Source organism: Oceaniradius stylonematis, assembly GCF_965223445.1.
Taxonomy (GTDB): domain Bacteria; phylum Pseudomonadota; class Alphaproteobacteria; order Rhizobiales; family Rhizobiaceae; genus Roseitalea; species Roseitalea stylonematis.
The window spans coordinates 1,015,743-1,464,468 of record NZ_OZ244994.1 but is presented as its reverse complement, the minus strand read 5'-3'; the positions used below and the strand labels follow the sequence as shown (position 1 = coordinate 1,464,468).

Annotated in this window: 439 protein-coding genes, 2 tRNA genes, 1 other RNA gene, 1 pseudogene and 2 riboswitches (1 of these 445 running past the window's edge); of the genes and pseudogenes, 258 read left to right on the top strand and 185 right to left on the bottom strand. The window is 64.9% G+C overall.

Annotation, left to right across the window (positions count from 1 at the left end; translation table 11 throughout):
• From ACOQOU_RS07265 to ACOQOU_RS07255, 3 genes are all read left to right on the top strand, one after another.
• Window positions 1-121, top strand: partial view of a TRAP transporter small permease gene (locus ACOQOU_RS07265; protein WP_109765362.1) — the 3' end only. The gene continues 389 nt to the left of window position 1, outside the view; 121 of the gene's 510 nt are visible here — the last part of the coding sequence; its start codon lies beyond the left edge, outside the window; the stop codon is at window positions 119-121.
• Window positions 118-1,392, top strand: a complete 1,275-nt coding sequence (locus ACOQOU_RS07260) for a TRAP transporter large permease (protein ID WP_109765360.1) — start codon at window positions 118-120, stop codon at window positions 1,390-1,392. Before ACOQOU_RS07265 ends, ACOQOU_RS07260 begins: the two co-directional genes overlap by 4 nt.
• A gap of 67 nt (window positions 1,393-1,459) precedes the next feature.
• Entirely contained in the window at window positions 1,460-2,485 is a 1,026-nt protein-coding gene (locus tag ACOQOU_RS07255) for a TRAP transporter substrate-binding protein (RefSeq protein WP_245412812.1), read from the top strand.
• Window positions 2,486-2,490: 5 nt separating this feature from the next.
• On the opposite strand, the gene ACOQOU_RS07250 is transcribed toward ACOQOU_RS07255, so the two are convergent.
• Window positions 2,491-2,988, bottom strand: a complete 498-nt coding sequence (locus ACOQOU_RS07250) for a hypothetical protein (RefSeq protein ID WP_120222679.1) — start codon at window positions 2,986-2,988, stop codon at window positions 2,491-2,493.
• On the opposite strand from ACOQOU_RS07250, the gene ACOQOU_RS07245 reads away from it, so the two are divergent.
• From ACOQOU_RS07245 to ACOQOU_RS07175, 15 genes are all read left to right on the top strand, one after another.
• Entirely contained in the window at window positions 2,987-4,003 is a 1,017-nt protein-coding gene (locus ACOQOU_RS07245) for a putative B6 ABC transporter substrate-binding protein (RefSeq protein ID WP_109765354.1), read from the top strand. The two genes, ACOQOU_RS07250 and ACOQOU_RS07245, sit on opposite strands and share 2 nt — an antisense overlap.
• Complete coding sequence (locus tag ACOQOU_RS07240) at window positions 4,000-5,613, top strand: putative B6 ABC transporter ATP-binding protein (protein WP_245412813.1); 1,614 nt, start codon at window positions 4,000-4,002, stop codon at window positions 5,611-5,613. The genes ACOQOU_RS07245 and ACOQOU_RS07240 overlap by 4 nt, the downstream gene beginning before the upstream one ends.
• Before the next feature lie 2 nt (window positions 5,614-5,615).
• Entirely contained in the window at window positions 5,616-6,716 is a 1,101-nt protein-coding gene (locus tag ACOQOU_RS07235) for a putative B6 ABC transporter permease subunit 2 (protein ID WP_109765353.1), read from the top strand.
• A 1-nt stretch (window position 6,717) separates the two neighbouring features.
• Window positions 6,718-7,653: a putative B6 ABC transporter permease subunit 1 gene (locus ACOQOU_RS07230; protein WP_306024958.1), complete on the top strand. Its 936-nt coding sequence runs from the start codon at window positions 6,718-6,720 to the stop codon at window positions 7,651-7,653.
• Between the two features lie 60 nt (window positions 7,654-7,713).
• Entirely contained in the window at window positions 7,714-8,520 is an 807-nt protein-coding gene (gene pldA / locus ACOQOU_RS07225) for a 4-pyridoxolactonase (RefSeq protein WP_109765349.1), read from the top strand.
• A 13-nt stretch (window positions 8,521-8,533) separates the two neighbouring features.
• Complete coding sequence (ppaT, locus tag ACOQOU_RS07220; protein ID WP_306024959.1) at window positions 8,534-9,718, top strand: pyridoxamine--pyruvate transaminase; 1,185 nt, start codon at window positions 8,534-8,536, stop codon at window positions 9,716-9,718.
• A gap of 34 nt (window positions 9,719-9,752) precedes the next feature.
• Window positions 9,753-10,496, top strand: a complete 744-nt coding sequence (gene pldH, locus ACOQOU_RS07215; RefSeq protein WP_109765345.1) for a pyridoxal 4-dehydrogenase, SDR-type — start codon at window positions 9,753-9,755, stop codon at window positions 10,494-10,496.
• A gap of 402 nt (window positions 10,497-10,898) precedes the next feature.
• On the top strand, window positions 10,899-11,846 hold the full coding sequence (locus ACOQOU_RS07210) for a LysR family transcriptional regulator (protein ID WP_306024960.1): 948 nt from the start codon (window positions 10,899-10,901) through the stop codon (window positions 11,844-11,846).
• Window positions 11,847-11,927: 81 nt separating this feature from the next.
• Window positions 11,928-13,508: an ABC transporter substrate-binding protein gene (locus tag ACOQOU_RS07205; protein WP_306024961.1), complete on the top strand. Its 1,581-nt coding sequence runs from the start codon at window positions 11,928-11,930 to the stop codon at window positions 13,506-13,508.
• Between the two features lie 58 nt (window positions 13,509-13,566).
• On the top strand, window positions 13,567-14,535 hold the full coding sequence (locus ACOQOU_RS07200; protein ID WP_109765337.1) for an ABC transporter permease: 969 nt from the start codon (window positions 13,567-13,569) through the stop codon (window positions 14,533-14,535).
• A 3-nt stretch (window positions 14,536-14,538) separates the two neighbouring features.
• Window positions 14,539-15,441 (top strand): ABC transporter permease, encoded by a 903-nt coding sequence (locus tag ACOQOU_RS07195; RefSeq protein WP_109765335.1) that lies wholly within the window; start codon window positions 14,539-14,541, stop codon window positions 15,439-15,441.
• Window positions 15,438-17,135, top strand: coding sequence for a dipeptide ABC transporter ATP-binding protein (locus ACOQOU_RS07190; RefSeq protein WP_109765333.1), 1,698 nt, complete (start codon window positions 15,438-15,440; stop codon window positions 17,133-17,135). The genes ACOQOU_RS07195 and ACOQOU_RS07190 overlap by 4 nt, the downstream gene beginning before the upstream one ends.
• Window positions 17,135-18,001, top strand: a complete 867-nt coding sequence (locus ACOQOU_RS07185; protein ID WP_306024962.1) for an NAD(P)-dependent oxidoreductase — start codon at window positions 17,135-17,137, stop codon at window positions 17,999-18,001. Before ACOQOU_RS07190 ends, ACOQOU_RS07185 begins: the two co-directional genes overlap by 1 nt.
• Window positions 17,994-19,502 (top strand): aldehyde dehydrogenase family protein, encoded by a 1,509-nt coding sequence (locus ACOQOU_RS07180; RefSeq protein WP_420578859.1) that lies wholly within the window; start codon window positions 17,994-17,996, stop codon window positions 19,500-19,502. Before ACOQOU_RS07185 ends, ACOQOU_RS07180 begins: the two co-directional genes overlap by 8 nt.
• A 41-nt stretch (window positions 19,503-19,543) precedes the next feature.
• Window positions 19,544-20,716, top strand: coding sequence for a M20 aminoacylase family protein (locus tag ACOQOU_RS07175; protein WP_306025168.1), 1,173 nt, complete (start codon window positions 19,544-19,546; stop codon window positions 20,714-20,716).
• 241 nt (window positions 20,717-20,957) lie between these two features.
• On the opposite strand, the gene ACOQOU_RS07170 is transcribed toward ACOQOU_RS07175, so the two are convergent.
• Window positions 20,958-22,007: a zinc ABC transporter substrate-binding protein gene (locus ACOQOU_RS07170; RefSeq protein WP_306024963.1), complete on the bottom strand. Its 1,050-nt coding sequence runs from the start codon at window positions 22,005-22,007 to the stop codon at window positions 20,958-20,960.
• Window positions 22,008-22,145: 138 nt separating this feature from the next.
• Here ACOQOU_RS07170 and ACOQOU_RS07165 point away from each other — a divergent pair, with 138 nt between their 5' ends.
• The 3 genes from ACOQOU_RS07165 to ACOQOU_RS07155 are packed head-to-tail and all read left to right on the top strand — an operon-like array spanning window position 22,146 to window position 24,230.
• Window positions 22,146-22,985 carry a metal ABC transporter ATP-binding protein gene (locus tag ACOQOU_RS07165; RefSeq protein ID WP_109765326.1) on the top strand — a complete coding sequence of 280 codons (840 nt, stop codon included), beginning with the start codon at window positions 22,146-22,148 and terminating at the stop codon, window positions 22,983-22,985.
• On the top strand, window positions 22,975-23,817 hold the full coding sequence (locus ACOQOU_RS07160) for a metal ABC transporter permease (RefSeq protein ID WP_109765761.1): 843 nt from the start codon (window positions 22,975-22,977) through the stop codon (window positions 23,815-23,817). Before ACOQOU_RS07165 ends, ACOQOU_RS07160 begins: the two co-directional genes overlap by 11 nt.
• A 5-nt stretch (window positions 23,818-23,822) precedes the next feature.
• Window positions 23,823-24,230 (top strand): Fur family transcriptional regulator, encoded by a 408-nt coding sequence (locus tag ACOQOU_RS07155; protein ID WP_306024964.1) that lies wholly within the window; start codon window positions 23,823-23,825, stop codon window positions 24,228-24,230.
• Window positions 24,231-24,273: 43 nt separating this feature from the next.
• Here ACOQOU_RS07155 and ACOQOU_RS07150 read toward each other — a convergent pair whose 3' ends face one another.
• Genes ACOQOU_RS07150 through ACOQOU_RS07135 form a run of 4 tightly spaced genes read right to left on the bottom strand, consistent with a single transcriptional unit; the run spans window position 24,274 to window position 27,481 of the window.
• Complete coding sequence (locus ACOQOU_RS07150; protein WP_109765322.1) at window positions 24,274-25,278, bottom strand: FecCD family ABC transporter permease; 1,005 nt, start codon at window positions 25,276-25,278, stop codon at window positions 24,274-24,276.
• Window positions 25,279-25,281: 3 nt separating this feature from the next.
• On the bottom strand, window positions 25,282-26,229 hold the full coding sequence (locus ACOQOU_RS07145) for an ABC transporter substrate-binding protein (protein WP_306024965.1): 948 nt from the start codon (window positions 26,227-26,229) through the stop codon (window positions 25,282-25,284).
• Window positions 26,230-26,246: 17 nt separating this feature from the next.
• Window positions 26,247-27,068: an ABC transporter ATP-binding protein gene (locus ACOQOU_RS07140; protein WP_109765318.1), complete on the bottom strand. Its 822-nt coding sequence runs from the start codon at window positions 27,066-27,068 to the stop codon at window positions 26,247-26,249.
• A complete protein-coding gene (locus tag ACOQOU_RS07135) occupies window positions 27,065-27,481 on the bottom strand; it encodes a DUF1636 family protein (RefSeq protein WP_109765760.1) in 417 nt (138 codons plus the stop codon). The genes ACOQOU_RS07140 and ACOQOU_RS07135 overlap by 4 nt, the downstream gene beginning before the upstream one ends.
• A gap of 97 nt (window positions 27,482-27,578) precedes the next feature.
• A riboswitch (cobalamin riboswitch) is annotated at window positions 27,579-27,802 on the bottom strand.
• 199 nt (window positions 27,803-28,001) lie between these two features.
• Here ACOQOU_RS07135 and ACOQOU_RS07130 point away from each other — a divergent pair.
• A complete protein-coding gene (locus ACOQOU_RS07130; RefSeq protein ID WP_306024966.1) occupies window positions 28,002-28,697 on the top strand; it encodes a fumarylacetoacetate hydrolase family protein in 696 nt (231 codons plus the stop codon).
• A 4-nt stretch (window positions 28,698-28,701) separates the two neighbouring features.
• Complete coding sequence (gene maiA / locus ACOQOU_RS07125; RefSeq protein ID WP_109765316.1) at window positions 28,702-29,349, top strand: maleylacetoacetate isomerase; 648 nt, start codon at window positions 28,702-28,704, stop codon at window positions 29,347-29,349.
• A gap of 66 nt (window positions 29,350-29,415) precedes the next feature.
• Here the strand turns inward: maiA and ACOQOU_RS07120 are convergent, their stop codons facing one another.
• Genes ACOQOU_RS07120 through ACOQOU_RS07095 form a run of 6 tightly spaced genes read right to left on the bottom strand, consistent with a single transcriptional unit; the run spans window position 29,416 to window position 36,196 of the window.
• Window positions 29,416-31,257, bottom strand: coding sequence for an AMP-dependent synthetase/ligase (locus ACOQOU_RS07120; protein WP_306024967.1), 1,842 nt, complete (start codon window positions 31,255-31,257; stop codon window positions 29,416-29,418).
• A gap of 10 nt (window positions 31,258-31,267) precedes the next feature.
• Entirely contained in the window at window positions 31,268-32,062 is a 795-nt protein-coding gene (locus tag ACOQOU_RS07115; RefSeq protein ID WP_306024968.1) for an ABC transporter ATP-binding protein, read from the bottom strand.
• Window positions 32,063-32,108: 46 nt separating this feature from the next.
• Complete coding sequence (locus ACOQOU_RS07110; RefSeq protein ID WP_306024969.1) at window positions 32,109-33,317, bottom strand: ABC transporter substrate-binding protein; 1,209 nt, start codon at window positions 33,315-33,317, stop codon at window positions 32,109-32,111.
• Window positions 33,318-33,348: 31 nt separating this feature from the next.
• Complete coding sequence (locus ACOQOU_RS07105; RefSeq protein WP_306024970.1) at window positions 33,349-34,422, bottom strand: branched-chain amino acid ABC transporter permease; 1,074 nt, start codon at window positions 34,420-34,422, stop codon at window positions 33,349-33,351.
• Window positions 34,419-35,423 (bottom strand): branched-chain amino acid ABC transporter permease, encoded by a 1,005-nt coding sequence (locus ACOQOU_RS07100; RefSeq protein WP_109765307.1) that lies wholly within the window; start codon window positions 35,421-35,423, stop codon window positions 34,419-34,421. Before ACOQOU_RS07100 ends, ACOQOU_RS07105 begins: the two co-directional genes overlap by 4 nt.
• A gap of 11 nt (window positions 35,424-35,434) precedes the next feature.
• Window positions 35,435-36,196 carry an ABC transporter ATP-binding protein gene (locus ACOQOU_RS07095; protein WP_306024972.1) on the bottom strand — a complete coding sequence of 254 codons (762 nt, stop codon included), beginning with the start codon at window positions 36,194-36,196 and terminating at the stop codon, window positions 35,435-35,437.
• A gap of 230 nt (window positions 36,197-36,426) precedes the next feature.
• On the opposite strand from ACOQOU_RS07095, the gene uxaC reads away from it, so the two are divergent.
• Together uxaC and ACOQOU_RS07085 are read left to right on the top strand one after the other, a co-directional pair.
• A complete protein-coding gene (gene uxaC / locus ACOQOU_RS07090; protein WP_306024973.1) occupies window positions 36,427-37,848 on the top strand; it encodes a glucuronate isomerase in 1,422 nt (473 codons plus the stop codon).
• A complete protein-coding gene (locus ACOQOU_RS07085; protein WP_306024974.1) occupies window positions 37,820-39,292 on the top strand; it encodes a mannitol dehydrogenase family protein in 1,473 nt (490 codons plus the stop codon). The genes uxaC and ACOQOU_RS07085 overlap by 29 nt, the downstream gene beginning before the upstream one ends.
• A 42-nt stretch (window positions 39,293-39,334) precedes the next feature.
• Here ACOQOU_RS07085 and ACOQOU_RS07080 read toward each other — a convergent pair whose 3' ends face one another.
• From ACOQOU_RS07080 to ACOQOU_RS07035, 10 genes are all read right to left on the bottom strand, one after another.
• A complete protein-coding gene (locus tag ACOQOU_RS07080; RefSeq protein WP_306024975.1) occupies window positions 39,335-40,738 on the bottom strand; it encodes a sulfatase in 1,404 nt (467 codons plus the stop codon).
• Window positions 40,735-41,670, bottom strand: a complete 936-nt coding sequence (locus tag ACOQOU_RS07075) for a carbohydrate kinase family protein (RefSeq protein WP_306024976.1) — start codon at window positions 41,668-41,670, stop codon at window positions 40,735-40,737. The genes ACOQOU_RS07080 and ACOQOU_RS07075 overlap by 4 nt, the downstream gene beginning before the upstream one ends.
• 1 nt (window position 41,671) lies before the next feature.
• Entirely contained in the window at window positions 41,672-42,691 is a 1,020-nt protein-coding gene (locus tag ACOQOU_RS07070; protein ID WP_109765294.1) for an ABC transporter ATP-binding protein, read from the bottom strand.
• A gap of 4 nt (window positions 42,692-42,695) precedes the next feature.
• Complete coding sequence (locus tag ACOQOU_RS07065; RefSeq protein WP_306024977.1) at window positions 42,696-43,529, bottom strand: carbohydrate ABC transporter permease; 834 nt, start codon at window positions 43,527-43,529, stop codon at window positions 42,696-42,698.
• On the bottom strand, window positions 43,526-44,506 hold the full coding sequence (locus tag ACOQOU_RS07060) for a carbohydrate ABC transporter permease (protein ID WP_109765290.1): 981 nt from the start codon (window positions 44,504-44,506) through the stop codon (window positions 43,526-43,528). The genes ACOQOU_RS07065 and ACOQOU_RS07060 overlap by 4 nt, the downstream gene beginning before the upstream one ends.
• A gap of 60 nt (window positions 44,507-44,566) precedes the next feature.
• Entirely contained in the window at window positions 44,567-45,832 is a 1,266-nt protein-coding gene (locus ACOQOU_RS07055; RefSeq protein WP_306024978.1) for an ABC transporter substrate-binding protein, read from the bottom strand.
• 49 nt (window positions 45,833-45,881) lie between these two features.
• Complete coding sequence (locus ACOQOU_RS07050) at window positions 45,882-47,450, bottom strand: hypothetical protein (protein ID WP_306024979.1); 1,569 nt, start codon at window positions 47,448-47,450, stop codon at window positions 45,882-45,884.
• On the bottom strand, window positions 47,447-48,673 hold the full coding sequence (locus ACOQOU_RS07045) for a Gfo/Idh/MocA family protein (protein WP_158585214.1): 1,227 nt from the start codon (window positions 48,671-48,673) through the stop codon (window positions 47,447-47,449). Before ACOQOU_RS07045 ends, ACOQOU_RS07050 begins: the two co-directional genes overlap by 4 nt.
• Before the next feature lie 109 nt (window positions 48,674-48,782).
• Window positions 48,783-49,871, bottom strand: a complete 1,089-nt coding sequence (locus ACOQOU_RS07040) for a GntR family transcriptional regulator (protein ID WP_109765284.1) — start codon at window positions 49,869-49,871, stop codon at window positions 48,783-48,785.
• A gap of 89 nt (window positions 49,872-49,960) precedes the next feature.
• A complete protein-coding gene (locus tag ACOQOU_RS07035; protein ID WP_109765282.1) occupies window positions 49,961-50,401 on the bottom strand; it encodes an Lrp/AsnC family transcriptional regulator in 441 nt (146 codons plus the stop codon).
• A gap of 176 nt (window positions 50,402-50,577) precedes the next feature.
• On the opposite strand from ACOQOU_RS07035, the gene rocF reads away from it, so the two are divergent.
• Genes rocF through purU form a run of 3 tightly spaced genes read left to right on the top strand, consistent with a single transcriptional unit; the run spans window position 50,578 to window position 53,590 of the window.
• On the top strand, window positions 50,578-51,522 hold the full coding sequence (gene rocF, locus ACOQOU_RS07030) for an arginase (RefSeq protein WP_306024980.1): 945 nt from the start codon (window positions 50,578-50,580) through the stop codon (window positions 51,520-51,522).
• Window positions 51,523-51,556: 34 nt separating this feature from the next.
• The gene (locus ACOQOU_RS07025) at window positions 51,557-52,657 is read left to right on the top strand and encodes an ornithine cyclodeaminase (protein ID WP_306025169.1); all 1,101 of its coding nucleotides are present in this window, start codon (window positions 51,557-51,559) and stop codon (window positions 52,655-52,657) included.
• Between the two features lie 45 nt (window positions 52,658-52,702).
• Window positions 52,703-53,590: a formyltetrahydrofolate deformylase gene (gene purU / locus ACOQOU_RS07020; protein WP_306024981.1), complete on the top strand. Its 888-nt coding sequence runs from the start codon at window positions 52,703-52,705 to the stop codon at window positions 53,588-53,590.
• A gap of 13 nt (window positions 53,591-53,603) precedes the next feature.
• On the opposite strand, the gene ACOQOU_RS07015 is transcribed toward purU, so the two are convergent.
• Window positions 53,604-55,019, bottom strand: coding sequence for a formimidoylglutamate deiminase (locus tag ACOQOU_RS07015; protein ID WP_346433265.1), 1,416 nt, complete (start codon window positions 55,017-55,019; stop codon window positions 53,604-53,606).
• 53 nt (window positions 55,020-55,072) lie between these two features.
• Between ACOQOU_RS07015 and hutI the strand changes: the two genes are divergently transcribed.
• The 3 genes from hutI (at window position 55,073) to hutU (ending at window position 59,734) form a co-directional block, all read left to right on the top strand.
• Window positions 55,073-56,278, top strand: a complete 1,206-nt coding sequence (gene hutI, locus ACOQOU_RS07010) for an imidazolonepropionase (protein ID WP_306024982.1) — start codon at window positions 55,073-55,075, stop codon at window positions 56,276-56,278.
• Window positions 56,275-57,813 carry a histidine ammonia-lyase gene (gene hutH / locus ACOQOU_RS07005; RefSeq protein WP_306024983.1) on the top strand — a complete coding sequence of 513 codons (1,539 nt, stop codon included), beginning with the start codon at window positions 56,275-56,277 and terminating at the stop codon, window positions 57,811-57,813. The genes hutI and hutH overlap by 4 nt, the downstream gene beginning before the upstream one ends.
• Window positions 57,814-58,066: 253 nt before the next feature.
• Window positions 58,067-59,734, top strand: coding sequence for a urocanate hydratase (gene hutU / locus ACOQOU_RS07000; protein ID WP_306024984.1), 1,668 nt, complete (start codon window positions 58,067-58,069; stop codon window positions 59,732-59,734).
• 3 nt (window positions 59,735-59,737) lie between these two features.
• Here hutU and ACOQOU_RS06995 read toward each other — a convergent pair whose 3' ends face one another.
• From ACOQOU_RS06995 to ACOQOU_RS06980, 4 genes are read right to left on the bottom strand one after another with little or no spacing between them, the layout of a single operon-like run.
• Window positions 59,738-60,718, bottom strand: coding sequence for a universal stress protein (locus tag ACOQOU_RS06995; protein WP_306024985.1), 981 nt, complete (start codon window positions 60,716-60,718; stop codon window positions 59,738-59,740).
• Window positions 60,718-62,436 carry a cation:proton antiporter gene (locus tag ACOQOU_RS06990; protein ID WP_306024986.1) on the bottom strand — a complete coding sequence of 573 codons (1,719 nt, stop codon included), beginning with the start codon at window positions 62,434-62,436 and terminating at the stop codon, window positions 60,718-60,720. Before ACOQOU_RS06990 ends, ACOQOU_RS06995 begins: the two co-directional genes overlap by 1 nt.
• A 6-nt stretch (window positions 62,437-62,442) precedes the next feature.
• Window positions 62,443-65,169 (bottom strand): cation-transporting P-type ATPase, encoded by a 2,727-nt coding sequence (locus ACOQOU_RS06985; RefSeq protein WP_420578858.1) that lies wholly within the window; start codon window positions 65,167-65,169, stop codon window positions 62,443-62,445.
• Window positions 65,170-65,199: 30 nt separating this feature from the next.
• Window positions 65,200-65,412, bottom strand: a complete 213-nt coding sequence (locus ACOQOU_RS06980; RefSeq protein WP_109765265.1) for a helix-turn-helix domain-containing protein — start codon at window positions 65,410-65,412, stop codon at window positions 65,200-65,202.
• A 206-nt stretch (window positions 65,413-65,618) separates the two neighbouring features.
• On the opposite strand from ACOQOU_RS06980, the gene ACOQOU_RS06975 reads away from it, so the two are divergent.
• Window positions 65,619-66,497 (top strand): UTP--glucose-1-phosphate uridylyltransferase, encoded by an 879-nt coding sequence (locus ACOQOU_RS06975; RefSeq protein ID WP_109765263.1) that lies wholly within the window; start codon window positions 65,619-65,621, stop codon window positions 66,495-66,497.
• A 3-nt stretch (window positions 66,498-66,500) separates the two neighbouring features.
• Here ACOQOU_RS06975 and galE read toward each other — a convergent pair whose 3' ends face one another.
• From galE to ACOQOU_RS06960, 3 genes are all read right to left on the bottom strand, one after another.
• The gene (gene galE / locus ACOQOU_RS06970; protein ID WP_306024988.1) at window positions 66,501-67,523 is read right to left on the bottom strand and encodes a UDP-glucose 4-epimerase GalE; all 1,023 of its coding nucleotides are present in this window, start codon (window positions 67,521-67,523) and stop codon (window positions 66,501-66,503) included.
• 93 nt (window positions 67,524-67,616) lie between these two features.
• Entirely contained in the window at window positions 67,617-68,441 is an 825-nt protein-coding gene (locus ACOQOU_RS06965) for an urease accessory protein UreD (protein WP_109765754.1), read from the bottom strand.
• 25 nt (window positions 68,442-68,466) lie between these two features.
• On the bottom strand, window positions 68,467-69,402 hold the full coding sequence (locus tag ACOQOU_RS06960; RefSeq protein WP_306024989.1) for a rhodanese-related sulfurtransferase: 936 nt from the start codon (window positions 69,400-69,402) through the stop codon (window positions 68,467-68,469).
• Between the two features lie 889 nt (window positions 69,403-70,291).
• On the opposite strand from ACOQOU_RS06960, the gene ACOQOU_RS06955 reads away from it, so the two are divergent.
• The gene (locus ACOQOU_RS06955; protein ID WP_306024990.1) at window positions 70,292-71,209 is read left to right on the top strand and encodes an N-acetylmuramidase domain-containing protein; all 918 of its coding nucleotides are present in this window, start codon (window positions 70,292-70,294) and stop codon (window positions 71,207-71,209) included.
• Between the two features lie 77 nt (window positions 71,210-71,286).
• Entirely contained in the window at window positions 71,287-71,922 is a 636-nt protein-coding gene (locus ACOQOU_RS06950) for a 2-dehydro-3-deoxy-phosphogluconate aldolase (protein WP_109768567.1), read from the top strand.
• Window positions 71,923-72,170: 248 nt separating this feature from the next.
• Here the strand turns inward: ACOQOU_RS06950 and ACOQOU_RS06945 are convergent, their stop codons facing one another.
• Complete coding sequence (locus ACOQOU_RS06945) at window positions 72,171-73,277, bottom strand: TRAP transporter substrate-binding protein (RefSeq protein ID WP_109768568.1); 1,107 nt, start codon at window positions 73,275-73,277, stop codon at window positions 72,171-72,173.
• A 261-nt stretch (window positions 73,278-73,538) separates the two neighbouring features.
• On the opposite strand from ACOQOU_RS06945, the gene ACOQOU_RS06940 reads away from it, so the two are divergent.
• A complete protein-coding gene (locus ACOQOU_RS06940) occupies window positions 73,539-74,300 on the top strand; it encodes a gamma-glutamyl-gamma-aminobutyrate hydrolase family protein (protein WP_306024991.1) in 762 nt (253 codons plus the stop codon).
• Here the strand turns inward: ACOQOU_RS06940 and ACOQOU_RS06935 are convergent.
• The 4 genes from ACOQOU_RS06935 to ACOQOU_RS06920 all read right to left on the bottom strand — a co-directional run bounded on the left by ACOQOU_RS06935 (window position 74,294) and on the right by ACOQOU_RS06920 (window position 77,389).
• Window positions 74,294-74,728, bottom strand: a complete 435-nt coding sequence (locus ACOQOU_RS06935) for an AprI/Inh family metalloprotease inhibitor (protein ID WP_109768570.1) — start codon at window positions 74,726-74,728, stop codon at window positions 74,294-74,296. The genes ACOQOU_RS06940 and ACOQOU_RS06935 overlap by 7 nt on opposite strands.
• Before the next feature lie 89 nt (window positions 74,729-74,817).
• Window positions 74,818-75,795 carry a 2-hydroxyacid dehydrogenase gene (locus ACOQOU_RS06930; protein WP_306024992.1) on the bottom strand — a complete coding sequence of 326 codons (978 nt, stop codon included), beginning with the start codon at window positions 75,793-75,795 and terminating at the stop codon, window positions 74,818-74,820.
• Between the two features lie 3 nt (window positions 75,796-75,798).
• Window positions 75,799-76,818 (bottom strand): LacI family DNA-binding transcriptional regulator, encoded by a 1,020-nt coding sequence (locus ACOQOU_RS06925; RefSeq protein WP_109768572.1) that lies wholly within the window; start codon window positions 76,816-76,818, stop codon window positions 75,799-75,801.
• An 82-nt stretch (window positions 76,819-76,900) separates the two neighbouring features.
• On the bottom strand, window positions 76,901-77,389 hold the full coding sequence (locus ACOQOU_RS06920) for a MarR family winged helix-turn-helix transcriptional regulator (RefSeq protein WP_109768618.1): 489 nt from the start codon (window positions 77,387-77,389) through the stop codon (window positions 76,901-76,903).
• 129 nt (window positions 77,390-77,518) lie between these two features.
• Between ACOQOU_RS06920 and ACOQOU_RS06915 the strand changes: the two genes are divergently transcribed.
• The 5 genes from ACOQOU_RS06915 to ACOQOU_RS06895 all read left to right on the top strand — a co-directional run bounded on the left by ACOQOU_RS06915 (window position 77,519) and on the right by ACOQOU_RS06895 (window position 82,569).
• Window positions 77,519-78,877, top strand: a complete 1,359-nt coding sequence (locus tag ACOQOU_RS06915; RefSeq protein WP_306024993.1) for an 8-oxoguanine deaminase — start codon at window positions 77,519-77,521, stop codon at window positions 78,875-78,877.
• Window positions 78,878-78,920: 43 nt separating this feature from the next.
• Window positions 78,921-79,865 carry an NAD(P)/FAD-dependent oxidoreductase gene (locus ACOQOU_RS06910; protein ID WP_306024994.1) on the top strand — a complete coding sequence of 315 codons (945 nt, stop codon included), beginning with the start codon at window positions 78,921-78,923 and terminating at the stop codon, window positions 79,863-79,865.
• Between the two features lie 52 nt (window positions 79,866-79,917).
• Entirely contained in the window at window positions 79,918-80,838 is a 921-nt protein-coding gene (locus ACOQOU_RS06905) for a LysR family transcriptional regulator (protein ID WP_306024995.1), read from the top strand.
• Between the two features lie 70 nt (window positions 80,839-80,908).
• A complete protein-coding gene (locus tag ACOQOU_RS06900; RefSeq protein ID WP_109768619.1) occupies window positions 80,909-81,544 on the top strand; it encodes a DUF1007 family protein in 636 nt (211 codons plus the stop codon).
• Window positions 81,535-82,569 (top strand): nickel/cobalt transporter, encoded by a 1,035-nt coding sequence (locus ACOQOU_RS06895; protein WP_420578857.1) that lies wholly within the window; start codon window positions 81,535-81,537, stop codon window positions 82,567-82,569. The genes ACOQOU_RS06900 and ACOQOU_RS06895 overlap by 10 nt, the downstream gene beginning before the upstream one ends.
• Window positions 82,570-82,579: 10 nt before the next feature.
• Here ACOQOU_RS06895 and ACOQOU_RS06890 read toward each other — a convergent pair whose 3' ends face one another.
• The 3 genes from ACOQOU_RS06890 to ACOQOU_RS06880 are packed head-to-tail and all read right to left on the bottom strand — an operon-like array spanning window position 82,580 to window position 84,253.
• Window positions 82,580-82,822 (bottom strand): hypothetical protein, encoded by a 243-nt coding sequence (locus ACOQOU_RS06890; RefSeq protein WP_109768576.1) that lies wholly within the window; start codon window positions 82,820-82,822, stop codon window positions 82,580-82,582.
• On the bottom strand, window positions 82,819-83,577 hold the full coding sequence (locus ACOQOU_RS06885; protein WP_306024997.1) for an SDR family oxidoreductase: 759 nt from the start codon (window positions 83,575-83,577) through the stop codon (window positions 82,819-82,821). The genes ACOQOU_RS06890 and ACOQOU_RS06885 overlap by 4 nt, the downstream gene beginning before the upstream one ends.
• Window positions 83,561-84,253 carry a GNAT family N-acetyltransferase gene (locus ACOQOU_RS06880; RefSeq protein WP_420578880.1) on the bottom strand — a complete coding sequence of 231 codons (693 nt, stop codon included), beginning with the start codon at window positions 84,251-84,253 and terminating at the stop codon, window positions 83,561-83,563. Before ACOQOU_RS06880 ends, ACOQOU_RS06885 begins: the two co-directional genes overlap by 17 nt.
• Window positions 84,254-84,323: 70 nt before the next feature.
• Between ACOQOU_RS06880 and ACOQOU_RS06875 the strand changes: the two genes are divergently transcribed.
• Window positions 84,324-85,493: a pyridoxal phosphate-dependent aminotransferase gene (locus ACOQOU_RS06875; RefSeq protein WP_306024999.1), complete on the top strand. Its 1,170-nt coding sequence runs from the start codon at window positions 84,324-84,326 to the stop codon at window positions 85,491-85,493.
• On the opposite strand, the gene ACOQOU_RS06870 is transcribed toward ACOQOU_RS06875, so the two are convergent.
• Entirely contained in the window at window positions 85,483-85,689 is a 207-nt protein-coding gene (locus ACOQOU_RS06870) for a hypothetical protein (protein ID WP_306025000.1), read from the bottom strand. The two genes, ACOQOU_RS06875 and ACOQOU_RS06870, sit on opposite strands and share 11 nt — an antisense overlap.
• Window positions 85,690-86,013: 324 nt before the next feature.
• Here ACOQOU_RS06870 and ACOQOU_RS06865 point away from each other — a divergent pair, with 324 nt between their 5' ends.
• Window positions 86,014-86,634, top strand: coding sequence for a TetR/AcrR family transcriptional regulator (locus ACOQOU_RS06865; RefSeq protein WP_306025001.1), 621 nt, complete (start codon window positions 86,014-86,016; stop codon window positions 86,632-86,634).
• 229 nt (window positions 86,635-86,863) lie between these two features.
• Here the strand turns inward: ACOQOU_RS06865 and ACOQOU_RS06860 are convergent, their stop codons facing one another.
• Window positions 86,864-87,559, bottom strand: coding sequence for a tellurite resistance TerB family protein (locus ACOQOU_RS06860; protein ID WP_306025002.1), 696 nt, complete (start codon window positions 87,557-87,559; stop codon window positions 86,864-86,866).
• Window positions 87,560-87,759: 200 nt separating this feature from the next.
• On the opposite strand from ACOQOU_RS06860, the gene ACOQOU_RS06855 reads away from it, so the two are divergent.
• Window positions 87,760-89,394, top strand: coding sequence for an AMP-binding protein (locus ACOQOU_RS06855; RefSeq protein WP_346433266.1), 1,635 nt, complete (start codon window positions 87,760-87,762; stop codon window positions 89,392-89,394).
• A gap of 87 nt (window positions 89,395-89,481) precedes the next feature.
• On the opposite strand, the gene ACOQOU_RS06850 is transcribed toward ACOQOU_RS06855, so the two are convergent.
• Together ACOQOU_RS06850 and ACOQOU_RS06845 are read right to left on the bottom strand one after the other, a co-directional pair.
• Window positions 89,482-91,350, bottom strand: coding sequence for a TRAP transporter large permease (locus ACOQOU_RS06850; RefSeq protein WP_109768581.1), 1,869 nt, complete (start codon window positions 91,348-91,350; stop codon window positions 89,482-89,484).
• Window positions 91,347-91,940 carry a TRAP transporter small permease subunit gene (locus ACOQOU_RS06845; protein ID WP_109768624.1) on the bottom strand — a complete coding sequence of 198 codons (594 nt, stop codon included), beginning with the start codon at window positions 91,938-91,940 and terminating at the stop codon, window positions 91,347-91,349. Before ACOQOU_RS06845 ends, ACOQOU_RS06850 begins: the two co-directional genes overlap by 4 nt.
• Window positions 91,941-92,287: 347 nt before the next feature.
• On the opposite strand from ACOQOU_RS06845, the gene ACOQOU_RS06840 reads away from it, so the two are divergent.
• From ACOQOU_RS06840 to ACOQOU_RS06795, 10 genes are all read left to right on the top strand, one after another.
• Window positions 92,288-92,995, top strand: coding sequence for an SDR family NAD(P)-dependent oxidoreductase (locus ACOQOU_RS06840; protein ID WP_306025003.1), 708 nt, complete (start codon window positions 92,288-92,290; stop codon window positions 92,993-92,995).
• A gap of 292 nt (window positions 92,996-93,287) precedes the next feature.
• Window positions 93,288-95,648 (top strand): putative bifunctional diguanylate cyclase/phosphodiesterase, encoded by a 2,361-nt coding sequence (locus ACOQOU_RS06835; protein WP_306025004.1) that lies wholly within the window; start codon window positions 93,288-93,290, stop codon window positions 95,646-95,648.
• 258 nt (window positions 95,649-95,906) lie between these two features.
• A complete protein-coding gene (locus ACOQOU_RS06830) occupies window positions 95,907-96,581 on the top strand; it encodes an N-acyl amino acid synthase FeeM domain-containing protein (protein WP_306025005.1) in 675 nt (224 codons plus the stop codon).
• A 94-nt stretch (window positions 96,582-96,675) separates the two neighbouring features.
• Window positions 96,676-96,897 (top strand): aa3-type cytochrome c oxidase subunit IV, encoded by a 222-nt coding sequence (locus ACOQOU_RS06825; RefSeq protein WP_306025006.1) that lies wholly within the window; start codon window positions 96,676-96,678, stop codon window positions 96,895-96,897.
• A 71-nt stretch (window positions 96,898-96,968) separates the two neighbouring features.
• Window positions 96,969-98,147, top strand: coding sequence for a Re/Si-specific NAD(P)(+) transhydrogenase subunit alpha (locus tag ACOQOU_RS06820; RefSeq protein ID WP_306025007.1), 1,179 nt, complete (start codon window positions 96,969-96,971; stop codon window positions 98,145-98,147).
• Window positions 98,140-98,550 (top strand): proton-translocating transhydrogenase family protein, encoded by a 411-nt coding sequence (locus tag ACOQOU_RS06815; protein ID WP_109768587.1) that lies wholly within the window; start codon window positions 98,140-98,142, stop codon window positions 98,548-98,550. The genes ACOQOU_RS06820 and ACOQOU_RS06815 overlap by 8 nt, the downstream gene beginning before the upstream one ends.
• An 8-nt stretch (window positions 98,551-98,558) precedes the next feature.
• Complete coding sequence (locus ACOQOU_RS06810; RefSeq protein WP_306025008.1) at window positions 98,559-99,959, top strand: NAD(P)(+) transhydrogenase (Re/Si-specific) subunit beta; 1,401 nt, start codon at window positions 98,559-98,561, stop codon at window positions 99,957-99,959.
• Window positions 99,960-100,096: 137 nt separating this feature from the next.
• Window positions 100,097-100,606, top strand: a complete 510-nt coding sequence (locus tag ACOQOU_RS06805) for an SRPBCC family protein (protein WP_306025009.1) — start codon at window positions 100,097-100,099, stop codon at window positions 100,604-100,606.
• Between the two features lie 24 nt (window positions 100,607-100,630).
• On the top strand, window positions 100,631-100,984 hold the full coding sequence (locus ACOQOU_RS06800) for a YciI family protein (protein ID WP_109768590.1): 354 nt from the start codon (window positions 100,631-100,633) through the stop codon (window positions 100,982-100,984).
• Entirely contained in the window at window positions 100,981-102,219 is a 1,239-nt protein-coding gene (locus tag ACOQOU_RS06795) for an RNA polymerase sigma factor (protein ID WP_306025010.1), read from the top strand. Before ACOQOU_RS06800 ends, ACOQOU_RS06795 begins: the two co-directional genes overlap by 4 nt.
• A gap of 38 nt (window positions 102,220-102,257) precedes the next feature.
• Here the strand turns inward: ACOQOU_RS06795 and ACOQOU_RS06790 are convergent, their stop codons facing one another.
• Complete coding sequence (locus tag ACOQOU_RS06790; protein WP_306025011.1) at window positions 102,258-103,034, bottom strand: aldo/keto reductase; 777 nt, start codon at window positions 103,032-103,034, stop codon at window positions 102,258-102,260.
• Window positions 103,035-103,140: 106 nt separating this feature from the next.
• Between ACOQOU_RS06790 and ACOQOU_RS06785 the strand changes: the two genes are divergently transcribed.
• Window positions 103,141-104,037, top strand: coding sequence for a LysR family transcriptional regulator (locus ACOQOU_RS06785; RefSeq protein WP_306025012.1), 897 nt, complete (start codon window positions 103,141-103,143; stop codon window positions 104,035-104,037).
• 28 nt (window positions 104,038-104,065) lie between these two features.
• On the opposite strand, the gene ACOQOU_RS06780 is transcribed toward ACOQOU_RS06785, so the two are convergent.
• On the bottom strand, window positions 104,066-104,917 hold the full coding sequence (locus tag ACOQOU_RS06780; protein ID WP_109768593.1) for a tetratricopeptide repeat protein: 852 nt from the start codon (window positions 104,915-104,917) through the stop codon (window positions 104,066-104,068).
• Window positions 104,918-105,046: 129 nt separating this feature from the next.
• A complete protein-coding gene (gene rpsU / locus ACOQOU_RS06775; protein ID WP_109768626.1) occupies window positions 105,047-105,271 on the bottom strand; it encodes a 30S ribosomal protein S21 in 225 nt (74 codons plus the stop codon).
• A gap of 299 nt (window positions 105,272-105,570) precedes the next feature.
• On the opposite strand from rpsU, the gene ACOQOU_RS06770 reads away from it, so the two are divergent.
• From ACOQOU_RS06770 to ACOQOU_RS06750, 5 genes are read left to right on the top strand one after another with little or no spacing between them, the layout of a single operon-like run.
• Window positions 105,571-106,824 carry a sarcosine oxidase subunit beta family protein gene (locus tag ACOQOU_RS06770; RefSeq protein ID WP_306025013.1) on the top strand — a complete coding sequence of 418 codons (1,254 nt, stop codon included), beginning with the start codon at window positions 105,571-105,573 and terminating at the stop codon, window positions 106,822-106,824.
• Between the two features lies 1 nt (window position 106,825).
• The gene (locus ACOQOU_RS06765) at window positions 106,826-107,266 is read left to right on the top strand and encodes a hypothetical protein (RefSeq protein WP_109768595.1); all 441 of its coding nucleotides are present in this window, start codon (window positions 106,826-106,828) and stop codon (window positions 107,264-107,266) included.
• 8 nt (window positions 107,267-107,274) lie between these two features.
• Window positions 107,275-107,589, top strand: coding sequence for a sarcosine oxidase subunit delta (locus ACOQOU_RS06760; RefSeq protein WP_306025014.1), 315 nt, complete (start codon window positions 107,275-107,277; stop codon window positions 107,587-107,589).
• Window positions 107,586-110,597: a sarcosine oxidase subunit alpha family protein gene (locus tag ACOQOU_RS06755; protein WP_306025015.1), complete on the top strand. Its 3,012-nt coding sequence runs from the start codon at window positions 107,586-107,588 to the stop codon at window positions 110,595-110,597. The genes ACOQOU_RS06760 and ACOQOU_RS06755 overlap by 4 nt, the downstream gene beginning before the upstream one ends.
• On the top strand, window positions 110,590-111,138 hold the full coding sequence (locus ACOQOU_RS06750) for a sarcosine oxidase subunit gamma (protein WP_375566007.1): 549 nt from the start codon (window positions 110,590-110,592) through the stop codon (window positions 111,136-111,138). The genes ACOQOU_RS06755 and ACOQOU_RS06750 overlap by 8 nt, the downstream gene beginning before the upstream one ends.
• Here ACOQOU_RS06750 and ACOQOU_RS06745 read toward each other — a convergent pair whose 3' ends face one another.
• The 4 genes from ACOQOU_RS06745 to cpdR all read right to left on the bottom strand — a co-directional run bounded on the left by ACOQOU_RS06745 (window position 111,139) and on the right by cpdR (window position 112,954).
• The gene (locus tag ACOQOU_RS06745; RefSeq protein ID WP_109768599.1) at window positions 111,139-111,627 is read right to left on the bottom strand and encodes a MaoC family dehydratase; all 489 of its coding nucleotides are present in this window, start codon (window positions 111,625-111,627) and stop codon (window positions 111,139-111,141) included. It abuts the gene before it with no gap.
• A 92-nt stretch (window positions 111,628-111,719) separates the two neighbouring features.
• The gene (locus ACOQOU_RS06740; RefSeq protein ID WP_306025016.1) at window positions 111,720-112,409 is read right to left on the bottom strand and encodes a M23 family metallopeptidase; all 690 of its coding nucleotides are present in this window, start codon (window positions 112,407-112,409) and stop codon (window positions 111,720-111,722) included.
• 22 nt (window positions 112,410-112,431) lie between these two features.
• Window positions 112,432-112,506: transfer RNA gene (locus ACOQOU_RS06735), tRNA-Val, on the bottom strand.
• Between the two features lie 85 nt (window positions 112,507-112,591).
• Window positions 112,592-112,954 carry a cell cycle two-component system response regulator CpdR gene (gene cpdR, locus ACOQOU_RS06730; protein WP_109768601.1) on the bottom strand — a complete coding sequence of 121 codons (363 nt, stop codon included), beginning with the start codon at window positions 112,952-112,954 and terminating at the stop codon, window positions 112,592-112,594.
• Between the two features lie 202 nt (window positions 112,955-113,156).
• Between cpdR and ACOQOU_RS06725 the strand changes: the two genes are divergently transcribed.
• Window positions 113,157-114,047 carry an N-formylglutamate amidohydrolase gene (locus tag ACOQOU_RS06725; protein ID WP_109768627.1) on the top strand — a complete coding sequence of 297 codons (891 nt, stop codon included), beginning with the start codon at window positions 113,157-113,159 and terminating at the stop codon, window positions 114,045-114,047.
• Window positions 114,048-114,240: 193 nt separating this feature from the next.
• Window positions 114,241-115,020 carry a histidinol-phosphatase gene (hisN, locus tag ACOQOU_RS06720; RefSeq protein ID WP_375567792.1) on the top strand — a complete coding sequence of 260 codons (780 nt, stop codon included), beginning with the start codon at window positions 114,241-114,243 and terminating at the stop codon, window positions 115,018-115,020.
• A gap of 3 nt (window positions 115,021-115,023) precedes the next feature.
• On the opposite strand, the gene ACOQOU_RS06715 is transcribed toward hisN, so the two are convergent.
• Together ACOQOU_RS06715 and ACOQOU_RS06710 are read right to left on the bottom strand one after the other, a co-directional pair.
• The gene (locus tag ACOQOU_RS06715; protein ID WP_306025017.1) at window positions 115,024-115,971 is read right to left on the bottom strand and encodes an alpha/beta fold hydrolase; all 948 of its coding nucleotides are present in this window, start codon (window positions 115,969-115,971) and stop codon (window positions 115,024-115,026) included.
• 156 nt (window positions 115,972-116,127) lie between these two features.
• Window positions 116,128-116,541, bottom strand: coding sequence for a hypothetical protein (locus ACOQOU_RS06710; protein ID WP_147393293.1), 414 nt, complete (start codon window positions 116,539-116,541; stop codon window positions 116,128-116,130).
• Window positions 116,542-116,867: 326 nt separating this feature from the next.
• Here ACOQOU_RS06710 and ACOQOU_RS06705 point away from each other — a divergent pair, with 326 nt between their 5' ends.
• Complete coding sequence (locus ACOQOU_RS06705; protein ID WP_306025018.1) at window positions 116,868-117,338, top strand: Hsp20 family protein; 471 nt, start codon at window positions 116,868-116,870, stop codon at window positions 117,336-117,338.
• Between the two features lie 111 nt (window positions 117,339-117,449).
• Here the strand turns inward: ACOQOU_RS06705 and ACOQOU_RS06700 are convergent, their stop codons facing one another.
• The 5 genes from ACOQOU_RS06700 to ACOQOU_RS06680 form a co-directional block, all read right to left on the bottom strand.
• Window positions 117,450-118,067 (bottom strand): DoxX family protein, encoded by a 618-nt coding sequence (locus tag ACOQOU_RS06700; protein WP_420578856.1) that lies wholly within the window; start codon window positions 118,065-118,067, stop codon window positions 117,450-117,452.
• Complete coding sequence (locus tag ACOQOU_RS06695) at window positions 118,045-118,854, bottom strand: DNA-binding domain-containing protein (protein WP_306025020.1); 810 nt, start codon at window positions 118,852-118,854, stop codon at window positions 118,045-118,047. Before ACOQOU_RS06695 ends, ACOQOU_RS06700 begins: the two co-directional genes overlap by 23 nt.
• On the bottom strand, window positions 118,838-119,806 hold the full coding sequence (locus ACOQOU_RS06690; RefSeq protein WP_306025021.1) for a DUF692 domain-containing protein: 969 nt from the start codon (window positions 119,804-119,806) through the stop codon (window positions 118,838-118,840). The genes ACOQOU_RS06695 and ACOQOU_RS06690 overlap by 17 nt, the downstream gene beginning before the upstream one ends.
• A gap of 41 nt (window positions 119,807-119,847) precedes the next feature.
• The gene (locus tag ACOQOU_RS06685; RefSeq protein WP_109768607.1) at window positions 119,848-120,156 is read right to left on the bottom strand and encodes a DUF2282 domain-containing protein; all 309 of its coding nucleotides are present in this window, start codon (window positions 120,154-120,156) and stop codon (window positions 119,848-119,850) included.
• 137 nt (window positions 120,157-120,293) lie between these two features.
• Window positions 120,294-121,346: a threonine aldolase family protein gene (locus tag ACOQOU_RS06680; RefSeq protein ID WP_306025022.1), complete on the bottom strand. Its 1,053-nt coding sequence runs from the start codon at window positions 121,344-121,346 to the stop codon at window positions 120,294-120,296.
• A 353-nt stretch (window positions 121,347-121,699) separates the two neighbouring features.
• Here ACOQOU_RS06680 and gltB point away from each other — a divergent pair, with 353 nt between their 5' ends.
• The 7 genes from gltB (at window position 121,700) to ACOQOU_RS06645 (ending at window position 129,697) form a co-directional block, all read left to right on the top strand.
• A complete protein-coding gene (gene gltB, locus ACOQOU_RS06675; protein WP_306025023.1) occupies window positions 121,700-126,442 on the top strand; it encodes a glutamate synthase large subunit in 4,743 nt (1,580 codons plus the stop codon).
• 4 nt (window positions 126,443-126,446) lie between these two features.
• Complete coding sequence (locus ACOQOU_RS06670; RefSeq protein ID WP_109768608.1) at window positions 126,447-126,770, top strand: heavy metal-binding domain-containing protein; 324 nt, start codon at window positions 126,447-126,449, stop codon at window positions 126,768-126,770.
• Window positions 126,771-126,829: 59 nt separating this feature from the next.
• On the top strand, window positions 126,830-127,093 hold the full coding sequence (locus tag ACOQOU_RS06665; protein ID WP_109768609.1) for an antitoxin: 264 nt from the start codon (window positions 126,830-126,832) through the stop codon (window positions 127,091-127,093).
• A gap of 20 nt (window positions 127,094-127,113) precedes the next feature.
• Window positions 127,114-127,509 carry a type II toxin-antitoxin system VapC family toxin gene (locus ACOQOU_RS06660; RefSeq protein WP_306025024.1) on the top strand — a complete coding sequence of 132 codons (396 nt, stop codon included), beginning with the start codon at window positions 127,114-127,116 and terminating at the stop codon, window positions 127,507-127,509.
• A 24-nt stretch (window positions 127,510-127,533) separates the two neighbouring features.
• Complete coding sequence (locus ACOQOU_RS06655; protein WP_109768611.1) at window positions 127,534-128,994, top strand: glutamate synthase subunit beta; 1,461 nt, start codon at window positions 127,534-127,536, stop codon at window positions 128,992-128,994.
• Between the two features lie 130 nt (window positions 128,995-129,124).
• Complete coding sequence (locus tag ACOQOU_RS06650) at window positions 129,125-129,322, top strand: CTP synthetase (RefSeq protein WP_109768612.1); 198 nt, start codon at window positions 129,125-129,127, stop codon at window positions 129,320-129,322.
• 114 nt (window positions 129,323-129,436) lie between these two features.
• Window positions 129,437-129,697: a DUF2312 domain-containing protein gene (locus ACOQOU_RS06645; RefSeq protein WP_109768613.1), complete on the top strand. Its 261-nt coding sequence runs from the start codon at window positions 129,437-129,439 to the stop codon at window positions 129,695-129,697.
• A gap of 13 nt (window positions 129,698-129,710) precedes the next feature.
• Here ACOQOU_RS06645 and ACOQOU_RS06640 read toward each other — a convergent pair whose 3' ends face one another.
• Window positions 129,711-131,612, bottom strand: a complete 1,902-nt coding sequence (locus tag ACOQOU_RS06640) for a DUF882 domain-containing protein (protein WP_306025025.1) — start codon at window positions 131,610-131,612, stop codon at window positions 129,711-129,713.
• A 353-nt stretch (window positions 131,613-131,965) separates the two neighbouring features.
• Window positions 131,966-133,483 (bottom strand): sigma-54-dependent transcriptional regulator, encoded by a 1,518-nt coding sequence (locus ACOQOU_RS06635; RefSeq protein WP_306025026.1) that lies wholly within the window; start codon window positions 133,481-133,483, stop codon window positions 131,966-131,968.
• Between the two features lie 136 nt (window positions 133,484-133,619).
• Here ACOQOU_RS06635 and ACOQOU_RS06630 point away from each other — a divergent pair, with 136 nt between their 5' ends.
• The 5 genes from ACOQOU_RS06630 (at window position 133,620) to hemH (ending at window position 140,406) form a co-directional block, all read left to right on the top strand.
• On the top strand, window positions 133,620-135,470 hold the full coding sequence (locus ACOQOU_RS06630) for a M3 family oligoendopeptidase (protein WP_109768615.1): 1,851 nt from the start codon (window positions 133,620-133,622) through the stop codon (window positions 135,468-135,470).
• Entirely contained in the window at window positions 135,467-136,372 is a 906-nt protein-coding gene (locus tag ACOQOU_RS06625) for a heme-dependent oxidative N-demethylase family protein (protein ID WP_306025027.1), read from the top strand. Before ACOQOU_RS06630 ends, ACOQOU_RS06625 begins: the two co-directional genes overlap by 4 nt.
• 67 nt (window positions 136,373-136,439) lie before the next feature.
• A complete protein-coding gene (locus ACOQOU_RS06620; protein WP_147393294.1) occupies window positions 136,440-136,862 on the top strand; it encodes a hypothetical protein in 423 nt (140 codons plus the stop codon).
• Window positions 136,863-137,022: 160 nt separating this feature from the next.
• Complete coding sequence (locus tag ACOQOU_RS06615; protein ID WP_306025028.1) at window positions 137,023-139,182, top strand: 5'-nucleotidase C-terminal domain-containing protein; 2,160 nt, start codon at window positions 137,023-137,025, stop codon at window positions 139,180-139,182.
• 159 nt (window positions 139,183-139,341) lie between these two features.
• Window positions 139,342-140,406 carry a ferrochelatase gene (gene hemH / locus ACOQOU_RS06610; RefSeq protein ID WP_306025029.1) on the top strand — a complete coding sequence of 355 codons (1,065 nt, stop codon included), beginning with the start codon at window positions 139,342-139,344 and terminating at the stop codon, window positions 140,404-140,406.
• Window positions 140,407-140,421: 15 nt separating this feature from the next.
• On the opposite strand, the gene ACOQOU_RS06605 is transcribed toward hemH, so the two are convergent.
• Window positions 140,422-141,396: a KpsF/GutQ family sugar-phosphate isomerase gene (locus tag ACOQOU_RS06605; protein WP_109769513.1), complete on the bottom strand. Its 975-nt coding sequence runs from the start codon at window positions 141,394-141,396 to the stop codon at window positions 140,422-140,424.
• A gap of 163 nt (window positions 141,397-141,559) precedes the next feature.
• Between ACOQOU_RS06605 and ACOQOU_RS06600 the strand changes: the two genes are divergently transcribed.
• The 3 genes from ACOQOU_RS06600 to ACOQOU_RS06590 all read left to right on the top strand — a co-directional run bounded on the left by ACOQOU_RS06600 (window position 141,560) and on the right by ACOQOU_RS06590 (window position 145,863).
• Window positions 141,560-143,191: an outer membrane beta-barrel protein gene (locus ACOQOU_RS06600; protein WP_306025030.1), complete on the top strand. Its 1,632-nt coding sequence runs from the start codon at window positions 141,560-141,562 to the stop codon at window positions 143,189-143,191.
• A gap of 91 nt (window positions 143,192-143,282) precedes the next feature.
• On the top strand, window positions 143,283-144,503 hold the full coding sequence (locus ACOQOU_RS06595) for a lytic murein transglycosylase (protein WP_109768840.1): 1,221 nt from the start codon (window positions 143,283-143,285) through the stop codon (window positions 144,501-144,503).
• 115 nt (window positions 144,504-144,618) lie between these two features.
• A complete protein-coding gene (locus ACOQOU_RS06590; RefSeq protein WP_306025031.1) occupies window positions 144,619-145,863 on the top strand; it encodes a DUF459 domain-containing protein in 1,245 nt (414 codons plus the stop codon).
• Window positions 145,864-145,866: 3 nt separating this feature from the next.
• Here ACOQOU_RS06590 and ACOQOU_RS06585 read toward each other — a convergent pair whose 3' ends face one another.
• On the bottom strand, window positions 145,867-146,175 hold the full coding sequence (locus tag ACOQOU_RS06585; protein ID WP_306025032.1) for a DUF1244 domain-containing protein: 309 nt from the start codon (window positions 146,173-146,175) through the stop codon (window positions 145,867-145,869).
• 169 nt (window positions 146,176-146,344) lie between these two features.
• Between ACOQOU_RS06585 and ACOQOU_RS06580 the strand changes: the two genes are divergently transcribed.
• Window positions 146,345-146,845, top strand: a complete 501-nt coding sequence (locus ACOQOU_RS06580) for a DUF1036 domain-containing protein (protein ID WP_109768838.1) — start codon at window positions 146,345-146,347, stop codon at window positions 146,843-146,845.
• Window positions 146,842-148,281, top strand: coding sequence for a pyruvate kinase (pyk, locus tag ACOQOU_RS06575; RefSeq protein WP_109768837.1), 1,440 nt, complete (start codon window positions 146,842-146,844; stop codon window positions 148,279-148,281). The genes ACOQOU_RS06580 and pyk overlap by 4 nt, the downstream gene beginning before the upstream one ends.
• 219 nt (window positions 148,282-148,500) lie before the next feature.
• Here pyk and ACOQOU_RS06570 read toward each other — a convergent pair whose 3' ends face one another.
• From ACOQOU_RS06570 to ACOQOU_RS06535, 8 genes are all read right to left on the bottom strand, one after another.
• Window positions 148,501-149,583, bottom strand: a complete 1,083-nt coding sequence (locus ACOQOU_RS06570) for an alpha/beta fold hydrolase (RefSeq protein ID WP_420578855.1) — start codon at window positions 149,581-149,583, stop codon at window positions 148,501-148,503.
• Between the two features lie 50 nt (window positions 149,584-149,633).
• A complete protein-coding gene (locus tag ACOQOU_RS06565; RefSeq protein WP_306025033.1) occupies window positions 149,634-150,287 on the bottom strand; it encodes a hypothetical protein in 654 nt (217 codons plus the stop codon).
• A 141-nt stretch (window positions 150,288-150,428) separates the two neighbouring features.
• Window positions 150,429-150,554 (bottom strand): type B 50S ribosomal protein L36, encoded by a 126-nt coding sequence (gene ykgO / locus ACOQOU_RS06560; RefSeq protein WP_109768852.1) that lies wholly within the window; start codon window positions 150,552-150,554, stop codon window positions 150,429-150,431.
• Between the two features lie 305 nt (window positions 150,555-150,859).
• Complete coding sequence (locus ACOQOU_RS06555; protein WP_306025034.1) at window positions 150,860-151,576, bottom strand: SDR family oxidoreductase; 717 nt, start codon at window positions 151,574-151,576, stop codon at window positions 150,860-150,862.
• Window positions 151,573-152,085, bottom strand: coding sequence for a hypothetical protein (locus tag ACOQOU_RS06550; RefSeq protein ID WP_306025035.1), 513 nt, complete (start codon window positions 152,083-152,085; stop codon window positions 151,573-151,575). The genes ACOQOU_RS06555 and ACOQOU_RS06550 overlap by 4 nt, the downstream gene beginning before the upstream one ends.
• Window positions 152,086-152,447: 362 nt before the next feature.
• Window positions 152,448-153,518: a 5-(carboxyamino)imidazole ribonucleotide synthase gene (locus ACOQOU_RS06545; protein ID WP_306025036.1), complete on the bottom strand. Its 1,071-nt coding sequence runs from the start codon at window positions 153,516-153,518 to the stop codon at window positions 152,448-152,450.
• Window positions 153,518-154,009, bottom strand: a complete 492-nt coding sequence (purE, locus tag ACOQOU_RS06540) for a 5-(carboxyamino)imidazole ribonucleotide mutase (protein ID WP_109768830.1) — start codon at window positions 154,007-154,009, stop codon at window positions 153,518-153,520. Before purE ends, ACOQOU_RS06545 begins: the two co-directional genes overlap by 1 nt.
• A 31-nt stretch (window positions 154,010-154,040) precedes the next feature.
• A complete protein-coding gene (locus ACOQOU_RS06535; RefSeq protein ID WP_109768851.1) occupies window positions 154,041-154,250 on the bottom strand; it encodes a YdcH family protein in 210 nt (69 codons plus the stop codon).
• A gap of 144 nt (window positions 154,251-154,394) precedes the next feature.
• Here ACOQOU_RS06535 and ACOQOU_RS06530 point away from each other — a divergent pair, with 144 nt between their 5' ends.
• Window positions 154,395-154,571 (top strand): YdcH family protein, encoded by a 177-nt coding sequence (locus ACOQOU_RS06530; protein ID WP_306025037.1) that lies wholly within the window; start codon window positions 154,395-154,397, stop codon window positions 154,569-154,571.
• Window positions 154,572-154,650: 79 nt separating this feature from the next.
• Here ACOQOU_RS06530 and ACOQOU_RS06525 read toward each other — a convergent pair whose 3' ends face one another.
• Window positions 154,651-154,911: an ArsR/SmtB family transcription factor gene (locus tag ACOQOU_RS06525; RefSeq protein ID WP_109768828.1), complete on the bottom strand. Its 261-nt coding sequence runs from the start codon at window positions 154,909-154,911 to the stop codon at window positions 154,651-154,653.
• Between the two features lie 161 nt (window positions 154,912-155,072).
• On the opposite strand from ACOQOU_RS06525, the gene ACOQOU_RS06520 reads away from it, so the two are divergent.
• From ACOQOU_RS06520 to ACOQOU_RS06495, 6 genes are all read left to right on the top strand, one after another.
• Window positions 155,073-155,735, top strand: a complete 663-nt coding sequence (locus ACOQOU_RS06520; protein WP_306025038.1) for a thiamine phosphate synthase — start codon at window positions 155,073-155,075, stop codon at window positions 155,733-155,735.
• Window positions 155,732-156,742 carry a tetratricopeptide repeat protein gene (locus ACOQOU_RS06515; protein ID WP_306025039.1) on the top strand — a complete coding sequence of 337 codons (1,011 nt, stop codon included), beginning with the start codon at window positions 155,732-155,734 and terminating at the stop codon, window positions 156,740-156,742. Before ACOQOU_RS06520 ends, ACOQOU_RS06515 begins: the two co-directional genes overlap by 4 nt.
• Before the next feature lie 101 nt (window positions 156,743-156,843).
• Complete coding sequence (gene efp, locus ACOQOU_RS06510) at window positions 156,844-157,407, top strand: elongation factor P (RefSeq protein ID WP_109768827.1); 564 nt, start codon at window positions 156,844-156,846, stop codon at window positions 157,405-157,407.
• 38 nt (window positions 157,408-157,445) lie between these two features.
• Window positions 157,446-158,264: an inositol monophosphatase family protein gene (locus ACOQOU_RS06505; protein WP_109768826.1), complete on the top strand. Its 819-nt coding sequence runs from the start codon at window positions 157,446-157,448 to the stop codon at window positions 158,262-158,264.
• A gap of 110 nt (window positions 158,265-158,374) precedes the next feature.
• Window positions 158,375-159,400, top strand: coding sequence for a MotA/TolQ/ExbB proton channel family protein (locus tag ACOQOU_RS06500; protein WP_109768825.1), 1,026 nt, complete (start codon window positions 158,375-158,377; stop codon window positions 159,398-159,400).
• Between the two features lie 3 nt (window positions 159,401-159,403).
• The gene (locus ACOQOU_RS06495; RefSeq protein ID WP_306025040.1) at window positions 159,404-160,435 is read left to right on the top strand and encodes a peptidoglycan -binding protein; all 1,032 of its coding nucleotides are present in this window, start codon (window positions 159,404-159,406) and stop codon (window positions 160,433-160,435) included.
• Between the two features lie 16 nt (window positions 160,436-160,451).
• Here the strand turns inward: ACOQOU_RS06495 and ACOQOU_RS06490 are convergent, their stop codons facing one another.
• From ACOQOU_RS06490 to ACOQOU_RS06475, 4 genes are read right to left on the bottom strand one after another with little or no spacing between them, the layout of a single operon-like run.
• Window positions 160,452-160,589: a hypothetical protein gene (locus tag ACOQOU_RS06490; RefSeq protein WP_158585292.1), complete on the bottom strand. Its 138-nt coding sequence runs from the start codon at window positions 160,587-160,589 to the stop codon at window positions 160,452-160,454.
• 34 nt (window positions 160,590-160,623) lie between these two features.
• Entirely contained in the window at window positions 160,624-161,277 is a 654-nt protein-coding gene (locus ACOQOU_RS06485) for a VOC family protein (protein ID WP_346433267.1), read from the bottom strand.
• A 19-nt stretch (window positions 161,278-161,296) separates the two neighbouring features.
• Window positions 161,297-161,686: a putative quinol monooxygenase gene (locus ACOQOU_RS06480; RefSeq protein WP_306025041.1), complete on the bottom strand. Its 390-nt coding sequence runs from the start codon at window positions 161,684-161,686 to the stop codon at window positions 161,297-161,299.
• Window positions 161,683-163,503 carry an ABC transporter transmembrane domain-containing protein gene (locus ACOQOU_RS06475; RefSeq protein ID WP_306025042.1) on the bottom strand — a complete coding sequence of 607 codons (1,821 nt, stop codon included), beginning with the start codon at window positions 163,501-163,503 and terminating at the stop codon, window positions 161,683-161,685. The genes ACOQOU_RS06480 and ACOQOU_RS06475 overlap by 4 nt, the downstream gene beginning before the upstream one ends.
• Before the next feature lie 194 nt (window positions 163,504-163,697).
• On the opposite strand from ACOQOU_RS06475, the gene rpmE reads away from it, so the two are divergent.
• Window positions 163,698-163,919: a 50S ribosomal protein L31 gene (gene rpmE / locus ACOQOU_RS06470; protein WP_109768822.1), complete on the top strand. Its 222-nt coding sequence runs from the start codon at window positions 163,698-163,700 to the stop codon at window positions 163,917-163,919.
• A 125-nt stretch (window positions 163,920-164,044) separates the two neighbouring features.
• Here rpmE and ftsH read toward each other — a convergent pair whose 3' ends face one another.
• The 9 genes from ftsH to ACOQOU_RS06425 form a co-directional block, all read right to left on the bottom strand.
• Window positions 164,045-165,982: an ATP-dependent zinc metalloprotease FtsH gene (gene ftsH, locus ACOQOU_RS06465; RefSeq protein ID WP_109768846.1), complete on the bottom strand. Its 1,938-nt coding sequence runs from the start codon at window positions 165,980-165,982 to the stop codon at window positions 164,045-164,047.
• A 120-nt stretch (window positions 165,983-166,102) separates the two neighbouring features.
• Entirely contained in the window at window positions 166,103-167,239 is a 1,137-nt protein-coding gene (tilS, locus tag ACOQOU_RS06460; RefSeq protein ID WP_306025043.1) for a tRNA lysidine(34) synthetase TilS, read from the bottom strand.
• Window positions 167,233-168,084: a tol-pal system protein YbgF gene (gene ybgF / locus ACOQOU_RS06455; protein WP_306025044.1), complete on the bottom strand. Its 852-nt coding sequence runs from the start codon at window positions 168,082-168,084 to the stop codon at window positions 167,233-167,235. Before ybgF ends, tilS begins: the two co-directional genes overlap by 7 nt.
• Before the next feature lie 172 nt (window positions 168,085-168,256).
• Entirely contained in the window at window positions 168,257-168,745 is a 489-nt protein-coding gene (pal, locus tag ACOQOU_RS06450; RefSeq protein WP_375567791.1) for a peptidoglycan-associated lipoprotein Pal, read from the bottom strand.
• Between the two features lie 215 nt (window positions 168,746-168,960).
• Window positions 168,961-170,283 carry a Tol-Pal system beta propeller repeat protein TolB gene (gene tolB, locus ACOQOU_RS06445; protein ID WP_375565957.1) on the bottom strand — a complete coding sequence of 441 codons (1,323 nt, stop codon included), beginning with the start codon at window positions 170,281-170,283 and terminating at the stop codon, window positions 168,961-168,963.
• A gap of 111 nt (window positions 170,284-170,394) precedes the next feature.
• Window positions 170,395-171,459 (bottom strand): cell envelope integrity protein TolA, encoded by a 1,065-nt coding sequence (locus ACOQOU_RS06440; RefSeq protein ID WP_306025045.1) that lies wholly within the window; start codon window positions 171,457-171,459, stop codon window positions 170,395-170,397.
• Window positions 171,460-171,463: 4 nt separating this feature from the next.
• Window positions 171,464-171,913: a protein TolR gene (gene tolR, locus ACOQOU_RS06435; RefSeq protein WP_109768817.1), complete on the bottom strand. Its 450-nt coding sequence runs from the start codon at window positions 171,911-171,913 to the stop codon at window positions 171,464-171,466.
• 9 nt (window positions 171,914-171,922) lie between these two features.
• Window positions 171,923-172,648, bottom strand: coding sequence for a protein TolQ (tolQ, locus tag ACOQOU_RS06430; protein WP_109768844.1), 726 nt, complete (start codon window positions 172,646-172,648; stop codon window positions 171,923-171,925).
• 183 nt (window positions 172,649-172,831) lie between these two features.
• Window positions 172,832-173,308: a YbgC/FadM family acyl-CoA thioesterase gene (locus tag ACOQOU_RS06425; RefSeq protein WP_306025046.1), complete on the bottom strand. Its 477-nt coding sequence runs from the start codon at window positions 173,306-173,308 to the stop codon at window positions 172,832-172,834.
• A gap of 55 nt (window positions 173,309-173,363) precedes the next feature.
• On the opposite strand from ACOQOU_RS06425, the gene ACOQOU_RS06420 reads away from it, so the two are divergent.
• A complete protein-coding gene (locus ACOQOU_RS06420) occupies window positions 173,364-174,611 on the top strand; it encodes a glycoside hydrolase family 5 protein (RefSeq protein ID WP_306025047.1) in 1,248 nt (415 codons plus the stop codon).
• A gap of 231 nt (window positions 174,612-174,842) precedes the next feature.
• Complete coding sequence (locus ACOQOU_RS06415) at window positions 174,843-175,454, top strand: NAD(P)H-dependent oxidoreductase (protein WP_109768814.1); 612 nt, start codon at window positions 174,843-174,845, stop codon at window positions 175,452-175,454.
• Between the two features lie 88 nt (window positions 175,455-175,542).
• Here ACOQOU_RS06415 and ruvB read toward each other — a convergent pair whose 3' ends face one another.
• From ruvB to ruvC, 7 genes are all read right to left on the bottom strand, one after another.
• Window positions 175,543-176,583: a Holliday junction branch migration DNA helicase RuvB gene (gene ruvB / locus ACOQOU_RS06410; RefSeq protein WP_306025048.1), complete on the bottom strand. Its 1,041-nt coding sequence runs from the start codon at window positions 176,581-176,583 to the stop codon at window positions 175,543-175,545.
• Window positions 176,580-176,990 carry a PIN domain-containing protein gene (locus ACOQOU_RS06405; protein WP_420578854.1) on the bottom strand — a complete coding sequence of 137 codons (411 nt, stop codon included), beginning with the start codon at window positions 176,988-176,990 and terminating at the stop codon, window positions 176,580-176,582. The genes ruvB and ACOQOU_RS06405 overlap by 4 nt, the downstream gene beginning before the upstream one ends.
• Complete coding sequence (locus ACOQOU_RS06400; protein ID WP_306025050.1) at window positions 176,965-177,231, bottom strand: AbrB/MazE/SpoVT family DNA-binding domain-containing protein; 267 nt, start codon at window positions 177,229-177,231, stop codon at window positions 176,965-176,967. The genes ACOQOU_RS06405 and ACOQOU_RS06400 overlap by 26 nt, the downstream gene beginning before the upstream one ends.
• Before the next feature lie 74 nt (window positions 177,232-177,305).
• Entirely contained in the window at window positions 177,306-177,920 is a 615-nt protein-coding gene (gene ruvA, locus ACOQOU_RS06395) for a Holliday junction branch migration protein RuvA (RefSeq protein WP_306025051.1), read from the bottom strand.
• Window positions 177,917-178,330: a type II toxin-antitoxin system VapC family toxin gene (locus ACOQOU_RS06390; protein WP_306025052.1), complete on the bottom strand. Its 414-nt coding sequence runs from the start codon at window positions 178,328-178,330 to the stop codon at window positions 177,917-177,919. The genes ruvA and ACOQOU_RS06390 overlap by 4 nt, the downstream gene beginning before the upstream one ends.
• A complete protein-coding gene (locus ACOQOU_RS06385; RefSeq protein ID WP_109768808.1) occupies window positions 178,311-178,577 on the bottom strand; it encodes an AbrB/MazE/SpoVT family DNA-binding domain-containing protein in 267 nt (88 codons plus the stop codon). The genes ACOQOU_RS06390 and ACOQOU_RS06385 overlap by 20 nt, the downstream gene beginning before the upstream one ends.
• A gap of 63 nt (window positions 178,578-178,640) precedes the next feature.
• Entirely contained in the window at window positions 178,641-179,156 is a 516-nt protein-coding gene (ruvC, locus tag ACOQOU_RS06380) for a crossover junction endodeoxyribonuclease RuvC (protein WP_109768807.1), read from the bottom strand.
• 119 nt (window positions 179,157-179,275) lie between these two features.
• Here ruvC and ACOQOU_RS06375 point away from each other — a divergent pair, with 119 nt between their 5' ends.
• From ACOQOU_RS06375 to ACOQOU_RS06365, 3 genes are all read left to right on the top strand, one after another.
• Window positions 179,276-180,034, top strand: a complete 759-nt coding sequence (locus ACOQOU_RS06375; RefSeq protein WP_109768806.1) for a sulfite exporter TauE/SafE family protein — start codon at window positions 179,276-179,278, stop codon at window positions 180,032-180,034.
• A gap of 61 nt (window positions 180,035-180,095) precedes the next feature.
• On the top strand, window positions 180,096-181,748 hold the full coding sequence (locus ACOQOU_RS06370) for an FAD-binding dehydrogenase (RefSeq protein ID WP_306025053.1): 1,653 nt from the start codon (window positions 180,096-180,098) through the stop codon (window positions 181,746-181,748).
• 90 nt (window positions 181,749-181,838) lie between these two features.
• Window positions 181,839-183,341, top strand: coding sequence for a 1-acyl-sn-glycerol-3-phosphate acyltransferase (locus ACOQOU_RS06365; protein WP_306025054.1), 1,503 nt, complete (start codon window positions 181,839-181,841; stop codon window positions 183,339-183,341).
• A 74-nt stretch (window positions 183,342-183,415) separates the two neighbouring features.
• On the opposite strand, the gene ACOQOU_RS06360 is transcribed toward ACOQOU_RS06365, so the two are convergent.
• Window positions 183,416-184,168: a YebC/PmpR family DNA-binding transcriptional regulator gene (locus ACOQOU_RS06360; RefSeq protein ID WP_306025055.1), complete on the bottom strand. Its 753-nt coding sequence runs from the start codon at window positions 184,166-184,168 to the stop codon at window positions 183,416-183,418.
• Window positions 184,169-184,254: 86 nt separating this feature from the next.
• Between ACOQOU_RS06360 and ACOQOU_RS06355 the strand changes: the two genes are divergently transcribed.
• The 4 genes from ACOQOU_RS06355 to ACOQOU_RS06340 all read left to right on the top strand — a co-directional run bounded on the left by ACOQOU_RS06355 (window position 184,255) and on the right by ACOQOU_RS06340 (window position 186,372).
• Window positions 184,255-184,536, top strand: coding sequence for a hypothetical protein (locus tag ACOQOU_RS06355; protein ID WP_109768802.1), 282 nt, complete (start codon window positions 184,255-184,257; stop codon window positions 184,534-184,536).
• Between the two features lie 7 nt (window positions 184,537-184,543).
• A complete protein-coding gene (locus ACOQOU_RS06350; protein WP_306025056.1) occupies window positions 184,544-185,014 on the top strand; it encodes a GFA family protein in 471 nt (156 codons plus the stop codon).
• Window positions 185,015-185,084: 70 nt separating this feature from the next.
• Window positions 185,085-185,936, top strand: a complete 852-nt coding sequence (locus ACOQOU_RS06345; protein ID WP_420578853.1) for an MBL fold metallo-hydrolase — start codon at window positions 185,085-185,087, stop codon at window positions 185,934-185,936.
• A 70-nt stretch (window positions 185,937-186,006) separates the two neighbouring features.
• Window positions 186,007-186,372: a hypothetical protein gene (locus ACOQOU_RS06340; RefSeq protein ID WP_306025057.1), complete on the top strand. Its 366-nt coding sequence runs from the start codon at window positions 186,007-186,009 to the stop codon at window positions 186,370-186,372.
• Window positions 186,373-186,393: 21 nt separating this feature from the next.
• Here ACOQOU_RS06340 and ACOQOU_RS06335 read toward each other — a convergent pair whose 3' ends face one another.
• From ACOQOU_RS06335 to ssrS, 4 genes are all read right to left on the bottom strand, one after another.
• Complete coding sequence (locus ACOQOU_RS06335) at window positions 186,394-187,170, bottom strand: DUF4344 domain-containing metallopeptidase (RefSeq protein WP_306025058.1); 777 nt, start codon at window positions 187,168-187,170, stop codon at window positions 186,394-186,396.
• 40 nt (window positions 187,171-187,210) lie between these two features.
• Entirely contained in the window at window positions 187,211-188,032 is an 822-nt protein-coding gene (locus ACOQOU_RS06330; protein ID WP_109768798.1) for a TIGR00282 family metallophosphoesterase, read from the bottom strand.
• A 9-nt stretch (window positions 188,033-188,041) separates the two neighbouring features.
• Window positions 188,042-188,626 carry a 5-formyltetrahydrofolate cyclo-ligase gene (locus ACOQOU_RS06325; protein ID WP_109768842.1) on the bottom strand — a complete coding sequence of 195 codons (585 nt, stop codon included), beginning with the start codon at window positions 188,624-188,626 and terminating at the stop codon, window positions 188,042-188,044.
• Window positions 188,627-188,670: 44 nt separating this feature from the next.
• A non-coding RNA gene (gene ssrS / locus ACOQOU_RS06320) (6S RNA) lies at window positions 188,671-188,826 on the bottom strand.
• A gap of 179 nt (window positions 188,827-189,005) precedes the next feature.
• Here ssrS and ACOQOU_RS06315 point away from each other — a divergent pair.
• Window positions 189,006-190,004, top strand: coding sequence for an NAD(P)-dependent alcohol dehydrogenase (locus tag ACOQOU_RS06315; protein WP_306025059.1), 999 nt, complete (start codon window positions 189,006-189,008; stop codon window positions 190,002-190,004).
• Window positions 190,005-190,021: 17 nt separating this feature from the next.
• Here the strand turns inward: ACOQOU_RS06315 and ACOQOU_RS06310 are convergent, their stop codons facing one another.
• Together ACOQOU_RS06310 and ACOQOU_RS06305 are read right to left on the bottom strand one after the other, a co-directional pair.
• Entirely contained in the window at window positions 190,022-190,375 is a 354-nt protein-coding gene (locus tag ACOQOU_RS06310) for a cell division protein ZapA (RefSeq protein WP_109768796.1), read from the bottom strand.
• A 25-nt stretch (window positions 190,376-190,400) separates the two neighbouring features.
• Window positions 190,401-190,673, bottom strand: a complete 273-nt coding sequence (locus ACOQOU_RS06305) for a DUF4164 domain-containing protein (RefSeq protein ID WP_109768795.1) — start codon at window positions 190,671-190,673, stop codon at window positions 190,401-190,403.
• A gap of 282 nt (window positions 190,674-190,955) precedes the next feature.
• Here ACOQOU_RS06305 and tkt point away from each other — a divergent pair, with 282 nt between their 5' ends.
• The 3 genes from tkt to ACOQOU_RS06290 all read left to right on the top strand — a co-directional run bounded on the left by tkt (window position 190,956) and on the right by ACOQOU_RS06290 (window position 195,378).
• Window positions 190,956-192,959, top strand: coding sequence for a transketolase (gene tkt, locus ACOQOU_RS06300; protein ID WP_306025060.1), 2,004 nt, complete (start codon window positions 190,956-190,958; stop codon window positions 192,957-192,959).
• Window positions 192,960-193,001: 42 nt separating this feature from the next.
• Complete coding sequence (gap, locus tag ACOQOU_RS06295) at window positions 193,002-194,009, top strand: type I glyceraldehyde-3-phosphate dehydrogenase (RefSeq protein WP_109768793.1); 1,008 nt, start codon at window positions 193,002-193,004, stop codon at window positions 194,007-194,009.
• 175 nt (window positions 194,010-194,184) lie between these two features.
• Window positions 194,185-195,378 (top strand): phosphoglycerate kinase, encoded by a 1,194-nt coding sequence (locus tag ACOQOU_RS06290; protein ID WP_109768792.1) that lies wholly within the window; start codon window positions 194,185-194,187, stop codon window positions 195,376-195,378.
• A gap of 67 nt (window positions 195,379-195,445) precedes the next feature.
• On the opposite strand, the gene ACOQOU_RS06285 is transcribed toward ACOQOU_RS06290, so the two are convergent.
• Window positions 195,446-195,913 (bottom strand): hypothetical protein, encoded by a 468-nt coding sequence (locus ACOQOU_RS06285; RefSeq protein ID WP_306025061.1) that lies wholly within the window; start codon window positions 195,911-195,913, stop codon window positions 195,446-195,448.
• A 277-nt stretch (window positions 195,914-196,190) separates the two neighbouring features.
• Here ACOQOU_RS06285 and ACOQOU_RS06280 point away from each other — a divergent pair, with 277 nt between their 5' ends.
• The 8 genes from ACOQOU_RS06280 to ACOQOU_RS06245 all read left to right on the top strand — a co-directional run bounded on the left by ACOQOU_RS06280 (window position 196,191) and on the right by ACOQOU_RS06245 (window position 204,140).
• Complete coding sequence (locus ACOQOU_RS06280; protein ID WP_306025062.1) at window positions 196,191-197,213, top strand: class I fructose-bisphosphate aldolase; 1,023 nt, start codon at window positions 196,191-196,193, stop codon at window positions 197,211-197,213.
• Window positions 197,214-197,303: 90 nt separating this feature from the next.
• Entirely contained in the window at window positions 197,304-198,089 is a 786-nt protein-coding gene (locus ACOQOU_RS06275; RefSeq protein ID WP_306025063.1) for an SGNH/GDSL hydrolase family protein, read from the top strand.
• A 142-nt stretch (window positions 198,090-198,231) separates the two neighbouring features.
• A complete protein-coding gene (locus ACOQOU_RS06270) occupies window positions 198,232-200,163 on the top strand; it encodes a propionyl-CoA synthetase (protein WP_306025064.1) in 1,932 nt (643 codons plus the stop codon).
• 135 nt (window positions 200,164-200,298) lie between these two features.
• Window positions 200,299-201,447, top strand: a complete 1,149-nt coding sequence (locus tag ACOQOU_RS06265; RefSeq protein WP_306025065.1) for a hypothetical protein — start codon at window positions 200,299-200,301, stop codon at window positions 201,445-201,447.
• Between the two features lie 67 nt (window positions 201,448-201,514).
• Window positions 201,515-202,306, top strand: coding sequence for an SDR family NAD(P)-dependent oxidoreductase (locus ACOQOU_RS06260; protein ID WP_306025066.1), 792 nt, complete (start codon window positions 201,515-201,517; stop codon window positions 202,304-202,306).
• A gap of 96 nt (window positions 202,307-202,402) precedes the next feature.
• Window positions 202,403-202,786 carry a VOC family protein gene (locus ACOQOU_RS06255; RefSeq protein ID WP_306025067.1) on the top strand — a complete coding sequence of 128 codons (384 nt, stop codon included), beginning with the start codon at window positions 202,403-202,405 and terminating at the stop codon, window positions 202,784-202,786.
• 36 nt (window positions 202,787-202,822) lie between these two features.
• A complete protein-coding gene (locus tag ACOQOU_RS06250) occupies window positions 202,823-203,413 on the top strand; it encodes a DJ-1/PfpI family protein (protein WP_306025068.1) in 591 nt (196 codons plus the stop codon).
• 4 nt (window positions 203,414-203,417) lie between these two features.
• Window positions 203,418-204,140 carry a helix-turn-helix transcriptional regulator gene (locus tag ACOQOU_RS06245; protein WP_306025069.1) on the top strand — a complete coding sequence of 241 codons (723 nt, stop codon included), beginning with the start codon at window positions 203,418-203,420 and terminating at the stop codon, window positions 204,138-204,140.
• Window positions 204,141-204,169: 29 nt separating this feature from the next.
• On the opposite strand, the gene mnmA is transcribed toward ACOQOU_RS06245, so the two are convergent.
• Window positions 204,170-205,363, bottom strand: a complete 1,194-nt coding sequence (gene mnmA, locus ACOQOU_RS06240) for a tRNA 2-thiouridine(34) synthase MnmA (RefSeq protein ID WP_306025177.1) — start codon at window positions 205,361-205,363, stop codon at window positions 204,170-204,172.
• Window positions 205,364-205,561: 198 nt separating this feature from the next.
• Here mnmA and ACOQOU_RS06235 point away from each other — a divergent pair, with 198 nt between their 5' ends.
• Window positions 205,562-205,837 carry a DUF1153 domain-containing protein gene (locus tag ACOQOU_RS06235; RefSeq protein WP_109767564.1) on the top strand — a complete coding sequence of 92 codons (276 nt, stop codon included), beginning with the start codon at window positions 205,562-205,564 and terminating at the stop codon, window positions 205,835-205,837.
• A gap of 165 nt (window positions 205,838-206,002) precedes the next feature.
• Here the strand turns inward: ACOQOU_RS06235 and ACOQOU_RS06230 are convergent, their stop codons facing one another.
• Both ACOQOU_RS06230 and ACOQOU_RS06225 read right to left on the bottom strand, forming a co-directional pair.
• Window positions 206,003-206,482, bottom strand: coding sequence for a paraquat-inducible protein A (locus tag ACOQOU_RS06230; protein ID WP_306025070.1), 480 nt, complete (start codon window positions 206,480-206,482; stop codon window positions 206,003-206,005).
• Window positions 206,483-206,533: 51 nt separating this feature from the next.
• Entirely contained in the window at window positions 206,534-206,929 is a 396-nt protein-coding gene (locus ACOQOU_RS06225; RefSeq protein ID WP_109767563.1) for a flagellar export protein FliJ, read from the bottom strand.
• Between the two features lie 411 nt (window positions 206,930-207,340).
• Between ACOQOU_RS06225 and ctrA the strand changes: the two genes are divergently transcribed.
• Window positions 207,341-208,042 carry a response regulator transcription factor CtrA gene (gene ctrA / locus ACOQOU_RS06220; protein WP_109767562.1) on the top strand — a complete coding sequence of 234 codons (702 nt, stop codon included), beginning with the start codon at window positions 207,341-207,343 and terminating at the stop codon, window positions 208,040-208,042.
• A gap of 75 nt (window positions 208,043-208,117) precedes the next feature.
• Here ctrA and ACOQOU_RS06215 read toward each other — a convergent pair whose 3' ends face one another.
• Together ACOQOU_RS06215 and chpT are read right to left on the bottom strand one after the other, a co-directional pair.
• Window positions 208,118-208,477 carry a response regulator gene (locus ACOQOU_RS06215; protein ID WP_306025071.1) on the bottom strand — a complete coding sequence of 120 codons (360 nt, stop codon included), beginning with the start codon at window positions 208,475-208,477 and terminating at the stop codon, window positions 208,118-208,120.
• A gap of 137 nt (window positions 208,478-208,614) precedes the next feature.
• On the bottom strand, window positions 208,615-209,244 hold the full coding sequence (chpT, locus tag ACOQOU_RS06210; RefSeq protein ID WP_306025072.1) for a histidine phosphotransferase ChpT: 630 nt from the start codon (window positions 209,242-209,244) through the stop codon (window positions 208,615-208,617).
• A gap of 282 nt (window positions 209,245-209,526) precedes the next feature.
• Here chpT and ACOQOU_RS06205 point away from each other — a divergent pair, with 282 nt between their 5' ends.
• Together ACOQOU_RS06205 and ACOQOU_RS06200 are read left to right on the top strand one after the other, a co-directional pair.
• Window positions 209,527-210,108, top strand: coding sequence for a DUF1134 domain-containing protein (locus tag ACOQOU_RS06205; RefSeq protein WP_109767591.1), 582 nt, complete (start codon window positions 209,527-209,529; stop codon window positions 210,106-210,108).
• Window positions 210,109-210,218: 110 nt separating this feature from the next.
• Window positions 210,219-211,496 carry a hypothetical protein gene (locus ACOQOU_RS06200; protein WP_306025073.1) on the top strand — a complete coding sequence of 426 codons (1,278 nt, stop codon included), beginning with the start codon at window positions 210,219-210,221 and terminating at the stop codon, window positions 211,494-211,496.
• Here ACOQOU_RS06200 and ACOQOU_RS06195 read toward each other — a convergent pair.
• The 3 genes from ACOQOU_RS06195 to ACOQOU_RS06185 are packed head-to-tail and all read right to left on the bottom strand — an operon-like array spanning window position 211,488 to window position 213,923.
• Window positions 211,488-212,318, bottom strand: coding sequence for a TrmH family RNA methyltransferase (locus ACOQOU_RS06195; protein WP_306025074.1), 831 nt, complete (start codon window positions 212,316-212,318; stop codon window positions 211,488-211,490). The genes ACOQOU_RS06200 and ACOQOU_RS06195 overlap by 9 nt on opposite strands.
• Window positions 212,315-213,154 (bottom strand): isocitrate lyase/PEP mutase family protein, encoded by an 840-nt coding sequence (locus ACOQOU_RS06190; protein WP_306025075.1) that lies wholly within the window; start codon window positions 213,152-213,154, stop codon window positions 212,315-212,317. Before ACOQOU_RS06190 ends, ACOQOU_RS06195 begins: the two co-directional genes overlap by 4 nt.
• Window positions 213,155-213,158: 4 nt before the next feature.
• Complete coding sequence (locus ACOQOU_RS06185) at window positions 213,159-213,923, bottom strand: HugZ family protein (protein WP_306025076.1); 765 nt, start codon at window positions 213,921-213,923, stop codon at window positions 213,159-213,161.
• 110 nt (window positions 213,924-214,033) lie between these two features.
• Between ACOQOU_RS06185 and ACOQOU_RS06180 the strand changes: the two genes are divergently transcribed.
• The 7 genes from ACOQOU_RS06180 to ACOQOU_RS06150 all read left to right on the top strand — a co-directional run bounded on the left by ACOQOU_RS06180 (window position 214,034) and on the right by ACOQOU_RS06150 (window position 220,279).
• Window positions 214,034-214,648 carry a thymidine kinase gene (locus ACOQOU_RS06180; RefSeq protein WP_306025077.1) on the top strand — a complete coding sequence of 205 codons (615 nt, stop codon included), beginning with the start codon at window positions 214,034-214,036 and terminating at the stop codon, window positions 214,646-214,648.
• An 88-nt stretch (window positions 214,649-214,736) separates the two neighbouring features.
• Window positions 214,737-215,825 carry a hypothetical protein gene (locus ACOQOU_RS06175; protein WP_306025078.1) on the top strand — a complete coding sequence of 363 codons (1,089 nt, stop codon included), beginning with the start codon at window positions 214,737-214,739 and terminating at the stop codon, window positions 215,823-215,825.
• A gap of 18 nt (window positions 215,826-215,843) precedes the next feature.
• Window positions 215,844-217,001, top strand: a complete 1,158-nt coding sequence (locus ACOQOU_RS06170) for a hypothetical protein (protein WP_306025079.1) — start codon at window positions 215,844-215,846, stop codon at window positions 216,999-217,001.
• A 39-nt stretch (window positions 217,002-217,040) separates the two neighbouring features.
• Window positions 217,041-217,427, top strand: a complete 387-nt coding sequence (locus ACOQOU_RS06165; protein WP_306025080.1) for an endonuclease domain-containing protein — start codon at window positions 217,041-217,043, stop codon at window positions 217,425-217,427.
• A gap of 192 nt (window positions 217,428-217,619) precedes the next feature.
• Complete coding sequence (locus ACOQOU_RS06160; RefSeq protein ID WP_306025081.1) at window positions 217,620-219,530, top strand: AAA family ATPase; 1,911 nt, start codon at window positions 217,620-217,622, stop codon at window positions 219,528-219,530.
• Window positions 219,531-219,602: 72 nt separating this feature from the next.
• Window positions 219,603-219,860 carry a type II toxin-antitoxin system Phd/YefM family antitoxin gene (locus ACOQOU_RS06155; protein WP_109767550.1) on the top strand — a complete coding sequence of 86 codons (258 nt, stop codon included), beginning with the start codon at window positions 219,603-219,605 and terminating at the stop codon, window positions 219,858-219,860.
• Window positions 219,857-220,279: a type II toxin-antitoxin system VapC family toxin gene (locus ACOQOU_RS06150; protein ID WP_109767549.1), complete on the top strand. Its 423-nt coding sequence runs from the start codon at window positions 219,857-219,859 to the stop codon at window positions 220,277-220,279. Before ACOQOU_RS06155 ends, ACOQOU_RS06150 begins: the two co-directional genes overlap by 4 nt.
• A 51-nt stretch (window positions 220,280-220,330) precedes the next feature.
• On the opposite strand, the gene ACOQOU_RS06145 is transcribed toward ACOQOU_RS06150, so the two are convergent.
• Together ACOQOU_RS06145 and ACOQOU_RS06140 are read right to left on the bottom strand one after the other, a co-directional pair.
• The gene (locus ACOQOU_RS06145; protein WP_109767548.1) at window positions 220,331-220,726 is read right to left on the bottom strand and encodes a type II toxin-antitoxin system HicB family antitoxin; all 396 of its coding nucleotides are present in this window, start codon (window positions 220,724-220,726) and stop codon (window positions 220,331-220,333) included.
• Complete coding sequence (locus tag ACOQOU_RS06140; protein WP_306025178.1) at window positions 220,723-220,920, bottom strand: type II toxin-antitoxin system HicA family toxin; 198 nt, start codon at window positions 220,918-220,920, stop codon at window positions 220,723-220,725. The genes ACOQOU_RS06145 and ACOQOU_RS06140 overlap by 4 nt, the downstream gene beginning before the upstream one ends.
• 66 nt (window positions 220,921-220,986) lie before the next feature.
• Here ACOQOU_RS06140 and ACOQOU_RS06135 point away from each other — a divergent pair, with 66 nt between their 5' ends.
• The 9 genes from ACOQOU_RS06135 (at window position 220,987) to ACOQOU_RS06095 (ending at window position 231,806) form a co-directional block, all read left to right on the top strand.
• The gene (locus tag ACOQOU_RS06135) at window positions 220,987-222,270 is read left to right on the top strand and encodes a DUF6638 family protein (RefSeq protein WP_306025082.1); all 1,284 of its coding nucleotides are present in this window, start codon (window positions 220,987-220,989) and stop codon (window positions 222,268-222,270) included.
• A gap of 21 nt (window positions 222,271-222,291) precedes the next feature.
• Window positions 222,292-223,395, top strand: a complete 1,104-nt coding sequence (locus ACOQOU_RS06130; RefSeq protein ID WP_306025083.1) for a DUF2333 family protein — start codon at window positions 222,292-222,294, stop codon at window positions 223,393-223,395.
• Window positions 223,396-223,722: 327 nt separating this feature from the next.
• Window positions 223,723-225,402 carry a formate--tetrahydrofolate ligase gene (locus ACOQOU_RS06125; protein WP_109767588.1) on the top strand — a complete coding sequence of 560 codons (1,680 nt, stop codon included), beginning with the start codon at window positions 223,723-223,725 and terminating at the stop codon, window positions 225,400-225,402.
• A gap of 285 nt (window positions 225,403-225,687) precedes the next feature.
• Window positions 225,688-227,886, top strand: coding sequence for an anthranilate synthase (locus tag ACOQOU_RS06120; RefSeq protein WP_306025084.1), 2,199 nt, complete (start codon window positions 225,688-225,690; stop codon window positions 227,884-227,886).
• Window positions 227,883-228,191 carry a c-type cytochrome gene (locus ACOQOU_RS06115; protein ID WP_109767545.1) on the top strand — a complete coding sequence of 103 codons (309 nt, stop codon included), beginning with the start codon at window positions 227,883-227,885 and terminating at the stop codon, window positions 228,189-228,191. The genes ACOQOU_RS06120 and ACOQOU_RS06115 overlap by 4 nt, the downstream gene beginning before the upstream one ends.
• A 44-nt stretch (window positions 228,192-228,235) precedes the next feature.
• Window positions 228,236-228,361: a hypothetical protein gene (locus tag ACOQOU_RS06110; RefSeq protein ID WP_281004550.1), complete on the top strand. Its 126-nt coding sequence runs from the start codon at window positions 228,236-228,238 to the stop codon at window positions 228,359-228,361.
• Window positions 228,362-228,554: 193 nt separating this feature from the next.
• Complete coding sequence (gene leuA, locus ACOQOU_RS06105) at window positions 228,555-230,231, top strand: 2-isopropylmalate synthase (protein ID WP_196780423.1); 1,677 nt, start codon at window positions 228,555-228,557, stop codon at window positions 230,229-230,231.
• 139 nt (window positions 230,232-230,370) lie between these two features.
• A complete protein-coding gene (locus ACOQOU_RS06100; protein WP_109767543.1) occupies window positions 230,371-231,036 on the top strand; it encodes a hypothetical protein in 666 nt (221 codons plus the stop codon).
• A 107-nt stretch (window positions 231,037-231,143) separates the two neighbouring features.
• Complete coding sequence (locus ACOQOU_RS06095; RefSeq protein WP_196780408.1) at window positions 231,144-231,806, top strand: hypothetical protein; 663 nt, start codon at window positions 231,144-231,146, stop codon at window positions 231,804-231,806.
• Between the two features lie 13 nt (window positions 231,807-231,819).
• On the opposite strand, the gene ACOQOU_RS06090 is transcribed toward ACOQOU_RS06095, so the two are convergent.
• Window positions 231,820-232,734, bottom strand: a complete 915-nt coding sequence (locus ACOQOU_RS06090) for a metallophosphoesterase family protein (protein ID WP_306025085.1) — start codon at window positions 232,732-232,734, stop codon at window positions 231,820-231,822.
• 99 nt (window positions 232,735-232,833) lie between these two features.
• Between ACOQOU_RS06090 and ACOQOU_RS06085 the strand changes: the two genes are divergently transcribed.
• Window positions 232,834-233,286 carry an NUDIX domain-containing protein gene (locus ACOQOU_RS06085; protein WP_109767541.1) on the top strand — a complete coding sequence of 151 codons (453 nt, stop codon included), beginning with the start codon at window positions 232,834-232,836 and terminating at the stop codon, window positions 233,284-233,286.
• A gap of 6 nt (window positions 233,287-233,292) precedes the next feature.
• On the opposite strand, the gene ACOQOU_RS06080 is transcribed toward ACOQOU_RS06085, so the two are convergent.
• Window positions 233,293-234,285 (bottom strand): glutathione S-transferase family protein, encoded by a 993-nt coding sequence (locus ACOQOU_RS06080; RefSeq protein ID WP_306025086.1) that lies wholly within the window; start codon window positions 234,283-234,285, stop codon window positions 233,293-233,295.
• A 259-nt stretch (window positions 234,286-234,544) separates the two neighbouring features.
• Here ACOQOU_RS06080 and ACOQOU_RS06075 point away from each other — a divergent pair, with 259 nt between their 5' ends.
• Window positions 234,545-235,090 carry a GNAT family N-acetyltransferase gene (locus ACOQOU_RS06075; protein WP_306025087.1) on the top strand — a complete coding sequence of 182 codons (546 nt, stop codon included), beginning with the start codon at window positions 234,545-234,547 and terminating at the stop codon, window positions 235,088-235,090.
• A 30-nt stretch (window positions 235,091-235,120) separates the two neighbouring features.
• On the opposite strand, the gene ACOQOU_RS06070 is transcribed toward ACOQOU_RS06075, so the two are convergent.
• On the bottom strand, window positions 235,121-235,834 hold the full coding sequence (locus ACOQOU_RS06070; RefSeq protein WP_306025088.1) for a DUF1013 domain-containing protein: 714 nt from the start codon (window positions 235,832-235,834) through the stop codon (window positions 235,121-235,123).
• A gap of 230 nt (window positions 235,835-236,064) precedes the next feature.
• Here ACOQOU_RS06070 and ACOQOU_RS06065 point away from each other — a divergent pair, with 230 nt between their 5' ends.
• Window positions 236,065-238,251, top strand: coding sequence for an esterase-like activity of phytase family protein (locus ACOQOU_RS06065; RefSeq protein ID WP_306025089.1), 2,187 nt, complete (start codon window positions 236,065-236,067; stop codon window positions 238,249-238,251).
• 70 nt (window positions 238,252-238,321) lie between these two features.
• Here ACOQOU_RS06065 and ACOQOU_RS06060 read toward each other — a convergent pair whose 3' ends face one another.
• The gene (locus ACOQOU_RS06060; RefSeq protein ID WP_306025179.1) at window positions 238,322-239,302 is read right to left on the bottom strand and encodes an NAD(P)H-quinone oxidoreductase; all 981 of its coding nucleotides are present in this window, start codon (window positions 239,300-239,302) and stop codon (window positions 238,322-238,324) included.
• Between the two features lie 94 nt (window positions 239,303-239,396).
• Here ACOQOU_RS06060 and ACOQOU_RS06055 point away from each other — a divergent pair, with 94 nt between their 5' ends.
• The 8 genes from ACOQOU_RS06055 to serA all read left to right on the top strand — a co-directional run bounded on the left by ACOQOU_RS06055 (window position 239,397) and on the right by serA (window position 247,726).
• Entirely contained in the window at window positions 239,397-239,585 is a 189-nt protein-coding gene (locus ACOQOU_RS06055) for a DUF1192 domain-containing protein (RefSeq protein WP_109767535.1), read from the top strand.
• A 317-nt stretch (window positions 239,586-239,902) separates the two neighbouring features.
• On the top strand, window positions 239,903-240,418 hold the full coding sequence (locus ACOQOU_RS06050) for a DUF1465 family protein (protein ID WP_109767534.1): 516 nt from the start codon (window positions 239,903-239,905) through the stop codon (window positions 240,416-240,418).
• Between the two features lie 123 nt (window positions 240,419-240,541).
• Entirely contained in the window at window positions 240,542-241,894 is a 1,353-nt protein-coding gene (gene glmM / locus ACOQOU_RS06045; RefSeq protein WP_109767533.1) for a phosphoglucosamine mutase, read from the top strand.
• Window positions 241,895-242,095: 201 nt separating this feature from the next.
• Window positions 242,096-242,944, top strand: a complete 849-nt coding sequence (locus ACOQOU_RS06040) for an outer membrane protein (RefSeq protein ID WP_245412939.1) — start codon at window positions 242,096-242,098, stop codon at window positions 242,942-242,944.
• Window positions 242,945-243,217: 273 nt separating this feature from the next.
• A complete protein-coding gene (locus tag ACOQOU_RS06035; RefSeq protein ID WP_306025090.1) occupies window positions 243,218-244,195 on the top strand; it encodes a hypothetical protein in 978 nt (325 codons plus the stop codon).
• 99 nt (window positions 244,196-244,294) lie between these two features.
• Window positions 244,295-244,552 (top strand): hypothetical protein, encoded by a 258-nt coding sequence (locus ACOQOU_RS06030; RefSeq protein ID WP_147393343.1) that lies wholly within the window; start codon window positions 244,295-244,297, stop codon window positions 244,550-244,552.
• Window positions 244,553-244,778: 226 nt separating this feature from the next.
• Window positions 244,779-245,957 (top strand): phosphoserine transaminase, encoded by a 1,179-nt coding sequence (locus ACOQOU_RS06025; RefSeq protein ID WP_306025091.1) that lies wholly within the window; start codon window positions 244,779-244,781, stop codon window positions 245,955-245,957.
• Window positions 245,958-246,130: 173 nt separating this feature from the next.
• Window positions 246,131-247,726, top strand: coding sequence for a phosphoglycerate dehydrogenase (gene serA, locus ACOQOU_RS06020; protein ID WP_306025092.1), 1,596 nt, complete (start codon window positions 246,131-246,133; stop codon window positions 247,724-247,726).
• A gap of 24 nt (window positions 247,727-247,750) precedes the next feature.
• Here serA and ACOQOU_RS06015 read toward each other — a convergent pair whose 3' ends face one another.
• Complete coding sequence (locus ACOQOU_RS06015) at window positions 247,751-248,668, bottom strand: DMT family transporter (protein ID WP_109767527.1); 918 nt, start codon at window positions 248,666-248,668, stop codon at window positions 247,751-247,753.
• Between the two features lie 169 nt (window positions 248,669-248,837).
• Here ACOQOU_RS06015 and ACOQOU_RS06010 point away from each other — a divergent pair, with 169 nt between their 5' ends.
• Window positions 248,838-250,136, top strand: a complete 1,299-nt coding sequence (locus ACOQOU_RS06010; protein ID WP_109767587.1) for an adenylosuccinate synthase — start codon at window positions 248,838-248,840, stop codon at window positions 250,134-250,136.
• A 39-nt stretch (window positions 250,137-250,175) separates the two neighbouring features.
• Window positions 250,176-252,137 (top strand): hypothetical protein, encoded by a 1,962-nt coding sequence (locus ACOQOU_RS06005; RefSeq protein ID WP_306025093.1) that lies wholly within the window; start codon window positions 250,176-250,178, stop codon window positions 252,135-252,137.
• 102 nt (window positions 252,138-252,239) lie between these two features.
• Here the strand turns inward: ACOQOU_RS06005 and rpoH are convergent, their stop codons facing one another.
• Both rpoH and ACOQOU_RS05995 read right to left on the bottom strand, forming a co-directional pair.
• Complete coding sequence (gene rpoH / locus ACOQOU_RS06000) at window positions 252,240-253,148, bottom strand: RNA polymerase sigma factor RpoH (RefSeq protein ID WP_109767525.1); 909 nt, start codon at window positions 253,146-253,148, stop codon at window positions 252,240-252,242.
• A gap of 143 nt (window positions 253,149-253,291) precedes the next feature.
• Window positions 253,292-254,284 carry an RluA family pseudouridine synthase gene (locus tag ACOQOU_RS05995; RefSeq protein WP_306025094.1) on the bottom strand — a complete coding sequence of 331 codons (993 nt, stop codon included), beginning with the start codon at window positions 254,282-254,284 and terminating at the stop codon, window positions 253,292-253,294.
• 79 nt (window positions 254,285-254,363) lie between these two features.
• Between ACOQOU_RS05995 and ACOQOU_RS05990 the strand changes: the two genes are divergently transcribed.
• The 8 genes from ACOQOU_RS05990 (at window position 254,364) to ACOQOU_RS05955 (ending at window position 263,313) form a co-directional block, all read left to right on the top strand.
• Window positions 254,364-254,729, top strand: coding sequence for a DUF6476 family protein (locus tag ACOQOU_RS05990; RefSeq protein WP_306025095.1), 366 nt, complete (start codon window positions 254,364-254,366; stop codon window positions 254,727-254,729).
• Window positions 254,730-254,839: 110 nt separating this feature from the next.
• A complete protein-coding gene (locus tag ACOQOU_RS05985) occupies window positions 254,840-255,976 on the top strand; it encodes an ABC transporter ATP-binding protein (protein WP_109767522.1) in 1,137 nt (378 codons plus the stop codon).
• A 101-nt stretch (window positions 255,977-256,077) separates the two neighbouring features.
• A complete protein-coding gene (locus tag ACOQOU_RS05980) occupies window positions 256,078-257,220 on the top strand; it encodes an extracellular solute-binding protein (RefSeq protein WP_109767521.1) in 1,143 nt (380 codons plus the stop codon).
• A 93-nt stretch (window positions 257,221-257,313) separates the two neighbouring features.
• Entirely contained in the window at window positions 257,314-258,603 is a 1,290-nt protein-coding gene (locus ACOQOU_RS05975; protein ID WP_109767520.1) for an ABC transporter permease, read from the top strand.
• Window positions 258,604-258,615: 12 nt separating this feature from the next.
• Window positions 258,616-259,473 (top strand): ABC transporter permease, encoded by an 858-nt coding sequence (locus ACOQOU_RS05970; protein ID WP_306025096.1) that lies wholly within the window; start codon window positions 258,616-258,618, stop codon window positions 259,471-259,473.
• Window positions 259,474-259,544: 71 nt separating this feature from the next.
• Window positions 259,545-261,227, top strand: coding sequence for an L-lactate permease (locus ACOQOU_RS05965; protein ID WP_306025097.1), 1,683 nt, complete (start codon window positions 259,545-259,547; stop codon window positions 261,225-261,227).
• Window positions 261,228-261,294: 67 nt separating this feature from the next.
• Window positions 261,295-261,957: a potassium channel family protein gene (locus ACOQOU_RS05960; RefSeq protein ID WP_306025098.1), complete on the top strand. Its 663-nt coding sequence runs from the start codon at window positions 261,295-261,297 to the stop codon at window positions 261,955-261,957.
• Between the two features lie 9 nt (window positions 261,958-261,966).
• Window positions 261,967-263,313, top strand: coding sequence for a TrkH family potassium uptake protein (locus ACOQOU_RS05955; protein WP_306025099.1), 1,347 nt, complete (start codon window positions 261,967-261,969; stop codon window positions 263,311-263,313).
• A gap of 46 nt (window positions 263,314-263,359) precedes the next feature.
• Here ACOQOU_RS05955 and ACOQOU_RS05950 read toward each other — a convergent pair whose 3' ends face one another.
• Window positions 263,360-264,136, bottom strand: a complete 777-nt coding sequence (locus tag ACOQOU_RS05950) for a helix-turn-helix transcriptional regulator (RefSeq protein WP_306025100.1) — start codon at window positions 264,134-264,136, stop codon at window positions 263,360-263,362.
• Between the two features lie 152 nt (window positions 264,137-264,288).
• On the opposite strand from ACOQOU_RS05950, the gene ACOQOU_RS05945 reads away from it, so the two are divergent.
• Genes ACOQOU_RS05945 through ACOQOU_RS05915 form a run of 7 tightly spaced genes read left to right on the top strand, consistent with a single transcriptional unit; the run spans window position 264,289 to window position 271,193 of the window.
• Window positions 264,289-265,404, top strand: a complete 1,116-nt coding sequence (locus ACOQOU_RS05945) for a class II histone deacetylase (protein WP_306025101.1) — start codon at window positions 264,289-264,291, stop codon at window positions 265,402-265,404.
• 28 nt (window positions 265,405-265,432) lie between these two features.
• Window positions 265,433-266,755 (top strand): ABC transporter substrate-binding protein, encoded by a 1,323-nt coding sequence (locus ACOQOU_RS05940; protein ID WP_306025102.1) that lies wholly within the window; start codon window positions 265,433-265,435, stop codon window positions 266,753-266,755.
• A gap of 53 nt (window positions 266,756-266,808) precedes the next feature.
• Window positions 266,809-267,546 (top strand): ABC transporter ATP-binding protein, encoded by a 738-nt coding sequence (locus tag ACOQOU_RS05935; protein ID WP_306025103.1) that lies wholly within the window; start codon window positions 266,809-266,811, stop codon window positions 267,544-267,546.
• Window positions 267,546-268,256, top strand: a complete 711-nt coding sequence (locus ACOQOU_RS05930; RefSeq protein ID WP_196780405.1) for an ABC transporter ATP-binding protein — start codon at window positions 267,546-267,548, stop codon at window positions 268,254-268,256. The genes ACOQOU_RS05935 and ACOQOU_RS05930 overlap by 1 nt, the downstream gene beginning before the upstream one ends.
• A 2-nt stretch (window positions 268,257-268,258) precedes the next feature.
• A complete protein-coding gene (locus ACOQOU_RS05925) occupies window positions 268,259-269,137 on the top strand; it encodes a branched-chain amino acid ABC transporter permease (RefSeq protein WP_306025104.1) in 879 nt (292 codons plus the stop codon).
• The gene (locus ACOQOU_RS05920) at window positions 269,137-270,168 is read left to right on the top strand and encodes a branched-chain amino acid ABC transporter permease (RefSeq protein WP_109767512.1); all 1,032 of its coding nucleotides are present in this window, start codon (window positions 269,137-269,139) and stop codon (window positions 270,166-270,168) included. Before ACOQOU_RS05925 ends, ACOQOU_RS05920 begins: the two co-directional genes overlap by 1 nt.
• On the top strand, window positions 270,165-271,193 hold the full coding sequence (locus tag ACOQOU_RS05915) for a histone deacetylase family protein (protein ID WP_109767511.1): 1,029 nt from the start codon (window positions 270,165-270,167) through the stop codon (window positions 271,191-271,193). Before ACOQOU_RS05920 ends, ACOQOU_RS05915 begins: the two co-directional genes overlap by 4 nt.
• 9 nt (window positions 271,194-271,202) lie before the next feature.
• Here ACOQOU_RS05915 and ACOQOU_RS05910 read toward each other — a convergent pair whose 3' ends face one another.
• Window positions 271,203-272,210 carry a DNA topoisomerase IB gene (locus ACOQOU_RS05910; protein ID WP_306025105.1) on the bottom strand — a complete coding sequence of 336 codons (1,008 nt, stop codon included), beginning with the start codon at window positions 272,208-272,210 and terminating at the stop codon, window positions 271,203-271,205.
• Complete coding sequence (locus tag ACOQOU_RS05905; RefSeq protein ID WP_109767583.1) at window positions 272,197-272,418, bottom strand: DUF2945 domain-containing protein; 222 nt, start codon at window positions 272,416-272,418, stop codon at window positions 272,197-272,199. Before ACOQOU_RS05905 ends, ACOQOU_RS05910 begins: the two co-directional genes overlap by 14 nt.
• Before the next feature lie 263 nt (window positions 272,419-272,681).
• Here ACOQOU_RS05905 and ACOQOU_RS05900 point away from each other — a divergent pair, with 263 nt between their 5' ends.
• Genes ACOQOU_RS05900 through ACOQOU_RS05890 form a run of 3 tightly spaced genes read left to right on the top strand, consistent with a single transcriptional unit; the run spans window position 272,682 to window position 278,222 of the window.
• On the top strand, window positions 272,682-273,470 hold the full coding sequence (locus ACOQOU_RS05900) for an ImuA family protein (protein ID WP_120222786.1): 789 nt from the start codon (window positions 272,682-272,684) through the stop codon (window positions 273,468-273,470).
• A complete protein-coding gene (locus ACOQOU_RS05895; protein WP_306025106.1) occupies window positions 273,361-274,926 on the top strand; it encodes a Y-family DNA polymerase in 1,566 nt (521 codons plus the stop codon). Before ACOQOU_RS05900 ends, ACOQOU_RS05895 begins: the two co-directional genes overlap by 110 nt.
• Window positions 274,923-278,222 (top strand): error-prone DNA polymerase, encoded by a 3,300-nt coding sequence (locus ACOQOU_RS05890; protein WP_306025107.1) that lies wholly within the window; start codon window positions 274,923-274,925, stop codon window positions 278,220-278,222. Before ACOQOU_RS05895 ends, ACOQOU_RS05890 begins: the two co-directional genes overlap by 4 nt.
• 97 nt (window positions 278,223-278,319) lie before the next feature.
• On the opposite strand, the gene ACOQOU_RS05885 is transcribed toward ACOQOU_RS05890, so the two are convergent.
• A complete protein-coding gene (locus ACOQOU_RS05885; protein WP_306025108.1) occupies window positions 278,320-279,540 on the bottom strand; it encodes an aminotransferase class V-fold PLP-dependent enzyme in 1,221 nt (406 codons plus the stop codon).
• Between the two features lie 71 nt (window positions 279,541-279,611).
• On the opposite strand from ACOQOU_RS05885, the gene ACOQOU_RS05880 reads away from it, so the two are divergent.
• Complete coding sequence (locus tag ACOQOU_RS05880; RefSeq protein ID WP_109767506.1) at window positions 279,612-280,382, top strand: IclR family transcriptional regulator; 771 nt, start codon at window positions 279,612-279,614, stop codon at window positions 280,380-280,382.
• A gap of 35 nt (window positions 280,383-280,417) precedes the next feature.
• Here ACOQOU_RS05880 and ACOQOU_RS05875 read toward each other — a convergent pair whose 3' ends face one another.
• From ACOQOU_RS05875 to ACOQOU_RS05845, 7 genes are all read right to left on the bottom strand, one after another.
• A complete protein-coding gene (locus ACOQOU_RS05875; protein ID WP_109767505.1) occupies window positions 280,418-280,912 on the bottom strand; it encodes a RidA family protein in 495 nt (164 codons plus the stop codon).
• The gene (locus ACOQOU_RS05870; protein WP_306025109.1) at window positions 280,909-281,880 is read right to left on the bottom strand and encodes an ABC transporter ATP-binding protein; all 972 of its coding nucleotides are present in this window, start codon (window positions 281,878-281,880) and stop codon (window positions 280,909-280,911) included. Before ACOQOU_RS05870 ends, ACOQOU_RS05875 begins: the two co-directional genes overlap by 4 nt.
• A complete protein-coding gene (locus ACOQOU_RS05865; protein ID WP_306025110.1) occupies window positions 281,873-282,874 on the bottom strand; it encodes an ABC transporter ATP-binding protein in 1,002 nt (333 codons plus the stop codon). Before ACOQOU_RS05865 ends, ACOQOU_RS05870 begins: the two co-directional genes overlap by 8 nt.
• Window positions 282,871-284,007 carry an amidohydrolase/deacetylase family metallohydrolase gene (locus ACOQOU_RS05860; RefSeq protein WP_306025111.1) on the bottom strand — a complete coding sequence of 379 codons (1,137 nt, stop codon included), beginning with the start codon at window positions 284,005-284,007 and terminating at the stop codon, window positions 282,871-282,873. The genes ACOQOU_RS05865 and ACOQOU_RS05860 overlap by 4 nt, the downstream gene beginning before the upstream one ends.
• 1 nt (window position 284,008) lies before the next feature.
• Window positions 284,009-284,866, bottom strand: a complete 858-nt coding sequence (locus ACOQOU_RS05855; protein WP_109767501.1) for an ABC transporter permease — start codon at window positions 284,864-284,866, stop codon at window positions 284,009-284,011.
• 3 nt (window positions 284,867-284,869) lie between these two features.
• Window positions 284,870-285,811 carry an ABC transporter permease gene (locus tag ACOQOU_RS05850; protein ID WP_306025112.1) on the bottom strand — a complete coding sequence of 314 codons (942 nt, stop codon included), beginning with the start codon at window positions 285,809-285,811 and terminating at the stop codon, window positions 284,870-284,872.
• Between the two features lie 66 nt (window positions 285,812-285,877).
• Window positions 285,878-287,383: an ABC transporter substrate-binding protein gene (locus ACOQOU_RS05845; protein ID WP_420578879.1), complete on the bottom strand. Its 1,506-nt coding sequence runs from the start codon at window positions 287,381-287,383 to the stop codon at window positions 285,878-285,880.
• A 546-nt stretch (window positions 287,384-287,929) separates the two neighbouring features.
• Between ACOQOU_RS05845 and ACOQOU_RS05840 the strand changes: the two genes are divergently transcribed.
• The 11 genes from ACOQOU_RS05840 (at window position 287,930) to ACOQOU_RS05790 (ending at window position 296,752) form a co-directional block, all read left to right on the top strand.
• On the top strand, window positions 287,930-288,385 hold the full coding sequence (locus ACOQOU_RS05840) for a hypothetical protein (protein WP_306025114.1): 456 nt from the start codon (window positions 287,930-287,932) through the stop codon (window positions 288,383-288,385).
• The gene (locus ACOQOU_RS05835; RefSeq protein WP_109767497.1) at window positions 288,382-289,095 is read left to right on the top strand and encodes a MotA/TolQ/ExbB proton channel family protein; all 714 of its coding nucleotides are present in this window, start codon (window positions 288,382-288,384) and stop codon (window positions 289,093-289,095) included. The genes ACOQOU_RS05840 and ACOQOU_RS05835 overlap by 4 nt, the downstream gene beginning before the upstream one ends.
• Window positions 289,085-289,471 carry an ExbD/TolR family protein gene (locus ACOQOU_RS05830; RefSeq protein WP_109767496.1) on the top strand — a complete coding sequence of 129 codons (387 nt, stop codon included), beginning with the start codon at window positions 289,085-289,087 and terminating at the stop codon, window positions 289,469-289,471. Before ACOQOU_RS05835 ends, ACOQOU_RS05830 begins: the two co-directional genes overlap by 11 nt.
• A gap of 12 nt (window positions 289,472-289,483) precedes the next feature.
• Entirely contained in the window at window positions 289,484-289,897 is a 414-nt protein-coding gene (locus tag ACOQOU_RS05825) for an ExbD/TolR family protein (RefSeq protein WP_109767495.1), read from the top strand.
• Window positions 289,894-290,829: a TonB family protein gene (locus ACOQOU_RS05820; RefSeq protein WP_306025115.1), complete on the top strand. Its 936-nt coding sequence runs from the start codon at window positions 289,894-289,896 to the stop codon at window positions 290,827-290,829. The genes ACOQOU_RS05825 and ACOQOU_RS05820 overlap by 4 nt, the downstream gene beginning before the upstream one ends.
• Window positions 290,830-290,930: 101 nt before the next feature.
• Window positions 290,931-291,245, top strand: a complete 315-nt coding sequence (locus ACOQOU_RS05815) for an antibiotic biosynthesis monooxygenase family protein (RefSeq protein ID WP_306025116.1) — start codon at window positions 290,931-290,933, stop codon at window positions 291,243-291,245.
• 72 nt (window positions 291,246-291,317) lie between these two features.
• A riboswitch (cobalamin riboswitch) is annotated at window positions 291,318-291,522 on the top strand.
• Between the two features lie 174 nt (window positions 291,523-291,696).
• Window positions 291,697-293,607 carry a TonB-dependent receptor plug domain-containing protein gene (locus tag ACOQOU_RS05810; protein WP_306025117.1) on the top strand — a complete coding sequence of 637 codons (1,911 nt, stop codon included), beginning with the start codon at window positions 291,697-291,699 and terminating at the stop codon, window positions 293,605-293,607.
• Window positions 293,608-293,609: 2 nt separating this feature from the next.
• Window positions 293,610-294,458 carry an ABC transporter substrate-binding protein gene (locus tag ACOQOU_RS05805; RefSeq protein WP_306025118.1) on the top strand — a complete coding sequence of 283 codons (849 nt, stop codon included), beginning with the start codon at window positions 293,610-293,612 and terminating at the stop codon, window positions 294,456-294,458.
• Window positions 294,451-295,452 (top strand): FecCD family ABC transporter permease, encoded by a 1,002-nt coding sequence (locus ACOQOU_RS05800; RefSeq protein ID WP_306025119.1) that lies wholly within the window; start codon window positions 294,451-294,453, stop codon window positions 295,450-295,452. The genes ACOQOU_RS05805 and ACOQOU_RS05800 overlap by 8 nt, the downstream gene beginning before the upstream one ends.
• Window positions 295,449-296,252 (top strand): ABC transporter ATP-binding protein, encoded by an 804-nt coding sequence (locus tag ACOQOU_RS05795; protein ID WP_306025120.1) that lies wholly within the window; start codon window positions 295,449-295,451, stop codon window positions 296,250-296,252. The genes ACOQOU_RS05800 and ACOQOU_RS05795 overlap by 4 nt, the downstream gene beginning before the upstream one ends.
• Before the next feature lie 218 nt (window positions 296,253-296,470).
• Window positions 296,471-296,752, top strand: a complete 282-nt coding sequence (locus tag ACOQOU_RS05790; protein WP_109767489.1) for a hypothetical protein — start codon at window positions 296,471-296,473, stop codon at window positions 296,750-296,752.
• A 44-nt stretch (window positions 296,753-296,796) separates the two neighbouring features.
• On the opposite strand, the gene ACOQOU_RS05785 is transcribed toward ACOQOU_RS05790, so the two are convergent.
• The 8 genes from ACOQOU_RS05785 to ACOQOU_RS05750 all read right to left on the bottom strand — a co-directional run bounded on the left by ACOQOU_RS05785 (window position 296,797) and on the right by ACOQOU_RS05750 (window position 305,923).
• On the bottom strand, window positions 296,797-298,485 hold the full coding sequence (locus tag ACOQOU_RS05785; protein WP_306025121.1) for a PHA/PHB synthase family protein: 1,689 nt from the start codon (window positions 298,483-298,485) through the stop codon (window positions 296,797-296,799).
• A 291-nt stretch (window positions 298,486-298,776) separates the two neighbouring features.
• The gene (locus ACOQOU_RS05780) at window positions 298,777-299,547 is read right to left on the bottom strand and encodes an SDR family oxidoreductase (protein WP_109767488.1); all 771 of its coding nucleotides are present in this window, start codon (window positions 299,545-299,547) and stop codon (window positions 298,777-298,779) included.
• Window positions 299,548-299,712: 165 nt separating this feature from the next.
• Window positions 299,713-300,438, bottom strand: coding sequence for a DUF4386 domain-containing protein (locus ACOQOU_RS05775; RefSeq protein WP_306025122.1), 726 nt, complete (start codon window positions 300,436-300,438; stop codon window positions 299,713-299,715).
• 25 nt (window positions 300,439-300,463) lie between these two features.
• Window positions 300,464-300,889 carry a DUF2267 domain-containing protein gene (locus tag ACOQOU_RS05770; RefSeq protein WP_306025123.1) on the bottom strand — a complete coding sequence of 142 codons (426 nt, stop codon included), beginning with the start codon at window positions 300,887-300,889 and terminating at the stop codon, window positions 300,464-300,466.
• A gap of 4 nt (window positions 300,890-300,893) precedes the next feature.
• Window positions 300,894-302,159, bottom strand: a complete 1,266-nt coding sequence (locus ACOQOU_RS05765; protein WP_306025124.1) for an ABC transporter permease — start codon at window positions 302,157-302,159, stop codon at window positions 300,894-300,896.
• Between the two features lie 6 nt (window positions 302,160-302,165).
• Window positions 302,166-303,305 carry an ABC transporter permease gene (locus tag ACOQOU_RS05760; RefSeq protein WP_109767484.1) on the bottom strand — a complete coding sequence of 380 codons (1,140 nt, stop codon included), beginning with the start codon at window positions 303,303-303,305 and terminating at the stop codon, window positions 302,166-302,168.
• Window positions 303,302-304,825, bottom strand: coding sequence for an ABC transporter ATP-binding protein (locus tag ACOQOU_RS05755; protein WP_306025125.1), 1,524 nt, complete (start codon window positions 304,823-304,825; stop codon window positions 303,302-303,304). The genes ACOQOU_RS05760 and ACOQOU_RS05755 overlap by 4 nt, the downstream gene beginning before the upstream one ends.
• A 66-nt stretch (window positions 304,826-304,891) precedes the next feature.
• A complete protein-coding gene (locus ACOQOU_RS05750; RefSeq protein WP_420578852.1) occupies window positions 304,892-305,923 on the bottom strand; it encodes a BMP family lipoprotein in 1,032 nt (343 codons plus the stop codon).
• Window positions 305,924-306,240: 317 nt separating this feature from the next.
• Between ACOQOU_RS05750 and ACOQOU_RS05745 the strand changes: the two genes are divergently transcribed.
• Complete coding sequence (locus ACOQOU_RS05745) at window positions 306,241-307,011, top strand: Crp/Fnr family transcriptional regulator (protein WP_306025126.1); 771 nt, start codon at window positions 306,241-306,243, stop codon at window positions 307,009-307,011.
• Between the two features lie 17 nt (window positions 307,012-307,028).
• On the opposite strand, the gene ACOQOU_RS05740 is transcribed toward ACOQOU_RS05745, so the two are convergent.
• The 3 genes from ACOQOU_RS05740 to ACOQOU_RS05730 form a co-directional block, all read right to left on the bottom strand.
• Window positions 307,029-307,448: a CBS domain-containing protein gene (locus ACOQOU_RS05740; RefSeq protein WP_306025127.1), complete on the bottom strand. Its 420-nt coding sequence runs from the start codon at window positions 307,446-307,448 to the stop codon at window positions 307,029-307,031.
• Between the two features lie 220 nt (window positions 307,449-307,668).
• Window positions 307,669-308,505, bottom strand: a complete 837-nt coding sequence (locus ACOQOU_RS05735) for a universal stress protein (protein ID WP_109767480.1) — start codon at window positions 308,503-308,505, stop codon at window positions 307,669-307,671.
• Window positions 308,506-308,644: 139 nt separating this feature from the next.
• Window positions 308,645-309,193, bottom strand: a complete 549-nt coding sequence (locus ACOQOU_RS05730; RefSeq protein ID WP_306025128.1) for an Hsp20/alpha crystallin family protein — start codon at window positions 309,191-309,193, stop codon at window positions 308,645-308,647.
• Between the two features lie 360 nt (window positions 309,194-309,553).
• Between ACOQOU_RS05730 and ACOQOU_RS05725 the strand changes: the two genes are divergently transcribed.
• The gene (locus ACOQOU_RS05725; RefSeq protein ID WP_306025129.1) at window positions 309,554-312,265 is read left to right on the top strand and encodes a cation-translocating P-type ATPase; all 2,712 of its coding nucleotides are present in this window, start codon (window positions 309,554-309,556) and stop codon (window positions 312,263-312,265) included.
• A 45-nt stretch (window positions 312,266-312,310) separates the two neighbouring features.
• Here ACOQOU_RS05725 and ACOQOU_RS05720 read toward each other — a convergent pair whose 3' ends face one another.
• The 4 genes from ACOQOU_RS05720 to acsA are packed head-to-tail and all read right to left on the bottom strand — an operon-like array spanning window position 312,311 to window position 317,523.
• On the bottom strand, window positions 312,311-312,553 hold the full coding sequence (locus ACOQOU_RS05720) for an acyl carrier protein (protein WP_306025130.1): 243 nt from the start codon (window positions 312,551-312,553) through the stop codon (window positions 312,311-312,313).
• Window positions 312,550-313,788 (bottom strand): dihydrolipoamide acetyltransferase family protein, encoded by a 1,239-nt coding sequence (locus tag ACOQOU_RS05715; protein WP_306025131.1) that lies wholly within the window; start codon window positions 313,786-313,788, stop codon window positions 312,550-312,552. Before ACOQOU_RS05715 ends, ACOQOU_RS05720 begins: the two co-directional genes overlap by 4 nt.
• 1 nt (window position 313,789) lies before the next feature.
• Window positions 313,790-315,784: a pyruvate dehydrogenase (acetyl-transferring) E1 component subunit alpha gene (gene pdhA, locus ACOQOU_RS05710; RefSeq protein ID WP_306025132.1), complete on the bottom strand. Its 1,995-nt coding sequence runs from the start codon at window positions 315,782-315,784 to the stop codon at window positions 313,790-313,792.
• The gene (gene acsA / locus ACOQOU_RS05705) at window positions 315,781-317,523 is read right to left on the bottom strand and encodes an acetate--CoA ligase (RefSeq protein WP_306025133.1); all 1,743 of its coding nucleotides are present in this window, start codon (window positions 317,521-317,523) and stop codon (window positions 315,781-315,783) included. The genes pdhA and acsA overlap by 4 nt, the downstream gene beginning before the upstream one ends.
• 47 nt (window positions 317,524-317,570) lie before the next feature.
• On the opposite strand from acsA, the gene ACOQOU_RS05700 reads away from it, so the two are divergent.
• Entirely contained in the window at window positions 317,571-318,365 is a 795-nt protein-coding gene (locus tag ACOQOU_RS05700) for a phosphoribosyltransferase (RefSeq protein WP_306025134.1), read from the top strand.
• A 141-nt stretch (window positions 318,366-318,506) separates the two neighbouring features.
• Here ACOQOU_RS05700 and ACOQOU_RS05695 read toward each other — a convergent pair whose 3' ends face one another.
• From ACOQOU_RS05695 to ACOQOU_RS05675, 5 genes are all read right to left on the bottom strand, one after another.
• On the bottom strand, window positions 318,507-319,712 hold the full coding sequence (locus ACOQOU_RS05695; RefSeq protein WP_306025135.1) for a mandelate racemase/muconate lactonizing enzyme family protein: 1,206 nt from the start codon (window positions 319,710-319,712) through the stop codon (window positions 318,507-318,509).
• Window position 319,713: 1 nt separating this feature from the next.
• Complete coding sequence (locus ACOQOU_RS05690) at window positions 319,714-321,030, bottom strand: TRAP transporter large permease (RefSeq protein WP_109767472.1); 1,317 nt, start codon at window positions 321,028-321,030, stop codon at window positions 319,714-319,716.
• On the bottom strand, window positions 321,030-321,578 hold the full coding sequence (locus tag ACOQOU_RS05685) for a TRAP transporter small permease subunit (protein ID WP_109767574.1): 549 nt from the start codon (window positions 321,576-321,578) through the stop codon (window positions 321,030-321,032). Before ACOQOU_RS05685 ends, ACOQOU_RS05690 begins: the two co-directional genes overlap by 1 nt.
• Window positions 321,579-321,643: 65 nt before the next feature.
• Entirely contained in the window at window positions 321,644-322,666 is a 1,023-nt protein-coding gene (locus ACOQOU_RS05680; RefSeq protein ID WP_306025136.1) for a TRAP transporter substrate-binding protein, read from the bottom strand.
• 5 nt (window positions 322,667-322,671) lie between these two features.
• Window positions 322,672-323,247, bottom strand: a complete 576-nt coding sequence (locus ACOQOU_RS05675) for a gluconokinase (protein WP_245412934.1) — start codon at window positions 323,245-323,247, stop codon at window positions 322,672-322,674.
• A gap of 108 nt (window positions 323,248-323,355) precedes the next feature.
• On the opposite strand from ACOQOU_RS05675, the gene ACOQOU_RS05670 reads away from it, so the two are divergent.
• Window positions 323,356-324,423 (top strand): LacI family DNA-binding transcriptional regulator, encoded by a 1,068-nt coding sequence (locus ACOQOU_RS05670; protein ID WP_306025137.1) that lies wholly within the window; start codon window positions 323,356-323,358, stop codon window positions 324,421-324,423.
• A 229-nt stretch (window positions 324,424-324,652) separates the two neighbouring features.
• Here the strand turns inward: ACOQOU_RS05670 and ACOQOU_RS05665 are convergent, their stop codons facing one another.
• A complete protein-coding gene (locus ACOQOU_RS05665; protein WP_196780402.1) occupies window positions 324,653-325,600 on the bottom strand; it encodes an AraC family transcriptional regulator in 948 nt (315 codons plus the stop codon).
• A gap of 170 nt (window positions 325,601-325,770) precedes the next feature.
• On the opposite strand from ACOQOU_RS05665, the gene ACOQOU_RS05660 reads away from it, so the two are divergent.
• The 5 genes from ACOQOU_RS05660 (at window position 325,771) to kynU (ending at window position 330,685) form a co-directional block, all read left to right on the top strand.
• The gene (locus ACOQOU_RS05660) at window positions 325,771-326,211 is read left to right on the top strand and encodes a cupin domain-containing protein (RefSeq protein WP_109767573.1); all 441 of its coding nucleotides are present in this window, start codon (window positions 325,771-325,773) and stop codon (window positions 326,209-326,211) included.
• 16 nt (window positions 326,212-326,227) lie between these two features.
• Window positions 326,228-327,715, top strand: a complete 1,488-nt coding sequence (locus ACOQOU_RS05655) for a flavin-containing monooxygenase (RefSeq protein ID WP_306025138.1) — start codon at window positions 326,228-326,230, stop codon at window positions 327,713-327,715.
• 7 nt (window positions 327,716-327,722) lie between these two features.
• Window positions 327,723-328,526 carry an alpha/beta hydrolase gene (locus ACOQOU_RS05650; protein WP_306025139.1) on the top strand — a complete coding sequence of 268 codons (804 nt, stop codon included), beginning with the start codon at window positions 327,723-327,725 and terminating at the stop codon, window positions 328,524-328,526.
• Window positions 328,527-328,691: 165 nt separating this feature from the next.
• The gene (locus ACOQOU_RS05645; protein WP_420578878.1) at window positions 328,692-329,468 is read left to right on the top strand and encodes a tryptophan 2,3-dioxygenase; all 777 of its coding nucleotides are present in this window, start codon (window positions 328,692-328,694) and stop codon (window positions 329,466-329,468) included.
• 26 nt (window positions 329,469-329,494) lie between these two features.
• On the top strand, window positions 329,495-330,685 hold the full coding sequence (gene kynU / locus ACOQOU_RS05640) for a kynureninase (RefSeq protein ID WP_306025140.1): 1,191 nt from the start codon (window positions 329,495-329,497) through the stop codon (window positions 330,683-330,685).
• Between the two features lie 6 nt (window positions 330,686-330,691).
• On the opposite strand, the gene ACOQOU_RS05635 is transcribed toward kynU, so the two are convergent.
• Entirely contained in the window at window positions 330,692-332,653 is a 1,962-nt protein-coding gene (locus ACOQOU_RS05635) for a 3-hydroxyacyl-CoA dehydrogenase NAD-binding domain-containing protein (RefSeq protein WP_306025141.1), read from the bottom strand.
• A gap of 3 nt (window positions 332,654-332,656) precedes the next feature.
• Window positions 332,657-333,889 carry an acyl-CoA dehydrogenase gene (locus ACOQOU_RS05630; protein ID WP_306025142.1) on the bottom strand — a complete coding sequence of 411 codons (1,233 nt, stop codon included), beginning with the start codon at window positions 333,887-333,889 and terminating at the stop codon, window positions 332,657-332,659.
• A 129-nt stretch (window positions 333,890-334,018) separates the two neighbouring features.
• Here ACOQOU_RS05630 and ACOQOU_RS05625 point away from each other — a divergent pair, with 129 nt between their 5' ends.
• The 14 genes from ACOQOU_RS05625 (at window position 334,019) to ACOQOU_RS05560 (ending at window position 346,842) form a co-directional block, all read left to right on the top strand.
• On the top strand, window positions 334,019-336,313 hold the full coding sequence (locus tag ACOQOU_RS05625; protein WP_306025143.1) for a bifunctional salicylyl-CoA 5-hydroxylase/oxidoreductase: 2,295 nt from the start codon (window positions 334,019-334,021) through the stop codon (window positions 336,311-336,313).
• A complete protein-coding gene (locus tag ACOQOU_RS05620) occupies window positions 336,310-337,065 on the top strand; it encodes an SDR family NAD(P)-dependent oxidoreductase (RefSeq protein ID WP_109767460.1) in 756 nt (251 codons plus the stop codon). Before ACOQOU_RS05625 ends, ACOQOU_RS05620 begins: the two co-directional genes overlap by 4 nt.
• Entirely contained in the window at window positions 337,065-337,535 is a 471-nt protein-coding gene (locus tag ACOQOU_RS05615) for a MarR family winged helix-turn-helix transcriptional regulator (protein WP_245412933.1), read from the top strand. The genes ACOQOU_RS05620 and ACOQOU_RS05615 overlap by 1 nt, the downstream gene beginning before the upstream one ends.
• Before the next feature lie 4 nt (window positions 337,536-337,539).
• Complete coding sequence (locus tag ACOQOU_RS05610; RefSeq protein ID WP_306025144.1) at window positions 337,540-338,340, top strand: enoyl-CoA hydratase family protein; 801 nt, start codon at window positions 337,540-337,542, stop codon at window positions 338,338-338,340.
• A complete protein-coding gene (locus ACOQOU_RS05605) occupies window positions 338,340-339,482 on the top strand; it encodes an acyl-CoA dehydrogenase family protein (RefSeq protein WP_306025145.1) in 1,143 nt (380 codons plus the stop codon). Before ACOQOU_RS05610 ends, ACOQOU_RS05605 begins: the two co-directional genes overlap by 1 nt.
• 18 nt (window positions 339,483-339,500) lie before the next feature.
• A complete protein-coding gene (locus ACOQOU_RS05600) occupies window positions 339,501-339,950 on the top strand; it encodes a cupin domain-containing protein (RefSeq protein ID WP_109767456.1) in 450 nt (149 codons plus the stop codon).
• Between the two features lie 3 nt (window positions 339,951-339,953).
• A complete protein-coding gene (locus tag ACOQOU_RS05595; RefSeq protein ID WP_306025146.1) occupies window positions 339,954-341,579 on the top strand; it encodes an AMP-binding protein in 1,626 nt (541 codons plus the stop codon).
• 10 nt (window positions 341,580-341,589) lie between these two features.
• Window positions 341,590-341,826, top strand: a complete 237-nt coding sequence (locus tag ACOQOU_RS05590) for an Lrp/AsnC ligand binding domain-containing protein (protein WP_109767454.1) — start codon at window positions 341,590-341,592, stop codon at window positions 341,824-341,826.
• A gap of 33 nt (window positions 341,827-341,859) precedes the next feature.
• Complete coding sequence (locus ACOQOU_RS05585; protein WP_306025147.1) at window positions 341,860-342,999, top strand: ABC transporter substrate-binding protein; 1,140 nt, start codon at window positions 341,860-341,862, stop codon at window positions 342,997-342,999.
• A gap of 50 nt (window positions 343,000-343,049) precedes the next feature.
• The gene (locus tag ACOQOU_RS05580; RefSeq protein ID WP_109767452.1) at window positions 343,050-343,970 is read left to right on the top strand and encodes a branched-chain amino acid ABC transporter permease; all 921 of its coding nucleotides are present in this window, start codon (window positions 343,050-343,052) and stop codon (window positions 343,968-343,970) included.
• Window positions 343,967-344,950, top strand: coding sequence for a branched-chain amino acid ABC transporter permease (locus tag ACOQOU_RS05575; RefSeq protein ID WP_306025148.1), 984 nt, complete (start codon window positions 343,967-343,969; stop codon window positions 344,948-344,950). The genes ACOQOU_RS05580 and ACOQOU_RS05575 overlap by 4 nt, the downstream gene beginning before the upstream one ends.
• Window positions 344,943-345,692: an ABC transporter ATP-binding protein gene (locus ACOQOU_RS05570; RefSeq protein WP_306025149.1), complete on the top strand. Its 750-nt coding sequence runs from the start codon at window positions 344,943-344,945 to the stop codon at window positions 345,690-345,692. The genes ACOQOU_RS05575 and ACOQOU_RS05570 overlap by 8 nt, the downstream gene beginning before the upstream one ends.
• The gene (locus ACOQOU_RS05565; protein ID WP_306025150.1) at window positions 345,689-346,375 is read left to right on the top strand and encodes an ABC transporter ATP-binding protein; all 687 of its coding nucleotides are present in this window, start codon (window positions 345,689-345,691) and stop codon (window positions 346,373-346,375) included. Before ACOQOU_RS05570 ends, ACOQOU_RS05565 begins: the two co-directional genes overlap by 4 nt.
• Before the next feature lie 71 nt (window positions 346,376-346,446).
• A complete protein-coding gene (locus tag ACOQOU_RS05560; RefSeq protein WP_306025151.1) occupies window positions 346,447-346,842 on the top strand; it encodes a RidA family protein in 396 nt (131 codons plus the stop codon).
• Window positions 346,843-346,937: 95 nt separating this feature from the next.
• On the opposite strand, the gene ACOQOU_RS05555 is transcribed toward ACOQOU_RS05560, so the two are convergent.
• Entirely contained in the window at window positions 346,938-347,267 is a 330-nt protein-coding gene (locus ACOQOU_RS05555) for an L-rhamnose mutarotase (RefSeq protein ID WP_109767447.1), read from the bottom strand.
• A gap of 119 nt (window positions 347,268-347,386) precedes the next feature.
• Between ACOQOU_RS05555 and ACOQOU_RS05550 the strand changes: the two genes are divergently transcribed.
• Window positions 347,387-348,913 (top strand): UxaA family hydrolase, encoded by a 1,527-nt coding sequence (locus ACOQOU_RS05550; RefSeq protein ID WP_306025152.1) that lies wholly within the window; start codon window positions 347,387-347,389, stop codon window positions 348,911-348,913.
• Window positions 348,914-348,928: 15 nt separating this feature from the next.
• On the opposite strand, the gene ACOQOU_RS05545 is transcribed toward ACOQOU_RS05550, so the two are convergent.
• Both ACOQOU_RS05545 and ACOQOU_RS05540 read right to left on the bottom strand, forming a co-directional pair.
• Window positions 348,929-349,963: an aldo/keto reductase gene (locus ACOQOU_RS05545; RefSeq protein ID WP_306025153.1), complete on the bottom strand. Its 1,035-nt coding sequence runs from the start codon at window positions 349,961-349,963 to the stop codon at window positions 348,929-348,931.
• 47 nt (window positions 349,964-350,010) lie between these two features.
• A complete protein-coding gene (locus ACOQOU_RS05540) occupies window positions 350,011-350,742 on the bottom strand; it encodes a GntR family transcriptional regulator (protein ID WP_120222789.1) in 732 nt (243 codons plus the stop codon).
• 197 nt (window positions 350,743-350,939) lie between these two features.
• Here ACOQOU_RS05540 and ACOQOU_RS05535 point away from each other — a divergent pair, with 197 nt between their 5' ends.
• The 15 genes from ACOQOU_RS05535 (at window position 350,940) to ACOQOU_RS05465 (ending at window position 366,654) form a co-directional block, all read left to right on the top strand.
• Window positions 350,940-351,686 carry an SDR family NAD(P)-dependent oxidoreductase gene (locus ACOQOU_RS05535; protein WP_109768301.1) on the top strand — a complete coding sequence of 249 codons (747 nt, stop codon included), beginning with the start codon at window positions 350,940-350,942 and terminating at the stop codon, window positions 351,684-351,686.
• A gap of 22 nt (window positions 351,687-351,708) precedes the next feature.
• A complete protein-coding gene (locus ACOQOU_RS05530; protein WP_306025154.1) occupies window positions 351,709-352,554 on the top strand; it encodes a fumarylacetoacetate hydrolase family protein in 846 nt (281 codons plus the stop codon).
• Window positions 352,555-352,563: 9 nt separating this feature from the next.
• Complete coding sequence (locus ACOQOU_RS05525; RefSeq protein ID WP_306025155.1) at window positions 352,564-353,415, top strand: amidohydrolase family protein; 852 nt, start codon at window positions 352,564-352,566, stop codon at window positions 353,413-353,415.
• Between the two features lie 114 nt (window positions 353,416-353,529).
• Entirely contained in the window at window positions 353,530-355,029 is a 1,500-nt protein-coding gene (locus ACOQOU_RS05520; protein WP_306025156.1) for a sugar ABC transporter ATP-binding protein, read from the top strand.
• A gap of 110 nt (window positions 355,030-355,139) precedes the next feature.
• Complete coding sequence (locus ACOQOU_RS05515; protein ID WP_306025157.1) at window positions 355,140-356,030, top strand: ABC transporter permease; 891 nt, start codon at window positions 355,140-355,142, stop codon at window positions 356,028-356,030.
• Window positions 356,027-356,989 carry an ABC transporter permease gene (locus ACOQOU_RS05510; protein ID WP_306025158.1) on the top strand — a complete coding sequence of 321 codons (963 nt, stop codon included), beginning with the start codon at window positions 356,027-356,029 and terminating at the stop codon, window positions 356,987-356,989. The genes ACOQOU_RS05515 and ACOQOU_RS05510 overlap by 4 nt, the downstream gene beginning before the upstream one ends.
• A gap of 26 nt (window positions 356,990-357,015) precedes the next feature.
• Window positions 357,016-357,951 carry a sugar ABC transporter substrate-binding protein gene (locus ACOQOU_RS05505; protein WP_109768281.1) on the top strand — a complete coding sequence of 312 codons (936 nt, stop codon included), beginning with the start codon at window positions 357,016-357,018 and terminating at the stop codon, window positions 357,949-357,951.
• Between the two features lie 465 nt (window positions 357,952-358,416).
• A complete protein-coding gene (locus tag ACOQOU_RS05500; protein ID WP_306025159.1) occupies window positions 358,417-359,448 on the top strand; it encodes a LacI family DNA-binding transcriptional regulator in 1,032 nt (343 codons plus the stop codon).
• A gap of 98 nt (window positions 359,449-359,546) precedes the next feature.
• The gene (locus tag ACOQOU_RS05495; RefSeq protein WP_375565840.1) at window positions 359,547-360,857 is read left to right on the top strand and encodes an ABC transporter substrate-binding protein; all 1,311 of its coding nucleotides are present in this window, start codon (window positions 359,547-359,549) and stop codon (window positions 360,855-360,857) included.
• 115 nt (window positions 360,858-360,972) lie between these two features.
• Window positions 360,973-361,851, top strand: coding sequence for a carbohydrate ABC transporter permease (locus tag ACOQOU_RS05490; protein WP_306025160.1), 879 nt, complete (start codon window positions 360,973-360,975; stop codon window positions 361,849-361,851).
• A gap of 9 nt (window positions 361,852-361,860) precedes the next feature.
• Window positions 361,861-362,691: a carbohydrate ABC transporter permease gene (locus ACOQOU_RS05485; protein WP_306025161.1), complete on the top strand. Its 831-nt coding sequence runs from the start codon at window positions 361,861-361,863 to the stop codon at window positions 362,689-362,691.
• Window positions 362,692-362,702: 11 nt separating this feature from the next.
• Window positions 362,703-363,707, top strand: a complete 1,005-nt coding sequence (locus ACOQOU_RS05480; RefSeq protein WP_306025162.1) for an ABC transporter ATP-binding protein — start codon at window positions 362,703-362,705, stop codon at window positions 363,705-363,707.
• Window positions 363,704-364,477 carry an L-iditol 2-dehydrogenase gene (locus ACOQOU_RS05475; protein ID WP_306025180.1) on the top strand — a complete coding sequence of 258 codons (774 nt, stop codon included), beginning with the start codon at window positions 363,704-363,706 and terminating at the stop codon, window positions 364,475-364,477. Before ACOQOU_RS05480 ends, ACOQOU_RS05475 begins: the two co-directional genes overlap by 4 nt.
• Window positions 364,477-365,985: a mannitol dehydrogenase family protein gene (locus tag ACOQOU_RS05470; RefSeq protein ID WP_306025163.1), complete on the top strand. Its 1,509-nt coding sequence runs from the start codon at window positions 364,477-364,479 to the stop codon at window positions 365,983-365,985. Before ACOQOU_RS05475 ends, ACOQOU_RS05470 begins: the two co-directional genes overlap by 1 nt.
• A gap of 51 nt (window positions 365,986-366,036) precedes the next feature.
• Window positions 366,037-366,654 (top strand): nucleoside/nucleotide kinase family protein, encoded by a 618-nt coding sequence (locus tag ACOQOU_RS05465; RefSeq protein ID WP_420578851.1) that lies wholly within the window; start codon window positions 366,037-366,039, stop codon window positions 366,652-366,654.
• Window positions 366,655-367,083: 429 nt separating this feature from the next.
• Here ACOQOU_RS05465 and ACOQOU_RS05460 read toward each other — a convergent pair whose 3' ends face one another.
• The 3 genes from ACOQOU_RS05460 to ACOQOU_RS05450 are packed head-to-tail and all read right to left on the bottom strand — an operon-like array spanning window position 367,084 to window position 371,393.
• Entirely contained in the window at window positions 367,084-368,295 is a 1,212-nt protein-coding gene (locus ACOQOU_RS05460; protein ID WP_306026525.1) for an efflux RND transporter periplasmic adaptor subunit, read from the bottom strand.
• 4 nt (window positions 368,296-368,299) lie between these two features.
• Window positions 368,300-370,666, bottom strand: coding sequence for an FtsX-like permease family protein (locus ACOQOU_RS05455; RefSeq protein WP_109768271.1), 2,367 nt, complete (start codon window positions 370,664-370,666; stop codon window positions 368,300-368,302).
• 1 nt (window position 370,667) lies between these two features.
• Complete coding sequence (locus ACOQOU_RS05450; RefSeq protein WP_109768299.1) at window positions 370,668-371,393, bottom strand: ABC transporter ATP-binding protein; 726 nt, start codon at window positions 371,391-371,393, stop codon at window positions 370,668-370,670.
• Between the two features lie 319 nt (window positions 371,394-371,712).
• On the opposite strand from ACOQOU_RS05450, the gene ACOQOU_RS05445 reads away from it, so the two are divergent.
• From ACOQOU_RS05445 to ACOQOU_RS05370, 16 genes are all read left to right on the top strand, one after another.
• Window positions 371,713-371,910 carry a hypothetical protein gene (locus ACOQOU_RS05445; RefSeq protein WP_306026526.1) on the top strand — a complete coding sequence of 66 codons (198 nt, stop codon included), beginning with the start codon at window positions 371,713-371,715 and terminating at the stop codon, window positions 371,908-371,910.
• Between the two features lie 6 nt (window positions 371,911-371,916).
• Window positions 371,917-372,201, top strand: a complete 285-nt coding sequence (locus tag ACOQOU_RS05440; protein WP_109768269.1) for a hypothetical protein — start codon at window positions 371,917-371,919, stop codon at window positions 372,199-372,201.
• Between the two features lie 33 nt (window positions 372,202-372,234).
• Entirely contained in the window at window positions 372,235-373,236 is a 1,002-nt protein-coding gene (locus ACOQOU_RS05435; protein WP_420578850.1) for a hypothetical protein, read from the top strand.
• A 310-nt stretch (window positions 373,237-373,546) separates the two neighbouring features.
• Window positions 373,547-374,842: a tyrosine-type recombinase/integrase gene (locus tag ACOQOU_RS05430; RefSeq protein ID WP_306026528.1), complete on the top strand. Its 1,296-nt coding sequence runs from the start codon at window positions 373,547-373,549 to the stop codon at window positions 374,840-374,842.
• Window positions 374,842-375,117, top strand: coding sequence for a hypothetical protein (locus tag ACOQOU_RS05425; protein WP_306026530.1), 276 nt, complete (start codon window positions 374,842-374,844; stop codon window positions 375,115-375,117). The genes ACOQOU_RS05430 and ACOQOU_RS05425 overlap by 1 nt, the downstream gene beginning before the upstream one ends.
• 86 nt (window positions 375,118-375,203) lie before the next feature.
• Window positions 375,204-375,479, top strand: a complete 276-nt coding sequence (locus tag ACOQOU_RS05420; RefSeq protein ID WP_306026531.1) for a helix-turn-helix transcriptional regulator — start codon at window positions 375,204-375,206, stop codon at window positions 375,477-375,479.
• Between the two features lie 232 nt (window positions 375,480-375,711).
• Window positions 375,712-377,091, top strand: a complete 1,380-nt coding sequence (locus ACOQOU_RS05415; RefSeq protein ID WP_306026532.1) for a hypothetical protein — start codon at window positions 375,712-375,714, stop codon at window positions 377,089-377,091.
• A gap of 301 nt (window positions 377,092-377,392) precedes the next feature.
• A complete protein-coding gene (locus ACOQOU_RS05410) occupies window positions 377,393-377,752 on the top strand; it encodes a DUF5681 domain-containing protein (RefSeq protein ID WP_306026533.1) in 360 nt (119 codons plus the stop codon).
• Between the two features lie 378 nt (window positions 377,753-378,130).
• Window positions 378,131-378,460, top strand: a complete 330-nt coding sequence (locus ACOQOU_RS05405) for a helix-turn-helix domain-containing protein (protein ID WP_420578849.1) — start codon at window positions 378,131-378,133, stop codon at window positions 378,458-378,460.
• Between the two features lie 39 nt (window positions 378,461-378,499).
• Window positions 378,500-380,878, top strand: coding sequence for an EcoAI/FtnUII family type I restriction enzme subunit R (gene hsdR / locus ACOQOU_RS05400; RefSeq protein ID WP_306026535.1), 2,379 nt, complete (start codon window positions 378,500-378,502; stop codon window positions 380,876-380,878).
• A 15-nt stretch (window positions 380,879-380,893) separates the two neighbouring features.
• Window positions 380,894-382,450 carry an HsdM family class I SAM-dependent methyltransferase gene (locus ACOQOU_RS05395; RefSeq protein WP_306026536.1) on the top strand — a complete coding sequence of 519 codons (1,557 nt, stop codon included), beginning with the start codon at window positions 380,894-380,896 and terminating at the stop codon, window positions 382,448-382,450.
• A complete protein-coding gene (locus ACOQOU_RS05390; RefSeq protein ID WP_306026537.1) occupies window positions 382,450-384,264 on the top strand; it encodes a restriction endonuclease subunit S in 1,815 nt (604 codons plus the stop codon). Before ACOQOU_RS05395 ends, ACOQOU_RS05390 begins: the two co-directional genes overlap by 1 nt.
• On the top strand, window positions 384,264-385,418 hold the full coding sequence (locus ACOQOU_RS05385; RefSeq protein ID WP_306026538.1) for an HNH endonuclease signature motif containing protein: 1,155 nt from the start codon (window positions 384,264-384,266) through the stop codon (window positions 385,416-385,418). Before ACOQOU_RS05390 ends, ACOQOU_RS05385 begins: the two co-directional genes overlap by 1 nt.
• Window positions 385,415-386,467: a DUF5655 domain-containing protein gene (locus tag ACOQOU_RS05380; protein ID WP_306026539.1), complete on the top strand. Its 1,053-nt coding sequence runs from the start codon at window positions 385,415-385,417 to the stop codon at window positions 386,465-386,467. The genes ACOQOU_RS05385 and ACOQOU_RS05380 overlap by 4 nt, the downstream gene beginning before the upstream one ends.
• A 51-nt stretch (window positions 386,468-386,518) precedes the next feature.
• Window positions 386,519-387,856, top strand: a complete 1,338-nt coding sequence (locus ACOQOU_RS05375) for a hypothetical protein (RefSeq protein WP_306026540.1) — start codon at window positions 386,519-386,521, stop codon at window positions 387,854-387,856.
• Window positions 387,857-387,859: 3 nt separating this feature from the next.
• A complete protein-coding gene (locus tag ACOQOU_RS05370; protein ID WP_306026541.1) occupies window positions 387,860-388,663 on the top strand; it encodes a competence protein CoiA in 804 nt (267 codons plus the stop codon).
• 74 nt (window positions 388,664-388,737) lie between these two features.
• Here the strand turns inward: ACOQOU_RS05370 and ACOQOU_RS05365 are convergent.
• Window positions 388,738-388,814: transfer RNA gene (locus ACOQOU_RS05365), tRNA-Met, on the bottom strand.
• 276 nt (window positions 388,815-389,090) lie between these two features.
• On the opposite strand from ACOQOU_RS05365, the gene ACOQOU_RS05360 reads away from it, so the two are divergent.
• A complete protein-coding gene (locus ACOQOU_RS05360) occupies window positions 389,091-390,041 on the top strand; it encodes a Gfo/Idh/MocA family protein (protein ID WP_306026542.1) in 951 nt (316 codons plus the stop codon).
• A 152-nt stretch (window positions 390,042-390,193) separates the two neighbouring features.
• A complete protein-coding gene (locus tag ACOQOU_RS05355) occupies window positions 390,194-391,336 on the top strand; it encodes a DegT/DnrJ/EryC1/StrS family aminotransferase (RefSeq protein WP_109768265.1) in 1,143 nt (380 codons plus the stop codon).
• A gap of 13 nt (window positions 391,337-391,349) precedes the next feature.
• On the opposite strand, the pseudogene ACOQOU_RS05350 reads toward ACOQOU_RS05355, so the two are convergent.
• The 4 genes and pseudogenes from ACOQOU_RS05350 to ACOQOU_RS05335 all read right to left on the bottom strand — a co-directional run bounded on the left by ACOQOU_RS05350 (window position 391,350) and on the right by ACOQOU_RS05335 (window position 398,206).
• Window positions 391,350-393,430: pseudogene (locus tag ACOQOU_RS05350) on the bottom strand (hypothetical protein).
• A complete protein-coding gene (locus ACOQOU_RS05345) occupies window positions 393,431-396,253 on the bottom strand; it encodes a DUF4159 domain-containing protein (protein WP_420578848.1) in 2,823 nt (940 codons plus the stop codon).
• Window positions 396,250-397,188, bottom strand: a complete 939-nt coding sequence (locus ACOQOU_RS05340) for a DUF58 domain-containing protein (protein WP_109768262.1) — start codon at window positions 397,186-397,188, stop codon at window positions 396,250-396,252. The genes ACOQOU_RS05345 and ACOQOU_RS05340 overlap by 4 nt, the downstream gene beginning before the upstream one ends.
• A gap of 10 nt (window positions 397,189-397,198) precedes the next feature.
• The gene (locus ACOQOU_RS05335) at window positions 397,199-398,206 is read right to left on the bottom strand and encodes an AAA family ATPase (RefSeq protein ID WP_306026563.1); all 1,008 of its coding nucleotides are present in this window, start codon (window positions 398,204-398,206) and stop codon (window positions 397,199-397,201) included.
• A gap of 146 nt (window positions 398,207-398,352) precedes the next feature.
• Here ACOQOU_RS05335 and ACOQOU_RS05330 point away from each other — a divergent pair, with 146 nt between their 5' ends.
• The 3 genes from ACOQOU_RS05330 to ACOQOU_RS05320 are packed head-to-tail and all read left to right on the top strand — an operon-like array spanning window position 398,353 to window position 400,840.
• The gene (locus ACOQOU_RS05330) at window positions 398,353-398,982 is read left to right on the top strand and encodes a DUF1285 domain-containing protein (protein ID WP_306026564.1); all 630 of its coding nucleotides are present in this window, start codon (window positions 398,353-398,355) and stop codon (window positions 398,980-398,982) included.
• Between the two features lie 8 nt (window positions 398,983-398,990).
• Entirely contained in the window at window positions 398,991-399,611 is a 621-nt protein-coding gene (locus ACOQOU_RS05325; protein WP_306026565.1) for a CoA pyrophosphatase, read from the top strand.
• Complete coding sequence (locus ACOQOU_RS05320) at window positions 399,608-400,840, top strand: CCA tRNA nucleotidyltransferase (protein ID WP_306026566.1); 1,233 nt, start codon at window positions 399,608-399,610, stop codon at window positions 400,838-400,840. Before ACOQOU_RS05325 ends, ACOQOU_RS05320 begins: the two co-directional genes overlap by 4 nt.
• Before the next feature lie 18 nt (window positions 400,841-400,858).
• Here the strand turns inward: ACOQOU_RS05320 and ACOQOU_RS05315 are convergent, their stop codons facing one another.
• Together ACOQOU_RS05315 and hemF are read right to left on the bottom strand one after the other, a co-directional pair.
• Window positions 400,859-401,038, bottom strand: coding sequence for a DUF1059 domain-containing protein (locus ACOQOU_RS05315; protein ID WP_109768258.1), 180 nt, complete (start codon window positions 401,036-401,038; stop codon window positions 400,859-400,861).
• Between the two features lie 101 nt (window positions 401,039-401,139).
• Window positions 401,140-402,054: an oxygen-dependent coproporphyrinogen oxidase gene (hemF, locus tag ACOQOU_RS05310; protein ID WP_375565794.1), complete on the bottom strand. Its 915-nt coding sequence runs from the start codon at window positions 402,052-402,054 to the stop codon at window positions 401,140-401,142.
• Window positions 402,055-402,189: 135 nt separating this feature from the next.
• Between hemF and ACOQOU_RS05305 the strand changes: the two genes are divergently transcribed.
• Window positions 402,190-402,432, top strand: coding sequence for a hypothetical protein (locus tag ACOQOU_RS05305; protein ID WP_245412953.1), 243 nt, complete (start codon window positions 402,190-402,192; stop codon window positions 402,430-402,432).
• A gap of 3 nt (window positions 402,433-402,435) precedes the next feature.
• The gene (locus ACOQOU_RS05300; protein WP_109768256.1) at window positions 402,436-402,903 is read left to right on the top strand and encodes a GNAT family N-acetyltransferase; all 468 of its coding nucleotides are present in this window, start codon (window positions 402,436-402,438) and stop codon (window positions 402,901-402,903) included.
• On the opposite strand, the gene soxR is transcribed toward ACOQOU_RS05300, so the two are convergent.
• On the bottom strand, window positions 402,881-403,369 hold the full coding sequence (gene soxR / locus ACOQOU_RS05295) for a redox-sensitive transcriptional activator SoxR (RefSeq protein ID WP_109768255.1): 489 nt from the start codon (window positions 403,367-403,369) through the stop codon (window positions 402,881-402,883). The two genes, ACOQOU_RS05300 and soxR, sit on opposite strands and share 23 nt — an antisense overlap.
• A 77-nt stretch (window positions 403,370-403,446) precedes the next feature.
• Between soxR and ACOQOU_RS05290 the strand changes: the two genes are divergently transcribed.
• Window positions 403,447-403,842, top strand: a complete 396-nt coding sequence (locus ACOQOU_RS05290; RefSeq protein ID WP_109768296.1) for a VOC family protein — start codon at window positions 403,447-403,449, stop codon at window positions 403,840-403,842.
• On the opposite strand, the gene ACOQOU_RS05285 is transcribed toward ACOQOU_RS05290, so the two are convergent.
• Window positions 403,826-404,314 carry a tRNA (cytidine(34)-2'-O)-methyltransferase gene (locus ACOQOU_RS05285; protein WP_109768254.1) on the bottom strand — a complete coding sequence of 163 codons (489 nt, stop codon included), beginning with the start codon at window positions 404,312-404,314 and terminating at the stop codon, window positions 403,826-403,828. The genes ACOQOU_RS05290 and ACOQOU_RS05285 overlap by 17 nt on opposite strands.
• Before the next feature lie 383 nt (window positions 404,315-404,697).
• Between ACOQOU_RS05285 and ACOQOU_RS05280 the strand changes: the two genes are divergently transcribed.
• From ACOQOU_RS05280 to ACOQOU_RS05240, 9 genes are all read left to right on the top strand, one after another.
• On the top strand, window positions 404,698-406,548 hold the full coding sequence (locus ACOQOU_RS05280) for an ABC transporter ATP-binding protein (RefSeq protein WP_306026568.1): 1,851 nt from the start codon (window positions 404,698-404,700) through the stop codon (window positions 406,546-406,548).
• Window positions 406,549-408,459 (top strand): ABC transporter ATP-binding protein, encoded by a 1,911-nt coding sequence (locus ACOQOU_RS05275; protein ID WP_306026569.1) that lies wholly within the window; start codon window positions 406,549-406,551, stop codon window positions 408,457-408,459.
• Between the two features lie 142 nt (window positions 408,460-408,601).
• The gene (gene petA / locus ACOQOU_RS05270; protein ID WP_109768252.1) at window positions 408,602-409,165 is read left to right on the top strand and encodes a ubiquinol-cytochrome c reductase iron-sulfur subunit; all 564 of its coding nucleotides are present in this window, start codon (window positions 408,602-408,604) and stop codon (window positions 409,163-409,165) included.
• Window positions 409,166-409,176: 11 nt separating this feature from the next.
• On the top strand, window positions 409,177-410,490 hold the full coding sequence (locus tag ACOQOU_RS05265) for a cytochrome b (protein WP_109768251.1): 1,314 nt from the start codon (window positions 409,177-409,179) through the stop codon (window positions 410,488-410,490).
• Between the two features lie 33 nt (window positions 410,491-410,523).
• Complete coding sequence (locus ACOQOU_RS05260; protein ID WP_306026570.1) at window positions 410,524-411,360, top strand: cytochrome c1; 837 nt, start codon at window positions 410,524-410,526, stop codon at window positions 411,358-411,360.
• A gap of 116 nt (window positions 411,361-411,476) precedes the next feature.
• Window positions 411,477-412,016 carry an adenine phosphoribosyltransferase gene (locus tag ACOQOU_RS05255; RefSeq protein ID WP_109768294.1) on the top strand — a complete coding sequence of 180 codons (540 nt, stop codon included), beginning with the start codon at window positions 411,477-411,479 and terminating at the stop codon, window positions 412,014-412,016.
• Window positions 412,017-412,020: 4 nt separating this feature from the next.
• Window positions 412,021-412,902: a DMT family transporter gene (locus ACOQOU_RS05250; protein WP_306026571.1), complete on the top strand. Its 882-nt coding sequence runs from the start codon at window positions 412,021-412,023 to the stop codon at window positions 412,900-412,902.
• Window positions 412,892-413,548 (top strand): Crp/Fnr family transcriptional regulator, encoded by a 657-nt coding sequence (locus tag ACOQOU_RS05245; RefSeq protein WP_109768249.1) that lies wholly within the window; start codon window positions 412,892-412,894, stop codon window positions 413,546-413,548. The genes ACOQOU_RS05250 and ACOQOU_RS05245 overlap by 11 nt, the downstream gene beginning before the upstream one ends.
• 108 nt (window positions 413,549-413,656) lie before the next feature.
• Complete coding sequence (locus ACOQOU_RS05240) at window positions 413,657-413,866, top strand: YgaP family membrane protein (RefSeq protein WP_109768248.1); 210 nt, start codon at window positions 413,657-413,659, stop codon at window positions 413,864-413,866.
• Window positions 413,867-413,915: 49 nt separating this feature from the next.
• On the opposite strand, the gene ychF is transcribed toward ACOQOU_RS05240, so the two are convergent.
• Both ychF and ACOQOU_RS05230 read right to left on the bottom strand, forming a co-directional pair.
• Window positions 413,916-415,019 (bottom strand): redox-regulated ATPase YchF, encoded by a 1,104-nt coding sequence (gene ychF, locus ACOQOU_RS05235; RefSeq protein ID WP_306026572.1) that lies wholly within the window; start codon window positions 415,017-415,019, stop codon window positions 413,916-413,918.
• Window positions 415,020-415,886: 867 nt separating this feature from the next.
• Complete coding sequence (locus tag ACOQOU_RS05230; protein ID WP_375565784.1) at window positions 415,887-416,780, bottom strand: EamA family transporter; 894 nt, start codon at window positions 416,778-416,780, stop codon at window positions 415,887-415,889.
• A gap of 107 nt (window positions 416,781-416,887) precedes the next feature.
• Between ACOQOU_RS05230 and ACOQOU_RS05225 the strand changes: the two genes are divergently transcribed.
• Window positions 416,888-417,391 (top strand): Lrp/AsnC family transcriptional regulator, encoded by a 504-nt coding sequence (locus ACOQOU_RS05225; protein ID WP_306026580.1) that lies wholly within the window; start codon window positions 416,888-416,890, stop codon window positions 417,389-417,391.
• Window positions 417,392-417,457: 66 nt separating this feature from the next.
• Here the strand turns inward: ACOQOU_RS05225 and pth are convergent, their stop codons facing one another.
• Entirely contained in the window at window positions 417,458-418,213 is a 756-nt protein-coding gene (gene pth / locus ACOQOU_RS05220) for an aminoacyl-tRNA hydrolase (RefSeq protein WP_306026581.1), read from the bottom strand.
• A 30-nt stretch (window positions 418,214-418,243) separates the two neighbouring features.
• Window positions 418,244-418,912 carry a 50S ribosomal protein L25/general stress protein Ctc gene (locus tag ACOQOU_RS05215; RefSeq protein ID WP_109768242.1) on the bottom strand — a complete coding sequence of 223 codons (669 nt, stop codon included), beginning with the start codon at window positions 418,910-418,912 and terminating at the stop codon, window positions 418,244-418,246.
• Between the two features lie 230 nt (window positions 418,913-419,142).
• Here ACOQOU_RS05215 and ACOQOU_RS05210 point away from each other — a divergent pair, with 230 nt between their 5' ends.
• From ACOQOU_RS05210 to ACOQOU_RS05200, 3 genes are all read left to right on the top strand, one after another.
• Entirely contained in the window at window positions 419,143-420,570 is a 1,428-nt protein-coding gene (locus ACOQOU_RS05210) for a DUF3179 domain-containing protein (RefSeq protein WP_306026582.1), read from the top strand.
• A gap of 93 nt (window positions 420,571-420,663) precedes the next feature.
• Window positions 420,664-420,921 (top strand): hypothetical protein, encoded by a 258-nt coding sequence (locus tag ACOQOU_RS05205; RefSeq protein WP_196780398.1) that lies wholly within the window; start codon window positions 420,664-420,666, stop codon window positions 420,919-420,921.
• A gap of 1 nt (window position 420,922) precedes the next feature.
• Complete coding sequence (locus ACOQOU_RS05200) at window positions 420,923-421,141, top strand: type II toxin-antitoxin system RelE/ParE family toxin (RefSeq protein ID WP_306026583.1); 219 nt, start codon at window positions 420,923-420,925, stop codon at window positions 421,139-421,141.
• A 115-nt stretch (window positions 421,142-421,256) separates the two neighbouring features.
• Here the strand turns inward: ACOQOU_RS05200 and ACOQOU_RS05195 are convergent, their stop codons facing one another.
• The gene (locus ACOQOU_RS05195) at window positions 421,257-422,015 is read right to left on the bottom strand and encodes a YHYH protein (protein WP_306026584.1); all 759 of its coding nucleotides are present in this window, start codon (window positions 422,013-422,015) and stop codon (window positions 421,257-421,259) included.
• Window positions 422,016-422,122: 107 nt separating this feature from the next.
• On the opposite strand from ACOQOU_RS05195, the gene ACOQOU_RS05190 reads away from it, so the two are divergent.
• Together ACOQOU_RS05190 and chrA are read left to right on the top strand one after the other, a co-directional pair.
• A complete protein-coding gene (locus tag ACOQOU_RS05190; RefSeq protein ID WP_306026585.1) occupies window positions 422,123-422,812 on the top strand; it encodes an SDR family NAD(P)-dependent oxidoreductase in 690 nt (229 codons plus the stop codon).
• Between the two features lie 59 nt (window positions 422,813-422,871).
• Window positions 422,872-424,212 (top strand): chromate efflux transporter, encoded by a 1,341-nt coding sequence (gene chrA / locus ACOQOU_RS05185; protein ID WP_306026586.1) that lies wholly within the window; start codon window positions 422,872-422,874, stop codon window positions 424,210-424,212.
• On the opposite strand, the gene ACOQOU_RS05180 is transcribed toward chrA, so the two are convergent.
• From ACOQOU_RS05180 to lgt, 6 genes are all read right to left on the bottom strand, one after another.
• A complete protein-coding gene (locus ACOQOU_RS05180; protein ID WP_109768235.1) occupies window positions 424,213-425,151 on the bottom strand; it encodes a ribose-phosphate pyrophosphokinase in 939 nt (312 codons plus the stop codon).
• A gap of 128 nt (window positions 425,152-425,279) precedes the next feature.
• Complete coding sequence (locus tag ACOQOU_RS05175; RefSeq protein ID WP_109768234.1) at window positions 425,280-425,903, bottom strand: hypothetical protein; 624 nt, start codon at window positions 425,901-425,903, stop codon at window positions 425,280-425,282.
• A gap of 33 nt (window positions 425,904-425,936) precedes the next feature.
• The gene (locus ACOQOU_RS05170) at window positions 425,937-427,088 is read right to left on the bottom strand and encodes a M24 family metallopeptidase (RefSeq protein ID WP_306026587.1); all 1,152 of its coding nucleotides are present in this window, start codon (window positions 427,086-427,088) and stop codon (window positions 425,937-425,939) included.
• Window positions 427,089-427,112: 24 nt separating this feature from the next.
• Complete coding sequence (pgeF, locus tag ACOQOU_RS05165; RefSeq protein ID WP_306026588.1) at window positions 427,113-427,904, bottom strand: peptidoglycan editing factor PgeF; 792 nt, start codon at window positions 427,902-427,904, stop codon at window positions 427,113-427,115.
• A gap of 53 nt (window positions 427,905-427,957) precedes the next feature.
• A complete protein-coding gene (locus ACOQOU_RS05160) occupies window positions 427,958-429,058 on the bottom strand; it encodes a class I SAM-dependent methyltransferase (protein WP_306026589.1) in 1,101 nt (366 codons plus the stop codon).
• Entirely contained in the window at window positions 429,055-429,930 is an 876-nt protein-coding gene (lgt, locus tag ACOQOU_RS05155; protein ID WP_306026590.1) for a prolipoprotein diacylglyceryl transferase, read from the bottom strand. The genes ACOQOU_RS05160 and lgt overlap by 4 nt, the downstream gene beginning before the upstream one ends.
• A 90-nt stretch (window positions 429,931-430,020) precedes the next feature.
• On the opposite strand from lgt, the gene ACOQOU_RS05150 reads away from it, so the two are divergent.
• The 3 genes from ACOQOU_RS05150 (at window position 430,021) to ACOQOU_RS05140 (ending at window position 431,410) form a co-directional block, all read left to right on the top strand.
• Window positions 430,021-430,284: an accessory factor UbiK family protein gene (locus ACOQOU_RS05150; RefSeq protein WP_109768229.1), complete on the top strand. Its 264-nt coding sequence runs from the start codon at window positions 430,021-430,023 to the stop codon at window positions 430,282-430,284.
• Between the two features lie 277 nt (window positions 430,285-430,561).
• A complete protein-coding gene (locus ACOQOU_RS05145) occupies window positions 430,562-431,062 on the top strand; it encodes a YbjN domain-containing protein (RefSeq protein WP_109768228.1) in 501 nt (166 codons plus the stop codon).
• 3 nt (window positions 431,063-431,065) lie between these two features.
• Window positions 431,066-431,410 carry a tRNA-binding protein gene (locus tag ACOQOU_RS05140; RefSeq protein WP_109768227.1) on the top strand — a complete coding sequence of 115 codons (345 nt, stop codon included), beginning with the start codon at window positions 431,066-431,068 and terminating at the stop codon, window positions 431,408-431,410.
• Window positions 431,411-431,585: 175 nt separating this feature from the next.
• On the opposite strand, the gene ACOQOU_RS05135 is transcribed toward ACOQOU_RS05140, so the two are convergent.
• Genes ACOQOU_RS05135 through ACOQOU_RS05125 form a run of 3 tightly spaced genes read right to left on the bottom strand, consistent with a single transcriptional unit; the run spans window position 431,586 to window position 434,281 of the window.
• Window positions 431,586-433,013: an ATP-binding protein gene (locus ACOQOU_RS05135; RefSeq protein WP_109768226.1), complete on the bottom strand. Its 1,428-nt coding sequence runs from the start codon at window positions 433,011-433,013 to the stop codon at window positions 431,586-431,588.
• Between the two features lie 48 nt (window positions 433,014-433,061).
• Complete coding sequence (locus ACOQOU_RS05130; protein WP_306026591.1) at window positions 433,062-433,790, bottom strand: response regulator; 729 nt, start codon at window positions 433,788-433,790, stop codon at window positions 433,062-433,064.
• A gap of 38 nt (window positions 433,791-433,828) precedes the next feature.
• Entirely contained in the window at window positions 433,829-434,281 is a 453-nt protein-coding gene (locus ACOQOU_RS05125; protein WP_245412949.1) for a MarR family winged helix-turn-helix transcriptional regulator, read from the bottom strand.
• Window positions 434,282-434,450: 169 nt separating this feature from the next.
• Between ACOQOU_RS05125 and ACOQOU_RS05120 the strand changes: the two genes are divergently transcribed.
• A complete protein-coding gene (locus ACOQOU_RS05120) occupies window positions 434,451-435,344 on the top strand; it encodes a branched-chain amino acid aminotransferase (RefSeq protein ID WP_306026592.1) in 894 nt (297 codons plus the stop codon).
• Between the two features lie 101 nt (window positions 435,345-435,445).
• Window positions 435,446-436,099, top strand: a complete 654-nt coding sequence (locus tag ACOQOU_RS05115; protein WP_306026593.1) for an MBL fold metallo-hydrolase — start codon at window positions 435,446-435,448, stop codon at window positions 436,097-436,099.
• Window positions 436,100-436,206: 107 nt separating this feature from the next.
• Here the strand turns inward: ACOQOU_RS05115 and ACOQOU_RS05110 are convergent, their stop codons facing one another.
• Both ACOQOU_RS05110 and ACOQOU_RS05105 read right to left on the bottom strand, forming a co-directional pair.
• Window positions 436,207-436,767, bottom strand: coding sequence for a BA14K family protein (locus ACOQOU_RS05110; RefSeq protein WP_306026594.1), 561 nt, complete (start codon window positions 436,765-436,767; stop codon window positions 436,207-436,209).
• A gap of 37 nt (window positions 436,768-436,804) precedes the next feature.
• Entirely contained in the window at window positions 436,805-437,218 is a 414-nt protein-coding gene (locus ACOQOU_RS05105) for a hypothetical protein (RefSeq protein ID WP_306026595.1), read from the bottom strand.
• A gap of 670 nt (window positions 437,219-437,888) precedes the next feature.
• Here ACOQOU_RS05105 and ACOQOU_RS05100 point away from each other — a divergent pair.
• Window positions 437,889-439,000 (top strand): IS3 family transposase gene (locus tag ACOQOU_RS05100; RefSeq protein WP_306026631.1). Its coding sequence is split into 2 segments (ribosomal slippage): window positions 437,889-438,141 and window positions 438,141-439,000, totalling 1,113 coding nucleotides; the frame shifts between segments, so codons are not numbered across the junction.
• A gap of 217 nt (window positions 439,001-439,217) precedes the next feature.
• Here the strand turns inward: ACOQOU_RS05100 and ACOQOU_RS05095 are convergent.
• The 4 genes from ACOQOU_RS05095 to uvrB form a co-directional block, all read right to left on the bottom strand.
• Window positions 439,218-439,502, bottom strand: a complete 285-nt coding sequence (locus ACOQOU_RS05095) for a GIY-YIG nuclease family protein (RefSeq protein ID WP_306026523.1) — start codon at window positions 439,500-439,502, stop codon at window positions 439,218-439,220.
• Window positions 439,503-439,680: 178 nt separating this feature from the next.
• Window positions 439,681-441,147, bottom strand: coding sequence for a P-loop ATPase, Sll1717 family (locus ACOQOU_RS05090; protein ID WP_306026522.1), 1,467 nt, complete (start codon window positions 441,145-441,147; stop codon window positions 439,681-439,683).
• Between the two features lie 301 nt (window positions 441,148-441,448).
• The gene (locus ACOQOU_RS05085) at window positions 441,449-442,063 is read right to left on the bottom strand and encodes a DUF922 domain-containing protein (protein WP_306026521.1); all 615 of its coding nucleotides are present in this window, start codon (window positions 442,061-442,063) and stop codon (window positions 441,449-441,451) included.
• Window positions 442,060-444,978: an excinuclease ABC subunit UvrB gene (gene uvrB, locus ACOQOU_RS05080; RefSeq protein WP_306026520.1), complete on the bottom strand. Its 2,919-nt coding sequence runs from the start codon at window positions 444,976-444,978 to the stop codon at window positions 442,060-442,062. The genes ACOQOU_RS05085 and uvrB overlap by 4 nt, the downstream gene beginning before the upstream one ends.
• Before the next feature lie 230 nt (window positions 444,979-445,208).
• On the opposite strand from uvrB, the gene ACOQOU_RS05075 reads away from it, so the two are divergent.
• The 3 genes from ACOQOU_RS05075 (at window position 445,209) to ACOQOU_RS05065 (ending at window position 447,038) form a co-directional block, all read left to right on the top strand.
• Complete coding sequence (locus tag ACOQOU_RS05075; protein WP_306026519.1) at window positions 445,209-445,967, top strand: phosphatase PAP2 family protein; 759 nt, start codon at window positions 445,209-445,211, stop codon at window positions 445,965-445,967.
• Complete coding sequence (locus ACOQOU_RS05070; protein ID WP_196780396.1) at window positions 445,964-446,773, top strand: DUF1206 domain-containing protein; 810 nt, start codon at window positions 445,964-445,966, stop codon at window positions 446,771-446,773. The genes ACOQOU_RS05075 and ACOQOU_RS05070 overlap by 4 nt, the downstream gene beginning before the upstream one ends.
• A 115-nt stretch (window positions 446,774-446,888) precedes the next feature.
• Window positions 446,889-447,038: an entericidin B signal peptide protein gene (locus ACOQOU_RS05065; RefSeq protein ID WP_306026518.1), complete on the top strand. Its 150-nt coding sequence runs from the start codon at window positions 446,889-446,891 to the stop codon at window positions 447,036-447,038.
• Between the two features lie 36 nt (window positions 447,039-447,074).
• On the opposite strand, the gene ACOQOU_RS05060 is transcribed toward ACOQOU_RS05065, so the two are convergent.
• Both ACOQOU_RS05060 and ACOQOU_RS05055 read right to left on the bottom strand, forming a co-directional pair.
• The gene (locus tag ACOQOU_RS05060) at window positions 447,075-447,854 is read right to left on the bottom strand and encodes a DUF3883 domain-containing protein (RefSeq protein ID WP_245412929.1); all 780 of its coding nucleotides are present in this window, start codon (window positions 447,852-447,854) and stop codon (window positions 447,075-447,077) included.
• A gap of 139 nt (window positions 447,855-447,993) precedes the next feature.
• On the bottom strand, window positions 447,994-448,680 hold the full coding sequence (locus ACOQOU_RS05055) for a zinc metallopeptidase (protein ID WP_306026517.1): 687 nt from the start codon (window positions 448,678-448,680) through the stop codon (window positions 447,994-447,996).
• Window positions 448,681-448,726 lie beyond the last annotated feature (46 nt).

Below are 448,726 nucleotides of genomic sequence, written 5' to 3'. Positions count from 1 at the left end.
CCCGATGGTCGTTCCGCACTCGGCCATTCTCGTGGGTTTCGGCGGCATCGCCGCGGTGACCGCCGTGTTGACGGCTCTCGATATTGCTCGCTTTGCCAGCGCCGAAGAGGTGTCCGATTGACATGGGTTTTGAGCATCGCCATCGCAATCCTGACCGCGCTTGGCGCGCCGATCTTCGTGGCGCTGCTCGCCGGAGCGTCGCTGGCGCTTTTGCTGTTTCCCGGTCCGCCGCTGATTGCGCTGCACCAGACGATCTTCGGCGGGCTCGATGCCTACGCTCTGTTGTCGGTCCCGTTCTTCGTCTTTGCGGGCGAATTGATGGCGATCAGCGGCATCGCCAATCGGTTGATCGGGTTGGTTCGGGCCTTGTTCGGCCGGGTTCCCGGATCGCTGGGCCTTGCGGCACTGGGCGGCTCGACCCTGATCGGCACGATCTGCGGCTCGTCGGCTGCGGCAGTCGCCGCGGTGGGGCGCAACATTCATCCGCAGCTCATCGACAATGGCTACGGCAAACAGCGGGCGGCCGGTATCATAACCTCGAGCGGCGCGATCGACATCGTCATCCCGCCTTCGATCGCCATGATCCTGTACGGTGCGTCCGCCGAGCAGTCGATCCCGAAGCTCTTCATCGCCGGCATCGTGCCGGGCCTGGTCATCGCGCTGCTGATGGCGGGCTACATATCAACCTCCGCCGCGATCGCGCGCATACCCCGGCAGGCGCGCTTTCAGGCCCAAGCGGCATTCGTCGCTTTCCGGCAGGCCTTCTGGGCCCTCACCATGCCGGTCTTCGTACTGGTGGGGATCTATGCCGGCCTGTTTTCGCCCACCGAAGCGGGTGGTTTTGCCTGCGCCTATGCGCTGTTCCTGGGCTTTGTCGTCTACCGGACCATCACCTTCCCAGCGATGCTGGAGGCCGCGGTCCGCTCGGCCATGATGACGTCGCGAATCATGATGGTGGTGGCTGCCGCCGGGGTCATCAGCTGGATTCTCACCGTCGAGGGCATACCGCAGGCGCTCATTCAGGCGACCGCCGATGCCGGGCTGTCGCCGTTGGGCTTCCTGCTGATCGTCAATCTGTTGCTGCTGGCGATCGGCTGCGTGCTCGACCCCACTTCGGCGATTCTCGTCTTGTCGCCGCTGCTGGTGCCGATCGCCATCTCGCTGGGCATCGATCCCATCCATTTCGGCGTGGTGATGACCGTCAACCTGGCCATCGGCATGTTCACGCCGCCCTTCGGGTTGAACATCTTCGTCGCGCAGTCCGTTCTGGGAGCACGCACGGCCGACATTTATCGCGGCGTTTTGCCGTTCGTCGCGGTCCAGATCTGCGCACTCGCCTTCATCACCCTCATCCCCGGCCTGTCGCTCTGGCTGGTCGACAGCATGTCCTGACCGCGTGAACCCGATTGGAAGCAACCCACCATGACCAAGTCGATCGAAACAGAGGAGTAACCGGACAATGACCGTTCAAACAGCACGCCGAAACCTGATGGGATGTCTCGCCGGCGCCGCGCTTGCGCTTTCCCTGCCTCTGGCTGGAACGGCACAGGCACAGGACACGATGAAGCTGGCTTCCGCCACGATCAACGATGTCCAGCATGAGTGGCAGAAGGAGTTCCAGAAAGAGATGGAAGCCCGCGTCGGCGATGCGCTGACGGTGGAGATCTACCCCGCCTCGCAGCTCGGCGCGATCCCGCGCATGGCCGAAGGCGTTCTTCTGGGCACGATCGAGGCCTTCACCACGCCGACGGCCTTTGTCACCAATGTTGATCCGCGCTTCCAGGCATTCGATATGCCCGGACTGTTCAGCGATGCCGATGAAGTGAGCGCGGTGATCCACGATCCCGAGTTCCGCGACTATTTGGAGACGCTCTTTCTGGACAAGGGCCTGCGCATTGTCGGGGCGATCTACAACTCGCCCGTCCTGATGCTGAGCCGGGAGCCGGTCACCACGCTCGACGGGTTCGACGGCCTCAAGGTCCGGACCTTTGCCTCGCCGCTGCAGATGCAACCGATGTCTGCGATCGGCGCCAACCCGACGCCGCTGGCATTGTCCGAAGTGATCCCGCAGCTTCAGTCCGGCGGGATAGACGGCATGCTGGCCGGAATGCCGATCCTTACGGCCTTCAAGTTCTACGACACGGCCGTGAACGTCACGGACATCAACATGAGCCAGATCGTGTCGGTGACCGTCGTCAACGAGACCTGGTTCCAATCGCAATCCGACGATGTGAAGACGGCGATCCTGGAAGCGGGACGCGCCGCCGAGGAAACCGTCTTTCCCTGGGGCGTTGCCAATGTCGAACGCGCAAATGGCGCCTGGCTGGAGAACGGCGGCACGATCCACATGCTGCCGGCTGACGAGAAGGCCGAGCTTCAGGAGACCTTCGCCAGGGTCGGCAATGAAATCATCGACAGTCAGCCGGATGTGGCCGAGGTGCGCGACCGGATTGCGGCAAGGCTCAAGGAGGTCCGGGGCGAGTGACCCGTCTAACCGTCCAGCGCGTCGCAACGCAGTCCCTGGTCATCGCGGGCATGGCAGGCGAAGTGAAACGCTGCCTGCGACCCGCCCGCCGCCATCGGCAGTTTGAGCCGCGTGCGGGCAGTGCCGCTGGCACACCAAACCGCTTCCACCGGCATCCGGTCTCCGATCGTGTTGAGAAGGTTGAGAGCGCCCGTCTGCCTGTCGTGCCACAGCGTCAGCGTCAGTTCACCGCCCGGGGCTATGCGGCCGAGTTCATCGGAATACCAGTGTGCCAGCGACGCCTGGCAATCGATCGGAGCGCCGGTTTCGTTGGCAACAGACACCTCGACCGGGTCGGCCCCTTCGGTGCCCCGAACAATGCCCGAGTAAGGCACGTAAGTGCCGCTGCCGGCCGCTGCCGGGAGCGTTGAGAACCCACCAACCAAAGCAAGGAGGACAAGACCGCTCTTAACGATGCCCGTCGCCAGACGGAACAACGCAATCCACTCAGGGAGTATCATCATGAGGAACCTATTCTTTTCTACCGCGCTCGGCTTGGCGCTCGTCACCTCGGCGGCCAATGCTGCCGACGTCGATACCATAGCGGTCCTGACGCCGGAACAGGGCAGCGACTTCGGCTGGAACCAACAAGGCGTCGACGCCGCGCGGGCCGCCGCGGCGGCCGCCGGTGTCGAGATCATCGTCGCCGAAGGGCTCGGCTATGGCGATGTCCGCGCGCCGATGCGCGAACTGGCGGCCGATGGTGCCGATCTGTTGATCGCCCATGCCAGCGGATACAACACAGCAGGCCCCGAGATCGCAGAAGAGACGGGCGTCCCGGTGGCGATCGTCGACAGCCCCGACGCGCTGAAGGCCGGTCTTGTGGCCGACTACACGCTGTCCGGCCATGAAGGCGCTTACCTGGCTGGACGGCTGGCGGCCAAGATGACGACGACGGGCACCGTCGGCATCGTCGTTTCGGGCGAGCCGCCATCGTGGAACTCGCAGTCCGCAGGCTTCGCGGCAGGCGTGCGCGCGGAGAACCCTGACGTCAACATCCTCTATTCGGTGATCGGACCGGCGGCCTATTCCGATGCTGCCGGCGGCAACCGCGTGACCACTTCGGTCATCGCCGCGGGCGCCGACATCATCTTCGGGCAGGGCAACGGGTCGAGCTTCGGCATGATCCAGGCGGTCGAATCGAACCAGGCCACTGACGGGTCGGACGTGCTGTTCATCGACGTGATCGGCGACAAGTCCGAACTCGACACCGGCCACCTGCTGACGTCGGTCGTCTGGGACATGACCCCGGTCTATTCCGCGATGATCGAGGACCTGAAGAACGACACGTTCGGCACCCGCAGCTACTCGATCAGCCTGGCCGATGATTCCGTCAAGCTGCTCAAGACCCCGCAGGTGGACGATGAGGCGTGGAATGCGGTGATGGAGCTGCGCGATCAGATCCTGTCCGGCGACATCACGGTTGAAGCGATGTTCGATGCGGAGGATGTGCGCGCGATGGTCACGGTGGCCGAATGAGCACATCCGTGGCAATGGCAACGGAAACCGCAAACGACCTGCCCCCGGTACCGGGGGCAGGTGTGATCGGCGTGCATCGGGTAACCAAGCGTTTCCCCGGCGTGACTGCGGTCGATGATGTATCGCTCACGATTCACCCCGGCGAAGTGCATGTCCTGCTGGGCGAGAACGGTGCGGGCAAGTCCACGCTGGTGGGCATTCTTGCGGGTCTGCAGGAGCCGGACGAAGGCTATCTCTCCGTCGATGGCAATCGGACGCGGCTCGCCAGTCCTTCGGCCAGCCTGAACGCCGGGATCAGCACGGTGTTCCAGCATTCGATGCTCGTGCCGACCCTGACGGTGCTGGAAAATCTCACGCTGGGAGCGCCCTGGTATGAGCGGCCGCCGCGTGCGCGCATCGAAGCGCGCATGGCCGAACTGAAGCGCGAGTTTTCGCTGTCCCTGCCGCTCGACGCCGTCACGGGCGACCTGTCGCTGGGTCAGCAGCAGCAGATCGAGATCGCCCGCGCACTCTTGCGTGACAGCAAGGTGCTGATTCTTGACGAAGCGACCTCAATGCTCACCCCGCAGGGCGCGCAAGAGCTTGGCGCCAGGATGCAGAAACTGGTGAAGGGCGGTCTGGCGGTGATCTTCATCACCCACAAGCTCGCCGAGGCCTACCAGTTCGGCGACCGGATTTCCGTCCTCAAGCAGGGCGCGCTGGCCGGAGAAATGGGCCCCGAACAACTCAAATCCATGACAGAGAAGCAGGCGGTGGACGAGATCGTGCGCCTGATGTTCGGCCGCGAGGATGGCGCAACCTCGACCGAGCATCGGCAGAGCACCGCACGGGCGGAGACGCTGCTCCGGATCGAGCAACTGGCGACCGAAGGTGACGCCGACGTGGTGGGCCTTGAGAACGTGTCGCTGGCGCTGAAAGCGGGTGAAATTCTCGGCATCGCGGGGATTGACGGCAACGGACAAAAACAACTGGCGGAGGCGGTGGCAGGCCAACGCCCCGTTTCAGCGGGGCGCGTGGAATTCGACGGCATCGACATTACGCGCGCCACCGTCGCGCAGCGGCGCGAGATCGGGCTGCGATACCTGACGGACGATCGTCTCGAGGAAGGCTCGGTCGGTGCATTCCCGGTCTCCGAGAACACGGTACTCAAGGACGTGGGCCGCCCGCCCTTCTGGGTGAACGGCATCGAGCGACCGGCACGCATTGCACAGCACGCGCGCGACCTGATCGCCAGATTTTCGGTTTACACCCCGAGCGAAACCACGCCGATCGGCCGCCTTTCCGGCGGCAACATCCAGAAGGTCCTGCTTGGCCGCGAGCTTTCGGGCGAAGCGCGCGCGGTGGTCTTCAACAAGCCGACATACGGGCTTGACCTTCAAAACATCGATGCCTCACGCCAGCGCATCTCCGAGATCGCGGCACAGGGCATGGGGGTGGTGCTGATTTCCACCGACCTCGATGAGTTGATGGCTCTGTCGGATCGCATCGCGGTCATCGAGGGCGGCCGCATTCGCGGCGTCGTCGACAATGATGGTGGCGGCGAAGCGCTGCGCCTGCGCATCGGCAGGATGATGGCGGGCGCCGAAGAGCACATGGAGACAATGGAGTAAGCATGGTGGACGATGCGACCCCCGCCGCCGAGAACCCGGACGCCGAAGCGGCCCGAGCCGCGCCATTGGCGTGGCGCGGTTCCATGAAGCGGTTCCTGACGCTGACCGCCGGACCCATCGTTGCGGCTTTCGTCCTGTCGGCGGTCATTCTGCTTCTGGTGGGCGTCAACCCGTTGACCTATTACGGATACATTCTCGAGCGGTCGCTCTTCTCCGGACTGGGGTTGGAGCAGACGGCGACGCGAATGGCGCCACTGTTATTCCTTTGCGCCAGTCTGATCGTCGCGTTCCGCGCGGGGATATGGAACCTGGGCACCGACGGCCAGTTTCTGCTCGGTGCGGTCGTCGCGGCCGCCATCGCGCCGCTCCTGGTGAGCGTACTGCCGGGCTGGGCGGTGCTGCTGACGGGATTCGTGCTGGCGATGATCGCCGGCGGCCTGTGGTCGATCGTTCCGGCGCTCCTGAAGGCCTATCAGGGCGTCAACGAGATCATCACCACGCTCATGATGTCCTTTCTTGGCGTGCTGCTGGCGTCAACGCTCGTCAAGCTGGTCTTTCGCGACCCTGAAACCACCGTGCCGCAAACCCGCACATTGCCGGTCGAAGACAGGCTGCCGCGACTGTTTGACACGTCGATCTCAAGCGGGCTGATCTGGGGGCTGGTCGCTGTACTCGCCGTTCATCTGATGATGACCCGCACGGCCTTCGGCATGAAGCTCCGGATGGTTGGCGCCAATCCTGCCGCCGCCAGCCATGCGGGCCTGTCGGTGCCGCTCCTGACCATGGCCACGTTCGCGCTTTCGGCAGGTTTTGCCGGCCTTTCAGGCGCCTCCGAGATTCTGGGCGTGGCAGGCAATGTGCGCGCCGACTGGAATCCGGCCTACGGTCTGATGGTGATACCGCTCGTCTTTCTCGCGCGCTTCCATGGCGTCGGATCGATCGTGCTGGTGTTCTTTTATTCGGCCCTGCTGATCGGCAGCGAAAGCGCCGCGCGCCGCCTGGGCGTGCCGCAAGACTTCACGCTCGTGCTGGTGGCCAGCCTGCTGATCTGCCTGGGTCTTGGGGAATACATCGACTATCGCAAGCAGAAGCAGGAGCGCTGAGATGGGCGGATTGCTGACCGAGGCGTTCCTTTCGTCGCTTCTGACCGGGGCCATCGTCGCCGCAGTCCCGATCCTGCTGGCCGGGCTCGGCGAGCAGATGTCGGAAAAGGCCGGCGTACTCAATGTCGGGATCGAGGGCATGATGCTAATGGGGGCCTATACGGGTTTCCTCGTGGCCTTCCAGACCAGTTCGCTTTGGCTGGGGTTCCTGGGCGGAATCCTTGGCGGCTTGCTGACGGCTCTGGTCATGGCGATCCTGTGCGTGCGGATGGGTCTGAACCAGATCGTCATCGGCATCGGACTGACTTTGGGTGCCGAGGGCCTGACGGCGCTGCTGCACCATTTCCAGTTCTCGCGCAGCTATCCCCGGCTGCCCGCGCCCGAGCGTCTCGACATCCCGGGCCTGACGGATCTGCCGGTGATCGGGCCGTCGCTCTTCGGGCGTCATCCGATCGTCTATTTCGCCCTGCTTGCCGTCGTGGTTCTGGCCCTTTTGTACCGGCGCACCAATCTCGGCATGACCCTGCGGGCGGCCGGCGAACGGCCCGCTGCCCTGGACGTGGCCGGAGGCAACGTTGTCGGCATCCGGCTGGCTGCCGTGCTCTTCACCGGCGCGATGGCTGGCCTGGGTGGCGCTTACCTCGCCAACATCGCAGCGGGCTTGTTCATCCCCTTTATGACGGGCGGGGCCGGCTTTATCGGCATCGTGCTGGCCATGCTGGCGCGGGGGCGTCCGCTCTGGGTTCTGATCGGCGCGCTGATCTTCGGCGCGGCGCTTTCGCTGACCACCGCTTTGCAGGTTGCCGGATCGACCATGCCCACCGAGGTGATCCAGATGCTGCCCTTTGCGGCCGTGATGCTGGTCCTCGTCCTCTTCGGGCGCCGGGCGAAACTGCCGTCGGCACTCGCCGTATCTTACGAACGCGGCGCTCGCTAGCGGGCACCGAACCATCCCGGTGCGCGCAAAACGTGCCGGACAACAGGAAGGAGAAGTCACATGCCAGATACCAAGGTCTACCTGCTTGATGGCGGCACGCTGGTGCTGGACGGGTTTCACATCTGGTGGAACAAGGGACCGGGAGGAGAGGTTCGCTTCCCCGTCTATTCGGTGCTCGTCGATCATCCGCAAGGCAAGTTCCTGATCGACACCGGCTACGACTACGACCATGTGCAGAAGGTGCTGCCGTTCGAGAAGCCGCAGCAGACAGAGCAGCAGACCATCCCCGGCGCGCTCAAACTGCTCGGATTGGAGCCCAAGGACATCGACGTCCTGTTCAATTCGCATTTCCATTTCGACCATGTGGGCGGCAACAAGTTTTTCCCCGACGTCAAGAAGATCTGCCACAAGGATGAGATGCCGCAGGCGGCCAACTGCCAGTCCTTCGAAGTGCTCGGCTATTCCGATCTGGCTTTCTCCACCGAGGTGGCCGAAGCGCGCGGCATGACCGATCAGCTCGATGCCGGCCAGACAGCCGGCAACACCAGTTTCGAGTTCGTCGAGGGCGATGTGGAACTCGCGCCGGGGGTGACGCTGATTTACACGCCGGGCCACACGGTCGGGCATTATTCCCTGCTGGTCGAGTTCGACACGCGCCGTCCGCTGCTGCTGACGCTCGATGCCGCCTATACCCGCAAGAACTATGAAAACGACATCAATGCCGGGTTCCACATCGACCCTGTGGCGGGCGTGGAATCGATGCGCCGTCTCAAAAAGATCGAAGAGGACAAGAACGCCGAGGTGCTGTTCAGCCACGATCCGGAGAGCTTCAAGGAATATCGGACCGGCGTGAATTTCTACGGCTGAGGAGGGGAATTGCATGATGTATGATGAGTCAAGGGCGCCAGTCTTCACACTGACGTCCGGGCCCGTGGACGCCTACCCGGAAGTATTGCGCGCGCTCGGACGGACGGTGCTGTACGACTACGATCCGGCGTTCCAGGCGTTCTATGAGAACGTTGCGCTGAAGGCGCAAAAGGCGATGAGGACCGGCGCTCCGCCGCTGATACTGCAGGGCGAGCCGGTGATGGCGCTCGAAGGCGCTGCCGCCTCTCTCATCGCCAGGGAGGATGTGGTTCTCAACCTGGCCTCCGGGGTCTACGGCAAGGGTTTTGGCTATTGGGCGGCACGCTATGCCAAGAAGGTCGAAGAGATCGAGGTGCCCTATGACAGTGCCATCGATCCCGAACAGGTGCGTGCCTTCCTCAAGGCGCATCCGGAGATCGCGGTTGTCTGCGTCTGTCACCACGACACGCCATCGGGCACGCTGAACGACATCGAAGCGATTGGCGCGATCGCGGCGGAGGCGGGCGCATTGCTGCTTGTCGATGCGGTTTCCTCCTGGGCCGGTATGCCCACAAGCGCGGCCGCCAGCCAGGCTGCGGTTTATGTCACCGGACCGAACAAGTGCCTCGGCTGCCCGCCCGCGCTGTCGCTGGTCGCGGTCTCGGACGCTGCCTGGGCCAAGATCGAGGCAAATCCCGACGCTCCCTTCGCCTCAATGCTCAGCTTCACCGACTGGAGGCATGCGTGGAAGAAGACCGAACCGTTTCCCTTCACGCCATCGGTGTCGGAGATCAACGGACTGGACGCGGCCCTCGATCGCTACCTTGAGGAAGGACCGGAAGCGGTATGGGCGCGTCATGCGCTTACCGCCCGGATCTGCCGTGAAGGGATCAAGGCCATGGGCATCGAGCTTTGGCCGATACGTGAAGAGATCGCTTCGCCCACAACCACGGCGGTTCGGATGCCCGAAGGCATCGACGCCGGCACGGTGCTGGCGGCAGCGCGTGCGCGCTACGGCGTGTCCATGTCCGCGGGCCGTTCCGAAACGCTCGGGAAACTGGTGCGGATCGGCCATATGGGGCCCACCGCCCAGCCGGTCTACGCCTTGGTCGCGATCGCCGCGATAGGCGGGGCGCTGAAGTCCGCGGGCGCGCAGGTGGACGTGCCGGCGGGACTGGCGGCGGCGCAGGCCGTCTGGGACGCGGCAATCGATCAATGATGCCGGTGACGGCAAACAGGGAAAGGAATGCGAGATGAGTACAAGTCTTAAGGGCAAGACCGCCGTCGTGACCGGTGCCGCACAGGGTATCGGCAAGGCAATCGCCAGGGCGCTTGCGGAGGCCGGGGCGAAGGTGGTGATCTCCGACATCAATGGCGAAGGCGCAAAGTCGGCGGCAGCCGAGATCGGGCATGGCGCCAAGGGTGTGGCCTGCGATGTCACCGACGTAGAACAGGTCAACACGATGCTGGAGGACGCCGCCGAGGATGGTGCGATCGACATCCTCGTCAACAACGCCTCCATCGTTCCCTTCATCGCATGGGACGATGTGGATCTCGCCCATTGGCGGCAGATCGTGGACACCAACCTGACCAGCGTCTTCATCGCCAGCCGCAAGGCCACCGACATGATGCGCGCGGCCGGGCGCAAGGGCACGGTGCTCAATATCGGCTCCAACGCCTTTTATGCGGGCACGCCCAACATGTCCGCCTATGTCGCAGCCAAGGGCGGCGTGGTCGGCTTTACCCGTGCCCTGGCCACTGAACTTGGAAAGGACGGGATCAGGGTCAACGCGGTGATGCCGGGTCTGACCGAGTCCGACGGGGTGAAGGCCAGCCCTCATAATGAAGCCTTCGGCTTTGTCGAGATGCTTCAGGCGATGCCCGGCAAGGGTCAGCCAGAGGATATCGCCAAGGTCGTTGCGTTCCTCGTCTCCGACGATGCCGGCTGGATGACCGGTCAATGCGTCAATGTCGATGCCGGGATGGTCCGTCTTTAGCGGCGCAACCCGGTTCGAGCGGCCGGGTCCGATAGCGCATCGCATCCCGGAAGCCTCGGTACATCGCGTGGCCCGGCGGATAACAGTCGCGTCCGCCGGGCTTGCCAAGTCGGGCTTGCCAAGCCGGGTTTCGGGCGTGATGGAGGGTCGCCGGGAAAAGGCTCGGCAGGCCGTGCCGTTCGCCGCTTCGCCAACACATCGGCCGGACGCCATGGCTTCATCTCAAGCCTTGGTCCCAAAGAAAAAACCATTGATATCGCCGGTTGCATCTCCCGCGCCAACTGGCCGTGACCATTTGCTGGTGCCGGCAGCGTGCCGTAGCACGTCGGTTTGACCGACCGCTTTACATCGATTTGCACTGCCGGCATCTTTTCCGTCATTTGGGTGCAGTTGGTGCAACATATGATCGAATTCGACAGCAAGCTCGCACGGACATTTTTATACGTATGCCAGGAGCGAACGCTGAGGGCCGCGGCCTACAGCCTCGACCTCGAGCCCTCATCCGTGAGCCGCCAAATCAACACACTGGAAACACAGCTCGGCCTGCCCCTTCTCGAACGGAGCCGCAAGGGGGTCGTTCCGACAGAGGCCGGACGGCTTTTGCTGGACCATCTGCGGCGGCAGCGCGCCGACAATGAAGCGTTGCTGTCGGACTTTGACGCGCTGCGTGGCATGCAGCGCGGCGAGATCGTGATCGCCATTGGCGACGGCTTTATCAGCGATTTCATGGCCAATGCGCTTCCCAGTTTTCGGGCCGCACTCCCCGGCATTTCGTTTCAACTGCTCAGCGGCTCGACCGAGAAAGTTGCGAAGCTCGTGCGCGAGGACGTCGCGCATTTCGGGTTCGCGTTCAATCCAGACCGCGAACAGGCCTTGCGTGTGATCGAGCGCGTGCGCCAACCATTGGAAGTGCTGCTCAGCCCCCAGTCGAAACATGCCGGATCCGGCGTCGCCATGTCGATGTCTCAACTGACCGAGATTCCCCTCGCGCTTCCCAGGCCCGATTTTGGCATCGGAACACTGCTGCGAGAGACTGAGGCCACCTATGGCGTGCGGCTGTCGGGGCTGGTCGAGACAGACTCACTGGCCGTGCTGCGGAACTTCGTGCGCGAAGACATCGGCGCGACGATCCTGCCAGCCTTTGTCGTCGCGCGCGAGTTGGCGGACGGCCATGTCGTGACCGTGCCTCTCGATATTCCCGAGTTGCAAAAGGGCGAGGCGACAATCCTTGTCAGGACAGGACGGCGGTTGCCCGAGGCTGCGTCACGCCTTGCGACCCATGCAGCGCGCGCAATGCTGGCGTTCAGGCGCAAAATCCAAGTGCCGAACGTTGCGCCCAATGCAACATAAAACTCTATCCCATGCAATTTACGGCTCGCACATCATGCCTATTGTCTCGCCGGCAACGATGCGCCAAGGGAGGTGAGTTCCATGATCTTGAAGAAACTTTTTTCCGCGACGGCTGGTTTGGCCATTGCGGTGGCTTTGGGCCAGGCTGCCTCGGCAGAAACCCTGCGTCTTGCCTCGCAAGGCGACGCAACGAGCCTTGATCCGCACAGCCACAATGAGAGTTTCACGAACTACTTTCTCGCGAACGTCTACGAGGGGCTCGTCGGCCGCGACAAGAATTTCAACATTGCCGGCCAGCTTGCCGAAAGCTGGGAACAGGTTGATGCGACCACATGGAGGTTCAACCTTCGATCCGGCGTCACGTTTCACGACGGGTCGGCCTTTGCGGCCGACGATGTGATCTTCTCGATGAACCGGGCCCTTGCGGACACCTCCAACTTCAAGCACGTGCTGGCTTCCGTCGACAGCTTCACCGCCATCGACGACCGGACCGTCGAGATCGTGACCAAGGCTCCCAACCCGATCCTGCTGAACGATTTCCTGGACCTGATGATCGTGGACAAGCAGTGGGCAGAAGCCAACGGGTCGGAAGAGCCGATCAATCTCCAGGCCGAGGAGAAGGCCTTCTCCGCAACCAATGCCAACGGTACGGGTCCGTTCCGCGTGGTCAGCCGGACTCAAGGCGAGAAGACGGAGTTGGCGGCCAACCCGAATTATTGGGGTGAGAGGGGAAATGTGACCGAAGTCGTCTTCACTCCGATCAACAACGCCTCGACGCTGGTGTCGGCCCTGTTGTCCGGTGAAGTCGATGTTGTCATGCCGCTTCCGCTTCAGGACATTCCGCGCGTCGAATCGGCCGATGGCGTCAAGGTGGTCTCCAGTCCCGAGGCACGCACCATGTATATCGGCATGGACCAGTGGCGTGACCAGATCATTGAGAGCCCTGTCGAAGGCAACCCGTTCCTGGACCTTCGTGTGCGTCAGGCATTCGCACACGCCATCAATGCGGAGGCAATCATTGATCGCGTGATGCAGGGTCAGGCGACACTGGCCACGCAATATGTGATGGACAAGGTGAATGGCTACAATCCGGACCTGACCCGTCTGCCCTACGATCCCGAGAAGGCCAAATCGCTGTTGGCGGAAGCCGGCTATCCAGACGGTTTCGAGCTGACGATGGACTGTTCGACCGACCGCTATGTGAATGACGGTCAGATTTGTCAGGCAACAGTCAGCCTGCTGGCGCAGGTCGGCATCAAGGTGAACCTGCTGGCGCAGCCGAAGGCACAGTTCTTTCCCAAGGTCGTCTCGCCGGACTTCGGCACCTCGTTCTTCCTGCTGAGCTGGACGCCGTCGACGATGGACAGCCTCAACGTCTTCCAGAACGTGCTGGGCACGCGCGACCTGGACAATGGGCGGGGCGCCTGGAACATCTCCGGTTGTTCGGTCCCGGAAGCTGATGCGCTGGCAGCGGAGGCTGCCACCATGATGGACGCGGATGCGCGTGAGAAGCTGCTGCAGGACGCGATGGCGCTGATGGTGGACAATGTCTGTCTGGTGCCGCTGCATGTGCAGCAACTGGTCTGGGGCGTTGCCCAAAACATCGACGTCGTACAACACCCCACGTTCGAGTTCCCCCTGGAACACTTCAACGTGAACTGATGCACGCTGTGTGGCCTGGTTGTGACCAGGCCACCCGCCAAGCCGAGACGCTCTTCAAATGGTCCATGTGATAGCTCGCCTCTTGCAGGCCTGTCTGGTCATGCTTTGCGTCGCTCTGGTCGGATTCCTGGTGTTCCAGTTCGTCGGCGATCCGGTGCTGGCGCTTGTCGGACAGGAAACCTCGATCGCGGATCGTGAGGCGCTCCGCGAGAGCCTTGGCCTCAACGATCCGATTCTGGTCCAGTACGCCCGCTTTGTCGGCGACGCGTTGCAGGGTGATTTGGGGATCTCGTACAGCTTCAACCGAGACGTCTCCGAGATGATCGCCGAACGTCTGCCCGCGACGATCGAGCTTGTATTGCTGTCCGGTCTTCTCGCGCTGGTGATCGCGATTCCCGCGGGCATCTACACGGGCATCAACCGCAAGGGCGGCTGGGCGCAGGCCCTGATGGCCCTGTCCGTCATCGGTGTCTCGATTCCCTCCTTCCTGCTCGGCATCCTGATGATCCTCGTCTTTTCGGTGTGGCTCAACTGGCTCCCGTCTTTCGGCCGCGGCGATGTGGCAGGGGCGTTCGGCTTCCGGTCAAGCCTCTTCACGCTCGATGGCTTGAGTCACGCCTTGATGCCCGCCGCCGTGCTGTGCCTGTTCCAGATGGGCGTCATCCTGCGGCTGGTCCGCGCGGAGATGCTGGAGGTTCTGCGCACCGACTATATCCGCTTTGCATGGGCTCGCGGTTTGCCGGCGCGTTCCGTGTATCTGCATCACGCACTCAAGAACACGCTGGTCCCGGTGATAACGGCGATCGGTCTGCAACTGAGTGCTCTGTTCGCCTTCTCGATCATCACCGAGCGCGTCTTCCAGTGGCCCGGAATGGGATCGCTGCTGCTGCATGCGATCGAACAAAGCGACATCCCGCTTTTGGCCGCCTACCTCATCTTCGTCGGGCTGGTCTTCACCGTTTCCAACCTTGTCGTCGATGCCCTTTATGCGCTGATCGATCCGCGCATTCGGCATGGAGGCGGTTGAGCCATGCTGAACAGGATAAAGTCGGACTTCTGGTACGAACTGCTGTCGTCTCCGGTTACCGTCATCTCGGCCTTGACCATCATCGTTCTGGTTCTGGCCTGCGCATTTGCCCCCTGGATCGCGCCGCACACGCCGTTTGATCCGAGCACGATCTCGATCCTCGACAACAATCTGCCACCGGCCTGGGAAGATGGCTCCGACCCTCGATTTGTTCTGGGGACCGACATGCAGGGACGCGACGTGCTCTCGGCGATGCTCTATGGCGGCCGGATTTCGTTGCTGGTGGGGCTGGGGGCGGTCGCCCTGTCCACCCTGATCGGCCTGGTCGTCGGGCTGCTTGCCGGCTTTTTCGGTGGCATCACGGACACGGTGCTCATGCGGGTCGCCGAGGTCCAGTTCGCGTTTCCGCCAATCCTGATCGCACTGCTGTTGAACGGTATCCTGAAGACCGCGCTTCCTGCGGATGTGTTCGCCACGGCCGCCGTGCCCATCATGATTCTGGCGATCGGCCTGGCGGGATGGGTGCAGTTCGCGCGGATCGTGCGTGCCTCGACGATGGTTCAGCGCGACCAGGATTACGTCACGGCTTGTCACGCGATCGGACTGCCGAACCATACGGTCATCTTGCGCCACATCCTGCCGAACGTGCTGGGGCCCGTTCTCGTGCTGGCCATGTTGCAGATCGCTGTGGCTATCGTAACCGAGGCAACCCTGTCCTTTCTCGGCCTGGGCACACCCCTGACCGAACCGTCCCTTGGGGCGCTCATCCAGGCCGGCAGCCAGTTCCTGTTCTCCGGCATCTGGTGGGTGGTCATCTTTCCCGGCCTCATGCTGCTGGCGATGGTGATCGCCTTCAATCTCGTGGCCGATTGGTTTCGCGACTATCTCAATCCGAGGCTGCGATGACCGCTCCCCTGCTCAGCATAGAAGCGCTCTGCGTCGGATTTCCGCACCGCCTCGGCGATTTCGTCGCCGTGGACGGCTTCACCATGGACCTGAACAAGGGAGAAATCGTTGGCCTGATCGGAGAGAGCGGCGCCGGCAAGTCGACGGTCGGAAACGCCGTGATCGGCCTTCTCAGCCATCCGGGCCGGATCACCGCGGGGCGCATCGTTCTGCAAGACCAGGACCTCGCCGCACTTTCTGCCAAACAGATGGAGGTTCTGCGGGGCCGCCGCATCGGCATGATATTTCAGGATCCGATGACATCGCTCAATCCGCTGATGACCGTTGGGGCGCAGTTGGCGGAATCGATTTCGATCCTGCAGAACAAGTCCCTGTCAGAAGCGCGCATCGAGGCCGCCAAGCGCCTCGGGGATGTCGGCATCCCGGACGCCGATACCCGGATGCACCAGTATCCGCACGAGTTTTCGGGCGGGATGCGCCAGCGAGTCGTGATCGCGCTGGCGCTTGCAGGCGACCCGGATCTGTTGATTGCCGACGAGCCGACGACAGCGCTCGATGTATCTGTGCAAAAGCAGGTGCTCGACCTGATCCGGAGCATCTGCAGGCAACGCCAGCTTGGCGTGATCCTTGTAACGCACGACATGGGCGTCATCGCTGAAACCGCAGACCGGGTCTGCGTGATGCGCCACGGAAAATTGGTGGAAACGGGCGTGACGGCCGATGTCCTGGGCAGCCCCAAGGCGGAGTACACCAAGCAGCTGATAGCGGCGATTCCCAGTATCACCGAACGCGAGGAGCGGTTCCGCAACCCCGCCAGGCGCACCGGAGAGATCGACGCCTGGCTGCTGCAGGCGCATGACCGCGAGGAAAATGGCGCCTTCCTCAGGAGTTCGGCGCTGGTGAAGGAGTTTCCCGCCAAGGGGGCTTCATTCAGGATCCGGCCTCCGGCATTCCGGGCCGTTGACGTCCCCCCGCTCGAGATCGCACGGGGCGAGGTTCTGGGGCTGGTTGGTGAGAGCGGTTCGGGCAAGTCCACGCTCGGACGGCTCTTGACGGGGCTGCTGCCCATCACCGAAGGGGCGGTGACCTACACCGACCATGGCGACATTTCAGCCCTGCGCCAAGCCGCGCAGCGCAAGAGGTTCCGGCGCGATGTCCAGGTTGTCTTCCAGGACCCCTATTCTTCTCTGAACAGCCGACTCCGCGTGGATCATATCCTGTCCGAGCCGATCAGGTTCCACGGGCTCGCAAGCCGGGCGCAGACACCAAGGCTCGTCGGCGCCCTTCTTGAACGGGTGGGATTGAAGGCGGCAGACGGCCGGAAGTACCCGCATCAATTCTCGGGCGGTCAGCGCCAGAGGATCTGCATCGCGCGTGCACTCGCCGTGCGTCCACGGTTCCTTCTATGTGACGAGCCGACATCGGCGCTCGATGTCTCGATCCAGGCGGAAATGCTGGCTCTGCTCATGGAGCTCAGACGCAGTCTGGGGCTGACGATGCTCTTCGTCAGCCACGACCTTGCCGTCGTGCGCCAGGTCTCGGATCGCGTCGCGGTCATGCAGCGCGGCAAGATCGTTGAACTGCGCGAGTCCGAAGCGCTTTTTGATGCGCCTGAGCACGAATACACCAGGCATTTGTTGAACACCGCCCCGCGCGTTCAGATCGAAACGAGGAATTTGGAGGAAGCGCTCTGATGTCGCAACCAGTCGGTTTGATCGGTCTCGGTGCCATGGGCGGCAGCATGGCGGCACGGCTGCTGGAAACGGGGCACGAAGTCGTCGGGTACGACGCTCTGCCAGAAGCGCGGGAACGGGCGGCGCGCGTCGGAGCGGTCATTGCCGATCATCCAGCGGCGGTGGCCAAGGCAGTCGATGTGCTGATCCTGTCGCTGCCCAAGGCGCAGTTCGTCGATGACGTGATGTCGGATGTGGGGCCGCATCTGTGCAAGGGGGCGGTCGTGCTGGACACGACAACCTCCGAGCCGGAAACCAGCCGAGCTCACGCGATGAAAGGGGCCGGGCACGGTTATGCGTTTCTCGACGCGCCGGTCAGCGGCGGGCCTGCGGCCGCCCGGTCCGGCGCCATGACCATGATCGTTGGCGGCGATGGCGCAGCGCTGGAAAAGGCGAAGCCGGTGCTGAAGGATTTGACGTCAAAGCTCTTGCACATTGGTCCGTCGGGTGCGGGCAACGTCGCCAAAATTGCCAACAACCTGCTGTGCGCCGCCAATCTGGCTCTGGTCAGCGAAATGGTGCATCTGGCCGCGCGCGCCGAGGTTTCGGCCGCAGACCTGCTGGCGGGCGTCAATGCCGGTTCCGGGCGAAGCGGCGTCAGTGAGGTGAATTTTCCACGCTGGATTTTGAACGGCAGCTACGATTCGGGCTTCACCATGGGGCTGATGCGTAAGGATATCGGCCTGGCGCGCGATCTGGCGGACAAATTCGGCCTCGATCTGCCTGCGATGAAAGCCATCGCCGACATTTGGGAAGAAAGCCGCGACAGGCTCAGCGACAGCGCCGATTTCAACGAGATTTTCAAGTACGAGAAAAGCCATGACTGATCGTGCCGCCATGTTTCAGACGCTGTGCGAGGAACTCGGGCTTGGCCAACGACCCCAAAGCATTGTCGGCGGAGAGCTTGTGGATGGGGCAGGGGCGATGATCACCTTGCAAGATCCGTTCAGCCTGTCGACTCTCGCCGTCTATGCGGATTGCGCCGGCGCAATCGCAAACCGCGCTTGCGATTGCGCGGAAACCGCGCAACGCACTTGGATTGGCGATTTCACGCCGGCTGCACGCGGCAACGTCATGCAGAGCGTTGCCTCTGCAATCGAGGCGCGGACCGAGACCCTGGCAAAGCTCGAGGCTCTTGTGGCGGGCAAGCCAATTCGCGACTGCCGGATCGAGGTGGCCAAAGTCGTTGAGATGTTCCGCTATTATGCCGGCTGGGCAGACAAGCTGCACGGCGAGGTCATTCCGGTTCCGTCGGGTCACCTCAACTACACCCTGCGAGAGGCGATTGGCGTCGTCTTTCAGATCACCCCCTGGAACGCGCCGATCTTTACGGCCGGCTGGCAGATCGCCCCGGCGATTGCCTGCGGCAATGGCGTGGTGATCAAACCGAGCGAGTTGACGCCCGTCACAACCATCGCTCTGGTCAGGCTTGCCGAAGAGGCGGGGTTGCCGAAGGGCCTGGTCAATGTCCTTGCCGGTCTCGGTCCGACGGCAGGTGCAGCTGCGATTGCCCACAAGGCGGTCGGCAAAGTTGTCTTCGTCGGTTCGCCCGCCACGGGTCGGCGGGTGGCCGAAGCAGCGGGCGCAGCGCTGAAGCCTGTCGTTCTTGAGCTTGGCGGAAAGTCCGCCAACATCGTGTTTGACGATGCCAATCTCCAACATGCGGCGTTGGGCGCGCAGGCAGCCATCTTTTCCAGCGCCGGACAAAGCTGCGTGGCCGGCTCACGATTGCTGGTCCACAAGGATATCCACAGCCGGCTGATCGACATGATCGCGTCCGGCATGAACGACATCACGTTGGGCGATCCGCTGGATGATGCGACCGAGATCGGTCCGATCAGCAACGCCCGCCAGTACGAGTTCGTCGGTGCCATGATTGCAGACGCAAAACAGGGTGGCGCAACCGTACGCACCCGGTCGACGCGACCGCAGAGCGGCTTTTTCGTCCCGCCCACCGTGCTTGATGGATTGAGCCATCAGGCAAAAGCCGCGCAGACCGAGATCTTCGGACCTGTCGTGACGGCAATTCCGTTTGCGAACGAGGCCGAGGCCATCGAGATTGCCAATTCCACGGAGTTCGGCCTGGCAGGCGCCGTCTGGACGTCCGACGTGGGACGGGCGCATCGCGTATCGCAAGCGGTGCGCGCGGGTACGTTCTGGATCAACAGCTACAAGGCCATTCATGTTTCATCGCCGTTCGGCGGATCGCGCGAGTCCGGGTTTGGCCGTTCCAGCGGGACCGACGCGCTGATGGAATACACCAGTCCGAAGAGCATCTGGCTCGACAGCGGCGAAATACCGAAAATCGCCTTTGGTTATGTTTCGTGACGCAAGCGAACGCGCGGACAACGGCGAACCCGATCGGCCCCGTGGGCTCTGTTCCGGCGGACGCCGGCTTTTTCACCTCGCGACATCCGGTCTGGACAGGCTGGCGCAGAAACCTGCACCGATATCCGGAGCTGGCCTACCAGGAGCACAGGACGTCGGAATTCGTCGCCCAACGGCTGACAGACATGGGGATCGCGGTGCAGCGCGGATATGCAGGCACGGGTCTGGTCGGGGTTTTGAAGACGGGCGACGGTCCCAACATCGGATTGCGGGCCGACATGGACGCCTTGCCGATTGTCGAGGAGGGTCGGCAGGATTACAGATCCGTCAATGATGGCGTGATGCATGCATGCGGGCACGATGGGCATACAACCATGCTGCTGGCGGCCGCAGAGTATCTTGCGCGCACCAGACGATTCCAGGGCACCGCCACGTTCATTTTCCAGCCGGCCGAGGAATGCGAGGCCGGCGCTCGACGGATGATCGAGGACGGCCTCTTTGCCGATCATCCGGTGGACGAAGTCTTTGCCCTGCACAATTGGCCCGGTCTCGCCGCCGGGGAGGTTTCGGTCCGCGCCGGTCCCCAGATGGCGGGTTTTGACACGTTTGACATCACGATCACAGGGCGCGGCAGTCACGCGGCAATGCCCCAGGAAGGCACCGATGCCGTCGTCGCGTCCGGACAGCTGATCGGTGCGCTTCAATCGATTGTCTCACGTTCGCTTGATCCGCAATCGGCCGCCGTTCTGAGCATCACGCAAGTCCACGCGGGAGATGCATACAACGTCATTCCCCAAGCCGTTCGACTGGCCGGCTGTACGCGTTTCTTCGACACCGCGGTGAAGAACCGGTTGAAAACGCGCATGAGGCAGATCTGCACCGGAATCGAAGTGCAGCATGGTGTCTCGGTCTCGCTCGACTACAAACCGGTCTATCCGCCGACCATCAATCATCTGCGAAGCCAGCAGATGGCGGCGGACGTGGCAAGAACGATTGTCGGCGACACGCTCGTTCACGACGATCAGAACCCGTCGATGGCGTCGGAGGACTTCGCCTTCATGCTGGAGCAAGTGGCGGGCGCCTATCTCTGGTTGGGCAACGGCCCGGTCGCAAGTTTCGGTGCGCTGCACACGCCGACCTATGACTTCAATGACGCCATCCTGCCCACCGGCGCGCGGATTCTGGCGGCCTTGGTCGAAACGGACAGGCGATGATGCGTCCGGACAATCGCCGAGGGTGGAGCGTTCTGTTGTGAGATCGAACCGTTCCGCCGGGCAGGTTTGGTTCGATCTCTCGACAGAACGCTCCAAGCGGCTTCGATGCTTCAGGGCAGACCGCCTGAGTGTCCAATTCGACCGTCAGCGGCAGTCGATGACCGGTGATGCGTGATCGCATCGCATCCGTGGGCGGAAAGCAGCGGGCGGCACCTGCCGCCCGCCGGTCGTGGGCTGGCGATCAGCTTTCCGGCGTCAGGCAGTCCTTGAACGACGTCGTCATGTTGCGGATCAGCTCGAAATAGAGGTCCGGGCCCTTTTCCAGTTCCGCACCGAGCGGGTCGAGCACACCGGACTTCGCCGCTGTTCCCTCGATCACCGTCGAGACCAGTTGCGGCTCGAACTGCGGCTCCGAGAACACGCAGGCGGCCCCGGCATCCCGGACGGTCTCGCGCAGCTCTGCGATGCGTTCCGCGCCCGGCATCACCTCGGGCGACACCGTGATCGAGCCGGCGGCTTCCAGGCCGAAACGGTTTTCGAAATAGTGGTACCCGTCGTGGAAGACGATGAAGCCCCGGCCCGAAAGCCCGGCAAGTTCGGTCTCCACGTCGGCGATCAGCGCATCGAGCCTGGCTTCAAGCGCCCCGGCATTGGCCTCATAGGTTGCGGCATTGGCCGGATCGGCTTCGACAAGCGCTTGCCGGATCTCGTGGACAAGCGCCTTGGCGTTCATCGGATCGAGCCAGATATGGGGGTCGGCGCCATCATGGCCGTGCCCATGGTCGTGATCATGCCCGGCTTCCGCCATATCCTCTTTCTCGTGATCGTGATCATGCCCGGCTTCTGCGGTCTCCTTGTCGTGATCATGATCGTGGTCGTGTCCATGGTCGTGGGCCTGCTCGTCATCGTCCCCATGATCGTGCGCGTCAAAGGCGCCGCCCTCACGGAACTCCAGCTTGACCAGATCGTGGGCATCCATCAGCTCCACGATCGTCGCATCCGCCGCGACGCTTTCAAGCGCGCCTTCCAGGAAGGCTTCCAGCTCTTGGCCGACCCAGAAGACGACGCCGGCGGACTGCAGCATCGTCGCTTCGGAAGGGCGCATCGCGTAGGTGTGCGGGGAGCCGGCACCCTGAACGATCAGGCCCGGCTCACCGACGCCTTCCATGACCCCGGCCACAAGCGAATGGATCGGCTTGATCGAGGCGACCACATTGATCTCGGCCTGAGCGGCGACGGCCGACGCGGTCAGCAATGTCGAGGCCAGAAGGGTTGATTTCGCAAGGCGCATATTGTTCTCCCTGTTTGCACCGGTGTGGCGAGGGCGATCCCTCACAACGTGATTGCGTAATGATATAACGTGTGCGATACCGTCGCAACCGGTTTTGCACCGATTGCCGCGACCATGCGAGCTTGATATCTCGAACCGATGTTGAAACGACCCGACCCACTTGTGACGCTCGATGGCGCGGGCATCTGCCGCGACGGCCGGTGGCTGGTGCGCGGGGTCAGCTGCACGGTCGACCCCGGAGAAATCGTCACGCTGATCGGCCCCAACGGATCGGGCAAGTCGACGACGGCGAAGATGGCGCTCGGCATATTGAAGCCCGACGAGGGCTCGGCGAAACGCCGCGACGGTCTGCGGATCGCCTATGTGCCGCAATCGCTGGCCATCGACTGGACGCTGCCCCTGGCTGTCGACCGCTTCCTTCGGCTGACCGGCCCGATCGGCAAGGCCGAGGCTGCCGATGCGCTGGCGGCCACCGGGGTCCGCCATCTGGCCCGTGCCGAGGTGCGCACCCTGTCCGGCGGCGAATTCCAGCGCGTGCTTCTGGCTCGCGCCATTGCGCGCAAGCCCGATCTTCTGGTGCTGGACGAACCGGTTCAGGGCGTCGATTTCACCGGTGAGATCGCGCTCTACGAACTGATCAAGTCCATCCGGGACCGGCTCAATTGCGGCGTCCTGCTGATCTCCCATGACCTGCACGTCGTCATGGCGGCGACGGACCGCGTGATCTGTCTTAACGGCCATGTGTGCTGTTCGGGCACGCCGACGGCCGTCGCATCGAGCGCGGAATACAAGGCGTTGTTCGGCGCCCGCGCGGCTTCGACGCTGGCCGTCTATGAGCACAGTCACGACCACACGCACCTGCCGGACGGGCGCGTGCAGCATGCCGACGGCACGATCACGAACCATTGTCACCCCGGCGACGGACACCATCCCGGCCCAGACGCGCTCCACAACAAGGGTGATGGCGATGTTCGATGATTTCTTCATGCGCGCGCTCATCGCCGGCATCGGCGTCGCTCTGGTCGCCGGTCCGCTGGGCTGTTTCATTGTCTGGCGCCGGCTGGCCTATTTCGGCGACACGCTGTCCCACGCGGCCCTTCTGGGCGTCGCGCTGGCATTCCTGTTCGAGGTGAACATCACCGCCGCGGTCTTTGCGGTGTCGGCCTGCGTGTCGATCGCCCTTTTGCTGCTCCAGCGCGGCGCGACACTGTCCGCCGATGCCCTTCTCGGTCTTTTGGCGCACGCGTCGCTGGCGCTCGGGATGGTCGTTCTGGCCTTCCTGACCTGGGTGCGTTTCGATCTGATGGGGCTTTTGTTCGGCGATATACTGGCCGTCTCCAAATCGGATCTGGCCACCATCTGGCTCGGCGGCGCGGTGGTTCTCGGCATTCTGGCCGCCATCTGGCGTCCGCTGTTCGCGGCGACCGTCAACAGCGAACTGGCCGAGGCCGAGGGCATGAACCCAGCCCGCGCCAATATCATCTTCATGCTGTTGATGGCCGCTGTGATCGCGATCGCCATGAAGATCGTTGGCGTGCTTTTGATCACGGCCATGCTGATCATTCCGGCCGCAACCGCCCGCCGCTTCGCCGCCGGGCCCGAGCAGATGGCTGTTCTCGCCGCGCTCATCGGCGCAGCGTCGGTCGTCGCCGGCCTTTTCGGATCGCTCGAATGGGACACGCCGTCCGGCCCGAGCATCGTCGTGGCGTCACTGGGCTTCTTCCTGCTGTCGCTTGTGCCGACCGGGCGGCGTTTGACCCGTGGACGTGATCGTCCGGCGACCGAGCCGCGCCACGGTGCGAAAGGATAATCGGGATGCAGCACGGCCATGCTTCCGACGCCCTGACGAAGAATCAGGCCCTTGTGATGGGCGCCCTGTCCAACGCGGGCGGCCCGCTGAGCGCCTACACGATCCTGGACCGGTTGCGCGATGACGGTCTTCGTGCGCCGCTGCAGGTCTATCGCGCGCTGGACAAGCTGGTCGAGTTCGGGCTCGTCCACCGGCTGGAAAGCCTCAATGCGTTCGTGGCGTGCCGCCACCCGGGATGCGACGGCCACCAATTCACGGCCTTCATGATATGCGATGATTGCGGAAGCGTGATCGAGATCGCCGACAATGCGCTGGCCGGGCGCCTGAAAGGGTTGGCCCAGGACGCCGACTTCGTTCTGGAGAAGTCGACGGTCGAACTGCGCGGCTTGTGCGCGGGATGCCGTCCGGCATAGGGTTTACCGTTCCTGTCCGTCGCCACACCGCGAAGGAGGAAGACTACAGCCGCCGCAGCAGCCCCAGAACGAAGACCGCGCCCAGGGCGGTCGTGACAATGCCGATCGGCAGTTCCTGCGGCATCAACAGGGTGCGCGCGGCTATGTCGCTGGCGAGCAGCAGACAGGCGCCGATAATCGCCGACATGATGATCAGCCCTTTGTGCATCGGGCCCACGAACCCGCGTGCGAGGTGTGGAACCATCAGGCCCACAAATCCGATCACGCCGGTGATCGAGACGAAGGCGGCGGTCGCAAAGGCGCAGACGAGAAAGGTGATCCGGCGCATCGCGTCGACGTTCACGCCCAACGTCCTGGCCGTGTCGTCACCGGCGAGCAGCGCGTCGAGCCGGCGATAGCTGACCTGCGCGAAGACGAAGATCACGACCGCGCCGGCAAGCGCGATGGGGAGCAGATCCCAGCGGGCGAGACCCAGCCCGCCGAGCGTCCAGAACAGGACCGAATGCGCTGCCCGCTGATCGCCGGCAAAGACGAGATAGTTGGTCACCGCCATGAACAGGAACGATACCGCCAGACCGGCGAGGATCAGCCGTGCCGGTCCCTGATCGCGCAGACGCGCGACCAGAACCAGTACGATGGCCGAGGCGAGCATGCCGCCGACAAAGGCGGCGATGGGCAGAGTCCATATGCCAAGCACATCGCCCGTCACGGTGATGACGAGCACGGCGCCGGCCGCGGCGCCCGAGGAAAGGCCGAACAGGAACGGATCGGCGAGATCGTTTCGCGTCACGGTTTGCAGGAGGCAGCCAACCACGCCAAGCCCTGCCCCGACCATGACCGCAAGCAGCGCGCGCGGCAGCCTGAGATCGACGACGATCCGGTCGATCGGCGTCGGGCCGGCCTCGCCATAGGCCCCGGTGAGCGAGCGTGACAGCGCCTCAACAACGACACTGGCCGGAATCGGCGTGGAGCCGACCGCAATGGCGACCACGACCAGAGCTGCAAGCAGCCCCAGTGCCGGCAGGAGCCACGCCGTTGATTGCTGCATCGCCTAGGACGCGCCGCCCTGGATCGCCTTGGCGATCTTCCCGATCGCGTCGATGTTCGCCGGTCCCGGGGTGAGTTCCTCATAGCGCAGGGTCACGTAGCGCTCGTTCTTCACCGCATCGGTCTGCGACATGACGGGGTGCGCTTTCAGGAATGCCAGGAGGCCCTCGGCGCCATCGCCGCCCTGATAGTCGAGAAGGATGAGAAATTCGGGATTGGCGGCCGCAACGGCCTCCCAGGATGTGCGTCCCCAGCTTGTCTCCATGTCGCCGGTCACGTTGGTCCCTCCAGCCGCCTCGATCATGGCGGTGGTGATGGCGTATTTGCCTGCCGTGAAGGGCTGATCTTCGCCGGAATCATAAAGAAACACGCGCGTGGCTTCGCCTTCCGGCACCGATTGCCGGATGGCTTCGAGCTTGGATGTCCAGTCATCGACAAGGGCCCTTGCCTCGGCTTCCTTGCCGAACACTTTGCCAAGGCGCAGCGTGTCGTCAAACAGAAGGTCCATCGATGCCGCGGGCCGATCCTGGTCCAGGTGAATGCAGCTTTCCGTCAGAACCAGCGTCTTGATGCCCTGCGCTTCCAGTGTTTCCGGCGTCACTTCGCCGCCCGGGCGCATGCCATAATACCAGCCGGCGAAGAAGAGGTCGGGCTCGGCGGCGACAAGGTTCTCCATGGTCGGATATTTGGGTGCGAGTTCGGGAATGTCGCCCCGACGCTCGTCGAACTCGGCGCTTGTCTTGTACCAGCCCGAGATGCCGGTCACGCCGACCATGCGGTCCTGCAGGCCCAGTGCGAACGCCATGTCGGCCATGTTGATGTCGTGAACGACCATGCGCCCGGGCGCCGCCTCGAAGGTGACGAGCGTGCCGCAACTGTCAACGGTGACCGGGCACGCCATGGCGGGCGAGGCCAGCGCGGCCAACAGAAGGGTGGTGAGCAATCGTTTCATCGGAACGTCTCCATCTTTCAGCATGGCGTCGTGGAGTGTGTCGTCGGCATTGGAAGCCGGATATCCAGCGTCGGCAGATGGTAATCGTGTTCGGGGTGTTTGAGCCGGTGCATGTCGACCCCGAACACGTCGCGGACATTGGCGGTCGACAGCGTCTCGCCCGGAGGCCCGAAGGCGCGCAGGCGCCCATCGGCGAGGATTGCGACCTTGTCGGCAAAGGCATCGATCAGGGTGAGATCGTGAAGCGCGGCGACGATCGGAACGCCCATCGATGCGACGATGGCAAGCTGTTCGCCGCGAGCCAGGGGGTCGAGATGATTGGTCGGTTCGTCCAGGACCAGAAGCGACGGCTTTTGACACATGGCGCGCGCAATCCTGGCCCGCTGCCGCTCGCCGCCCGAAAGCTGGTCGAGCCGCCTTTCGGCAAGGTCGCCAAGCCCGACCGTTTCGCAGGCCCGGCGGGCCTCGTCCCGCCCTGTGCCGCCGGCGAACAGCCGCGCATGGGGCAACAGGCCGAGCGCGACATAGTCGGCAACGCTCAGCCGCCCGTCGGCTTCGTCGGACTGGCCGACATAGGCGATGCGCCGTGCCCGCTCGGCAAAGCTCATCGCCGATATGGACTTGCCATCGATCATGATCGTGCCCGTGCCGGGCGATGCAAGGCCGGCGATCATCCGGACGAGCGTGGTCTTGCCGGCGCCGTTCGGGCCAACCAGAGCGACGCACTCGCCGGCGCCGACGGAAAAGCTGATGGCTGAGACCAGCGCGTCGGCGGGGCTTCGTCCGCTCGGCCAGTAGCCGACATCGCGTAGGTCGAGAGCGGCGGTCTGGCGGGTCATTGGACCGATACGCCCGCTTCGGCCACCAGGAGCGCGGCGGGAATCCGTGCCAGCGTCTTGCCGGACAGGCCCGGCGGCCGCGATGTGGACGAGCACCAGCCATCGTCGAGCGATGCATACTGGCGGGCAAACGCGACCAGATCGTCAATGTTCGCGTCGGCGTCGATGTCGCCGAACAGATAGGTGGCCTTGTGCGAACCGAAATAGGCAACCGTGCAGGGCCGGTCGCAGCCGGCCATGCAGACCGTCCCCGAGATTGCGAAGTCCGCGCCGATGGCATCGCCGGCAAGGGTCATGGCCTTCCGAAGGCGCGCGATCAGCTCAATGCCGGGCCGGCACTGGTCGTCGGGCTCACCTCTCTTGTGACGGCACGAAACGCATACGGTTATCTTGTGGTTGGATCGATCGACCATCCGCTGCTCCGCGGGGCGGAGGGCAAAGACCGTGATGTGCGGCGCAAGGCGCCAGATCGTCTCATCATGTGTCTCTCCTCCGGACATCCCCGTCCGGTTCGAGTGAAATGATGATGGCAGGTCTCCTGACTTGCGGTTCCTCGCTTCCCCGCGCCTTCCCGGACGGACGATGCCGGCCAGTGGCATTGGTGGGGGTCGCTCTCCGCTCACAGTTGCGGGGGCAGTCACGGTTTTGGCGCCCTTGAGGCTCCTCCTCACCGTGTTCCCTTTTCATCCCGCGGACGCGCTCGGCCCGCAAGAACCATCGCGTCCACGCTAGTCCGGTTGCCGGCCGGCTTCAACTCCGAAATTGTCCGAACGCTCGATGTGCACATGCAGCGATACCGGCTGCCATGACCGTTATCGATGTTTGGGGCGACTTGCGCCTCGATGCTGCCCGCCATGGCGGGCGGGACCGGGCAATGATAAGCGTCTGCCAGGGCCACCCGGCCAAGACCATGTTCAATTGAAGGAAGCCTGCATGTCGTATGTCTTCGAACCGGCGCCGGTCCCGACAATCGCGGTGGCTGACAGCGACGACCTGGTCCCCGTGCGCCGCATCTTCTGCGTCGGCCGCAACTATGCCGCCCACGCGCGCGAAATGGGCCGTGATCCCGATCGCGAGCCGCCCTTCTTCTTCACCAAGCCGGCCGATGCGGTCGTCATGGACGGCGAGACGGTGGCCTATCCGCCGGAAACCGAAAACTTGCATCATGAAGCCGAACTGGTGATCGTCGTCGGCACCGGCGGGCGCGACATCGCCGAAGCCGACGCCCTGTCCCATGTCTGGGGCTATGCGGCGGGCAACGATCTGACCCGGCGCGATCTGCAGTCGGCGGCACGTGAACTGGGCCGCCCCTGGGACATGGCCAAAGGGTTCGACCGATCGGCGGTGATCGGGCCGGCGCATCCGGCATCCAGGGTCGGCCATCCGGACAAGGGCTTCATCCGGTTGACGGTCAATGGCGAGACCCGGCAGGATGCCGACCTGTCCGAAATGATCTGGTCGGTGCCGGAAGTCGTCTCGATCCTGTCGCACTCGATTGCCCTGCGGCCCGGAGACCTGATCATGACCGGCACGCCCGCCGGTGTCGGCCCTCTGGCCGCAGGCGATGTCTGCGTGGTCTCCATCGAGGGGCTCGGCGAAATCACGACCACGATCGGACCGCGCGGATAAGCCAATGACCCTCAAACTGCACAATTATTTTCGCTCATCCACATCGACCCGGCTGCGCGCGGCGCTCAATCTCAAGGGCGTGGACTATGACTATGTCTCCTACGCCCTGCGCGCCAAGGAGAACTATTCGCCGCGCTTTCTGGCCCTCAACCCGCAGGGCCTCGTGCCGGCGCTCGAACGCGACGACGGTACGGTGCTGACCCAGTCGCTGGCGATCATCGAATGGCTCGATGAAACGCATCCCGGGCCGGCGCTGCTGCCTCCCGATGCGGACGGGCGTGCGCGCGTGCGCGCGCTCTCCTACATGATCGCCTGCGAGGTGCATCCGCTCAACAATCTGCGTGTCCTCAACCATCTCGCCGACCGTTTCGGCGCCGATGAGGCCGGTCAGAAAGCCTGGTTCACCCATTGGGTGACGACCACGTTCGAACCGCTGGAGGCGATGCTCGCGGGCGATCCGGCGACCGGTCCGCTCTGCCATGGCGACACGCCGGGCATGGCGGACATCTGCCTTTACGCGCAGGTCTGGAACAACAGGCGTTTTGCGATCGACACCGCCCGGTGGCCGACGATCTCCGCGATCTTCGAGCGGCTTGACGCAATCGATGCTTTCCGCAAAGCCGCGCCGCCCAACCAGCCCGACGCCGCGTGACCGCGACCGACCCGGACCCGCCCGGGGGAATGCCATGAGCCGGCGCGCAATGCACGACGCTGGCGCTCAGTTCGCCGGCGCCTTGTCGTAGAGCGCCTCGATCTCGGTGCCGTAGAAATCGTAGATCTTGGCGCGGCGGACCTTCATGGTGGCCGTCACCTCGCCATCGTCATGGTCCAGTTCCTTGGGCAAAAGCCAGACCTTCTTGACCTGCTCGACGCGCGCCAGAAGCTGGTTCTGCTTGTCGACTTCGCGGTCGATCAGCGCCTTGACGTCGGCGTTTTCAGCCAGCGAACGGAACGTTGTGTAAGCGATGCCTTTCGATTCAGCCCACAGGCGCACCGTGTCCATGTCGAGCTGGATCAGCGCGACGGCATAGGGCCGCCGGTCTGCGATGACGATGCATTCCTTGATGAAGGGTGAGGCCTTCATCGTGTTCTCGATCAGCGACGGCGCCAAGTTCTTGCCCGCCGCGTTGATCATGATGTCCTTCTTGCGGTCGACGATGGAGATCGAGCCGTCGGGCGCGGCTTCCGCGACATCGCCCGTGTGCAGCCAGCCATCGGTGATGGTCTCCGACGTTGCCTCGGGATTGTTGTAATAGCCCTTGAAGACGAGGCCCGACTTGACCAGCAGTTCGCCATCGTCGGCGATCTGCCATTGCACCTCCGGCAGGAAGAAGCCGACGCGGCCTTCGCTGCCGCCCCAGTCGGGCTGGACGCTGGCCGCGCCGGTGGTTTCCGTCATGCCCCAGATCTCGCGCACATTGACGCCGATGCCGCGCAGGAAATGCACGAGATCGACCGAGATGGGCGCTGCCGCGGTGATCGCGAAACGGCAGCGGCTGAGGCCGAGATAGCTGCGGATGTGGCGGTAGACGAGCACGTCCCAGAAGGCGTTCTCCAGGCGCTGGCCCAACGACCAGTCGCGGCGCGGCGTGTCGCCGCGCTTTTTCGCCGAGGCCAGCGCCGCCATCGTGAGCGCCCGGCGGACCCGGCCGGACGTGTTGGCCTGGACCATCACGCCCGCCTGCATCTTCTCCCAGATGCGCGGCACGCCGAAAAAGATCTGCGGGGCGACATCGCGCAGATCGAGCGTGATCGTGCGCAGGGATTCGCCGAAATTCATGACGAACTGGCCGGTAAGCGCGTTGATCACCGTCATGTTTTGCTCGGCGATGTGGCACAGCGGCAGATAGCTCAAAATGTTGGTGCCCGGCGAGAAGCCGGCAAAGATCTTGGCCGCCTGCGTGCTGGCCACATAAAGGTTGCTGTGGCTGATCTCGGCCGCCTTGGGCAGGCCCGTCGAGCCGGACGTGAAGACCATCATGGCGGTCTGGTCGGGCCGGATCGACGCCTTGCGGGCATCGATCTCGGCGCCATGGTCGGCGATCGAGGCATGGCCGGCTTCCAGAAGCGCGTCGAAGCTGATCAGGCCCAGTTCGGTCTCGTGCTGCGTGCCCTTGGGTTCGAAGATGACGAGCTTGCGCAGTCTTGGCAGCTTGCCGCGCAGTTCGATGATCTTGTCGAGCTGTTCCTGATCCTCGATGAACAGGATCTCGGTGTCCGACGCGTTTACCAGATGCTCGATCTCGGCGGCGGGGCTCGTCGGATACATGCCGACGACGGTGCCGCCTGCGGCGTTGATGCCCAATTGCGCCAGCACCCATTCGCGGCGGTTCTCCGACAGGATGCCGACATGGGTGCCGTTGCCGACACCCAGATCGATCAGCGCCGCAGCCATGGCGTGCATCGTCGTTTCAAGGCCGGCCCATGTCATCTCGTTCCAGATGCCGTGGCGCTTCTGGCGCATGGCGACGGCGTCCGCGTGGGACCGGGCATGTTCGGACACGATGGCAACCAGCGGCCGGAAGCCCTTGTCGGCGAATGTGGAGACGTCGTAGCGCATCGCTTCGTCCTCAGCTCAGCCAGCGTTTGCGGCGCTTGTAGTGTTTGACTTCGCGAAAGCTCTGGCGCCCGGTGCCCCGCTCGGCAACGCCCAGATAGAAGCTGCGAATGTCGGGGTCTTCCTTCAGCTTGGCGACCGGGCCCTCGAGCACGATCTGCCCGCTTTCCATGATGTAGCCATAGTCGGCGACCTGGAAGGCGACGCCGGCATTTTGTTCGACCAGCAGGATCGATGCGCCGTCCTCTTCATTGAGGCGCCTGATGGTCGAAAAGATCTCCTCGACGATCTTCGGCGCAAGCCCGAGCGAGGGTTCGTCCATCAGGATCAGGCGCGGCTGGGCGATCATCGCGCGCCCGAATGCCAGCATCTGCTGTTCGCCGCCGGACAGATAGCCGGCGATCTGGCCGCGCCGCTCACGCAGCCGCGGGAAGAAGTCGTAAACCTTGTCATAGTCGGGCTTCCGGCTCGACCCGTCCAGCGCATAGGAGGCGGCGATCAGATTGTCGTCGACGGTCATCTCGGTGAAGATGTGCCGCCCCTCGCGGACGTGGAACATGCCGCGCTGGACGAGCTTGTCCGGCGGCACGCCCTTTGTGGACTGGCCGCGAAAGATGATGCGTCCGTCGCCGATCTGGCCGTTTTCGAGTTGCAACAGGTTCGAGGCCGCCTTGAGCGTCGTCGTCTTGCCGGCGCCATTGGTGCCCAGAAGCGTCACGATCTTGCCCTCCGGCACCTCGAGCGACAGGCCCCGCAGGGCCTGCAGCGTGTGGTGATAGGTGACCTCGATGTTCTCGATGGTGAGCATGAACGCGCAGCCGGCTTGCGCCCGGACCGAAGCCCGGGCGTCAGGGTCAGACCGTGAACCAGTCGGATGTCGGCGTGAACAGGCCCGACTCCGTCGAATACTGGTACACCCGGCCGGTGCCGATCTTGTTGTCGACCATCGATACGCGGCCGCCGAAGAAACCGCCCGTATCCCAATCGGTGATCCCCGACAGGGCCTCGGCGAGGTTGTCCGGCGTCGGTTCCTTGCCGCCTTCGACCGTGTCGCGCAGCGCCTTTATGGCGATTTCGAGCGCGCACATGGTCTGCAGCGTCCAGGTCGACATGTAGTTTTCGAGCGGCGTGCCGGCGAACATCTCCTTGGCGGCTTCGGCGAACAGCTGGTAACGCGGCGCGTCCTCGCGGTCGTAGAAATAGCGATAGGGCATGACGCCCTGATAGCCATCGAGGAACGGGCCGGCCTCGGCGGTCACGCGGTCGGCGATCAGCTTTTCCATGCCCCAGAAGGTTCCCATGAACTGGGTGGGCAGGCCGAACTGGCGGGCGCCGCCGATCAGTTGCGGCCAGACGCCGGTCACATAGCCCTGAAGGATCGCATATTCGGCGCCCGACTGGGCCAGCTTGGTCACATGGGTCGGAATGTCCGCGCCCTGCGGCTTGGTCGATTCTTCCAGAACCACTTCGATGCCCAGTTCCTCGGCGCGCATCTTGCCATGCTCGATCGGATCGCGGCCGAACTCGGTGTTCGAGAAGATGAAGGCGACGTTCGAGCCACCGGCATCCTTGATGTTCTGCAACAGGATGTCGAACTGGTCCTGATAGGACGGCCCGGCGAGGTACTGGTAGGGGTTGGTGGCCGGGTTGGCGAGTTCGGAGGCAAACGAGGTCGAGCCCATCAGCCGGGCCTGGTCGCCGGTCAGTTCGGGCGCGACCAGTTTCATGAAGCCGGTCGAGTCGCCGAAATAGGCGACCAGCGCATCGCCTTCTGTTGCGAGCGCGCGCTGATAGTTGGCCAGCGCGTTTTGCGGGATATAGCCCGAATCCTCGGTGACGAAGCGGATCGGCGTGCCGCCGATGCCGCCCTCATCATTGATCAGCTTCTGGGCGAGGGTGAAGGCCGGCGCGACCAGTTGGCCCGCGGTGGCGAACGGGCCGGTCAGCGGCAGCGAGGCGCCGATGACATATTCGGACGGCTGCGCGCGCAGGATGGTCGGCATGCCCAGCGCGGCGGTCGCGGCGGCACCGGTGGCGATAAAGGTACGGCGGGTCTGTTTCATGTCGGTCTCCTCCCTGAGACGGTTTGATCGGTCAGCCGCGGGCGAACGGCCAGCGGTTGAGGGCCCGAATGCCCCTGTCGACCAGTTGGTTGATGCCCAAAGGTTCGAACATCAAGAAAAAGATGATCAGAAGACCGAAGACGATCTCCTGAACCGGCGCGCGCAACTGCGCCACTTCGGCCGCTCCTCCCGCGACCATACCGAAGGTGAACTTCAATACTTCCGGCACCATGACAATGATCATCACGCCGAACACCGGCCCCATGGTGCGGCCCATGCCGCCGACAATCAAGGCGGCGACCAGTTGAAGCGACAGGGCCAGTTCGAACTGTTCGGGCAGGATGCGGGCGTAGAAATAGGCGAACAGCGCTCCCGCCAGACCGCAGCAGGCAGCCGAGATCGCAAAGCTCATCAGCTTGTAGCGGAACAGGGATATGCCCAGAATCTCGGCGGAATAGTCGCGTTCGCGAATGGCGATGAAGGCGCGGCCGACCCGTGTGCGGAAGAGGTTCTGGATGGCCAGAATGGTGACGAAGGCGAGGGCTGCGATCAGCGCGAACATTTCGCGCTGCGTGTCGAACACCCATCCCAGAATGTTGGGATCGGGCGTGTTGAGGCCGACAAGGCCGCCGGTCCATGGCGCCAGCGCCTCGAGCTCGATCAGGAAGATGATGATGAAGTTGGCGCTGAGCGTTGCGACCGCCAGATAGAGGCCTTTGACCCGCAGCGACGGCAGGCCGACAATGATGCCGACGATCGCGGAGATGGCGATCGCGCCGGGGATTGCGATGAACGGCATGATGCCGTCCGGCAATCCGATATTGTCCATCAGGCGGTGGAGGATCGGTACCGAATAGGCGCCGATCGCCATGAAGGCGGCATGGCCGAGCGACAGGAGGCCGGTATAGCCGATGACGACGTTCACGCCGACGACGGCGATCAGCATGATGCCCATCTGCGAGGCGACGAGGATGATGTAGTCGTTGGCGATGAAGGGCATCAGCGCACACAGCGCCGCCATCGCCAGAACGAAGGCCTGCTTGTAGCCATTGTTGAGAACGCGCTCGTCGGCCGCGTAAGTCGCCTTGAGGTCGCCGGTGATCATATGCGCTCGACCTCCTTTTGGCCGAACAGGCCGTGTGGCCGGATCAGGATGACGACCAGGACAGCGATGTAGGGCACGACCTCGGCGAACTCGCCGCCGAATTGCCACTGGGCCATGGCTTCCAGGAAGCCGACCGTCAACGCCGCGATGAAAACGCCGACATAGCTGTCGAGCCCGCCCATCAGGACGATGGCCAGCACCGAAAAGCCGAACAGGCCCAGCGAGGGCGATACGCCGTTTCGGGTCGCAAGGATCGCGCCGGCGATCGCGCCGGTCGTCGCCGCCAGCACCCATGCCCGCGAAAAGACGCGCGGCACGGAGATGCCCATCGAATAGGCCGTCGACTGATCCTCGGCGGTGGCGCGGATCGCAACGCCGCTCTTTGTGTAACGCACCATGGCGACAATGGCGCCGAACAGCAGCAGCGCGACGGCGACGTTGACCAGATCGGCGCCGAACAGGAAGATCGGCGTGTCGAAAAGGTTCAGCCGGATCGGCGTGTTGGGCGCGATGTGCGGCACGAATTCGGCATCGGCCGTCCAGATCAGCCCCTTGGTGCCCGACAGGACCGAGATCAGCCCGACTGTGATCATGATCATCGCAAAGGTCGACTGGCCGATCAGCGGCCGCATCAGGGTGCGCTCGATCAGAAGGCCCAGAAGCGCGTTGCAGATGACGGCGCCGGCGAGACCCAAAATGATGCGCGGCAGGTTGGACAGCCAGTCGAGCACCGCGCCCATGGGCGAGAACATGGGCAGATCGGCCTTCATGGCCACCATCCATGCGGGCTCCCAGCTCTGCAGCCAGTCGGGCGCCCAAGCCGCGCCCGGCACGATCACCGAGAAGGTGAAATAGAAATAGGCGCCGAACATGATGATGTAGCCATGGGCGAAATTGACCACCTTGGTCGCCTTGAAGACCGAGACGATGCCGACGGCGATCAGCGCATAGATGGCGCCGGACATCAGCCCGTTCAGCGTAAACTGTATGAACTCTCCCATCGCCAGGCCCCCTACGCTGCCGCGCCGAGATAGGCTTCGATGACGCCGGGGTCGCCGGAGACTTCCGCCGGCGTGCCGGACGCGATCTGCTGGCCGAAGTTCAGCACCACGATATGCGAACAGATGTCCATGACCATGTGCATGTCATGTTCGACCAGAAGGACGGTGATGCCGAACTGCTCCTGCACGTCGAGGATGAAGCGCGCCATGTCGGCCGTCTCCTCGCGGTTCATGCCGGCAACCGGCTCGTCGAGCAGCAGCACCCTGGGCTGCATGGCCAGCGCACGGCCGAGCTCGACGCGCTTTTGCAGGCCGTAGGGCAGGATGGTGATCGGGTATTTGCGGATGTGGTCGATCTCGAGGAAGTCGATGACCTTCTCCTCGATCTCGCGGCGCAGTTCGAGCTCCTCGCGCCGGGCCGGCCCGAAATAGCTCAGTGCCGACCAAAGCCCGGTCCGCAGCCGCGTGTGGCCGCCCAGCTTGATGTTGTCGAGCACCGTCATGCCGCGGAACAGCGCGATGTTCTGGAAGGTTCGCGCGATGCCCATCTCGGCGCGCCGGTCTGGCGACAGATGGGAGATATCGTTGCCGCCAAAGAAGACCTGGCCGCGATCGGGCTGGTAAAAGCCGGAAATGGCGTTGAACAGGCTTGTCTTGCCGGCGCCGTTCGGGCCGATGACGCCGGTGATCTCGCCGGGTTTTGCGGCGAAGCTGACGCCTTGCAGCGCCTTGATTCCGCCGAACGACAAATGAACGTCGCGCACTTCGAGCATGCGCCGTTTTCCTCCCCAAGCGGCGAAGACGCATCGCGCTCGCTGCCGCTTTCAATCCTCCGGCATCGGCGTCGATCCATCGGGCCTTGGACTTTCTTCGCACGGCCCGCACCGGGCTGCAACATGCCACTCAAGCACGGCGACGGTTGCCGACGTGTGGTTTCGGTTGACCGCACCGGCCGAAGGCTTTTGACATGGGGCGGTGAGGGAACCGGCAAAGGGTGGTGTCATTGGGCGCTTTGAGTTCGGACAATCTGCTGTTGGGCGACGAGGGCAGGCAGGCCGGTCTGGCGCGCGCGCTCTACCGCACCGTCTGCGATCTGCCGATCATCAGCCCGCACGGCCATACGGACCCGGCCTGGTTTGCGCTGAACGAGCCGTTTCCCGATCCGGCGCACCTGTTGGTCGTGCCCGACCATTACGTATTCCGGATGTTGGTCAGCCAGGGCGTGCGGCTTGACGATCTCGGTATTGCCCGTATGGACGGTGCACCGGTCGAGACCGATCCGCGCGCGATCTGGCAGCGTTTCGCCGAGAACTGGCATCTGTTCCGCGGCACGCCGACGCGGCTGTGGCTGGACTATACGTTCGAGAAGCTGTTCGGGCTGACCGAGCCGCTGAGCGCCGCGACCGCAACTGAGGCCTACGAGCAGATTGACGCCTGCCTCAAGCGCGACGAATTCCGGCCGCGCGCGCTTTTCGAGCGGTTCAACATCGAGGTGATCAGCACCACCGAGGGCGCGCTCGATCCGCTCGATCATCACCGGGCGATCGCAGAAAGCGACTGGCAGGGCCGTGTGGTGACGACCTACCGGCCCGATGCGGTGATCGATCCCGACCATGAAGGCTTTTCCGGCGCGCTCGATGCGTTCGGCGAGATGACGGGCTGCGATACAGGACGCTGGCAGGGTTATCTGGATGCCCATCGTGTCCGCCGCGCCTTTTTCCGCGACCATGGCGCGACGGCCACCGACCACGGGCTCCAATCGGCTCGGACCGCCAACCTGTCGGGTGCCGACGCACAAGCATTGTTCGACCGTATCCGGTCGGGACGGGCGGGCGAGGGCGATGCCGACCTGTTTCGTGCGCAGATGCTGACCGAGATGGCGAAGATGAGCGTCGAGGACGGGATGGTGATGCAGATCCACCCCGGCTCGGTGCGCAACCATCATGGCGGCGTGTTCGAGACCTACGGCCGCGACAAGGGTTTCGACATTCCGGCCGCCATCGACTACGTCCACGCGCTGCGGCCGATGCTCGACGCGGTGGGCATGGAGCCCGGCCTGTCGGTGATCGTCTTCACGCTGGACGAGACCAGCTATGCGCGCGAACTGGCGCCGCTCGCCGGCGTCTACCCATCGCTGAAGCTGGGACCGGCCTGGTGGTTCCATGACAGCCCGGAGGGCATGCGGCGCTTTCGCGAGATGACGACGGAGACGGCGGGCTTCTACAACACGGTCGGCTTCAATGACGACACACGCGCCTTCCCTTCGATCCCGGCGCGCCACGACATCGCCCGGCGGGTCGATTGTGCGTTCCTTGCGCGGCTCGTGTGCGATCACCGCCTGCGCGAGGACGAGGCGTTCGAGCTGGCACGCGAACTGACGGTGGACCTGCCGCGCAATGCCTACAAGTTCGACCGCCCGGACTGAACGACCGTCGAGGAATGAACCGATCCGCCTGACCAACGAAACCCTCGATCGAGCCGCCGCGCGCCGGCCCGGCTATGACCGCGCAAGGGTTACGCCCGGCATCGTGCATCTGGGCGTCGGCAATTTCCATCGCGCTCATCAGGCCGTTTTTATCGACGATTGCCTGGCGTCGGACGGAACGTGGGGCATTCGCGGCGTATCGATGCGCCGGCCCGACATGCGCGATGCACTAGCGCCGCAGGATGGTCTCTACACGCTGGCAGTCAAGGACGGCGCGTCCACCGAAGCCCGCATCGTCGGGTCGATCCTCGATGTGCTGGTCGCGACCGAGGGTGTCGAGCCGGTGCTGGCCGCGTTGACCGATCCGGCGACGCGGATCGTCAGCCTGACGGTGACGGAGAAGGGCTATTGCCGCGATCCGGCGACCGGCGATCTTGATCCGGAAAATGCCGGCATCAAGGCCGATCTGGCCCGCCCCGGTCGACCGGCAACGGTGCCGGGGCTTCTGGTCGAAGCGCTGCGCCGGCGGCGACGGGCCGGTGTCGCCCCTTTCACCGTTCTGTCCTGCGACAACCTTCCGTCCAACGGCAAAACGCTGGGCCGGATCGTCGGCCAGTACGCCGCGCTTGCCGACAACGCTCTTTGTGAATGGATCGCCGGCCATGTCGCCTTTCCGTCCAGCATGGTCGACCGGATCGTGCCGGCGACGAGCGATGCGGACCGGGCTGAGGTCGAGGCCTTGATCGGTCTCGAAGATGCCTGGCCGGTCGTCACCGAGCCCTTCACGCAATGGGTCATCGAGGACATTTTTCCAGCAGGCCGGCCCGATCTCGCCGCGGCCGGCGCCGAACTGGTGACCGATGTGGAACCCTTCGAGCGCATGAAGCTGCGCATGCTCAATGGCGCCCATTCGACGCTGGCCTATTTCAGCCAGCTTCTCGGGCACGAGACGGTGGCCGATGCCATGGCGGATGACGCGCTTGCGCGGCTCATCGCGCAGGTGATGGGCGAGGCTGCCGCGACGCTCGATCTTCCGGCCTCCGACCTTGCGCGCTACGGGACCGCGCTGCGGACCCGGTTCCGCAACCCGGCGCTGAAGCACAGGACCGCGCAGATCGCCATGGACGGCAGCCAGAAGATCCCGCAGCGGCTGCTCGGCACGATCGCCGACGCACATGCCGCGGGCAAGCCGTGGGATGGCCTGGCAAGCGGCGTGGCGGCCTGGATCGCCTTTCTTCGGCAAGGTCCGGTCGACGATCCGATGGCCGGCCGGTTTTCGGCGCTCGCCGCCCGTCATGCCGATCCGGTACGCCATGCCAATGCGGTGCTCGATCTGCGTGAGGTCTTCGGCACGCTGTCGGATGCCGACTGGTTCACAAGCCGGATGCGGTCGCTTGTCCAGACCATGGCCGACGAAGGTCCGCGCGCGGTCCTGCCGCAATGACCGTGCGAGCGTCAAACGCTGATCGAAAATTTGGCTTGCCGGTCAGCGGCTGCCCGGATCGTCGCAATCGAAATCGAAACGGTCGGGCAGTTGGAGCCCGGCGTCGAGATGATGGCGCACGGCCCGCACCGACACCCCGTCGCGATAAAGCCAGGGATCGTCGGTGGCGCGTTGCCAGTCCTCGGTCGCCGCGCGCAGCCGTTCGAGCGTTTCCCGATGGTCGGGATGGCCGGCCAGATTGTCCACCTCGAACGGATCGGCATCGAGGTCGTACAACTCTTCGGGCGGGCGGCGAACATAGTCCCTGACGGTGCGCTTGCCGATCATGGCCGGGTCGGCATTGCGCATGCCCTCCCAGGAGAGCGAGCCGTAGAGATCGCCGGAGAACGGAAAGTCGAGCTGCCATGCGACATTGCGATGGTATTTGTAGCGCGGCGTGCGGGCGAAGCGGGTCGGCCAGTAATTGGTGATCTCGTGGAAGGTGTGCGAGCCGAAGACGATCTGCCAGTCATCGTGCAGCGTCTCGTCTTCGAGGATCGGCAGCAGCGAGCGCCCCGATCTCGTGTCGCTGGCCTGCGCGGCGCCGGCCCAGTCGAGCAGGGTCGGCAGGATGTCGACAAAGGAGACGAGGTTCGGATTGCTCAGGCCGGCGCGCGCGCCGGGCTTTCGCATGATCAGCGGCAGATGGACGCCGGCATCGTAGAGCGTCGTCTTGGAATTGAGGAACGGCGCGCCATTGTCGCTGAGAAAGACCACCAGCGTGTCGTCCGCATGGCCGGCCTCTTCGAGCGCATCGAGAAGAAGCCCGACGCCCCGGTCGAGCCGGTGGACCGAACGGTAGTATTCGGCCAGTTCGAGCCGCACTTCCGGCAGGTCGCTGAGGAAGGGCGGCACCGAGACCTCGGCGGGTGAAAAGACGCGCTCATTGGGGTCGTCTTCGAAATTGCTGTTGCCGAAACCCGAGCGCGTCATGTCGCGATGCGGATCGACGAAGCCGACCGTCAGGAAGAAGGGCTTTTCGGCGTTGCGGGCGGCATCGAGAAAGGCGCGCGCCTGTCCGACGACCCAGGCGATGTCGCGCGTGCCGCTCTCCTCGCGCACCGCCCATGGATAGGTCTCGGGCGGGCCGACATGAACCTTGCCGACGATGCCGGTCAGATAGCCGCGCGCATTCAGAAGGGCCGGCGCGGTCTCGACATGATGGAAGGTCATGAAATGGTGATGGTCGTGATGCAGGCCGTATTGGCCGTTCTGGTGCGTGTGCAGGCCTGTGTAGATCACCGAACGGCTGGCAGAGCAGGATGCCGTCGACGTGAAGGCCATGTCAAAGCGTGTGCCCTGGCCGGCGAGCCGATCGATGTTGGGCGTCGCGATCGTCGGTTCGCCGTAGCAGCCCGCCATGCGGCCCAGATCGTCGGCGATCATCATCAGGATGTTGCGGCTCATGCGGGGACGCTTTCGGGAGTGGTGCCGAGCGGCGACGATGTGCGCGGGAACTCGGCGATCACTTCGCCGGCGACGGCAACGGCGTGCTTGAGGCGCTCATGCAAGGGCATGCCACGTGCCAGCGCGTCGAGATAGCCGGCATTGAAGCTGTCGCCGGCGCCGACCGTATCGACCGGTTGCGCGGGGACCGCGCTCGCGTGAAGCGTCCGGCCATTGCTGTGGCCGGTGGCGCCCTTGGCGCCTCGCTTGATGACAAGCGTCGCCTCGGCGTCCAACCAAGGCGCAAGCGTCGCGGTGGCGCTCTCGGCATCGTCGGTGCCGGCCAGCGCGGCGGCCTCCTTGTCATTGACCAGAAGGTGGTCGCAGCCGGCGATCCAGTCGCGCGCCAGGGTTCGTTCATCCGGCGTCCAGTCGCCGTCCGGCCAACCCGGATCGATGGCAATCTCCGCGCCGCGTGCGCGCAGCCAGTCCTGCAGCGCACGGTGACCTTTCATGAGCGCGGGCATCGCAAATCCGCCGCTGAGCATGACGAGCGTACCGTCCAGCGGCAGGCCGTCCAGTTCGGTGCAGAAGAAATCGGCGTCGAGATCACCCAGATGTCCGAGCGAGGACAGGAACGTGCGCTCGCTGTCGGGGTGCAGAAGGCCGATTGTGAAGCCGGTGGCGCCGGCGCGCATGGCCACGCGGTCGAGCGGTCCGTCGAAGGCGCGTCCGATGGCTTCGCCGGCAAAATCGTCGCCGCGCGCCGAAACAAGGCCGGATCTGGCGCCCAGCCGCTGCAGCACGAGCGCGGTGTTGGCCGCAGAACCGCCGACGCGCAGGTCGCCATGCGCGAAGAAGGATTCGGTTCCCCGCTCGGGCCACTGGTCAAGATGGCCAATGATCACGTCCAGATTGGCGTTGCCGACGACAAGGATCGGTCGGGCCGCCATGTCAGGCTGCCCTGGCACCATGCACCGGACGGCCCGATGCATCGAACAGGTGAATGGCGTCCGGTTGCGGGGTCAGGAACACCATCTCGCCTTCGCCAATCGGTTCGGCGCCGGCGAGGCGCACATTGACCATGCCGGCCGTCTCGGTGTCGACATGGGCGAATGTGTCCGAGCCGAGCGCTTCGGTCAGCCGGACGGTGCCCTTCCACAGGCCCTTGTCGCGCGACAGGTCGACATGTTCGGGCCGGATGCCGAAGGTGGCGGCGCCATGGCCGGCAGCGACCTCGCCAACGATGAAGTTCATGCGCGGCGAGCCGATGAAGCCGGCGACGAACTGCGAGGCGGGCCTGGCATAAAGTTCGAGCGGGGTACCGACCTGCTCGACATTGCCCGCGTTGAGGACGACGATCCGGTCGGCCAGTGTCATCGCCTCGACCTGGTCGTGGGTGACATAGATCATGGTCGTGTCCGCAAGCCGCTTGTGCAGGGCGGCAATCTCAAGGCGCGTATCGACGCGAAGCGCCGCGTCGAGATTGGAAAGCGGCTCGTCGAACAGGAAGACGCGCGGCTGCCGGGTGATGGCCCGGCCGATGGCGACGCGCTGGCGCTGGCCGCCGGACAGTTGCCGCGGCTTGCGCTCCATGTAGTCGCTGATCTGCAGCATGTCGGCGGCCTGGGCGATCCGGGCCTTGATCTCGTCGGACGACAGCTTGGCCTGTTCAAGCCCGAAGGCCATGTTCTCGAACACGGTCATGTGCGGATAGAGCGCGTAGGACTGGAACACCATCGAGATGCCGCGCTTGGCCGGCAGCACATCGTTCATGCGCTGGCCATCGATCATCAGGTCGCCGTCGGAGATGTCCTCGAGCCCGGCGATCAGGCGCAGAAGGGTGGACTTTCCGCAGCCCGACGGGCCGACGAAAACGACGAACTCGCCGCCCTCGAGCGCCAGATTGACGTCGCGCAGCACCTCGACGGTGCCGAACGACTTGCAGACGTTTTTCAGTTCGACCGAGGCCATGTGGTTACCCCTTGACCGCGCCGGCGGTCAGGCCGGAGACGATCCTGCGTTGGAAAATGAGAACGAGCACCACCAGCGGCAGCGTGACCACGACCGAGGCGGCCATGATGTTGCCCCAGGGCACTTCGAATTCGCTGCGCCCGGAAATCAGCGCGATGGCGACGGGCACCGTGCGCTGGGCATCGGTGGACAGGAAGGTGAGCGCGAACAGGAACTCGTTCCAGGCCTGGATGAAGGCGAGAAGGCCGGTCGTCACCATGGCGGGCCACAGAAGCGGCACGAAGATGCGCCTGATGATGGTGAAGGAGGAGGCGCCGTCCATGATCGCTGCCTCCTCGATCTCGACCGGCAATGCGCGCATGAAGGTGGTCAGCACCCAGACCGTGAAGGGCAGGGTGAAGATCATGTACGAAAAGACCAGCGACCAGAGCGAGTTGAACAGGCCAAAGGCGCGGACAAGTTCGAACAGCCCGGACAGGACCGCGATCTGCGGGAACATGGACACCGACAGGATGGTGAGCAGCAGAAGGCCGCGCCCGCGAAAGCGGATGCGGGCGAGGGCGAACGAGGCGGTGATCGCGAGAAACAGCGAAATGATGACCGTTACCGTCGCCACGAAAACCGAGTTGAGGATCTGCTTTCCGAAAACCCCGTCCGACAGCATGGAGCGGTAGTTGGACAGGTCGAACACGGCCGGCAGATAGTTGACATCGAACAGCGCCTGGCCGTCTTCCAGCGACGTCAGGACCGCATAGTAGAACGGGAACAGCGCCTGAATGACGATGATCGCGACCAGGGTGTAGAAGCCTGTCGTCTTGAGCCAGGCCGGCGCGGTCATCGCTCGTCTCCCTCAAGGTTCATGCGGGTCGCGTAGATGAAGCCGATGGTGATCAGCGCGATGATGAAGAACAGAAGGGTCGATGCGGCCGAGCCGTAGGCGAAGCGGTCGAAGTCGAACAGGTTCTCGCGGGCGTAGACGCTCATGGTGCGCGTGGCGTCCGTGTTGGGCGTCATCACATAGACGATGTCGAAGACCCGCAGCGCATCGAGCGCGCGGAAGACGATGGCGACCAGAAGCGCCGGCATGATCAGCGGCAGCGTCACCCTGCGGAACAGGCGGAACGGCGGCACGCCGTCGAGCCTGGCCGCCTCATACATGTCCCTGGGCACCATTTGCAGGCCGGCGAGGATCAGAAGCGCCATGAAGGGCGTCGTCTTCCACACATCGACCATGATGACGGCGATCATCGCGGTCTCGGGCGACGCGGTCCAGGCGACGGGCGCATCGATCAGGCCGATGCGCTGCAGCATGTCGTTCACGATGCCGAACTGGTCATGCAGCATCCAGGCCCACATGCGGGCCGAGACGATCGTCGGGATCGCCCAGGGGATCAGGACGGCGGCCTGCACCCAGACGCGGCCGGGAAACTTCTTGTGCAGGACGAGCGCGATGACGAGGCCGAACAGGGTCTCCAGCGACACCGAGACGATCGCGAACCAGACCGTGTTCCAGACCGAGCGCCACCAGCGCGAATCGGCGAGCAGGCCGAACCATTCGCCGTCGCCGTTTCCGTAATCGACATATTCAAGATAGTTGCGCCAGCCGATGAAGCGCGCTTCGCCCAGAAGGTCGAGCGAGGCGTCGGTGAAGGAAAACCAGATCGTCCGGTAAAGCGGATAGAGCGCGACGCCGGCGAGGACGATCAGCATCGGCGCCAGGAAAAGCCATGCCGACCGGATGCGCTCGCGCGACAAGCGCGAGGTCCTGGCGCTGGCCCTTGCGGTGGCCGGGGAGATGTCCGGTGCAGCACTCATGGTCGGTTCCGAGAGGGTTTGCGCACGGGCCGCGAACGGCCCGCGCGCGGGGAGGAAAGCCTACCAGCCGGCGCCCTTCAAGCGCTTGAGGCGCGCTTCGAGCTTGGCCAGGTTCTCTTCGGCGGTGCCGTTGCCGCTCATCGTGTCGTGCACGGCGGTCCAGAACTCAGAGGAGACCTCATTGTACTGGCGCTTGGTGGCGGCCGACGGGCGCGGCAGTGCACCGTCCACGACCGGCTTCCAAAGCGGGATGAATTCCTGCTCGGCGGCGACCTCGGCGTCTTCATAGACGGCGGTCAGGGTCGGCGGGCGCGAGGTGACGATGGCGCGCTCTTTCTGGTTCTCATAATTGTTCAGGAACCGGACGAGTTCGATCGCTTCCTCCTGGTTTTCGGAGTATTTCGACACACCCAGATGCCAGCCGCCAAGCGTGTGCGCCGACGGCTTGCCTTCGCCGCCCGTCGGCAGGGTGCGGACGCCGAAATTGCCCTTGATCGGGCTGTCGTCGCCATTGCCCAGCGCATAGGCATAGTTCCAGTTGCGCATGAAGACCGCATTGCCCGACTGGAACACGCCGCGCGCATCCTCTTCCTTGTAGTTGAGCACGCCATCGGGCGCGATGTCGCCGACCCAGGATGCGGCCATGGTCAGCGCCTCGGCGGCCTGCGGATTGTTGATGCCGATGGTGCCGTCGTTTTCGACGATGCGTCCGCCGCCGAAGCTGACGATCCATTCCTGCGCATTGCAGGTCAGACCCTCATAGGCGGCACCCTGGAAGACAAAGCCCCACATGTCGGCATTGCCCTCGGCCCGCTCGGCTTCCATGATCGCGCGGGCGGTCTCGGTCATCTCCTGCCAAGTCTCCGGCACCGCCTTGCCGTGCTTTTCCAGAAGGTCCGAGCGGTAGTAGAGCGCCGGCGCGCCCAGGAACATGGGAAGCGCCACCAGCTTGTCGCCGACCATCTGGCTTTCGACGGCACCGGGCACGAAGTCGCCGATAATGTCTTCGACATGCGGCATCAGGTCGATGAAGTGGGTCTCGATCTGCGGTGCCCAGATCACGTCGAGCCGGTAGACGTCGATGTCGGACGACTGGGCCGCCAGCCACAATTTGTACTGGGCGAACTGGTCGGTGGTCGATTCGGGCATGGAGACGATGGTCACGGTGTGACCGGTCTCGGCCTCGAACTTGTCGAGCTGGGCGCGCAGGATCTCCTGGTCGCGGCCCACCGAGCCATGCACGATGTTGAGTTCGGCCGCGATGGCGGTGCCCGCAAGAAGCGTGGCGCCGGCCAGCGCGGTCATGAATTGAAGATGTCGTTTCATCGGAATTCCTCCCTGGTTGGTGAAACGGTCGGCGGTTTGCGGAGACGGTTCATTGAGCTGCGTCTCCAAAAAAGATCGGTGAAGTCCAGGCCATCTGGCCATCGCGCTGACAAAGGCGCGCATAGACGGTTTCGCCGGGCTCGGCCGCGCCCAGATCGAGGGTGCCGGCCCATTGCCACTGGTGCGGCTGCGGCAGCATGTGAAAGCGGAAGGCGGGCGAATCGATCGGCCCCAGATTGCCGCTCAAGGCGCCTTCCATCAGGCGCGTCAGCGGAACGGAGATCGACGTTTCGTCCAGTTCGGCATGGATGACGGCATCGGCGCGGGCGGTCAGGCGCAGCGCGAAGCCCTGCGTCGCCGAGGTGACATTGTTGGGGTTGGCTTCGGCGGTCACGGCAAAGCGCACCGTTTCGCCGTCCCGGCCCAGATACGGCAGCGGATGGGCATTGTCGCCGCCCTCCAGCGGCGAGACCACTTCGGGGCCGCGAAAGCGCGGTTCGACGGCATCGATGGCGCCGTTTTCGAGCCGGACGGTGCCGGTCCAGTGGTGGCTGGTGCGCCGTGCGCCCCAGCCCAGTTCGACATAAAGAACGGTCTCGACGGTGCCGGCGGCCGAACGGCTGATCGGCGCCGGTGCCAGATCGGGCGAGATGCGCGTGAAGAGCTCGCCATTGCGGACGATGTCGATCGTGTCGATGAACCCGCCGGCAACGGCCTCTATCTGCAGTGTGGCGCGCGGCGCCGGCGCGGCAACGTCACCCTGGATCGCGTCGCCCGCTGCGATGAGGAGATGGGTCGTGTCGCCGGTCAGCGCGTTGGTGTGCCGGCCGCGCATGGCCGCCCAGATCGCCTCGCGCCCGCCGCCGTCGATCGCGCCATAGGCCGCCATCCGGCCATGGCCCCACGAGCCGGGAAAGCCGCTGTGATGGTCGGTGTTGCCGACAATGCCGAACCGGGCGCCGCGCCGCAGCCCCTCGGCCATGGTCGAGCGACCGTCGACGGGACCCATGGAATGCAGATAGCCGCGCGAGGTTTCCGATGCCTCGGCGCAGCCATGCATCGAAAACATCTCGACAAAGGGCGACAGGGCAGGATCGAACGTGTCCCAATTGATGCCGCGTGCGCCCTGCCGGTAACCGATATGGTGCGGGAAAGCCAGCGCCCGGCCACCCTTGTCGGCGGCAAGCCTTGTCCTCAGCTCTGCCGGCGTGTCGGCCAGCACGATCGGGTCCGGCTCGAGATCGGCATAGACGATCGTGTAGTCGCCATCGGCACATGAGTGGATTTCATATCCGGGAAAGACCCAGAAGCCGTTCTCGTCATTGTGGCGGGAGAGCGTCTCGAAATGGTCCTTCCAGCCGGCACGCAGCTTGGCGAAACCCTTTTCGTGGAAGTCGACAATGTGGGCGACGGCAGGGTCGTCGACCGGCATGTCGGGCCAATGGGCATGGCCGGTGATCGAGACAAAATCGAGCTGGAGGGCCGCGCGGTCGAGCGCGCCGTCGAGGCTGCCATGGCCGTAGGACAAGGCGCAGTGATTGTGGATGTCGCCGAAATAGGCGCGCACACCGCGCGCGGCGGCAAGGGGCGCGAGCCGGTCGGGCAAGGGCGCTGTCATGGCGCGTCCTCCACCCTGGCGGGATCGATCGGCTGGCCGCCATTGCGCAAGGACCACAGGGCCGCATGGACCATGCGCAGCGAGGAAAGCCCGTCGCCGGGACCGACCGGCGGCGTGGCGCCGGCGCAGAAGGCGCGCATGGTGCGCACCAGTTCGAGGTCGGCGCCGAAATGGGTGGACTGGCGTTCCGGATCGGTGAAGGTCACCGTCTCGGCCTTGTGGCCGTGGGCGGAGACGATGTCGATGCTGCCCGAATGGCGTTCCATGCGCAGCCGGCCCGACGCGCCGACGATCTCCAGCGTTTCCTGATCGGCCGCCCACGGGCCGAAAATGGTGAAGAACAGGCAGGCCGTCATGCCGTTCTCATAGGCGACCGAGATGATCGCGTGGTCGTCAATGTCGGCGCCGGGCAGGAAGACGCAATTGTCGTTGCGGTCCTCGATGCGGTGCGCATGGGTCCAGCTGTCATTGGCGACGCGGCCGACACCCTCGAACTTGTCGACCAGCGTCTGGTGCCGGCGATAGGGGCAGACACGCTCGCACTGGCTGCACCGCGGCGGCGCGTCGGGGTCGGGCGCGAAGATGCCGCTGCGCCCGCCGATGGCCGACACCGAGACCGGGCGGGCGCCGGCGATCCAGTTGAGCACGTCGAAATGGTGCGAGCACTTGTCGTTGATCGCCCCGCCGGACTTGGACTGGTTGCGGTGCCAGAGCTGAAGATAGCGCGTGTAGGGGATGACCGAGCGCAGCAGGATCATCTGCGGATCGCCGATGCGGCCCTTGTGGGCCAGATCGACGGCCTCGATCCAGGGCTTCTCGTAGCGGCGGGTGAACCCCATCATGACCGGGCTCGAAGCCGCCTCGGCACGCAGGATCGCCTCGGCGTCGGCGAGCGTGACCGAAATCGGCTTGTCCAGATAGATCCGTTTGCCGGCTCTGGCGGCGATCTCGACCGGCTCGCGATGAGCGTCGGTGTGGGTGGTGACGAGGACGAGACCGACCGATGGATCGGTGATGGCCGCTTCCATCCCGTCTTCGGGCATGACGGTGTGGGCGATGCCCTTGTCGGCATAGATCGCGGTCAGGTGGTCGGCGGCGTGGCGCGCACGGTCGGGCAGCGCATCATGCACCGAGACGATCCTGAAACCGGTCTCGGCGGCGATTTCGGCCATGCGCGCGCCGATGTAATAGGCGCCGCGTTCGCCCGCCCCGATGATCGTCACGCCGATCTGATGTTGCTGTTGTGGGGTGTGAAGCACGCCGCGCGTCCGCAATTGGTCTGAATGGCGGCACGTTATTTGAGTACAGGAATGGCTACAATGTGCCCTATACTCAATCGGCGTCCGGCGGCACGACACTGCCATGGACGATGTGGCCGATCGGCAGATAGTGCACGGTCGGCGCCGAGCCGGACATGGCGATCCGTTCGGTGATGATCCTTTCGAACAGGTCGAGCTTTTCACGGTGCGAATTGCCGATCACGTCGAAGCGGCGCACATGCTCGGACGGAAAATCGGTGCTGCCGAGCAAGAGTACGCTGAGTTCGTCGCCGATCGTCTGGCCCAGATCGGTCAGCGCGCGCTCCAGCATGAAGCCCTCGACGATCCCCCAGGCGATCAGCGCGGTGAAGGGCAGCTTGCCGTTCTCGTCGCGCAGCGGGCCGAGGGCCGCGGTGATGTCACCGATCTGGGTGGCGCCGGGAAGTTTGTCCATGGCGATCAACCGGCCGGCATCGGGGTCCGGCAGCCAGCGGCACAGAAGCTCGAATTCGCGCCGCGCCATCGCGATCTGGCGGGCCTCATGACCGGAGGTGAGAAAGCCGATCCGCTCATGACCCTTGTCCTGAAGCGTGCGGAAGGCGATCGACAGCGCCTCGCGCCAGTTGGTGCCGATGGCGTCGGCATCGATGCCGGTCGCCGACACGCCGTCGACGATGATGGCGCGCGCATGGCGCTGCAATTCGGCCAGAAGCTCGATCGACATGACCTCGAAATGGATCTGGATGAGGCAAGCCTTGAAGCGCCCCAGACGCCCGAGCAATGCGACCGCCTGCTCCTCGCTCGAATAGCCGATCTGCAGCACCGAGTGCCCGCGCGCCTTGAGCCGCTGTTCCATCTCCTGCAGCACCGACCGGGCAAGCCGGCTGTCGGAAATCCGGTAGAGAACGAGAAGGTCGCCCTCCCACTGTTCGGCCTCGCCCGTGTCGGGATCGGCGACAATCAGGCCCAGGCCGGGCTGGGCGCGCAGGCGGCCTTCGTCGAGAAGCGGCCTGAGCGCCTGTTCGACGGTGCGTTGCGCCGTACGGTGGGTGCGCATCAGCGTCTTGACCGTCGGCAGTTTTTCGCCTGGTTCGGCCGCTTCGATCCGCCGGGTCAGCGTCTGTCTTATGCGGTCTATCTTGTCGATGGTGCTCTGGCGCATCGGTGTGCTTGTGCGGGTTGCCGGCTTTCTGGGGCGAAGGCGTTATCATCGCATCGCGGCCAAGCGGCGTCCATGGCCGTTGCGCCGCCTCAGCGGGGCGCGGCGCGCCTGGCGCGGCGGGTCGACAGGTAGAGGCTGGTCTGCGAATTGGCGATGCCGTCGACCAGCCGGATGCGGTTGAGCACCGCATCGACATCCGACAGCGTGTCGGCGGCCAATTCGACGACGAGATCCCAGCGGCCATTGGTCGTGTGGACGGCATGAATCTCGGGAAATCCGCCGAGCGTTTCGACGATGCGGTCCTTCCCCTTGCCCTCGATCTCGATCATCGTCACGCCGCGCACGCCGCGTTCCTCGACATCGCCGCGCAGCACGACCGAGTATCCCAATATCTCGCCGCTCGCCTCAAGGCGGGACAGGCGCGCGCGCACCGTCGCGCGGGTGATCCCAAGCTGCGCGGCGAGCTGCGAAATGGACGCGCGTCCCTCGCCGCGCAGAACCGACAACAGCCGATAATCGGTTTCATCCATGGTTTGTCGCCCAAACTGGTCGTTTCCATTGATCACAACAGATAATCGGAATGCAAGTTTGGTCACTATTTTGGCTTGTGACTGCGCATTTCACCGTGGTCGGTTGGGCCGAGGGCGATACAGGGAGCCGACGCGTGCAGCACACTGGCAACAGACCGGACATTGGGGGAACGAGGGTGCCCGGTGGGGCGGCGGCCGCGCCTCTCGACATAACGCTTGTGGGCGTGCCGGTCGATTGCGGCAGCGCCTATCGGGGTTGCCTGATGGGTCCCGACGCATTGCGTGTCGCCGGGCTCGCCGAAAGCCTGTCCGAACTCGGCCATCGCGTGTCGGACGCCGGCAATCTGGCGCCCGACTTGCCCGGACCGCGCGAGCATACCAATCCGGCAATCCACGATCTGGGACCTTCGGCGGGCTGGGTATCCGCCCTGTCGGATGCCGCCTTTGCCGCCAGTGCCGACGGGCCGCCGATCTTTCTGGGCGGCGATCACCTGATGTCGGCGGGCACGGTTTCAGGCGTTGCGCGACGGGCGGGAAAACGCGGCAGGCCGCTTTTTGTGCTGTGGCTCGACGCGCACACCGATTTCCACGATCTGAACAGCACGCGCAGCGGCAATCTGCACGGCACGCCGGTTGCCTATTTTACCGGCCGCGCCGGGTTCGAGGCTTTCCCGCCAATGCCGGCGCCGGTCGCCGAAGAAAGGGTCGCCATGCTGGGCATTCGCTCGGTCGATGCCGAAGAGGCCACGCGGATCGGTGGGACGGCGATCGCCGTCACCGACATGCGGGCGATCGACGAGGTGGGCATTGCGCGGCCGCTGCGCGCTTTTCTGGACCGCGTCGCCGCCGAGGATGGCGACCTGCATGTGAGTTTCGATGTCGATTTTCTCGATCCGGACATCGCGCCCGCTGTCGGCACCACCGTGCCCGGCGGCGCGACCTTCCGCGAGGCGCATCTGGTGATGGAGATGCTGCATGACAACGGCCGGGTGACCTCGCTCGACATCGCCGAACTGAACCCGTTCCTCGACGATCGCGGCCGCACTGCCCGGCTGGTGGTCGATCTGGTCGCCAGCCTGTTCGGCAAACGCGTGATGGACCGGCCGACGCGCGCCGCCTGACACCGCTTTTTCAAGGGAATCCGCCATGACCGCCATGACATCGACACCGTCAAAGCCCGCATCGCAGACGCCGCCCGGACCGCCCGAAGGCTCCAATCTGGTGCCGTTCGTTTCGGTCGACAACATGATGAAGCTGGTCAATGCGATCGGCGTCGAGCGGGTGCTGACGGAGCTTGCCGATTACATCGAGGACGACTTCCGGCGCTGGCCGCATTTCGACAAGACGCCGCGCGTCGCCTCCCATTCCAAGGTCGGCGTGATCGAATTGATGCCGACGTCGGACGGCGAGTATTACGGCTTCAAATATGTCAACGGCCATCCAAAGAACACGCGCGAGGGACTGCAGACCGTCACCGCTTTCGGCGTTCTGTCGTCGGTCGAAAACGGCTATCCGCTGCTTTTGAGCGAGATGACGATACTGACGGCGCTGCGCACGGCGGCGACATCGGCGGTCGCGGCGCGCCATCTGGCGCCCAAGGGCGCGCGCACCATGGCGATGATCGGCAATGGCGCGCAATGCGAGTTCCAGGCTCTGGCCTTCAAGGCGATGCTCGGCATCGACGCGGTGCGCCTCTATGACACCGACCCCGGCGCGACCGCCAAGGCGGCGCGGAACCTTCAAGGCACCGGCCTTGCGGTCACCTCCTGCACGAGCGGCGAGGAAGCGGTCGAGGGTGCGCAGATCATCACAACCTGCACCGCCGACAAGCAATATGCGACGATCCTGACCGACAACATGGTCGGCTCGGGCCTGCACATCAACGCGATCGGCGGCGACTGCCCCGGCAAGACCGAACTGCATCGCGACATCCTGCTGCGGTCGGACATTTTCGTCGAATACCCGCCGCAGACGCGCATCGAGGGCGAAATCCAGCAACTCGACGACGACCATCCGGTCACCGAATTGTGGCAGGTCATCACTGGCGACACCGCCGGGCGCACGGCGCCCGAACAGATCACGCTGTTCGATTCGGTCGGGTTCGCGACCGAGGATTTTTCGGCGCTGCGTTACATCCATGACCGGCTGCGCGGGACCGGCTTCTTCGAAGAGTTGGACATGCTGGCCGACCCGGACGAACCGCGCGATCTCTACGGCATGCTGATGCGCGCTTCCGCAGCTTCCCGATCGGATTGAACCGCTCTACAAGCCGGGTGCAACATCCCACCTTCGGCAAGAGCCATGAACATCATCATCAAGATCACATGCCCGGACCGGATGGGCATCGTCTCCGCCCTGTCCACGGCGCTCGCCGCGCATGGCTACAACATCATCGAGAGTTCGCAGTTCCACGAGCCGGCGCCGGGCACGGCGCGCCGCGCGGGCGAGGGACGCTTCTTCATGCGCGTCGATTGCGTCCAGACCGCCGACGGTGCCGGGGCCGAAACCAATGCCGCCGGCCTTGCCGCCTTCCTCGACGGGTTCCGCAGCGAGTTCGATGCCCAAGTGTCCGTCGACGACAAGGACCGGGTGATCCCGGCGATCGTCATGGTCTCGAAATTCGACCATTGCCTTCAGGACATCTGGTACCGGGTACGCACCAACACCCTGCCGATCCGCATGGCCGCGATCGTTTCCAACCACACCGATTCGCAGGCCGATGCCGCGCGCTGGGGCGTCGATTTTCATCATCTGCCGGTAACGCCCGGGACCAAGGCGGAACAGGAGGCGCGGCTTGAGGCGATCATGGCCGAAACGGGCGCCGAACTGGTGGTGCTCGCCCGCTACATGCAGATCCTGTCCGACGGGTTCAGTTCGCGCCATTTCGGCAAGCTGATCAACATCCACCATTCCTTCCTGCCGGCCTTCAAGGGCGCCAAGCCCTATCACCGGGCATGGGACCGCGGCGTCAAGCATATCGGCGCGACCGCCCATTATGTGACGCCCGATCTGGACGAAGGGCCGATCATCGAGCAGGGGACCGAGCGGGTGAGCCACACCTCAGACCCCGACGATCTGGTCATGCGCGGGCGCGATGTGGAGGCGCGCGTCCTGTCGCGGGCGATCCGGCTCCACGCGGAGGGGCGCGTCTTCATCAATGGCAGCCGCACGGTCGTGTTCGAGCCGTAAGGACCGCCCCGGTTCAAAGCCGGTCGACGATCCGCTGCATCGCCGCCTTGTAGCGCCGGCTGACATCGTCGCGCGCGATGTGCCGTCCATCGCGGACCACATGCCGGCCGGCCGACCAGACATCGCGGACCGCTTTCGATGCACCGGCGAATATGAACCCGTCGAGCAGCTGACCGGTTGTCAGCGGCAGCAGCGTCTCATCGTTTCGATCAAGCGTCAGAAGATCGGCGCGCATGCCCGGCGCGATGGCGCCGCACTTGCGGCCAAGCGCTCGGGCGCCGCCGGCGAGCGCCGCGCGGTAAAGCGTGTCGCCCGTCGATGTGCTGCGTCCGGCGATCACGTTTCGGGCGCGGTGGTGAAGGCGCTGGCCATATTCGAGAAGGCGCAGTTCGCCCGCCAGCGTGATCTGCACATTGGAATCGGTGCCGATGCCGAATGCGCCGTCGGCAGCCAGATAGTCCGCCGCGTTGAAAAGCCCGTCGCCGAGATTGGCCTCGGTGACCGGGCACAGGCCCGCCACCGCGCCGCTCTGCGCCAGCCGGCGTGTTTCCGCAGCGCTCATGTGCGTGGCGTGCACGACGCACCAGTTTTCACCGATGCCGACCCGGTCGAGCAGCAGTTCGATCGGCCGTGCGCCATGGGCCGCGACGATCGCCTCCACTTCGGCGGTCTGTTCGGCGGCATGGATGTGCAAGGGGCCGTCCGCGAATGCTGCCTGCAATTCGGCGATCTGGTCGAGCGTGACGGCGCGCAGGGAATGGGGCGCGATGCCGAGCGCGCCGTCTTCGGCAAGCACTGGCCGCGCCGCCTCGGCGATCCGCAAAAGGCTGTCCGTGTCGTTGCCGAAGCGGCGCTGGCCGCCCGACAGCGGCTGTCCGCCCGTGCCCGCAAATGTGTAGAGAACGGGCAACAGCGTCAGGCCGATGCCGGTCTCCGCGGCGGCACCGATGATGCGATGGCTCAGTTCGGCAGGGTTTTCGTAGGGTGCGCCGCCCGGCTGGTGGTGCAGATAGTGGAACTCGGCCACGCTGCCATGGCCTGCTTCCAGCATCTCGATGAAGGCGAGCGCCGCGACGGCGCCGATCTCGTCGGGTTCAAGCGTGCCGACAAAGCGGTACATCAGGTCCCGCCAGGTCCAGAAACTGTCGTCGGTCTCGCCGCGCCGCTCGGTCATGCCGGCCATCGCCCGCTGGAAGGCGTGGCTGTGCAGATTGGCCATGGCCGGCAGCAAGGCGCATCCGGTCAGGCGCCGGTCGCCGTGCTCAGCCGGCGTGTCCGCGACCACCGAGGCGATTTTTCCGTCTTCGACGGTGACGCGGACGTTTCTTGCCCACCGGTCCGGCAACATCGCTTCGGGCGCCCACAATGCGGTCATGATGCCGTCTCCGATTGGTGCCATCGCCGCGTCGAATGCGATTGACAGCGTCATCAATGGCTTATTGAGTTGGCCGCGTTCAAGCCAAATCTGCGAGGGGAGGGCGGATGGCCGGGCCGGTCGACATGGTGATCCGCAACGCGACCCTCGCCACCATGGTGCCGGGCGGCGCGCCCTATGGGCTGTTGCGCGACGGCGCCATCATCGTCCGGGATGGTCGGATCGCCTGGGCCGGGCCGGCGGCGGACATGCCAGATGCAGGCGACGCGACGATTCGTGATCTGGGCGGGCGTCTGGTCACGCCGGCGCTGATCGATTGCCACACCCATCTCGTGCATGGCGGCAACCGGGCGCGCGAGTTCGAAATGCGGCTCGAAGGGGCGAGCTATGAAGAGATCGCGCGGGCCGGCGGCGGGATCGTCTCGACGGTCGCCGCGACCCGCGCCGCCGACGAAGACTCACTGCTCGCCAGTGCGCTGCGCCGTGTCGATGCGCTGATCGCCGAAGGCGTCGGCGTCGTCGAGATCAAGTCGGGCTACGGGCTCGACGCGGACACCGAACTGCGCATGCTGCGCGTGGCGCGGCGCATCGCGCGGGACCGGCCCGTGCGGGTGCGCACGAGCTTTCTTGGCGCTCATGCGGTGCCGGCCGGAATGGAAGCGGACGCTTACATAGATGATATCTGCATTCCCGCGCTGCGCCGCGCGCATGCAGACGGGCTGGCCGATGCGGTGGACGGGTTCTGCGAAGGGATTGCGTTCTTGCCGGAACAGATCGCCCGTGTGTTCGATGTGGCGGTGGAACTGGGCCTGCCGGTCAAGCTGCATGCGGAACAATTGTCCGATCTGGGCGGTGCGAAGCTCGCTGCATCCCACGGCGCGCTGTCGGCCGACCATCTCGAATATCTGGGCGCCGACGGCATCGCCGCCATGGCCAAGGCCGGCACGGTCGCCGTCATCCTGCCCGGCGCCTTCTACACGCTGCGCGAGACGCAAGCTCCGCCGATTGCCGCATTGCGCGCGGCGGGTGTGCCGATGGCGGTGGCGACCGATGCCAATCCCGGCTCGTCGCCGATGGCCTCGCTGCTGCTCGCCATGAACATGGCCTGCACGCTGTTCCGCATGACGCCCGAGGAAGCGCTGGCAGGCACCACGCGCAATGCCGCGCGCGCGCTGGGGCTTGACGATTGCGGCACGATCGCGTCCGGCCTGCGTGCCGATTTTGCGGTATGGGATGTCGAAGAACCGGCTGAACTCAGCTACCGGATCGGCTTCAATCCGCTGTACAGACGGATCTTGGGAGGCCAGTTTTGACACAAACGTTCGAGCCCGGCCGTCTGGACATGGCGCAGATGCGCGCTTTTTTCGCCGGCGGGCGGGCGCCGGGCGTCGATGCGCGCGCGCGTGCCGGCATCGACCGCGCCGCGGCGGTGATCGCCGATATCGCGCGGGGCGATGTGCCGGTCTATGGCGTCAATACCGGGTTCGGCAAGCTGGCCTCGATGCGGATCGCGCCGGACGACACGGCCCGTCTGCAGCGCAATCTGATCCTGTCGCATTGCGCCGGCGTCGGCGATCCGCTGCCGCGCGCCGAAACGGCGCTGATGATGCTGCTCAAGGTCAACTCGCTGGCGCGCGGCGCATCGGGCGTGCGGTGGGAATTGATCGCACTGCTCGAAGCGATGCTCGCCCATGACATCTGGCCGAACGTGCCCGAACAGGGGTCCGTCGGCGCCTCGGGCGATCTGGCACCGCTTGCGCACATGGCCGCCGTGATGATTGGCGAGGGGCAGGCTTGGGGTGCCAAGGTGGACGGTCATCCCGTGTCCGGCGGCGAAGCGCTGGGGAACGCCGGCCTTGATCCGATCGTGCTCGGCCCGAAGGAAGGGCTCGCGCTGATCAACGGCACGCAATTTTCGACGGCGGTCGCGCTCGGCGCCCTGTTCGACCTGTGGCATCTGGTCGAAAGCCAGATCGCGGTGGCGGCCCTTTCGACCGATGCGATCATGGGTTCGACCGCGCCCTTGCGCCCGGAGATCCATGCGCTGCGCGGCCATCGCGGACAGATCGAGGTGGCAGCCGCGATGCGCGGCCTGCTGGACGGCTCGGAAATTCGCGAAAGCCACCGGGAGGGCGACACGCGCGTCCAGGACCCCTATTGCATCCGCTGCCAGGCGCAGGTGGCGGGCGCCGCGCTCGACCAGCTGCGCATGGCGGCGCACACGCTCGCCATCGAAGCCAATGCAGTCACCGACAATCCGCTGGTGTTCGAGGACGCTTCGGTCATCTCGGGCGGCAACTTCCATGCCGAGCCGGTCGCCATGGCAGCCGACCAGATCGCCATCGCGATCGCCGAGCTGGGCGCCATCGCGCAGCGCCGCATCGCGCTGATGGTCGACCCGACATTGAGTTTCGACCTGCCGCCGTTCCTGACGCCCGAGCCGGGGCTCAATTCCGGCCTGATGATCGCCGAGGTCACGTCAGCCGCGCTGATGAGCGAGAACAAGCATCTGGCCAATCCCTGTTCGACCGATTCGACGCCGACATCGGCCAATCAGGAAGATCATGTGTCGATGGCCGCCCATGGCGCGCTGCGGCTGCGGCGGATGGTCGACAATCTGGCGCATATTGTCGGCATCGAACTTTTGTGCGCGGCGCAGGGCGTCGAGTTCCGCGCGCCGCTTCAGACCAGTGCGCCGCTGCGCGAACTGGTCAAACGACTGCGAACGACGGTGCCGCCGCTGGGCGAAGACCGGATGGTGTCGGCCGATATTGGCAGCGCGGCAGCGCTCTGCGCATCCGGGCTCGACCTTTGCACCCTGGAGATGGGCGAGAGCGCTTCGTTATGAGATCGGAACAATTCTGTTTGCCGACCGGTGTGGCGATCCGCCAGGAGAAGCGTGCGGCGCGTAGCGGGGCTACGGGCAAGCGGTTTGACGTCGCGGGTGTCCACCGGTCGCAAACCCGAAGGGCCGGGCCGGTTTGGTCCAACTCCGGCGGCCTTCGGCTCGGCCGTATCCCGATACGACCATCGCCAAAGCCCTTGGCCTTGAACCAAACCCACACCGGCAGAATGGTTCGATCTCATAACGGAGCGCTCTAATGACCGACCCGCGCCACAATGTCCGAGACGTGTTCCCGCCGACCGGGCCGCAAATCACGGCGAAAAGCTGGATGACCGAGGCGCCGATGCGGATGCTGATGAACAATCTGCATCCCGATGTCGCCGAAAACCCGCACGAACTCGTCGTCTATGGCGGCATCGGCCGGGCGGCGCGGACCTGGGGCGATTTCGACCGGATCGTCGACGCGCTCAAGGCGTTGGACGATGACCAGACGCTGCTGGTCCAGTCGGGAAAGCCGGTCGGCATTTTCCGCACCCATGCGGATGCGCCGCGCGTTCTGATCGCCAATTCCAATCTGGTGCCGCACTGGGCCAATTGGGATCATTTCAGCGAACTCGATCGCAAGGGCCTGATGATGTACGGCCAGATGACGGCGGGCTCGTGGATCTATATCGGCACGCAGGGCATCGTGCAGGGCACCTATGAGACCTTCGCCGAGGCCGGCCGGCAGCATTATGATGGCGATCTGACAGGCAAATGGATCCTGACGGCGGGCCTTGGCGGCATGGGCGGCGCGCAGCCGCTGGCCGCCGTCTTCGCCGGCGCGTCGTGCCTTGCCGTCGAGTGCGATCCGACGCGCATCGATTTCCGCCTCAGGACGAAATATCTCGATGAGAAGGCCGAGACGCTCGACGAGGCGCTGGCGATGATCGATGCATGGACGAAGGCGGGCGAGGCCAAGTCGGTCGGCCTTCTGGGCAATGCGGCCGATGTTTTCCCTGAACTGGTTCGGCGCGGCATCCGGCCCGACATCGTCACCGACCAGACCTCGGCGCACGATCCCGTCCACGGCTATCTGCCTCAGGGCTGGTCGGTCGCCCAGTGGCGCGAAAAGCAGGAGAGCGACCCCAAGGCCGTCGAGGCGGCCGCGCGCGCCTCCATGAAGGTGCATGTGGCGGCGATGGTCGACTTCTGGAACGCCGGCGTGCCGACGCTCGACTATGGCAACAACATTCGGCAGGTCGCGCTCGAGGAGGGGCTCGAAAACGCATTCGCCTTTCCAGGGTTCGTGCCCGCTTACATAAGGCCGCTCTTCTGCCGCGGGATCGGCCCGTTCCGCTGGTGCGCATTGTCGGGCGATCCCGAGGACATCTACAAGACTGACGCGGCGATGAAGGAACTGTTTCCGGACAATGCCCATCTGCATCAATGGCTGGAGATGGCGCGCGCGCGGATCGCCTTTCAGGGGCTGCCGGCGCGCATCTGCTGGATCGGGCTGGGCGACCGGCACCGGGCCGGTTTGAAGTTCAACGAAATGGTGGCGAGCGGCGAACTCAAGGCCCCGGTTGTGATCGGCCGCGACCATCTCGATTCGGGCTCGGTCGCCTCGCCCAACCGCGAGACCGAGGCGATGAAGGACGGCTCGGACGCGGTGTCGGACTGGCCGCTCCTAAACGCTCTTCTGAACACCGCCTCCGGCGCGACATGGGTGTCGCTTCATCATGGCGGCGGGGTCGGCATGGGCTTTTCGCAGCATTCGGGCATGGTGATCTGCGCCGATGGCACCGAGGACGCCGCGCGGCGGATCGAGCGCGTCCTGTGGAACGATCCGGCCACCGGTGTGATGCGCCATGCGGATGCCGGCTATGAGATCGCGCGCGACTGCGCGACCGAACACGGCCTCGATCTGCCGGGCATCCTGTAGCGGTCATCCCGATGCCAGCGGGCTGACATAGCCGGGGGGCTTGACGGTGAGCACCGAGCAATCGACCGCATTGAGCACGTCTTCGGCGGTGTTGCCGATGATCAGGCCCGGAATTCCGGTGCGCACCAGCGTGCCGATCACCAGAAGGTCGACGCCCATCGCATCGACATGGGCCGGGATGACATCGCGCGGCCGGCCCCGTGCCAGATGAGGCACGATCGCGGCCGGCAGCGCGTCTTCAGCCATGTCCTCCCTGGCTTGCCGCGTAAGCGCATCGAGCGCCTTGCGGCGGGCCGCTTCGGTTGCGTCCAGATAGCGGCGCACATCGCCCGAATCATTGGTCCAGCGGCGCACCAGATCCTCGGCCGGCGCGTCCCATACATGGGTGATGTGCAACGTCGCGCCGCTTGACGCTGCAATGCGGCAGGCGGTCTCGACGATGATGCGGTTGAGGGCGTCGTCCCTGTCGCCCTCTTCGTCGTCGAGATCGACGGCGGCCATGATCGTCCTGGGCGGCTGGGCGGCGCCGGGCATGGCGAGCCAGACCGGGCATGGGCATTTGCGCAGGAGGTGCTGGTCGGTCGAGGTGAACAGGTAGCGGTGCTTCTGGTCGAACGGCTCGGCCATCTTGATGACGAGATCGCGTCCGTTCTCGATCACATCGCCGATGATCTCGCGGAACGGCCGCCCCAGCCGGGTCTCGATGGCGATGGTCAGGTCGCCGGCATAGGACGCGACCCTTTCGGCCAGTGCGGACTTGAGCGCATCCATCATTCCCGCTTCGATCTCGGCGGCCTCGACGCCGGCAAAGCGTGCGAGATGTTTGATCTCCGCATGATCGTCACCGACGGCCAGCGCCGTCAGCCGGGCATTGTTCGCGCGGGCCAGATCGGCGGCGCGCGCCAGGCTTTCGGCGCCGCCGTCGCCGGTTTCGCAGACCGCAACGATGTTGGAGAACGGCGCTGCCGCCGGGCGGTCGGCCATCACTGGACCTCCTCTTTCTTGGAAGCGGGTCTGGCGGGTTCGCGCGCCTGCGCGCGTTCGGTGCCGAGCACCAGGCTTGCGGCCTGCGAGGCGGCATCGCGATAGGGATTGAGCACCAGATCGGCGCCGCCCTGCTTCAGCCGTTCGGCATTGTCTTCGCTGTGTACCGCAACAGCGGTGCGGCCGGCAAAACCGGTATCGTGCAGCGACCGGATCAGCGACCGGCGCGGATCGTCATGGGTGATGCCGGTATCGTGCTCGGGCACCGCCGAGATCGCCCAGCGAACCGGGGCCAGCGGCAGATGGGCGATGAACTCCGGATCGGTGGCGTCGCCGAACATCACGTCGAACCCCAACTGACGCGCCTCGCGCACGGCAACCGGATTGAAGTCGACGCCAAGCACCTTCAGCCCGGCGCTGTCGAGTTCTTCGGCAATCGCCAGGCCGTAGCGCCCCAGCCCGAAGATGACGACATCGTGCCCGTCGGCGCTCGGCTGCCAATTGTCCTCCTCGGTGCCCGCGCCGCGCCGCTCGAACGGACCAAGGACCGGCTCGACGAACCGGTAAAGCTGGTGCGACCAGGTGATCATGTAGGTGGAGGCGGCGATGGTGATCAGGCCGACCAGCGTCACCAGCCCCATGGCGTCGGCTGCGACATGGCCGATGGCGACGCCCATGGCCATGAAGATCAGCGAGAACTCGGAGATTTGCGCCACGGTGAGGCCGGCGAGGAAACCGGTGCGCTTGCGGTATCCCATCGCGCCCATGATCGCGAGCACGATCAGCGGATTGCCGATCAGCACGAACAGCGAGAAGACGATGGCCGCGCCGATATTGTCGCCGAGCACGCCCAGATCGAGCGACGCGCCCAGCGCGATGAAGAAGAACAGCAGAAGAAAGTCGCGCAGGCTGGCAAGCCGCGCGGCGATCGCTTCGCGGAACGGTGTCGAGGCGAGCGAAACGCCGGCGAGGAGGCCGCCGAGCTCCTTGCCGAAGCCGAAATAATGGCCGAGCGCGGCCAGAAGCGCGGCCCAGCCGATGGCGAAGGAGATCATCAGTTCGGGCGCCCGCGACAGCCTTTCCATCAGCGGGTTCGCGGCATAGCGGATGAACAGGCCGACGGCGACGAGCATCAGCGCGCCATAGCCGAACACCGACAGGATGTCGGTGAGCGCCGAGTCGCTCTGCGCACCGACGCCGAGCGCCGACAGCATGATCATCGCCAGCACGACGACAATGTCCTGCACGATCAGGAAGCCGAGCGCGATGCGGCCGTGCAGCGAATCGATCTCGCGCTTGTCCGACAGCAGCTTGACGATGATGATGGTCGACGAAAACGTCAGCGCGATCGCCACATAGATGGCCGTCACCGGATCGAGCCCGAGACCCAGCCCGATCAGAAAGCCGAAAATCGTTGTGAACGCGACCTGGCCAAGCCCGGTCAGCAGCGCGACCGGCCCGAGCGTTCGCACCAGATTAAGGTCGAGCTTCAGCCCGACGAGGAACAGCAGCACTGCGATGCCCAGCTCCGCCAGAAGATCGATATATTCGTCCGACCGGGCGATGTTGAGCACGGACGGGCCGGCGACGATCCCCACCGCGATGAACGAGACGATCAGCGGCTGGCGCAGCAAGAGGCCGACGAAGCCGACGCCGGCGGCCAGCACCAGAAGTGCTGCGACCTCGTAGAAGATGTAGTCGGTGATCGTCTCGGTCATGGGCTATCATCCACGCGCCTGGGCGCTTTTTCCATGGGGCGCACTGCCGCGCCGGTCGCGCCAGGCCCACATGGCGCGCTTTTCCAGTTCGAGAATGACCAGTACGGCGACGCCGACAAGGACAATCTGCAAGCCTTGCAGAAGCGACAGGGGCCGGGTGTCGAAGAAGGCTTCCATGAATGGTGCATAGGTGAACAGAAACTGCAGCGCGGTCACGGCTGTGATCGCGATCAGCACCGGCCGCGTGCCGAACAGGCCGCGCAGCGTCAGTGAGGGTTCGCCCAGATAGCGCACCGAGAACAGGTAGAAGATCTCCATCACCACCAGCGTGTTGACCGCGATGGTGCGGGCTTCCTCGACCGATGAGCCCTGCGCCTGTGCGAGCGCGAACTTGCCGAAGATGCCGGCCATGAACAGGACCGAGACGAAGCCGACACGCCACAGCACGAAGGGCGACAGGATCGGTTCGGAGGCAGGACGCGGCGCGCGCGCCATCACGCCCCTCTCGGCGGGCTCGAAGGCCAGCGTCATGGCGAGCAGCACCGAGGAGACCATGTTGACCCACAGGATCTGCAGCGGCGTGATCGGCAATGTCAGGCCGAGCAGGATGGCGGCGACCAGCGACAGCGATTCCCCGCCATTGACCGGCAACAGGAAGATGATCGCCTTTTTCAGATTGTCGTAGACCGTGCGGCCGGCTTTGACGGCGGCGGCGATGGTCGCGAAATTGTCGTCGGCGAGCACGATTTCGGAGGCTTCCTTGGCCGCCTCGGTGCCCTTCTGGCCCATGGCGATGCCGATATCGGCGCGCTTGAGCGCGGGCGCGTCATTGACGCCATCGCCGGTCATGGCGACCACGGCGCCGCCGTCCTGCAGCGCTTCGACCAGGCGCAATTTGTGCTGGGGGCTGGTGCGGGCGAAGACATCCACTTCCGCCACCCGTTGGCGCAACTGCTCGGCGTCCAGCGTGTCGATCTCCGCGCCTTCCATGACCGTGGCGGTGTTGGCGAGCCCCAGTTGCCGGCCGATGGCGGCGGCGGTGCCGGCATGGTCGCCGGTGATCATCTTGACGCCGATTCCGGCGGCCCGGCATTCGCGCACCGCTTCGATCGCCTCCTCGCGGGGCGGATCGATCAGGCCGACAAGGCCGAGCAGCGTCAGGTCGGTGTCGACATCGCCGAAATGCAGTTCGCCATGGTCCCCGTGGGTCGGCTTGACCGCGATGGCCAGAACGCGCTGGCCCTGGTCCGCAACGGTAGCGGCCTGTTCGCGCCAATAATCGGCATCGATCGGCGCGTCGGTGCCGTCCTTGATGCGCTGGGTCCGGCACATGGCAAGGATGCGCTCCGGCGCGCCCTTGACGAAGATGGTCGCATGGCCATCGTGATCGTGGCGCAGGCTCGCCATGAAGCGGTGCTGCGCGTCGAACGGTATCGCATCGGTCTGCGGCTGGCGGGCCCGTTCGGCGTCCGGCTCGAAGCCGGCCTTGCAGGCAAAGGCGACGAGCGCGCCCTCCATCGGATCGCCGATCACCTGCCACTGGTCGCCGGCGCCGACGAGGTCGGCCTCGTTGCACAGGAGCGCGGCGCGGCCCAGTTCGGTCAGAACAGGATGGTCTGCGACGCGCGCTTCGGCGCCGTCCAGCACGAAGCCGCCATGGGGCGCATATCCGGTTCCGGTGACGCGGTAGGCATGGTTGGCGGTGATCACGCCGGCAACGGTCATCTCGTTCCTGGTCAGCGTTCCGGTCTTGTCCGAGCAGATCACCGAGACCGAGCCGAGCGCCTCGATGGCAGGCAGGCGGCGCACGATCGCGTTCCTCCGCGCCATGCCCTGCACGCCGATGGCGAGCGTCACCGTCAGGATCGCCGGCAGGCCTTCGGGTATGGCGGCGACCGACAGGCCGACCAGCGCCATGAACAGTTCGGTGAAGCCGTAGCCGCCGAGCGTCAGCCCGAAGAATAGGATCAGCGCGCTGAAGCCGACGATGAAGACCGTCAGCCATTTGGCGAACACCGCCATCTGGCGGATCAGCGGCGTCTCGGTCGAGGGGACGTCGGCGATCATGCCGGAAATGCGGCCGATCTCGGTGTCCGCACCGGTGGCGATGGCGATGCCGCGTCCCTGTCCGGCCGCCACCATCGTCCCGGAAAAGGCCATCGAGCGGCGGTCGCCGAGCGGCGCGTCCGCCGCCACCGGACCGGTCGCCTTGTCGACGGGCACCGATTCGCCGGTGAGCACCGCTTCCTCGATCTTCACGCCGCGCGTTTCGCAAAGGCGCAGATCGGCCGGGATGCGGTCTCCCGCCTCGACGATGACGATGTCGCCGGGCACGATGTCCTCGCCCGGAACGGTTCGGCGGCGGCCATCGCGCAGAACCGTGGCCCTGGGCGCCAGCATGTCGCGGATCGCGGCCAGCGCGCTTTCGGCCTTGCCTTCCTGGACGAAGCCGATGATGGCGTTGACCATCACGACCGCAAGGATGACGGCCGTGTCGATCCAGTGGCCGAGCATGGCCGTCGTCGTGCCGGCGGCCATCAGAACGTAAATCAGCACATTGTGGAACTGGCGGGCAAAACGGGCGAGGGGGCCCGCCCGCTTTGGTTCGGGCAGCCTGTTGGGCCCGTAACGTGCAAGGCGTTGCCGCGCACCGTTCTCGTCGAGCCCCTGCTCGACGCGCGTGCCGAACCTTGTCAGCGCTTCGCTGAACGGTTGGTCATGCCAACTCATCATCGTGTCCTTTGGTTTACCGTTGCGACCCGCTCAGCCCTTGGCGCCGTCCGCCTGTTCCCAGGCCGGCGGCCGCGTTGCGTGGGCGTTGACGAACGCTTCGAGATCCCTGACCGCGACGCGGAACTCCCGCCCGAGCTTCACCGCCCGCAGATCCTCGCCGTGAATCCATGCCCGCACCGTGGCCTCGTTCACCTTGAGCAGTTCGGCTATCTCGTGCGTTGTCATGAAGGGTTTGCTCAGCATCGATCGGCTCCACTGAAGTGATTTGAGCATCGGTCAAATCGTCTCAAGCCGCTTTGACACCGATCAAGACGGTTGACGATCGATGGGCCGGGACATGCAGGGGGGCGCGCAGGGTTCCGATGCATCGGGTCGTGCCGGTTGGCTGTTTTCTGTTTGCGTGCACTGCAGTATGAGGGGCTGAGGTCCCAACCCCGGAGAGACGCCCCGTGTCCCATAAAGTCCGCAAAGCCGTCATCCCCGTCGCCGGTCTCGGCACGCGCTTCCTGCCCGCGACCAAGGCGGTGCCCAAGGAAATGCTGACGGTCGTCGACAAACCGGTGGTGCAATATGCCGTCGAGGAGGCGCAAGCCGCCGGCATCGAGCACATCATCTTCGTCACCGGCCGCAACAAGAACGTCATCGAGGATCATTTCGACCACCAGTTCGAACTGGAGCACACGCTCGAACAGCGGGGCAAGGACGAGCCGCTGGCGATGCTGCGGGCCGACCTGCCGCAGGCGGGCCAGATCAGCTATACGCGCCAGCAGCAGGCGCTCGGTCTTGGCCATGCCGTGTGGTGCGCGCGCGAGATGGTCAGCGCCGGCGAACCCTTCGCCGTGCTGCTGCCCGACATGGTGATGACCGGCGATCCGGGCTGCCTGTCACAGATGGTCGAGGTGCATGGCGATCGCGGCGGCAATGTCGTCTCGGTGGAATCGTGCGATCCCGACCAGGCTCACAAATACGGCATCGTCTCGATGGGCGAGACGTTCGACGATGGCTCGTTCTCGATCACGGGCATGGTGGAAAAGCCGGAACCGGGCACCGCGCCGTCGACCTATTTCCTCAACGGACGCTACATTCTCGATGCGTCGATCATGGGGCTTCTGGGCCGGCACGAAAAAGGCGCGGGCGGCGAAATCCAGTTGACCGATTCGATGCTGGCGCTGATGGACGCGCAGCCATTCTACGGCGTGCCGTTTAACGGCCGGACCTACGATTGCGGCTCGAAACTGGGCTTTTTGAGCGCAAACATCGCGCTCGGCCTTGCCCATGACGAACTGGGCGCGGATCTGCGCACCTTCATCAAGAGCCTCGATCCGTAAGGCCTATTCGGCGGCGATATCCAGATAGCCCATCGGATTGCGCGACTGCCAGTGCCAGGCGTCGGCGCACATGTCGGTCAGATCGCGCTGGGCGGTCCAGCCCATCAGCGCCCTGGCGCGTGACGGGTCGGCATAGCATGCGGCGATGTCGCCGGCGCGCCGTTCGGCGATCTTGTATGGTATCGTCCGTCCGCTGGCGGCCTCGAAGGCGCGCACCATGTCGAGCACCGAATAGCCCTGCCCGGTGCCCAGATTGACCGCCGTGCATTGCGGTTCTTCGAGCATCTGCAGCGCGGCGACATGCCCTTCGGCCAGATCGCAGACATGGATGTAGTCGCGCACGCCGGTGCCGTCGGGCGTCGGGTAATCGTCGCCGAAGACGCTGACGTACGGGCGCCGGCCGACCGCGACCTGGCTTATAAAGGGCATCAGATTGTTGGGCACGTCGGCCGGGTCCTCGCCGATCAGGCCGGACGGGTGGGCGCCAACCGGGTTGAAGTAACGCAGGATGGTGATCGCCCATTGCCGGTCGGCGTCGTAGAGCGCGCGCAGCATGTTCTCGACCACCAGCTTGGTGTGACCGTAGACACTGGCCGTCGACAGCGGGTGATCTTCGGGGATCGGCAATTGCTGCGGGTCGCCATAGACCGTCGCCGACGATGAGAAGATCAGTTTCTTGACGCCGGTGTTCCTCATCGCGGTCAGGAGCCGCTCGGTGCCGCCGACATTGACCTCGTAATATTTGAGCGGCTCGGCCATGCTTTCGCCGACCGCCTTGTAGCCGGCGAAGTGGATGACCGCCTCGCAGCCATGCTCCGTGATCGTCTTTTCAAGCGCGCCGACATCGCGAATGTCGCCTTCGACGCAGGTCGCGGTCTCCTGAAAGAGCTGGCCGAGCCGGTCGAGCACGCGCGGCGAGGAATTGCAAAAATTGTCGAAAATGACGGGACGGTGACCCGCCTCGCGCAGCGCCAGAAAGGTGTGCGAACCGATATAGCCGGCGCCGCCGGCGACCAGGATCTTCATGACGGCTGCTCCTTGCGGTTGGGCCGGGGTTGCGGCCAGCCTGTCACGCAAGGGTTGAGAAAGGGTTCGCGGCGTGTGCCGGCAGGTGTGCCGCTATGAGCGCCAGACGGCGGGGAGCGGCGCGCCGTCGCGCAGGATCGACAGCGCGGCGATCGCCAGTGGCCGCAAGCGGTAGGCGTCGGGCGCCATCAGCCGGACAACGCATTTGCCGGCAAAGGCGCTGACGCCAACCTGTAGTGCGCCGGCGGTCATCGGCGCGAGCGCGGCCCGCAGCCGTTCGGACAGGGCCGCCCGCTGTTCGTCGTCGCCGGGCGCGACATGGACCAGCGTGGCAATTGCCGTGCAGCCCGCAAGCGTTGCCGGGCCGTCTGCGAGCGCCGTGGCATCGCCATCAAGGCGCACATTGTCGGCATGGATCAATTGTCCGGCGCGGCGGATCCGCCAGCGGTCGCGCAGATGCGTGCGGCGCACCGTCTCTCCCATCGCCGCGCGGCCCAGCACCAGCGTTTCAAGCCCCACGAAAGCGGCGTCCGGGGCCATGTCGATCTCGATCGACCGGTCGAGCCCGCTGTCGTCGAAAAGGATCGTTTCCTGCGGCAGCCAGTCCAGTCGGGCGCCGGCGCCGACATCGAGCCGGGTCGTCTGCTGCGCTGTGCCGCCGGCGCTCTTGTAGATGCGCTCGCAGGCCTGGGTGGCGATCGCCAGATGCGTGCCCGCGCCCGCCGCCGCCGACCAGTCGAGCCGGTCGCCGCCCGTCAGCCCGCCGGCGGTGTTGATCAGGACCGCTTCGAGAGCGGTTCCATAGGCTTTCGGGATGCGGATCTTGGCGTTGGCCTTCTGGTGCAGCGCGTCCAGCCGGGTCCGGCCGTCCGGGCCGGCCTTGACCGCGATCCGCCCGGCGCCGACCGAGCGCTGCATCGCCGCCGGTTCGATCCGGCCCTGTTCAACGGCCACCGGGCTGGCTTCCGTCGCCGATATGCCGTGTGCCGCGTTCGCGGGCCAGTTCCACCTGCCGCTGGCGTTCTTCGAAGCGGGCGCGGTCCGCTTCGCTCATCGTGCCGGCGCAATGGCCGCACTGGACGCCGGCCCGGTAATCGGGCGAACGCAGATCCTCGGGCGACAGCGGAGCGCCGCAGGCGCGGCACAATCTGTGGGTGCCCTGCGCGAGGCCCTGGCCGACCGAGACGCGCTCGTCGAAGACGAAACATTCGCCGCGCCACGCACTTTGCGCTTCGGGCACCGTTTCGAGATATTTCAGGATGCCGCCCTTGAGGTGGAAGACGTCGTCGTGGCCGAGCGATTTGACGAAGGCGGTCGCCTTTTCGCAGCGTATGCCGCCAGTGCAGAACATGGCGATCTTCTTGCCGCGCAGCGCATTTTCGTTGCGGCGCACCCAGTCGGGGAATTCGCGGAAGGTGGCGGTTTCCGGATTCACCGCGTTTTCGAACGTGCCGATCTTCACCTCGTAATCGTTGCGCGTGTCGACGACGATCGTGTCCGGGTCGGCGATCAGATCGTTCCAGTCCTCGGGCGCGACATAGGTGCCGACGATCCTGGTCGGGTCGGTGCCCGGCACGCCCATGGTGACGATTTCCTTCTTCAGCCGCACCTTGAGACGGTAGAAGGGCATGGTGTCGGCGAAGCTCTCCTTGTGTTCGAGGCCTGCCAGTTCGGGCCGGGCGCGCAGGAAGGCGAGCATCGCGTCGATGCCCGCGCGCGGGCCGGCGACGGTGCCGTTGATGCCCTCGGAGGCGAGCAGCAGCGTGCCCTTCAGTCCGGCCTTGCAGCACAGCTCCGCCAGCGGCTTTTGCAGTTCCCGGTACGTGTCGAGCCGGGCGAAATGGTAGAGGGCGGCGACGATGACGGGTTTGTCGGTCATGGCGGGGTTCTAGCGATTGATGGCGATGGCGGGAAGGGGTTCGGGGTTCCGGGTTTGTGTTGGCGTAGGGGTGCTCCTCACCTCCCCCTTGAGGGGAGGTCGGCGAGTGGCGAGTGTGAACGAGACAGAGCCGGGTGGGGGTATATGTCAGCTGCGGCCTTTGACTGTCACCCCCACCCGCTCGACCATCGCAGGCTCGGTCTCGCGTGCCTCCCCTCAAGGGGGAGGCGGGCGTGTTCAATCCCTCCGCACCTCCTTTGGAAGCCGAGAGCATGAAACATCTTCAATCGCCCAAGGACTTGCGCTTCCCCTCGGGTCGAGCCCGAGGGTCGACGTGCGCCCTGGGCAAACGCAAAACGCACGTGGGCGCCAGCCCGCGCAAGATTTTGCGCCAGCTTCAAAAAGTCCAGAACAACGGGCGGTTTGGTGAGCCGCGATCCGTAGTTATGTAAGTTGCGGTCGCCAAACCGCCCGTCCGGCGGGCTTGCGGTGATCGTCATGTGAAGCGCCGGCGCGAGGCTCACGCCCTGCCGTGACCGGCTGAACCTTTCGGATTGCCACAGGACCCGTGGCGTCCGGTTGGTTCGGTCGGCCCCGTCCGATCCTGATCGCCGGCCGGGTCTGGCCGAGGACAGGCGCGGACGGACATCGCACACCTTCATTCCGCCCTGCCGTGGGGGTTCATCACCCAGCAACGCGACCGCTCGCATCGCCCGGCAGGCCACCGCCGCGCCCGCCGAAGGTGGTGGCCATCCGACGTTCCGATGGGCGCGGTGGCAGGAGTATGGGGGAGGTGTGAAACGGTTGGACAAGTTTCCCGGCCGGTCCGACTTATCGAACCGCCCGCGCAGCGGCCAATACTGGACGCCCCCAGCCAGAGGAGCGAAAGGTGGCGGCATTTTCCGACGAGACCCTTCAGATCATCGAGCGCGTGGCGCGCGACAACGGCATCGAGCCGGCGGCACTCAAGGCGGTCGCCGAAGTCGAATCGGGCGGCCGGGCGTTTGCCTATGTCGGCGGGCGCAAGGAACCGCTGATCCGCTTCGAGGGCCATTATTTCGACCGGCTGGTCGGCGAACACCGACGTGCGGAAGCGCGGTCCGCCGGCCTTGCTTCGCCCCGCGCCGGCGCCGTCAAGAACCCGCGCGGACAGGCCGGGCGCTGGCAGATGCTGGAGCGCGCGGCGCGGATCGACCGGGCTGCTGCGCTGCAATCGGTGTCGTGGGGTATCGGCCAGGTGATGGGCGCCCACTGGAAGCATCTGGGCTTCGGTTCGCCCGAGGCGCTGGCACGCGAGGCGCGGTCCGGCATCGAAGGTCAGGTGCGGCTGATGCTGCGCTTCATCCATGCCAACCGGCTGACGTCGCTGCTGCATGCGCGCGACTGGGCCGGGTTCGCGCGGCGCTACAACGGCCCGGCCTATGCGAAGAACCGCTACGATGTGCGGCTGGCGGCGGCCCATGCGCGCCATCGCGACGGGCGTCCGTCATCGGTGCCGGCAACGTCAAAACGTGGTCGAAGGGGCACGCTGCTGCGGCGCGGCGACCGGGGTGACGCGGTGCGCGACATGCAGCGCATGCTGACCGCGGCGGGCCATCCGTTGCGCGCCGACGGTGTGTTCGGCCTGCGCACCGAAGCGGCGCTGCGCGCGTTCCAGAGCCGTCACGGGCTCGCCATTGACGGCATCTACGGTCCGGCGAGCCGGGCCGCGCTGTCCGATGCACTGCCGAAATTCGGCTCGTGGCGGGGTCTTTTGACATTTGTGGCGCGGCTGGTGGCCGCGTGGTCCGGCCTGCGGCGCTCCTGACGGACGCATGGACAGGGATGTTCAACCGATTTAAAGACAGCGGGATATAGCGGGTTTCGGGGAAGGGAAGACAGACAATGGGTCAGAACGTAGCGGCGCTTGCGCCGATCATGACCGGCCAGCCGGTGATCCCGGTGATCGTGATCGAGGATGCGGGCAAGGCGGTTCCGCTGGCGCGGGCGCTGGCCGCCGGCGGGCTTCCGGCGGTCGAGATCACGCTGCGCACCGAGGCTGCGCTCGATGCGATCGAGGCGATCGCGTCCGAGGTTCCCGAGGCGGTTGTCGGCGCCGGTACGGCGCTGAACGCCAAGCAGTATGAGGCGTGTCGGGCGGCCGGCGCGCGCTTTGTCGTCTCGCCGGGTTTCACGCCGGAGCTTGCCGAAGCGGCGGACGGCGCCAACGTGCCGCTCCTGCCGGGATGCGTGACGTCCAGCGAGATCATGGCGGCGCTCGAAGAGGGCTACACCCATCTGAAGTTCTTTCCGGCCGGACAGGCGGGCGGCGTTGCCTATCTGAAGGCGCTCGCCTCGCCCTTTTCCGCCGTCCGGTTCTGCCCGACGGGCGGCGTGTCGCCCGACAATGCCGGCGATTATCTGGATCTGCCGAACGTTGTGTGCGTCGGCGGCTCGTGGGTGGCGCCCAAGGAGGCCGTCGCGAGCGGCGACTGGGACCGCATCACGGCCCTCGCCAAAGAGGCGGCCGGGCTGGGGTAACGCCGTCTTACCTCCCCCTTGAGGGGAGGTCGGCGATCGACGAGCGAAGCGAGACAGAGCCAGGTGGGGGTAACACCCACCGATCGTGCCCAATTGTGACCCCCACCCGATCAGCTGCCCTTCGGGCCGAGCCCGAAGGTTGCTTCTCTTGCCTCCCCTCAAGGGGGAGGCGGACAAATCATTCTTCAGACAACGAAAAAACCCGGGATGAAACATCCCGGGTTTCGCGTGTCGGACAGTCGCTGGCCTCAGAGGCGGCCGGCGCGCTGCTGCAGCATGAGGAAGGTGTCGAAATTGTATTCCGACAGCTGCATCCACAGATAGGCGTCCTTGCGGTAGCCCATGTAGCTGTCGTGCACCTTCTTGAACATTTCGTTCTCGGCGGCGATTTCCGCATAGGTCTCGTTGGCCGCCTCGAAGCACGCTTCGAGGATCTCCTGGCTGTAGGGGCGAAGCTGCGTGCCCGACGCCGCCAGTTCCTTGAGGACCTGCGGGTTGAGCGTGTCGTAGCGCGCCATCATCACCGAGTTGGCCATGGCGGACGCGTTCTTGACGATGCCCTTGTAGGTGTCCGGCAGCGCGTTCCAGGCGTCCAAATTGATCATGTTGAGAAGCGCGACGCCGCCTTCCCACCAGCCGGGATAGTAATAGTACTGGGCGACCTTGTTGAAGCCCAGCTTGGCATCGTCGTACGGGCCGACGAATTCGGCCGCGTCGATCGTGCCGCGCTCGAGCGCCGGATAGATGTCGCCGCCGGGCAGGCCCTGCGGAACGACGCCGATGCGCTCGATGATGCGGCCGCCGAAGCCGCCGATGCGGAACTTCAGGCCCTGCATGTCTTCAAGCGTGTTGATCTCGTTGCGGAACCAGCCGCCCATCTGCGCGCCGGTGTTGCCGGCGGGGAAGGCGATCATGTTCTGCGTGGCGTAGAATTCGTTGAGCAGTTCGAGACCGCCGCCCTCATAGAGCCAGGCATTGGTCATGCGCTGGTTCAGGCCGAACGGCACGCCGGTGCCGAAGGCGAAGGTCGGGTCCTGGCCCCAGAAATAGTAGGAGGCGGTGTGCGCGCACTCGATCGTGCCGGCGGTGACGGCGGCAGCGCCTTCCAGCGCGCCGACGATTTCGCCGGCGGCGAAGACCTGGATGTTGAACTTGCCGTCGGTCATCTCGCTGACCGCATCGGAGAACACTTCCGCCGCACCGTAGATCGTATCCAGCGCCTTGGGGAAACCGGACGAACAACGCCAGGTGATGCTCGGCATTTCCTGCGCGATGGCGGGCGCTGCCAGGGTGGTGGCGGCTGCCGCACCCGCGCCGGCGACGCCGGCCTTTTTGATAAATGAACGACGATCCATATGATCCTCCCGTGAACACAATGGGTCGAAGGCGGCAAAATCTCCTCTCGCCATCTTCAACAAGCCGCAAACTTGCAGCTTTCGCGTGCGCTGTCCACTATCGGGACCCCAACTGGTCAATATTTTTTTCCACTTAATCGATTTGGGTGCAGGAGCCCGGACTTCGAGGGTTATTCCGTCCGGCCGGCAAACCGATTATGGGGGAAGCGAGCCGGCACGGGATGCCGGCCCCGATGCTCGTGACCATGAAGCGGAGCCCCCATGCAGCCTATCGTTGCCGTCGTCTGCGATGTCCGGCAGTTCGACACCTATACCTGGCACGCAACGCCGGAGACCTATCTGACGGCGGCGATCCAAGTGGCCGGCGTGCTGCCGCTGATGGTGCCGGCCTTCGGCGAGCGGATCGACATTGACGGGCTGCTGAGCCGCGTCGACGGCGTGATGCTGTCGGGCTCGAAGTCGAACGTTCATCCGGGCCTTTACGGCGCCGAACCGGGACCGGCCTACGAGCCATACGATCCGGCGCGCGATGCGACCAGCCTGCCGCTGGCGCGGGCGGCGGTGGAGACGGGCGTGCCGTTGCTTGCCATCTGCCGGGGGCTGCAGGAGCTGAACGTGGCGCTCGGCGGGACGCTCGCGACCGAGATCCAGGAGCTGGACGGCCGCAGGGACCATCGCGCACCGCAGCACGAGGATCACGACGAGCGCTTTGCCATCGTCCACGATGTGGCGCCCAGGACGGGCGGATGTCTGGCGTCCATCGTCGGCGGCGGTCCGGTGCCGGTCAATTCGCTGCACCGGCAGGCGATCAGCGCGCTGGCGCCGCGGCTTCAGGCGGAGGCGGTCGCAGAGGATGGCACGATAGAGGCGGTTTCGGTGATCGACGCACCCGGCTTTGCGCTCGGGGTGCAGTGGCACCCGGAATATTGGGCGAAGTCCGACACGCCCTCGCGGCGGCTGTTCGAGGCGTTCGGCGAAGCGGCCCGCATCCATGCGGGCGGGCGGCTGGCGGCGGCTCAGTAGGCGGCCAGCGACACTTTCACATTGTCCGGCTCGACCACTTCCCAGGCAAAGCCGTCGCCGGGGGCAAGGCGCATCAGGGGCGTTCCGCGATGGTCGGTGACCGTCACCGTGCCGCGGCGCGATTCCTGCCAGGCGCGGGCGCGGGCGAACAGTTCGCCCAGGCGCGCGCAGGAGGAGCCCGGTTCGACCCGGTGCACGTCATAGCCGTCGGCGCGATGCAGGGTGAAACTGCAACTGATGTTGGTGCGGTGATCGAGCGCCATGAAACGGTCGCCGCCGGCGGCCGCGGCCGATGCCACCGATGCGGTCGTCACCGGATCGATGCCGGACGGCGCCGAGCCGGGCGCGCCGGCACCCGCCGCGATAATCATCGCAGCGGCACCTGCCACGGCAAACCCGTTCAGCCATTGGGTCGTGTTGAACCGCATCGCATTGCCCCCTTGATCGGTGCGGCGAGCATGATCGGTCAGGGTTAACGATTTGCTAACCAATGCGACCGAAGCGCCGAGGCAGGGGGTCAGCGGGTCAGGGCGGCGGTCTCGGGTACCGGCGTCAGCGGCGCGTCGCCCGCGAACCAGGCGGCGAGATTGTCGATGACGAGCTGGCCCATGGCCTGCCGGGTGGCCACCGACGCCGAGGCGACATGGGGCAGAAGGCAGGTGTTGGGCGCATCGAGCAGCGCCTGCGGCACGTTCGGCTCGTCCTCGAACACATCGAGCCCGGCGGCGGCGATCGCGCCGGCCCGCAAGGCGTCGGCAAGCGCGGTCTCGTCGACGACCGATCCGCGGCCGACATTGATCAGGACGCCGTCGGGACCGAGCCGTTCGAGGATGGCCGCATCGATCGCATGGCGGGTCTCCGGTGTGCCGGGCGCGACCGAGATGAGCGTGTCGCAGGCTTCGGCCAGATCGGCGAGGCTGGCATGATAGGGGTAGGCGACATCGACGCGCTGCGAGCGGTTGTGATAGTGAATCGCGACGCCGAACCCCTCCAGACGCCGCGCCACGGCCAGGCCGATCCGTCCCAGCCCGAAAATGCCGACGGTGCGGCCGCGCAAGGTCAGCGGCGTCAGCGGAAAGTTGCCCTCGGTCTGCCATTTGCCGGCCCGCAGCCAGGTTTCGGCACGCGGAAGTTCGCGCAGCGTGTTCAACAGCAGGCCGATGGCGGTGTCGGCCACCTCGTCGTCGAGAACGTGCGGCGTGTGGGTCACGATGACGCCCCGGCGGGCCGCGTGCGCCGCATCGACATGGTCGTAGCCGACGCCGAACGAGGAGACGATCCGCAGGTTGGGCAGCGCGTCGATCAGTGCGGGCGTCACCGGCGACATGAGCGTCGCGAAAGCCGCGATGCCGGCGCGCGCATCTTCGTCCATCGCCATCACCTCGTCAGGTTCGGCGACGGTGCAATCGAACCGCCCGACAAGCCGTTCGCGCGTCCAGGAATGGCCGCGACTTGAGACGAGCACGCGCCCGTTCCGCCGGTCCGGCTGCGTCATCGTTCAGGTCTCCACGGGATGGGTCGTCGATTGGCGCACATGCAGTTCGGGCCGGACCAGATGCAGCGTGCCCTCCAGCGACTTCTTGCCCTCGATCCTGTCGAGCAGCGCACGGGCGGCGTCGCGGCCGACATCGCGCTGGCCGTTCCACACCGTCGTCAGGGCCGGCGTCGCGATCGAGGCTTCCTCGAGATCGTCATAGCCGGTCACCGAAATGTCGACGCCGGGCGTCAGGCCGGCGCGGGCGATGCCGTTCATCAGGCCGATGGCGACCAGATCGTTCCAGCAGACGGCGGCGGTCGGCCGGTCGCGCAGGGCGAGGAACTGGCTGGCCGCCTCGAAACCGGCCGCTTTGGTGCGCGGACCGGGAATGCGCCATTCGGCTTCCACCGGAAGGCCGGCCTTTTCCATCGCTTCGCGATAGCCGCGGAAGCGGTCACGGCCCGTCGAGGTCTTGTCCGATCCGCCGATCATGGCGATGCGCGTGTGGCCGAGCGAGATCAGATGGTTGGTGGCAAGGCCGATGCCGAATGCGTCGTCGCCCCTGAACACCGGCACATCCGCGCCTTCGACCGAGCGCGCGATGAAGACGAAAGGCAGGCCGTTCCTGATGCCCAGTTCGATGTCCGAAGGCGGGGTGTCGATGGCCGGCGACATGATCACGCCGTCGGCGCCGAGCTGCATCAGCGTTTCGAGAAAGGCGCGCTGCTTGTCGACCGAGTCATAATGGTTGGACAGAAGGAAGGTCTGGCCGGAGCGGTCGAGCTCGGTCTCGATGGCGCGCAGGATTTCCGCATAGAACGGGTTCATGATGTCGTGCACGACGACGCCGACAATGCCGGATTTGGAGGTGCGCAGGCTGGCGGCGCGGCGGTTGTAGATATAGCCGATCTCCAGCGCATGGGCCTTGACCCGCTCCTTGGTCGCCTCGGCGACCAGCGGGCTGTCGCGCAGGGCCAGCGATACGGTGGCGGTCGAAACGCCGAGCGCTTCGGCAATGGTCGACAGTTTGATCTTCTGCAAGGCGCGCCCTTCAAGGAGCCGTTTAAACCGGTGAAAGACGTTTAAATGGCTTTAATCGGGCGGTAAAGGGCGCTGCGGCGCGTCAGTCCCGTTCGCTCTGTTCGTCCTCGCCGGTGTCCTCGCGGACGATCAGATTGCCCTCGATCTTGCCGAGGATCTTTTCGAGCTGCTTGCGCTCTTTCTTCTTCAGGCCCTTGAGCGCCTGTTTCTCGGCCTTTGCGATGGCCTTTCCCATCACGCCCAGAACGTTGCGCCCCGCCTCGGTCAGTTGCACGAGAACCTGACGGCCGTCCTCCTTGGACGCGGCACGCGCGACAAAGCCTTGCTCCTCCAGACGTGTGATCGTCTTGGTGATGGTCGGCGGGCGGACGTCGAGGGCCCGGGCGAGGGCGCCGGGGGTCATCGGGCCGCCGGTCGCAAGCGCCTCGATGATCTTTTCCTGGCCGGCGTAGAGCCCGGTCTTGAGCAGATGGCGGGCATAATGGGTCCGGCCATGGCGCGCCACGTCCTGAAGGCGCGCCAGCAAGCTGCCGCCTTCGGTCTCTTCGGCGGGGATGTAGAACCGATTCATGGCCGCACGATAAGCCGCCGGGCAACCGCCGACAAGCAAAGCCGGCAAGGTTGGCGCTTGGCCGGGAGCTGGCGATGCCGTAACGCTGGACGAACCGGTCGGGTGAACCGTTTGGAGGACTTCGGATCGATGAACGACGGCAATGGGCGGGCGCTCTGGATCCGACATCCGCTGGCCGCGCTGGTGCCCGACGGCGTCGATGCGCGCGGCGGGCTGCTGGTCCGGGACGGGGTTATCGAGGCGGTGATTGCGGCCGGCGAAACACCGGCCGAACCGCATGACGTGTTCGACGCTTCGCGCCATGTCGTGCTGCCCGGGCTGATCAACACCCATCATCATTTCTACCAGACGCTGACGCGCGCCCATCCGGCGGCGATCAACCGGGAGCTGTTCGACTGGCTCAAGGCGCTCTATCCGCTCTGGGCGCGGCTGACGCCGGACCATCTGCGCATCGCCACCCGGCTGGCGCTGACCGAACTGATGCTGTCGGGCGTCACCTGCGCGTCGGACCATCATTATGTCTTTCCGAAGGGGCTGGACGAGGCGATGGACATCCAGGCCGGGGAGGCGGCGGCGCTCGGCATGCGAATCGTGCTCAATCGCGGCTCGATGAACCTTTCGGTGCGCGATGGCGGCCTGCCGCCGGACAGCGTCGTTCAGGATGCCGACACGATCCTCGCCGACTGCGAGCGGGTGATCGGCCGCCATCACGATCCGGCGCCGGGCGCGATGACGCAGGTGGCGCTGGCGCCATGCTCGCCCTTTTCGGTGACTCGGGAGCTGATGGCCGAGACCGCCGCGCTTGCCGGCCGCTGCGGCTGCGCGCTGCATACCCATCTGGCCGAGACGTTCGACGAAAACGCGTTCTGCGAGGCGACCTATGGCTGCCGGCCGGTCGACTATCTGGAAGAGACCGGATGGCTGACCGACCGGACATGGCTGGCCCACGGCATCCATTTCAACGACGAGGAGATGGCGCGGCTCGGCCGCGCCGGCGTCGGCGTCTGCCATTGCCCCACCTCGAACATGGTGCTCGCCTCGGGCCAGTGCCGGACGCGCGAACTGGAGGCCGCGGGCGTTGCGGTGGGCCTTGGCGTCGACGGCTCGGCCTCCAACGATTCCTCCAATCTGATGGAGGGCGTGCGGCACGCGCTGATGATCGGCCGGCTGACCTACGACGCCTCTCTGACCCATCTGGACGCGCTGCGCTGGGCGACCGAAGGGTCGGCGCGGTGTCTGGGACGAAGTGACATCGGCACGATCGCGCCGGGAAGGCAGGCCGACCTGGCGCTGTTCACGCTCGACGAATTGCGCTTTTCGGGCGCGCACGACCCGCTGGCCGCGCTCGTTCTGTGTGGCGCGCACCGGGCCGACCGGGTGATGATCGCCGGGCGCTGGACGGTCGAGGACGGCGCGCCGGTCGGCGTCGATATCGCGGCGCTGCGGCATGCCCACGGTCAGGCGGCGCGGGCGTTCATGCACGGCTGACCCCGCCGCGCGGCGCCCTATATGCCTTGGCAAGCGAGGGACCATGACACAATCGGTAGCGATCATCGGCGCCGGGCTGGCCGGCGCGGTCTGCGCGCGGGCGCTGGCCGATGCCGGGCTTGCGGTGACGGTTTTCGAGAAATCGGGCGGCACCGGCGGGCGCCTGTCGACCCGGCGCAGCGCGGCCGGCAGCTTCGATCACGGCGCGCAATATCTGACCGGCCGGAGCGCGCCGATGCGGGCGTTGCTGAACCAACTCGGCGAAGAAGGCGCGGTGGCGCCGTGGACGCCGAAAGGCAAGGACCGGACGGGCGACTGGCATGTCGGGCTGCCCGGCATGAGCGGGTTCGTCAAGCCGCTGCTCGGCGGCATCGATGTGCGGCTGCGCACACGCATCGATGCAATCGCATTTGATGCGAAGGGCCGTGTCAGTCTGGCCGATGCCGACGGACGCGATGACCGCTTCGGGCGGGTGGTCGTCACCGCGCCGGCGCCGCAGGCGATGGCCCTGACCGCGCCGCTCGACCGCGGTTTCGAAGCCTTGCGCGATATCGTCTACGCGCCGTGCTGGGCCGGCATGTTCGCCTTTGCCGAACCGGTCGCCGATCTGCCCGACCTGACGCGCGGTGACGATCACGGTCCGGGCGCGCTGATCGTGCGCAATTCATCCAAACCGGGCCGGGACGGCGCGACCTTCGTCGTCCATGGCGGCGGGGCGTGGAGCGCGCAGCATCTTGAAAGCGAACCGGAGGCGATCGTGCCGTATCTGCAGGGCGCGCTGGAGCGCTGCGCCGGGCAACCCTTGGCACCGGTCCACGCGACGGCGCATCGCTGGCGTCATGCGCGGGTTGACCGGGCGCTCGGCGAATCCCATCTGGTGTCGGGCTGCGGCCGCGTCGTCGTCTGCGGCGACGGGCTGGTCGGCGGCCGGGCGGAAGCGGCGGCGCAAAGCGGATGGGCGGCGGCGGCCGCGATATTGGACCGATAGATGCCGCCTGGCGGCGGACGAACGAGACTGAAGGGTTGGGGACCGGACAATCATGGACACGCTGACCCGGATGCGCGCCTTCGTGGCGGTGGTCGACAATGAGGGCTTTTCGGCGGCGGCGCGGGCACAGGGGCGCTCGAAGGCGCTTTTGTCGAAATATGTGCGCGAACTGGAGGACGATCTGGGCGCGCTTCTGCTCAACCGGACGACCCGTCAGTTCTCTCTGACCGAAGCGGGCCACACCTATTATCGCCGCGCGCTCGATCTTCTGCGCGAGTTCGACGATCTGCGGGACGAGATACGCGACACCCGATCCGATCTTGCCGGACCGATCAAGATTTCCGCGCCGCGTTCGCTCGCCGATGCGGCGATCGGTCAATCGCTGGTCGATTTCGCCGTGGCCCATCCGGAGATCAGGCTCGATATCGATCTCGACGACCGGTTCGTCGATCTGGTCGAGGAGGGGTTCGATCTCGCCATCCGCATAACCCAGCTGGAGGATTCGACGCTGATCGCGCGCCGGCTGAACCCGTTCCGGCTGGTCCTTTGCGCCACGCCGGCGGTGATCGAACGCCATGGCACGCCCGAAGCGATGGCGGAGCTGGCCCGGCTTCCGTTCATCGTCGACACCAATGCCCGGCGCCGCAACATCGTCGCCTATCGCGACGATGACGGGCAGGCGGCCTCGGTGACCGTGGACGGGCGGATCAGCGTCAACAGCCCGCTGGCGGTCAGAATGGCGGGTCTCGCCGATCTGGGCTTTTTCGTCTCGCCCGACTTCATCGTCCTGGAGGATTTGCAGGCAGGACGGCTGGTCGAGCTGATGGCCGGCCAGCTCGAAAACGATGCCGGCATCTATGCGGTTTATCCGCACCGGCGCTATCTGCCGGCCCGGGTGCGGGCGCTGGTCGACTATCTCGCCGACTGGTTCAAGTCCAACTGCCGGACGCCGCGCCGCAACGGGGCGTCATAATTCGGCCCGCTTCGCGTGGCGCAAACGATCCGTGCCGGATCAGGGGTGACGTGATTTGACCCGCCAGACGATGTTCGCAGCCTTTTTGGCGCCGGTGGCGTTTGCCGTGCCGGCGACGGCGCATGCCCATCCGCATGTCTTCGCAGAAGCGCGGCTCGAAGTGACGGTCACGCCGCAGGGCATGGTCGACCGGCTGCGCCATGTCTGGCGTTTCGACGATCTGTTTTCATCGACGGTGCTGTTCGAATTCGACACCGATTCCAGCGGCGCGCTCGAGATTGGAGAGCTGGAACAGGTGGCCGAGGTGATCGTCACATCGATCGCCGAGTTCGGCTACTTTCAGTCGGTGACGGTCGGCACCAAGGAGATCGCGATCGCCGAGGTGACCGACCTGCGCGTCGACATGGTCGACAACCAGCTGCTCGTCCTGTTCACCTCGCAGCCGTCCGAGCCGGTGGCGCTGGCGGACAATCCGTCCTTTGCGGTCTATGATCCGACTTTCTATACCGCGATCGATTTCTACGAGGACGAGAACATGGTGCTGATCGGCGCGCCGGCGGGCTGCGGGCACCAGATGGTGATCCCCGATCCGGACGAGGCGATCGCCCAGAACCAGGACACGCTGACCGAGGCGTTCTTCAACGAGCCGGACGGCAATGACTGGTCGAAGATCTTCGCAACGCGCATGGAAGTGCGTTGCTCGTGAGACGCGCGGCAACCATCGCACCGGCGGCCCTGATCGTGCTTGTCGCGGCGGTCGGCATGGCGGCGGCGCAATCCTCGCTCGGCATTGGCGTCGCCGAGCAGGCGCCGGCGTCCGACAGCGGCCTGTTGGGCGGCTTTTTTGCCTGGATCGCCACCCGGCAACGCGAATTCTATGACGCGATGCGCGCCGCGCTGACCGCCATGCGCGACGGCGGCCCGGGCGCCTGGCTGCTGGTCGGCCTGTCGTTCCTTTATGGCATTTTGCACGCGGCGGGGCCGGGCCATGGCAAGGTGGTGATCTCGTCCTACATGCTTGCCAACGAGACGGCGCTCAGGCGCGGCATCGCCCTGTCGTTCGCCGCCTCGCTCGTGCAGGCGCTGTCGGCCATCGTGATCGTCGGCCTCGGCTTTCTGGTGCTGCGGCAACTGGCCGTCAGCCAGACCGACACGACCCGCTTTTTCGAGATCGCATCTTACGGGCTGGTGGTCGCGCTGGGGCTGTGGCTTCTGGTGCGCAAGCTGCGCGCGCTGCGCCCGGCGGCGCCGAAACCTGCTGCCCTGTCTTCGGCGGCCGTGCACGATCATGGTCATCATCACAACGACGACCGTCACGCACATGATCACCATCATCACGATCATGCGCCGGGCGAAGTGTGCTCGACCTGCGGTCATGCCCACATGCCGATGCCCGACCAGCTTTCCGGCCCGATGAAGCTGCGCGATGCGGCGGCGGTGGTCCTGTCGGTGGGGCTCAGGCCCTGTACCGGGGCGCTGATCGTGTTGACGTTCGCCTTCCTGAACGGGCTGTGGGCCGCCGGGCTCGTCTCGGTTCTGGCGATGGCGCTCGGCACCGCGATTACCGTCTCGGCGCTGGCGACGCTGGCGGTGACGGCGAAGAATGTGGCGCTGCGGATGTCCGGCTCGTCTGCCCTGTCCGGCCCGGTGAGCCACGCCATCGAGATCGGCGGCGCGCTTCTGATCATCGCCATGGGCGTGATCCTGCTGGGCGGCGCGCTCGGCGCCTAGGGAAGTCTCCTCAGCGCAGCTTGCGGCGCGCGCGGCCCCGAAGCCACAGACCCAGAAACGGCAGGACAAGAACGGCGGCGACCGCCGCGCCGGCGGCCCAGGGATTGTCGCCGCCGATGGCGGTCATGATCGCCGGCAGGAAATAGAGCAAAAGCGCGAAGCCGACGAAGATGCCGCCGGCAATGAGCAGCGTGCCGCGATCATATTCGGGCGGTTTGGGCGCGCCGTTTTCGTCGTTTTCCGGTGCGCTCACAGCGTCCAGCCTCCGTCGATCACCATGGTGGCGCCGGTCACGAAACCCGCTTCGTCCGACGCCAGATAGACGGCCATATCGGCGATTTCGCGCGGCTGCGCAATGCGGCCCATGGGCTGGCGCTGAAGGAACAGGTCGAACGCGGCATCATAGCCGCCCATCTGTTCGCCGAGCGCTTTCATGCGCTCCTGAAGCGAAGGCGAATCCACCGTGCCCGGACAGATGGCGTTGCAGCGCAATTGCCGGGCGGCGAAATCCGCGGCGATCGCCTTGGTCATGCCGATGATCGCCGCCTTGGTCGCGCCATAGACATAGCGGTTCGGCGCGCCCTTGATGGAGGAGGCGCCCGAGGACATGTTGACGATCGATGCGGTGGCGCCGGTCTGTTCGGCACGCTCCAGCATGGCCGGCAGGAAGGCGCGGATCGTCCGGTGCATCGATTTCACGTTCAGATCGAACGAAAAATCCCAGTCATCCTCGGTGCAGTCGAGCACCGTGCCGTGATGGACGAAGCCGGCGACATTGGCGAGCACGTCGATGGCGCCGATCTCGGCCGCATAGGCGTCGACCGCCACCGTGTCGGTGACGTCGAGCACGCGCGCATCGGCAAAGGCCGGGTTGGCCAGCTTGGCCGCGTCGAGATCGCTGGCGAAGACCCTGGCGCCCTCTTCGGCGAAACGGTCGGCGATCGCCTTGCCGATGCCCTGTCCTGCCGCCGTGACGACGGCGATCTTTCCCTCAAGCCTGCCGGGCATGAATGTCGCTCCTGATCTCCTCGAGCCGGCGCTTCTGACCGCCGTCGGCGTCGAAGTTTGCCGGATCGAGCCAGCGTTCCATCGCTTGTTTGGCCGCCGGCCATTCCCTGTCCAGCATGGAATACCATGCCGTGTCGCGATTGCCGTAGGGCTTGACCTCGTGCTGGCGGAACACGCCCTCGAAGGTGAAGCCGAACCGCCGCGCGGCGCGGTGCGAGGCCGCGTTGGCATTGTTGAGTTTCCACTCATAACGCCGGTAGCCCAGATCGTCGAAGACGCGGCGCGCCATCAGGTAATGCGCTTCGGTCGCTGCCGGCGAGCGCGCCATCGGCGTGCCGTGGGCGACGGCGCCCACCTCGCAGACGCCGTTCTTCTCGTCGATGCGCATATAGCTCGCCATGCCCATCACATCGCCCGTGTCGGGCTGCGTGAAAACGCAGGTGACGAAGCCGCCATGGTCGTTCAGCGCTTGGATGGTTGCGCCCAGATCGGCGGCGCTCTCCATGCGCGGCCAGCCGAAATGATAGAGCAGATCGTTGGTCGTCATGCCACCGAAGGCGGTCCAGAGCCTGTCCTGATGGGCGGCGCGGTCGAACGCAACGATCGCGACATGGCGGCCGGCCATCGGCCTGTTCGTCGGCCGTTCGCGCGGGGTCCAGTCCGTCAGGTCGGTGATCATGGGCGGCGTGTCCGGGCTTGCTTGACTTGCAATGCGCGGCACCTCATGCCGGGCGCTGGAGGAAGCCATGCACGACATCAATCCCTTCTTCAACCGGATGGGCGAGGAAAACGCCTTTGCCGTTCTGGCGCGGGCGACACAGCTTGCCGCCGAGGGCCGCGACATCATCAATCTGGGCATCGGCCAGCCCGATTTCGCGACGCCGGCGCACATTGTCGAGGCGGCGGTCAAGGCGCTGCGCGACGGAGCGCACGGCTATACGCCGGCCAACGGCCTGCTTGCGACGCGCGAGGCGGTGAGCCGGCGCATCCACGCGCTGACCGGCGCCGACGTGTCGCCGGAAAGCATCATGATCACGCCGGGCGGCAAGCCGGCCATGTTCGCCGCCATCCTGATGTTCGGCGCGCCGGGCGCCGAGATCCTCTATCCCGATCCGGGCTTTCCGATCTATCGCTCGATGATCGAGGCGACCGGCGCGACGCCGGTGCCGGTGCCGATGCGCGCCGAGAACGGGTTCGCTGTCAGTGCCGACGAAGTGGCATCGCTGATCACGGATCGAACGCGGCTTTTGATCGTCAATTCGCCGGGCAACCCGACCGGCGGGGTGACGCCGCCCGCCGAGATCGAAAAGCTTGCCGCGCTGCTCGACCGGCATCCGGACATCGCGATCCTGTCGGACGAAATCTACGATGTGATGACCTATGATGGCGAAGCGCACACATCGCTGCTGGAATTTGACGGCCTGCGCGACCGGCTCATCGTGCTCAATGGCTGGTCGAAGACCTGGGCGATGACCGGCTGGCGGCTGGGCTGGTCGGTCTGGCCCGAACCGCTCTACAACGCGGTGCGCAAGCTGGCGGTCAATTGCTGGTCCTGCGTCAACGCGGCGGCCCAGCATGCCGGCATCGCGGCGATCTACGGGCCGCAGGACGATGTGGCGGCGATGATGGCGGCCTTCGACGCGCGGCGGCGCTTTGTGGTCGAGCGGCTGAACGCGATGGCGGGCGTCACCTGTGCGACGCCCAAGGGCGCGTTCTACGCCTTCCCGGACATTTCGGCGACCGGCTGGCAGGCCAAAAAGCTTGCCAGCGGGCTTCTGGAGGAGGCCGGCGTCGCGCTGATCGGCGGGCCGGATTTCGGCATCCTCGGCGAGGGGTTCGTGCGCGTCTCCTACGCCAATTCGCTGGCCAACATCGAAGCCGCGCTCGACCGGATGGAGGCGTTTCTCAGCCGATGAAGGCAGGGCCGAGCGCGAAGGCGGGCACGGAGTGCACGGCGCGGCCGGCGGCGATGTGGGCGACGCGCGGCGCGAACGGGCTTGCCAGAAGGGTCAGCCAGCCGGGAATCGCCGGGGTTGATGCGGTGGAAAAGAGCGTGTCGAGCGGGATGGATGGCCCTTTCTTGCCAATGTCAAGATGGAGGGCGGCACGCATATTGCCGGCTTCAAGACAACGTTTTGACACTGTCCAGATCGTCGCCTAGACTAGGGTCAGGACCCATTAATGTGATTGAAATGGCGGTCGAGATGGCAAGCAATACAAGAAAAAGCACGAAGAGCGGGGTCCGTCCCCCGGTCGAGAGCTTTGACGCGGTAGGGCGCGGCCATATCGACCGTCCTTCGGATCGGGCGGATTTGCACGGCCTGCCGTGTCGCAAGCCCTTGAAAGTTGGAAGACTTCCTGCGGCCTTGCTCCGTGCATCCGCACAAATTCGCCACGACCAATTCAACCAGATTAATGGGTCCTGACCCTAGCGCCATGACCGTTCGGGAAAAGGCCGCCGGAACAAGGCGCTATCACCATGGCGAACTGCGCGAGGCGCTGCTGGCCGCGGCCGAAATGGAGTTGACCGAGAAGGGTGAGGACGGGTTCTCGCTGCGCTCGACGGCCAAGCGCGCGGGCGTCAGCCATGCCGCGCCGGCGCACCATTTCAAGGATGTCACGGCGTTGCTGCAGGGCCTGGCGCAGCGCGGCTTCGAACGGCTGACGGCGACGATGAAGGAAGAGCAGGCCGAGGCGGGCGACGATCCCGAAGCGCTCTATGTGGCGGCGGGTGTCGGCTATATCCGCTTTGCGGCCGAAAACCCGGCCCTGTTCCAGCTCATGTTCGGCGGGCGGTCACACCATGGCGTGCCGACGGAATTCGCCAAGGCGGCCGATGCGAGCTTCTCGGTGCTGGTCAACGCGGTCGCACGTCTGCGCGGCGCGGACGCTCTGAAGGCCGAGGAAGGCTGGCGCGATGTCGCGGCGGCCTGGATGATGCTGCACGGCTATGCGCATCTGGCGATCGGCGGCAAGCTGGGCTGGCTGACCGGCCAGCCCTTCGACCGGCAACGGCCGGTGATCGCGGACCTTGCGCGGCGGGCGCTGCGGCTTTGACCGGAGGGATTGGGATCAAAAAAGCGGGCGACGGATCCTCTTGGATCGATCGCCCGTTTTCCGCAGGGCCGGGGTGGGAGGAGGAACCCGACCTGCTTTATGCTCATGTATCATGATGGACCCGATGCGTTAACGAATGGTTAACGCGTGCAGCGGCCCGGTTTGCACGCAATGCGACAGAAGGCTGGCATGGCCCGTCCGGCCATGCAGCACGATGGGATTGTGCCCGCTACGCGGTCGCGCCGGCGATCGTCGCCTCGATGTGATCGACCAGCGGATCCGGCAGCTGCAGGCGGCCGGCCAGCATGTCCAGATAGCCGCGCTCGGCGCGGGTCCTGGGTTCGATGGCGAGCCTTGAAGCGGTGTAGAGTTCGACGCGCTGCGCCTCGGTCCGGGCGGCTCCGACGATCGAATCGAGATCGACGGGCCTTGCGAGTTCGGCGCGCACGAAACTCTGCTCGTCATCGTCGATGCCGCTGACCGCCAGCTTGTCGATGATGCGGGCGCGTTCTTCATCGTCGATATGGCCGTCGGCGCGGGCGGCGGCGATCATGGCGCGCACCAGCGCGAGCGGGAACTCGCCGTCCTGGCTGTCGGCCTCGATGTCGAATTCCGAGCCCTGGGGCGGCGGCAGCACCTCGGGCTCGGCGGAGCCGGCCTGTTCGACGGCGCGGCCTTCCTTGTAGTTCTTCCAGGCGGTGTAGGCGAGACCGCCGACGGCGGCCGCCGCGCCCAGCTTGACCGCCGAGCCGGTCAGCTCCCGCCCGACGCCGGTGCCCAGAAGGACCGCCGCGATGGCGCCGGTCGCCAGCGGATTGTCTTTCGCCATCTGCCCGGCCTGCCCCGCCCGCTCACGCACGGTTCCGCCGGCGCCGGGTATCCGGCTTCCCAGAAAATCGTTGAGCAGCTTTTTGGGGTCGAGCATGGGTTCCTCCTTTGGCCGGACCGGGTCGTCGTGCAGGTGGGTATTGGCGAGCGATATGGCAAGGCGATGACGGCGGCGGAAGCGCCGCTGGCAGGACGGACAGGCGGGTGACGGGCCGGAAAAACTCTGAAATCATGCGTTGGGCCTTCGGGAGGCTGGCGGCGCGGTGGCCGCCGGAAAGGCAGGGCAGGGAGGAATCCATGGGTTGGATGAAGGACGAGACCGGGCTGGAAAAGCGGCCGGCCAATTTCGTGCCGCTGACGCCATTGTCGCATCTGAGGCGCGCGGCCACGGTGCATGCGAAACGCGAGGCGATCGTCTATGGCGATTTCCGGATGAGCTATGCGGAGTATCATGTGCGCGTGTCGAAGCTCGCCTCGGCGCTGGCGCGGCTCGGCATCGCGCCGGGCGATGTGGTGGCGACGGTCCTGCCCAACATTCCGGCCCATGTGGAGGCGCATTTCGGGGTGCCGGCCTGCGGCGGCGTTCTCAACGCCATCAACATCCGGCTCGACCAGCACACGATCAGCTACATTTTCGACCATGGCGAAGCGCGGGTGGTGCTCGTCGACACGCAGTTTCTCGGCGTCGTCGAGGCGGCGATCGCCGAGATGGAAAACGAGGCGCAGCCAACGATCATCGAGGTGCCGGACGAGCAGGCCGGGTTCCACGCATCGGGCCGGCACCTGACCTATGAGGCGCTGATCGCCGAGGGCGACCCGGACTTCGACTGGGTGATGCCCGCCGATGAATGGGAGAGCATCGCGCTCAACTATACGTCGGGCACGACGGGCCGGCCCAAGGGCGTCGTCTATCATCATCGCGGCGCCTATCTGATCACGCTGGGAACGCCCATCGCCTGGCGAATGACGCTCTATCCGCGCTATCTGACGATCGTTCCGCTGTTTCACTGCAACAATTGGTGCCATGTCTGGACGATGCCGGCGGTCGGCGGCACCACCGTGTGCTGCCGCGATATCACCGCCAGGGCGATCTACGACGCCATCGCCGACGAGGGGGTGACGCATTTCGGCGGCGCGCCGATCGTGCTCAACATGATCGTCAACGCCAGGGACGAGGAGCGGCGCAGCTTCGACCAGACGGTGAATGTGTTCACCGCCGGCGCCCCGCCGGCGGCGGCGACGCTGGCGGCGATCGAGCCGATGGGCTTCAACATCACCCAGGTCTACGGGCTGACCGAGGTCTATGGTCCTGCCACCGAATGCGTCTGGAAGGACGATGAATGGGCAGAACTCGCCCCCGACGAACGGGCGACGATCAAGGCGCGGCAGGGTGTCGCGTTCCCCAACATGGATCATGTGACGGTGGTCGATCCCGAGACCATGCGCCAGACGCCGATGGACGGCGCGGCGACGGGCGAGATCGTGATGCGCGGCAACGCGACGATGAAGGGCTACTACAAGAACCCGCGCGCAACCAACGAGGCGTTTCGCGGCGGCTATTTCCACAGCGGCGACATCGCCGTGCAGCATCCGGACGGCTACATCCAGATCACCGATCGGGCCAAGGACATCATCATATCGGGCGGCGAGAACATCTCTTCGGTCGAGGTGGAAAGCGCGCTGATGCACCATGCGTCGGTGCTTCTGTGCGCGGTGGTCGCCAAGCCCGACGAAAAATGGGGCGAGGTGCCGTGCGCCTTTGTCGAACTGAAGGACGACGGGTCGGCGACCGAGGAGGAGCTGATCGCCTTTGCGCGCCAGAGGCTGGCCGGCTTCAAGGCGCCCAAACGGATCGTGTTCGGCGAACTGCCCAAGACCTCGACCGGCAAGGTGCAGAAATACGAGCTACGCGAGCGGGCGGCGGCGCTGTGATGGCGTTGCCCGTGCTGCGCTGAGGGGCGTCCGGTCGAAAAAAAGCGCCGGGGCGTGCCCCGGCGTTCCGGTTGGTGTCCAGCGCGCCTACTGGTCGGTCGGCGGCGGCGTGGCGTTCAGGTCGAGCGGCGGCAGGCCGAAGGCGGGCGCCGGCGCCTCGCTGTCGCCGCCGGAGGCCGCGCCGTCATCGCCGCCCAACGATGGCGGGCCGCCCAGCGGGGTGAGCTGAAGGCCGGGCAGGCCGGAACCGCCCTCATTGCCGAAGTTCGGTGCCGACGGCATGCCGCTGCCGCCAATGCCGGGCAGGCCGACCGCATTGCCCTCGGCGTCCTGGCCGCCAAGCGAGGGCAGTTCGATCGTCACGTTGTCGATATCGATCACCGGTGCGTCGTCATTGTAGTGGGTGACGATGCGTGGGAAGAAGATGACCACCATGATGGCGACGAACTGGATGGCGATATAGGGGATGACGCCCCGGTAGATCTGCATCGTTTCGATGCCCTTGATCCGCTCGCCGGTGACCTCGTCGTCCCAGTCCTGCCTTGGCGCGATCGATCGCAGGTAGAAGAGCGCGAAGCCGAACGGCGGCGTCAGGAACGAGGTCTGCAGGTTGATGCCCAGAATGATGCCGAGCCAGATCAGGTCGATGCCGAGCGTTTCGGCGGGGCCGACCAGCAGGGGCACGACCACGAAGGCGATCTCGAAGAAGTCGAGGAAACAGCCCAGGATGAAGACGATCACCGTGACGACGACCAGGAAGCCGGTCTCGCCGCCGGGCAGCGACAGCAGCAGTTCCTCGACCCAGATCTTGCCGTTGATGCCGTAAAAGGTCAGCGCGAACACGCGCGCGCCGATCAGGATGAACATGACGAAGGCGGTCAGTTTGGTCGTCGAGTCGAGCGCTTCCTTGAGTGTCTTGAGGTTGAGCCGGCCCTTGAGCAGCGCAAGCACCAGCGCACCGGTGGCGCCCATCGCGCCGCCCTCGGTGGGTGTGGCGATGCCAAGGAAGATGGTGCCGAGCACCAGGAAGATCAGCGCCAGCGGCGGGATCAGCACGATGATGACCTGTTCGGTCAGCCGCGAGACGAGGCCGAGCTTGAAACGCCGGTTGATCAGCGAGACGCCGAGCGCGAAGAGGGTGGCCGTCGTTGCCGAAGACACGAAGCGGTTCTCGTAGCTCATCCCGGCGTAGAGGAAATTCATGCCGGCATAATGGATGACAACCGAGATGGCGATGATCGCAAACAGCGACAGGATGCCGCCGCCGAGCGTCCGCGTCTCGGGCGGCAGTGCCGGGACCCATTTGGGTTGAACGAGTGTCAGCACGAAGATGTAGGCGCAGTACATGCCCATGATCATCAGCGCCGGATAGAGCGCGCCGACATACATGTCGCCCACCGAGCGGCCGAGCTGGTCGGACATGACGATCAGCACGAGCGACGGCGGGACGATCTGCGCCAGCGTTCCGGCGGCGGCGATCGTGCCGGTGGCGACCGGGCGGTTGTAGCCGTAGCGCATCATGATCGGCAGCGAGATCAGGCCCATGGCGATCACCGAGGCCGCGACGACGCCGGTTGTCGCGCCCAGAAGACCGCCGACGATGATCACCGCAAAGGCGAGGCCGCCGCGCAGGGGGCCGAAAAGCTGGCCGATCGTGTCGAGAAGGTCTTCCGCCATGCGCGAGCGCTCGAGGATGAGCCCCATGAAGGTGAAGAAGGGGATCGCCAGCAACACCTCGTTGCGCATGATGTCGAAGGTGCGATTTGCATGCAGGCCTAGAAAAGTCGGTGACAGGGTGATTTCGCCGGGCGCGAAAATCGACAGTTCGACGGCAAGGAAAAAGAAGATCAGACCGCCGGCGGCAAGCGTGAAGCCGACCGGATAACCGATGAGCAGCATCGCCATGACGGTGATGAACATGACCGGCGCGAGGTTGTGGGCGATGATCTCGATCATTTGTTCTTCATCCGCTCTTCGAGGTCCGCACCGGATTCCATCTCCTCGATCATCGGCGGCAGTTCATGCTCGGCGGTGGGATCTTCGATGAGCCCCCGGATCACCGCGATGCGCTTGATGATTTCGGAGATGCCCTGGAAGCTGAGGAGCACGAAACCGGCCAGAACGAGGAACTTGGCCGGCCACAGGATGAGGCCCGACGCGTTGACCGAGATCTCCTTCGAGGCGAACGAGACCCAGAAGAAGGGCCAGGAGATCCAGACCATGATCAGGCAGAACGGCATCAGGAAGAAGATGTGTCCGAGCAGGTCGATCCAGTCGCGGGTGCGTTTGGAAAAGCCGGAGGTGGCCACGTCGATACGCACATGTTCGTTGCGCAGCAGTGTGTAGGAGGCGGCCAGCATGAAGACGGCGCCGTACAGATACCACTGCAGCTCGAGCCAGGCGTTGGACGAATTGTCGAAGATCTTGCGGATGGTCGCATTGCCGGCGCTGACCAGCACGGCGACCAGGATCAGCCACGAGACCGACCGGCCGATGAACGTGTTGACGGCGTCGATGCCGGCCGAGACTCTCAATAAAGCAGCCATACTCCTCCCCTGAGCTTGCCGCGGGCCCGCGTTCATGGTTGCAAGGCCATGGCCGCCGGTCGCCGCACCTTGTTGGTCCGCGACGGGAAAATCAAGGCGCGCCTCCACCGCGACGCGAACCGGGCAGGGTCGGCAGCTAGCACCTCTTGGGGCGAATGGCAATGAATGGTAAAGATTATTAACCAGTGAAACGTCCGATGGGTGACGCCCGGGCGCCGATTGACGTCGCTGTCCGTTTGGCGTTGATGAACCGTTGGGGCGCAGTCGAGGGCGGATCGTATATGGACATGCATGTGGCGCGCGGGGCCGGCGACCCGCTTTTTTCCGTTGAGGGAAAGGTTTGCCTGGTGACCGGGGCCTCGACCGGGCTGGGTGCGGGATTTGCGCAGCATCTGCTGGCGCGCGGGGCGCTGGTGGTCAATCTGAGCGACACCGCGCCGGACTGGGATCCGGGCGAACTGGCCAACCGTTTCGCGGACATGCGCGGCGATGTGCGCGATGATGAAGATGTGCGCGGTGCGATCGGCACGGCAACCGATGCGTTCGGCGGCTTCGATGTTCTGGTCAACAATGCCGCCGGGTTCTGCGTCGAAAAGGCGGCGCGGCAGGACGCGGGCGGGTTCGGCGCGCTCATGGATCTGAACGTGACGGCGGTGGCCAATCTGTGCCGCAGGGCGCATGAGGTCATGCGCGGCAATGGCGGCGGCGCCATCGTCAACGTCACCAGCATTCTGGGCAGGCGGCCGATGCGCGGGCTTTCGGCCTATGCAACCAGCAAGGCAGCGCTGGAACAGTTGACACGGGCGCTGGCGCTGGAATGGGCGGCCGACGGGGTGCGGGTCAACGCGCTGGCACCGGGCTGGTATCCCACCGCCATGACGCGCGGCCATCTCGATGCCGGGCTGGCACCCATCCTGAAGAACTCCATCCCCATGGGCCGTCTGGGCGTGCCGGACGATCTGGCGGGCGCCCTGCTGCTGCTGGCGTCCGATGCCTCGCGCTACATGACGGGCACGACGATCACAGTCGATGGCGGCTACGACGTGCGAAGCTGAGCGAGCGTAAGCGCGGACTGACCCCCAAAATATTGGGGGGCTCCGCCGCTCCCCGTGTCAGCGCCTGAATTATTTCGGTATATAGTATAAACTCGCCGATTTCCACCGTGGTTTGACAGAATTAACGAATTCTTCATGGACTATATTCTAGTTTCGCTGCGTCACCTCGGCCCGATGTCATGGGCCGCTCCGGTGAAAAGGCCCGGACGGACGGGCCATACTGTCCCGATTCAAGAGCCTTACACCGTTCATTAACGGCGTCGGTCGTATCGTCCTGCCGAAAGGGCAGGCAATGACACGACTGGATCGATCGCCGCACGGCGATGAAGCCGAGATCGACATCTATCTGAACTTTGTCGACAGCCTGTTCGCTGACCGGCGCAGCATGCTCGTCGGTCTGACGTTGCAGGTCGCCATCTCGATCTGTGTCTATTTCGAAAGCGGCGTAGCGGCGACAGGCATCTGGCCTGCCATCTTCATCGCCGCGACATCGGTGCGGTTCTACCATACCGCCCGCTATTCGCGGCAAAGCGCCGCCGCCGCCCAGCTTCCCATTCCCGAGAGGCTGAAATGGGCGCAGGACTGGGAGTTGCGCTACACACTGTCCTCGACGCTTTCCGCATTGGCGGTGGGCATGTTTGCCTGGTTCTGCATCGGTATCGTGGCAACCGAGTTTTCGATCATTGCCGGCCTTTCGGCTGTTTTCGCTGCAATGCCGACCATTGTCGGCCGGTTGTTCGGATCGGTCAGGTTGGCGGCGATTGCCACGATCAGCATGCTGATCTGGCCGGCCATCATCCTGTTGTCGCACGACGGCTGGGCCAGCAAAATGGCCGTGCTGCTGTTCCTACCTTACATCAGCCTTGTTCTGTCCATGGTGCGCCGCGTGCGAGAGCGGGTCGTCGAAGCGGTAAGGGGGCGGCTCGAGAAGGCAGAAATCGCCGAGCGGTTCAACCTGGCGCTGACCAACATGTCGCACGGCGTGATCATGTTCGATCGCCACCAGCGGGTCGTCGTCATCAACCGCCGCGCCCGGCTGATCCTGCAGATTCCCCATCATGTGAACGCCGAAGGGCGCAGCTTTTCCGTCCTGATGCGCTATGCGCGCCGGTTCAACCTGGTGCCGTCCGACCACGCCGGCTCTTTCCAGGACGTGGTGTCGAGCCTTCTGGTCACCGACGGAAGGAAGGCCGAAATACGGCTGACGAACGGGGTGCATGTCGAGTTTTCCGGCACGCAAAGGCCGGAAGGCGGGTCGGTGCTGATCCTTGAGGACGTGACCGAGCGGGCGCGGGCGCAGGAGCGCATCAAGGCGATGGCACGGTTCGACAGCTTGACCGAATTGCCCAACCGGACGCATTTCGGCGAAGAGGCCGTTCGCCGCGCAGACGAAGCCGATCCGGAATCGCGGTGTCTGCTGATCGCTTTCGATGTCGATGACTTCAAGCGCGTCAACGATTCGATCGGACACGCCCAGGGCGACGCGCTGCTGCGGGCCATCGCCCGCCGGCTGCGCCGCGACTATGGCGATTGCGCGGCCATTTCCCGGCTCGGCGGCGACGAGTTCATGATGTTCGTCGACCGGCTGCCGGTCGACTTCGAGATCGGCGCCTTCGCCGACGGGCTGCGTGACTGTCTGCGGCGTTCGTTCCGCATCGGACCGGAGAAGGTGTTCGTCACCCAATCGTTCGGCATCACATACGGCAAGGCCGGCGATTTCGATCTCAAGCGGGCGATGGTCGAAGCCGATCTGGCGCTGTACCATTCCAAGGCGATGGGCAAGGGCGTATGGTCGCTGTTCGAGCGCGACATGAACGACCGCTATCTGCGGCGGCAACTGCTCAAGGGCGAACTGGCCAAGGCGATCGAGCTGGGCACGCTGTCGGTGCGCTACCAGCCGATCGTCGAAGCGGCGACCGGACGCATCGCCGGCTGCGAGGCGCTGTCGCGCTGGCATCATCCCGAGCACGGCAACGTCTCGCCGGCCGAATACATTCCGCTGGCCGAAGAGATGGGCATCATCACGAAGCTGACCGAAAGCGTCATCCGCACAGCGACACGGGAGTGCGCGCGCTGGCCGGATCATGTGACCGTGTCGGTCAATTTGTCATCGATCGATTTCCAGCGTGACGGCATCGGCCAAACCATACAGAACGCGCTTGAGACGGCAGGACTGCCGGCCAATCGGCTGATCGTCGAAATCACGGAGACGGCGGTGATCAGCAACGAGGCCGACATGATCGATCGCCTGACCCGCATTCGAAGAACGGGCGTCGGGATCGCGCTGGACGATTTCGGCACCGGCTATTCCTCGCTGAGCTATCTGCACCGGTTGCCGCTCGATCGCGTCAAGATCGACCGGTCGTTCGTCGCCGGCATCGAAACCGGCGACACGCCGCTGGCTCTGCTGCACGGCATCACCGATCTGTGTCATGGGCTGGGCCTGAAGATCACGGTCGAGGGTGTCGAGACCGCCAGCCAGCTTGCCATCGTGCGCGGGTCGGGCAAGATCGACAAGGTGCAGGGTTATCTGTTCGGCCCGGCGCTTCCGGCGACCGCGATCGCCGAGATGGCGACGCGCATGCCGGCCGAAAATGCCGCTGCGGACGCGCCCGCCGCCGTTGCGCAACCGGGAACGGCCGCTACCGGCTGACAGGCGCTCCGCCCGCTCCTCAATTCTCCGCATGTTCTGCCTGTACCAGGATAACACAAGTCTGACCGCCAGCCGGCCGTTCATTAACAGTTAACCTTAACAAGAGATTACTATTTCTTGGGAATTTACGCGCATTTTCGTAAAAGATAACCTTGCGGCAGGTCAACCTACCAAGGGGACGACGCCGTGGATCGCAGCGCGACAAAAGTACCAAGCCGACAACGCACCGACGCCGTCGCAGATCGTTTGCTTTCGGTCATGGATTCGGTCGAGTATCGCCGTATCTCCACACCGGAAGACTTCGAAGATGTCGGCGCGCTGCGCCTGCGGGCGTTCAACCCGCGAGACATCTACGAGAGCAAGTTTGAGTCGCCCGTGATCGAACCGCTGGACTTCGAGCCGGACACCTATGTGTTCGGCCTTTATCATGCCGACCAGCTCGTTGCGTCGATGCGGTTGAACATGCTGTCGGCGAGCACGCCGCCGACGCCGGCGATGGAGTATTTTTCCGAGACGCTTTCTCCACTGCTGGCGCAGGGCATGGTGTTCGTAGACCCCAGCCGCTTTGCCATCGATCCGGATTTGGCACCGTTCGTGCCAGCCTTGCCGCTCCTGACACATCGGCTGTCCACTATGATGACGCTGCACAAGGGCGCCGATTACTGTCTATGTCTGATCAAACTGCAGCATGAGGCCTATTATCGCAGGGTGTTCGGCGCGACGCGTCTGGCCGGCCCGATCCATCCCGAAGGCCTGTTCATCGACGTGGTCCTGCTCGGCATTCCCCGTAGCAATGTCGACTACATCATGAGCCGAAATCCGCTGTTTCACTACACCGAGACCGAAGCGCGGCTCCTGTTCGACCGGCTCGAGGATGCGCTGCCGCCGCTGTGCGTGCGGCCGACCGCCCGCTACGCGCTCAACGCCGCCTGAGCGTCGGCGGCTGCCGTCTCGCATGCGCCATTGATGTGCGGCGCAGTTTTCGCTATGCGCACGGCAGCATCCAACACGACGAGCGGAGACCGCCATGGGCGAGCAGACCGAGACCAACCACGACGCCGGCGCGGCAATGGACTATCCGGAACATGAAAAAACGTTCAACCTGTTCCTCGCGCTGACCAAGTGGGGCACGGTCGCGACCGCCGCGCTGCTGATCGCCATGGCGTTCGGCTTCTTCGCCGGCGGCGGCCTGTTCGGCGGCATCATCGTTTTCGTCCTGCTGATGATCGTTTCGCGGTTCGTGCTTTGACACGAAACGTCGCCGGGCGCATTGACATTGCGCGCGTCCGGTCCAGTTAGCTGCGGCGGGGGAGACCGGTTTTGCCACTGACATTATTCGTTGCCAAGGAATCGCAGGCCGGCGAGCCGCGCGTCGCCGCCTCGCCCGACACGGTCAAGCGGCTGGTCAAGGCCGGCCACACCGTGACGGTGGAAAAGGGCGCGGGCATTTTGTCGCGCATTCCCGATGCGGATTTCGAGGGTGCCGGCGCGTCGATCGTCACGGCCGCCGCCGGTGCCGGCAAGGCCGATGTGGTGCTCAAGGTGCGCCGTCCAACATCGCCCGAACTGAAAAAGTACAAGAAGGGCGCGGCGGTCATCGCCGTCATGGACCCCTATGATGCCGAAAAGGCGCTCGGCGAGATGGCCAAGGCCGGTCTTTCGGCGTTCGCGATGGAGCTCATGCCGCGCATCACCCGCGCGCAATCGATGGATGTTCTGTCGTCGCAGGCGAACCTGGCCGGCTATCAGGCGGTGATCGAGGCGGCGGCGGCCTATGACAGGGCCATGCCGATGATGATGACCGCGGCCGGCACGGTGCCGGCAGCCAAGGTGTTCGTGATGGGGGCGGGCGTTGCCGGCCTTCAGGCGATCGCCACTGCGCGGCGCCTCGGCGCCGTCGTCACCGCTACCGACGTGCGGCCGGCGGCCAAGGAACAGGTGGCCTCGCTCGGCGGTAAGTTCATCGCGGTCGAGGACGAGGAATTCAAGGCGGCCGAGACGGCGGGCGGCTACGCCAAGGAAATGTCCAAGGAATACCAGGCCAAGCAGGCCGAGCTGGTCGCCGAGCACATCGCCAAGCAGGACATCGTCATCACGACGGCGCTGATCCCCGGCCGGCCGGCGCCGAAGCTGGTTTCCAAAAAGATGCTCGATGCGATGAAGCCCGGCTCGGTGCTGGTCGATCTGGCCGTCGAGCGCGGCGGCAATGTCGAGGGCGCCAAAGCCAACGAGACGGTGACCACCAGGAACGACGTCAAGGTGATCGGCATTGCCAACATGCCCGGACAGGTGGCGGCGTCCGCATCGCTGCTCTACGCCAAGAACGTGCTGGCGTTTCTCGAGACGCTGGTCGACGGCGAGAGCGGGGCGCTCAACATCAATCGCGACGACGAACTGGTGGCCGCGACGCTTCTGACACATGACGGCGCGCTGGTGCATCCGCGCTTTGGCGGCGAGGCGCCGGCTGCCGCTGACAAGGGGGAAAAGGCCGATGGCTGACGACAGCGTATCCCGGGCGCTCGACGCGCTGGACAGCGCCGTTCAGGGCGTGCGCGAGGCGGTTGCCGATGCGCCACCCGCGGTGGCCGCCGCCGCCGACGCGGTGCAGACCGGCGGCGTCAGCGAGTTCGTCTTCCTGTTCTCGATCTTCGTTCTGGCGATCTTCGTCGGCTACTACGTCGTCTGGTCGGTGACGCCGGCGCTGCACACGCCTTTGATGAGCGTGACCAACGCGATCTCCTCGGTGATCGTGGTCGGCGCGCTGCTGGCTGTCGGCATTTCCGAAAGCGGGCTTGCGACGGGCTTCGGCTTCGTCGCCCTGGTGCTGGCCTCGGTCAACATCTTCGGCGGCTTCCTCGTCACCCAACGCATGCTCGCCATGTACAAGAAAAAAGACAAGTGAGGCGCTAGATGTCCGTCAATATCGCCTCCTTCCTCTATCTCGTTTCCGGGATCCTGTTCATCCTCGCGCTGCGCGGGCTGAGCCATCCGACCACCTCCCGTCAGGGCAACATGTACGGCATGATCGGCATGGCCATCGCGGTCGTGACGACGCTGCTGGTGGCCGCCCCGAGCTTCGGCGGCGGGTTCATGATCCTCGCCGGCATCGCCATTGGCGGGTCGGTCGGCGCCTATGTGGCGCGCAACATCGCCATGACCGCGATGCCCCAGCTCGTCGCCGGCTTTCACTCGCTCGTCGGCCTCGCCGCCGTTCTGGTCGCCTCCGCCGCGCTCTACTCGCCGGCCTCGTTCGGCATTGGCGATGTCGGCTCGATCAAGGCCGTGGCGCTGGTGGAAATGTCGATCGGCGTCGCCATCGGCGCGATCACGTTTACCGGCTCGATCATCGCGTTCCTGAAACTGGACGGGCGCATGTCGGGCAAGCCGATCCTCCTGCCGGCCCGGCACATCATCAATGCCGGCATCGGCATCGCGATCATCGTCCTGATCGCGGTTCTGGTCGGCACGGAAAGCCACACCGTCTTCTGGCTGATCGTCATCCTGTCGCTTCTGATCGGCGTCCTGATCATCATCCCGATCGGCGGCGCGGACATGCCGGTTGTGGTCTCGATGCTCAACTCCTATTCGGGCTGGGCGGCGGCGGGCATCGGCTTCACCGTCGAGAATCTGGCGCTGATCATCACCGGTGCGCTGGTCGGCTCGTCGGGCGCGATCCTCAGCTACATCATGTGCAAGGGCATGAACCGCTCCTTCATCTCGGTGATTCTGGGCGGCTTTGGCGGCGAGGCGGTTGCCGCCGGCGGCGATGACGGCATCGACCGCACCGTCAAGCAGGGCTCGGCGGACGACGCCGCCTTCCTGATGAAGAACGCGTCGAAGGTGATCATCGTACCGGGCTACGGCATGGCCGTCGCCCAGGCCCAGCACGCGCTGCGCGAACTTGCCGACACGCTGAAGGCCGAGGGCGTCGATGTGTCCTATGCGATCCACCCGGTGGCGGGCCGTATGCCCGGCCACATGAACGTGTTGCTCGCCGAGGCCAACGTGCCCTATGACGAGGTGTTCGAGCTCGAAGACATCAATGCCGAGTTCGCCCAGGCCGATGTCGCCTACGTCATCGGCGCCAACGACGTCACCAACCCGGCGGCGCGCGACGATCCGTCCTCGCCGATCTACGGCATGCCGATCCTCGATGTCGACAAGGCCAAGACCTGCCTGTTCGTCAAACGCTCGCTCGGCTCGGGCTATGCGGGCATCGACAACACCTTGTTCTACAAGGACGGCACGATGATGCTCCTGGGCGATGCCAAGAAGATGACCGAGGACATCGTCAAGGCGATGGACGACTGACGTCAGCCAAATCCGGCGCTTTTCGAAAAACCGCGGCACTTGCCGCGGTTTTTTTGTCGGCAATGTCGATCGGACCCGTGTCCGTTCGTCACCCCATTGAGAGCGATGGTGCTCTCGGTGACGAAAGGACAATCATCATGACGCTTCTTCAAATCCTCGCAGCATCGGGCGCTGCGGTCGCCGTTCTGGCGGCATCGACCCTTTTGCTTCCGAGGCAGGTCCATGTCGAGCGGCAGGCGCTGATCGACGCCGACGCCCGGGCCGTCTTGGCGCTTGCGGCCTCCGGGGAAGGCTATCAGCGCTTCAATCCCTACAGGTCCACCGATCCGGACCTGTCGATCACGCTGTTCGGGCCGGCATCGGGTGTCGGGTCGGGCTTCCATTTTGCTGGCAAGGACGGCAAGGGCAGCCAGACCGTCGCGGCGGTCACGGGCGATGCCGTGCACTACCAGATCGATCTGGGCCCGATGGGCAAGCCGTTGCAGACCATCCGCGCCGAGCCGAAAGACGGCGGCGCTCATGTCACATGGTCGATGCAGGCCGATATGGGGTTCAATCCGATCGGCCGGGTCATGGGCCTGTTCATGGACCGCATGGTCGGCCCGACCTTCGAGCGCGGCCTTGCCAATCTTCAAACCGCAGCCTAACCGCATCCAACAGGAGACACACCGATGCGCTACACCTTTCTTCTCTACTCCGACCCCGCCGACTTCGCCGACATGACCCAGGAGGACTGGGCCGCCATGCAGGAGGTCTATGGCGCCTATATCGGCGCGCTCAAGGAGGCTGGCGTCTTCGTCGACACGGACTGGCTGCAGCCGGTCGAGACCGCAACGACGCTGAGCCTTAAGACCGGCAGCAGGACGGTGCAGGACGGCCCGTTCGCCGACACCAAGGAGACGCTGGGCGGCTATTTCGTCATCGACGTGCCCGATCTGGACGTCGCCATGGCCTGGGCAGAAAAATGCCCCGCCGCCAAGGCCGGCAAGGTCGAGATCCGCGCCTCCGCCATGGGCGGCGCATGACCGAGGCGGCCCGCGCCGCCGAAAGCGCGGCGCGGGCATCCTACGGAAAGCTGATCGCCATCCTCGCCAAGCGCAGCGGCGACATTGCCGGCGCCGAGGACGCGCTGGCCGATGCCTTCGCCAAGGCCCTGAAACGCTGGCCGGAAACCGGCGTGCCGGACAACCCCGAAGCCTGGCTTCTGACCGCGGCGCGCAACCGGATGACGGACACGCAAAGACGGCGCGCGCGCTTTCCCGAAACGGACGCGATCCCCGACATGGCAGACAGCGCGACGACAGCCGAAACGATGCCCGACGAGCGGCTTTCGCTGATGATGGTCTGCGCCCATCCGGCGCTGCCGGAGGACCTGCACACGCCGCTGATGCTGCAGACCGTGCTCGGCGTCGAGGCGGCCGACATCGCCCGCGCCTTCGTCGTCACGCCGTCGGCCATGGCGCAGCGCCTGGTTCGCGCCAAGCGCAAGATCAGGGATGCGCGCATCCCCTTTCAGATGCCGGACGAAACCGACCTGCCCGAAAGGCTGGGCGCGGTGCGCGAGGCCATCTATGCCGCCCATGCGCTGGACTGGCTGGCACCGAGCGATGCGCTGGGCCAGGAGGCGCTTTATCTCGCCGACCTGTTGCGTCATCTGGCGCCGGACGACGCGGAGGCGCACGGGCTTGCCGCGCTGATCGCCTTCGGCCACGCGCGGCGCCACGCGCGCATCAGGGACGGTATGCTGGTGCCGCTCGACGAGCAGGACGCAACGCTGTGGGACGGGCGTCTGATCGTCTACGGCCAGACGGCGCTCGCAGCGGCCCATGCACGCGCCGCGCCCGGCCGGTTCCAGATCGAGGCGGCGATTCAGGGCCTGCATCTGGACCGCGCCAAGACCGGCAGGATCGACTGGCTGGCGCTGGACAAGCTCTATTTCGGCCTTGGCCGGATCGCGCCCTCGCTCGGCGCGGCGGTCGCCCACGCCATCGTCATCGCTGAACGGCACGGGCCGCCGGCCGGGCTCGACGCATTGTCGCGGCTCGACGAAAAGGCGACGCGCGCCTTCCAGCCCTTCTGGGCCGCGCGCGGCGCGCTTCTGGCCGACCTGGGCGATATTGCCGGCGCCATCGAAGCCTATGAGAAAGCCGTTTCGCTGTCCGTCGAACCGCCGCTCAGGCGCTATCTGGACCGGAGGATCGAGAGCATGCGCGCCGGCGGCCGGCCCGCGGCGAAAGCGGGGGATGCACGACCGGAGTAGACGCGCAAGGCATGGCCGGGCGGCTCCGGCGGGGGGCGTCAGAGCAGATCCCATGCGGTGATGTTCTGGCGCATATGGCCGACCGATGTCGTGCCCGGAATGGCGATGATATTGGGCGACCTTTCGAGCAGCCATGCCAGCGCCTCGCGCGGCGCCAGTTTCGCGCCGTGCTGCATCGGGTTGGCGCCCAGCGGTCCGTAGGGGATGAAGGCGATGCCTCTTGCCGCCGTGTAGTCGACCAGGCCGTCGTCGCCCGTTTCATCCATGTTGAAGCGGTTCTGGACGCTGGCGATCGGCGCGACCGCGAGCGCCCGGTCCAGTTCTTCGCGCGTAACGTTCGACAGGCCGATATGGGCGATGCGGCCGTCTGCCCGCGCTTCCGCGAGCGCCGCGACGGAGACCTCGACGGGCGTTTCGGGATCGACCCGGTGAAGCTGGAACAGGTCGATCCGGTCGCGCCGCAGATTGACCAGCGACTCGTCGACCTGCCGCAGCAGCGTGTCGCGCGATCCGTCGGCGGTGATCCGGCCGGGTTCGGGCTTGTCGACGCCGCCCTTGGTGGCGAGCGCCACGTCGCGGTCCGCCAGCGCCTCGCCGACGATCCGGTCGGCGGTCAGCGGGCCGTAGGACCGGGCGCTGTCGAAGAAGGTCACGCCGTCATCGGCCGCCGCCCGCAGCAACGAGATGCCGCCTTCCCAGTCCTCATAAGGGCCAAAATTGCCGGGCTGGCCCGTCAGGCGCATGGCGCCAAATCCGATCCGGTTGACCTCGATGTCGCCGCCGATGCGATAGGTCCGGTTGGGTGTGTCTGTCATCTCGCTCTCCATTGTGGCGGCCAAATCCGCCAGTGCCCGCAAACCTATCGATACGCCGGCATCGTCGGTAGACGAGTGCAAAGAGCTATTGTTATACACTTAACGTATGACTCGATCACTCGACCGCCTGACGCTTCTGGAAACCTTCGTGCGGATTGCCGAGCGCGGCTCGATCAGCGCGGCGGCCCGCGATCTGGGCCTGTCGCAAGCCTCGGCGAGCCGGCAACTGGCCGATCTCGAAGAACGCCTGGGCGCACAACTGATCGTTCGCTCGACGCATCACCTGAGCCTGACCAAGGCCGGCGAGCGGTGCCTCGCCGATGCACGGCTGCTGCTGGCCGAATGGGAAGGGTTCGCCGAGGACTTTGCCGGCGACGCCGACCGCATCGCGGGGCCGCTGAAGATCGTCGTGCCCGTTGCGCTCGGCCAGACGGTCGCGCTCGACTGCGCCGTGGCGTTTCAGGCGGCCCATCCCGAAATCGTCCTGGACTGGATCCTCGATGACGCGCCGATCCGCTTTTCGGAGGTCGGCTGCGATCTGTGGCTGCGCGTCGGCGCCGTTCCCGATGAAACGCTGATCGTGCAGCCGCTGGCCGAGGTGGAACGCATCGTCGTGGCCGCACCGGGTTTGGTGGGGCCGGCTGACGGCGATCCACAAGCGCTGGCGAACGTGCCGTGCGCGGCGCTGCACCCGTTCGAGGGCGGGCGATGGCCGCTGACCGGACCCTTGGGAAAGACGGCCGATCTCGATGCGCGCGTGACGTTCGCCAGCAACAACATCGCGACCACGAAACGCGTCGCCGTGGCCGGCGGCGGCTATGCCATAATGCCGCGCTGGCTGGTGGCCGCGGAACTCGAAGCCGGCACGCTGGTCGAGCCGTTGCCGGGGTGGCGTGCCGCGTCGCTGACGATCAACGCCGCTTTCGCGCCGGCGCGGCGTCAGACCCGGCGGCTGCGCCTGTTCATCGATGCCATGAAGGACGGGCTGGCCGGCTTGGCATAGCCATTGCCGAGGCGCGCGCCAATCGCGATCAGCTCACCCGGCTCATCGCCGAGCGGGCGATCGAGAAATCGGGGTCGAGCTGAAGCGCCCGGCGGAAGGAGCGCTTGGCGCGCTCGCGCTCGCCGCGCTGTTCGTAGACGAGGCCCTGACTGGTCCAGCTCTCGGCGCTGCGATCGTCCAGTTCGATGGCGAAGTTGGCATCGGCGAACGCATTGTCGAGCTGGTTCAGCGCAAGGTAGGAGATGGCGCGGGCATTGTAGGGCTCGGGCGCATCGGGCTGCAGCGAGATCGCCGTCGAGAAATCGTCGATGGCGAACTGGTGCTGGCTGCGGCCCTGATAGATCAGGCCGCGCCGGTGATAGGCGCGCGGATCGGTGGTGTCGAGCTGGATGGCGCGCTCGAAATCGCGGAACGCCTCGTCCGTGCGGCCGGCGCGGCGGTAGAGTTCGCCGCGGCCGACAAAGGCCTTGTCATAGCGCGGATTGATCTGCAGCGCGGCATTGTAGTCGTTGGCCGCGCTCGTCTGGTCGCCGAGCAGCCGGTGGATCAGCGCCCGGTTGGCATAGGCCTCGAAGAAGCGCGGATTGAGGGCGATGGCCTGGTTGAAGTCCTCGAGCGCCTCGCGATAGCGGCCGCCGCGGCCGAAGGCCGAGCCGCGCACATTGTAGGCTTCGGCGTCGCGCGGATTGGCGCGGATGACTTCGGTGAGCGAGGCGATGTTCTGGGCGCTGCCCTGTTCGGCCTCGATGCGCACGGCTTCGCCCTGCAGCGCCGATGTCTGGCAGGCGCCGAGCGCCAGCCCGGTCGCGCAGACCAGCGCAAAGCGCGTCAGACGCGCCGCGCCGGCCGTGCCGCGTCTGGCTGAACCCTGATCGCCCATCGTCACTTCCCCTCTCGACCCCATGCACCTTCGCACAAAAATGGCGTGGCCATTGTCAGGTCACGCCATGCTTGCATGTCAATCTGGACAATATCGCGGCGATGCCGTCGGCACCGGTGCCGCGGGGCCTCAGCGGCCCTTGCGGCCGCCCAGAAGGCCTTCGCGCTGGGCGCGCTTGCGGGCCAGCTTGCGCGTGCGGCGCACGGCTTCGGCCTTTTCGCGGGCGCGCTTTTCGGACGGCTTTTCGTAATGGCCGCGGAGTTTCATCTCGCGGAACACGCCTTCGCGCTGCATCTTCTTCTTCAGGACGCGCAGCGCCTGGTCGACATTGTTGTCACGGACAAGTACTTGCAATTTGATCCCGTTCCTTCGGTGTTCGAGGCTGGTTTGGCCGGTTTTCGCGTCTGCGAGGCTGCCGAAACACGGAACGCAAAAATCGGTTCGCAGAGCCGCCGGCCAGACGATTGCCTGCGGCATATCAGCTTCGGCACCACAAGTCCAGTCTGCCCGATGCAGATGACAGGCCTTTGTCGGCGTTGGGAAAAGCGGTCTGTGGCAAGGCTGTGCGCGTCCTTTGCCGTCGCAATCCGGCTGGAAGTCGCCTGCGCGCTATGCTTTTGTGCCGGCCAGTTTGGCATCAACGGTGAGGGCCGATGCGCCGATTTTCCGGATTTGCCGTGGCGCGCGAGGCGATGCGCGCACACAAGGGCTGGGGCCGCCAGTGGGACAGCCCCGAACCGCGTTCGTCCTATGACGTGATCATCGTCGGGGCAGGCGGGCACGGGCTGGCGACCGCCTATTACCTGGCCAAGGAACACGGCATCACCAATGTCGCGGTTCTCGAAAAGGGCTGGCTGGGCGGCGGCAACACCGGGCGCAACACGACGATCATCCGCTCGAACTATCTCTATGACGAATCGGCCGGGCTCTACGACCATGCGGTGAAGCTGTGGGAGGGCCTGAGCCAGGATCTCAACTACAATGTCATGTACTCGCCGCGCGGCGTGATGATGCTGGCGCACAATGTGCATGACGAGCAGGTGCTCAAGCGGCACATCCATGCCAACCGGCTCAACGGCGTCGATAATGAGTGGCTGACGCCCGAACAGGCGGGCGACTACTGCCCGCCGCTGAACATTTCGCGCGGCGCGCGCTATCCGGTGACGGGCGCGGCGCTGCAGCGGCGCGGCGGCACGGCACGGCACGACGCGGTCGCCTGGGGTTATGCGCGCGGCGCCTCGGCGCGCGGCGTGCATGTGATCGAGAACTGCGCGGTCACGGGCGTCCGCCGGTCGGGCAACGGGCAGGTGACCGGCGTCGAGACGACGCGCGGCTTCATCGGCGCCAAGAAGGTGGGCGTTGTCGCCGCCGGGCACACATCGGTCTTGATGGAGATGGCCGATGTGCGCATGCCGCTGGAGAGCTTTCCCCTGCAGGCGCTGGTCTCCGAGCCGGTCAAGCCGTGTTTTCCGTGCGTGGTGATGTCGAACTCGGTGCATGCCTACATTTCCCAGTCCGACAAGGGCGAACTGGTGATCGGCGCGGGCACCGACCAGTACACCTCCTATTCGCAGACCGGCGGCCTTCACATCCTCAAGGACACGCTCGAAGCGATCTGCGAGATGTTCCCCGTCTTCACGCGCATGAAGATGCTGCGCTCGTGGGGCGGCATCGTCGATGTGACGCCCGACCGGTCGCCGATCATCGCCAGGACGCCGGTGCCTGGCCTCTATGTCAATTGCGGCTGGGGCACTGGCGGGTTCAAGGCGACACCCGGTTCGGGCCATGTGTTCGCGCACACGATCGCCAACGACAATCCGCATCCGATCAATGAAGGCTTCACGCTCGAGCGGTTCACCACCGGCCGGCTGATCGACGAAGCGGCCGCCGCGGCGGTGGCGCACTGAGATGGTTGGCCTGGCGGCGATGACCCTTGCGGCCGGCATGGCCGCCACGCCGGTCGCCGAGCCGGGCGAGCGGAACATTTTCCGCATCCCGCGCGCCGGCGATGTGCGCATGCAGACGCTGACGCGGGCGGGCGGCGAGACGGGCTGGCCCTTCACCGTCGATGAAGGGCTCTTGATGTGCGTGTTCGTGGCCGGCCGGCCGACCGTCTACTTCGCCGTCGTCGAAGAGCATGACGAATGGCACGAGGACCCGCCGGTGCGGATGGTGATCGTGTCGACCGATCCGTTCGACGCGACGCTCGCCAACATGGCCGTCAACGACCTGATCGTCGAGACCGGCGGGCCTGCGGAGCGCATGGCGCTGTTCGCGCCGTTCGAGCGAATGGGACGGCGGCTGTGCGACCAGCCGCGCGGCACCGAGATGGGCCCCGGAGAATTGTAGGAAAGCCGATGCTGTTGATCCATTGCCCCTATTGCGAGGAAGCGCGCCCGGAGATCGAGTTCCGCCATGCCGGCGAGGCCCATATCGCCCGGCCCGCCGACATCGCCTCGCTGACCGATGAAGAATTTTCGCGCTTCTTCTTCTACCGCGACAACCCCAAGGGCATCACGTTCGAGCGCTGGCGCCATGTGCATGGCTGCGCGCGTTTCTTCAACGCCGCGCGCGACACGGTGACCGACAAGTTCCTCGTCACCTACCCGGCGGGCGAAGCGAAGCCGGACCTGGTCGAAGCGGCCAACGAGAATGCGAAGGGGGCGACATGACCGCGTCCACCGCCATACAGCCCAACCGCGTCGACGGTGCCGGGCGTCTGACGCCGGCCAATCCGGTCCGGTTCAGCTTCGACGGCGAGACCTATCACGGGCTCGCCGGCGACACGCTGGCCTCGGCGCTGCTGGCCAACGACATTCACCTTGTCGGCCGGTCGTTCAAATATCACCGGCCGCGCGGCATCCTGACCGCCGGGCCCGAGGAGCCGAACGCGCTGGTCGGCATTGCGCGCGGCGCGGCCCGCCGCCAGCCGAACGTGCGCGCCACGGTGCAGGAAATCCATGACGGTCTCGACGCGACCAGCCAGAACCGCTGGCCGTCGCTGACCGCCGATGTCGGCGAAGTGAACGACTGGATGTCGCCGGTGTTCGCGGCGGGCTTTTACTACAAGACCTTCATGTGGCCGAAAAAGGCCTGGGACACGGTCTATGAGCCGATCATCCGGCGCGCGGCGGGCCTTGGCGTCGCGCCCGATCAGCTGGACCCGGACCGCTATGCGGCGCGTTACGCCCATTGCGACGTTCTGGTCTGCGGCGGCGGGGCTGCGGGGCTGAGCGCGGCGCTGGCGGCGGCCGAAAGCGGCGCTTCGGTAATCGTCTGCGACGAACGGGCGGCGCCCGGTGGCGCGCTGGCGTTCGAGACCGATGCGCGGATCGACGGCCAGGACGGCCATCGGTGGGCGACCGAAACGGCGGCGAAGCTGGCGGCGATGGACAATGTCCGCGTGCTGCCGAGGACGACCGCGTTCGGCTATTATGCGCAGAACTTCGTCGCGCTCGCCGAACGGCTGACCGACCATCTGGACGAGCCCGCCCCCTCCATGGCGCGTGAGCGGCTTTGGCAGGTTCGGGCCAAGCGCGTGGTCATCGCTACCGGCGCCATCGAGCGGCACATGGTGTTCGCCAACAATGACCGGCCGGGCATCATGCTGGCTTCGGCGGCGCGGCATTATCTGAACCATTATGGCGTTTTGATCGGCCGCACGGTCGGCGTCTACACGGCCAACGATTCAGCCTATGCGGCGGCGTTCGATCTCAAGCGCGCCGGCGCGGAGATCGCGGTCATCGCCGATATCCGCCAAACGGTCGATCCGGCGCTGCTGGAAGAGGCGGGCCGGCTCGGCATCCGCGTTCTCACCCATCACGCGGTGGTCGCCGCCGGCGGCAAGCTGCGGGTCTCGTCCATCGTCGTCCGGCCGTGCCGGGGCGGCAGCCGTCAGGTGATCCCGGTCGATGCGCTGATCATGTCGGCGGGCTGGACGCCGTCGGTGCACCTGTTCTCGCAATCGCGGGGCAAGCTGCGGTTCGACGAGGACGGCCAGCGCTTTCTGCCCGGTGAATATGCGCAGGACTGCGCGTCGGCGGGGGCCTGCAACGGCGCCGCAAACCTGGCCGCAACGGTGGAAGAGGGCCTTGCGGCGGGCGAAGCGGCGGCCAAAGCCGCCCGACCCAAGGCCACGGCAAAACCACTCTCGATCAAGGCCGAGTCCGGCGGCTCGTGGGACGGGCTGATGCTCGGCGCCGGGCCGAACCCGGAGGCGGGCAAGGTGGTCAAGGCGTTCGTCGATTTCCAGAACGATGTCACCGAAAAGGACATTCGGCTGGCGGTGCGCGAGGGCTTCCATTCCATCGAGCATGTCAAGCGCTTCACCACCAACGGCATGGCGACCGACCAGGGCAAACTGTCCAACATGCACGGGCTGGCGATTGCCGCCGAGGCGCTCGACCGGCCAATACCCGAAGTGGGGCTGACGACCTTTCGCGCGCCCTATACGCCGGTGACCTTCGGCACGATCGTCGGCCACGGGCGCGGCGCGCTGTTCGATCCGACGCGCTGCACGCCGATGCATGAGAGCCACGAACGGGCGGGCGCGGTGTTCGAGGATGTCGGCCAGTGGAAGCGGCCCTGGTACTATCCGCGCGCCGGCGAGGACATGGCGGCGGCGGTCAACCGCGAATGCGTCACGGTTCGCAAAAGCGTCGGCATGTTCGATGCCTCCACGCTCGGCAAGATCGAAGTGGTCGGCCCGGACGCGGCGGCGTTCCTGCACCTGATCTACACCAACCCGTTCATGAAGCTCGGCGTCGGCCGGCTGCGCTATGGCATCATGTGCCGCGAGGACGGCTTCATCTATGACGATGGCGTGGTCGGGCGGATCGCCGAGGACCGTTTCCATGTGACGACGACCACCGGCGGCGCGCCGCGCGTCCTCAATCACATGGAGGACTATCTGCAGACCGAATTCCCGGAGATGAAGGTCTGGCTGACCTCGACATCGGAACAATGGGCGGTGATCGCGCTGCAGGGTCCGAAAGCGGCGGAAGTGCTCGCGCCGTTCGTCGGCGGCTTGGATCTGTCGAAGGAGGCGCTGCCCTTCATGAGCGTTGCCGAAGGCACGTTCGCCGGCGTGCCGATGCGTCTTTTCCGTATGTCGTTTGCCGGCGAGGACGGATTCGAGATCAATGTGCCGGGCGATTATGGCCGGGCGGCATGGGACGCGCTGCACGACAAGGTCGCCGAGGCCGGCGGCTGCGCCTACGGCACCGAGACGATGCATGTGCTGCGCGCCGAAAAGGGCTACATCATCGTCGGGCAGGACACGGACGGCACGGTGACGCCGCACGATGCGGGCCTTTCCTGGGCCGTCGGCAAGGCAAAGGACGATTTCGTCGGCATTCGCGGTCTCAAGCGGGCCGATCTGGCCGGCGGGGGGCGGCGGCAGCTTGTCGGCCTGAGATCGAAGGACGGCAGCACCGTGCTCGACGAAGGCGCGCAGATCGTCGCCGATCCGAACCAGCCGCCGCCGATGGACATGATCGGCTGGGTGTCGTCCTCCTACTTGTCGGACAATTGCGGCGGGCCGATCGCCATGGCGCTGGTCGAGGGCGGGTTCGACCGGATGGGCGAGACGCTTTACGTGCCGATGCCGGACGGCGTCGTCGAGGTCGAAGTGCGCGACACCAATTTCTGGAACCCGGACGCGGAGTCAGACAATGGCTGAGGCGATGACGATCGAACGGCGCCACCCGCTGGCGGGCCATGTGTTCGCCGGAACGGGCGTGGCGCTGACGCCGGCGCATGCGGCGTTCCGCACCAGCCTGCGCTGCCCGTCCGCATCGGTTCCGGGCTTGTCGGATGCGCTCGGCGTCGCGCTGCCGCGCACGCCCAAGACATCAGTCACCGAAAAAGGCCGGTCGGCGCTGTGGCTCGGCCCGGACGAATGGCTGCTGATCGACGAAAAGACCGATCCGATGGCCGACCTTGGCGGGATCGATGCGCTGCATGCGGCGGTCGATATCTCTCACCGCAACACGGCGGTTTTGGTGTCCGGACCAGGCGCGGCGGATGTCATCAATGCAGGCTGTCCGCAGGATCTGTCGATGGAGGCGTTCGGCACCGGCGCCTGTTCGCGCACCATCTTCGGCAAGGCCGAGATCGTCCTGTGGCGGGTCAAGCCGTCGGTGTTCCGGATCGAGGTGTGGCGGTCGTTTTCGGACTATGTGTTCGGCTATCTGGCCGAGGCCGCGCGCGACGGCGGCTGATCAGCTTTTCGGCCGGACGATCATCAGCGTCAGCCATTTGGCGGTCATCGCCGGCTTGGTGCTGTTTTCGATTTCCAGCGTCACGTCATAGGTGAACAGGATGCGGCCGGACGGCCTTATGTCCGCATCGGCGAGACCGAAGATCGCCCGCAATCGCGCGCCCGCCCTGACGGCAGCATGGAAGCGCACTTCGTCGAACCCGTAATTGACGCCCATGCGCACATCGCCGTCCAGATCGGGCAGCGCCTCATAAGCAAGGGTCGACAGGAGCGACAGGGTCAGAAAGCCGTGCGCGATCGTGCCGCCATAGGGCGTTTCGCGGGCGGCGCGCTCGGGATCGACATGGATCCACTGGTGATCGTCGGTTGCGTCGGCGAACCCGTCGATCATCGCCTGCGTGACGGTGCGCCAGCTCGAGGTGCCGACGGTGGTGCCGACAAGGCCGGGAATTTCGTCGATGGCGATAAGGGTCTTGGGAGACGCGGTCATGGGCTCGCCTTGCGGTGTCGGTACGGAGTTGAAAAGGGGCGCGGCGGTCTTGGACCAGCGGGGTGGCGCGAGTCAACGCGCAGTTGCGCCGATCAGCGCGATGCACTCTCCCTGCAGGGCACCGGGTAGGTGGTGCGGAACACGCCGTCATCGACGGGGCGCTCTGGATCGAAGCAGGTGACGCGTCCGACGCCATCGGCCCAGAACAAATGCGGGTCCTGGGGTGCCACGATTCTGCGGCCGCGCGTGCGGTGCACTTCGAAATGCAGGTGCGAGATCGCCGCGGCGAGGATGCCCGTGCGGCCCATCGTGCCGATCTGCTGGCCGCGCGCGACCTGCATGCCAGGCTGCACGCGGCGGCTGTCGAGATGCATGTAGACGGTGCGCGTCCGGCGTCCGGTGGCGTCGACGCCGTGATCGATCACCACCCGGTTGCCGTACATGGGCTCCATGAAAGAATCCGTGACGCGGCCCGGCGCGGCGGCGATCACGGGCGTGCCGACGCGGGCGATGATGTCGATCCCCTCATGGAAGGAGGACGGGTTGCTGCGGCCGCCGCGATTGCCTGCGACGCGGAACTGCTGGGAGATCGACGGCGCGTTGGCCGGCATGATCACGCGGATCTCGTCTTCGACCAGCGGGCTGTAGATGGCCGCCGTGCCGTAACCGTCGCCGGTGCAGGCTGACAGGGCCAAAAGTGCCACAAGGGAAGCAACGGCGCACGCGAAGCGGTGAATGCGGTTCATCGGCGTCCCCCCGGGCGTTCCGCCGGCGCCGCTCACGTTCCTTGCCGAGGGAAACAGATGGTGGGCGATACTGGGATTGAACCAGTGACCCCTTCGATGTCAACGAAGTGCTCTCCCGCTGAGCTAATCGCCCATCCGTGTGGGGCGGCATACACCATGAACCGCCTTGACGGTCAAGTGGGGTCGTTTCGCATTGTGGGCAAGCGGCAAGGGCGCGTTCAGGCGGCCTGGATCAGCTTTTCGACCTCGTTGACCAGATCGCGCAGATGGAAGGGTTTGGACAGGACCTTGGCATCCTTGGGCGCCTGGCTGTCGGGGTTCAGGGCGACGGCGGCAAAGCCGGTGATGAACATTACCTTGAGGTCCGGATCGAGCTCGGTGGCGCGGCGCGCCAGTTCGATGCCGTCCATCTCCGGCATCACGATGTCGGTCAGAAGCAGGGTGAAGGGCTCCTCGCGCAGCCGCTCATAGGCGCTCGCGCCATTGTCGAAATCGGTGACCTCGTAGCCCGCCTTTTCCAGCGCCTTGACCAGAAAGCGGCGCATGTCGTTATCGTCTTCTGCCAGCAATATCCGTTGCATGTGATGTGCTTCTCTCACTCGATGCGGGGCGCCGCGCGCGCGGCTGTCGCACAGACATTACAGATCATGGTAAAAATGCGGTATATGCGCCGGCGGGTCAATCGGGCGCGGCTTGTTCGGCGCCACGCTCTGGACAATGGGTGCCGCCCCTGTCAACACTGGTCGCCACCGAAACCGCGCCGCAGGGGAGGCGCCTCCGACGATGCTGATCGCGCCGGACTTCTGCCATCATCCCGCCTTCGAGGTGCGGGTTCCCAAGCGCCAGACCACGCCGTTCGTGTTCAACTCTCCGCACAGCGGGCGCCATTATCCGCGCCGCTTTCTGGACATGACGCGGCTCGATGCGCTGGCCGTCAGACGGTCGGAGGATTTCTTCGTCGACGAGCTGTTCCACGGGGCCACCGAGCTTGGCGCGCCGATGCTGCTGGCACATTTCCCGCGCGCCTATCTGGACGTCAACCGCGAACCCTATGAGCTCGATCCGCGCATGTTCTCGGACCGGCTGCCCTCCTTCACCAACCGCCAGTCGATCCGTGTCGCCGGCGGCCTCGGTACGGTGCCGCGCGTCGTCTCGGAAGGCCAGCACATCTATGCCCGGCGGATCGGCTTTGAGGAGGCGCGCCAGCGCATCGAGGGCATCTACAAGCCCTATCATTCCACGCTGCGCGGCCTTCTGGCGCAGACGCACCGGCAGTTCGGGCAAGCCGTTCTGGTCGACTGCCATTCCATGCCTGCCTCGATCCGCATCGGCGCGGAGGGCGTGCGGCCGGACTTCGTCGTCGGTGACCGGTTCGGCACCAGCGCCAGCGCCGGGATCACCGAGGCGGCGATCAACATTTTGCGGGCGATGGGCTATATGGTCGCCGCCAACAAGCCCTATGCGGGCGGATTCATCACCGAGCATTACGGACGGCCGGCCAAGGGGCTGCATGCGGTGCAGATCGAGATCAATCGCGGTCTTTATGTCGACGAGCAGACCTTGCAGCGCAAGCCGGGCTTCGACGCGCTGCGCGAGGATCTGTTCCAGTTCATGGCAACGCTGGTCGACTTGCCCCAGAGCGCCTTTGCGGACTATTCCATCGCCGCCGAATAGGCGTTTCCCGACAGGTTTCGCGCAAAAAAAAGACCGCACTCGAACGAATGCGGTCAAAGTCTAGGGAGGAAACGCCCAGGAGGGCGTGACAGGCAAGCCTGTCGATGATCAAGGTATGCTGCAACGCACAAAAGTCAAGAGTTGCGGGCGCAAATCTTTCGCAATTGCGAAATAGCAGGTGATCCACATGACAATGACGCTGCCCGACCGGGCATTTCTCGAACAACTTGCGCGGGCGGCGGCGGCCGAGACCCTGCCGCGTTTTCGCATGGCCGGCGCGGTCGCCAACAAGCTGGGCGAGGGGTTCGACCCGGTGACCGAGGCGGACCGGGCCGCGGAAGCGGCGATCCGGGCGCTGATCGGCGCACATCATCCCGATCACGGCATCATCGGCGAGGAATATGGCAGCGAGGGCGAGGACCGAAGCCATGTCTGGGTGATCGACCCGATCGATGGCACGCGGGCCTACATTTCCGGCCTGCCGGTCTGGGGCACGCTTGTCGGACTGACGGTCGATGGCGTTGCACGGAGCGGCTTCATGCATCAGCCCTTCACGGATGAATTGTTCGTTGCCGACGGAAGCGGGACCTTTCTGCTGCGCGGCGGCGCCGATCCGCAGGCGCTGGAGACGCGCAAAGGAAAATCGCCTGGCGATGCGACGCTCTTCACCACCACGCCGGCCCTCTATGAGGGCGCCGGGCGCGAGGCCTATGACCGTCTCGAAGCGGCAGTCCGCCTGCCGCGCTATGGCTGCGACTGCTACGGCTTTGCCATGGTGGCCGCGGGCCATGCGGACATCGCCATCGAACCCGGCCTTGCGCCCTACGACATCTGCGCGCTGATCCCGCTGATCGAGCAGGCCGGCGGCGTCGTCACGCGCTGGGACGGCGGCCGCGCCGAACAGGGGGGCGACGTGATCGCCGCCGGCTCGGCCGAACTGCATGAAGCCGCGCTGGAGCTGCTCGACGCCTGACGATCAGGCGCCGCCGCCGGGGACGAACGCGTCGAAGGCGGCGAAGAACTGGTCGCGGTAGCGGTCCGCCTCCTGCATGAGTTCGTGGCGGGCGCCGGCGATGGTGATCAGCGATCCGGCGCGGATGCGGCGCGCATAGGCTTCGGCGGCGGTTGACGAAACGACGCGTTCGGCGCCGGCGGCCACCAGCAGCACCGGTATGCGGATGGACGCCATGTGGGCCGGGTCGTGTACGGCGGCAATCGCCCTTGCCGCCGCGCGCAGCCACCCGGCGGTGATCGCGCCGAGACCCAGCCCCCTGTCGGGGTCGAGAATGGCCTTGTTGCGCGCAAAGCGCGCCGCGTCGCTGGTCAGCTTGTTGGTCTCCAGCCGCAGCGCCGTGATGCCGCGCGGGCCGGCGCCGATATAGGTTCGGCCGAGGCCGCAATAGCACATCGCACCGGCCGCGACCGACAGAAAGCCGGGCGGCGGGCCTTCCTCGGACAGGCCCAGAAAGGGCGCGGACATGACCATGCGCTCGATGCGGTTGGCCATCATCGGCGCCGTCAGCAGCGCGATCAGCGCGCCCATCGAATGGGCGAGCGTGAAGAAGGGCGGGCGCGTCTCGGGCAGGATCGCGGTCGAGAACACCTGGTCGAGATCGGTCGCGTATTGCGAGAAATCGTCGACATAGCCGCGCCTGGCATCGCGGAAGAAGCGCGTCGAACGGCCTTGGCCGCGCCAGTCGAAAGTGCCCACGTCGAAGCCCCGGCCGACAAGGCCGGCGATCGTCTCGGCATATTTCTCGATGCATTCATTGCGCCCGTGCAGCAGCACGATCGTGCCCTTGCATGGCGCGATGTCCGTGCGAAAGACGGCAAAGCGCAGGTCGAAGCCGTCATCGGTGCGCGTAAAACCCTGCCGGTAGGGTTCGGGGCAGGGATTGCCATCGAAGGGGACCAGTACGTTCACATCCGACCGCGGGTTTGGCTGCAGATTGGCGATGCGCCCCTGATATGGTCCGGTCCGGACAAGGTCAAAGAAAATCCGGAGGCGCCGGGCTGGCGCCTCCGGTGTCGAACCGGGCAGGAAGGGACGTTGCAGCCCGGCCGATCGGTGTCTTCGGGATCAGTTGAAGCCGAAGGAAAAAGTCACGCCGCCGCGTTGCTGATGCTGAAAGGGCTGGCGATGGCGAGGCGCGTGATAGACGGGCTGAAGCAGCCGGCGGCGGACGATGTGGCCGTTGCGCGGGTCGATCTTCAGGGCGACAACGCCGCGGCGGCCGAGCGCACGGGCGCGCCAATAGCCGTTGCGGAAGTGGACCCGGTGCACGTCGCGATAGCCGCGCCGGTAAAGGCTGCGGACGACCGCGCGGCGCGGCATGGCATGGCGCTCGCCATAGTGCCGGCGGTGGCCGACCGTCTGGATGTCGATCTGCGCGGACGCGGCCGGCGGCGCGTGGATCGGCCGCGCCTCTGCGGGTGCGGTGGCGCCAAGCGCGGTGGCGGCGATGATGCCGGCGGCAAGAAGGGGGGCTTTCATGATGCCGGTCTCCTTTCTGGTTTGGACCATGATGGGCACTGTTGTGCTTTTCTTCGTTGTGTCTCCCGGTACAACTTGCTCCCACCATGCATCGGCACGGCTGAACGCACGCGGAAGCGCCCGTTCATCTGCCGTTCATGTCCGGTTAACCTTGGGAAGAGGGGAGGCGGGCGGCGCCACTGGGCGCAGCCCTTGAAGCGGAAATTCCCGCTCACCATATTCGGGGAGCAGGCGCCAGAAGGGCCTGCCGGCCATCAGCCAGACACGCCGATCCGGGTGTTTGCGGCCGCATATCGTTCAATGTTGCTCACTGGAGGACAGAACCCATGCGACACGTCGATTTTTCCCCCCTTTACCGCTCCACCGTCGGTTTCGACCGGCTGTTCACGATGCTCGATTCGCTCGGTCAGCCCGAAAACGGCCAGACCTATCCCCCCTACAATATTGAGCGGACCGGCGAGAACGCCTACCGCATCACCATGGCGGTGGCCGGCTTTGCCGAAGACGATCTGACGATCGAAGCCAAGGCCAATGTCCTGAAAGTGGCCGGCGCCAAGGCCGAGGACGCGCAGGACGACAGCCGTGAAGTGCTGCATCGCGGCATTGCTTCGCGCGCCTTCGAGCGCCGCTTCCAGCTTGCCGACTATGTGGAAGTGAAGGGCGCCGAACTGGAAAACGGCCTTCTGCACATCGATCTGGAGCGCGAAATCCCCGACTCGATGAAACCGCGCAAGATCGAGATCGCCAAGGGCAATGGCGCTTCGACTCCCCAGATCGAAGCGAAAGCCCAGAACTAAGGCCTTTCAATCAGTCCGCATCGGACCTTACGCGCGGGCCTCGCACCCCGCGCGCACGGTTCGCCAGACCGCCGGCGGCCTCCCTCGCCGGCGGTTTTTTCATGTCTGAAATCAGCGGAAACGCCTGGCCAACAAATGGTCGAGCGACAATTTGCCCGGTCCCCTGACGACGATCAGAGCCAGGATGAACACCCACATCAGGCGCTGGTCGAAGACGATCGCGTCCGGCAGCCTGTCGAACATGGACCCGACGAACCGGCCCTCAAGGCCGTGGAAGGCGATGTCCACATAGCTCTGGACGATCACGAAAAAGATCATGCCGAGCGCGGCGATGCGGCTGAACAGGCCGATGACGATCATGATCGGCAAGAGTATCTCGGTCCACGTGCCCAAGAGCACGATCAGATGCCATGGAAAGAAGGGGATGGCGGAGATATCGCCGCCATACTGGTCCATGATCGGCGGCAGGATCGATGCGTAGGCGCCGAGCGACGGGCTGAGAAAACCGAAGATGCCGTCGCCGAGCTTCTGCCAGCCCGAATTGAGGTAGTAGAGCAGCAGCACGCTGGCGAAGGCGAAGCGCGCGGCAAAGCCGGTGAACCAGCCCGCCGTGGCGCGTTCGACGGCGGAAAAGACGCCATGATGCAGCCGCACGATCAGGCCGATCACGCCGCCTCCGGTTGAAGGCGTGGGCGCGCGGGCGTCCTCATTGGCAAAATCGGTCATCATCCCCTCCATTGTCCGGTGCCGCGACGGCGGCGAACGCGCCGGCCGACAAGAGCGCCGTCAGGGCGCCGTTCAGGTCGAAAGCCGGGTCGGTTTCAAGCGCAAGGCCGGCGGCCTCGCCTAGCGTCGATCCGCCGGCGAGCGCGTCCGCGAACCGCGCCGCGGCCGGCGTCAGATGCGTCACGGTCACCTTGTCGGCGGGCCGGGTGACGAGGATCGCCTCGGCTTCGGACATGTCGACGGGCGCAAGATCCATAAGGTCGCGGTTCATCGAAACGATTCGGAACACGGGGAATGGCGAGGCGATGACGGCGAACGCCGGATGGGCGGCAAAGCGCGCGTCGGCGATCCTTTCCGGCGGGATCGCGGCGAGCCTTGCCGGTTCGAGCGGATCGGCATCGGCGGCGTGATAGGCGGTCAGCCAGGCGCGTTCGGCGCGGGCGACGTCAGCCAGATAGGGCAGCGGCCGCGCGGGATCGAAGGCGGCGATGAAACCTGGAAAATCCTCGCCGTACCGGAACAGGAGCGGCGATGTGGGCGGGCTGGCGCGGACATGCTCGCGGGCCATGGCGCGGAAGAAGTTTTCCCCGGTCAGCTTGAGAACGGCGGGAAAGATGTCGGCGAGCGCGTCGATCAGGCTGACGGTGACATTGTTGCGGTAGACATTGTAGCGCTTGACCGCGCCCTTGCCGTTCGGGCCAGTGACATGGGGCGGGGCGGCCCGCTCGGGGTCGAGCAGGCCGGCCGAAAAGGCCGCGGTGTCGATGGCGGGTTCAGGCAGGGGCGGCATGGCGCACCTTCGGTGCCGACCGGGCATGGCGGCGCAGGATGGCGTTGGCGCTTTCGGCCTCGGCGCGCAGCACCGGCCATTCGGGCAGATCGCTGTCCCATTCGACCAGCGTCGGGATCGGCCCGGTCCGGGCGATCACCTCTTCATAGAGCGTCCAGACGGGATCGGCGACGGGGCGGTCGTGGCTGTCGATCAGAAGCAGCGCGCCCTCATCGTCCTCCTGCTCGGTGTGGCCGGCGAGATGGATTTCGCCGACATGGGTCAGCGGGAAGGCGGCCAGATAGTCGCGCGCCGAATAGCCGTGATTGGTGGCCGAGACGAAAACGTTGTTGACGTCGAGCAGAAGGCCGCATCCGGTGCGCGCGACAATGGCGGCAAGGAAATCGGTCTCGCTCATCGTCGAATTGTCGAACAGCACGTAGGTCGCCGGGTTTTCCAGCAGCATGCGCCGGCCGGTGACCTCCTGCATGCGGTCGACATGGTCGCACACATGGTCGAGCGTTGCGGCGGTGTAGGGCAGCGGCAGAAGATCGTTGAGGAACATGTCCTCGTGCGTCGACCAGGCCAGATGTTCGGAGATCAGGCCGGGCTCGTAGCGGTCGCACAGCGCCGCAAAGCGGGCGAGATGGTCTTCGCCGAGCGGCCTGGGGCCGCCGATCGACATGCACACGCCGTGCAGCGACAGGGGGAAGTCGCGGCGGACGCGCTCGAGGGTCCGGTGCGGCGGGCCGCCATCGCCCATGTAGTTTTCCGCATGGACTTCCAGAAAGCCGACCGAGCCGGGATCGTCGAGGATCGCGATAAGATGGCCGGGCTTGAAGCCGACGCCGGCCGAGGCCGGAACAGCGCCTTTAATGGCGGCGGGTGAGTCTGCCGCGAACCGGTCCGAAGGCGCATGGCGGTGCGTCTTCGAGGCGGCGCCCTGAGGCGCGAGGGGGCTGGCGTTCGTCATGACGGCGCTCTCCGGTTCGCGGCAGATCGGTTGCGTTCGGCTTATGCCGGCAGGTCGCGGTCGAGCGCTTCCAGCGAGCCCATGCGGTCGCCCGGCAGTTCCATCGAGGCGCAGGTGCCCTCGGGGACATAGGTCCAGGCATTGCCCTGATAGTCGACGGTGGAGGTGCCCTGGCAGGTGGTGCCGGGGCCGGCGGCGCAGTCGTTCTCGCCGGCCAGCGAAACGCCGTAGCACTTCTCGTTGGCGGCATGGGCGTCGGAAACGCCGGCCAGGTTGACGCCGGCAACGGCGGCGGCGACGGCACCGGCCAGAACGGCGCCCGAAAGAACGGTCTTTGTTGCTTTGGACATGGATATCTCCCTTGAGGAACCAGATGACCGGCACAGCGCCGGACGGCCCGACGCTCACAGAAGCGCCGATCAATGGGAAATCAACGGGCCGTTATCCAGGCTCACTTCGCTGTGAGGCGACCGTGAGCGCGGTGGCCCTAACCGGCAAGCGCGACGTCCAGCGCGGCCACGTCCGCGTCGGTGGTGGCAAACGACGCGACAAGGCGGATCATCGCCTCGTCTTCGCCGACCAGATGGTGCTCTGCGCGCGGCGGTTGCCAGTGGCTGAATTGCGCGCCTTTTTCCGCCAGCGCATCGACGGCCTCTTTGGGGCCGACCGCGAACACTTCGTTGCCCTGCGGCTGCCAGGCGAGCCGGAACCGGTTGCGCGCGGCGATGATGCCGGCGACCCGCGCGCCCATCCGGTTGGCGTGGGCGGCCATCTCCAGCCACAGACCGTCGGCGAAATAGGCCTCGAACTGCGCCGACACGAAGCGCGCCTTGGAGGCAATATGGCCGGCGCGTTTGCGCAGATAGTCCATCTGGCGGCCATGGTCGGGATTGAAGACCAGCACCGCTTCGGCGCACCAGCAGCCATTCTTGGTTCCGCCGAAGGAGACGATGTCCACGCCGCGTTTCCAGGTCATCTCGGCCGGCGTGCAGCCGAGCGCGACGACCGCATTGGCAAAGCGCGCGCCGTCCATGTGCAGCGGCACGCCGTGGCCGTGGGCGACATCGGCGATGGCGCCGATCGTATCGAGATCGTAGGCGGTGCCGGCCTCGGTCAGCTGGCTGACGGATACCGCCTGCACCTGCCCGGCATTGAGCCCGCCATCCTCGATCAGGCCGATTGCCGTTTCCAGCGAGGCGGCGTCGAAGCGCCCCAGTTCACCGTCAACGCTCTCAAGACGGGTGCCGGCGGCGAAGAACTCCGGCGCGCCGCATTCGTCGACGCGGATGTGCGCCTCCGAATGGCACAGGACGACGCCGCCCGGCCGGGCGACGGCGGACAGGGCGAGCGCATTGGCCGCCGTGCCGGTGCCGACATAATGGACCGCGACATCGGTCTCGAAAATGTCGCGGAATGTCTGTTCCACCTGGAGATCGAAGTCGCTGCCGCCATTGGCCTTGACGAAACCGCCATTGCGGCGGGCCAGATTGTCGGCGATGGCGGGATGGGCGCCGGCCCAGTTGTCGGAGGCAAAGTGCATGGTGGCGGCGGGTCCTGAGGCGGGTTGCGTGTGGCGTTTCATCGCGCAGAACCGCTCTGGCTGCAATTGTTGCCGCGCGACCTTGTGAAATGTGGCGAAATCTGCCATAAATTAGGGCAGCAATGCTGTCCTATTATGGCCTGCATCCCGGCAAGCCGCCGGTCGCGGGCCGAAAACGTGCCCGGACGAATGCCGGGCCCTGTCCGAAATGGCGATGGAGCTGATCGCGCTACCGGCCTGATCCGGTGACGGAAACGCCCGACGCCGCTCTCGGCGGACCGAACCGGACAACATCTGCCGCAGATTGATGCGCGTAATGCGGACCATCGCAGACGCGAACCGGAGGGATGAAGATGACGAAGATGACGCCATCGCGCGATTTCGACCGGTCGGTGCCGGCTCGCAAGATCGATGCCCGCCGGACAGCGAACACCGACACCAAGACGTCAAAACCCCGTTCGGGCCTGCCCGCCGCGCAGGGCCTTTACGATCCGCGCAACGAGCATGATGCGTGCGGCGTCGGCTTCGTCGCCCACATGAAGGGCGAAAAGTCGCATGCCATCGTCGCCGACGGTCTGGCGATGCTGGAAAACCTCACCCACCGGGGCGCCGTCGGCGCCGATCCGCTGATGGGCGACGGCGCCGGCATGCTGGTGCAGATCCCCGACGCATTCTTCCGCGCCGTTCTGGCCGAACAGGGCACCGACCTGCCGAAGACGGGCGATTACGCGGTGGCGCATGTGTTCATGCCGCAGGACGATGCGCTGCGCGCCCATTGTGTGAACATCATCCGCGAGGCTGCCGCCGCCGAAGGCGTCGAGGTCATCGCGCTGCGCGACGTTCCGGTCGACAATGCATCGCTGTCGAAAGACCCCGACATCGCCGCCAGCGAACCGGTCCATGTGCAGGTCTTTTTCGCCCGGCCCGAGGGCCTTGACGAGGACACGTTCGAGCGGCGGCTTTTCATCCTGCGCAAGGTGATGTCGAACCGCGTCTATGGCGAGACCGACGGCCGCGACAACGGGTTCTACATCGTGTCGCTGTCGTCGCGGACGATCGTCTACAAGGGCATGTTCCTGGCCTATCAGCTCGGCGCCTATTACGACGATCTGCGCGATCCTCGCTTCGAGAGCGCGGTGGCGCTCGTCCATCAGCGCTTTTCCACCAACACCTTCCCGTCCTGGAAGCTGTCGCACCCCTACCGGATGGTCGCGCACAATGGCGAGATCAACACGCTGCGCGGCAACGTCAACTGGATGGCCGCGCGCCAGGCGTCGGTCGCCTCGCCGCTGTTCGGCGATGAGATCGAAAAGATCTGGCCGATCTCCTATGAGGGCCAGTCCGACACGGCGTGCTTCGACAACGCGCTCGAATTCCTGGTGCAGGGCGGATATTCGATGGCCCATGCGGTGATGATGCTGATCCCGGAAGCCTGGGCCGGCAACACGCTGATGAGCGACGAGCGCAAGGCGTTCTACGAATACCATGCCTGCCTGATGGAGCCCTGGGACGGGCCGGCGGCGGTCGCCTTCACCGACGGACGGCAGATCGGCGCGACGCTCGACCGCAACGGGCTCAGGCCCGCGCGCTACATCGTCACCGACGACGACCGGGTGATCATGGCGTCGGAAGCGGGCGTCATCACCGTTCCGGAAGAAAACGTCGTCACCAAATGGCGGCTGCAGCCGGGCAAGATGCTGCTGATCGACATGGACAAGGGCCGGATCGTCTCCGATGAGGAGATCAAGCACGAGATGGCGTCCATGCACCCCTATCGCGGCTGGGTGGAAAGCACGCAGATCATCCTCGAAGACCTCGATCCGGTGCCGGTGCGGCCGATGCGCGACGATGTCACGCTGCTCGATAAGCAGCAGGCGTTCGGCTACACCCAGGAAGACACCAAGATCCTGATGGCGCCGATGGCAACCACCGGCCAGGAAGCGATCGGTTCGATGGGCACCGACACGCCGATCTCGGCGATGAGCGACAAGTCGAAGCTGCTCTACACCTACTTCAAGCAGAACTTCGCCCAGGTCACCAACCCGCCGATCGACCCGATCCGCGAGGAACTGGTGATGAGCCTGGTCTCGTTCATCGGTCCGCGCCCGAACATCTTCGATCTGGAAGGCAATGCGGCGCGCAAGCGGCTTGAGGTGCGCCAGCCGATCCTGACCAATGTCGATCTCGAAAAGGTGCGCTCGATCGGCCATTCCGAGGATTTGTTCGACACCAAGACGCTGGATACGACCTATCCGGTCGAACAGGGCGCGGCAGGCATGAAGGCGGCGCTCGAACGGCTGTGCGAGCGCGCCGAAAAAGTCGTCCATATGGGCTACAACATCATCATCCTGTCGGACCGCCGGGTCGGGCCGGACCGGATCGCGATTCCGGCGCTCCTGGCAACGGCGGCCGTGCATCATTCGCTGATCCGCAAGGGCCTGCGGACATCGGTGGGCCTCGTCGTCGAATCGGGCGAGCCGCGCGAGGTGCACCATTTCTGCTGCCTGGCCGGCTATGGCGCCGAGGCGATCAACCCCTATCTGGCCTTCGACACGCTGGCCGAGATGCATGCTCGCGGCGAGTTTCCGCCCGAGGTCGACCAGTATGAGGTGGTCGGGCGCTACATCAAGTCGATCGGCAAGGGCATCTTGAAGGTCATGTCCAAGATGGGCATCTCGACCTATCAGTCCTATTGCGGCGCGCAGATCTTCGACGCGGTCGGCCTGTCGACGGCGTTCGTGAACGAATACTTCTTCGGCACGGCAACGACGATCGAGGGCGTCGGCCTTGACGAGATCGCCGCCGAGACGGTCAAGCGCCATGCGCGCGCCTTTTCCGACGACCCGGTGCTGCGCACCGCGCTCGATGTGGGCGGCGAATACATGTACCGCGTCCGCGGCGAGGAGCATGTCTGGACGCCGGACGCGGTTGCATCGCTGCAGCACGCCGTGCGCAAGGATTCGCGCGAGGAATACCGCGAATTCGCCGCCTCGGTGAACGATGAGAGCGCGCGGGCCAAGACCATTCGCGGCCTGTTCAAAATCCGCACGGCCGACGATCTGGGGATCGACGCGGTGCCGCTGGACGAGGTCGAGCCGGCCAGCGAGATCGTCAAGCGCTTTTCGACGGGCGCGATGAGCTTCGGTTCGATCAGCCGGGAAGCGCACACCACTCTCGCCAGGGCGATGAACGCGATCGGCGGAAAGTCGAACACGGGCGAGGGCGGCGAAGAGCCGGACCGGTTCCTGCCGCTGCCCGACGGCACCAGGAACCCCGAGCGCTCGGCGATCAAGCAGGTCGCTTCGGGCCGGTTCGGCGTGACGACGGAATATCTGGTCAATTCCGACATGATCCAGATCAAGGTCGCCCAGGGCGCCAAGCCCGGCGAGGGCGGCCAGTTGCCCGGCCACAAGGTGGACGCGACGATCGCCAAGACGCGGCATTCGACGCCCGGGGTCGGCCTGATCTCGCCGCCGCCGCACCATGACATCTATTCGATCGAGGATCTGGCGCAGCTCATCTACGATCTGAAGAACGTCAACGAGCGGGCGGACATCTCCGTCAAGCTGGTCTCGGAAGTCGGCGTCGGCACGGTCGCTGCGGGCGTCGCCAAGGCGCGCGCCGACCACATCACCATCTCCGGCTATGATGGCGGCACCGGCGCGTCGCCGCTGACCTCGCTCAAGCATGCGGGATCGCCGTGGGAGATGGGCCTTGCCGAAACGCACCAGACGCTGGTGCTTAACGGGCTGCGCTCGCGCATCGCCCTGCAGGTCGATGGCGGGTTGAAGACCGGCCGTGACGTGGTGATCGGCGCGCTTCTTGGCGCCGACGAGTTCGGCTTTTCGACCGCGCCCCTGATCGCGGCGGGCTGCATCATGATGCGCAAGTGCCACCTCAACACCTGCCCGGTGGGCGTTGCGACGCAGGACCCGGTTCTGCGCAAGCGCTTCAAGGGCACGCCCGAGCATGTGATCAACTATTTCTTCTACGTCGCCGAGGAAGTGCGCGAACTGATGGCGGCGATGGGCGTGCGCACGCTGAACGAACTGATCGGCCAGACAGACCGGCTCGAACAGAAGCCATTGGTCGATCACTGGAAGGCGCACGGGCTCGATTTCTCCGGCATCTTCCACAAGCCCGAGGCGCCGAAAGAAGCCATCCATTGGACGCAGCGGCAGAACCATCCGATCCAGGACATTCTGGACCGCAAGCTTATCGAAGACGCGGAAATGGCGCTGCAGAGCCGTCAGCCGGTCCAAATTGCCGAGCAGATTCGCAACACCGACCGGTCGACCGGCGCGATGCTGTCGGGCGAGGTCGCCAAGCGCTTCGGCCACAAGGGGCTGCGCGAGGACACGATCGCTGTGACCTTCACCGGCACGGCCGGCCAGTCCTTCGGCGCGTTCCTGGCGGCCGGCATCAGCTTCGACCTGATCGGCGACGGCAACGACTATGTCGGCAAGGGCCTTTGCGGCGGCCGCATCGTTGTGCGTCCGCCCGACAACACGCGCATCACGCCGGAAGACTCGATCATCGTCGGCAACACGGTTCTCTATGGCGCGATCCAGGGCGAAGCCTATTTCCGCGGCGTTGCCGGCGAGCGCTTCGCGGTGCGCAATTCGGGCGCGGTCGCGGTGGTCGAGGGCGTCGGCGACCATGGCTGCGAATACATGACCGGCGGCGTCGTCGTCGTCATCGGCCAGACGGGCCGCAATTTCGCGGCCGGCATGAGCGGCGGGGTCGCCTATGTGCTCGACGAGGACGGCACGTTCGAGACGCGCTGCAACATGGCGATGGTCGAGCTGGAGCCGGTGCCGGAGGAGGACGACATCCTCGAAAAGCTGCACCATCATGGCGGCGATCTGGCCCACAAGGGCCGCGTCGATGTGACGGGCGACATGACCCGGCACGACGAGGAGCGCCTGTTCCAGCTGATCAGCAACCACAAGCGCCACACCGGATCGACGCGGGCGGCGGAGATCATCGACAACTGGGAGGCCTTCCGGCCGAAGTTCCGCAAGGTGATGCCGGTCGAATACCGCCGCGCGCTCGAAGAGATGGAACGCATGCGCATGAACGTTGCGGCGGAGTGAGACGATGATCATCAGCACCACCAACACGATAGAGGGCCGGCAGGTGGCCGCCTACAAGGGTGTCGTCACGGGCGAAGCCATTTTGGGCGCCAATGTGTTCCGCGATTTTCTCGCCGGCATTCGCGACATTGTCGGCGGCCGGTCCGGCGCCTACGAGAAATCGCTGCGCGAGGCGCGCGAGATCGCCTTCGGCGAACTGACCCAGGAGGCCGAGCGGCTGGGCGCGAACGCCGTGATCGGCGTCGATATCGACTATGAGAACATCACCGCCGGCTCGGGCACCATGCTGATGGTGTCGGTGTCCGGCACGGCGGTGGTTCTGGGGTGATGCTGTTGGATGGTCGTTCTGACATATGCTATGATATATGCCAGAATGAGGTGCGGGCGATGAACGAACATGTCAAAAGCGCTGATGAACGCTTGGCAAGGCTGTTCCGCAACGGCCGGAGCCAGGCTGTTCGGATTCCGAAGGAGTTTGAGTTTGCGGGCGATGAGCTCATCTTGACGCGTCAGCCGGACGGATCACTCTTGCTTCGGCAAGCGCAAACCGCAGGTCTGTTGGATTATCTGCGTACCGCCGAGCCTTGGCACGGGGACGACTTTCTTGCAGGCATCGACGATATGCCGCCGCTCGATGACGTCGAGCTCTAGAGCGTTTTTAGGCACCGGTTTTGGCATATCTACTCGATACCAACGTGATCTCCGCGCTTGTTCGGAACCCGCAAGGTGCCGTCGCCCAAAAAATTGCAGACGTCGGCGAGGATCGCGTTTTCACGAGCTCGATTGTGTCGAGCGAGGTCTATTTCAGCGTCGACAAGAATGGCAATGACGAGCTTCGAGGCAAGGTCAACCGGATCATGGCGCGTTTGTATATCGCCGCATTTCAGCCGCCTGCCGACAGCTGCTATGCGAAGCTTCGGGCAAGCATGGAGCGTGCGGGACGCAGCGTGACGCCCAATGACTACTTCATTGCGGCGCACGCCGTGTCGCTCGACGCGGTGCTTGTCTCCGGCGATCGCGCATTCGCGCATGTGCCGGATCTGAAACTTGAAAACTGGCTCGACTGACGAGCGCAAACGACTGGAACGACAATGGGCAAGGTAACGGGTTTTCTGGAGATCGACCGGCAGGTGGCCAAATATGAGCCTGCCTCGGACCGGATTCGCCATTTCAAGGAATTCACGATCCCGCTGGAGGATGCCGAGGTCGTCAAGCAGGCCGCGCGCTGCATGGATTGCGGCATTCCCTATTGCCACGGGCCGCAGGGCTGCCCGATCCACAACCAGATCCCGGACTGGAACGATCTGGTCTATAACAACAATTGGGAAGAGGCGATCCGCAACCTACACTCGACCAACAACTTCCCCGAATTCACCGGGCGCATCTGTCCGGCGCCGTGCGAGGAAGCCTGCACGCTGAACCTCGAGGACGTGCCCGTGGCGATCAAGACGATCGAGCAGGCGCTCGCCGACAAGGCCTACGAGATGGGCTATGTGCGGCCCTATCCCCCGTCCGAGAAGACCGGCAAGCGCGTCGCGGTGATCGGATCGGGGCCTGCCGGAATGGCCGCCGCCCAGCAGCTTGGCCGGGCCGGACACGATGTCCATGTCTTCGAGCGCGAGGCGAAGATCGGCGGGCTGATGCGCTACGGCATTCCCGACTTCAAGATGGAAAAGCACTTCATCGACCGGCGCGTCGAACAGATGGAAGGCGAGGGCGTGACGTTCCATACGGGCGTCAATGTCGGAGTCGACAAGACCGTGGCCGATCTCAAGGCCCAGTTCGATGCGGTGATCTATTGCGGCGGTTCGGAACGGCCGCGCGATGCGGGCATTCCCGGCGACGACCTTGAGGGCGTGCATCCGGCGATGAACTATCTGGTCCAGCAGAACAAGCGGGTGGGCAAGGAGCAGAGCATCGATTCGGTTGCCTGGCCGTCGGAACCGGTTGTGGCCGGCGGCAAGCATGTCGTCGTCGTCGGCGGCGGCGACACGGCGTCTGACTGTATCGGCACCGCCTTCCGCCAGGGCGCGGTCAAGGTCACCCAGCTCGATATCCGGCCCGAGCCGCCGGAGAAGGAAGACAAGCTGACCGTCTGGCCGTTCTGGGCGACCAAGATGCGCACCTCCTCGTCGCAGGCCGAAGGCGCCGAGCGCGAGTTCCAGATCGCAACGCTCGAATTCGTCGGCGAGGACGGCAGGCTGACCCACGTCAAATGCTGCGAGGTGGACGAAAAGCGCCAGCCGGTCGCCGGCACGGAATTCTTCATCCGCGCCGATCTCGCCTTCATCGCGATCGGCTTTGCCGGTCCGTTGGAGCATACCGGTGTGGTCGCCGAACTGGGCGATGCGCTGGCGATGGACACCGACCGCCGTGGCGGCCGCTCGGTGCATGCCAACGATCGCGACTACCGCACGAGCGTCGACGATCTTTATGTCGCGGGCGACGCGCGGCGGGGCCAGTCGCTTGTCGTCTGGGCGATCCGTGAGGGCCGGCAGGCGGCCCGCGCCGTCGACGAGGCGCTGATGGGATCGAGCGTGCTGCCGCGCTGATTGGTTGGCGCTAGGGTCCTGACCCTAAGTCCTTTGGCTGAAATCGAAAGAGCCGTTGCTTTAGATCAATGAAGCGGCTCCGGCGGCACACGACATTGCCGCCGACCGATCGCGCCACAGGAGAGGTGTCATGTTCTCGCTCAGGTTCGCAGCCTATCTGCTCATCGCGCCGGTGCTCGCCGGCAGCTTCATCGTCGCCTTGTTGACCGTTGACATGTTCGAAGCCTCCTACATTTCGATTGCCGCCATTGCCGGTGCCGTGCTTGGCATTCCGGCCGCATGGTGGCTGGCCAACAAGCTCGACAAGCTGATCCAGCCCAGAGCCTGACCGCCGCGCGGACGCCGCGCGCCAGCATGTTGTGAACAAGGCCCTGTCCGGTTGACGCTTCCTGCGGGATGCGGCAATCGGACGGGGCTTTTGTCTGTGATGGAGTGCTGAGGCATGTCGGACGTCCATGGTGTCGCGCGCGATCATTTGCGCGCCTTCGTCGAGCGCATCGAACGGCTCGAGGAGGAGAAGAAGACGATCGCCGACGACATCAAGGACGTCTATGCGGAAGCCAAGGCGAACGGCTTCGACACCAAGGCGCTGCGCAAGATCGTCGCCATCCGCAAGCAGGACCAGAACGAGCGGCTCGAGCAGGAAGCGGTTCTGGACACCTACATGGCCGCTCTCGGCATGCTGAACACGCCGGACGAATAGCCGCGCAAATGCGTCAGTTGGTGGCCGGGATCTGCAGTTGCAGGGGCCGACCGTCGCCGCCGCCCTGGCCGCCATCGAAGCGCGCCACGGCGAGGAACGTCACCGCATTGCCCGTCAGCCGGCTCGGATCGGGCGGCGGTGCCTTCGAAAAGCCGGCGGTGTAGACCGCATCGGGCGCGTCCCGCGTGGCGTTTCTGAGAAATTCCGGACGCTCGGTGGGCCGGCCCTCGGCAGTGACCGAGGCGACCGAAACCGTCCAGTCGCCGAACCGGGCCGGATCGATCCGGTCGGCGGGCACCACAGGTACGGTGGGCGGCTGCACCGATACGGCATCGCGTGCCGAGGGGCGCGCCGATTTGGCCGTCGTCGTAACGCCCGTGTCGAGCGCTGCGGCAAGGATGGCATCTTCGTCCGCACGATCGGGGCGCGGCGCGGGGATCGCGATGCGGCCGCCGCGTCCGGTCGTGTCTTCGCTGTCGTCGCTTGCCGACACTGCGGCCGGCGCAGGCGCGGTCGGCGGGACCATCGGCTCGACGGGCGCATAGGCGGCCAGTTGGGTGAGCGGATCGGCCGCTTGCGAGGCGTCTGCCGGGCGCGGTGCGGGGGCCGGCAATGCGGCCAGCAATGTCGGGGCTTCGCCCGCCACCGGTGCGGGTGCGGTACCGGCCTCCGCTGCTGCCAGCAGGGCCACGGCCTGGTCGCCGGCGGGTCTGGCGGCGATGGCAGGCCGGTCGCGCGGGACGGGCGGGGTCAGCGAGGCAAGAAGGGTTGCCGGACCATCGGGTTCGGCGGGCGCGGGCGCTGGCGGCGGTGCCGCGGGCGCAACAACCGGCGCTGGCGCGGATGCCGCTGCGGCAGGTGGCTGTGCCGGCTGCGGATCGCCGACCCGGACACCGGGGATCAGCGCGCGCGGTACAGGAAGGCGCAGGCCGACCGTGCTGGTCGCCGCTGGCGGCGTCTCGGGCGCCTGCGGTGCGGCTGCGATCGTTGCGGGCGCAACGGCGGCGGGTGCAACGGGCTGCGGCACGGCGCGCGGAGCCGCGGCGGGACGCGGCAGATCGCGTCCGGAAAGCGCGGCCAGCGCGGTTCCCGGTGTCTCCGGTGCCGCCTGGCGGCGCGACGGCGCGGAAGGCTGCGACGCGCCGGCCGAGGCGCCGTCGTCATTGTCGCGGCCAAACAGATTGGCCAGCAGGTTGCCGCCGCCACCGCTGCTGCCGCGCTCGCTGTCGCCGCCACCGCTGCGGCGGGTGCGGCCGAAGGTGGGCGGCTGGCCCGAGCGTTCGCGGGCATTGTAGGCGGCGAGCGCCTGCTGATAGCCGGGCAGGCGCCGGCCGTCGGGCGGCAGGTGCAGCGTCTTGCCGTCGGGGAACAGGCGCGTGAGTTCCGATCGGCTCATGCGCGGCCAGGCGCGGACACTGCCCGTGTCCAGATGCACGAACGGTGTTGCCGATTTCGGGTAGTAGCCGACGCCGCCTCCCTGCAGCTTGAAGCCCAGTTCGCGCAGCTTGCGGGTGGGCACGCCGGGAATGAAGAAGTCCATCGCCTTGCCGAGCGTATGCTGGCTCTTGCGGGCCTGGCCGCCGCGCGTGCGGCGCAGCATCGAATTGGTCGCCGGCGACCGGTAGGCGGAGACGACGTGGATGTAATCGCGCGCGCCCGACGCCTGATAGACCTCCCAGACGAGGTCGAACAGTTCGGGATCCATGTTGGTCGGCTCGTTGCGCCGGTGGTCGCGCAGGAAGCGGTTGAGCTTGTTGAGCCCGCTGCGCACATAGCTTCCGTTGCGCTTGAAGGTGATCTCGGCGCGTTCGCCGGTGTGGGTGAAATAGAGTTTGAGCGTGCGCGTTTCGGCGGCGGCCTGGGCCGGCGCGAGCACGGCGCCGGCGGCGACAATGAACATGAGCGCAAGCGCCACGGATCGAAGCTCGCGCAGCCTGTCAGCCCGGTTTGCCCGCCATTGTCGTCCGGTGAGGCTCAAAGCGCACCAATCCGTCTTGTCCCGGCGCCCGGACATCCGCCCGTGACGCGTCCCTGGACGCTACCCGCAACGTGGTTAACCGCTCCTTATCGTCTCCTGCCATCTTGCCGGACGCAAATCAACGCCCTGACCGATGGGAGAGCCGGCCGGAACGGAAGGCGCGGGCTTCCCCGGGCGGTTATGTCCGACCCAAATGCGGTGGAAGCGTGGCAAAACGGCCATAGCGGCCCGGTTCGGGCCGGCTTGGTTACCGATGCGTTAAGGCATGGTTCGGCCCGGCCGCGTCGCGATCAGTGGCGCGGTTCGCCGATCCCGTATTCGCGGAGCTTGCGATAGAGCGTCGACCGGCCGATGCCCAGGCGCCGGGCGATCTCGCTCATCTGGCCGTCATAATGGCCGAGCGCATGGGCGATCACATCGGCCTCGATGTCGCTGAGCGCGCGGGCGTGATTGTCGGCATCGAGGAGCGGCAGCCGATGCGGGTCCGTATCGGGCTGCCATTGCCGGTCAGCGCCGTTGCCGGTGTCCGGCGCGGCGGGCACCGCATCGTTCGGCGCGGGAACCAGCAGCCTGTTCGGTGCGGTCTGGCGCGGCGCCGCCGCCTGGCGCACCGGATCGAACTGGGCCGTGATGTGGGCGAAATCGGCGGTGTCGAGCGTGCCGCTGTCGCTGAGGACGATCGCGCGGAACAGTTCGTTCTCCAGCTGGCGCACATTGCCCGGCCAGTCATAGCTGCGCAGAACGTCCATCGCCGCGTCGGTGATGACGGGCTCCTGGGCGCGCCCGGCGCGGTGCGCCTGGCGGGCGGCAATATGGGCGACGAGCGCCGGCAGATCGTCGGCGCGCGCGCGCAGCGACGGCGTCAGGATCGGAAACACGTTCAGCCGGTAATAGAGATCCTCGCGGAAGCGACCCTCCCGGACGGCGGCGATCAGGTCGCGGTTGGTGGCCGAAATCAGCCGCACATCGACCGTGCGCCCGGCGCGGGCGCCGACCGGCTCGACATGGCCGTCCTGGATGGCGCGCAGCAGCTTGACCTGTGCGGCCAGCGGCAATTCGCCGATCTCGTCGAGGAACAGCGTGCCGCCATCGGCCTCGACGAACTTTCCGGTGTGTTTTTCGGTGGCGCCGGTGAAGGCGCCCTTTTCGTGGCCGAACAGGATGGATTCGACCAGATTGTCGGGGATGGCGCCGCAATTGACGATCACCAGAGGCCGTCCGGCGCGCGGGCCCTTGGCCGCGATCGCGCGGGCGACCAGTTCCTTGCCGGTCCCCGATTCACCCTCGATCAGAACGGGAATGTCGCTCGACGACGCCTTCTTGATCAGCCGGCGGACCCGTTCCATCTCGCGGCCGTCGCCGACCAGTTCCACCGGCACCGGCTTGAGGCGGGCCCTTCCGCGTGCGGCCGTTTCGGCTGGCGCCAGATTGGTGCGGGCGACCTTGACCGCGTCGCGCACGGTCTTGGCGAGCCGTTCCGGGGCGACCGGCTTGACCAGGAAATCGAAGGCGCCCGCGCGCATCGCGCTGATCGCCACGTCGATGCTGCCCTGGGCCGTCTGGACGATGACCGGGACATCCGCGCCGCGCTCGCGCAGCGATTTGAGTACCGCGATGCCGTCCATGTCGGGCATCACCAGATCGAGCACCATCGCATCGACCGGTTCGGCATCGGCGCCGGCCAGCCGGTCGAGCGCCGACGGTCCGTCGCCATAGGTCGTCACCGACAGGCCGTCACGCGTCAGCGCGGCCTCGGCGAGGCGGCGCTGGACCGGATCGTCGTCGACGATGACAATGGTGGATGTCATGGCTTGCACTGTCGGTTTGGCGGCCTAGAGTCCCGCCCGATGATGATGGTTCGCAATGCGCCAAGCTGACACAGCGCCGTTGCGATAGCGCTAAGACAGACCGGCGCATTTGATGCAAATTGGAAGAGGACACGCAATGGCCGTATCAGGCTTGATCGGACGGGAACGCCAAAACGCGGCACCGGAGCAGAGCGTCGAACAAGGCCGCGATGCCGATCTGGGCGATCTGCCCACATGGCGTCTGTCGGACCTTTATGCGGCGATGGACAGCGCCGAGCTCCACGCCGATCTGGACCGGTCGGCAAGCGAGGCGAAGGCGTTTTCGGAGCGCTGGAAGGGCAGGCTGGAAGACGCGGCTCGCGCCGGAACGCTCGGTGAGGCGATCGAGGCATTCGAGGCGCTCGAAGACCTTCTGGGACGCATCGCCTCCTATGCGGGGCTGCTTTACGCCACCGACACGTCCGATGAGGCGCGGGCCAAGTTCTATGGCGACATCCAGCAGCATCTGACCGAGGTATCGACGCATCTATTGTTCTTCTCGCTGGAGATGAACCGGATCGATGAGGCGGTGCTGGACGCGGCCTACGCGAAGAGCGACACGCTCGCCCGCTACAAGCCCTGGATCGACGATCTGCGGCTGGAAAAGCCCTACCAGCTCGAGGACAGGATCGAGCAGCTCTTCCTTGAAAAATCGGTCACGTCGTCGGCCGCCTTCCAGCGCCTTTTCGACGAGACGATGACCGGGTTGCGCTTTGACGTGGGAGGCGAGGAACTGCCGCTCGAACCGGTGCTGACGAAGATGCAGGATGCCGACCGCAGCGTGCGCCGGCAGGCGTTCGAGGCGCTCGCGCAGACCTTTGGCGGCCATGCGCGCACCTTCACTCTGATCACCAACACGCTGGCCAAGGACAAGGACATTTCGGACCGCTGGCGCGGCTTTGAGGATGTCGCCGATGCGCGCCATCTGGCCAACCGGGTCGAACGCGAGGTGGTCGATGCGCTGGTCGCCTCGGTGCGCGACAGTTTCCCGCGCATCTCGCACCGCTACTACGCCATGAAGGCGCGGTGGCTGGGCACCGACATGATGGATGCCTGGGACCGCAACGCGCCCTTGCCCGACACGCCGCAGGCGGTGATCGGCTGGAACCGCGCGCGGCAGATCGTGCTCGATGCCTATGCCGGGTTCTCGCCGGACATGGCCGGCATCGCGCAGCGCTTCTTCGACGAGGGCTGGATCGATGCGCCGACCACGCCCGGCAAGTCGCCCGGCGCCTTTGCCCATCCCACCGTGCCGTCGGCGCACCCTTACGTGCTGCTCAACTATCAGGGCAAGCCGCGCGACGTGATGACGCTGGCGCACGAACTGGGCCATGGCGTGCACCAGGTGCTGGCCGCCGGGCAGGGCGCGCTGATGGCGCAGACGCCGCTGACGCTGGCCGAGACCGCCTCGGTCTTCGGCGAGATGCTGACCTTCCGGTCCATGCTCGACGCGACCGACGATCCCGTCGAGCGCAAGGCGATGCTGGCGCAGAAGGCCGAGGACATGATCAACACGGTGATCCGGCAGATCGCCTTCTACATGTTCGAGCGCAAGGTGCACGAGGCGCGGCGCGCGGGCGAACTGACCACCGCGCAGATCGGCCAGTTCTGGCTCGAGGTGCAGGGCGAGAGCCTGGGCCCGGCGATCCGGCTCAATGAGGGGTACGAGCTGTTCTGGACCTATGTCCCGCACTTCATCCGCTCGCCCTTCTACGTCTATGCCTATGCGTTCGGCGATTGCCTGGTGAACTCGCTCTATGCGGTCTACCAGAACGCGCAAAGCGGCTTTCAGGAGGCCTATTTCGACATGCTGCGGGCCGGCGGCTCCAAGCGGCATGGCGAACTGCTGGCGCCGTTCGGGCTCGATGCGTCCGATCCGGGGTTCTGGGCCAAGGGGCTCGGCGTGATCGAGGGCATCATCGACGAGTTGGAGGCGATGGACCGGTGAACGCGCCGCCCCGCGCCGGCACGTTTGCGCGCAACGGCTATGCCGAGGCGTTCACCATCGGGCTCAGACCGCTGACCGATTCCGCCGCCTGGCTCACGCCGGACACGCGCCTTGCCGCCAATCTGGCCGAAAAGGACGCGCTGATCGCGGCGCGGCGCGGCGATGTGTTCCGGGCGCGCGACGACACGCTGGCCGCCCAGACCGAGGCGCTGCGCCTTCTCGCCGGTCACCTGCCGGCCGCCTTCCCCGACGTCTATCGGCGGGACGGGGCGGATATCGCGATCGGCGGTACGGACAAGGCCGTGCGGATCGACGAACACGATCCGGCACCGCTTTTGACCGCCTCGCGCCTCGTCGCCGACGATCTGGTCTTGATGCGCAAGCATGACGATGGCTGGCGGCTGGTTGCGGCAAGCCTGTGCTTTCCGTCCTACTGGTCCCTCGCCGAGAAATTCGACCGGCCGCTGGCGGCGATTCATGCGCCGGTGCCCGGTTTCGCCGCCGGCACGCGCAATGCGGCGCTGATCGAGCGCATGTTCGACAATCTCAAGCCGGGCACCGTCGTCGGACGGTCCAACTGGTCGGTGCACGACAATGGCGGCCTGTTTCGCCCGCAGCCGCACCCGTCGCACCTGTTCGCCGGCGAGGACGACATGGCGACGTTGGCGAAAATGCATCTGCGCAGCGAGGACCAGACGCTGCGCAAGCTGCCGGAGACGGGCGACATGCTGTTCACGATCCGCGTCGCCACCGATCCGATGGCCGGCATTTTCGAGCATGAGGGACTGGCCGCGTCGCTCGCCGCGCGCTTGCGGGCGCTGGACGCCGCCGAGCGCGACTATAAGGGGCTGCAGTCCGGGCGCGATCTTCTGGCCGATTGGCTGGAGCGCGGCGGTCCATAAAGCGGGTTCCGTCTTCTCCGCCATTGTCATAAGTTGGCACAGACGGGGCAAGAATGGAGAGTTGGCCATGGGTTCAACTGTGATGAGGGCGCGCGGGTCCGGTCCGGCCCGGGCGCTGAGGTTTCTGGCGGTGGCAGCAGGCGCGGTGGCGTTGGCCGGCTGCACGATTGCAGCGCCCGGCGGCGGCGGCAGCGTGCGGGCGCCGTCAAGCGCCGGCATCATCGATGGCGCATGGGGCGATACGGGCGGCGTCGCAACGGCAAGCCTGACAAACGGGCGCTTCGTCAGCGTCGCCAACGACACCGGCAACCGTGTCGCGGAAGGCACCTATGTCTACACCAGCCGCGAATCGGTCGCGCTCGACTATTTCTCGCTTCTGCGGCAGACGCGCATCCGCGCCAACTGCGTGCTTGCGAACCCGACGACGCTGAACTGCACCAACGACAGCGGCCAGCAGTTCCAGCTCGTTCGCAGCGCCGCCGTTTCCTGAGGCGCGCGCCGGCCCGCATTCAGGCTGCGCAATCGGGTTCGTTTTGGTTCGGCATCGGCGCCGAAAGCCGTTGACGCGCCCGTCAAATGGCTGTCACATAGCTTTCGGACAAGCCGTGGCGGTGCGCCTCGGCGCGGTAGTATGCAGACGGGAGGACCCCATGAAAAAGACGGCGATGCTGATGGCGCTGAGCGTATCGGCGGTGGCTTTGAACACCGGCAGCGCGGCGGCGGATTACACGCTCGACATCCTTCACATCAACGATCTGCACTCGCGCATCGAGCCGATCAACCGTTTCGATTCCACCTGCAGCGCCGATGACGAAGCCGAAGGCAAGTGCTTTGGCGGGGTCGCGCGGGTGAAAGCCAAGATCGACGAGCGCCGTGCCGCGCTGACCGACGAGGGCGGCAATGTGCTGGTGCTCGACGCGGGCGACCAGTTCCAGGGCTCGCTGTTCTACACCACCTACAAGGGTGAGGCGGCTGTCGAGTTCATGAACGGCATCGGGTTCGATGCGATGGCCGTCGGCAATCACGAGTTCGACGACGGGCCCGAGGCGCTCAAGACGTTCATCGAAGCGGCCGAGTTCCCGGTGATCTCCGGCAACACGCTCGCCGGCGCGAGTTCGCCGCTCGCCGACATGATCGACGGCTACATCATCAAGGAAGTCGGCGGCGAGAAGATCGGCATCGTCTCGGTGCTGGCCACCGATACCGACGAGACATCGTCACCCGGCCCGACAATCCTTTTGATCGAGGAAACGGGCTATCTTGAGGGCGCGGTCGCCGAACTGGAGGCCGAAGGCGTCAACAAGATCATCCTTCTGTCCCATGTCGGCCTGCCGCGCGACAAGGAGATCGCCGCGGCGGTCGACGGGATCGACGTGATCGTCGGCGGGCATTCGCACACGCTCCTGTCGAACACGGACGAGAATGCGGCCGACACCTATCCGGTGATGGTGCAGAACCCGTCCGGTCAGGATGTGCCGATCGTCCAGGCCTATGCCTATTCGAAGTATCTGGGCGAGTTGCGCCTCGTCTTCGACGACGAGGGCAATGTGGTTTCCGCCGAGGGCGAGCCGCATCTGCTCGATGCCTCGGTGACCCCGGACGAAGCGTTCGTCGCGCGTGTCGCCGAACTGGGCGGCCCGATCGAGGAGCTCAAGGCCCGGCCGGTCGGCGAAACGACCGATGCGATCGAGGGCAGCCGCGAAGTCTGCCGCGCGATGGAATGCGCGATGGGCAACCTGGTGGCCGACGCGATGCTCGACCGGGTGCGCGACCAGGGCATCCAGATCGCCATACAGAATGGCGGCGGCCTGCGCGCGTCGATCGATTCGGGCGAAATCACGATGGGCGAGGTGCTCACCGTGCTGCCGTTCCAGAACACGCTTGCGACGTTCCAGCTTTCCGGCGCCGACATCATCGCCGCGCTCGAGAACGGCGTCGGCCAGATCGAGGAAGGCGCGGGACGGTTCCCGCAGGTTGCGGGTCTGAGCTATGTGTTCGACGTCAGTGCCGAGCCGGGCAGCCGCATCTCCGACGTGATGGTGATCGACGCGGACGGCAACGCGACGCCGCTCGACGAGGGCGCCACCTACGGCGTCGTCTCCAACAACTTCATGCGCAAGGGCGGCGACGGTTATGCCATGTTCGCCTCCAATGCGATGAACGCCTACGATTTCGGCCCCGGCCTCGAACAGGTCGTCGCCGACTATCTGGCCGAGAATGCGCCCTATTCGCCCTATACGGACGGCCGCATCATGGCCGCCGCCGATATGGGTGAGGCGATGGAAGGCGATGCGGAGGAAGCGCCGGCCGAGGAGATGGCCGCCGAGGAAACCGAAGTGGTGCCTCCCGAAACGGCGCTGGCCGCCGAAACGCTGTCGAGCGAAGGCCCGGTGATCGAGACCGAGGAAGCGCCCGCCGAGGAGATGGCTGCCGAGGAAACCGAGGTGGTTCCGCCTGAAACGGCGCTGGCCGCCGAAACGCTGTCTTCGGAAGGGCCGATGATCGAGACCGAGGAGGCGCCCGCCGAGGAGATGGCTGCCGAGGAAATGGCTGCCGAGGAAGACGCCACCGAAGAGGTTGCCGTCGTTCCGCCGCCGACCGCGCTTTCGGCCGAAACGCTTTCAAGCGAAGGGCCGATGGTGGAAGCCGAGCAGGAGACCTACGTCATCCAGAGCGGCGACACGCTGTGGGAACTGGCCCGCGAGTTCTACGGCGATGCCGAGATGTGGCCAAAGCTTGCGGACGCCAATCCGGAACTGGTAGCCGAGGGCCTGGAGATCGGTACCGAGATCGTCGTCCCCGCGCCCTGATCCGTTTGGCGTCAGCGACGTAGACAATATGCCCGCCGCATTTGCGGCGGGCATCGTCTTTCTGGCCGTCCCTCTTGCTGCCGGCGGCCGCTTGGCCCAATTGCCGCATTGAATTCGCGTGCGCAGGGCTTAGTTTGTGATCCGATACGGGAACCTGCCATGAACATGAAGTCGACCGTCGATCGTGCCCTTGCCAAACAGGTCGGACCGCTGCCTGACGGGCATCCGTCGGTGCGGATCGGCAAGGTCGGCGTGCTGCTGATCAATCTGGGGACACCCGACGGCACGGATTTCCGCTCGATGCGCCGCTATCTACAGGAATTCCTGACCGACAGCCGCGTGATCGAATGGCCCAAGGCGCTGTGGTATCCGATCCTTTACGGCATTGTCCTGAACACGCGCCCTGGCCGTGTCGGCAAGGCCTATGAGGAAATCTGGAACAAGGACAGGGACGAGAGCTATCTGCGGACCTACACGCGGTCGCAGGCCGAAAAGCTCGCCGAGGCCTTGAAGGCGAACGACAATGTCGTCGTCGACTGGGGCATGCGCTACGGCAATCCGTCAATCGCATCGCGCATCGAGGCGCTGCGCGCCGAAGGGTGCGACCGGATCGTCGCCTTCCCGCTTTACCCGCAGTTTTCCGCGACGACGACGGCCACCGTGAACGACAAGGTGTTCGAGGCGCTGTCCAAGACGCGTTTCATGCCGGCGCTCAGGACCGTTCCGGCCTATCATGACGAGCCGGTCTATATCGAGGCGCTGGCGCGCTCGATCGAGGCGCATCTTTCGACGCTCGATTTCGAACCGCAGCGCGTGATCGCCTCCTATCACGGCATCCCGCAGAGCTATTTCAAGCGCGGCGACCCCTATCATTGCCACTGCCACAAGACCTCGCGGCTGCTCGAACAGCGGCTCGGATGGGAAAAGGGCCGGTTGATGACCTGCTTCCAGTCCCGGTTCGGGCCTGAGGAATGGCTCCAGCCCTACACCGACAAGACGCTCGAAGCGCTGCCCGCCGAAGGCATCACCAGGGTCGCCACCTTCAATCCGGGTTTCGTATCAGACTGCCTTGAAACGCTCGAGGAAATCGCCGGCGAGGGCGCCGAGATCTTCGAGGAAGCGGGCGGCACCCACTACACCCACATTCCGTGCCTCAACGACAGCCCCGAAGGGATGAGCGTCATCGAGACGCTGGTGCGCCGGGAGCTGCAGGGCTGGGTGTGACGGTTTCGGCGGGCCTCAGGCCACGCCGAGCCGCAACAGATCGTGCAGGTGGACGATGCCGACGGGTTTTTCGTCCTCGACGATCATCAGCGCGGTGATCGAGGCGGCGTTGACGATGGTCAGCGCGGTGGCGGCCAGCGCGTCGGCGCCGATGGTCTTGGGGTTGGTGGTCATCACCTCGTCGGCGCGCATCGCCAGCAGATCGGTGTCGATGTGACGGCGCAAGTCGCCGTCCGTGATGATGCCGGCGAGGCGCCCGTCGGGATGGACGATGCCGACGCAGCCGAACCCTTTCTGCGAGATCTGCATGATCGCTTCGCGCATCGAGGTGCCCGAGGGGACGAGCGGCAGCTTGTCGCCGGTATGCATGATGTCGCCGACGCGCGTCAGGCTGGCGCCCAACTGCCCGCCCGGATGGAAATCGCGGAAATCGGCGGCGGTGAAGCCGCGCTCCTCAAGCAGCGCCACCGCCAGCGCGTCGCCGATGGCCAGTTGCATGATCGACGAGGTGGTCGGTGCGAGCCCGTGCGGGCAGGCTTCCTCGGCCTTGGGCAGAAGCAGCACGATGTCCGCCTCGCGCGCAAGCGCCGAACCGGCCCCGGCGGTGATCGCGATCAGCGGAATGGAAAAGCGCCGGGAATAGCTGATGATGCCGCCCAGTTCGCGCGCCTCGCCCGACCAGGACAGGCAGATGATCGCGTCCTGGCGGGTGATCATGCCCAGATCGCCGTGATTGGCCTCGGACGGGTGGACGAAGCTCGCCGGCGTGCCGGTCGAGGCGAAGGTGGCGGCCATCTTCGAGCCGATATGGCCGCTCTTGCCGACGCCGGAAACGATCACCCGGCCGCTGACGCCGCGCATGGCCGAAACGGCGGCGGCGAACGGCTCGCCAAGACCGTTTTGCAGCGCGTCGGCGAGCGCGCCAAGCCCGTCACGTTCGGTGGAGAGCGTGCGCAGGGCCGACTGCATGGCGTTGGGTTTGGTCAGCATGTGGGTCTTGTCCGCGCGTCGGTCCGGTGTCCGATATCGGTCAGCTATTGCATCGGAGCGTCCTTGTCCATCGGGCCATACTTCCATGGCCGATTCAACGCTTCGTTAACCTCGATTGTTTACCGCTTGGCAAGATATCGGACAATGGCGGGACGAACGCAACGTGGCAGGGCGCCGGCACACAGAAGATCGTCGCAGGTGGCGTGCCGCCGCCGCGCTGGCGCTGGCCGGCAGTCTGGTTCCGGCCACCGCGCATGCCCAGCTTGTTCCGGACCTGCGGGGCGAAGTGGAAGAAAACGTTCTGGGCATTCCGCGCAGCGGCGTCGTCGCGCCCTCGGAAGCGGGTCGAACCGAGCCGGCGCCTGCGGCGGTGCCACGCGCGCGCCCGCCGGCCGATGAACCCGACGACGGACCGGCGGTCATCACGTTCGACGATACCGATCCGCTCGATGCAGCCGAGGATGCCGACACCGATTCCATCGACGCGCTGATCGCCGCTTCCGGGGCACCCGATCCGGACGATCCGGCCCGTTTCGGCCGCGTCGAGGCGACGGGTTCGGTCGGCCCGCTTGCGCGCGGCACCGGCTCGGCCGATGAAAACCCGTTCGCGCCGCTGGGCCTGCGTCTCGGCACCTTCACCGTCTTCACCACGCTCGATCTGGGCGTCAGCCACACGCGCTCGCAAAGCACGTTCGAGAACACGGGCACCACGCCGCTGACCTACGGCACCGCCGACAGCCAGGGCACGTTCGGGGAAGCGGCGCTGACGCTGCGCGGCACCTCGGACTGGAGCCGCCACGCGCTGGACTGGGGTTTTTCGGGCCGGCTGCCGGTGCGGCTTTCGGGCGAGGCGGAGACCGAGCCGACCGCGCAGGCCAATGCGGCGCTCAGGGTCGATATCGACCGGGAGACCCAACTGAACCTTTCGGGCGCCTATGCCTACCGCAAGGACGATCCGGGCTCGGCGGCTGTCGCCATCGCCACCGATCCGCTGCTGTTTCCGGGGCTGGGCACGGTCAACGATCCGGTGACGCAGACATTGTCCGGCGCGGCCGGCCTGCAGCGGCAGGCCGGCCCGTTCAGCGCGCTCGCCGAGATCAACGGTGAGCGGCAGGTGCATGGCGATGCCACGCTGACCGACGGCAGGACCGTTTCGCAGGACGATCTCGACTATACGCGCTACGGCGCGCGGCTGCGCGGCGGCTATTCGATCTCGCCGGTGCTGACGCCGTTCGCCGAGATCGAATACAGCCGGCGCGTCATGGATGTGCGGCCGGATCCGGCGGGCATCGACCGCAATGCGGTCCGCTACGCGCTGCGCCTTGGCACGGCCTTCGACCGGGGCGAGAAGCTGTCCGGCGAAATCGCCCTCGGCTATGTGCATGAGGACATCGCCGATGCAACGCTGGGCGACATTGGCGGGCTTTCGGTGGCCGGTGCGCTGAACTGGTCGCCGCGCCGCGAAACCGATGTCAGCGCCGGCCTCAGCACCTCGACGACCACCAGCGGTTCGGCGGGCGTCTCGGGCGCGCTTGTCTATGCGGCCAATCTTGGCATTACGCACCGCGCGCGCGCCGATCTCGAGCTCAATGGCGGGCTCAATGTCGAATATGACGATGTCGTCGGCGCGGCAGAAGACGAGATAACGGTCGGCGGCACGCTCGGTGCCACCTGGTGGTTCAACCGGTTTGCCGGTCTGACCGGCCGCGTTAGCCATGAACGCACCTTCAGCGACGATCCGGCCGAGGAATCCAGCAGCACCAACGCATTTGTGGGGGTCCGGCTGCAACGCTGACTCATTGTCGCCATGGTTGTTGCCACACTTGCGGAAAAACCTCCGACAGACAGGGCGGCGTCATCCAGGCAAATCGGGAGAAAGGCTTGTCATGACGAAGGGGTGCAAAAGCGGGCTGGCGGCCGGACTGGCAGCTTTGATGGCGGTGGTCATGATGGCCGGCACGGCGCCGGCGCGCGCCGATGCCGGCTTCCAGCAATGGATTCGCGATTTCCGCGCGACGGCGGTGGCCAACGGCGTTGATGGGCGCGTCTATGACCGCGCCTTCGCCAATGTGCGCACGCCGGATGCCGAGGTTCTGCGCAAGGCGCGCTTCCAGCCCGAATTCCGCGACGAGGCGTGGCAATATATCGATGCGCGCGTCAACGAACGCACCATCGGCGACGGGCGGGCGATGTTGCGCAAGCACGGCCGCCTGCTGGACCGGATCGAGCGCTCCACGGGTGTATCCAAGCATATCCTGCTGGCCATCTGGTCGATGGAATCGAGCTATGGCGAGGCGCTGACGCAGCCGGGCCGGCTGCACTATGTTCCGCGCGCGCTGGCCACGCTCGCCTATGCCGACCGCCGCCGCGCCAAGTTCGCGCGCAGCCAGTTGATCGCCGCGCTCAAGATCGCCCAGCGTGGCGATGTGGCGGTTGAGGGGCTGACCGGCTCGTGGGCCGGCGCGATGGGCCACACCCAGTTCATTCCCACAAGCTACAAGGCCTATGCCGTCGATGGCGATGGCGACGGCCGCCGCGACATCTGGAACTCGATCCCCGATGCGCTCTACACCGCCGCCAGCCTGTTGAAGAACAATGGCTGGCGATCGGGCGAGACCTGGGGCTACGAGGTGGTGCTGCCGCCCGGGCGCAAGTTCCCCGGCGGGCAGATGACGCTGCGCGAATGGCAGCGCATCGGCGTCGTGCGCGCCAATGGCGAGCCTTTTCCGCGCCCGGGCCAGCAGGCCGAACTGAAGGTCCTGCAGGGCCGCGACGGGCCGGCCTTCCTGATGATCCGCAATTTCTTCGTCATCAAGCGCTACAACAATGCCGACAAATATGCGCTGGGCGTGGGCCTTCTGGCCGACCAGATCGCCGGTTTCCCGCCGCCCAGCCGCGACTGGACCCGGCCATTCACGCGTCTGACGGTGGCCGAAAGCGAGGAGCTGCAGCAGCGGCTCAAGCGCCAGGGATTTTACGAGGGCGACGTCGACGGCAAGATCGGGCCGATGTCGCGCAGCGCGATCAAGGCCTTCCAGGCAAGCCGCGGCCTCGCCCAGGATGGCTATGCCTCCATGGAGGTGCTAGAAGTGCTGCGCCGGCGCTAGGACGGACCTCGGGTTCGGGACCGCGGCGGCGGGGCGCAACAGGGACAGTGCAATGGACGGTCGGCTCGAAAGGGGCTGCGGTGGTCAAGCAAGTGCGCGTGCATGGCGGGCGCTCATGGCTGGCTGCATTGCCGCGATCGTGCTTTTGACCGGGGCGCCGCTCACCGGATCGGGCGGCACATCGGATGCCCACGCCCAATCCCGTCCCGGCGAACCCGGTCTCTTGCAGATGCTGTTCAACCGCAACAACCGGCAGGAGACGACCCGGCAGCCGCGTCCGCGGCAGGCCGCGCCGGGGCAGCGCACGACGACGCGCGCGGCGCCCGCACGACGTTCATCGTCCGGGGGCGTGGCTTCGGCGCCTGCCACACCGCGCACCGAGGCAGTGGAAAAGGCGGAGAATGCGCGCATCGTGCTGGTCGTCGGCGATTTCGTCGCCGACGGGCTGGCGCGCGGGCTGACCGACGCGTTCGCAGCCTCTCCCAATGTGGTGGTCGAACGGCGCGTCAACGGGTCTTCCGGTTTCGTGCGCGACGATTTCTACGACTGGCCGGGCGAGATCGGCGCGATCCTCGAAGAGGTCAAACCCTCGGTCCTGGTTGTCCATCTGGGCTCGAACGACCGCCAGCCGCTGCGCGTTGACGGCGCAACGCGCGAGGTTCTGTCGGAACAGTGGCGCACCGAATATCAGAGCCGCATCGACGCGTTCATCAACGCGGCCGGGCAGGCCGGCGTCGCGCTGGTCTGGACCGGCAGCCCGCCGTTCCGGTTCCGGTCCATGTCGGCCGACATGCTGGCGTTCAACGAAATCTACCGCGCCCGGACCGAAGCGGCGAACGGCCATTTCGTCGACATATGGGACGGTTTCGTCGACGAGGACGGCAATTTCATCGAGCGCGGTCCGGACATCAAGGGGCAGGTGGTGCGGTTGCGCGGCTCCGACGGCATCAATTTCACGCCCGCCGGCCAGCGCAAGATCGCCTTCTATGTCGAGCGGCAGCTCAAGCAGATCCTCGGCGATTCGGCGCTGCCGCTGGTGACCTCGCTGGGGGCGGACAATCTGCCGATCATGAAACTGCCGCCGCTGCAGACCGAGGCCGATCTGGAGCGCGTCAATCCGATCGCGGTGACCGACCCCGATCTCGATGGCGGCAGCGTGCTGCTGGGCGATGTCAGCCAACCGGAAGCGGCGGCGAACCCGCTGCAGGCCCGCTCGGTTCGCCAGCGGTTGGTGGAAGAAGGTCTGCCGCCGCCGGCGCGCGCCGGCCGTGCCGGAAGCGTCGCACCTCTGACGCCGGACCCGCGGCCGCAGGCGACCGGCTCGCTGCCGCCGCTCGATGCGGGCACCACGCTGCAATAGCGGTCAATCGTGCGCAGGCGCCTTGGCCGCGAAAGCTGCGGCCTGCTCGGGCGTCGCCTCTGTCTGGTGAAGGCGCTTCCATTCGTCATAGGGCATGCCGTAGACGATCTCGCGTGCTTCGGGCCTGGAAAGGTCGATGCCCCGTTCGGCGGCCGCGTCCTGATACCAGTTTGACAGGCAGTTGCGGCAGAAGCCGGCCAGGTTCATCAGATCGATGTTCTGCACATCGGTGCGCTGGCGCAAATGCGCCACCAGCGTGCGGAATGCGGCCGCTTCCAACTGGGTGCGCGTGTCGGGATCGATGTCGGGCATGGTGCGTTTCCCTGTGGATGGCCAGGACCGGCCGCTTTTCATGTGCCCACAATTGCCATCCGATGGATACTTGTCCAGTGCCGCGGCATTGAACGGGTCGGCGCCTTCGGATTGACAAAGACGGCAGCCATGCCAAAAGGAGCCGATGCGCTGGTTCGGGCCTAAGCACATGAAAAGACGATGGAGCGTGGGTCGGCTGGCTGGCCCTTGGCTGCTTTTTGCGGCGGTGGCCGGCGGTGCGAACGTTGCGGGCACCGCACCGGCATGGGCCGACTTCCGCGTATGCAATTCCACCCAGGAGCTGGTCGGTGTGGCGATCGGCTATCGCGCGCGCGCCGGCTGGATCACCGAGGGCTGGTGGCATGTCGAGCCGGCCAGATGCAAGACGCTGATCGAGGGCGCGCTCGCCTCGCGCTACTACTATCTTTACGCCGAGGACGCGCTGCGCGGCGGCCGCTGGGACGGGCCAATCTCTATGTGCGTGGCCGAACGCGAGTTCAAGATCACCGGCGTCAATGACTGTTTCGCCCGCGGTTTCCAGCGCGCGGGCTTCCGCGAATACGACACCGGCAATCAGCAGAGCTGGATGGTGCAATTGGTTGACAATGACGGCGCGGCGCCGGAAGAGACCCCGGAGACATCCAATGTCACCGAGGGGACCGGACAGTGAAACGCAGCCGCAGGGTCAAGATTCTCGCAACGCTGGGTCCGGCTTCCTCCTCCGAGGAGATGATCGGCCAGTTGCACGAAGCGGGCGCCGACGTCTTCCGCATCAATATGAGCCATGCCAGCCACGATCTGATGCGCGACCTGGTCAAGCGGGTGCGCGCGGTCGAGGCGCGCATGGGCCATCCGATCGGCATCCTTGCAGACCTTCAGGGCCCCAAACTGCGCGTCGGCAAGTTCGCCGAGGGCAAGGTGACGCTGGAGGTCGGCCAGACGTTCACGCTCGACGACCGCGACGAGCCGGGCGATGAAACGCGGGTCTTCCTGCCGCATCCGGAAATCCTCGAAGCGGTGCAGCCCGGCCATCGCCTTTTGATCGACGATGGCCGGCTGCAACTGGCGGCAACGGCGTCCGACGGCAATTCGATCACCTGCAAGGTGGTGTCCGGCACGGTGATCTCCGACCGCAAGGGCGTCAGCCTGCCCGACACGACTTTGGGCGTCGGCGCGCTGACCGACAAGGACCGGGCCGATCTGGACGAGGTGCTCAAGGAAGATATCGACTGGGTGGCGCTGTCGTTCATCCAGCGGCCCGAGGATCTGGCCGAGGTGCGCAAGATCGCGCGCGGCAGCGTGGCGCTTTTGTCGAAGATCGAAAAACCGCAGGCGGTCGAGCGGATCGACGAGATCATCGAACTGTCGGACGCGGTGATGGTGGCGCGCGGCGATCTGGGCGTCGAGATGCCGCTCGAAAGCGTTCCGGGCATCCAGAAGCAGATCACCCGCAAGGCGCGCCGCGCCGGCAAGCCGGTGGTGGTCGCAACGCAGATGCTAGAATCGATGATCGCCGCCCCGGTGCCGACCCGCGCCGAGGTCTCCGACGTTGCGACCGCCGTGTTCGAGGGCGCCGACGCGGTGATGCTGTCGGCGGAATCGGCGGCTGGCGACTATCCGGTCGAAGCGGTGCGGACCATGTCGTCGATCGCCAGCCGGATCGAGCGCGATCCGACCTATTCCGGCATCATCCACGCCCAGCGCGCCGAACCGGAAGCGACCGGCGCCGACGCGATTTCCGCCGCAGCGCGGCAGATCGCCGAAACGCTACAGTTGAGCGCGGTCGTCTGCTACACGGCGTCGGGCACCACAGGGCAGCGTGCCTCGCGCGAGCGTCCGAACGTGCCGATCATTGCGCTTTCGCCGGTCGTCGAGACCGCGCGCCGGCTGTCGCTCGCCTGGGGGCTGCATTGCGTCGTCACCGACAGCGAACCGGCGGATCTGGACGACATGGTCGACCGCGCCTGCCGCATCGCGTTCGCCGAAAAGTTCGCCAAACCCGGCGACCGGATCATCATCACCGCGGGCGTGCCGCTGGGCACGCCGGGCGCGACCAACATGCTGCGAATCGCCTATATCGGCTCGGACGGGCTGAGCGGGATTTGATCTGATCCCAGCCCATCTTTGCGGACGGCGCTGCATTGCCCCCACCCTTCATCCCTCCCCCATAAATGTGGGAGGGAGGACCTCGGCATATTTGCCCGGAAGTTTCTGACCGAGCCTGGCGCGCGGGTCGAAGGCGTCACGGTTGGTTGACGTCCTCCCTCCCACGCTTGCGGGGGAGGGATGAAGGGTGGGGGTGGTCTTCGGCCATGCATGTGACCCTCACTCCACCCGGTAGCCCGCCGCCCGCACCTCCTTGCGGATTTCCTCGTTGTCGAGGCAGCGTTCGATCGGGCCGAACGCGTCGGAGGCGAGCTGTGCCTCCTTGGTCCGGGCGAGCGCCTGCAGATCCCGCTCCCGGCCCGCAACGCTCTCCAGCGCGGCAACGACTAGATCGGGCAGGACATGGTCCGGCTTGTGGCCGAGATTGTGGATGCGCACCAGTTCGGCGTTCTGCAGGTCCCGAGCCAGCCCGGTCGAGTGGATCGACGGCAGCACGATCGTGTCCTTGTTGCCGGTGATGATCACCGATGGCGTCTCGATCTCGCGATAGCGCGGCGAGACCTCGGCGACATGATCGTAGAGGTTGGCGACATCGACGGCGTTGGCACGGAAATGGTTCGGCCGGAACAGGAGCGGCAGGCGCGTGCGTTCGGCATAATCGGGTGTCGGCCGGTTCGGCGCGAAGACGCAGGCGGTGCCGTCCTCCATGCGCGACCAGCCGCCGGGCATGGCGAGCGTTTCGGAAAACAGCCAGCCGACAATCGGCGTTGCGGTGAGCGTATAGTACCAGCTTATGCCGCCCGGCCAGGGATGGCTGACCGGCGACAGAAAGACCGTGCCGGCGGTCCTGTCGGGATGGTTCAGCGCAAACGAGACCGCGATGGCGCCGCCGAAGGAGTGGCCGACGACGATCGCCTTTTCGATGCCGAGTTCGTCGAGCATGGCCGCGAGCGTCCGCGCCTGTCCGTCGGGCAGGGCATTTTCGGCCGGTCCGCGCGACGACCAGCCATGGCCGGGCCGGTCGACGAACAGAAGATCGGCGCGGCCGCGCAGCCGGTCGCCGTAGATCGTCATCGCATCGTGCAGATTGCCGCTGGCGCCATGCAGGAAGACGACCGGCGGCAGGTCGGCATCGTCCCCGGCGGGAATGCGAACCAGATGCATGTCGGTGCCGTTGGCGGTCACGAAGATGCCGGCAGGCGGGTGGCGCCGCTCGATCATGATGACGCCGATACGCGTGACCGCCATCAGGACGAGAACGAGCGCGACAAGCGCGGCGATGATGGCGGCAAGCATGTTCACGGGGCAGGGTCCGGTGTTTCGGAATTGGTGGCTGCGGCGCGGGCGCCGCGTCAGGCGGGTTCGCCGGCGAGATCGTCGCTGAGGCGGATGACCGCCTCCTGCGCCGACCGCATGGCGGGATAGACCTCCAGCGCGCGCTGCCAGGCTTCGAGCGCGGCCGCCTTGTTGCCGGTGCGCTCCAGGATCGTCGCCATGCCGGTCAAAGCGCCGAAATGGCGCGGCTCCAGCGCGAGCACCTTGTGGATGTCGTTCATCGACTTGGCGTAATTGTTCATGGTGAAATGCAGCGTCGCGCGGCGGTTCCAGCCCTCGGCGAAATCGGGCGCGCGGATCACCACCTGGTCGAGGAAATCGAGCGCCATGGCGTAGCGCCGCTTGCCGGCGGCCTCGTTCGACCATTTCATCATCAGATCGATGCTGGCGCTGCCCGAGCGGTGCCATTGCGCCCAGATGGCGTCGGCGAGGTTGTCGGCGCGGCGCGCGTCGGGCGTGCGCTTGAGTTCGGCGAACAGTTCGTCGAGCCGTCCGGCGCGGCCGTCATCGACCAGCGGCACATCGTCGATCGGCGGCAGCAGGGCCTCGGCCTCGGGCTGCTCGGGCTCGGACAAAGGCGCCTCGGGATCGATGATCGTCTGCGCCGCCACGGGGGCGGCGGCAAGGGAAAGGGCAAGGCCGGCAGCAAGGGCGGTCTGGATCGCGCGCATACCGTCAAGGTATCGCCGGCGAGCCCCGCGTCAAACGCAAAAATGCGTGATGGCCTGGCGCACGACGATGCGGCCACGGGCATGCCCGCGGCCGCAGCCAAATTCGAAGGTGTGGTGAACCGGCGGTTAACGCGGTGCGCGTCAGCCCTGGCGCGCCTTGTAGCGCGGGTTCTGCTTGTTGATCACATAGACCCGGCCCTTGCGGCGGACGACGCGGTTGTTGCGGTCGCGGGCTTTCAGCGATTTCAGCGAATTCTTGATCTTCATGGTCTCAACTCGGCCGGTCTGTCGCGCCCTTGGCGCCAAGCGCCGGGCAAACAAAAACGCGCCCGTCCGGCGCGCCAATTCAGTGGGCGGGAGATAGGCGCAAAGGGTGCGTGTTGTCAAGGCGGGGGTGGGTGTGTGGGTCCGGTTTCCGGGCGCCAACGGCGCCAACGTGCAGGTCAACATCAAACTCGCCTCCGCGATAACCCCCGAGGAGTACCAGCGCATGGAGGACGTCCGCCAGAAAACGAAACGTCAAAGTAATCCCGCGGTTCCGGTGGGGCGAGATTTGAGAGCGGGATTGTCGTTCACCAGATCGTGTAGCCACCATCAATGAGCAAGTCGTGACCAGTGACAAAAGATGACGAGTCATTTAGCAGGAATTCAACGGCACCTACCACGTCACTCGTTGAGCCCAGGCGGCCCATTGGTATATCCTTCTTCCATATCTCATGTTCCTTGTCCCGACCTTCTGTCATGGGCGTGAGAATATATCCCGGGCTGACGCAATTTACCCGCACACCGAGTTCGGCCCACTCTGCTGCGACTGATCTGCATAGATGAATCAAGCCGGCCTTACTTGCATTGTAATGGCAATGAGGGGCGGTCTTATTTGATATGGAGCCGGATTTTGATGCAATGGCAACGATGGAGCCCGAGCATTTGGATAGTAACGGAAAGAAGGCCTGCATAGAGAGAAACGCGCCTGTGAGGTTCGTATCCATCACACGATTCCATTCGCTGGTCTCGAGAGACGTGGCGGAAACGGTTTTGTTAACACCCGCCGCAATAACCAATCCTGAAAGCGCTTCGTCCTCGTTCGCTATAGTATCACGAGCCTGGGCAAGTTCGTGCTCAGATCGCACATCGCATGCAATGAATTTGCACCTTGAACCCAGTTCCGCTTCCAACTCTCCCCCGCGACGTTTGTCTATGTCCAGAACGAAAACCTTGTGTTCTTGCGCCATGTGCCTGGCAATTTCAGAGCCAATGGCCCCCGCACCACCTGTTATTGCCAAACTCATTGCGCACCCCTGATAACCAAGAACAATTGTATGGCAAATCCAATCAGCCAAACGAAATGGTAAAGTCTAAAAAGATTAGCCGTCGCGAATTGCCAAGGACCTGAAAGCGACCGTTTATGGGCCGAAATCAGTGAATATCCGACCGTAGCTTCGAGCTCGACGGCGCGTCGTTTGAAATTCATCATTTCATTGAAGAGAAACACTTCGTTGAGAAGGCCGACAAGAGCCATTCCCACTCCAATCAGCGGTAATAACCACGACGGCGCGCCTTGGAAGACCGCGCTGGACGTGTTTGCAGCAATCACGGCTGCATGGGCAGCCGACGCGAAAAGAAGGCCCTGCCTACGAAATCTAGCCCACTGTATCCATAGATTTATGGATTCTCTGTATTCAACATGCTCAGGAAGAAAATTGTAATTTGCCGCTGTATTTCCTTCTTTATCTCCGGTTGGAGCCGTTGCACTTGAAGCCTTATCGCCGACTTTGTCTTTTTTGGTGTTTGCGGTCACAGCGCGCCCCCTTTCTTTTTAAAAATAGTGTCGTATCGCCAATCAAACAAGTATCTGAACAAGCGTACCGATTGTCTCCGGGCCGTCTTCGCCCCATACTTAGTGCGGCCTCCACGGTCGACATCTCTCCGAGGCCGTTCGACTCACCCGTTTTGTCCTGCCCATGGAGTGGGTCTTGCTGCTTGATGGCCGGCGCGGCGTCGGCAAGACCTGCGCGGCGATCCGCCGGGCGGAGCGCGGGGGCGCGCCTTCTTTCAAATCGCCGCGAAGGGCCAATTGGGTCCATTGCCCGCCTTGGCCTCCCGTTTCCGGTTGTCCCTGTGACAAGCACAGCGATGACGGCGGTAACGGTCGCCCACCCCCTACCGCGGCACCAGCCGTGTCACATGGCCCATCTTGCGGCCGGGGCGGGTTTCGCGCTTGCCGTAATCGTGGACCCGGACGGCGCCGTCTGCGGCCCAGCCGGGCAGCGCGTCGATCTCGTCGCCGATCAGATTGGTCATCACGCAGTCGGAGTGGCGGTAGCTCTCTGCCAGCGGCCAGCCGGCAATGGCCCTTATGTGCTGTTCGAACTGGCTGACCGAACAGGCCGCTTCCGTCCAGTGGCCCGAATTGTGCACGCGCGGCGCGATCTCGTTGCCGATCAGCCGTCCGTCTTCCATGACGAAGAATTCGAGCGCCAGCGTGCCGACATAGCGCAGCCGGCTGGCGAGCGCACGGGTCTTTTCCATCGCGTCGGCCATGACGATGGAATCGAGGCCGCACGGCACGGTCGAACGGGCGAGGATGCCGCCTTCATGGTCGTTGCGGGCGGGCTCGAACTCGTGGGTTTCCCCGTTCCGTCCGCGCGTGACGATGACGGAGATCTCGCAGTCGAACCCGGCCAGCGCCTCCAGTATGGCCGGCGCGCCGCCGATCGCGTCCCAGGCCTCCTCGGGTGTCGGATCGCTGTCGCCGCCGAAACGGATCTGGCCCTTGCCGTCATAGCCGAAGCGGCGCGTCTTGAGGATGCCGCGCCCGCCCATGTCGGCGAGCGCCATGGCGAGCTGCGGCGCACCGTCGATGGCATGGAAATCGACCGTCTCGATGCCGGTCTCGCGCAGGAAGGTCTTTTCGGTCAGCCGGTCCTGGGTGACGCGCAGCGCCCAGGCGTCCGGATGGACGGGCACCTTGCCGGACAGGTGCTCGAGGGCGCCCAGATCGATGTTCTCGAACTCGAAGGTGACGACGTCGCAGAATGCAGCCAGCCGGTCGAGCGCGTCCAGATCGTCATAGGCGGCGGCGATGTACAGGTCGGAAAAGCGGGCGGCGGGGCAGTCCCCGTTGGGGTCGACGACGATGACGGAAAAGCCGAGCCGGGCTGCCGCTTCGGCGAGCATGCGGCCGAGCTGGCCGCCGCCCAGAAGGCCGATCGTCGCGCCGCGCTGGAGCATCAGTCCCCGTCCGCCGGATACAGCGCCACCTTGTCCGATTGCGCTTCGCGCCACGCGTCGAGCCGCTCACGCAGCGCATCGTCCGAGTTGGCAAGAATCGAAGCGGCCAGAAGGCCGGCATTGGCCGCGCCCGCTTCGCCGATCGCCAGGGTGCCGACGGGAATGCCGGCCGGCATCTGGACGATCGACAGAAGCGAATCCTGACCCGAAAGCGCGCGGCTCTGCACCGGCACGCCGAGCACCGGCAGCGAGGTGAAGGCGGCTGTCATGCCGGGCAGGTGCGCGGCGCCGCCGGCCCCGGCGATGATCACCCTGAAGCCTTCGGCGCGCGCGCCCTTGGCGAATTCGACCAGCCGGTCGGGCGTGCGGTGGGCGGAGACGATGCGCGCCTCGTGGCCGACTTCCAGCGTGTCGAGAATGTCGGCGGCGCGGCGCATGGTCGGCCAGTCGGACTGGCTGCCCATGATGATGGCGACGTCTTTGCGGCTCATGGCGGCGGACGGGTGCTCCCGGTGGGTGTCGTCAGGCGATGATGTCGGGGATGATCTGGTCCTCGACCTTCTGCAGCCGGTCCTTGATGGCCAGCTTCTTCTTTTTCATGCGCTGGATTTGCAGCGGATTGCAACCGGTCTTGATCATCGCCTCGATGGCGGCGTCGAAATCGGTGTGATCCTGCTTGAGCTTGGCGAACTGCATGCGCAGTTCGGCTTGGTCCTGGTCGGAGGGTGTCATCGGCACCTTGTGCTGTGCGGGGAGACGGGAAGGCGGCCCATATCACACTATGACATGTAATAAAATGCTACACCGGGCCATTCGACAGCCCCCCATTTTCGTGGCACGATTTGCCGGTTCGCGGAACGATGAAGGAGGAGCTACATGTCACTTGACGGTCATCTCGACGCCCTTCGGCGCAAGCACGGCGCGTTGGAAAACGAAATCAACGACATGCTGACCCGCCCGGCGCCAGACGAGTCGCAGCTCACGCGCCTGAAGCGGGAAAAACTCCGTCTGAAGGACGAGATCGAGAAGATCACGGCGCAGACGCACCACTGACACCACACAGCATTTTTTGTCCGCGCGGAGCGGCCTGCGGTTCATTCACAAGCATCGCTTGTGGATAAGGCGGATGGGTTCACTCGGCCCAGAACTGGTCGAGCCAGAGGTTCAGCGGCATGAAGCCGTTGTCCTGGACCGAATAGATGCGCCGCGTGCCCTCTGCCCGGGCATGGACAAGGCCGGCATCGAGCAGAACCCGCAAATGCTGCGAGACCGCCGGCCGCGAGATCGGCAGGCCCGTCGCCAGTTCGCCGACCGTCTTGGCGCCGCGCCTTAGCTCTTCGAGCAGGTGGCGGCGGTTCGGATCGGCGATCGCTTCGAACGGGTCGGTTTTCATGCGGCATGTGTAAGGCTGATCTTACCGCAGTGCAAGATAAATGCTGCAATGCAGCATAATACCTTGGCAGTGTACGGTCGGCGATGCGCATTTGCATCGGCCATCGCGCTGCCGTAATCGGGTGATTGCTGATCCGCCGACACGCCACCATCGGACCGACCATGCCGACCCAGGACATTGTGGACAATCGCTGCCGCCTCGTGCTGGTGACGCCGGCCGACCATGCGGCTGAAGATCTGGCGCGCCAGCTCGCCGCAGCGGGCAGGGGCGGCGATGTGGCGAGCGTGATCGTGCCGCAATACGGGCTCGATGAGGACGCCTATCAGGCCTTGCTCGAAACGGTGGTACCGGCAGGACAGGCGATCGGCGCGGCGGTGATCGCCGCCGGCGAAGCGCGGATTGCCGCACGCGCCGGCGCCGACGGAATTCATGTGCGCGGCGACGCGGCCACGGTTGCGCGGGCGATGGACGAGCATGGCGGCCGCTGGATCGTCGGCGCGGAGGCCGGCAAGAGCCGGCACGGGGCACTGGAGGTGGGCGAGGCGCGGCCCGATTACGTCTTCTTTGGCCGGCTTGGCGCCGACACCCATCCGGAACCCCATGCCGGCGCGCTCGAAAACGCGGCATGGTGGGCGGAGTTCGTCGAGGTGCCGGCGGTGCTGATGGGCGGGCACGATCTCAACCATCTGGACCGGGCCGCAGCCTCGGGCGCCGACTTCGTGGCGCTGTCGCATGCCGTTCTCGGCGCCGACGCCGACGCGGAAGCGGCCGTGCGCGCGGCCAACGAGATCCTGTCGCGCCACGTGTTTGCGGAGGCGGTGTGAGACATCGTCCGCGCCAGACCCGTTACGCCATGGCCGCGCTGCTGGTGCTGGCGGCGGGCAATTCCGCATCGGCCCAAGACGATCCCCCGCCGGGGCGCTTTGCCGCGCCGTCCGCCGAGCAGGAGGCCGTAACACCGGGTGTGCGCCTTCCGGCGACGCCGGCACCTTCGCGCTTCGGCGCGCCCGATCCCGATCCCGCCTATGGCGCCTTCCAGCGCGGCCTGTTCCTGACGGCGCGCAACCTGGCCCTGCCGCGCGCCGAGGACGGCGATGCCGCCGCGCAGACACTGCTCGCCGAGATCTATGCGCGGGGGCTGGGCGTCGCGGTCGATTTCGACGAGGCGCGCAAATGGTATGCGCAGGCCGCCCGCCAGGGCGTGCCCGAAGCGCAGCTGCAGATGGCGCTGACGCTGCTTTCGGAGGATGAAGGGTCCGAGGAAGCGCGCTCGCTGATGAAGGCGGCAGCCGATGCCGGCCACGGCAAGGCGATGTTCAACCATGCGCAGCTCCTTTTGAGCGACCGGCCCGGCGCGTCCGGCCAGCGCGCCGCGTTCGACTATTTCCGCCGCGCGGCTGAGGCCGGCATTGCCGATGCGCAATATGCCATGGCGCAGTATTATGTGCAGGGAACGCCGCCGGTCTTTTTCGACGATGCCGAAGCCCGCACATGGCTGGAGAAGGCCGCACGCCAGGGGTTTGACAGCGCCCAGCGCGAACTGGGGCTGATGCTGCTGGAGGGGACGGGCGGACCGCGCGACCGCGAAGCGGGCTATCTGTGGACGGCGCGGGCCGCCCATTCGGGCAATGTCGCCGCCCAGGCGCAGATCGCCAAGCTGTTGTGGACAGGGATCGGCGTTGCGCCCGACGACACCCAGGCGGCGGCCTGGTACGTTCTGGCGCGCCGTGCCGGCCTGCGCGATCCGGTGCTCGAGGATTTCTGGCTGGGGCTTTCGCCACAGACCCAGCAGGAAGCGATCGGCCGGGCCAACCGGCTGCGCGCGCGCTGACCGACCAGGGGCCGGCGGTCTTGCAACCACTGGCCAAGTATGGTCTTGGAAGCCGCAACAGGGCGCCGTCGCCGGCGCTTGCGATTTCAGGTGAAAAACGAATGAAGATGAACGGCAACGAGATCAAGCCGGGCAATGTGATCGAGCACAATGGCGGGCTTTGGGTGGCGGTGAAGACCAATGCGGTCAAGCCGGGCAAGGGCGGTGCGTTCAACCAGGTGGAACTGAAGAACCTGATCGACGGCACCAAGCTGAACGAGCGTTTTCGTGCGTCGGAAACCGTCGAGCGGGTGCGGCTCGAACAGAAGGACTACCAGTTCCTCTATGCCCAGGACGACGCGCTGGTCTTCATGGATTCCGAGACATACGAGCAGCTCGAACTGCAGGCCGATTTCGTCGGCGACCGCGCCGCGTTCCTGCAGGACGGCATGACGGTCACGGTGGAGCTGCACGAGGAACGGCCGATCGGCGTGTCGCTGCCCGATCAGGTGACGCTGGAGATCGCCGAGGCCGATCCGGTGGTCAAGGGACAGACGGCGACCTCGTCCTACAAGCCCGCGGTTCTGGAAAACGGGGTGCGGGTTATGGTGCCGCCCTTCATCACGGCGGGCGAGAAGATCATCGTCGCCACCGACGACATCACCTATGTCCGCCGCGCCGACTAGGCGGCAGGCGTTCCCGAACCCGATCTGAAAGGCCCGCCATGGCGCGCTCGGCACTGATGAACGTGATGGTCCAGGCGGCGATGAAGGCCGGCCGGGGCCTGGCGCGCGATTTCGGCGAGGTGCAGAACCTCCAGGTGTCCGTGAAGGGGCCGGGCGATTTCGTCAGCCAGGCCGACCGCAAGGCCGAAAAGACGATCTATGAGGAATTGCGCCGCGCGCGGCCCGACTATGGCTTCCTGATGGAGGAGAGCGGCGTCGTGGAGGGCGGCGACAGCCAGCACCGCTGGATCATCGATCCGCTGGACGGCACGACCAACTTCCTGCACGGCATCCCGCATTTCGCCGTGTCGATCGCGCTCGAACGGCAGGGCCAGCTTGTCGCCGGTCTCGTCTTCAACCCGGTGACCGACGAACTCTATTCCGCCGAACGGGGCGGCGGCGCCTATCTGAACGACCGGCGCCTGCGGGTCGCGGCCCGGCGCCGCCTGTCGGACTGCGTGGTCGGCTGCGGCGTGCCGCATCTGGGCCGGGGCGATCATGGCGAATTCCTGATCGAGTTGCGTCATGTGATGGGCGACGTGGTCGGCGTGCGCCGGCAGGGGTCCGCCGCGCTCGATCTGGCCTATGTGGCGGCGGGCCGTCTGGACGGCTATTGGGAGCGGCATCTGTCGGCCTGGGACATGGCGGCGGGCATCGTTCTGGTGCGCGAGGCGGGCGGTTTTGTCACCGATCTTGCAGACGGTCATGACATGTTCGGGCGTGGCGATGTGATCGCCGGCAACGAGGTGGTGCGGCGCGACCTTGCCGCAGCGGTTCGCCGGCCCTTCAAGACGTCGAAAAGCGCCGCCGCGCCTTAACCATGGGCGGTTTCCGGCGCGCGCGGAACCTTTCATTTTCGCCATAGTTGCCATTAAGATCGCGCCGGGTGAGGCCGGTTGCGGCCGGAGAGCGACGGGAGACACGTCCAATGAATGCCCCCGCGGCAGATGAGGCGGCGACCACGGCGCGGCGCAGGTTCGATCCGTACCGGCTGTCCAATCCGCAAGTGTTCCTTCTTTCGATGATCATCTTTCTGGTGATCGTCGGCTTTCTGGCGGCGATCCTTTACCGCCAGGTCTCCGGCGCCTTCATGACCAATCCGGGCCTGAACGGGCTGATCCTGGGCGTTCTTGCCGTCGGCATCGTGCTGGTCTTCATGCAGGTCACCCGGCTCTTCCGCGAGGTGGCCTGGGTCAACTCGTTCAAGGCCGGCGACACGGCCAAGGCATCGCGGCGCGAGCCGCTGCTGCTGGCGCCGATGAAGGCGATGCTCAGCGGCCGCCAGTCGGTGGCGCTGACCACGCTTTCCATGCGCTCGATCCTCGATTCGATCGGCACGCGGCTCGATGAATCGCGCGACATTTCGCGCTACCTGATCGGCCTTCTGGTGTTTCTGGGCCTGCTCGGCACGTTCTGGGGCCTTCTGGCGACGATCGGCTCGATCGGCGCGACGATCCAGGCGCTCGATCCGGGCACGGGCGACACCAACGACATCCTCGATTCGCTGAAGGCCGGGCTCAGCGCGCCGCTGGAAGGCATGGGCACGGCGTTTTCCTCGTCCCTGTTCGGCCTTTCGGGGTCGCTCGTGCTGGGCTTTCTGGACCTGCAGGCGGGCCGCGCGCAGAACCGGTTCTACACCGAACTGGAAAACTGGCTGTCGTCGGTCACCTGGGTGGAAGAAGGCGGCGTTGCGCTGCCGTCGGGCGATGCCGAACAGCTTGCCGCCCTGACCCGGCAGATCGCGACGATGCGCGATGCGCCGGCCAGCAGCCCGCGCCAGGCCGAGGCCCTGGCAAGCCTTGCCGAGGGCGTCAACGGCCTCGTCAAGTCGATGCGCGGCGAGCAGCAGATGATGCGCGACTGGGTGGACGCGCAGGCGCGCGACCAGAAGGTGACGCGCGAGACGCTCGACCGGCTGGCCAAGGTGCTCGCCAAGCTCGAGAAAGGCGCATAGGCCGTGGCGCTGGCACGATCGCGGCGCCGGGCGGCCGGCGTCGACTACTGGCCGGGTTTCGTCGATGCGCTGTCGACGCTGCTGCTGGCGATCATGTTCCTTCTGTCGGTGTTCGTCTTGGCGCAGTTCCTCCTGAGCCGCGAGATCACCGGGCGCGACCAGGTGCTCAACCGGCTCAATGCGCAGATCAACGAACTCACCCAGCTTCTGGCGCTCGAACAGTCGGACCGGCAGGACGCCGAGGACCAGCTTCAGGGCCTGCGCGCCTCGCTTGCCGCGGCCGAGGACGACCGGTCGCGGCTGCAGCAATTGCTCGATGCCGGTGCCGGCCAGGACGAGGAGGCGCGGTCGCGCATCGGTGCGCTGAGCGGCGAGTTGGAAGAGGAACGCGTCGTCAGCCAGCGGGCACTCAGCCAGGTCGAACTGCTCAACCAGCAGATCGCCGCGCTGCGCAGCCAGATCGGCGCGCTGGAAGCCGCGCTCGATATCTCCGAGGAGCGCGATGCCGAGGCGAGCGCGAAGATCGCCGATCTCGGGCGGCGGCTGAATGTGGCGCTGGCGCAGCGCGTGCAGGAGCTCAACCGCTACCGCTCGGACTTTTTCGGCCGGCTGCGCGACATTTTGTCGGACCGCGAGAACATTCGCATCGTCGGCGACCGGTTCGTCTTCCAGTCCGAAGTGCTGTTCTCGTCGGGCCAGACGGAGATCAACGCGGCGGGCCGGGAGGAGCTGGCCAAGCTCGCCGGCGCGCTGCTCGACCTTGAAGAGGAAATCCCCGACGAGATCGCCTGGGTGCTGCGGGTCGACGGGCACACGGACGACATCCCCTTGTCCGGTACCGGGCGGCTGCGCGACAACTGGGAACTGTCGACGGCGCGCGCCACCTCGGTGGTCAAACTGCTGATCGAGGAGGGCGTGCCGCCCAACCGGCTTGTCGCCGCCGGCTTCGGCGAGTTCCAGCCGCTGGAGCCGAACGCCTCCGCCGAAGCCCGCGACCGCAACCGCCGGATCGAACTGAAGCTGACGGAGAGGTAGGGGGCGGCACCGCGCATCATGTGTCGGACAGGCGCGCGACGATTGCCTCGACCTTGCCAATCACCATCCGGGCCTTTCGCGATCCTTCCGCATGGCCGCCCTCCCGCAAGACCTGTTCGGCGGTGCGCGGTACATCGAGCGCCGACTTGGCCATTGCCGGCGATTTCGAGAGCGCGAAGCAACCCGCCTCAGGTCAGCTCCTTCATCCCCGTTGGTGTTTCGATCCGCGCCCGGTAGCGGATCTGGGGGGCCTTGATGATCTTCGGTGGACGGTCGATGCAGAGAGCATTCAGAAATGCGGCGAGGGCGACCGGTTCCGGGTGCTCAAGCGACCATGAGTGGAGACGCGCGCCAAGATCGGGAATGACCGCCATCGATGTCGGATCGCCGCGATGGTCGATGATCGACGGGGCCGCGCCGTCAAGCGGCAGCGCGCCATCGGGCGGGATCGTAAAACCGAAGGCCGGCTCCTCGGTCGGCAGGGACACTTCTTCGCCGAAGACCGTCGGATGACTGGAAAGGACCGAAGCGAGGTTTTCAGCGTTCGCCACCCAGCCGCGCAAGCGCCGACCTTCCGACCAATCTGTCCTTACCTTGTCCTGATCGTCGAGTCCGAACCAGCGAGGCCGGCCGGGATCGCTTCCCATCGGGTCGCGTGCGACGATCTCCAGATAGACCGAACCGCCGAGTTGAAGCCGGTGATTGTGGGTCCCCATATAGTCATGACGCGTTCCGAACGGCACCTCGATGCCGAGGCAATCGCGCACATGGGCCACCCCGTCGGCGAGCGTGGGGGCGATCACGGTGATGTGGTCGAGCTTCAGCATGTCACGCAATGGCATGGCACAGGTAACGCCCCGGTCAAAGCGATGTCCTGCCGCCAAAATCCTCGAACCGTGCCGTCGTCTCGGTCAGTTCCGCCTCGTAATGTTCGATCATCGGCATCGCCACGGGCTCGATCCGCCGGTTCCAGACCGGCCCGCCATAAAAGCCGTCCTTGATCCTGTCGCGCTCTTCCAGCGACGAAAATGCCCGCATCCAATGCACCTTGTCAGGGTTTTCCAGATCCCGCAGTGGCCCGAAGACCAGCATGCCGGCGTCGCGCAGCGCGGCCCGGTTCTTGCGCTCGAAAAAGTCGATGAACGCCTCGCGGCGACCGGGATGCAGCGTGTAGTGGCGGATTTCGATGATCATGGCGTCGGCCTGAATGGCGCGTGTGCAGCGTCGGGTTTCGGTCAGGGCCGCGATCACGCCGCCCTTTCGGCGCCGAACTGCAGTTCGGCAAGGCGGGCATAAACGCCGTCCTTCTTCGACGACAGGCTGGCGTGATTGCCTTCCTCGACGATGCGCCCACGGTCCATGACGAGGATGCGGTCGGCCTTGCGGATGGTGGCGAGGCGGTGGGCGATCACCAGCGTCGTGCGGCCTTCCATCAGCGTTTCGAGCGCCTTCTGGACCAGCGTTTCGCTTTCGGCGTCGAGCGCCGAGGTGGCTTCGTCGAGCAGCAGGATCGGCGCGTCGCGCAGGATCGCCCGGGCGATGGCGACGCGCTGGCGCTGGCCGCCCGACAGCGTCACGCCGCGCTCGCCCACTTCGGTGTCGTAACCGTTGGGCAGTTCGGAGATGAAGCCGTCCGCCTGTGCGGCCTTCGCCGCCTCGGTAATCTCCGCGCGCGTGGCGCCGGGCTTGCCGAAGCCGATATTGTCGGCCACCGAGCCCGACAGGATGGTCACGTCCTGCGGCACGATGGCCATGCGGCGGCGCGCCTCGGCCAAATCGGCGCGGCGCAGATCGACGCCGTCGACGCGCACAATGCCGGCCTGCGGATCGTACTGGCGCATCAACAGCGCGAAGATCGTCGATTTGCCCGCGCCGGACGGGCCGACGATGGCGACGGTTTCGCCCGGCGCGATCGCAAAGCCCAATGCGTGCGCCGCGCTGTCGTCCGGCCGCGTCGGATAGGCGAAGGTGACTTCGTCGAAGCCGACCGTGCCGAGCGGCGGCTCGGGCAGGGGCTCGGGGTTTGCCGGCGAGGCGATCAGCGGGTCCTCACCGAGCAGTTCGGTCAGCCGCTCGGCGGCGCCGGCGGCCTGCTGTATTTCGCCCCAGACCTCGGACAGGGCGCCCAAGGCGCCTGCGGCGAACACCGCGTAAAGGAGGAACTGGCCGAGCGTGCCCGGCGACATGGTCCCGGCGAGAACGCCCTGCGCGCCGATCCACAGGACGGCGACGACCGACGAGAAGATCAGGAAGATGGCAAAGGCGGTAAGCCCGGCACGGGCGCGCACGGCCAAACGCGCGGCGCCGAACGCCCGGTCGACTGCGCCGCCGTAAAAGCGCCCGGCAAACAGTTCGTTCGTAAAGCTCTGGAAGGCGCGCACGGCGCCGATCGCCTCGCTGGCATAGGCGGAGGCATCGGCCAGCGTGTCCTGTGCGGCGCGCGAGCGCTTTCGCACGCGGCGGCCGAAGACGATGATCGGCAGGACGATCAGCGGAATGGCGCCGACGACAAGGCCCGACAGTTGCGGGCTGGTGACGATCATCATGATCAGCGCGCCGAACCCGAGGATCGTGTTGCGCAGGGCGAGCGAGGCGGTGGCGCCGACGGCGGACTTGATCTGGGTGGCGTCTGCCGTCAGCCGCGAGACGATCTCGCCCGAGCGGGCGGTGTCGTAGAAGGCTGGCGACAGCGTCATGACGTGCGCGAAGACATCGCGGCGCAGGTCGGTCACCACGCGCTCACCCAGAATGATGACGAAATAGTAGCGCATGGCGCTGGCGATCGCGAGCAGCACCGCGATGATGATCATCATCGAGAAATACTGGTTGATCAGCGCCGCATCGTTGCCGGAAAAGCCGTAATCGATCATCCGGCGCACGGCGAGCGGCAGCGCCAGCGTCGTGCCGGCGGCCAGAAGCAGGAAGAAGGCCGCGCCGGCCAGAAGGCCCTTGTAGCGCAGCATGTAGGGCAGGATGCGCGCCAGCGGGCGCAGCGACCGCGCCGCCGTCTCTTGGTGTGCCGAAGGCCCCTGTTGCACTGCCGTTTGAGCTGTCGTCTGCCCGCTCATTGATACCCCGATCTTCCGGCGGTCCCTGCCGCGCCTAATGCGGCCTGCCGCTCTTGTTTGCCGTGCCGCGCTGGTGTATAGCGCCGGCCATGCTTTTTGAAGCCGTGGGCCGGACGTTCACGGCTTTTCCTTTCCAAAACCGGCGGCGATGATCAACGGTCGATTTCGCCACACCACTTTAGACGGACAAGACGATGAAAGCCGACATCCATCCCGACTACCACATGATCAAGGTCGTCATGACCGACGGCACCGAATATATGACGCGTTCGACCTGGGGTTCGGAGGGCGACACGCTCAACCTCGACATCGACCCGACCTCGCATCCGGCCTGGACCGGCGGCCAGCAGGGACTGCTCGACCGCGGCGGCCGCGTCTCCAAGTTCCAGAAGCGCTACGAGGGCCTGGGCATCTGAGCCCCGCCCTTCCGCTGGCCTTGCAAAAACCCCGGCTCCGGCCGGGGTTTTTTGTTGGGGCAAGGCCCTCACGGATACCGGCACCAATCAAAACCCCGCCGGGAAGGCGGGGTTCTGTGCGATCGTCAGGGCGTTTGCGGTTCCATGCCCGGATCGGGCTCGTCGCCCTTGCCGCGTGAGGGACGCTTGGCAGCGCCCGTCTTGGGCACCGCCGAACCGCGCGAGGGCGGCGTGTCGTCGCCCATGTCGCGCGAGGGCTTCTTGCCGGCCAGCAGTTCCTTGATCTCGTCGCCCGACAGCGTCTCATATTCCAGCAGGCCCTCGGCGAGCGTGATCCAATCCTGTTTCTTGTCGGTGAGGATGTTCATCGCGGTCTTGTAGGCCTCGTCGATCAGCTTGCGCACTTCGGCGTCGATCGTCTCGGCTGTCGCCTCGGACATGTTCTGCGTCTGGGCGACGGAATGGCCCAGGAACACTTCCTGCTGGTTCTCGCCATAGGCGACCTGACCGAGTTCGTCCGAAAAGCCCCACTGTGTGACCATGGCGCGGGCGAGCTTGGTGGCCTGCTCGATGTCCGAGGAAGCGCCCGAGGTGATGTTCTCCTTGCCGAACTTGATTTGCTCGGCGGCGCGGCCGCCCATCATGATCGCAAGGCGCGAGATCATGTATTTGTAGCTCATCGAATAGCGGTCGCCTTCGGGCAGCTGCATGACCATGCCGAGCGCGCGGCCGCGCGGGATGATCGTCGCCTTGTGGACCGGATCGGCAGACGGAACGTTGAGCGCGAGGATCGCATGGCCGGCCTCGTGATAGGCGGTCAGCGTCTTTTCCTCCTCGGTCATGGCGCTCGACCGGCGCTCTGCGCCCATCATCACCTTGTCCTTGGCATCCTCGAATTCGAGCATGGTGACCAGCCGCTTGTTGCGGCGCGCCGCCATCAGAGCGGCCTCGTTGACCAGATTCATCAGGTCGGCGCCGGAAAAGCCGGGCGTGCCGCGCGCGATGACTTTCAGATCGACGTTCGGCGCCAGCGGCACGTTGCGGACGTGCACCTTGAGGATCTTTTCGCGGCCGACAATGTCCGGGTTCGGCACCACGACCTGACGGTCGAAGCGGCCCGGGCGCAAAAGCGCCGGGTCGAGCACGTCGGGCCGGTTGGTCGCGGCGATCAGGATGATCGACTCATTGGCTTCGAACCCGTCCATTTCGACCAGAAGCTGGTTCAGCGTCTGCTCGCGCTCGTCGTTGCCGCCGCCAAGGCCTGCGCCGCGATGCCGGCCGACCGCGTCGATCTCGTCGATGAAGATGATGCAGGGCGAGTTTTTCTTGGCCTGCTCGAACATGTCGCGGACACGGCTCGCGCCGACGCCGACGAACATCTCGACGAAGTCCGAACCGGAAATGGTGAAGAAGGGCACATTGGCTTCGCCGGCGACCGAACGCGCCAGCAGCGTCTTGCCGGTTCCGGGCGGGCCGACGAGCAGCACGCCGCGCGGGATCTTGCCGCCGAGGCGCTGGAACTTCTGCGGATCGCGCAGGAATTCGACGATCTCTTCGAGATCCTGCTTGGCCTCGTCGACGCCGGCCACGTCGTTGAAGGTGACGCGGCCATGCGCCTCGGTCAGCAGCTTGGCCTTGGACTTGCCGAAACCCATGGCGCGCGAACCGCCGCCCTGCATCTGGCGCATGAAGAAGATCCAGACGCCCAGAATGATGATCATGGGCAGCCAGGACAGGAGCACGGCCATGAAGGAGTTGGAGCCGTCGGACTCGGGGCGGGCACGGATTTCAACGCCGCGATCCTCGAGCCGCGCCACAAGTTCGGGATCGCCCGGCGAGAAGGTCTGGAAGGTGGCGCCCGTGTCGCCATAGGTGCCGACGATCTGCTCGCCCTGGATGGTCACCGACTCGACGCGGCCATTGGCGACATCCTGCAGGAACTGCGTGTAGGACACGTCGCGCGCGGCGGCGGTGTCGCTCGGTGCCTGGAACATGTTGAACAGGGCGACAAGCATGAGGGCGATGATCGCCCACAGGGCAAAATTGCGGTAATTGGGGTTCATCAAATGCTTCCCTTGGGCGCCGGTCGGCGGCGCGTGCCGTGACATTGCAGGGAAGATAGGTTTCCGCGCCCGATTTGCCAAGGCAAACCGGGCCCGATGCGACCATTCTGCCCCACGGTTTCAGCTTTTGGTGAACGGCGGCGGCGGGAAGGGCGGCGCTTCGTGCAGCCGCGCCAGCGCATCGGCGAGCGGCCAGTCGGCCGATGGGAGCAGGGTCTCGAAGCAGCGATCGCCCGCCGCCCGGCGGTTTCGCGGTTCGGGTGCGATCGTCACCGCGCCGCCGGTTTTTTGCAGCCGGCATCCGGCCAGCGTCAGCGCCGTGCCGTTCGGTGCGGTGCGGCAGAAGGCGAGCGTTCTTTCGGCCCGCGCGGCATCGGCGATGCGCGGCAGGCGGCCGGTCCAGGCCAGTTCGGCGGCCATGGCGGCCGTCGGCCCGGCGGCGGGCAGGCTGGCCGCGCTGGCGGGCATGAAGCGACTGCCGTCCCCGGTCTTTTGCCAGATCGTCCGGTCGTCGAGGCAGGCGGCTCCATCCATGGCGTCCCTGCGCCGGCGTTCCATCTGTTGCGCGGCACCGGTAAGCAGGACGTTGCGCCGTGCCGGATCGCGCGCGAGGTCGGCCCGCACCCGAACGCGCTCGAAGCGCCGGTCGTCATTGGAGGGATCGTCGATCCAATCGTGGCCGCGCGCCGTCAGCCAGTCCCGCAATTCCTGCCGTCCGAGGTCAAGCAAGGGCCGCACGAACCAGACGCGGCGGGCGCTGAGCGCGGCTTCGTCTATTCCCGCCAGTCCCCGGCCGTCATCGGCCCGCGCGGCGCGCATGGCCACCGTCTCGGCCTGGTCGTCTTCGGTGTGCCCGGTCAGCACGACGGCGCTTTGCTGCCGGACGGCCAACTCGGTGAGAAGCGCGTAGCGGGCGTGCCGCGCCGCGCTCTGGACGCCGGTGCCCGGTTTTGCCCCAGCCCAGCGCAGCGTCACATGGTCGATGCCGAGCGTGTCGCAGGTCCGGGCGACATGGTGCGCTTCGTCGGCACTTGCCGCGCGCAGGCCATGGTCGACCGTGGCCGCGAGAAGGCGGACATCGGGGCGATGGGCCGTGAAATGGCGCCGGGCCAGATGCAGCAGCGCGGCGGAATCGCCGCCGCCCGAGACCGCGAGGATCATCGTGGCATTGGCGGGCAGGGCAAGCCGGCTGAACGCTGCGGGCGCCCGGTCTTCGGCGAACGTGATCGTTCCGGCCGTTTCGGGTCGGGTCAGCACTGCGCCTTGGCGTACTCGGCCTGAATGCGCTGGCGCAGGCTGGCGGTCATTGACGGATGGGTGCGCAAGGCGTCGGAAAACGTCACGCAGGCAATGTCGCGGTCGCCGAGCGCGGCCATGATCGTCCCGATCTTCAGCATGGTTTCGGCCGCCTTGCCGGCTTGAGGATGGCGCGCGCGCGTGTCGATGAAGATCTCCGCGGCATCCTCAAGCCGGCCCTGGGCCAGAACGCTCTCGCCCAGCCAGAAGCGGGCATCTGCGATCAGCGCATCGTCCGGATACAGCTCGACGAAGCGTTCGAACACCTGCTCGGCCAGCGCATAGTCGCCATTGAGCACATGGTCGTAGCCGGTCTTGTACAGCGTTTCGGCACCTGCCGTCTCAGCGATCGCGTTGGTCTGTTCGCTGCCGATGGCGGCACCGATGCCGCTTTCGGAGAAGTCGATCCCGGCGCCGGAGACCGTCCCGCCCTGATCGATGGTCAGCGTGCCCAGATCGCGCGGCGCCGCGCCCTGCTGCGTGTCTTGAGCGATGCGCGGCGCCTTGTCCTGATCGGTCGATGCGACGGCGCTGTCGCCGCTCTGCGGTTCCAGCGCGCCCTGCTGCCGGTCCTCGAGCTGCTGCAGGCGGAACTCGTTGTCCTCCTGCTGGCGGCGCATCTGCTCCTGCATCTGCAGAAGCTGGAAATTCAGCTCCTCGAGCCGGCCGGTGAGCTGGCGCACCTGTTCCTCGAGCTGGAGAACGCGCGGATCGGTGATCTGCGCGGCGGCGGGCGCGGTCCAGGCGGCAAGGCCCAGAAGGCACAGCGCCGGAAGGCCCCAAAGAATGTGTTTCGGTATGGTCAAGCTCGTTTTCCCCGATCGGAATGGCAATTTTTGCGACCTGCCGGCGTCATGCGCCGCCAGTGGGACGAAAATTTGGTGACGGGCGCCGCCGGGTCAACAAAAAAGCGGCCCCGGCACATGCCGGAGCCACCCTGTGGCATTCATGTATCAGTCCGGCGAAGCGCCGGACCGGTCAGCTTCCCTGACCGGTCAGCACCGTGACGGCGCGCCGATTCTGGTTCCAGCACGAGGCGGCGTCGCAGGTGGCGACCGGGCGCTCCTTGCCGAACGAGATGGTGCGCAGGCGCGATCCGCTCACGCCGCGCGATTCCAGAAAGGCCTTGGTGGCGGCGGCGCGGCGGGCGCCGAGCGCGAGGTTGTATTCGCGCGTGCCGCGCTCGTCGGCGTGGCCTTCAATGGTGATCTGGTAGTTCGGATACTGGCCCAGCCACTGCGCCTGGCGGGCAAGCGTGGCCTGCGCATCGGCGCGGATCACCGAGGAATCGGTGTCGAAGAAGATGCGGTCGCCGACATTGACGGTGAAATCCTGGGTCGAGCCGGGCGCGGCGCCCGAAAGACCGAGATCTGCGGCGTTGTTCGGTAGGTTGTTGCGGTTCTGGGCGCAGCCGGTGATCGTCAGCGCCGCGAGGGCGACGATGATGGCGGCGCGCGCGGGACGCATGTGAGTTCGGCCCATGGCCAATACCTCTTGGTTCGAGACGGGATCGGCCGCATCCTAACGATGGCCGAAGTGTTTTGGTAACCCTGTTGGAGTTAACCGCCGTTTGAGGAAGACGGTTAACGAACCGTGTTTGAGGCGCTGAACGCGCCGCCGCCCGCGGTGCCGGTCAAATGCGGCAACAACGGGGCGGATGCGCCTTCCTCAACAGGCCGCGATCACTCCAGAAGGGGCGACCATGCCGGATCGGACGCATAGCCCTCGACGGGTACGGGCTGCTCGTTGCGGCCGGTCAGATCGATCGAAAACAGCTGCGGTCCGCCGGCGCCGGCATTCTGGCGGAAGAACATCAGATAACGGCCATTGGGCGCCCAGGTCGGCCCTTCATTGTGGAAGCCGGTGGTCAGAATGCGTTCGCCGGAGCCGTCGGGCCGCATGACGCCGATCGAAAACTGTCCGCCGGACTGTTTGGTGAAGGCGATCAGATCGCCGCGCGGCGACCAGACCGGCGTCGAGTAGGAGCCGTTGCCGAACGAGATGCGGGTGGCCCCGCCGCCATTGGCGCCCATCACGTAAAGCTGCTGGCGGCCGCCGCGGTCCGATTCAAAGACGATGCGGCTGCCATCGGGCGAATAGGAGGGCGAGGTGTCGATCGAGGGCGAATTGGTCAGCCGCGTCGTGTTCCGCGAGCGCAGGTCCATCGCATAGATGTTGGCGTTGCCGTCGGGCTGCTGCAGGCTCATGACGACCTTCTGCCCGTCGGGCGAAAAGCGCGGGCTGAACGTCATGCCGGGAAAATCGCCGACCAGTTCGCGCTGCCCCGTTTCGAGTTGCAGAAGATAGACCTTCGGCTCGCCGCCGGCGAAATCCATGTAGGTGATTTCCTGGCGCGAGGGCGAAAAGCGCGGCGTCAGCACGATGTCGCCGCCCTGGGTGAGGTAGCGGTTGTTGAAACCGTCCTGATCCATGATGGCGAGGCGCTTGGTGCGGTTGTCGCGGGGCCCGCTCTCGGCGACATAGACGATGCGCGTGTCGAAATAGCCCTTCTCGCCGGTCAGCCGCTCGAAGATGGCGTCCGAGATGATGTGGGCGACGCGGCGCCAGTTGTCGCGGTTGGTGAAGAACTGTTCGCCGGTCATCTGTTCGCCGGCGAACGTGTCCCAGAGGCGGAATTCGGCGCGCAGCCGGCCGCCGCCTTCCTCTGTGACGCGGCCGGTGACCAGCGCCTGGGCGTTGATGACGCGCCAGTCCTCGAATCGCGGCGCGGCGTCGGGATTGGAGACCTGTTCGATGAAGGCGCCCTTGTCGACCGGTAAGAACAGGCCCGAGCGGCGCAGATTGTCGGAGACGACCTGGCTGATCTGCGCGCCGATGCCGTCGCCGGAGATGAAGTCGGTGACGGCGATCGGCAGCGGCTCGATATTGCCCTGGTTGATGTCGATCTCGACGAGCGCGCGGGCGGGCAGGGCGGTGGCCGCAAACAGTGCCATCATCGCCGCGAACAGGGCCGCCAGCCGGCCGGAACGGTGTGTCATCATCATGGTCAATCCTTTGGCTCAGCCATGGTTTGGCGCCCGGTTAGGGGCGCTATGCGGCAGAGATGTGTCAATGGTGTGCGCGTCGCCGCGACAGGAAAATGGCTTGGTCATCGCTCAGAACATGTCGCTGGGATCGAAATTGACCACCACGTCGCGCCAGGCGTCATATTTGTCGGCCGGCAGGCTGTAGCCGTTCATCCCGCAGCGGAGCACCGCGCGGCGCGCGCTCTCGTCGGCCTGGCGGTTGCCCGAACTGTTGGTGATCGAAGGCTGGCCTTCGACGCGGCCGGACGGGTCGAGCCGGAACCGCACCGAGACGCGCAGTTCGCCCGCATCGATGACGCCGGCGGGCGGGTTCCAGCAGGCCTGGATCTGGTTGCGCAGCGCGTCCATCTCGCTCTGGGTCAGCGTGGTGCCGCCGGTCGAGCGGTCGCCGCCGAGCGAGGCGGTCTGGTCGGACGAGGCGGCGCCGCCGCCCGACCCACGCTCGCGGTTGAGGAGATTGGCCACTTCGTCGGTGTCGGATTCGTCATTGGTCTCGGGCGTCGTCGCGGCCTGCTCGCGCGGCGCCTCCTCATCCTGCCGGTTCGGGGTCTGGGCCGTCTGCGCGGGCGGGCGCTCGGGGCGCGCGGTCGGCGTCGGCAGATCCTGCGGCAGTTCGACAAATTCCGGCTCGGGCGCCGGTTCGGGCTCGGCCGCCTCGATCACCTCCTCGACCGGGTCGGGAGCGACCTCCTGTGCCGGCTCGGGCTCGGGCGCCAATTCTGTCGCCGGGGTCGAGGGTTCCTCCGGCTGCGGTTCGGCCACCGGCTCGGGTTCGGGGCGGTCGGCGGGAGCGGGGATCGGCGTCTCGACCGGTTCGGGCAGGCGCGCCTCCTCCACCTCGACGGGCTGCTGCTCCTCGGTTTCGGGCGTCGACTGGTCGCGTTCATTGTCGCCGACATTGACCGCTTCGGGCTCGGGCTCGTCCGGGGCTGCCGGTTCGGGCGCCGACGGGCCTTCGACGGGCGCATCCTGGGCGCCTTCCTGAACTTGCGTGATCTCCGCCAGGCTGACCAGTTCGACGGGCAGGGCCTCGACATCGTCGACATCGAAGGAGGCCGGCGCGGACAGGGAGATCAGTCCCCATCCGAGCAGGAGCGCATGCAGCGTCGCCGATGTGGCAAGGCCTGCGCGCATCGGCCTACTGGTCCTGCTCTTGCAGGGTCACAAGGCCGAGATTGCGGTAGCCGGCCTGGTTGATGCGGCCCATGACGGCCATCACCGTGCCATAGTCGGTCACCCGGTCGGCGCGGATATAGATGCGCTCGTCATAGCCGGTCTGGGCGATGGCCTCGAGCCGGGGCACGACATCGTCGATGGCGATCTCGGTCTCCTGGATGAACACCTGACCTTCATCGTTGATCGAAATCGTGATCGGCTGGGTGTCCGAATTGAGCTGCTGGGCGCGGCTTTCGGGCAGGTCGATCGGCACGCCGACCGTCAGCAAGGGCGCGGCGACCATGAAGATGATCAGCAGCACCAGCATCACGTCGACGAAGGGCGTGACGTTGATTTCCGAGATCGGGCGTGCGGCGCGCGGACGGCGGTTGCGCCGGCGCCGCGAGACCCATCCGCCTGCATAGGTGGTCATGGCGGGCTCCTATTCGGCGGCCTGGCGCTGGCCCTGCGCGGCGCGCTCGTCGATCTGACGCGACAGGATGGCGGAAAATTCGTCGGCGAACGCTTCCATGCGCGCGCCGATCTTGCCGGCATCGTTGATCAGCTTGTTGTAGGCGACGAGCGCGGGAATGGCCGCGACAAGGCCGATGGCGGTTGCCAGCAGCGCTTCGGCGATGCCCGGCGCGACGACGGCGAGGTTGGTCGATTCCGACCCGGCGATGGCCTGGAACGAGGTCATGATGCCGATCACCGTGCCGAACAGGCCCACATAGACGGCGACCGAGCCGACCGAGGCGAGAAACCCCAGGCGGTTCTCCAGCCGCTCCATCTCGCGGCCGAGCGCCACGTCCATCGCGCGGTCGATGCGGCTTTGCAGGCTGATCGGCGAGCGCGCGCCGCGCTCGAAAGATTTCTTCCACTCGCGCATGGCGGCGACGAACAGCGCGCCCATGCCCGAGACCTTGCGGTCGGCCAGCGTGCGGTAGAGTTCTTCCAGCGACTGGCCGGACCAGAAATTTTCCTCGAAGCGGGCCAGCTGGCGGCGCATGCGGGCATAGGCCATCGACTTGTCGATGATGATCGCCCAGGACCAGATCGAGGCGGCGAGCAGGCCGATCATCACCGCCTTGACGATCCAGCCCGCCTGCATGAACAGGCCGTAGATCGACATGTCGTGCGCGGGTGCGGCCAGCGGTAGCGTTTCCATGGTCGTTTCCTTGAATTCGAAGGGCCGGCGGGCGGATGGCCGACAGGGCAGCATCATTTGCCTGAAGGCACCGGACCGGACATTTCCGGCTCGCCCTTTCAAGCAGAAATTCGGTCAAACGATGGCGGCCGCAAGGCTGCCTCCGTCCGCCCGCGTTCATAATCGGTTATCCTTAAGGATGGGTTAGGACAAGGTGCCGCCGAACAGCGCGGCCCATTCGCGGGGCATGCGCTGCGGGCGCCCGCGGTCGTTGATCAGCGCGGCGGTGACCGAGGCGGTCAGGATCGGCGCGCCGTCGCGCAGGATCGTCTGCGCCATGACGATGCGCGCCTTGTGCAGTTCGGCGAGCCGGGTCTCGACGGTGACGATGTCGTCGATGCGCGCGGCGGCGCGGAAATCGATCTCCATGCGGCGGACGACCCAGAAGAGCGGCGTGTCGCGGCCGGCAAGCTCGGTGTGGTAGACGCCAAGGCAGCGCAGATAGTCCGACCGGCCCCGTTCGAGCAGTTCGAGATAGCGGGCATGGTAGACCGCGCCGGAAAAGTCGGTGTCGGCATAGTAGATGCGCGCCGTGAAGCGGTGGACGCCGTCCTCGACCGCGCCGTCGAGCGGCACGATGAGCGTGCCGCCGGATTTACCATTGTCGGCGTTTTCGCTCATGGGGGCGCGGGCTCCGTGATAGAAGGCGGGCTGTCCTCAATGGAAAATCGCCGCGATGATTGCAAGCCTGCGCGCCGCGCTGACCGTCCTGATAATCGTCTGCGCGCCGCCGGCGATGGCGGCGACATTCGAGGTGCGCCGGGCGATCGCCACCAATCTGTGGGTCGAATGGCCGGATGTCTCGCGCTGGAACGATGCCGACGTCATCGCCAACTTCCCCGAATGGCGGCGCCATCTGGGCCCGCAAGACTTCGCCGACCTGAAGGCGGCCGGCTACGACACGATTCGCATGCCGCTGGAGCCGGCCTTCTTTCTGCACGATGACGACCCCGGGCGGCTGAGCGACGTGCTGGCCGGCATGGACCGGGCGATCGCCACCATCCGGGGCGCGGGCCTGAAGGTGATCGTCGATCTGCACACCATTCCGCGCGGCACGGGCGACGACTATGTCGGCACGACGCAATTGCAGACCGACCCGGAGGCGTTCGACCGCTATGTCGATCTGGTGGCGCGGATTTCGGGCGACCTGTCGCGCTGGCCGGCGTCCATGGTGGCGCTCGAAGTGATCAACGAGCCGACGCTGAACTGCCATGATACGGGCGAACAGGCGCGCTGGCAGGCAAAGCTCGAACGGCTGCACGGCGCGGCGCGGGCGACCAATCGTAACATCACACTGGTCCTGACCGGCGCCTGCTGGGGCTCGGCGGAGGGGCTTGCCGCCGTCGATCCCGGACCGATCGACGATGCCAACACGCTGTGGAGCTTTCACGGCTACGAGCCGTTCTATGTCACCCATCAGGGCGCGACATGGGGCGGCGACATCGTCGCCCATCTGCGCGGCATTCCCTGGCCGCCCGACGCGGGCGGGGCGGCGGCTCTGGACGCGGCGGCCGCCGACAGCGCCGCGCGCATTCGCGCCGCGCTGAGTGGACACGCCGAGCGCCGGACGCTCACCTATCTCGACGACAGTGTGCGGGAGATGCGGGCGATGGAGGATTCCGCCGATGCGCTGGCGCCGATGTTTGCGACGGCGGCGGAATGGGCCGACACGCACGGCATTGCGCGCGACCGCATCTTCATGGGCGAGTTCGGCATGATCGGCCGCGAATGGGGCACCGATCTCGACGTGCCGGCGCAATACAGGCTCAATTACATGCGCGCGATGATCGGCCAGGCCGAGGCGCACGGCTTTTCATGGTCGGTCTGGTCCGTCGGCGGCGCGTTCGGGCTGATGCAGGGCTATGCGGGCGAACGGCTCGACCTGCCGCTCTACGACCAGCTGATCTGGACCCTGACGGATTAGGGGTTGGGGCGGCTACTCTGCAACCGGCCGGTCTGAGCCCGTACCTTCCAAACGCTGCAGCCGCGAACGTGCAACGGTTGCACCATCAATATCGGGCTTCTAAGCTTCGAGCGTGCAACCGAAAGCAGTTCCCCTGTTTGTTCGCGGTACAGCGAGGCTGAGCACAGAAAAACCTTCCAGTGAACAGCCAACGTAACGCGGGAGTATCCGCACCGTTTACAGGAGGCTGACTTGAACATTTTTTCCCTTATTGCCCATCCTCGCACGAATAGTTTTTGTCATGCGATCTCGAAGGCTGCGCGCAATTGTTTGCAGGCTAACGGTCACACAATCATTCACCACGACCTCTACGCAGAAGAGTTTGATCCGTGCCTGAAGGCCTCAGAAGCTTACACTGTCGGCGACTCCTTGGAAGAGGCACTTCTGCGTTCCAAAGACCCTTTGATTCAAGAACATAGGAGTCAAATCAGTGAAGCAGAGGGGTTGCTCGTTGTGCATCCAAACTGGTGGGGAAAGCCCCCTGCGATCCTCGCCGGATGGATGGATCGTGTTCTCGTTCCTGGAGTCGCTTATCGCCTTGAAACTGCAGATGGCCGCCCAGAGGCTCTCTTGCATCTAAGGAGCGCCGTCGTCTTCAACACGTCCGACACCGATGCGGAAAGAGAGCGGCTCGAACTCGGAGATCCGCTGCAATCAATTTGGGCTCGTTGTGTTCTCCCTTATTGTGGAGCTAAGGATGTACAAAGGCATGTCTTTAGGCCGGTGGTGGGGAGCTCAGAAAAGCTTAGGAAAGACTGGCTTGAAGAAGCTGAAAGTGCCTGTCGGTCCGCCTTCAGGTCTTGAAGCGAAGATCAGCTTCGTCCGCATAGCCAACGTCGTGGCGGCCTGATTGCCGCGGAGTAGCCTTCTCCCGCAGACCGGGGCGGCGACCCTACTCCCCCTCATCGAACAGCCCGGCCTGCTTGGCCGCGAGGTCGGCGGGGGCGGTCAGGCCCAGATGGCCCCACGCATTGGCCGTCAGCATTCGGCCCCGCGGCGTGCGCTGGATGAAGCCCTGCTGGATCAGGAACGGCTCGATAATGTCCTCGATCGCATCGCGCGGCTCTGAAAGCGCGGCGGCGATGGTTTCGATGCCGACGGGGCCGCCGCCGAAATTGCGGGCGATCTGGTCCAGATAGCGCCGGTCGAGTTCATCAAGCCCGATCGCGTCCACCTCCAGCCGCGACAGCGCTTCGTCGGCGACGCGGCGGTCGACTTCAGTGGCGCCGGCGACATCGGCGAAATCGCGGACGCGGCGCAGCAGCCGGCCGGCGATGCGCGGCGTGCCGCGGGCGCGGGCGGCGATCTCGCGGGCGCCGTCGCCGCTCATCGGCAGGCCCATGATGCGGGCACCGCGCGTGACGATCGTCTCCAGCTCCTCGGCGGTGTAGAAATTGAGCCGCACCGGAATGCCGAACCGGTCGCGCAGCGGTGTCGTCAGAAGGCCGAGGCGCGTGGTGGCGGCGACGAGGGTGAATTTGGCCAGATCGATCTTCACCGAGCGTGCCGCCGGCCCTTCGCCGATGATCAGGTCGAGCTGAAAATCCTCCATCGCCGGATAAAGGATTTCCTCAACCGCCGGGTTGAGCCGGTGGATCTCGTCGATGAACAGGACATCGCGTTCTTCGAGATTGGTCAGGAGCGCCGCCAGATCGCCGGCCTTGGCGATCACCGGGCCGGAGGTGGCGCGGAAATTGACGCCCAGTTCGTTGGCCATGATCTGCGCCAGCGTGGTCTTGCCAAGGCCGGGCGGACCGACGAACAGCACGTGGTCGAGCGCCTCGCCGCGCTTCTTGGCCGCCTCGATGAAGACCTTGAGGTTGGCGCGCGCCGCCGCCTGTCCGGTGAAATCGTCGAGCGCGCGCGGCCGCAGGCTGGCGTCGGCATCCTCGTCGCGCTTGTCGGCGGAGATCAGGCGGGCGGGCTCGGTCATGCGAGAAGTTCCATGCCGGGCACCGTTTTGGCCGCCTTCTTGTCGAATGTGTAAGTGAACGTGCAACCGCTTTCGCGGTTTGTCTCGGCAATCACAATGTCTGCCATGTCCCGGTGCATCGATTGCATCCACCGTGTCCATTCGCCAATGGCAAGGGTCGCCGGCACCGCCATTTCCACGGTGTCCAGAAGGCCGGCCAATTGGGTTCGCGCGACTTGCCGATCTGTTTCGTAGACGCTTTCCAGCACCCAGACTGCCTCCGTTACCACCAGCGGATTGACAAAAAGCGGCCCGTTGTCGCGGGCTGCCTTAATGAGCTTTACGGCCGCCTGGTATTGCGTCTCGTCATCACGCGTCAGCACTCGCACAATGATGTTGGTGTCAATTCCTATCACGCGCGCGCTCATATCGCTCGGTGACAGCGGCGCCAATCGCCTCGTTCATCTCCTCCACCGATACCGGTTTTCGGCCCGGATCATGCAAGATACCGGCGAAATCCAGCGCGCTGCGGTTTTTCGGCACGATCTCGACCCTGCCGTCCCGAATTTCGTAGCCGATACGGTCGCCGGGGTGCAGCGCCAGAAACTCACGGATCTCGGCCGGGATCGTCGTTTGGCCTTTCGACGTGATTTTGGACTCGATGCCCATGGTCCTTGCCCTGCTCTGTTTTCCTTACATTCTCGATATAGTAAGGAAAGAAGTTTGAAACAAGGATTGTTGTTTCACCGCGCCAGCTCCTTCAACCCGTGGCGGATCAGCATGGCGCTGTCGGCATCCTCGCCGGCGCTCCTGAGCGCGGCGGCGACCGCGTTGGCGGCCTGGTCGCGGCTGTAACCGAGATTGGCGAGCGCGGAGACCGCATCGGCGACCGGCGCCGGGGCGGCATTCTCGCCCAGTTCCTGCTTGAGGCCGATGGCGCCGGCCGCATCGCCTGCAAAGGCGGGCGCCTTGCTCTTGAGTTCGGTGACGATGCGCTGGGCGACCTTGGGGCCGATGCCCGGCGCGCGGGCGACCATTGCCTTGTCCTGAAGCGCGATCGCGTTGGCGAGATCGGCCGCCGACAGGGTGGAGAGGACGGCGAGTGCGACCTTGGCGCCGACGCCCTGCACGCCCTGCAGCAGACGGAACCATTCGCGCTCGAGCGCGGTCGCAAAGCCGAACAGCCGGATCTGGTCCTCGCGCACATGGGTCTCGATGTGCAGCACCGCCGCTTCGCCGGCGTTCAGGCCCGACAGCGTCCGCGCCGGGCAGTAGGCGACATAGCCGACGCCATGCACGTCGACGATCACATGATCCTCGGCGATCTCGTCTATCGTGCCCTTGAGTTTACCGATCATGGATGGGTGTCCGGTGCGATGATGTCGAGATCGGGGAAGTAGGTGCGGTAACGCTTCGGATCGCGGGTCAGAAGCACATGCCCCGATGTTTCCGCATGTGCGCCGATCAAAAAATCGGGCAGGGTCCGTTCGCGATTTCCACCTTGCCGGCGATAGGCTGCGTGGGCCGTGCCAGCCCGAAAGGCGGCATCGAAGGAAAGGTGCTCGCGTACCGGGCGAAGCCGGCTCAACGCATTGTCCAGTGTTCGGGCGGCTTTGCTCATCCCGCCCAGTTCTGACCAGACAATCGGCGAAAGCACTATTGTGCCCGACACGAAAGCCATTTCCATCGCTCTGGCCGACCACGCTGCGTGCTCGCCACCGCCGAGCAGGTCGAGCAGAACATCGGTGTCAATGAGCGTCGATGTCATCACGCGGACCCCGCATCTCCAGCATCAGCTCGTCAACGGTCTTTTCGCCCAGATCGATTGTGCCTTTGACCTGATCGAGCCAGCGCCGAAACCGGGCCGCCCGGTCCTCGGCATTGTCCTCGACGGCACGAAGCCTCACACCGTCATCGCCGCGGTCCACAAACTCGACCTCGCTGCCGGCGGTGATGCCGAGCTTGTCGCGGATGTGCTTGGGGATCGTGACCTGGCCCTTTCGCGTCACACGCATGAGTAATACCTCCGAGGTATTACCTAGCGGGGATGCTGGAACAAGTCAAGAACAAATGCCTCGTCAGGCCTGTGCAGCAACCCGCCTTGCCAGCGCGGCTGCGCCGCGATGATGGCTGTGGCAGATGGCGATGGCGAGCGCGTCTGCGGCGTCCTCGGTGTCGAACACCGCCCGGGGCAAAAGCGTGCGCACCATCATGGCGATCTGGCCCTTGCCGCCATGGCCGACGCCGATGACCGCCTTCTTGACCGCATTTGGCGCATATTCGGCGACCGGCAGCCCCGCCAGCGCCGGGACGAGCATGGCGACGCCGCGCGCTTGGCCGAGCTTGAGCGTAGCTGTCGCATCCTTGTTGACGAAAGTGGCTTCGACGGCGGCTTCGTGCGGGGTATGCGTGCCCATCACCGCCGTGAGCTGCTCGTGGATCTGGCACAGCCGGACGGCGAGATCGGCGCCCGCATCGGAGCGCACGGTTCCCGCTGCCACGAAGCGCAGCGCGTTGCCCGCGCTGTCGACGACGCCCCAACCGGTGCGCCGCAGCCCCGGATCGATGCCGATAATGCGAATCGTCTCGTTCATCTCGTCCTCACGCCAACGCTATCCGCTTAGCGGTCCGATGTGAACAAAAAGAAAACACTGGGCCGGCCTGCCGCTTGTGCGAGCGGGCACGACATGCCACAGGCGTGGAAGGGGGTCACATGACTGGGTTTCCGCTCGAACTGGATGCGGCGTTCTGGGCCGTGGTGGCCGCTGCGGCGGTCGCCGGGCTGGTGCGCGGGTTCTCCGGCTTCGGCACGGCGATGATCGTCGCGCCCGTCGCCGCGGCCGCCTACAGCCCGCAGGTGGCGGTCATCGTCATCCTGATCATCGAGACCCTGCCGGCGCTGCCTCTCGTGATCCCGGCGATGAAACGGGTGAGCCTTGCCGAAATCGGCCCGGTCGTTGCCGGCTATGCGCTGTTGCTGCCGGCGGGCATCATCTTTCTGACGGCGGGCGAGCCGACCGCGCTGCGCTGGTTCATGTCGGTGGTGATCCTGATCGTCGTCATGCTGCTGTGGCGCGGCTGGCAGTACAAGGGGCCGCGCACGGTGCCGGTGCGGGTCGCCACTGGCGGCCTGTCGGGCTTTCTGGGCGGCGCCACGTCCCTGTCCGGACCGCCGGTGATCCTCTACTGGATGGCGCTGCGCACGGGCGCGGGCAATGTGCGGTCGAACCTTCTGGTCTATCTGACTGTCGTTGAACTCTTCTCGCTGGTCGGTTTTTTCATCGCGGGCATTCTGACCTGGCCATCGATTGCATTGGGTCTGGCCTGCTCGCCGGCTTTTTTCGTCGGCCTGCTGCTCGGCGCGCGCCTGTTCGGTCTTTCCACCGAGACGACCTATCGCCGCGTGGCGCTGTCGATCGTGCTGGTCGCCGCAATCGCGTCCATGCCGCTTCTGGACGGGCTGTGGGGCTGACCGTTTTTGCGTTGCGCGGGCGTGCCGGTCTTGATTAGCTCGGTCGAACAAGGGGAGGCGCATGGACCAGGCAGATGTGATCATTGTCGGCGCGGGGCTTGCCGGCCTTGTCGCGGCTGCCGAACTGGGCGATCGCGGCAAGCGCGTGATCGTGGTCGATCAGGAACCGCCGCAAAACCTCGGCGGCCAGGCCTTCTGGTCGCTCGGCGGCCTGTTCATGATCGACACGCCCGAGCAGCGCCGCATGCGCATTCGCGACAGCCGGGCGCTGGCGGAAAACGACTGGTTCGGCTCGGCCCGGTTCGACCGCCCCGAAGACCATTGGCCGCGGCGCTGGGCGGAGGCCTATCTCGATTTTGCCTCGGGCGAGATGCGGAGCTGGCTGCACGCGATGGGCATGCGCTGGTTTCCCGTGGTCGGCTGGGCCGAGCGTGGCGGCTCGTTCGCCGACGGGCACGGCAACTCGGTGCCGCGCTTCCACGTGACCTGGGGCACGGGCCCCGGCGTGCTCGAGCCCTTTGTCGCGCGGGTGCGCGCGCACGAAAAGGCCGGGCTGGTCGCGTTGCGCTTCCGGCACAAGGTGGACCGCATCATCATGACGAACGGGGCGGCCAGCGGCGTCTCGGGCACGGTGCTGCGGGCCGACGATGCCGAGCGGGGCGCGTCGACCAACCGCGACGTGGTCGGCGATTTCGAACTGCTTGCACCGTCGGTGATCGTCACCTCGGGCGGCATTGGCGGCAATTTCGAGATGGTGCGCAGGAACTGGCCGCGCGGCCGGCTCGGCGAGCCGCCGGCCTCGATGATCTCGGGTGTGCCCGACCATGTTGACGGGTCGATGATCCCGGTCGCCGAGCAGGCCGGCGGGCATGTGATCAATGGCGACCGGATGTGGCACTATACCGAGGGTGTGAAGAACTGGGCGCCGATCTGGCCGCATCACGGCATCCGCATCCTGCCCGGGCCGTCCTCCATGTGGTTCGATGCGACGGGCAACCGGTTGCCGGCGCCGGCCATGCCCGGTTTCGACACGCTGTCGACCCTGCGCACGATCCTTGAGACCGGGCACGATTATTCCTGGTTCGTGCTGACCCAAAAGATCATCGAAAAAGAGTTCGCCCTGTCCGGCTCCGAGCAGAACCCGGATCTGACATCGAAAAAGTTCACCGAGGTGCTGAAGTCGCGGCTCGGCAAGGGCGCGCCGCCGCCTGTCGAAGCGTTCAAGGAGAAGGGCGAGGATTTCGTCGTGGCCGGCGATCTCGATGCGCTGGTGGCCGGCATGAACCAGGTCGCCGGCGGCAACCTGCTCGATGCGGCGCACCTTCGGGCGCAGATCGAGGCGCGCGACAGCCAGATCGGCAACCGCTTTGCAAAGGACGCGCAGGTGGTGGCGATCAACGGCGCGCGCAACTATCTCGGCGACCGGCTGATCCGCACGGCCAAGCCGCACAGGATCCTCGATCCGGCCCACGGGCCGCTGATCGCCGTCAAGCTGCACATCCTGACGCGCAAGACGCTCGGCGGGCTGCAGACCGATCTCGACAGCCGGATGATCGGCGCCGACGACACGCCCGTGCCGGGCCTTTACGCGGCGGGCGAAGTCGCCGGCTTCGGCGGCGGCGGCTACCACGGCTACAACGCGCTCGAAGGCACGTTCCTTGGCGGCTGCATCTTCTCGGGCACGAAGGCGGGGCGGTCCCGAGAGATTGCCTGACGCCCGCCATCCGCCTGCCATCCGCCCGCCAATATACATGCAGGTCCGTTGCCGCTAGTCTGACAGCGGATCGGGCGGGGAGGGCCGGACATGACGGACACGGTGGCCATGCCGTTCTGGCTTGTCCTGATCCTCGGCATTCTCGCCCTTGTCGCCATCTTCGACCGCATCTTCGCGCCGTCCGTGCGCTGGTATTTCCGCCGGCGCGTCAACGATGCCATCGACGAACTCAACGAACGGCTCGATCTCGAAATCCAGCCCTTTCGCCTGACGCGCCGGCAAGGGCTTATCGATCAGCTTCTCTACGATCCCGACGTGATCGCCGCCGTCGATCTCCAACATCAGCAGAGCGGCACGCCGCGCGCCGTGATCATGAAGGAGGCGGAAAAATACGCCGCGGAGATCGTCCCGTCCTTTTCGCCGCTGACCTATTTCGGCATCGGCACGCGCGCGGCCAAATGGCTGTCGCAGTTCGCCTATCGCGTCCGCCTCGGCTTCACCGACGATCAGGCGCTCAAGCGCATTCCGAAGAACGCCACCGTTGTGTTCGTGATGAACCACCGGTCGAACATGGACTATGTGCTGGTGACCTATCTGGCCTCAAAGCGCGCATCGCTCTCCTATGCGGTGGGCGAATGGGCGCAGGTCATCTTCCTGCATTCGCTGTTGCGCTCGATGGGCGCCTATTTCATCCGCCGCAACTCCAAGAACCAGCTCTACCGGCGCGTCCTGGCCGCCTATGTGCGCAAGGCCACCAAGCAGGGCGTCACCCAGGCGGTGTTCCCAGAGGGCGGCCTTTCCCCGGACGGCACGCTGCGGCCGCCCAAGCTGGGGCTGTTGTCCTACATGGTCTCCGGTTTCAGGACCGATGGCGACAAGGACATCGTCTTCATTCCGGTCGGCATCAACTATGACCGGGTGCTCGAAGACCGGATCCTGACGGCAAAGCAGGAGCGCGAGGCGACCGGCCGGGACTATCGCGTGCGGGTTTTCAGGGTGGCGGGGTTTCTGGCCCATCTGGCCAAGCTGCGTTTGCAGGGCCGGCTCTACCGATACGGCTATGCCTGCGTCTCTTTCGGAGAACCGCTGTCGCTGACCGAATTCGCCAGAGAAAACGATATCGATTTCTCCGGCCATCACGAGACCGGCGACCCGGTGGAGCGCAAGGCGCGCGAGGCGCATTTCGCCGGTGTGCAGAAGCTCGGCGAAGCGCTGCTCGGCGAGATCGGCGCCATCATCCCGGTCTTGCCGGTGGCGCTGGTGGCAACCGTGCTGCTCGAGAACGAGGACCACTGGATGGGCGATCTGGAACTCAAATCCAGGGTATTCGACCTGATCCAGCGGATCGAGGCCGCCGGCTATCACGTGCACATTCCGCGCCACGACCGCGACTACATGCTCGAAACGGGCATCCGCATGCTGAAGATGCGGCACATCATGGAAGCCAATGACGACGGGCTGCACCGCGCCAACCTGAACGAGCAATTGCTGCTGGAATATTACGCCAACTCCATCGCGCATATTGTTGCTGCGGTGCGGGCTGGCGAAGGGGCGGAAGGGGCCGGACACGTTGAGCGCCAGGGCGCCTCATAGGACGTGGCGGAAACGGCGTGGTCGCCCGCGCTTTCTCACCCTCAAGGGGGGAGAGGGGCGCCGCCCTGACGCGTTCAAGCGCTCAGCCGCTCCATCACATCGTCCGCGATGTCCTCGTTCGAATAGACGTTCTGGACGTCATCATCCTCGTCGAGCGCGTCGAGCAGCTTGAGAAGGGTGCCCGCCTTGTCCTCGTCGACAGGCGTCTCGTTCTGCGGCTTCCAGATCGCATTGACGGATTCGGCCTCGCCCAGCGTCGCTTCCAGCGCTTTTGAGACGGCGCCCAGATCCTCGAATGCGCAGGTGATGGTGTGGCCGTCCTCATCGGTTTCGACATCCTCGGCGCCCGCTTCGATCGCCGCCTCCATCACCGTGTCCGCGTCGCCCGCCTCGGGCTTGTAGACGATCTCGCCAACCCGGTCGAACATGAAGGAGACCGAGCCGGTCTCGCCCAGCGAGCCGCCGTTTTTGGAGAAGGCCGCGCGGATGTTGGAGGCCGAGCGGTTCAGATTGTCGGTCAGCGCCTCGACGATGACCGCGACGCCGCCGGGCCCATAGCCCTCATAGCGCATCTCCTGATAGTCCTCGCCGCCGGCGCCGGTGCCCTTGTTGATGGCGCGCTGGATGTTGTCCTTGGGCATGGACTGGCCCTTGGCGTTCTGCACGGCCAGGCGCAGGCGCGGGTTCATGTCCGGATCGGTGACGCCGCCGCCCATTTTCACCGCGACGGTGATCTCCTTGGACAGGCGCGAGAAGAGTTTCGAGCGCGCGGCGTCCTGCCGGCCCTTGCGGTGCATGATGTTCTTGAATTTGGAATGACCTGCCATGGCGGTTCTGTTCTGCTTGACGTTTTCGGAATCCCGCGCGCTTTTATGAGAGAACGATTGCAAGGTCCAGTTCCGGGGAAAGATGCATGACCGAATTCGGTGTGGCGTTGGCGATGATCGGCCTTTTTGTCTGGCTGCTCCTGAAGGAGAACTCGCGGCGCGGGGTGAAGACCGTGCGCGCCTATCTGTTCATGAACGCGCTGGAGGAGGGCAAGAGCGTTGCCGAGGCCAACGAGGCCGCGAGGATCGATCCGAAGAATATTCCCAAGAGCCACATTCGTGCGACCATGCTCTACCTGCAGGAGCATCATCGCGGCCGACAGGGGCCGCTGATGAAAAAGGCCGAAGCGGCCGGGCTCCAATGGTGAGGGCGTGATGAGCCATGCATTCCACCAGCGGGGCGGCTGCCAGTGCGGCGCCATCCGCTACACGCTGACCGAGCGGCCCCGGGCCGTCTATTGCTGCCATTGCATCGAATGCCAGAGGCAATCCTCTTCGGCGTTCGGCATATCGGTGCGCGTGCGGCGTGCGGCCCTGTCCGTCGAGGGCGAGACCGCCAAGTTCAACAAGACGTCCGGCGACAGGCTGACGGTATGCGAATTCTGCCCGCACTGCGGCAGCCGGCTGTTTCACAACCGGCCGGCCCATGAGGATCTGCTGACCATCAAGGGTGGAACCTTCGACGACACAAGCTGGCTGAAACCGGTTGGCCATATCTGGCTGAAGTCAAAACAGGCCTGGGTTTTGATCCCCGAAGACGGGTTGCGCTTTGACGCCCAGCCGGACGACTATGACGTTCTGAGCGTCCGCTATGCCGAGCAGTGGGGACCGCCCGGCCGGGAGTGAGAGCCTCTGGCGGACAGGCGCGGGCGTTCTATCCGGGAGAGGGAACCGACGTTTGTTTTCGGGAGTTCCGATGCGCCGCCTTGTAACCGCCCTTCTCACCGCTTCTGGCCTGGCCGCCGCGCTGCCCCTGGGCTCTGCCAGTTCAGCCATGGCGCAGGCTTCCGGCGACGAGCCGGTCAGCCAGTGCCTTGCGATCGCGCAGGCTCTGCCGCGCGTGATGTTCGCCTCGGCTAGCGCCAGCCCGCTGGCGGTCGATGGCGATGTGACGATCAGCTTTGCCGGCCATTCCACCTACTGGATCGAGACCCCGGCCGGCGTGACGATCGCCACCGACTTTTCCGGCGTTTACGGCCACACGCCGACGCCGCGCGTCGTCACCATGAACCGGGCCCATTCGACGCACTTCACGCTGAACCCCGATCCGGCGATCGAGCATGTCTTTCCGGGCTGGGACAGCGGCAATCCGGAGGGCGCCGACCACGACACGGTGATCGACGATGTCTATGTGCGCAACGTGACCACCGACATCAGGCGCTGGGACACGACCGCGCTGACGGCGAACCAGAATTCTATCTTCATCTTCGAGGTGGCGGGCCTGTGCATCGGCCATCTGGGCCATCTGCACCACAGGCTGACGGACGACCATTTCGCGCAGATCGGCCGGCTCGACATCGTCATGGTGCCGGTCGATGGCGGGCTGACCATGGCGCATACGGGCATGGCGGAGATCACCACGCGGCTTCGCTCGTCGATCGTCCTGCCGATGCACCTGCGCGGCAATTCCATCGACCGCTTCATCGCCCTGATGGGGACGGACTGGGCGGTCGACTTTCTCGATGGCGATGCGATCACGGTCAATGTGCGCGACCTGCCCGAACGGCCGACCATCATCGTGCCGGCGAGCCTTGCGCGGCGCGGATGAACGGCGGCCGCCACAGCGGCGGCACATTTGCCTTTAGACTGGCGCCGGAGTGAACGCGGAGGAAAGAGCAATGAGACTGGGTTCAGCCCGCCGGATGGCCGGCGCCGGCCTTGCCGCCGCACTGGGCGCGGCGATGCTCGCCGCCTCGGTCGTTCCCGCCGATGCGATCAGCCGCGTCCGCAGCGACCTCAATTCCTGCGCCGCGGTGCAGGCGGTGGTGCAGCGAGAGGGCGCGGTGATCCTGCAGCACGCCTCCAAGCGCGTGCCGAACTATCTGCTCTATGACCGCTATGTCGCCAATCGCAGCTTTTGCGCGTTGGGCGAGGTGCTCGAGCGCGAAACCGTGCCCGCCGCCGATACGGCGTCGTGCCGCGTTTATGTCTGCAAGCGCTACGAGCCGCGCTTCAACGACGAACGCTTCATCTTCCGGCATTGATGTTTCGGGCCGACCGCGTGTTCAGCGCTGTTCGGCCAGCGCGAACAGTTCGTCGATGAACTCGTAGCACATGACGATCTCGACCGTGTCGAGGTCGTACCAGGCATTGGCTTCGCCGCAGTCGGCGGCCACCAGCGCCGGCACTTGCGGCCAGCGGAAGGTCTCGCCGACATAGCCGGCAATGTCGGTCAGGATGCCGGTGTCCGCCAGAAAGGTCCGCATCTCAGGCAGGGCGCTGTCTTCGAGCGCGACCTGCGCCGGCGGGGCGGATGCGCCCTCTTCGCGCAGATAGGGTTCGAGCAGCGCGTCCCAACTTTCGATCGCGGTTTCCGCCTCGATCTCGCAGGCAGCCTGCTGGTCTGGGTCCATCTCGGTCCAGCGCACCGCCTCGTCATACCGCTCGGGGTCGAGGCCCACGGCGTGGCAGACGATGCGCAGGCCGCGCTGGATGTCGAGATCGTGCACGCCGAAATAGTCGAGCGGCGTGCCGCCGGCCTCGGTCAGATCGTGCATGATCAGCATCGCTTCGGCGGCGTCGAGCAGGATGTCGACGTGATCGTCATAGATGGTCAGCACTTCGAGCGTGGCGAAGCTGTCGGCCGCATCCTCCTCCTGGCCGATGACCGGCAGGGCGAACTGGTCGATCACCGCATGGCCGATCTCGTGCAGCACGATGTGGATGATGTTGGAGGCGACGAAGGCCTCCGCTTCGCTCATCTCGTCCTGCGCGGCGGCCGGCGGCGACCAGAGCAGCGGCAGCGCAAGCATGAGGGCCGGGACTGTCTTGCGCTCTGGCATCAGGCACTCCTTCGCCGATCGGGCATCCGTTGCCTGGTGGCTACCACCAGGACGGCATCGTTTCTTCGAGCCGCGGGCCGATGCGGATCGGCGCGATCCGTTCGCACAGGCCCGTACGGTCGGAGATCTCGACGGCGACACCGCACAGGGTCGCCGGACCCGTCGCCGCCTCGAACCGGCCCCTGGGCACCTTGGTCAGGAAGCGGTTGAGCGGCTCCTCCTTTTCCATGCCCAGGGAGTGGCCATAGTCGCCGCACATGCCGACATCGGAAATATAGCCCGTGCCGCCGTCGAAGATGGTGTGATCGGCGGTCGGCGTGTGGGTGTGGGTGCCGACGACCAGGCTGGCGCGGCCATCGACGAAATGGGCGAAGCACACCTTTTCCGAGGTTGCCTCGGCGTGAAAATCGAAGACGACGCAATCGAAATCGCGGCCGAGCCGGCCGCCGTCGAGCTGGCGTTCGGCGGCGACGAACGGATCGTCCAGATCGGGCGACATGAAGACACGGCCCATCAGGTTGGAGACCATGACGCGCGCGCCGTTGCGCGCCTCGAAGACGCCCATGCCGCGGCCGGGCGTGCCGTCGGGATAGTTGGCCGGCCGTAAAAAGCGCTCCTGCCGCTCGGCGAAGACCAGCGCCTCGCGCTGGTCCCAGACATGGTTGCCCGTGGTCATCACGTCGGCGCCCGCGTCCAGCGTGTCAGTCAGGATCGTCTCGGTCACGCCGAAGCCGCCCGCCGCGTTCTCGCCGTTGACGATGGCGAAATCGATATGGTGGTCGGCGATCAGGCGCGGCAGCCGTTCGTAAACGGCGGTGCGGCCCGACCGGCCCACCATGTCCCCCAGAAAGAGCAGTCTCATGAAGCCGTCCTATCGCTGCGTCGGCAGAGCCTGCAAGCCGTTTTCGGTCAGCACTGTGTGAAGCGGCACATCGTGGGGTTCGGCAGGGACCCGCTCGACGCGCTGGCATTCGAACGCCAGGCCGACGAGACGGGGTGATCGGCCCTTGGCGTGAAGCCGGGCGATGGCGCGATCGTAGTGGCCGGCGCCATAGCCGATGCGGTTGCCCGCATCGTCGAACGCCGACAGCGGCACGAGCATCAGGTCGGGATCGAGCTCTTCCGCTTCGGGGCCCGGCGCCCTTGTGCCGAACGAGCCTGTGACCAGCGGCATGTCCGGGTCATGGCGGCGGAAGACGATTGTCTGGCGGTCGATGACGGCGGGCAGGACGATCATGGCGCCGCGCGCGGCGAGCGCCTCCATCAGCGGGCGCGGGTCGATTTCCGAGCGGATCGGCCAGAAGCCGGAGACGATGTCGCCGGGCTTGAAGCCGATGGCGTCCGCCTGGCCGGCCAGCGCCTGCGCGGCCTGGGTGTGGCGATCGGCGCCGAGCGCGTCGCGCCGGGACAGCGCCATGGCGCGAATATCGGCTTTGTCGGCGCTGGTCCCGTTCATTGTTCCATCCGGCGGCGTGCCCGGCCGGTACAGGCCGGCGACGGTTGCCAACCGCGGCAGTCGGTGGAGAACGGCATCCCGGGAACCTACAGAAGTAGGTGGGTGCCAGATGATCGGGTCCACGGACCCGGCCAGCGCCAGCTCCCTTAGGATGCGTAAGGCCCCGGGGAATTGTCTCCTGCCACAAAGCGCAGTCGGCGTGAGCAATATAGGACCGGAGCGGGCTCGCCGCCAGTGGTCAGCGCCGCCTTTTGGGCGGGGCCTGCGCCCTGGAGCCGGCCTATGCCGTCATGATCGCGGCAAGGACGGATCTTGCCGGTTTTCCAGGCCTGTCGGGATGCATATGTCTAAGGGCAAGGGACAATGAAGGAGCACACAGATGCGCGCAGCGACCCATGACCGCTATGGCGGCAGCGATGTCGTGACGATCGCCGAGATCGACGAGCCGGTAATCGCCGACAACCAGCTTCTCGTCGCGGTCCACGCGTCGAGCGTGACGACGGCCGACTGGCGGCTGCGCGCTTCTGCGTTTCCCGGCGGCATGTGGCTGGCCGGCCGTTTGATGACCGGCCTTTCCCGGCCGCGGAACCGCGTCCTCGGCATGGAGTTTTCCGGCGTGGTCGCTCGCACCGGTTCGAGAGTGACCCGTTTTGCGACTGGCGATGCGGTCTTCGGCAATGCCGGATCGGGCGCGCATGCCGACTATCTTGCCATCGACGAGGATGGGGCGCTGGCCGCCAAGCCGCCGGCTCTGTCTCACGCCGAGGCCGCCAGTCTGCCGTTCGGCGCGGTGACGGCGCTTGTCTTCCTGCGCGATTTCGCCAGGCTGAAATCCGGCCAGCGAATCCTGATCATCGGCGCCTCCGGAGGCGTGGGTGTCCATGCGGTGCAGATCGCGCGGCACATGGGCGCCCATGTCACCGGCGTGACCAGCACGGACAATGTGAAGCTTGTTGCGGATCTGGGTGCCGATCGCGTCGTCGATTATCGCAAGGAAGACCTGAACGAAATCGGCGGGAACTTCGATCTCGTCTTCGATACGGCCGGCATTGTGCGCTTTGCCCGGGCGCGCCGGCTTTTGAACGCCGACGGGCTGTTCCTGCCGCTGGAGTTCGGCATTGGTGACGTGCTGACGGCCATTCGATGCGCCATCACAAGGAGCCGCCAGCGGATCGGGCTGCACGTTTCGGGCGACGCGCAGGCCGATGTCGAGGCGATTGCCGACATGGCCGCGACGGGCGCGCTGAATCCGGTCATCGACAGCCGCTATCCGTTATCTGAAATCGGCAGAGCCCATGAGCGGGTCGAGACGCGGCACAAGCGCGGCAGCGTCATCATCGATGTGCGGCCGGACGACGAGGCGCCGCCCGCCGCGTGACGGCATTGACGGCGCCGTCAGGCGATCTTCGCGGTCACCGATTCGATCTTGTCGGCGAGCGCGGTCAGCCGTTCGGTCAGCGTCTCGTCGACCCGGTCGGCCTTGGACAGCGCCTCGTCGCGGGTCTTGCGCACGCTGTCCAGTTCGCTCTCCAAACCCTTGACCCGCTTTTGCAGTTCGGAGAGTTCGTCCATGATCATGATGCCGGCCATCACCGTCAGCCGCAGATCGCCGATCTCGCCGAACGAGCCTTTCAGGTGGGTGACGTATTTGTCGAGCCGGCCGGCCAGATCGACCAGATGATCCTCCTGGCCGGGATCGCAGGCCATGCGGTAGCTTTTCTGGTCGATGGTGACGGTGACCTGGCTCATGTCGGCTTCTTTCCCGTTGCGGCGGTCAGCGGTCGAGAACGGCGCGGATCGTCTCCATCGCCGTCACCAGCCGCCGCGACACTTCCTTGTTGACGTCCTCGAGCCGCACGGCGCGGGCCTCGGACGCATCGAGTTCCTCGGCCAGCCGCGCGCGATCCGCGTTCAGCCGCTGCACTTCTTCCTCGGCGTCGGAATATTCGCGACGGATTTCCGCCGACCGGTCGACCGCGTCGTCCAGGGCGGACAGCGCCTTGTCGAGACGGTCAAAGACCTGTGAGAGCGTTTGCGGACCGTTCATGGCGGTGGGTTTATGGACTGATGATCGATGTTTGTCAGCAACAATAAGGCGTTAGCGTGGCTCAATGAGACAGGGCTTAAACCTGCCCGCGCACGCGCCGATCGGCAATGCCCCGGCCGGGCCGATGCACAGTTTTCCTGTGCCTGGCGCCGTGCCGGCGGCTTTGTTGACTCCGCATCCCCACCTGCTATGTGTCGCGCGCAATTTTCTGGTCCGGAAATGCCCCCGCGTCCCGACGTTCCGGGACCCGCGCTCAAACCCGATATCAGCGGAAATCCTCTCATGATCCCACGCGAAAAACACGACCGGATGGCCAATGCGATCCGTGTCCTGTCCATGGATGCGGTGCAGGCCGCCAACTCCGGCCATCCGGGCCTGCCAATGGGCGCCGCCGACATTGCCACGGTCCTATTCACGCGCTTCATGAAGTTCGATCCCAAGCAGCCGAACTGGCCCGATCGCGACCGCTTCGTGCTGTCGGCGGGCCACGGCTCGATGCTGCTTTACAGCCTGCTTTATCTGCTGGGCTATGAAGACATCACGATCGACGAGATCAGGAATTTCCGCCAGTTGGGCTCGAAGACCGCCGGCCATCCCGAATATGGCCATGCCGCCGGGATCGAGACGACGACCGGACCGCTCGGCCAGGGCCTTGCCAACGCGGTCGGCATGGCAATTGCCGAGCGCAAGCTGCGCGACGAGTTCGGCGCCGATCTGGTCGATCACAAGACCTATGCTCTGGCCGGAGACGGCTGCCTGATGGAAGGCATCAGCCAGGAAGCGATCACGCTGGCCGGGCATCTGAAACTGTCCAACCTGATCGTCATCTGGGACGACAACCGCATCACCATCGACGGCGCGGTGTCGCTGGCGGATTCGACCGACCAGCCGGCGCGCTTTGCCGCCAGCGGCTGGGCGACCGAGACCGTCGATGGCCACGATCCCGACGCGATCGCCGCCGCGCTCGAACGCGCACAGAGTGCCGATCGGCCGACGCTGATCGCCGCGCGCACGACCATCGGCTTCGGCGCGCCAACCAAGGCCGGCACGGCCAAGGCGCATGGTTCGCCGCTTGGCCCCGAGGAAATCGCCGGCGCACGGGCGTCGCTTGGCTGGGATGCCGAACCGTTCGACATCCCGTCCGACATTCTCGACGATTGGCGCGTGGCGGGCCTTGCGGCCTGCAAGCAGCGCGTTGCCTGGGAAAAGCGACTTGAAGAGGCGGGCAACGGCAAGCGCAGCGAGTTCGAGCGGCGCATGCGCGGCGATCTGCCGGCCTCGTTCGGCAATGCGGTCGCCGACTACAAGGCGCAGCTCGCCAAGGACAAGCCGAAGGTCGCCACGCGCAAGGCGTCGGAAATGGCGCTCGAGGTGATCAACGGCGCGCTGCCCGAGACGCTGGGCGGTTCGGCCGACCTGACCGGCTCCAACAACACCAGGACCGAACAGACAGCGCCGATCACGCCGGACGATTTCTCGGGCCGCTATCTCCATTACGGCATTCGCGAGCACGGCATGGCCGCCGCGATGAACGGCATCGCGCTGCATGGCGGGCTGATCCCCTATGGCGGCACCTTCCTGGTCTTTTCCGATTATGCGCGGCCGGCGATGCGCCTGTCCTCGCTGATGGGCATTCGCGTCGTCTATGTGATGACCCACGATTCCATCGGCCTTGGCGAGGACGGCCCGACGCACCAGCCGGTCGAGCATCTGGCGGCGCTGCGCGCCATTCCCAACCATCATGTGTTCCGCCCGGCCGATGCGATGGAAACCGCCGAATGCTGGGAGCTGGCGCTGGGCGAAGCCAAGACGCCGGCGACAATCGCGCTGACGCGTCAGGGCCTGCCGGCGTTGCGCACCGAGACATCGAGCGAGAACCGCTGCGCGCTGGGCGCCTATGAGATGGCGACGGCCGGCGAGCAGACCGCCGTGACGCTGTTCGCCTCGGGCTCGGAAGTCCAGATCGCGATGGAAGCGAGGGCACGGCTCGAGGCGGCGGGCTGTCCGACGCGTGTCGTCTCAGTGCCCTGCATGGAGCTTTTCGAGCGTCAGGACCCCGACTATCAGCGCGCCATCATCGGCGACGGCGGCGTGCGCATCGCCATCGAGGCGGGCGTCTCGCAGGGCTGGGCGCGGTTCATCGGCGAGGACGGCGTCTTCATCGGCATGGACAGCTTCGGCGCCTCGGCGCCCCAGGAAGAACTCTACGCCCATTTCGGCATCACCGCCGACGCGGTCGTCGCAGCCGCCGAGGCGCGGCTCGAGCGCCAGACCGACGCAGCCTGACCATCGCGCCACTCCATCTGCTTCTCACGACGGGAGACCAACATGTCCATCAAAGTTGCCATCAACGGATTTGGCCGCATCGGCCGCAACGTGGTGCGTGCGATCTACGAATCGGGCCGCACCGACATCGATATCGTCGCCATCAACGATCTGGGCCCGGTGGAAACCAACGCCCATCTGATGCGCTACGATTCCGTGCATGGCCGCTTTCCGATCGACGTCCAGGTCGAGGGCGACACGATCAAGGTCGGCAAGGAGAGCTTCAAGGTGCTGTCCGAGCGCGATCCCAAGAACCTGCCCTGGGGCGAGATGGGCGTCGACATCGTCATGGAATGCACCGGCATCTTCACGGCGCGCGACAAGGCGGCGCTGCATCTGGAAGCCGGCGCCAAGCGCGTGCTGGTCTCGGCGCCGGGTGCCAATGCCGACAAGACGATCGTCTATGGCGTCAATGACGATGTGCTGACCGCCGACGATCTGGTCGTCTCCAACGCGTCGTGCACGACCAACTGCCTGGCGCCGGCCGCCAAGGTGCTCAACGATGCAATCGGCATCGAAAAGGGCATGATGACGACGATCCACTCCTATACGGGCGACCAGCCGACGCTCGACACGATGCACAAGGATCTCTACCGCGCCCGTGCCGCGGCGATGTCGATGATCCCCACTTCGACGGGAGCGGCCAAGGCGGTCGGGCTGGTGCTGCCCGAACTGAACGGCAAACTGGACGGTTTCGCCATGCGCGTGCCGACGCCGAACGTGTCGGTGGTCGATCTCAAGTTCATCGCCAAGCGCGAGACCTCGGCCGACGAGATCAACGAGGCGATCCGCAGCGCGGCCAACGGTCCGCTCAAGGGCATTCTGGGCTATACCGACGAAAAGCTCGTCTCGATCGACTTCAACCACAATCCGCATTCGTCGATCTTCCACACCGAGAAGACCAAGGTGATGGACGGCACCTTCTGTTCGATCCTGACCTGGTACGACAATGAATGGGGCTTTTCCAACCGCATGGCGGACACCGCCGTCGCGATGGGCAAGCTGATGTAGGGCAGGACCCCAAACGGAACGCGATCAGGGCCGCCCGCCGGGCGGCCCTTTGCGTTCGCGGCCCGCCAGGATGAACCGCACACCCGCCGAGTGACGCGTCCGCCCGATAATCGTTGAAATCGCCGGCCTGACTTCATAGGACACGGGGGTCACCGCTTCAAAAAAGGTCAACGCCATGCCCTTCAAGACCCTCGACGACCTGACCGGCCTTTCCGGCAAGCGCGTGCTCGTGCGGGTCGATCTGAACGTGCCGATGGAGGATGGGCACATCACCGACACGACACGGATCGAGCGGGTCGCGCCGACGATCCTCGAGCTGTCGGCCAAGGGCGCCAAGGTGATCCTTCTGGCGCATTTCGGCCGGCCCAAGGGCAAGGTGGTGCCCGAGATGTCTCTGGAGCCGGTCGCCCGCGCCGTCGAAGAGGTGCTGGACCACCGGGTCTTCTTCACCCCGGCATGCACCGGAGACGCCGTCGCCAGGCGCATCGAGGGCATGGCGCCCGGCGATATCGTCCTTCTGGAAAACACCCGCTTCCACGCCGGAGAGGAGGCCAACGATCCCGCCTTCGCCAAGAGCCTTGCCGACAATGGCGACATTTTCGTCAATGACGCGTTCTCGGCGGCGCACCGGGCGCACGCCACCACGGAGGGTTTGGCGCGGCTGCTTCCTGCCTATGCCGGCCGGACCATGCAGGCCGAACTCGAGGCGCTCGAAAAGGGTCTTGGCAATCCGCAAAAGCCGGTCGTCGCCATCGTCGGCGGCGCGAAAGTGTCGACCAAGATCGACCTTCTGGAAAACCTGGTCGCCAACGTCGACGCGCTGGTGATCGGCGGGGGAATGGCCAACACCTTCCTCGCCGCCAAGGGCATCGATGTGGGCAAGTCGCTGTGCGAGCACGATCTGGCGGACACGGCCAACGCGATTCTTTCCAAGGCCAACGAGACCGGCTGCGCCATCGTTCTGCCGGTCGATGCGGTCGTTGCGCGCGAATTCAAGGCCGGCGCCGACAGCGAGACCGTTCCGGTCGATCAAGTGCCTGCCGATTCGATGATCCTCGACGTCGGGCCGGCAACCGTCGGCAAGATCAATGGCTGGATCTCCCAGGCCAACACCCTGGTCTGGAACGGCCCGCTCGGCGCCTTCGAGATCGAACCCTTCGATGCGGCGACGCTGGCGGCAGCCCGGCACGCTGCGGCCGAAACCGCCAGGGGCGAACTCGTCTCGGTGGCCGGCGGCGGCGATACGGTTGCTGCGCTCAACAAGGCGGGCTGCGCCGCCAGGTTCAGCTATGTGTCGACGGCCGGCGGCGCCTTCCTTGAATGGATGGAAGGCAAGACCCTTCCCGGCGTTGCGGCGCTTGAGGGCTGACCGCACCGGTTTCTGCGCGGTCTTCGAGCGACTGGGGGCCGGCCTGGTGTGATGCCAAGGGGTTGGATCAGAAGGTCCAGCAGCCGCCGCAACACACCTTGCTGCCGCATTGGAAGCAACACGTGCTGCATTCCATGTCGACGCCGATCGATTGTGCGCTGTTCATCAGGCTGGCTTCGGCCTCGGCGAATTCTTCGAGATCGACGATCGGCGTGAGTTCCACCTCTTCGAATAGAGACGGATCGTCGTCGGCGGCCTGGAGGAACGCTGACATGCTTGGCGCAATGCGGCTGATCCGGGCTTCAAGCCCCTGCACGTCGCCCTCGCCAACATGCTTGGCAAAGCGCAATTCCATGGCAATACAGCATACCGGATTGCCGCAAATCGGCGTGCAATTGGAGCGTGCAATCGTCTCTTCGATATAGCCAATCGTGACGTCCGGGTCGAACGTCTCGATCATGTCTTGATCTTGGGCTTGCGCCATAGCGACGCTTCCAAATATCATCAGAAAGATAGTCAGTACGGCTCGATGCATATCTTCCTCCGTTAGCAAAATTATACATTGAAATGTTTGAACGAAACGCAGCGGGCGGCAAGTATCACTTTGGTCGGAAGTCCGCAACGATGATGAGTATGGTGCCCGGCGTTGCGGCGCTTGAGGGCTGAAATCGCACGGCTTTTAACCTTGTGCGGCGAATTCAACAGGTTTGAACCGGTTGAATTCCTTTCAATCGATTGAGTGGACGTTCGTCGCCTTTGACGCGCCAAACCGGTCTGCTATGCGAGCGCAAATTCTTCCATGGAGAGACCGCATGAGCGAACGGCTTGAGGATATTGCGCAACAGATGGTGGCACCGGGCAAGGGTATCCTTGCGGCCGACGAATCCACCGGCACGATCAAGAAGCGCTTCGATTCCATCGGCGTCGACAACACCGAGGACAATCGCCGCGACTATCGCGAGATGCTGTTCCGGACCGACGATGCAATGCGCGAGAGCATTTCCGGCGTCATCCTGTTCGAGGAGACGCTGCACCAGAAGGCGGCCGACGGAACGCCCTTCGTCGATCTGATCCGCGCAGCCGGCGCCGTTCCCGGCATCAAGGTGGACAAGGGCGCAAAGCCGCTGGCCGGTTATGCCGGCGAAACCGTCACCGAGGGGCTGGACGGGCTGCGCGAGCGGCTCGATACCTACTATGATGCGGGCGCGCGCTTTGCCAAGTGGCGCGGCGTGATCGCGATTTCCGGCGCGCTGCCGACGGCCTATGCGATCCATGCCAATGCGCATGCGCTGGCCCGCTACGCCGTCTTGTGCCAGGAGCAGGGCATCGTGCCGATCGTCGAGCCGGAAATCGTCATGGACGGCGCGCCGGGCGACCATTCGATCGACCGCTGCGCGCAGGTGACCGAGGCGGTGCTGACCGAGGTCTTCTCCGAACTGCATCAGGCACGCTGCATGCTCGAAGGCATGGTGCTCAAGCCCAATATGGTGATCGACGGGCAGAAGGCACGCACCGCATCGGTCGAAGAAGTCGCCGAGAAGACCGTCGCCGTGCTCAAGAAGACCGTTCCGGACGCGGTCGCCGGCATTGCGTTCCTGTCGGGCGGGCAGTCCGACGAGGAGGCAACCGCGCATCTTTCGGCGATGAACGCGATGGGCGACCTGCCCTGGCCGCTGACCTTCTCCTATGGCCGGGCGCTTCAGGCGGCGGCGCTGAAGGCGTGGAGCGGCAAGGCGGAAAACGTCGCCGCCGGCCAGCGGGCCTTCGCGCACCGCGCGAAGATGAACGCGCTTGCGGCAACCGGCCAGTGGAGCGCCGACCAGGAAGCGGCCTGATCGCAGTCGGGCCGTTTCGCCAAACGGCCCGCTTCCAACCGGCGCGGTTTTTGCCTAATGTCTCGGCCCTGCGGACCATCAGGCAGGACCATGACCGATCTCGAGAAACCGCCGACCACAACGGCGCTCTATTCCTGGGCCATGTTCCCCGTCTATGCGTGGCAGGGCGTCCGGCTGCGCATGCGGATCGAACGCCTGTTGCCCGCGCCGGTGCCCACCGAGGGCACATTTCCCGGCAATTCGCCGGAAGTGCGCCTTCTGGTGATGGGCGATTCGACCGTCGCCAGCGTCGGCATGGAGACGCTCGAGGACACGCTCGCCTTCAACATCGCCAAGGCGGTCAATGACGAGACCGGCTGGCCTGTTTCCTGGCGCGCCGCGGGCGGCAATTCGGCGACGGCCTCGGACTTGCGCGATTTCATCGTGCCGCATGTCGAGCAGCGGGACTGGACCCATATCGCGCTGTCGGTCGGCATCAACGACATGAAGAACTTTCACATGGTGCGCCGCTTCAAGCGCGATTTCGGCGCGCTGCTCTATTCGATGCGAACGCGCTTTCCCCAGGCCCGTATCGTCTGGTGCCCGATACCCGACATGCGCCAGTGCCCTGCGCTGCCGACCACGCTGGGCCGCATCCTTGCGGCGCGCGCCGAACTGATCAATGCGATGGGCGCGCGCATGTGCCGCGAGCGCGGCGCGATCGTCACCGATCCGGTGCCGCCGCAGGGCATCGATGCCTTCGCCCGCGACGGGTTTCATCCCAACGGCGAAGGCTACCGTGTCTGGGGCCAGCATTTCGCGCGCTGGATCGTGCCGCCGCGCGGCGAGGCCGATTCGCTGCCCGACGAGGTCACGCCATTGCGCCGGACGGCCTGACCGGCCGCGCTGCGCCAAACCATCGTCGGATGGACGGGCCGCGCCGGCAATCCTATGACAGACGATCATGCAGGCGGGTCGGCAGGCGCCAGAACGCCGTCCGGGAGGGCCGGGCCTGCGCCGCCATCGAGGAGGAGCGCAGATGGGCAAGCCGTCGGAGTATGGCCGCGTTTACGCGGAGTGGAAGGACAATCCCGAAGGGTTCTGGGCCGAGCAGGCCGAACAGATCGACTGGTTCGAACCGTGGACACGCGTGTTCGATCCCGATCAGGGTGTCTATGGGCGCTGGTTCCCCGGCGCCAAGTGCAACACCTGCTTCAACGCCGTCGACCGTCATGTGGAACGCGGACGCCCCGGCCAGCCGGCGATCATCCACGACAGCCCGATCACCGGCACCAAGACCGTGATCACCTATCAGGAACTGCGCGAAGAGGTGCAGGCGCTGGCCGCGGTCTTGCGCGATCTGGGCGTCGAAAAGGGCGACCGGGTCATGGTCTACATGCCGATGGTGCCCGAGGCGTTGGTCGCCATGCTGGCCTCGGCGCGTCTCGGCGCGGTCCATTCGGTCGTCTTCGGCGGTTTTGCGGGCAACGAACTGGCGACGCGGATCGATGATTGCCATCCCAAGGTGATCGTCACCGCATCCTGCGGGCTCGAGCCGAACCGGACGGTCGAATACATGCCGCTGATCGAGCACGGGCTGGAGGAAGCGCATTTCGCGCCATCGAACCTGGTCGTGCTGCAACGCCCGCAGCACGCCGCAGAGCTCAAGCAGGGACGCGATATCGATTATCGCGCCGCCGTCGATGCCCACAAGCACAAGGGCACGGTCGTCGATTGCGTTCCGGTCGATGCGACCGACCCGCTCTACATCCTCTACACATCGGGCACGACGGGCCAGCCCAAGGGCGTCGTCCGCGACAATGGCGGCCACATGGTGGCACTCGAATGGAGCATGTCGGCGATCTACGACATCGAGCCGGGCGAGGTGTTCTGGGCGGCATCCGATGTGGGCTGGGTGGTCGGCCATTCCTACATTGTCTATGCGCCGCTCCTGCATGGCGCGACCACGCTGATGTTCGAGGGCAAGCCCGTCGGCACGCCCGATGCCGGCGTCTTCTGGCGCGTCATCGAGGAGCATCGCGTGGCGGCGCTGTTTACCGCGCCGACGGCGATCCGCGCGATCAAGAAGGAAGACCCCAGGGGCGAACTGGTCGGCGATTATGACCTGTCGTGCCTGCGCACGCTGTTCCTCGCCGGCGAGCGTGCCGACCCCGACACGATCAAATGGGCGGGCGCGACGCTCAACGTGCCGGTGATCGACCATTGGTGGCAGACCGAAACCGGCTGGACCATCGCCGGCAACCCGGTCGGCCTCGGCAAGCTTCCCGTCAAGATCGGCTCGCCCACCGTGCCGATGCCGGGCTATGACGTGCAGGTGCTGGACGATGAGGGTCATCCGGTCGCCGACGGCACGCTCGGCAACATCGTCGTCAAGCTGCCGCTGCCGCCATCGTGCCTGCCGACGCTGTGGAACGCCGACGAGCGGTTCCGCTCCGCCTATCTCGAAGAGTTCCCCGGCTACTACAAGACAGCCGATGCCGGCTATATCGACGATGACGGCTATCTGTTCATCATGGCCCGCACCGACGACATCATCAATGTCGCTGGCCACCGCCTGTCGACGGGCGGCATGGAGGAGGTGATCGGCGGTCATCCCGATGTCGCCGAATGCGCTGTGATCGGCATCGCCGACGATCTCAAAGGCCAGTTGCCGGCCGGCTTCCTGATCCTCAATGCGGGCGTCGACAAGGATCCGGCCACGGTCGAAAAGGAAGTGGTCAAACTGGTGCGCGAGGAGATCGGGCCGGTTGCCGCCTTCAAGATCGCGCTGACGGTCAAGCGCTTGCCGAAGACGCGCTCGGGCAAGATCCTGCGCGGCATCATGCAGAAGATCGCCGATGGCCAAGCCTACAAGATGCCCGCCACGATCGACGACCCGGCCATTCTCGACGAGATCGCCGAGGTCGTGAAGACGCGCGGCGTCGGCGCGGTCGGCAAGAAGGTCGCCTGAACGCGGACAGTGGCTCTGCTTCTGTCCGGCGCCGCCGAACGGCCGGGCAATTGAAATCGTCGGCCCCGTCGCCATATGCCGGCCATCGGTGTGAGGGCGGACATGGCGGCAGCGCGGCGTGGTTTGATTTGGTGGATGGTCGGATCGCGCGCGTGCATAACGCTGTGCGATTCCATGTTCGCGCTCGCCATTCCCTGGATTGTTCTGTCGGCGACGGGCAGTGTGCTTTGGACCGGCACGGTCGCTTCGGTCGCGCTCGTCGCGCTTCTGGCCGGCTCCCTTGTCAGCCCTTGGTTGGTGCGCCGCCTCGGACCGGAACCGGTCATACAGATCAGCTTTGCAGCCAACATGGCCGGCATGGCGCTGATCGGCTATTGCGTCGCGGTGCAGGGCTTGCCGGTTGCGCTTCTGATCCTGGCGATCGTCATCGAACGGATCACCGATTTGACCGGAAACGTGGCGATCGAGTCGCGGTTTCCCGAACTGGCGCGACATGGCGGTGTACCGCTGCCGAAACTCAATGCGATCAAGGAAAGCCTGATGACAGGCGCAATGATCGTCGGCCCGGCGCTGGCCGGGGTGATGCTCGCGGTTTTCGATCCCGTCGTCACCGTCGTCGTCGCGACCGCGTTCTACGCGGCGGGGATCGCGTTCTTCCAGCCAGTTCGTGCCGTCTACAGGCGGGGTCCGGGCGCTTCGGCCTCGGCACCGTCGATCTTCGGAACGCTGTCCTGGCTGTGGCAACGGCGGCATCTGCGCAGCTTCATCATCCTTCTGGTCCTCGTGATGGCCAGCATCTCAAGCATCGACGATGTCATCCTGCCAGCTTTGATCGACGCGACCACGCAAAACCCCGCTGACATCGGGTGGGTGCTTGCGACCTACGGCATCGCCGCGGTGATCAGCGCCATGGCCTATGCCCGGTTCCACGACCGTGTGCCCGATGCGCTCGTCACCCGGATCGGCATTGCCGGTGTCGCATTGTTCTTTGCCGGTCTGGCCATGCCGATCTCGGTCGGCCCGTTTCTTGCCGTCACATTTGTTGCCGGGCTTCTGTCCGGTGCGCTCGGCCCGATCATCGACACGCGCTTTCTGACCGACACGCCGGCGTCGCGGCGCCTGCCGATGCTGGCCGCGCTCGGCGTTCTGGCGATTGGCGCGGCACCATTGATGGTCGTGCTGCACGCCGCCATGATCGACCGTTTCGGCGTCGAGCCCTTGGCCGCTGCCATTGCCGGGCTGCTGCTGCTCAGCCTTCTGCTGCCGCTTGACAGGCGCGCCTGATGGCCGGGCGCTTCCATCAAAGTGTGAATCGCTCTAGCGTCCGCCGCGAACCAGACGGAGGACGCACATGGCCCTGGACGGCAAGATCGCAATCGTGACCGGCGGTGCGCAAGGCATCGGCTACGGCATCGCCAAGCGCTTCCTGCAAGACGGGGCGCGGGTCGCAATTGCCGACCTCGACAAGGCCAAGGGCGAGGCGGCGGAAGAGGCGCTGTCGGAGCTGGGCGATGTCCAGTTCGTGGCCACCGATGTCGGCAGCCGGCTGGACGTGCACAACATGGTCGCCGCGGTCACCGAGACCTGGGGCGACATCGATGTGCTGGTCAACAATGCCGGCATCGTCCACGGCGCCGATTTTCTCGAGGTTACCGAGGCCGACTTCGACCGCGTCCTGCGCGTCAACCTGAAAGGCGCGTTTCTGTGCGGCCAGGCGGTCGGCCAGTTCATGGCCGACAAGGTCAGGGAGGGCGGCCCGGCGGGCGCGATCGTCAATATGAGCTCGATCAACGGCTCGGTGGCGATCCCCAACCAGGTGCCCTATTGCGTCTCAAAGGGCGGCATCAACCAGCTTACCAAGGTGATGGCGCTGTCGCTGGCGCCCTACGGCATCCGCGTCAACGCGGTCGGGCCGGGCTCGATCATGACCGAGATGCTCGCTTCTGTGAACGCCGATCCGGCGGCGCGCAACCGCATCCTTTCGCGCACGCCGCTGCTCAGGATCGGCGAAACCAGCGAGGTGGCGGCGACCGTGGCGTTTCTTGCCTCCGGCGAAGCCAGCTACATTACCGGCGAGGTGCTGCACGCCGATGGCGGGCGGCTGGCGCTCAACTATGTGGTGGACGTGCCGGACGAAGAGTAAGGGCTGCCAACGCTCCTGACAGAATGCTGTCAGTTGGACCATGCGATAGCTTCTCCGCCCGATCGGGGGCAACGAGACAAACAGGGAGAAGCGGATATGAGCGGCAAGGGCAACGAACACGCGGTATGCTGGGCGGAGATTCCGGTGACCGACATGGAGCGCGGCAAGGCATTTTATGGCACGGTTCTGGGCATCGAACTGGTGGACAACAATGCCGGACCGAACCCGATGGCTGACTTTCCGACCAGCGACCCGAAGAAAGGCATTGCGGGCCATCTTTATCCCGGCAAGCCGGCGCCCAAGGGCACGGGCAACACGATCCATCTGGTGGCCAGCGACCCGCTCGACCGGGTGATGGAACGGGTCAAGGCGGCGGGTGGCGAGGTGGTTTCACCGGCGATCGACATTCCGGCCGGCAGCTTCTTCTACGCGCACGATCCGGACGGCAATTCGATCGGTCTTTTCAACTTCAAGAGCTGATGGAACGCCTCTAAATTCGTCACCAGGGAGACAGCGGTGAGTGAGAGCAAGCGCATGGGCCTTGTCCTGATCGAGGCGTTCGCGGACTGGGAGTACGGGCTGCTCGCGGCCAGCGCGGTCGCCTGGTTCGGCTGCTCGCTCACCGTTCTGACGCCGGGCGCAGGCATCGTGACCTCGATGGCAGGCGCCAGGATCGCCGGCGAGGCGGCGCTTGAAGGCGCAAAGGCCGAGAGCTACGACGCCTTGGCGCTGATCGGCTCGGATCGTTGGGAACAGGGCGCGGCCACCCCGGCCGATGACCTCGCACGCGATGTCCTTGAGCGCGGCGGCACGGTCGGCGCGATCTGCGGCGGCACTGTGGCGCTTGCAAGGTCCGGCCTGCTCGAGGGCCGCACCCATACCAGCAATGGCCGGAAGTGGCTTCGAGAGGCCGCCGGCTCCTATGCCGGCGCGGAGCACTATCGCGACACGCCGGCAGCGGTGCGCGACGGTCCCGTCGTCACCGCACCGGGCACGGCGCCGGCAACGTTCGCCATCGCCATGCTCGAGGCGATGCTGCCCGGCCGGGCCGAACAGGTCGGCCAGATGCGCGCCATGATGGCAGCCGAGCACGCTGCGGCCGGATGATCCCATGCGACGCGCGGACCGCCTCTTCCAGATCGTTCAGCACCTGCGCGGCGGGCGCCTGACCACGGCGGCGCGGCTCGCCGAGCAGCTCGAAGTGTCCGAACGCACGATCTATCGCGACATTGCCGATCTGCAGTCGACCGGCGTGCCGATCGACGGCGAGGCCGGCGTCGGCTACATCATGCGCGAAGGGTTCGATCTGCCGCCAATGATGTTCACGCGCGACGAAATCGTCGCGCTCGTGGCCGGTGCGCGCATGGTCAGCGCCTGGGGCGGCATCGCCATGGCCCGGGCCGCCCAGGAAGCGCTCGTCAAGATCGAAACGGTGTTGCCCGACACGGCGCGGGCGCGGCTCAAGTCGGTGGAAATCCGCGCGCCGGCCCATCGCATGTCGGCCGAGGAACGCGAAAAGATCGACACGCTCGAACGGGCTTGCGAGGATCGGCTGGTCACCGCGCTCGCCTATACCGATGCGGAGGGGGCTGCGACCGACCGCTCCATCTGGCCGCTGGGTCTCTGGTTCTGGGGCGGAAGCTGGACGGTGATCGGCTGGTGCCTGAAGCGCGAGGATTTCCGCATGTTTCGCATCGACCGGATCGGCACCATGACGCCGACCGGTGCGACCTTCAGACCCGAGAAGGGCAAGACCTTGCGCGACTTCTACGCGCAGATGATCGAATGCGGCGAGGTTCCCAAAGGGTTCGATTTCCTCGGCCCGGGCATATAAGCGGGAACCGTCTGGGCGGCCGACGCGGGCTATTCGGCCGCGACCATTGCCGCCTTTTCGTCAAGCGCGGCAAGCTGGTCCTCGACCCATCCGGCGCGGCGGGTGGCGTCGATGAAGCCGCCGCCCAGAACGCGGGCGCCCGATCCCTCTCCGTCATAAAGCACACAGGCCTGGCCGGGCGAAACGCCGGTTTCGCCGCCGACCAGTTCGACGATCGCCGTGCCGTTTTCGACGAACAGGCGCGCGGGCTTGGGCGGCCGCGTCGACCGTACCCGTGCCAGGAGATCGATGCCGCCTGCGGGCAGTTCGTCGAGCGGTGTCGCGCCGAGCCAGTTGACCTCGCGCAGGACGATGCGCCGCGTGTCGAGCGCGTCCTTTGGGCCGACGATGACGCGCCGCGTGCGGGCGTCGATCCTGACGACATAGAGCGGTTCGCCGGTGGCGACGCCCAGCCCCTTGCGCTGGCCGATCGTGTAATGGAGGACGCCGTCGTGCCGGCCGAGCACGCGCCCGTCCATGTGCACGATCTCGCCGGCCAGCGCCGCGTTCGGGCGCAGCCTGGCGATGACGTCGGCATATTTTCCGTCCGGCACGAAGCAAATGTCCTGGCTGTCGGGCTTGTTGGCGACGACCAGCCCCAATTGTTCGGCCCGGGCGCGGGTCTCGTCCTTGGTCATCGTGCCAAGCGGGAAGCGCAGGAAATCGACCTGCTCCTGCGTGGTGGCGAACAGGAAATAGCTCTGGTCGCGATGGGCGTCGGCGGGCCGGCGCAGCGCGCGGTGCGCGCCGTCGGGCGTCGACAGGATGTAATGGCCCGTCGCCAGACAATCGGCGCCCAGATCGCGCGCGGTCTTCAGGAGATCGGCGAACTTGACGGTCTGGTTGCACGACACACACGGGATCGGCGTTTCGCCGGCGACGTAGCTGTCGGCAAACCGGTCGATCACCGCTTCACGGAAACGGCTTTCATAATCAAGCACATAGTGAGGGATGCCCAGCTCTTCGCAGACCCGGCGCGCATCGTCGATATCCTGGCCGGCGCAGCACGAACCGGTCCGCCGAACCGCCGCGCCGTGATCGTAGAGCTGCAGCGTGATGCCGATAACCTCATAGCCTTCGGCGTGCAGGATCCCGGCGACGACGGAGGAATCGACGCCGCCCGACATGGCAACGACCACGCGGGTGTCTTCGGGCTTCTTGGCGATGTCGAGCGAGTTGCGCATCACGGTCCTTTCGCGCGCAGCATATAGGCGATTGCCGCCGCGAACGCCAATCGCCCGGTGAGCGCTTCGTTTTCACGGATCGTGACACAGTGTAACCGCCGATTGAATCTTACCAATCCCTTAGCGTCACCTTAGGCGTTTTTTAAACGCTGGGGGACTAGTGTGGCCGCTGACGAGGTCGTGTGTGTTGAGAGTAGTATGACCGATCAGATAAGACCCCGAGTGAAATACGTCATCGGTCCAGACGGATCGCCGCTGACGATCAACGATCTGCCGCCGACATCGACCCGCCGCTGGGTCATCCGGCGCAAGGCCGAGGTCGTCGCTGCCGTGCGGGGCGGGCTTTTGAGCCTCGACGAGGCGTGCGAGCGCTACCGGCTGACGGTCGAGGAGTATCTGTCCTGGCAGGCCTCGATCGACGAGCACGGCCTGGCCGGCCTGCGCACCACGCGCATCCAGCAGTATCGCCACTGAACGGGACGCGGCCCGCCGCCTCCCGTCTTTCCAACCAACCCGCGGCGTTCTAAACCCCCCACATGCGTGGATGGCGGCAGTGAACGACCGGGGCTTCAACATCGCATCGCTGATCGTGCTGGGGCTCGTCGTCGCCGTCGTGCTCGGCGTCGTCCTGTTCGGCGGCTAGGACGGCTGTTTCGGCGTCGGCGTTAGAAGCCACGCGGCAACGGCACTGGCCAGCGCCGATCCGGCGAAGAACCACAGACCCGGTTGGCTGATGGCGGTGGCCAGCCCCGACGTGCGGGCCGTGAAGATCGCCAGCGCCACGAGCATCACGTCGAGCATGGACCATTTGGTGAAGATGCCGACCGCGCGGTCGAGCGGGCGCGCCCATGCCGGATGGCGGTCGGGCGGCGTGGCCGCAAGGGCGGCGCTGACATGAAGGGCGGCGATCTTGGCGGCCGGAAAGACGATCGAGGCCAGCGCGATGATCGCGGCGAGCAGCGGATCGCCGCTGTTCCACAGGCCCGCCACCACGTCGATCAGCGAGGGCCGGTCGGTCAGGACAAACAGCCGCTCCATCTCGAGCAGCGGCAAGGTAATCCCGAGCGCGAGGCAAAAGGCGGCGGCCGCCAGCAGCAATCCGGTCAGGGCAAGCTTCATGCCCAAGCGATAGAGGCGGGCAGGGCCGGCTGCAACCGCCGGCCCCAAATGTCAGCCGATCATGGCCTGCCGGTCATAGGCGCTGGTGCGCGCCGACTGTTCCTCGGCGACGCGGCGCGCCTCGCGAACGTCCAGTTTTTCGGCCTTTTGCAGCTCCGCCTCGGCGTCCATCAGGGCCGCCTCTGCGGCATCCTTTTGCGACTGCAGGTCCCTGATCGAGTTGAACAGATTGTCGCGCCGGGTGCGCGCCGCCTTGGCAAAAGTCGGATAGGCGAAGTGATCGACATCGGTGATGCCGCTCTTCTTCTCCTCGTTCTGGATCTGGACGTCCAGTTCGCCGGCCATGCGCTCGAATTCGGCAATCATGGTTTCGAGCTGGTTCACCTGGCGATGCTTCTCGGTCACCTGGAACTGTTTGACCCTGATCAGGCTGTCTTTCGGCTTCATTACTCAATACTCCAACCATAAAGCCGGGCAGGGCCCGGTGACGCGGGACGCAGCCGCCAATCCCGCTCACAGATACGGGATTGGTAACACTTCGTTTACGTCCTGCATTAATGATAGGCGCTAACCTTTAAGGGCGGGTAAACCGACCCGCCGCCCAAGGCGGCAATGGTGCCGACATCGGTTTGTGGAATCCAATGATTGGGTTACCGGGAGTTCCTGACAGATTGATTCAGGTTCCCGACGCAAAAAATGTGTGAAAATCAATCATTTCGAGGCGGTGATTAATCTGCTGAGTGATCTTGCATTTCCGGAACAGGTTTTGTTAACCATTTGGATGCAGGGTGATTTGCGCGATTGTGGGCAAGCCGGGACGGGCCACCGCACGCTTTCGAACTCGTCAAGGGGATAAAAATGCGTGTTTTGCTGATCGAGGACGACAGTGCGATCGCACAAAGCATCGAGCTGATGCTCAAGTCCGAGAGCTTCAATGTCTACACCACCGATCTGGGCGAAGAGGGCGTCGACCTCGGCAAGCTCTACGATTACGACATCATCCTTCTGGACCTGAACCTGCCGGACATGTCGGGCTATGAAGTGCTGCGCACGCTGCGCCTGTCGAAGGTCAAGACGCCGATCCTCATCCTGTCGGGCATGGCAGGCATCGAGGACAAGGTGCGGGGCCTGGGCTTCGGCGCCGACGATTACATGACCAAGCCGTTCCACAAGGACGAACTGGTCGCGCGCATCCACGCCATCGTGCGCCGATCGAAGGGCCATGCCCAGTCGGTGATCACCACGGGCGACCTCGTCGTCAATCTGGACGCCAAGACCGTGGAGGTCGGCGGGCAGCGGGTGCACCTGACCGGCAAGGAATACCAGATGCTGGAGCTGCTCTCGCTGCGCAAGGGCACAACGCTGACCAAGGAAATGTTCCTCAACCACCTCTATGGCGGTATGGACGAGCCGGAACTGAAGATCATCGACGTCTTCATCTGCAAGCTGCGCAAGAAGCTCGATGCGGCGTCCGGCGGCGTCAACTATATCGAGACCGTGTGGGGTCGCGGCTACGTGCTGCGCGATCCCGAGCCCGCCCAGATGGCCGAAACCGGCTGACACGCGGTTTTCTCCCGACCAACAAAAAAGCCCGGCCATGCGCCGGGCTTTTTGATGTGCGCAATCGCATGCCTCTCAGGCGGCGGCGGCCGTCACCTGTTCGAAACGCGACAGAAGCTGTGCCCGGTCGAACGGCTTGAGCAGATAGTCGTCGGCGCCGGCGCGCTTGGCCTTGGTCATGCACACAAGGTCCATCTCGATCATGGCAACGATGACAACCGGTTCGGCGCCGCCTTCCATCTGGCGCAGCGCGCGGATGAACTCGACCAGTTCCATATCGGCCGGGTCGGCCTCAACGATGATCGTGTCGGGCATCTGCGCGTCGCACATGGCCAGTGCCTCCGCGGCCGTTTCGGCTTCGATGATGGAACGGTCGTCAGCGCCAAGAATGCGCTTGGAGACCTTGCGGACGACGGCCGATTTCTCAACGATCATGCAGCGTGACATTGTCACCCCCGACTCGTGTTGTTCGGGGACGGTTCTATCACCGCCGGTTTGCCATCGGCTTAAGCGCCGTGGTTTACGCCGGCATAACGCAACCGGTAAAATCCGGCGCAATCGCCGATCGGAGCCTATCGCGCCGTATAGGTGATGGCGTCGTCGCTCATCTCGGCGGTAACGGTCATGCCCGCCTCGTTGGCCAGCAGCAGCGTGTAGTAGAACTGCACGGAATGGGCATCGATCGGCTCGTCGTCGAACCGGCCGTCGAGGAAATCGGCGAATTTCTGCGGAATGCGCATCAGCTTGCCGGCCGCGCGCAGCGTGATGACGGGCCTGTCGCCGCCGGTCTGCATGGCGCAGTCGAGCGTACCGCCGCGCGGGATCGAGCCATTGGCGACAAGGAGGAGGTTGAGCACCAGCTTGACCTGGTTCTTGGGCAGCAACGCCCGCTCGGCGGTCCAGGTGAAGTCGGCCTTTTCGCCCTTCATGAAGGCCAACGCGACAGCCTGCGCGTCTCCGGTATCGATCTCGACGCCCGCCGAGCCGGCCGCGCCGAAGGCGATGCGGGCGAATTGCAGGCGTGCCGAGGCGTTGACCGCGCTGGTGCGGATCAGGTCCATGGCGTCCTCGTCGGCGCCGCCATCGTCGAGCAGTTCAAGACCGTTGTTGATCGCGCCGACCGGCGAGATGATGTCGTGACAGACACGGCTGCACAGGAGCGAAGCCAGTTCCGATGGCGCAAGGTCTTTGAGTTGGTGCATTTTACGATCCGGAATCTCTTGAAGGAATCATGGCCCCGCCCCCGGGACGGAGGTTAGCGGGCAGGCTGGGTAGGGGCAATGGTGCGGGCGGCAACCGCAGGCATTGCTTAACAAGGCGTTGCTTAACAAAGCGGAAACCAGAATTCCCTAAAGTTTGAGCAATGAGCGGCCGCGCCAAGGGCGCGCCCGAATTGGCGGTCACGCTGGTCGTGACGTCAACCAATTGCCAGGAGGTCATCCATGAACGCGATCGCAACCCGGTGGGCATCCGCCGAAGAGACGATGCGTCGCCTTGCCATGACGGTGCTGGGCGCGCTGGCCGTTGCCGCGGCGCTGATCTTCGCCGCACCGGCGCATGCGCAAAATGCCCAGGCGCAGCCGAGCCCCTACGGTCTCGAAGAGGTGGTGGCGGCGGGCCACGGCTTCTTCGGTTCGACATCGGGCGCCATCGCCACGGCGATCGAGCGCGCCTTTTCCATGTACGGCCTGCCCAACGGCTACATTCTGGGCCAGGAAGCCGGCGGCGCGTTCGTCGGCGGGCTGACCTATGGCGAAGGCACGCTCTACACCAAGAATGCCGGCGACCACAGCGTCTTCTGGCAGGGACCGTCGCTGGGCTGGGATTTCGGCGGCGAGGGCGCGCGCACGATGATGCTCGTCTATCACCTGCCGTCGGTCGACAATCTTCAGGGCCGCTATGGCGGCGTCGCCGGCTCGGCCTATCTGGTCGCCGGCGTTGGCATGCACGTGCTCAAGCGCAACAATGTGCTGCTGGTGCCTGTGCGCACCGGTGTCGGCGCCCGGCTCGGCGTGTCTGTGGGCTATCTGAAGCTGACCAACCGACCGACCTGGAACCCGTTCTGACAGCGAGGCCCTGACGGGGTCCGCCCTGTCGATTGGCGCCACGCTGGATTGTCGCGCCGATCCGTGGCAGACCGGCCCGCAGCAATCGGCACGCGGGTGAGACTGGTCCCTTGATCGAAGCGGCTCTTTACATCGCAACAGGGTTTCTGGCGGCCGTTCTGGCGGCCATGATCGTTGCTCCGGCGATCTGGCGCCGCGCCGTCTATCTGACCCGCAAGCGCATCGAGGCGTCCGTGCCGCTGACGGTCAGCGAGTTGCAGGCGGACAAGGACCGTCTGCGCGCCGAACACGCCGTCGCCGAAAAGAAGCTCGACGTGGCGCTGCGCAAGCAGCGCGACCTCTCGACACGGCAGGCCGCCGAGATCAGCGACATGAAGGCGACCTTGAAGGACAGGGACGCGTCGATTGCCGAGCGCGATGCGACGATCGGCGATCTGACCGGGCAGCTGGACGCGACACGCGAGGAACTGGGCGGCACCCGGGCCGATCTGGAGGCGACGCGGCTCGAACTGAACACCACCAATGCGGCGCTCAGCGCGCGCGCGGCCGAACTGGAAAGCACGGCGCGCCTGCGGGCCGAAGCGGAAAAGCAGGCCGCCGCAGCCGCCCAGGCCCTTGCCGATCAGCAGACACGCTATGGCGCGCTGGAAGACCGTCTGGGGGAGACCCGCGAAAAGCTGCGCACCCAGCAAGGCAAGGCGCGCGACAGCCGCGCCGAAGCGCGCCAGACCGCCGAACTGCTGAAAACCGAGCGCGCCAAGTCGGCCGAGATGGACACCCGGCTCGAACGCGCCATCGCGCGCGCCTCCGATCTGGAAGACAAGCTTGCGCGTCGCGAAAAAGAAATTGCCCGGCTGCGCGAGGCCCACTCGGGCGAGGAAGCCGATCTGCAGGAACTCGAGCAGCGCGCGCTCGATGCCGAGCAGGAGCGTGCCGCGCTCGAAGAGGAACTGGGCGACCTGACGGTGCGCGTCGCACGCATCACCAAGCAGTTGGACGGTCAGGAGCCGGAGGCGGTGATCGGCGCGCGCGATGTGAAGATCGCGCAGCTCGAAGCGGATCTGAAATCCGAACGCAAGCGCGTCAAGGCGCTGACCGAGCAGTTGGAAAAGCACGAAGCGACCTCCGCCGATGAGGGCGAAGCCGCGCTGCGCGACGAAATCGGCGCGCTGGCCGCCGAGATCGTCCATATGGCATCGCTGCTCGAGGGCGAGGGCTCGCCGATCCCCGATCTTGTCGCCGACGCCGACGATGGCGCGCCGCAGGGCACGGTCAGCCTCGCCGCGCGCGTGCGGGCATTGCAGGCCAAGGCACGGCGCGGAACGGGCGCCCCGCCGCCCGTTGGCGAGAACGGCAAGGCGGCGGAAACGGACGCGGTGTCATCCTGACGCCGGTCCGGTGCGCGCATTGCGCACATGATGCAGGACCAGTGCCGCGCTTGTCGCCACATTGAGGCTGTCGAACCCGTTGGCCATGGCGATGCGCAATGTCTGCGTCCGGTCCATGACGCGATCGGGCAGGCCCGGTCCTTCCGTTCCCAGGACAAGCGCCGCCTTTGCGGGCGGTTCCCAATGCTCGAGTGCCGCATCGCCGCGGGGCGACAGGCCGGCCAGGGCGAAGCCGTTTGTCTCAAGCCAGTCGAGCATTGCGTCGGCATGGCCGAAACGATGCCATGGCACGGTCAGCACGGCGCCGACCGAGACGCGCAGCGCCTTGCGGTAGAGCGGGTCGCAGCTTTGCGCGTCCATCAGCACCGCATCGGCGCCAAGCGCCGCCGCGTTGCGGAAGATCGCCCCCATATTGTCGTGGTTGGCGATTTCCGACAGGGCAACCACCGTTCGCCAGCGCCGCGCAGTGTCCGGTTCCGGTGCGGCATCGGCATCGTCGCGCCGAAGACCGACCGCCAGAACGCCGCGATGCATCGGAAAACCGGCAATGGCGTCGATGACGTCGGACGATGCGACATAGACGCGCGTTTTCGCCGGCAGCATGCCGAGAATGTCCGCCACGCCGGCAAACCGGTTTTCGAGGATCAGGGCGCTTTCGATGCCGAAACGCCGTTGCCCCGCCAGGACGCGCAGCACGCTCGTCCCCTCGGCGATGAAGCGCTTCTGATGGCGCACCAGGTCCCGCTCGCGGATGCCGCGATAGGCCGCGATGCGCGGATCGTCCGGATCCACGATCTGTAGCGGTCTTCTTGCGTCCGTCATGGGGTGCGGTCGGCACCATGCATGAGAAGATCGTCCACCACGCTGCCCGACACACCGTTCGAGAGGGGCGTGAAGTCGCCATGGTCGAGCATGGCGCGGGTCGCGTCGATCATCAGCTTGTGCGTGGCGCGCGCCATTGCAGAACCGATCGACACGCGCCTCACGCCGGCTTCGGCGAACTGCTGCAGGCTCACCGATGTGAAGGAGCCGGCGGCCAGCGCGTTGAACGGTTTCGTCACCGAGGCGACGATGCGCCGGAGCGCGGCCATGTCCGGCGGCAGCGGCGCGTAGAGAAGATCCGCACCGGCCCCTTCGAACGCGCGCAGACGGCGGATTGCCTCTTCGGTGTCGTAGTGACCGTTCATGATGCCGTCGGCGCGGGCGCAGAAGACGAACGGCCGGCCGAGTGCCCGCGCGGCGGCGCAAGCAGCGCGCACCCGTTCGACGGCGAGGTCAAACGGATAGGGCGGGTTGCCGCCGACCATCTGCGTGTCCTCGATCGAACAGCCCGAAAGCCCGGCTTCGCCGGCAAGCCGCACCGTTTCGGCAACGCCATCGGAATCGTCGGCAAAGCCGTTCTCGAAATCGCCCGAGACCGGCAGGGGCGTTGCCGCGATCAGGTCCTGGGCATGGGCGAGCGCCTCGTCGCGGGTCACCCGGCCCCCGTCCGGCTTGCCGAGCGTGAAGGCGTGGCCGGCGCTGGTCGTCGCCAGGGCCCTGGCGCCGCAGGCGGCCATGAGCCGCGCGGAGCCCACGTCCCACGGATTGGGAATGATGAAGCAGCCCGATGCGTGCAGGGCTTCGAAACCGGCATGCCGTTCGGCCAGTGCGTTCATGGCATCAATCCTCCATTGCGCGGGCCGCATCGGCCATCTGTTTGAGCACCTTGCGCAGATCGCCCGCGCGCTGCAGCGGCTCAGGGTAGAAGATTCGCGCCCGTTCGTCGCCATCGCCCAGATCCATGCCTTCTGAATCGATGGTCAGCAACTGCCAGCCGCCGGGTCTTTTGCGCGCCAGCTTCTGCGCGTAGAGCGCGATGGCCTCGGCATGGTCGGCATTCATGTGGACGACCGCGCCCTGTTCGAGCGCTGCCGTCCCTTCGATATCGCCGGCGAGCGCCAGATCGGCCGCCGTCAGCTCATAGGCCTTTCCGAACCCGCCATTGAGGCTTGCCGAATGCACATTAAGCCGGAAGAAGGCGAAGTCTCCGAAATCGGCATAGGCCGCGGCCTTGGGATGGCGCGCCAGATGCCGGCGCCGGATGCGCGCATGGTCGCCGGAACCGCGCGCGACCCGCGCACCGACCGTGCGCAGCGTGATGCGCGGATGGGCCAGCGGGTCGCCCTTGCCCGGCTCGCCGATCAGAAGCGCACATTGTGGCGCCCGATCAAGGGCGGCCATGTGCGGCGACAGGGCCGAGATCAGGATCACCGGCGTGCCGTCGAAATCGGTGGAAAGCTGCACCCGGCTGACACCGGGAAAGCCGTCGTCCGAGGGGTGGACGGCCAGCGCGGCGTGGCGGGCGGTCGCAATCAGCGTCTTGGCGAGGCGGATCGCCTCGCCGTCGGTCTCGCGCAGCACGCTTTTCTTTTCCGCCTCGCCCATCGTCACCCGCCGCTTGCCTGTTGAGAACGCCGTCCAATGCGTGGCACGGCGCGGCCCCGTGGTCTATCCCTTCTGGCGACCGGCAGGCAAAGCGACGAAACGGTGCGGCGATGGCCAAGCTCTATTTCCACTATTCGGCAATGAACGCCGGCAAGTCGACCATGCTGCTGCAGGCCTCGCACAATTATCGCGAACGGCACATGACGACGCTCCTGTTCACGGCGCGGCTCGACGACCGGGCGGGTGAGGGGCGCATCGCCTCGCGGATCGGGCTGGGCGACGAGGCACTGACCTTTGCGCCCGATGACGATCTGTTCGCCATCGTGCGCGACCACGCCGAAAACGCGCCGGTGCATTGCGTCTTCATCGACGAGGCGCAGTTTCTCACCGAAGACCAGGTCTGGCAGCTGGCGCGGATCGCCGACCGGCTGGGCGTACCGGTCATGGCGTACGGCCTGCGCACGGACTTTCAGGGCAAGCTGTTTCCCGGCTCGCTGGCGCTTCTGGCGATCGCAGACGATCTGCGAGAGGTGCGCACCATCTGCCGCTGCGGCCGCAAGGCGTCGATGGTGGTGCGGCTCGGGCCGGACGGCAAGGTTGTGCGGGAAGGCGATCAGGTCGCCATCGGCGGCAATGACCGCTACGTGTCGCTGTGCCGGCGCCACTGGGAGGAAGAGATGGGCCGCATCGACGCCGAGGACATGATCGGCTTTACCGCCCGGTGATCGTGCCCCGCGCTTGACGCAAGGCCGACTTTCAATTGTCATCACACCAACTTATATGCGGCGTGAAGTCGCTCAGAGGGGTTGGTCCATGGCAAGCTTGCAGAATTTCGATTCCGAGATCGAACGCACCAAAGAGGCGGTCGAGCAGATGCAGACGCGGATCGAGCAGTCGAGCGACGTGCTCGACCGGTTCGCCAAGGCGGACGCGGCCATCGGCGACGCCGATTTCGACATCGAAAACGCCCGCATCCAGGACGTGCTCAAGCAGCAATCGGTGATGGAAGCCAACATTGCCGACCTGATCATCGGGCTCGAGGACGCGACCAACGTGTTCGGCCAGGAATTTGAGTCGATGAAGTCGTACACGACCTGGGAGAGCATTGTCGGCATGTTCTCCAAGCAGCGCATGCAGCGGATGCGCTCGGAGCGGGTGCGCAACATGTCGCTGGCCGGCAATCTGCAGGAGCTGTTGACCAAGTCGGACACGATCGTCGGCATTCTCGACGGCCAGCGCACCATCCTCGACGAGCGCTATGAGACCTCCGAGGCGAGCCTCCGGCAGGTGATCGACCGGCGCACGGGCACGATGGAACAGCTCGAAAAGACGCAGGAGCGGATCGAGGAACTGAACCCGATGCTGCTCGACATCGAAAACCAGATCGCCGCCTCGACCAACCAGAAGGAACGGTCCGAACTGGAAGGCAAGCGGTCCGAACTTGCGACCGAATACAATGAAATGCAGGCGCGCGAGCAGACGCTGCTCGCCGAGAGCCAGACGCTGGAACGCTACACCTCCATGTTCCAGACGTTCGTCGACTCGCTCAACAATCAGAAGGCGGCGCAGTCGACGCTGATCAACAAGCTGACCATCGACACCGAACAGCGCATCGTCCTCTACAAGGCGCTCGAGGATTCGCTGAAGACCGCCGCCCAGCAGGATGTCGCCCACAAGATCAACACGCTGGGCAGCCAGGTGGACACGGCTGCCGAAACGACGATGGCCGGCATCGGCGCGGCGGCGCAGAGTCACATCGGCGACCTTCTGGAAATGCATGAAGGCAACATGGCCGCGACGCAGGACATCCAGCGCCGCAAGAAGCTGGCGGACGACGCGTTCGCGCGGCGGTTCGAAGAGGTGCTGAAAAAGCACAACGCCGCCAACTATGTTCAGCCGTAAGGCCGCGGGAGGGCGCCGGTGAGCCGGGCCACCCACGCCGCCGCCAGTCCGGTCCTGCGCTATTTCAGTTCGATCGGGGCCGCGCTCGACGGGCTGGACGTGTTCCTGCGCGACGACAATTCGCCGCTTTACCAGCATGAGTTGGTGGCGCGCACCGTCGTGCCTTATCTCGCGCGGCTCGCCGCCTCGTTCGACAGCTGGCGCAACCGGCTCGATTTTTCCGACAAGTTCCGCATTTCGCGCGCCGACAGCGGATTTCCGGTCTATCAGAACGTGCTTGAGCTGGAAAAGGACCGGCGCTCGGCGGAAAGCCGGCTCGACGCCATTCCCGATCCCGAGACGCTGCGTGCCGACATGGCCGACTTCATCCTGCGTCACAAGGCGTTCCCGAAGGAATTGCAGGACCGGCTGGCCGAGCGGCTCTATCTCGAGACGATCAGGGACGGCTCCTTCTTCACGCCGTTCGTTTTGCCCGAGACGATCAAGGTCTCTGTGAACCCGAAGACGGGGCGGCCCTTCTATGTCACCCATTGGGGCGTCTTCGACGGGTCGGCGACGCTGCCGATGATCTATTCGGTGGTGGTCGAGGATTCGACGCCCGACATGGTGCAGACCCTGGTCGGCAAGGACGGCAAGCTGAACCGGGACGTGGACATCCCGCTGCCGGTGGGCGGGCTTCTGAACCCGGCGCTGGCACGCGCCTTCGACCAGTGGGCCGAGGCCAATTCGGCCTTTTCGCTGACGCCGGCGACGGTCGCCGCCAACATGGACGAGCAGTTCGAGACGCTGCATCCCAAGCAGCTCCGGCGCATCGTGCTGGGGCCGTTCTACTCGGCGGGCATCACGCAGAACAATGACACGGTCTCGGCGATCCTGGACGAGGTCGGCGAAGCGGAAAACGCCTGGCTCCTGAGCTGGACGATCCAGGACATCTATTCGAAGCACGAGCGGCCCGGCCGCAAGGGGCTGTGGTCATCGTCGCCGCCGCGCGAGGAATTCCACATCGAGACCGCCGATCTGGAAGCCGCACGCATGGGGGTTTCCTCGTTCGAAAAGCATGCGCTGATCCCGCACGAGGCCTATCAGGCGCTCTATGCGGCGGGCCAGACCGATGCGGTCTTTGCCGGATACAAGACGCACATCGTCTCCGGGGGGCACGTGATTTCCGATGTGTGAGCGGCGCGATAACTGCCCTGCGACGATTGGGGCTTTGCGATGAAGCCGGCACACACACCGATCCCGAACCGTCAGCGCGCCAATGCCAGGCGCATGCGCAGCCAGATGACCGAAGCGGAAAAGACGCTGTGGCATGAACTGCGCGCGCATCGACTGATGGGGCTCGGTTTTCGTCGCCAGTACCCAATCCGGCAGTTCATAGTTGATTTTGCTTGCCCGGAGCACCGTCTGGTCATTGAACTGGATGGGTCCCAGCACGGCTGGGCAGGTGTTGCCGCCGCCGATGCAGCGCGTAGCGCTGACTTGCAGGCGGACGGTTGGACAGTTGTCCGATTTTGGAATGATGATGTGCTGGCGGACGTGGACGGCGTTTGTCGCCATATCGTGGCAACGATCAACGAGAAAAGGGCGGCGTCCGATGGGTGACTTGTCTCCCGACTACCCCCCTCTGTCCCTTCGGGACATCTCCCCCACAAGGGGGGAGAATGGCTTGTGCGCCGGCTCGATGAGCCGAACTCTCCGTCCGAACCGAAGCGATCAAAGCATGCTCCACTCTCCCCCCTTGTGGGGGAGATGTCCCGAAGGGACAGAGGGGGGTGTGGTGCAAGGAGCATGAATATGGACACCGGCCTGACGCAGATCGACGAAAAGGACATCGAGAAGCACCGCGCCACAGCGCAGTCGCTGGTCACGCGGTTCGTCGTCATGGAACGCACCGACGGGCGCTCGTCCACGCAACTGGCCGGGACCGGCCGGCGGTTCGTCTCGACGGTTTCGACCGGCGGTACGCGGCGTACCCGCGAGGTGGAACTGGCCAGGCAGATCGGCGCGATCCGCGCCGACGACCAGATGCTCTCGCCGGCGCAGCATGGTCTTTTGTATCGCGCGCGGCGCGGCGCGGCGATCGCGCTGGCCGTCTCGGACATGTTCGCCCGGCAGACCGATCTCGAGAGCCTGAAGGCACGCAATGCCACCGCGCCTTTGGAAGGCGACGATGCCAACCGGTTTCGGGCGCTGCTGGGCGCCTCGGCCTATGTGTCGGCCTTCGCGTTCGCCGCCTATCTGCTCGCCATGCTCGAAACCGACACCGAGCCGGGCGAAGACCTGTCCGAGCCGGACTATGATTTCGACACGCCGCAGGATGCGGTCAAATCCGTGCTGGCCGGACTGGCCGCCGCGATCGAGGGCGCGCCCGACGATGTCGCGATGGGCCAGCGGGCCAAGGCGTTCGCGCGCGTCACCGTCGAAGGGCTGTTGCAGCGCAAGGGCCGGTTCGAGGCGCTCGGCGCTTTCGAGGACAGCCATGTGCGCATCGAAAAGGACGATTTCACGCTCGACGGGTTCGACGTGGCACCCGGCGCGCGGCGCAAGCCGCTGACGATGACGTTCAAGAAGCCCGAGGAGATCATCGGCAACCACATCGCCAAGTATCAGGCGATGAAGCTGGCCAAGATGCTGGTATGCCACGATTTCCAGCGCGGGCTGAACCCGTTCGTCGAACTGGGCGGGTTCCTGTTCACCTTCATCGGCGACGGTGCGCCGGGGACGGGCAAGACGATCATGATCCAGATGATCGCCGGGCTGGTCAACGATTACTGCCAGGTCGCCGGCTATCCGTTCCATTACGAGAATTTCGGCGTCGACCAGATTTCGTCCTACCAGGGCAAGTCGGGTCAGAACTGCAAGCAGTTCGTCTCCAACGTGCTCGATCCCAAGGCGATCGGCTTCGGCACCATCGACGATATCGACCAGGTGGCGGCGCGCCGCTCCGACGATCGTGCGTCCGCCGGCCAGCAGGAGGTGACGGCGGTCCTGATGGAGAGCTTTGCCGGCGCGATGACGGTGGTGCGCGGCAATTGCTCGTTCGGCATGTTTTCCAACTACCCCGAGAACGTCGATGATGCGCTGCGCCAGCGGGCCGGTGCGCGCTGGCTGGTCGACGGGCCGCAGACGCGCAACGACTATATCGACATCTTCCACCTGCTCGCCGGAAAGAACCATGCCATTCCGCTGGGCGATCACGAGCTGTACGCCGACCAGCAGATCCGCGACGCTGTCCGGGCGGCCTATGAAGGCCACGACCGGCCGGCCGAGGACGGGCTGATGACCATCTACGACCGGTTCATCGAGACCCATGGCGCGCCCAAGACCATCGCCGACATCGGCACCTATCTGCACATGATCAAGGAGGCCGAGCCGCGCTTCACCGGCCGGGCGATCAAGAACGTCACCGATGCGATCAAGATGCGTGCGATGGACATCGAACTGCCCGACGCATGGTTCGAAACGCCCGAGACCTTCCTGCACAAGCCCTATGACGAGAAGCTGGCGATGATTTCCGAACTGCGCGAGCCGTTCACCATCGGCATGGTGATGCAGGAGATCAACCGCTACGCCGATTCCGAGTTCCGCTATTCGGACAAGGCCGACGATGCGGCCGTCGCCGAGATCATCCGCCGCCAGCGCCAGACCGAACGCGCCGCCCGCGAGATCACCGAGCGGAAGGAGAAGGGGATTTGGGAGGGGTGAGGCGGTACCATCTTGTGATTGGTTGCTCGTGCACATAAACTCTAGCCACAATGGCCAGAATGGAGGTCAGTCATGGACGAGATCGGAATTCTCGACGCGCGCAACAATCTCAGCGCGCTTGTCGAGCGCGTCGAGAAGGGTGACGAGGTGATCATTACCCGTCACGGAAAGCCGGTGGTCAAGATGGTTGCGGTCGAGCCCGCAGACGAAGAAGAGCGCCGCAGACGGGCGCGAGAGGCGATCAAGGCGATCCGCGAAATGCGCAAGGAGGTCAAACCGCTTGGCGACATCACGATCAAGGAACTGATCGAAGAGGGCCGCAGGTATTGAGCGTCGTCGTGGATTGTTCGGTCACGCTGTCCTGGTATCTGGACGACGAGACGGAACCGCTTTCGATCCTCATCGAGGACCATGTGGCTGAACATGGCGCGGTCATTCCCTTCCATTGGCACGCCGAAATGGCCAATGGCCTGCTTATGGCGGTGCGGCGTGGACGCATTGCCTACGGGTTCATTCGGCGTGCGTTTGCCCAGTTCGAAGAGTTGACAATCGTCATCGACGATGAAAGTCGGCATGCTGCAAAGGACGCCGCGATATCGCTGGGCCAGGAGCATCGATTGTCGGTCTATGACGCGCTCTATCTGGAAACTGCGATGCGTCGCGGACTGCCCTTGGCGACCTTCGACAAGGCGCTTCAAAGGGCGGCCCAAGTCGCTGGCGTGCCGATTTTCCAATCGGCAAACCCGTGACATTTCCGAGCGCGACGGCCCTGCTCATCAGCGCGTTGTTATCGGGCTGACCTACCCCAGAATCTCCCGCTCGGCCGCCTGCGCGATCAGGCCGGACCGGGTCATCTTGCGCTTGGACGCTTCGGCGTCGATGGCGTCCAGCAGCCCCTTGTTCAGGGTGATGTTCACGCGCGTCGTCTTGTTGGTGTTGGCGATATGCGGGACGGCAATCAGATAGGCGCCAGCGGCGAGTTCACTGGCAATGCCGGGATCGGCGGTCAGCGCCTCGAGGTCGCGCGAGTGCGGCGCTTCCGGCACATCATCGAGATAAAGTTCGATGGCTTCCATCGCATTGGGAATAATGTCGTCCTGCGTGTCGGCGGCGGAAAAGCAGCCGGGCAGGTCCGGGAAGCTGATCCCGTAGGCGCTTTCCGCATCCTTGTGCACCAATGCGAAGTAATGGGTCATCTGTTTTGGTCCTTCAGCCAACCCGTCTGTTTGGCAATCGCGCGCGCCGTACCCTTGGGCAAATCCTTCTTCGGATGTGGCACGACAAGCATCACCGAGCCTTTGCGGAACTTGTGGTGCGACCCGCGAACCGCTACCAGTTCAAAGCCTTCCTTTTCGAGGCGGGCGATGATCTTGCGTGAATTGGTTTCCAGCACGGGGCGCCTCGTTCGTGCACACTTATATACACACTCCAAGGCTCATTGCCAAGCACCGATGCCATGAAACGCCTTTATGAAAACGCGCTGATCTATGGCCGGCTGTTCACGGTCGACCGGCCGCATCTGGTCCAGCGCTACAACAAGGCGCTTGAGGCCTTCCGCCTGCCGCCGACAAAGCTCGACCGCTTCGACATCGACCGCACCGGCTTTTCGCCGCAGGTGGCCGAGGAGCTTGGCGATTTCGACTATCTGGACCCGGCGGGCATCAACCGGCGCTTCATCATCCTGACACCGGGGCAGGCGAGCCTGCCGGTCGTCCACACGCGCTTTTCCAACACCGGCGGGCTGATGCATGAATTCTACACCGCCAATGCCCGCGCCATCCACGCGCTGACGATCAAGGACGTCATCTATGGCGAGATCGAAGACAATGTGTCGGCGATCGAGGACATCGAGGACCTTCTGTCGATCGAGCAGGTGCAGTTCAAGGTCCTGTCGGCGGAGAACGTTCTTGCCAAGGCGGCCGAGCTGCGCACCCTCGTTGACCGGCTGAAGACCGAGCCCGACGCCTGGCGCGACGATGCGATGCTCGAACAGATGGTGACGCTCGCCCAGACAACCGGCGACATCCGCTCGAACCGGCTGGTGCCCGACCAGGTCGTCTTCCGCCATTCGGCCTTCTGGACATCGCATTTCGGCGGCACCTACGTGTTCGTCGACGACAAGATGACGACCGTGATCTGCGATGCCGACGCGCCGGGTTTTCGGCGGTCCCGTCCCTGGCAGGTCAGCTATCTGGACATTGGCGACCATCGGCGGGTGTTCGATTTCCTGTCGCGTTCGGGCCGGATCGACTTGCCGAGCGCCTCATGGCTAGAGGGCGGCGGCTTCATCGATCACCGGGCCGATCTGGCGCTCAGGGGGCTGGTGCATGCGATCGATCCGGATGCCGATCTGACCGCCGCTGACCCCGTCTGGCTGCAGACCTTCGTGTCGCGCAACGCCGGTCCGATCCGCGAGGACGGCACCTATCCGTTCCTCAATTCCGCCCGGCGGGAACTGGCGCGCACCGGCCGCATCGACATTCGCGACGTGCCGCACGCACTTCGCTTCCAGATCGTCCGCGGCAAGCCCGACCATCACGACGCCTGGCTGACCAACCGTTTGATCAGCGAATATGTGCCGCGCGATTTCGTGACGCTGTACGTCTTCAACAAGCAGCGCTTTTATGCCGAGTACGAGACTTGGGATGACCGTTTTCGCGGCTTCGTTGTGGACACGCTGAAAAACACCTATCTGACGGACAAGGCCGGCCTGCGCGCCCGGCTGTTCGGACTTGATTGATTGATCTGAGGAGCCCAGCCGATGCTTGATCCCATCATCGCCTTCTTCCGGCGCATCTTCGAGGCGATCGGCCATGGCATCGGCGTCGCCATCGGCTGGCTCTTGTGGCCGTTCCTTGCCTTCTGGGCGTGGCTCGGCGGGCGCGGCTGGATCATCAAGATCCCGGTTTTCGCCATCCTGCTGGGCCTGATCGCCGGCTATGGCTATCTGTTCTACATCACCCAGTTCTGGCGCGGCGACGATCCCAACTATGTCGCCAGCTACAACTATTCCGAGATCACCACCGCCGCCGGCGAACAGTTGCCCGACGGCACGTGCCAACCTTCGGCCATGGTGCAGATGACGGCGGACCTGATCGACCGCAACGTCAACCAGGATATCTGGGTGCCGTCCAACCCGCTGCACAAGGCGGGTTTTTTCTTCGTTGCCGACTGGAAGGACACCCCGTTCTTCGACAACAAGGCGGCGTTCCAGCTCGGCACCAACCAGGCGATCCGGCGCACGGCGGTGGAACTGGTCGACCGGCTGGGGCGCGTGCGCGGCACATCGTCGGTCAACCAGAACCTTCAGGAAGCGCGCGAAGCGGCCAACTATCGCGAGGATGCGTGGATATTCACCTTCAGCCCGCCCTTCCTGCAGCCCTCGACGCAGGCCAAGCTGCGTGAGGCACGACAGGAACTGCTTGCCTTCAACGCCGAGCTCTCGGCCTGTCAGGCCGATTTCGATGTGCGCGCCGACAACCTCCTGCAATTCATCGATCGTGTGACCGCCGATATCGGCTCGACCTCGGAAATCCTGCAGCGGCGCATGGAGGCGGCGAGCTTTTTCGGCTTCGACCGCCGCGCCGACGACCGCTTCTGGTTCACCTATGGCCAGCTCTACGCCTATTACGGCATCCTGTCGGCGGCGAGTGTCGACTTTCAGGACGTGTTCACCCAGCGCAACCTGACGAGCCTTTGGGCGCGCATCGACGAGCAGATGAGCGATGCGCTGCAGGTGCGGCCGCCCTTTGTCGCCAATGGCAGCGCGTCGAGCCTGGTCAAATCGCATCTGGAATCGATCGGTTTCGATCTGCTGCGCGTCCGCTCGAACCTGGTCGAGATGCGCGACGTTCTGGACCGGTAGGACTTCGCTGCGTTCTGCACCAGCCGGCTTGACCCCCACCCTTCATCCCTCCCCACAAGGGGGAGGGAAGCCCTCTGCATCGGTGCCTCGTTGCTGTCGCCGTGCGAGGCGCCGACGCTGCAGAGCGAACTGGCATGTTTGTTCCCTCCCTGCCCCTGGTGGGGAGGGATGAAGGGTGGGGGTCGTTTGAACCAGACCCGGCACAGCGCTTGCGTGTCGCAATTCGCCTAACGCGTGGCTCTATTGCGATTGCGGTGGCCCCTCACTCGGTGGTCAATGGCCGGGCGCGGGCATGGCTGCCCAGCCGACACCGAGTGGGGGAGCCCGATGGCCGAATTCAAGACCGATATCGAAATCGCGCGCGCGGCGGCGAAGAAACCGATCCAGGAGATCGGCGCGAAACTGGGCATACCGTCCGACGATCTTCTGCCCTACGGCCATGACAAGGCGAAGGTTTCGGCCGAGTTCATCAAGTCCGTTCAGGGCAATGAGACCGGCAAGCTGGTGCTCGTCACCGCGATCAACCCGACGCCGGCCGGCGAGGGCAAGACGACAACCACGGTCGGGCTTGGCGACGGGTTGAACCGCATCGGCAAGAAGACCGCCATCTGTATCCGCGAAGCGTCGCTCGGCCCCTGTTTCGGCGTCAAGGGCGGCGCGGCCGGCGGCGGCTATGCCCAGGTCGTGCCGATGGAGGACATGAACCTTCATTTTACCGGCGATTTTCATGCGATCACCTCGGCGCACAATCTGCTCGCCGCGCTGGTGGACAACCACATCTATTGGGGCAATGCGCTCGACATCGACATGCGCCGCGTCGTCTGGCGGCGGGTCGTCGACATGAACGACCGGGCGCTGCGCGAGATGGTATTGTCACTCGGCGGTGTCGCAAACGGCTTTCCGCGCGAGGGCGGGTTCGACATCACGGTGGCGTCCGAGGTGATGGCGATCCTGTGCCTTGCCACCGACATCGCCGATCTCGAAGAGCGGCTTGGCCGGATCATTGTCGGCTACCGGCGCGACAAGTCGGCGGTCTATTGCCGCGACCTGAAGGCCGAGGGCGCGATGACGGTGCTGCTCAAGGACGCGATCCAGCCCAACCTGGTGCAGACGCTCGAAAACAATCCCGCCTTCGTGCATGGCGGCCCGTTCGCCAACATCGCCCATGGCTGCAACTCGATCATGGCGACCACGACGGCTCTCAAGGTCGCCGACTATGTGGTGACCGAAGCGGGCTTCGGCGCCGATCTGGGCGCCGAGAAGTTCTTCGACATCAAGTGCCGCAAGGCGGGGCTTTCGCCCGACGCGGTGGTGATCGTCGCGACGGTCAGGGCGCTGAAGATGAATGGCGGCATCGCCAAGGAGGATCTGGGCGCGGAGAATGTCGAGGCGGTCGAAAAGGGCTGCGCCAATCTGGGCCGGCATATCGAAAATGTCCGCCAGTTCGGCGTGCCCGCCGTGGTCGCCATCAACCATTTCCATTCGGACACCGATGCCGAGATCGCGGTGATCACCGACTATGCCGAGCGGATGGGATCGGAAGCCATCGTCTGCCGCCACTGGGCGGAGGGCTCGGCGGGCATCGAGGCGCTGGCCACCCGCGTGGCCGAACTGGCCGAAGCGGGCGCCTCGCAGTTCGCCCCGCTCTATCCCGACGAGATGCCGCTGTTCGAGAAGATCGAGACGATCGCCAAGCGCATCTACCGCGCCGAGGAGGTGATCGCCGACAAGGCGGTGCGCGACCAGCTTCGCGACTGGGAAGCCAAGGGCTATGGCGACCTGCCGATCTGCATGGCCAAGACGCAATACTCCTTCTCGACCGACCCGCTTCTGCGCGGCGCGCCGACCGGCCATACCGTGCCGATCCGCGAGGTGCGCCTGTCCGCCGGCGCGGGCTTCATCGTCGTCATCACCGGCGCGATCATGACCATGCCCGGCCTGCCCCGCACGCCGTCGGCCGAAGTGATCCGCTTCAACGAGCAAGGGCTGATCGAAGGGTTGTTCTGAGGCCCGGCCGGCCGGCGGACATGGCTCCTTGGTATCTGCCGCCGCCGGTAGATCGGTCGCGTGATGGAGCCGGTCGCCCTTCCGCCGATCATCGCCATACAACGGCAAAGCCGATTGCGTTCCGAACACGGTGGCGCTAAGCTCGCACGATGATCAACCCGAACGCACATGCTTGGTGGTGGGCTTCGCTCTAGGCGGGGGTTCACGCATATGCATGTCCAACAACCGCCCGATTGCCGTGGCGGTTTTTTTGTGTCCGTCCGGCGGGCATGAAAGGACCTGGAGATGACCGCCCATATCGCAGCCACGGCGCCGGTCGATGCCTATGTCACCGTCGGGGGCGTACGCGTTGCGCGCCGGCAGGAACAGGCCGATTACCACACGGCGATCGACCGGATGACGGACGATCTGGACAGCCGCATGGGCGCCGTCCTGTCGTCCAACTATGAATATCCGGGCCGTTATACGCGCTGGGATACGGGCATCATCGATCCGCCGGTGATGATCTCGGCGCGCAAGCGGCAGATGCGCATCGAGGCGCTGAACGCGCGCGGCATCCCGCTGGTGGCGATGATCGGCACCGCGCTTTCCGGACATCCCCACATCGAAACGCTGGACCGGGCCGATGGCGGACTGGATATCGCGATCACCGAACCGGGCGAGATTCTGACCGAGGAGGACCGGTCGCGGAACCCCTCGGTCTTTTCGGTACTGCGCGCCATCGTTTCTCACTTCTCGTCGGACGAGGACGAGGATCTGATGCTGGTCGGCGCGTTCGGCTACGACATCGCCTTCCAGTTCGATCCTGTCGAAGAGACGCTGCCGCGCGATCCCCAACAGCGCGATCTGGTGCTGTTCTTCCCCGACCGCATCCTGGTCGCCGACAACCACGCTGCGCGCGCATGGATCGATTGCTACGAATTCTCGGCCAGCGGCGTGTCGACCGAGGGCATTGCCCGCGCCGAAACGCCGGCGCCTTTCGTGCCCACCGAGACCGTGCCGCCGCGCAGCGACCATGAGCCGGGCGAATATGCGCGGCTGGTCGACCGGGCCAAGCAGCGCTTCGCCTGCGGCGACCTTTTCGAGGTCGTGCCCGGCCAGATGTTCTACGAGCGGGTGGATTCGAAGCCCTCGGCGATCGCCCGGCGGCTGAAGGCGACCAATCCGGCGCCCTATTCCTTCTTCATGAATCTCGGCGAGAACGAGTTCCTGGTGGGCGCCTCGCCGGAAATGTTCGTCCGGGTGACCGGACGGCGCATCGAGACCTGCCCGATCTCGGGCACGATCGCGCGCGGCACCGATGCGATCTCGGATTCCGAGCAGATCCTCAAGCTGCTCAACTCGAAGAAGGACGAGAGCGAGCTGACCATGTGCTCCGATGTCGACCGCAACGACAAGAGCCGGGTGTGCGAACCGGGCTCGGTGCGGGTCATCGGGCGGCGGCAGATCGAGATGTATTCGCGCCTTATCCACACGGTCGACCATGTCGAGGGGCGATTGCGCGAAGGCATGGACGCGTTCGACGGGTTCTTGAGCCACGCATGGGCGGTGACCGTCACCGGCGCGCCGAAACTGTGGGCGATGCGCTTCATCGAAAAGCACGAAAAGAGCCCGCGCGCCTGGTATGGCGGCGCGATCGGCATGGTCAAGTTCAACGGCGACATGAACACCGGGCTGACGCTGCGGACCATCCAGATCAGGGACGGCATCGCGTCGGTGCGGGCCGGCGCGACGCTGCTGTTCGACTCCGACCCGGACGCCGAGGAGGCCGAAACCGAACTCAAGGCATCGGCCATGCTGGCTGCGATCCGCGAATCGGGCCGGTCGAACGCCGATGCCGGCCCGCGCGAGACGCGGCGCGTCGGCGAGGGCAAGCGCATCCTGCTGGTCGACCACGAGGACAGTTTCGTGCACACGCTGGCCAACTATTTCCGCCAGACCGGCGCCGATGTGCGCACGGTGCGCGCGCCGGTGCCCGATGCCGCCTTCGACGACTTCCGGCCCGATCTGGTGGTGCTGTCGCCCGGACCGGGAAAGCCGAAGGATTTCGACTGCAAGGCGACGATCCGAAAGGCCCGCGCGCGGGACCTGCCGATGTTCGGTGTCTGCCTCGGGCTGCAGGCGTTGACCGAAGCCTATGGCGGATCGCTCCGTCAGCTCGGCTATCCGATGCATGGCAAGCCTTCGCGCATCCGCGTGCACGAGCCCGGCGCGGTGTTCGCCGATCTGCCGCGCGAGATCGTCGTCGGTCGCTATCACTCGATCTTCGCCGATCCGTCGCGCCTGCCCGAGGCGTTCACAGTGACGGCGGAGACCGAGGACGGGATCGTGATGGGCATCGAACACCGGTCCGAGCCGGTGGCGGCCGTCCAGTTCCACCCCGAATCGATCATGACGCTCGGCGGCGATGCGGGCATGAAGATGATCGAAAATGTGGTCGGGCGGCTGGTGGAGCGGGGACAGGCGACGGGGTCGCCGCGATGAGATGGTGGCTGGCTGTGCCTGTCGTTGTGGCCGCGGCCGGACCGGTCTCGGCCGATGAGCTGGCCTTTGGCCGGGCTCTGGTCGCCGACAATTGCGCCCGGTGCCACGCGATCGACGCCGGTGATGCAAGCGCCCACGACGAAGCGCCGGCGTTCCGCACCCTCTTGCGCGATTATCCGGTGGACGCGCTGGAAGAGGCGTTCGCCGAACGGATCGTCACCGGCCATCCGGACATGCCGGAATTCACGGCGACGCCCGAGCAGATCGGCGCGATCATCGGCTATATCGAATCGATCCAGCGGTGACGTGCCGCTTGCAACCGTTGCATCGCTGGCCTACACAGGGCGTCATGATCGACGCCCGCACCATTTCCGCCTCCGATGGCGTGAACACCCGCCCGGCACGCGCCGGCGGCAAGGATGCGTTCGGTCGCGCACTCGGCCTTCTCCTTCTTATCGGCGGCTGCCGGGCCTGATCTTGCGACAGGGCGCCCGGTGGCCGTATCAGACGGCTCCGTTTGACGCCGTTTCGCCCCGTCTTCTTTACATCGTCAATCGAATGGATCAGACACCGCTTGAGAGGCGACCATGCGTCGCCGCCGGGGCGGGCGAAGGATGAAGATCATGAACACGCACGTCACAGCCGCCAAGACGCCGACCAGTGCCGGCATGCCCGACGCGGCCCGAAAATACCGCGCCTATCCGCCGGTCGACCTGCCCGACAGGACATGGCCGTCGAAGACGATCACGACACCGCCGATCTGGTGCTCGGTCGATCTTCGCGACGGCAACCAGGCGTTGATCGAGCCGATGGGACATGAGCGCAAGACGCGCATGTTCGCCCATCTGCTCAAAATGGGCTTCAAGGAAATCGAGATCGGCTTCCCATCGGCCAGCCAGACCGATTTCGATTTCGCACGCTGGTGCGTCGAAGAGGGCAATGTGCCCGATGACGTGTCGCTGCAGGTGCTGGTGCAGTGCCGGCCCGAACTGATCGAGCGGACCTTCGAATCGCTGGAAGGCGCGCGTCATCCGATCGTCCATTTCTACAATTCCACCAGCGAATTGCAGCGCCGGGTCGTCTTCGGCAAGGATGTTGAGGGCATCAAGCGGATTGCCACGGACGCGGCCAAGCTGGTCACCGACATGGCGGCTAAGGCCGGCGGCGGCTACCGGTTCCAATATTCGCCCGAAAGCTTCACAGGCACGGAGTTGGAAGTGGCGCTGGAGATCTGCAACGCGGTCACCGAGATCGTCCAGCCGACGCCCGACCACAAGCTGATCCTCAACCTGCCGGCAACGGTGGAGATGTCGACGCCCAACATCCATGCCGACCAGATCGAATGGATGTGCCGCAACATCGACAAGCGCGACTGCGTCATCGTCTCGCTGCATCCGCACAATGACCGCGGCACCGGCATCGCGGCGACCGAGCTGGGGCTGATGGCCGGCGCCGACCGGGTGGAAGGCACATTGTTCGGCAATGGCGAGCGCACCGGCAATGTCGATCTGGTCACGCTGGCGCTGAACATGTTCACGCAAGGGGTCGATCCGAAGCTGGACATCAGCGACATCAACGCGCTGCGCGATGTCTACGAGCACTGCAACCAGCTCGCCATACCCGAGCGACACCCTTATGTCGGCGAACTGGTCTACACGGCCTTTTCCGGCTCGCACCAGGACGCGATCAACAAGGGCATGAGAGCCCATCGCGAGGCCAGGTCGGACCTTTGGGAGGTGCCCTATCTGCCGATCGATCCGGAGGATGTGGGCCGCAGCTACGAGGCGATCATCCGCATCAACTCTCAGTCGGGCAAGGGCGGCATCGCCTATATATTGCAGGCCGATTACGGGCTGAACCTGCCCCGCAATCTGCAGGTCGAGTTTCGCGAGGTAATCCAGGAGATCACGGACCGCGAAGGGATCGAGCTGTCGTCGGAGCGCATCCACCAGGCGTTCATGGCAACCTATGTCGATCTGCCCAGCCCGCGCATCCGCTTCGTCGGCCACACCACGGCGCCGGATCCGGACGATCCGGAAGGGCGGATCGTCGATGCGGTGCTGATAGACGGCAATGAGGAAATCGGAATTCGCGGTTTCGGCACCGGGCCGATCGACGGGTTCGTCGATGCGATCAATCGCCATTACGAATTGTCGATGACGGTGCGCGACTATTCCGAGCACTCGCTTCAGCACGGTTCGGACGCGGCGGCCATTTGCTACATGGAAATGGACAATGCCGACAAACGCGTCTTCGGCGTCGGCATCAACAAGAACATCGTCGCCGCTTCGCTCGAAGCGATCGTGTCGGCCGTCAATCGGGTTCGGGCGGCTCCGCAAGGCTAGGTTGCGCCCTGCCTGTGAAAAACACCCGCCGATTGCGACCTGCTGCTTTATGCTTTGTTGTGATCGGCGCGGGTTTTGGACTAGGGTCGGGACGGGCCGGGGGGCGGCCCGTCAATGAACAACCATTCAGCCAGGGATCATGAACACGGCAAACGGGACTTCAAGCGGCAGCCAGAACGAACCGGCCGTCAGCCCGGAAGAGGTTCGCGCCGCGCTTGAAGTGGTCGTCAACAGCGAGACCCTGGCCCGCGCCGACCGGGCCCGTTCGCTTCTGGCCTATCTGGTCAAGGCCGAGCAGAACGGCGAGGCCGCGCGCCTGAAGGGTTTCACCATTGCCCAGGACGTGTTCGGCAAGGATGACGATTTCGATCCCGCGATGGATGCGGTCGTGCGCGTCCAGGCTGGCCGGCTGCGCGAACATCTGACGAGCTTTTATGCCGGCGAGGGCAAGGACGAACCGGTCCGCATCACCGTGCCGAAGGGCACCTACGTGCCCTGCTATGTCCGCCGCCCGAGCGCGGCGGGCGCCGCCAGCGCTCCGGCGGCGCGACCCAACGGCAGCGGCGGCCGCCCCGAGGCGCCCCGGATCGTCGATTTCGGAGCTTCGGCGAGCGCGTTCAAGCTGGACCGCACGATCGAGGACGCGCCGCTGGCGGCAACGCGCTCCCTGTCCGACAAGCCGCCGGCCGGCGCTCAGGATGCGCTTCTGAGCCCCTTCATCGTGCGCAACGTCAAGCGATTCTGGCTGGCGCTCGCGATCATCGTGCTGCTGCTGACGGTGATCCTGTTCCTGGTCTGGCGTTGACGCGCCGGTCAGCGCCGGGTTGCGGTGCAAATGCGGCCGGGGCTCTCGCATTGCGCCGGCAAACTTGTTAGGTTCGCGTTAACCATTTGTTGACGGGCAGGGCCGCCATGAGCGCCGACGAGCACAAAGACAATCCCAACACGCGCCTTGTGGACGCGGTGCGGCAGGTCAAGATCGCCGCCGCCGAGCGCAACGATGTCGTCGTGGACATGAAGGAGGCCGACCGCGCGCGGCTGGAAATCCTCGCACAGGAACTCAAGCCGGTGTTCGACGACGTGCCGGCCGACGATGAGCGTTTCGATTTCGCCATCTCGTCGGGCCTGCAGCCGCGCTTGTGGATCGATGCGACCGCGCACGTGATGATGGGCCGCGACCGGCGCACCTACCGTTTCGTGCGCGACACGCGGCTGGGGCGGACGATCCTTGCCGAGGCGACGGCGGTCGATCCGGTGATGTCGGCGGTGACGACCTATATTGCCGAGCGCTTGCACGAACGCGAGATGGCGTTCGCGGCGGACGAGATGGTGACCTATCGGGCCGGCGTCAGCCAGCGCGGGCCTGCGCCGGTCGAGGATGCCGCGGAAACCGCATCAGGCCCCGGCGAGGCAGAGCGGGCGGGGGATGATGCAAGCGTCGCCGAGGCGGCGCCGCTGTCGCGGCGCGAGCGCACCAGCGTCACCCGCATGAGCCGGGTCGGCTGGCTGCTGATCGGCGGTTTCATCGCGCTTGCCGCCGCCGCGCTCTATTTCCAGGATCTTCTGGTCCCGTAGACCGGCCATCGTTTCAGTCGCCGGGATGCAGGTCCCGCTTGTCGGTGAGTTCCAGCGGACCCGTGCCGGTCGTCGCCGACCATTCCTGCAGCGTGCAGGTCCAGCGTTTCGGGTCGCCGTCGATCGAAAACAGATTGTAGGCGCCGGGCGGCCGCCTGGCGCCGGGGGACTGGCCGGCCGCCGGCACGCCGATCACCGGCACGCGCCCACCACCGGGTCCGGCGATCTGGTGACGCTGGGCGAGGTGGGTGTGGCCGTGCAGAACGAGCTCCGCGCCGGCTTGGGCAATCACGTTCTGGAAGAGCGAGATGCCGTAGAGCCGCTTTCGCGGGATCGTCGCGCCGCGCACCGGCGGATGGTGGATGAGGACGATGCGGAACAGACCGGCATTGCCCGCATGTTCGAGCGCTTTGCGCAGATTGCGCGCCTGTGCGCCCTCGAACCGGCCTGCGGCGACGAAGGCGGGTGTCGCCACGGCGCTCGATGCGCCGATGATGGCGACCGGGCCGCGCACCCGGACGAAGGGGAAGTCGTCGTTCGAGGCGGGCGCGCGCCCATCGTCGCCGGTCATCCAGGGCGCCCAGGCGTGAAAGGCACGGTCGAGCGCGCCGCGCACATAGGCGTCATGATTGCCCGGCACGATGCTGACCCTGTCGGGCACGCCCAGTTCTTCCAGCCACAGCGCCGAGGCGCGCAATTCGGCCTCGAGCGCCAGGTTGGTCAGATCGCCGGTGACGGCAATATGGTCGGCGCCGCTCTCGGCGGCGGCGCGCGTCACCCGCTCGAGCGTGGATTCCGCCAGCGCACCGGCGCGGCCGCGATGCCAGTTGATATAGCCGGTGAGCCGCTTGGACATCAGTTCGCGCGCAGAGACCGCTGGCAACGGCCCCAGATGGATGTCCGACAAATGGGCGAGCGAGAAAGTCATCGCGGCTTGGTAAGGGGTTTTTCCGGGAAGTCAAAACCGGCATGATCGGCGTGCGGGCCGGCGGGCGATTCGGCCCCATATCGAGCCGTCGAGCCGCCCATGTCGTTCCGTACGCGCCTTTTTCACCTGTTCTTCATCCTGACCCGGCCGGTCACGCTGGGCGCCCGCGCCATGGTGATCGATGCCGACGAGCGCGTGCTTCTGGTCCGGCACACCTATGTGCCCGGCTGGCACCTGCCGGGCGGCGGCGTGGAGCCGGGCGAGACCGCGCTCGACTGCGTGATCCGCGAGGTGCGCGAGGAGGGCAATGTGGTGGTCGATGGCGAGATGGTGCTGCACGGCCTGTTCCACAACAACGGCGCGTCGCGGCGCGACCATGTGGCGGTCTATGTGTGCCGGACCATCACACGGCGCGCGCCCAAGCGGCCGGACCGGGAGATCGCCGCCGCCGACTTCTTTGCGCTCGACGGTCTGCCCGAAGGCACGACGCCGGCGACCCGGCGGCGCATCGAGGAATGGCGGACGGGGCATCCCCCGGCCGCACGCTGGTGACGCGCGTCAGGCCGCTTTTGCGTCCAGACGGTCGCGGCCGTGCGGTTCCGAAAAATCGATATCAGGCCCGGCGGGGATGATGCGCGTCGGATTGATCGTTTCGTGGCTGCCGTAATAGTGCGCCTTGATGTGGTGCATGTTCACCGTCCCGGCGACACCGGGCATCTGGTAGAGTTCGCGCGTATAGGCCGAAAGGTTCGGATAGTCCGCGATGCGGCGGATGTTGCATTTGAAGTGGCCGACATAGACCGGGTCGAAACGCACGAGCGTCGTGAAAAGCCGCCAGTCCGCCTCGGTGATCCGGTCGCCGACCAGATAGCGCTGCCGCGACAGGCGCTCTTCCAGCCAATCCAGCGTCTCGAACAGCGGCGTCACCGCTTCCTCGTAGGCCTCCTGGGTGGTGGCGAAGCCGGACTTGTAGACGCCGTTGTTGACCGTGTCGTAGACGCGCTCGTTGACGGCATCGATCTCAGCGCGCAGCGCCTCGGGATAGAAATCCTGCGTGTCGCCGGTCAGTCCGTCGAACGCCGAATTGAACATTCGGATGATTTCGGAGGATTCATTGGAGACGATGGTTCCGGTCTTTTTGTCCCACAGCACCGGGACCGTGACCCGGCCGGTATAGTCCGATTTGGCGCGGGTGTAGATCTGGTGCAGACGGTCTGCGCCGAACAGCCTGTCCCCGGTGGCCGCATCATCGGTTTCGAAGGTCCAGCCCTGATCGCCCATGAAGTGGTGGACGACGGACACATCGATCATGTCTTCGAGCTTTTTGAGCTTGCGAAAGATCAGCGTGCGGTGCGCCCAGGGGCAGGCCAGCGACACATAGAGGTGATAGCGGCCGGCCTCCGCCGCAAAGCCGTCGTCGCCGCCCGGCCCCGCCGTACCGTCCGGCGTCACCCAGTTTCGGAAAGACGAATCCTTGCGGACGAAACGGCCCTTCGTCTTTTTGGTGTCGTACCACTGGTCGTGCCATTCGCCGTCGATCAACAGGCCCATCGCCGTTTCCTCCGTTGCTGTCCCGTATGCCGTCTCAGGCCGGAGATAGGACAAAGTGCGCCCAGGGTCACCGCCCCTATGGCGAACGCACCGTCAACCGATCCGGTTCCCGCCGACATTTTCGCTTTACGGACCGCGTGCACGGTGCTAGCCCGATCCGATCATGTTGACGATCCCGATGCGACGACCACGACGATGAATTTTGCCGGTTTTCCGGCCCCTTGCTGACGTCGTTTTTCCGTATCCGGACCCTTTTCCCATGACCGACCATCTTATTGCGCCCGAACGGGCGGAGTGCGCCGACGCGATCGAAGCCCTGCATGCCGAGGCGTTCGGGCCCGGCCGCTTCACCCGCGCGGCATTCCGGCTGCGCGAGCAGGGACCGCACGATCCCGCGCTTTCCTTCGTCGCCCTGTCGCCGGGCGGCGGTCTGCTCGGCTCTGTGCGGCTGACACCGGTCGTCACGGCGGAAAGCGGCCATCGCGGCCATCTGCTGGGGCCGCTGGCGGTGGCGCCCGACTACAAGAACCAGGGTTTCGGGCGCGCGCTGGTGCGGCGCGCGGTGGATGCCGCGTCGGCGACGCCGGGCAGCGCTTACGTGCTGCTGGTGGGCGATGCGCCCTATTACGCGCCGCTCGGTTTCCGGCAGGTGCCTGCCGGGCGCCTGAGGCTGCCCGGCCCGGTCGATCCGCGCCGGCTTCTGGCTCATCCGTCGGGCAACGATGAGATCATCCAAGAGCTGGCCGGTCTGGTCGGCTACGACCACGGGCAAGCCGTTCCGGCTGCGCAAGGCTGCGCCGGCTGACCCGGCGCCGGATACGACCGGGGCAGGGCGTTATTCCGCCTTGGTGTCGTCGTCTTTCTTCAGCGCGTTGAGCTTGGCGAAGACGGCATCGGCGTCAATCTCGTCTTCTTCGCTCGCAGGTGCGGGCGTGTGGGTGTCGCCGCCCTCGAAGACCGGCATGGATTCGGTCTGCGCGGCGGGCAGCAGCGTGTCGCCGGCCTCGGTCTCGGGCTCGGCCGGGCGGTTCTTGGCGGCTTTCTGCACTTCCATGTCCAAATCGATCTGCGAGCACAGGCCGAGCGCCACCGGATCGACCGGCTGCAGATTGGCCGAGTTCCAGTGAGTGCGGTTGCGCACCTGTTCGATCGTGTTCTTGGTGGTGCCGACGAGACGCGAGATCTGCGCGTCCTTCAGCTCGGGATGGTAGCGCACCAGCCACAGGATTGCGTTGGGCCGGTCCTGACGCTTGGAGACCGGCGTATAGCGCGGGCCCTTGCGCTTGGCCTGCGGCACGCGAACCTTGGGATCGGACAGTTTGAGCACATGGTTGGGGTCGGCTTCGCCCTTTTCGATCTCTTCGCGCGAAAGCTGGCCGGTGGTCACCGGGTCGAGCCCCTTGATGCCCTGCGCCGCTTCCTCGTCGGCGATCGCCTTGACCTCGAGCGGATGCAGCGCGCAGAATTTGGCGATCTGGTCGAAGGTGAGGCCGGTATTGTCGACCAGCCAAACGGCGGTCGCCTTGGGCATGAGAAGCTGGTTTGCCATCTGCGTGAACCTTTCGTGCGAATAAAGCTTTCCCGTTCGTCCGCGCCGGTGTCGCGGGCGTGGGCTGAGCCACCAATGTCCGGAAGATTTTGCCGATATACGCCGCGCGGCGCCCGAGTGCAATGCCGCGCATGGCTGTGAACAGTCATCTTTGTTTCATCAAAGCGTCACGCGACTGTCACCGGTCCGGGAAAAGACGGCTCCATCGCTGACCCGAGGGAGCTTCCACCATGCGCACAATCCTGTTGTCGTCCGCCGCCGCTGTCGCCCTGTCCGCCGCCCTTGCGGCACACGCCCATGCCGACGCCTTCAACCGTGTCGCTTCCTTTCCGGTCAACACGAACATTCCCGACGCGATGGGGCAGGAGAGCGAAAGCTCCGCCGAGATCATCGACGCGACCGGGGACGGCATGATGCTGGTCTATTCGGACAGCCCGCTGGGCGGCATCGGCATGATCGACATTTCCGATCCGGCCAATCCGGCCGCCGCCGGCTTTGTCGCGCTCGACGGCGAGCCGACCGCCGTCGCCGTGCGGGCCGGCCACGCCATTGTCGGGCTGAACACGTCGGAAAGCTACACCGAGCCGTCCGGCACGATCGTTTCGGTCGATCTTTCTTCGGGCGAAGTCGCCCATGGCTGCGATCTGGGCGGTCAACCCGATTCGGTTGCCGTGTCGCCCGATGGTTCGCTGGTGGCGATCGCCATCGAGAACGAGCGCGACGAGGATCTCAATGACGGCGTCATTCCGCAGATGCCGGCCGGCTTTGCCGTGACCTTCGCGCTCGATGGCGGTGCGATCGATTGCGACAGCCGGGTCGTTGCCGACCTGACCGGCCTGGCCAAGGTGGCGGGCGATGATCCGGAGCCCGAGTTCGTCGACATCAACACGGCCAATGAAGTCGTCGTCACGCTGCAGGAAAACAACCATATCGCCATCTTCAACGGCGAGACCGGAGAGATCGTCTCGCACTTTTCCGCGGGCGCCGTCGATCTCGACAATGTCGATATCGACGAAGAGCGCGCGCTGACCTTCGACGGCACGCTCCAAGGCGTCGTCCGCGAGCCCGATGCGGTGAAATGGCTGGACGAGAACCGGATCGTCACGGCGAACGAGGGCGATTATGAAGGCGGATCGCGCGGCTTCACCATCTTCTCCAAGGACGGCGACGCGCTCTACGAAAGCGGCCTTTCGTTTGAATATGAAGTGGCGATGATCGGCCACTATCCCGAGCGTCGCTCCGGCAACAAGGGTGTCGAGCCCGAGGGCATGGAGGTCGCCGAGATCGGTGGCGCGACCCACATCTTCCTCCTCAGCGAACGCGGCTCGGTGATCGGCGTCTACCGGGACAATCCCGAGGGCGAGCCGGAACTGGTGCAGATCCTGCCGACGGCGCTGGGCCCGGAAGGCGCGGTGGCCATCCCCGGACGCAATCTCGTGGCGGTGGCCAATGAAGTGGACCTGATCGAGGATGGCGGCGTGCGCAGCCATGTCACGATCTACGAGCTGGGCGAGGGTGAAGCGCAATATCCGACGATCCGCTCGATGATGGACGATGCGGGCCGCCCGGTCGGCTTTGGCGCGCTGTCCGGCCTTGCCGCCGATCCCGAGCAGCCGGGCATTCTGTACGCTGTCAACGACTCGTTCTACGCGATGCAGCCGACGATCTTCACGATCGACGCCAACCAGACGCCGGCCCGGATCATTGCGGCAACGCGCGTCACCCGCGGCGGGGCCAATGCCCAGCTTCTCGATCTGGAAGGCATCACACCGGACGGAGAGGGCGGGTTCTGGCTGGCCTCCGAAGGCCGCACCGACCGGATGGTCCCGCACGGGCTCTACCATGTGAACGCCGATGGCGAGATCGAGGAAAGCGTCGCTTTCCCGCCCGAACTGCTGGCGGTCGAAAAGCGGTTCGGCGCCGAAGGCGTGACCAGGGTCGGCGATACGCTGTGGGTCGCCATCCAGCGCGAATGGGCCGATGACGAGGACGGTTTCGTCAAGCTGGTCGCCTACAACACCGGAACCGAAGAATGGGGCGCGGTGCGCTATCCGCTCGAGCAAAAGGGCGCCGGCTGGGTCGGCCTGTCGGAGATCGTCGCCCATGGCGACCATGTCTACATCATCGAGCGCGACAACCAGATCGGCGCTGCGGCCGCGCTGAAGAAGATTTTCCGCGTGCCGCTGGCCGAGATGCAGCCGGCCGCACTTGGCGGTGAGCTTCCGGTCGTCAGCAAGGAAGAGGTGCGCGACCTTCTGCCCGATATGGCGGCCTTCGGCGGCTATGCGCTCGACAAGGTCGAGGGGCTCGCGGTGGACACCAATGGCGACTTCTTCGCGGTCACCGACAATGACGGCGTGGACGACTCAAACGGCGAGACGCTGTTCATGCGCCTCGGCCAGCTCGAAGGCTCCTGATCAAAGGCTGCCCGTCGTATCAGAAATGAAAACCGGGCCATGCGCCCGGCCTTCCTTGTTTTGCAGAGGCTCAGGCGACGTCGAGCACGATCTTGCCGGTGTGGGCGCCTTCATCCATCCGCTCATGGGCGCGCCATGCGTCGGCGAGCGGGAAGATCATGTCGATGACCGGCGCGACCTTGCGCTGTTCGAGAAGCGGCCAGACGGCCTCGTCCAGTTCGCTGGCCAGCCGTGCCTTGAACTCGACTGAGCGGGCGCGCAGCGTCGAACCGGTATGCGTCAGCCGCTTCATCATCAGCTTGGAGAAGTCGGCCTCCGCTTTGCGGCCTTTCAGAAAGGCGATCTGGACGATGCGCCCGTCAATGGCTGCGGCCGAATAGTTGCGGTCGATATAGTCGCCGCCGACCATGTCGAGGATGACGTCGGCGCCGTGCCCGTCGGTCGCGTTCCTGACCGCATCGACGAAATCCTCGCTGCGATAGTTGATCGCCCGGTAGGCGCCAAGCGCGACGCAGGCCCTGCATTTTTCGTCGGTGCCCGCGGTGACGATCACCCGTGCCCCGAAGGCGACGGCAAGCTGGATCGCGGTCGTGCCGATCCCCGATGCGCCGCCATGCACCAGCATTGTCTCGCCGCGCCCGAGGCCGCCGCGCTCGAACACATTGTGCCAGACGGTGAAAAAGGTTTCCGGAACGGCGGCCGCTTCGGTGAAGGTGAAGCCGGCGGGCAGCGGCAGGCAATTGCTGGCATGGGCGATGCAATATTCCGCATAGCCGCCGCCGGGAACCAGCGCGCAGACCTGGTTGCCGGCGGACCAGCGCGAGACGCCCTCGCCGAGCGCGTCGATCGTGCCGGAGACTTCAAGCCCCGGCAGGTCGCTTGCGCCCTTGGGCGGCGGGTAGGCGCCCTGCCGCTGGAGCATGTCCGGACGGTTCACGCCCGCGGCGCGCACTGCAATGCGCACCTCGCCGGGTCCGGGTTCGGGGATCGGTCGCTGGACGGGTTGAAGGACCTTGGGGCCACCCGGTTCCGTGATGGCGATTGCGTTCATTTGCGGCATGTCTGATTATCCTGAGATCTGGAATTGGGGCGTCTGTTGACGAGATGGTTGCGAGTGGCAACAGGCGAAGATTTGGGAGGCGGACATGATGGACGATGAAAAGCAGACGGCCTCGACGGCCGCTCATGTGATCGGCCGGGACATTGCGTCGATGTCGGTCGACGAGTTGGAACGGACTATCGACCGCCTGCGCGAGGAAATCGCGCGGATCGAGGCCGAAATCGACGCCCGCGCGGTCACGCGCAGTGCCGCCGATGCAATTTTTCGAAAATAATGCGTCAGTGCCGGCCAATTCGCAAACCCGTTAACCGTGTGTTAAGCTTTACGGGTGTTAACTGGAATGGTTCGAATTTTGTTCGAATTCAACCAGAGTGACTTCGTTGCTTTGTTTGACGCCTCCCTGTTTAACTCCTGAGAGCCGTTTTTACGGCTCTTTTTTTTGACCTGATCTGGGATGGGACCGGCGGCGTGGGGCGTTAACCCTCCGTTAAGGATGCGCTTGCCCTCCTGTGCGAAAAGTCGGACAATCGTGGCGTTCAGCAGCGCGGCGCGCCAAAAGGTGCCTGCGAACGTCAGCAGGGATCGATCGGCATGTCAGGCGGCTCAAACACCATCCGTTTCATCGACCACAAGGTGGCATCGTCGTCCTTCACCGAGCTTTACGGCGAGGGGATGCAACTGGTCGAGGAAACGGCGGCCTATCTGGACGGGGAAGGCCGCAAGGAGGCCAAACGGCTGGGCCGGTCGACGGCGACGCTCTATGCGGCCGAGTCGATGCGGCTGACGACCCGGCTCATGCAGATGGCATCCTGGCTGCTGCTGCAGCGGGCGCTCGCCAACGGCGAAATGACATCGGACCAGGTGGACAGCGAAAAAAGCAAGATCCGCCTCGACACGATCTCGCCGGCTGCCGATCTGGAAAACTGGAACAATCTGCCCGAACGGTTCCGGGCGCTGGTTCACCGGTCGCTGCGCCTGCAGGCGCGCATGCAGCGCATGGATCTCGACCTTGGCGCCGACGATGCCGCCCGGTTCGACGACATCTCCGCCGACAATCCGGTCAACACGCAGATCAACCTGCTCAAGACGGCCTTTGGTGACCGGTGACCCTCTGGTCCGCCGTCCGATCACGCGCCGATACCGGCTGAAAACTATTTGTTCCTTTGTTTCAGCGCGGCGCTGTAATATGGCGCGCAGGGCAATGGCAGGGGCATTTTCGGGGATATCGGCATGACACGACGCTACTTCGGCACGGACGGGATTCGCGGCACCGCCAACAAGTCGCCGATGACGCCGGAGATCGCGATGAAGGTGGGCATGGCCGCCGGCGTCGCCTTCCAGCGCGGCCGGCACCGCCACCGCGTGGTGATCGGCAAGGACACCCGCCTGTCCGGCTACATGATCGAGAACGCGCTGGTTGCCGGCTTCACCGCCACGGGCATGGACGTGTTCCTTCTCGGCCCGGTGCCGACGCCGGGCGTTGCCATGCTGACGCGGTCGCTGCGCGCCGATATCGGCGTGATGATCTCGGCGTCGCACAACGCCTTCCAGGACAATGGCATCAAGCTGTTCGGGCCGGACGGGCACAAGCTGTCCGACGAGATCGAGATGAAGATCGAGCGGCACATGAACGAGGATCTGTCGGGCAAGATGGCCAAACCGGCCGACATCGGCCGGGCCAAGCGCGTCGATGGCGATCTGTTCCGCTACATCGAGTTCGCCAAGCGGACCTTCCCGCGCGCCATGTCGCTGTCCAAGCTGCGCGTCGTCGTCGATTGCGCCAATGGCGCGGCGTACAAGGCCGCACCCTCCGCGCTTTGGGAACTGGGCGCCGATGTGGTGCCCATCCACGACAAGCCCGACGGCATGAACATCAACCGCGATTGCGGCTCGACCAACCCCAACTCGCTGCGTGCCAAAGTGCTGGAAGTGCGCGCCGATCTCGGCATCGCGTTCGATGGCGATGCTGACCGCATGCTTATCGTCGACGAAAAGGGCACGGTGGTCGATGGCGACCAGCTGATGGCCACGATCGCCGATGACTGGAAGCGCAACGAGATGCTGCGCGGCGGCGGGATCGTCGCGACGGTGATGTCCAATCTCGGCCTGGAACGCTATCTCGATGCGCAGGGGCTGGCACTGGCGCGCACCAAGGTGGGCGACCGCTATGTGGTCGAGCACATGCGCGCGCATGGCTACAATGTCGGCGGCGAGCAATCGGGACACATCATCCTGTCCGATTATGCGACGACCGGCGACGGGCTGATCAGCGCCTTGCAGATCATGGGCTGCATCGTCGGAAGCGGAAAACCGGCAAGCGAGGTGTGCGCCAAGTTCGAGCCGGTGCCGCAGGTACTCAAGAATGTGCGGTTCGGCGGCGGCAAGCCGCTGGAAGACAAGCGGGTCAAGAGCGCTGTCGACGATGCCCGCGAAAAGCTCGGCAATACGGGCCGTCTCGTCATCCGCCCGTCGGGCACCGAGCCGCTGATCCGCGTGATGGCCGAGGGCGACGATCCGGTGCTGGTCGAGAGCGTTGTCGACGGGATCGTCGGCGTCATCGCCGATCTGAAGACGGCCGCCTGAACAAACCTTCCGCACATCGCTCCGCCGGCGCGCAGGTGCCTGTCAGTGCTCGTTGTCGCCTGTTCATGGTCAACAAACATGGTCAACAGACACGGTTAAGTGCACTTTAACCTTTCATGGTCATTCTTCCCGAGAGCTTTAACCTTGCCCGCAGACGAGCATGCCGGGTTGTTCGAGGGAACGAGTATGAACCATGCAGCCATGAAACTTGCTGCGTCGGCCGCCATGGTGGTCACGCTTGGCATGTCCGCAAACGCGGCCGACATCATAGAGCCGGTCGTCATCGAGACGCCGGTGCATTACCCCGAAGCCGTTCCGGCCAAGGTGTCAGGCTGGTACATCCGTGGCGATGTGGGCTATCTTTGGAGCGACTTTCGCGGCGCGGACTATCTGACCTACGGCGCGGGCGTTGCCGGTCATCCCGGCCTGCTGGAGGGTGAACTCAAGGGCTCGTTGTCCGTCGGCGGCGGCGTCGGCTACCAGATCAGCCATTATCTGCGCACCGATCTGACGCTCGACTACAACTTCAAGTCCGATTTCACCGGTACCTCGTCCGGCACCTGCACGATCGTCGGCGGCGGCGGACCCGCGGCTTGCTCGTCCACCGACACCACCGGCTACCACGCCTGGACGCTGCTGGCGAACGCCTATGTCGATCTGGGCACCTACAAGGGCATCACCCCCTATGTCGGCGCAGGTCTCGGCGGCGTCTACATGAAGTGGGACGATCTGAACAACACGATCGGGCCGGGCTTCGACCAGTCGGGCACGATCACCCACAGCGGTACGTCCGACTGGCGCTTTGCCTACGCGCTGATGGCCGGTGCCTCCTATGCGGTCAACCATCGGCTGTCGGTCGATCTCGGCTATCGTTACAAGCACATTTCCGGCGGACGCATGTTCGAATATGCCAGCGCCACCGGCCCGGGCTTCGACCGCGCGATCAATGTCCACGAAGTGCGGGCAGGCCTGCGCTACAAGTTCGGCGAATCGCACCAGCCCTACACGCCGCCGCCGCCGGTCTACGAGCCGCCGGTCGTCTACAAGTAAGCGGCCTTCCGCCATCATCGCATAAGCCCGGCTTGTCCTGCAGCCGGGCTTTTTGCCGTCTGCCCAGGCGGTGATGCCGATGCGTACGACCGGTAGCGTTTGTTCGGGCCGGTCTGCACCGGGTTCCACGAGCCGTCGGCCGGCTGGCGGTTTTTTCCGTAGGCGGGAGTGTGTGACGGTGACGGCTGATAGAACCTGACCAGCTCATGATGTTTTGTCCATCATGACCAACCATCGACATCAACGCTGAACTTGCCCCGTGGCTATCCCGCCGTGGGCTTTTTTGTCGGTCTCAAACTGGTTTCGTCGATACGCGTGTCAGCCATGCCCATGCAAGGAGCTGTTAGGGGGAGTTGCCTTTCCGGACAGCTTGCTGATTATTTGGAGCTGATCCCAGCCAATCGAGCCGAGCGCATGTCCAACAATTCTGATCAATCTTCGCCCGTTTCACTGCGCGAGATGGAGCAGCGGGTGGCGCGACTCGAGGATGATGAGCTGGCAGCCGCGCGCAAACTCTACAATCACGCCCGTTGGATGGTGTCGCTGTTCATTGTGTTCATCAGCGTGATATTCGCGACGGTCGCGTTCATTCAGTTGTCCCAGTCAAATACGTACTTTGAGCAGATCGAGGCCGTTCTCGATCAAGGTCGAGAGGACATTGAAAAACTGACCGGGGGCGCTGGGTTTACCGGATACAGGCTTGACGGTGAATTCATCGACAACAATTTTCAAATGTATTGGAATGGTAGAAGTATTTATAGCGAAGATCGAAAGGCCGCTGAGCTTGTTTTTATTGGTAACATGTCAATGTATTCTATCGATGATCGGGTTGGTGATCTGGTGCTATCCGGAATTGAGTGGGATCATCAATCAATATTCACTCGTGTGTTCAGTGACTTGAGGGAAGATAGCCCATTGTTCTACAGGGCAATTTTGAGTAATGCGTCCCGGCCAACTGTCGTCAAAGAGGTATCTCCTGTCGGACAAACCGTCGGGGTCGTAATGCCTTTCCGGTATCGAGCAGAGTTCAACAGTTGCGATCAGTATGACAGGTTTGTGGCAATCGTACGTGGTGATCCGCCGCATCTGAGGACGGTGTTCACGCCCTTGTTTGCAAATGCAGTGCGGCCAGTTGGTCCGACTGACATCGCGGTCGAGCTGGTCGAGACGTTTCCGTTCCCCGAATGCGACTCGCTGCCAGCGTCTTTCAGCGTGCGCGAACTCATGCAGGAAGGCGAGACGGAGCAGTAGTTTGGATTGCTTCGATGCCGAAGCCTTTGCGGCCCCTTTTTGATTGCCAAGTACGATTTTGTTTCTTTCATGTTCCGTTGTTGAACGGGGATGGATGCCATGCCGCAGCGCACCCGAAAATTGGAGCGCCGGGGCTGGTATCGGCACCCCCGGCACCGCGATCCCGATGACGGGCTGTTCTGGCAGTGCCGCCTGAAGATGGGGCGCGTGCACCGCGGGCCGACCGGCTGGGTCTGGACCAGTTATTGCGGCGATCGTGCTTGGGGTTTGAAGGCGAGCAAGGAAGAGGCCAAGCGCGAGGTCGAGAAGCGCGCCGATCTGGGCCGAATCACCGCGCAGTGCTGGCCGAAGGGTTGACCGGTGGCCTTGGCAGGTTCACCCGGTCGGATGATGGAACATCCATGCAACCTGCTGTGTCAGTTCTGTGCCACTTTTCCCGACATGTTCATGCACCGTTCGTCCCAAACCTGCAAAACTTGCACGGTAAGAGACCATCAGACTTGAAGGAATGCAAGGGTTCCGGTATGCGCGGCGGCGGGACACCTCCCCCCAACGGGAGGCAGCTATCTGAAAGGGTAGAGACATGACAGCTGACCCCGTCAAGCCGGACATTCGTCCGGCCAATATCCGTTTTTCATCCGGCCCCTGCGCGAAGCGTCCGAACTGGTCTGCCGACCGGCTCGAAACGGCTCCGCTTGGCCGTTCCCACAGATCCAGGATCGGCAAGGCCCGGCTCCAGCTGGCGATCGAGCTGACGCGCGAGTTGCTGCGCGTTCCGGACGATTACCGCATCGGCATCGTGCCGGCGTCCGACACCGGAGCCGTCGAGATGGCCATGTGGTCGCTGCTCGGCGCGCGCGGCGTCGACATGGTTGCCTGGGAGAGTTTCGGCGCCGGCTGGGTGACCGATGTCGTCAAGCAGCTCAGGCTGGACGATGCGCGCACGATCTCGGCCGATTATGGCGAACTGCCGGACTTGTCTCAGATCGATTTCGACCGCGATGTCGTCTTCACCTGGAACGGCACGACATCGGGCGTGCGCGTGCCGGACGGCGACTTCATCCCGGCCGACCGGCAAGGCCTGACGATCTGCGACGCCACGTCGGCCGCTTTCGCCCAGCGGCTTGATTTCGCCAAGCTCGATGTCACCACTTTCTCCTGGCAGAAAGTGCTGGGCGGCGAGGGCGGCCATGGCGTCATCATCCTTTCGCCGCGTGCCGTCGAACGCCTCGAAGCCTACACGCCGGCCTGGCCGCTGCCGAAGATCTTCCGCCTGACCAAGGGCGGCAAGCTGATCGAGGGCATCTTCAGGGGCGAGACGATCAACACGCCCTCCATGCTGTGCGTCGAGGACTATATCGATGCGCTTCAATGGGCCAGATCGATCGGCGGGCTGGACGCGATGATCGCCCGCGCCGACGCCAATCTCGATGCCATCCAGTCCTTTGTCGACAGTGTCGACTGGCTGGAGAATCTCGCCGCCGATCCGCAGACGCGCTCCAACACGTCCGTGTGCCTGAAGATCACCGACCCGGCTGTCACGGCCATGGACGAGGCCGGGCAGGCCGCGTTCGCCAAGGCGATGGTCTCGGCGCTGGACGCCGAAGGCGCGGCACTCGACATCGGCGCCTATCGCGACGCGCCGCCGGGCCTGCGCATCTGGGCCGGCGGCACTGTCGAGACCGCCGATCTCAAGGCGCTGATGCCCTGGCTGCAATGGGCTTTCGACATGCAGAAGGCGTCGCTCAAACAGGCGGCCTGATTCCCCTTGCGCCATCCCCTCGTGCTTCGAGGCTCGCAACCATTCCCTCATCGTGAGGTGCGAGCGTAGCGAACCTTGAAGGGCGCGGGAATGGCTGCTCACACCTCAGCATGAGGGGATGGATCAGTTGCCAAAGGCTCGCCATCCCGTTCCAAACACACAGGAAAAGACCCGTGACAAAACCCCGTGTTCTCGTTTCCGACAAACTGTCGCCCACCGCCGTCCAGATATTCAGGGACCGCGGCGTCGACGTCGATTTCCAGCCCGACCTTGGCAAGGACAAGGACAGGCTGCTGGAGGTGATCGGCCAGTATGACGGCCTCGCCATTCGCTCGGCGACCAAGGTGACCGAAAAGCTGATCGCCGCAGCCGACAATCTCAAGGTGGTCGGCCGCGCCGGAATCGGCGTCGACAATGTCGACATTCCTGCCGCATCGCGCCGCGGCATCATCGTCATGAACACGCCGTTCGGCAATTCCATCACCACCGCCGAACATGCGATTTCGATGATGCTCGCCGTCGCGCGGCAGATTCCGGCCGCGGACATCTCCACCCGCGCCGGCAAGTGGGAAAAATCGAAATTCATGGGCGTCGAGATCACCGGCAAGACACTGGGCGTGATCGGCTGCGGAAATATCGGTTCGGTCGTCGCCCAGCGCGCGATCGGGCTGAAGATGAACGTCATCGCGTTCGACCCTTTCCTGTCGGAAGAGCGCGCCATGGATCTGGGCGTCGAGAAGGTGGAACTGGATGAACTTCTCGATCGTGCCGACTTCATCACGCTGCACACGCCGCTGACCGACAAGACGCGCAACGTGATCGACGCCGCCGCCATCGGGAAGATGAAGGACGGCGTGCGCATCATCAACTGCGCGAGGGGCGGGCTCGTTGACGAGGCGGCTCTTGCGGAGGCGCTCAAGGCCGGCAAGGTGGCCGGCGCCGGCATCGATGTGTTCGAGATCGAGCCTGCGACCGAAAGCCCGCTGTTCGACATCCCCAATGTCGTCTGCACGCCGCATCTGGGCGCCTCGACCACCGAGGCGCAGGAGAATGTGGCGCTGCAGGTGGCCGAGCAGATGAGCGACTATCTGGTCAAGGGCGCGGTGACGAATGCGATCAACATGCCGTCGATCAGCGCCGAGGAAGCGCCGATCCTCAAGCCGTTCGTCAAACTGGCCGAGGTGCTCGGCGCCTTCGTCGGCCAGGTCGCCGAGTCGGCCATTCTCGAAGTGGAGATCCTCTATGACGGCTTGACGGCGGAGCTGAACACAAAGGCGCTGACCAGCGCGACGCTGGCCGGCTTGATCCGGCCGCAGGTGGCCGATGTCAACATGGTCTCCGCGCCTGTCATGGTCAAAGAGCGCGGCGTCATCGTCTCGGAGGTCAAGCGCGACAAGTCGGGCGTGTTCGACGGCTACATCAAGCTGACCGTCAAGAGCGCCAACCAGACCCGCTCGGTGGCCGGCACGGTCTTCGCCGACGGCAAGCCGCGCTTCATCCAGATCAAGGGTATCAATCTGGACGCCGAGATCGGCCGCAACATGGTCTATACAACCAACAATGACGCGCCGGGCATCATCGGCATTCTGGGCACGACCTTCGGCGACAATGGCGTCAACATCGCCAACTTCCAGCTTGGCCGCAACCGGCCCGGCGGCGATGCGATCGCGCTTTTGTATGTCGACGATCCGGTGCCCGAACACGTGCTCGACAAGGTGCGCGGGTTCCCGGAAATCCTGTCGGCCAAGCCGCTGATGTTCGACGTCTAGGATTGGATAGCGTGATCCGGCCGCTCAGCCTTGACCGGCCGGCTTGCGTTCCGCCAGCCAGATGCCGCCGATCACCAGGACCATCGCGATGGCGTGGTGCACGCCGAACACCTCGCCGAGGATCAGGACGGCCATGACGGTGCCGATCACCGGGACCAGATTGACGAACAGGCCCGCCCTGTTTGAGCCGATCATCTCGACGCCGCGCATGAAGAAGACCTGGGCGAAGATGGCGGGGAAGACGGCGGTGTAGATGGCGACGAGCCAGCCCTGCATGTCCGGCACGATGCCCGCCGGCGAGCGCCACTCGAGAAAGGCAAACGGCCAGGACACGACCATGGCGGAAAACGCCATGGCAAGCATCATCGATTTCCAGTGCAGGTCGGGCTTGTAGCGCAGCGCCACCGAATAGCCGGCATAGAGCAGGCAGGCCAGCGCCATGAAGGCATCGCCCCGGTTGATGACCAGTCCGACAAGCTGATCGAGACTGCCGTTGGACGCAACGAAGGCGATGCCGATCAGCGACAGGAGAAAACCGACGATCTGCGCCGGGGTCACGCGGGTCCGAAAGACCGCGAAATTGAGCAGGAAGATGAACATGGGAATGCCGGCCTGCCAGATCGCCACATTGATCGCCGATGTGTGGTTGAGCGCCGAATAGAGCGCGACGTTGAAGCCGGCAAAACCGGTTGCGCCATAAATGAACAGCAGCGGCAGGTGCCGCACGATCTTTTGCCGGTCGGCCCAGAATTGCGGGCCGGCAATGACCAGAAGGATCGTGAAGGCCATCATCCAGCGCACGCTGGTCAGGATCATCGGCGAGATGTGGCCGACGGCGAGCTTGCCGGCCACCGCATTGCCGCCCCAGAAGATGGTGGTCATCACCAAAAGCAGATAGGCGAGGCGGTTGACCTGGGCGGTCGGTGCGTCCTGGGCCGGCATGAAGGCTCCGTGTTCGGCGGTCGGACGGCCTACATGGCGCAGCATCGGCCGATTTGCGAGGAAAAACCCGTCACCGGGTCAATTCGGCCCTATCGCGGCCTCGCGCTTTGGCTCCGGCGCGTTTATAGACGGCCCGTTTGTTTCAAACCGGCAAGGGGAAGACGGCGGCATGGCCAATGTGGTGGTTGTCGGCTCGCAATGGGGCGACGAAGGCAAGGGCAAGATCGTGGACTGGCTGTCCGAGCGCGCCGATGTGGTGGTGCGCTTCCAGGGCGGGCACAATGCCGGCCACACGCTGGTGGTCGACGGCACGGTCTACAAGCTCTCGCTGCTGCCCTCGGGCGTCGTTCGCGAGGGCAAGATGAGCGTCATCGGCAATGGCGTTGTTTTCGACCCGCACGCCTTTGTCGCAGAGCTTGGCCGGCTGGCCGAGCAGGGCGTCGATATCGGTCCCGACCGGTTGCGCATTGCCGAGAACACCGCGCTGATCCTGTCGGTGCATCGCGAACTGGACGCGCTGCGCGAGGACGCGGCGTCCAATTCGGGCACCAAGATCGGCACGACCCGGCGCGGCATCGGCCCGGCCTATGAGGACAAGGTGGGCCGCCGCGCGGTTCGCGTCATGGATCTGGCCAACATGGAGACGCTGCCGGCCAAGGTCGACCGGCTGCTGACACACCACAATGCGCTGCGACGCGGCCTGAACCAGCCCGAGATCGGCCATGATGCGCTGATGGAGGAGTTGTCTTCGGTCGCCGATGCGATCCTGCCGTTTGTGGACAGGGTCTGGAAGGTGCTCGACGACAAGCGCCGTGCCGGCGCGCGCATCCTGTTCGAGGGCGCGCAGGGCACTTATCTGGACATCGATCACGGCACCTATCCGTTCGTGACCTCCTCCAACACCATCGCCGGCCAGGCGGCGACCGGATCGGGCATGGGTCCTGGCGCCATCGATTATGTGCTGGGCATCACCAAGGCCTACACGACGCGTGTCGGCGAGGGGCCATTCCCGACCGAACAGGACAATGAGGTGGGCCAGTATCTTGGCGAACGCGGCCACGAGTTCGGCGTCGTCACCGGACGCAAGCGCCGCTGCGGCTGGTTCGATGCGGTGATGGTGCGCCAGGCGGTTGCGGTCAACGGCATCACCGGCATCGCGCTGACCAAGCTCGACGTGCTCGACGGCATGGAGGAGATCAAGGTGTGTGTCGGCTACGAGCTGGACGGCGCGCGGATCGACTATCTTCCGGCGAGCCAGGGCGCGCAGGCGCGGCTGACGCCGGTCTATGAGACGCTGGAAGGATGGAGCGGGACGACCGCAGGCGCGCGGTCCTGGAACGATCTTCCCGCGCAAGCGGTCAAATATGTGCGTCATGTCGAAGAACTGATCGGCGCGCCGGTGGCCATTTTGTCCACCTCGCCGGAGCGGGACGATACGATACTTGTGACCGACCCGTTTCAAGACTAGTTTGGCACCTCAAGAACGGGCGCATAGCGGATTGAATTCATGGCAGATTTTGCTGCGATTCTGAAAAAGACCCTCGACAAGATGGGGGAAACGACGCCGGAGGTGCGCGCCCAGGTCTATGACAAGGCGCGGCAGACGGTGCAGCGGCAGATCGACGCCATGGCCAGCCAGCCGCCGCAGGCGGCCATCGACCGACAGTTCGAGAAACTCGAATCGGCGATCGCCGAAATCGAGGCCGGTTATGCGGCGCCGATCCCGGACGAGGCACCAGCAGACGCCGAGCCGGACCTGCCGCCCGCCGCAGAGCCGGAACCGGCCGAACCGGACCAGCCTGCCGAACCGGAAGCCACGGTCGAGCCGGAGCCCGCGCCGGAAGCCGGGTTCGTTGGCGAAACGGTGCCCGAGGCCGAGCCCGAACCAGAGCCGGATGAGGCGTCGGAGCTCGAACCAGAGCCGGATGCGGCGCCGGAGCCCGAACCCGAAGGTGCCGCGGACACCGTTGCCGAGCAGCCGGCCGATTCCTGGCAGGCGCCTTCGGCTGACGTGTCGGCGGATGAGACGGTTTTCGACGAACCGGTCGTGCCCGACGCGCCGTCTTTCGATACGCCGGCCGAACCGGACCCCACCGTCGACGATGTGATTTCATCGCTCGACGACGTGGTCGCCGGGCAGGCGGACACGGTTCCAGAAGACCCGTTTGCGCTCGACACGCCGCCCGATGGCGGCGGGCTGGAACGGCCGCCGGATGCCGACGCCGAACCGCCCATGCCGCGCGCCGAGGACCATGACCCGCTGCTCGATTTCCTCAGCGAGGAACGCGAGACCATGGCCGAAGCGGACAGCGACGCCGACCGGGCCGTCGATGTGCTGTTCGGCGAACCGGTCGCCGGCACTGCTCCGGACGTGGCCGCCACGAGCGGAGCCGGCAACGACCTGATCGGCGAGCCGGCCGACGCGGATGTTGCGGAACCGGCGGAAAAGCCCCGCCGCGGCGGCTGGCTGATTGCCGCCGCGGTGCTCGTCGTTCTGCTGGCGGGCGGCGGCTATGCGGCCTATGTCAACCAGGAGCCGCTTCGCGCCTTCCTGTCGGGCCTTGGGGGCGCCGCGTCCCAAACCGATGAGGGCGACGTGCCTGTGCGCACGGTGGAAACGACGCCCGTCAATGCGGACAGCGGCGATGCGGGCGAAGATGCGCCCGCCGAAGCGACGCCTCCCGAGACGGTCGATGCCGGCAGCGGCGATGACGGCATCCAGAAGTTCACGCAGCGCCTGACCGAGGATGGCCGCGAGATCGACGAAGGCCCGGCACCGGGGGCGGTCGCCCCCGGCGAGGGCAGTTCGGTTGCCGGCCAGACGGCGGGCAGCGAGGATGCGACCGCGCCCGATGCCGGAACGCCCGGGGCACCGGCCACCGACGCGCAGGACGGCATTGCCGTCGGCCAGCGCACCATTTTCTACGAGGAACGCACCGGAACCCAGCCGGGCACCGCGATGCAAGGTTCGACCGTCTGGTCGGTGGTGCAGGAATCGCCCGGCGGCGATCTGCCGCTCGAACCGGCGATCCGTGCCCAGTCGTCGATCCCGGATCTGGGACTGGCGCTCGAAGTCACCATCCGCCGCAATGGCGATGTGACCTTCCCGGCCAGCCATATCGTCGAACTGTTCTTCACTGTGCCCGACACGTTCGAGGGGCGCGGCATCGCCGATGTGCAGCGCATCACGTTCAAGAACACCGAGCAGGACCCCGGCAGCGCGCTGATCGCGGTGCCCGCGCCGATCGACACCAACATCTTCCTGGTTGCGCTGACCGACGCGCAAACGGCCGTACAGACCAACACCTCGCTGATGCTCAGTCAGGGCTGGGTCGACATTCCGATGCAGTATGTGTCGGGGCGGCGGGCGCTGATCACGCTGGAAAAGGGCGCGGCGGGCGACGCGGTCTTCCGCGAGGTGTTCGAAGCCTGGGAAGCGGCGCCGCTGGGTGATGCAAGCGGGGGCTGAGCCCCGGCGACAACCTGGTTCCTTGGTACAAGAAAGCCCCCGTCCGGCAAAGGCCAGGCGGGGGCTGTTGGTAGATGCGCTGCCGCTGCCGGACGTTCCCGCTCAGCCCGCGTGTTCGAGCTGGGCCGGCGGCGCGTTCAGCTTGGCGGCGGCGGCGACCATCGCCTTTTGTACCTTTTCGAAGGCGCGGACCTCGATCTGGCGGACGCGCTCGCGCGAGATGTCGAATTCGCCGGAAAGTTCCTCAAGCGTCAGCGGATCCTCGGACAGGCGGCGGGCCTTGAAGATGCGCTGTTCGCGTTCGTTGAGCACCTCCATCGCCTCGCGCAGCATGGCCCGGCGATGGTCCAGTTCGTCCTCCTCGATCAGCATCTTCTCCTGGCTGTCGCTCTCGTCGACGAGCCAGTCCTGCCACTGGCCGCTTTCGCCCTCGGCGGCGCGGATCGGCGCGTTCAGGGAGGCGTCGCCGCTGAGGCGCTGGTTCATCGACAGGACCTCTTCCTCGGAGACCTGAAGGTCGGTCGCGATCTTCTTGACCTGCTCCTCGTTGAGGTCGGCATCGCCCAGTGCCTGGATACGGCTCTTGGCCTTGCGCAGGTTGAAGAACAGCCGCTTCTGGTTGGCGGTCGTGCCCATCTTCACAAGGCTCCACGAGCGCAGGACATATTCCTGGATCGAGGCCTTGATCCACCACATTGCGTAGGTGGCGAGACGGAAACCGCGCTCGGGATCGAATTTCTTGACGGCCTGCATCAGGCCTACATTGCCTTCGGAGACCACCTCGCCCATCGGCAGGCCGTAGCCGCGATAGCCCATGGCGATCTTGGCGACCAGTCGCAGATGCGAGGTCACAAGCTTGTGGGCGGCGTCGGTGTCGTCATGCTCGTGATAGCGCTTGGCGAGCATATATTCCTCGTCGGGCTGAAGCATCGGAAAGCGGCGGATTTCCTCCATATACCGCGAAAGTCCGTTACTGCCGCCGGCAAGGCTCGGTAGTGTGTTCTGGGCCATAGTTAGCACCCTTTCTCCCATGATGGCTCCCGCAGAAATGCGGCAAGCAAGAGGCATATGCGCCAATTCATGCACGCCTATGCCGCCGCTGAACGCGGCTTTGCGCTATAAATGGTGGCGAATGCCAATGATTTCAAGTGTTTCTAGATGCGCCTCAATTCCTCGGCGACACGTGCCATGTCGGCAGGCATGGCGACCTCGAACCGCATCAGATCGCCGGTCGAGGGATGGATGAAGGCGAGCATCCTGGCGTGCAGCGCCTGCCGGCCGAGCGCCTCGACCGCCGCGCGTGCCGTTTCGGGCACCGCGCGCGCCTTGGAGCGGAAGCCGGCGCCGTAGACGTCATCGCCGATCAGCGGATGGCCGATATGGGCCATGTGCACGCGGATCTGATGGGTGCGGCCCGTTTCCAGCGTGCAGGCGACAAGGCTGGCGACGGGTTTCGCCGGCGGGCCGAAGCGCGTCTCCACCGAAAAACGGGTCACGGCGTGGCGCGCGTCCGGCTGGCTTTCGGAGACGACGGCCTGTTTGGTGCGGTCGCTGCCGGACCGGCCGAGATGGGTGGCGATCGTGCCGGCGTTCCGGTCCGGCGCGCCCCAGACCAGCGCCTGATAGGTCCGTTCCATGGCGCCGGTGCGGCCGTGGTCGGCAAACTGCCCGGACAGGTGCTTGTGGGCGGCGTCGGTCTTGGCGACGACCATGACGCCGCTCGTGTCCTTGTCGAGCCGGTGCACGATGCCCGGGCGCTTGACGCCGCCAATGCCCGACAAGGTGTCGCCGCAATGGTGGATCAGCGCGTTGACCAGGGTTCCGGTCGGGTTGCCGGCGCCGGGATGGACGACCATGCCGGCCGGCTTGTCGATGACGATCAGCGTATCGTCCTCGTACACCACCGAAAGCGCGATGGCCTCGGCCTGTGGCTCGGGATCGGCGGGCGGCGGCAGGTCGATGCGCGCGACATCGCCTTTGCGCATCGAGCGTCGCGGCTCGCGCACCACGGTGTCGTTGACCGTCACGCGCCCGTCCTCGATCAGCGCCTTCAGGCGGCTGCGGGAAACCGTGCCGTCCAATGCGGCGGCGAGAAACCGGTCCAGGCGCTGGCCGGCATCGTCGGGCCCGGCGGTCACGTCTTCCATTTTGCCGCGTTCCTCTGTAGGGCAGGGCCATTGTCTGCCGGTGCTATCGGGCGCCGGCGCCGCAATCAATAGGACCGAGATGAACCAGTTGCCGCCGGAGCTTGCCGAAGAGGCGCCGCTCGATCCCGCCGCCGAGCGCGTGCGGCGCAAGATGGTGCGGCTCCTGGCCGTGTCGATCGGCATCATGTTCGTCGGTGTCTTTGCCGTGCTGGCGGCGATCGTCTGGCAATTGGGCGAGGCGACTACATCTTCGCTGACGCGCGGCGATCTGATCGTGCCGGACGGTTTTGCGGTCCTTGAGAGCGATCTGACGGCCGATGCCATCATGCTGCGCGGCACGGACGGCAACGGCGCGCAGCGGGCCCTGATCTTCGACCGCGCCTCGGGGACGCTGACCGGCGATTTCGCGATCACTGCCGGCGATGGTGTGCCGTCCGCCCGTTAGACCCAAATTGTCGCATTCTCGACAGAAATTTCGTCGTCAACGCCAAATTGATTTGATTGTACCCCTTTACAACCGGGTGCGATGTTCGATTTGATGAGGGTGTCGGCGGTATGGAAGTTTTCGCCGGCGACGGGGTTCAAAAAGCGGAGTGGAAAGCCATTTCCAGAGGCGCAGCAGTCAAGTTCGACGGTGTTCAGAAAAGCTACGACGGTGAAACGCTCGTCGTCAAAGACCTCAATCTCGATATCGCCCGGGGCGAATTCCTGACAATGCTTGGGCCTTCGGGCTCCGGCAAGACCACCTGCCTGATGATGCTGGCCGGTTTCGAGCCGGCGACGCATGGCGAGATCTATCTCAACGAGCAGGGCATCAACAATGTGCCGCCGCACAAGCGCGGCATCGGCATGGTGTTCCAGAATTACGCTCTGTTCCCGCACATGTCGGTGGCCGAGAACCTCGCGTTCCCGCTGCAGGTGCGCGGGGTCGGCAAGGCCGAACAGGAAGACCGCATCAGGCGGGCCCTCGACATGGTCGAACTGGGCGCGTTCGGCGGCCGGCGGCCGGCGCAGCTTTCGGGCGGCCAGCAGCAGCGCGTCGCGGTGGCGCGCGCGCTCGTGTTCGATCCCGAACTGGTGCTGATGGACGAGCCGCTGGGCGCGCTCGACAAGCAGCTGCGCGAGCAGATGCAGTACGAGATCAAGCACATTCACGAAAATCTTGGCGTCACCATCGTCTATGTGACGCACGACCAGACCGAAGCGCTGACCATGTCGGATCGTGTGGCGGTCTTCAATGACGGCGTGATCCAGCAATTGTCGTCGCCCGACGTTCTTTATGAGAGCCCGCAAAACTCCTTCGTCGCCCAGTTCATCGGCGAGAACAACAAGCTTTCGGGCGAGGTTGTCGCGATGGACGGCGCCAATTGCGAGGTGCGGCTCGACGATGGAACGCTGCTGGTTGCCGATCCGGTCAATGTCAAGGGCGCCGGCAGCAGGACCACGGTTTCGCTGCGGCCCGAGCGGATCGAACTGGCGCCTTCCGACGAGCCGGAAAACGTGCTCGACGGCAAGATCGAGGAACTGATCTATCTGGGCGATCACATTCGCGTGCGCATGAACGTGGCCGGCAATGACGAGTTCATCGTCAAGGTCCGCAACCGGCGCGACAAGCGACCGATCTCGGAAGGCGACATGGTCAAGGTCGGGTGGTCGGCCTCGGACTGCAAGGCGCTCGACGCCGTGGCGTGAGCGCGCAACGAAATTGACCGCGGGCAGTGGTGCCCGGGGCAATGGGGACAGCGCGTTCGGCCATCCGCCGGGGCTGTCCCGGACAAAAAAGGGAGCAATCAATGAAACTCAAGTCAATTCTCATGGCGACCGCGGCGGCTGGCGTGCTGGCTTTGCCGGCGTTTGCCGAAGGCGACATGTCGCTGGCCGAGGCGCCCTGCGAGAACTGCGCCGATGAACTGACCGTCGTCTCCTGGGGCGGCGCCTATCAGAATTCGCAGATCAAGGCCTATTCGGAGCCCTATGCCGAGGCGACGGGCGTGACCTTCGTTTGGGACGAATCCTCGGCCGAGGCCGTTGCCAAGCTGCGTGCCATGAGCGAAGCCGGCAACGTGACCTGGGACGTCGTCGACGTGGTGGCTTCGGATGCCATCCGCCTGTGTGACGAGGGTCTTGCGATCGAGATCGACGGCGCGACCGAACTGGCCCCCGCTCCGGACGGCACGTCGGCCGACGATGATTTCGGCGTGCTGCGCGTCAACGACTGCTTCGTGCCGCAGATCGTTTATTCGACGACATTCGGCTATCGCACCGATGTGGCCGAGTGGAACGGTGCCGTGCCCGATGACATCTGCGACATCTTCGACCTGGAAACCTTCCCGGGCAAACGGTCACTGCAGAGGCGTCCGATCGACAACATGGAATGGGCGACATACTGCAACGGCACACCGAAAGATGAAATCTACGATGTGCTGAGCACCGACGAGGGTATCGCAGCCGCGCTCGCCAAGCTCGACACGATCAAGGACCAGGTCGTCTGGTGGACGGCCGGTGCCGAGACGCCGCAGCTGCTGGCCGACGGCGAAGTCGTGATGGGTTCGACGTTCAACGGCCGCTTGTTCTCGGCGATCGCCGAGCAGGACCAGCCCATCGCCATGATGTGGGACATGCAGTCGTTCGACCTTGACGGCTGGATCATTCCGGAGGGCCTGGACGAGGCACGCCTCAACCGCGCCAAGCACTTCCTGAAGTTCGCCACCGACACGCAGCGTCTGGCGGACCAGGCCAAGTACATCTCCTACGGCCCGGCTCGTGCATCGTCCGCGCCGCTGGTGGGCACCCATGCCGAGCTTGGCATCGACATGGCGCCGCACATGCCGACCGATCCGGCGAACGCTGCCAACGTCCACAATTACGACTACACCTGGTGGGCCGACAATCGCGACGACATCGACGCGAAATTCCAGGCCTGGCTGGTTCAGTAAGGCCAACGACAACCGGACACGGCGCCCCGCGCCGTGTCCGATCCAGATTTTGAGAGCATTTTCTGACGACCCGGATATTCAGCGGGGATTGCGATGAGCAGCGCCACCGACACACCGACCGATGCAATTGCGGGCGACGGCATCGTGCGCGCCGCCGATGGAACCCCGCTCAAGCGCAGCCTGGCGCGCGCGCTGCGCCGCGAAAAGCTGCGGTCCTTCCTGCTGATCGCGCCGCTTCTGGCCTTCGTCGTCATTTCCTTTCTTTTGCCGATCGCCGACATGCTGTTCCGGTCGGTCGAGAACAACATCGTCCGGGACACGATTCCGGAGACCGTGCAGACGCTGGCCTCCTGGGACGCCGACAGCGGCGAACTTCCGGACGAGCGCGTCTTTGCGGCCCTTTACCGCGATCTGCAGATCGCCGTTGAAAAACGGATTCACACCCGGCTCGGCTCGCGGTTGAACTATGAAAAATCCGGCATGTCGGGCCTGTTCCGCAAGACCGGGCGGGAGGTGCGCCGGTTGGAGGCCGAAGGGCCTTTCAGGGAGCGGTTCATCGAGATCGACGAGGATTGGGCCGATATCGAGGTCTGGGCGGTGATCAAGCGCTACAGCCCGCCCTATACGCCGGGCTACTTCCTCAACGCGGTGGATGCGGAACTGACCGCCGAGGGCGTCGAGATGAAGCCGGAGAACGAGCGCATCTATCTGACGCTGTTCTGGCGCACGCTCGTGATGAGCCTGATGATCACGCTGTCGTGCCTGCTGCTCGGTTATCCGATCGGCTATCTTCTGTCGCACCTTCCGGCACGCTCGGCCAACCTTCTGATGATCCTGGTGCTGCTGCCGTTCTGGACCTCGCTTCTGGTGCGCACCTCGGCCTGGAAGGTGCTCCTGCAGCAGCAGGGGGTGATCAACGATTTCCTCGTCTGGATCAACCTGATCGACGATGCCGGGCGGTTGGTGATGATCAACAACCAGACCGGCACGATCATCGCCATGACGCACATCCTCCTGCCGTTCATGATCCTGCCGCTCTATTCGGTGATGCAGACCATCTCGCCGTCCTATGTGCGCGCCGCCAAGAGCCTTGGCGCGAGCGACTGGACGGCATTCTGGCGGGTCTATTTCCCGCAGACCGTGCCGGGCATCGGCGCCGGCGCGATCCTCGTCTTCATTCTGGCGATCGGCTACTACATCACACCCGAACTGGTCGGCGGCACAAGCGGTATCTTCATATCCAACCGCATCGCCTATCACATATCGACGAGCCTGAACTGGGGACTGGCGGCCGCGCTGGGCACCATCCTTTTGCTGCTCGTCATGGCGCTGTTCTATGTCTATGACCGGATCGTCGGCATCGACAATGTGAAGCTGGGCTAGGGAGCAGCAAACATGTCATCACCCTTGCCGCCCTATGCCTCGACGCTGCAGCTCACCTGGTTCTATGCGTTCCGGGTCATTTGCGGGCTGATCTTCTTCTTCCTGATCTTTCCGATCCTGGTGATCGTGCCGCTGTCGTTCAACGCGGAGAACTTCTTCACCTTCACGCCGGGCATGCTGCGGCTCGATCCGGATGCCTACTCGTTCAAGCACTATGTCGACTTCTTCACCAACCCGGACTGGCAGCAGGCGCTCTACAATTCGGTGACGATCGCGCCGGCTGCGACGATCCTGGCCACGGTGCTCGGTACGCTGGCGGCGATCGGCCTTTCCCAGGCGCATGTGCCCTACAAGTCGGCGATCATGGCGATCCTGATCTCGCCGATGATCGTGCCGTTGATCATCTCGGCGGCGGGTATGTATTTCTTCTATTCGCGGCTCGGGCTCCAGGGCACCTATATCGGCGTCGTGCTCGCCCACGCGGCGCTCGGCACGCCGTTCGTGATCATCACCGTGACGGCGACGCTGGTCGGCTTCGACCGGTCTCTGGTGCGCGCGGCGGCGAGCATGGGCGCCGATCCGGTGACGACCTTCTTCAAGGTGCAGATGCCGCTGATCATGCCCGGCGTCATTTCAGGGGCGCTGTTTGCCTTCATCACCTCGTTCGACGAGGTTGTGGTCGTCCTCTTCCTCGGCTCGGCAAGCCAGAAGACGCTGCCATGGCAGATGTTCATCGGCCTGCGCGAGCAGATATCGCCGACCATTCTCGCCGTCGCCTCGGTGATGGTGGCGCTCTCGATCGCCTTGCTGTTCACGCTGGAGATGCTGCGGCGGCGTTCGGAACGTCTGCGCGGCCTGTCGCCGGGCTGACGCCCCTTTTCGCAGCCGTCCGAACCGGCTAGGTCTGGGCGCATCGAACACGCGTTGCGGGCGTTTCTCCCATGAGCCTCGGGCTTCAGGCGTTTGTCGCCGCCCTGCCGATCCTAGTCGCCGGCCTGCTTCTGGTCGGCCTGCGCATGCCCGCCCGGTCGGCGATGCCGGTGGTCTATGTGGTCGCGGCGCTGCTGGCGCTGTTCGTGTGGCAGGTTCCCGCCCTTCGTGTCGTAGCCGCCTCTCTGCAGGGGCTGGTCATCACCTTCGACATCCTGCTGATCGTCTTCGGCGCGATCCTGCTTTTGAACACGCTCAAACATTCGGGCGCGCTGGCGGTCATCAAGGACAGCTTCTCGGCGATCAGCCCGGACCCGCGCATTCAGATCGTCATCATCGTGTGGATGTTCGGCGCCTTCATCGAGGGGGCGGCAGGGTTCGGCACCGCGGCCGCAATCCTTGCGCCACTGCTCGTCGCGCTCGGCTTTCCCGCCATGTCCGCCGTCATGCTCGGCATGACGCTGCAATCGACGCCGGTGACGTTCGGCGCGGCGGGCACACCGGTGCTCGTCGGCCTGGCCGGCGGGCTGGACGGGCCGCAACTGGAAGCGCTGCTCGCCGAAAACGGCCTGACGCTTGCCGACTATCTGCAACTGGTCACCAATCAGGTCGTCATCTTCCACGGTGTGGCGGGCCTGTTCATCCCGGTGTTGATGGTCTTGATGACGACGCGCTTTTTCGGCGCCAACCGGTCGTGGCGCGAAGCGCTGCCGGCGGTGCCCTTTGCACTGTTCGGCGGCGTGGCGTTCGTCGTACCCTATGCGCTGATCGGCTGGCTCTTGGGGCCGGAGTTCCCGTCCATGATCGGCGGGCTGGCCGGGCTTGCCGTGATGATCATGGCCGCGCGCGCCGGATTTCTGGTGCCGAAGTCGCTCTGGACGTTTCCGCCGCGCGCGGACTGGCCGGTCTACTGGCTGGGATCGGTGCAGGCGGATACGGGGGAGGCGCCGCCCGCCGGCACGCGGCCGTCCCTGTGGCGGGCCTGGGCACCCTATCTGCTGATCGCGATCCTTCTGGTGCTGACGCGTCTGCCGGCGCTTCCCTTCGGCGACTGGCTGAAGTCGCTCCGGATCAGTTTTCCCGACATTTTCGGCACCGGCATTTCGGCGGCCAGCACACCGCTCTATCTGCCGGCCACGGTGTTCATCGCCACCGTTCTCGTCACCTTCTGGCTGCACCGGATGCGGCCGTCGGAGATGGCGCGCGCCTTTGGCGAGAGCACCAGGACGCTGCTCGGTGCCGGTGTCGTCCTGATGTTCACGGTCCCGATGGTGCGCATCTACGTCAATTCGGACATCAACGAGCTGGCGCTCGCCTCGATGCCGCTTGCCATGGCGGATTGGGTGGCGCAGTCCGTCGGCGGTGTCTGGCCGCTTTTTGCGCCCTCGATCGGCGCGCTTGGCGCGTTCATCGCCGGCTCCAACACGATCAGCAATCTGATGTTCGGCGCCTTCCAGTTCGGTGTGGCCGGGCAATTGTCGATGCCGACGGTCACCGTCGTGGCGCTGCAGGCCGTCGGCGCCGCCGCCGGCAACATGATCGCCATCCACAATGTGGTCGCCGCGTCGGCGACGGTCGGCTATCTGGGCCGGGAAGGGCAGGTGCTGCGCCTGACGCTGGTGCCGACGCTCTATTATGTCACGCTTGTCGGCCTGATGGGGCTGGTGGCGGTCGGCGTGGTATCGACGCCGTGATCCGATCCGGAACCGGCCTGCATGCGGCGCATTGTAACCCGATGCCCTGACCGAAAGGACCTTGTCCATGGCCGTAACCTCCCGCAGCTTCGCCGTGATCGGACTTGGCAGCTTCGGCTCGACCGTCGCCACCGAACTGCAACGCTCGGGCAACACGGTCGCCGGCATCGACATCGATGAGAAGCGTGTCTCGCGGGTCGCTGAACATTTGTCTTCGACGGCCATTCTCGACGCCACCGACGAGGATGCGCTGCGCGAAATCGGCATCGACGGATACGGGGCGGCGATCGTGGCGATCGGCGACGACATAGAGGCGTCGATCCTGACGACGATGAACCTCAAGCTGGTGGGTGTCGAGACGATCTGGGTCAAGGCCGCCGGCAAGGCCCATCACCGCATCCTGTCCAAGCTGGGTGTCGACCGCGTCATCCAGCCCGAACAGGAGATGGGGCGCCACATCGCGCAGATGCTCAACAATCCGGCCGTCCAGGATTATGTGAGTCTCGGCAACGGCTTTCACGTGGTCAACATCCTCGTGCCCGAACGGCTGGAGGGCAAGACGCTCGACGCCTTGAAGATCGGCAAGAGCCACGACCTGCAGCTTCTGGGCCTGATGCGCGGAACCGACTATGTCGATTGCGACAATGGCGGTCTGACATTGCAGGAAAAGGACAAGCTGCTGGTGCTCGGCAAGCGGGCCGATCTGCGCCGATTCGGCGATTCGCTTTAGGCCGCGGCGATGCGATCGGCCATCCGTGGCATGCGCCACCGGTTCACGACAATGCCGCCGCCGATGATCCTGGCAAGCCTATACGGCGTTCTGATTGCCATCGGCGCGGGGGCCTTCAAGCTGCCGTTCGCGACGACCGAGCCGATCACCTGGTCCGATGCGCTGTTCACATCGACCTCCGCAGTCACCGTGACGGGGCTAATCGTCGTCGATACGGGCACCGTGCTGAGCCTTTGGGGCCAGATGATCCTGGCTGTGATGATCCAGCTAGGCGGGCTCGGCCTGATGACGTTTGCCGTCCTGGTGTTGCAGGCGCTCGGCCTGCCGGTCGGACTGACGCCGCAGCTCTATCTGCGCGAGGATCTCAACCAGACCTCGATGCGCAACCTGACACGGCTGGTCGGCACGATCCTGCGCGTGGTGCTCGTGTTCGAGGCGGCGGGCGCGGTGCTGCTTGCCTTCTCCTTCGTGCCCGATTTCGGCTGGGGGATGGGCATCTGGCACGCGATCTTCCACTCGATCTCGGCGTTCAACAATGCCGGCTTTTCAACCTTCACGCCCGGCCTTGTGCCCTATTCAGCCGATCCGCTGGTCAACCTCGTCGTGCCGTTGCTGTTCATTGCCGGCGGGCTTGGTTATGTCGTCTTCTCCGATGTTTTCCGGGAACGCGCAAAATGGAGCCGCTACACGCTGCACACCAAGATCATGCTCGCGGGGACGGCCGTCCTGATCCTCTGGTCGGTCGCCATGGTGGCGCTTCTGGAATGGAACAATCCTGCGACGCTGGGCGCCCATGAGTCCGCCGGTGTCAGGGCCATGGTCGCCTGGTTTCAGGCGGTGACGACGCGCACCGCCGGCTTCAACACCACCGACATCGGCGCATTGCACGATTCCACGTCCGTCATGTTCATCTCGCTGATGCTGATCGGCGGCGGATCGACCTCGACCGCTGGCGGTATCAAGGTAACGACCTTCGTCATCATGATTCTCGCCACCATCGCCTTCTTCCGCCGCCGCAGGGAACTGACCGCGTTCGGCCGGTCGATCGGGCTTGAACAGGTGCTCAAGGTGATGGCGCTGACGGCCATCAGCGTCATCCTGGTGTTCGTCGGTGTCTTCGCGATCACCGCCGCCCATGAGGGCGATTTTCTCGACATCGCCTTCGAGGTGGCGAGCGCGTTCGGCACGGTCGGCCTGTCGCGCGGCTTCACCGACGAACTGAACGAGCCGGGGCGGCTGATGATCATGGCGATCATGTTTCTGGGCCGGGTCGGACCGCTGACGCTGGGATTTTTCCTGGCAACGCGCACCATTCCGCGCGTGCGCTATCCCGAAGGGCAGGTGCATCTGGGATGACCCCTGCTGCCCGGTAGGGCATGGCCGCGCTGGCGCGGAAATCGTGCTAAAGCGCGTCGATGATCAGGCCGAACAGTTCGTTCTGCGCCGATATCTCCAGTTTCCGGTAGAGGTTGCGGCGGTGCACCTTGACCGTATGCACCGAGATTTCGAGGTTGTAGGCGATCGACCGGCTCGAATGCCCTTGTGTGATCAGCGCGGCAACCTGCGCTTCGCGGTGACTGAGCGCCTGGCCTTCATCGGTGCGCAGCCGGGAGAAGATCTCGACAAGGTCCGGCGTGCGCTGTGGCTCGTCGCCATCGGCCTGCTCCTCCGCCATCAGTTCGGCGAGTTTCGGCATGAAGGCGACGTGCAACTGCTTGAAACGCCGCACTTCCCTGGCAGTGAACTTGGGACAGCCTGCATTGCGGCCGATCGAGAAATGGACGACGGAGCGCGGCGTCAGCCGGCGCAGCGCGCCCAGCTCATCGACCATGCCCGTCGACTGGAAATAGTTGGCGAAATAGTCGCTTGCCTCGAACCGGTCGGGCGCGATCTCGGCGAGCCGGAACGCCGAAGCGCCCTGTTCGCTCCGGGCACGCTGGGCGAACGGATCGAGCAGATGGCCGACGTCGCAATAGTAGGTGTCGAACGTCTTGCGCAGATGGTCGTCCGGGATCCAGCGAAAGCCGATCTCAGGACGGCGGCCCTCGCGATAGACGATGGCAAGGACGCTTTGCGGCGTGAACTCGTGGACGGACATGGCCACAAGATGCGGCTCCGCATCCTTGAGTTTGCCGGCCACGGCGATCCGGCCGAGAAGATCGTATGTGTCGTGTTTCATCGGCGCCTCCCGACTTGCCCCGCCCGACTTGCACCATGGGACTTGCACCATGGGTGGTACTACTCCACGCAATCGGCCGCCGCTAATACCAATGCCGGGGTATTTCCGGTCAATGCCGGTTCCGGCACAGTCGCACGATCAAGGGAGGTTGCATGGCCAAGTCGGGCAAAAAGCGCACGGGATGGGTCGCCGAGGAACTCTATTTCTGGCACCACACGCAGAATTGGGCGGGCCTGTTCGAGCCGGGTCTTTCCGTGCAGCCAGGCGAACATTTCGAAAATGCCGAGACGAAACGGCGGTTCCGCAATCTGGTCGAGGCATCCGGGTTTGGGCGCCATTTGGTTCCGGTCCGGGCGGCGCCCGCCGACGACGAAGCGCTGATGCGCGTTCATCCCAAGTCCCACATCGAACACATCGAAAAGGTTGCCGCTTCGGGCGGCGGCGATGCCAGCGAACTGACGCCGATGGGCCGGTCGACCGCCGACATTGCACGGCTCGCCGCCGGCGGCGTGATCGCGGCGGTCGATGCGATCGTCGACGGGACGGTCGACAACGCCTATGTGCTTTGCCGCCCGCCGGGCCATCATGCCGAACCGGAAACGGCGATGGGGTTCTGCTTTTACGCCAATGCGGCGATCGGCGTGCGTCACGCCCAGAAGCGCGGCCTCGAGCGGATCGTGACCGTCGACTGGGACGTGCATCACGGCAACGGCACCGAGACGATCTTCTACGACGATGCGGACGTGCTGACGATCTCGCTGCACCAGGACAATCTGTTTCCGCCCGACCGCGGCGGCATCGGCGACACCGGCTCGGGTGCCGGCCTGGGCGCCAATCTGAACATCCCGCTTCCGCCGGGCAGCGGCGGCGGCGCCTACCGGCACGCGATCGAAGAACTGGTCGCTCCGGCCATCGAAGCGTTCAAGCCCGACATGATCGTGCTGCCCTGCGGGTTCGATGCGTCCGCGCTCGATCCGCTCGGCACGATGATGCTGTCCTCGTCCGATTTCGGCTGGATGGCGGGGCGCATGGCGGCGCTTGCCGACGATCTGTGCGGCGGCCGCATTCTTGCGACCCATGAGGGCGGCTATTCGGCCGTGCACGTTCCCTTCTGCGGCCTTGCGGTGCTCGAGGCGCTGAGCGGCGCGTCCAGCGGTGTGACCGATCCCTATGACGCGCATATCACAGGCTATGGCGGGCAGGACCTGCAGCCGCACCAGGCCGAGGCCGTTGCCGCGGCGCGCAAGGCGTATGCCGGCGGACACTGAACAGGAATCCAGAACGGGAGGCACTTCGATGAACGACACAACCAGGACGGCGCCCACGTCGCGGCGCGACTTTCTGCGCCTTGCGGGCGCGACGACGGGCTCGGCGGCGATGCTGGCCGGGTTGAACCGGACCGCTGCGGCACAGGGCGGCGAGCCGGTGATCATCGGTTGCCCGGCGCCGCTGACCGGCATCGTCGCAGCCGACGGCATCGAGTTCCGGCGCGGGCTGGAAATGGCCGTCGAGGAAATCAACGGCATGGGCGGCATTCTGGGCCGTCCGGTCGAGGCGGTGTTCGTCGATACCGAAAGCAAGGGCGACGATGCGGTGATCCAGGCCGCCCAGCGGCTGATCGACCGCGACGGCGCCAGCGCGCTGATCACCGGCTACAATCTGGAGACGGGCACCGCACTGCACGATGTTGCCGCCGATGCGGGCATCATCGCCATGCATGCCAATACCGTCGTCGTCCATGACGAACTGGTCAAATCCGATCCCGACCGGTTCTGGGGCACGTTCCAGTACGATCCGCCCGAGACCTTCTACGGCGTCGGCCTTCTGGATTTCGTCAAGGGGCTTGAGGAGCGCGGCGAGTTCACGCGGCCCAACAACAAGCTGGCGATCGTCACGGGGCCGGGTGTCTATTCGATCAACATCGCCAACGCGCTGAACGAGAAGGCGGCCGAATACGGGTTCGAGGTGTCGCTGTTCGAGACCGTTAACGTGCCGATCTCCGAATGGGGCCCGACGCTGGCCAAGCTGCGCGCCGATCCGCCGGCGCTGATCGCGGTGACCCACTTCTATGCGCAGGACCAGGCGCAGTTCATGAACCAGTTCATGAACGAGCCGACCAACAGCCTGGTCTACATGCAATATGGCGCCTCGCTCGCCGCGTTCCGCGAGATCGCCGGCCAGAATTCGGAGGGCGTGCTCTATGCGACGGTGATCGGCGCCCTTCAGGACGAGATCGGCACGGCGTTCGCCGAGGCCTACAAGGCCAGGTTCGGCGAGAACGCCTCGCCCAATGGCGGCGGCCAGACCTATATGGCGATGCACGCCTATGCGGTTGCCGCAGCCCTCGCCGGCGGTCCCGGCGCGCCCTATGAAGAGGATCAGAACCGGCTGGTTGCCGACCGGCTGCGCCATCTGATCTATCGCGGCCCGGTGGGCACGATGCGCATCGTCCCCGAAACGCAGTCGGCCTATTGCTATCCCAGCCAGACCAACGACCCGTCGCTGGGCATGCCGCACATCTTCAGCCAGATCCAGGATGCGGCCGCCGATGGTGTGTTGGTGGCGCCGCCGCCCTACAATGTCGAAAGCTTCAGGCTGCCTTCCTGGATGCAGGGCTGAAGCCGTTGCCGGAGCTGTCGGCCCACGAACAGCCCCTTTTGTCATGCAGGGGCGTGACCAGGCGCTTCGGCGCCTTGGTCGCCGTCGATGGCGTCGATTTCGATGTCCGCCGCGGCGAGACCGTGGGCATTGGCGGGCCGAACGGTGCCGGCAAGACGACCTTCTTCGACCTGATTTCGGGTCTAAACAGGATGAGCGCGGGCAGCGTGGCGTTGCGTGGACGGCCGCTGGCCGGCACGCCGCCGCACCGCATCTGCCAGATGGGCATGGCGCGCACCTTCCAGCTCAACTCCGGCTTTGACGGGCTGAGCGTCATGGACAATGTGCTCGCCGCGGTCGCCTTCGGGCGGCGTTCGGCGGGCGGCTGGCTCCTGACCGCGCGCGACGACCGGGCCAAGGCCCGGGCGATGCTCGAAAAGTTCGGCCTGACCGACATTGCCGACGATCTGGCGGAGAATGTGCCGGTTCTGGCGCGCAAGAAGCTGATGGTGGCGACCGCATTGGTGAACGAGCCCGACCTTCTGCTTCTGGACGAGCCGGTCGGCGGGCTGACCCCGCCGGAGATCGACGATTTCATCGCGCTGATGCTGGGCCTGAAGGCCGAGGGCGTGACGCTGGTCTTCATCGAGCATGTCATGCGCTTTCTGACCAGCGTCGCCGACCGCGCGCTGATCATGCATCAGGGCCGGATCATCTATGACGGCACGCCCAACGGGCTCTCGGCGGACCAGACCGTCCGCGAGGTCTATCTGGGCACCACCGAACTGCCCGGCATGGCGGAGACGGCGTGATGGCGGCGCTCTCGGTCAGCGATCTTGTGGCGGGCTATCACAACCGGCCGGTGCTGCACGGCGTGTCGCTGGACATCGAACCGGGCACCATGGCGGCGCTGATCGGGCCGAACGGGCACGGAAAGACCACATTGCTTAAAACCGTTTCCGGACTGGTGCCGGCCCGGTCGGGCGCCATCCGTATCTTCGGCCAGGCGATCGAGACGGCGATGGTCCACGAGCGGGTCGCGGCGGGCCTTGTGCACGTGCCGCAGGGCGACCAGCTTTTCGGCGAGATGAGCGTCGAGGAGAATTTGCGCATGGGTGCCTATCTGCGCAGTGCCTCCGAGGTCCCGGGCGCGCTCGAGGAGGTCTACGCCTTCTTTCCGCGCCTTGCCGAGCGGCGCGGCCAGTCGGCCAGCAGCCTTTCGGGCGGCGAACGGCGCATGGTCGGCATAGGGCGCGGTCTGATGGCCGGCGGCAAGGTGATGATGATCGACGAGCCGTCGCTCGGCCTTGCGCCGCTGATCATCGAGCAGATCTACGAAGGGCTGCGCGGCCTTTCGCGCGCCGACCGCGCCTTCCTGGTGGTCGAGGAAAATCCAAGCCGCCTGATCGGCATCGCCGACCGCATCTGCCTCATGGATGCGGGCCGGATCGAATGGTCGGGAACGGCCGCCGAGGTGGCCGGATCGCGCGACATTCTTGAAACCTATCTGGGCGGGCATTGAGCATGGATATCGTCATCCAGATCGTCGTGACCGGCATGACGCTTGGCGCGATGTACGCGCTTGCTGCTGTCGGCCTGTCGCTGATCTTCGGCACGCTGGGCATGTTCAACATGGCGCACGGCCTGTTTATGACGATCGGCGCCTATGCGGCCTACGCCGCCGCCGGGCAGCTCGGCCTGCCGCTGGTCGCCGCGGTTGTTGCGGCAATGGCGGCCGGCGCGGCGATGGGTGTCGCAACGCACCTTGCGATGGTGCGATTCATGCTGCGCTCCAAGGCGTTCGAGACCAATGTCATCGTCGCGACGGCCGGTCTTGCCATCCTGTTGCAGGACTTTGTCCTGAAACTGTTCGGCGGCTATCCCTATCCGCAGCCGGTGCGCGTCGAGGGCGTCGTGCGCCTGTTCGATGTGGCCGTCGCACGGCAGTCGCTGGTGATCGTCGCGGTTGCGCTGGTGCTGATCGGCGCGGTTGCCTGGCTGCTTTTGAAGACGCGCTTCGGCATGGCCATCCGCGCCACCGCGATCAACCGCGAGGCGGCGCAGTTGATGGGCGTGCGCACCAACAGCGTCTATCTGCAGGTGATGGCGCTGGCCGGCGCGCTCGCCGGCGTCGCCGGCGTGATGATCTCGTCCCTGTCGACGCTGTCGCCGTCGATGGGCGGCGATCCGCTGCTCAAGGCGTTCGTGATCTGCGTGGTGGCAGGCCTCGGCAATGCGTGGGGCGCCGGCGTTGCCGCGTTCGCGCTGGGGCTGCTGGAAGCGGCGATCCAGTATTATGTCGGCGTGCGGTTCGGCTTTCCGGTCATGCTTTTGCTGGTGATCGCCATCCTCATCTGGCGTCCGCAAGGCCTGTTCGGCACGGAAAAGGTGGTGCGGCTGTGATGCTTGCGGGCGAATTGAACAAGCATCTGGCGATTGCGCTGGTGATTGCCGTGGGCTTTGCCGCCGTGCCGCTGTTCGTCGGCGAGCGCTATCTTCTGGGCGAGGTCATCGTCTTCTTCATCTGGGCGATGGTGGCGATGAACTGGAATCTTTTGATGGGCCATGCGGGCGTCTTCTCACTGGCGCAACTGCTGTTCTTCGCGTGCGGCGCCTATGGCGTGGCGATGGGCACGCAACTGGCGGGCCTGTCGATCTGGCTGGCGATCCCGCTGGCTGCCTTTGCCGCCATGGTGCTGGCGCTGTTGATCGGGTTGGCCTGCCTGCGGCTGACCGGCGCCTATGTCGCGCTGTTGACCTTCGCCATCGCCGAGATGGTGCGCATCCTGATCGTCACCGACACGCACTGCTTCGCGCTGATCCAGAACAATTGCCAGCAATTGTTCGGCGGATCGACCGGCTTTTCGCGCTTTTCCGATTTCGGGTTCCGGCCGATCCTGCGCGGCGACTGGATCGTCGGCCATTACTATGTCGTCTGGGCCGTCTTCGTGCTGAGCCTTGTCGCGCTCGTCGTCATCATTCACGGACGGCTGGGTCTGGCGTTCCGCGCCATCCGCGACAATGTCGGCTACGCGTCGAGCCGCGGCATCGACCGGCAGCGCTACCAGTTGATCGCCTTTGCCAGTTCGGCGCTTCTGACCGGCCTCGCCGGTGCCGTCTATGCCGGCCATTTCCGCTTCGCCGGTCCCTCCCTGTTCGAGTTCTCGACGCTGATGTTCGTGCTCGCCATGGTGATCGTCGGCGGGCTGGGATCGACATGGGGACCGCTGGTCGGCGCCGGTGTGATGATGATCGTCGTCGAATTCGCCAAGGAACTGGGCGACGCGCGGTCGATCGTCCTGGGTCTTTCGATCGTCCTGTTCGTCGTCTTCCTGCCCAAAGGCATCGCCGGCGGGGTCGGCGGGCTGCGCGCCATCATCTCCCGGCCGGCGGGCCAGAACCGATCAACCACCGCAACGGACACCCATCAATGAAGATCGTCTACACCGAAGAGCACCGCAAACGCAGCGCCAGGACCGAACTCTATGGCGGCCAGCTGGTGCCGCCGTTCGAATGTCCCGAGCGGATCGACTTCATTCTGGCCGAAGCGGAAAAGCGCGGCTTCGGCGCCATCGTACCGCCGCGCGCGCACGGCATGGCGCCGGTGCTCGCGGTGCACGATGCGGGTTATGCGGCGTTTCTGGAAAACGCTTGGGCCAACTGGAGCGCGCTCGGCCATCAGGGAGAGGCGATCGTGACGGTCTGGCCGGCGCGCACCATGCGCCCGGATCGCATCCCGGCCCATTTCGAAGCGCAGCTCGGCTATTATTGCCTTGCGTCGGAGACCTCGATCTCGGACGGCACATGGGAGGCGGCGCTGGCGTCCAAGGACGTGGCGCTGACGTCGGCCGACCTTGTGATCGGCGGCGCACGCACGGCGTTCGGCCTGTGCCGTCCGCCGGGCCACCATGCGGCGACCGACCAGTATGGCGGTTACTGCTTCTTCAACAATGCGGCGATCGCGGCGCAGCATGCGCGCGACAAGGGCATCGAACGGGTTGCGATCCTCGATGTCGACTTTCACCATGGCAACGGCACGCAGGAGATCTTCTACGACCGCGACGATGTGCTGTTCATTTCGCTGCATGGCGACCCCGATCAGGCGTTTCCGCATTTCCTTGGCTTTGCCGACGAGACGGGCAGCGGCGCCGGCGAGGGCTTCAACCTCAACCTGCCCATGCCGCCGGGAACCGGGTTCGATGTCTGGCGCGCCGCGCTCGGCAAGGCGATGGAGCGCATCGCGCGTTTCGATCCCGGCCTCGTCATCGTCTCGCTGGGCGTCGATACGTTCGAAAAGGACCCGATCAGCTTCTTCAAGCTGACATCGAATGACTTTTCGACGATGGGGGCCGACATCGCCGCGCTCGGCCTGCCGACATTGTTCCTGATGGAGGGCGGCTATGCGGTCGAGGAGGTCGGCATCAACACGATCAACGTGCTCGAAGGGTTTTGTGTCTGACGCGGCCTGTCAGGCCGCCTCTCGCAGACAGGCGAGCAGCGCAGCCTCGCCCCGGCGCAGGCCGTCGCGCGTGTCGTCGCCCAGAGCATCCAGCCGCGTCGCGCGTTCGTCGTCTGACAGTTCGGCGAGCGCGATGATCGCCGGATGGATGTAGCTCGTTCGCGCGATGGACGGCGTGTTGTTCAGCCGTTCGGCCGCCGCTTCGCTCATGATCCGGATGGTCAGCGGTTCGGGTTTCGTGGCGGCCATGAAGGCGGCATGGGTGCCGTGCCAGGTGCGCAAGCTCTTGGCGGTGGTGCCATCGCCGCAGATGCGCGCAAGCACGTCGCCCAGATGCTCCGAGCGGACAATGCGCGGCGTGCCGTCGTCGGCGAGCCATGTGACCAGTTCGCTGCCGGGCAGGTCGCGGCTGCGCTGAAGGACGCGCTGCAATTGCGCGCCGACCACCGTCTGGTGCACGCGCTTGCCGCCCTTGGCGACGAAGTCGAGATGCACACGCGTGCCGTCGAACCGGACATGCCGGTTGCGCAGCGTCGTTGCGCCGAAGCTGCCATTGTCGGCGGTGTAGCCGGGATCGCCGACGCGCAGGGCGCCGCGGTCGATCAGCGCCAGGACAGCGGCGACCGCCGTTTCAAGGTCGCCGACCTCGCCGGTCAGGCGGTCGCTGATCCAGCGGCGCAGCGCGGGCAGGGTTGCTCCGAACGTCGCCAGTTGGTCGAACTTGCCGTCGGAGCGGGCTTTGGTCCAGTCGGGATGATAGCGATATTGCTTGCGGCGGCGCGCGTCGCGGCCGGTCGCCTGCAGATGGCCGTTGGCGAGCGGCGACATCCAGACATCCTCATAGGCGGGCGGAACCGCGAGGGCCTTCAGGCGCGCCCGTTCGCGCGCGCAGTCGATCCGCGTGCCGTCGGCCGCCAGATAGGTGAAGCCGCGCCCGTGCCGCTTGCGGCGAATGCCGGGCCTGCTGTCGGGATAATAGACGAGGCCGGGCGGCGGCGCGTCGTCAGCCGTCGGCATGGTCGAGTTCGCTGCCCGATTTGAGCACCTGGTCGCCATCGTCCTGTTCGATCAGGAACGCCGGATCCTCGTCGCCGGCATTTCGTGTGACCTCGGTGCCTTTCAGCGTCCGCGTCACCTTGTCGGTGAACCGTTCGGTCACGGAGCCTTTGGCCGTGCCGTCGCCCCAGGACCATGTGACCGTGTCGCCGACCTTGATGTCCGCCATGAGTGTGCTCCCGAATGCTGCGTCAGGCCGCCAACGAACAAGAAGCCGGTCCGGTTCCGGCGCGATTGTCGCAGGGTGTCCGGCGTCCAATCGGCGTGCTCTGAATTGATGGAGGCATGGTCCGGACCATCTCCGTCCGGCACCGGGCATCCGTGTACGGACGGGCTGGCCGGATGTCCGAGCATCGACGATCCGCCTTGTGAATTGACTCTGGCGAAGGGTTGTCATGTAATAAGAACAAAAAGTGAACATTGTGGATTTTCATGCAACCGACACTGATCGAATTGCAGCGTCAGATCACGGCCCTGGCGCCCATGCAGAAGCCGACGGACCAGCAAGGCTTTGTGACGCTGGGGGCGGAAAGGGCCGACGCGGCGCTGGGCAGCGCGCTGGCGCGCGGCGCCCTGCACGAAATGTTTGCGGCGCAAGCGGCGGATGCGGCGGCGCTGACGGGTTTTTGCGCCGGCCTGGCGCAATGCATTTCAGGCGATGCGGGCAGGATCGTCTGGATCCGCCAGGGTTTTTCGGAAACCGAGGCCGGCCCTTTGTTCATGCCGGGGCTCGCGGCGCTGGGGCTCGATCCGGCCCATATCATCCATGTGCGGGCGCGGCGGCCCGAGGACGGGTTGCGCGCCGCACTGGAGGCGGTGCGCTGCGCGGCGCTGGGCGCGGTCCTGATCGAACTCTGGGGCATGCCCAGGAGCCTCGATCTGACGGCGACGCGCCGGCTTGCGCTTGCCGCCGAAGCATCGGGCACGACGCCGCTCCTCATGCGGCTGGCCGCCGAGCCGGGTCCGAGCGTTGCGCAGACACGCTGGCAGGTTGCGGCGGCGCCGTCCCGTGCGCTGGCCGCCAATGCGCCGGGCAGGCCGGCCTTCGACATCACCTTGTTGCGCAACCGCGCCGGCGCATCCGGCCAGCGCTGGCATCTGGAGTGGGATCATGAACGAAAGCGTTTCCGGCATGCCGCGACGGTATCTGGCAGTGTGGCTGCCGTTCCTGACAAGCGACCGGTTCCGGCGCCAGTCGAACGGCTCGCACGCACAGGCTGACGCGTGCCTGTGCTTCACCGAAAAGCACAACAATGCGCTGCGCGTCGTCCGCGTCGATCCAAAAGCCATGGCGATGGGCCTGACGCCGGGGCTCACCCTGGCCGATGCGCGGGCGCGGGTGCCGCAGCTTGCCGCCGTCGAAATGGACCATGCGGCCGATGCGGCGTGGCTCGAACGGATCGCCGATTTCTGCGACCGCTACACGCCGATGACGGCACTCGATGCGCCCGACGGGCTGGTTCTGGACATCACCGGCTGCGCCCATCTGTTCGGCGGCGAAAAGGGCTTGCTCGACGATCTCGTCGCGCGCCTGTCGCACGGGACAACGCAGGTGCGCACGGCCCTTGCCGGCACGCCGCAGGCGGCGCGTGCGCTGGCGCGCTTCGGCCAGCCACATGTGATCGTCGCACCGGGCGGGGAGGCCGCGGCCGTCGCGTCATTGCCCGTGGCCGCGCTCGAGGCGGGCGCCGAGACCATGACGGCATTGCTGCGCGCCGGGCTGAAGACGGTCGGCGATCTGGCATGCCGGCCGCACAAGCCGCTGGTCGCGCGTTTCGGCGCGGCGCTGGCGGCACGCCTCGTCAGGCTTCAGGGCGGCGAGAACATTGCGATCGCGCCGCGCCGGCCTGTGCCGGTCTGCAGCGCCGAGCGCCGCTTCGCCGAACCGCTGACACAGACAGGCGATGTGCTGGCGACGCTCGAAGCGCTCGCGGGCCACGCCGCCGACAGTCTGGAAAAGCGCGGGCATGGCGGGCGGCGCTTCGATGCGGCGCTGTTCCGTACCGATGGCACGGTCAGCCGGCTGACGATCGAGACGGCGCGACCGGTCCGGGCGCCCGAGGTCGTCACGCGGCTTTTCCGGGAACGGATCGACACGCTCGGCGATCCCCTCGATCCCGGCTACGGCTATGATTTGATCCGGCTGTCGGTACCGGTGTCGGCGGCTCTGGAAACGGCCCAGCACACGCTGGACGGCCGTCAGGTCGAGGATGAGGACGTAACGGCGCTGATCGACCGGCTGAGCACCCGGTTCGGCCGGCATGCGGTGACGCAGTTTGTTCCCGCCGAAACCCATATCCCCGAAGAGGCCGTGCGTGCCATGCCTGCCGGGCATGCGGCCGCCCAAGCCACGCACTGGCAAATGGCTCCGGCCGATGCGCGTCCCATGCGTCCGGTGCATCTGTTCGCCCAGCCCCAGCCGATCGAGGCGCTGGCCGAGATCCCGGACGGGCCGCCGCTCAGGTTCCGTTGGCGGCGCGTGCTGCACGAGATCGCGCGCGCCGAAGGGCCGGAGCGGATCGCGCCAGAATGGTGGCGCGGCGACGAAGGCAGCCGGACGCGCGATTATTATTGCGTCGAGGACAGCCATGGCCGCCGCTTCTGGATTTTCCGTCACGGTCTTTACGAGGAATTGCCGCACCATCCCCGCTGGTTCATGCACGGGCTGTTCGCATGAACCGATATGCGGAACTGGCGGTATCGACCAATTTCTCGTTTTTGCGGGGCGCGTCGCATCCGGGCGATTTCGTGATGCGCGCGCTCGAACTGGGCCTTGCGGGCATCGGCATCGCCGACCGCAACACGGTGGCCGGCGTCGTGCGCGGCCACAGCACCTACAGGGAGGCGTGCAAGGCATGGCGGGACGTGCATGGCGAGGATGCGCAATTGCCGCTGCGCTATGTGGTGGGCGCGCGGCTGGTCTTCGCCGATGATACGCCCGACATCATCGCCTATCCGGAAAACCGTGCCGGATGGGGCCGGCTGTGCCGGCTTCTGACGCTCGGCAAGCGCCGTGCCGAAAAGGGCGGCTGCCTGATCCACGAGGCCGATCTTCTGCGCCATTGCGGCGACCTTCTTTTGATCGTCATGCCGCCCGACCGCACCGATGATCTGGTTCGACGCCTCTCAAGGATTTCCGCGCACGCGCCCGGCGCGGTCTGGCTGGCCGCATCCATGGCCTGTCGCGGCGACGATCGCAGGCGGCTTTTGTGTCTCAAGGCGATCGCCGACCGGAGCGGCATCCCGCTGATCGCGGTGGGCGATGCGCTCTATCACGATCCGGGTCAGCGCCCGCTGCAGGATGTCGTCACCTGCATCCGCGAGGGCTGTACGCTGGACAATGCCGGCTATCGGCTGCAGGCCAATGCCGAACGCCATCTGAAGACACCGGACGAAGTGGCCCGGCTGTTCCGCGATGTGCCCGAGGCGGTTGCAGAGACGGTCGATTTTCTGGCGCGCATCGATTTCTCGCTCGACCAGCTGACCTACCAGTATCCCGAAGAGCCGATCCCGCCCGGCAAATCGCCGCAGCAATGGCTCGAGGAACTGGTCTGGCGGCGCGCGCCCTTTTGCTATCCGGACGGCATACCGGACAAGGTCGCCGGCCTGCTCGAACAGGAGCTGGCGCTGATCGCCGAGCTCGATTACGCGCAATATTTCCTGACCATCCATGACATTGTGCGCTTTGCCGACGATCAGGGCATTTTGTGCCAGGGGCGCGGCTCGGCGGCCAATTCGGCGGTCTGCTACGTGCTCGGCATCACCGCGGTCGATCCGGCCGAGCATGATCTCCTGTTTGCCCGTTTCATCTCGTCCGAGCGCAAGGAACCGCCCGACATCGATGTCGATTTCGAGCATGAGCGGCGCGAGGAGGTGATCCAGCACATCTATCAGCGTTATGGCCGCGAGCGGGCGGGCATTGCCGCCACCGTCATCAGCTACCGGCCGCGCAGCGCCATTCGCGAGGTGGGCAAGGCGCTGGGCCTGACCGAGGATGTGACGGCGCGCCTTGCAAGCACGATCTGGGGCAGCTGGGGCACCGAGATCGCCAAGAAGCATGTGCGCGAAGCCGGCATTGATCCGGACAATCCCGTCATCGGGCGCGCCATCGATCTTGCCACGCAACTGCTCGGCTTTCCGCGGCACCTGTCCCAGCATGTGGGCGGGTTCGTCCTGACGCGCGACCGGCTCGACGACATCGTGCCGATCGGCAATGCGGCCATGGACGAGCGCACCTTTATCGAATGGGACAAGGACGATATCGACGCACTCGGCCTGATGAAGGTCGACGTGCTGGGCCTGGGCATGCTGACCTGCATCCGCAAATGCATGGACCTGATGCGTGATCATTGCGGCCGGGATCTTTCCCTCGCCGATTTTCCGCCCGATGACCAGGATGTCTACGCCATGCTGCAAAGGGGCGAGTCCATCGGCGTCTTCCAGGTGGAAAGCCGGGCGCAGATCAACATGCTGCCGCGGCTGAAGCCGAAAGAGTTCTACGATCTCGTCATTCAGGTGGCGATCGTGCGGCCCGGCCCGATCCAGGGCGACATGGTCCATCCCTATCTGCGCCGCCGCAATGGCGAGGAAGACGTCGTCTATCCCGCGCCGTCTCCGGAGCACGGCCCGCCCGATGAGTTGCGCAAGGTGCTCGACCGGACCAAGGGCGTGCCGCTGTTCCAGGAGCAGGCGATGAAGATCGCCATGGTCGCGGCGCGCTTTTCGCCCGAAGAGGCCAATGGGCTGCGCCGGGCCATGGCCACCTTCCGCCATGTCGGCACGATCCAGAATTTCGAGGATCTGATGGTCGAGCGGATGGTGGAGCGCGGCTATGAGCGCGAGTTCGCCGAACGCTGCTTCAACCAGATCAAGGGGTTCGGCGAATATGGCTTTCCCGAAAGCCATGCCGCTTCGTTCGCCAAGCTCGTCTACATCTCGTCATGGATCAAGCATCACGAGCCGGCGGTGTTCGCCTGCGGCCTGCTCAACGCCCAGCCCATGGGCTTTTACGCGCCGGCCCAGATCGTGCGCGACGCGCAGGAGAACGGCGTCGAGGTGCGCGCCGCCGACATCAATCGCAGCCAATGGGACAACACGCTCGAAAGGGCGCAAGACGGCGTGCTGGCGCTGCGGCTCGGCTTTCGCCAGATCGACGGGTTCCACGAGGACTGGGCCGACCGGATCGCCGCCGTGCGCGGCGCGGGTTTCGACAGCGCCGAAATGGTCTGGCGGCGCGCACGGCTCGAAAAGCGGGCGCTGAAAATCCTCGCCGATGCCGATGCGTTCCGCTCGATCGGGCTCGACCGCCGCGATGCGCTGTGGGCGGTGCGGCGGCTACCGGACGATGTGCCGCTGCCGCTGTTCGAGGCGGCGCGGCGCGACGAACTGTCCGCCGAGCCGGACGCCGCCCTGCCTGCGATGAAGCTGGCCGAACATGTGGTGGCCGATTACCAGACCACCCGGCTTTCCCTGAAAAGCCATCCGATGGCGCTGCTCAGGCCGGTCTTTGCGGCCGACAGGATCCTGTCATCGCAGCAGGTCGCAGACATGCCGGACGGCAAATGGATCAGGACCGCCGGCGTCGTGCTGATCCGGCAGCGGCCGGGCAAGGGCAATGCCATCTTCATGACGCTCGAGGACGAGACCGGCATCGTCAACGTGCTGGTCTGGGCGCGCCGGTTCGAGCGTTTCCGCCGGGCCATCATGGGCGCCAAGCTGGCGGTCGCGTGCGGTCATGTCCAAAAGAGCAAGGAAGGCGTCATCCATCTGATCGCCACATCCATTCTGGACCGCACCCTTGAACTCAACAGGCTGTCGGATGCGCATACGCCGACCATCGCGCTTTCGCCTGCCGACGAGGTGATCCGCCCGCAATTTGCCAGGGGCGACAGCGTCAAGGGCGGCCCGGCGCCCGGCCGCGACCGTCATCCGCGCGATGTGCGCATCATCCCCAAGAGCCGGGACTTCCATTAAGGCGGATGGCTCGCGCCACATGGCCCAAAGGCCCGCCTGCAAGCCGACGCGGCCGCCGGCCGGCCATCTTGCGCCAGTCATTGTCGCGCAATCGCCGCTATTCGGCCGGCCAGTTCAAGTAACCGTCGACGCCGCCATTGCGCGCCGCATCGAAATCGCCGGGCCGGGCTTCCCATTGCGCGGCACGTGCAAAAACATCGGTCAGCGCGGCGGCCACCTGTTCGGCCTGGCCGAGCTTCAGATTGCACGGATCGAGCTGGAAGTAACCCAGTTCGACCTCGTGATTGCGGACGACGATCGCCGGGTTCCGTTCGGCGAGCACGCGTGCCAGCGTCGCCGCGCTCGCGCCGAGCCGCCTCGCGTCGATCTCCACCTGAAGCCGGTCCAGCGGATTGCCGGTCGGATCGGGGACGATCTTCGGATCGACGCCGTCGAAACCGGTGAGCGTCGAATGCCACAGGTCGAGCGCGGCGCGCTCGCCGGCGCGGATGCCGGCATGATCGCGCGTCTGCCATGCCTCCAGGGCTGCGATCGCGCCGGCAATGCTCTCCTTGCCAATCTTCATGCCGCGTCCGATGCCGATGTTCTGAAGATAGGCGGCGCGGACAAGATCGCGGCGGCCGGCGATGATGCCCGAGGTCGGCCCGCCCAGAAACTTGTGGCCCGAATAGACCGCCATGTCGGCGCCGGCCGCCAGAAAGCCGCGCAGGTCGTATTCGGACGCCGCATCGACGATCACCGGCACGCCCCTGGCCGCGCAGATCCGGACAAAAGGCTCGAGCGGCATCTGGCCGTAGTGGACGACGTGATGGGAGACCACATAGACCGCCGCCGCCGTCTTCTCGGTCAAAGCGCCCTCGAGCTGATGATCCATGACCAGCGTCGACTGGCCGACCGGGCAGACGGTGGCGCCGGCCAGTTCGATGGCCTGCGAGACCGGCGCGCCATAGCCGCACATGTGCCCCAGCTGGATGACGACCTCGTTCTTTTCTCCCGGACGCTTCGGCAGCGCCTCGGCGCGCGCCGGATCGACCCCCGTCATGCATGCGGCGACCGACAGGGTGATGCCGGCGCTGGCCGATGCGGTCATGCAGCCGGCCTCCGCGCCGGTCGCCATAGCGATGGTGCGGCTGGCGCGCGCCTGCAACTGGTGCATGTTGACGAAATGGGCCATGATTTCGGCGGTCGCGTCGCGCACGGGCTTGCCGGCGATCGAGGCACCGAGCGCGGTCATCGTCCCGGACACGTTGATCACGGGGGTGAGGCCGCGGCTTGTGTAGAAGGCCCGATCGGGGGCCTGCGCAGTCGGTGTCGTCATGTCGCGTGCCTTGTGCTTTGGGAACGGTTTCCATAATAGTGGAAGAAAAAGCGAAGCCGGAGCAACAGCCCATGTCCGACGAAAAACGCAAGCGCACCAGCGGCATCGACCGTGCGCTTCAGGTGATGGATATTCTGACCGAACGCCAGGAGCCCATGAGCGCCTACGATCTGGCGAAGTCGGCCGGCGCGCCCGCCTCGACCATCTACCGGATCGTCGACGAACTGGTCGAACGGGACGTGCTGTCCCGGTCGGACGAAAGCCGGGTCTGGCTCGGGCCGCGACTGATGCGCTACGGGCTTGTCTATCGCGCCCGCATGGACATGTTTGCCGAGGCCAAGCGCGAAATGCAGCGCCTGTCGCAGGCGACGGGGGAGACGGTCCAGATCTGCGCCCGCGACGAGGGCATGATGGTCGTCATCGGCATGGCCGAAGGCGAGGGCCATTTCCGCGTCGCCTCCAATGTCGGCACCCGCGTGCCGCTGAACTGGACCGCGTCCGGCCGCCTGCTGCTGGGCCACCTGCCCGACGATGAACGGCGCGCGGCCTTTGCCGATTGTGCCAAGCCCTCCCACACGGGCACGGCGGAAACCGATCCGGACAAGCTGGCCGCACAATCGCGCGCCGACTTCGTCAACCGGCTTTCGATCCAGATGAGCAGCTCGGAGTTTTCGGTCGCCTGCATCGCCGCGCCGATCCGCGATGAAACCGGTGCCTGCACGGCGACGATCTCGGTCGTCCTGTCGGAGCGTCAGGCGCGGGCACGGGGCGCCGAACTGGCGCATGCCGTCCAGGACGCGGCCCTTGCCGTGGAGCGCGCGCTGGGCCAGAAGGCGGCCTGAGGGCGCCGCGCCGAAAACGTCAGGCTGGGAAGAGGTCAACCCCATTCCGGTCGCACCGCGAAGATCGCGTCGATCTCCACGGTGATCTTGTTGGGCAATGACGCAACGCCGTAGGATGTGCGCGCATGCACGCCGTCGGCACCGAAGACCGCATGCAGCAGTTCCGAAGCGCCGTCGATGACGAACGGATGCCGTTCGAAATCCGGCGTGGCGTTGACAAGGCCGACCAGCTTGACGACGGCGCCGACACCGTCGAGCCCGCCCAGCTTGTCGTTGACGACGGCCAGAAGGTTCAGCGTCACCAGTTCGGCATGCGCGCGCGCCTCTTCGGCCGATACGTCGAGACCGACCTTGCCGTGTGCGAGCGAACCGTCCTCGCGCACCGGTCCCTGGCCGGAAACAAAAAGCAGATCGCCATGGCGCCGGGCATTGTCGAACGCGCCCACCGGCGCGGGCGCCCGCACCGGCAATGCGTGGCCGAGCATGGCAAGCCGCGTCTGGGGCGTTTCAATGAGCCGGGTCTGGGTCATGCAAGCTCCTCTATTCTCTTGCAGAAGGCGGTATGGTTGGCCGAGACGGCAAGGGCGCCGGGCTCGCCCCGTGCGCAGGTCTCCAGCGCGTGCGCGCATCGTGTGCGGAAGACGCAGCCCGATGGCGGCGACAGCGGACTGGGAATGTCGCCGGCCAGTATCTCGCGGTTCGCCTGTCGTTCGGGGTCCGGAATGGGAATGGCCGACAGCAGCGCGCGTGTGTATGGGTGTGCGGGGGCGCGATAGACCGGTCCGGCATCGCCGATTTCGACGGCGCGGCCCAGATACATGACCACGATCTTGTCGCACAGATATTCCACCACCGACAGATCGTGCGCGATGAACAGCATCGTCAGATTGCGCTTGTCGCGGATTTCGAGAAGCAGGTTGAGCACCTGGGCCTGGATCGACACATCCAGCGCCGACACGCTTTCGTCGGCGACGATGAATTCCGGTTCCAGCGCGAGCGCACGCGCGATGCCGATCCGTTGGCGCTGGCCGCCGGAGAACTCGTGCGGATAGCGCGACATGTGATCGGGCTGCAGGCCCACTTCCGCCAAAAGGCCGGCGACCATGTCGCGCCGCTTGCGGCGATCGCCCAGCCCGTGCGCCCGCAGGCCCTCGCCGATGATCTCGTGCACGCGCATGCGCGGATTGAGCGAGGAGACGGGGTCCTGAAAGATGATCTGCATGCGGCGCCGCATGGCGCGCATGGCGCCGGCACCGAGCGTGTTCAGATCGGTGCCGTCGAAAAAGGTCTGTCCGTCCGACGGCTCGATCAGCCGGAGCAGGGCGCGGCCGAGCGTCGTCTTGCCCGAACCGGACTCGCCGACCAGCCCGGTGATCGAGCCGCGCGGAATGTCGAAGCTGACATCGCGCACCGCATGAACCGTGCCGCGCGGCGTCTCGAACCGCTTGGACAGGTTCCGGATGGAGATCAGCGGCGGTGCGGCGGCGGTCTCATGCATGGGCGGCGATCTCCGCTGTCTTGATGCAGCGCACCATGTGCCCCGCGCGGGCCTCGACCAGCGCGACCGGGACCTCGCAGCGCTGGCTTGCGTAGCGGCAGCGCGGGGAAAAGGCACAACCGGGCGGCATGGAATGCGGCGGCGGCACCGTGCCGGGGATCGGCACCAGCCGTTCGCCTTCTGGCCGGCCGGGCTGCGGGATCGAGCCCAGGAGACCTTGCGTATAGGGATGTGAAGGACGTGCGAAAAGCGGGCGGGTGGCCGATTGTTCAACGATCTCGCCCGAATACATCACGGCCACATCGTCGGCCATCTCGGCAACGACGCCCATGTCGTGGGTGATGAACAGGATGGACATGCCCAGTTCGCGCTGCAGCCGGCGCATCAAGTCCAGAATCTGTGCCTGGATGGTGACATCGAGCGCGGTGGTGGGCTCGTCGGCAATCAGAAGCGCCGGCTTGCAGATTATGGCGAGCGCGATCATCACGCGCTGGCGCATGCCGCCCGACAGTTCGTGCGGATAGTTGTCGATGCGTCGGGCGGCGGCCGGAATCTCCACCAGTTCGAGCATCTCCAGAACGCGCTTTCGCCGCTCGGCCGGGCCCGGATCGCCGTGCAGCTTCAGCATCTCTCCGATCTGGTCGCCGATGGTGAACAGCGGATTGAGCGAGGACATCGGCTCCTGGAAGATCATGGCGATTTCGGCGCCGCGCATGCGGCGCATCGCTTTTTCGGAAAGCCCCGCCAGATCGACCGCTTCGCCATCGCGGCCGCGATAGCGGACGGTGCCCCTGGCGATCCTGCCGGCGCGCGGCAACAGCCCCATGATGGCCAGCGACGTGACCGACTTGCCCGAGCCCGACTCGCCGACAAGGGCAAGCGTCTTGCCGGTGCCGAGCGAAAAGCTGACATCTCGGACCGCAGCGGTGCTGCTGCGCCGGCCGGCAAATTCGACGCGCAGATCGCTGACCTTGAGGATGGTGTCGCCGCTCATGCAGGGCTCTCCGCATCCGGCACACGGCGCGCCGCCGGCTCGACCGACGCGCCAAGGACGGTCCATCGCGGCTCGAAGACCCGATCGATGATCAGGTGATTGCCCTGGCTGTCGACGGCGTCGAGTTCGCCGTCGACGATGTCGAAGATCGTGAAGTCGGCCTTGTTTCCGGGCACCAGCCCGTCGCCGGCGGAAAGGCCCAGAAAGGCGCGCGGACTGGCGGCCACGGCGTCGATGCATGCCTCGAGGGGCAGGCCGATGGCCAGCATCTTCGACAGCGTCGTTGCCATGTCGTGCACCGGTCCGCCGATGTTGCGTAGATGCAGATCGGTCGAAATCGAAAACGGAAGAAAGCCGTCGGCGACGGCCCGCCGCGCGACGCCGAAGTCGAACGAGGCGACGCCATGGCCGATGTCCATCAGAACGCCGCGCCGGGCCAGATCCCTGGCCTTGGCATAGACCTGCGGTGTGTCGAGCACGGAACCGGCCTTCTTGCCGTTGAAGCAGTGGGTGACGATGTCGCCGGGGGTCAAGATGTCGAAAATCTCGTCGATCAGCGGCGGCGGCTCGCCGATATGGACCATGACGGGAAGGCCGGCGATCTCGGCGACGCGCTTTGCTATCCTGGCCGGCGTGATGCCCCATGTGCCGACGATGACGCCGCTGGCGCGCACCTTGATGCCGCAGATCACATCGCGGTTGGCCTCGATGACCTCGAGCGTCCGGTCGATGTCGATCGAGCGCATGTCGATCAGTTCGGAGACGCGGTTGCAGGCGACAAGCCCGATCGAGCCGATGTTCAGGAACGCCTTGATCGTCTCGGTATGCGGTTCGATGACATATTCGCGCAAGCCGTGGAAATTGGCTTCGCCCGCCGAGCCCGCATCGGCCATGGCGGTGACGCCCGTTGCGCGGCCGGCCTGGCTGGCCCGCACGGAGATATCGGTCCCGCCATGCCAGACATGGACGTGAAGATCGGTCCATCCCGGCGACAGGCGGGCACCCTTGCAATCGATCGTTTCGGCGCCGGGCAGCGCATCGCGGACGATCGTGCCATCGTCGGATATCGCGATCGTTCGGGGCGCGGTGCCGTCAAAGCCGACGGCCTCGAAATTGGTCAGGGTAAGCGCCATTTCAGAGTTCCTTTGCGATCCGGGGATCGAGCGCATCGCGCAGGCCATCGCCGATCAGTTGCAGGCACAGGACCGAGACGGAAATCGCAATGCCGGGAAAGAAGATCAGGAAAGCGGCCTGGTCGATATATTGCCGCCCCTCATTGATCATGGTGCCCCATGTCGGGGTCGAGGGATCGACACCGACGCCCAGGAAGGACAGGCCGGCTTCGGCCAGCATCGCATAGGCGAAGATGAAGGTCGCCTGGACGATGATCGGCGAGACGATGTTGCGCAGCACATGGTTGATCATGATGAAGCCGGTGGAACTGCCGAGCGCCTGCGCGGCCTCGACAAAGGGCAACTCCCGGATGACCAGGGTCGATGCGCGGACGATGCGCGCGATCCGCGGCGCATAGACGATCGAAAGGGCGATGATGACGTTGATCATCGATCCGCCCAGAATCGCCACCAGCGCGATCGCCAGCAGAATGTCGGGAAACGCCATCATCGCATCGACGATGCGCGAGACCGGACCGTCCAGCCGCCGGAAGAAGCCGGCGACCAGCCCGAAGACGATGCCGACGACCGAGGCGACAAGCGCCACGCCGCAGCCGATCGTCAGCGAGACCTGGCCGGCATAGAGAAGGCGCGACAGGACATCGCGGCCGAACGCGTCGGCGCCGAGCCAGTAGTCGCCGCCGGGCGCGGCCAGCCGGTTGCGCACACTCATCGCGGACGGGTCGGCCGGCGCGATCAGCGGTGCCAGGATCACGGCGGCGAGGATGACAAGAAACACGATCAGCGAGACGAGCACGGCGCGCCGCGCAAACAGCGCTTCGAGGAAACCGGGTTCGTCGGCAAGCGCGGATGCGGACATCGATCAGTACCTCACCCGCTTGTCGACGAGCAGATAGAGCAGGTCGGTCAGAAGATTGATGAACACATAGAGCGTCGCCACGACGATCAGTGTGCCCTGGATGACCGGATAGTCGCGCCGCAGCACGGCGCTGACCACCAGATTGCCCATTCCGGGAATGTTGAACACACGTTCGGTGACGACCGCGCCGGATACCAGAAGGGCGAATGTCAGACCGATGACGGTGATGATCGGTATGGCCGCGTTCTTGAGCGCGTGCCGCAGAACGACGCGCCATTCCGTCATGCCCTTGGACCGGGCCGTGCGCACATAGTCCTCGCCCAGAACGTCGAGCATGGAGGCACGCGTGAAGCGCAGGATCAGCGCGGAATTGACGATCCCCAGAACGATCGACGGCAGCACGAGATGGCCCATGCGGACCCAGAAGTCGGCATCGGGGCCGCCATAGCCGGCCGCCGGAAACCAGCCCAGTTCGGTCGCCAGATAACGCTGGAACATCAGGCCGGTCCAGAAGCTGGGCACCGAGGCGGCGAGCATGGCCGTCGAAATGGCGGTCTGGTCCAGCCAGGACCCGCGCCGGTAGGCGGCATAAATGCCGATAGGCACGGCGATGATCAGCGCGATGATCAGCGAGAAAAGCGCCAGATAGACAGTGGGCTCCGCACGGGCGAGCAGCACCCGGGTGACCGGCTGGTTGAAGAAGATCGACGTGCCCAGATCGCCGCGCAAGGCGTTGCCGACAAAGCTCAGATACTGGATGGGGATCGGTTCGTTCAGACCCAGCCGCTCGCGCAGTTCGGCCGCTTCGGCCGGTGTCGCTTCGGGACCGAGCATGAGCGCCGCCGGATCGCCGGGCGCCAGCCGGACGATGACGAATGCGATGGTCAGGACCAGAAGGACGACCACCAGCATGCCGACTATGCGTTGAACGATGTACCGGGTCACTGCATCACACTCTGTAAGCTGCGGACCATCGAGGCCCGCAGCAGGCCGCCTCCCACGGATGCGATCCTATTGGGGTCTGGCGTTCCAGAAATAGGGCCAGGGCGAGGGATTGACGCCGGTCATGCCTGCACGCTGGCCCTGCAGCGCGTTGAAGCCGCCGATCTTGATGAAGCCGACATCCTCGAACACCGCCTTCTGGAGATCGGCGAACAGCGCCTCGCGCTCGGCCTGGTCGGTGGCCGTGGTGAAGGCCGCCAGCGTCGCCTCCTTGTCCGGCTCTGCCCAGCCCAGCCGCGAGGTGGCGGAATAGAGGCTGGTCAGAGCCGGCTCGGGGAGGAACGGCGAGTGGGTGATGTAGATGTCCCAGAGCGCCGGATCGTTGCGGCGCTGGCCGAGCGTTGCCCAGTCGACGACATCCATCTGAACGGCAAAGCCGGCCGCTTCGAGCGCCATCTTGGCAACCTCGGCCATCTTGAAGTGGAACTCGTACTGGCGCGAGGTCAGGATGCGCAGCGGGGTGCCTTCATAACCGGCGGCATCGAGCAGTTCGGCCGCCCGGGCCTGGTCGTTCTGGTTGTAGAGCTCGGTGCCGGCATCGTTGCGCCACGTCCATCCCTCCGGATACATGGGCGCGTCGACGATGAAGAAATTGTCGTCGCCGAAGGCGGCGAACATCATGTCGTCGTGGGGCAGGGCGGCCTGCAATGCCTTGCGCACATTGAGATCGGTCAGAAGCCCGTCCTTGTGGTTGATGGCGAAAATCGGCCAGCCGAACGGGCGCAGCAGAACCGGTTCTGCCGCCTCGCTTTCGGCGATGCGGGCATAGGATTCGGCGGGCAGGCCGTCGGCGAAGTCATACTGGCCGGACAGGAGACCCTCCACGCGCGTGTTCGGATCGGGCACGGGGATGAAACGGATCTCGTCGGCGAGCTGCAGACGCCCGCCGGCCGGGCCGTTCGGCTCTTCGTCGCGCGCTTGATATGCCTCGAACCGCCCCAGTTGCAGATACTGATCCGGCACATGTTCGATGATCTTGTAGGGGCCGGTGCCCACGATGGCGCTGAGCGCTTCGCCCAGCACCTCTTCGGGGTAGATCGCGGCGGCCGAGTTGGAGAAGGCGAGCAGCGACAGAAGCGGCGAGTAGGGCTCCGTCATCCGGATTTCGACGGTGTTGGCGTCGACCGCCTCGATGGCCTCGATGCGGTCGGCGACGGCCTTTCCGCGCGAGGCCATTTCGGTCCAGCGCTGCAGCGATGCGACCACGTCGGCCGAATCCATCGACGAGCCGTCATGGAAGGTGATGCCCTGGCGCAATGCGATCCGGTACGTCCGGCCGTCGTCGGAGATTTCGGGAAGATCGACCGCCAGAAGCGGCGCGACGTTCCAGTTGGCGTCGAACGTGTAGAGCGTTTCGACGAAATGCTGGGTGACGATCGAGACCACATCCTTGGTCGACAGCATCGGGTCCAGCGTGTCCGCTTCGCCGATGATTGCCACGTCCAGCGTGTTGTCGGCCCAGGCGGGCACGGAATAAGCGGACAGTCCGATAGCGATTGCCGCCGCCGAAGTCATCCAAGTGCGCGAAATCGACATTCTAGAACTCCCTTATAATGGAATATATTTCGCAATTACGAATGATGTTGTATTCCCTTTTGGATGTCAAGGGCGGCCGCCGCGGGCTTGCGGCACGAGGTCGTGCCACGAATCCCGCCGGGCGCCGGTCTCATGGCCGGGCCTCGACTCCGCGACGATGCGGTTCGGCGCATTGGTGCAGAACGAATTCATCTGTGCGGACCCGCTGACCATCATCGGCGGATTGGGCGCGGACAGGCGCAAGCCGGCACCGGCGGGCACGGCGCTCTTCCGGCCCGGTGTGGTCACGCCGCGCCGCGTACTTCCGCAACCGGCCGCCGACATCGATCGCATCCGACGAGGCGCTTCTGACGATCGGTGGCAAGATACCGGAGCACAGTGTCCGCTTTTCGGCTTCGAAGTCGTCAGCCTCGTTGATAACGGTGCCGGCGAAAGGTACCAAGAAAACCTGCGGACGGCGGGACCCGTCAAGGGCCGGACCTTCAAACGTCGGTCGCAAGAACACTCACTTTCTGGGAGAGACAGATGCTGGCCCCGGCGATGCGCAACGCCCTCTCGATGAAGCTGATCCTCCTGCACGCGTTCGCGCTCGCGGCGACGGGTCCGGTGTCGGCCGAAGGGCAGACGCCGGTCCGGTCCCTTGCGATCGAGATCAACAAGGCCGAGCAGCTCGAAGCGACATGCCGGCTGGTCTTCATGACGCATAACGGGCTGGGGGCCGATCTGGCGGAACTGTCGCTGGAGACCGTCCTGTTCGACACCGAAGGCGGTGTCGACCGGTTCACCCTGTTCGACTTTCGCGAGGTGCCGGCCGGCAAGATGCGGGTGCGGCAGTTCGATCTGCCCGACACGCAATGTTCCGATATCGGCAAGGTGCTGATCAACGGGGCATCGGCATGCAAGGGCGAAGGGCTGACCGGCGGCGAGTGCATCGAACACCTCGACGCAACCAGCCGCATCGGCATGGAGATTGCGGGATGATTTTCGGCCTTGCCAACCCGATCGACCGCGCCGCCGGTCTGATCGCTCTGGGCGGCCCGGTGGTCGCACTTTTGCTGGTCCTGTCGGTGATCGCGCTGGCCATCGTGATCTACAAGATGGCGCAATATGTGCGGCGGGGCACGGGCACCGACCGGCATGTGGACGAGGCGGTACGCCTGTGGCGGGCCGGCGATCGGGCGGCGGCGCGATCACATCTTGCCGATCGGAAGACGGCGCTCGCCGAACTGGTCCGCGAGGCGATGGGCCAGGCCGGGCAGACCGGCGGCCATGTTGCGCGAAGCGATCTCGAGGATCATTTCGCGATCGTCGCGGCGCGGCAGTTGCAGCGGTTGCAGAGCGGCTTCCGTGCGCTGGAATCGATTGCCCAGATCGCGCCACTGATCGGCCTGTTCGGCACCGTCCTGGGGATGATCGAGGCGTTCCGGCAATTGCAGGGCGCGGGCAATGCGGTCGATCCGTCGCTTCTGGCCGGCGGCATCTGGGTGGCCCTGCTGACGACCGCCGTCGGCCTTGCGGTGGCGATGCCGACGGCGATCTGCCTGAGCTTTTTCGAAAGCCGGGTCGCGCGCCACCGACTGGCCATCGAGGAGGCGCTGACGGCCGTCTTCAACCCGGTTCGGACCGGTTCTGCCGCAGCCGAACGGGCCGGCGAGCGGCCGATCGGGGCCAGTGCCGCCAATGCGCATTGAGGCGGGTGCATATGGCCGCGTGCGGCGCATCTCGCTGACGTCGCTGATCGACGTCATCTTCCTGCTGCTGCTCTTTTTCATGCTGACGGCGACCTTTTCGCGGTTCGCCGATGTCGAGCTGTCGACCGGCGGAGGGGCGTCGCAGCTTGCCGACCAGACGCCGGTCTTTCTGCAATTGCATGCAGACGGGCTGTCACTGAATGCCGAGCCGCTGGACGTGTCACAGCTGGGCGAGCGGCTCCTTGTGCTGCGCGAAGCGGGACGCGCCGATGTCGTCATCCTGTCGGTCCGCGACGGGGCGACATCGCAGCAACTGGTCGATGTGATCGCGGCGGTGGGCGCTTCGGGCGGCCCGCCGCTGCAGATCGTGCGTTGAGGGCCGATTGCGATGCGCATTGAGGCGACAGACCATCACGATGCGGCGGGCCGGCGGTCCGAGCCGGCCATCGCGCTGATCAACATCGTCTTCCTGATGCTGATCTTCTTTCTTGTCGCCGCGCAGGTCGCGCCGCCGCTGGATGGCGATGTCGCTCTCGTCTCGACGCGCGATCTCGACAGCCGCGAACCGCCGGACGCGCTGGTGATCGCTGCCGACGGGCAACTGTCCTATCGCGGTGCGACACTGACGCCGGCGCAGTATGTGGCGCTCAAGCGAGTGGGTGCGCCGGCGCTCGCAGAATTACGTCTGGTGCCCGACCGCTATCTGTCCGCAACGCGGCTGATCGAAATCGGCGATGAACTCAGGGCGCTCGGGGTCGAACGCGTCTTCATCGTCACCGAGCGGAGCCTGGCGGGGCCATGAGCGGGCGCGGGCTTGCCTTTGCCGGCGCGGCCATGCTTGCGCTCACCGCCTCGGTCGGGGTTCACCTTGGCGGCGCATCCATCGATACGTCGACGCAACCGGAAATCGAGGCCGGCGGCGAGGTCATCCAAGCCGCCGCGCTGGGCTCGGGCTTCGAATCACTGGTCGCGGCGGGCAACCGGCTGAGCCCGGTGGATGCGGAAACCGAGGCCATTGCGCCCACGGACAATGCCAGCGCCGGACCGGCGCCGGCGAGCACCCGATCGGTCGTCGCGCCGGTTTCGCCGCCCAGCGATTCGGCCGAACCGTTGCCGGTGGCGCAAGCGCCCGAAATCGCCGCCGTGGCACCGGTGGAGACGAGCGATGTGGTCGAGGCGCGGCCGGACGAACCGGTCCTGCCGGTCCCGCTGGCCCGTCCGTTCCGGCAGATCGATGTGGATCGCGCGCGGGCCGAGGAGCAGCGGCGTGCCGCCCGTGCCGCCGAACGCCAGCGCCAGGCGGAGCGGCAACGGCGTGCCGAGCAGCAGCGTGCGACGCGCCAGCAGGCGCGCGGCACAGAGCAGGGGCGGGCCGATCGCAACGCGCGGGCCGGACGCGCCGACGGGCCGACGCAGGGCCGTAGCGCCAATACAAGCCAGGGCAATCAGCCGGCGCGGGAGGCCGGCAATGCGGCGGCTTCGAACTATCCCGGCAAGGTGTACGCCAAGATACGCCGCACCCGGCAGCGTGCCGCCGGCGGGAGCGGAACGGTGCGCGTCAGCTTCTCGATCGGAGGCGGCGGCGGGCTTGCCGGCGTCTCCGTCGCCGCCAGTTCCGGCTCGGCCGCCATCGACCGCGCGGCCGTCGATCACATCCGACGGGCCGCGCCGTTTCCGGCGCCGCCGCCCGGCGCGCAGCGACGCTTCGTCATCCCGATCGAGATACGCCGGTGATCGGGCCGGGCCAGCCGGCGTTCGGTTCTTCACACGCCTGTCGCGCACGCATCTGCACAAACCGGAAGCCGCCATTCCAGAACCCCACAGGAGATCCAGCCATGTTCGTCGCGATGAACCGTTTCAAGATCAATGAAGGCCATGAGGCGGCTTTCGAGGAGGTCTGGCGCAACCGCGATTCGCGCCTCAAGCAGGTGCCCGGATTTCAGACCTTTCATCTGCTCAAGGGCGATTTCGACCAAGACAGCCGCACCACACTCTATGCGTCGCACACGATCTGGGGCAGCCGGGACGATTTCGTCGCCTGGACCAGATCCGACCATTTCCGCCAGGCCCACGCCAATGCCGGCGACACCAAGGGCATGTATGCGGGCCATCCGCAGTTCGAGGGCTTTGAGGCCGTACTCGAGGAATGAAGCCGCGCAGGCGCCAAGGCGGCAAAGCCTGTCTTTCCGGTTTCAGGATTGACTCTTGGCGCCCGCCACGTTTTGTTTCGCCCGCTTCAAGGTGCGACCCGACGGGTCGTTAAAAGGGAACATGGTGCGGCGTACCCGCAAGGGACCAAGACCATGGCTGCCCCCGCAACTGTAACCGTGGAGCCCGCCTGATCACGCCACTGTCCGCACGGATGGGAAGGCAAGGCGCGGCGCTGAAACGGAAGCCAGGAAACCTGCCTTGAACGGTCACCCAGCCGGGCCACGGGGTGTGGCAAGGCACGGTCTGTTCCGCAGAGGTGACATCGAAAGATGCGTCTTTGCGCGGAGCGTCCGTCGGGTGGCTTTCCTCCATCAGAATGGCCGGTCCGGCAAACGCCGGGTTCAAACACGTGGTCCTTGTGCGGGCCACACGGACATTTGGGGGACTACCTTGATCCGAACCATTCTTCTTGCCACAGCCGCCTGGGCGGCGTTGTCGCTGCCGCAGCCCGTTCATGCCCAAGAGGGCACTGACGATGGCGCGACGGTCCTGCCGACCCTTCTGATCACCGCCGGTCGGACGCCGGTCGAGCAGGAAGCGTCCGGGCGTGCCTTCACGGTGATTACCGGGGAAGAGCTCGAGCGCAGCCAGACACGCTATCTCGCAGACGCCCTGCGCCGGGTGCCCGGCTTTCATGTCTCGCGTGCCGGTTCGTTCGGCGCGCCGACCCAGGTGCGCGTGCGCGGCTCCGAGGGCAATCATGTGCTGGTTCTGATCGACGGCGTCGAAGTGTCGTCGGTCAGCCAGGGCGAGTTCGACTTTGGCGGCCTGCAGGTCGGCGATGTCGACCGCATCGAGGTGCTGCGCGGCCCGCAGAGCGCGCTTTACGGATCGGACGCGCTTGCCGGCGTCATCAACGTCATCACCAAAAGGGGGCCGCGCGACGGGTTCGAAGCGCTGCTTCAAAGCGAGACCGGAACCGATGGCACGTTTCTGGGCGGCGTCGCCGTGCGCGGCGGGACGGAGTGGTTCGATGCGGCCGTGTCCGCGCGGTTCCGTCGCACGGACGGGTTCAACCTTTCGGACTTCGGGACCGAGAAGGACGGTGACGAGAACCTGACACTGACCGGGCGCTTCACGCTCGACGTCAACGACAATCTGGTGATCGACGCCAATGGCCGCATGGTCGACCGGTTCGTCGAGACCGACCGACAGGATTTCGCCTTTCCCGCAACGCCGACGCAAGGGCTCGTCATCGACAGCGACGACACGTCGGATGTGCAGGAGCTTTCCGGCGCGATCGGCGCCACATGGACCTCGCTCGATGGTGCGTGGACGCACGGCGCCCGGTTTTCGGGGAGCGGCGACGAGCGCGACAGCGCACGCGGCGGTGTCGTTACCTCGACCAACAAGGGCAATCGCCTGAAGGCGGAGGTTCAGTCGAGCTATATGTTCGAAACGCCTGCGCTGCTCGATGCCGTCCATACGGTCACCGGCGCTTATGAATGGGAGCAGGAGCGGTTCTGGCAGACCGCGACGCAGGAGCGCGTGACGCAATCCTTCGTCGCCGAATATCGCGGCGAGTTCGCCGGCCAATTCTATCTGAACGCCGCCGTGCGCCACGACATGAACGACCCGTTCAAGGATGCGACGACCTACAGCGTGGCCGGCGCCTGGGCCGTGCCTGGCACCGGCACGCGCCTTCACGCCTCGGTCGGAACCGGCGTCAAGAACCCGACCTTCTTCGAGCAGTTCGGCTTCGTGCCGGGCAGCTTCCGGGGAAATCCCGATTTGCGGCCCGAGGAAAGCCTTGGCTGGGATGTCGGCATCGAGCAAAGCCTCTGGGACGGGCTGGTCGTCGTCGACGTCACATGGTTCGACCAAAATCTGGAAAACGAGATCCAGGGCTTCGGGCAGACGGTGCGCAACCTCAACGGGACATCGCACAGGCAGGGCGTCGAATTGTCCGCGACGGCCGAACTGTTCGACGGTTTTTCGACGACGGCGATGTACACCTATACCGACGCCACAGACCCCAACGGCATGCGTGAGGTGCGCCGGCCGATGCACAGCGCATCGCTTTCGGCGGCCTACACGTTTTATCAAGGTCGGGCGCAGCTTTTCGGCGAAGTCATCTACAATGGGGCGATGGACGATCTGGAATTCATCAATGCGACGCCGCAGACCCGCGTGACGCTGACCGACTATGTGCTGGTCAATATCGGCGGGAGCTTCAAGGTCAACGAGACGGTGGAGGTTTACGGCCGCGTCGAGAACCTGTTGGACGAGCGCTATGAGGAGGTGTTCGGCTACAACACGCAGGGACGTGCCGCCTTTGCCGGCGTCAAGGCGCGGTTCTGACCATGTGGCGGGCGTCGCGATCGCTGTTGCTCGGCGCCATGGTGTGGCTCGGTGGGGCATTGGCCGTGCCGGCCGCAGAGCCGCCGGCGCGTGTCGTGTCGATGAACGTGTGCACCGACCAGCTTGCCATGCTGGTCGCCAGGCCGGGCCAGCTTCATTCGGTGTCATGGCTGGCCGCCGATCCCGCCATGTCGGTTCTGGCCAACGAGGCTGAAGGGCTGCGGCTCAATCGCGGCCTGGCCGAGGAGATCTTCCTGATGAAGCCCGATCTCGTCATCGCCGGTACGTTCTCCACACGTGCCACAGTGACGTTGCTTCAGCGTCTCGGCTTCCGGGTCGAGCAGTTCGCGCCGGTTGCCTCCCTTGCGGACATTCGTGCCAACATCGTCCGCATGGGGGACCTGCTCGGCAATCCGTCGCGTGCCGGAGCGCTGGTCGCGCGTTTCGATGCGGATCTCGCTGCGCTAAGGGCCTCTCCGCCAAGCGACCAGATGCTCGCGCTCTATTTTGCCAACAGCTATACGTCCGGCGGCGGAACGCTGGCCGACGCCGTTGTCGAAGCCTCCGGGCTGAAAAATCTGGGCCGGGAGATGGGCTATGAGGGCACGGTGAAGCTGCCGCTGGAAATGCTCGTCAACGCCGAGCCCGAACTGGTCGCCGGCGGCGGGCGCGATTTCGGCCGGCCGGCGCGGGCACAGGAAGCGTTCCGTCACCCGGCCTATCGCGCCGTTGCCGGCGCCGGGCGCGGCATCGTCATGGACAGCACATACTGGCTCTGTGGCACACCCCTGACACTGGAAGCGGCACGGCGCCTGGCTGCCCATGCCGACCTTGCCGCGGCCGATGAGTGAGAGGACGCGCTTTCATCTCCTGATCGGCGTTTTGGCGCTTGTCGTCCTTTTGCTGTTCGGCCTGTCGCTTTTGACCGGTCCCGCGGCGACCGGCTTTTTCGATGCGTTCGCCGGCCTTTTTTCAGACGATCGCGGACCACTCGCCCTGATCATGCAGGAAATCCGGCTGCCGCGGGCGATTCTGGCGGCGGCGATCGGCGCGACGCTGGGCCTTTCGGGCGCGGCGCTGCAGGGCTATCTGCGCAATCCGCTCGCTGAACCCGGTTTGCTCGGCATCAGCGCTTCGGCTTCGCTTGGCGCGGTTCTGGCGCTCTATACGGGCTTTGCCGCCGCGTTTCCGCTCGGTCTGCCGCTTGCCGCGCTTGCCGGCGCGGTGGTCGCTGTGCTCATCGTGCAGGCGCTGGCGGGCCTGTCGGGCAACGTGCTGACGATCATCCTGGCAGGTGTCGCCGTCTCCAGCTTTGCCGGCGCGATGACGTCGCTGGCGCTCAATTTGTCGCCCAATCCCTTCGCTGCGCTCGAGATCGTCTTCTGGATGCTGGGCTCGCTCAACGACCGGTCGATGACCCATGTCTGGCTGTCGCTGCCCGTCATGATGGTGGGCTGGGCGATGCTGGCCGCGCTGGCCCGACCGCTCGACGTTCTGACGCTCGGTGAACAGGCGGCCCAATCCATGGGTGTCGACATGGGCCGCGTGCGTTTTCTGGCGGTGTTCGGAACGGCGGCGTCGGTCGGTGCAGCGACCGCCGTTGCAGGCGCAATCGGCTTTGTCGGCCTGATCGTGCCGCACGTCCTGCGCCCGCTGGTCGGCGCGCGGCCCTCGCGCCTGTTGCCGGCGAGCGCGCTGGGCGGCGCGGCGCTGCTGCTGGCCGCCGACATTGCAGTGCGGATCGTCGCGCCGGCCCGGGACCTGAAGATCGGCGTCCTGACCGCGCTGATCGGCGCGCCGTTCTTTCTCTGGCTCGTCTTCCGCTACCGGAGGACATTGGTATGAGCCTTCTTGCGGTCCGGGACCTTTCGGTGGCTCTCGGCAAGCGAGCCGTGCTGAACGGGATCGATCTGACCGTCGAGCCGGGCGAATGCGTCGGCCTGATCGGGCCCAACGGCGCGGGCAAGTCGACCTTTCTCAAAGCCATCCTCGGGCAGGCCCCGGGTGCGGGAGACATAAGGCTTGGCGATGCTGAAAGCCGGTCCATGAGCGCTCTCGAACGGGCGCGGATCGCCGCCTATCTGCCGCAGGAACGCGAGGTGCACTGGCCGGTGAGCGTCGAAGTGCTTGTCGGGCTGGGCCGGGCCTTTGGCCGAAGCGCCGTGGCGGCGCCGTCGGCGAAGGACCAGGCCCTGATCGAGGCGGCGATGGAACGCATGGCCGTGACCGCGCTGCGCCACCGCCGCGCGACCGAATTGTCCGGCGGCGAACGGGCGCGGGTGCTGATCGCGCGGGCGCTGGCGCAGGACACGCCGCTGCTGCTTGCGGACGAGCCGACCGCCGGGCTCGATCCGTCGCACCAGATCGCGCTGATGGCGACGTTTTCCGATCTGGCGCGCGAAGGGCGCAGCGTCGTCGCCTGTCTTCACGAGATTTCCTTGGCGGCGCGCTGGTGCGATCGTATCGTCGTTCTCAACGAGGGCCGGATCGTCGCCGACGGACCGCCGGCCACGGTGTTGACCGATGAGTTGATGCGGACGGTCTATGGCGTCGAAATCCACCGGGCCGACAGCGCGCAGGGTCTGGTCGTGCTGCCGACGGCACTTTCGGAAACCGAATCCAACGACAGACCGGACGGAGCATGAGCGCGCCGCGCCGCGCGTCGCTTTTCGCCAGAACGTCCGGCTTGTCGGCTCCCGGCGGACGGTTTTCGACATGCCGCGCTACTCGGACGGGGCCGATGACGAGGCGTCCGGGCACTGAATGGCCAAGTCTTTGCCGGAGCGGCCCGCTTCGAGGTCAGCCACAGCACAACTGTCATCAACGAGGCTTAATCCTGATGGCAAGGCCAGGAGGACGAGCTATGGCGACATATCAGGCGGTAATCATGCATGGAACGCGCGGCGGTGAGGGCCGGTACGAGTTCTCGGGCCCGCCCGACCTTTTCGATCGAACACCGCTCGATGTCATGCGTGCGCTGATGGATCATGTCGAGGAGCATGCGCATATCGGCCATATCCGGTATGAAGCCAATGCGGCGCTCAAGAACGAGAGCGCCGAGGTCGTCACGGTTCTCGGCCAGCTGCATTTCGAGAAGGACGGCGCCCAGCCGTTCATGTGCATGATCAATCCGAAGCGGTCCTGATGGCTCGCGGCACGGGCCGGAGACCGGCTGCGAACGCTGCGATATCAGATCTGATGCACGTAGGAGCCGGGCGCCGGGCCCAGTGTCGGCCCATCGCCACCGGACCGGCCCATCGAAGGCGGCGGCCCCGGCTCTCCGGATCGACAAGCCAGCCAGTCCGCCATTTCCGGCCACCAGGAGCCCTCGGTCGGCTCGTGCCGGGCGAGCCACGCATCGGGGCCCGCATACAGCGCGCCCGCAGGCCGGTTCCCGATCCTGTAGTGGCGACCCTTGTGGCCCGGTTCGCTCAGGATCCCGCCATTGTGCCCGCCCCTGGTCAGGACGAATGTCAACTCGCTGTCGGTAAACAGTTGGGTCTTGTAGACCGACCGCCATGGCGCGATGTGGTCGGTTTCGGTGCCGACGACGAAGATCGGCACTTCTATGTCCTTTAACGCGATCACCCGGCCCTCGACCGCGAACCGCCCCGCACTCAACCGGTTTTCCAGAAACAGCCCGCGCAGATACTCCGAGTGCATTCGCGCCGGCATCCGCGTGGTGTCGCCGTTCCACACCAGAAGGTCCGAGGGCAGGTCCTCGCGAGCGAGAAAATAGCGGTTCACGGCGCGGGTATAGATCAGGTCCTCGGCCCGGATCGATGCGAAGGTCCGGGCCATCTGAGGCCGGTCCAGATAGCCCTGGATCCACATCAGGTCCTCGATGAAGGCGACCTGGCTCTCGTCGACGAACATCAGCAATTCCCCGGCCTCGGCAAAGTCGACCTGCGCAGCCATCAAGGTGATGGAGGCGAGGCGATCGTCGCCGTCCCGCGCCATGACGGCAGCGGCAATCGCCAGAAGCGTGCCGCCAAGGCAATAGCCGTTGGCATGGACCTTTGCGCCGGGCACGATGTCGTCGACCACATCGAGGGCTGCCATCACGCCGCGCCGGCGATAGTCCTCCAGCGACAGTTCCGACTGATCGGCCGTCGGATTGCACCAGGAGATCATGAAGACCGTGAAACCCTGGCGCACCAGAAATGCGACCATCGAGTTTTCCGGCGACAGATCGAGCACGTAGTACTTCATGATCCAGGCCGGGACGAAAAGAACCGGTTCGGGATGAACCCGATCGGTCTGCGGCGCATATTGAATGAGCTCGAAAAGGTCGTTGCGAAACACGACCTCACCCGGCGTGCAGGCCAGGTGCTCGCCGACCTCGAATCCGGGCGGGGCGGGCTTGTGCGCCTGCGTGAGCGTTTGGATCACATCCTCGGTGAGGTGGCGCGCGCCGTCGATCAGGTTTTGCCCTTTTTGCGTGACGGTTTCTTCGATGATTTCGGGATTCGACCAGGGAAAATTCGATGGCGATATCATGTCGAGCGCCTGGCGGGCCTGGAACCGTGTGCGGTCGGCGTCGCCTTTGGCGAGGCCGGGCATCTCATCGGTCGCCGCATCCCACCAGTCCTGGATCGCCAGAAAACACTGCGCCCACGCATTGAAGGGAGGCTTGTTCCAAGACGGGTGTGAGAAGCGGTGGTCGTGAACTCTCGGCCTGAACGGTTCCGGCCCTTCCGCAAGGATCTCCGCAACAAGCCTGACGGCATTGGTCTGCGCCCGCTCCATCAGCTCCAGCTGACGGCCGGGCGATCGGCCCAGATGCAGCGCCCAGTCGCTCCAGGCCGCGAAGATCGAATGGGGCGAAACCCCGCCCGTCATCCTTGCCAGCGTCGCCCGCGCGGTGCGGTCGAGCATGCGATGCGGATGCGGGTCGGCAACCGGCGATGAACCGTTCTCCGTCGCAATTCGAGGCGAAACGGACCTGGCATCCGTGCATTGCTGTTGTTTCGTCATCTCTTTGCGGTCCGTTTCAACGGCGACGCCACGCCCGGCGCCCACAGCGGCCTGAAATGGTCGGCGCCCCGCGCAATCGGGTGCGGCAGTGCCTGGAACCGACGTCCGGCGTTCGATGTTCTTCAGCGCGTTGTCCCGACCGTCAGGCCATTGGTCAGGCGCGGTTCTCGACGGCATCGCTCCCACGGCGCATCATTGCGCGACGAAGCCGCCATCGACGGGCATGTTGATTCCGGTGACGAAGGACGCTGCCGGCGAAGAAAGCCAGACGATCGCCCCGGCCACCTCGTCGGGTACGCCGATGCGGCCGATCGGGTGCAACGGATCAAGCATCTCGTGCGAGTCCTGGGCGCCTTGCGTAGCCTGTTCGGCGAGCGAATCGAGCATCCGGGTATCGATGCCGCCCGGGCAGACCGAGTTGATGCGGATGCCTGCCTTTCCATATTCCAGCGCCGCGTTCTTGGTCATGCCGTTGACCGCGTGCTTTGAGGCGACATAGGGCGAAAGCCCCGGAAATCCGATCAGTCCGGCGACGGAGGCGAGATTGACGATGGCGCCGCCGCCGGTCTTCAGCATCTGGGCGATCTCGGCCTTCATGCACAGAAACGTGCCGCGCGCATTGACCGCCATGATCCGATCGTAATTGTCCATGGTCTGGTCGACGAGCGGCATGATCTTGCCCTCGATACCGGCATTGTTGCAGGCGCAGTCGAGTTGACCATAGGTGTCGACGGTCTTGGCGACCAGCGCGTCGATCTGGTCCGCGTCGGACGTGTCGCACGCGACGAACAAGGCCTGACCGCCCGCATCGGCGATCATCCTGGCGGTTTCTTCGCCGCCCTCGATATCGATGTCGGAGACGACCACCCGGGCGCCTTCCCCGGCGAACTTCAGTGCGGTGGCCCGACCGATGCCAGCCGCCGCGCCCGTTACCATGGCCACCTTACCATCAACCAAACCCATGAGTGCCTCCTTGTTTCACGCCGCGTGCCATCCGCGATGCAATCGACCCTAACGCGGCCGCACGAGGCCGCCTTAACACCGGTCAACGCCGGGCCCCGGAAGAGGCACCAGGGCCAAAGGCTGCAGCCTTTCGGCGGGTTTCGAAGCCCGGTCCATCGGCAATTCTCATGGCCGTACAGCGGACCGGGCGGAATGCTGTCGATCGTCTCCTGCAACACCGGGCCTGGCGGCCACGGCAAGAAGCCAGATCATCAGCGCCATCTCACCAACAAAGGTGAAGGGCGCGAACACGAACGGTGCCTTGTTCATGGCCAAACCGATCGTGCTGTCGGCGAGATAGCCCAGACCTGCGATGACCAGCATGACCGAAAGGGTTCGGTGCACAAGGGTGCGGGCGTAGACGAGATAGCCCAGAAGGATGAGATGGGTGCTGAAGAAGAAAAACGCGATGTCCCAGGCGCGTTCGAAGCGCTCAAGTCCGCCCATGGCGACTGCCAGCGTGCCCGCGTCAAATGGCGCGGACCGCGTGATTTCCAGCGCGCCGGCAACATGGGTCAATGCGTGGAGGAAAAGGACGGCGTAAATGATCCGCATCCCCGACATGGCAAGCGCGAGACGCCGCCGGCGGTGTTTGAACAGACGATACAGACCCCATGCAATCGCAACATCGAGCAGGGCGATGACAGCGAACCCGATCACCATGATCAACAGGCGGCTCGTGACATCCGCCGGCCATGCCTCGCCATCGATCCCCGACCGGGCGAGACGCGACAGCGCGTCGGTATCGAAGGCGGCCGCAATCGCGAGCGCGGTCATCAGGAGATAGGCGAGACCGGCGACAAGGGCGCCGAGGCGGACCGACGGCGATGTTGTCTGGTCCGGTACCGGCATGGCGTGATCTGCGGCCCCGATCGGCTCAGGGCCAAAGGTCGCGAATGCTGGCGCGCATGGCGTGCTTGACCTGTTCGATCTCGCCCGATGAGACATGTTGCTCGAGAACGCCGAGCACAGCCGTGATCGCCGCTTCGGTGTCGTCCAGTGGCTCCTTGGTGAACATGTGATCGACGCGGGCGACGAAGTCGGACCTGGCGCGCGGGTGCACCGGCGTGTCGGACGGGTCCCAGCCCTCATAGTAAATGCCCCGCAACAGGATCGGCAGTTGCGCGGCGAGCTGGGCGGCTTCGTCGGCCGTCAGCCAGTCGCGCACCGCGTGCAGGACCGCTCGCAGCAGCAGGTAGGCGCGCCCCTTCTCCTGCCAGCCAAGCGCGTCGCACACATGTTTGAGCCAGGCGTTGACGTCATGGGGAGCGTGATCGAGCGTCGTTATCCCGGTAACCTTCATCGGCCTACTCCTTGATGTATGGCTTGCCGCCGGCAGCCGGCGTGCGCGTTCGGCCGACCACGCCGGCGACCACGATGATCGTCGCGATGTAGGGGGCCATCGAAAGGAACTCGGACGGGATCGGCGTCTGCAGCAAAGCCAGTTTCTGCTGCATGGAATCGGCAAAGCCGAAGACCAGCGCGGCCATCAGCGCGCCGACCGGATGATAGCGGCCGAACAGCATGGCCGCGAGCGCGATGAACCCCCGGCCGCCGGTCATGTTTTCATCGAAACGGCCGACCGAACCAAGCGTGAACCAGGCGCCGCCAAATCCGGCGATCATGCCGGCCACGGTCACGTTGATGTAGCGGGTCCGGTAGACGTTGATGCCCAGCGTGTCGGCGGCGCGCGGATGCTCACCGACCGACCGGGCGCGCAGGCCCATGCGCGTGTAGAACAGGTAGTAGGTGGCCACACCCACCATCACCAGCGCGCCGTAAACGAACAGGTTCTGATTGAAGAACATCGGACCGATGACCGGTATGTCGCCAAGGATGGGCACCTTGTAGGCGCGGAACACGGGCGCATTGTTCAAAAACCGGTGCTCGGCGAAGACCTGGCTGGACACGTAGGATGTCAGGCCGAGCACAAACAGGTTGATCACGACGCCGGCGATGATCTGGTCCATGCGGTAGGTGACGACGAGCGCCGCCAGAATGAAGCCGAAAAGGCCGCCGATCCCGATCGCGGCGATCAATCCGCCGACCCCGCCCAGCAGGGACCCCATCAGGGCGCCGGTGAACGCGCCGGCCAGCAGCATGCCTTCGATCGCGATGTTCACGACGCCGACGCGCTCGCACATCATGCCGGTTATGGCGCCGAGCACCAGCGGCACCGCGCGCACCATCGTCGCCTGCAGCATGCCGGTGAGGGAAAACGCCTTGCCGGCGGTCGCCCAGACGAGAAACGCAGCGACAGCGAGCGCCAGACCGATGCCCAACGACAGCGTCGTCCAGCGGCCGCCGCCGCGCAGGAACTGGCGGGCGCCGAGAAAAGCCAGCACCGCGGCGATGATGTAGTTGAAGGGTGCCGCGGGCAGCACAAGGTTGGGTATGGCCCAGACATCGTTTGGCCGTGACAGCCGGAACGTTGCGTCGCCCGTCACGCCGATGCTGAAGACGCCCGCGACGAACAAGGCAAGCCCGATCAGCACCACTCCGGTGATGCGGGCCCGCCGGTCGGCCGGGGTTCCGAGCCGCTGCGAATGGGAGATGTCCTGCGCCGCTACCATGGCCGCTCACTCATTGCGTCCCGCTTCGGACTTGCGGAAGCCCCATGGAAAAATGGCCCGCACCAGCAATGGCGCGGCGATGAACACGATGATCAACGCCTGGATGATGCCGATCAGATCGACGGACACACCGGCATCGACCTGCATCTGCCGCCCGCCGGCTTCCAGCGCGCCGAACAGGAGGCCGGCGAACAGAACGCCGACCGGGTGCGACCGGCCGAGAAGAGCCACCGAGATTGCGTCGAACCCGATGCCGGCCGAAAAGCCCGGGGACGCGCGGTCGAGCACACCCAGCACCTGGTTTGCGCCGGCAAGGCCGGCGAGCGCACCGGCACAGGCCATGGCCGCGACGATGATGAACGAGGCGCGGATGCCCGCGTAGCGGGCGGCATCGGGGTTCTTGCCGCTCGCCCGGAATTCGAAGCCGACCTTGGTCCGAAACAGCAGCCAGTAGACGACGATGACCGCCAAGACGACGAGGAAGACGCCGGCATGGACACGCAGATTGGGGTCGATCCAGGTGAGCAGTCCCGGCAACTGGGCACTGTCGAGCACCGAGCGCGAAATCGGATCGGCGCGCCCCTCGCGCTGCACGAAGGGCTGACGCAGGACATAATCGAGGATGCGATAGGAGATCAGGTTGAGCATGATGGTCGTGATCACCTCATGCGCGCCGGTTGCGGCGCGCAGCCAGCCGGCGATCGAGGCATAAAGCGCGCCGGCGAGCGCGCCCGCGAACAGGGCCAGCGGCAAATGGATCGCCCAGGGCAGCCCGGCAAAGGAGAAGCCGACAATCACGGCGACAAGACCGCCAATGACGATCTGGCCTTCGGCGCCGATATTGAACAGGCCGGCGCGGAAGCCGAGCGCCAGACCGAGACCGGCCAGCACCAGGGGAGCCGCGGCGGTCAGGGTTTCCGACAGCGCATTGAGTGAACCGACGGAACCCCGGACGAGCGCCACATAGGATTGTCCGATCGTCGGCAGGTCGACCGCGGTCGCAAGCATCACCAGCGCACCGACGGCAAGCGCCACGATCACGGCGAAGATCGGCACGATGACCAAGTCTTCGAACTCCGCCCGGCTTGGGGCGGCGCGTTCCAGCAATTTCTGAGTGAGCGGGTCGGACGCCGTTTGATCGGTCATGCGGCGGCCTCCGATACCGATCCGGCCATTGCCAGTCCGACCGCGTTGCGGTCGACAGGGCCCCTGAAAGCGTCGAATTCGGCGACGATCCGGCCTTTGAACATAACGACAATCCGATCGGAAAGCGCCACGATCTCATCGAGCTCGGACGACATGATCAACACGCCGTCACCCTCGTCGCGGGCCTCGACGATGCGCTTGTGGATGTATTCGACCGAGCCGACATCGAGGCCGCGCGTGGGCTGGGCGGCGATCAGGAGCTTGGTGTCGCGTGTCAGTTCGCGGGCGACGACGAGCTTCTGCTGATTGCCGCCCGACAGCTGAAACGCCTTGGCGTGCACCGACGGTGTCCGAACGTCGAAATCGGCGGCGTAGCGGGCCGCATGCTGCATGACCTCGGGCCACCGGATCGATGGCCCCGATGCATAGCGGTCGTCATAGTAGCTGTTGAGAACCATGTTCTCGGCGATCGTGAAATCGCCGATGATGCCGGTGCGTTGCCGGTCCTCGGGAATGTGGGCGATCCCCATGGCGTGACGGGCGCGGACCGAGCTGTGGGTTATGTCCCGACCATCGTAGATTATCGAGCCGCTGGCGGGGTGGCGCAGACCGGTGATGGCCTCGATGAGCGCCGTCTGGCCGTTGCCCTGGACGCCCGCGATGCCGACGATCTCTCCGCTGCGAACGGCCAGTGACACATCGTCGACGGCGATCTCGTCATTGTTGCGCAAGACCGTCAGTTCCCGCACCTCCAGCAGAACATCGCCAGGCGCGTAGGCGGCCTTTTCGACGTCGAAGCTGACCGGCCGGCCGACCATCATCTCTGCCAGCTGCCGGGTGGTGAGCGTTTCGGGATCGCCCTGTCCGGCAACGCGGCCTCCGCGAAGAACCGTGATGCGATCGGATATCTCCAGAATCTCATCGAGTTTGTGGGTGATGAAGATGATGGCCTTGCCGGCATCGCGCAGTGCCCTGACGATGCCGAAGAATTCCTCGACCTCCTGCGGCGTCAGCACGGCGGTCGGCTCGTCGAGGATGAGGACGTCGGCGGACCGGAAAAGCACCTTGATGATCTCGACCCGCTGCTGCACCCCGACCGGCAGTTCCTCGATCAGCGCGTCGGGGTCGACGCGCAGGCCGTACTGGTCGCCGATCTCGCGCACCTGCCGGCGGGCCGCCGCTCGATCGAGAAAGTCCAGCTGGCCGGTCGGCTCGATGCCGAGGATGACGTTTTCGGCAACCGTGAAGACCGGTACCAGCATGAAATGCTGATGGACCATTCCGATGCCGGCCGCGATCGCATCGCTTGGCCCGTCGAACGTGACGGGCCGGCCGTCGATGACGATCTCGCCTTCGTCGGGCGCATAAAGGCCGCACAACACGTTCATCAGTGTCGACTTGCCCGCACCGTTCTCGCCCAGAAGGCCCAGAACCTCGCCGGCGCGGACATGTAGATCGACCCCGGCATTGGCGACCACCGGTCCGAACCGTTTGGTGATGCCGCGCAGCTCTATGTCCATGGCGATGCGGTCTCCGATCAGGCATTCCTCGCCGACCGGAGCCGGTTCGGGAAGGCCGGTGCGATGCTAGCCGGAAACGTCGATTGAGCCGTCGATGATCCCCTGGCGGATCGCTTCGATCTCCGCCTTGAGTTCGTCGGGGACCAGCGCATCCATGTCATGGAATGGCGCAAGGCCGACGCCGCCATTTTCGAGCGTGCCGACCGTGACACCGCCCTCGAAGGTGTCGTTCATCGCCGCTTCGATGACCTGGAAGACGGTCGAATCCATGCGCTTGAGGATCGAGGTGAGATAGACATGGCGCTTTTCGGGGTCGGTGACGTACAGATCGGCATCCACGCCGATGATCTTCAGCGCATCCGTGCCCAACTCGTCGGCCAGCGCGGCCGAACCGAGGCCGACCGGGCCGGCCACCGGCAGCACGATGTCCGCGCCCTCATCGTAGAGGTTCTGGGCGAAGGCACGGCCGTCGTCCAGGGATTCGAAATTGTTGGTGAACAGGCCCTCGCGGCTGTCCAGGTCCCAACCCAGAACCGTGACCTCGGTGCCCTTCTGCGCGTTGTGGTAGTCGGCCCCGCGCACGAAGCCGTCCATGAAGATCGTCACCGGCGGAATATTGATGCCGCCGAACGTGCCGATGATGCCGGTCTCGGTCATGCCCGCCGCCAGATAGCCGGCGAGAAAGGCGGCCTGGTCGGTCGCAAACACCTGGCCGACCACGTTCGGAATGGCCGGGTCGTAGGCGAAATCGACGATCGAGAACTTCTGGCCGGGATTGGCCTCGGCGGCTTCCTGCGTGGCGTCGCCCAAAAGGAACCCGACGGTTATGATCAGATCGCACTGCCCGCCAAGCAGCGAATTGATGTTCGGCATGTAGTCCGTTTCGGCCTGCGATTCCAGAAAGCGCGGCTCGATGCCGAGTTGTTCCTGCGCGTCCTGGATGCCTTTCCAGGCCGTCTGGTTGAAGCTGTTGTCGTCAATTCCGCCGGTGTCGGTCACCTGGCAGGCGCTGAATGCCAGTGCCGAAGTGGCCGACCCCAGTACCAATGCTGTTGCAATGGCTGCATATTTCAAAGTCCGGATCGTGGGGCTCATCATCTCCTCCATTGATCGTCAACCGGGCAAAAGCAAAGACACGTTCATCCGAGGCGCTTGGCAGCGTGGCGAGAGGGCGTCCGAGAGAGCGGATGCTTGTCTGCACGGTCTCTCCAGGGTCCGACGGCCGCGACAACCGCGCATTAACATTGGTCAAGTCGAGCGGTGCGTGATAACGTCTGAAAGGAAATTCAATCCTGCCGGGGGGCGAGGCCGGCGAAGAGGTGGCCAACGGCGGCGGTGTCCTGACAAGACACGGAACGCCGACCGATTGGCCGAAACGCTCTCGTCGGCTGTGCGGCTCTGCTTCGGAGAACGCCATGCACGCCGATCTGATGACCGCCGGGAACACCAGTGACAGGTTTGTCAGGCACGTCGCGACCCAAGCGTCGCGACACGGCATCGTTCAGAGCCAGCGTCTGGTGGAAGCCCTGCGGCCACGGGTGACGGCGGTCAGCGCCGGTACGCTCGTCGTCCATGAGGGCGATAAGGTTCCGTATCTCATTGCCTTGGTGGATGGCTGGATCGCGCTGTCGAAGTCGCTGCGCAATGGCGACCGACAGATCATCGATTTCGCATTGCCCGGCGAGTTCATATTCGCTGCATCGGCGGATGCGTCGATGGCCGCGCTGGAGGTCCAGGCGCTGACGGACACGCTGCTTGCACGCCATTCCCATACTCAATGGAAACAACTGATCGCCCAGGTGCCCGAGATGGAGTCGGTCCGGACGGTTCTGTCCGGCGCGACCCGGGCCCGGATCGCCGAACGGATGCTCCGATTGGGAAAGGGAACCGCACAAATGCGGATTGCCTATGCGCTGCTGGAGTTGTGCATCCGGCTTCGCGCTCTGGGAGAAGGAACCGACCAAGCATTCCATATTCCGCTGACCCAGCAGCAGCTGGGCGAGTTCATGGGCCTGTCATCCGTTCATGTCTGCCGGACAATGCGGCGGCTGGAGCGAAACGGCATCATCGATGTGGCCGATCACATGGACGTTCGCGTCAGAGACGCCATCCAGCTGGCGGAAATCGCAAAGGTCGATATTGACTGTCTTCGGGCGGAGATTTTGCCCAGACCCCTCGTGTCATGACCGGTCCTGGCTGACGCTCATCGCGTTTCCACGATTTCGCCGAGGATTTCTCCCGCTAGCCGTTCCGAGGCATCTTCGGCTATGTCGCCAACCGAAACGACGCCGACCAGCCGCTCGAAACGATCCATGACCGGCAATCGCCGCACCTGATTGTCGCTCATGATGACGGCGATCGTCTCAATGGACTGATCGGCATAGCAGCGCAGGACGCTGCGAGTCATCATCCGGCCGACCTCCATCGACAGCTGCGCCGAGGCGTTCTTCGCCAGCCCCAGGACGATGTCGCGGTCCGTTATCATGCCGACGACCCTGCCGCCCGATTGCAGGACCGGCAGTGAACCGATGTCGAACTGCTTCATGAGCAAGGTGGCGGCACCGATCGTCTGGTCGGATCCGATGGTCTGTGCGGGGCTGGACATGATCTGGTGGACCTGCATGTCTGATGCTCCGATCTTGCAAAAGCGCCTGCCAGATGCCTTCCGGGCAGCAAGGCCGCCTCATGAAACCGCTCCGATTGTCCGGCCAATGCCGCAACCGGCCAACGCCGGCCAGCCCGTTTCCACAGCCGAACAGGCGCTCTTCTTTGGTTTCAATGCTAGGACGCCGGGCGTGCGCTGCATTAACCGCAGGCAAAGTGCGCCTTCATTGCCATCGACTTCAATGGGCCATCAGGATCGGCAGTTTGCCGGTTTCGATCAGGCTGCGCGTCGTGCCGCCGAGCAGTCTCTGGCGCAGCCGCGAATGGCCATAGGCGCCCATCACCAGGCCGTCGGCACCCAGATCCTCGGCGAAATCGGCGAGAACCGTCGCCACCGGGTGACCGCCGCTTGGCTGGGTGTGGACCGTGGTCTGGACGCCGTGCCGGGCAAGGTAGGTCGCCAGATCCCAGCCCGGAGCTTCGCCATCGCGTTGCGGCACGGCATCGGGATCGACGCAGAGAATGTGCACGTTGTCGGCCGCCGCCAGCAAAGGCAACGCTTCGGCAACAGCCCGGGCGGCCGGCTTTTCATTGTCCCAGCCTATCAGGATCGTTCCCCACGAAAGCGTGCCGAACTGTGCGGGATCGGCAACGATGATCGGTCTGCCGGCTCCGAACACGACGCCCGAAACGACCTGGCGCGCAAAACCGCGCTCCTGCGGAAATGTCCGCGACAGGAACGTCACGTCGGCAAACAAGGCGTGCTCGGCCGTACCCGCCTCGATGGAATGCTCCATCATCAGCCATCGCTTGATTTCCGCCGAGATCCCGGCCTTGGCCAGATGTTGCTCGATCTCGCTGCCGCGCTCGTGCAGTTCCTGCTTGGCGGCTTCGGATTGCGCCGCCCAATTGTCCGATATGACAACCGTGTCGGTTGCGACCGGCGGCGGCGGCGCAAGGCCGATGAGCAACACGCTCAAATGGGCGTCGTTGTTTCGACAGAAATCGACGGCCGCTTCAAGCTCGGCGACCGGCTGCTCGATCCGCAGCGGAAAAAGGATCGTCTTCGGTGTCATCGCGGCCCCCGGTTTTCTGGATTGGTCTTTGCGACAGTGGAACACGGAACAGGGAGTATGGTCAGCGCGGCAAACGCCGCGCCATCGGATCGAAATTCATTCGATCTGCGCGTGCTGCCGAACCAGTCCCGGGAAGCGCTCATGCGTCGGCTCGGACCTTGATCTTCTTGCTCGGTTTTTGAGCCTCAGGCTTTTTCGGAAGATGCACGGTCAGCACACCATTTTTGAATTTGGCTTCGATCTTGTCGTGATCGATGCCTTCGGGAATGGCAATGGTCCGGCTGAAAGAGCCGTAGCGGCGTTCGGCAAGATATCGCTCGCCTTCCTTGTCACCTTCTTCGCGCTCCTCCTTTTTTTCGCCGCTCAGCACCAGCGCGCTGTCGGTGACATGGACATCGATATCATCCTCGGCCATTCCGGGAAGTTCCGCGCAAATCTTGACGGCGTCTTGCTTGTCTATGACATCGACGGTCGGCATGCCCCAGGAAAACCCGCTTCCGGCACGCTGGCGCGGCCAGCCGAACCGCCGGCCGCGAAACGGACCGAAGCGGTTTCCGGCGAAAAAGTCCTCGAACAGGTCATCGATCTCCTCCCGCAGGGTCCACAGCGGCGCAGACGAACGTTCGGTCACAGCACGAGCTTCATCGCCATCGGTTTTTTCGGGAGCGGTATCGGTTTTCTCAATCATCGGCTCTCCTCCTGGCCGGTTGGCAATCAAAACAGGATTTGGGTTCGCTACCGGCTTGCCGTACGGATGCCCGCGCCGCATTAACACCGGTCAAGAAGAGCCGGCCTTTATGGGAATGCGGCAGCCGCCCGACCGGGCCGGTCCGTGCAATTTGGTTTCAATCTCACTGGAGCCGTCGACAATGACCACAGCCCACCGCGACCGGGCGGCATCGCCATCGGGCGCCGTGTTCCGATTGACGGGCGTTAAGGCGGCCGGACGCGTCCTCATGCCAAGGCGCGGGTGCACGATTGCCCGGACCGCGATTTCCTCGCCTGCACCGGCCGCAGGTGCAAGCGGAAGGCGAACGAGGGGATGGCCATGACCGAGCAAAGGATCGAGAGCGCCTTTGCCCGATCGGAACGTTCGGTCGCCGAGCGTCTGGACACCGACATCGATCACGGGCTGGACGACGCAGAAGCTGCGCGGCGGCTGCGGATCTGGGGACCCAATCAGCTGCACCGCCAGGCGACACGAAGCGCGCTGTCCATACTGCTTGGCCAGTTTCGATCGATCATCGTATGGCTGCTGGGCGCGGCTGCGGTATTCTCGATCGTGATCGGCGATGTCGCCGAGGGCGCGGCAATCTTCGCGGTGCTGATCATCAACGGGGCGATCGGCTTCTTCACCGAGCTGCGTGCCGCACGCTCCATGGAAGCGCTGCTGCGCATCGCCGATGTGCGCACGCGCGTGCGGCGCTCGGGCATCGTGCGTTCGGTCGATGCGCACGATCTGGTTCCTGGCGATATCGTTGTCCTGGAAGCCGGTGACATCGTCACCGCCGATCTGCGCCTGTGCAAGGCGTTCAACCTGCAAAGCGACGAGTCCATCCTGACGGGCGAATCCGTGCCCGTCGCCAAACAGACCGAGACGCTGGGTAGCGATCCCATGCCGGTCGGTGATCGCACCAACATGGCCTTCAAGGGCACCGCCATAACAAGGGGTGCCGGCGAGGGAATCGTCGTTGCGACCGGAATGCACACTGAAATCGGACTGATCAGTGCGATGGCCCAGGCGGCGGAAGGCGAAGCCTCGCCGCTCGAGCGTCGCCTCAATCGGCTGGGTCAGCGGATGGTCTGGCTGGCGCTCCTGTTGGCGGCGCTGACGATTGGCGCCGGCGTGCTCAGGGGGCATGACCTGACCGAGATGATCCAGACCGGCGTCGCGCTGGCGGTTGCCGCCGTGCCCGAGGGTTTGCCGGTGGTTGCAACGCTCTGCCTTGCCCGCGGCATGTGGCGCATGGCGGCGCGCAACGCACTGATCACGCAGCTTTCCTCGGTCGAGACGCTCGGCGCGACCACCATCGTTCTGACCGACAAGACCGGCACCTTGACCGAAAACCGCATGACGGCGGTCCGGTATCTTTTGGCGGAAGGCGATATCGAGATCGAGAGGCAGGACGATCAGGCAGTGTTCATGCTGGATCAAAGGCGCCTCGATCCCGGCGAGCACGGTGCTCTTGCGTGCGCGGTCACTATCGGCGCGCTGTGCAACAATGCCGAACTTGGCGACGGGTCGGACGACAGCGTCTCGGGCGATCCCATGGAAACGGCGCTGCTGGCTGTCGCCGAAGCAACCGGCGACCGGGCGTCCCTGCGCGACCGCTACGAGCGCGTCCATCAGCATCCCTTCGACTCCGACCGCAAATCGATGACAACGGTCCATCGTGACGGCACCGGCTATCTTTTCGCGGTCAAGGGCGCACCGGAAGCGGTGATCGCCGCCTGCAACACGGTCCTGACCGCCGATGGGGCCCAGGCGCTCGACGATGAGGGCCGGCGCGTGTGGACCGACCGCAACTCGGCGGCCGCGGCCGACGGTCTCCGCCTTCTGGCGCTTGCCAAGGGCCAGGGCGATACGCCGTTTGCCGACCCGTTCGCAGAGCTGATGCTTGTCGGCATGGTTTGTTTCATCGATCCGCTGCGAGCCGACGTGCCGAGCGCGATCGAAAGCAGTCTGGCGGCCGGCGTGCGCGTTGTGATGCTGACCGGCGATCACGCGGGAACCGCCAGTAAGATCGCGCTCGATGCGCGCATTGCGGACGAACGGATGATCGTCATAGATGGGCGCGAACTGGAGCTTTTCGATCCTGAAACCGCCTCCAGCCGGGAAAAACAGCGGCTGCTCACCGGCGACGTCTTCGCGCGCGTGTCGCCGGAGGCGAAGCTGAAGCTGGCCGCGCTCTATCAGGACGCGGGTCACGTGGTCGCGATGACCGGCGACGGTGTCAACGACGCGCCGGCCCTGAAAAAGGCCGACATCGGCATCGCCATGGGCCGGAGAGGAACCGACGTTGCCCGCGAAGCCGCGGACATGGTGCTGAAGGACGACGCGTTCGAGACGATCATCGCGGCAATGCACCAGGGCAGAGTGATCTTCGACAACATCCGCAAGTTCGTCGTCTATCTGCTGAGCTGCAATGTCAGCGAAGTGCTGGTCGTCGGTCTTGCCGTGGGCGCCGGCTTGCCGGTCCCGCTCCTGCCGCTGCAGATCCTGTTCCTCAATCTGATCACCGACGTCTTCCCGGCCTTTGCCCTCGGGTTCGGCCGTGGCGACGAAGACATCATGCGACAGCCGCCGCGTGATCCCAAGGAGCCGATCGTCGATCGGCCGCGCTGGACCCTGATCGGCCTGCTGGGCGGAGCGATCACATGTGCCACGTTGGCATCGTTCGCGCTCGCCCTGTTCTGGATGCGGCTCGAGCCGGGCCCGGCCGTCACGGTCGCGTTCCTGACGCTTGCGTTGGCCCAGCTCTGGAACGTGTTCAACATGCGGACACGGGGCAGCAGTCTCCTGCTCAACGATGTCACCGGCAACGGCTATGTCTGGGGCGCACTGGCGCTGTGCCTCTGCCTGATCGGCGCAGCGCTCGGGCTGCCCTGGCTGTCGAACCTGCTGGGCCTTCCATGGCCCGGCCTGCAAGGGCTCGCATTGTCGGCGGCGATGAGCTTTGTTCCGCTTGCCTTCGGCCAGCTTCTGCTCGCCATTCCGTCAGGTGCCCGGCTGACGAAAGCAGCCGACGCGAGCGCATGAGAGACGATCGCCTGCCTGCGCCAGGCGGCGCGGGGGAGGGCTGGTTCAGCCTGACTTAGCCAGGTAAACGACCGCCAAGGCCGGGGTGGCGATCTGCGGATAGTCGCTTTCGGGGATGTCGACACCAAAGCGCGCGTGCAGCGCGGTGACCAGATTGAGCACGTCCATCGAATCCAGTTCGAGATCGTCCTGGATGTGATCGTCATCGCCCACCATGTCGGCCTCGATGTCAGGCGCCACCTTGATCAGTTCCTCGATGAATGCAGCCTTGAGTTCCTGCGGTGTCATAGCGCCTCCGGGGATTGCATGAGATCATCGAACGCGGCCAGAAATCTCGCCGCCTGCCGCCCGTCACAGACCCGATGGTCCACCGAAAGCGTCACGGTCACGGTCTTGCGCGGCACCACCCGATCGCCTGTCACCCAAGGCCGTTTTTGCGGGGCGCCGATCCCGACCAGCGCCACCTGCGGCGGAAAGATGACGCCGCTCATCGCCTCGGCACCAGTGTCGCCCAGCGCCGAAATCGTGATGGTGCCCATGGTCAGCTCCGAACCGCGCAGTCGGCCGGCCCGCGCACGGGTGACCAGATCGCGCATTGCCGCCATGGTCTCATCCACTGTTTTGTCCTGGGCATCGAACACGGGCGGGGCCACGAGGCCGCCGCCGCGCAGCGCGACAGCGACACCGGCGTGTACGGTGTCCGATGAAACGTGGGCGTCATTTGTGTAATGTCCGTTGACGGCTTTGATCCTGGCCGCCGCCAGCGCCGAAGCGCGCACGAACAGCGCACCCATCAGCAGCCGCTCGGATGGACGGCGATCCGCATTGGCGGCTTCCAGCCATTGGGCGGCCGGCGTCAGGTCGATCGTCTGGCTTACGTAGAAATGCGGGATTTCGCGTTTGGACCGGCTCATTGCCGCGGCGATCGCCTTTCGCATTTCGGCCATGGGCGACGGTTTGACGGCCTCATGTGCCGGCACGGCGGCGGTGCCGGTCTTGGCCGGTGCGGCACCGACCGCGCCTTCGACATCGGCCAGTTGGATCGCCCCGCCCAGCCCGGTGCCGGCGACGGTTGCCAGATCGACGCCCAGCTCGGCGGCACGCCGCCGCGCCGCCGGTGACGCCGCAACATCTTGAGGCGGTCGGGCGACGGGCGTTGGCGCCGCCGCCGGTCGTGGCGGGGCTTCGGCGACCGTTGGCTCGACCGTCGGGGCCGGCGATGACGGAGCCGAAGGCGGCGCGGGCACTGGCTCCGGTGGCGCCGGCGGCGTGTCCGGTGCGGCCTCTCCTTCGCCCAGGATCAGCGCAAGCGGCGCCCCGACGGGCAGCTTCTGGCCGAGTTCCGCGGTCAATTGATGCACCGTGCCTTCTTCGAACACTTCGATTTCGATGGCGCCCTTTTGTGTTTCGACCACGGCGGCCACATCGCCGCGCTTGACCGTGTCGCCGGGCTTGATCATCCACTCGACAAGCGTGCCGTCTTCCATGTCGGCGCCCAGCGATGGCATGGAGAAAATGCCCATCTCAGCGCCCCATCACGGCCCTGGCGCCGGCGACGATGCTCTCGACATGCGGGATCGCGGCGTCCTCGAGGTGCTTGGGATAGGGGATCGGGACTTCGGCAGAGCAGACGCGGCCGACCGGTGCATCGAGGTTCCAGAATCCCTGTTCCATGATCCGCGCCGACACTTCGGCCGCCAGCGACCCGGTCCGCCAGCCCTCGTCGACGATCAATGCGCGCCGCGTGCGCGCAACGGACGCCATGATCGTCTCGTCGTCCAGTGGCCGCAACGCCCGCAGATCGACGACCTCGGCCTCGATTCCCTCGCCAGCCAGTTGGTCTGCCGCCTCCATCACCTTGTACAGCGAGCCGCCATAGGTGATCAGCGAGATATCGGTGCCGGGACGCCGGACCGCAGCGCCGGTGATCGGCACCGCGCCCGCATTGATGTCGATCGTGCCGGTTTGGTTGTAGAGCATGACGTTTTCGAAGATTAGCACCGGGTCGGGGTCTTCGAGCGCCGTCCAGAGCATGCCGCGCGCGTCCTCAATCGTTGCCGGCGCGAGCACCTTGAGGCCGGGAATGTGGGCATACCAGCCCTCGAGCGAATGAGAGTGCTGGGCGGCAAGCTGCTTGCCGGCACCGGTCGCCATGCGGATTACCAGCGGCACGCCGAACGCATTGCCCGACATGTGGCGCATGGTCGCCGCCGTGTTGAGGATCTGGTCGAGCGCCAACAGGCTGAAATTGACGGTCATCAGTTCTACGATCGGCCGCATGCCGGCGGCTGCCGCGCCGATGCCGGCGCCGGTGAAACCGGATTCGGAAAGCGGCGTGTCGCGGATGCGGTCCTCGCCCAGTTCCGCCATCAGCCCCTTTGTCACGGCGTAGCAGCCGCCATAGGCGCCGACATCCTCACCCATCAGGAACACGCGATCGTCGCGCTCGATCGCTTCCCGGATCGCCCGTTTGACCGCCTCCCTGTAGCTGATCTCCTCGGTCTCGCCTGACGGCTTGGCGGGCACGGGCGGTGGCGGCTGTTCGCCGAGCACATGCTTTTCCAGATCCTCGACCGGCTCCCACGTCCCGGCTTCCGCAAAGGCCACCGCTTCGGCGATCTCCGCGTCGGCCCGGGTCTCGATGGCGGCCACGTCGGCTTCATCGACAAGACCGTTCTCCAACAGCCAGCCTTTGAAGCGGACGATCGGTCCCTTGCCGCGCCATTGCTCCACCTCGTCCTTGTCCCGATAGAGCTGGGCATCGAACATGGAATGGGCGCGGAAGCGGTAGGTCCGGCATTCAAGGAAGACCGGCCCGCCCGTCTCGCGAATCCTCTGAATGCCACGCCGCGCCGCTGCCTCGACGGCGACGACATCCATTCCGTCGACCACCTCGGCATGCATGCCGTAGACGGCGGCCTTCTTGTGGATGTCGGTCTCCGCCTCCGTGCGGGCCAGCGCCGAGCCCATCGCATAACCGTTGTTCTCGCACACGAAAAGGACGGGCAGGCTCCAGAGTTTGCACAGGTTCAGCGTTTCGTGGAATTCGCCCTCGGCCACCGCGCCCTCACCGAAGAAGCAGGCGGTGACGCTGTCGGTGGCCTGCATCCTGTCGGCCAGCGCCAACCCGCCGGCGAGCGGCAGACCGCCGCCGACGATCGCGTTGCCGCCATAGAAGTTGGTCGCCGAATCGAACAGGTGCATCGAGCCGCCGCGGCCCCCCGAACAGCCCTCGGCCTTGCCGTACATCTCGGCCATGACGGCGGTCATCGGGACGCCGCGCACCAGCGCATGTCCATGCTCACGATATGTGGCGACGATCCGGTCGGCGGGCGTGAGCACCGGGATCACGCCCGATGCGATCGCCTCCTCGCCGTCGTAAAGGTGCAGGAAGCCGCGGATCTTCTGCTGCGTGTAGAGCTCGGCGCACTTGTCCTCGAAGCGGCGGATACGGATCATGCTTTCGAGCAGCGAGAGCATGTGCGCATGGTCGAGGCGCGGCTTGTCGATCACACTCATGTCTCGTCGGTCTCCAGTGTGGAAATGTCGCCCTCCGGCAGGCCCAGTTCGCGCGCCTTGAGCAGGCGGCGCATGATCTTGCCGGAGCGCGTCTTGGGAAGGGTCTTGCGGAAGACGATCTGGCGTGGCGCGACGGCCGGGCCCAGCCTCTTGCGGGCATGGCCGCGCACGTCGCGTTCGAGGTCTTCCGACGCCTCGTACCCCGCATTGAGCGTCACGTACGCCTTGACGATCTCGCCGGCGGTCTCGTCGGGAATGCCGATGACGCCCGCTTCGGCGATCGCGTCATGTTCGATCAGGGCGCTTTCGACCTCGAACGGACCGATCAGATGGCCGGACGACTTGATCAGATCGTCGGCGCGGCCGACGAACCAGAAATAGCCATCGGCGTCCTGCATGGCGAGGTCGCCGGACAGATACCAGCCGCCGACGAAACACTTGTCGTAGCGCGCCTGCTCATGAAGATAGGTCCGCATCATCGACGGCCAGCCGGGTCTGAGCGCCAGTTCGCCGATCTCGCCGGCCTTGCACTGGTGCAGCGTGCCGTCCTCGCGTTCGACAATGGCCGCTTCGATCCCCGGCAGCGGCTTGCCCATCGAGCCGGGATGCACGTCCATCGCCCTGGTGTTGGCGATCATGATGCCGCCGGTCTCGGTCTGCCACCAATTGTCGTGGAACGGCCGGCCGAAGACCTGATGGCTCCAGGTGACCGCTTCGGGGTTGAGCGGCTCGCCGACACTGGCGAGAAACTTCAGCGATGAAAAGTCGAACGCCGCCGCCGCCCCGGCACCGGCACGCATCATCATGCGGATCGCGGTCGGCGCCGAGTACCAGACCTCGACCTTTTCCCGTTCGATGATCCCATACCAGCGTTCGACGTCGAATTCGGCCTCGTCGACGATCATCGTGACGCGATTCACCAATGGCGCGATGATGCCGTAGGACGTCCCGGTCACCCAGCCCGGATCGGCCGTGCACCAGTAGATCGTGCCCGGCGTCAATTCGAGCGCGTTGCGCCCCGAATAGGCGTGATAGAGCACCGCCTGGTGCACATGGACGGCGCCCTTGGGCTTGCCCGTGGTGCCGGAGGTGAAGTGGATCAGCGCCCTGTCTTCGGGCTCCGTTTGAGCGACCTCGAACGCCTCCGATGCGGCGGCCAGTGCCGGCGCCAGCGCGACGCACCTCTCGGGCGCCTCGTCGCCTGCGATGAGCACGAGCTTCAGCGAGGGGATTTCGTCGCGCCAGGCAGCGATCTTGCGCCGGTAGATCGATGCCGTCGTCAGCAGGACGTTTGCCTCGCCGATCTCCATTCGGGTCCGGATCGGCTCCGGGCCGAACGCGGAAAACAGCGGTGTGAAGACAAGACCGGCCTTGAGCGTGCCGATGGCGGCGCCATAGAGCTCCGGCGTCCGGCCCATGAGTGCGAACAGCCTGTCGCCCTGCGTCAGCCCATGGGCCGCCAGCACATTGGCGAAGCGCGACGACAGGTCTGCCATGTCCGCATAGGTCAGTTCGCGGCGGGTGTCGTCCTTGCCGATCCAGCGGACGGCGACTTCGCTGCCATGGCCTTGCGCGACATGCCGGTCGACCGCCTCATAGCCGATGTTCAGCGCGCCGCCCGGCAGCCCCGTCAGCAGCGCCCGCGCCTCCTGCCAGTCGAAGCACGCCCGCGCCGTGTCGGGATCTGCCAAGGCGGCAGCCGCCCGATCCGCATCATCCTTGCGGATGATCGACTCCATTGGACTGTCCTCCCGATGTCCTCGATTGCGTGATGAAAGCCTAGCGAATGCCACGCGCGGTGGCGTTGATCGAAGTTAAGGCGCCGATGCCCGCGTCCGGGCATGGTCTTGCCATGTGGTTGTTCGAAGATCGGCAGGATGCGGGTCAGCAGTTGGCGCAGCGTCTGGCTGCGTTCGACCTCGGCGATGCGGTGGTCGTGGCGCTGCCGCGCGGCGGCTTGCCCATCGCCGCTCCGATTGCCGCGCGTTTCCGCCTTCCGATCGATGTGCTGCTGATCCGCAAGGTCGGCGTGCCGGGTCAACGCGAACTCGCCGTGGGCGCTGTCTCGGACGGCCAGGACATGCAGATCACCGTCAACCAAGACATTGCCGACAGTCTGAAACTGTCGCACGAGGATATCGTTGCGCTGGCCAGGCGGGAACTGCCGGAGCTCGAGCGTCGCCGGAACCTATATTTCGGTGATCTTGCGCCCGAACCGCTGGCGGGCCGGACGGCCATCGTGGTCGATGACGGGGTGGCAACCGGGGCGACCGCCCGCGCGGCGCTTCGCCTGGTCCGGCAGCGGCAGCCCAAACAGATCATTGTCGCCTTGCCTGTTGCCCCCGCATCCAGCCTCGCCGAACTGGGCGCAGAGGCCGACGCCATTGTCTGCCTCCATCAGCCCGAGCCGTTCTTGTCCGTGGGCAGCCATTATCGCGACTTCGGCCAGGTCGGCGATCGGGAGGTGACAGATCTCCTGCACCGTCATCGCCTGGCGCTCACGGCCGATCCCGATGATGGTCGGGAAGACCATGGCGATCGTGCCAAAGCGGCTTTCGGTAAGGGAAGGGCACGAACCTGAAGCCAAGTGCACCGACAGCGATGACACCGACAGCGATGGCATTGCCGAGACGCCGGGTCGAAGCGCCAGCGGCGACCCGCATACCGCCGGTGTGCCGTGCCGATCCTGCCCGACGCCGAAACACCGAGGCCATGCGCGGCTTCAAATGTCGGACCGGCTGCTGATGCGCACCGTCGCGTCGGCGCGGCGCCACAGCCCTTCATCGAGTGTGATGCCGTGGCCGGGTGCATCTTTCAGTTCGATCATGCCATCGGTGACGTCTGGCAGACCTTGGGCAAGCTCCCGGTACCAGCCGGTATAGAAGGCGCGCACGCTTTCCTGGATCAGCGCGTTCTTCAGATGCATGGAGAGGTGACAGGATGCGGCATAGACGACCGGGCCGGTGCAATCGTGCGGCGCGACCGGCACCTTGTAGGCCTCGGCCATGCCGGCGATCTTGCGCGCCTCAGTCACCCCGCCGCACCATGACAGGTCGAGCATGACGACGCCTGCGACGCCCGTCTGAAGATAATCGCGGAACGCGGGCGTTCCGTTGAGCGTCTCGGAGGCACAAATCCACGTCTGGCAGGCCTGCGCGTAGTCCTTGAGATCGCCCGGCGTGTCGAGCCGAAACGGGTCTTCATGCCAGTAGGTGTTGAAGGGTGCGAGTTCGCGCGCGAGCCTTTTCGCCATGGGCAGCGACCAGAGCGAATGGAACTCGACCATGACGTTCATCGCATCGCCGACCGCTTCGCGGATCTGCTCGAACGGACGGAGCGCGGTGCGCAATTCGTCGGGCGTGATATCGAGCCCGCCCGAGCGCTCTGCGGCGATGTCGAACGGCCAGATCTTCATCGCCGTGATGCCCTGCGCCAGAAGCGATCGGGCCAGCGCGCCCGCATCGGTGAGAAAGGCGTCCAGATCCTCGTAGGGGCCTTCCGCATCGCCCGTATGCCAGTTGTCGACAGTCTGACCGCGCCGGTCGCGCACATATTTGTAGCCCGCGCAGGTGTTGTAGGTACGGATGCGGTCCCGCGACCGCCCGCCGAGCGCGTCCGCGAGCGGCATGGCATGCGCCTTGGCGAACAGATCCCACAGCGCGATGTCCAGCGCCGAATAGGCCCGCGTTTCAACGCCTGCGCCGCGCCAGCCGATATAGTCGGACAGCTCATTGACGCGGGCCTGCAGGTGCAGCGGGTTCTTGCCGATCAGGCGCGGCGCGCACCAGTCATGGATGTATGCCTCGACCGCCGAGGCGCCGAAGAAGGTCTCTCCCAGCCCGCTGAGACCTTCGTCGGTCCCGATCTGCACCCAGACCAGGTTCGGGAATTCGTCGAGCCGCAGCGTCCTTACTTCGGTGATCTTCATGCTACCGCCCGGTGATGCCGGGGAAGGCGATCAGCACGGCAAGCGCCAGCACTTGCAGGCAGATGAACGGCAGCAGCGAGCGGAAGATCGTCGCCAGCGAGATGTCCGGCGGCGCAACGCTCTTGAGATAGAAGGCGGCCGGTCCGAACGGCGGCGACAGGAAGGAGACCTGCATGTTCATGCAGAACAGGACGCCGAACCAGACCGGATCATAGCCGAGCTGCGTGATGATCGGCACGAAGATGGGCATGGTCAGAAGCGCGATGCCGACCCAGTCGAGGAACATGCCCAGGACGAACAGGATCAGCATCATGAACAGCAGGATGATCAGCGGGTTCTCGGAGATGCCGGTGATCAGCTGGGAGACGAAATTGATGCCGCCCATCAGGTTGAACACACCGACCAGGGCCGAAGCACCGATGCCGATCCAGACGATCATGCCGACGGTGCGCAGGGTCTGGAGGGCGGCGCCCTTGAGCAGTTCTAGCGTGAACTCGCCGCGGATGACGGTGGACAGCAGGACGCCCGCCACGCCAACCGCCGACGCCTCGGTCACGCTGGCGATGCCGCCATAGATCGAGCCCAGGACGCCGGCGACGACCAGCAGCGGCAGGATCAGCCCCTTGAGCAGGCGCAGTTTTTCGCTCATCGGCACGTCCGGGCCTTCGGGGATCGGCGCGATCTCGGGGTTCAGATAGGCGCGGATCAGGATATAGGCGATGTAGAAGCCGGCAAGCATCAGGCCCGGGATGAAGGCGGCCGTGAACAGATCGCCCACCGAGACGTTCGCCGTCAGACCATAGATGATCAGGACAATCGAAGGGGGCACCATGGTGCCGAGGGCGCCGCCGGCGCAGACGACGCCGATCGCCAGATGCTTGTCATAGCCAAGCCGCAGCATCTGCGGCAGCGCGACAAGCCCCAGCAGCACCACCTCGCCGCCGATGATGCCGCTCATCGCCGCAAGGATCACCGCGACGAAGATGGTCTGGATCGCCACGCCGCCGCGCAGCCGGCCGCCGACGAGCTTCATCGCGTCGAACAGATCGCGTGCGATGCCCGAACGGTCGAGGATCGCCGCCATCAGAACGAACATCGGCACCGAGACGAACACGAAGGACGAGACGAACGAATAGACGCGGCTGGTGATCAGCGGGACGGCCATCGGGCCGAACCAGCCCAGCGCGAAGATCAGCGCGACCAGCAATGTCACATAGGCCAGCGGGATGCCGGTGACGAGAAGCCCCAGCAACATGGCGAACATCAGGAGCGTGCCACCCTCGATGCCCAGGGCCTGGAAGGAACCGAACAATTCCATCACTTCCGGCCCCGAGCATAGTTCCATGCGAGGATGATGAACTGCACCGCCATCACCGTGAGGACGATCAGAAGGAAGACCTTCAGCAGACCGGGATAGACCGGGTCCCAGGCGCTGCCGGTGCGTTCGAGCCGGAACGTGCCGTCCGGCCGGAACGCGGCGCGCTGTACCATCAGCCAGGCGGCCCAGGCGAACATGGCGCTGGCGGCGGCGCAGATGATCGAGATGATCGTGTCGAAGATGCGTTTGATGCGGCGCGGAATAGCGTCGTAGATCAGCACGACGCGGATGTGCCGGTCCTGGGCGCAGCAGTATAGCCCCCCATAGACGAAGGCGATGCCGCACAGGAAGATCACCGTCTCATGCGCCCAGATGGTCGGCGCGTTGAAGACATAGCGCAGGATCACCTCATTCATGAGGATGAGCACCGACAGGACGATGCCCGTGGCGAAGACCAGTCCGCCCCGGTCGATCCAGCGCCCGAGCCAGCCAGCCTCGGGGATCGATCCGGCGGGCCGCTCGACCGGCGTGTGCTCAGGTGTTTCCATGGTGATCCCCTCCCAGAGAAAACCGGGCGGCAAGCCGCCCGGTCATGCACATGACGGCTCTCGCCTCAGTTCATCATGCCGTTTTCTTTGAGGTATCCGGTCAGGACTTCGTAGACCCGCTGGGCGTTCTCGGAGCGCGCGGCCACCTTGGCCCACTCGCCGGTCGCGATCGTGCGGAACTTGGCGCGCTCCTCGGCCGGCCAGTCATGAACGGTCACCTCGCCGCCGGCCTTTGCCGCCGCGACAGCTTCCTCATCCTTGGCGGCGAGAGCGGCGACCTGCGACAGGGCGAACTCGGCGACGCTCTCCTCAAGCGCAGCTTGCATGTCTTCGGGCAGAGCATCCCACTTGGCCTTGTTCATCGAGATTTCGACGAGCGGCATGGAGTGGAAGCCGGGATAGACCGGGTTGGGCGCAACGTCGTGCATGCCCTGGGCCTGGTTGGTGGAAAACACCGAATAGTCGGCGGCATCGATCACGCCCTTGTCCAGCGAGGTGAACACTTCCGAACCGGGCAGGTTCACCGGTGCGGCACCGGCTGCGGCGAACACCTGCTGCACGAGCCCTTCGGGCGCACGCATCTTCAGGCCCTGAAGGTCGTCGACGCCGGTGAGCGGCACCTTCGAGACGAACGCCTCAAGACCCGGCGTGGTCGCTCCGATGAAGCGCAGTCCGTAGGGCTCGAGCAACTCGTTCATCAGCTCCTTGCCGCCGCCATCGCTCATGAAGTCGAACATTTCCTGCGGCGCCGACCATGCGCCCACGGGGTTGGCGATCAGACCGAAGGCCGGATCCTTGCCGGCGAAATAGGACGTATCGGTCACGTGGCCGTCGAGAATGCCGGCAGCGATGGCGTCCTGGGTTTCATTGTGCGCGACGATGGATTCCACGGGCAGAAGCTCGATCGCCAGCCGGCCGCCGGTCTTTTCGCTGACGCTCTCGGCCCAGCCCTGCTGCAGGATGAAGTTGGGGTTGCCGGCCGGATCGGACGACTGGAACTTCAGCGTCATCTCCTGCGCATGGGCCGAGATGCCGAGCGCGGCGCCGACCAATGAGGCGAGAGCCAATTTGGTGAGTGTCTTGAACATGCGGATTACCTCCCTTGCATGTGCTGGCGGATGACGTTCGACGTTGCGCCGCCGTCATCCTGTTTGAAGTTTGCCACCGCTTGGGCGGCCATGAAGTCCAGCACCGTCTCGCAAACAGAGGCGAGCGGCGCCCGGACGTCAAGCGTGATCCCGGCCTCGTCGGGGCCGAGCGGTTCGAGCGTCGCAAGCTGGCTGTCCAGAAGTTCGGCACCCGCGAAATGGCCCCGGCGCGCGGCCAGCCGCTCGGCGATCACCTGGCGCGGTGCGGTCAGGTGGACGAACAGGACCGATCCCAACACATGCCGCAGCCGGTCGCGATATTGGCGCTTGAGCGCCGAGCAGGCGACGATGGTTGGCCGTTCGGCCTGCCGCGCCGCCTCGCCGACACGGTCCAGCCACGGCATTCTTGCATCGTCCGTCAAGGCGTCGCCGGCGGCCATGCGTGCCTTGGCATGTGCCGTGTGGTGGTCGTCCGCCTCGACGAAACCGCCTCCCATTCGGCGCGCCGCTTCGGCCGCAACGGCGCTTTTGCCGACACCGCACGGACCCATCACCACCGCTACCAGGTTGGTCGTCGCCACTTGCAATATCGAAATCCTCCATGCCATCAATGTGAATGATAGCGCTAACATTTGTCAACTTGGAAAATTCCGTTATCGTCACGATGGGCGTCCATCAAGGGAAAACCGATGAAAAACAGGGGCAGAAGCGGCGTCACGCTCGCCGACGTTGCACGCGAAGCTGGTGTTAGCGCTATGACCGTCTCCCGGGCCCTACGCAATCCCGACCGCGTGTCGGCCAGGTCCCGCGATGCCATCCAGGCCGTCATCGAACGGCTGGGCTATGTGCCCGATCCGGCGGCGCGCGCGCTTGCCGCCGGGCGCACCAACGTGATCGGCGTGATCGTGCCTTCGGTGACCAACAACGTCTTCGCCGATGTCATGCGCGGCATCTACGATGCGGCGGAAGGCACGCCCTGGCAGGTGCAACTGGGCAATTCGCGCTATTCGCCGATCGCCGAGGAAGACCTCGTGCGGACGTTCCTCAGCCAGAAGCCGGCCGGCCTGATCATATCGGGCATAGACCAGTCCGAGGCGACGGCCGGACTGCTGCGTTCGGCGCCATGCCGCATCGTGCAGATCATGGAAACCGGGCCGGACCCGTTCGACATGATGGTCGGTTTTTCACACCGCGAGGCCGCCGGGGCCGCCACGCGACACCTGTTGGACGCGGGCTATCGCAGGATCGGCTTTCTGGGCGCCCGGCTCGATCCCAGGACGCAGCGCCGCCTGGAAGGCTTCAGGGTGTGTCTGTCGCCCGCCGGACTGCTGGATGACGCCCGCATCGTGACCACCCCGCAGCCTTCATCGGTCACGCTTGGCGGACACCTGATGGCCGATCTGCTGTCCACGGCGCCCGACACCGATGCCGTTTTCTGCAACAATGACGATTTGGCCGTCGGGGCGCTGTTCGAATGCCAGCGACGGCGCATCGCCGTGCCCGGACAGATGGGGATTTGCGGCTTCAACGATCTTGAGATGATGGCAGCCGCACATCCTTCGATTACCAGCGTGCTCACCTTTCGCCACGAGATGGGGCGGCAGGCAATGTCATTGCTGGGTGCGGCCTTGCGCGGTGAAGAGACAAGCCAGCCGGTCGTCGATCTGGGTTTTGAAGTGGTGCCCCGGGCCACCACGGACCGAACGCTTCAACCGGGTCGGGCCGAAGGGGGCGGTGTTCGTGCCCGAGCGCCATGACCGGTTGCCGAGGCAGGCGGCCTGCGTGTTACGCCTGCATGCCGAGCGCTTGGCTGCGCCCGGATTTTCGTCACCGGCACAGTCGAGTGCCACGAATTCGGCCGGACTTTGCCGCTGGCGGCCGGATCGTGACCTTTGCGGGCAGGGCCGGCGCCGGAAACCGGCGCCGACAGCGCAGGCCTAATAGGGCCGGACCATGGCGTGCGGTCAAGAACGCCGATGCGATCAGTCAGCCCTGGCTGGGCAATTGGCCGAAACGGGCGCGGTAGTCGCGCGAAAAGCGCCCCAGATGGGAAAAGCCGCAGGCGAAAGCGGTTTCAGTGACGCTGTCGCGGTTCTGACGGGCCGACAGGTGATACCGTGCCGCATCGAGCCGGACGTCGCGCAGGTAGGAGATCGGCGACCGGCCGAATGCCCTTTTGAAACCGATCTGAAGGTTGCGCGGGTGCACGCCGGCCCTGGCCGCGATATCGTCAAGGCCGATCGGCTCGGCATAGTGGCTGTGGATGAACTCGACCGCCCGGCGCAGATGCACCGGCCGGGCCGCGCCGGTATCGGCCCGCACCATGTGCGACACGTTGCTGGGCTGCAGCGCCAGGAGTTGGCGCGCCAGTTCGCGCTCGGCCGCCATCTCGCGCAGTCCGGGTTTTCCGGTATAGAGCCGGCCCGCATCGACGGCCTGAGCCATGGTCAGCGCCAGCGCCCGGAGCCTGCGTCCCGGTCTGCCGCGCAGATCGACCGCCGGGTCGAACCGGACCGGGCCGGGCAGGGCGGCGCCGGCGGCGTCTTCCGCCACGCTGTGCAGAAACCGCTCTTCGATCTGAACCAGCAGCTTGCGGCAATCGGCACGCCATCGCATCCGCGTCGGGCGGTCCGGGTTGAGAATGGATGCCCTTTCCGGGCTGGCGCAGACCTCTTCGCCCCGATGGGCGATCAGTGCCTCGCCGGTTAGCGGAATCTGCAGCAGGTAGAAGTCACCCAGCATGCCGGGATCGATCGCAACGTCGCCGCCATAGCCGAGCACGTTCAGCGAGATGTGCTGGCCGCCGACATGATTGTGGCGCACCGACACGCTGTGGCCCGCGGTCAATGTCAGCCGGTGATCGCAGAATCGGCCGGCCACGGCATGGCGGGCGGCGTCAAGATCGTTGGTGCGCAAAACCCCGTGCGCAGCCAACAGTCCGTCCGACCCGGTCGTTTGCTCCATGGACCGAGACTAGCGTGGGGCCGATTTATTTCAAGCTCAAAATATCGATACACGAATTGGATTCGCAATCTGGATAAGCCGACGCGCCGAACCGGTGCATGGTGATCGATGCCAATGCGACATGTTCGAGGGAGGAAACCATGGAACAGGGCATCACACCGGCGTCGGACGGTCTTGACGGCACGAGCTGGAACGTCGTCGGCCACACCTATACGCCCAAGCTGCACAGCCCCAATGCGTTTTTGTGGCACGCCGCCATTCCCGAAGGCACGTTCGTTCCGCCGCATGTCCATCCGACGCAGGACGAGTGGATCATCATGCTCGAGGGTGCGCTCGAGGTGGAATTCGGCGGCGATGTCCACAAGGCGGGCCCCGGCGACACGATCCGCATGCCAAAAGGCGTCGCGCACGGCATTTTCAACCGCTCGGGTGCCGCCGCCACCTGCGTTTTCGGCGTGGCGCCGGCGCGCAAGCTGTTCGATCTTTTCGTCGCGCTCGACGGCGTGACCGATCCTGAGGAACTGGTGCGGCTTTCGGCGCTGCACGAGGTCGACTTCCTGCCGCCGCCGGATGCGGCCTGAGCGGCGAGGACACATCATGGTCAAGCGGAAGAAGGTTGCCGTCATTGGCGGCGGGGTCAGTGGTCTTGCAGCCGCCAAGGCATTCGACGAAAAGGGTCACCGGGTCTGCGGGTTCGAACGCAGCCACGATTTCGGCGGTGTGTGGGAACTGTCGCGCTCCTATCCGGACGTGCAGACCCAATCGCCAAAGGACCTCTACTGTTTCACCGATCATCCCATGCCGGATGATTATCCCGAATGGCCAAAGGGCCCGCAGGTGCACGCCTATCTGCATTCCTATGCCGACAAGCACCGGCTCGGCCGGCTGTTCTGTCTAAACACGGCGGTCGCCTCGATGGATCGCCGTGCGGATGGCGAGCCCGGCTGGACGCTGACACTTGAGGCCGGCAATCAGCGCTGGACCGAGGATTTCGACTTCGTCGCCATCTGCACCGGCCAGTTTTCGGAAAAGAACATCATCAGCCATCCGGGGCAGGAGGATTTCATCGCCCAGGGCGGGCAGGTGTTGCATTCGTCCGAATATACCGATCCCGCCGTCTGTGCGGGCAAGAACGTGGTCATTCTGGGCGGCTCGAAATCGGCGACCGATATCGCGGTCAATGCGGTGAAAAGCGGCGCCAAATCCGTCACGCTCGTCTATCTCGAAAATGTCTGGCGGATCCCGTATTTCGTCGGCGGCATCAACTTCAAGCGGCTGCTCTACATGCGGGCGCAGGAAATGCAGTTCAACGCATGGGGCAGGGGTGCTGTCGCGCGCACCCTTGCGGCGATCACAAAGCCGCTTGTCTGGGCCAATTTCCGCGGACTGGAAACGCTGCTCAAGCTGCAGCTGGGCCTGAAGAAGCACAACATGGTCCCCGACGTTCCTATCGAAAAGGACATTTCCTGTTCGATCCCGATCGTCACGCCGGGGCTGTTCGAATATCTGAACGAGGGCAAGATCAAGCCGGTGATCGGCACCTTCGACCGCTATGAGGGCAGCCGGCTGCATCTGACCAATGGCGAAACCGTCGATTGCGACGTTGCGATCCTGGCCGTCGGCTGGAAGCTGGGCGTGCCCTATTTGCCGCAGGAATACCGCGACAAGCTGATCGAGCAGGACGGCCAGTATCGCGTTTATCGCCTGGCGGTGAACCCGGACCTGCCCGACATGGGGTTTGTCGGCTTCAACTCCAGCTTCTGCACCGTGCTTTCGGCCGAGATCATCGCCAACTGGCTGGTGCGCTATGCCGACGGCAAGCTTGCCAACCAGCCCAGCCGCGCCGAGATGGAGGCCAATATCGGCGACATGCTCGACTGGAAGCGCAATGAGCGGCCGGCAGCGAAAATCTATGGCGGGCTCTGCTCGGCGCCGTTCCATTTCAAGCATTTCGACGAGCTGATGCAGGACATGGGCGCGCGGCAGTGGAAGCGGTCCAATCCGCTGGTCGAAAATTTCAGCTATCCCGACGCGCGCGCCTACGGCACATTCCTGTCAACGACACCGGATTATCAGGCGGGGTGATGCCGACATGAAAGACTGGGACGATGCGTTCGCCAACATGGCCCACGTGCCGGGCTCCGGCGAACTTCCGGGCCGGTGGGCGGCCGATGCCGCCGCCTATCGCGCCGGCGGGGTGAAGGTGGAGGCCGACATCGCCTATGGCGATGCCCCACGTGAACGTCTGGACATCGTCTGGCCGGACGAAACGCCGAAAGGGCTCGCCGTCTTCGTCCATGGCGGCTACTGGATGCGGTTGTCGAAATCGGACTGGACGCACTATGCCGAAGGCGCACGCGCCAGGGGATGGGCGGTGGCGCTGCCCAGCTACACGCTGACGCCGGAGGCGCGCATCGCCGCGATCACCGCGCAGATCGGCCGCGCGCTGGCGGTCGCCGCCGACCGTGTCGCCGGTCCCATCCGCCTGTCGGGCCATTCGGCGGGCGGACATCTGGTCACCCGCATGATCTGCGACGACACGCCCTTGCCGCCGGACGTTCTGGCGCGCATCGATCACACGCTGTCGATCAGCGGGCTGCACGATCTGCGGCCGTTGATGCACACGGCCATGAACGACACGCTGCAACTGGACGCGGCGGAAGCGGCGGCGGAAAGCGCCGTTCTGCACCGGCCGGCCGGCGAGCCGCGCGTCACCGCATGGGTCGGCGGTGGCGAGCGCCCGGAATTCATCCGTCAGGCGCGCATTCTGGCCACCGTCTGGGAGGGGCTCGATGCGCAAACCGCGTGCCTGATCGATGGCGATCACAACCATTTCACCGTGATCGAAGGGCTGCGGGCCCCCGACAGCGCGATCACGCGCATGTTTATCGGGTAGTTTGTCGGCTAGGCCGGTTCATATAGGGTTCGACGGCACCGCATTTGTTTGGTTGGTGCCGGGCACCGGCATGTTGCGCTTGGCACCAAGAGATGGGGAGGTCGCATTTTGACCGAGGCCTACGATCCGACCGATGAAGGCGCCAAGACGTCGTTTGCCGCGGATATGAGCTATGGCGATTATCTGTCGCTCGATCCGATCCTGACCGCGCAAAGCCCGCTGTCCGATGCCCATGACGAGATGCTGTTCATCATTCAGCATCAGACCTCGGAACTCTGGATGCGGCTGGCGCTGCACGAATTGAACGCGGCGCGCGATGCGCTGGCCAAGGGCGACTTCCAGCCCGTCTTCAAGATGCTGACGCGCGTTGCCCGCATCTTCGAGCAGTTGAACGGCGCCTGGGACGTTTTGCGCACGATGACGCCGAGCGAGTACACCGCGTTCCGCGAGGACCTCGGCGCATCGTCCGGGTTCCAGTCGCATCAATACCGCCTGATCGAATTCGTGCTCGGCAACCGCAATCCGGCGATGATGAAGGTGCATGAACACCGGCCCGAACTGCATGCCAGGCTGACCGCGGAACTGGCGCAAAAGTCGCTCTATCATGTCGCGCTCGACCAACTCTCCGCCCATCTGGAGCGGGATTTGCCGCCCGGCATCTATCGCATGGACGCGCCGCACCGGGCCGATGATGCCGTGATGGCGGCGTGGGCCGAGATCTACACCGATCCGCGCCGCCACTGGTCGCTTTACGAACTGGCGGAAAAGCTGGTCGATCTGGAAGACTATTTCCGGCGCTGGCGGTTCAACCATGTCACAACGGTCGAGCGGATCATCGGCTTCAAGCGCGGCACCGGCGGCACGTCCGGCGTGAAGTACCTGCGCCGGATGCTGGAGGTCGAACTGTTTCCCGAACTGTGGAACGTGAGGGGGCAATTGTGAGCGGAGCGACGAGCGTGCAAAGCGCGATGACAGCGCTTCCCGTCAAGCAGCGGTTCAACCTGCCCGACGGGATGATCTATCTTGACGGCAATTCGCTCGGCCCGCTGCCGCGCACGGTTCCCGATCGTCTTGCATCGATGGTCGGGCACGAATGGGGCGAACACCTGATCAAGGGCTGGAACGTCGATGACTGGATGGCGCAGCCGGTCGCGGTCGCCGACCGGATCGGCCGTCTGATCGGTGCGCCGGAAGGCACGGTGGTGCTCGGCGACACGCTGTCGATCAAGGTCCATCAGGCCTTGTCGGCGGCCCTTGCGATGCGGCCCGGCCGTCGTGTGATCCTGTCCGACAGCGGCAATTTCCCGACCGATCTCTATATGGCCGAGGGCCTGATCCGGCAGCTGGACAAGGGGCACGAACTGCGCGTTGTCGATCCCGAGGCGGTCGCTGGTGCCATCACCGAAGAGGTGGCGGCGGTGATGCTCACCCATGTCGATTACCGCACCGGGCGCATGCACGACATGGATGCGATCACCCGGCTTGCCCATGAGGCCGGCGCGGTGATGATCTGGGATCTCGCTCACAGTGCCGGCGCCGTGCCGGTCGACGTGACGGCCTGCGGGGCTGAATTTGCCGTCGGTTGCACCTACAAATATCTCAATGGCGGGCCCGGCGCGCCGGCCTTCATTCAGGTGCATCCGGACATTGTCGACGATGTCGAGCCGGCGTTGAGCGGCTGGCTGGGCCATGACGCGCCGTTCGCCTTCGAGCCGCACTATCGGCCGGCATCGGGCATCGAGCGGATGCGGGTGGGCACGCCGCCGATCATACAGATCGCCGCGCTCGACGAAGCGCTCAAGGTCTGGGACGATATCGACATGAACGATGTGCGCGCGGCGAGCATCGCGTTGTGCGAGACGTTCATCGCCGAGGTCGAGGCGCGCTGCCCGGACCTTGAGCTCGCCAGCCCGCGAGACGCTTCCATGCGCGGCAGCCAGGTCTCGTTTGCGTTCGAACACGGCTATGCGGCGATGCAGGCGCTGATCGCGCGCAATGTGATCGGCGACTTCCGGGCGCCGGGCATCATGCGGTTCGGCTTCACGCCGCTCTTTATCGACGAGGACGATGTGCGCGGCGCCGTCGATGTTCTGGCCGACGTTCTGGATCGGCGTCTGTGGGACGATCCGGCCTATCGGGCGCGCGGGCGGGTGACCTGACCTGCGCTAGGCGCGCTCCCCGGCGTCCTGCCGCGCCTTCATGAACATCGGCCCGCCGCGCCAGCGCGGAAACCCGTAGCCGCTGGTCATGACGACATCGATATCGCCCGGCCCGGACGCAATGCCTTCGTCGAGAACCTTTTGCGCCTCGCTCTGCATGGCGGACACGATGCGGTCCATGATCGCGTCGTCCGGCAGACTGGCGGGCTCGATGCCCTTGCGTGCGCGTTCGGCGTCGATCAGCGCGGTCACCTCGGGATCGGCAACCGGCTTTGCGTCTTCGTAGCGATACCAGCCGGCGCCGGTCTTGCGGCCGAAGCGGCCCTGTTCGCAGAGCCTGTCGGCGATCGCCACATAGCGTTCGTTTGGATCGCGGGTGGCGGCGCGCCGCTTGCGCATCGCCCAGGCAATGTCGAGGCCGGCCAGATCCTGCATCTCGAAGACGCCCATGGGAAAGCCGAAGTCGCGCATGGAGCGATCGACATCTGCGGGCAGTGCGCCGTCCTCGATCAGGTAATCGGCCTCCCGCCGATAGGCGGACATGATGCGGTTTGCGATAAAACCGTCGCAGACGCCCGACAGGACGGCGGTCTTCCCGAGGCGCTTTGCGAATGCCGCGGCGGTGGCCACGACATCGTCGGCGACGCGGTCCGGCACGACGATTTCCAGAAGCTTCATGATGTGGGCCGGCGAAAAGAAGTGCAGGCCGATCACGCGCGAGGGATCGGCGACGGTGGACGCGATGGCGTTGACGTCGAGATAGGAAGTGTTGGTCGCCAGGATCGCATCGGCCTTTGTGACTGTGTCGAGGGTGGCGAAGACGGCCTTCTTGACGTCCATCTCCTCGAAGATCGCCTCGATGACCAGATCGGCCCGCGACAGCGTGCCGTAGCCGTCATGGGCGGAGAAACGGTTGCCGATAGCGGCGCGCATCGTCTCATCGACGATGCCGCGCCTGGCGCTTTGATCGAGGATCGACGACACGCGTTCGTGTGCGGCCTGCGCGGCTTCGCCGTCGCGCTCGACCAGGATCACGGTCAGACCGGACAGAAGGCAGGCCGCAGCGATGCCTGCGCCCATGGTGCCGCCGCCGATCACGCCGACAGTGCCGAACGGGCGCGGCCTGCCCTTGCAGCGCGGATCGGACAGCGTCGCCCGTTCCGCCATGAAGATGTGCCGCAGCGCCGCCGACTGATCGGAGGCTTTCAATTCAAGGAAAGCATCGCGCTCGGAGGCCAGAGCCTCGTCGGCCGGCATTTCGAGAGCGCGTGCGACGGCGTGCACGGCCGCTTCAATCGATTGCTGTCCGCGCGCCTTGGCAATCAGCTTGGCCTTCTGGGCGGCGAAGGCGTCCGCATCCGCCGGGTGCCGGACCGGACGTTCAAGCGTTGGCGGCTCGTTGCCGGTCGTCGATCGCGCCATGTCCCGTGCGGCGGCCACAAGGTCGCCTTCGGCGACTTCATCAACCAGCCCGGCGCGATGCGCCTGCGCCGCGCCGACCGGCTTTCCGCCGGCGACCATCGTCAGCGCGGTCTCCGCGTCAACAAGGCGCGGCAACCGCACCGTGCCGCCGGCACCGGGGATCAGGCCGAGATTGACTTCCGGCAATCCCAGTTTTGCATCGGTCGCTATGACGCGTGCGCGGCAGGCCATGGCCAGTTCGAGCCCGCCGCCAAGCGCAGTGCCGTGGATTGCCGCCACCCAAGGCTTGGCTGCCGCCTCGATCGCGGCGACCACATCGGGCAGATGCGGTTCCCTCGGCGGCTGGCCGAACTCGCGGATATCGGCGCCGGCGACGAATGTCCGGCCCGTGCAGCGCAGGATGACGGTGCGGACGGCCGGGTCGGCGTCGCAGGTAGCAACGGCTTCCATCAACCCCTGGCGGACGGCGTGTGACGCCGCATTCACCGGCGGGTTGTCGATCGTGACGACGGCGCAATCGCCGTCCCGTTCAAGCGTGACGGCCATGGCTTACTGGAACGCCTGAAGGCCGGTCTGGCCGCGGCCGAGGATCAGCGCGTGCACGTCGTGCGTGCCCTCATAGGTGTTGACCGCCTCGAGGTTCATCACGTGCCGGATGACGCCATATTCGTCCGAAATGCCGTTGCCGCCATGCATGTCGCGCGCCTCGCGCGCGATCGCCAGCGCCCTGCCGCAATTGTTCCGCTTCATCAGGCTGATCAGTTCGGCTGAAGCCGTATGATCGTCGATCATCCGGCCCAGCCTGAGCGCGCCCAGAAGACCAAGGCTGATATCGGTCTGCATGTCGGCCAGCTTCTTCTGGATCAGCTGGGTGGCCGCAAGCGGCTTGCCGAACTGCTTGCGGTCCATCGTATAGTCGCGCGCCGCAAACCAGCAGGCTTCGGCGGCGCCCATCGCGCCCCAGGCGATGCCGTAGCGGGCGCGGTTGAGGCAGCCGAACGGGCCGGCCAGGCCCTCGGCGTGCGGCAGCAGATTGTCCTGGGGCACGAAGACCTCGTCCATCTGGATCATGCCGGTGGTCGAGGCGCGCAGGCTGAACTTGCCCTCGATCTTCGGTGTTTCCAGCCCGTCCATTCCGCGCTCAAGAATGAACCCCTTGATGGCGTTGTCATGGGCATCGGACTTGGCCCAGACGACAAAGACGTCGGCGATCGGGCTGTTGGTGATCCAGTTCTTGGCGCCCGACAACCGGTAGCCGCCATCGACCGGCCTGGCGCGGGTGATCATGCCGCCGGGGTCGGAACCGTGATCGGGCTCGGTCAGGCCGAAGCAGCCGACCCATTCGCCGCTTGCGAGCCTGGGCAGATATTTCAACCGCTGGGCTTCGGTGCCATAGGCGAAGATCGGGTGCATGACGAGGCTGGACTGGACCGACAGGGCCGAGCGGTAACCCGAATCGATGCGCTCGACCTCGCGGGCGACCAGGCCGTAGCCGACATAGTTGGCGCCGACGCCGCCATACTCCTCGGGGATGGTCGAGCCGAGCAGGCCCAACTCGCCCATTTCATTCATGATTTCGCGATGGAAGATTTCGTGCCGGTTGGCTTCGACGACGCGCGACGACAGCCGATCCTGACAATAGGCCGCGGCGCTGTCGCGGATCATCCGTTCCTCGTCGGTCAACTGGTCGTCGATGAGAAACGGGTCCTCCCAGTTCAGCCGTGCCGGGCGGGCGCGGGCGGTTTCGGGCGTCTGCCCCACATGCGTCGCTGCATCGGCCATCGGCGATCTCCCTTTGCTGCGGTGCGCGGAGGCTATCGTTCCGAGCGATATGTTTCAAGCAAGAAATTTTATGCTTGAAATAGATTGAACCTCGTGCCACGCTTCGATCCCAGAGGCAGGGAGAGGCAGATGCGCATTGCGTGCCTGGGAGGTGGGCCGGCCGGCCTTTATTTCGCGATCTCGATGAAGCTTCGCGATCCGTCGCACGACATCGTCGTCATCGAGCGCAACCGGCCGGACGACACGTTCGGATGGGGCGTGGTTCTGTCCGACGAGACGCTGGAGAATTTGGCCGACAACGACCCGGCCAGCGCCAGGGCAATCGGCGCGAACTTCGCCTATTGGGACGATATCGCGCTTCATTTCCAGGGGCGGCGGCTGGTCTCCACCGGGCACGGCTTTTGCGGCATCGGCCGCATGAAGCTGCTGGAGCTTCTGCAGGATCGCGCCCGCGAACTGGGCATCGAGATGCGCTTTGAGACCGAGATCGAGAGCGCCGAGGATTACCGGCGCGACTTCGATCTTGTCGTCGCCAGCGACGGGCTGAACTCCAAGACGCGGACGCTTTACGCCGACACGTTCGAGCCGGACATCGAGCAGCGGCTGTGCCAGTTCGTCTGGCTCGGCACGCGCCAGACCTTCGCCGACGCCTTCACCTTCATATTCGAGCAGACCGAACATGGCTGGGTCTGGGCCCACGCCTACCAGTTCGACGACGACACCGCGACGTTCATCGTCGAATGCGCGCAGGACACGTTCGACGCGTTCGGCTTCGGGGAGATGAGCCAAGAGGAGAGCATCGCCGTCTGCGAGGCGATCTTCAAGGATCATCTGGGCGGTCACAGTCTGATGACCAACGCCAACCACATTCGCGGTTCGGCCTGGCTGCGTTTTCCCCGGGTGCTGTGCGAAAAGTGGAGCCACGAGAACGTCGTTCTGCTGGGCGATGCGGCGGCGACCGCGCATTTCTCCATCGGGTCGGGCACCAAGCTGGCGTTCGAATCCGCCATCGCGCTCGCCGAATATCTGCACACCGAAGCCGATATGACGGCGGCGTTCGCCAAATATGAGGACGAACGGCGGCTGGAAGTGCTGCGGCTGCAATCGGCGGCGCGCAACTCGCTGGAATGGTTCGAGCATGTCGATCGCTATCTGCATCTCGATCCGGTGCAGTTCTACTATTCGATGCTGACCCGGTCGCAGCGGATCAGCCATGAAAATCTGCGCCTGCGCGATCCCGACTGGCTGCGCTCGGCGGAGAAATGGTTTCAGGAAAAGGCGGGCGTTGGCGCCAACGCGCCGGTGCGCGCGCCGATGTTCGCGCCGTTCAGGCTGCGCCGCATGGACCTCAAGAACCGCGTCGTCGTTTCGCCCATGGCCCAGTACAAGGCCGTCGACGGTTGTCCGACCGACTGGCATTTCGTCCATTACGCGGAGCGCGCCAAGGGCGGGGCGGGGCTCGTCTATACCGAGATGACCTGCGTCTCTCCCGAAGGGCGGATCACGCCCGGCTGCCCGGGACTTTACGCGCCCGACCATGAAGCCGCCTGGCGCCGGCTGACCGAGTTCGTTCACGCCGAGACCGACGCGAAAATCTGCTGCCAGATCGGCCATTCGGGCCGCAAGGGCTCGACCCAGCTTGGGTGGGAGGAAATGGACGCGCCGTTGCCCGACGGCAATTGGGAAACCGTCTCGGCGTCACCGATCCCGTGGTCGGACCGCAACCCGGCGCCGCGCGAGATGAGCCGGGCCGACATGGACATGGTGCGCGACCAGTTCGTCGCCGCGGCCGAAATGGCGGACCGGGCCGGCTTCGACATGATCGAGCTGCACGCGGCGCACGGCTATCTGGTCTCGTCCTTCATCTCGCCATTGTCCAACCGGCGCAGCGACGCGTATGGCGGCAGCCTCGAAAATCGCATGCGCTGGCCGCTGGAACTGTTCGCGGCGATGCGCGCGGCATGGCCCGCCGAAAAGCCGATGTCGGTGCGGATTTCCGCGCACGACTGGGTCGGCGAGGAAGGCGTGACGCCGGATGAAGCGGTCGAGATCGCGCGCATGTTCGAGCAGGCCGGCGCCGATATCATCGATGTTTCGGCCGGCCAGACCTCGACCGATGCCCGGCCGGTCTATGGCCGCATGTTCCAGACGCCGTTCTCCGACCGCATCCGCAACGAGACCGGTGTCGCCACCATGGCGGTCGGCAACATCTACGAAGCCGATCACGTCAATTCGATCCTGATGGCGGGACGCGCCGATCTGGTCTGCCTGGCACGGCCGCATCTGGCCGATCCCTACTGGACCGTTCACGCCGGCGCCGCGATCGGCGACCGCCACGAGAAATGGCCCGATCCCTATCTCGCCGGCCGCGACCAGCTTTGGCGGCTGGCCGACCGCGAGGCGGACATGGCGGTGCGCGTATGACGCTCGATGGCCGGCATGCGGTGATAACGGGCGGTGGCTCTGGCGTCGGGGCGGCGACCGCGCGCGCCTTCGCCGATGCCGGCGCGGTGGTCACCGTGATGGGCCGGCGCGAAGAGCCGCTGCGCGCGCAGGCCGAACATGAAAGGATCGGCTACCAGCTATGCGATGTCACCGACGCCGACGCGGTGACAAAGGCCTTCGAGGCTGCGCGGGACGCCTGCGGGCCGGTGTCGATCGTTGTCGCCAATGCCGGCGACGCCGCGTCCAAACCGTTCGCGGCGATGCAGGCGATCGATCTCGATGTCATGCTTGCGGTCAACGTCACGGGCGTCTTCAACGCCTACAAGGCCGCGCTTGCCGACATGCAGGCGCTTGGCTGGGGACGCATGATCGCCACCGCCTCCACAGCCGGGCTGAAGGGTTATGGCTATGTGTCGGGCTATTGCGCCGCCAAGCACGGCGTCGTCGGGCTGACGCGGGCGCTGGCGATCGAACTGGCGCGCACCGGCATCACCGTGAATGCCATCTGCCCCGGCTTCATCGAGACACCGCTTCTGGATCGGTCCATCGAAACGATCGTGGCGAAAACCGGCAAGAGCGCCGAAGAGGCCGCAAAATCGCTGCGTGCCGGCAACCCGCAGGGACGTTTCATCCAGCCCGACGAGGTGGCGCAGACCGCGCTGTGGCTGGCCAGCGACGCCGCCCGGTCCGTCAACGGCCACGCGCTGAGCATATCCGGGGGCGAGATATGATGCCCAAGACCCACCCGACCAGCGAACCGCTCTCCAAGCAGAGGCTGCGTCTGTGGCTGCGGTTTTTGAAGGCGCAAAGCTCGATCGAAGCCGAGATCCGGCGACGGCTGCGCGACCAATACGGGTCCACCCTGCCGCGTTTCGATGTCATGTCGGCGCTGGCCCGGTTTCCCGACGGTCTGAAGATGAGCGAAATCTCCGGCCTTCTGAAAGTGTCCAACGGCAATGTCACCGGCATCGTCGACCGTCTGACGCAGGACGGGCTGGCGCTTCGGGTTGCGGTGCCCGGCGACCGCCGGGCGCAACTGGTGCGGCTGACGCCGGCGGGCCAGTCGGCCTTCGCCGAACTGGCGCAAGCCCATGAGGCCTGGCTCGACGAGATGCTCGGCGGCCTGGGCCCGGACGAACTGGACGGCTTTGGCGAATTGCTCGACGGTGTGTCCGAACATCTTGGCGAAGGCGGAGACTAGGGTGATGCGCAGCGACACACGGCATTTCAAGTGCACGATCGACGGGCCGGTGGCACGCATCGCGCTGAACCGTCCCGAACGCAAGAACCCGCTGACCTTCGAGAGCTATGCGGAACTGCGCGACTGGTTCCGCGACCTTCACTATGATGACGAGGTGCACGCTGTCGTCTTCCTGCCCAATGGCGGCAATTTCAGCTCCGGAGGCGATGTGCACGACATTATCGGCCCGCTGACGCAGATGAGCATGAAGGAGCTTCTGGCCTTCACCCGGATGACGGGCGATCTGGTCAAGGCGATGATCCATTGCGGCAAGCCGATCATCGCCGCCGTCGAAGGGATTTGCGCGGGCGCCGGCGCGATCATCGCCATGGCGTCGGACCTGCGGGTTGCAACGCCGGACGCCAAGGTCGCCTTCCTGTTCAACCGGGTCGGCCTTGCCGGCTGCGACATGGGCGCCTGCGCCATGCTGCCGCGCATCATCGGGCAGGGCCGGGCCAATGAGCTTCTGTATCTGGGCCGGTCCATGAGTGCCGAAGAGGGCCATGCCTGGGGGTTTTTCAATCGCCTGTCGGACGCGGCCGAACTGGAATCGGTGGCCATGGAACTGGCCGAACGCATCTGTGCGGGGCCGACATTCGCCAATGCCATGACCAAGACGATGCTGGCGCAGGAATGGTCGATGTCCCTCGATCAGGCGATCGAAGCCGAAGCGCAGGCGCAGGCCATCTGCATGCAGGGCAACGACTTCCGCCGCGCCTATGAGGCGTTCGCGGCGAAGAAGAAACCGGTCTTCGAGGGCGATTGATGGCGGACCGGAGCTTCCTCGACTGGCCCTTTTTCGACGATCGGCATCGTGCGCTTGCGGACGAAATCGATGCGTGGGCGGTCGGGCATCTGGGCGGCGTCGATCATGCGGACGTGGATGCGGCCTGCCGCACACTGGTCTCGGATCTCGGCGCGGCCGGGTTCCTGGAGCACACCGGCGCAGAGGACGGCAAGCTCGATGTGAGGACGCTGTGCCTGATCCGTGAAACGCTGGCGCGCCATGAGGGGCTGGCCGATTTCGCGTTTGCCATGCAGGGGCTCGGTACCGGCGCCATCTCGCTGTTCGGGTCGTCCGACCAGAAAGCGCAATGGCTGCCGCTTTCCCGCTCGGGCAAGGCGATTGCCGCCTTCGCGCTCACCGAGCCGCAATCGGGCTCCGATGTCGCCAACAGCACGATGACCGCCACACGCGATGGCGACGCCTTCGTGCTCGATGGCGAAAAGACCTGGATCTCCAATGGCGGCATCGCCGACGTCTACACGGTCTTTGCGCGGACAGGCGAAGCGCCGGGCGCCAAGGGCCTTTCGGCGTTCATCGTTCCCGCCGGCATCGACGGTTTCGAGGTGACCGAACGGCTGGAGACGATCGCGCCCCATCCGCTGGCGACGTTGCGTTTTTCCGCCTGCAAGATCCCGGCTTCGTCGATGATCGGCAATCCCGGCGAGGGGTTCAGGATCGCCATGTCGGTGCTCGACATCTTCCGCCCGACCGTCGGCGCAGCCGCGCTCGGCTTCGCGCGCCGGGCGCTCGATGAGTCGATCGGCCGGGTTGCAAAACGTCATGTGCAGGGCGCGCCGCTGTCCGATCTGCAGATGGTCCAGGGCCATATCGCCGACATGGCGCTCGATGTGGATGCGGCGGCGCTTCTAATCTACCGCGCCGCGTGGACCAAGGACATGGGTGCGCCGCGCATCACCCGCGAGGCGGCGATGGCCAAGCTTTTCGCCACCGACCGGGCGCAAGAGGTGATCGACAAGGCCGTCCAGCTTCATGGCGCCGACGGCGTCCGGTCGGGCCATGCCGTCGAGACGCTCTACCGCGAAATCCGGGCACTGCGCATTTACGAGGGTGCATCGGACGTTCAGAAAGTCGTCATAGCCCGCCAGACGCTCGGCGGCTGAAAAAGGAGGAGAACTGCAATGAAAGAGCTGGAAAAGGGCATCACCGAAAACGGTGTCGGCTACAAGGAAACGACCTGGAACATTCTCGGCCAGACCTATTATCCGAAGGCGGTTTGCGAGAGCACATTCGCCTTTGAAACGAACTCGGCTCCCGGCGATGCCGTGCCCGTGCACATCCACCCGACGCAGGACGAGTTCATTCTCGTGCAGGAAGGCGAACTGGACCTCAAGCTCGACGGCAAATGGACCAAGGCGCGTGAAGGCGATCTGGTGCGCATGCCCCGCGGCATTCCGCATGGCTATTTCAACAAGTCGGACAAGCCGTGCCGGGCGCTGTTCTGGGTCTCGCCGGCGGGCAAGCTGAAAGAGCTCTTCGAAGAACTGCACAACATGACCGATGTCGAGGCCGTCGTGAAAGTCTCGGCCGAGCACGATGTCGATTTCCTGCCACCGGAAGCCAATGAGTGAGCCATGCCCGCTCCCTCCGCCCATACCGATACCTTTACGCGTGACAACCTGCCGCCGCTCGACCAGTGGCCGGATCTGCTGCTGGACGGCTTCGACTATCCCGAACGGTTGAACGCGGCGGTCGAACTGACCGATGCGATGGTCGGCAAGGGTTTTGGCGACCACACGGCGCTTATCGGCAACGGCCGGCGGCGGACCTACAAGGAACTGACCGACTGGACCAACCGGCTGGCGCATGCGCTGGTCGACGATATCGGCGTCAAGCCGGGCAACCGGGTGCTGATCCGCTCGGCCAACAATCCGGCGATGGTCGCCTGCTGGCTGGCGGCGACCAAGGCCGGCGCCGTCGTCGTCAATTCGATGCCGATGCTGCGCGCGGCGGAGCTGTCCAAATATATCGACAAGGCCGAGATCGCCTTTGCGCTGTGCGACACGCGGCTGATGGACGAAATGGAGCCCTGTGCCGCTACAAACGCGTTCCTCAAACGTGTCGTCGGCTTTGACGGCACCTCCAACCATGACGCGGAACTGGACCAGCTGGCGCTTGAAAAGCCGGTCCGGTTCGATGCCGTCCAGACTGCGCAGGACGATGTCGCGCTGCTCGGCTTCACGTCGGGATCGACGGGCGAACCCAAGGCGACGATGCATTTCCACCGCGATCTGATGATCATCGCCGACGGCTATGCAGCCGAGGTGTTGGGCGTGACGCCCGACGATGTCTTCGTCGGCTCGCCGCCGCTTGCCTTCACGTTCGGGCTGGGCGGACTGGCCATCTTTCCGCTGCGTTTCGGCGCGACCGCGACGCTGCTGGAAAATGCCAGCCCGCCCAACATGATCGAGATCATCGAGAAGTACAAAGCGACCGTCTGCTTCACCGCGCCCACCGCCTATCGCGCCATGCTGCGCGGCATGGAGGAGGGTGCCGACCTGTCTTCGCTGCGTGCGGCGGTCTCGGCGGGCGAAACCCTGCCGGCGCCGGTCTATGAGGAGTGGCGGGAAAAAACCGGCAAACCGATGCTCGACGGTATCGGGGCGACGGAATTGCTTCACATTTTCATCTCCAACCGGTTTGATGATCACAAGCCCGCCTGTACGGGCAAGCCGGTGACCGGATACGAGGCGAAAGTGGTGGACGAAAAGGGCGACATCGTCGCGGCCGGAGAGATGGGACGGCTGGCCGTGCGCGGGCCGACCGGCTGCCGCTATCTGCGTGGCGAGAACCAGGCCAAATACGTCATGGACGGATGGAACATCACGGGCGACACGTTCCGGGTCGATGACGACGGTTATTTCCATTTCGCCGCGCGCAATGACGACATCATCGTGTCGGCCGGCTACAACATCGCCGGGCCGGAAGTGGAGGCGGCACTGCTTGCTCACCCCGATGTGGCCGAATGCGCCGTCATCGGCGCACCGGATGAAGAGCGTGGGGCGATCGTCCAGGCCCATGTCATTGTCGGTCCGGACGCATCGCCCGACGAGGCACTGGTCAAGACGCTTCAGGACCACGTCAAGGCGACGATTGCGCCGTACAAATATCCGCGCAGCATCGTCTTCGTGGACGCCCTGCCGAAGACGCAGACCGGCAAGGTGCAGCGATTCCGGCTGAAGCCGTCACCCCGTCACTGAAGAGGTCGTCATGAAGTGTGTTTTCGTTCAGTTCAGATGTCGTCCAGGCACCACCTACGATGTGGCCGATGAGATCGCGCGGCGGGAGATCCATTCCGAGCTCTATTCGACGAGTGGCGAGTACGACCTTCTGGCCAAGCTCTACATCCCCGAGGAGGAGGATATCGGCCGTTTCATCAATGACAGGCTGCTGGACATTGACGGGATTGAACGGTCGCTGACGACGCTGACATTCAGGGCGTTCTGACGTTTGCAAGAACCATCAAACAGGGAGAGAAACATGAAACTGAAAAGCCTTATGATGGCGGCCATGGCCGCCGCGGTGGTCCTGCCGGCCAGCGCAATCGCGGAAACCAAGGTCGGCATGATCACCACGCTGTCCGGCGGCGGCGCGGGTCTTGGCATCGACGTGCGCGACGGATTCCTTTTGGCGATCAAGCAGTCCGGCCGTGACGACATAGAGGTCATTGTCGAGGACGATCAGCGCAAGCCGGACGTCGCGGTTCAACTGGCCGACAAGATGGTCCAGGCCGAACAGGTCGACGTGCTGACCGGTATCATCTGGTCCAACCTGGCGATGGCCGTGGTGCCGTCGGTAACCGCGCAGGGCAAGTTCTACCTGTCGCCCAACGCGGGTCCTTCGGCACTCGCGGGCGCGGGCTGCCATCCCAACTATTTCAACGTCGCCTGGCAGAACGACAATCTGCACGAGGCGGCCGGCGCGTATGCCAACAGCGCAGGCTACAGCAAATCGTTCATCTTGGCGCCCAACTATCCGGCGGGTCAGGATGCGCTGACCGGCTACAAGCGCTTCTTCGAGGGCGAATTGGCGGGCGAGATCTACACGACGCTCGGCCAGACCGACTATGCGGCCGAAATCGCGCAGATCCGCGCTTCGGACGCCGACAGCGTGTTCTTCTTCCTGCCCGGCGGCATGGGCATTGCCTTCCTGAAACAGTATCAGGATTCGGGCATCGACATCCCCGTCGTCGGTCCCGCCTTCTCGTTCGATCAGGGTATCTTGCAGGCGGTCGGCGATGCGGCGCTCGGCGTCGTCAACACCTCGCAATGGAGCAAGGATATCGACAACCCGACCAATGCCGCCTTTGTCGAGAGCTTTCAGGCCGAATATGGCCGTCTGCCCTCGCTCTATGCCAGCCAGGGTTTCGACACCGCCAACCTCTTAATCTCGGCGCTTGAGAAGGCCGACGTCTCCGACGCCGATGCGTTCCGTGACGCGCTGCGGGCCGCCGATTTCGACAGCACGCGTGGCGATTTCGAGTTCGGTCCGAACCATCACCCGATCCAGACCATCTACGCGCGCGAGGTCATCAAGGAAGGCGATGTGTACACCAACAAGCTGATCGGCCCGGCGCTCGAGAACCATGCCGACGCCTATGCGGGCGACTGCCAGATGTAACCCGTTCGGCCGGCTCCTTCCCATGGAGCCGGCCATTGGAACCCTTTCCCATGTCCTTCATCCTCCTTGTCGAGCAGATCCTTAACGGTCTGCAGTTCGGCATCATGCTGTTCCTGATGGCGGCTGGCCTGACGCTGATCTTCGGCGTCATGGGGCTGATCAATCTGGCGCATGGATCGCTCTACATGATCGGCGCCTTCGCCGCCGCAACGGTGGCCGGCTACACCGGATCGTTCGTGCTGGCGCTCGCGGCGGCGCTTGCTGCGGCCGCGATCGTCGGCGCCATCGTCGAGCTGGTCGTGATCCGAAGGCTCTACGACAAGGATCATCTCGATCAGGTGCTGGCGACCTTTGCGCTGATCCTGATCTTTTCGGAAGGCACGCGCTGGCTGTTCGGCTCGTTTCCGCTGTTTCTCGACATTCCGGACTATCTGTCGGGACCGGTGACGCTGCCCGGCGGCATCCAATATCCGCTCTACAGGCTGTTCCTGATCGTGGTTGGCCTTCTGATCGCGCTTGGTCTCGGCGCGCTGATCACGAAAACACGGATCGGCATCCAGATCCGTGCCGGCGAGAACGATCGCGAGATGATCGCCGCGCTCGGCATCGACATTTCGCGCCTTTACACGCTGGTCTTCGCATTGGGCGCGGGGCTCGCCGGCATCGCCGGCGCGCTGGTGGGCGCGATCCAGTCGGTGCAGGTCGGCATGGGCGAACCGGTGCTGATCCTCGCCTTCGTGGTCATCGTCATTGGCGGGATCGGCTCGATGAAGGGTGCGCTGATCGGCGCCATCCTCGTCGGGCTCACCGACACGCTCGGCGGCATCTTCCTGCCCGAACTGCTCAAGCTTTTCACCGATCCGGCGACCGCCACCTCGGTCGGTTCGTCGCTGGCGTCGATGGCGATCTATATCCTGATGGGGGCGATCCTGATCTGGCGGCCGACCGGCCTGTTCGGAGCGAAGTCATGATCGCCGAGCGCTATCTGAACGCCGCGATCCTGGCGATCTTCTTCGTCGTGCCGGCATGGGCCTGGTGGGCCAACGAACCGTTCACGATCACGCTGATGACGCGGGCGGCGATCTTCGCGCTGGCGGCGGTCGGCCTGAACGTCGCGCTCGGACTGGGCGGACTGGTGAGCCTGGGCCATGCCGCATTCTTCGGCATTGGTGGTTACGCCATGGGTATCCTCGCTTTTCATGCCCAGACCGTCACGCCGGTGATGGAATGGCCGTTTGTCATCGAGGGCACCAAATCGATGCCCGTCATCTGGCTGACCGCGATCGTCCTGTCGGCGCTGGCGGCGCTGGTGATCGGGCATTTGTCGCTGCGCACGTCGGGCGTCTATTTCATCATGATCACGCTGGCGTTCGGCCAGATGTTCTTCTTCTTCTCGATCAGCTGGTCGGCTTATGGCGGCGAGGACGGGCTGTCGATCTGGGTGCGCAACGACTTTCCCGGGCTGAACACGCTGCAACCGATCCAGTTCTACGGCTTGTGCCTGGCGATCCTGTGCACGGTGCTTTGGTTCACCAGCCGGCTGGCCAGATCGCCGTTCGGGCTGGCGCTCAACGCGGCGCGCCAGGTGCCGCAGCGGGTCGAAACCGTGGGGCTGAATGCGACGCGGCTCAAGCTGGTCGCCTTCGTGATCTCCGGCGCGATCACGGGACTGGCCGGCGCGCTGTTCGCCGATCTCAACCGGTTCGTCAGCCCGACCATGTTTTCCTGGCAGATGAGTGGCGAGATCATGGTGTTCATCATCATCGGAGGCGTCGCGCGGCTGTTCGGGCCGGTCGCCGGCGCGCTGGTCTTCGTTGCGCTCGAGCATTTCCTCGGCGGCCTGAGCGATTACTGGCTGGTCTATCTTGGCGCGTTGCTGCTGCTGATCGTCCTGTTCGGCCGCGGCGGGTTGATCGGCATCGTGTCCGGCCGGGAGAAAGCGCATGGCTGATCCCGTGCTCGCGACACATGGCATTTCCAAGAGCTTCGGCGCCCTGAAAGCCAGCGACGACGTTTCGATCGACCTTCGGCCGGGCGAGATCCATGCCATTATCGGGCCCAATGGCGCCGGAAAGTCGACGCTGATCGCGCAGATTTGCGGCACGCTGATGCCGGACGCCGGCAGCGTGCATCTGCTCGGTCGCGACGTCACGCAGCAAAGCACGCGCGCGCGCGCCAAGGCGGGGCTTGGCCGCACCTTCCAGATATCGGCGCTGGCGATGCAGGACACCGTGCTTCAGAACGCGGTTCTTGGCGCGCTGGGCGCATCGGGCCGGCCATGGCGCTTCCTGTCTCCGGCGCTCGAGGACGCAGATCTGCGCGCCCGCGCCGAGGCGGCGCTGGAGCGCGTCGGCCTTCAGGACCATGCGGCGACGCGAACCGCCGAACTCAGCCACGGCCAGCGGCGGCAACTGGAAGTGGCCGTCGCGCTGACGCTGGAGCCCAGCGTTTTCGTCATGGACGAGCCCATGGCGGGTCTGGGTTCGGAAGGATCGAAACGGCTGACGGGGTTTCTCGACGAATTGCGCCATGAGGCGCCGATCCTTTTGGTCGAGCATGACATGGACGCGGTGTTTTCGCTCGCCGACCGGATCAGCGTTCTTGTCTACGGCAAGGTGATCGCCAGCGGCAGCGTCGAGGACATCCAGTCGGACAGGCAGGTCCGGGAAGCCTACCTTGGAGAAGACGCGTGAGCCTTCTGTCGGTTTCCAACATCTCGGCCACCTATGGTGCCAGCCAGGCCCTGTTCGGCGTCGATCTTCAGATTGCCGAGGGCGAAGTCGTCGCGCTGATGGGCCGTAACGGCATGGGCAAGACGACCACGGTGAAGTGTATCTGCGGCATGCTGCCCTTCAAAGGCTCGATCACGTTCAGCGGCCATGATCTGGGCCGGCTGCCAAGCCACAAGGCTGCCCGTCTGGGGCTGGGGCTCGTGCCGGAGGGCCGGCGCTGCTTTGCCGGTCTGACCGTATACGAGAACCTGATTGCTGCGGCGCGGCCGGGCTATTGGACCCAAGAGCGTGTCGTCGAACTGTTTCCGCGGCTGGGCGAGCGCCGCAACCAGATATCGGCCTCGCTTTCGGGCGGCGAGCAGCAGATGCTGGCGATCGGCCGGGCGCTGATGACCAACCCGAAGCTGCTGATCCTGGACGAGGCGACCGAGGGCCTGGCGCCGATCATCAAGCAGGAGATCTGGGCGGCGATCGCCCGGCTGAAGACCGAAGCGGGTCTGTCGATCCTGATGATCGACAAGTCGCTGAAGGAATTGCGGGCGATCTGCGACCGGGCGACGATCATCGAGCGCGGCCGAACCGTCTGGCGGGGTGAGATGGCGGCGCTGACCAACGACGTGACCGAGAAATATGTGGGGGTCTGATGCGGTTATCCACCGGGGCACCTGCCCGGCAGATGACCGCTGAAGGCCGAACAGATTATGGACCAACGATCATGACCACCAAGACGATACAGCCGGACGATTGGGCGCCCGCCCGGGGATATGCCAATGGCATGCTGACGCCGGACGGCACGCTGCAGATCGGCGGGCAGATCGGCTGGAACAAGGACCAGGTGTTCGAGACGCACGATTTTGTCGGGCAGTTGGAGCAGACGCTGCGCAACATCGCCGCGATTGTCGAGGCCGCCGGCGGGCAGGTCACGGACATTACCAGGCTGACCTGGTTCATCACCGACAAACGGGCCTATGTCGCCCGGCAGAAGGAGGTGGGCGCTGCCTACCGCGCGGTGTTCGGCAAGCACTTCCCGGCGATGTCGGTGGTCGTCGTCAGCGGGCTGATCGAGGACGATGCGCTGATCGAGATCGAAGCGACGGCGCATCTGGCCTGAATTCGTCTCCAACGTCAGGGACCTTCGCCGACCCTTTGTGCACGTCGCTCGCGGCTGCCATGGGCCGGGACGGTTTGATGCCCTGGCCGTTCATTTCACGGAAGCCAGAACACGCGTTCCATCGACGCCCACCATTCACCGTCGCGACGCGTTTCGAAGGGCTGTTGCAGCGGGTCGCAGATTTTCCACCATTCCTGCATTGCAGGCTTGTCGCGCATGATCGCCATGTCGCGCCCGAAATCGGAACCGACATATTCCCAGTAGGCGAACAACAGGTTCTCGGGCTGCTTGAGGAAGATCGAATAGTTGCGGATGTTTGCTGCCGAAATGGCAGCCAGCACGTCCGGCCATACGTCGGTGTGCAGTTCGCGATACCGTTCGACCTGATCCGCCTTCAGGCCGATACATAAACCCATACGTTGCATTTTCGTGTCCTTCCCGCATCGGCCGGCCGGCGTGCCGCCTTGACCCGTATCGACTGTTATATTAGTATTCTTATATTCCCATCGAGTTGCAACACCGTTTTTCAGGCGATTTTCAGACCATGTTGACGGCACCGACAGCGCGCGCACTCAGACTTACCGATGCCGATAACATCGTCGTGGCGATCGAGCCGTTCAGCGCCGGCGACACGTTCGCCGGCGTCACGGCTTCGCAACGCGTGCCGCGAGGCCACAAGATGGCGGTGGAGGCAATCGCGTGCGATGCGGCCGTGGTCAAGTACGGGCAGGTGATCGGCTTCGCCAGGGAAGACATCGCGCCGGGAAGCTGGGTGCACGAGCACAATGTCTATCTTCACAGCTTCGATCGCGATTACGCTTTCGGCACCGAAACCAAGCCTACCGCGTTCGTCACGCCGGAACGAAGGCGCACATTCCAGGGCTTCCGCAGGGCCAACGGCAAGTACGGCACCCGCAACTATGTCGCCGTGCTGACGTCGGTGAACTGCTCGGCGAGTGCCGCGCGCTTCATCGCCGACCACGTGACGAGGTCCGGTATCCTTGCCGACTATCCCAATGTCGACGGTGTCATTTCGCTGGTGCACGGCACCGGCTGCGGGCTGGACACGCATGGCGAGGCCTACGAGCTTCTCAAGCGCACGCAGTGGGGCTTTGCGACAAATCCCAACGTTGGCGGCGTGCTGATGGTGGGCCTGGGGTGCGAGGCGTTCCAGATCCCGCGCTGGATGCGGTCCTATGGCATCAGCGAGGACGCGACCTTTCGAACGCTGACGATCCAGGAAGTGGGCGGCACGCGCAAGACGGTGGAGGCGGGGGTGCGCGCGGTCGAAGAGATGCTGCCGATCGTCAACCAGGCGACACGCGGCGAGGCGCCGGCTTCGGAACTGATGCTCGCGCTTCAGTGCGGCGGCTCCGATGGCTATTCGGGCATCACGGCCAACCCTGCGCTGGGCGTGGCGGTCGATCTGCTGGTGGCCGAAGGCGGCACCGCAATCCTGTCGGAGACGCCGGAGATCTACGGTGCCGAACACCTTCTGATGCACCGTGCCGGTAGCACGCAGGTGGGCGAGAAGCTGGCGGAGCGCATCCGCTGGTGGGAGGACTATACCGCGCGCCACAACATGGAGATGAACAACAATCCGTCGCCCGGCAACAAGGCGGGCGGGCTGACGACGATCCTCGAAAAGTCTCTGGGAGCGGCGGCGAAGGGTGGCTCGACCAACCTCAACGGTGTCTTCGACTATGCCGATCCGGTCACGGCAAAGGGGTTGGTGTTCATGGACACGCCCGGCTACGACCCGGTCTCGGCGACGGGGCAGGTGGCCGGCGGCGCCAACGTGCTCTGCTTCACCACGGGGCGCGGTTCGGCCTTCGGTTGCAAGCCGACGCCTTCGCTGAAGTTGGCTTCCAACTCGTACATCTACGAGCAGATGAACGAGGACATGGACATCAACTGCGGCGATGTCCTCGATGGGGTCTCGCTGGCGCAGAAGGGTGAGGAAATCCTGCAGCGGGTTCTGGCGGTCGCGTCGGGCGAGCGGACCAAGTCCGAACAGCTCGGCTACGGAGACAGCGAATTCGTTCCCTGGTCGGTCGGGGCGACCATGTAGGGCCGCGCCGCCGCGTCAGGCGGCAGCGTCGAGTTCGCTCCACAACGCATCGGGTATCGCGCACTCGAACCAGTCGACGCTGGACGCCACATCTTCGGCGGTTCTGGCGCCAACAAGCACCGACGTGACGGCTTCGTTGCGCATCGGAAACTGGAGTGCGGCAGCACCCAAAGGCACGTCGAAGCGGGCGCAGGTGGCGGCGAGACGATCGACCTTGCCGACGATCTCCGGCGGGGCGTCGCGATAGTCGAACTTGCGGTCGCCCGCATTGCCTGCCGCGAGGATGCCGGAGTTGTAGACGCCGCCCGCCACGATCGCGACATCGCGCGACTTCGCCGTGGCCAGAAGCGCCTCGCCCGACCGGTCGAGCAGCGTGTAGCGTCCGGCAAGAAGACAGCAATCGATGTCGGTCTCGTTCATCGCCTCGTCGATCGCCCGGGTCTCGTTGACCCCGAGGCCGAAGCCCTTGATCAGGCCCGCCGCCTTCAATTCGCGCAGTGCCCGGAAGCCGCCGCCGGTCAGATCCCTCCATGTCCGATCGTGCCGTTCGCCGTGGGTGACGCGGCCGATGTCGTGCACGAACAGCAAATCGATGTCCGGCAGGCCGAGGCGCTGCTGGCTGTCGTCGAAACTGCGCATCAGGCCGTCATAGCTGTAGTCGAAGACCTCGCGGAACCGAAGGCCGTTGCTCCAGCCGGTATCGAACGGGTTCTTCGGTGGTTCGGGCGGCAGTTCGCGGCCAGGGCGGGGCAGGGCCATCAGCCGGCCGACCTTGGTGCTGATGACAGCCTCCCCGGGGGCAATGTTTCCTTCGCGCAGGAAGTGCCCGAGAAGATGCTCGGCCCGCCCGAGCCCGTACATCGGCGCCGTGTCGAAATGGCGGATGCCCGCCTGCCAGGCCGTCCGCAGTGCAGCCAGTGCGTCGCTCGCGGTGATGGACCGGTAGAGCCCGCCGAACGCGGCGCAGCCCAGTCCCAGCGCTGTCAACTCCAGACCGGCCCGCTTCACGGCCCTGCGTTGCGCTACCTTCACCTGCGTTCCTCCGGTCATTTGCCTTGTTTTGCGTGGGCCCGCAACGCAGCGCCGGGCCGCTCGGGTCAGGGCTCGCGCTCGCCGGCGTTCGCGTCGAGATAGGCAAGCGTGTTGTCGAGCGACGTCTGGAGATGGTTTTCCAGGGCCCGCATCGAGGCCTCCTGATCGCGTTTGGCGAGCGCTTCGAGGATGGCGCGGTGCTGGGCGATCGTCTCCTGGCCGGCGCCGGGGCTCGGCAGGGCCAGCAGCCGGCAGCGATCCATCTGGGCCTTGGATATGTCGACCACCTTCCACAGCATGTGCAGGCCGTTGACCTCGGCGATGTAGCGGTGAAAGTCGTCGTCGCGCGCAATCGCCTCGTCATATCGCGAGCGCTTCACCGCGGTCTCATGCGCATTGACGATGTCTTCGAGGTCCTGGACATGGGAAGGCGTGATGCGCGGGGCAGCACGCTTGATGCTTTCCATTTCGAGCGCGATGCGGATGATGTATGATTCTTCGACCTGCTCGCGCCTGATGTCGGCGACAAAGGTGCCGTGCTGCGCGAAGACCCTGACGAGGCCCTCGTCGCTAACCTTCTTGACCGCTTCGCGCACGGGGGTGCGCGAGATGCCCAGTCGGGTCGCGATGTCGATCTCATTGATGGGCGCGCCGGGCGCAAGCTTGCCGGTGACGATGGCCCTGCGGACGAGCGAGTAGACCTGATCGCGCAGCGGGATCGCCCTGTTGAGAGCAACGCCGCCGAGAAAGGCCGACAGGCGGTCTTCGCTGGTCTGGTCGGGTGATCTTGAAATCATTGTCCCGTCCTCACGGCAGTTTGCGGTCACGTCGGGCACGGGCGATACCCCCGTGCCGGCAGGCTGTGTGAAGGCCGTTTCCGGCTTCACGAGGCTTGCATTATACTAGTGTAATATGCAAGGGCAATGCCGGAAATGCCGTTGCGCGGAATGAGCTGTGCACGGCCCGCAGGACATCGATCGGGGAGGATGGAGCAATCAACAAGTTGGATCTTGAAGGCCAGGTTGCGGTCATCACCGGCGGCGCACAGGGGCTGGGGTTTGCCTTTGCCAGGCGTGTTCTGGCCTCCGGCGCAAGGGTCTGTCTTTGGGACATTGGCGGCGAACGGCTGGCGGCTGCAAAGGCGGAACTCGGTGCGGGCGCCGATATGGCGGTCGTGGATATCGCCGACGCCGAGGCAGTCGCGGCAGCCCGCAAGGAGACCGAAGAGCGCCTCGGCCCGGTTTCCATTCTGATCAACTCGGCAGGCATTGCCGGTCCCAACCATACGCTCGAGGACTATCCGCTTGACGACTGGCGGCGCGTGGTCGACATCAACCTGAACGGCACGTTCTACGTGAACCGGGCCGTTGTGCCTTCGATGAAGGCGCGGAACTATGGGCGTATCGTCAACGTCGCCTCGGTCGCCGGCAAGGAAGGCAACCCCAACGCTTCGGCCTATTCCGCATCCAAGGCGGCGGTGATCGGCCTGACGAAATCGCTGGGCAAGGAATTGGCCGGCTTCGACATCGCGGTCAATTGCGTTACGCCGGCCGCCGCCCGCACGCCGATCTTCGACCAGATGAAGCAGGAGCATATCGACTACATGCTGTCGAAGATTCCGCGCGCGCGTTTCCTTGAGGTGGATGAGGCGGCGAACATGGTGGCCTGGCTGGTTACAAAGGAAAACAGCTTCACCACCGCGTCGGTCTTCGACCTTTCCGGCGGCCGCGCCACATACTGATCGTTTCATTCGGGAGATAGTCATGAAGCTTGTTCGTTTTGGCGATGCCGGTGCCGAGAAGCCGGGCCTGATCGATGCCGACGGGGAGATCCGCGATCTTTCCGGCGTCATCGCCGACATTGCGGGCGAGCATCTGCACCCCGACGCCCTGACGGCGCTGTCGCGAACCGATCCGCAAAGCCTGCCGCTTGTCTCCGGCAAGCCGCGCATCGGCCCGTGCGTTGCAGGGACGGGCAAGTTCATCTGTATCGGCCTCAACTATGCCGACCATGCCGCCGAGTCGGGCATGGAGGTGCCCTCCGAGCCGGTGATCTTCATGAAGGCGTCCTCGGCGATCGCCGGCCCGGACGACGACGTTCTGATCCCGCGCGGGTCGGAAAAGACCGACTGGGAGGTCGAACTCGGCGTGGTGATCGGCAAGCCGGCCAAATACGTCGCCGAAGCCGATGCGATGGATCATGTGGCCGGCTATTGCGTGACGCATGACGTTTCCGAGCGCGCCTTCCAGGCGGAACGGCAAGGCCAGTGGACGAAGGGCAAGAGCTGCGACACGTTCGGTCCCGTCGGTCCCTGGCTGGTCACACGAGACGAGATCGCCGATCCGCAGAACCTCGGCATGTGGCTGAAGGTGAACGGCGAGACCATGCAGGACGGTTCGACGAGGACGATGGTCTACGGCGTGGCGCATCTGGTCGCCTACCTGTCGCAGTTCATGTCGCTGCTGCCCGGCGACATCATCTCGACCGGCACGCCGCCCGGCGTCGGCATGGGCATGAAGCCGCCGCGCTATCTCAGAGACGGCGATGTCGTCGAACTCGGCATAGAAGGGCTGGGAAGCCAAAGGCAGACGTTCCGCGCGGACGGGTAGGACAGGCAGATGGCCGCCGCGCCCGTCATCGACGCCCATCATCACTTCTGGCAGGTCCGGCGCGGCGACTATCACTGGATGGCGCCCGGGATGGGCGAGCCGCTCCATCGCGACTTCATGCCGGAAGACCTTGCCCCGCTGCTGCGCAAGGCCGGCGTGGACGCGACGGTGGTCGTGCAGGCGGCGCAAACCGAGGCGGAGACCGCATTCCTGCTGGAGCTGGCGGCGCAAACGCCGTTCGTCGCCGGCGTCGTCGGCTGGCTCGACATGGACGAGGCCGGCTTCGGCGCCAAGCTCGATCTGCTGGCGCGGCAACCCAAATTCGTCGGCCTGCGGCCGATGCTGCAGGATCTGGCGGACGACGCCTACATTGTGCGACCCGCGGTGCTTGCCAATCTCAAGCTGCTGGCGGAGCGCGGCATCGCTTTCGACATTCTGGCTTGTCCCCGACACCTGCCGCATGTCGTTCGCGCGCTGGAAGCGGTGCCGGGCCTGAAAGCCGTCATCGATCATATCGCCAAGCCGGACATCGCGTCCGGTGCGTTCGACGGATGGGCCGGGAACGTGGCAAGCGTCGCTTCCTTCCCGAATGTGCATTGCAAGCTCTCGGGCATGATCACCGAGGCCGACCATCGGCTGTGGAGGCCGAAGGACCTGGAACCTTATTTGGATCATGTCGTCGGGCTGTTTGGCCCCGACCGGCTGATGTTCGGGAGCGACTGGCCGGTATGCCTTCAGGCGGGCAGCTATGCCGAGGCCCTGCAGGCGCTTCGGGCGATCCTCGACGGGCGCCTCACGGAAGCGGCAAGGGATGCGGTCTACGGCCTGAACGCGTTACGCTTCTACGACCTTGCTCTGTAGGCCGCCGAGAAAGCCGGAGGGCGTCGCTTGCGTCGTCTATTATATTAGTGTAATAGAACAATGCATATCCCATGCCGGAATGAGGGGCAGGGGTGTGCCGTCGGGAGGAAGGGTATGTCGGCTGTGGCAACAGCTCTCCGCATGCGGGGGATCAGCAAGACTTTTCCGGGCGTGAAGGCGCTTTCGGACGTCAATCTGACGGTCGACTTCGGTCGCGTTCATGCGATCGTCGGCGAAAACGGCGCCGGCAAGTCGACGCTGATGAAGGTGCTCAGCGGCACCTATCTGCCGACGACGGGGACGACCGATATCGCCGGTGTCGAAGTGCGCATGCGCAAGCCCGCCGACGCGCAGAGACTTGGCATCCGCATGGTTCATCAGGAACTCAATCTGGTTCCGGACCTCACCGTTGCCGAAAACGTCTATCTCGGCCGCATGCCGCGCAAGTGGGGTCTTGCCGACAAGGCGAAAATGGTCCGCGATGCCGCCGCCATCCTCGACGAGCTTGGCGCCGCGATCGATCCGAAGGCACGGCTCGGCGACCTGTCGATCAGCCAGCAGCAGCTCGTCGAGATTGCAAAGGCCTATGCGGCCGGGCCCCGCATCATCGTTCTGGACGAGCCGACCTCCAGCCTGAGCGAGCACGAGACCGCGGCCCTGTTCCGCATCCTGCGCAAGATGAAGCAGGAAGGCATTGCGATCGTCTACATCAGCCACCGCCTCAAGGAGGTGCTGGAGATCGCCGACGACGTGACCATCCTGCGCGACGGCAGCATGATCGACACGCGCCCGGCAGACGGAATAACGGCTGCCGAGATGATCCGCCTGATGGTGGGGCGCGAGGTCACCAATGTCTTTCCCAAGACGCCGTCGGAAATCGGCGCTCCGGTGCTGAAGGTCGAGGGCCTCGGCGACGGCTACAACTTCCGCGATGTGAGCTTCGAGGTGCGGGCGGGCGAGATTCTCGGCCTCACCGGGCTTGTCGGGGCAGGGCGCACCGAATTGGCCAGGTCGGTCTTCGGCCTGGCGCGCGTCACCGAAGGCCGGGTCGAAATCGGCGGAAAGCCGGTTGCGATCAATTCACCAGCGGCTGCCGTGCGCGCCGGCATCGCCTATGTGCCCGAGGACCGCAAGGACGACGGCATCGTACCGTCTTTGAGCGTGAGGGAGAACATCAGCCTGCCGGTGCTGCGCAAGCTGTCCCGCTTCGGCAGGGTGAGCATGAGCGCGGACCGCAAGCTGGCCGAAAGCTACACCAAGGATTTCTCCATCGTGCCGCCGGACCCGGAGCGGCGCATCAGCCTTCTTTCGGGTGGAAACCAGCAAAAGGCGGTTATCTCCAAATGGCTTTCCACCAACCCGTCGGTGCTCATTCTCGATGAGCCGACGCGAGGCGTCGACGTCGGCGCGAAGGCGGAAATTCACCGCATCATCGGCGAGCTGGTCGCCGGCGGCATGGCGGTGGTGATGATTTCGTCGGAACTGTCCGAGGTGCTGGGCGTGTGCGACCGCGTCGTCGTGATGCGCGACGGTCATGCCTCCGCGCCGGTCGAGCGCGCGGCGCTGAGCGAGGCGAGGATCATGGCGCTTGCCACCGGGGAGGAGGCGGCGTGACGGACGTGCCGATACAGATGCAGCAAGGCACGGCGAACGAACGCTTCCGGAGCGGCAGTCCGCTGTTCGATCTTTTGTCGCGCGGCGGGCTTGCGATCGCAATCCTGGCGGTGCTGATCTACGGCTCTCTGGCCAGCCCCGTGTTCTTTACCGCGGGAAACTTCGTCAACGTGCTGACCTCGATGGCGATCGTCGGCATCGTCGTGGTGGGCATGACCTTCGTGCTCGTGGTGGGCGGGCTTGCCGATCTGTCGGTGCCCGCGACGATTGCGTGCGGAGCGATTCTCTCGCTCGCCCTGCAACCGGTCATCGGCCCGGTGCCGGCCTTCGCGGCGGCGATTGCACTTGCCGGTTTCTGCGGGCTGATGAGCGGCCTTTTGATCGGCTATGTCGGCATCAACCCGATTGTCGCCACGCTTGGCGTCGGCACGATCGTGCTGGGCATCGTGCAGGCGGCGGTGGGCGGCGTGATCGTCTACGGCACGAACCCGGACACGGCCGCGCTGGTCAAGAGCCGCCTTTTCGGCATACCCGCCATCGTGCTGATTTTCATGGCGGTGGCGGTGGTCGGCCACTTCGCGCTGTCGCGTTCCTACTGGGGCCGGTGGACCATCGCGACCGGCGGCAACTACGCCGCCGCGGAAGCGAGTGCGGTGCCGGTGCGCGCGGTCAAGGCCGGCGCCTTCGTGATCACAGGGCTCTGCGCGGGCTTGAGCGGTGCGCTGTTGGGATTGACGCTGCAAAGCGCCCGGCCGCTGGTGGGCACGGGCTACGAGTTCAGCGCCATCACGGCGGTTGTGGTCGGCGGGGTTTCGATCATGGGCGGCTTCGGCTCGGTGCCGCGCGCGATAGCCGGACTGGTGTTCGTTCAGCTGCTGACCAATGTGATGGTGCTGCAGGGCGTGCGCACGCCGGTGCAGGGCTTTGCGCTCGGTCTGCTGATCGCGATCGCGGTCGCCCTCGATGTCGCCCTTCGCCGGCGGGCAGGAGGGGCGTTATGACAGTGCTTGTGCGGCTCGTCCGCTATCGCGTCGCCGTCATTCTCGGCCTGACGCTGCTGATCGCCTCGCTGACGGTTTCGGGATTTCCGAGCGTCACCACGCTCGGCCTGGGGCTCGACCGCAGCGCGACGATCGGCATCATCGCGATCGGCATGACGGTGCTGCTCATCGCGCGCCAGATCGATCTTTCGGTCGGCTCGACCTTTGCGCTGGCCGGCATCACCGCCATCATGCTTCAGCCCGTCATCGGCATCTGGCCAGCCGCCCTTGCCGGCGTGCTGGCAGGGGCGGCGGCGGGCGCCTTCAACGGGCTGCTCTCGGTTGTCTTCAAGGTCAATGCGCTGGTGGCCACGCTTGCCACCATGCTGATCTTCCGTTCGGTCGCGCACTGGCTGACCGACAGCCAGCCCGTTCCCGGCACCGACATCATGCTGTCGCTGGCTCTGTCGACGGTCCATCTTGAGATTTTCACGCTGCGCAGCGCGCTGTTCGTCGGCTCGATCCTGCTGCTTCATTTCTGGCTGACGCGCACGGTGGCGGGACGCAACCTGTTCGCGGTCGGCTCCAATGCCGATGCGGCCGAGGCAAGCGGCATCGCGCCCGGCCGGACCGTGTTCCTGGCCTTCGTCTTCGCCGGAACGCTGGCCGGCGTGGCCGGTGTGCTCCAGAGCCTGACGACCAATACGGGCTCGCCCGTTTTCGGCGCCGAGCTGATCGTCACCGTGATCGCGGCGGTGGTGGTCGGCGGGACGCGCATCGAGGGCGGGCGCGGCTCCGCGCTCGGCACGCTGGGCGGCGTGCTGACGATCGCCGCGCTGACGACCGCGATGGAGTTCCAGTCGGTGCCCGCCTACATCCAGCAGGTCGTCGTCGGCCTCATTCTCATTCTGCTTGTCGTTCTCGACCGTACCGTGCGGCCGGGCCCGCGCACACATGCGGCGGCAGGCGTCCCGGGCTGAAATCCCACAATCACCAGGAGGAAACCATGACCAAAGCGAAAACCGGAACGATCGTCAGCGCGCTGGCGCTGCTCGCCTCTGTTGGCTGGGCGGAGGCAAGGACGGTCTGCTACGTTACCGCTGCCGACGCGCACGCCTATGCCACCCCGGCCAACGAGGCTCTGGAGGCACGCGCCGAGGAACTCGGCATCGAAGTCATCACGCTGAGCCAGAATTTCGACGTGCAGACCGGCACGCAGCAGCTCAACACCTGCATCGCGCGCAACGCCGACGGCATCATCCTGTGGCCGCTTGACCCGCAGGCCTACATCCCCGGCCTGGCAAGGGCCCAGCAGGCCGAGATCCCGGCCATCCTGATCAACTCGCCGATGGACGAGCAGGCCAACCAGTTCATCCTGTCTTTCACCGGCCCCGATGTCTACGAGCAAGGCGGGATGGCCGCCGACTCGCTCACCGACGTTTTGGGCGGCGAGGGCTCGGTCGTCGTGATCGCCGGACAGGCGGGCAATGGCACCACAATCGGCCGCGTCGGCGGCTTCGTCGATCGGCTGGCCGAGATCGACAGCAAGATCGAGGTGCTCGATACGGTTAACGCGGACTTCGATCAGCAGAAGGCGCTCGTCGTCAGCCGCGACCTGATCACCCGCTTCGGCGACGGTATCGACGGCGTCTACGCCAATGACGACACGATGGCGCGCGGTTTCATCGACGCATGGAAGGAAGCCAGGCCCGGCGAGCCGATGCCGCCGATCGTCGGGATCAACGGCCAGAGGGATGCCTTCGAGTCGATCAAGTCCGGCGAGATGTATTCGACGATCGTCCAGTCGCCGGTGGAAGACGGCAAGCTTGCGATCGAGACCATGGCCCGGATCCTCGACGGTCAGGAGGTCGGCGCCCGCCTGCCGATCCCGCTCACCGTCGTGACGAAGGCGAATGTCGACAGTGTCGAGCCGGCATTCTGATCCGTGCCGGCCTGGTCCGGAATTTGGAGGGCCCGCCTTGTGCGGGCCTCTTGCTCTGTCGGCTGCAATTCCGGCGTCGTCCGTCAGGTCCGGCATGTCGGCCTTTGCGGCGGGACCGTCGAGTTCGACCGGATGCCGCGTGCGCGCCGCCCGATTGCATGGCTGCTCGTCCCATAGGTGCGGCGATCTCCCGCGCTGAAGCGGGAGCGGACAGAGCGCTTCCAGTACATCGGCAGGTCCCATCGCGGCGCGCGCTCCGGTCTTCCGCGATCCCGAAGGACTGTCCGGATATACCGCATGGAAATGGAAGGCCTGCGGGCTCCTGGGAACTGCACCGGGGCGTTGCCTACGGACTGCCGCCGGCTGCCGGTGGACGAAATGGTTGAAAATTTGCGCGCGATAAGAAATGGTAAGTTTCTGTAATGGTACCGATCCTGTGCCGAGTTGGGCGCTCGGCGGAGCAGCATGTCAGACACGAAGATCCGGAACATGGAGGAGTTTGCCGCGGTGAGCGGCATTTCGCGTCCGACGATCTCCAAATATTTCCATGATCCCGACAGTGTCCGGCCATCGACGCGCGAGCGAATTGAGCGGGCGCTCGAAAGGTACGATTACCGTCCAAACATTTTCGCGATGAACCAGAACCGGAAGCTGACCAAGAATGTCGGCATCGTGGTTCCTTATCTGGCCGATCCGTTCTTCGCCGAAATCGCGCGTCAGCTGGAGCAGCGCTGCATCGAAGCCGGGTTCCGGCCGACCCTTTTCAGCGCCCATGGCCAGCAGGACCTGGAAAACGACATTCTCGACAGCCTCCGGTCGCTCAAGCCCGCCGGCGTCCTTTTGGCGCCGCTTGGCCGCGCCTCGGACCGCAAGACGGTCGAGCGCTTTTGTGCGGATGTGCCGACAGTCCTGTTCGACAGCAACATCGAAGGTGTCGGCGAAGCCTTTGTCGGTTCGGACAATTTCAGCTTCGTGTCGCAGACGGTGGAGTATCTGACCCGCACGGGCGACCCGCCCTGCTTCTTCGAGATGATGACACCGGCAAATCCGAACGCCAACAAGCGGCGTCTGGCCTATCTTGAAATGATGGAGCGCCTCGGGCTTGAACCGCATGTCATCAAGATCGAGGGTGAAGGATGGGCCTTCGAGGAGATCGGGCGCCAGGGTGCGCTGCGGATCCTCGACGCCGGCGGTTTCCCCACGAACATCGTTCTGTGCAGCAATGACCGTCTGGCGATCGGGCTGCTGTCGGCATGCTACGAACGGGGCTTCCGGGTCGGACGCGGCGAGGGCTGCGCGCTGCGTGTCGCCTCGCATGACGATCATCCGTTCTCGCGCTTCACCTGTCCGTCGCTGACAACCGCCGCACACGATTATGATGCGGTGGCCAATTGCGCGATCGGGACACTGAACGATCTGATCGAGGCGGGCGGACGGTTCCAGAAGCGCACGGAGACGCTTTTTGCTGCGCGCCTCGTGCTGAGAGCCTCCGCATGACGCGATCCAAAAATTTACGCGCGAAAAACTTTTCTTGACGCCAGACAATTTTGATGGCTAACCTCCCGACCACATCCATGTCAGGGAGGAAGAGGATGTTGAGAAAGAACGCACTTTGTGCGGCAACCGCGCTTTCGGTCTTTGCGGCCGGCAGCGCCTTTGCTGATAACCACTCCACCATCACCGTCGCCACCGTCAACAATGGCGACATGATCCGGATGCAGGGCTATACGGATCAATTCACCGAGGCGACCGGCATCGGCGTCGAGTGGGTGACACTGGAAGAGAACGTCCTGCGCCAGCGCGTCACGACCGACATCACCACCAAGGGCGGCCAGTTCGACATCATGACCATCGGCATGTACGAGACGCCGATCTGGGGCGCAAACGGCTGGCTGATCCCGCTGGACGATTTGTCGGCCGAGTACGATGTGGACGATATCCTGCCGGCGATGCGCGGTGGCCTTTCCCACGATGGCACGCTCTATGCCGCGCCGTTCTATGGCGAAAGCTCCATGGTGATGTACCGCACCGACCTGATGGAAGCCGCCGGGCTCGAAATGCCCGAGGCGCCGACCTGGGAGTTCATTCGTGAAGCGGCGATTGCGATGACCGACCGCGAGAACGACATCAACGGCATCTGCCTGCGTGGCAAGGCCGGATGGGGTGAGGGCGGTGCCTTCATCACGGTCACGGCGAACTCGTTCGGCGCGCGCTGGTTCGACGAGGACTGGAACGCCCAGTTCGATCAGCCGGAGTGGGCCAACGCGCTCAACTTCTTCGTTGACCTGATGGCCGAGGCCGGCCCTCCCGGATACTCCACCAACGGCTTCAACGAGAACCTGTCGCTGTTCCAGCAGGGCAAATGCGGCATGTGGATCGATGCCACGGTTGCGGCGTCCTTCGTGACCAATCCCGATGACTCCACCGTGGCCGACTCGGTCGGTTTCGCGCTGGCGCCCGACACGGGCATGGGCAAACGCTCCAACTGGCTGTGGGCCTGGGCGCTGGCAATCCCGGCGGGCACGCAGAAGGAGGCCGAAGCCAAGCAGTTCATCGAGTGGGCGACCTCGAAGGAGTACATCGAGCTCGTGGCCGCGAACGAGGGCTGGGCCAACGTGCCGCCCGGCGCCCGGACCTCGCTCTACGAGAATCCGGAGTATCAGGCCGTGCCGTTCGCCCAGATGACGCTTGACTCCATCAACGCGGCCGATCCGACCAACCCGACCGTCAAGCCCGTGCCCTATGTCGGCATCCAGTTCGTCGCCATTCCGGAGTTTGCCGGTATCGCCACAGAGGTCAGCCAGGAGTTCTCGGCTGTCTATGCCGGCCAGCAATCGGTCGAGGAAGCGCTGGAAAAGGCGCAGGCAATCACCAACGACGCCATGGAAGCCGCCGGCTACCGCTAGGCCCTTCCGCCGCATTTCCGGGGGGGCGGCAGCACGTTGCCCCCCGGCGCTCAAACACCTTTAATCGTCGCATCGTCTGAGACGGGCTTGGACCGTCAACGGGGGAGATGCATCCATGGCAACCCAGCATTCGCGTTCCGCAGCCAGATTGATGATGGCACCGGCCGTGATCCTGCTTCTGGGCTGGATGCTGGTGCCGCTGACGATGACACTGTTCTTCTCGTTCAAGCGATATCTTCCGCTGCGCGGCGACTCCCTCGAGCGGGGTCTCGACTGGGTCGGTTTCGAGAACTATGCACGGTTCCTGAGTTCGAGTTCCTTCTGGCCCAGCGTCCAGGCGACGCTGGTCATCGTCGGCGGCGTGCTCGTGGTTACCGTCGTGCTCGGCGTTCTGCTCGCTTTGCTGCTGGATCAGCCATTCTGGGGTCAGGGGATCGTCCGCATCCTGGTGATCGCGCCTTTCTTCGTGATGCCGACCGTGTCCGCGCTGGTCTGGAAGAACATGTTCATGGATCCGGTCAACGGGATTCTTGCACATCTGTGGCGCTTCTTCGGCGCCGAACCGGTGTCGTGGCTTTCCGATGCCTCGGTCCAGTCGATCATCCTGATCGTGTCCTGGCAGTGGCTGCCGTTCGCGACGCTCATTCTGCTGACCGCGGTTCAGTCGCTCGACAGCGAGCAGCTCGAGGCGGCCGAGATGGATGGCGCGCCGGCGTTCGCGCGATTCGGTTTCATCATCCTGCCGCATCTGGCGCGGGCGATCACCATCGTGATCCTGATCCAGACGACCTTCCTGTTGTCGATCTTCGCGGAAATCTTCGTGACGACCGGCGGGTCCTTCGGCACACGGACGCTCACCTATCTGATCTTCCAGCGCGTCGTCGACAGCCAGAACATCGGCCTTGGTTCGGCCGGCGGCGTCTACGCCATCATCCTCGCCAACATCATCGCCATCTTCCTGATGCGCATCGTCGGCAAGAACCTCGATCGGTAGGGCGAAGACATGGCACGGGCAACCACAACACGCCGCAAGGTCATCACAACCGCCGTCGCATGGGCGATCGGACTGCTGATCTTCTTCCCGATCTACTGGACGATCCTGACCAGCTTCAAGACGGAAGCCCAGGCGATCAACGATCCGCCGCTGTTCTTCTTCTTCGACTGGACGCTGGAAAACTACGCCATCGTGCAGGAGCGGTCGGACTATATGCGCTTCTTGTGGAACTCGGTAATCCTTGCCGGCGGGTCCACGCTTCTGGGCATTCTCGTCGCGGTGCCGGCGGCGTGGTCGATGGCCTTCGTGCCGTCCAAGCGCACCAAGGACATCCTGCTCTGGATGCTGTCGACCAAGATGCTGCCCGCAGTCGGCGTGCTCTATCCGATCTCCCTCATCTTCGTGCAGTTCAACCTGCTCGACACGCGCATCGGCCTTGTCGTGGTGCTGATGCTGATCAACCTGCCGATCATCGTCTGGATGCTCTACACCTACTTCAAGGAAATCCCGGTCGAGATCCTCGAGGCGGCGCGGATGGACGGGGCGTCGCTGCGCGAAGAGATCCTCTACATCCTGACGCCGATGGCCGTTCCGGGCATCGCCTCGACCATCCTTTTGAACTTCATCCTCGCCTGGAACGAGGCCTTTTGGACCCTCAACCTGACCGCGGCCAAAGCCGGGCCGCTGACGGCCTTCATCGCCAGCTATTCCAGCCCCGAGGGTCTGTTCTTCGCCAAGCTCAGCGCCGCCTCGACCATGGCGATCGCGCCGATCCTGGTGCTCGGCTGGTTCAGCCAGAAACAACTCGTCCGCGGCCTGACATTCGGCGCGGTGAAGTAAGGGGACCCACCATGGGACGCATTGTGCTCGACCAGGTGAAGAAGAGGTTCGGTGATGTCACCGTCATCCCGGAGCTGGACCTCGAAATCGAGGACGGGGAGTTTGTCGTTTTTGTCGGCCCTTCAGGCTGCGGCAAGTCGACCCTGTTGCGCCTGATCGCCGGACTCGAAGACGTGACCGACGGCAAGATCGTCATCGACGGCACCGACGCGACCGAGGTGCCGCCCGCCAGGCGGGGCTTGGCCATGGTGTTCCAGTCCTATGCGCTTTATCCGCATATGAGCGTGCGCAAGAACATCGCATTCCCGCTGCGCATGGCCCGGCTCGCCCCCGCCGAACAGAAGCGCCGCGTGGAGCAGGCGGCCGAGGTGCTCAACCTGACGGACTATCTCGACCGCCGGCCGGGCCAGCTCTCCGGCGGTCAGCGCCAGCGTGTCGCGATCGGCCGCGCGATCGTGCGGGAGCCGTCCGCATTTCTGTTTGACGAGCCGCTGTCGAACCTCGATGCCGCGCTGCGCGTTGGCATGCGGCTGGAAATCTCCGAACTGCACAAGCGCCTGAAGACCACGATGATCTATGTCACCCACGATCAGGTGGAGGCGATGACCATGGCTGACAAGATCGTCGTTCTGCAGGCCGGCGTGATCGAACAGGTGGGATCGCCGCTCGAGCTCTACCGGCGTCCACGCAACACGTTTGTCGCCGGCTTCATCGGCTCGCCGAAGATGAACCTCATCTCCGGGCCGGAAGCGGCCAAGCACGACGCCGCCACGATCGGCATCCGGCCCGAGCACATCGACATCTCGGAGACCGATGGGGCGTGGAAGGGCACGATCGGCGTGTCGGAACACCTCGGATCCGACACGTTTTTTCATGTGCAGTGTGACGGCTTGGCCGAGCCGTTGACGGTGCGGGCGCCTGGCGAGCGGGCCCTGAGTTACGGGGCGGACGTGCATCTGACGCCCCGACGCGAGCACATGCACCGGTTCGACGCACAAGGGCTGAGGATCGACTGATGCGCCTTGAGGGGAAGACTGCCCTGATCACCGGCGCAGCGCGGGGGATCGGTCTTGCACTTGCCGAAGCCTATGCGCGCGAAGGGGCGCGGGTGGCGATCGCCGACATCGACATCGGGCGCGCACGTTCCTCCGCTCAAGCATTGGGCGATGCGGCAGTGGCAATCGAAATGGACGTCACGCGGCAGGACAGCATCGACACGGCCGTCGCCGAAACCGTGGCCGCACTCGGCCGCATCGACATCCTGATCAACAACGCCGCCGTCTTCACCGCCGCGCCGATCGTCGAGATCACCCGCGAGGACTATGCGCGCGCCTTCGACATCAACGTGGCCGGGACGCTGTTCACGCTGCAGGCGGTCGCACGGCACATGATCGAAGGCGGCGCAGGCGGCAAGATCATCAATATGGCCAGCCAGGCCGGCCGCCGGGGCGAGCCGCTCGTCGCCGTCTATTGCGCGACGAAGGCCGCGGTCATCAGCCTGACCCAGTCGGCCGCGCTCAACCTGATCCGGCACGGGATCAATGTGAACGCCATCGCGCCTGGTGTGGTGGATGGCGAGCATTGGGATGGCGTCGATGCGTTTTTTTCCAGGTATGAGAACAAGCCGCTTGGCCAGAAGAAGAAGGAAGTCGGCGAAGCGGTTCCCTTTGGCCGGATGGGGCGGGCCGACGACCTGACCGGGATGGCGATCTTTCTGGCCACGGACGAGGCCGACTACATCGTCGCCCAGACCTACAATGTCGATGGCGGGAACTGGATGAACTGATGCGGCTATCGCAGGCGACACTTGGCCAATTGCCGGCCTCCGTCGCGCGCCCGCATTACGACCGGGGCGCGCTCCGCCCCGGCATCGTCCACATCGGCGTCGGGAATTTTCACCGGGCGCATCAGGCCTGGTATCTGCACCGGCTGATGCAGCAGGGCGAAGCGCTCGATTGGGCGATCATCGGCGCGGGGGTTCGGCCCTATGACGCGCAGATGCGCGAGAAACTGCTGGCGCAAGACTGTCTGACGACGCTGATCGAGCTCGATCCGTCGGGGAAATCGGCGGAAGTCATCGGACCGATGATCGATTATCTGCCGATCGAGGACGGCAACGGGCCGCTCATCGATCAACTGGCCGATCCGGGCATCCGCATCGTCGCTTTGACCGTCACCGAAGGCGGCTACTACATCGACCCGGTCAGCCAGGGCTTCGATGCCGGCCATCCCGACATCCGCCATGACGCAGCCAACCCGGATCGGCCCCGAACCGCCTTTGGCGCGATGGTCGCGGCCCTCGCGCGCCGCCGGGCAGCGGGCGACGGCCCGTTCACCGGATTGAGCTGCGACAACCTTCAGGAAAACGGCCGGGTGTTGCGCCGGACCGTCGTGTCATTGGCCCGCCTGTCCGACCCGGATCTGGCGGACTGGATCGACACGCACTGCACATTCCCGAACTCCATGGTCGATTGCATTGTCCCGGCAACGGGAACGCAGGAGATCGCGCTGGTCCAAGCGTTCGGTATCGAGGACGACGCACCGGTGACCCACGAAGATTTCCGCCAGTGGGTGGTGGAGGACGACTTCTGCGCCGGCCGGCCCGATCTGCATCGCGTCGGGGTGACCTTTTCGGACGATGTGCACGCCTACGAGACGATGAAACTGCGCATTCTCAATGCGGGGCATCAGGTGATCGCCAACGCGGGCGAGATCCTGGCAATCGGAACGATCGCCGAATGCATGGCCCACCCCCTGGTTTCGTCGCTGTTCCACAAGGTTCAGCGAGAGGAGATCGCGCCCCACGTGGCCGCCGTTCCCAACATGACGCCCGCGGCCTACATCGATTTGGTCGAGCGGCGCTTCAGCAACACGGCCGTCGTCGACACGACCCGGCGTGTCGCGTTCGATGGGTCGTCGCGGCACACCGGCTTTGTCCTGCCGATCGTCCGCGATGCCCTCGCCGCAGGCGCGCCGATTGAGGGCTTGGCGTTGGTCGAGGCCCTCTGGGCCCGCATGTGTGACGGCACGCGTGAGGACGGTTCGGCGATCGCGCCCAACGATCCGTTCTGGGACGAACTTGTCGGTGCCGCCAGGGCTGCCAGGGACCGGCCGGCGGCATGGCTCGAACAGCGGCAGTTCTACGGCGATCTGGCTGGCAATGAAGGCTTACGCGAGAGCTTTGCCCGGTGGCTCGGCCTGATCTGGTCGGACGGGTGTGAAGCGGCGCTTGAGTGCTACGTCGGACACGCCTCCGTGACTTCGGGGCGCGCGGGCACGGGCGTGAGCGGATAGCCGATGACCGTGCTATTGGCGTCACATTCGCTCAAGCCGCCGGCGCAACTTGTGGAGCGCATCGCCGCCCTGCCCTTGAAGGGACGGCGTCGGCTGGTGGCTATCGCCGGCGCGCCGGCAAGCGGCAAGTCGACCCTGGCCGCGGCACTCACGGAACACCTGGCGCAGGCCGGCCACACAAGTGCGAACGTCCCGATGGACGGTTTTCACCTCGACAACCGCCTATTGGACGAGGCCGGTCTGCGTGCCCGCAAGGGCGCGCCCGAGACATTCGATGCGGGCGGGTTCGTCGCAATGATGCGCCGCCTGAAGTCCGAGGAAGAGGTCTGCTTTCCGCTGTTCGACCGTGGCCGGGATCTGGCGGTGGCGGGAGCGGGCAGGGTGGGGCCCGACTGCGATCTGGCGATTGTCGAAGGCAACTATCTGCTGTTCGACGAACCGCCATGGAATGCGCTTGCCCCGCTGTGGGATCTGTCGATCTGGATCGATACACCCGAGGAACTGGTGCTTAAGCGCACCGTCGAACGTTGGCTGGCGCATGATCACACGCCCGAGGCGGCACGCGCCCGGGCCGAGGGCAACGACCTCGCAAACGCGCGCCGGATCATCGCGGCGCGGCTGCCGTCGGACGTAACCGTTGCAGTGCCTCCGGACGCCGGGGGGCTCTGATCCGGTCCCAAGCCACGCTGCCGTGACCCGTACCCTTTTGAACGCAGCCACCTCGAGTGACAGATTGGCTTGTTCGAGGCACAAACGGCGTGCGCGCGATGCGATACGAACCCGAAGAGATCATCTTGAATCGCACTGCCGCCCTCGCAGATGCTGGCAATCAACTCGACCGGACCAAATTGCGGCGGGCGATGTCCGACAGTCAGGAGCGATTGTCGACGCGAGCAAAACGAAGTCTCCCGCTTTGAACGGGCCGCTCAGTCCGTGCCTCCGATATCCCGGGGGAGTCTCCAGCGGTATAACCAGCGGTTTCCGAAACCGTCGATTGCACGAAGCCGTCTTCGACGCCGTGCGCCACGGATAGAGCCGTTTCGCTGCCGGAAAAGCACACAGACCGGGCAAGCAAACGCGCAAGGCCGCCCTCGGTTGTCAGCGGCCTTCGCTTGCCCGGTCGGCAATCACGCGGCCGTCGGCCAATACATCGCTCGGAAACAGGATAACCGCGTCTCCCTCCGACAGTCCCGACAAGACCTGGGCAGCGCTATCGTTCAGATGTCCAAGTTCAACGCTCCTGATACGCGCGCGCCCGTTCTCGGCGACGAAGACCGCCCATTCGCCCTGGTCACGGTACAGTGCGCTGATGGGAACCTGAAGCACGTCTTCGCCCCGCCAGAGGGCAAGCCGCGCCACGATGCGGTAGCCATGGCCAAGTCCTTCCGGTACCTCGTCGATGTCGAGAACCGCATTGACACGCTGTTCCTCAATGCCCAGCGCCGACACTTGCGTGAACGCGGCCGGCTCGATCTTCCGGACGGTGGCATGCAGGTCCTGGTCGCCACCCCAGTCCGAAATGACGGCCTCGGTGCCCGGACCGATGCGAACGGCATCTGAAGACAGCAGATCGACGGCGATCTCGAGATTGTCGGGGCGCCCGAATTCGGCCACGACAGTGCCAACCGCGACCGCCTGTTCGCTGCGAACCTTGATGGCAAGCGTGACGCCGTCGATCGGTGCGAGCAATGAGACGCAGCATCGGCCGTTTTCACCGGTTCCGGCCATGTCGACCGGCTGGGCGAGGCGGGCCTGGGCGCTGGCAAGCTCTGCCAGGCGCAGGTTGATGCCCGCCATTGCGCTCTCAACCTCGGCCTGCTTGATCTGGAGTTCGCCATAGGCCCGCTCAAGATCGCTGTCGGAGACGATTCTCGTCTTGGCGAGTTGTGACGCACGATCGTATGCGGATTGCGCCAGCCGGAGTGCGGTCTGCGCGCGCGCATGTTCGACATTGGCCAGCGCCACGGCGGCGCGTGAGGCTTCGATCGCGGCCTCGAGTTCGGTTCTGGTGCGCTCGTCGATGAACGGCGGAGCGAGCGGGTGGATCGTGGCGATGACGTCACCCTTTGAGACAAGATCGCCTTCCTCAAGATCGATGCGGTCGAGATGTCCGGCGAGCGTGGACGAGACGGCATAAACGTCCCGCACCCTGGTTACGCCTTCCTCGTCAACGAAGACGACCATCTGTCCGCGGGTGACCTGCCCCAGATCGACGAGCACCGGTCGCTCGCGCAGCGAAAGGAACGCACCGTAAGCGATCACGCCGATCGCGATCAGACCAAACAACCATTTCGACCAGGTGCCTTTCATCAGACTATTCCCGTGTCTTGAGTACTTCGATAAGGTCGAGACGATCGATGCGCCTGCGCACGGCCAGCGCAGAGACGACGGCCGCTGCGGTCACGACCAGGCTCGCGGTCGTATAGGTCGACTGCTCGACCACCAATGGAATCCTGTAGAGATCGCTTTCAAATCCCTGCGCTACCGACCATGCGAAGCCGTATCCGAGCGCCCAGCCGAGAGGCTGGGCAAAGAGGACAACGACCCCCAGTTCGATCATCAGAATCGAGGAGACTTCGCCGCGCGTGAAGCCAAAGACCCTGAGGCTGGCAAGCTCCCTGCCGCGTTCGGAAAGCTGGATACGTGCGGAGTTGTAGATCACGCCGAAGGTGATGATCACCGCGAGCACGGTATAGATGGTGATACTGATGACGATGTTCTCTTCGATGGTCGCGCGGAAATTCGCGCGCGACAGGTTGGTCAGTGCGATCGAGGAAATGCCGGGTGTTTCCTTGACTGCCGCGTAGGTCTGGCCGAGCCGGTCTGCATCGAGCTTGACGCGGGCGCCGCTGATGCGGTCGCCGTCGCGCACAAGCCTGTTCAAGGCTTCGAGGTCCATATATGCGGTCAGACCGACGAGGCTCTGGATCGTACCGGCGACGGGAACGTGGACGATCCTGTCATCTTGCTGCATGACCTCGATGGACGCGAGGTCGCCCACCCGCAGGTCAAGCCGCTCGGCGACGCGATCAGAGAGCACGATTCCGTTCGACGGAAGGGCAAGCGGAAGCTGATCCCGGTCCAGCACACGCGTCAGATCCGTCATCGACGGCAGGCCCTCGAGGACCAGCCGCTCTTCGATGTGGCGGTTGGACATCGTGACGGGTACCTGCCGGTAGGGCTCGGCGGCAAGAATGCCCGGCATGCGGCGCACCGCACGCAAGGCATCGGGGTGCCGGTCGCCGGCGAAAGCAATGACCGCGTCCTCGCGCGAGGTCTGGAAGAAGATCTGGTCGATCATGTGGTCAATGGAGTCGAATGAAAACAGCGCCGTCACAAGCAGTGCCACCGAGAACGATGTACCCAACGCGGTGAGGCCGGTGCGCACCGGGTTCCGCCACAGGTGGCGCAGCGCCATCGTCGTCAGCTGTGAAAAAACGGAATGCAGAATGCCAAGATCGAGACCGAGGCTCCTGTAGTTCGCCGGCGCCGGCGGCCGCATTGCGACTGCAGGCGGCAAGGCGACAACGGTTCGTATGGCGCTCGCAGCGCCGGCGAGCGCCGCGATCACCGATACGACGGCCGCAATGACATAGAGATCGGCGCTGCCGGCAAAGACAAGGAACGGAAACGAGAAGAACTGGGCGTAGAGGCGCGCCAGCGATCCGCCCAGCCATGCGCCCGCGACACTGCCGATCACGAGCCCGACGAGGACGATGGCGAGCACCATCTTCGCGTAGTGCCAGGCAACGCCGACACTTGTGTAGCCGCTTGCCTTGAGCAGGCCGATTTGTTCGCGTTCCAGGGCGATCAGGCGCGACAGGATCATGTTGACCAGGAAGGCGGAAACAAACAGGAAAATCGGCGGAATGACGCCCGCCATGGCCTCGAGCTGCGTCAATTCGGCATCGAGAAAGGCATGCGACGTCTGGTCTTCGCGTCCATACGCACCGGTGCCGCCATAGTGCCGAAGCAGGTCGTCAACGGCTTCCGTGATGACCTCGACATCGGCATTGCGCAATGTTGTCAGGACCGCGCTGTTGAACGATCCGGTCATGTCGAATGCGGCGGCAAGCGTCTTGCGCGGCATGAACAAGATTCCGTATCGGCGCTGGTCGGGAACCATGTCTCCGGGCCCGATCGCGTAGATGAACTCAGGCGACAGAACGACGCCCGTTATCGTCAGCTCCCGGCTCTTGCCGTTTATCTGGGCGCGGAAGCGGTCACCCGGGCGGAAGCCGTGCGCGGATGCAAATGTCTCGACCACCGCGACTTCGTCAGACCGGTCCGGTTCCGGCAGCCTGCCCTGACGCAGGTAAAGCCTGTTGACGCGTGCCTCGCCTGCGTCCGGCAGCGACACGGCGATGCCGGCGGCCGGCTCTATCATGCCGTCAATATCGAGAATCAGATCCTTGACGATCCGCGTTTCAACGGCCGCTACCCCTTCTATGGCGGCCAGATCACGCTTGAGCCGCTCCGGTGCGCGATTGGCCGACGCGAAAACGCTCGCGAACCGGTAGCGTTCGTAGAAGGCGGACCGGGTCTCATCGAGTGACCGGGTCGCACCGACGAACAGCACAATCGTCATGACGCCGCAGGCAATGACGAGCCCGACCGCAAGCACCTGCGCCCAGAGGCGCGTCAGGTCGCGGACGAGTTTGCGGTCGAGTGCGCTCAGCATTTCACCATTCGACCTCCGTCGCCGCAATCCGTGCTTCGTTGACATGCATTGATGCAATGCGTCCGTCGAGGAACTGGAAGACGCGGTGGGCGATCTGCTGGATCCCGGCATTGTGGGTGATGATCGCGGTGGTCGTGCCGAATTCGGTGTTGATCCGGGTGAGCGCTTCGAGGACGATCACGCCGGTCTTTGAATCCAGCGCGCCGGTCGGCTCGTCGCAAAGGAGCACTTCGGGGCGTTTGGCAATCGCGCGCGCTATTGCCACGCGCTGCTGCTCTCCTCCCGACAGCTGCGCGGGAAAATGCGACATTCGATCTGTCAAGTTCACCATGGCCAGCGCTTCGTCGGGCGTCATCGGATCACGCGCGACCTCGGTGACCAGAGAGACGTTCTCCCAGGCCGTCAGGCTCGGGATGAGATTGTAGAACTGGAACACGAAGCCGATGTGATCTCGGCGAAAGCGGGTCAGTTGGCGATCGCTGAAGTCGGTCAGGTCGCGGCCGTTGAACAGAACCGATCCCGAGGTGGCGCGGTCCAGACCGCCGATTATGTTCAGCAGTGTCGACTTGCCGCTGCCGGACGGTCCCAGAAGGACGGCGATCTCACCCGCAAAGAGCTGGAGATCGATGCCGGCGAGTGCACGCACCTCGACCTCGCCCGACGTGTAGACCTTGGTGACCCCGGTAACGTCAAAAACAGGCTCGGTGCCGTGGTGACTGGGTGACATGATGGCAAGGTAAAGCAAGGGCGCGCTGCCTTCCTTGACGGATGTCAATTCGCCACGGCGCGGGCAATGTCTCGATCGCCGCATTCCGGGCACCCGAAAATGCGGAGCAATCACCGGCCGACTGTGTCGGAAGACACCGTTGCCGAGCGCATGTCGCGGCGATGCGACCTGAGCGGACCCCTTCCGTTTCGCGATTTCCAGACATCGGCTGAAATGCGCCGCCTTGCGGCGATGATGTCTTGCCGGGGCGGCGAGCAATTGCGCGTCGGCCAATCTCCGCCATGCACCGCCACCGCCGGCCGAGGCCGATGCCAATCGAATGCGGTTTGAACGCCCTTCCGATCAGCTCAAGCGCGAGATCGACCGGCTGATCGATCGCCTCGCCAACGGTATTGGCGATCCGTACCTGATCGGTTTCCGCTCGACGGATCTCTTTCATGAACGCGAGGCGGTTCTTGCAGAACCGGAGACGGCCCGACGCGCCTTGCAGGTCGTATCACCGCATCCCGCATCCTGAAACGCCATGAAGAGCTGCTCGAAAACCTGCAGCGCGCATTGGCGGCAGGCATCCGTTCAGGCGATCAGGAATGCGCAGAAGCAAACACCGGTGCTGGTCGAAACCGTGACCGTCTATCGCGATCCGTCCTGCTATCACTCCGCCGAGATCGATCTGGAGCCCATGATAACCCGTTTTGGCCGCAATCACGGATGCATGCACCGCGATCTGGCGCACAAGCTTCGTTGCACGTCCCGCGGCAGCGTCAATTGCGGCATTCAGCTGCTTCCGGCCGGCACACCGCAGATGTGACATCGGACGTAGAAGCTGACCTGGGCGGGCCAATTGACGTTCGATGGGTGCTGCTGTCTGATGTACTTTGCTGATTTGCGATGGGCAACCATGGATATTGCTTTGGCGTTGATTGTGCTGGTCGCATTGCTTGCGACGGTGTGGTTTTTGCTGCGTTGGCTGTTTGCCAGGAAAGAGCGCAAGAAGGCGTTCCGATCCCGGTTTCTGCTCGCCCTTCTTGCAATGATCGTGTCGTTCGGCGCGTTCGGGTTTTTGATCGGCAACCAGGACAGTCAGCTGGCCCAGGAGGCCGGTTTTGCAGATGCGGCAAGCTACAGAGCGGCACGAGATGCCGGCATTGACGATCCGGCTCAATGGGCCGCCGTTCTGGCCGAGCGTCAGGCCGAGGCGGCGCGTCGGGCCGAAAGCGAAGCCGCCGACCAGGCACGCCGGGATCAGGAGGCCGCCGAGGCGGCCGAGGCGGCAGCGGCCGCGCGTGCCCAACAGGAAGCAGAAGCCGCACGCCAGGCCGAGATCGAAGTGGCCCAGGCGGCTGAACGTGATGCCTTCTATTCGGTGCCTGACGATCAACGCAGGTTCGTCGAGGCTGTCACGGCTGCCGCCGCGACCGCACGTGAAGCCGAGAACGACCTCCAAAGGGGCGCTGCGCGCCGGGACCGAAAGGCGGCCATGTGCGCGGTGGTTTCCGGCTCCGCGGTTCGGGGCTGGACCGGGACGATCCGGACGCTGACGACGAACGGCGAGGGCAAGGGTGTGCTGGGCGTCGCGATTGGTGGCGATGCGGTCTTGAAGACCTGGAACAACGCGTTCTCCGATACGTTCGACGCGACGCTCATCGAGCCAACCAATCCCATGTTCGATCGGCTTGCGCAGCTGTCCCGTGGCGATCGCGTGAGGTTCGACGCGACCCTGTTCCGGACCCCTGATGGGCCGGACTGTTTCGAAGAACAGAGCCTGACATTGTCGGGCTCGCTCCGAGACCCCGGCTTCACGACGCGGTTTGAGCGCATCGAGCGGTTCGAGGACGGTCAATAGGTGGGGCTATCCATGCAGCGTGTGGAGCGGGCGCCTCGATTTGGTGTCCAAAAGCCAAGGGCAAAATTTCCAGAAGCTGCGGGCGCGCCACACGATCCTTGGCGAACGCGCCTATCCGGACGGTGTCAAACGGATGTGTGGAGTGGTGGTAGCGGAGGAGGCCACCAAGTTATCGTCTGACGATGTTCGCCGATGCCCTGTGTTGTCTATGTAAATCAGTTATTTAGTTGAACATTGTATCCATATAGGTCTTGATGTGTCTACATGTTTCCTTCATGTTTTAGGGGTAGAGAATGGGTAGGTCTCAGCTATGGCAAGCGGCATTCACCGGCTTTCGGATCGGCAAATCAAAGCGCACAAGCAACGCGGGCGACTGTCAGACGGCGGCGGGCTTTACCTGCAAGTCAGCACGTGGGGCACGAAGTCTTGGGAATTCCGGTTCACGCTTCACGGTAAGACCCGCACCATGGGGCTAGGCCAGTACGAACTTGTGCCGCTCAAGAAGGCGCGGGAAGAAGCCGAAGCCCTTCGTCAAGTCGTACGCGAAGGCAACGACCCCATAGAAGCACGCAACGCCGCGAAACTGAAAGCGCAGATAGATGCCGCAACGTCCATCCTGTTCAAAGACGCCGTTGAAAAGTGCATCGCACGGAAGGAAGGCGAATTTCGCAGCGATAGGCACCGCAAGAACTGGCGTCGCAGCATGGACGCGTATGCGGTGCCGGTCATTGGCGACATGAACGTTGCGCACGTCACGACGCAAGACATTCTGCGAGTGCTGAACCAGCCGGTTGACGATGGCACCCTGTGGGAAAACAGAACCGAAACCGCGTCGCGTCTTCGTGGCCGCATTGAAAACGTCCTGTCGTGGGCCACGGTCGCGGGCTTCCGTGCCGGCGACAATCCGGCGCGATGGATGGGCAATCTAAAGGAACTTCTGCCGACGCCTTCCAAGGTGGCGAAGGTCACGAAGCAACCGGCCCTTTCACAAGCGGACCTTCCAAAATGGTTTGCCGACCTGCGCAAGCGCGATGGCATGGCCGCGCGGGCGTTGGAATTCTTGACGTTGTGCGCGTCGCGTTCGGGCGAAATACGCGGCGCGACGTGGCAGGAAATCGACCTAGACGCACGCATGTGGAAGATACCGGGCGCGCGCATGAAGATGGAACGCGACCACCGCGTGCCGTTATCCGACGCCGCCGTTGCGGTGCTAGAGGCGCTTCCGCGCGTTGAAGGGTCCGACTACGTGTTCCCTGCCGTCCGGGGCGGTGCCCTGTCCGATGCGGCCCTGTCAGCCGTCATGCGCCGGATGCACGCGACCGAATTGAAGGCGGGGCGGAAAGGGTGGCTAGACCCCGACAGCGGGCTTCCTGCCGTGCCCCACGGCCTGCGCTCGACCTTCCGCGTATGGACGGCAGAACGGGGCTACGACCACCACATGTCGGAAATGGCCCTTGCCCACAATGTGGGTTCGACCGTCGAACGGGCGTATCAGCGCAGCGACATGGTAGAGCGTCGCCGCGCCATGATGGCAGATTGGGCGGCGTTCTGTCGTGGCGAGGCAACCGCCGGTAACGTCGTGCGACTTCACGCGGGGGCCGTGTGATGGCGAAGCGGACCTTTCCGATAGACGACAACGTACCGCACCCACCTGTGGGCAAGAAGCAACCTGACCCGGCCAAGGCCGCATTGGACCGCGACGCCTTGGCCGCGTTCAAACGGGGCGACTTCCCAAGCAAGCGCCAAGCTGCCGAAGCATTCTTGTCTTCATACTATGGCGAGTGGGCGACCCAGCTTCCGCACGACGAACGCGAAGACAAGATAAAGTACATCGTGCGCAGATTGGCCGAACTTGAGCGGAGAACTAGCGTAAGCATCTGACTTTCGCAGGAATTTGTCACCATGACCGGCTCTGGAACGAGCCGTTAGGGTCTTCCTTGTCTCGATAAGCACAAGGATACCCGACCATGAACACCCACGCCAACACCCCCGCGCCGCCCGCCGCCTGCACGCTCATGCGCCCTGCCGACGTGTCCCGTATCACCGGCATGAAGCGCAGCACCCTCTACAACCATATCGACAAGGGCACGTTTCCCCGCCCCGTGAAGTTGGGCGAGCGTTTCGCCGTGTGGCCGTCTGACGAAGTGCAGACAATCTTGAACGCCCGCATTGCCGGGAAGGGCGACGACGAAATCCGCGTGCTTGTCGGTGAACTCATGGAAGCGCGGAAGCATCGCGCGTAGCTGTACGGCAGAGAATGTCTCTACCGCGCTGTTCATTCAACTGACTTGAATTCCATCAAAAATATCTGGGATCGTGCAAATCAGAGCACTCTACCCACGTACTACCCACAGGCGCGCTGCGAAAATGTCGAATAGTCCGCTTCTAACCCCATCGCCCGGCACACTTGGCTTGCTAGAAGACATTGCCGATTACGTCTACCGGCAAGCCCCGCGCCCGACACATGAAGCCGCCATGGTGGCAGCGATTGCGCTTTCAGCGGGCATCTATGGCCGGGCGTTCAACGTATCTGGCACAGGGTTGAACGTGTGGTTGCTGTTTCTCGCGCTGACCGGCACCGGCAAGGACGCTATCGCTTCCAGTCTATCGAAGTTAATGCAGGCGGTCGTTCACGGCGGCAACATGAGGCCGGGAGCACCGGAAGTCTTTCCCGCTGCAAAGGAATTCGTGTCGTTCAGCGACATGGCGTCCGGGCAGGCCATGCACAAGCACCTAGCGAAGTGTACCAGCACGCTATTCGTGAACGGCGAAGCCGGGATCAGCTTTTCGCAGATGAACAGCCCAAAAGCGCCGCAACATGTCCAGAACATGAAGAAACTTCTTCTCATGTCCTACAGCAAGAGCGGCGCAGGCGAGACGCTTGGCGGCATCAAATACAGCGAACGGGAAAAAGACATTGCGCCCATCGCATCCCCGGCACTTAGCATCGTGGCCGAAAGCGTGCCTGAAACGGTCTTCGCCTTGCTGGACGAAACGCAAATCGCCGATGGCTTCATGCCGCGCTGGACTATCATAGATTACCCCGGCGACCGCCCATACCTGAATGAGCATCGGCTAAAACAGCCGCCAGAAGCCTTAGTGGGAAAGCTGACCGAGCATTGCGAACTTGCGCACCGGATCAACCAAGGCGGTGTGCCCACAATGGTCAATATGACTGAAGACGCGGAATGGGAACTTCGCGGCTTCAACGATTATTGCGATAGTCAAATCCGAGGTAGCGGCGAAGTGCACCGCCAGCTTTGGAACCGCGCGCACCTCAAGGCAATGAAGCTTGCCGCAATTGCCGCCGTCGCTGTTGACCCGCTTAACCCTGTTGTGAACTTCGACCAAGCCCGTTGGGCCGCAATGATCGAACACGATAGCGTCCAACGCCTCTTGCGTCGCTATGAAGCGGGCGAAGTTGGCGACCAATCGAAGTCGGACAAGGCACAACAAGAGCATGTGCGACGTGTTATCCGCGAATGGATCGAACGCCCGTGGTCTGAAATGCAGCGTTACAAGATCGCGGACGCTGACGTGCACGGAAAGCAGGTTATCCCGTGGTCCTATATTTCCAAGCGCCTAACGAACGTTGTGGCATTCAAACAAGCCCGAAACGGAGCAACGAGCGCAATCCGCCAAGCCGTCAGGGAATTGATGGCCTGTGGGGAAATCGCACGTGTGCCGAATGAGCAATTAGCGAAAATTACAAATAGCAACGCCGAATTTTTTATGCTGGCGGAAGAAAGTGACGTGTTCGGCGGCGAATTCAAACGACGCGTTGGCGAAGACCGAAGGGCAAAGCAAGCCCTCAAGGGCATCATGGCGGGCACGCCGCCGGGGGAGGAAATCTAAGGTTTCAAAGGGTCGATAATCGCCTAAGTGCATGGAATTGCAAAAATATAATGTTCTAATATTTCTAACGCCAGAAACATCAAGCCAGCCCAAATGCCAACCGGGCAATACACGCAATACCCTTAGACCATTAGAAAAGTTCTGTATTTGACATTAATTTCAATCGCTTATGGCGTCTAATGCCGCCGACGAAGGACTTAGAGGCTAAGAACCACCGCAACGTAGAGAAAGGGGCGTAACTTTGACGACGCGGAAACCAAAAGCGCCTTCACCCGCTGATGATACAGCGGAAAACAGCGCTGTGGGCAAGCCGTTCAAAAAGGGTCAGAGCGGTAACCCGGCAGGCAGACCGAAAGGCGCGCGCAGCAAGCTATCCGAAGCATTCCTTTCGAGCTTGGCGGATGATTTCGATGTGTATGGGTTGGATGCCATTGAGGCGTTGCGACGTACCGACCCAAAATCCTACCTGCAAATCATTGCTGCCGTTACGGCCAAGGTTCCACTGGCAGAAGTCACCGTGACCAACAACACACTCGTAGACCAGCGCCGCGTCATGGTGGTCAAAGATCACGGCACGGATGCCGAGTGGGAGGCCAAGCTGCGGACACAACAGCGCGCGCTCACCGAAGCCGCTACGGTCAGCGAACCCGAGAAAAAGTGAAACCCAGCGCACGTTCCCGCCGCACTATCTCAGAGCGTATCCGCGCCCACCGGCCCTGCTCAAAGATGTCGTTGTCGTACCACGCGCGATGCTCTTCCATGCAGGCGATATCAAACGCCCGCTCGCCGTGCTGCGCGTAAACCTCGTCAACCTTCGCAACGATTTCACAACGCGGGATGAGTCGGGGCCGAACGGAACCCTGCCAGACCGACCAGAGCAGTGTTCCCCAAATCGGCGACAAACAAACCAACCAAATTATGGCGGATACACCCGCTTCCGACATATCCCGCACCACGCGAACATTGACTACATTATGTTCTTATATCACTACATATCGTACGTGGCCAGAAGTGTGTCTATAGGGAACAGAATGTTCCCATGGAGATATTCGCTAAACGGCTACAGGAACGCGCGAAGCAACTCGGAATATCAAACGCCGAAGCTGCGCGGCGTGTGGGATTGGAAGAGCGACGCTACGCACAATATGCGTCGGGACGACGGGAACCGGACTTGGCCACTTTGAAGACCATATCGGAAGCGCTCGGGACAACGCCAAACTGGCTGCTTGGCGTGATCGACAAGCTTGAAAAAGAACCGGAAAAAGCTGCATTGATTGATAGATTTTCAAATGCCGCTTCAGGAATGACCAGAGAAGAACTTGAACTCTGTGTCATACAGGCCGAAGCGATAGTTGCGTCTAAGAAATGATTCGAAACTTGTTGGTGAAAGTATTTTGGGGGAGCGTGTTTGGAGACCGAGGCCGACACATGCCGGAAAGAGGTGATACCGAAACTTGTTGAAGCTGGATGGGATAACCCACCCTACGCCATCAACGAGCAACGGTCTTTCACGGACGGACGCATCGTGTTCGTTGGCGGTAAGGCGCGCCGAGGGCGGCAAAAACGAGCCGACTTCATCCTGCGCTATCGGTCAGACTTTCCTATTGCGGTTGTCGAAGCGAAATCCAAATACAAACATGCTGCCGACGGCCTGCAACAAGCAAAGGATTACGCGGAAATCCTTGGTCTGAAGTTCGCCTACGCAACCAATGGCCGGGAAATCGTCGAGATAGACTATACCACCGGCATTGAGCGCGACCTGACCTCGTTCCCTTCACCAGAAGAACTTTGGCAGCGCCTTTCACAATCCGAAAAGCTTGACGACGATATCAAACAGCACTTGCTTTCGCCGACCTTTCCCGACAAGGATAAGCCGCTTCGGTACTATCAGGAAATCGCGGTCAATCGCGCGGTGCAATCGATCCTTCAGCAGCGCAAGCGCGTTCTGCTCACGCTTTGCACCGGCGCGGGAAAAACCGCTGTTGCATTCCAGATTTGCTGGAAGCTGTGGAACGGTGGCTGGAACCCAAAAGGCAAGAACCGGAAACCGAAAATCCTGTTCTTGGCTGACCGGAACGTTCTGGTAGACGATCCCAAAGACAAGGATTTTAGCGCCTTTGGTGATGCCCGCTTCAAAATCAGCGGCGGGGAAATCAGCAAGGGGCGAGACATCTATTTCGCAATCTACCAAGCCATTGCGGGCGATGAATCCCGCGACGGCTTATTCAAGGAGTATGCGAAGGATTTCTTCGACCTCATCATTGTGGATGAATGCCACCGGGGCAGCGCCCGTGACGATAGCAATTGGCGTGAAATTCTGGAATGGTTTGAACCCGCCTACCAGATCGGCATGACCGCTACGCCAAAGCGGGAAGACAATGCGGACACCTACGATTACTTTGGCGATCCAGTCTACGAATACAGCCTTGCCCAAGGCATCGCCGACGGCTTCTTGGCACCGTACCGCGTTCACCGTGTAATTTCTGATTTCGATGCTGCGGGTTGGCGTCCGTCTCAAGGCGAACTCGACCGCTACGGGCGCGAAATTCCTGATGTGCAGTACGGAACCCGCGATTTCGAACGCGTCGTTGCTTTACGCGCGCGAACCGAGGCTTTTGCAACGCACCTGACAAGCTTCCTCAAACAAACAGACCGTTTCGCTAAGACCATCGTCTTTTGTGTGAACCAAGAGCATGCGCTTGAGATGCGTAATGCGCTTGCGCGCCTTAACGCCGATCTTGTGAAGCAGCACCCCGACTATGTGTGCCGCGTGACTTCCGACGAAGGCGACATTGGCTCCGCACACCGCGCCAAGTTTCAGGATATCGACAAGGCAACGCCGGTCATCCTCACAACGTCACAACTGCTGACAACCGGTGTCGATGCACCGACATGCAAGAACGTGGTGCTGGCGCGTGTCGTCGGCTCAATGCCGGAATTCAAGCAGATCATAGGGCGCGGAACACGGCTGCGGCCCGATTACGGCAAGCTGGCTTTCAACATCATTGATTACACCGGTACCGCCACCGAAAAATTCGCCGATCCGGCCTTTGACGGCGATCCGGTCAGAGAGCGTGAACAGGTCATCGACGAAGACGGCGATGTTGTAGACGAAACTGAAATCACCGAAGAAACCGATACCCCCGGCGACATCGACACGACCGAAATAGACGATGCTAACGGTGGCCTACCCGATGACACGGAACCTGGCTTGCCACGAAAATTCTACTATGACGGTGGCAGCGTCGAAATTATCCGCCAACTGGTCTACGAACTCGATTCCGAGGGCAAACAACTCGCCGTCCGCCAACTGACTGACTACACCGGCGAAAAGGTGCGGACGCTCTATCCGAACGCTTCCGAGCTTCGAAAAGACTGGCTCGACCCTGCACGCCGTGCCGACATCATCGAGCAGCTTGAAGACAAGGGCATCGACACGCAAACGCTTGGTGAGGCTGTGGGCAAGCCCGATGCCGATCCGTTCGACCTGCTTTGCCATCTGGCCTACAACGCACCACTTCGCACGCGCCGTGAACGCGCCGAACGTCTGAAGCGTGAAGAATCGGCGTTCTTCGATCAGCACGGCGAGAAGGCCCGCGAAGTGCTCGACGCGCTCATTGAAAAGTATGCAGAGCACGGAACCGCACAATTCAAAATGCCGGACGTGCTCGAAATCCCCCCATTCAACGATTGGGGAAACGTCGTGGAAATCGCCGCCCGCTTCGGCGGCGGCAAGGCCATGCGCGAAGCCGTCAACGAACTGCAAAAACGCCTCTACGGCGCATAAGAAAGAGAAATACCCTTGGCCCGGCAACCGAAGAAAAAGCAGCCACAGACAACCGCCCAACGCCTTGACAGCATTATCAAGTCGGCGCGCAAGATCATGCGCAAGGACAAGGGATTGAGCGGCGATCTAGACCGCCTGCCCATGCTCACGTGGATTATGTTCCTGAAGTTCTTGGACGACATGGAGCATATTGAGGAAGAACGCGCGGAGATTGCGGGCAAGGCGTATAGGGGCGCTATCGAAGCACCATACCGTTGGCGCGATTGGGCTGCTGAGGAAGGCGGAATCACCGGCCCCGACCTGATCGACTTCTTGACGTTGGACGTGGCCGAACGCCCGGACGGAACCAAAGGGCCGGGCTTGTTCGCCTATCTGCGAAACCTTCGCGGGAACAATGGCACGCGCGGGCGCAAGGACGTGATCGCGACCGTATTCCGGGGTCTGTCGAACCGTATGGAAAGCGGCTATCTGCTGCGCGATGTCATCAATCTTATTGACGGCATTCACTTCGATTCCTCAGATGAAATCCACATCCTCGGTCGGCTATATGAAACCTTGCTGCGCGAAATGCGCGACGCCGCAGGCGATTCCGGCGAGTTCTACACGCCGCGTTCCATTGTGCGTTTCATGGTCGAGGTTACGGACCCACAGCTTGGCGAAGCGGTTCTTGATCCTGCCTGCGGCACGGGCGGCTTTTTGACCGAAGCCTATGCGCACATGGCCAAACAGGCCGATACGGTCGAAAAGCGCGAAATCCTCCAATCGTCGAGCATCTTCGGCGGGGAAGCGAAGCCGCTTCCCTTCCTTCTGGTGCAAATGAACCTTCTGCTACATGGTTTGGAGGCCCCGAAGACCACGCCGGACAATTCACTGAAGGTTCGCCTGTCGGAGATTGGCGAGGCCGACCGCGTAGACGTTATTCTGTCAAATCCACCCTTCGGCGGGGAGGAAGAAACCGGCATCCTGAACAACTTCCCCGAAGACCGGCGCACGGCGGAAACGGCGCTGCTTTTCCTGCAACTCATTATGCGGCGGGTGAAGCGGGGCGGAAAAGGTCGCGCTGCTGTCGTCGTGCCGCACGGTGTCCTTTTTGGCGATGGCATTGCGGCGCGTATCAAGGCGGACCTGTTGAAGGAATTCAATCTGCACACTGTCCTGCGTCTGCCTGAAGGCGTCTTCGCGCCCTACACGGATATTCCCACAAACATCATCTTCTTCGACACGACCAAGGCAACCCACGACATTTGGTTCTACGAACAACCCAAGCCGGAAGGACGGAAGAAGTATTCCAAAACCGCGCCGCTGACCTTCGACGAACTCAAACCCTGTCTCGATTGGTGGAACATTCGCAAAGAGAACGAACAGGCGTGGAAAGTGCATGGTCCCGACCTGATTGAAACCGACGATGCAGGTCGGATTATTGCTTGCAATCTTGATCTGAAAAACCCGAACGCAGGCGGTGTAGTCGATCATCGCACGCCGCTCGAAATCGTCGAGAGCATTGAAGCCAAAGAACAGCGCGTTCTTGCCATCATGAGCGACATCAAGCGCACTCTGTCGGAGATCGCATAGTGGCGTGGCGAACTGTTCAACTAGGCGAGGTTCTACGGCAAAAGCGCGACAGGGTTCGAATAGAACCCGGCAAGCCCTACAAACAGATCACCGTACGACTGTGGGGAAAGGGCCTCACGCTGCGAGGCACATGCGATGGATCGGAAATCGCCGCTGAAAGTCAAGTCGCAGTTGGTGCGAACGATTTTCTAATATCGAAGATCGATGCGCGGCACGGCGCATTCGGGCTAGTGCCCACTGGCCTTGAAGGTGCAGTGGTGAGCAACGACTTCCCCTGCTTCACAGTTAGGGAAGACCTGCTTGATCCACGCTTCCTCGAATGGTTTTCAAAAACGGAGACCTTCGTATCGGTCTGTCGACAAGCAAGCGTTGGTTCAACCAATCGCGTCCGTTTAAAAGAAGGACGCTTCCTAAGCTTCGAAATTCCGCTTCCTACACTGAACGAACAAAGAGCGATTGCTCGTCGATTGGATGAGGCTCAGCGCCAAACGCAGGACGCCCTTGGTCTCGAACGCGAATTGGAAAGCGAGGCGCGACAGCTTCTCATCAATCTCGCCCACAGACCTGATCTGAGCAATGAAGGAAAAAGAAAAGCAGGATGGTCGGAGACGCATTTTGCTGACGTAATAACCGAGGCGGCAGAGCCGCACATGGTCGAGCCAGACAAGCAGTATCCGAATCTGGGCATCTACAGCTACGCCAAGGGTGCCTTTAAGAAACCACCGATAGACGGTGCGCAAACCAGCGCGAAGACACTCTACAAAGTAACAGCAGGTCAGTTCATCTATAGCCGTCTCTTTGCATTCGAAGGCGCATACACAGTTGTTCCCGATGAACTCGACGGATCATATGTTTCCAACGAATTCCCCGCCTTCAAAATTGATCCGGCCAAGGCGACTGCGGAATTCCTGGCAGCGTACTTTTCGTCGCCGAAAGTGTGGTCAGACCTCGCACACGGAAGTCTAGGACTTGGCAGTAGGCGGCAACGCATCAACCAAAAGCATTTGCTAAATCAAGAACTGCTTCTGCCGCCACTGGGATATCAGCAGCGGCTAGCGGCGATATCGGCGCGATTAAACGTGCTTTCAGATCGCAGTCGAAGGGAGGCGCTTGAGGCCCTTATCCCCGCCATGCTGCACGAGATTTTCGAGCGGCAAGCAAACAAGCCTGAAGCGGTTCCTGTGAAATCGAAAGAAACCGTTATCCAGCTAGGGGCCAAACAAAAGACTGAAATCGATACACCGTTCAAGGAAGCCGTTCTTGTCGGAGCCATCGTCAAAGCCTTCCACGAAGACAATGGCCAACCGATAGGTAACTTCCGTCTACAGAAGGCAGTCTTCTTCGCGCGTCGCCAGATGGGCGAAAGCGCGCTCGACAAGGATTATCTCCGCAAGGCCGCAGGCCCATACAATCCAAAAATGCGCTATTCCGGTGGCATCAAAATCGCCACGGACAAGAACTGGATCAAGCGCGCGACCGGCAAATATGGCGAAGGCAACGCGCTGGGCGATGCCGCCGCAGAAATGGACGAATGGATTGAACGCTACCAGTTCGCCCCCGCCGCCGCATGGGTGCGTGACCGCTTCAAATACATCAGGAACGACGTGTGGGAAGCGCTCGCAACCATCGACTACGCCATGCTGGCATTAGACCACGAGGGCAAACGCCCAACCCCGGAAGCAATCCTTTCCTACATCGAAGCCGACGACGAATGGCGTCCCAAGATCGCAAAGCTACGCCTCACCGAAGCGTCGATCCAAAACGTCATGGTCGAGCTTGAGAGCTTGTTTGTGGATGTGGGAGGTGGCGTCTGATGCGAGCAACGCAAAAAGCGCTGATGGCACGGGGATTGGACTCCGACGGCGCGGCAAAGCTCGCACAAGATGGTTGGACGCTCAACAAGTTGAAGTTGGCCACCGAGACCGAACTGAAGGCCATCGGGTTGGGTGAAAGCTTCATCAATGCGCTTTTCAAGGAACAGCGTCCCCCTATTCCAACCGATAATCTCATGAAGGTGCTGTTTGACAATCGCTTTCAGTGTTGCGTGTGCAGAGACCCTAAGCAGTCGATTATCGTCCACCACATAGACGAATGGGCACATAGTCGAAGCCATGAGTTGGAAAACTTGGCGGTGCTGTGCCTTCAACATCATGACAAGGCACACACCAAGGGCACGTTGTCACAGAATTTAGACCCAACTACGCTACGCGGTTTGAAGGCGGAGTGGGAAACTGAAGTCAAGAAGCGCGACGCCGAATCTATATACGCAGCAATGCGCCTCGACTACAGCAGTTGGAATTACATCAATGAGCTACGCGTTTTTGAGATCGCGCGAGCGCTGAAACTCAATTTCTCGAAGATCAAGTACTTTGGAAATGCGGTGGCGGCAGGTGTAGCCTCGCTGGACGGTCTGCCCGTTCCTGTCGAAAGTGACCGACTGTTTTATATGTACGAAGGCGCGACAATTTTAGAGCGCTATTTTTATGTCGCGGGCGTTTTCAATGAAGTGGTCAAACGAATACCGATAGTCAACGTATCTGATTTTCTCGACAAAGGCGTTTTGGGAATCGCACTCGCGGTGGGTGATTTTATATTCGTTCAAGGTGCCCACACGTTTTCTCCAACTACGAACAAGAAAAGCGGGCGAGGTCGCGGGCAAATTTGCGAAGGAGTCCGTCGGGCAAATGAAGTCGAGGTTCGTTTCGTATTTGACAGGTGGGAAGCTACGTCAAGTTCCGCGAAAAACTGCTGGCTCGTGGGCACAAGGAACCAAGGTAGCCTTGTGCATGTGAAGGACTTATCGCGTGAAGATGGTCGTCTAGTCATTAGGGGTACAGTTCTTGGGATTTGTTCAAATTTGGGCGATCTTAAGAAGCGCGACTACGCAATGAGCCTTTATGACAGCGTGCCGGTGAACGATTTCGAGGAAGACGAAGACGTAGACGACGATTGGCTGGGTGACGAATGACGGAAGATCGGATCGAACGGTTTTTCTGCAATGCTTGCAAGCAAAAGACCAAGCACTTCATTCGTGGCGAATACAACAAACACGATGGCGACGCTGCCTACTGGTACAAGCACCGTATGCTAATCATTGAGTGCTGCGGATGCGAGAATCTTGAACTCGTTAAGATGACGTTGTTCTCGGAAGATGTTGAGTACTTCGACAACCCGAATACCGGTGAACCGGACAGCGAAGGCAAGTGGGATGAGGTCATTTATCCGCCTGTCACCTACCGCAATCCACCAACTTGGTTCGAAGACTTGCCGGACCCAACGCTTCGGGCAATTTCCGACGAAATCTACAACTCTTTGCAGACTGGCTCCAATTACCTCGCAACCTTCGGTTCGCGGACGCTGATTGACCGTCTGATTGTTCTGACTGTCGGCGACAAGGGCAACTTCCCAAAGGGGCTACAAGCCTTGCAGGACGGCGGTATGCTGTCACAGCACGAACGGGATATCCTGAACCCTGTGGTCGATGCAGGGAACGCCGCAGCCCATCGTGGCTGGGCACCAACGAAAGAACAAATCGCCGTCATACTCGACACCGTTGAAGGGCTGATACACAGGCTTCTTGTATTGCCGAAACTGGCTGAAGAACTGGAAGAGGCTGTGCCAAGCCGTGGGGGCGGTGGGAAGGCAAAAGCTGGGAAACCAGTCGTCACCGTGAAGGATAAGATCGACGCAGCACCAAAGGATTTGCGCGCGATCTACGACGAACTTGCCGGAAAGCTTCGGGCGCTGGGCGACGACGTGACGGTCCACCCGCAGAAACACTATATGGCTTTTCGCCGGAACAGAAATTTCGCGTCCGTCCAAATCTACAACCAAAAACGTGTTGTGCGCGTCTACCTGAATCTCGATCCCGACGCCGTTGAGCTTGACCCGGCTATGATGCGCGACGTTCGCCAGATCGGCCATTTCGGTACGGGCGACTTGGAAATCACCCTTAAGTCGAAGAAGGATATCGAGAAGGTATCTGCGCTGATAGAGACGAGTTATGAGGCGTCATGACGCCACTGGGATAATGATTTGTGATTTTCGCGCATGTCGGAGAAATTTTGAATGAGTAGTTCCGCTAAATCTACTGCTGTCGCAGTCAAAAAGGTTTCGATGCCGGACGTTCTGGCTTCGTCTGAATCGATGATTGTGAAGGTGACGGATGCCCTTGGGCTGCCACGGGATATCTTGCCAAGCGATGACCAGATTAGGCACGCTTGGGACCAATTGCCCCGCCTACTTACAAGCATCCCGCCAGAACGACGTGATGAGCGCCTTGTCAAAATGTGCGTGGCAGTTTCGTGCGGCCTATTTGATGCCGGGATCAATTATGTCTGGAACGCCGCAGTTCTGGAACTTCGCAATAAAGTTCGACACTTCGGAATAGAAATTATTCCGCAAGTCCTTGATAAGTCTAACTTCGATGAATCAACGCTCGTCGATCTGAAAGATTCCGAACTTCTAGATCTATGTCTCAAGTTAAATTTGATCGGAGATGATGATTTCTTCTTCTTGGATCAATGTCGAGCGACCCGAAACAATTTCTCCGCTGCTCATCCTGCCGACGGTGCGATAGATGAATATGAATTCATAAATTTTGTAAATCGCTGTCGAAAGCACGCGTTAGTCAGCCAGAAAAACCCCAAAGGAGTAGATGTACGCAAGCTCATTACGGCACTGAAGGCGGGTAGATTTACGAAGGATCAACGCGACGAATGGCTTCGTAGAATTGAAGAAACATTTGACGCACAACGTGAGCTTATTTTTCCGATGCTCCATGGCATTTATTGTGACCCGGCAGCAGGCGAAGAAGCCAGAAACAACGCGCTTACGATATGTGAAAAACTAGCGAAGAGCTTCAGTCCAAAGGCTCGTTCAGCGCTCATCGATCAGCACCAAGATTACAAAGCAAAAGGCGAAGACAAGCGGGCATCCGCATCCAGCTTGTTCTTTGAAAAAATCGGTTTGCTTGGCCTGCTTGGCGAAGCCGAAGTGCATGGCGCGATAACCAAGGCTTGCCAGAAACTGCTGACTGTCCACAACGGTTTCGACAACTTCTATAACGAACCCCCTTTCGCCGAACGCCTTGCTGCACTTTCCGAAAAGAACTCCGTTCCAAACACTGCGCAGGCCGTATTTGTCGAAGCCGTGATCACATGCGGCATTGGGAATCAGTACGGGGTTTCTCACGCAGCGATGCCATCATACAGGCAAATGGTCCGTTCGTTTTCTCCGGCAGAAATCCAGATAATGTTCCAACTCACAAAGGGGACAGGAACGATTGCGGCCCGGCTGAAAAACTATGAGAAGTGTCGCACCAAGTTCAAATCGCTGGTTGGCGAACTCAGTCCTAAGAGCGTTCCAACGGCGGTAAAAGCGGATTTTGGAAAGTGGTCGTCCTAGGCAATGCTTGTTGCCGAACTTAATGGGGGCCGAATCGACGCATTTTCTGCCGAACGCGGGCCAACCTATAATTGTCCGAAGTGCCGTGGCGAGGTCGTGCTTAAGAAGGGCCGGAAGATCGTTCACCACTTCGCGCACAAGCCGCCGACAGACTGCACATGGGCGACAGGCGAGACACGCGCCCATATGGAAGCAAAGATTCTTGTGTCGAACGCGTTAAAGGTGCGCGGGCTACGGGCGGAAGTTGAATTCATCGTCAACACCTTGCCGGGCGACCGCCGCGCCGACGTTATGGCGTGGTCGCCGAAGGGGCTTCAAATCGCGTTCGAACTGCAACACACGTCGATAGGTCTCGACGAGATCGAGCGGCGAGCTTCGTCGTATGCGAGTGCGGGCATCGCTCAAATCTGGATACCCTTCCTCAAGTCGAACGTTTGGGATGAAGGCGTGCCACGACACGGCGGCTGGTTTATCGAGCGTTACTCGCCTCGCACCTTCGAACGGTGGGTTCACGGTTTCAACGGCAAGAACGGCATGTGGATGTACGACCCCAAAGACAAGGCGTTTTGGCTAGGCCGTCTCGCAGGGCACCAATCCTACGTCGAAGAAACAACGTGGTATTCAGAAGGCGGCGAAGAAAACTACGGAGGCGGGTTCTGGAAGTACTCCAAACGCTTCAAGGAACTTACCTTGGAGGGGCCGTACGGGGCCGAAGACCTGTTGATAAAGGTGTCGTCGCGTCGCGCGTTCAGCACGTCCGGTTACAACTGGCCCGCCGCGCGCATTGCCAATCTTGTGCCCGCCTGAACCTCGTTCGGCTTGGGGTAGATTGTGGGTAGTATTGCCGCTTCTGGAAATTTATCAATAAAATCAAAGATATGTGGTAGCGGAGGAGGGACTCGAACCCCCGACACATGGATTATGATTCCACTGCTCTAACCGACTGAGCTACTCCGCCAAAGGGGCGCTTGTGCCCATCTGAAGCGTGGCGGATATAAGGGCCGGGCCTTTGCGCTGTCAAGCGAGCAGGCCCTGGGTTTTTGTGCCGGTTTCCGGTGCCGTTCGGGGGGCGCACAATCGCTTGCCGCAAAGGCGGTCACGGGGCGCAATCGGCGACCGGAGGCGCCGGCCCCGCCCGACGTCTTGCGCGCAGGTTCGCAGATCATGCGGCTTGCGCCGGCGCACCGGCGCCGCTACCACCGCGCCAGTTTCGCGATCAGGAGTTCCGCCACTCGTGTCAGACCAACCATCCGTCGCCGTCATCGGCTGCGGCCAATGGGGCCGAAACCATGTGCGAACGCTGGCCGGGCTGGGCGCGCTCGCCGCCGTCGCCGACCGGCATCCGGAGCGCGCGGCAGCGCTTGCCCAAGAGCACGGCGCGCATGCGGCTCCGGTCGAGGCGCTCGTCGCCGACAGGGCGGTGAAAGCGCTGGTTCTGGCGCTGCCGGCCGAAGAAAATGCCGCGCTTGCCTGTGCGGCGCTGGAGGCGGGCAAGCATGTGCTGGTCGAAAAGCCGATCGCGCTGACCGTCGCCGATGCCGAGAAGATGGTCGCCGCCGCGCGCGATTGCGGCCGGGTGCTGATGGTCGGTCATGTCCTGCGCTATCACAACGCGTTCCGTGCGCTGGTCGGGGCAATCGAAGCCGGCCGGATCGGCAAGGTCCGGCACATTCAGAGCCACCGGCTCGGCTTCGGCAAATTCTATGACCGGTTCGACGCGCTGTGGGATCTCGCGCCGCACGACCTGTCGCTGGTGCTCAGCCTGGCCGAGGGGGCGCCGCGGTCGGTCGATGTGCGGCCCGTGTCGGTCACCGGCGGTCAGACGGACATGGCCCATGTGCACCTCGATTTCGCCGGCGGACCGACGGCGCACATCTTCGTTTCGCGCCATTCCGCCTATGGCGAGCGGCGCTTTGCGGCGACGGGGGAAACCGGTACGCTGGTCTGGGACGATCTGGCCGACTGGCCCGACAAGCTGCATCTGGTGCCCCACACGGTGCGGCGCGGCGACGATGGGCGCTGGCAGCAGGACAAGGGCGAGGCGCAGCCTGTCGCCGTCGAGCCCGGCATGGCGCTGACCGACGAGTTGGTCCATTTCCTCGATTGCGTGCGCACCGGCGCGACGCCGCTCTCGTCAGGCATGCAGGGGCTCGACGTGGTCCGCATCCTCTCGACGGCGCCGTGAGCCCGGAAAACCAAGCGATCACCGCCGGTTACAGGCCGGGCGCATGTGTGACCGGACGTATACTTTATTTCAATGGGCGGTGGCGATAGGTCAGGCTAGGGCTGAACGGGGCGCGTTCACAACAACAATTGTCCCGGGGGCATGGGGTTCGGATGCAGTTTATCGATTTGGCAGCGCAGCGCACACGTTTGGGCTCGGCGCTGGACGAGGCCGTCAGCACGGCGGTGCATGGCGGCGCCTACATTCTTGGGCCGCAGGTCGCCGAGTTCGAAAAACGGTTCGCCGACTATCTGGGCGTCAAGCATGTGATCGGCTGCGCCAGTGGCACGGACGCGCTGCAGATCCCGCTGATGGCGTGGGGTGTGGGTCCCGGCGACGCGGTGTTCGTGCCCTCCTTCACCTTCGCGTCGACCGCCGAAGTGGTAGCGCTTCTGGGCGCCGAGCCTGTCTTCGTCGACATCGATCCGGAAACCTACCTGATGGATGTTCGGTCGCTGGAAAGCGCGATCGCGATGATCGAGGCCGAAGGCCGGCTGACGCCGCGCGCGGTCATTCCGGTCGATTTGTTCGGCATGGTGGCCGATTATGACGCGATCATGCCGGTTGCGCGGGCGCACGGGCTCAAGGTGATTTCCGATGCCGCCCAGGCGGCGGGCGCCAAGAAGGATGGCGCGTTCTGCGGCGCCTTCGGCGATGTGGCGACCACCAGCTTTTATCCGGCCAAGCCGCTGGGCTGTTACGGCGATGGCGGCGCGGTGATGACCGACGATGACGATCTGGCCGAGGTGATGCGGTCGGTCGCCTTCCACGGCAAGGGCGAAAACCAGTACGACAATGTGCGGATCGGCCTGACCTCGCGGCTGGACACGATCCAGGCGGCGATCCTGAACCTCAAACTGGACATTCTCGAAGACGAGATGGAAGCGCGCCAGCGCGTGGCGCAGCGCTATCATGATGGGCTGAAGGATGTGGTGAAGACCGCGCGCAATCCCGACGGCATGCGCTCGGCCTGGGCGCAATATGCCATCGAGAGCAGCGAGCGCGATGCGCTTAAGGCGCATCTGGCCGACAAGCAGATCCCCTCGGTCGTCTATTACGTCAAGCCGCTGCATCAGCAGGCCGCCTATGACCGTTTTCCGGTTGCGCCGGGCGGGCTGCCGGTCACCGAGGCCAAGCCCGCGACGATCCTGTGCCTGCCGATGCACCCTTATCTGAGCGAAGCCGATCAGGACCGCGTGATTGCCGAAATCCGCGCCTTTGCCGGCCGCGACGCGTTGCCGGTGGCGGCCGAGTAGGGCGAACTGGAACCTACCGGCCTTCGCGGTACCACATCGAGGCGATGACGAGGATCATCAGCCCGAGCCCGAGAAACCCGCCGAACAGCGCCTGACGGCCGACGCCGCGCAGTTCGGTTTCCGCCGAGGTCCTGAACCCCATGAAGTCGCGGCCGCTGGCATCGGCGGTCGAGCGCACGGGCAGGATGGACGGCACGTCGATATCGTTGCCAAGGCGCCGGACAGTTCCGCCCGATTCGCGCACGGCTTCGGCCAGCGGTTCGACGGTCGAGATCATGTCGCGGAACTCGGGCGCATCGGTGCGGCCGACATGGGCCAGCGCAGTCAGGTCGCCATCTTCCAGGTTGAAAAGGCCGATCTCGTCGGTCTGCAGTTCCGCTTCAAACAGGCCCGGTGCGCGCTCGACCAGATCGAGCGTCAGCACATCGCCCGATGGCGTGGTCACGGTCACCGGCCCGGCGGTCTCGGCCATGGTCTGGCGGCGGATGGAGAGGCGGTCGCCCTCGGAGGTCGCCGTCAGCGCCTCCTCTTCCAGTTCGGGTTCCTTCATCAGCCAGTGGGCGAGGCGCCGGTAAAGGCCGACATGGGGGCCGCCACCCTCGAAGCCGCGCGCCCACAGCCAGCCATGGTCCGACAGCATCAGCCCGACGCGGCCTTCCTCATAGGTGTTGAGCACCAGAAGCGGCGCGTCGCCGCCGGCCTGCATCACCGTGGTACCCTCGATGTCGGTGACGCCGACATTGCGGAACCAACGGCCCCATTGCGGCGGCTCGCTGCCGGCGCCTTCCAGATCGCGGGTCACAGGGTGGCGCGCGCCGTCGTCGGTCAGCCTCGGATAGAACCCCGCCTGGACGACACCGCCGGTCGGCGCGGCGGGCAGCGCGCTGACGAGCGGCGTGCGGGCGACCGAGTTCGGGCCCGCATATTCGGGGCCCGAGGCAACGAGCAGCGCGCCGCCGCCACGCACATATTGGGCGATGAAATCGTAGTAGAGCGTCGGCAGCACGTTGCGGTTCTGGTAGCGGTCGAAAATGATCAGGTCGAAATCGTCGATCCTTTCGACGAACAGCTCGCGCGTCGGAAAGGCGATCAGCGACAGCTCGTTGATCGGCGTGCCGTCCTGCTTTCGGGCGGGCGCAGAATGGTGAAGTGGACCAGATCGACCGAGGCGTCGGACTTCAAGAGATTGCGCCAGGTGCGTTCGCCCGAATGGGGTTCGCCCGAAACCAGAAGCACGCGCAGGTTCTCGCGAATGCCCTCCATGCGCATGATGGCGCGGTTGTTGTTGCCGGTCAGTTCGCCGTCCAGTTCGGCGACGCGCAATTCGACGATGTTGGCGCCGCCCCGGTCCAGCTCGATGTCGATCGGATAGACCTGTCCGGGCACCGCCTGCGCCGTCGCATGCAGTTCGCCGTTGAGGAAAAGTTCGACATTGACCACCTGGCCGGCGGCCGGCATCGCGCCCTGATCGGTGACGCGGTAGCTCATCTCGACCGGCGTGCCGACGATGGCAAAGCGCGGCGCTTCGACCAGTTCGATCTTGCGGTCGAACTCATCGTCGCGCCCAGTGATCAGCCCGTGAACCGGCGCATCGAACCCCAGTTCGGCGAGCGTCTCGGGAAGATCGTGGATCTGGCCGTCCGTGATCATCACGGCACCGCCGACCTGCGCGGGCGGCACGTCGCGCAGGGCCGAACGCAGCGCGTCGAACAGGCGGGTTTCGGTGGCCGTTCCCGTCGCCGCCGCGCCGGTCTCGACGATGCGCAGATCGAACTGGCCGAACCGTTCGAATGCCCGTTCGAGCTCGCTTGCTGCCGCATCTGTCTGGTCGAGCCGCTCGCCGAGCCGCTGGCTTTGCGAGGTGTCGAGCACCATGGCGACCGTCGTCGGCAGCGCGGCGCGCTCCTCGTTGAGGATCACGGGATTGGCGAGCGCGAGGACAAGGCAGGCGGCGGCGAGCGTCCGCAGCCACGCGCCGCGCAGGCCCATGACGATGATCGTCGCGCAAAGCGCCGCCGCCAGCAGCGCCGCCACGGCGATCAGCGGCCAGGCGAGGAACGGCTCGAAGGTCAGCGAAAGCGTGTTGGTTTCCATCTACTGCCCCAGCCTTTCGAGAAGGGCGGGAATGTGCACCTGATCGGCTTTGTAATTGCCGGTCAGCATGTACATCATGATGTTGACCCCCGACCGGAACGCATAGATGCGCTGCAGCGGATCGCCCGTGGCGATGGCGTGCAGCGGCCGGCCGGCATCGTCGAGCGCCCATGCGGCGGCCAGATCGTTGCCGGTGATCATGATCGGCGTGACGCCGTCGCCGCTGCGCACGGGGCGGTCGGCGCGTCCGTCGTCGAGCGCAGACGCCTCGACCCAGAGCGGCGAGCCGGCATAGCGGCCGGGGAAATTTTCGAGGATGTAGAACGCCTTGGTCAGCACATGGTCGGGCGGGACGGGCTCGAGCGGCGGCACGTTGAGGCCGCCGAGAATGTCGCGCAGCCGTTCTGTTTCGGGTGTCGCGCCGTCGGTGAATGATCCGGTGAGCTGGTCGCGCGTGTCGAACAGGATGGTGCCGCCGTTCTGCATGTAGGCGTCGAGCCGCGCCACGGCGGTTTCGGACGGCATGTCGCCTTGCGCGCTCATCGGAAAATAGATCAGCGGATAGAAGGCCAGTTCGTCCGCCTCGATATCGAGGCCGACCGGCGCGCCGGGCTCGAATGCCGTGCGCGAGGCCAGAAAGCGGGTCAGCCCGTCAATGCCGGCGCGGGTCGTCTCGTCGACGGTCCGGTCGCCTGTCAGCACATAGGCGATGCGGGTCGTCTCCAGCGCATCGAGAATCAGATCGTCGCCGGGCCGCGTGTCGTCGGCCCGCGACGTGCCGGCGCCGAATATGACGACGAGGCCGGCGGCAAGCGCGATGGCGGCGCTTGCCGGCGCGCGCCGGCGCGGCGCGGTGCCGAACGACAGGCGGCCATTGATCCACAGGACCGCGAGCGTGTCGGCGATCAGCAGGACGAAGGCGGCGAGGAACAGCCAGCCGCTCAAATCGGCCTCGTCCTCGGCGACCAGCGATTGCTCGGCCACGTCCAGGCCGGGTGGCGCGGGTGCAAACGCCGTCAGCGTCTCGTCGCGGGCAAGCACGTTGCGTGCAACGAAACCCTCAGGCGTGCCGTAAAGGCCCGCGGGGTTCTCGAAACCGGGCCGGGCGTCGGCTTCGGCGTCGAGCGGGCGGACATGGGCGGGCGGAATGGCGAGCGTGCCGTCGGCGCGCAGGATGCGCAGCGGGGGCAGGGCGGCCGTGCTCTCGGCCGCAGCGGTCACCGGCGCCTGACCCGGTTCAGTGTTGCGCGCGAAATCGGTGATCCGCCGGAGCATGTCGACGAAGGTGCCGCTGATCGGCAGGTTCGACCAGGTCGCCTCGGCGGTGACATGGAACAGGACGATCGCACCCTCGCCGCGCCGGACGCCGGTGACAAGCGGCGTGCCGTCGGCGAGGCTCGCCCATGTGCGGTCGGCGAGGTCGGCATCGGGCTGGGCAAGGATCTGGCGTGTCACGGTCACATCGCGCGGCGCTTCGAGCCCGGCGAACGGGCTTTCGGCGGCAAAGGCGGCGACCGCCTGCGGCTCGCTCCACGAGAGGGCTCCGCCAAGGGCGCGCTCGCCGGCGCGGAGCGTCACGGGCAGGTAGGGATCGTCTTGGGCCGAGGCGGCAAGGCGCGGCCCGGCGAAGCGAACGAGCGTTCCGCCGGCGGCCAGCCATTCATCGATCCGGTCGGCGGCCGCCGCAGGCAGAACGCCGATATCGGCCATGACGATCATCGCCGGGCCCTGGTCGATCATCTCGGGAACGTCGACGCTCAGATCGCCGGTGCGCGGCTCGATCAGGTCGGCAAACGGGGCGAGTGCCCGCGAAATGTAGAAAAGCGGCGACAGCAGCGGCTGCGCCTCGTCGCCGGCAAGACCGGTCAGAAGCGCGACGCGGCGGCGGCGATTGTTCTCGTCCAGAAGGAACGCCGCGCCGGCATGGGGCGCGTCGTCGATCCGCGCCGTGGCGATGTCGTTGCGCAGCTCGAACGGGATGTCGAAGGTGATAATGGTTTCGGCGGCGCCGGCCTCGAACGTGGTTTCGCCCCGGCCCAGAAGCCGCTCGCGGCTGTCGTAGAGTGCAACGCTCGCGGTTTCGGCGGCTGCCGGCGTGCGCGCAAGGCTCAAGGCGAAACCATCGGTGCGGTTGTCGGCGGCGGTGATCGCAACGAGGTCCCGGTCGGTGGCGGTAAAGCGCAACAGGCCACTCAGGCCGGCACCGGCGAGCCGGTCGTTCAGCGCTTCGCCGTCCGGTTCGGCGAGCCCGGTGTCGATCATGGCGAGGACCGGCGGCGCGTCGGCGGTCTCTGTGGCGGCCAGCAGCCGCGCCAATGTCGCGTCGCGCTCGGCGCGTCCGGCAATCGGCTGGATCGCGCCCAGCATGTCGGCGGCGGCGCCCGCGTCGGTGAGCTGAACGGTCGCTGCCGGTCCGGCCACCGTCGGGGCCAAGGCCACCGGGCGGCCCTGATCGCCGGCCTGGGCGATGAGCGCCTGCGCCGTCCGGACCCGATCGTCCCAGTCGGGGGCCGCGGACCAGTCATTGTCGATGAGGATCAGCAACGGGCCGTCGCCCGAAGCCAGTTCGCTCTGCGGGTTCAGGATCGGTCGGGCGAGCGCGAGGATGACGAGCGCGGTCAAACCAAGGCGCAGCGCCGTCAGCCACCAGGGGCTCTTGGCCGGCGTCTCCTCTTTCTTGACGAGGCGCGCAAGGATCCTGAGAGGCGGGAACAGTTCGGTCTGCGGGCGCGGCGGGATCAGCCGCAGCAGCCACCAGATCAGCGGCAGCAGCGCCAATGCGGCGAGCACAGCGGGAAAGGTGAAGCCGATCGCACCGATCATGGCGAATCACCTGGTGCGTCGGTCGCGGCGACTTCTTCGGGATTGCCGGTCATCAGGCCGTGCAGGCGCACCAGCGTCTCCGAGGCCAGCCGGTCGGTGCGGCTGACGGTGAAACTGCCGCCGAGCGCATGGGCGCGCTGGCGCAGCGCATCGCGGCGCGCGGCGCGCAATTCGGTATAGTCGGACTGCCAGTCCTGGGCGCGGCCGGAGGTGATACGTTCGCCGGTCTCCGGATCGAGGAACTCGGTGCGGCCCTTGTAGGGAAAATCCTCTTCGGCCGGGTCGGCCACCTCGACCAGATGCGGGCGCGGTCCGTGCTGGGCCACGTCGTTGAGAAAGGCTTCGCACTCTTCGACCGGGCGCAGGAAGTCGCTGACGATGAGCATCTCGGAAAAGCGGCGCACCATGGTCAGCGGCGGCCAGTCATCGTTGGGATGGCCAAGATCGCCCATCAGCGCGGTGGCGAGCCGCTCGGCGCCGTTGCGCGAGGCCCGCGGCCGCAACAGTCCCGGATAGCCGACGCGTTCGCCGGCATGGGATAGGAGGTCCGCCATGGCGATGGCGACGATCAGCGCGCGTTCTTCTTTCGATGTGCGCGCACCGCGCGACTGGAACAGCATGGAGGGTGACAGGTCGACCCAGATCCAGACCGTGTGCGCCGCTTCCCATTCCAGATCGCGGACATAGGTTTGGTCGTCGCGGGCCGAACGGCGCCAGTCGATGCGGGCCAGCGTCTCGCCTGCCTGATAGGGCCGGTACTGCCAGAAGGTCTCACCGATGCCGCGCCGGCGGCGTCCGTGCCAGCCGGCCATCACCGTGTTGGCGATGCGGCGGGCATCGACCAGAAGATCGGGCACCAGCGAGGCGCGGTGGCGGGCCCTTTGCAGGGTGTGCGCCTGGCTGGCCCGTTCGCTTCTTTGTCCGATGGTCGCCATGCGGGGCCGGCTACTCCAGTGCGTCCACGAGACCGGCGATCACCGTGCCGACGCTCATGCCCTCGGCGCGGGCGGCAAAGGTCAGCGCCATGCGGTGCTGGAGGATCGGCTCGGCAAGGGCGCGCACATCGTCGACGGACGGCGCAAACCGGCCTTCGTAAAGCGCGCGGGCGCGGGCACACAGCATCAGCGACTGGCTGGCGCGCGGTCCGGGGCCCCATGCCACGTGGCGGTCGGTGGCGTCGGTTCCGGTGCCCGGACGCGCCGAGCGGACCAGCCTGAGGATCGCTTCGACCACGCTTTCGGGCACCGGCATGCGGCGCACCAGCGTCTGCAACTCCTGCAGGCGTTGCGCGGTGACCACCGGATTTGCCACCGCCGCGTCGATGCCGGTCGTGTCGATCAGGATGCGGCGCTCGGCCTCCACTTCGGGATAGGTGATGTCGATCTGCATTAGGAACCGGTCAAGCTGTGCCTCGGGCAGGGGATAGGTGCCCTCCTGCTCGAGCGGGTTCTGCGTCGCCAGAACGTGGAACGGGGCGGGCAGATCGTAATGCTGGCCGGCGACGGTCACGTGGTATTCCTGCATGGCCTGCAACAGCGCCGACTGGGTGCGCGGGCTGGCGCGGTTGATCTCGTCGGCCATCAGGAGCTGGGTGAAGATCGGCCCCTTGACGAAGCGGAAGTGGCGCTTGCCGCCCTCGCCTTCCTCGAGCACTTCGGAGCCGAGGATGTCGGCAGGCATCAGGTCGGGCGTGAACTGGATGCGGCCGCTGTCGAGCCCCAGAACCGTGCCAAGCGTGTCGACCAGCTTGGTCTTGGCAAGGCCGGGCACGCCGACCAGCAGCGCGTGGCCGCCCGACAGGATGGCAACGATCGCGTTCTGGATGACGTCTTCCTGACCGAAGATGACGTTGCCGATCTCGCTTTTGATGTTGGCGATATCGCCGAGCGCGGTTTCCGCCTGGGCGACGATAGCGGCCTCATCGACGGTCTCGGTGGTGGCATGAACGCTCATCTCAATCTCCCATCGACCCGTGGCACGCGCTTCGCACAGGGTTGCCCGACCGAAGGTAAATCAAGGCCGGGTGCTGACAAGTGCGCCGGGGGTGACTATTTCGTGACTTCACAGCATTTGGCCGCGAACAGGCTCCGGGAAGGTGAATGGCGGAAAACGGCGAATCAAAGGCGGCGGCACCGGCGGACCTCAAAGGGCTCGAAGCGCTGGTCGCGCGTGCCGGCGAGGGGCGCGGCACGCCGCCGGTCGAGCAGTGGAACCCGCCCTTTTGCGGCAATCTGGATATGGAGATCGCCGCCGACGGCACCTGGTTCTATATGGGCACGCCGATCGGCCGCCCGGCGCTGGTCAAGCTGTTTTCGAGCGTGTTGCGCAAGGACGAGGACGGCAAGACATACCTGGTCACGCCGGTCGAAAAGGTCGGCATCCGCGTTGCCGATGCGCCGTTTCTGGCCGTCGAGATGCATGTGGGCGCGCGCGACGGCGCGCAGGTGCTAACGTTCCGCACCCATGTGGGCGATGTCGTCGAGGCGGGTGAAGACCATCCGCTTCGCTTTGAGATCGAGCCGGAGACAATGGGCGTCAAGCCCTATGTGCATGTGCGCGGCCGGCTTGAGGCGCTGGTGACACGCGCGGTGATGTACGATCTGATCGCGCTCGGCGCGCATGAGGCAATCGACGGCACGCCGATGTTCGTTGTCCATTCGGGCGGGCAGGCGTTCCCGGTCATGAAGAGCGCCGATCTCGAGGCGGCGCTGGCCGAGGCGGCATCGTGACGGTGGACATGCGTTCCGCACCGTTCGGCGTCGCCGACTTTTCCGACCGGGCCGTCCGCCGCGGCGACGGGTCCGGTCCCGAAGCCGGCGATTTCCGCTACAATCCCGATGCGACCGATGCCATCCGCGCGATGGCGCGCAAGGATGCCGCCGTTCTGGTCAGCGTGATCGAGCGCGGCGACGGCGCCCACATGGTGCTGACCAAGCGCACCGAGGCGCTGCGCACCCATTCGGGGCAGATCGCGCTGCCCGGCGGACGGATCGATCCTGACGACTTGACGCCGGAGGCGGCGGCGCTGCGCGAATGCGAAGAAGAGACCGGCATTCCGCAGGACGCGGTGCGGACGGTTGGACGGCTGCCGGTCTATCTGAGCGGATCGGGCTTTCGCATCCACCCGGTGCTGGCGGTGATCGAGGGCGACCCGCCGGTGCGGCCGAACCCGGACGAGGTTGAAAGCGTTTTCGAGGTGCCGATGGCGTTTCTGATGAACCGCGACAATCACCGGAAAGGCAGCGTCGTCTGGAACGGCAAGCGCCGCTATTTCCTCGAAATGCCCTATGGCGAATATCGCATCTGGGGCGTGACGGCGGGCATCATCCGCACGGTTTATGAAGGGCTCTACGCTTGAGCGCGGGACGACTGGAGGCCTCCTGGCTGAACGATGCCGGCCTGCAGCGGCTTTTGGCGCTGCTTGGCGCCGATGGCGAGGAGGCGCGCATCGTCGGCGGCGCAATCCGCAACACGCTTCTGGGACAGCCGGTGACGGACATCGACATCGCCACCACAAGCGAGCCGGGCGAGACGATGCGGCGGCTTCAGGCGGCCGGCGTCAAGGCGGTCGACACGGGCATGGAGCACGGCACGGTGACGGCGGTCATCGACGGGCACGGCTATGAGATCACGACGCTGCGCGAGGATACCGAGACCGACGGGCGGCGGGCGGTGGTTCGGTTCGGGCGCAGCTGGCAGCACGATGCCGAGCGGCGCGACTTCACGATCAACGCGCTTTATGCCGATGCCGATGGCACGCTTCGTGACCCCGTCGGCGGACGTGCTGACATCGAGGGGCGGCTGGTGCGGTTCATCGGCGATCCCGAGCAGCGCATCCGCGAGGATTATCTGCGCATCCTGCGGTTTTTCCGCTTCTTTGCATGGTATGGCCATGGCCGGCCCGACGCGGACGGGCTGAAGGCGTGCGCGCGGCTCAAAGAGGGCGTGGCCGGGCTATCGGCCGAACGGATATGGACGGAAATGCGCAAGCTTCTTGCGGCGCCCGACCCGTCGCGTGCGCTGTTGTGGATGCGGCAGGCCGGTGTCCTGTCTCTGGTGCTGCCGAAAAGCGAAAAGTGGGGCATTGACGGCATCCACGGGCTGATGGCGGCGGAACAGGCCCTTGGCTGGCCAGCGGACGCGGTGCTGCGGCTGATGGTGCTGATCCCGCTGCGCAAGGAGGTCGTGCAGGGACTTGCGGAGCGCTGGAAGCTGGGGAGCCGCGTGCGCGACCGGTTGGTCGCCGTCAGCCAGGCGCATGGCGTGGCGCCCGACACGCCGGTCAGCGGTTTCGAACGGCTTCTTTATGAAGGTAATGCGCAGGCGATCACCGACCGGATGCGGCTCGACATCGCCGCTTTGGGCACTGACGACGTTGGCGCGCAATCCCTTGTGCGCCTTCTCGATCATGCCGGTTCATGGACGCGACCGTCCTTTCCATTGAGCGGCCGCGACCTGATGGCGCTGGGATTTGACAGCGGGCCGGCGCTTGGCGACGCCCTGCGGACCCTCGAGAAGCGCTGGATCGACAGCGGGTTTTCGCTCGACCGCGATAGGCTTTTGGCCGACGTGCCCGCGCCGGAGTAACCCTTGGGGCCGCTCTTGTCAGGCGGGCACCTCGTGCACGCGCTTTTTGATCTCTTCGACCATGGTCTCGCGCAGACGCGCCTCGCCATGGGCCGAGCGCAGATGCTCGGCGGCGCGCCGGACGATTTCGGCCTCGTCGTCATCATGGGTGTGCCAGTGGCATCCCGGCACAAGCTGGCCGCACTTGAATTCCTTCATCATCCACCTCCTCTGGTGACGCCAGGTCATCATGACGGGCAGTTTTGACGATTTTGTGCCGGTGCGCCTTGCCTGAGGTTAAGTGGCGAACGGACAGGGCGTCATGGCCATTTCACCGCCGGAGGCATGGATGAGAGGATCGAATCCACATTGCCGCCGGTCTTCAGGCCGAAAATGGTGCCGCGATCGTAGAGCAGGTTGAACTCGACATAACGGCCGCGGCGGACCAGCTGCTCCTCACGCTGGGCGTCGGTCCAGTTGTCGTTGAAGTTGCGCCGGACGAGATGCGGATAGACCACCAGAAAAGTGCGCCCGACATCCTGGGTCAGGGCGAAGTCCGCCTCCCAGCCGCCGGCGGCATCGTCCGAATGCTGCCAGTCGTAGAAGATGCCGCCAATGCCGCGCGGCTCGTTGCGATGGGCAAGGTGGAAGTATTCGTCGCACCAGTCCTTGAATTTGGGGTAGTCGGCGACGGCGTGTTTGGAGCAGGCCAGTTCGAACGATTTGTGGAAGGCGACGCTGTCGGGATCGTCCTGGGTGCGGCGCGCATCGAGCACCGGCGTCAGGTCGGCGCCGCCGCCGAACCACCAGGAGGTGGTGACGACGAAGCGCGTGTTCATGTGCACGGCCGGCACGTTGGGGTTTTGCGGATGGGCGATCAGCGAGATGCCGGACGCCCAGAAACGCGGGTCGGTGTCGGCGCCGGGGATCTGCTTGCGGAACTCCTCGGAAAACTCGCCATGCACGGTCGATGTGTGCACGCCGACCTTTTCGAAAACGCGGCCATGCATCATCGACATGACGCCGCCGCCACCCTTGCCGTCGTCGCGTTCCCAGGGCGATCTGGTGAACCGGCCGGGCACATATTCGGCGAACGGGCCGGTGACATCGTCCTCGATCTTCTCGAAAGCGGCGCAGATGCGGTCGCGAAGTTCCTCGAACCAGGCGCTGGCCTGCCGCTTCTTGTCCTCGATGTCCGCCGGCAGTCCCGCCGGCAGCTGTGGCCGCTCAACCATGTTTCAAACCCGTTGCCCTTTGTGCCCGATCGGGTCGTGCCTATCGCGCATCGCCGGCCTTGCCAAGCAGTGACCTTTCAGATGGGGACTTGGCGCGCGGGAACGATATGGTATCGTCTGACGCGGAGGTATCAGATGGCTCCGCCCAGGCCGCCGCGCGCGCTCGTCAATCGCCATTTGGAAGCCAGCCGCTCAAGCGGCCCGTCGGGCTTTGTGCGGGAGACCTACCGGCTGAGCCGGCCCGAAGCGCGGCGCAAGGCGCGCGAATGGTTCGATCAATACCCCAAGGCCGCCTATTGGACGCAGGTCGAGAGCTGGCGCGTGCTCGACGGCGATGTCATCGAATTCACCATGCGCCGCCTGCCGACCGCGGACTGACCCATGACACTCGACAATGACTGGACGCTGCGCCGGGCGCAGGGAGAAGACGACATGACGGCCTGCGTGGCGATCCGCCATCAGGTGTTCGTGCGCGAGCAATGCGTGGATGAAGCGCTGGAGCGCGACGGCCGCGACGGCGACTGCATCCATTATCTGGCCTTGGGCGCCGACGGGCCGGTCGGCACCGGCCGCGTTATGCCGCTCGAAGACCGCTACAAAATCCAGCGCGTCGCGGTGCTGCCCCGGGCGCGGGGCACCGGCCTTGGCGCGGCGCTGATGCGCTTCATGATGGCCGATCTGGCCAACGAGGCCGAGGCGGCCGGTCGCACTTTCTTTCTGTCGAGCCAGGTGCATGCCCTGCCGTTCTACGAAAAGCTCGGCTTTTCGGTCTGCTCCGGCGTCTATATGGATGCAGGCATCCCGCACCGGGACATGCAGGCGCCGGTCATCCCGCCGGCTGGGGCCTGACCGGCCGGCCCAGGTCCGATTCACGCTTTTCCACCCAGTTGGCGCCGGGACCGAGCGCGGCGGCCTTGTCGTCGCCATTGTAGATCGCGCAGGTGTCGAGCGAGAGGCAGCCGCAGCCGATGCATCCGTCGAGCCGGTCGCGCAGGCGTTCGAGCTGCGCCATCCGTTCATCGATCGCGTCCCGGAAGCCGGTGCTGATCCGCGCCCAGTCGGCCTTGGTGGGCGGGCGGTCGCCGGGAAGCCGGTCCAGTTGGCCCCTGATCTCGGCCAGCGAGAAGCCCAGGCGCTGCGATATCGCGATGAACGACACTTTGCGGATTTCGGAGCGCGTGAAGCGGCGGTTGCCGCCTTCGCTGCGCAGCGCCGTGATCAGGCCCTCGTCGGCATAGTAGCGGATCGCGGAGACCGCGAGACCGGTGCGTGCGGCCACCTCGCCGATGGTCAGGAAAGGGCTCTTGCGCGGCAAACGATTTTCTCCTTGATCTCAAGTTCACTTGAGAAAGTATGACTCCCGGTGAGCCAATCATCAAGAAGGAGATCACCATGTCCGACGCCAATGTCGCCCGCCTCGAGCACGTCAATCTGACGGTTCCCGATGCCAAGGCCACGGCCGCCATGCTCTGCCGCCTGTTTGGCTGGCATGTGCGATGGGAGGGTCCGGCGCTGGGCAATGGCCACACTGTCCATGTCGGCAACCAGGTGAGCTATCTGGCCGTCTTCACGCCGCCGGCGGAGCCGAATGCCGCTTCGTTCGACAAGATGCGCACCGGGCATCTGAACCATGTCGGCGTCGTGGTGGACGATCTCGACGCAACGGAGGCGAGAGTGAAGGCCGAGGGCCACGAGCCTTACAGCCATGACGATTACGAGCCCGGGCGGCGCTTTTATTTCAAGGACGAGAACGGCATCGAGTTCGAAGTGGTCAGCTATGGACGCTGATCTGCCGGATCGCCTCGGCGGCGGCGATGCCGACGGAGACGGCCAGATTGAGCGAGCGGGCGCCTTCGGCCATCGTGATGGCCAGGCGTTCGTCCGCCACACTGTGTACGGTCTCCGGCACGCCCGCCGATTCCGACCCGAACAGCAGGATGTCATCGGATGTGAACCGGTGGGCGGTGTAGGGCGTGTCGGCCTTGGTCGTCAGCAGCACCAGCCGCAATCCTTGACGCCGTCGCCACTGTTCGAAGGCATCCCACGTCACGTGCCGGATCAGCGCCGCCATCTCCAGATAGTCCATGCCGGCGCGTTTCAATGCACGGTCGGACAGATCGAACCCGGCCGGTTCGATGATGTGGACGGCAAAGTCGAGGCACGCCGCGGTGCGCAGAATCGTGCCGGCATTGCCGGCAATGTCCGGCTGGTAGAGGGCGATGGAGAGGCGTTCGGGGCGCGGTGATGATGACAGCGTCATGTCGGTATGGGTGCCGGTTTGGTCGAGTGTGCGTTGCTTTAGGCGCCCCGTTGCGCTATGGCCAGACGCGTTGGTGCTCACCGAACAGGAGGCAGGCATGAAAATTATGATGTTTGTCAGCTCGAACATCCTGTTCGCGCCCCGGATCGGCCTGCCGCGTTTCTGCACGGCCGCGTCCGACTTCTAGCACCAGCGGTTCCGACACCTTCCATTCAAGACATCGCGTCGTGACCGCCGGTTTGGTTCCGCCAAACGGTTCACGACCATGATTCTGTCTGCAGCCCTTCGCGCGTCGCGCGCCCCTGATGAAACCGCGCCGGTCACGGTGCCGGTGCTGGCGCTCGCGTTTTGCGGCTCTACATCCTTACGCTTCGAGGCCAAAAATGTTTGCCTGGTTTGAAAATCGCATCAATCCGTTTCCGCCCGAGCGGCCCGTCCAACCGCCGGCGACGCTGTTCGCCTTTTGCTGGCATTACACCAGGGATATCTGGCCGTGGCTTGCGGTCACGTCCGTCCTGACGGCGCTGATCAGCATCCTGCAGGTTCTGATCTTCAGCTTTCTTGGCAACATCGTCGACTGGCTGACCGGCGCCAATCCGGAAACCTTCCTGGCCGATGAAGGCTGGTCGCTGTTCTGGATGGCCGCGATCATCGTGGTCGGCCTGCCGCTGACCGGCCTGTTCCACTCGCTGATCATGCACCAGACCATCTTCGGCAACTTCCCGATGGTGATCCGCTGGAAGGCGCACCGCTACATGCTGGGCCAGTCCTTCGGCTTCTATCAGGACGAGTTCGCCGGCCGCGTCGCCACCAAGGTGATGCAGGCGGCGCTCGGCGTGCGCGAATCGGTCACCAAGATCGTCGATATCTTCATCTATGTGGGCGTCTATTTCGGCGGTGCCGTCATTCTGGTGGCGACGCTTCAGGCGTGGCTGATGGTGCCGTTCCTGGTCTGGCTGGGCACCTACATTCTCCTGATGTGGCATTATCTGCCGAAGATGCGGGTCATCTCGGAACGGCAGTCCGATGCGCGCTCGACGATGACCGGCCGCGTCGTCGACAGCTACACCAACATCATGACGGTCAAGCTGTTCGCCCATGCGGGCCGCGAGGAAGGCTATGCGCGCGAGGCGATGGACGACTTCCTCAAGACCGTTCATCCGCAGATGCGGCTTGTCACGACGCTCAATGTCAGCCTCGACATCGCCAATGCGCTGCTGCTGTTCTCGGTGGCGGCGATCGGCATCTGGGGCTGGACGGCGGGCAACGCGACCGTCGGCGCGCTGGCGGTGGCCGTCGGCCTGGTGCTGCGGCTCGAAGGCATGTCCTACTGGGTGATGTGGGAACTGGCCGGCCTGTTCGAGAACATCGGCATGGCCGAGGACGGCATGCACACGATCGCCCGGCCGCAGGCGGTGACCGACACGGACAGTACCAAGACGTTGGTTGTCGAACGGGGCGAAATCGAGTTCGACCGCATCCGCTTCCATTACGGCAAGGAAGGCGGTGTGATCGACGATCTGTCGCTGACGGTCCGTCCGGGCGAAAAGGTCGGTTTGGTCGGCCGGTCCGGCGCCGGCAAGTCGACGCTGATGAATGTGCTGTTGCGGCTCTACGACCTGGAAGACGGGGTGATCCGTGTCGATGGGCAGGACATCGCCCAAGTGACGCAGGACAGCCTGCGCAGCCGGGTCGGTGTCGTCACGCAGGACACTTCGCTGCTGCATCGTTCGGTGCGCGACAACATCGCCTATGGCAACCCCGAGGCCACCGACGCGCAGATCATCGAGGCGGCCAAACGCGCCAATGCCCATGACTACATCATGGATCTGGTCGATCTTGAAGGCCGCACCGGCTATGACGCCCATGTCGGTGAGCGCGGCGTGAAACTGTCCGGCGGCCAGCGCCAGCGCATCGCCATCGCACGCGTGTTCCTCAAAAACGCGCCGATCCTGGCGCTGGACGAAGCGACGTCGGCGCTCGATTCGGAAGTGGAAGCTGCGATCCAGGACAATCTGAACGCGCTGATGGAAGGCAAGACCGTGATCGCCATCGCCCACCGCCTGTCGACGATCGCCAATCTCGACCGGCTCGTCGTGCTCGACAAGGGCGCGATCATCGAGGAGGGCAGCCATGACGAATTGGCCGCGGCAGGCGGGCTTTATGCCCAGCTCTGGTCGCGCCAGTCCGGCGGGTTCATCGGCGTCGACGCCAAGGCGGAGGCGGCGGAGTAGATGGCGCGTTACGGCAGCACCGGCCAGGACCCCGATCCGGCCTACCGGCGGACCGAACACCCGGTGTGGAACCGGGTGGAGCGGTTCATCGAACCGTTCGGGGACACCGACCGCGAGGTGCTGCCGCAGAACGCCTGGCAGTTCATCGCCTATTTCGCGCGGCAGGCACGCGGGCCGTTCATCGTGTTGCTCCTCGTCGGCGGTCTGGTCGGGGCGGTCGATGCGGCGCTTTACTGGGGCGTCGGCTGGCTGATCGACATTCTCGACAGCTCGACCCCGGCGACGCTTCTGGCCGATCATGGCTGGGAGCTGGCCGGCCTTCTGTCGCTGCTGCTGATCGTGCGGGCCTTGGTGATGGTCGGCGCCGCGCTGATCGAGCAGCAGGTGATCGTGCCGCGCTTTTACACCATGGTGCGCTGGCAGTCGTTCCGCCGGGTGATCGAGCAGCCCTATGCCTTCTTCCAGGACGATTTCGCCGGCCGCATCGCCACCAAGATCGCGCAGGCGGGCGAATCGGTCGGCGACTTCATCATCACCTCGCTGCAGTCGCTCTGGTCGTTCCTGACCTTCATCGCGCTGACGTTCATCGTCCTTTCAACGCTCGACTGGCGCATGGGCGTGGTCGTCGCCGTCTGGGGGCTCGGCTATGGCGCGGTGGTGCGTTACCTGCTGCCGCGGCTGCGGGCGGCGGGTAAGAACAACGCCAACGAACGCTCGGTCCTCAATGGCCGGCTGGTCGACATCTTCACCAACATTTTGACCGTCAAGCTCTTCGACACCGGGCGCCGGGAGCACGGCGACGTCAAGCAGGCGATGGGCAACTATCTGGGCGCGGTCACGCATCTGACGCGGATGATCACCCTGGTGCGCACCTCGGTCGCGGTGCTGAACGGGCTGATGATGAGCGCGGTCGCGGTGCTCGCCGTTTCGGGCTGGATGGCCGGCACGATCTCGACCGGCGCGATCGCGGCAACGATGGGTCTCGTTTTCCGGCTCAACCAGATGTCGGGCTGGATGATGTTCAACATCAACGGGCTGATCCGCGCCTTTTCGACCGTTCAGGACGCCATCGAGACGATTTCCGTCGAGCCGGTGATCCGTGACCGGCCCGATGCGCCGGACATGGCGCCCGTATCGGGCCATATCCGGTTCGAGGATGTCCGCTTCAATTACGGCAAGGGCGATATCGGCCTGTTCGACGGGCTCGATCTCGACATCAAGCCGGGCGAGAAGGTCGGCCTTGTCGGCCCGTCGGGTGCCGGCAAGTCCACCATCGTGTCGCTGATGCTGCGCCTGTTCGAACCGGAAACCGGCCGGATCGCGATCGACGGCACCGACATCGCGTCGGTCACGCAGACCTCGCTCCGGCGGCAGTTCGGCGTCGTCAGTCAGGAACCGTCGCTGCTGCACAGGTCGCTCAGGGACAACATCGCCTATGGCGCCGCCGATCCGACGCAGGCGATGATCGAGGCGGCGGCCAAGAAGGCCAAGGCCCATGATTTCATCCTCGACGCGCGCGATCCCAAGGGGCGGTCGGGCTATGACGCCCATGTCGGCGAGCGCGGCATCAAGCTGTCGGGCGGCCAGCGGCAACGGGTGGCGATTGCGCGGGTCATGCTCAAGGATGCGCCGATCCTGATCCTCGACGAGGCGACGTCGGCGCTCGATTCGGAGATCGAGGCGGCGATCCAGGACAATCTGGCGACGCTGATGGACGGCAAGACGGTAATCGCCATCGCCCACCGCCTGTCGACGATCGCCGCGATGGACCGGCTGGTCGTCGTCGACAATGGCCGTATCGTCCAGACCGGGCGGCACGACGAATTGCTGCGCGACAAGGGCGGTCTCTACGCCCGGATGTGGACGCGCCAGTCGGGCGGCTTCCTCAGCTTCGCCGAGGCTGCCGAATAGTGCGCGACACAGTGTCATCATGCCTTGGTCTGGGGTAGACAATGGCGGTGAGCCGGCATTATTAACGCGCCGGATTGCGCTCGGGGACGTGCATTATTCCTGAGTTTTTGACGAATATTTTTGGCAAGGAAAGGACGTCGCCGTGACAGACGCGACCCAGGAGCCGGAAGGCGAACTGCCCACCCGCCGGGATTTCATCTATGTGGCCACCGGGATGATGGGCGTTGTCGGCGCCGCTGCGGCTGCCTGGCCGTTCATCGACCAGATGCGCCCCGATGCGGCGGTTCGCGCCGCTGGCCTGCCGATCGAGGTCGATCTGAGCGCCATCGAGCCGGGCGGCACCATTGTCGTCACCTGGCGCTCCAAGCCCTATTTCATCCGGCAGCTGCTGGACGACGAGATCGCCGCCGCCGACACGCTCGGCGAGGGCGACATGAAGGAATACCAGCCGGCCGCCGAACGCATCGCCGGTCCTGACGGCGCCGAAACCCGCAACTGGGTGATCGTCTCGGCCACCTGTACCCATCTGGGCTGCGTGCCCAACATCGTCGACAACGCGCCGGAGGGCTGGTTCTGCCCGTGCCACGGCTCGGTGTTCGACATGGTCGGCCGCATCTTGCGCGGCCCGGCGGCGACCAACCTGCCGCTTCCGCCCTATGTTTTTGCCGATGAGTCGACCCTGATCGTCGGCTCCGACCAGGTCTAGGAGGCCGCCCGATGAGCAAACTCGAGCATCACGGCACCTACACGCCGACCAGCGGCGTCGGCAAATGGATCGATGCGCGCATGCCGCTGCCGCGGCTGATGTATGACAGCTTCGTGGCCTATCCGGTGCCGCGGAACCTCAATTATGCCTACACGTTCGGCGGCATCCTCTCGATCTTCCTTGTCATCCAGATCGTGACCGGCATCGTTCTTGCGATGCATTACGTGCCGGACGCGACCAAGGCGTTCGACAGCGTCGAGCACATCATGCGCGACGTGAACTCGGGCTGGCTGATGCGCTACATGCACCAGAATGGCGCCCACTTCTTCTTCCTCGCGGTCTATCTGCACATATTCCGCGGGCTCTATTACGGCTCCTACAAGGCGCCGCGCGAGCTTCTGTGGATCCTGGGCTGCATCATCTACCTGTTGATGATGGCCACCGCCTTCATGGGTTACGTCCTGCCCTGGGGCCAGATGTCCTTCTGGGGCGCCACGGTGATCACCGGCTTCTTCACCGCCTTCCCGGTCATCGGCGTTCCGATCCAGGAGCTGCTGCTCGGCGGGTTCGCGGTCGGCGATCCGACGCTGAACCGCTTCTTCTCGCTGCACTATCTGCTGCCGTTCATGATCGCCGGCGTCGTCATCCTGCACGTCTGGGCTCTGCATGTGACGGGGCAGACGAACCCGACCGGCATCGAGGTGAAGTCGAAGACAGACACGGTGCCGTTCACGCCGTACGCGACCATCAAGGACGCGTTCGCGCTGATCTTGTTTCTGGCGCTCTATGCCTATTTCGTCTTCTACATGCCGAACTTCCTGGGCCACGCCGACAACTACATCCCGGCCGATCCCATGGTGACGCCGGCGCACATCGTGCCCGAATGGTACTTCCTGCCGTTTTACGCGATCCTGCGCGCCATCACGTTCGACATCGGCCCGATCACGGCCAAGCTGGGCGGCGTCATCGCCATGTTCAGCGCGGTTCTGGTGCTGTTCGTCGTGCCTTGGCTCGATACGTCCAAGGTGCGCTCGGCGGTCTACCGTCCCTGGTACAAGCTGGCCTTCTGGCTGTTCGTGATCAACTCGGTGTTCCTGGGCTGGCTCGGCTCGCAGCCTGCGGAAGGCGTCTATGTGGCGCTCGCCCAGCTCTCGACGGCGATCTATTTCGGCTTCTTCCTGATCGTCATGCCGGTTCTGGGGCTGGTCGAAAAACCACGGCGGCTGCCCAATTCGATCACCGAGGCGGTGCTCGAACGATCGGCCAAGACCGGCGGCGGATCACCGCAACTGGGCGATGCGACAGCGTCCGCCGACAAGTCCTGACGGCCCGGCCTCGAACAGACGATGGAATCGATGATGAAAAACCTTGTTGTTAAACTCGGAGCCGCCGCCATCGCCGCAACGGTGATGGCGACCGGGGCGTGGGCTGCCAGCGCCTATCCCAAGAACAAGCCGCGCGAGCAGGACTGGTCGTTCGCCGGACCGTTCGGCATGTACGATCAGGCGCAGCTGCAGCGCGGCCTGAAGATCTATGCGGAGAACTGCTCGGCCTGCCACGCCCTCAGCCGCGTCAACTTCCGCAATCTGGCCGACCTTGGCTACTCGGATGAGCAGATCAAGGCGTTCGCGGCCAATTACGAGGTCGAGGACGGTCCCGACGATTTCGGAGACATGTTCTTCCGCCCGGCCACGGCGGCGGATGCGTTTCCCTCGCCGTTCCCTAACCAGGAAGCGGCACGCGCGGCCAATGGCGGCGCCTATCCGCCGGACCTGTCGCTGATCGCCAAGGCGCGGGCGCCGATCCGCGGCTTTCCCGCCTTCGTGATCGACCCGTTCCGCAACTATGCGGAAAACGGTCCCGACTACATCTATTCGCTTCTGACCGGCTACAAGGATGAGGTGCCCGAGGACGTCTCGGTGCCCGAGGGCCTGTGGTACAACCCCTATTTCGCGAGCGGTACGGCGCTTGCGATGGCGCCGCCACTGTTCGAAGGCATGCATGAGTTCGACGACGGCACCGAGGCCACCGTCTCGAACATGGCCAAGGACGTTGCCGCATTCCTGATGTGGACAGCCGAACCGCACATGGACGAGCGCAAGCAGCTCGGCTTCCGCGTGATGGTGTTCCTGCTGATCTTCGCGGCGCTCCTGTACCTGTCCAAGAAGCAGGTCTGGGCGCGCGTCGAGCACTGAGACGCGTCGGCACAGGGTGTGACATTTGAAAGGGCGCCTCCGGGCGCCCTTTTCCTTTGCCGTTTGGCTGGTGGCTGGCTATCAAAGGCGCGTTTGCTCTGTGCCGGGACCCGACGATGACGCTGCATGAAACGCTTGAGACCGCCATTCGCACGATTCCCGACTATCCCAAGCCGGGCATCATGTTCCGGGACATCACGACGCTTCTGGGCGACGCATCGGCGTTCCGCCGGTCGGTGGACGAACTCGTCCATCCCTATGCCGGCACCAAGATCGAAAAGATCGCCGGCGTCGAAGCGCGCGGCTTCATCCTCGGCGGGGCCATGTCGCACCAGCTTTCCGCCGGCTTCGTGCCGATCCGCAAGAAAGGCAAGCTGCCGCACGACACGGTCCGCATTGCCTACAGTCTCGAATATGGCGTCGACGAGATGGAGATGCACAGGGACGCCGTCAAGCCCGGCGACAAGGTGATCCTGGTCGACGATCTGATCGCCACCGGCGGCACCGCAGAGGGCGCCGTCAAGCTTCTCCAGCAGATGGGCGCGGACGTCGTTGCGGCCTGTTTCGTGATCGATCTGCCCGATCTGGGCGGCCGCGCCAAGATCGAGGCGCTGGGCGTTCCGGTGCGCACGCTGATCGAATTCGAGGGCGACTGAACCCGTGTCGCCACGCGACATCGCGCTGGCCGTTTTCGTCGTCTCCATGTGGGGGCTGGGGTTCACCGTCCTCAAGCCCACGATGGCGCAGTTCCCGCCGATCCTGATCATGGCGGTCAGCTTCACGGCCACCGCGCTGCTGTTGATGGCCTTTGAGCGGCGAAGGCCGGCCACCGGGCATCTGGCGGCGGCCTGCATCGCGCTTTTCGCTGTTTCGGGACAGGCCGCGCTGATCTTCACGGCACTGTCCGGCCTCGAAGCCTCCACGGGCGTGATCATAGCCCAGTTCCAGGTGCCGCTGGCGGTGCTGTGGGCATGGCTGCTGCGCACCGAGCCGTTCCAGCCCTCCAAGCTTGTCGCGTTCGTGATCGCCCTTTGCGGCGTGATGATCATTGCCGGCCTTCCCGCGGACCGTCCGGCGCCAGGCTTCGTTGCGCTGATGATCGCCGGCGGGGCGGTCTGGGGGTTGGGCCAGGCCCTGATCGCCAAGCTCGGCCGCGACGATGGCGCGGTCCTGCTCAAGCGTGTGGCCCTGCACGGCGCGGCACAGCTCATCCTGTTCACCCTTCTTTTCGAGGACGGCCAGTGGACCGCGCTGACCACGGGCTCGCCCGCCGCCTGGGCCGGCCTGGCATTCATCGCGCTGGTTGCCTTTGCTCTGGCCTATGTGATCTGGTTCGACCTGATGCGCCGCAATCCGGTGTCGCAGGTGACACCCTTCGTCATGCTGATGCCGGCGGTTTCGGTGGTGGCGAGTATCGTGTTCCTGGGCGAACGGCCCGGTTTCGCCGTCTTTGCCGGCGGAGCGCTGATTTTGTCGGGCCTCGCCCTGTCGTCGGGTGTGGTCCGCATAACAGGCGAAGGAGCAACCTCCGATGGCCGTTGACTGGCTCAAGGGAACCGTACTCGAAACCGCCTTCGATGCGCCGACCATGGAGGCCTTGGGCCGGCTGACGCCCGGGTTGGTGCCCAAGGGCACGATCTTGTTCCGGCCCGGCGAAGCGCCCGGCGGCTTTGCCCTGGTCCTGTCCGGCCGGATCAACGTCTATCTCAACAGCCGGACAGGCCGCGAGCTGCGCCTTTATTCCATCGAGCCGGGAGAGACCTGCCTGATGACGACACTGGCGCTGCTTGGCGCCCAGCCCTATTCGGGCGAGGCGATTGCCGACACCGATGTCGTCGCCGCGATTGTGCCGTTCAAGGCCTTTCGCGAGCTGATGGACGGGTCCGACCGGTTCCGGCAGTTCGTCTTTCGCGCTTTTGCCGAGCGGATCGGCGAGATGACGGCGCTGTTGGAGATGGTGGCCTTCCAGAAGATCGAAATCCGGCTGGCACGCTGGCTGCTCGACAATGCCGATGATGGCGGCAGGGCCGCGGCATCCCACGCGGAGATCGCGACGGCGATCGGGAGCGCCCGCGAGGTCGTGTCCCGCCATGTCGAGAAGCTGTCCGACGAGGGCATCGTGGAAGGCGGGCGCAAGGAGATCCTGATCCGCGACCGCGCACGGCTGGCGGCGATCGCGGGTACATGACCGGCCGCATCGCTTCTTGGTGACATGGTCACAGACATTCGTCGGCGTTTCCGTGTATCCTCGATCTTCAGGACCGGAATGATCCGGTCAATGACATTGGAGGCAAAGATGTTTGACGTAAATGTTGGCAGCACCGACCGCATGATCCGCATTGTGGCGGGTGCCGTTCTTTTGGCCCTGTTCTTCTTCGTCGAACTGGGTGCATGGGGCTGGATTGTCGCGCTGGTCGGCGTCGTGATGCTGGCGACGGGCATCATGTCGCGGTGCGCGCTCTATTCACTGCTCGGCATCAACACGCGCGGCGACAAGGCGGCGTGACGCGGTTGTGGACGATTGCAGGGCCCGGCGGCGGCGCCTTGAGCGCAGCTCAGACGTTGAACTTGAACAGCATCACGTCGCCATCCTGCACCACATAGTCCTTGCCCTCGTCGCGCGCCTTGCCGGCTTCCTTGGCCGCGTTTTCCCCGCCAAGGCCGACATAGTCGTCGAAGGCGATGGTTTGGGCGCGGATGAAGCCCTTTTCGAAATCGGTGTGGATCTCGCCGGCGGCCTGCGGCGCGCGCGACCCCTTCCTGACCGTCCAGGCGCGCGATTCCTTCGGGCCGGCGGTGAAGAAGGTGATCAGGTCGAGCAGGTCGTAGCCCTCGCGGATCAGCCGGTCGAGACCGGCTTCCTCAAGGCCGAGCGTGTCGAGAAACTCGCGCGCCTCGTCCGCATCCAGCTGCGCGATTTCCGCCTCGATCGCCGCGGAGATGGTGACGGTGGACGCACCCTGTTCGGCGGCCATGGCGGCGACGGCCTCGGCATGCGCGTTGCCGGTCGCGGCCTCGTCCTCGGCGACGTTGCAGACGTAAAGGACGGGTTTGGAGGTCAGAAGGTTCAGCCCCTTGAGGATGGCGAGATCTTCGGCGGCGATGTCATCGAGCAAAAGCCGCACGGGCTTTGAATCCTGCAGCAGCGCCAGCGCCTGTTCCATCATCGGCAACACGGTGAGCGCCTCCTTGTCCTTGCCGGTCGCCTTCTTGCGCACCCCGGCGATGCGGCGTTCGAGGCTCTCAAGGTCCGACAGCATCAGTTCGGTCTCGACCGTCTCGGCGTCGGCGACCGGATCGATGCGGCCCTCGACATGGGTGACGTCGTCGTCCTCGAAGCAGCGCAGCACATGGACGATCGCGTCCACCTCGCGAATGTTGGCGAGGAACTGGTTGCCGAGCCCTTCGCCCTTGGACGCACCGCGCACCAGGCCGGCAATGTCGACAAAGGAAATGCGCGTCGGCACGATTTCCTTCGACCGGGCGATCTGCGCGATCTGCGCCAGGCGCGGGTCGGGCACGGCCACTTCGCCGGTGTTGGGCTCGATGGTGCAGAACGGATAGTTGGCCGCCTGCGCGGCGGCGGTCTTGGTCAGCGCATTGAAGAGGGTCGACTTGCCGACATTGGGCAGGCCGACAATGCCGCATTTGAAACCCATGGGGATTGGTCCTTCGCATCTGTCGCCCGGCTTTTCGGGCAAGCGGGGTGAGGGGTCAAGGGGTGCGGGACGTGCGATGTACAAGCCGACCCACCTCCCCCTTGAGGGGAGGTCGGCGAGTGGCGAGTGTAAACGAGACAGAGCCGGGTGGGGGTCGTGGCTCACCTCGCGCTTATTTGCCACCCCCACCCGCTCTGGCCCGGCTTCGCTGGACCAATCGCCGTTCGCAGGCTCACCCCCTCAAGGGGGAGGCGGGCGTGCATGATCGACGCCGCACTTTCTTTCGAAGTCGAGAGCTTGCTGCCGAAACAGAACAACGGGCGGTTTGGAGAGCCGCGATCCGTAGTTTGTATATGCGGTCGCCAAACCGCCCGTCCGGTGGGCTTGCGGTGATCGTCATGTGCGGCGCCGGCGCGAGGCTCGCGCCCTGCCGTGACCTTTGGACCGGTTCCATCCGCCGCAGACCCGCGACGCGATCAAACCATCCTTTGGCCCCGTCCGGTCCTGACCGCCGGCCGGGTCCGGCCGGTGACAGGCGCGGACGGACACCGCACATCTTCATTCCGCACCGGCTTGGGGGCTCATCGCCCAGGTGAGGCTACCATGTGTGACCCCGGCCCTCCGCTTGCGCTTCGGGCGTTCGTCGTTCCGAAAGCCAAATCGTTGGCTTCCGGCCGACCAAGGGTCGACGACTCCTCACCCAACCGGTCCACCGCCGCGCCCGCCGAAGGTGGTGGCCATCCGACGTTCCGAAGGGCGCGGTGGAGGGAGTATGGGTGAGGGTGGGGGCCGTTGGATAAGTTTTTCGCTGAATGGCGGCTTTGAGCCTATCTTGCACATTCGTCAGGGTGCGGCGAACGACCGGTTTCAGTCACCGTTCGCCGCCGGGACCGGCAACGGTGCGGGCTTGTGGACGGCCACCCCGATCATGACGAGGACCACGCCCAGGACATCCACGGCGCTCGGAATCTGACGAAGGACGATGACGCCGATGATTGTGGCGGTCGCAGGAAGAAGAGCGAGCAGGAACGCGAAGCTGGCGCGAGGCAGACGGGCCATCGCGAGTTGATCGCAGACATAGGGGATGACTGAAGAACAGATGCCTACGGCAATCCCCGCCAGAACCAGAAGTGGCGCACCGAAGGCGTCGAGAGCTTGCAGGAAGCCGATGGGCATCACGAAGATGAATGCCGCTGTCATGGCAGCGCCGAGACGCTCCACACCGCCCGAGGCACCACCTTCGGAAATCTTGTGGCCAAGGATGATGTAGAGGACGAACAGGGACCCGTTCAGCACCGCCCAGAACAGCCCCAGAAGGTCAGACGTTAGGGCAGGTCCATCGGCAGCCAAGAGCGACGGCACGTCGATAAGGAGGGCCACACCGATGATGGCGAAGGCGAAGGCCAGATAGTTGCGCCCGGTGCGGAGGCCCCACAGGGCAATCCCGATGGTGCCGACGAACTCGATGGCGGCGACCAGCGAGATCGGCAGCCGGTCGAGCGCCAAGTAGAAGGAACTGTTCATCACGGCAAGACAGCCCCCAAGCGCGAGTAGAAGCAGGCGCTCGCGGGGAGACGATTCCTTGAACGTGCGCCAGGGCTTCGTGATCGGTGCGAAAACCAGTGCGGCTGACGCGATGCGGAACCAGGCAACGCCAAGCACACCAACGACCGGAAAGAGCAGAACCGCGAAAGCCGGGCCAAGATAGTGGAAAACGGCCGAGACGCCGAACCATGCGTGAGGGGGAACGGCCTCGGACATGCGCGACATGGCTCCGGGGGCGTTTGCGGGGGCGGGGTTTGCGGGGGCTTGATCTGTCATGCATCTATAATGCAAGGTAGAAACAGATTATGATATGGAGATTGGCTATGTCGCCAACCGAATTGCAATCAAGAAAGAAGGAAAAGGCATCTGAAAACCTTCGATCCGAAGAGGCCGGTCTCGACAGCATCGACGCCGCGATTCTGCGCGAGCTTTGCGCGGATGCCCGCATTCCCCGTGCCGAATTGTCCCGCCGCGTTGGTTTGTCCGCCCCAAGCGTGGCGGACCGCGTGCGGCGTCTTGAGGATGTGGGCATCATCACAGGCTACGGCGCGCGCATTGACCCGGCTCGCCTTGGCTACGGCTTGACGATCCTGATACGCGCGCGCCCGCTACCCGGCGAGATGAAGAACATGATCGAGGCGATCCAGAAGACGCCGCAGATTGTCGCTTGTGATCGTGTGTCCGGCGAGGATTGCTTCGTTGCGCGGGCGCATGTCCGCGATGTCGCCGAGATGGAGGCCGTGATCGACCGGATCGTGCCTTTCGGCGCGACAAACTCGTCTATCGTTCAGTCGTCACCGGTCGAAGAGCGGTTGGTCGAACTTTAGGTCTTGGACTGAAAGCGGACCTCTATCAAATAGCAGGTTTGTCCGCAGAGCTGCCATCCGCCGCGCCTACTTCCCCAACAGCTTCTTGAGCATCTCCGCCATCGGCCCGGTCGGCTTGGCGTCCGGCGTTGATTGCCGCGCCTGGCGGATGTGGCTCTGGGGTTTGGGTGCGGGCTTGGGCGGTGATTTGCCCGACTGATCCTTGGCGGAGGGCGCCTTTGGGGCGGGGGCGCCGACCGCGCCTTTCGCCTTGTCGCCGACGGCCAGCGCCAGCCTGTTCATGAAGCCCGATTCGTTGCCGGCGACGAGCAGGTCGACATTGTCGGCGAGCGCGTCGAGCAGCGGCTCCAGCCATTGCTGGTCGGCCTTGGCGAAATCGCCCAATACATGGGCCTGCACCCGGGCCTTGTCGCCCGGATGGCCGATGCCCAGGCGCACGCGCCGATAATCCTTGCCGCAATGGGCATCGAGCGACTTGATGCCATTGTGGCCGCCCGAGCCGCCGCCGCGCTTGATGCGCACCTTGCCGGGCGCCAGGTCGAGTTCATCGTAAAGGACGGTGAGGTCCTCCGGGCCGAGCTTGTAGAAGCGCATCGCCTCGCCGACCGCCTGGCCGGAGAGGTTCATGAAGGTCTGCGGCTTGATGACCAGCACTTTTTCGGTGCCGATGCGGCCTTCGGCGATCTCGGCGTTCCACTTGTTCTGCCAGGGGCCGAACGAAGAATGGCGGCGAACGATCGCGTCCGCCGCCATGAAGCCGATATTGTGCCGGTTCTCTGCGTAGCGGGGGCCGGGATTGCCAAGACCTGCGATGATCTGCATGCCGGCCGCTCCGCATGTCCGGACCAGGGCTTACTCCTCGCCCTTGTCCTCTTCGCCTTCGGCCTTCTGCTCGGTGGCTTCCACCTCGTCGGGCGCCACTTCGGCCTCGGCCTCATCATCATCCTGAACGCCGCCGCCGGGGGCCGCGATCGTCGCGATCGTGAAGTCACGGTCGGTGATGGTCGGCTCGACGCCCTTGGGCAGCGTGATCGACGAAATCTTCAGCGCGTCGCCCACCTCGGCGGTGGCCAGATCCAGCGTGAACGCCTCGGGGATGGAGTCGGCCGGGCAGTTCACCTCGACATCGTGGCGCACGATGTTCAGAACGCCGCCCTGCTTGATGCCCGGGCAGATGTCCTCGTTCTCGAAGTGCACCGGAATGTTGACCGTCACGGTCGTCTTGGCCGAGATGCGCAGGAAGTCGACATGCAGCACGACATCCTTGACCGGATCGAGCTGGTAGTCCTTGGCGAGCACCTTGTGCCTGGTGCCGTCGACATCGATTTCGCCGACCGTGGTCATGAAACCGCCGGCCTGCATATGCATGAAGACGTCCTTGCGCGGCAGGGTTACCGTCATGGGGGGCTTGCTGTCGCCGTAGATCACGGCTGGAATTTTGCCTTGGCGCCGAATGGCCCGGGCGGACCCCTTACCGACCCGGTCGCGCGCCTCGGCCGTGAGCACGTAGCTGTCGCTCATGGCATTGTCCTTTCGAGGGCATAGGAGAGGTGGAGCATCGCTCCGGCCGCTGCGCGGCCCGCCGCGCTGCCTCCAAGGGTGTCCGCGCGGGTGGCGGTGCCATAACGGAAAAGGCCCGCGCGCGCAAGCGCCGGCGGCCGGTGCCCTTCACGTCTGAACACAAGCCGGTGACCGGCGCTACCGGGACCGCCGGGGCGCGGCTAGTCTGGCGTTCCGTTCCGGAGCCGACCATGCCGCGTTTCATCACCCTCGTTTCCGTTTCGCTGATTGTCGTTCTTGGCCTGACGCTGCTGCCCGCCCATGCGGACGACCCGATGGATGCGCCAGTCTTCCATGAACCCGTGTCGGAGGACGATGCCGCCCATGCCGAACTGATCCGCACGGCCGTCTTCGGCTGGAAGGCGGAACGGCATGCCGCGCTCGAAGCTCTGGTCGAACGCGACGCAAAGGACGCAATCGCGGCGCTGATCGTCGGCATGCGCCATGTGGTGATCGACGACGAGGTGCGGATCGCGCTCACGCAGCTGGCCGGCGAGCCGATCAACAATTGGCGCGATGCGATGCTCTGGCAGGAGCGCAATCCGCAGGTCAGGGCCCATCCGGTGGCGCGCGAGATCCGGCTGCGCGTCTTCATGCGCCGCGACGCCCGTTTCATGCGCTTTCTCGGCGGTGAGCGGTCGATGCCGGACAAGATGCGCATCCGGCTCGACGAGATCGTCTGGGGCGGCGTGATGATGGGCGACATTCCGACGCTGGACGATCCGATCATGTGGCTGCCGGAGAACGCCACCTTCATGGCCGACGGCAATCTGGTTTTCGGCGTGTCGATCAATGGTGACACGCGGGCCTATCCTCTGCGCATCCTCGCCTGGCACGAAATGGCCAATGCGATCATCGGCGGTGTGCCGGTCTCGCTGGCCTTCTGCACGCTGTGCGGCGCAGGCATATTGTACGAGACCGATGTCGACGGGTTCGACGAGCCCTTCACCTTCGGCACGTCGGGCCTTCTCTACCGGTCCAACAAGCTGATGTACGACCGGCAGACCGACAGCCTGTGGAACCAGTTTTCCGGCGAGCCGGTCACCGGGCCAGTCGCCTTCTCGGGGCTGCGGCTGAAGGTGCGGCCGATCGTGCTGACCACATGGGGCGAATGGCTCGCCAGACATCCGGACACGACGGTCCTGTCGCCGAACACGGGCCATCTGCGCGACTATGGCGAGGGCGCGGCCTATGCGGACTATTTCGCCAGCCCCGACCTCATGTTTCCCGTCAATGTGCGCGACGAGAGCGTGGTTGCGCGCAAGGACCGGGTGTTCGGCGTGCGCGATGTCGGCATCCAGAAGGCCTGGCCGATCGCCGCCTTCGCCGCCGAGCCGGTGATCAACGACGCGATCGGCGACCGGGCGCTGGTACTGATCGGCGATGCCGATGTCGGCACCGTGCGGGCCTATGAGCGCGGCGACCGGGAATTTGAACAGGGCGCGTCGACCGATACGCTAACGCGCGACGGCGAACCCTGGCGGATCACCGAGACCGCGCTTGTCGGCCCCGACGGTACGCGGCTCGACCGTGTGGCCGGGCACATGGCCTACTGGTTCGCCTGGGATTCCTATTTCGGCGTGACGAGCGACTTGTATCGGCCGCTTCCGGTGCAATGAGCAGTGGTTGGCCCACCCCATTGACAACAATTGTTGTCGCCGTTGGCGTTTGCAGCTAGTGTGCCGCCAACGTTGGAGAGCATAATGCCGCGATTGTCGATCGAACTCGATCAACGCCAGCATCAGCAACTGAAGGCCATGGCGGCCCTGAAGGGGCAGTCAATCAAGGACTATGTCCTTTCGCGCGCGCTTGTGGATATGCCGGATGCCGAGACAATGACGGACGAGGAGGCACTCGGCGCGCTCAAGCAGCTTCTTGCGCCCCGAATCGCGGAAGCGGATGCCGGAGAGGCCGTCGGCGTGACGCTTTCCGATGTCAAAAGCCGGGCCAAGGCGCGCCGTAGAGCCTGACATGGCAGGCTATCTCTTCACGCCCGGCGCACGTGAAGATTTGGCGGACATCTGGTTGTACACGGAAGAAACCTGGGGCGAAGACCAAGCCGACCGGTATGTCGAGGCATTGTTTGATTGCAGTGCCAGGATTTCTGCCGGGACTGCGCCGGGCCGGGTTGTGCCTGGCGCTGAGGGGTTCATTCCCATCGATGCCAGCACCATGTCATCTTCTTCTTGAGAGGCGATGATGAGGCCATCATCATCGCACTGTTTCACGAGCGGATGGACCTGATGCGTCGTTTGGCGGGCCGGCTCTAGCGGGTCAGGTTCGCCGTTACCGGTCGGCGTCATCGCTACCGGAAGTCGCTGCTCACATCGCCCCAGAAGCAGCGCGGGTAGAACGGGAAGGTGTCGGTGGCGAAATAGACATACCGGCCATCCAGCGTGCCGCCATTGCACTCATCGAGATTGCCGGCGCCGGCATATTCCCAGTCTTCCACATAGGTGCCGTCGTGGCGCCCGCCCGGGCCGCCCTGCCGGGTGCCCGACTTCAGCGTCCAGCCGGATTGCGCGGCGGAGCCGACATAGTGGATCTCGTGGCCGTCGGCGGCATAGCCGATATGGGTGCCGGAGACCGAGGCGACCAGGCCTTCGGGCTTGCCGTGATAGTGATAGATTCCGCGATTGTCGACATGGGCGTTGTGCTGGTCCATGCCGAGCAACTCCGCGGCGCCCATGCCCTCGAGGTTCCAGCCCGAAGACCGGTCGCGCGAGAAGCCGCGCGGCGAGGACGGATCGTAATAGTCCGCCGTTTCGGGCCGGAACAGGATGCCGTTGAGCCCGATGCCGACCGGCCCGCGGGTAATGTCGGTCTTGCGGCTGCCCTTGACCGGATTGGCGCTGACGCAATAGCGCAGCCGCTGTTCGGAGATGGAATGCGGGTTGCCGCGATTGGGGAATGTGCCGGTCGCATGGTTCGGCAGTCCGTTCGAGGTGATGCAGATCTGGTCGCCGGTCTGTTCGATGGAGACATGATTGTCATGGGCAAGCGCCGTTGCAGCGGTTGCCGATGCAGCGATGACGGCCATTGTGGTGATGCAAAATTTCTTCATGGCGAAATCCTTTTGCGAAAGGCATCATCCCAAGAAAAGCATGGCGGCAGTGGCGCCGAGGTGCAAGTTAAGCTTCGGTCATGTCGGATCTGTTGCAGGAGGCGGCGATGAAGACTGTGCTGATCACGGGAGCCAACCGCGGGCTGGGGCTGGAGGCGGCGCACCAGCTTGGCGAGAAGGGTTTTCACGTGTTCGCCGGCGTTCGCAATCCGGAAGCGGGCCGGCGCGCCGAGGCTTTGTTGCGCGGTGCCGGCATCGCCGCCGATTTCGTCGAACTGGACATGCGCGCGCCCGAAACGATCGAGGCGGCCGCCGATACCATCTGGCATTCGGCCGGCCAACTCGATGTCCTGATCAACAATGCGGCGGTCCATTACGACACGCACCAGCGCGTCGGGGCGCCGGACTTCGCCATCGTCGAGGAGGCGCTGGCGGTCAACACGGTCGGCGCCTGGCGGATGGCGGTGGCGGCGCTGCCGCTGCTCAGGCGCTCGGAGGCGCCGCGCATCGTCAACGTGTCCTCGGAATCGGGGGCCTGGTCGTCGATGACCGGGACGACGCCGGCCTATTCATTGTCGAAGCTGGGCCTGAACGGCCTGACGCGCATGATGGCCAGCGAGTTCCGGCGCGACGGCATCCTGGTCAACGCGGTCTGTCCGGGGTGGACGGCGACCGACATGGGCGGCGGCGGGCGCCCGGTGCCCGACGGCGCGCGCGGCATCGTCTGGGCGGCGACGCTGCCCGATGACGGGCCGACGGGGGGCTTTTTCCGCGACGGCAAGCCGATCGACTGGTGATTGACGGCTGACATCTGTTTGTCACATGAGCCGGGCACAGCACGCGCGCCGGACCCGCAATGACAGACATCTCCAACCCCCATGCCCCGCTCGACGTGCCGCCGGCCGAGGCGGCCCGCGCCTTTGCCCGGATCGGACTGTTGTCGTTCGGCGGGCCGGCGGCGCAGATCGCGGTGATGCATCGCATCCTTGTCGAGGAAAAGGGCTGGCTGACCGAAAAGCAGTTCCTGCACGCGCTCAATTTCTGCATGCTGCTGCCCGGGCCCGAGGCGATGCAGCTTGCCACCTATGCGGGCTGGCTGATGCATGGCGTTCGCGGCGGTCTGATCGCGGGTCTGTTGTTCATCGCGCCGGGACTTGTGATGATGCTGGGGCTGTCGGCAGTGTTCGTCGTCGCCGGCGACGTCCCGGTGGTGGCCGGGCTTTTGTACGGGCTGAAGGCAGCGGTTCTCGCCGTCGTCGTCCAGGCACTGATCAAGGTGTCGGGGCGGGCGCTCGGCTCGGCGGCGATGATCGTCATCGCGATTGCGGCGTTCGTCGGCATCGCGCTGCTGCGGCTGCCGTTCCCGCTGATCATCGCGCTGGCCGCGCTGACCGGCGCTGTGCTGCACATGGCCGCGCCGCATCTTCTGCCCGCCGCAAAGGGCAGCGATGAAGCGCACGCATCAAGCATCACCGTGCGCGGACAGGACCATGGCGCAGTGGCCCGCACCACCGTGCTGTGGCTGGCGATATGGCTGGTGCCGCTCGCCGCGCTGCTGGTGCTTCTCGGGCGGGGCGACGTGTTTGCCGATGCGGCGCTGTTCTTCTCGCAGACCGCCATCGTCACCTTTGGCGGGGCTTATGCGGTGCTCGCCTATGTCGGCCAGCAGGCGGTCGACCTCCATGGCTGGCTGACGCCCGGCGAGATGCTGGCGGGACTGGGCCTTGCCGAAACCACGCTCGGACCGCTGGTTCTGGTGCTGGTCTTTGTCGGCTTTGTCGGCGGCGCGTCGCTCGGAGGCATGGAGCCGCTTGTCGGCGGATTGCTGGGCGGGCTGGTCGCCGCCTTCTTCACCTTCGTGCCCTGCTTCTTGTGGATCTTCGCCGGCGCGCCCTATGTCGAGGCGCTGCGCAATGTGCGCTGGCTGGCCGCGTCGCTCGCGGCGATCACGGCGGCCGTCGTCGGCGTCATCGCCAATCTGGCGGTCTGGTTCGGCCTCAATGTGCTGTTCGGCGCGTTCGAAAATGTCCGCACGGGACCGTTCTTCGTGCCGGACATCGACTGGGCCGGCTTCGACCGGGTGGCCGCGGCGATCGGGATCGCGGCGGCGGTCGCGCTGATCCGCTTCAAGCTTGGCCTGTTTGCCGTCCTCGGCGCGGCGGCGGTGGCCGGCGTCTTGGCGACGATGATGGTCTGATCAGTCGAACAGGCTGGACACCGATTGCTCGTGCGCGGTGCGGGCGATGGCTTCGCCGATAAGGTCGGTGATCGACATGACACGGATCTTCTTGGCCGCGTTGACCTCGGGGGTCGGCTGGATGGAATCGGTGGTGACCAGTTCGGTCAGCGCCGACGCCTCGATCCGCGCGACGGCTCCGCCCGACAGGACGCCATGGGTGATATAGGCGGTCACGCTCTTGGCGCCCTTGGAAAGAATGGCGTCGGCGGCGTTGCACAGCGTGCCGCCGGAATCGACGATGTCGTCGATCAGGAAACAGTCCTTGCCGGTCACGTCGCCGATCACGTTCATCACCTCGGATTCGCCGGGCCGCTCGCGCCGCTTGTCGACGATGGCGAGAAGCGAATCGTCGAGCCGCTTGGCGAGCGCGCGCGCCCGCACCACGCCGCCGACATCGGGCGAGACCACCATGACCGACGACATGTCCTTGTGGTGCATGCGAATGTCGCGCGCCATCACCGGCACGGCGTAGAGATTGTCGGTCGGAATATCGAAGAAGCCCTGGATCTGGCCGGCGTGCAGGTCGAGCGTCAGAACGCGGTTGGCGCCGGCCTCGGTGATCAGGTTGGCAACCAGCTTGGCCGAGATCGGGGTGCGTCCCTGTGCCCGCCGGTCCTGCCGGGCATAGCCGAAATAGGGCAGCACCGCCGTGACCCGCCGCGCCGACGATCGCCGGAACGCGTCGATCATGATCAGCATTTCCATCAGGTGATCGTTGGCCGGACGCGAGGTCGACTGCAGGATGAAGACATCCTCGCCGCGCACATTCTCCTGCAGCTCGACGAAGATCTCGTCATCGGCGAAACGGCGCACATTGGCGCGCCCGACGCTCATGCCGAGATATTTGGCGACCGAATCGGCCAATTGCCGGTTGGAATTGCCAGCAAAGAGTTTCATGGGCCGCCCCGCGTTCGCCGTATCGGTTGGCCCGCCTTTTAGCGGTCACGGGGGCTATTGCAAGCTGTCATCAATGTTTCACACGGCGCAATTGCCGCAGGCGCCGAAACCGGCAACGCAAACGCCGTTCAGGCGGCCCGTCCGCGCCAGGCATTGTAGTCCGACAGCATCGTGTCGGCGATGCGCTCCATCGCCGATGCGGGCACGGCCTGCCACGGATCGGCATTGGTGCCTGGCACCCGTTCCTGGCCCTGGATGCGGTGGACGCGCTGGCCCGACGGGGTGAACACGTCCCAGACATGGATCACCGTCGTCTGCCCGTTTTCGGACAGGGCGGAGAAGTAGCCGCGAATTTCGTGATCGACGCCCGAGGACGCCGACGGCAGGATGCTGATGTTGTTCCGGGCGCCCGATGCCGACAGGCGGCGCGACAGGGCGGCGACGCGGTCCACCGGCGCGCCGACGATCGGCGCAAAGTGCACGCGCGCGGCGTTGGCCGCAAAGGCCTGCGGCGCGGCGGCAGTCTCGGAGCCGGAGATCAGCGCTTCACCGGTGGTCGTGGCCGCGTTCGGATCGACGGCGACCGCGGCGCCGGGCGTGCTCTCGACACTGAGCGCGTTTTCGACGGTGTTGGAGCCATCGTCGGGCGTCGTGCAGGCGGCTGCGGCAAGTGTCAGTACAAGAAGGGTCGCCAAAGCGGCCAGGCGGGCTGGCGCATTTCGACCGGTCGCAACGGTGCGCTGTGTCTGCATGGACCTTTCACCCTTTGTTACAGAGCCTTTACCTCATGCGACGGTCAAATCAAGGCCCAGCCGCGACAGCGGCTCGGGCGCCCCTTCGGTGGTCAGATAGGTGCGGCCCAGCGTCATGGCGGTGCCGCTGTCGGAATCCATGATGATCATGTGCGCGAAAAGCGTCATGTTTTCGGCCACCGTTTCAGGGTTCCCCGCATAGAACATCGGCCGGTCCATCCAGCACGGCGTGAAGTGGGCGCCCAGCGAATAGCCGCAGGCGTTCAGCCGGTGGCGGGTCATGCCGGCATCCTCGAGCGCATGGGCATGGGCGTCGAACACGTCGCCGAACGTGCTGCCTGGGCGCATCGCGCCCTCGACGGCCTCGAGCGCAGCGGACGCGGCGGCGTGCATCTCGACATGGCGGTCGGTGGGCTTGCCGATGATCACCGTGCGCATCAGCGCGGCATGGTAGCGGCGCCAGGCGCCGGCCCACTCCAGGGTCAGTTGGTCGTTTTCGTCGAGCGTGCGCCGGCCGGACTTGTAGCGGCACAACAGCGCGTCGCGGCCGGAGCCGATGATGAACTCGTTGCCCGGATAGTCGCCGCCCTTGGCAAGGATATGCCCCTGCAACGCGGCCAGGATCGCCGCCTCGTCGGCGCCCGCGCGCACCTTCTTCATCGCCGCGTCGAAAGCGTCGTCGGCCAGTTCGGCGGCCTTGCGTACGCAGGCGATCTCGGCGGCGCTCTTGACCGCGCGAAGACGGGACACCAGGCGCGAGGCGTCGCGCATGTCGGCAAAGCTTGCCAACTGGTCGTCCAGCAGCCGGCCGTAATGGGCGTTCAGCCCGGCGCTGTCATATTCGACGCCGATACGGGCGCCGACCAGATCGCGGTCGGCGAGAAGCTCCTTGAGATCCTTGGCCGGGTTGGCATGGCTGCGATCCTCCCAGACGACGATCGTCTCCACATTGGAGGTGTGGCGCGCCTGCCGCAGGTCGGCCGAGCGGGTCAGAAGCGCCACATCGCCGTTCTTTTCGACGATCATGCACTGGAAGAAGCAAAAACCGAACGTGTCGTAGCCGGTCAGCCAGTACATGCTCTCCTGGGCGAAGAGCAGCATCGCGTCGAGCTTGTCCTCGGCCATGGCAGCCAGAAGACGCCCTTTTCGCGCGGCGAACTCGTCATCGTCGAAATGCAGGGCCATCGGCACTCTCCTCGGTGGTGGGCGTCAGACGATCATGATGGCCGACATCTGCCGGCCATAATCGGATTCGCCGCGATGGGTGGTGCGGCGGTAGGAGAAAAAGCGTGCCTCGTCGGCATAGGTGCATTCGCCGGTGGCCGAGGCGGTGACGCCGGCCCCCTGAAGCCGGGCAACGCAATAGCCGGCAAGGTCGAACAGATGATGGCCCGGTCGGCCGCTTGGCCGGAACCAGCCGGCATTGTCCGGATGGGCGGTCATGAAGCGCTCGGCGAACTCCGGCCCGACCTCATAGTTGGGCTGGCTGATCGACGGGCCGACGATGGCGGCTATGTTGCCCCTTTCGGCGCCCAGGGCGACCATCGCATCGACGGTATTTTCAAGAACGCCGGTCAGCGCGCCCTTCCAGCCGGCATGGGCGGCGCCGACGACCGGCGCGTCCGGGTCGGCGAACAGGACCGGCGCGCAATCGGCGGTCAAAACGCCGATCGGAATGCCGGGCGTTGCGGTGACCAGCGCATCGGCCTTGGGGCGGGCATCGATCGGGATCGGCGCGTCGATGGTGACGACATCGGCGGAATGGACCTGATGGCAGCCGCTGAGGGCGATTTCTCCGACGCCGAACCAGCCGGCGATGCGGCGGCGGTTTTCGCGCACATGGTCCTGATCGTCCGCCGAGCCCAGCCCCGCGTTGAGACCGGCATAAAGACCTTCGGAAACCCCGCCCGCCCGCGTGAAGAAGCCGTGCCGGATGGCGCGGCCAGCGCCGAACGCGTTCGAAATCACCGGTTGAAGCGGCGGCGGTCCGTGCTCATTCATGCGTGCATGACCTGTTCATCGCGGGGCGACGGTGTGGGATGGGCACAGCGCTGTCAACCGGCTTGAAAGGGCGGGACGGGACCTTCAAGGCCGGGTCCGGTCAGGCCCAAAACCTTGAAGAGGGCCCCCATCTGGCCGTCGCCATCGCCGCATAGGCGGGTAACGTCGGCGCGGATCGCATCCTGTGCGGACGCATCCTTTCCGGCACCCAGCGCGCCGGCCCGTTCGACGATGCCGCCGCCGAGCAGGAACGCGCCTTGCGTCATCGCCGGCAGGGCACGCGCGCCTTCGGAAGCGGCGGCACGAGCGAGCGCCTCGAAGTCGACATGGCTGGTCAGGTCGGCAAGGCCCGGTTCGGCGAGCGGGTCGGCAAAGTCATGACCGCGCATCGCCTGGAACGTGTCGCCAATGCCGGTCTGAAGATGGCCGTAATCGATCAGCACGGCCAGCCCGCCATGCGCGGCGAGATGTGCGCCGATCGTGGCTGCGGCGGCCTCGCGCGCCGGCGCGATCTCGAAGACGGACCCGTCCGGCGCATCGGCATGACCGGGCGGGCGTTCGCCGTCCGGAAGCACGGAGGCGCCGGCGGTGAAGGTGAGGGCGCTGTCGTTGCAGAGCCCGACCATGCGTTCGCGCCAGCCATTGGTCGTCTTGACGAATTGCCGGAACGGCAGCGCGTCGAAAAATTCGTTGGCGGCCAGAAAGAGCGGAAGGTCCGGCAGATCGTCCAACCGGTCCACCCACGTGGCGCGGCGCGCATCGGTACCGAGCGTTTTGCGCTGCACGTCGCGCAGGCGGGCGCTCGCTTCCACCAGAACGATGCGCGCGGCGGCCGAAAAGGCGGGATCGATCCGCCCGGTGCGGACTATGTCGGCCATCAGCGTGCCGCGTCCGGGGCCGGCTTCGGCGAGAAGGAAGGGCGCGGGACGCCCGGCCTGTCGCCACGCATTGACGAGGACCGCGCCGACGATCTCGCCGAAGAGCTGGCTGATCTCCGGCGCGGTGACGAAATCACCCTTCGCTCCGAACGGTTCCCGCGAGGCGTAATAGCCGTGCTCGGGGTGCAGCAGGCATTCGGCCATATAGCCGGCGACGGTCATCGGCCCCGCCGCGGCGATGCGCGCGGCAAGGATCGCGGCGAGCGGCGTGGTCATTTTGTTTCGTCGGTGGCGGCGGGGACCGGTTTGGCCGGCCGGGCCGACAGCACAAGCGCCAGACCCAAAAGCGCCATGGGGATCGACAGCACCATGCCCATGGTCAGCCATTCGGTGCTGAGCAGGAAGCCCAGTTGCGGGTCCGGCTCGCGGAAGAACTCGACGAAGGTGCGCGCCGCCCCATAGCCGCCGACGAACAGGCCGGTGACGAAGCGCGGGTTTCTCAGCTTGAGCCAGATGTGGACGGCGACCCAAAGCAGGATGAACAGGACCAGCCCTTCCAGAAACGCCTCGTAGAGCTGGCTGGGATGGCGCGGCAGGCGCTCGGGATCGGTCGGGAAGACCATCGCCCAGCCGACGTCCGACGGGCGGCCATAGAGTTCGGCGTTGATGAAATTGGCGATGCGCACGAGACCGATGCCGATGGGAGCGACGGCGGCGATGACATCGAACAGGCGCCAGGGATCGATGCCGCGCGAGCGGGCGAAAAAGAGCATGGCCAGCGTCGTGCCGATCAGCCCGCCGTGGAAGGACATGCCGCCCTGCCACACCGTGAAGATGCGCAGCGGTTCGGCGAGGAAGGTGCCCAGATCGTAAAACAGCACATAGCCGATCCGTCCGCCGGCGATGATGCCGATCGTCGCCCAGAGGAGGAAATCATCGATGTCGACCGGCTGGATCGGCGCAGGGCCGCCCCAGAGGCGCTCGTTGTGAACCATGCGGCGGGCCAGCACCCAGCCGATGACGATGCCGACAATGTACCCCAGCGAATACCATCGGATCGCCACCGGGCCGATCTGGATCAGCACCGGGTCGATGTCGGGAAAGGCGAGAGCGGTCTGTGTGAGAAGGGCGGGGGTGAAAACGTCCATGCGCGCGGCTTTCGCAGGTCCTGATTCGGTTGGCGCCTTGTCTGTGACGGCGCGGTCTCATAGGTAAGGTGCCATAGTGGAGATAGCGACATGACAACAGGCCCCAACCGGATATTTGACGATTTCGCCAAGCTGATGACCGATGCCGCCGGCGCGGCGCAGGGCATGCGGCGCGAGGCCGAGACGATGTTCCAGGCGCAGGCGGAAAAGTTTCTTGCCTCGATGGATCTTGTCCAGCGCGAGGAGTTCGAGGCGATGAAGGAAGCCGCGCTTTCCGCCAGCGCCCGGGCCGAAGCGCTCGCAGAGCGCGTCGATGCGCTGGAAGCGCGGGTCGCCAAGCTCGAAGACACGTAATCGGGCCGCCTGCGCGGCTTTGATGACCGTTGTACAACGGTTTTTTTCCACAGGAACGAACCGAGTCCGCGCCTTCAAAAAGCCCTTTGGCGAGAGTCGCTTACGCTACGGTCGAATCTGTGGGCAAAACCGGCCGTCCACATCTGTTTGATCGATGACGCCCCGCCGGGGCTTTCCCCGCGCCCTCTCATCAATACACTGAAATTATTGAGTGATTCGCAGCGGTGCCCAAGCACCCTGCACGCCGGACTGTTCCGGCCTAGCCTTGGATGCGTTGATGAGCCTTCTTGAACTGGACGATGACAGGATCGCCCACCCGGTCGATGTGATCGAGCATGTCGCCTATGCGCGCGACTGGAATTTCGAGCGCACCGGCGATGACGAGATCGCGGTCGCGGTGGCCGGCAACTGGACCAATTACCACATCTCCTATGCCTGGATGCCAGACTTTGAATCGCTGCATTTCGCCTGCGCGTTCGACGTGACGGTACAGAAGAACCGGATGGTCGAGCTGACCCGGCTCCTGTCGCTGATCAACGAGCAATTGCTGATCGGCCATTTCGACTTCTGGGAGCAGGAAGGGGCGGTGATGTTCCGTCATTCGCTGATCCTGGCTGGCGGGGCCGAGCCCACCGAAGCGCAGGTGGAGGTGATGCTCTCGAGCGCGATCGAGACGTGCGAGAGCTACTTCCAGGCGTTCCAGTCGGTCGTCTGGTCGGGCGTCAATGCGCGCGTCGCGCTCGATCATGCCATGTTCGAGACCGTCGGCGAGGCGTGACCGATGAGCGACGACTTTATCGCGTTCGACGACTTTCTGAAGGTTGATATCCGCACCGGCACGATCGTCGAGGCCGAGCCCTTCCCAGAGGCGCGCAAGCCGGCGATCAGGATGAAGATCGATTTCGGACCGGAGATCGGCATCAAGAAATCCTCGGCGCAGATCACCGTGCATTACACGCCCGAGGAACTGGTCGGCCGGCAGGTGATGGCAGTGGTCAACTTTCCGCCGCGCCAGATCGGGCCAATGCGCTCGGAGGTGCTGACCCTGGGCTTTGAGGACGAAGACGGCGCGGTCGTGCTGGCCGCCATCGACAAGCCCGTCAAGAACGGCCAGCGGCTGATGTAGGCGCCTGCCAGCCTCCGCCTTGAGGGGAGGCACGCCAGACCAAGCTTTGCGTCGGGCGAGCGGGTGGGGGTGACAGTCAGATGTATGGGCTGGCGATTACCCCCGCCCGGCTCTGCCTCGCTTTGCTCGCCATTCGCCGACCTCCCCTCAAGGGGAGGTGGACGATGCCAATCCCTTAGACCGGCAGGCGCACCGTCACGCGCAAACCGCCAAGCGGCGAATCGTCGAGCACGATGTCGCCGCCATGCTTGCGGGCGACGTCCCGGGCGATCGACAGGCCCAGGCCCGTGCCGCTCTTGTCCAGATTGCGCGCATCGTCGATCCGGTAGAAGGGCCGGAACACGTCGTCGCGCTCGTCCTCGGGAATGCCCGGGCCGTTATCGTCCATCGTCAGCGTCAGCCGGCCGCGAGAAACCTGAGCCACCACTTCGAGCCGCTCGGCATGGCGGAAGGCGTTCGAGGCGATGTTGGCCAGAAGCCGCCGGAAGGCGACGGGCCGGACAACGATGTCGCGCCGTCCCAGGACGCTGACGACGACCTCGCGATCGTGCAGCCGGCCCTGGGCGGCGATCTCGTCAAGCGCCTCGCGCAGGTCGAGTTCGCCGGTCTCCTCCTCGACATCGCCCTTGGCGAAATCGAGATAGCCCTCCAGCATCGACTGCATGTCGTCGATGTCCTTTTCCATCGCGGCAATGTCGTCCGACGGCTCGCTCATCGCCAGTTGCAGCTTGAAGCGCGTCAGGATGGTGCGCAGGTCGTGGCTGACGCCGGCCAGCATCTCGGTGCGCTGCTCGATCTGCTTTTCGATGCGTTCGCGCATCCGGATGAAGGCAAGGCTCGCCTGGCGCACCTCGATGGCGCCGCGCGGCCGGAAACTGTCGGGAAGCGCATGGCCCTTGCCGAAGCCCTCGGCTGCCTCGGCGAGCTTCTGGATAGGCCTGATCTGGTTGCGCAGGAACAGGATGGCGATGAACAAGAGGACGAGCGACGTGCCGACCATCCACAACAGGAAGATGTGGGTGTTGGAGGCATAGGCCTGGCTGCGCCGGGCGAAGACGCGCAGCACCTTGTCTTCCATCCGGATGCGGATTTCCACCAGGTTGGAATTGCCGACCGTGTCGATCCAGAAGGGCCGGCCGATCTGCCGGGTGATTTCTTCGGACAGGATCTGGTCGAGGATCGAGAAGAACGGTTTGGGCGCCGGCGCGGGCAGCGGATCGGGCGGCAGGATGGCGACGTTCAGCGCGAGCCGCTCGCGGGCGATGCGCGTCACTTCCGCGTAGGTCTGGTCCTGCGGGTAGGTTTCGATCACATCGATGATCGCGGCGATGTCGCGCGTGACGGCGGTCGAAAGGCGCTGGGTGACGGTCTGCCAGTGCCGCTCCATGAAGACGAAGGCGATCACCGATTGCAGCAGCACCATCGGCGCGATGATGATGATCAGCGAACGCGCATAAAGGCCGCGCGGCAGGGTGAGCGTGGCGCGCGAAATCCACTGGCGCCATTTGAGCGCCGTGTAGCGGCTGGCGCGCGCCAGACGCCGGCGCAGGCTGCGCCGCTGCGGGGCGCCGGCCCTGGCGCCGTCATTGTGTGCCAGTGTCATCGCGCCCGGCCGCCCGTCATCTCCGCCCTGGCGGTGGCAGCGCCACCGTCACTCGATCGACAGACGGTAGCCCATTCCGCGCACCGTTTGAAGATAACGCGGATTGGCGGGGTCGGCTTCCAGCTTGCGGCGGAGGCGGTTGATCTGCACGTCGATCGTGCGTTCGCCGATCTCGGCATCGTCGTCGACCAGGGCGTGGCGGGCGATGGTTTCGCCGGGATTGCGGGCAAAGCGCACCAGAATGTCGCGCTCGCGGTCGGTCAGCTTGACCACCTCGCCGTTCTTCTTCAGCTCTCGCTTGCCGATCAGAAAGATGAACGGTCCGAAGACGATCTGCTCGACAAGGCCGATATCCTCGGGGATGCGGCGCCGCACGATATTGCCGATGCGGAGCAGCAGTTCGCGCGGATCGAACGGCTTGCCCAGATAATCGTCGGCGCCGGCGTCCAGCCCCTCGATGCGCTGATCGGTTTCGCTGCGCGCGGTCAGCATCAGGATCGGCACATCGCTTTCGGCACCGCGCAGGGAGCGCGCCAGCGACACGCCGTTCTCGCCGGGCATCATCACGTCGAGCACCATCAGATCGAAGGCCAGCCCCTCCATCTTGCGGCGGGCATCGGCGGCGTCCTCGGCGGCGGTGACGCGATAGCCGTTCTGCGACAGATATTGCGTCAGGAGCTGGCGGATGCGTGTGTCGTCATCGACGATGAGAATGTGCGGCGCCTGATCGTCCGGCGGTTCGGGCACCGGTCGGTCGGTGTGCTGCGGTTGCGCCATGGCTGCCTCCCTTGGCTGCGTCGCCGCCGGTCCCGTGGTCACGTCAGCGCCTCGATCTGGGCACGGCCCTGCGCATCGGTCATCGCGCGCAGGAAACGGGCCATCTCGTCCGGCGATTGGCCGGACTCGGTCAATGCCGCGTGGATGCGGCGAGACTGTGGCTCGCGCAGCCGGGCGATCAGATCGGCGCCCTTCGGCGTCAGATGCAGTTCGCGCCGGCGCCGGTCGCCATGGCCGGCATCCTGACGCACGAAGCCGCCATCGACGAGCTGCTTGAGCACGCGGGCCAGACTCTGTTTGGTGATGCCGAGAAAATCGAGCAGTTCGGCGACCGTCAGCCCCGGTTTGCGGTCAATGAAGTGCAGCACGCGATGGTGCGCGCGGCCGAAATCGAGTTCGGCGAGGATCGCGTCGGGATCGGCGATGAAATCGCGATAGGCGAAAAACAGCAGTTCGATCAGCGTGTCTGTGTCGGCGCCGGGGTCTGACATGGGTTTCTGTGCCTGCAAAATTATGTCAGCCATATTGACATATTTTGGCTATCTCTGTAAAGATTGCCGATCGCTGCGCCGCCGCCGGGCGATGATGCAGCGCACACAATAAACGGTCCGGGCGCATCGCCGATGACGACCCGCGAACCGGCAAGGCGAGGATCCGGCCATGGCAGCAGTTCCCTTCGATCAGCTTGACGGCGACATCTGGATGAACGGCGCGTTCGTGCCGTGGGCGGATGCAAAGATTCACGTGCTGACGCATGGCCTGCACTATGCAAGCTCGGTATTCGAGGGCGAGCGCGCCTATGGCGGCCGGATCTTCAAGCTGACCGAACATTCCGAGCGGCTGGTGGAATCGGCGCGCATCCTGGGCTTCGAAATCCCCTACACCGTCGCCGAGATCGACGATGCCTGCAACAAGACGCTGGTCCGGCAAGGCTTCACCGATGCCTATGTCCGTCCCGTCGCCTGGCGCGGTTCGGAGATGATGGGCGTTTCGGCACAGAAGAACCGGATCAATCTTGCGATCGCCGTGTGGGAATGGCCGAGCTATTTCGACCCCGCCGAAAAGCTCAAGGGCATCCGCCTGGACATGGCCGAGTACCGCCGGCCCGATCCGGCGACCGCGCCGTCCAAGTCCAAGGCTGCCGGCCTTTACATGATCTGCACCATCTCCAAGCATGCCGCCGAAGCCAAGGGCTATGCCGATGCGCTGATGCTGGACTGGCGCGGGCGCGTCGCCGAGGCCACCGGCGCCAACGTGTTCTTCGTCAAGGACGGCGAACTGCACACGCCGGTGCCCGATTGCTTCCTTGACGGCATCACGCGGCGCACGGTGATCGATCTGGCCAAGCGGCGCGGACTGACCGTCAACGAGCGGGTGATCATGCCCGAGGAGATGGCCGGGTTCGAGCAGTGCTTCCTGACCGGCACCGCCGCCGAGGTGACGCCGGTCTCCGAGATCGGACCCTACAGCTTCGCCGTCGGCGAGATCGCCAGGACGCTGATGGCGGACTACGAGGCCGAGGTGATGCCGGCGACGGCCGTCGCCGCCGAGTAAGGCGCGCCGACCGCCCTCGTGCCGAATGGACGTCCGGCGATTGCATGGGGCGGGCGCGGCGCCTATGGATGCGCGGTCCGTTCCCACAGAGGTTGACCATCATGTCCGGCGCGCTTCAGGCGATCATCGTCCCGGTAACGGGATTTCAGCAGAACTGCACGCTCCTGTTCGACGGCGACAGCAAGGCAGCCGTCGTCGTCGATCCGGGCGGTGACATCGACCGCATCATCGAGGCCGCCGACGGGCACGGGCTGACGATCGAAGCGATCTGGCTGACGCACGGCCATATCGACCATGCGGGCGGCGCGATGGACCTGAAGGACCGGCTCGGCGTCGACATCGTCGGCCCGCACCGCGACGACGAACCGCTGCTGGGCGCGCTGGAACAGCAGGCGGCGATGTTCGGCCTGGACACGGCCGTGCGCAACGTCACGCCGGACCGCTGGCTCGCCGAGGGCGACACGCTCGATCTGGACGGCCACACGTTCGAGGTGCTGCATTGCCCGGGCCATGCGCCGGGCCATGTGGTGTTCGTCAACCGGGCGGCGCAGTTCGCCCATGTGGGCGACGTCCTGTTTGCCGGCTCGATCGGCCGCACGGACCTGCCCGGCGGCGACCATCAGACGCTTTTGGCCTCGATCCGCGACAAGCTGATGCCGCTGGGCGACGATTTCGGCTTCATCTGCGGGCACGGGCCTGGCGGCAGGCTCGGCGAGGAACGGCGGACCAATCCGTTCCTCGCCGGCCAAGTCTAGATCCCCTCGGGTCCAGACCGTCCGCCATGCCGCGCCGGTCGCCCCTGGCGGCGCCGATGGCATGGCGGAATGGCATGGCGGCATGACGCCCCCGGCGGGCCGCGCGATCAGCGCGGCACGCAGAAATGGTCCCGGCCGTCATAGCCGCGAAAGGTGCCGCGCCGGGGATCGAACGAGCGGTAGCGCCGGTCGCACCATTGGTACCAGCCCGGCGACCAGGGCTCGAGCCCGCTCTCATAGGTGATCACGTTCGGGCCCGAGGGCGCCGGCGGATAGTAGGCGCCGCCGCCGCGCGGCGACCGGTGCCGGTAGGCGGGGTCCGCATGGCTGGGCAGCGTGCGGTTCTGGTGGGCCAGCGCGCCGCCGACAATGGCAAGCCCCGTGATGCCCAGGATCGCCGCCGCGGTGCCGTCATCGACGCGGCCGCCATGGCGGTAGTGATGGCGCGGGCGGTGCTGGTAGCCGCGCTGGCCGTGCCACTGGCGCGGGCGCACGCGCTGCACCTGGTTGCAGTTGCCCAGCGGGCCGCAATGGCTGACCCGTCCGTCGGAATGATAGATCGTCACGTTCTCGCTCTCGGCATGGGCCGGCGCGGTGGCGCCCGGCAGGCCGGTCAGCGCGATCGCTGCGACGGCGAGCGCGCCCAGCGTGGTGCGGATGGCCTTCATGGCTGTCTCCTTCGGCAATCGTTGCCCTTGCCATGGTCTAGCGCCGCGCACCTGAACGCTGGCTGAACGGCGCCGCGCCGGCCATCTCGTCATGAAACTCCCGGTCCGCCAATTCCGGTCCCTCGATCGCTTGCGCCCTCAAATCCCGCCTGATCGCGTGCAGACGCTCGAGGACGGCGAACAGGGCGAGACCGTTGATCGCCCGCCAGTCGCCTTCCGCGCCACAGGGCGGCAGCGCCGCCGGCGGCCCCTCGCCGGTGCAGGCCCGGGCGCGGCGGCAGGCGCGCTTCGGGCAGGTTTTCCAGCGGCGCGCGCGGTTGGAGACGAACTGCGCGGCGCGGGCGGCGAGCGCCGCCGTTTCTGCCTCTGCGCGCGCATCGGCCTCCGGATCGGGGCCGAGAAGGGCGTCGAGTTGAGCATTAAGGTCGGGTTCGGGGTTGGGTTCGGTCATGATGATTCCTTTCTCTGATGCCGCCGCAGACCTTTCTGTCTCGCTTGTCGCTCGACAGGGTGCGGCGGTGGTTGCGGGGAACGCCCGCGATCCGGCGCCTCGGTGCTCCTTTTTCGGCCCAAAGACTTGCGCTTCGCGTCATGCGGACACTCAACGTGCGCTTTGGGCGAGCGCGTCCGAGCCTTTCCTCCGGCGTCGGGCGGGCGTGCCCCGCAACCCGGCGCAAGGCGCACGTGGGCCTTGGCCCGCGCAAGTCCTTGCGCCAGCTTGAAAGACCGAAGGAACGGGCGGCCGGAAGAGCGCGAGCCGTTCTTGAGTTATGTGCGATCTTGCGACCGCCCGTTCGGCGGGCTTGCGGTGATCGGCATGGCTCTTTCGCCGCCGCAACCTTACGGTCTCGCCGAAGCTCGACGGGGCCGCGACTGCTTTTCTGCCGCCGCAGACCTTTCTGTCTCGCTTGTCGCTCGACAGGGTGCGGCGGTGGATTGCGGGGAACGCCCGCGATCCGAAGCCACCTTCATTCCGCCCTGCCGTGGGGATTCAGCATCCAGTGCCGCACCTCTGCGACACCCGGCAGGCCGCCGCCCCTTTCCCCGGATGGTCGGTGACATGCTCCCCTTAGATGTCCCCGTTTTTGGGTTAGCCTGTTCCCCAACGAAGGAGACAGGGCATGAAGCGATCACGGTTTTCGGAAGAGCAGATCATCGGCATTTTGAAGGAGCATCAGGCGGGCATGACACCGGCTGAGCTGTGTCGCAAGCACGGCATCAGTGACGCGACGTTCTACACGTGGCGCAAGAAGTATGGTGGCATGGACGTATCGGACGCCAAGCGGCTGAAGGCGCTTGAAGAAGAGAACGCGAAGCTGAAGAGGCTTCTGGCGGAGCAGATGATGGATGTATCGACGCTTCGTGAGATGCTGACAAAAAACTTCTGACGCCCGGCTCCAGGAGAAAAGCCGTGAGTTGGGCAATCGAGATGAAGGACTATTCGCAGCGGCGGGCCTGTGCCCTGGTCGGCATTGCGCCGCGCGTCTTCCGTTACCAGTCGAGCAGGCCGGACGATGCCGGTCTGCGACAGCGCTTGCGGGACCTGTCATCGGAACGGCGACGGTTCGGCTATCGCCGCCTGCACCTGCTGTTGAAGCGCGAAGGCGTGGCGGTGAACTGGAAGAAGCTCTACCGGATTTACAGGGAAGAGCGTCTGACGGTTCGAAAACGCGGCGGCAGGAAACGAGCCTTGGGTACGCGAGCGCCAATGGCCATTCCACAGGATCCAAACCAGAGATGGTCACTCGACTTCATGTCGGACACGCTGGTCGATGGACGCCGCTTCCGCATCCTGTGTGTCATCGACGACTTCAGCCGGGAATGCCTGGCGACCGTCGTGGACAACTCGATCTCGGGCGAACGTGCCGCTCGCGAACTGGATGCGATCGCCGAAAGGCGCGGCTATCCCTGCATGGTCGTCTCCGACAATGGCACCGAACTCACCTCGAATGCCATGCTCGCCTGGCAGCAGAACCGCAACGTCGAATGGCATTACATTGCGCCCGGAAAACCGATGCAGAACGGCCTCGTGGAAAGCTTCAACGGCAGGCTGAGGGACGAGTGCTTGAACGAGCATCTGTTCCGCAGCTACCGCCATGCCCGGCAGATCATCGAAAAATGGAGGATCGACTACAATCTCAACCGGCCACACACGAGCCTCGACGGGCTCACACCGAACGAGTTTGCAACCCGGTCCGCAATGGACCACAACGTGAACAGGGCTAACCTATGAATGGGTACATTCAGGGGAGCAGGTCATCGGTTCTAGACCCGAGCCTTCGCGAAAGAGGTGAGGGGAGTATGGGGGAGGGTGAGGGAAGGGGGATAAGTTTTTTGAAGTCCAATCGTCTTGGCACCCGACGACCGACCCACACTCCGTCATCCTCGGGCTTGACCCGAGGATCCATTCCGTGCGGTGCCACGCAGGACGCCCGAGGCCCCCGAATGCCTCACCAACCGATCCCGCGATAAAGATCGTTCCATTCCGGATTGATGCTTTCGATGAGGTCGATTTTCCACTGCCGCCGCCAGCGCTTCAGCGACTTCTCCCGCTGAATGGCATCGCGTATGTCGTCATGCTCTTCGTACCAGACGAGCCGGATGGCGCCGTATTTGGCGGTAAACCCCTTGTCGCGCTCCCGGTGCTCGTGAACGCGGCGCGACAGGTCGCTGGTGACGCCGATATAGATCGTGCCGCCCTTCTTGCTGGCGAGCATGTAGACATATCCGCCCATTTGGTGAGCTTCACGGAATGGATCCTCGGGTCAAGCCCGAGGATGACGATGGAGCAGGGCTTGGGGCTCACCATCCAGCGATCCACCTCTGAACCGTCGGCCGCGCCGCCGCCGCTCTCGCCGGATGGTTCGCGCGATTATCCACGGAGTTGTGCGGACGGCACCTCTAAACCACGTATCAGCTGAACCGAACTCGAACTGAATCCTGCAAGGAGCTAATTACGTCGTTAACGTCTTGCGGCTGTAATGCCCAGCGGTAGGCTGGGTGAATTTCCCAATCATACCCAAAATCGATGGCCTCATGCGCCAAGAATCTACTTTCATCAAAATGCTTTCGTTCAATATAATCACCATGATCAATGCGCGCCGTAACAAAATCAATCTTGTAAAGAAATTGCAAAACTGCTCGCGAGTTTGCAGCCCGGCCGCTTGTAAAGACAACGTTTGTTGCCCTCATTACATCTGATATCTTCTTAGATATCTGATCATTTGTAAATCGATACGATTGGGAAGTTGATCTTTGCCTTCGCGTTGGCCTCATGAGAAGTAATATATTCTCAATATTACTACACTCTGAGCGAAATTCATTGATCACATCTTGAAGCCTTTCATTTGAGTATGACTCAAATGTCGACTCGAGCTTTGTCGATGAAATAATCGCATCTTTTCTAGCCGCATGGGCGCCACCACGTAGCAGCTTTACCAAATCACGAGGCCTTTTCCTTGTCAAAGAAAGTAGCACGTTATGAATTGGCCTCTGAGCCCAATGGCCTCTTCCAATAGAAAAGTTCGTCTCAATAACTTTATACAGTATTTTTTCATCTATACTAATTTGAGTCATATTATTGATACTAGACTCGCCAAAACCAAGATCGAAAAAAGTCGATATACGCTTCGCAATTATTGATAGGATTTCGTGATTAGTCCATTTTAGCCATATAACATTTCCTTCAATCTTATCTGTTGATTCATCGGATGTTCTAACTAGGAAGTAGACGTCGGACCTTAGGCCTATTCGGAATCGGAGGTTTTTCTGAACCCCGGCTATGTCGCGAATCGCGTTTATCAGTGCTGATATGTTTTCAATATCGCTCTTTGATGCAGACCAACCCCTATCAATGTCATCAATGAATACACTCAGTTCGTTCTGTTGTATGTATTGATTGAGATTTCCCTTCTCGATCGAAGAGCTAATTTCTTCGAACCGCTTCTTTGCGACATCAAATAAGACTGGCACGAAGTTCGTGAAGTTTAGTGTTGATCCTTCAGAAATCCTGTCAATGAAAACGCTAGAAGCGCTAGTCAGTACTTTTTGTCCTATGACGGAAACGAGCCCGCGTTTCCAATGTTCAACAAGAGAGATAAAATCAGCGCCTCTGGGCGCGGTTTGCACGACGGAAATAATGTCGTCAGGCCTCAAAAAAAGTGCTAGCTTTTGCTCATCTACTTTTTGTAGGTATGCCCGCTTTAGTAGAGCACTCTTGCCAACCCCTTTGTGGCCAACTAAGATTCGAAATGAAGTGTCCGATAATATTCTTTCGTACGCGTCATTGCCATAAAAATACTGACGAAACCGCACCTCGTCTTCGTTCTCTGCATCTTCTTTACCAAATATTAGGTCGATGTTTTCTTCGGTGAAAATCAAGATCCAGTATCCGCGTTGGCTTTGCTTAATGGGACATAGCAGACTCCCTCGCGCTCAGACAAGTGGTTATGGTCATGTTTGCTTGCCGCTTCCATCGGAGTGATCTGCTGGCGCGGTCGAACTGCGCGGCCGGTGTTGTCATATGGATCATGTCGGGTACTGCCTTTAGCGGAGCGTAGCTCGGGCCGTGATTTGCGTCGGTGACGGCTTCACGCCGCATGTGTTCATCGTGTGAGCGCGGGCAAGTACAGGGATGACGGCGGCGGGGCCGCCCGCGCCACCGACGCCGGCAAGGCCACCGCTACCGCACCAAGCCCAACACCAGCCGCTGCACATTGCCGCCCGGCGCCATTTCGCTTTGCTCGAACGCGCGGTTCTTCGCCTTGTAGCGCGCATGGGCGGCGATGACGCGGCGCTCCACCTCGGCGCGGATCTTCTGGCAGCCCGGATCGGCTTCGACCACCAGCCCCAGCGTCTCACCGATGATGTCGTCGACCATGCCCCGCATCAGCGCGCCATGGACATGCTCATGGGCGGTGATGCCGGCGATGAAGGTCGCCCATTTGGTCCCGGTCGCGCCGTCGAGCGCGGCGCGCGGGCGGGGCAGGCGGTAGGTGATCGTCAGGAACGGGCGCACTTCGGCCAGCCGGCAGGCGGCGCCGTCGGGCACATAGTCGCGGCCCCACAACAATTCATATTCGGTGAGCGCGATGGCGCGCCTGAGGCTGACGACCGGGCCGTTCTGGCCGATCGACCGGTAGAGCGCCATGCCGGTCGACCCGTCGATGGCGTAGTGGACGGTTTGTTCGGTGGCGGTCCAGTCGAGCGCGCGGGCGGGCAGGTCCGTCAGGGCGAGCGCGATCAGGGCGAGGGCGGCCCGGCGCGCAAGGGCGGGGACGGGCGCGGGGGCCGTCACCGTTTGGGTTTCTCCGTGCGGCCGACGGTCATCTCGTCGAGCGTGTTCTTGCGGAAGTAGGAGTTTTCTTCCTTGCCGCCCTCCTTCCGCGGCCCTCCGCTAGGGCTCCGGGCGTTCGTCGCTGAAGACGATTCGCCGGATCGTCTTCTCTGCTTCGCAAACCGCTTCTCACTCTCGATCCCCGCGTCGCGCGCCAGCGGGTCGTCCAACACGGCCAGTTCCTGCTCGCGCAGGCGCTTGATCTCGTCGCGCAGGCGCGCGGCGGTCTCGAAATCGAGGTCGGCGGCGGCGTCGCGCATCTGCTTTTCGAGCGCCTCGAGATGGGCGGCCAGATTGTTGCCGACCAGCGCGCCCTCGTCGGCCGCCAGCCCCTTGCCGCCCTTGCCGGTGATGTCGGCGCGCACATGGTCCTTCTCGTAGACCGAGTCGAGAATGTCGGCGATGTTGGCCTTGACCGATTGCGGCGTGATGCCGTGCTCTTCATTGTATTCGAGCTGCTTTTGCCGGCGGCGGCCGGTCTCGGCCAGCGCGCGCTGCATCGAGCCGGTCTCCCGGTCGGCATAGAGGATCACCTTGCCGTCGACGTTGCGTGCTGCCCTGCCAATTGTCTGGATCAGCGAGGTTTCCGAGCGCAGGAAGCCCTCCTTGTCCGCGTCGAGGATCGCGACGAACCCGCATTCGGGAATGTCCAGGCCCTCGCGCAAGAGGTTGATGCCGACCAGGCAGTCGAACGCGCCGAGCCGCAAATCGCGGATGATCTCGATGCGCTCGATCGTGTCGATGTCCGAATGCATGTACCTTACACGGACGCCCTGCTCGTGCAGATATTCGGTCAGATCCTCGGCCATGCGCTTGGTCAGCACCGTGCACAGGGTCCGGTAGCCGGCCTGCGCGGTGGCGCGGATCTCGCCGAGCACATCGTCGACCTGGTTCGTGGCGGGCCGGATCTCGACGGGCGGATCGATCAGGCCGGTGGGGCGGATCACCTGTTCGGCGAAGACGCCGCCGGACTGGTCCAGTTCCCAGCCGCCGGGCGTTGCCGACACGGCGATGGTCTGCGGGCGCATGGCGTCCCATTCCTCGAACCTGAGCGGCCGGTTGTCCATGCAGGACGGCAGGCGGAAGCCATATTCGGCGAGCGTCGCCTTGCGGCGGAAGTCGCCGCGATACATGGCGCCGATCTGCGGCACGGTCACATGGCTCTCGTCGATGAAGACGATGGCGTCGTCGGGGATGTATTCGAACAGCGTCGGCGGCGGCTCGCCCGGATTGCGGCCGGTCAGATAGCGCGAATAGTTCTCGATGCCCTGGCAGGAGCCGGTGGCTTCGAGCATTTCCAGATCGTAGCGCGTGCGCTGTTCGAGCCGCTGCGCCTCCAGCAGCCGGCCCGCTTTCTCAAGCTCGGTAAGCCGGTGCTTCAATTCTTCCTTGATCGCCTTTTGCGCCTGGTTGAGTGTCGGGCGCGGCGTCACATAGTGCGAGTTGGCGTAGATCTTCACCGACTTGAGCTCATCGGTCTTGTGGCCGGTCAGCGGGTCGAACTCGGTGATCTGCTCGATCTCGTCGCCGAACAGCGAGATGCGCCAGGCGCGGTCCTCAAGGTGGGCCGGGAAGATTTCGATGGTGTCGCCGCGCACCCGGAACGAGCCGCGCACGAAGTTGATGTCCTGGCGCTTGTATTGCTGGGCGACCAGATCGGCGAGAAGCTGGCGCTGGTCGAGCCGGTCGCCGATCGTCATCTCGAAGGTCATCGCCGTATAGGTCTCGACCGAGCCGATACCGTAGATGCAGGAGACCGAGGCGACGATGATCACGTCGTCGCGCTCGAGCAGAGCGCGGGTCGCCGAGTGGCGCATCCGGTCGATCTGCTCGTTGATGGTCGATTCCTTCTCGATGTAGGTGTCGGTGCGGGGCACATAGGCCTCGGGCTGGTAGTAGTCGTAATAGGAGACGAAATACTCGACCGCATTGTCCGGAAAGAACGATTTCATCTCGCCATAGAGCTGGGCGGCGAGCGTCTTGTTCGGCGCCAGGATGATCGCCGGGCGCTGGGTTTCCTCGATCACCTTGGCCATGGTGAAGGTCTTGCCGGAACCGGTGACGCCAAGCAGAGTCTGTGTTCTGTCTCCTTGTGGGGCCAAGTCTTGCGCTTCGCCGCCGTGCGGCTCAACGTGCGCCTGGCCCTGCAACCCCTCCACCAGATCCCTGATCGCCGTCGGCTGGTCGCCGGCGGGTTCGTACTCGGTCACCATCTTGAGCGGGATGCCGCCCTCGGATTTCTCCGGCCGTTCGGGACGGTGCGGCACCCACATCTTGCCGTCCTTGAACAGCGGGTTGCCCGAGTCGATCAGGCTCTTGAGCGCCTCGACCGTCGCCGTGACACCACTTTCCGATGGCGCCGATTCTTGCGCGGCGCTGCGCGCCACGTGCGATGCGGCGCGCGCGCGCGCGAGAAGTTCTTCGGCCTCTTCCAGCCCCACATCGAGACCCGCCACCGGGTTCAGGCCCGCGGCGGCGCGTTCCTTGGGATCGTTGGTGCCGCCGATGGAGACGCCGCCGCCGGTGCGCTTGTCGCCGACCTCGTAAACTCGGTCGGTCTTTTGCTTGGCGCCGGTCTTGCGCTTCCCCCCGCTTTCGCCGGGGGTCAACGTGCGACTGTCGCTGGTGCGCTCGCCCTTTCGGTCCTTCGGGCCGTCGCTCGATTTCTCGGCTTTCTTCCGATGCTTGCCGGCTCGCGACCGGATATCGCGCATCTCGGCGTCGCGCTGTTCGCGCGCCGCGTCCTCTTCGAGCTGCCGCACCCAGTCCTCGATCGAGCCGCCGGAAACGGGGGCACCTTCCAGGTCACGCTGGGGCGCCTCTTCAAACCCTTCCATGGCGGCGGGCTTGCCGGATTTCTTTTGTTGTCTGGCCATGCGCCCAATATGGGAAAAAGGCGGGGCAAAAGGAAGGCCGACGCGCGCCTTTGATCCGCTGCTGCTGACAGGAGGGTGTCATGAGCCAGGGCGCCCTCCAATCGCGTCAGCCGCAGCGGGAACCATCGCGGCCATGTCGGCGTTGACCGCCAACACAGTCGACAACCATCGGCAGGACGGGCGGCGCGAAGGCCGGCGACCCGGCTGCCACCGCCATTCACGGACGGACCATGTCCTCGCCTGACCTTCTGCTGCAATCCAGCCCCGCCAACACGCCCGCCGCACGGGCCGCAAGCGGTCGGCGCGGGGGGCGATGGTGGGCCGTTTTCGTCATCATCGGATGCATGACCGTCTTCGCGCTGGTCGCGGTGGCGGTGAGCCAGGGTTGGACCGCCGCTTTCGACGAGGCCATCGTCCGGGCGCTGCGCTCGCCCGCCGATCTGGCCGACCCGTGGGGCCCGTCATGGTTCGAGGACATCATGATCGACTACACCGTGCTGGGCGGCTACACATTCCTCGTCACGCTGGCCGTGGTGCTGGCCGTCGGCCTCGCCGCCGTGGGGCAGGGCGCGGCCGCGCTGTTCTTCGCCCTGACGCTGACATCGGGCACCGCCGTCGCGCAACTGGCAAAAGCCGCATTCGACAGGGCCCGGCCCGATCTCGTCGACCATCTCGACCGCACGATGACGTCGTCCTTTCCCAGTGCCCACGCGACCGTGAGCATGGTTGCCTATCTGGCCCTGGCACTGGCCCTTCTGCGCGCCGTCGAACGTCCCGCCTTCCGGGTCTATATCGTCGCCACCGGGCTCGCTTTGTCGCTCATTGTCGGCATCAGCCGTGTCTATCTCGGCGTCCACTGGCCGTCCGACGTGCTGGCCGGCTGGTGCCTGGGCGCCGCATGGGCCGTGCTGTGCTGGCTGATGGCCGATCTTCTCCGGCCCGGCGAGGCCGCACCAATATCCCTTCAGCCAGAGGAGGCGGGCCGGTGACGCTCAGGCAACACGGACATTGGATCGAATATCTGGCCCGGTTCGGGTATGGCGCGCGGGGCGTCGTTTACCTTGTCATCGGTGTTCTGATCGTCATCGGCGCGGGCGTCGGAGAAGGGGGATCGGCGACGCGCGATGCGGTGCGGACCTTGCGCGAGCAGCCGTTCGGCACGTTCATCCTGTGGCTTCTGGTGATCGGTCTTGCAGGCTATGTGGCATGGCGGCTTGTCCAGGCGATCTTCGACACCGACGACCATGGCACCAGCATCAAGGGCCTTGGCGTTCGAGCCGGTTTGCTCGCCAGTGCCGTCACCTATGGCGCGCTCGGCCAGTATACGCTCTCCCTGCTGGGCGTGTTCGGCAATGCGGGCAGTTCGGGCGGCAGCGGGGGCGGTGCGGCGAGGTGGCTGGAAAGCTTCGTCGCGGACCGTTGGGTCGCGCTGATCCTGTGTCTCGTCTTCCTGGCGGTGGCGATCGCCCATTTCGTCAAGGCGATCAAACGCAAATATGCCGACCACTTCCAGGCCAGCGAGGAGGCGATGGCGTGGATCCATCCGATCTCCATCACCGGGCTGTGCGCGCGCGGCGGCGTGTTCGTCATTCTTGCCCTGCTTACCTTCTACAGGTTCCTGACCGCCGGCGGCGGCGCGGACGACCCGCCCGGCCTGTCCGATGCGCTGGCCTTCATCGCGGGGCTGCCGGCGGGGCCGCTTCTTCTGACGGCGATGGGGCTGGGCCTGATTGCCTTTGCGCTCTATTCGCTGATCGAGGCGCGGTGGCGGCGCATCAACTGGCAGGATGCGTGATCGGCGTCATCGCGGGCGTCACGGCACCGTGCGCCGCGGCTGCCGGCCCGCCGGAATATCTGGACCCCGGCGGCATTGTGCATCACCATGTGTCCCGAACAGCAGGAGCCAACCCATGAACTCCATCAGACTTGTGACGGTTGCCGCAATCCTCGTTGCCCTTGCCGGCTGCGCCAACACGATCCGCGGCGTCGGCCAGGACACAGCCAACGCCGTCAACGCCACCCAGCAGGCCGCCGGCAATGTCGCCGGCGCGGTGAACTGACGCGCTGAAAGCGCAGCATTTCACCGCAAATATGGCCTACGCTTCAAAGTCGGCCCGGTAGTGCTCGGCCGTTAGTCGAACATGTTTGTCGATCGAGCCGGCCATTTCGAACGCTCTTGGGTCGCGCCGAAAATCGTACAGGCGCATGAGCCGAAAGCGATCGCCGCTTTCACGAGAGAACTCCGTTTCGTTGCGGCTGATGAAGAACGGTGTTCGGCTGCTGCCAGCAGTGGTTTTCACTTCCACGAACTTCTCCCGCCCGTCGGGTTCGAAGCTCAGGATGTCATATCCGGCGCCGTCACCGTCCTCCTTTGAAACCCAGCGCACTTTCCGTGCAAGATCGTCTCGTTGGTGCCCTTCAAGGGAATGCCGCTCGAAATGAAGTATCAGTTCTTCCCCGGCTTCTCCCAATGCTCGATTCTTCTGGTCGCGCTCGATGGGATCGAACTTTCGGATTAATCGTTCTATGTATGTTGGGAGAGGGTTAGGTTTGGTGGCTCGTTCGGGCGCCGGCTCAATGTAGAGTCCGGCTGGGTCGCTCATGCCGGTTTCGGGCTGCGACAAATCCAGCGCTAGAAAATGCGGCAGCCTTCTATCAACGGCATCTGCCAAAGCACGTTGGAAGTTATTGCGCGGTGCCAAACCGCGAATCCACTCGACACCCATCTGATCGAGAACGGCTGAGATATTCTGGAATTTGAACTCGATGGCTTTTTCGGTGCGCGGGATCAAACTGGTCAATTCCCTGTAGAGATGCGCCTTGTTGAAGCGCTCACCGCTCACGTCCAACGCAAGATGCTCGAAGTATGCAGCCACGCAAGCTTCCACCTCATCGTCGGTCCAGTCTGTTCCGTTGTTCGACATTTTCCAGTTTACGGTGATCAGATGAGAACGGCATTCGCTGTTGGTCCATGACAGACATTGCACGTCGAAATTGTCAAACGCCTCTGCCCACCTACCGCAACATCCTCACCCACCGCGCAAGATCGACCAAGCCCATCAGCGCGGCGGCGACATAGGTGAAGGCGGCGGCCTTGAGCACGGAGCGGGCGCCGGCCAGATCGCCGTCCTGAAGATAGCCGCCTTCCTTGAGGATCGGCAGCGCCTTGCCGAAGCTGGCGTCATATTCGACCGGCAGCGTGACCAGATGGACCAGGACGCGGATCGCCAGAAGGGCGATGCCGGTGGCGGCCAGCGCCAGAAACGCGCCGGGGGTGCGGGCGATGACGGCCAGCACCGGGGCGGCGATGAAGAACAGGCCGGCGAACAAGTCGGTGACGCCGGCGATGCGCACCAGCGTCTGACGCAGCTTCAGGCCGCGCTCGCCGCGATGGTGCTGCAGCGCATGGCCGACCTCGTGGGCGGCGATGGCGACCGCCGTCAGGGACGGGGTGCCATGGGTGTCGGGCGACAGGCGCACCATGCGCGCGGCGGGATCGTAATGATCGCCCTTGCCGGTCTGCTCGACGCCGACGCCGTCGAGACGGTAGTGCGCGATCAGATGCTCTGCCAGTTCGCCGCCGGTGCCGGGAAAATCGGGGCGCGGCGTGCCGTGGCGCTGCATCGTCCGCCGCACCCACAGTTGCGGCAGCACGACCACGGCGCCGATCAGGACCAGTGCGATGATGCCCAAAAGCGCCACCTGCGCGCGATCTCCCGAAGACTTCCGGCGCGCGTCATTGCCGCCG

Excerpts from the sequence above, each read along its gene's own strand:
- ACOQOU_RS06765 (WP_109768595.1), top strand. The coding sequence starts at position 106,826 with ATGGTTGGCCTGGCGGCGATGACCCTTGCGGCCGGCATGGCCGCCACG.
- ACOQOU_RS05630 (WP_306025142.1), bottom strand. The coding sequence starts at position 333,889 with ATGGCCGATGCAGCGACGCATGTGGGGCAGACGCCCGAAACCGCCCGC.
- ACOQOU_RS05105 (WP_306026595.1), bottom strand. The coding sequence starts at position 437,218 with ATGACCGAACCCAACCCCGAACCCGACCTTAATGCTCAACTCGACGCC.
- ACOQOU_RS05860 (WP_306025111.1), bottom strand. The coding sequence starts at position 284,007 with ATGGCGCTTACCCTGACCAATTTCGAGGCCGTCGGCTTTGACGGCACC.
- tkt (WP_306025060.1), top strand. The coding sequence starts at position 190,956 with ATGATCCCACGCGAAAAACACGACCGGATGGCCAATGCGATCCGTGTC.
- ACOQOU_RS05720 (WP_306025130.1), bottom strand. The coding sequence starts at position 312,553 with ATGACACCGCAGGAACTCAAGGCTGCATTCATCGAGGAACTGATCAAG.
- ACOQOU_RS06800 (WP_109768590.1), top strand. The coding sequence starts at position 100,631 with ATGCGCTACACCTTTCTTCTCTACTCCGACCCCGCCGACTTCGCCGAC.
- ACOQOU_RS06255 (WP_306025067.1), top strand. The coding sequence starts at position 202,403 with ATGAGCGGCAAGGGCAACGAACACGCGGTATGCTGGGCGGAGATTCCG.
- ACOQOU_RS05415 (WP_306026532.1), top strand. The coding sequence starts at position 375,712 with ATGGTGGCAGCGATTGCGCTTTCAGCGGGCATCTATGGCCGGGCGTTC.
- ACOQOU_RS06710 (WP_147393293.1), bottom strand. The coding sequence starts at position 116,541 with ATGAAAGCCCCCCTTCTTGCCGCCGGCATCATCGCCGCCACCGCGCTT.
- ACOQOU_RS06670 (WP_109768608.1), top strand. The coding sequence starts at position 126,447 with ATGATCATCAGCACCACCAACACGATAGAGGGCCGGCAGGTGGCCGCC.
- ACOQOU_RS06690 (WP_306025021.1), bottom strand. The coding sequence starts at position 119,806 with ATGACGAACGCCAGCCCCCTCGCGCCTCAGGGCGCCGCCTCGAAGACG.
- cpdR (WP_109768601.1), bottom strand. The coding sequence starts at position 112,954 with ATGCAACGGATATTGCTGGCAGAAGACGATAACGACATGCGCCGCTTT.
- ACOQOU_RS05275 (WP_306026569.1), top strand. The coding sequence starts at position 406,549 with ATGGCGCGTTACGGCAGCACCGGCCAGGACCCCGATCCGGCCTACCGG.
- ACOQOU_RS06700 (WP_420578856.1), bottom strand. The coding sequence starts at position 118,067 with ATGATGACCGATTTTGCCAATGAGGACGCCCGCGCGCCCACGCCTTCA.
- ACOQOU_RS06760 (WP_306025014.1), top strand. The coding sequence starts at position 107,275 with ATGCTGTTGATCCATTGCCCCTATTGCGAGGAAGCGCGCCCGGAGATC.
- ACOQOU_RS05680 (WP_306025136.1), bottom strand. The coding sequence starts at position 322,666 with ATGTTCAAGACACTCACCAAATTGGCTCTCGCCTCATTGGTCGGCGCC.
- ACOQOU_RS06980 (WP_109765265.1), bottom strand. The coding sequence starts at position 65,412 with ATGCTGAGCAAACCCTTCATGACAACGCACGAGATAGCCGAACTGCTC.
- hemF (WP_375565794.1), bottom strand. The coding sequence starts at position 402,054 with ATGGTTGAGCGGCCACAGCTGCCGGCGGGACTGCCGGCGGACATCGAG.
- ACOQOU_RS06175 (WP_306025078.1), top strand. The coding sequence starts at position 214,737 with ATGGCAAGCTTGCAGAATTTCGATTCCGAGATCGAACGCACCAAAGAG.
- ACOQOU_RS05095 (WP_306026523.1), bottom strand. The coding sequence starts at position 439,502 with ATGGGCGGATATGTCTACATGCTCGCCAGCAAGAAGGGCGGCACGATC.
- mnmA (WP_306025177.1), bottom strand. The coding sequence starts at position 205,363 with ATGCGCAACTCGCTCGACATCGCCAAGAAGCCCGAAGACACCCGCGTG.
- ACOQOU_RS07150 (WP_109765322.1), bottom strand. The coding sequence starts at position 25,278 with ATGCAGCAATCAACGGCGTGGCTCCTGCCGGCACTGGGGCTGCTTGCA.
- rpoH (WP_109767525.1), bottom strand. The coding sequence starts at position 253,148 with ATGGCCCAGAACACACTACCGAGCCTTGCCGGCGGCAGTAACGGACTT.
- ACOQOU_RS07110 (WP_306024969.1), bottom strand. The coding sequence starts at position 33,317 with ATGAAACAGACCCGCCGTACCTTTATCGCCACCGGTGCCGCCGCGACC.
- ACOQOU_RS05730 (WP_306025128.1), bottom strand. The coding sequence starts at position 309,193 with ATGATTGAGAAAACCGATACCGCTCCCGAAAAAACCGATGGCGATGAA.
- ACOQOU_RS07235 (WP_109765353.1), top strand. The coding sequence starts at position 5,616 with ATGGTGGACGATGCGACCCCCGCCGCCGAGAACCCGGACGCCGAAGCG.
- ACOQOU_RS06835 (WP_306025004.1), top strand. The coding sequence starts at position 93,288 with ATGACACGACTGGATCGATCGCCGCACGGCGATGAAGCCGAGATCGAC.
- uvrB (WP_306026520.1), bottom strand. The coding sequence starts at position 444,978 with ATGGCCAGACAACAAAAGAAATCCGGCAAGCCCGCCGCCATGGAAGGG.
- ACOQOU_RS06285 (WP_306025061.1), bottom strand. The coding sequence starts at position 195,913 with ATGCATCGAGCCGTACTGACTATCTTTCTGATGATATTTGGAAGCGTC.
- ACOQOU_RS05885 (WP_306025108.1), bottom strand. The coding sequence starts at position 279,540 with ATGACGACACCGACTGCGCAGGCCCCCGATCGGGCCTTCTACACAAGC.
- ACOQOU_RS06790 (WP_306025011.1), bottom strand. The coding sequence starts at position 103,034 with ATGACAGACACACCCAACCGGACCTATCGCATCGGCGGCGACATCGAG.
- ACOQOU_RS06695 (WP_306025020.1), bottom strand. The coding sequence starts at position 118,854 with ATGCCGCCCCTGCCTGAACCCGCCATCGACACCGCGGCCTTTTCGGCC.
- ACOQOU_RS05450 (WP_109768299.1), bottom strand. The coding sequence starts at position 371,393 with ATGTCACCCAGTCACCACGGCACCGAGCCTGTTTTTGACGTTACCGGG.
- ACOQOU_RS05655 (WP_306025138.1), top strand. The coding sequence starts at position 326,228 with ATGGTCAAGCGGAAGAAGGTTGCCGTCATTGGCGGCGGGGTCAGTGGT.
- ACOQOU_RS07085 (WP_306024974.1), top strand. The coding sequence starts at position 37,820 with ATGCCTACAAGTTCGACCGCCCGGACTGAACGACCGTCGAGGAATGAA.
- ykgO (WP_109768852.1), bottom strand. The coding sequence starts at position 150,554 with ATGAAGATCAAGAATTCGCTGAAATCGCTGAAAGCCCGCGACCGCAAC.
- ACOQOU_RS07145 (WP_306024965.1), bottom strand. The coding sequence starts at position 26,229 with ATGAAACGATTGCTCACCACCCTTCTGTTGGCCGCGCTGGCCTCGCCC.
- ACOQOU_RS06900 (WP_109768619.1), top strand. The coding sequence starts at position 80,909 with ATGTTCGCAGCCTTTTTGGCGCCGGTGGCGTTTGCCGTGCCGGCGACG.
- ACOQOU_RS06960 (WP_306024989.1), bottom strand. The coding sequence starts at position 69,402 with ATGACCGACAAACCCGTCATCGTCGCCGCCCTCTACCATTTCGCCCGG.
- ACOQOU_RS06860 (WP_306025002.1), bottom strand. The coding sequence starts at position 87,559 with ATGCTCGACCCCAAAAAGCTGCTCAACGATTTTCTGGGAAGCCGGATA.
- ACOQOU_RS05130 (WP_306026591.1), bottom strand. The coding sequence starts at position 433,790 with ATGGCGCAACCGCAGCACACCGACCGACCGGTGCCCGAACCGCCGGAC.
- ACOQOU_RS06995 (WP_306024985.1), bottom strand. The coding sequence starts at position 60,718 with ATGGCCGACCGCCCGGCGGCAGCGCCGTTCTCCAACATCGTTGCGGTC.
- ACOQOU_RS05345 (WP_420578848.1), bottom strand. The coding sequence starts at position 396,253 with ATGATCGGTGCGATCGGCTTCACCTTTCCCGCTGTGCTCGCCGCATTG.
- ACOQOU_RS06265 (WP_306025065.1), top strand. The coding sequence starts at position 200,299 with ATGGTCGGATCGCGCGCGTGCATAACGCTGTGCGATTCCATGTTCGCG.
- ACOQOU_RS05760 (WP_109767484.1), bottom strand. The coding sequence starts at position 303,305 with ATGACCGATCAAACGGCGTCCGACCCGCTCACTCAGAAATTGCTGGAA.
- ACOQOU_RS06310 (WP_109768796.1), bottom strand. The coding sequence starts at position 190,375 with ATGAGCCAGGTCACCGTCACCATCGACCAGAAAAGCTACCGCATGGCC.
- ACOQOU_RS05595 (WP_306025146.1), top strand. The coding sequence starts at position 339,954 with ATGCCCGCTCCCTCCGCCCATACCGATACCTTTACGCGTGACAACCTG.
- ACOQOU_RS05380 (WP_306026539.1), top strand. The coding sequence starts at position 385,415 with ATGACGGAAGATCGGATCGAACGGTTTTTCTGCAATGCTTGCAAGCAA.
- ACOQOU_RS05990 (WP_306025095.1), top strand. The coding sequence starts at position 254,364 with ATGAACCAGTTGCCGCCGGAGCTTGCCGAAGAGGCGCCGCTCGATCCC.
- ACOQOU_RS06065 (WP_306025089.1), top strand. The coding sequence starts at position 236,065 with ATGCGCACAATCCTGTTGTCGTCCGCCGCCGCTGTCGCCCTGTCCGCC.
- chrA (WP_306026586.1), top strand. The coding sequence starts at position 422,872 with ATGACAGACATCTCCAACCCCCATGCCCCGCTCGACGTGCCGCCGGCC.
- ACOQOU_RS06040 (WP_245412939.1), top strand. The coding sequence starts at position 242,096 with ATGAAACTTGCTGCGTCGGCCGCCATGGTGGTCACGCTTGGCATGTCC.
- ACOQOU_RS06990 (WP_306024986.1), bottom strand. The coding sequence starts at position 62,436 with ATGACCGAGACGATCACCGACTACATCTTCTACGAGGTCGCAGCACTT.
- ACOQOU_RS05355 (WP_109768265.1), top strand. The coding sequence starts at position 390,194 with ATGCAGTTTATCGATTTGGCAGCGCAGCGCACACGTTTGGGCTCGGCG.
- ACOQOU_RS06655 (WP_109768611.1), top strand. The coding sequence starts at position 127,534 with ATGGGCAAGGTAACGGGTTTTCTGGAGATCGACCGGCAGGTGGCCAAA.
- ACOQOU_RS06805 (WP_306025009.1), top strand. The coding sequence starts at position 100,097 with ATGACGCTTCTTCAAATCCTCGCAGCATCGGGCGCTGCGGTCGCCGTT.
- ACOQOU_RS06260 (WP_306025066.1), top strand. The coding sequence starts at position 201,515 with ATGGCCCTGGACGGCAAGATCGCAATCGTGACCGGCGGTGCGCAAGGC.
- ACOQOU_RS05190 (WP_306026585.1), top strand. The coding sequence starts at position 422,123 with ATGAAGACTGTGCTGATCACGGGAGCCAACCGCGGGCTGGGGCTGGAG.
- ACOQOU_RS05175 (WP_109768234.1), bottom strand. The coding sequence starts at position 425,903 with ATGCAGACACAGCGCACCGTTGCGACCGGTCGAAATGCGCCAGCCCGC.
- ACOQOU_RS06180 (WP_306025077.1), top strand. The coding sequence starts at position 214,034 with ATGGCCAAGCTCTATTTCCACTATTCGGCAATGAACGCCGGCAAGTCG.
- ACOQOU_RS05245 (WP_109768249.1), top strand. The coding sequence starts at position 412,892 with ATGGCCGTTGACTGGCTCAAGGGAACCGTACTCGAAACCGCCTTCGAT.
- ACOQOU_RS06985 (WP_420578858.1), bottom strand. The coding sequence starts at position 65,169 with ATGATGAGTTGGCATGACCAACCGTTCAGCGAAGCGCTGACAAGGTTC.
- ACOQOU_RS06665 (WP_109768609.1), top strand. The coding sequence starts at position 126,830 with ATGAACGAACATGTCAAAAGCGCTGATGAACGCTTGGCAAGGCTGTTC.
- ACOQOU_RS05985 (WP_109767522.1), top strand. The coding sequence starts at position 254,840 with ATGGAAGTTTTCGCCGGCGACGGGGTTCAAAAAGCGGAGTGGAAAGCC.
- ACOQOU_RS05790 (WP_109767489.1), top strand. The coding sequence starts at position 296,471 with ATGGCGACATATCAGGCGGTAATCATGCATGGAACGCGCGGCGGTGAG.
- ruvC (WP_109768807.1), bottom strand. The coding sequence starts at position 179,156 with ATGAACGAGACGATTCGCATTATCGGCATCGATCCGGGGCTGCGGCGC.
- efp (WP_109768827.1), top strand. The coding sequence starts at position 156,844 with ATGAAGATGAACGGCAACGAGATCAAGCCGGGCAATGTGATCGAGCAC.
- ACOQOU_RS05650 (WP_306025139.1), top strand. The coding sequence starts at position 327,723 with ATGAAAGACTGGGACGATGCGTTCGCCAACATGGCCCACGTGCCGGGC.
- ACOQOU_RS05625 (WP_306025143.1), top strand. The coding sequence starts at position 334,019 with ATGCGCATTGCGTGCCTGGGAGGTGGGCCGGCCGGCCTTTATTTCGCG.
- ACOQOU_RS05550 (WP_306025152.1), top strand. The coding sequence starts at position 347,387 with ATGTTGACGGCACCGACAGCGCGCGCACTCAGACTTACCGATGCCGAT.
- ACOQOU_RS05615 (WP_245412933.1), top strand. The coding sequence starts at position 337,065 with ATGCCCAAGACCCACCCGACCAGCGAACCGCTCTCCAAGCAGAGGCTG.
- ACOQOU_RS05525 (WP_306025155.1), top strand. The coding sequence starts at position 352,564 with ATGGCCGCCGCGCCCGTCATCGACGCCCATCATCACTTCTGGCAGGTC.
- ACOQOU_RS07115 (WP_306024968.1), bottom strand. The coding sequence starts at position 32,062 with ATGCTCACCATCGAGAACATCGAGGTCACCTATCACCACACGCTGCAG.
- ACOQOU_RS06785 (WP_306025012.1), top strand. The coding sequence starts at position 103,141 with ATGACTCGATCACTCGACCGCCTGACGCTTCTGGAAACCTTCGTGCGG.
- ACOQOU_RS05385 (WP_306026538.1), top strand. The coding sequence starts at position 384,264 with ATGCGAGCAACGCAAAAAGCGCTGATGGCACGGGGATTGGACTCCGAC.
- ACOQOU_RS06195 (WP_306025074.1), bottom strand. The coding sequence starts at position 212,318 with ATGACGGACGCAAGAAGACCGCTACAGATCGTGGATCCGGACGATCCG.
- ACOQOU_RS05545 (WP_306025153.1), bottom strand. The coding sequence starts at position 349,963 with ATGACCGGAGGAACGCAGGTGAAGGTAGCGCAACGCAGGGCCGTGAAG.
- ACOQOU_RS05255 (WP_109768294.1), top strand. The coding sequence starts at position 411,477 with ATGACGCTGCATGAAACGCTTGAGACCGCCATTCGCACGATTCCCGAC.
- ACOQOU_RS05865 (WP_306025110.1), bottom strand. The coding sequence starts at position 282,874 with ATGAGCGGCGACACCATCCTCAAGGTCAGCGATCTGCGCGTCGAATTT.
- ACOQOU_RS06680 (WP_306025022.1), bottom strand. The coding sequence starts at position 121,346 with ATGCACTTTGCCTCCGACAACTGGGCCGGCGCCCATCCCGCCATCGCC.
- ACOQOU_RS05845 (WP_420578879.1), bottom strand. The coding sequence starts at position 287,383 with ATGACTTCGGCGGCGGCAATCGCTATCGGACTGTCCGCTTATTCCGTG.
- ACOQOU_RS05335 (WP_306026563.1), bottom strand. The coding sequence starts at position 398,206 with ATGAGCGTTCATGCCACCACCGAGACCGTCGATGAGGCCGCTATCGTC.
- ACOQOU_RS06015 (WP_109767527.1), bottom strand. The coding sequence starts at position 248,668 with ATGCCGGCCCAGGACGCACCGACCGCCCAGGTCAACCGCCTCGCCTAT.
- ACOQOU_RS05995 (WP_306025094.1), bottom strand. The coding sequence starts at position 254,284 with ATGGAAGACGTGACCGCCGGGCCCGACGATGCCGGCCAGCGCCTGGAC.
- ACOQOU_RS05855 (WP_109767501.1), bottom strand. The coding sequence starts at position 284,866 with ATGTCCGCATCCGCGCTTGCCGACGAACCCGGTTTCCTCGAAGCGCTG.
- ACOQOU_RS06635 (WP_306025026.1), bottom strand. The coding sequence starts at position 133,483 with ATGACATCCACCATTGTCATCGTCGACGACGATCCGGTCCAGCGCCGC.
- ACOQOU_RS07160 (WP_109765761.1), top strand. The coding sequence starts at position 22,975 with ATGTTCGATGATTTCTTCATGCGCGCGCTCATCGCCGGCATCGGCGTC.
- ACOQOU_RS05110 (WP_306026594.1), bottom strand. The coding sequence starts at position 436,767 with ATGAAGGCCATCCGCACCACGCTGGGCGCGCTCGCCGTCGCAGCGATC.
- ACOQOU_RS05150 (WP_109768229.1), top strand. The coding sequence starts at position 430,021 with ATGACAACAGGCCCCAACCGGATATTTGACGATTTCGCCAAGCTGATG.
- ACOQOU_RS06335 (WP_306025058.1), bottom strand. The coding sequence starts at position 187,170 with ATGCCAGAGCGCAAGACAGTCCCGGCCCTCATGCTTGCGCTGCCGCTG.
- ACOQOU_RS05470 (WP_306025163.1), top strand. The coding sequence starts at position 364,477 with ATGCGGCTATCGCAGGCGACACTTGGCCAATTGCCGGCCTCCGTCGCG.
- ACOQOU_RS07040 (WP_109765284.1), bottom strand. The coding sequence starts at position 49,871 with ATGCGCCAGAGCACCATCGACAAGATAGACCGCATAAGACAGACGCTG.
- ACOQOU_RS06060 (WP_306025179.1), bottom strand. The coding sequence starts at position 239,302 with ATGAACGCAATCGCCATCACGGAACCGGGTGGCCCCAAGGTCCTTCAA.
- ACOQOU_RS05195 (WP_306026584.1), bottom strand. The coding sequence starts at position 422,015 with ATGAAGAAATTTTGCATCACCACAATGGCCGTCATCGCTGCATCGGCA.
- ACOQOU_RS06585 (WP_306025032.1), bottom strand. The coding sequence starts at position 146,175 with ATGCCCGACATCGATCCCGACACGCGCACCCAGTTGGAAGCGGCCGCA.
- ACOQOU_RS06770 (WP_306025013.1), top strand. The coding sequence starts at position 105,571 with ATGCGCCGATTTTCCGGATTTGCCGTGGCGCGCGAGGCGATGCGCGCA.
- ACOQOU_RS05770 (WP_306025123.1), bottom strand. The coding sequence starts at position 300,889 with ATGAAGGTTACCGGGATAACGACGCTCGATCACGCTCCCCATGACGTC.
- ACOQOU_RS05825 (WP_109767495.1), top strand. The coding sequence starts at position 289,484 with ATGCGCATTGAGGCGACAGACCATCACGATGCGGCGGGCCGGCGGTCC.
- ACOQOU_RS05700 (WP_306025134.1), top strand. The coding sequence starts at position 317,571 with ATGCCACGCGCGGTGGCGTTGATCGAAGTTAAGGCGCCGATGCCCGCG.
- ACOQOU_RS07055 (WP_306024978.1), bottom strand. The coding sequence starts at position 45,832 with ATGAAACGACATCTTCAATTCATGACCGCGCTGGCCGGCGCCACGCTT.
- ACOQOU_RS05915 (WP_109767511.1), top strand. The coding sequence starts at position 270,165 with ATGAAGATCGTCTACACCGAAGAGCACCGCAAACGCAGCGCCAGGACC.
- ACOQOU_RS06010 (WP_109767587.1), top strand. The coding sequence starts at position 248,838 with ATGGCCAATGTGGTGGTTGTCGGCTCGCAATGGGGCGACGAAGGCAAG.
- ACOQOU_RS06230 (WP_306025070.1), bottom strand. The coding sequence starts at position 206,482 with ATGAAGCTTGCCCTGACCGGATTGCTGCTGGCGGCCGCCGCCTTTTGC.
- ACOQOU_RS06370 (WP_306025053.1), top strand. The coding sequence starts at position 180,096 with ATGGACCAGGCAGATGTGATCATTGTCGGCGCGGGGCTTGCCGGCCTT.
- ACOQOU_RS06145 (WP_109767548.1), bottom strand. The coding sequence starts at position 220,726 with ATGACCCATTACTTCGCATTGGTGCACAAGGATGCGGAAAGCGCCTAC.
- pal (WP_375567791.1), bottom strand. The coding sequence starts at position 168,745 with ATGCGTCCCGCGCGCGCCGCCATCATCGTCGCCCTCGCGGCGCTGACG.
- pldH (WP_109765345.1), top strand. The coding sequence starts at position 9,753 with ATGAGTACAAGTCTTAAGGGCAAGACCGCCGTCGTGACCGGTGCCGCA.
- hutU (WP_306024984.1), top strand. The coding sequence starts at position 58,067 with ATGACCGACCCGCGCCACAATGTCCGAGACGTGTTCCCGCCGACCGGG.
- ACOQOU_RS06185 (WP_306025076.1), bottom strand. The coding sequence starts at position 213,923 with ATGGGCGAGGCGGAAAAGAAAAGCGTGCTGCGCGAGACCGACGGCGAG.
- ACOQOU_RS06155 (WP_109767550.1), top strand. The coding sequence starts at position 219,603 with ATGGACGAGATCGGAATTCTCGACGCGCGCAACAATCTCAGCGCGCTT.
- ACOQOU_RS06165 (WP_306025080.1), top strand. The coding sequence starts at position 217,041 with ATGAAGCCGGCACACACACCGATCCCGAACCGTCAGCGCGCCAATGCC.
- ACOQOU_RS05900 (WP_120222786.1), top strand. The coding sequence starts at position 272,682 with ATGCAACCGACACTGATCGAATTGCAGCGTCAGATCACGGCCCTGGCG.
- ACOQOU_RS05370 (WP_306026541.1), top strand. The coding sequence starts at position 387,860 with ATGCTTGTTGCCGAACTTAATGGGGGCCGAATCGACGCATTTTCTGCC.
- ACOQOU_RS06780 (WP_109768593.1), bottom strand. The coding sequence starts at position 104,917 with ATGGGCGATCAGGGTTCAGCCAGACGCGGCACGGCCGGCGCGGCGCGT.
- ACOQOU_RS05610 (WP_306025144.1), top strand. The coding sequence starts at position 337,540 with ATGCGCAGCGACACACGGCATTTCAAGTGCACGATCGACGGGCCGGTG.
- ACOQOU_RS06505 (WP_109768826.1), top strand. The coding sequence starts at position 157,446 with ATGGCGCGCTCGGCACTGATGAACGTGATGGTCCAGGCGGCGATGAAG.
- ACOQOU_RS06115 (WP_109767545.1), top strand. The coding sequence starts at position 227,883 with ATGAGATGGTGGCTGGCTGTGCCTGTCGTTGTGGCCGCGGCCGGACCG.
- ACOQOU_RS06440 (WP_306025045.1), bottom strand. The coding sequence starts at position 171,459 with ATGCGCGCAGGCCTTGCCACATCGGCGACGCTGCATGCGCTCCTGCTC.
- ACOQOU_RS06055 (WP_109767535.1), top strand. The coding sequence starts at position 239,397 with ATGATGGACGATGAAAAGCAGACGGCCTCGACGGCCGCTCATGTGATC.
- ACOQOU_RS06745 (WP_109768599.1), bottom strand. The coding sequence starts at position 111,627 with ATGACCGCGTCTCCCAAGACCCTTATCGCCATCGACGAAATTCCCGGC.
- ACOQOU_RS07135 (WP_109765760.1), bottom strand. The coding sequence starts at position 27,481 with ATGGTCGATCGATCCAACCACAAGATAACCGTATGCGTTTCGTGCCGT.
- ACOQOU_RS06615 (WP_306025028.1), top strand. The coding sequence starts at position 137,023 with ATGAAAAAGACGGCGATGCTGATGGCGCTGAGCGTATCGGCGGTGGCT.
- ACOQOU_RS06365 (WP_306025054.1), top strand. The coding sequence starts at position 181,839 with ATGACGGACACGGTGGCCATGCCGTTCTGGCTTGTCCTGATCCTCGGC.
- ACOQOU_RS05690 (WP_109767472.1), bottom strand. The coding sequence starts at position 321,030 with ATGGAATTGTTCGGTTCCTTCCAGGCCCTGGGCATCGAGGGTGGCACG.
- ACOQOU_RS06525 (WP_109768828.1), bottom strand. The coding sequence starts at position 154,911 with ATGAAAACCGACCCGTTCGAAGCGATCGCCGATCCGAACCGCCGCCAC.
- ACOQOU_RS06930 (WP_306024992.1), bottom strand. The coding sequence starts at position 75,795 with ATGACGCAGCCGGACCGGCGGAACGGGCGCGTGCTCGTCTCAAGTCGC.
- ACOQOU_RS06135 (WP_306025082.1), top strand. The coding sequence starts at position 220,987 with ATGAAACGCCTTTATGAAAACGCGCTGATCTATGGCCGGCTGTTCACG.
- ACOQOU_RS05210 (WP_306026582.1), top strand. The coding sequence starts at position 419,143 with ATGCCGCGTTTCATCACCCTCGTTTCCGTTTCGCTGATTGTCGTTCTT.
- ACOQOU_RS06725 (WP_109768627.1), top strand. The coding sequence starts at position 113,157 with ATGCTGATCGCGCCGGACTTCTGCCATCATCCCGCCTTCGAGGTGCGG.
- ACOQOU_RS06565 (WP_306025033.1), bottom strand. The coding sequence starts at position 150,287 with ATGCGCGCGATCCAGACCGCCCTTGCTGCCGGCCTTGCCCTTTCCCTT.
- ACOQOU_RS06580 (WP_109768838.1), top strand. The coding sequence starts at position 146,345 with ATGAAAAGACGATGGAGCGTGGGTCGGCTGGCTGGCCCTTGGCTGCTT.
- kynU (WP_306025140.1), top strand. The coding sequence starts at position 329,495 with ATGACAGCGCTTCCCGTCAAGCAGCGGTTCAACCTGCCCGACGGGATG.
- ACOQOU_RS05965 (WP_306025097.1), top strand. The coding sequence starts at position 259,545 with ATGAGCCTCGGGCTTCAGGCGTTTGTCGCCGCCCTGCCGATCCTAGTC.
- ACOQOU_RS05440 (WP_109768269.1), top strand. The coding sequence starts at position 371,917 with ATGAAGAGCTGCTCGAAAACCTGCAGCGCGCATTGGCGGCAGGCATCC.
- ACOQOU_RS05240 (WP_109768248.1), top strand. The coding sequence starts at position 413,657 with ATGTTTGACGTAAATGTTGGCAGCACCGACCGCATGATCCGCATTGTG.
- ACOQOU_RS05750 (WP_420578852.1), bottom strand. The coding sequence starts at position 305,923 with ATGATGAGCCCCACGATCCGGACTTTGAAATATGCAGCCATTGCAACA.
- ACOQOU_RS05325 (WP_306026565.1), top strand. The coding sequence starts at position 398,991 with ATGCGTTCCGCACCGTTCGGCGTCGCCGACTTTTCCGACCGGGCCGTC.
- ACOQOU_RS05600 (WP_109767456.1), top strand. The coding sequence starts at position 339,501 with ATGAAAGAGCTGGAAAAGGGCATCACCGAAAACGGTGTCGGCTACAAG.
- ACOQOU_RS05715 (WP_306025131.1), bottom strand. The coding sequence starts at position 313,788 with ATGGGCATTTTCTCCATGCCATCGCTGGGCGCCGACATGGAAGACGGC.
- ACOQOU_RS06275 (WP_306025063.1), top strand. The coding sequence starts at position 197,304 with ATGACCGATCTCGAGAAACCGCCGACCACAACGGCGCTCTATTCCTGG.
- ACOQOU_RS05125 (WP_245412949.1), bottom strand. The coding sequence starts at position 434,281 with ATGTCAGACCCCGGCGCCGACACAGACACGCTGATCGAACTGCTGTTT.
- ACOQOU_RS06190 (WP_306025075.1), bottom strand. The coding sequence starts at position 213,154 with ATGAACGCACTGGCCGAACGGCATGCCGGTTTCGAAGCCCTGCACGCA.
- ACOQOU_RS05230 (WP_375565784.1), bottom strand. The coding sequence starts at position 416,780 with ATGTCCGAGGCCGTTCCCCCTCACGCATGGTTCGGCGTCTCGGCCGTT.
- ACOQOU_RS07100 (WP_109765307.1), bottom strand. The coding sequence starts at position 35,423 with ATGGGAGAGTTCATACAGTTTACGCTGAACGGGCTGATGTCCGGCGCC.
- ACOQOU_RS07025 (WP_306025169.1), top strand. The coding sequence starts at position 51,557 with ATGACATCGACACCGTCAAAGCCCGCATCGCAGACGCCGCCCGGACCG.
- ACOQOU_RS07250 (WP_120222679.1), bottom strand. The coding sequence starts at position 2,988 with ATGATGATACTCCCTGAGTGGATTGCGTTGTTCCGTCTGGCGACGGGC.
- ACOQOU_RS06875 (WP_306024999.1), top strand. The coding sequence starts at position 84,324 with ATGCACGACATCAATCCCTTCTTCAACCGGATGGGCGAGGAAAACGCC.
- ACOQOU_RS06340 (WP_306025057.1), top strand. The coding sequence starts at position 186,007 with ATGAGACTGGGTTCAGCCCGCCGGATGGCCGGCGCCGGCCTTGCCGCC.
- ACOQOU_RS06595 (WP_109768840.1), top strand. The coding sequence starts at position 143,283 with ATGACGAAGGGGTGCAAAAGCGGGCTGGCGGCCGGACTGGCAGCTTTG.
- ACOQOU_RS06350 (WP_306025056.1), top strand. The coding sequence starts at position 184,544 with ATGAGCCATGCATTCCACCAGCGGGGCGGCTGCCAGTGCGGCGCCATC.
- ACOQOU_RS05820 (WP_306025115.1), top strand. The coding sequence starts at position 289,894 with ATGAGCGGGCGCGGGCTTGCCTTTGCCGGCGCGGCCATGCTTGCGCTC.
- ACOQOU_RS06865 (WP_306025001.1), top strand. The coding sequence starts at position 86,014 with ATGACCGTTCGGGAAAAGGCCGCCGGAACAAGGCGCTATCACCATGGC.
- ruvB (WP_306025048.1), bottom strand. The coding sequence starts at position 176,583 with ATGACCGAGCCCGCCCGCCTGATCTCCGCCGACAAGCGCGACGAGGAT.
- ACOQOU_RS06950 (WP_109768567.1), top strand. The coding sequence starts at position 71,287 with ATGGGTCAGAACGTAGCGGCGCTTGCGCCGATCATGACCGGCCAGCCG.
- ACOQOU_RS07170 (WP_306024963.1), bottom strand. The coding sequence starts at position 22,007 with ATGCGCCTTGCGAAATCAACCCTTCTGGCCTCGACATTGCTGACCGCG.
- ACOQOU_RS06475 (WP_306025042.1), bottom strand. The coding sequence starts at position 163,503 with ATGAGCGGGCAGACGACAGCTCAAACGGCAGTGCAACAGGGGCCTTCG.
- ACOQOU_RS06160 (WP_306025081.1), top strand. The coding sequence starts at position 217,620 with ATGGACACCGGCCTGACGCAGATCGACGAAAAGGACATCGAGAAGCAC.
- ACOQOU_RS07255 (WP_245412812.1), top strand. The coding sequence starts at position 1,460 with ATGACCGTTCAAACAGCACGCCGAAACCTGATGGGATGTCTCGCCGGC.
- ACOQOU_RS07195 (WP_109765335.1), top strand. The coding sequence starts at position 14,539 with ATGCTGAACAGGATAAAGTCGGACTTCTGGTACGAACTGCTGTCGTCT.
- ACOQOU_RS06245 (WP_306025069.1), top strand. The coding sequence starts at position 203,418 with ATGCGACGCGCGGACCGCCTCTTCCAGATCGTTCAGCACCTGCGCGGC.
- ACOQOU_RS06235 (WP_109767564.1), top strand. The coding sequence starts at position 205,562 with ATGACCGATCAGATAAGACCCCGAGTGAAATACGTCATCGGTCCAGAC.
- ACOQOU_RS06355 (WP_109768802.1), top strand. The coding sequence starts at position 184,255 with ATGACCGAATTCGGTGTGGCGTTGGCGATGATCGGCCTTTTTGTCTGG.
- tolQ (WP_109768844.1), bottom strand. The coding sequence starts at position 172,648 with ATGGAAACGCTACCGCTGGCCGCACCCGCGCACGACATGTCGATCTAC.
- ACOQOU_RS05375 (WP_306026540.1), top strand. The coding sequence starts at position 386,519 with ATGAGTAGTTCCGCTAAATCTACTGCTGTCGCAGTCAAAAAGGTTTCG.
- ACOQOU_RS06885 (WP_306024997.1), bottom strand. The coding sequence starts at position 83,577 with ATGCCCGGCAGGCTTGAGGGAAAGATCGCCGTCGTCACGGCGGCAGGA.
- ACOQOU_RS05800 (WP_306025119.1), top strand. The coding sequence starts at position 294,451 with ATGAGTGAGAGGACGCGCTTTCATCTCCTGATCGGCGTTTTGGCGCTT.
- ACOQOU_RS06025 (WP_306025091.1), top strand. The coding sequence starts at position 244,779 with ATGACAGCTGACCCCGTCAAGCCGGACATTCGTCCGGCCAATATCCGT.
- ACOQOU_RS06110 (WP_281004550.1), top strand. The coding sequence starts at position 228,236 with ATGATCGACGCCCGCACCATTTCCGCCTCCGATGGCGTGAACACCCGC.
- ACOQOU_RS06850 (WP_109768581.1), bottom strand. The coding sequence starts at position 91,350 with ATGATCGAGATCATCGCCCACAACCTCGCGCCGGTCATGTTCATCACC.
- ACOQOU_RS06530 (WP_306025037.1), top strand. The coding sequence starts at position 154,395 with ATGTCACTTGACGGTCATCTCGACGCCCTTCGGCGCAAGCACGGCGCG.
- ACOQOU_RS06050 (WP_109767534.1), top strand. The coding sequence starts at position 239,903 with ATGTCAGGCGGCTCAAACACCATCCGTTTCATCGACCACAAGGTGGCA.
- ACOQOU_RS05755 (WP_306025125.1), bottom strand. The coding sequence starts at position 304,825 with ATGGACATAGAGCTGCGCGGCATCACCAAACGGTTCGGACCGGTGGTC.
- gltB (WP_306025023.1), top strand. The coding sequence starts at position 121,700 with ATGACGAAGATGACGCCATCGCGCGATTTCGACCGGTCGGTGCCGGCT.
- leuA (WP_196780423.1), top strand. The coding sequence starts at position 228,555 with ATGCCCGACGCGGCCCGAAAATACCGCGCCTATCCGCCGGTCGACCTG.
- ACOQOU_RS06940 (WP_306024991.1), top strand. The coding sequence starts at position 73,539 with ATGCAGCCTATCGTTGCCGTCGTCTGCGATGTCCGGCAGTTCGACACC.
- maiA (WP_109765316.1), top strand. The coding sequence starts at position 28,702 with ATGACCCTCAAACTGCACAATTATTTTCGCTCATCCACATCGACCCGG.
- ACOQOU_RS05635 (WP_306025141.1), bottom strand. The coding sequence starts at position 332,653 with ATGGCCGTCACGCTTGAACGGGACGGCGATTGCGCCGTCGTCACGATC.
- ftsH (WP_109768846.1), bottom strand. The coding sequence starts at position 165,982 with ATGAACCCCAATTACCGCAATTTTGCCCTGTGGGCGATCATCGCCCTC.
- ACOQOU_RS05745 (WP_306025126.1), top strand. The coding sequence starts at position 306,241 with ATGCACGCCGATCTGATGACCGCCGGGAACACCAGTGACAGGTTTGTC.
- ACOQOU_RS07060 (WP_109765290.1), bottom strand. The coding sequence starts at position 44,506 with ATGAGTGCTGCACCGGACATCTCCCCGGCCACCGCAAGGGCCAGCGCC.
- ACOQOU_RS06920 (WP_109768618.1), bottom strand. The coding sequence starts at position 77,389 with ATGAATCGGTTCTACATCCCCGCCGAAGAGACCGAAGGCGGCAGCTTG.
- ACOQOU_RS06345 (WP_420578853.1), top strand. The coding sequence starts at position 185,085 with ATGCGCCGCCTTGTAACCGCCCTTCTCACCGCTTCTGGCCTGGCCGCC.
- ACOQOU_RS06590 (WP_306025031.1), top strand. The coding sequence starts at position 144,619 with ATGGCTGGCTGCATTGCCGCGATCGTGCTTTTGACCGGGGCGCCGCTC.
- ACOQOU_RS06605 (WP_109769513.1), bottom strand. The coding sequence starts at position 141,396 with ATGCTGACCAAACCCAACGCCATGCAGTCGGCCCTGCGCACGCTCTCC.
- ACOQOU_RS05620 (WP_109767460.1), top strand. The coding sequence starts at position 336,310 with ATGACGCTCGATGGCCGGCATGCGGTGATAACGGGCGGTGGCTCTGGC.
- ACOQOU_RS05905 (WP_109767583.1), bottom strand. The coding sequence starts at position 272,418 with ATGGCGGACATCAAGGTCGGCGACACGGTCACATGGTCCTGGGGCGAC.
- ACOQOU_RS05955 (WP_306025099.1), top strand. The coding sequence starts at position 261,967 with ATGCGATCGGCCATCCGTGGCATGCGCCACCGGTTCACGACAATGCCG.
- ACOQOU_RS05890 (WP_306025107.1), top strand. The coding sequence starts at position 274,923 with ATGAACCGATATGCGGAACTGGCGGTATCGACCAATTTCTCGTTTTTG.
- ACOQOU_RS06280 (WP_306025062.1), top strand. The coding sequence starts at position 196,191 with ATGAGCGAACGGCTTGAGGATATTGCGCAACAGATGGTGGCACCGGGC.
- ACOQOU_RS07185 (WP_306024962.1), top strand. The coding sequence starts at position 17,135 with ATGTCGCAACCAGTCGGTTTGATCGGTCTCGGTGCCATGGGCGGCAGC.
- ACOQOU_RS06645 (WP_109768613.1), top strand. The coding sequence starts at position 129,437 with ATGTCGGACGTCCATGGTGTCGCGCGCGATCATTTGCGCGCCTTCGTC.
- ACOQOU_RS06910 (WP_306024994.1), top strand. The coding sequence starts at position 78,921 with ATGACACAATCGGTAGCGATCATCGGCGCCGGGCTGGCCGGCGCGGTC.
- ACOQOU_RS05940 (WP_306025102.1), top strand. The coding sequence starts at position 265,433 with ATGAACGACACAACCAGGACGGCGCCCACGTCGCGGCGCGACTTTCTG.
- ctrA (WP_109767562.1), top strand. The coding sequence starts at position 207,341 with ATGCGTGTTTTGCTGATCGAGGACGACAGTGCGATCGCACAAAGCATC.
- ACOQOU_RS07190 (WP_109765333.1), top strand. The coding sequence starts at position 15,438 with ATGACCGCTCCCCTGCTCAGCATAGAAGCGCTCTGCGTCGGATTTCCG.
- ACOQOU_RS05200 (WP_306026583.1), top strand. The coding sequence starts at position 420,923 with ATGGCAGGCTATCTCTTCACGCCCGGCGCACGTGAAGATTTGGCGGAC.
- gap (WP_109768793.1), top strand. The coding sequence starts at position 193,002 with ATGTCCATCAAAGTTGCCATCAACGGATTTGGCCGCATCGGCCGCAAC.
- ACOQOU_RS06385 (WP_109768808.1), bottom strand. The coding sequence starts at position 178,577 with ATGCGTGTGACGCGAAAGGGCCAGGTCACGATCCCCAAGCACATCCGC.
- ACOQOU_RS06390 (WP_306025052.1), bottom strand. The coding sequence starts at position 178,330 with ATGACATCGACGCTCATTGACACCGATGTTCTGCTCGACCTGCTCGGC.
- ACOQOU_RS06100 (WP_109767543.1), top strand. The coding sequence starts at position 230,371 with ATGAACACGGCAAACGGGACTTCAAGCGGCAGCCAGAACGAACCGGCC.
- ACOQOU_RS05895 (WP_306025106.1), top strand. The coding sequence starts at position 273,361 with ATGAACGAAAGCGTTTCCGGCATGCCGCGACGGTATCTGGCAGTGTGG.
- hisN (WP_375567792.1), top strand. The coding sequence starts at position 114,241 with ATGACGCTGCCCGACCGGGCATTTCTCGAACAACTTGCGCGGGCGGCG.
- ACOQOU_RS06070 (WP_306025088.1), bottom strand. The coding sequence starts at position 235,834 with ATGGCAAACCAGCTTCTCATGCCCAAGGCGACCGCCGTTTGGCTGGTC.
- ACOQOU_RS05950 (WP_306025100.1), bottom strand. The coding sequence starts at position 264,136 with ATGAAACACGACACATACGATCTTCTCGGCCGGATCGCCGTGGCCGGC.
- ACOQOU_RS06545 (WP_306025036.1), bottom strand. The coding sequence starts at position 153,518 with ATGCTCCAGCGCGGCGCGACGATCGGCCTTCTGGGCGGCGGCCAGCTC.
- ACOQOU_RS05260 (WP_306026570.1), top strand. The coding sequence starts at position 410,524 with ATGAAAAACCTTGTTGTTAAACTCGGAGCCGCCGCCATCGCCGCAACG.
- ACOQOU_RS05765 (WP_306025124.1), bottom strand. The coding sequence starts at position 302,159 with ATGGTAGCGGCGCAGGACATCTCCCATTCGCAGCGGCTCGGAACCCCG.
- ACOQOU_RS07080 (WP_306024975.1), bottom strand. The coding sequence starts at position 40,738 with ATGAGCCGCAACATCCTGATGATGATCGCCGACGATCTGGGCCGCATG.
- ACOQOU_RS05340 (WP_109768262.1), bottom strand. The coding sequence starts at position 397,188 with ATGGCGACCATCGGACAAAGAAGCGAACGGGCCAGCCAGGCGCACACC.
- ACOQOU_RS05170 (WP_306026587.1), bottom strand. The coding sequence starts at position 427,088 with ATGGCCCTGCATTTCGACGATGACGAGTTCGCCGCGCGAAAAGGGCGT.
- ACOQOU_RS05225 (WP_306026580.1), top strand. The coding sequence starts at position 416,888 with ATGTCGCCAACCGAATTGCAATCAAGAAAGAAGGAAAAGGCATCTGAA.
- ACOQOU_RS07015 (WP_346433265.1), bottom strand. The coding sequence starts at position 55,019 with ATGACGCTGTCAATCGCATTCGACGCGGCGATGGCACCAATCGGAGAC.
- ACOQOU_RS05590 (WP_109767454.1), top strand. The coding sequence starts at position 341,590 with ATGAAGTGTGTTTTCGTTCAGTTCAGATGTCGTCCAGGCACCACCTAC.
- ACOQOU_RS05840 (WP_306025114.1), top strand. The coding sequence starts at position 287,930 with ATGCTGGCCCCGGCGATGCGCAACGCCCTCTCGATGAAGCTGATCCTC.
- ACOQOU_RS05510 (WP_306025158.1), top strand. The coding sequence starts at position 356,027 with ATGACAGTGCTTGTGCGGCTCGTCCGCTATCGCGTCGCCGTCATTCTC.
- ACOQOU_RS05835 (WP_109767497.1), top strand. The coding sequence starts at position 288,382 with ATGATTTTCGGCCTTGCCAACCCGATCGACCGCGCCGCCGGTCTGATC.
- ACOQOU_RS06905 (WP_306024995.1), top strand. The coding sequence starts at position 79,918 with ATGGACACGCTGACCCGGATGCGCGCCTTCGTGGCGGTGGTCGACAAT.
- ACOQOU_RS05585 (WP_306025147.1), top strand. The coding sequence starts at position 341,860 with ATGAAACTGAAAAGCCTTATGATGGCGGCCATGGCCGCCGCGGTGGTC.
- tolB (WP_375565957.1), bottom strand. The coding sequence starts at position 170,283 with ATGATGATGACACACCGTTCCGGCCGGCTGGCGGCCCTGTTCGCGGCG.
- ACOQOU_RS05530 (WP_306025154.1), top strand. The coding sequence starts at position 351,709 with ATGAAGCTTGTTCGTTTTGGCGATGCCGGTGCCGAGAAGCCGGGCCTG.
- ACOQOU_RS05815 (WP_306025116.1), top strand. The coding sequence starts at position 290,931 with ATGTTCGTCGCGATGAACCGTTTCAAGATCAATGAAGGCCATGAGGCG.
- ACOQOU_RS06130 (WP_306025083.1), top strand. The coding sequence starts at position 222,292 with ATGCTTGATCCCATCATCGCCTTCTTCCGGCGCATCTTCGAGGCGATC.
- ACOQOU_RS05065 (WP_306026518.1), top strand. The coding sequence starts at position 446,889 with ATGAACTCCATCAGACTTGTGACGGTTGCCGCAATCCTCGTTGCCCTT.
- ACOQOU_RS05920 (WP_109767512.1), top strand. The coding sequence starts at position 269,137 with ATGCTTGCGGGCGAATTGAACAAGCATCTGGCGATTGCGCTGGTGATT.
- ppaT (WP_306024959.1), top strand. The coding sequence starts at position 8,534 with ATGATGTATGATGAGTCAAGGGCGCCAGTCTTCACACTGACGTCCGGG.
- ACOQOU_RS07200 (WP_109765337.1), top strand. The coding sequence starts at position 13,567 with ATGGTCCATGTGATAGCTCGCCTCTTGCAGGCCTGTCTGGTCATGCTT.
- rpmE (WP_109768822.1), top strand. The coding sequence starts at position 163,698 with ATGAAAGCCGACATCCATCCCGACTACCACATGATCAAGGTCGTCATG.
- ACOQOU_RS06075 (WP_306025087.1), top strand. The coding sequence starts at position 234,545 with ATGACCGACCATCTTATTGCGCCCGAACGGGCGGAGTGCGCCGACGCG.
- ACOQOU_RS05420 (WP_306026531.1), top strand. The coding sequence starts at position 375,204 with ATGAACACCCACGCCAACACCCCCGCGCCGCCCGCCGCCTGCACGCTC.
- pdhA (WP_306025132.1), bottom strand. The coding sequence starts at position 315,784 with ATGAGTGTGATCGACAAGCCGCGCCTCGACCATGCGCACATGCTCTCG.
- ACOQOU_RS06755 (WP_306025015.1), top strand. The coding sequence starts at position 107,586 with ATGACCGCGTCCACCGCCATACAGCCCAACCGCGTCGACGGTGCCGGG.
- ACOQOU_RS05805 (WP_306025118.1), top strand. The coding sequence starts at position 293,610 with ATGTGGCGGGCGTCGCGATCGCTGTTGCTCGGCGCCATGGTGTGGCTC.
- ACOQOU_RS06120 (WP_306025084.1), top strand. The coding sequence starts at position 225,688 with ATGACCGCCCATATCGCAGCCACGGCGCCGGTCGATGCCTATGTCACC.
- ACOQOU_RS06535 (WP_109768851.1), bottom strand. The coding sequence starts at position 154,250 with ATGACACCCTCCGACCAGGACCAAGCCGAACTGCGCATGCAGTTCGCC.
- ACOQOU_RS05285 (WP_109768254.1), bottom strand. The coding sequence starts at position 404,314 with ATGACGCTGTCATCATCACCGCGCCCCGAACGCCTCTCCATCGCCCTC.
- hutI (WP_306024982.1), top strand. The coding sequence starts at position 55,073 with ATGGCCGGGCCGGTCGACATGGTGATCCGCAACGCGACCCTCGCCACC.
- ACOQOU_RS05330 (WP_306026564.1), top strand. The coding sequence starts at position 398,353 with ATGGCGGAAAACGGCGAATCAAAGGCGGCGGCACCGGCGGACCTCAAA.
- ACOQOU_RS06420 (WP_306025047.1), top strand. The coding sequence starts at position 173,364 with ATGATTGCAAGCCTGCGCGCCGCGCTGACCGTCCTGATAATCGTCTGC.
- ACOQOU_RS05445 (WP_306026526.1), top strand. The coding sequence starts at position 371,713 with ATGCGGTTTGAACGCCCTTCCGATCAGCTCAAGCGCGAGATCGACCGG.
- ACOQOU_RS05430 (WP_306026528.1), top strand. The coding sequence starts at position 373,547 with ATGGCAAGCGGCATTCACCGGCTTTCGGATCGGCAAATCAAAGCGCAC.
- ACOQOU_RS07180 (WP_420578859.1), top strand. The coding sequence starts at position 17,994 with ATGACTGATCGTGCCGCCATGTTTCAGACGCTGTGCGAGGAACTCGGG.
- ACOQOU_RS05605 (WP_306025145.1), top strand. The coding sequence starts at position 338,340 with ATGGCGGACCGGAGCTTCCTCGACTGGCCCTTTTTCGACGATCGGCAT.
- ACOQOU_RS07210 (WP_306024960.1), top strand. The coding sequence starts at position 10,899 with ATGATCGAATTCGACAGCAAGCTCGCACGGACATTTTTATACGTATGC.
- ruvA (WP_306025051.1), bottom strand. The coding sequence starts at position 177,920 with ATGATCGGTAAACTCAAGGGCACGATAGACGAGATCGCCGAGGATCAT.
- ACOQOU_RS05305 (WP_245412953.1), top strand. The coding sequence starts at position 402,190 with ATGGCTCCGCCCAGGCCGCCGCGCGCGCTCGTCAATCGCCATTTGGAA.
- ACOQOU_RS06325 (WP_109768842.1), bottom strand. The coding sequence starts at position 188,626 with ATGAACGGGACCAGCGCCGACAAAGCCGATATTCGCGCCATGGCGCTG.
- ACOQOU_RS05405 (WP_420578849.1), top strand. The coding sequence starts at position 378,131 with ATGGAGATATTCGCTAAACGGCTACAGGAACGCGCGAAGCAACTCGGA.
- ACOQOU_RS05265 (WP_109768251.1), top strand. The coding sequence starts at position 409,177 with ATGAGCAAACTCGAGCATCACGGCACCTACACGCCGACCAGCGGCGTC.
- ACOQOU_RS07165 (WP_109765326.1), top strand. The coding sequence starts at position 22,146 with ATGTTGAAACGACCCGACCCACTTGTGACGCTCGATGGCGCGGGCATC.
- pgeF (WP_306026588.1), bottom strand. The coding sequence starts at position 427,904 with ATGAATGAGCACGGACCGCCGCCGCTTCAACCGGTGATTTCGAACGCG.
- ACOQOU_RS06080 (WP_306025086.1), bottom strand. The coding sequence starts at position 234,285 with ATGGGCCTGTTGATCGACGGCGAATGGCACGACCAGTGGTACGACACC.
- ACOQOU_RS07105 (WP_306024970.1), bottom strand. The coding sequence starts at position 34,422 with ATGATCACCGGCGACCTCAAGGCGACTTACGCGGCCGACGAGCGCGTT.
- ACOQOU_RS05500 (WP_306025159.1), top strand. The coding sequence starts at position 358,417 with ATGTCAGACACGAAGATCCGGAACATGGAGGAGTTTGCCGCGGTGAGC.
- ACOQOU_RS05735 (WP_109767480.1), bottom strand. The coding sequence starts at position 308,505 with ATGACACCGAAGACGATCCTTTTTCCGCTGCGGATCGAGCAGCCGGTC.
- ACOQOU_RS05930 (WP_196780405.1), top strand. The coding sequence starts at position 267,546 with ATGGCGGCGCTCTCGGTCAGCGATCTTGTGGCGGGCTATCACAACCGG.
- ACOQOU_RS06855 (WP_346433266.1), top strand. The coding sequence starts at position 87,760 with ATGGGTTGGATGAAGGACGAGACCGGGCTGGAAAAGCGGCCGGCCAAT.
- pldA (WP_109765349.1), top strand. The coding sequence starts at position 7,714 with ATGCCAGATACCAAGGTCTACCTGCTTGATGGCGGCACGCTGGTGCTG.
- ACOQOU_RS06225 (WP_109767563.1), bottom strand. The coding sequence starts at position 206,929 with ATGAAGCCGAAAGACAGCCTGATCAGGGTCAAACAGTTCCAGGTGACC.
- ACOQOU_RS05280 (WP_306026568.1), top strand. The coding sequence starts at position 404,698 with ATGTTTGCCTGGTTTGAAAATCGCATCAATCCGTTTCCGCCCGAGCGG.
- ACOQOU_RS05120 (WP_306026592.1), top strand. The coding sequence starts at position 434,451 with ATGGCAGCAGTTCCCTTCGATCAGCTTGACGGCGACATCTGGATGAAC.
- ACOQOU_RS06360 (WP_306025055.1), bottom strand. The coding sequence starts at position 184,168 with ATGGCAGGTCATTCCAAATTCAAGAACATCATGCACCGCAAGGGCCGG.
- ACOQOU_RS06810 (WP_306025008.1), top strand. The coding sequence starts at position 98,559 with ATGTCCGTCAATATCGCCTCCTTCCTCTATCTCGTTTCCGGGATCCTG.
- ACOQOU_RS06400 (WP_306025050.1), bottom strand. The coding sequence starts at position 177,231 with ATGGGCATCGAGTCCAAAATCACGTCGAAAGGCCAAACGACGATCCCG.
- ACOQOU_RS05145 (WP_109768228.1), top strand. The coding sequence starts at position 430,562 with ATGAGCCTTCTTGAACTGGACGATGACAGGATCGCCCACCCGGTCGAT.
- ACOQOU_RS05775 (WP_306025122.1), bottom strand. The coding sequence starts at position 300,438 with ATGCCGGTACCGGACCAGACAACATCGCCGTCGGTCCGCCTCGGCGCC.
- ychF (WP_306026572.1), bottom strand. The coding sequence starts at position 415,019 with ATGGGTTTCAAATGCGGCATTGTCGGCCTGCCCAATGTCGGCAAGTCG.
- ACOQOU_RS07120 (WP_306024967.1), bottom strand. The coding sequence starts at position 31,257 with ATGCGCTACGACGTCTCCACATTCGCCGACAAGGGCTTCCGGCCGCTG.
- ACOQOU_RS06845 (WP_109768624.1), bottom strand. The coding sequence starts at position 91,940 with ATGGCTGCTTTATTGAGAGTCTCGGCCGGCATCGACGCCGTCAACACG.
- pth (WP_306026581.1), bottom strand. The coding sequence starts at position 418,213 with ATGCAGATCATCGCAGGTCTTGGCAATCCCGGCCCCCGCTACGCAGAG.
- ACOQOU_RS05580 (WP_109767452.1), top strand. The coding sequence starts at position 343,050 with ATGTCCTTCATCCTCCTTGTCGAGCAGATCCTTAACGGTCTGCAGTTC.
- ACOQOU_RS07230 (WP_306024958.1), top strand. The coding sequence starts at position 6,718 with ATGGGCGGATTGCTGACCGAGGCGTTCCTTTCGTCGCTTCTGACCGGG.
- ACOQOU_RS05520 (WP_306025156.1), top strand. The coding sequence starts at position 353,530 with ATGTCGGCTGTGGCAACAGCTCTCCGCATGCGGGGGATCAGCAAGACT.
- ACOQOU_RS05980 (WP_109767521.1), top strand. The coding sequence starts at position 256,078 with ATGAAACTCAAGTCAATTCTCATGGCGACCGCGGCGGCTGGCGTGCTG.
- lgt (WP_306026590.1), bottom strand. The coding sequence starts at position 429,930 with ATGGACGTTTTCACCCCCGCCCTTCTCACACAGACCGCTCTCGCCTTT.
- ACOQOU_RS05490 (WP_306025160.1), top strand. The coding sequence starts at position 360,973 with ATGGCAACCCAGCATTCGCGTTCCGCAGCCAGATTGATGATGGCACCG.
- ACOQOU_RS06520 (WP_306025038.1), top strand. The coding sequence starts at position 155,073 with ATGCCGACCCAGGACATTGTGGACAATCGCTGCCGCCTCGTGCTGGTG.
- ACOQOU_RS05460 (WP_306026525.1), bottom strand. The coding sequence starts at position 368,295 with ATGAAAGGCACCTGGTCGAAATGGTTGTTTGGTCTGATCGCGATCGGC.
- ACOQOU_RS06945 (WP_109768568.1), bottom strand. The coding sequence starts at position 73,277 with ATGGATCGTCGTTCATTTATCAAAAAGGCCGGCGTCGCCGGCGCGGGT.
- ACOQOU_RS07205 (WP_306024961.1), top strand. The coding sequence starts at position 11,928 with ATGATCTTGAAGAAACTTTTTTCCGCGACGGCTGGTTTGGCCATTGCG.
- ACOQOU_RS05975 (WP_109767520.1), top strand. The coding sequence starts at position 257,314 with ATGAGCAGCGCCACCGACACACCGACCGATGCAATTGCGGGCGACGGC.
- ACOQOU_RS06795 (WP_306025010.1), top strand. The coding sequence starts at position 100,981 with ATGACCGAGGCGGCCCGCGCCGCCGAAAGCGCGGCGCGGGCATCCTAC.
- ACOQOU_RS05910 (WP_306025105.1), bottom strand. The coding sequence starts at position 272,210 with ATGCCGACGGCTGACGACGCGCCGCCGCCCGGCCTCGTCTATTATCCC.
- ACOQOU_RS05695 (WP_306025135.1), bottom strand. The coding sequence starts at position 319,712 with ATGAAGATCACCGAAGTAAGGACGCTGCGGCTCGACGAATTCCCGAAC.
- ACOQOU_RS05135 (WP_109768226.1), bottom strand. The coding sequence starts at position 433,013 with ATGACACTGGCACACAATGACGGCGCCAGGGCCGGCGCCCCGCAGCGG.
- ACOQOU_RS07065 (WP_306024977.1), bottom strand. The coding sequence starts at position 43,529 with ATGACCGCGCCGGCCTGGCTCAAGACGACAGGCTTCTACACCCTGGTC.
- ACOQOU_RS07155 (WP_306024964.1), top strand. The coding sequence starts at position 23,823 with ATGCAGCACGGCCATGCTTCCGACGCCCTGACGAAGAATCAGGCCCTT.
- ACOQOU_RS06270 (WP_306025064.1), top strand. The coding sequence starts at position 198,232 with ATGGGCAAGCCGTCGGAGTATGGCCGCGTTTACGCGGAGTGGAAGGAC.
- ACOQOU_RS07240 (WP_245412813.1), top strand. The coding sequence starts at position 4,000 with ATGAGCACATCCGTGGCAATGGCAACGGAAACCGCAAACGACCTGCCC.
- ACOQOU_RS05880 (WP_109767506.1), top strand. The coding sequence starts at position 279,612 with ATGTCCGACGAAAAACGCAAGCGCACCAGCGGCATCGACCGTGCGCTT.
- ACOQOU_RS05540 (WP_120222789.1), bottom strand. The coding sequence starts at position 350,742 with ATGATTTCAAGATCACCCGACCAGACCAGCGAAGACCGCCTGTCGGCC.
- ACOQOU_RS05485 (WP_306025161.1), top strand. The coding sequence starts at position 361,861 with ATGGCACGGGCAACCACAACACGCCGCAAGGTCATCACAACCGCCGTC.
- tolR (WP_109768817.1), bottom strand. The coding sequence starts at position 171,913 with ATGACCACCTATGCAGGCGGATGGGTCTCGCGGCGCCGGCGCAACCGC.
- ACOQOU_RS05075 (WP_306026519.1), top strand. The coding sequence starts at position 445,209 with ATGTCCTCGCCTGACCTTCTGCTGCAATCCAGCCCCGCCAACACGCCC.
- ACOQOU_RS06620 (WP_147393294.1), top strand. The coding sequence starts at position 136,440 with ATGGGTTCAACTGTGATGAGGGCGCGCGGGTCCGGTCCGGCCCGGGCG.
- ACOQOU_RS05300 (WP_109768256.1), top strand. The coding sequence starts at position 402,436 with ATGACACTCGACAATGACTGGACGCTGCGCCGGGCGCAGGGAGAAGAC.
- ACOQOU_RS07245 (WP_109765354.1), top strand. The coding sequence starts at position 2,987 with ATGAGGAACCTATTCTTTTCTACCGCGCTCGGCTTGGCGCTCGTCACC.
- ACOQOU_RS05180 (WP_109768235.1), bottom strand. The coding sequence starts at position 425,151 with ATGAAACTCTTTGCTGGCAATTCCAACCGGCAATTGGCCGATTCGGTC.
- galE (WP_306024988.1), bottom strand. The coding sequence starts at position 67,523 with ATGAAGATCCTGGTCGCCGGCGGCGCCGGCTATATCGGTTCGCACACC.
- ACOQOU_RS06330 (WP_109768798.1), bottom strand. The coding sequence starts at position 188,032 with ATGAGACTGCTCTTTCTGGGGGACATGGTGGGCCGGTCGGGCCGCACC.
- ACOQOU_RS06965 (WP_109765754.1), bottom strand. The coding sequence starts at position 68,441 with ATGCAGCGCTCGGTCGGCGCCGGGCGGATCGCGGTCAAGGCCGGCCCG.
- ACOQOU_RS06825 (WP_306025006.1), top strand. The coding sequence starts at position 96,676 with ATGGGCGAGCAGACCGAGACCAACCACGACGCCGGCGCGGCAATGGAC.
- ACOQOU_RS06005 (WP_306025093.1), top strand. The coding sequence starts at position 250,176 with ATGGCAGATTTTGCTGCGATTCTGAAAAAGACCCTCGACAAGATGGGG.
- ACOQOU_RS05780 (WP_109767488.1), bottom strand. The coding sequence starts at position 299,547 with ATGGGTTTGGTTGATGGTAAGGTGGCCATGGTAACGGGCGCGGCGGCT.
- ACOQOU_RS05425 (WP_306026530.1), top strand. The coding sequence starts at position 374,842 with ATGGCGAAGCGGACCTTTCCGATAGACGACAACGTACCGCACCCACCT.
- ACOQOU_RS05555 (WP_109767447.1), bottom strand. The coding sequence starts at position 347,267 with ATGCAACGTATGGGTTTATGTATCGGCCTGAAGGCGGATCAGGTCGAA.
- ACOQOU_RS06650 (WP_109768612.1), top strand. The coding sequence starts at position 129,125 with ATGTTCTCGCTCAGGTTCGCAGCCTATCTGCTCATCGCGCCGGTGCTC.
- ACOQOU_RS06090 (WP_306025085.1), bottom strand. The coding sequence starts at position 232,734 with ATGACTTTCTCGCTCGCCCATTTGTCGGACATCCATCTGGGGCCGTTG.
- ACOQOU_RS05870 (WP_306025109.1), bottom strand. The coding sequence starts at position 281,880 with ATGCATGAGACCGCCGCCGCACCGCCGCTGATCTCCATCCGGAACCTG.
- ACOQOU_RS05785 (WP_306025121.1), bottom strand. The coding sequence starts at position 298,485 with ATGCTCGACCGCACCGCGCGGGCGACGCTGGCAAGGATGACGGGCGGG.
- ACOQOU_RS05315 (WP_109768258.1), bottom strand. The coding sequence starts at position 401,038 with ATGAAGGAATTCAAGTGCGGCCAGCTTGTGCCGGGATGCCACTGGCAC.
- ACOQOU_RS06425 (WP_306025046.1), bottom strand. The coding sequence starts at position 173,308 with ATGAGCGAAAACGCCGACAATGGTAAATCCGGCGGCACGCTCATCGTG.
- ACOQOU_RS05160 (WP_306026589.1), bottom strand. The coding sequence starts at position 429,058 with ATGACCACGCCGCTCGCCGCGATCCTTGCCGCGCGCATCGCCGCGGCG.
- ACOQOU_RS07095 (WP_306024972.1), bottom strand. The coding sequence starts at position 36,196 with ATGCTCGAAGTGCGCGACGTTCATTTGTCGTTCGGCGGAATCAAGGCG.
- ACOQOU_RS05725 (WP_306025129.1), top strand. The coding sequence starts at position 309,554 with ATGACCGAGCAAAGGATCGAGAGCGCCTTTGCCCGATCGGAACGTTCG.
- ACOQOU_RS06830 (WP_306025005.1), top strand. The coding sequence starts at position 95,907 with ATGGATTCGGTCGAGTATCGCCGTATCTCCACACCGGAAGACTTCGAA.
- ACOQOU_RS06750 (WP_375566007.1), top strand. The coding sequence starts at position 110,590 with ATGGCTGAGGCGATGACGATCGAACGGCGCCACCCGCTGGCGGGCCAT.
- ACOQOU_RS05560 (WP_306025151.1), top strand. The coding sequence starts at position 346,447 with ATGACCACCAAGACGATACAGCCGGACGATTGGGCGCCCGCCCGGGGA.
- ACOQOU_RS05115 (WP_306026593.1), top strand. The coding sequence starts at position 435,446 with ATGTCCGGCGCGCTTCAGGCGATCATCGTCCCGGTAACGGGATTTCAG.
- ACOQOU_RS06935 (WP_109768570.1), bottom strand. The coding sequence starts at position 74,728 with ATGCGGTTCAACACGACCCAATGGCTGAACGGGTTTGCCGTGGCAGGT.
- purU (WP_306024981.1), top strand. The coding sequence starts at position 52,703 with ATGAACATCATCATCAAGATCACATGCCCGGACCGGATGGGCATCGTC.
- ACOQOU_RS05140 (WP_109768227.1), top strand. The coding sequence starts at position 431,066 with ATGAGCGACGACTTTATCGCGTTCGACGACTTTCTGAAGGTTGATATC.
- ACOQOU_RS05960 (WP_306025098.1), top strand. The coding sequence starts at position 261,295 with ATGGCCGTAACCTCCCGCAGCTTCGCCGTGATCGGACTTGGCAGCTTC.
- ACOQOU_RS06205 (WP_109767591.1), top strand. The coding sequence starts at position 209,527 with ATGCGTCGCCTTGCCATGACGGTGCTGGGCGCGCTGGCCGTTGCCGCG.
- ACOQOU_RS06485 (WP_346433267.1), bottom strand. The coding sequence starts at position 161,277 with ATGCCATTGCGTGACATGCTGAAGCTCGACCACATCACCGTGATCGCC.
- ACOQOU_RS06555 (WP_306025034.1), bottom strand. The coding sequence starts at position 151,576 with ATGAGTTTGGCAATAACAGGTGGTGCGGGGGCCATTGGCTCTGAAATT.
- ACOQOU_RS06030 (WP_147393343.1), top strand. The coding sequence starts at position 244,295 with ATGCCGCAGCGCACCCGAAAATTGGAGCGCCGGGGCTGGTATCGGCAC.
- ACOQOU_RS05795 (WP_306025120.1), top strand. The coding sequence starts at position 295,449 with ATGAGCCTTCTTGCGGTCCGGGACCTTTCGGTGGCTCTCGGCAAGCGA.
- ACOQOU_RS05660 (WP_109767573.1), top strand. The coding sequence starts at position 325,771 with ATGGAACAGGGCATCACACCGGCGTCGGACGGTCTTGACGGCACGAGC.
- ACOQOU_RS05455 (WP_109768271.1), bottom strand. The coding sequence starts at position 370,666 with ATGCTGAGCGCACTCGACCGCAAACTCGTCCGCGACCTGACGCGCCTC.
- ACOQOU_RS07140 (WP_109765318.1), bottom strand. The coding sequence starts at position 27,068 with ATGACCCGCCAGACCGCCGCTCTCGACCTACGCGATGTCGGCTACTGG.
- ACOQOU_RS06215 (WP_306025071.1), bottom strand. The coding sequence starts at position 208,477 with ATGATCGTTGAGAAATCGGCCGTCGTCCGCAAGGTCTCCAAGCGCATT.
- ACOQOU_RS06630 (WP_109768615.1), top strand. The coding sequence starts at position 133,620 with ATGGCCGTATCAGGCTTGATCGGACGGGAACGCCAAAACGCGGCACCG.
- ACOQOU_RS05970 (WP_306025096.1), top strand. The coding sequence starts at position 258,616 with ATGTCATCACCCTTGCCGCCCTATGCCTCGACGCTGCAGCTCACCTGG.
- ACOQOU_RS07035 (WP_109765282.1), bottom strand. The coding sequence starts at position 50,401 with ATGGATGAAACCGATTATCGGCTGTTGTCGGTTCTGCGCGGCGAGGGA.
- ACOQOU_RS07075 (WP_306024976.1), bottom strand. The coding sequence starts at position 41,670 with ATGGCGGCCCGACCGATCCTTGTCGTCGGCAACGCCAATCTGGACGTG.
- ACOQOU_RS05875 (WP_109767505.1), bottom strand. The coding sequence starts at position 280,912 with ATGACCCAGACCCGGCTCATTGAAACGCCCCAGACGCGGCTTGCCATG.
- acsA (WP_306025133.1), bottom strand. The coding sequence starts at position 317,523 with ATGGAGTCGATCATCCGCAAGGATGATGCGGATCGGGCGGCTGCCGCC.
- glmM (WP_109767533.1), top strand. The coding sequence starts at position 240,542 with ATGACACGACGCTACTTCGGCACGGACGGGATTCGCGGCACCGCCAAC.
- ACOQOU_RS05570 (WP_306025149.1), top strand. The coding sequence starts at position 344,943 with ATGGCTGATCCCGTGCTCGCGACACATGGCATTTCCAAGAGCTTCGGC.
- ACOQOU_RS05830 (WP_109767496.1), top strand. The coding sequence starts at position 289,085 with ATGCGCATTGAGGCGGGTGCATATGGCCGCGTGCGGCGCATCTCGCTG.
- ACOQOU_RS06685 (WP_109768607.1), bottom strand. The coding sequence starts at position 120,156 with ATGTCCAAAGCAACAAAGACCGTTCTTTCGGGCGCCGTTCTGGCCGGT.
- ACOQOU_RS05290 (WP_109768296.1), top strand. The coding sequence starts at position 403,447 with ATGTCCGACGCCAATGTCGCCCGCCTCGAGCACGTCAATCTGACGGTT.
- ACOQOU_RS06490 (WP_158585292.1), bottom strand. The coding sequence starts at position 160,589 with ATGGCCAAGTCGGCGCTCGATGTACCGCGCACCGCCGAACAGGTCTTG.
- ACOQOU_RS06870 (WP_306025000.1), bottom strand. The coding sequence starts at position 85,689 with ATGCGTGCCGCCCTCCATCTTGACATTGGCAAGAAAGGGCCATCCATC.
- ACOQOU_RS05645 (WP_420578878.1), top strand. The coding sequence starts at position 328,692 with ATGAGCTATGGCGATTATCTGTCGCTCGATCCGATCCTGACCGCGCAA.
- chpT (WP_306025072.1), bottom strand. The coding sequence starts at position 209,244 with ATGCACCAACTCAAAGACCTTGCGCCATCGGAACTGGCTTCGCTCCTG.
- ACOQOU_RS06315 (WP_306025059.1), top strand. The coding sequence starts at position 189,006 with ATGCGCGCAGCGACCCATGACCGCTATGGCGGCAGCGATGTCGTGACG.
- ACOQOU_RS06915 (WP_306024993.1), top strand. The coding sequence starts at position 77,519 with ATGAACGACGGCAATGGGCGGGCGCTCTGGATCCGACATCCGCTGGCC.
- ACOQOU_RS06305 (WP_109768795.1), bottom strand. The coding sequence starts at position 190,673 with ATGAACGGTCCGCAAACGCTCTCACAGGTCTTTGACCGTCTCGACAAG.
- ACOQOU_RS05740 (WP_306025127.1), bottom strand. The coding sequence starts at position 307,448 with ATGCAGGTCCACCAGATCATGTCCAGCCCCGCACAGACCATCGGATCC.
- ACOQOU_RS06085 (WP_109767541.1), top strand. The coding sequence starts at position 232,834 with ATGTCGTTCCGTACGCGCCTTTTTCACCTGTTCTTCATCCTGACCCGG.
- ACOQOU_RS05945 (WP_306025101.1), top strand. The coding sequence starts at position 264,289 with ATGGCCAAGTCGGGCAAAAAGCGCACGGGATGGGTCGCCGAGGAACTC.
- ACOQOU_RS06500 (WP_109768825.1), top strand. The coding sequence starts at position 158,375 with ATGAATGCCCCCGCGGCAGATGAGGCGGCGACCACGGCGCGGCGCAGG.
- ACOQOU_RS06405 (WP_420578854.1), bottom strand. The coding sequence starts at position 176,990 with ATGAGCGCGCGCGTGATAGGAATTGACACCAACATCATTGTGCGAGTG.
- ACOQOU_RS05480 (WP_306025162.1), top strand. The coding sequence starts at position 362,703 with ATGGGACGCATTGTGCTCGACCAGGTGAAGAAGAGGTTCGGTGATGTC.
- ACOQOU_RS07050 (WP_306024979.1), bottom strand. The coding sequence starts at position 47,450 with ATGACAGCGCCCTTGCCCGACCGGCTCGCGCCCCTTGCCGCCGCGCGC.
- ACOQOU_RS06375 (WP_109768806.1), top strand. The coding sequence starts at position 179,276 with ATGACTGGGTTTCCGCTCGAACTGGATGCGGCGTTCTGGGCCGTGGTG.
- ACOQOU_RS06815 (WP_109768587.1), top strand. The coding sequence starts at position 98,140 with ATGGCTGACGACAGCGTATCCCGGGCGCTCGACGCGCTGGACAGCGCC.
- ACOQOU_RS05505 (WP_109768281.1), top strand. The coding sequence starts at position 357,016 with ATGACCAAAGCGAAAACCGGAACGATCGTCAGCGCGCTGGCGCTGCTC.
- ACOQOU_RS05685 (WP_109767574.1), bottom strand. The coding sequence starts at position 321,578 with ATGGAAACACCTGAGCACACGCCGGTCGAGCGGCCCGCCGGATCGATC.
- ACOQOU_RS05925 (WP_306025104.1), top strand. The coding sequence starts at position 268,259 with ATGGATATCGTCATCCAGATCGTCGTGACCGGCATGACGCTTGGCGCG.
- purE (WP_109768830.1), bottom strand. The coding sequence starts at position 154,009 with ATGAGCCGCAAAGACGTCGCCATCATCATGGGCAGCCAGTCCGACTGG.
- ACOQOU_RS06290 (WP_109768792.1), top strand. The coding sequence starts at position 194,185 with ATGCCCTTCAAGACCCTCGACGACCTGACCGGCCTTTCCGGCAAGCGC.
- ACOQOU_RS07070 (WP_109765294.1), bottom strand. The coding sequence starts at position 42,691 with ATGGCCTCGGTCGAACTGAAAAACGTCTGCAAGTCGTTCGGCACCGTC.
- ACOQOU_RS07130 (WP_306024966.1), top strand. The coding sequence starts at position 28,002 with ATGTCGTATGTCTTCGAACCGGCGCCGGTCCCGACAATCGCGGTGGCT.
- ACOQOU_RS06125 (WP_109767588.1), top strand. The coding sequence starts at position 223,723 with ATGGCCGAATTCAAGACCGATATCGAAATCGCGCGCGCGGCGGCGAAG.
- ACOQOU_RS05670 (WP_306025137.1), top strand. The coding sequence starts at position 323,356 with ATGAAAAACAGGGGCAGAAGCGGCGTCACGCTCGCCGACGTTGCACGC.
- ACOQOU_RS06705 (WP_306025018.1), top strand. The coding sequence starts at position 116,868 with ATGCGACACGTCGATTTTTCCCCCCTTTACCGCTCCACCGTCGGTTTC.
- ACOQOU_RS05575 (WP_306025148.1), top strand. The coding sequence starts at position 343,967 with ATGATCGCCGAGCGCTATCTGAACGCCGCGATCCTGGCGATCTTCTTC.
- ACOQOU_RS05215 (WP_109768242.1), bottom strand. The coding sequence starts at position 418,912 with ATGAGCGACAGCTACGTGCTCACGGCCGAGGCGCGCGACCGGGTCGGT.
- ACOQOU_RS06095 (WP_196780408.1), top strand. The coding sequence starts at position 231,144 with ATGAGCGCCGACGAGCACAAAGACAATCCCAACACGCGCCTTGTGGAC.
- hemH (WP_306025029.1), top strand. The coding sequence starts at position 139,342 with ATGAACATGAAGTCGACCGTCGATCGTGCCCTTGCCAAACAGGTCGGA.